At 65.5% G+C, this 412209-nt stretch carries 350 protein-coding genes, 18 tRNA genes, 1 pseudogene and 2 riboswitches (1 of these 371 running past the window's edge); of the genes and pseudogenes, 252 read left to right on the top strand and 117 right to left on the bottom strand.

The annotated features are described in order from the left end of the window. The 7 genes from sdhC to ACY65G_RS03120 all read left to right on the top strand — a co-directional run. Window positions 1-345, top strand: a 345-nt coding sequence (gene sdhC, locus ACY65G_RS03150) for a succinate dehydrogenase, cytochrome b556 subunit (RefSeq protein ID WP_464995884.1), incomplete at its 5' end; no start/stop codon positions are given. Window position 346: 1 nt separating this feature from the next. Next, a complete protein-coding gene (gene sdhD / locus ACY65G_RS03145; protein WP_130188206.1) occupies window positions 347-709 on the top strand; it encodes a succinate dehydrogenase, hydrophobic membrane anchor protein in 363 nt (120 codons plus the stop codon). Window positions 710-712: 3 nt separating this feature from the next. Beyond that, a complete protein-coding gene (sdhA, locus tag ACY65G_RS03140) occupies window positions 713-2491 on the top strand; it encodes a succinate dehydrogenase flavoprotein subunit (protein WP_464995883.1) in 1779 nt (592 codons plus the stop codon). 11 nt (window positions 2492-2502) lie between these two features. Next, window positions 2503-3213: a succinate dehydrogenase iron-sulfur subunit gene (locus tag ACY65G_RS03135; protein ID WP_464995882.1), complete on the top strand. Its 711-nt coding sequence runs from the start codon at window positions 2503-2505 to the stop codon at window positions 3211-3213. Between the two features lie 33 nt (window positions 3214-3246). Next, window positions 3247-3528 carry an FAD assembly factor SdhE gene (locus ACY65G_RS03130; protein ID WP_130188207.1) on the top strand — a complete coding sequence of 94 codons (282 nt, stop codon included), beginning with the start codon at window positions 3247-3249 and terminating at the stop codon, window positions 3526-3528. Window positions 3529-3569: 41 nt separating this feature from the next. Beyond that, window positions 3570-4874 carry a citrate synthase gene (gltA, locus tag ACY65G_RS03125; protein WP_464995881.1) on the top strand — a complete coding sequence of 435 codons (1305 nt, stop codon included), beginning with the start codon at window positions 3570-3572 and terminating at the stop codon, window positions 4872-4874. A 127-nt stretch (window positions 4875-5001) separates the two neighbouring features. Beyond that, complete coding sequence (locus ACY65G_RS03120) at window positions 5002-5502, top strand: NMCC_0638 family (lipo)protein (RefSeq protein WP_464995880.1); 501 nt, start codon at window positions 5002-5004, stop codon at window positions 5500-5502. Window positions 5503-5678: 176 nt separating this feature from the next. Here the strand turns inward: ACY65G_RS03120 and ACY65G_RS03115 are convergent. The 4 genes and pseudogenes from ACY65G_RS03115 to ACY65G_RS03100 all read right to left on the bottom strand — a co-directional run. Then, window positions 5679-6062, bottom strand: a pseudogene (locus ACY65G_RS03115) (IS1595 family transposase); the annotation flags it as partial. A gap of 24 nt (window positions 6063-6086) precedes the next feature. After that, on the bottom strand, window positions 6087-6461 hold the full coding sequence (locus ACY65G_RS03110) for a Dabb family protein (RefSeq protein WP_464995879.1): 375 nt from the start codon (window positions 6459-6461) through the stop codon (window positions 6087-6089). Window positions 6462-6728: 267 nt separating this feature from the next. Beyond that, on the bottom strand, window positions 6729-8789 hold the full coding sequence (locus tag ACY65G_RS03105; RefSeq protein ID WP_464995878.1) for a putative bifunctional diguanylate cyclase/phosphodiesterase: 2061 nt from the start codon (window positions 8787-8789) through the stop codon (window positions 6729-6731). 185 nt (window positions 8790-8974) lie between these two features. Continuing rightward, window positions 8975-9358, bottom strand: coding sequence for a BlaI/MecI/CopY family transcriptional regulator (locus tag ACY65G_RS03100; protein WP_464995877.1), 384 nt, complete (start codon window positions 9356-9358; stop codon window positions 8975-8977). A 328-nt stretch (window positions 9359-9686) separates the two neighbouring features. On the opposite strand from ACY65G_RS03100, the gene ACY65G_RS03095 reads away from it, so the two are divergent. From ACY65G_RS03095 to ACY65G_RS03070, 6 genes are all read left to right on the top strand, one after another. Further along, on the top strand, window positions 9687-12542 hold the full coding sequence (locus ACY65G_RS03095) for a 2-oxoglutarate dehydrogenase E1 component (protein WP_464995876.1): 2856 nt from the start codon (window positions 9687-9689) through the stop codon (window positions 12540-12542). Between the two features lie 79 nt (window positions 12543-12621). After that, window positions 12622-13881 (top strand): 2-oxoglutarate dehydrogenase complex dihydrolipoyllysine-residue succinyltransferase, encoded by a 1260-nt coding sequence (gene odhB / locus ACY65G_RS03090; protein WP_464995875.1) that lies wholly within the window; start codon window positions 12622-12624, stop codon window positions 13879-13881. 145 nt (window positions 13882-14026) lie between these two features. Continuing rightward, window positions 14027-14389, top strand: a complete 363-nt coding sequence (locus ACY65G_RS03085; RefSeq protein WP_464995874.1) for a PspC domain-containing protein — start codon at window positions 14027-14029, stop codon at window positions 14387-14389. 3 nt (window positions 14390-14392) lie between these two features. Further along, the gene (lpdA, locus tag ACY65G_RS03080) at window positions 14393-15826 is read left to right on the top strand and encodes a dihydrolipoyl dehydrogenase (protein ID WP_464995873.1); all 1434 of its coding nucleotides are present in this window, start codon (window positions 14393-14395) and stop codon (window positions 15824-15826) included. A 79-nt stretch (window positions 15827-15905) separates the two neighbouring features. Then, on the top strand, window positions 15906-17003 hold the full coding sequence (gene zapE / locus ACY65G_RS03075; protein WP_464995872.1) for a cell division protein ZapE: 1098 nt from the start codon (window positions 15906-15908) through the stop codon (window positions 17001-17003). 29 nt (window positions 17004-17032) lie between these two features. Next, window positions 17033-17713, top strand: a complete 681-nt coding sequence (locus tag ACY65G_RS03070; RefSeq protein WP_464995871.1) for a hypothetical protein — start codon at window positions 17033-17035, stop codon at window positions 17711-17713. A gap of 162 nt (window positions 17714-17875) precedes the next feature. On the opposite strand, the gene ACY65G_RS03065 is transcribed toward ACY65G_RS03070, so the two are convergent. Next, window positions 17876-18373: a thioredoxin family protein gene (locus ACY65G_RS03065; RefSeq protein WP_464995870.1), complete on the bottom strand. Its 498-nt coding sequence runs from the start codon at window positions 18371-18373 to the stop codon at window positions 17876-17878. Between the two features lie 12 nt (window positions 18374-18385). Then, window positions 18386-19072, bottom strand: a complete 687-nt coding sequence (locus ACY65G_RS03060; protein ID WP_464995869.1) for a cytochrome c biogenesis CcdA family protein — start codon at window positions 19070-19072, stop codon at window positions 18386-18388. A gap of 168 nt (window positions 19073-19240) precedes the next feature. Between ACY65G_RS03060 and ACY65G_RS03055 the strand changes: the two genes are divergently transcribed. From ACY65G_RS03055 to ACY65G_RS03045, 3 genes are read left to right on the top strand one after another with little or no spacing between them, the layout of a single operon-like run. Further along, window positions 19241-19399 (top strand): hypothetical protein, encoded by a 159-nt coding sequence (locus ACY65G_RS03055; protein WP_464995868.1) that lies wholly within the window; start codon window positions 19241-19243, stop codon window positions 19397-19399. Next, a complete protein-coding gene (locus ACY65G_RS03050) occupies window positions 19392-20132 on the top strand; it encodes a response regulator (protein ID WP_464995867.1) in 741 nt (246 codons plus the stop codon). Before ACY65G_RS03055 ends, ACY65G_RS03050 begins: the two co-directional genes overlap by 8 nt. Before the next feature lie 20 nt (window positions 20133-20152). Beyond that, window positions 20153-21460 (top strand): ATP-binding protein, encoded by a 1308-nt coding sequence (locus tag ACY65G_RS03045; RefSeq protein ID WP_464995903.1) that lies wholly within the window; start codon window positions 20153-20155, stop codon window positions 21458-21460. On the opposite strand, the gene ACY65G_RS03040 is transcribed toward ACY65G_RS03045, so the two are convergent. After that, window positions 21457-22215, bottom strand: coding sequence for a PP2C family protein-serine/threonine phosphatase (locus tag ACY65G_RS03040; protein ID WP_464995866.1), 759 nt, complete (start codon window positions 22213-22215; stop codon window positions 21457-21459). The two genes, ACY65G_RS03045 and ACY65G_RS03040, sit on opposite strands and share 4 nt — an antisense overlap. Before the next feature lie 168 nt (window positions 22216-22383). Here ACY65G_RS03040 and ACY65G_RS03035 point away from each other — a divergent pair, with 168 nt between their 5' ends. The 9 genes from ACY65G_RS03035 to rlmD all read left to right on the top strand — a co-directional run bounded on the left by ACY65G_RS03035 (window position 22384) and on the right by rlmD (window position 33077). Further along, on the top strand, window positions 22384-22584 hold the full coding sequence (locus ACY65G_RS03035) for a YdcH family protein (protein ID WP_464995865.1): 201 nt from the start codon (window positions 22384-22386) through the stop codon (window positions 22582-22584). A 52-nt stretch (window positions 22585-22636) separates the two neighbouring features. Then, window positions 22637-24670 carry an ATP-dependent DNA helicase gene (locus ACY65G_RS03030; protein ID WP_464995864.1) on the top strand — a complete coding sequence of 678 codons (2034 nt, stop codon included), beginning with the start codon at window positions 22637-22639 and terminating at the stop codon, window positions 24668-24670. 172 nt (window positions 24671-24842) lie between these two features. Beyond that, entirely contained in the window at window positions 24843-25448 is a 606-nt protein-coding gene (locus ACY65G_RS03025) for a toll/interleukin-1 receptor domain-containing protein (RefSeq protein WP_464995863.1), read from the top strand. Between the two features lie 133 nt (window positions 25449-25581). After that, on the top strand, window positions 25582-27462 hold the full coding sequence (locus tag ACY65G_RS03020) for a KGGVGR-motif variant AAA ATPase (protein WP_464995862.1): 1881 nt from the start codon (window positions 25582-25584) through the stop codon (window positions 27460-27462). Window positions 27463-27535: 73 nt separating this feature from the next. Beyond that, window positions 27536-28273, top strand: a complete 738-nt coding sequence (surE, locus tag ACY65G_RS03015) for a 5'/3'-nucleotidase SurE (RefSeq protein ID WP_464995861.1) — start codon at window positions 27536-27538, stop codon at window positions 28271-28273. Beyond that, complete coding sequence (locus ACY65G_RS03010; RefSeq protein WP_464995860.1) at window positions 28270-29187, top strand: protein-L-isoaspartate(D-aspartate) O-methyltransferase; 918 nt, start codon at window positions 28270-28272, stop codon at window positions 29185-29187. Before surE ends, ACY65G_RS03010 begins: the two co-directional genes overlap by 4 nt. 211 nt (window positions 29188-29398) lie before the next feature. Next, window positions 29399-30322, top strand: coding sequence for a peptidoglycan DD-metalloendopeptidase family protein (locus ACY65G_RS03005; RefSeq protein ID WP_464995859.1), 924 nt, complete (start codon window positions 29399-29401; stop codon window positions 30320-30322). A gap of 180 nt (window positions 30323-30502) precedes the next feature. Continuing rightward, the gene (rpoS, locus tag ACY65G_RS03000) at window positions 30503-31585 is read left to right on the top strand and encodes an RNA polymerase sigma factor RpoS (protein WP_464995858.1); all 1083 of its coding nucleotides are present in this window, start codon (window positions 30503-30505) and stop codon (window positions 31583-31585) included. A 148-nt stretch (window positions 31586-31733) separates the two neighbouring features. Further along, window positions 31734-33077, top strand: a complete 1344-nt coding sequence (rlmD, locus tag ACY65G_RS02995) for a 23S rRNA (uracil(1939)-C(5))-methyltransferase RlmD (protein ID WP_464995857.1) — start codon at window positions 31734-31736, stop codon at window positions 33075-33077. Between the two features lie 76 nt (window positions 33078-33153). Here the strand turns inward: rlmD and ACY65G_RS02990 are convergent, their stop codons facing one another. Together ACY65G_RS02990 and ACY65G_RS02985 are read right to left on the bottom strand one after the other, a co-directional pair. Next, window positions 33154-33927 (bottom strand): hypothetical protein, encoded by a 774-nt coding sequence (locus tag ACY65G_RS02990; RefSeq protein ID WP_464995856.1) that lies wholly within the window; start codon window positions 33925-33927, stop codon window positions 33154-33156. A 369-nt stretch (window positions 33928-34296) separates the two neighbouring features. Next, on the bottom strand, window positions 34297-34980 hold the full coding sequence (locus ACY65G_RS02985) for a Bax inhibitor-1/YccA family protein (protein ID WP_464995855.1): 684 nt from the start codon (window positions 34978-34980) through the stop codon (window positions 34297-34299). Window positions 34981-35403: 423 nt separating this feature from the next. On the opposite strand from ACY65G_RS02985, the gene ndk reads away from it, so the two are divergent. From ndk to ACY65G_RS02895, 18 genes are all read left to right on the top strand, one after another. Further along, window positions 35404-35829, top strand: a complete 426-nt coding sequence (gene ndk / locus ACY65G_RS02980) for a nucleoside-diphosphate kinase (protein WP_130188234.1) — start codon at window positions 35404-35406, stop codon at window positions 35827-35829. Window positions 35830-35925: 96 nt separating this feature from the next. Next, window positions 35926-37098 carry a dual-specificity RNA methyltransferase RlmN gene (gene rlmN / locus ACY65G_RS02975; protein WP_464995854.1) on the top strand — a complete coding sequence of 391 codons (1173 nt, stop codon included), beginning with the start codon at window positions 35926-35928 and terminating at the stop codon, window positions 37096-37098. Further along, complete coding sequence (gene pilW / locus ACY65G_RS02970) at window positions 37098-37931, top strand: type IV pilus biogenesis/stability protein PilW (protein WP_464995853.1); 834 nt, start codon at window positions 37098-37100, stop codon at window positions 37929-37931. Before rlmN ends, pilW begins: the two co-directional genes overlap by 1 nt. Before the next feature lie 13 nt (window positions 37932-37944). Next, window positions 37945-38964, top strand: coding sequence for a RodZ domain-containing protein (locus ACY65G_RS02965; RefSeq protein ID WP_464995852.1), 1020 nt, complete (start codon window positions 37945-37947; stop codon window positions 38962-38964). Beyond that, on the top strand, window positions 38964-40235 hold the full coding sequence (gene ispG / locus ACY65G_RS02960; protein ID WP_464995851.1) for a flavodoxin-dependent (E)-4-hydroxy-3-methylbut-2-enyl-diphosphate synthase: 1272 nt from the start codon (window positions 38964-38966) through the stop codon (window positions 40233-40235). Before ACY65G_RS02965 ends, ispG begins: the two co-directional genes overlap by 1 nt. Window positions 40236-40241: 6 nt before the next feature. Next, on the top strand, window positions 40242-41594 hold the full coding sequence (gene hisS / locus ACY65G_RS02955) for a histidine--tRNA ligase (protein WP_464995850.1): 1353 nt from the start codon (window positions 40242-40244) through the stop codon (window positions 41592-41594). Window positions 41595-41613: 19 nt separating this feature from the next. Then, the gene (locus ACY65G_RS02950; protein WP_464995849.1) at window positions 41614-42267 is read left to right on the top strand and encodes a YfgM family protein; all 654 of its coding nucleotides are present in this window, start codon (window positions 41614-41616) and stop codon (window positions 42265-42267) included. A 109-nt stretch (window positions 42268-42376) separates the two neighbouring features. After that, window positions 42377-43531, top strand: coding sequence for an outer membrane protein assembly factor BamB (bamB, locus tag ACY65G_RS02945; protein WP_464995848.1), 1155 nt, complete (start codon window positions 42377-42379; stop codon window positions 43529-43531). Between the two features lie 129 nt (window positions 43532-43660). Beyond that, on the top strand, window positions 43661-45007 hold the full coding sequence (gene der, locus ACY65G_RS02940) for a ribosome biogenesis GTPase Der (RefSeq protein WP_464995847.1): 1347 nt from the start codon (window positions 43661-43663) through the stop codon (window positions 45005-45007). A 449-nt stretch (window positions 45008-45456) separates the two neighbouring features. Next, entirely contained in the window at window positions 45457-45693 is a 237-nt protein-coding gene (gene hfq / locus ACY65G_RS02935) for an RNA chaperone Hfq (RefSeq protein ID WP_093558029.1), read from the top strand. Between the two features lie 63 nt (window positions 45694-45756). Beyond that, window positions 45757-46893 carry a GTPase HflX gene (gene hflX / locus ACY65G_RS02930; protein ID WP_130188242.1) on the top strand — a complete coding sequence of 379 codons (1137 nt, stop codon included), beginning with the start codon at window positions 45757-45759 and terminating at the stop codon, window positions 46891-46893. 3 nt (window positions 46894-46896) lie between these two features. Further along, window positions 46897-48183: an FtsH protease activity modulator HflK gene (hflK, locus tag ACY65G_RS02925; protein WP_464995846.1), complete on the top strand. Its 1287-nt coding sequence runs from the start codon at window positions 46897-46899 to the stop codon at window positions 48181-48183. Next, window positions 48183-49061, top strand: a complete 879-nt coding sequence (gene hflC, locus ACY65G_RS02920; protein ID WP_464995845.1) for a protease modulator HflC — start codon at window positions 48183-48185, stop codon at window positions 49059-49061. The genes hflK and hflC overlap by 1 nt, the downstream gene beginning before the upstream one ends. A 243-nt stretch (window positions 49062-49304) precedes the next feature. Then, entirely contained in the window at window positions 49305-50465 is a 1161-nt protein-coding gene (locus tag ACY65G_RS02915; protein ID WP_464995844.1) for an ATP phosphoribosyltransferase regulatory subunit, read from the top strand. Between the two features lie 4 nt (window positions 50466-50469). Next, complete coding sequence (locus ACY65G_RS02910) at window positions 50470-51783, top strand: adenylosuccinate synthase (protein ID WP_130188246.1); 1314 nt, start codon at window positions 50470-50472, stop codon at window positions 51781-51783. A gap of 34 nt (window positions 51784-51817) precedes the next feature. Then, window positions 51818-52363, top strand: coding sequence for a phosphoribosyltransferase (locus tag ACY65G_RS02905; RefSeq protein WP_464995843.1), 546 nt, complete (start codon window positions 51818-51820; stop codon window positions 52361-52363). Between the two features lie 94 nt (window positions 52364-52457). Next, window positions 52458-53054 carry a MarC family protein gene (locus ACY65G_RS02900; RefSeq protein ID WP_130188248.1) on the top strand — a complete coding sequence of 199 codons (597 nt, stop codon included), beginning with the start codon at window positions 52458-52460 and terminating at the stop codon, window positions 53052-53054. A gap of 2 nt (window positions 53055-53056) precedes the next feature. After that, window positions 53057-53788 carry a sterol desaturase family protein gene (locus tag ACY65G_RS02895; RefSeq protein WP_464995842.1) on the top strand — a complete coding sequence of 244 codons (732 nt, stop codon included), beginning with the start codon at window positions 53057-53059 and terminating at the stop codon, window positions 53786-53788. 87 nt (window positions 53789-53875) lie between these two features. On the opposite strand, the gene uvrB is transcribed toward ACY65G_RS02895, so the two are convergent. After that, on the bottom strand, window positions 53876-55960 hold the full coding sequence (gene uvrB / locus ACY65G_RS02890) for an excinuclease ABC subunit UvrB (protein WP_464995841.1): 2085 nt from the start codon (window positions 55958-55960) through the stop codon (window positions 53876-53878). Between the two features lie 190 nt (window positions 55961-56150). On the opposite strand from uvrB, the gene ACY65G_RS02885 reads away from it, so the two are divergent. The 3 genes from ACY65G_RS02885 (at window position 56151) to ACY65G_RS02875 (ending at window position 57917) form a co-directional block, all read left to right on the top strand. Further along, window positions 56151-57353, top strand: a complete 1203-nt coding sequence (locus ACY65G_RS02885) for an amino acid aminotransferase (RefSeq protein ID WP_464995840.1) — start codon at window positions 56151-56153, stop codon at window positions 57351-57353. Window positions 57354-57465: 112 nt separating this feature from the next. Next, window positions 57466-57541 (top strand) — tRNA-Asn (locus tag ACY65G_RS02880). A gap of 31 nt (window positions 57542-57572) precedes the next feature. Further along, window positions 57573-57917, top strand: coding sequence for a hypothetical protein (locus ACY65G_RS02875; protein ID WP_464995839.1), 345 nt, complete (start codon window positions 57573-57575; stop codon window positions 57915-57917). Window positions 57918-57995: 78 nt separating this feature from the next. On the opposite strand, the gene ACY65G_RS02870 is transcribed toward ACY65G_RS02875, so the two are convergent. The 3 genes from ACY65G_RS02870 to ACY65G_RS02860 form a co-directional block, all read right to left on the bottom strand. Then, on the bottom strand, window positions 57996-61253 hold the full coding sequence (locus ACY65G_RS02870; RefSeq protein WP_464995838.1) for a trypsin-like peptidase domain-containing protein: 3258 nt from the start codon (window positions 61251-61253) through the stop codon (window positions 57996-57998). A 12-nt stretch (window positions 61254-61265) separates the two neighbouring features. Then, window positions 61266-62069: a hypothetical protein gene (locus ACY65G_RS02865; protein ID WP_464995837.1), complete on the bottom strand. Its 804-nt coding sequence runs from the start codon at window positions 62067-62069 to the stop codon at window positions 61266-61268. Between the two features lie 232 nt (window positions 62070-62301). After that, window positions 62302-64980 (bottom strand): S8 family serine peptidase, encoded by a 2679-nt coding sequence (locus ACY65G_RS02860; protein ID WP_464995836.1) that lies wholly within the window; start codon window positions 64978-64980, stop codon window positions 62302-62304. A 210-nt stretch (window positions 64981-65190) separates the two neighbouring features. Between ACY65G_RS02860 and ACY65G_RS02855 the strand changes: the two genes are divergently transcribed. The 3 genes from ACY65G_RS02855 to ACY65G_RS02845 all read left to right on the top strand — a co-directional run bounded on the left by ACY65G_RS02855 (window position 65191) and on the right by ACY65G_RS02845 (window position 67917). Next, a tRNA-Asn gene (locus ACY65G_RS02855) sits at window positions 65191-65266 on the top strand. Window positions 65267-65437: 171 nt separating this feature from the next. After that, entirely contained in the window at window positions 65438-67672 is a 2235-nt protein-coding gene (locus tag ACY65G_RS02850; protein ID WP_464995835.1) for a TonB-dependent receptor, read from the top strand. Between the two features lie 169 nt (window positions 67673-67841). Continuing rightward, window positions 67842-67917 (top strand) — tRNA-Asn (locus ACY65G_RS02845). 58 nt (window positions 67918-67975) lie between these two features. Here the strand turns inward: ACY65G_RS02845 and ACY65G_RS02840 are convergent. Both ACY65G_RS02840 and ACY65G_RS02835 read right to left on the bottom strand, forming a co-directional pair. Beyond that, the gene (locus ACY65G_RS02840; protein WP_464995834.1) at window positions 67976-68536 is read right to left on the bottom strand and encodes a type 1 glutamine amidotransferase domain-containing protein; all 561 of its coding nucleotides are present in this window, start codon (window positions 68534-68536) and stop codon (window positions 67976-67978) included. 88 nt (window positions 68537-68624) lie between these two features. Further along, entirely contained in the window at window positions 68625-69308 is a 684-nt protein-coding gene (locus ACY65G_RS02835) for a hypothetical protein (RefSeq protein ID WP_464995833.1), read from the bottom strand. Window positions 69309-69418: 110 nt separating this feature from the next. Between ACY65G_RS02835 and ACY65G_RS02830 the strand changes: the two genes are divergently transcribed. From ACY65G_RS02830 to ACY65G_RS02815, 4 genes are all read left to right on the top strand, one after another. Continuing rightward, on the top strand, window positions 69419-70252 hold the full coding sequence (locus ACY65G_RS02830; RefSeq protein ID WP_464995832.1) for a M15 family metallopeptidase: 834 nt from the start codon (window positions 69419-69421) through the stop codon (window positions 70250-70252). Window positions 70253-70325: 73 nt separating this feature from the next. Further along, entirely contained in the window at window positions 70326-74111 is a 3786-nt protein-coding gene (gene tssM / locus ACY65G_RS02825) for a type VI secretion system membrane subunit TssM (RefSeq protein WP_464995902.1), read from the top strand. Then, entirely contained in the window at window positions 74111-75112 is a 1002-nt protein-coding gene (gene tagF / locus ACY65G_RS02820) for a type VI secretion system-associated protein TagF (protein WP_464995831.1), read from the top strand. The genes tssM and tagF overlap by 1 nt, the downstream gene beginning before the upstream one ends. Before the next feature lie 32 nt (window positions 75113-75144). After that, window positions 75145-75927, top strand: coding sequence for an OmpA family protein (locus tag ACY65G_RS02815; protein WP_464995901.1), 783 nt, complete (start codon window positions 75145-75147; stop codon window positions 75925-75927). A 9-nt stretch (window positions 75928-75936) separates the two neighbouring features. Here ACY65G_RS02815 and ACY65G_RS02810 read toward each other — a convergent pair whose 3' ends face one another. Then, a complete protein-coding gene (locus tag ACY65G_RS02810) occupies window positions 75937-76713 on the bottom strand; it encodes a DotU family type IV/VI secretion system protein (protein WP_464995830.1) in 777 nt (258 codons plus the stop codon). Window positions 76714-76732: 19 nt separating this feature from the next. Continuing rightward, window positions 76733-77344, bottom strand: coding sequence for a type VI secretion system lipoprotein TssJ (gene tssJ, locus ACY65G_RS02805; RefSeq protein WP_464995829.1), 612 nt, complete (start codon window positions 77342-77344; stop codon window positions 76733-76735). Window positions 77345-77497: 153 nt separating this feature from the next. Here tssJ and ACY65G_RS02800 point away from each other — a divergent pair, with 153 nt between their 5' ends. The 9 genes from ACY65G_RS02800 to ACY65G_RS02760 all read left to right on the top strand — a co-directional run bounded on the left by ACY65G_RS02800 (window position 77498) and on the right by ACY65G_RS02760 (window position 87210). Beyond that, the gene (locus tag ACY65G_RS02800; protein WP_464995828.1) at window positions 77498-78070 is read left to right on the top strand and encodes an outer membrane protein assembly factor BamD; all 573 of its coding nucleotides are present in this window, start codon (window positions 77498-77500) and stop codon (window positions 78068-78070) included. Window positions 78071-78080: 10 nt separating this feature from the next. Continuing rightward, a complete protein-coding gene (gene tssB, locus ACY65G_RS02795) occupies window positions 78081-78581 on the top strand; it encodes a type VI secretion system contractile sheath small subunit (RefSeq protein WP_464995827.1) in 501 nt (166 codons plus the stop codon). A 1-nt stretch (window position 78582) separates the two neighbouring features. Further along, window positions 78583-80064 carry a type VI secretion system contractile sheath large subunit gene (tssC, locus tag ACY65G_RS02790; protein WP_464995826.1) on the top strand — a complete coding sequence of 494 codons (1482 nt, stop codon included), beginning with the start codon at window positions 78583-78585 and terminating at the stop codon, window positions 80062-80064. A gap of 21 nt (window positions 80065-80085) precedes the next feature. Next, a complete protein-coding gene (locus ACY65G_RS02785) occupies window positions 80086-80577 on the top strand; it encodes an Hcp family type VI secretion system effector (protein WP_464995825.1) in 492 nt (163 codons plus the stop codon). A 57-nt stretch (window positions 80578-80634) separates the two neighbouring features. Then, the gene (tssE, locus tag ACY65G_RS02780) at window positions 80635-81099 is read left to right on the top strand and encodes a type VI secretion system baseplate subunit TssE (RefSeq protein ID WP_464995824.1); all 465 of its coding nucleotides are present in this window, start codon (window positions 80635-80637) and stop codon (window positions 81097-81099) included. Next, entirely contained in the window at window positions 81096-83738 is a 2643-nt protein-coding gene (tssH, locus tag ACY65G_RS02775; protein ID WP_464995823.1) for a type VI secretion system ATPase TssH, read from the top strand. Before tssE ends, tssH begins: the two co-directional genes overlap by 4 nt. Window positions 83739-83759: 21 nt before the next feature. Beyond that, on the top strand, window positions 83760-84788 hold the full coding sequence (gene tssA / locus ACY65G_RS02770; protein ID WP_464995822.1) for a type VI secretion system protein TssA: 1029 nt from the start codon (window positions 83760-83762) through the stop codon (window positions 84786-84788). A 78-nt stretch (window positions 84789-84866) separates the two neighbouring features. After that, window positions 84867-86468 (top strand): methyl-accepting chemotaxis protein, encoded by a 1602-nt coding sequence (locus tag ACY65G_RS02765; protein WP_464995821.1) that lies wholly within the window; start codon window positions 84867-84869, stop codon window positions 86466-86468. Between the two features lie 19 nt (window positions 86469-86487). Then, a complete protein-coding gene (locus ACY65G_RS02760) occupies window positions 86488-87210 on the top strand; it encodes a tRNA-uridine aminocarboxypropyltransferase (RefSeq protein WP_464995820.1) in 723 nt (240 codons plus the stop codon). On the opposite strand, the gene ACY65G_RS02755 is transcribed toward ACY65G_RS02760, so the two are convergent. Genes ACY65G_RS02755 through ACY65G_RS02745 form a run of 3 tightly spaced genes read right to left on the bottom strand, consistent with a single transcriptional unit; the run spans window position 87211 to window position 92518 of the window. Further along, complete coding sequence (locus tag ACY65G_RS02755) at window positions 87211-90051, bottom strand: Hsp70 family protein (protein ID WP_464995819.1); 2841 nt, start codon at window positions 90049-90051, stop codon at window positions 87211-87213. Continuing rightward, window positions 90048-91940 carry an Hsp70 family protein gene (locus tag ACY65G_RS02750; protein WP_464995818.1) on the bottom strand — a complete coding sequence of 631 codons (1893 nt, stop codon included), beginning with the start codon at window positions 91938-91940 and terminating at the stop codon, window positions 90048-90050. The genes ACY65G_RS02755 and ACY65G_RS02750 overlap by 4 nt, the downstream gene beginning before the upstream one ends. After that, window positions 91937-92518 (bottom strand): DUF2760 domain-containing protein, encoded by a 582-nt coding sequence (locus ACY65G_RS02745; protein WP_464995817.1) that lies wholly within the window; start codon window positions 92516-92518, stop codon window positions 91937-91939. The genes ACY65G_RS02750 and ACY65G_RS02745 overlap by 4 nt, the downstream gene beginning before the upstream one ends. Window positions 92519-92758: 240 nt before the next feature. Between ACY65G_RS02745 and ACY65G_RS02740 the strand changes: the two genes are divergently transcribed. Next, window positions 92759-93883, top strand: a complete 1125-nt coding sequence (locus ACY65G_RS02740; protein WP_464995900.1) for a PA0069 family radical SAM protein — start codon at window positions 92759-92761, stop codon at window positions 93881-93883. A 290-nt stretch (window positions 93884-94173) separates the two neighbouring features. Then, the gene (locus ACY65G_RS02735) at window positions 94174-94683 is read left to right on the top strand and encodes a hypothetical protein (protein WP_464995816.1); all 510 of its coding nucleotides are present in this window, start codon (window positions 94174-94176) and stop codon (window positions 94681-94683) included. 4 nt (window positions 94684-94687) lie between these two features. Here ACY65G_RS02735 and ACY65G_RS02730 read toward each other — a convergent pair whose 3' ends face one another. From ACY65G_RS02730 to ACY65G_RS02720, 3 genes are all read right to left on the bottom strand, one after another. After that, on the bottom strand, window positions 94688-95257 hold the full coding sequence (locus ACY65G_RS02730) for a gamma-glutamylcyclotransferase (RefSeq protein WP_464995815.1): 570 nt from the start codon (window positions 95255-95257) through the stop codon (window positions 94688-94690). Between the two features lie 126 nt (window positions 95258-95383). Further along, entirely contained in the window at window positions 95384-97030 is a 1647-nt protein-coding gene (locus tag ACY65G_RS02725) for a diguanylate cyclase (protein WP_464995899.1), read from the bottom strand. A gap of 242 nt (window positions 97031-97272) precedes the next feature. Further along, complete coding sequence (locus ACY65G_RS02720; protein ID WP_464995814.1) at window positions 97273-101115, bottom strand: ATP-binding protein; 3843 nt, start codon at window positions 101113-101115, stop codon at window positions 97273-97275. 167 nt (window positions 101116-101282) lie between these two features. On the opposite strand from ACY65G_RS02720, the gene ACY65G_RS02715 reads away from it, so the two are divergent. From ACY65G_RS02715 to ACY65G_RS02660, 12 genes are all read left to right on the top strand, one after another. Further along, window positions 101283-101684: a hypothetical protein gene (locus ACY65G_RS02715; protein ID WP_464995813.1), complete on the top strand. Its 402-nt coding sequence runs from the start codon at window positions 101283-101285 to the stop codon at window positions 101682-101684. A 108-nt stretch (window positions 101685-101792) separates the two neighbouring features. After that, entirely contained in the window at window positions 101793-102563 is a 771-nt protein-coding gene (locus tag ACY65G_RS02710) for a uracil-DNA glycosylase family protein (RefSeq protein WP_464995812.1), read from the top strand. A gap of 335 nt (window positions 102564-102898) precedes the next feature. Continuing rightward, window positions 102899-103381 carry a Fe-S cluster assembly transcriptional regulator IscR gene (iscR, locus tag ACY65G_RS02705; RefSeq protein ID WP_464995811.1) on the top strand — a complete coding sequence of 161 codons (483 nt, stop codon included), beginning with the start codon at window positions 102899-102901 and terminating at the stop codon, window positions 103379-103381. Window positions 103382-103434: 53 nt separating this feature from the next. After that, window positions 103435-104700 carry an IscS subfamily cysteine desulfurase gene (locus tag ACY65G_RS02700; RefSeq protein WP_464995810.1) on the top strand — a complete coding sequence of 422 codons (1266 nt, stop codon included), beginning with the start codon at window positions 103435-103437 and terminating at the stop codon, window positions 104698-104700. Between the two features lie 84 nt (window positions 104701-104784). After that, complete coding sequence (iscU, locus tag ACY65G_RS02695) at window positions 104785-105168, top strand: Fe-S cluster assembly scaffold IscU (RefSeq protein ID WP_464995809.1); 384 nt, start codon at window positions 104785-104787, stop codon at window positions 105166-105168. A 55-nt stretch (window positions 105169-105223) separates the two neighbouring features. Continuing rightward, a complete protein-coding gene (gene iscA / locus ACY65G_RS02690) occupies window positions 105224-105547 on the top strand; it encodes an iron-sulfur cluster assembly protein IscA (RefSeq protein ID WP_130188276.1) in 324 nt (107 codons plus the stop codon). Window positions 105548-105584: 37 nt separating this feature from the next. After that, window positions 105585-106100 carry a Fe-S protein assembly co-chaperone HscB gene (gene hscB / locus ACY65G_RS02685; protein ID WP_464995808.1) on the top strand — a complete coding sequence of 172 codons (516 nt, stop codon included), beginning with the start codon at window positions 105585-105587 and terminating at the stop codon, window positions 106098-106100. An 81-nt stretch (window positions 106101-106181) separates the two neighbouring features. Further along, window positions 106182-108062 (top strand): Fe-S protein assembly chaperone HscA, encoded by a 1881-nt coding sequence (hscA, locus tag ACY65G_RS02680; protein WP_464995807.1) that lies wholly within the window; start codon window positions 106182-106184, stop codon window positions 108060-108062. 54 nt (window positions 108063-108116) lie between these two features. Beyond that, window positions 108117-108458, top strand: a complete 342-nt coding sequence (fdx, locus tag ACY65G_RS02675; protein WP_130188279.1) for an ISC system 2Fe-2S type ferredoxin — start codon at window positions 108117-108119, stop codon at window positions 108456-108458. Between the two features lies 1 nt (window position 108459). Further along, window positions 108460-108654 carry a Fe-S cluster assembly protein IscX gene (gene iscX, locus ACY65G_RS02670; protein ID WP_137313976.1) on the top strand — a complete coding sequence of 65 codons (195 nt, stop codon included), beginning with the start codon at window positions 108460-108462 and terminating at the stop codon, window positions 108652-108654. Beyond that, the gene (locus ACY65G_RS02665) at window positions 108641-109552 is read left to right on the top strand and encodes a class I SAM-dependent methyltransferase (RefSeq protein WP_464995806.1); all 912 of its coding nucleotides are present in this window, start codon (window positions 108641-108643) and stop codon (window positions 109550-109552) included. Before iscX ends, ACY65G_RS02665 begins: the two co-directional genes overlap by 14 nt. Then, a complete protein-coding gene (locus ACY65G_RS02660; RefSeq protein WP_464995805.1) occupies window positions 109545-110225 on the top strand; it encodes an RNA pseudouridine synthase in 681 nt (226 codons plus the stop codon). The genes ACY65G_RS02665 and ACY65G_RS02660 overlap by 8 nt, the downstream gene beginning before the upstream one ends. Window positions 110226-110499: 274 nt before the next feature. Here ACY65G_RS02660 and ACY65G_RS02655 read toward each other — a convergent pair whose 3' ends face one another. Genes ACY65G_RS02655 through ACY65G_RS02635 form a run of 5 tightly spaced genes read right to left on the bottom strand, consistent with a single transcriptional unit; the run spans window position 110500 to window position 113163 of the window. Continuing rightward, complete coding sequence (locus ACY65G_RS02655) at window positions 110500-110811, bottom strand: hypothetical protein (RefSeq protein WP_464995804.1); 312 nt, start codon at window positions 110809-110811, stop codon at window positions 110500-110502. A gap of 37 nt (window positions 110812-110848) precedes the next feature. Then, the gene (locus ACY65G_RS02650; protein WP_464995803.1) at window positions 110849-111349 is read right to left on the bottom strand and encodes an RDD family protein; all 501 of its coding nucleotides are present in this window, start codon (window positions 111347-111349) and stop codon (window positions 110849-110851) included. 13 nt (window positions 111350-111362) lie between these two features. Then, the gene (locus tag ACY65G_RS02645; RefSeq protein WP_464995802.1) at window positions 111363-112187 is read right to left on the bottom strand and encodes a DUF3106 domain-containing protein; all 825 of its coding nucleotides are present in this window, start codon (window positions 112185-112187) and stop codon (window positions 111363-111365) included. Window positions 112188-112189: 2 nt separating this feature from the next. Continuing rightward, window positions 112190-112597, bottom strand: a complete 408-nt coding sequence (locus ACY65G_RS02640; RefSeq protein WP_464995801.1) for a DUF3619 family protein — start codon at window positions 112595-112597, stop codon at window positions 112190-112192. Beyond that, complete coding sequence (locus ACY65G_RS02635; RefSeq protein WP_464995800.1) at window positions 112594-113163, bottom strand: RNA polymerase sigma factor; 570 nt, start codon at window positions 113161-113163, stop codon at window positions 112594-112596. The genes ACY65G_RS02640 and ACY65G_RS02635 overlap by 4 nt, the downstream gene beginning before the upstream one ends. A 493-nt stretch (window positions 113164-113656) precedes the next feature. On the opposite strand from ACY65G_RS02635, the gene ACY65G_RS02630 reads away from it, so the two are divergent. The 4 genes from ACY65G_RS02630 to ACY65G_RS02615 all read left to right on the top strand — a co-directional run bounded on the left by ACY65G_RS02630 (window position 113657) and on the right by ACY65G_RS02615 (window position 119578). Beyond that, window positions 113657-115378, top strand: a complete 1722-nt coding sequence (locus tag ACY65G_RS02630) for an acetolactate synthase 3 catalytic subunit (RefSeq protein ID WP_464995799.1) — start codon at window positions 113657-113659, stop codon at window positions 115376-115378. 1 nt (window position 115379) lies between these two features. After that, entirely contained in the window at window positions 115380-115871 is a 492-nt protein-coding gene (ilvN, locus tag ACY65G_RS02625) for an acetolactate synthase small subunit (RefSeq protein ID WP_131144674.1), read from the top strand. A gap of 82 nt (window positions 115872-115953) precedes the next feature. Then, on the top strand, window positions 115954-116970 hold the full coding sequence (gene ilvC / locus ACY65G_RS02620; protein WP_464995798.1) for a ketol-acid reductoisomerase: 1017 nt from the start codon (window positions 115954-115956) through the stop codon (window positions 116968-116970). Between the two features lie 412 nt (window positions 116971-117382). Next, a complete protein-coding gene (locus ACY65G_RS02615) occupies window positions 117383-119578 on the top strand; it encodes an ATP-binding protein (RefSeq protein ID WP_464995797.1) in 2196 nt (731 codons plus the stop codon). 27 nt (window positions 119579-119605) lie between these two features. On the opposite strand, the gene ACY65G_RS02610 is transcribed toward ACY65G_RS02615, so the two are convergent. After that, window positions 119606-121255, bottom strand: coding sequence for an alkaline phosphatase family protein (locus ACY65G_RS02610; protein ID WP_464995796.1), 1650 nt, complete (start codon window positions 121253-121255; stop codon window positions 119606-119608). Window positions 121256-121430: 175 nt separating this feature from the next. Between ACY65G_RS02610 and ACY65G_RS02605 the strand changes: the two genes are divergently transcribed. From ACY65G_RS02605 to ACY65G_RS02595, 3 genes are all read left to right on the top strand, one after another. Next, on the top strand, window positions 121431-122189 hold the full coding sequence (locus tag ACY65G_RS02605) for an SIMPL domain-containing protein (protein ID WP_464995795.1): 759 nt from the start codon (window positions 121431-121433) through the stop codon (window positions 122187-122189). Between the two features lie 119 nt (window positions 122190-122308). Continuing rightward, entirely contained in the window at window positions 122309-123178 is an 870-nt protein-coding gene (gene pssA, locus ACY65G_RS02600; RefSeq protein ID WP_130188295.1) for a CDP-diacylglycerol--serine O-phosphatidyltransferase, read from the top strand. A gap of 35 nt (window positions 123179-123213) precedes the next feature. Beyond that, window positions 123214-124755 carry a 2-isopropylmalate synthase gene (locus ACY65G_RS02595; protein WP_464995794.1) on the top strand — a complete coding sequence of 514 codons (1542 nt, stop codon included), beginning with the start codon at window positions 123214-123216 and terminating at the stop codon, window positions 124753-124755. Between the two features lie 95 nt (window positions 124756-124850). On the opposite strand, the gene ACY65G_RS02590 is transcribed toward ACY65G_RS02595, so the two are convergent. Next, window positions 124851-125339 (bottom strand): hypothetical protein, encoded by a 489-nt coding sequence (locus tag ACY65G_RS02590; protein ID WP_464995793.1) that lies wholly within the window; start codon window positions 125337-125339, stop codon window positions 124851-124853. 172 nt (window positions 125340-125511) lie between these two features. On the opposite strand from ACY65G_RS02590, the gene rpsO reads away from it, so the two are divergent. From rpsO to ACY65G_RS02575, 3 genes are all read left to right on the top strand, one after another. Next, window positions 125512-125781, top strand: coding sequence for a 30S ribosomal protein S15 (gene rpsO, locus ACY65G_RS02585; protein WP_130188298.1), 270 nt, complete (start codon window positions 125512-125514; stop codon window positions 125779-125781). A gap of 212 nt (window positions 125782-125993) precedes the next feature. After that, window positions 125994-128111, top strand: a complete 2118-nt coding sequence (pnp, locus tag ACY65G_RS02580; RefSeq protein ID WP_464995792.1) for a polyribonucleotide nucleotidyltransferase — start codon at window positions 125994-125996, stop codon at window positions 128109-128111. Window positions 128112-128239: 128 nt separating this feature from the next. Next, window positions 128240-129286 carry a serine endopeptidase gene (locus tag ACY65G_RS02575; RefSeq protein ID WP_464995791.1) on the top strand — a complete coding sequence of 349 codons (1047 nt, stop codon included), beginning with the start codon at window positions 128240-128242 and terminating at the stop codon, window positions 129284-129286. Between the two features lie 301 nt (window positions 129287-129587). Here ACY65G_RS02575 and ACY65G_RS02570 read toward each other — a convergent pair whose 3' ends face one another. From ACY65G_RS02570 to ACY65G_RS02550, 5 genes are all read right to left on the bottom strand, one after another. Further along, window positions 129588-131207 (bottom strand): methyl-accepting chemotaxis protein, encoded by a 1620-nt coding sequence (locus ACY65G_RS02570; RefSeq protein ID WP_464995790.1) that lies wholly within the window; start codon window positions 131205-131207, stop codon window positions 129588-129590. Between the two features lie 279 nt (window positions 131208-131486). Next, entirely contained in the window at window positions 131487-132884 is a 1398-nt protein-coding gene (locus ACY65G_RS02565; protein ID WP_464995789.1) for a DUF7133 domain-containing protein, read from the bottom strand. 40 nt (window positions 132885-132924) lie between these two features. Then, on the bottom strand, window positions 132925-133845 hold the full coding sequence (locus ACY65G_RS02560; RefSeq protein ID WP_464995788.1) for a carbohydrate kinase family protein: 921 nt from the start codon (window positions 133843-133845) through the stop codon (window positions 132925-132927). Further along, window positions 133842-135044 carry an AGE family epimerase/isomerase gene (locus tag ACY65G_RS02555; protein WP_464995787.1) on the bottom strand — a complete coding sequence of 401 codons (1203 nt, stop codon included), beginning with the start codon at window positions 135042-135044 and terminating at the stop codon, window positions 133842-133844. The genes ACY65G_RS02560 and ACY65G_RS02555 overlap by 4 nt, the downstream gene beginning before the upstream one ends. Window positions 135045-135379: 335 nt before the next feature. Next, the gene (locus ACY65G_RS02550; RefSeq protein ID WP_464995786.1) at window positions 135380-136384 is read right to left on the bottom strand and encodes a LacI family DNA-binding transcriptional regulator; all 1005 of its coding nucleotides are present in this window, start codon (window positions 136382-136384) and stop codon (window positions 135380-135382) included. Between the two features lie 355 nt (window positions 136385-136739). Between ACY65G_RS02550 and ACY65G_RS02545 the strand changes: the two genes are divergently transcribed. From ACY65G_RS02545 to axe2C, 5 genes are all read left to right on the top strand, one after another. Next, window positions 136740-138014: a sugar MFS transporter gene (locus ACY65G_RS02545; RefSeq protein WP_464995898.1), complete on the top strand. Its 1275-nt coding sequence runs from the start codon at window positions 136740-136742 to the stop codon at window positions 138012-138014. 57 nt (window positions 138015-138071) lie between these two features. Next, entirely contained in the window at window positions 138072-140306 is a 2235-nt protein-coding gene (locus tag ACY65G_RS02540) for a glycoside hydrolase family 3 C-terminal domain-containing protein (RefSeq protein ID WP_464995785.1), read from the top strand. 2 nt (window positions 140307-140308) lie between these two features. Beyond that, window positions 140309-141622, top strand: coding sequence for a glycoside hydrolase 5 family protein (locus tag ACY65G_RS02535; RefSeq protein WP_464995784.1), 1314 nt, complete (start codon window positions 140309-140311; stop codon window positions 141620-141622). A 121-nt stretch (window positions 141623-141743) separates the two neighbouring features. After that, window positions 141744-142472 carry a GDSL-type esterase/lipase family protein gene (locus tag ACY65G_RS02530; protein ID WP_464995783.1) on the top strand — a complete coding sequence of 243 codons (729 nt, stop codon included), beginning with the start codon at window positions 141744-141746 and terminating at the stop codon, window positions 142470-142472. After that, the gene (gene axe2C, locus ACY65G_RS02525; protein ID WP_464995782.1) at window positions 142469-143527 is read left to right on the top strand and encodes a bifunctional acetylxylan esterase/glucomannan deacetylase AxeC2; all 1059 of its coding nucleotides are present in this window, start codon (window positions 142469-142471) and stop codon (window positions 143525-143527) included. Before ACY65G_RS02530 ends, axe2C begins: the two co-directional genes overlap by 4 nt. Window positions 143528-143644: 117 nt before the next feature. Here axe2C and ACY65G_RS02520 read toward each other — a convergent pair whose 3' ends face one another. After that, window positions 143645-144256 carry a transposase gene (locus ACY65G_RS02520; RefSeq protein ID WP_464995781.1) on the bottom strand — a complete coding sequence of 204 codons (612 nt, stop codon included), beginning with the start codon at window positions 144254-144256 and terminating at the stop codon, window positions 143645-143647. Between the two features lie 217 nt (window positions 144257-144473). Then, window positions 144474-147182: a TonB-dependent receptor gene (locus ACY65G_RS02515; RefSeq protein ID WP_464995780.1), complete on the bottom strand. Its 2709-nt coding sequence runs from the start codon at window positions 147180-147182 to the stop codon at window positions 144474-144476. Between the two features lie 419 nt (window positions 147183-147601). On the opposite strand from ACY65G_RS02515, the gene ACY65G_RS02510 reads away from it, so the two are divergent. From ACY65G_RS02510 to ACY65G_RS02375, 28 genes are all read left to right on the top strand, one after another. Continuing rightward, window positions 147602-148360 carry a GIN domain-containing protein gene (locus ACY65G_RS02510; protein ID WP_464995779.1) on the top strand — a complete coding sequence of 253 codons (759 nt, stop codon included), beginning with the start codon at window positions 147602-147604 and terminating at the stop codon, window positions 148358-148360. Window positions 148361-148465: 105 nt separating this feature from the next. Continuing rightward, on the top strand, window positions 148466-149071 hold the full coding sequence (locus ACY65G_RS02505) for a tetratricopeptide repeat protein (protein WP_464995778.1): 606 nt from the start codon (window positions 148466-148468) through the stop codon (window positions 149069-149071). 261 nt (window positions 149072-149332) lie between these two features. Next, window positions 149333-149773, top strand: coding sequence for a hypothetical protein (locus tag ACY65G_RS02500; protein WP_464995777.1), 441 nt, complete (start codon window positions 149333-149335; stop codon window positions 149771-149773). Between the two features lie 179 nt (window positions 149774-149952). Beyond that, entirely contained in the window at window positions 149953-150933 is a 981-nt protein-coding gene (locus ACY65G_RS02495; protein WP_464995776.1) for an NAD(P)H-quinone oxidoreductase, read from the top strand. A gap of 131 nt (window positions 150934-151064) precedes the next feature. Beyond that, the gene (tpiA, locus tag ACY65G_RS02490; protein WP_464995775.1) at window positions 151065-151826 is read left to right on the top strand and encodes a triose-phosphate isomerase; all 762 of its coding nucleotides are present in this window, start codon (window positions 151065-151067) and stop codon (window positions 151824-151826) included. A gap of 155 nt (window positions 151827-151981) precedes the next feature. Continuing rightward, window positions 151982-152443 carry a preprotein translocase subunit SecG gene (secG, locus tag ACY65G_RS02485; RefSeq protein WP_464995774.1) on the top strand — a complete coding sequence of 154 codons (462 nt, stop codon included), beginning with the start codon at window positions 151982-151984 and terminating at the stop codon, window positions 152441-152443. Window positions 152444-152539: 96 nt separating this feature from the next. Further along, window positions 152540-152624 (top strand) — tRNA-Leu (locus ACY65G_RS02480). Between the two features lie 181 nt (window positions 152625-152805). Next, entirely contained in the window at window positions 152806-153165 is a 360-nt protein-coding gene (locus tag ACY65G_RS02475) for an NADH-quinone oxidoreductase subunit A (RefSeq protein ID WP_464995773.1), read from the top strand. Between the two features lie 3 nt (window positions 153166-153168). Next, window positions 153169-153645 (top strand): NuoB/complex I 20 kDa subunit family protein, encoded by a 477-nt coding sequence (locus tag ACY65G_RS02470; RefSeq protein ID WP_130188314.1) that lies wholly within the window; start codon window positions 153169-153171, stop codon window positions 153643-153645. Window positions 153646-153662: 17 nt separating this feature from the next. Beyond that, complete coding sequence (locus ACY65G_RS02465) at window positions 153663-154256, top strand: NADH-quinone oxidoreductase subunit C (protein ID WP_464995772.1); 594 nt, start codon at window positions 153663-153665, stop codon at window positions 154254-154256. Continuing rightward, window positions 154256-155509: an NADH-quinone oxidoreductase subunit D gene (locus ACY65G_RS02460; RefSeq protein ID WP_464995771.1), complete on the top strand. Its 1254-nt coding sequence runs from the start codon at window positions 154256-154258 to the stop codon at window positions 155507-155509. The genes ACY65G_RS02465 and ACY65G_RS02460 overlap by 1 nt, the downstream gene beginning before the upstream one ends. Before the next feature lie 17 nt (window positions 155510-155526). Continuing rightward, window positions 155527-156003, top strand: coding sequence for an NADH-quinone oxidoreductase subunit NuoE (nuoE, locus tag ACY65G_RS02455; RefSeq protein ID WP_464995770.1), 477 nt, complete (start codon window positions 155527-155529; stop codon window positions 156001-156003). Next, the gene (gene nuoF / locus ACY65G_RS02450; RefSeq protein ID WP_464995769.1) at window positions 156000-157298 is read left to right on the top strand and encodes an NADH-quinone oxidoreductase subunit NuoF; all 1299 of its coding nucleotides are present in this window, start codon (window positions 156000-156002) and stop codon (window positions 157296-157298) included. Before nuoE ends, nuoF begins: the two co-directional genes overlap by 4 nt. A 10-nt stretch (window positions 157299-157308) precedes the next feature. Further along, window positions 157309-159636 carry an NADH-quinone oxidoreductase subunit NuoG gene (nuoG, locus tag ACY65G_RS02445; protein ID WP_464995768.1) on the top strand — a complete coding sequence of 776 codons (2328 nt, stop codon included), beginning with the start codon at window positions 157309-157311 and terminating at the stop codon, window positions 159634-159636. Beyond that, a complete protein-coding gene (gene nuoH, locus ACY65G_RS02440; protein ID WP_137313938.1) occupies window positions 159636-160715 on the top strand; it encodes an NADH-quinone oxidoreductase subunit NuoH in 1080 nt (359 codons plus the stop codon). The genes nuoG and nuoH overlap by 1 nt, the downstream gene beginning before the upstream one ends. A 12-nt stretch (window positions 160716-160727) precedes the next feature. Beyond that, window positions 160728-161216, top strand: a complete 489-nt coding sequence (nuoI, locus tag ACY65G_RS02435; protein ID WP_130188321.1) for an NADH-quinone oxidoreductase subunit NuoI — start codon at window positions 160728-160730, stop codon at window positions 161214-161216. Window positions 161217-161234: 18 nt separating this feature from the next. Then, window positions 161235-161864, top strand: a complete 630-nt coding sequence (locus ACY65G_RS02430; RefSeq protein ID WP_137313937.1) for an NADH-quinone oxidoreductase subunit J — start codon at window positions 161235-161237, stop codon at window positions 161862-161864. Then, window positions 161861-162169, top strand: a complete 309-nt coding sequence (nuoK, locus tag ACY65G_RS02425) for an NADH-quinone oxidoreductase subunit NuoK (protein WP_131144713.1) — start codon at window positions 161861-161863, stop codon at window positions 162167-162169. Before ACY65G_RS02430 ends, nuoK begins: the two co-directional genes overlap by 4 nt. 36 nt (window positions 162170-162205) lie before the next feature. Further along, window positions 162206-164326: an NADH-quinone oxidoreductase subunit L gene (gene nuoL, locus ACY65G_RS02420; RefSeq protein ID WP_464995767.1), complete on the top strand. Its 2121-nt coding sequence runs from the start codon at window positions 162206-162208 to the stop codon at window positions 164324-164326. A 24-nt stretch (window positions 164327-164350) separates the two neighbouring features. Then, window positions 164351-165850, top strand: a complete 1500-nt coding sequence (locus ACY65G_RS02415; protein ID WP_464995766.1) for an NADH-quinone oxidoreductase subunit M — start codon at window positions 164351-164353, stop codon at window positions 165848-165850. A gap of 22 nt (window positions 165851-165872) precedes the next feature. After that, window positions 165873-167372, top strand: coding sequence for an NADH-quinone oxidoreductase subunit NuoN (gene nuoN / locus ACY65G_RS02410; protein ID WP_464995765.1), 1500 nt, complete (start codon window positions 165873-165875; stop codon window positions 167370-167372). A 3-nt stretch (window positions 167373-167375) separates the two neighbouring features. Then, window positions 167376-167693: a DUF2818 family protein gene (locus tag ACY65G_RS02405; RefSeq protein ID WP_464995764.1), complete on the top strand. Its 318-nt coding sequence runs from the start codon at window positions 167376-167378 to the stop codon at window positions 167691-167693. 91 nt (window positions 167694-167784) lie between these two features. Further along, on the top strand, window positions 167785-168348 hold the full coding sequence (locus ACY65G_RS02400; protein WP_464995763.1) for an NUDIX domain-containing protein: 564 nt from the start codon (window positions 167785-167787) through the stop codon (window positions 168346-168348). A 2-nt stretch (window positions 168349-168350) separates the two neighbouring features. Then, window positions 168351-169082: a hypothetical protein gene (locus ACY65G_RS02395; RefSeq protein WP_464995762.1), complete on the top strand. Its 732-nt coding sequence runs from the start codon at window positions 168351-168353 to the stop codon at window positions 169080-169082. A gap of 281 nt (window positions 169083-169363) precedes the next feature. Further along, window positions 169364-170053, top strand: a complete 690-nt coding sequence (gene ispD / locus ACY65G_RS02390) for a 2-C-methyl-D-erythritol 4-phosphate cytidylyltransferase (RefSeq protein WP_464995761.1) — start codon at window positions 169364-169366, stop codon at window positions 170051-170053. Continuing rightward, window positions 170050-170544: a 2-C-methyl-D-erythritol 2,4-cyclodiphosphate synthase gene (gene ispF / locus ACY65G_RS02385; RefSeq protein ID WP_464995760.1), complete on the top strand. Its 495-nt coding sequence runs from the start codon at window positions 170050-170052 to the stop codon at window positions 170542-170544. The genes ispD and ispF overlap by 4 nt, the downstream gene beginning before the upstream one ends. Then, complete coding sequence (locus tag ACY65G_RS02380) at window positions 170544-170840, top strand: hypothetical protein (RefSeq protein WP_464995759.1); 297 nt, start codon at window positions 170544-170546, stop codon at window positions 170838-170840. Before ispF ends, ACY65G_RS02380 begins: the two co-directional genes overlap by 1 nt. A 22-nt stretch (window positions 170841-170862) precedes the next feature. Beyond that, window positions 170863-171267: a VOC family protein gene (locus tag ACY65G_RS02375; RefSeq protein ID WP_464995758.1), complete on the top strand. Its 405-nt coding sequence runs from the start codon at window positions 170863-170865 to the stop codon at window positions 171265-171267. Between the two features lie 16 nt (window positions 171268-171283). Here ACY65G_RS02375 and ACY65G_RS02370 read toward each other — a convergent pair whose 3' ends face one another. The 7 genes from ACY65G_RS02370 to ACY65G_RS02340 form a co-directional block, all read right to left on the bottom strand. Next, a complete protein-coding gene (locus ACY65G_RS02370) occupies window positions 171284-172012 on the bottom strand; it encodes a sensor histidine kinase (protein ID WP_464995757.1) in 729 nt (242 codons plus the stop codon). Window positions 172013-172024: 12 nt separating this feature from the next. Further along, complete coding sequence (locus ACY65G_RS02365) at window positions 172025-173461, bottom strand: GAF domain-containing protein (RefSeq protein WP_464995756.1); 1437 nt, start codon at window positions 173459-173461, stop codon at window positions 172025-172027. After that, complete coding sequence (locus tag ACY65G_RS02360) at window positions 173458-174066, bottom strand: biliverdin-producing heme oxygenase (RefSeq protein ID WP_464995755.1); 609 nt, start codon at window positions 174064-174066, stop codon at window positions 173458-173460. Before ACY65G_RS02360 ends, ACY65G_RS02365 begins: the two co-directional genes overlap by 4 nt. 16 nt (window positions 174067-174082) lie before the next feature. After that, the gene (locus ACY65G_RS02355) at window positions 174083-175066 is read right to left on the bottom strand and encodes an FHA domain-containing protein (protein WP_464995754.1); all 984 of its coding nucleotides are present in this window, start codon (window positions 175064-175066) and stop codon (window positions 174083-174085) included. Continuing rightward, entirely contained in the window at window positions 175063-176496 is a 1434-nt protein-coding gene (locus ACY65G_RS02350) for a S1C family serine protease (RefSeq protein WP_464995753.1), read from the bottom strand. The genes ACY65G_RS02355 and ACY65G_RS02350 overlap by 4 nt, the downstream gene beginning before the upstream one ends. Window positions 176497-176607: 111 nt before the next feature. After that, on the bottom strand, window positions 176608-177264 hold the full coding sequence (ribA, locus tag ACY65G_RS02345; RefSeq protein ID WP_464995752.1) for a GTP cyclohydrolase II: 657 nt from the start codon (window positions 177262-177264) through the stop codon (window positions 176608-176610). A 283-nt stretch (window positions 177265-177547) separates the two neighbouring features. Beyond that, window positions 177548-178249: a pirin family protein gene (locus ACY65G_RS02340; protein WP_464995751.1), complete on the bottom strand. Its 702-nt coding sequence runs from the start codon at window positions 178247-178249 to the stop codon at window positions 177548-177550. Between the two features lie 139 nt (window positions 178250-178388). On the opposite strand from ACY65G_RS02340, the gene ACY65G_RS02335 reads away from it, so the two are divergent. From ACY65G_RS02335 to ACY65G_RS02325, 3 genes are all read left to right on the top strand, one after another. After that, window positions 178389-179309 (top strand): LysR substrate-binding domain-containing protein, encoded by a 921-nt coding sequence (locus tag ACY65G_RS02335; protein WP_464995750.1) that lies wholly within the window; start codon window positions 178389-178391, stop codon window positions 179307-179309. Window positions 179310-179427: 118 nt separating this feature from the next. Continuing rightward, window positions 179428-179571, top strand: coding sequence for a hypothetical protein (locus ACY65G_RS02330; RefSeq protein ID WP_464995749.1), 144 nt, complete (start codon window positions 179428-179430; stop codon window positions 179569-179571). Beyond that, window positions 179564-181780: a putative bifunctional diguanylate cyclase/phosphodiesterase gene (locus ACY65G_RS02325; protein ID WP_464995748.1), complete on the top strand. Its 2217-nt coding sequence runs from the start codon at window positions 179564-179566 to the stop codon at window positions 181778-181780. Before ACY65G_RS02330 ends, ACY65G_RS02325 begins: the two co-directional genes overlap by 8 nt. A gap of 93 nt (window positions 181781-181873) precedes the next feature. Here ACY65G_RS02325 and ACY65G_RS02320 read toward each other — a convergent pair whose 3' ends face one another. Continuing rightward, window positions 181874-182236: a KGG domain-containing protein gene (locus ACY65G_RS02320; protein ID WP_464995747.1), complete on the bottom strand. Its 363-nt coding sequence runs from the start codon at window positions 182234-182236 to the stop codon at window positions 181874-181876. Between the two features lie 279 nt (window positions 182237-182515). On the opposite strand from ACY65G_RS02320, the gene ACY65G_RS02315 reads away from it, so the two are divergent. Then, on the top strand, window positions 182516-182929 hold the full coding sequence (locus ACY65G_RS02315) for a PPC domain-containing DNA-binding protein (RefSeq protein WP_464995897.1): 414 nt from the start codon (window positions 182516-182518) through the stop codon (window positions 182927-182929). Between the two features lie 13 nt (window positions 182930-182942). Here ACY65G_RS02315 and ACY65G_RS02310 read toward each other — a convergent pair whose 3' ends face one another. The 4 genes from ACY65G_RS02310 to dgt are packed head-to-tail and all read right to left on the bottom strand — an operon-like array spanning window position 182943 to window position 185795. Further along, the gene (locus tag ACY65G_RS02310; RefSeq protein WP_464995746.1) at window positions 182943-183170 is read right to left on the bottom strand and encodes a DUF3820 family protein; all 228 of its coding nucleotides are present in this window, start codon (window positions 183168-183170) and stop codon (window positions 182943-182945) included. 7 nt (window positions 183171-183177) lie between these two features. Continuing rightward, entirely contained in the window at window positions 183178-183504 is a 327-nt protein-coding gene (locus ACY65G_RS02305; protein ID WP_464995745.1) for a DUF3861 domain-containing protein, read from the bottom strand. 16 nt (window positions 183505-183520) lie between these two features. Then, on the bottom strand, window positions 183521-184585 hold the full coding sequence (locus ACY65G_RS02300) for an acyl-CoA dehydrogenase family protein (protein ID WP_464995744.1): 1065 nt from the start codon (window positions 184583-184585) through the stop codon (window positions 183521-183523). Further along, window positions 184578-185795 (bottom strand): dGTP triphosphohydrolase, encoded by a 1218-nt coding sequence (gene dgt, locus ACY65G_RS02295; RefSeq protein WP_464995743.1) that lies wholly within the window; start codon window positions 185793-185795, stop codon window positions 184578-184580. The genes ACY65G_RS02300 and dgt overlap by 8 nt, the downstream gene beginning before the upstream one ends. A gap of 142 nt (window positions 185796-185937) precedes the next feature. Between dgt and ACY65G_RS02290 the strand changes: the two genes are divergently transcribed. The 10 genes from ACY65G_RS02290 (at window position 185938) to ACY65G_RS02245 (ending at window position 212515) form a co-directional block, all read left to right on the top strand. Beyond that, window positions 185938-187416: a sodium:solute symporter gene (locus tag ACY65G_RS02290; protein WP_464995742.1), complete on the top strand. Its 1479-nt coding sequence runs from the start codon at window positions 185938-185940 to the stop codon at window positions 187414-187416. Window positions 187417-187478: 62 nt separating this feature from the next. Continuing rightward, window positions 187479-189359, top strand: a complete 1881-nt coding sequence (sppA, locus tag ACY65G_RS02285) for a signal peptide peptidase SppA (RefSeq protein ID WP_464995741.1) — start codon at window positions 187479-187481, stop codon at window positions 189357-189359. Then, window positions 189356-189772, top strand: a complete 417-nt coding sequence (locus tag ACY65G_RS02280) for a VOC family protein (RefSeq protein WP_464995740.1) — start codon at window positions 189356-189358, stop codon at window positions 189770-189772. The genes sppA and ACY65G_RS02280 overlap by 4 nt, the downstream gene beginning before the upstream one ends. Before the next feature lie 444 nt (window positions 189773-190216). Further along, window positions 190217-200128, top strand: coding sequence for a DUF4214 domain-containing protein (locus ACY65G_RS02275; protein WP_464995739.1), 9912 nt, complete (start codon window positions 190217-190219; stop codon window positions 200126-200128). A gap of 221 nt (window positions 200129-200349) precedes the next feature. Beyond that, entirely contained in the window at window positions 200350-200697 is a 348-nt protein-coding gene (locus ACY65G_RS02270; RefSeq protein WP_464995738.1) for a hypothetical protein, read from the top strand. Between the two features lie 250 nt (window positions 200698-200947). Continuing rightward, a complete protein-coding gene (locus tag ACY65G_RS02265; RefSeq protein WP_464995737.1) occupies window positions 200948-202453 on the top strand; it encodes an efflux RND transporter periplasmic adaptor subunit in 1506 nt (501 codons plus the stop codon). Further along, entirely contained in the window at window positions 202450-205542 is a 3093-nt protein-coding gene (locus tag ACY65G_RS02260) for an efflux RND transporter permease subunit (protein ID WP_464995736.1), read from the top strand. The genes ACY65G_RS02265 and ACY65G_RS02260 overlap by 4 nt, the downstream gene beginning before the upstream one ends. Continuing rightward, the gene (locus ACY65G_RS02255) at window positions 205539-208778 is read left to right on the top strand and encodes an efflux RND transporter permease subunit (protein ID WP_464995735.1); all 3240 of its coding nucleotides are present in this window, start codon (window positions 205539-205541) and stop codon (window positions 208776-208778) included. Before ACY65G_RS02260 ends, ACY65G_RS02255 begins: the two co-directional genes overlap by 4 nt. Before the next feature lie 8 nt (window positions 208779-208786). Continuing rightward, window positions 208787-210163 (top strand): efflux transporter outer membrane subunit, encoded by a 1377-nt coding sequence (locus ACY65G_RS02250; RefSeq protein ID WP_464995734.1) that lies wholly within the window; start codon window positions 208787-208789, stop codon window positions 210161-210163. A gap of 204 nt (window positions 210164-210367) precedes the next feature. Then, complete coding sequence (locus ACY65G_RS02245) at window positions 210368-212515, top strand: S46 family peptidase (RefSeq protein ID WP_464995733.1); 2148 nt, start codon at window positions 210368-210370, stop codon at window positions 212513-212515. A gap of 51 nt (window positions 212516-212566) precedes the next feature. On the opposite strand, the gene ACY65G_RS02240 is transcribed toward ACY65G_RS02245, so the two are convergent. Beyond that, window positions 212567-212983: a DUF1810 domain-containing protein gene (locus ACY65G_RS02240; RefSeq protein WP_464995732.1), complete on the bottom strand. Its 417-nt coding sequence runs from the start codon at window positions 212981-212983 to the stop codon at window positions 212567-212569. A 94-nt stretch (window positions 212984-213077) separates the two neighbouring features. Here ACY65G_RS02240 and pnuC point away from each other — a divergent pair, with 94 nt between their 5' ends. Continuing rightward, window positions 213078-213713, top strand: coding sequence for a nicotinamide riboside transporter PnuC (pnuC, locus tag ACY65G_RS02235; RefSeq protein ID WP_464995731.1), 636 nt, complete (start codon window positions 213078-213080; stop codon window positions 213711-213713). Then, entirely contained in the window at window positions 213710-214225 is a 516-nt protein-coding gene (locus ACY65G_RS02230; RefSeq protein ID WP_464995730.1) for an AAA family ATPase, read from the top strand. The genes pnuC and ACY65G_RS02230 overlap by 4 nt, the downstream gene beginning before the upstream one ends. Window positions 214226-214385: 160 nt before the next feature. On the opposite strand, the gene ACY65G_RS02225 is transcribed toward ACY65G_RS02230, so the two are convergent. Continuing rightward, on the bottom strand, window positions 214386-216473 hold the full coding sequence (locus ACY65G_RS02225; RefSeq protein ID WP_464995729.1) for a TonB-dependent receptor: 2088 nt from the start codon (window positions 216471-216473) through the stop codon (window positions 214386-214388). A gap of 92 nt (window positions 216474-216565) precedes the next feature. Then, window positions 216566-216686: riboswitch (TPP riboswitch) on the bottom strand. A 133-nt stretch (window positions 216687-216819) separates the two neighbouring features. Between ACY65G_RS02225 and ACY65G_RS02220 the strand changes: the two genes are divergently transcribed. The 3 genes from ACY65G_RS02220 to ACY65G_RS02210 are packed head-to-tail and all read left to right on the top strand — an operon-like array spanning window position 216820 to window position 218036. Further along, the gene (locus ACY65G_RS02220; RefSeq protein ID WP_464995728.1) at window positions 216820-217128 is read left to right on the top strand and encodes a ferritin family protein; all 309 of its coding nucleotides are present in this window, start codon (window positions 216820-216822) and stop codon (window positions 217126-217128) included. Window positions 217129-217152: 24 nt separating this feature from the next. Beyond that, window positions 217153-217608, top strand: a complete 456-nt coding sequence (locus tag ACY65G_RS02215) for an Imm26 family immunity protein (RefSeq protein ID WP_464995727.1) — start codon at window positions 217153-217155, stop codon at window positions 217606-217608. Window positions 217609-217622: 14 nt separating this feature from the next. Next, entirely contained in the window at window positions 217623-218036 is a 414-nt protein-coding gene (locus ACY65G_RS02210; protein ID WP_464995726.1) for a GFA family protein, read from the top strand. On the opposite strand, the gene ACY65G_RS02205 is transcribed toward ACY65G_RS02210, so the two are convergent. The 6 genes from ACY65G_RS02205 to ompR all read right to left on the bottom strand — a co-directional run bounded on the left by ACY65G_RS02205 (window position 218033) and on the right by ompR (window position 223286). Beyond that, window positions 218033-219331 (bottom strand): RNA polymerase sigma factor, encoded by a 1299-nt coding sequence (locus ACY65G_RS02205; RefSeq protein WP_464995725.1) that lies wholly within the window; start codon window positions 219329-219331, stop codon window positions 218033-218035. The genes ACY65G_RS02210 and ACY65G_RS02205 overlap by 4 nt on opposite strands. Next, a complete protein-coding gene (locus tag ACY65G_RS02200; protein WP_464995724.1) occupies window positions 219328-220047 on the bottom strand; it encodes a YciI family protein in 720 nt (239 codons plus the stop codon). The genes ACY65G_RS02205 and ACY65G_RS02200 overlap by 4 nt, the downstream gene beginning before the upstream one ends. A 38-nt stretch (window positions 220048-220085) precedes the next feature. Then, window positions 220086-220505: a YciI family protein gene (locus ACY65G_RS02195; protein ID WP_464995723.1), complete on the bottom strand. Its 420-nt coding sequence runs from the start codon at window positions 220503-220505 to the stop codon at window positions 220086-220088. Between the two features lie 32 nt (window positions 220506-220537). Continuing rightward, window positions 220538-221023: a VOC family protein gene (locus ACY65G_RS02190; protein ID WP_464995722.1), complete on the bottom strand. Its 486-nt coding sequence runs from the start codon at window positions 221021-221023 to the stop codon at window positions 220538-220540. Window positions 221024-221218: 195 nt separating this feature from the next. Further along, window positions 221219-222571 (bottom strand): ATP-binding protein, encoded by a 1353-nt coding sequence (locus tag ACY65G_RS02185; protein WP_464995721.1) that lies wholly within the window; start codon window positions 222569-222571, stop codon window positions 221219-221221. A gap of 13 nt (window positions 222572-222584) precedes the next feature. Continuing rightward, window positions 222585-223286, bottom strand: a complete 702-nt coding sequence (gene ompR, locus ACY65G_RS02180; protein WP_229418989.1) for an osmolarity response regulator transcription factor OmpR — start codon at window positions 223284-223286, stop codon at window positions 222585-222587. A gap of 276 nt (window positions 223287-223562) precedes the next feature. On the opposite strand from ompR, the gene ACY65G_RS02175 reads away from it, so the two are divergent. The 3 genes from ACY65G_RS02175 (at window position 223563) to ACY65G_RS02165 (ending at window position 226781) form a co-directional block, all read left to right on the top strand. Continuing rightward, window positions 223563-223928, top strand: coding sequence for a hypothetical protein (locus ACY65G_RS02175; protein WP_464995720.1), 366 nt, complete (start codon window positions 223563-223565; stop codon window positions 223926-223928). Window positions 223929-224255: 327 nt separating this feature from the next. Then, window positions 224256-226142, top strand: coding sequence for a flagellar assembly protein A (locus ACY65G_RS02170; protein ID WP_464995719.1), 1887 nt, complete (start codon window positions 224256-224258; stop codon window positions 226140-226142). A gap of 111 nt (window positions 226143-226253) precedes the next feature. Further along, window positions 226254-226781 carry a chemotaxis protein CheW gene (locus tag ACY65G_RS02165; protein ID WP_464995718.1) on the top strand — a complete coding sequence of 176 codons (528 nt, stop codon included), beginning with the start codon at window positions 226254-226256 and terminating at the stop codon, window positions 226779-226781. A gap of 66 nt (window positions 226782-226847) precedes the next feature. Here the strand turns inward: ACY65G_RS02165 and ACY65G_RS02160 are convergent, their stop codons facing one another. From ACY65G_RS02160 to ACY65G_RS02145, 4 genes are all read right to left on the bottom strand, one after another. Further along, a complete protein-coding gene (locus ACY65G_RS02160) occupies window positions 226848-228848 on the bottom strand; it encodes an ATP-binding cassette domain-containing protein (protein ID WP_464995717.1) in 2001 nt (666 codons plus the stop codon). Between the two features lie 319 nt (window positions 228849-229167). Then, the gene (gene prmB / locus ACY65G_RS02155) at window positions 229168-230052 is read right to left on the bottom strand and encodes a 50S ribosomal protein L3 N(5)-glutamine methyltransferase (protein WP_464995716.1); all 885 of its coding nucleotides are present in this window, start codon (window positions 230050-230052) and stop codon (window positions 229168-229170) included. A 22-nt stretch (window positions 230053-230074) separates the two neighbouring features. Next, entirely contained in the window at window positions 230075-231208 is a 1134-nt protein-coding gene (gene dapE, locus ACY65G_RS02150) for a succinyl-diaminopimelate desuccinylase (RefSeq protein ID WP_464995715.1), read from the bottom strand. A gap of 4 nt (window positions 231209-231212) precedes the next feature. Beyond that, complete coding sequence (locus ACY65G_RS02145; protein ID WP_464995714.1) at window positions 231213-231563, bottom strand: ArsC family reductase; 351 nt, start codon at window positions 231561-231563, stop codon at window positions 231213-231215. A 176-nt stretch (window positions 231564-231739) separates the two neighbouring features. Here ACY65G_RS02145 and ACY65G_RS02140 point away from each other — a divergent pair, with 176 nt between their 5' ends. Further along, complete coding sequence (locus ACY65G_RS02140; protein ID WP_464995713.1) at window positions 231740-232798, top strand: PEP-CTERM sorting domain-containing protein; 1059 nt, start codon at window positions 231740-231742, stop codon at window positions 232796-232798. Window positions 232799-233184: 386 nt separating this feature from the next. After that, the gene (locus tag ACY65G_RS02135; RefSeq protein ID WP_464995712.1) at window positions 233185-234234 is read left to right on the top strand and encodes a PEP-CTERM sorting domain-containing protein; all 1050 of its coding nucleotides are present in this window, start codon (window positions 233185-233187) and stop codon (window positions 234232-234234) included. On the opposite strand, the gene ACY65G_RS02130 is transcribed toward ACY65G_RS02135, so the two are convergent. The 8 genes from ACY65G_RS02130 to ACY65G_RS02095 all read right to left on the bottom strand — a co-directional run bounded on the left by ACY65G_RS02130 (window position 234218) and on the right by ACY65G_RS02095 (window position 242868). Then, complete coding sequence (locus ACY65G_RS02130; protein ID WP_464995896.1) at window positions 234218-235354, bottom strand: PilT/PilU family type 4a pilus ATPase; 1137 nt, start codon at window positions 235352-235354, stop codon at window positions 234218-234220. The two genes, ACY65G_RS02135 and ACY65G_RS02130, sit on opposite strands and share 17 nt — an antisense overlap. 79 nt (window positions 235355-235433) lie before the next feature. After that, window positions 235434-236261, bottom strand: a complete 828-nt coding sequence (dapD, locus tag ACY65G_RS02125; protein ID WP_464995711.1) for a 2,3,4,5-tetrahydropyridine-2,6-dicarboxylate N-succinyltransferase — start codon at window positions 236259-236261, stop codon at window positions 235434-235436. Next, complete coding sequence (dapC, locus tag ACY65G_RS02120; RefSeq protein WP_464995710.1) at window positions 236258-237499, bottom strand: succinyldiaminopimelate transaminase; 1242 nt, start codon at window positions 237497-237499, stop codon at window positions 236258-236260. Before dapC ends, dapD begins: the two co-directional genes overlap by 4 nt. 112 nt (window positions 237500-237611) lie before the next feature. Next, window positions 237612-238187 carry a Mut7-C RNAse domain-containing protein gene (locus ACY65G_RS02115; RefSeq protein ID WP_464995709.1) on the bottom strand — a complete coding sequence of 192 codons (576 nt, stop codon included), beginning with the start codon at window positions 238185-238187 and terminating at the stop codon, window positions 237612-237614. A 772-nt stretch (window positions 238188-238959) separates the two neighbouring features. Beyond that, entirely contained in the window at window positions 238960-239847 is an 888-nt protein-coding gene (locus ACY65G_RS02110; RefSeq protein WP_464995708.1) for a hypothetical protein, read from the bottom strand. Window positions 239848-240094: 247 nt separating this feature from the next. Further along, window positions 240095-240691, bottom strand: a complete 597-nt coding sequence (locus ACY65G_RS02105; protein WP_464995707.1) for a hypothetical protein — start codon at window positions 240689-240691, stop codon at window positions 240095-240097. A gap of 148 nt (window positions 240692-240839) precedes the next feature. After that, window positions 240840-241952, bottom strand: coding sequence for a DUF3800 domain-containing protein (locus tag ACY65G_RS02100; protein ID WP_464995706.1), 1113 nt, complete (start codon window positions 241950-241952; stop codon window positions 240840-240842). 553 nt (window positions 241953-242505) lie between these two features. Next, a complete protein-coding gene (locus ACY65G_RS02095; protein ID WP_464995705.1) occupies window positions 242506-242868 on the bottom strand; it encodes a MerR family transcriptional regulator in 363 nt (120 codons plus the stop codon). Between the two features lie 76 nt (window positions 242869-242944). Between ACY65G_RS02095 and ACY65G_RS02090 the strand changes: the two genes are divergently transcribed. The 9 genes from ACY65G_RS02090 to ACY65G_RS02050 all read left to right on the top strand — a co-directional run bounded on the left by ACY65G_RS02090 (window position 242945) and on the right by ACY65G_RS02050 (window position 251664). After that, on the top strand, window positions 242945-243352 hold the full coding sequence (locus tag ACY65G_RS02090) for a hypothetical protein (RefSeq protein ID WP_464995704.1): 408 nt from the start codon (window positions 242945-242947) through the stop codon (window positions 243350-243352). Between the two features lie 46 nt (window positions 243353-243398). After that, window positions 243399-243788, top strand: a complete 390-nt coding sequence (locus ACY65G_RS02085) for a VOC family protein (protein ID WP_464995703.1) — start codon at window positions 243399-243401, stop codon at window positions 243786-243788. Window positions 243789-243863: 75 nt separating this feature from the next. After that, on the top strand, window positions 243864-245117 hold the full coding sequence (locus ACY65G_RS02080) for a DEAD/DEAH box helicase (RefSeq protein WP_464995702.1): 1254 nt from the start codon (window positions 243864-243866) through the stop codon (window positions 245115-245117). A 434-nt stretch (window positions 245118-245551) separates the two neighbouring features. Further along, window positions 245552-246556 (top strand): ABC transporter substrate-binding protein, encoded by a 1005-nt coding sequence (locus tag ACY65G_RS02075; protein ID WP_464995701.1) that lies wholly within the window; start codon window positions 245552-245554, stop codon window positions 246554-246556. A gap of 77 nt (window positions 246557-246633) precedes the next feature. After that, window positions 246634-247662, top strand: coding sequence for an aromatic ring-hydroxylating dioxygenase subunit alpha (locus tag ACY65G_RS02070; protein WP_464995700.1), 1029 nt, complete (start codon window positions 246634-246636; stop codon window positions 247660-247662). Further along, complete coding sequence (locus tag ACY65G_RS02065; RefSeq protein WP_464995895.1) at window positions 247662-248486, top strand: ABC transporter ATP-binding protein; 825 nt, start codon at window positions 247662-247664, stop codon at window positions 248484-248486. Before ACY65G_RS02070 ends, ACY65G_RS02065 begins: the two co-directional genes overlap by 1 nt. Before the next feature lie 11 nt (window positions 248487-248497). Next, entirely contained in the window at window positions 248498-249298 is an 801-nt protein-coding gene (locus tag ACY65G_RS02060; RefSeq protein ID WP_464995699.1) for an ABC transporter permease, read from the top strand. Beyond that, on the top strand, window positions 249295-250245 hold the full coding sequence (locus ACY65G_RS02055; RefSeq protein ID WP_464995698.1) for a PDR/VanB family oxidoreductase: 951 nt from the start codon (window positions 249295-249297) through the stop codon (window positions 250243-250245). Before ACY65G_RS02060 ends, ACY65G_RS02055 begins: the two co-directional genes overlap by 4 nt. Before the next feature lie 9 nt (window positions 250246-250254). Continuing rightward, entirely contained in the window at window positions 250255-251664 is a 1410-nt protein-coding gene (locus ACY65G_RS02050; protein WP_464995697.1) for an amidohydrolase family protein, read from the top strand. Window positions 251665-251977: 313 nt separating this feature from the next. Here the strand turns inward: ACY65G_RS02050 and ACY65G_RS02045 are convergent, their stop codons facing one another. The 4 genes from ACY65G_RS02045 to ACY65G_RS02030 are packed head-to-tail and all read right to left on the bottom strand — an operon-like array spanning window position 251978 to window position 255353. Next, window positions 251978-252637, bottom strand: coding sequence for a hypothetical protein (locus ACY65G_RS02045; protein ID WP_464995696.1), 660 nt, complete (start codon window positions 252635-252637; stop codon window positions 251978-251980). Beyond that, entirely contained in the window at window positions 252634-253602 is a 969-nt protein-coding gene (locus ACY65G_RS02040) for an MlaD family protein (RefSeq protein WP_464995695.1), read from the bottom strand. Before ACY65G_RS02040 ends, ACY65G_RS02045 begins: the two co-directional genes overlap by 4 nt. 15 nt (window positions 253603-253617) lie before the next feature. Beyond that, the gene (locus ACY65G_RS02035; RefSeq protein WP_464995694.1) at window positions 253618-254451 is read right to left on the bottom strand and encodes an MlaE family ABC transporter permease; all 834 of its coding nucleotides are present in this window, start codon (window positions 254449-254451) and stop codon (window positions 253618-253620) included. A gap of 29 nt (window positions 254452-254480) precedes the next feature. After that, window positions 254481-255353 carry a LysR family transcriptional regulator gene (locus tag ACY65G_RS02030; protein ID WP_464995693.1) on the bottom strand — a complete coding sequence of 291 codons (873 nt, stop codon included), beginning with the start codon at window positions 255351-255353 and terminating at the stop codon, window positions 254481-254483. A gap of 115 nt (window positions 255354-255468) precedes the next feature. Here ACY65G_RS02030 and ACY65G_RS02025 point away from each other — a divergent pair, with 115 nt between their 5' ends. Further along, window positions 255469-256836 (top strand): MFS transporter, encoded by a 1368-nt coding sequence (locus ACY65G_RS02025; protein WP_464995692.1) that lies wholly within the window; start codon window positions 255469-255471, stop codon window positions 256834-256836. Window positions 256837-256840: 4 nt separating this feature from the next. Here ACY65G_RS02025 and ribB read toward each other — a convergent pair whose 3' ends face one another. Beyond that, window positions 256841-257500, bottom strand: coding sequence for a 3,4-dihydroxy-2-butanone-4-phosphate synthase (ribB, locus tag ACY65G_RS02020; RefSeq protein WP_464995691.1), 660 nt, complete (start codon window positions 257498-257500; stop codon window positions 256841-256843). A 115-nt stretch (window positions 257501-257615) separates the two neighbouring features. Continuing rightward, window positions 257616-257767: riboswitch (FMN riboswitch) on the bottom strand. A 102-nt stretch (window positions 257768-257869) separates the two neighbouring features. On the opposite strand from ribB, the gene ACY65G_RS02015 reads away from it, so the two are divergent. The 4 genes from ACY65G_RS02015 to ACY65G_RS02000 all read left to right on the top strand — a co-directional run bounded on the left by ACY65G_RS02015 (window position 257870) and on the right by ACY65G_RS02000 (window position 263633). Next, on the top strand, window positions 257870-260689 hold the full coding sequence (locus tag ACY65G_RS02015; protein WP_464995690.1) for a M16 family metallopeptidase: 2820 nt from the start codon (window positions 257870-257872) through the stop codon (window positions 260687-260689). A 386-nt stretch (window positions 260690-261075) separates the two neighbouring features. Next, window positions 261076-261360 carry a hypothetical protein gene (locus ACY65G_RS02010; RefSeq protein WP_464995689.1) on the top strand — a complete coding sequence of 95 codons (285 nt, stop codon included), beginning with the start codon at window positions 261076-261078 and terminating at the stop codon, window positions 261358-261360. A gap of 152 nt (window positions 261361-261512) precedes the next feature. After that, the gene (locus tag ACY65G_RS02005) at window positions 261513-262046 is read left to right on the top strand and encodes an SRPBCC family protein (protein ID WP_464995688.1); all 534 of its coding nucleotides are present in this window, start codon (window positions 261513-261515) and stop codon (window positions 262044-262046) included. 18 nt (window positions 262047-262064) lie between these two features. Continuing rightward, entirely contained in the window at window positions 262065-263633 is a 1569-nt protein-coding gene (locus ACY65G_RS02000) for an FGGY-family carbohydrate kinase (protein ID WP_464995687.1), read from the top strand. On the opposite strand, the gene ACY65G_RS01995 is transcribed toward ACY65G_RS02000, so the two are convergent. The 4 genes from ACY65G_RS01995 to ACY65G_RS01980 form a co-directional block, all read right to left on the bottom strand. Then, window positions 263608-265026: a diguanylate cyclase domain-containing protein gene (locus tag ACY65G_RS01995; protein WP_464995686.1), complete on the bottom strand. Its 1419-nt coding sequence runs from the start codon at window positions 265024-265026 to the stop codon at window positions 263608-263610. The two genes, ACY65G_RS02000 and ACY65G_RS01995, sit on opposite strands and share 26 nt — an antisense overlap. A gap of 150 nt (window positions 265027-265176) precedes the next feature. After that, complete coding sequence (locus ACY65G_RS01990; protein WP_464995685.1) at window positions 265177-266370, bottom strand: aminotransferase-like domain-containing protein; 1194 nt, start codon at window positions 266368-266370, stop codon at window positions 265177-265179. A 112-nt stretch (window positions 266371-266482) separates the two neighbouring features. Further along, complete coding sequence (locus ACY65G_RS01985) at window positions 266483-266941, bottom strand: RidA family protein (RefSeq protein ID WP_130188394.1); 459 nt, start codon at window positions 266939-266941, stop codon at window positions 266483-266485. Between the two features lie 87 nt (window positions 266942-267028). Beyond that, a complete protein-coding gene (locus ACY65G_RS01980) occupies window positions 267029-267952 on the bottom strand; it encodes a DMT family transporter (RefSeq protein WP_464995684.1) in 924 nt (307 codons plus the stop codon). Window positions 267953-268240: 288 nt separating this feature from the next. Between ACY65G_RS01980 and ACY65G_RS01975 the strand changes: the two genes are divergently transcribed. From ACY65G_RS01975 to ACY65G_RS01965, 3 genes are all read left to right on the top strand, one after another. Next, window positions 268241-269740, top strand: a complete 1500-nt coding sequence (locus tag ACY65G_RS01975; RefSeq protein ID WP_464995683.1) for an aminotransferase-like domain-containing protein — start codon at window positions 268241-268243, stop codon at window positions 269738-269740. A 70-nt stretch (window positions 269741-269810) separates the two neighbouring features. Then, window positions 269811-271718 (top strand): molecular chaperone HtpG, encoded by a 1908-nt coding sequence (htpG, locus tag ACY65G_RS01970; RefSeq protein WP_464995682.1) that lies wholly within the window; start codon window positions 269811-269813, stop codon window positions 271716-271718. A gap of 107 nt (window positions 271719-271825) precedes the next feature. Further along, the gene (locus ACY65G_RS01965; RefSeq protein ID WP_464995681.1) at window positions 271826-271948 is read left to right on the top strand and encodes a hypothetical protein; all 123 of its coding nucleotides are present in this window, start codon (window positions 271826-271828) and stop codon (window positions 271946-271948) included. A 54-nt stretch (window positions 271949-272002) separates the two neighbouring features. Here ACY65G_RS01965 and ACY65G_RS01960 read toward each other — a convergent pair whose 3' ends face one another. Then, a complete protein-coding gene (locus ACY65G_RS01960) occupies window positions 272003-272626 on the bottom strand; it encodes a CHRD domain-containing protein (RefSeq protein ID WP_464995680.1) in 624 nt (207 codons plus the stop codon). 256 nt (window positions 272627-272882) lie between these two features. On the opposite strand from ACY65G_RS01960, the gene ACY65G_RS01955 reads away from it, so the two are divergent. Next, the gene (locus tag ACY65G_RS01955; protein WP_464995679.1) at window positions 272883-274481 is read left to right on the top strand and encodes a response regulator; all 1599 of its coding nucleotides are present in this window, start codon (window positions 272883-272885) and stop codon (window positions 274479-274481) included. Between the two features lie 130 nt (window positions 274482-274611). Here the strand turns inward: ACY65G_RS01955 and ACY65G_RS01950 are convergent, their stop codons facing one another. From ACY65G_RS01950 to kynU, 5 genes are all read right to left on the bottom strand, one after another. Further along, window positions 274612-275070 carry a response regulator gene (locus ACY65G_RS01950; protein ID WP_464995678.1) on the bottom strand — a complete coding sequence of 153 codons (459 nt, stop codon included), beginning with the start codon at window positions 275068-275070 and terminating at the stop codon, window positions 274612-274614. Window positions 275071-275075: 5 nt separating this feature from the next. Further along, window positions 275076-277298 (bottom strand): ATP-binding protein, encoded by a 2223-nt coding sequence (locus tag ACY65G_RS01945; protein WP_464995677.1) that lies wholly within the window; start codon window positions 277296-277298, stop codon window positions 275076-275078. A 61-nt stretch (window positions 277299-277359) separates the two neighbouring features. Next, window positions 277360-278031, bottom strand: coding sequence for a ribonuclease T2 family protein (locus tag ACY65G_RS01940; RefSeq protein WP_464995676.1), 672 nt, complete (start codon window positions 278029-278031; stop codon window positions 277360-277362). Between the two features lie 22 nt (window positions 278032-278053). Further along, complete coding sequence (kynA, locus tag ACY65G_RS01935) at window positions 278054-278890, bottom strand: tryptophan 2,3-dioxygenase (protein WP_464995675.1); 837 nt, start codon at window positions 278888-278890, stop codon at window positions 278054-278056. A 10-nt stretch (window positions 278891-278900) separates the two neighbouring features. Next, window positions 278901-280142, bottom strand: coding sequence for a kynureninase (gene kynU, locus ACY65G_RS01930; RefSeq protein WP_464995674.1), 1242 nt, complete (start codon window positions 280140-280142; stop codon window positions 278901-278903). A gap of 610 nt (window positions 280143-280752) precedes the next feature. On the opposite strand from kynU, the gene flhD reads away from it, so the two are divergent. The 16 genes from flhD (at window position 280753) to ACY65G_RS01850 (ending at window position 295362) form a co-directional block, all read left to right on the top strand. Beyond that, on the top strand, window positions 280753-281070 hold the full coding sequence (gene flhD / locus ACY65G_RS01925) for a flagellar transcriptional regulator FlhD (RefSeq protein ID WP_131144806.1): 318 nt from the start codon (window positions 280753-280755) through the stop codon (window positions 281068-281070). A 39-nt stretch (window positions 281071-281109) separates the two neighbouring features. Next, on the top strand, window positions 281110-281661 hold the full coding sequence (flhC, locus tag ACY65G_RS01920; protein ID WP_464995673.1) for a flagellar transcriptional regulator FlhC: 552 nt from the start codon (window positions 281110-281112) through the stop codon (window positions 281659-281661). A gap of 40 nt (window positions 281662-281701) precedes the next feature. Then, window positions 281702-282466, top strand: a complete 765-nt coding sequence (locus ACY65G_RS01915; protein WP_464995672.1) for an SAM-dependent methyltransferase — start codon at window positions 281702-281704, stop codon at window positions 282464-282466. 90 nt (window positions 282467-282556) lie between these two features. Next, window positions 282557-283417 (top strand): flagellar motor stator protein MotA, encoded by an 861-nt coding sequence (gene motA / locus ACY65G_RS01910; RefSeq protein ID WP_130188405.1) that lies wholly within the window; start codon window positions 282557-282559, stop codon window positions 283415-283417. 21 nt (window positions 283418-283438) lie between these two features. Continuing rightward, entirely contained in the window at window positions 283439-284386 is a 948-nt protein-coding gene (gene motB, locus ACY65G_RS01905; protein ID WP_464995671.1) for a flagellar motor protein MotB, read from the top strand. Between the two features lie 44 nt (window positions 284387-284430). After that, entirely contained in the window at window positions 284431-284979 is a 549-nt protein-coding gene (locus tag ACY65G_RS01900; protein WP_464995670.1) for a chemotaxis protein, read from the top strand. A gap of 79 nt (window positions 284980-285058) precedes the next feature. After that, window positions 285059-285424 carry a response regulator gene (locus ACY65G_RS01895; protein WP_130188408.1) on the top strand — a complete coding sequence of 122 codons (366 nt, stop codon included), beginning with the start codon at window positions 285059-285061 and terminating at the stop codon, window positions 285422-285424. A 45-nt stretch (window positions 285425-285469) separates the two neighbouring features. Continuing rightward, window positions 285470-287698, top strand: coding sequence for a chemotaxis protein CheA (gene cheA / locus ACY65G_RS01890; protein ID WP_464995669.1), 2229 nt, complete (start codon window positions 285470-285472; stop codon window positions 287696-287698). 67 nt (window positions 287699-287765) lie between these two features. Beyond that, window positions 287766-288248: a chemotaxis protein CheW gene (locus ACY65G_RS01885; RefSeq protein ID WP_464995668.1), complete on the top strand. Its 483-nt coding sequence runs from the start codon at window positions 287766-287768 to the stop codon at window positions 288246-288248. Window positions 288249-288357: 109 nt separating this feature from the next. Further along, window positions 288358-290070 carry a methyl-accepting chemotaxis protein gene (locus ACY65G_RS01880; RefSeq protein ID WP_464995667.1) on the top strand — a complete coding sequence of 571 codons (1713 nt, stop codon included), beginning with the start codon at window positions 288358-288360 and terminating at the stop codon, window positions 290068-290070. A 13-nt stretch (window positions 290071-290083) separates the two neighbouring features. After that, the gene (locus ACY65G_RS01875; RefSeq protein WP_464995666.1) at window positions 290084-290944 is read left to right on the top strand and encodes a CheR family methyltransferase; all 861 of its coding nucleotides are present in this window, start codon (window positions 290084-290086) and stop codon (window positions 290942-290944) included. A gap of 25 nt (window positions 290945-290969) precedes the next feature. Next, entirely contained in the window at window positions 290970-291569 is a 600-nt protein-coding gene (gene cheD, locus ACY65G_RS01870) for a chemoreceptor glutamine deamidase CheD (protein ID WP_464995894.1), read from the top strand. 28 nt (window positions 291570-291597) lie between these two features. Then, window positions 291598-292668, top strand: a complete 1071-nt coding sequence (locus ACY65G_RS01865; RefSeq protein WP_464995665.1) for a protein-glutamate methylesterase/protein-glutamine glutaminase — start codon at window positions 291598-291600, stop codon at window positions 292666-292668. A 280-nt stretch (window positions 292669-292948) separates the two neighbouring features. Next, window positions 292949-293338 carry a chemotaxis response regulator CheY gene (gene cheY, locus ACY65G_RS01860; RefSeq protein ID WP_130188415.1) on the top strand — a complete coding sequence of 130 codons (390 nt, stop codon included), beginning with the start codon at window positions 292949-292951 and terminating at the stop codon, window positions 293336-293338. 3 nt (window positions 293339-293341) lie between these two features. Next, on the top strand, window positions 293342-293989 hold the full coding sequence (gene cheZ, locus ACY65G_RS01855; RefSeq protein WP_464995664.1) for a protein phosphatase CheZ: 648 nt from the start codon (window positions 293342-293344) through the stop codon (window positions 293987-293989). Window positions 293990-294153: 164 nt separating this feature from the next. Next, window positions 294154-295362 (top strand): EAL and HDOD domain-containing protein, encoded by a 1209-nt coding sequence (locus ACY65G_RS01850; RefSeq protein WP_464995663.1) that lies wholly within the window; start codon window positions 294154-294156, stop codon window positions 295360-295362. 139 nt (window positions 295363-295501) lie between these two features. On the opposite strand, the gene panC is transcribed toward ACY65G_RS01850, so the two are convergent. The 3 genes from panC to ACY65G_RS01835 are packed head-to-tail and all read right to left on the bottom strand — an operon-like array spanning window position 295502 to window position 297521. Next, the gene (gene panC / locus ACY65G_RS01845) at window positions 295502-296341 is read right to left on the bottom strand and encodes a pantoate--beta-alanine ligase (RefSeq protein WP_464995662.1); all 840 of its coding nucleotides are present in this window, start codon (window positions 296339-296341) and stop codon (window positions 295502-295504) included. A gap of 58 nt (window positions 296342-296399) precedes the next feature. Further along, window positions 296400-297290 (bottom strand): segregation and condensation protein A, encoded by an 891-nt coding sequence (locus ACY65G_RS01840; RefSeq protein ID WP_464995661.1) that lies wholly within the window; start codon window positions 297288-297290, stop codon window positions 296400-296402. An 18-nt stretch (window positions 297291-297308) separates the two neighbouring features. Continuing rightward, a complete protein-coding gene (locus ACY65G_RS01835) occupies window positions 297309-297521 on the bottom strand; it encodes a DUF3460 family protein (RefSeq protein ID WP_464995660.1) in 213 nt (70 codons plus the stop codon). A 141-nt stretch (window positions 297522-297662) separates the two neighbouring features. On the opposite strand from ACY65G_RS01835, the gene ACY65G_RS01830 reads away from it, so the two are divergent. After that, window positions 297663-298568, top strand: coding sequence for a DMT family transporter (locus ACY65G_RS01830; protein ID WP_464995893.1), 906 nt, complete (start codon window positions 297663-297665; stop codon window positions 298566-298568). A gap of 384 nt (window positions 298569-298952) precedes the next feature. On the opposite strand, the gene ACY65G_RS01825 is transcribed toward ACY65G_RS01830, so the two are convergent. Both ACY65G_RS01825 and metG read right to left on the bottom strand, forming a co-directional pair. Continuing rightward, window positions 298953-299429: a GNAT family N-acetyltransferase gene (locus tag ACY65G_RS01825; protein WP_464995659.1), complete on the bottom strand. Its 477-nt coding sequence runs from the start codon at window positions 299427-299429 to the stop codon at window positions 298953-298955. A gap of 17 nt (window positions 299430-299446) precedes the next feature. Further along, window positions 299447-301642: a methionine--tRNA ligase gene (metG, locus tag ACY65G_RS01820; RefSeq protein WP_464995892.1), complete on the bottom strand. Its 2196-nt coding sequence runs from the start codon at window positions 301640-301642 to the stop codon at window positions 299447-299449. A 93-nt stretch (window positions 301643-301735) separates the two neighbouring features. Here metG and apbC point away from each other — a divergent pair, with 93 nt between their 5' ends. Next, a complete protein-coding gene (gene apbC / locus ACY65G_RS01815; RefSeq protein WP_464995658.1) occupies window positions 301736-302818 on the top strand; it encodes an iron-sulfur cluster carrier protein ApbC in 1083 nt (360 codons plus the stop codon). A gap of 70 nt (window positions 302819-302888) precedes the next feature. On the opposite strand, the gene ACY65G_RS01810 is transcribed toward apbC, so the two are convergent. Then, the gene (locus tag ACY65G_RS01810; protein ID WP_464995657.1) at window positions 302889-304376 is read right to left on the bottom strand and encodes a serine hydrolase domain-containing protein; all 1488 of its coding nucleotides are present in this window, start codon (window positions 304374-304376) and stop codon (window positions 302889-302891) included. A gap of 86 nt (window positions 304377-304462) precedes the next feature. On the opposite strand from ACY65G_RS01810, the gene gltX reads away from it, so the two are divergent. From gltX to ACY65G_RS01725, 17 genes are all read left to right on the top strand, one after another. Further along, complete coding sequence (gene gltX / locus ACY65G_RS01805; RefSeq protein WP_464995656.1) at window positions 304463-305896, top strand: glutamate--tRNA ligase; 1434 nt, start codon at window positions 304463-304465, stop codon at window positions 305894-305896. A 64-nt stretch (window positions 305897-305960) separates the two neighbouring features. Beyond that, window positions 305961-306036: transfer RNA gene (locus ACY65G_RS01800), tRNA-Ala, on the top strand. Window positions 306037-306082: 46 nt separating this feature from the next. Beyond that, a tRNA-Glu gene (locus ACY65G_RS01795) sits at window positions 306083-306158 on the top strand. Between the two features lie 119 nt (window positions 306159-306277). Further along, window positions 306278-306353 (top strand) — tRNA-Ala (locus ACY65G_RS01790). A gap of 44 nt (window positions 306354-306397) precedes the next feature. Then, a tRNA-Glu gene (locus ACY65G_RS01785) sits at window positions 306398-306473 on the top strand. Window positions 306474-306523: 50 nt separating this feature from the next. Further along, a tRNA-Ala gene (locus tag ACY65G_RS01780) sits at window positions 306524-306599 on the top strand. Window positions 306600-306640: 41 nt separating this feature from the next. Further along, window positions 306641-306716: transfer RNA gene (locus ACY65G_RS01775), tRNA-Glu, on the top strand. Between the two features lie 281 nt (window positions 306717-306997). Then, window positions 306998-307477 (top strand): hypothetical protein, encoded by a 480-nt coding sequence (locus ACY65G_RS01770; protein ID WP_464995655.1) that lies wholly within the window; start codon window positions 306998-307000, stop codon window positions 307475-307477. 7 nt (window positions 307478-307484) lie between these two features. Further along, window positions 307485-308591 carry a c-type cytochrome gene (locus ACY65G_RS01765; RefSeq protein ID WP_464995654.1) on the top strand — a complete coding sequence of 369 codons (1107 nt, stop codon included), beginning with the start codon at window positions 307485-307487 and terminating at the stop codon, window positions 308589-308591. A gap of 98 nt (window positions 308592-308689) precedes the next feature. Further along, window positions 308690-310552, top strand: a complete 1863-nt coding sequence (ctaD, locus tag ACY65G_RS01760) for a cytochrome c oxidase subunit I (RefSeq protein WP_464995653.1) — start codon at window positions 308690-308692, stop codon at window positions 310550-310552. After that, the gene (locus ACY65G_RS01755) at window positions 310549-311214 is read left to right on the top strand and encodes a cytochrome c oxidase subunit 3 family protein (RefSeq protein ID WP_464995652.1); all 666 of its coding nucleotides are present in this window, start codon (window positions 310549-310551) and stop codon (window positions 311212-311214) included. The genes ctaD and ACY65G_RS01755 overlap by 4 nt, the downstream gene beginning before the upstream one ends. 9 nt (window positions 311215-311223) lie before the next feature. Beyond that, window positions 311224-311937: a heme-copper oxidase subunit III family protein gene (locus tag ACY65G_RS01750; protein ID WP_464995651.1), complete on the top strand. Its 714-nt coding sequence runs from the start codon at window positions 311224-311226 to the stop codon at window positions 311935-311937. 10 nt (window positions 311938-311947) lie between these two features. Beyond that, window positions 311948-312253 (top strand): cytochrome C oxidase subunit IV family protein, encoded by a 306-nt coding sequence (locus ACY65G_RS01745; RefSeq protein WP_464995650.1) that lies wholly within the window; start codon window positions 311948-311950, stop codon window positions 312251-312253. 127 nt (window positions 312254-312380) lie between these two features. Next, window positions 312381-312456 (top strand) — tRNA-Glu (locus ACY65G_RS01740). A gap of 82 nt (window positions 312457-312538) precedes the next feature. Next, window positions 312539-312614 (top strand) — tRNA-Glu (locus tag ACY65G_RS01735). Between the two features lie 101 nt (window positions 312615-312715). Then, on the top strand, window positions 312716-313921 hold the full coding sequence (gene earP, locus ACY65G_RS01730) for an elongation factor P maturation arginine rhamnosyltransferase EarP (protein WP_464995649.1): 1206 nt from the start codon (window positions 312716-312718) through the stop codon (window positions 313919-313921). A gap of 67 nt (window positions 313922-313988) precedes the next feature. After that, window positions 313989-314564, top strand: coding sequence for an elongation factor P (locus ACY65G_RS01725; protein WP_130188430.1), 576 nt, complete (start codon window positions 313989-313991; stop codon window positions 314562-314564). 266 nt (window positions 314565-314830) lie between these two features. On the opposite strand, the gene ACY65G_RS01720 is transcribed toward ACY65G_RS01725, so the two are convergent. Further along, window positions 314831-315625, bottom strand: a complete 795-nt coding sequence (locus ACY65G_RS01720; RefSeq protein ID WP_464995648.1) for an AraC family transcriptional regulator — start codon at window positions 315623-315625, stop codon at window positions 314831-314833. An 88-nt stretch (window positions 315626-315713) separates the two neighbouring features. Between ACY65G_RS01720 and ACY65G_RS01715 the strand changes: the two genes are divergently transcribed. Further along, window positions 315714-316949 carry an MFS transporter gene (locus tag ACY65G_RS01715; protein ID WP_464995647.1) on the top strand — a complete coding sequence of 412 codons (1236 nt, stop codon included), beginning with the start codon at window positions 315714-315716 and terminating at the stop codon, window positions 316947-316949. Between the two features lie 51 nt (window positions 316950-317000). Here ACY65G_RS01715 and dbpA read toward each other — a convergent pair whose 3' ends face one another. The 10 genes from dbpA to ACY65G_RS01665 form a co-directional block, all read right to left on the bottom strand. After that, window positions 317001-318407 carry an ATP-dependent RNA helicase DbpA gene (gene dbpA, locus ACY65G_RS01710; protein ID WP_464995646.1) on the bottom strand — a complete coding sequence of 469 codons (1407 nt, stop codon included), beginning with the start codon at window positions 318405-318407 and terminating at the stop codon, window positions 317001-317003. An 89-nt stretch (window positions 318408-318496) separates the two neighbouring features. Further along, complete coding sequence (locus ACY65G_RS01705; protein WP_464995645.1) at window positions 318497-318724, bottom strand: hypothetical protein; 228 nt, start codon at window positions 318722-318724, stop codon at window positions 318497-318499. 121 nt (window positions 318725-318845) lie between these two features. Continuing rightward, on the bottom strand, window positions 318846-320489 hold the full coding sequence (locus ACY65G_RS01700; protein WP_464995644.1) for an acid phosphatase: 1644 nt from the start codon (window positions 320487-320489) through the stop codon (window positions 318846-318848). A 147-nt stretch (window positions 320490-320636) separates the two neighbouring features. Next, a tRNA-Met gene (locus ACY65G_RS01695) sits at window positions 320637-320713 on the bottom strand. 306 nt (window positions 320714-321019) lie between these two features. Continuing rightward, window positions 321020-322162 carry a methyltransferase gene (locus ACY65G_RS01690; RefSeq protein WP_464995643.1) on the bottom strand — a complete coding sequence of 381 codons (1143 nt, stop codon included), beginning with the start codon at window positions 322160-322162 and terminating at the stop codon, window positions 321020-321022. Window positions 322163-322238: 76 nt separating this feature from the next. After that, window positions 322239-323357 carry a hypothetical protein gene (locus ACY65G_RS01685; RefSeq protein WP_464995642.1) on the bottom strand — a complete coding sequence of 373 codons (1119 nt, stop codon included), beginning with the start codon at window positions 323355-323357 and terminating at the stop codon, window positions 322239-322241. Window positions 323358-323420: 63 nt separating this feature from the next. Next, a complete protein-coding gene (locus ACY65G_RS01680; protein ID WP_130188438.1) occupies window positions 323421-323630 on the bottom strand; it encodes a hypothetical protein in 210 nt (69 codons plus the stop codon). A gap of 33 nt (window positions 323631-323663) precedes the next feature. Beyond that, window positions 323664-327446 carry an AAA family ATPase gene (locus tag ACY65G_RS01675; RefSeq protein WP_464995641.1) on the bottom strand — a complete coding sequence of 1261 codons (3783 nt, stop codon included), beginning with the start codon at window positions 327444-327446 and terminating at the stop codon, window positions 323664-323666. Continuing rightward, window positions 327443-328675, bottom strand: a complete 1233-nt coding sequence (locus ACY65G_RS01670; RefSeq protein WP_464995640.1) for an exonuclease SbcCD subunit D C-terminal domain-containing protein — start codon at window positions 328673-328675, stop codon at window positions 327443-327445. Before ACY65G_RS01670 ends, ACY65G_RS01675 begins: the two co-directional genes overlap by 4 nt. A 100-nt stretch (window positions 328676-328775) precedes the next feature. Further along, window positions 328776-329498 (bottom strand): PEP-CTERM sorting domain-containing protein, encoded by a 723-nt coding sequence (locus ACY65G_RS01665; protein WP_464995639.1) that lies wholly within the window; start codon window positions 329496-329498, stop codon window positions 328776-328778. Between the two features lie 171 nt (window positions 329499-329669). Between ACY65G_RS01665 and ACY65G_RS01660 the strand changes: the two genes are divergently transcribed. From ACY65G_RS01660 to clpB, 6 genes are all read left to right on the top strand, one after another. Continuing rightward, window positions 329670-330719 carry a DUF2804 domain-containing protein gene (locus ACY65G_RS01660; protein WP_464995638.1) on the top strand — a complete coding sequence of 350 codons (1050 nt, stop codon included), beginning with the start codon at window positions 329670-329672 and terminating at the stop codon, window positions 330717-330719. Window positions 330720-330723: 4 nt separating this feature from the next. Then, window positions 330724-333102: a bifunctional acetate--CoA ligase family protein/GNAT family N-acetyltransferase gene (locus ACY65G_RS01655; protein ID WP_464995637.1), complete on the top strand. Its 2379-nt coding sequence runs from the start codon at window positions 330724-330726 to the stop codon at window positions 333100-333102. A gap of 119 nt (window positions 333103-333221) precedes the next feature. After that, entirely contained in the window at window positions 333222-333896 is a 675-nt protein-coding gene (locus ACY65G_RS01650; RefSeq protein ID WP_464995636.1) for a hypothetical protein, read from the top strand. Between the two features lie 195 nt (window positions 333897-334091). Then, window positions 334092-336740, top strand: coding sequence for a DUF349 domain-containing protein (locus ACY65G_RS01645; protein WP_464995635.1), 2649 nt, complete (start codon window positions 334092-334094; stop codon window positions 336738-336740). Next, entirely contained in the window at window positions 336737-337234 is a 498-nt protein-coding gene (gene moaE / locus ACY65G_RS01640; protein ID WP_464995634.1) for a molybdopterin synthase catalytic subunit MoaE, read from the top strand. Before ACY65G_RS01645 ends, moaE begins: the two co-directional genes overlap by 4 nt. A gap of 135 nt (window positions 337235-337369) precedes the next feature. Further along, window positions 337370-339985, top strand: a complete 2616-nt coding sequence (gene clpB, locus ACY65G_RS01635; RefSeq protein ID WP_464995633.1) for an ATP-dependent chaperone ClpB — start codon at window positions 337370-337372, stop codon at window positions 339983-339985. Here clpB and ACY65G_RS01630 read toward each other — a convergent pair. The 3 genes from ACY65G_RS01630 to ACY65G_RS01620 form a co-directional block, all read right to left on the bottom strand. Beyond that, on the bottom strand, window positions 339975-342752 hold the full coding sequence (locus ACY65G_RS01630; RefSeq protein ID WP_464995632.1) for an ATP-binding protein: 2778 nt from the start codon (window positions 342750-342752) through the stop codon (window positions 339975-339977). The genes clpB and ACY65G_RS01630 overlap by 11 nt on opposite strands. A gap of 207 nt (window positions 342753-342959) precedes the next feature. Beyond that, the gene (locus ACY65G_RS01625) at window positions 342960-343352 is read right to left on the bottom strand and encodes a hypothetical protein (protein WP_464995631.1); all 393 of its coding nucleotides are present in this window, start codon (window positions 343350-343352) and stop codon (window positions 342960-342962) included. Then, window positions 343342-344586, bottom strand: a complete 1245-nt coding sequence (locus ACY65G_RS01620) for an aldehyde dehydrogenase family protein (RefSeq protein WP_464995630.1) — start codon at window positions 344584-344586, stop codon at window positions 343342-343344. Before ACY65G_RS01620 ends, ACY65G_RS01625 begins: the two co-directional genes overlap by 11 nt. Before the next feature lie 117 nt (window positions 344587-344703). Here ACY65G_RS01620 and ACY65G_RS01615 point away from each other — a divergent pair, with 117 nt between their 5' ends. Then, the gene (locus ACY65G_RS01615) at window positions 344704-347520 is read left to right on the top strand and encodes an ATP-binding protein (protein WP_464995629.1); all 2817 of its coding nucleotides are present in this window, start codon (window positions 344704-344706) and stop codon (window positions 347518-347520) included. Here ACY65G_RS01615 and ACY65G_RS01610 read toward each other — a convergent pair. Next, the gene (locus tag ACY65G_RS01610; protein WP_464995628.1) at window positions 347483-349066 is read right to left on the bottom strand and encodes a GH39 family glycosyl hydrolase; all 1584 of its coding nucleotides are present in this window, start codon (window positions 349064-349066) and stop codon (window positions 347483-347485) included. The two genes, ACY65G_RS01615 and ACY65G_RS01610, sit on opposite strands and share 38 nt — an antisense overlap. Window positions 349067-349248: 182 nt before the next feature. Next, on the bottom strand, window positions 349249-350406 hold the full coding sequence (locus tag ACY65G_RS01605; RefSeq protein ID WP_464995627.1) for a helix-turn-helix domain-containing protein: 1158 nt from the start codon (window positions 350404-350406) through the stop codon (window positions 349249-349251). 229 nt (window positions 350407-350635) lie between these two features. Between ACY65G_RS01605 and ACY65G_RS01600 the strand changes: the two genes are divergently transcribed. Beyond that, window positions 350636-352561 (top strand): methyl-accepting chemotaxis protein, encoded by a 1926-nt coding sequence (locus ACY65G_RS01600; protein WP_464995626.1) that lies wholly within the window; start codon window positions 350636-350638, stop codon window positions 352559-352561. On the opposite strand, the gene ACY65G_RS01595 is transcribed toward ACY65G_RS01600, so the two are convergent. Further along, window positions 352548-353369 (bottom strand): helix-turn-helix transcriptional regulator, encoded by an 822-nt coding sequence (locus tag ACY65G_RS01595; protein WP_464995625.1) that lies wholly within the window; start codon window positions 353367-353369, stop codon window positions 352548-352550. The genes ACY65G_RS01600 and ACY65G_RS01595 overlap by 14 nt on opposite strands. 83 nt (window positions 353370-353452) lie before the next feature. Here ACY65G_RS01595 and ACY65G_RS01590 point away from each other — a divergent pair, with 83 nt between their 5' ends. The 4 genes from ACY65G_RS01590 (at window position 353453) to ACY65G_RS01575 (ending at window position 357599) form a co-directional block, all read left to right on the top strand. After that, window positions 353453-354664 carry an MFS transporter gene (locus tag ACY65G_RS01590; RefSeq protein WP_464995624.1) on the top strand — a complete coding sequence of 404 codons (1212 nt, stop codon included), beginning with the start codon at window positions 353453-353455 and terminating at the stop codon, window positions 354662-354664. 32 nt (window positions 354665-354696) lie between these two features. Further along, window positions 354697-355224, top strand: coding sequence for a ribonuclease E activity regulator RraA (gene rraA / locus ACY65G_RS01585; RefSeq protein WP_464995623.1), 528 nt, complete (start codon window positions 354697-354699; stop codon window positions 355222-355224). Window positions 355225-355325: 101 nt separating this feature from the next. Continuing rightward, on the top strand, window positions 355326-356258 hold the full coding sequence (locus ACY65G_RS01580) for a 23S rRNA (adenine(2030)-N(6))-methyltransferase RlmJ (RefSeq protein WP_464995622.1): 933 nt from the start codon (window positions 355326-355328) through the stop codon (window positions 356256-356258). Between the two features lie 93 nt (window positions 356259-356351). Further along, complete coding sequence (locus tag ACY65G_RS01575; RefSeq protein WP_464995621.1) at window positions 356352-357599, top strand: EAL and HDOD domain-containing protein; 1248 nt, start codon at window positions 356352-356354, stop codon at window positions 357597-357599. Between the two features lie 6 nt (window positions 357600-357605). On the opposite strand, the gene ACY65G_RS01570 is transcribed toward ACY65G_RS01575, so the two are convergent. Next, window positions 357606-358343 (bottom strand): SAM-dependent methyltransferase, encoded by a 738-nt coding sequence (locus tag ACY65G_RS01570; RefSeq protein WP_464995620.1) that lies wholly within the window; start codon window positions 358341-358343, stop codon window positions 357606-357608. 2 nt (window positions 358344-358345) lie between these two features. Continuing rightward, window positions 358346-358957 (bottom strand): Maf-like protein, encoded by a 612-nt coding sequence (locus ACY65G_RS01565; RefSeq protein ID WP_464995619.1) that lies wholly within the window; start codon window positions 358955-358957, stop codon window positions 358346-358348. Between the two features lie 176 nt (window positions 358958-359133). Here ACY65G_RS01565 and ACY65G_RS01560 point away from each other — a divergent pair, with 176 nt between their 5' ends. The 28 genes from ACY65G_RS01560 (at window position 359134) to ACY65G_RS01425 (ending at window position 380334) form a co-directional block, all read left to right on the top strand. Then, the gene (locus tag ACY65G_RS01560; RefSeq protein ID WP_464995618.1) at window positions 359134-359628 is read left to right on the top strand and encodes a YceD family protein; all 495 of its coding nucleotides are present in this window, start codon (window positions 359134-359136) and stop codon (window positions 359626-359628) included. Between the two features lie 173 nt (window positions 359629-359801). Beyond that, window positions 359802-359984, top strand: a complete 183-nt coding sequence (gene rpmF / locus ACY65G_RS01555; protein WP_005666806.1) for a 50S ribosomal protein L32 — start codon at window positions 359802-359804, stop codon at window positions 359982-359984. 204 nt (window positions 359985-360188) lie between these two features. Continuing rightward, complete coding sequence (gene plsX, locus ACY65G_RS01550; RefSeq protein ID WP_464995617.1) at window positions 360189-361232, top strand: phosphate acyltransferase PlsX; 1044 nt, start codon at window positions 360189-360191, stop codon at window positions 361230-361232. 6 nt (window positions 361233-361238) lie between these two features. After that, window positions 361239-362225, top strand: a complete 987-nt coding sequence (locus ACY65G_RS01545) for a beta-ketoacyl-ACP synthase III (protein ID WP_464995616.1) — start codon at window positions 361239-361241, stop codon at window positions 362223-362225. 299 nt (window positions 362226-362524) lie between these two features. Further along, window positions 362525-363466 (top strand): ACP S-malonyltransferase, encoded by a 942-nt coding sequence (gene fabD, locus ACY65G_RS01540; protein ID WP_464995615.1) that lies wholly within the window; start codon window positions 362525-362527, stop codon window positions 363464-363466. 15 nt (window positions 363467-363481) lie between these two features. Further along, the gene (fabG, locus tag ACY65G_RS01535; protein WP_464995614.1) at window positions 363482-364228 is read left to right on the top strand and encodes a 3-oxoacyl-ACP reductase FabG; all 747 of its coding nucleotides are present in this window, start codon (window positions 363482-363484) and stop codon (window positions 364226-364228) included. Between the two features lie 156 nt (window positions 364229-364384). Then, window positions 364385-364624: an acyl carrier protein gene (gene acpP, locus ACY65G_RS01530; RefSeq protein WP_130188465.1), complete on the top strand. Its 240-nt coding sequence runs from the start codon at window positions 364385-364387 to the stop codon at window positions 364622-364624. Window positions 364625-364666: 42 nt separating this feature from the next. Next, on the top strand, window positions 364667-365911 hold the full coding sequence (gene fabF / locus ACY65G_RS01525) for a beta-ketoacyl-ACP synthase II (protein WP_464995613.1): 1245 nt from the start codon (window positions 364667-364669) through the stop codon (window positions 365909-365911). Between the two features lie 345 nt (window positions 365912-366256). Beyond that, window positions 366257-366745, top strand: coding sequence for a hypothetical protein (locus ACY65G_RS01520; protein WP_464995612.1), 489 nt, complete (start codon window positions 366257-366259; stop codon window positions 366743-366745). Window positions 366746-366814: 69 nt separating this feature from the next. After that, window positions 366815-367414 (top strand): RNA polymerase sigma factor RpoE, encoded by a 600-nt coding sequence (gene rpoE / locus ACY65G_RS01515; RefSeq protein ID WP_464995611.1) that lies wholly within the window; start codon window positions 366815-366817, stop codon window positions 367412-367414. Between the two features lie 64 nt (window positions 367415-367478). Then, on the top strand, window positions 367479-367766 hold the full coding sequence (locus ACY65G_RS01510) for a sigma-E factor negative regulatory protein (RefSeq protein WP_464995610.1): 288 nt from the start codon (window positions 367479-367481) through the stop codon (window positions 367764-367766). Between the two features lie 250 nt (window positions 367767-368016). Continuing rightward, window positions 368017-369522 (top strand): DegQ family serine endoprotease, encoded by a 1506-nt coding sequence (locus ACY65G_RS01505; protein WP_464995609.1) that lies wholly within the window; start codon window positions 368017-368019, stop codon window positions 369520-369522. A gap of 89 nt (window positions 369523-369611) precedes the next feature. Beyond that, window positions 369612-369860, top strand: a complete 249-nt coding sequence (locus ACY65G_RS01500) for a glutaredoxin family protein (RefSeq protein WP_464995608.1) — start codon at window positions 369612-369614, stop codon at window positions 369858-369860. A 192-nt stretch (window positions 369861-370052) separates the two neighbouring features. Further along, a complete protein-coding gene (gene lepA / locus ACY65G_RS01495; RefSeq protein ID WP_464995607.1) occupies window positions 370053-371846 on the top strand; it encodes a translation elongation factor 4 in 1794 nt (597 codons plus the stop codon). Beyond that, window positions 371843-372763 (top strand): signal peptidase I, encoded by a 921-nt coding sequence (gene lepB, locus ACY65G_RS01490; protein WP_464995606.1) that lies wholly within the window; start codon window positions 371843-371845, stop codon window positions 372761-372763. The genes lepA and lepB overlap by 4 nt, the downstream gene beginning before the upstream one ends. A gap of 9 nt (window positions 372764-372772) precedes the next feature. Continuing rightward, window positions 372773-373153: a DUF4845 domain-containing protein gene (locus ACY65G_RS01485; RefSeq protein WP_464995605.1), complete on the top strand. Its 381-nt coding sequence runs from the start codon at window positions 372773-372775 to the stop codon at window positions 373151-373153. A 25-nt stretch (window positions 373154-373178) separates the two neighbouring features. Further along, on the top strand, window positions 373179-373967 hold the full coding sequence (gene rnc, locus ACY65G_RS01480; RefSeq protein ID WP_464995604.1) for a ribonuclease III: 789 nt from the start codon (window positions 373179-373181) through the stop codon (window positions 373965-373967). 12 nt (window positions 373968-373979) lie between these two features. Next, window positions 373980-374882 (top strand): GTPase Era, encoded by a 903-nt coding sequence (era, locus tag ACY65G_RS01475; RefSeq protein WP_464995603.1) that lies wholly within the window; start codon window positions 373980-373982, stop codon window positions 374880-374882. Between the two features lie 7 nt (window positions 374883-374889). Continuing rightward, the gene (gene recO / locus ACY65G_RS01470) at window positions 374890-375819 is read left to right on the top strand and encodes a DNA repair protein RecO (RefSeq protein ID WP_464995602.1); all 930 of its coding nucleotides are present in this window, start codon (window positions 374890-374892) and stop codon (window positions 375817-375819) included. A 12-nt stretch (window positions 375820-375831) separates the two neighbouring features. After that, the gene (gene pdxJ, locus ACY65G_RS01465) at window positions 375832-376590 is read left to right on the top strand and encodes a pyridoxine 5'-phosphate synthase (protein WP_464995601.1); all 759 of its coding nucleotides are present in this window, start codon (window positions 375832-375834) and stop codon (window positions 376588-376590) included. After that, window positions 376587-376985: a holo-ACP synthase gene (gene acpS / locus ACY65G_RS01460; RefSeq protein ID WP_130188479.1), complete on the top strand. Its 399-nt coding sequence runs from the start codon at window positions 376587-376589 to the stop codon at window positions 376983-376985. Before pdxJ ends, acpS begins: the two co-directional genes overlap by 4 nt. A gap of 109 nt (window positions 376986-377094) precedes the next feature. Then, entirely contained in the window at window positions 377095-378939 is a 1845-nt protein-coding gene (gene uvrC / locus ACY65G_RS01455) for an excinuclease ABC subunit UvrC (protein ID WP_464995891.1), read from the top strand. A 129-nt stretch (window positions 378940-379068) separates the two neighbouring features. Next, the gene (pgsA, locus tag ACY65G_RS01450) at window positions 379069-379653 is read left to right on the top strand and encodes a CDP-diacylglycerol--glycerol-3-phosphate 3-phosphatidyltransferase (protein ID WP_464995600.1); all 585 of its coding nucleotides are present in this window, start codon (window positions 379069-379071) and stop codon (window positions 379651-379653) included. An 89-nt stretch (window positions 379654-379742) separates the two neighbouring features. Then, window positions 379743-379818 (top strand) — tRNA-Gly (locus tag ACY65G_RS01445). Between the two features lie 83 nt (window positions 379819-379901). Next, a tRNA-Gly gene (locus ACY65G_RS01440) sits at window positions 379902-379977 on the top strand. A gap of 39 nt (window positions 379978-380016) precedes the next feature. Continuing rightward, window positions 380017-380092 (top strand) — tRNA-Gly (locus tag ACY65G_RS01435). Between the two features lie 38 nt (window positions 380093-380130). Then, window positions 380131-380206 (top strand) — tRNA-Gly (locus ACY65G_RS01430). Between the two features lie 54 nt (window positions 380207-380260). Next, window positions 380261-380334 (top strand) — tRNA-Cys (locus tag ACY65G_RS01425). A 307-nt stretch (window positions 380335-380641) separates the two neighbouring features. Here ACY65G_RS01425 and ACY65G_RS01420 read toward each other — a convergent pair. The 4 genes from ACY65G_RS01420 to ACY65G_RS01405 form a co-directional block, all read right to left on the bottom strand. Continuing rightward, a complete protein-coding gene (locus ACY65G_RS01420) occupies window positions 380642-381616 on the bottom strand; it encodes a sensor domain-containing diguanylate cyclase (protein WP_464995599.1) in 975 nt (324 codons plus the stop codon). A 201-nt stretch (window positions 381617-381817) separates the two neighbouring features. Beyond that, complete coding sequence (locus tag ACY65G_RS01415) at window positions 381818-382330, bottom strand: META domain-containing protein (RefSeq protein ID WP_464995598.1); 513 nt, start codon at window positions 382328-382330, stop codon at window positions 381818-381820. Between the two features lie 234 nt (window positions 382331-382564). Next, window positions 382565-383854, bottom strand: coding sequence for a glycosyl hydrolase (locus ACY65G_RS01410; RefSeq protein WP_464995597.1), 1290 nt, complete (start codon window positions 383852-383854; stop codon window positions 382565-382567). Between the two features lie 324 nt (window positions 383855-384178). Further along, window positions 384179-386395 (bottom strand): beta-glucosidase, encoded by a 2217-nt coding sequence (locus ACY65G_RS01405; RefSeq protein WP_464995596.1) that lies wholly within the window; start codon window positions 386393-386395, stop codon window positions 384179-384181. Between the two features lie 497 nt (window positions 386396-386892). On the opposite strand from ACY65G_RS01405, the gene ACY65G_RS01400 reads away from it, so the two are divergent. From ACY65G_RS01400 to glk, 3 genes are all read left to right on the top strand, one after another. After that, window positions 386893-389925, top strand: a complete 3033-nt coding sequence (locus ACY65G_RS01400; RefSeq protein WP_464995595.1) for a TonB-dependent receptor — start codon at window positions 386893-386895, stop codon at window positions 389923-389925. 91 nt (window positions 389926-390016) lie between these two features. Continuing rightward, window positions 390017-391276, top strand: coding sequence for a glycoside hydrolase family 6 protein (locus tag ACY65G_RS01395; RefSeq protein WP_464995594.1), 1260 nt, complete (start codon window positions 390017-390019; stop codon window positions 391274-391276). A 157-nt stretch (window positions 391277-391433) separates the two neighbouring features. Continuing rightward, window positions 391434-392462, top strand: a complete 1029-nt coding sequence (gene glk, locus ACY65G_RS01390; protein WP_464995593.1) for a glucokinase — start codon at window positions 391434-391436, stop codon at window positions 392460-392462. A gap of 69 nt (window positions 392463-392531) precedes the next feature. Here the strand turns inward: glk and ACY65G_RS01385 are convergent, their stop codons facing one another. Next, complete coding sequence (locus ACY65G_RS01385; protein WP_464995592.1) at window positions 392532-393977, bottom strand: NAD-dependent succinate-semialdehyde dehydrogenase; 1446 nt, start codon at window positions 393975-393977, stop codon at window positions 392532-392534. Window positions 393978-394191: 214 nt separating this feature from the next. On the opposite strand from ACY65G_RS01385, the gene ACY65G_RS01380 reads away from it, so the two are divergent. From ACY65G_RS01380 to ACY65G_RS01360, 5 genes are all read left to right on the top strand, one after another. Continuing rightward, a complete protein-coding gene (locus tag ACY65G_RS01380) occupies window positions 394192-395838 on the top strand; it encodes a DUF5060 domain-containing protein (protein ID WP_464995591.1) in 1647 nt (548 codons plus the stop codon). Window positions 395839-395852: 14 nt separating this feature from the next. Then, the gene (locus ACY65G_RS01375) at window positions 395853-396650 is read left to right on the top strand and encodes a DUF1593 domain-containing protein (RefSeq protein ID WP_464995590.1); all 798 of its coding nucleotides are present in this window, start codon (window positions 395853-395855) and stop codon (window positions 396648-396650) included. Next, on the top strand, window positions 396571-397140 hold the full coding sequence (locus ACY65G_RS01370) for a hypothetical protein (RefSeq protein ID WP_464995589.1): 570 nt from the start codon (window positions 396571-396573) through the stop codon (window positions 397138-397140). The genes ACY65G_RS01375 and ACY65G_RS01370 overlap by 80 nt, the downstream gene beginning before the upstream one ends. A 153-nt stretch (window positions 397141-397293) precedes the next feature. Next, on the top strand, window positions 397294-398535 hold the full coding sequence (locus ACY65G_RS01365) for an acyltransferase family protein (protein ID WP_464995588.1): 1242 nt from the start codon (window positions 397294-397296) through the stop codon (window positions 398533-398535). Between the two features lie 306 nt (window positions 398536-398841). Continuing rightward, complete coding sequence (locus ACY65G_RS01360) at window positions 398842-399492, top strand: glutathione S-transferase family protein (protein ID WP_464995587.1); 651 nt, start codon at window positions 398842-398844, stop codon at window positions 399490-399492. A 9-nt stretch (window positions 399493-399501) separates the two neighbouring features. Here ACY65G_RS01360 and ACY65G_RS01355 read toward each other — a convergent pair whose 3' ends face one another. Together ACY65G_RS01355 and ACY65G_RS01350 are read right to left on the bottom strand one after the other, a co-directional pair. Beyond that, window positions 399502-400308: a MipA/OmpV family protein gene (locus tag ACY65G_RS01355; protein WP_464995586.1), complete on the bottom strand. Its 807-nt coding sequence runs from the start codon at window positions 400306-400308 to the stop codon at window positions 399502-399504. A gap of 165 nt (window positions 400309-400473) precedes the next feature. Beyond that, the gene (locus ACY65G_RS01350) at window positions 400474-403620 is read right to left on the bottom strand and encodes a S8 family peptidase (RefSeq protein WP_464995585.1); all 3147 of its coding nucleotides are present in this window, start codon (window positions 403618-403620) and stop codon (window positions 400474-400476) included. A 325-nt stretch (window positions 403621-403945) separates the two neighbouring features. Between ACY65G_RS01350 and ACY65G_RS01345 the strand changes: the two genes are divergently transcribed. The 3 genes from ACY65G_RS01345 (at window position 403946) to ACY65G_RS01335 (ending at window position 406864) form a co-directional block, all read left to right on the top strand. Beyond that, the gene (locus tag ACY65G_RS01345; RefSeq protein ID WP_464995584.1) at window positions 403946-404839 is read left to right on the top strand and encodes a PEPxxWA-CTERM sorting domain-containing protein; all 894 of its coding nucleotides are present in this window, start codon (window positions 403946-403948) and stop codon (window positions 404837-404839) included. A gap of 57 nt (window positions 404840-404896) precedes the next feature. Next, window positions 404897-405790 (top strand): PEP-CTERM sorting domain-containing protein, encoded by an 894-nt coding sequence (locus ACY65G_RS01340; protein ID WP_464995583.1) that lies wholly within the window; start codon window positions 404897-404899, stop codon window positions 405788-405790. Between the two features lie 69 nt (window positions 405791-405859). After that, entirely contained in the window at window positions 405860-406864 is a 1005-nt protein-coding gene (locus ACY65G_RS01335; protein WP_464995582.1) for a formylglycine-generating enzyme family protein, read from the top strand. Here ACY65G_RS01335 and ACY65G_RS01330 read toward each other — a convergent pair. Next, window positions 406861-408267 (bottom strand): arylsulfatase, encoded by a 1407-nt coding sequence (locus tag ACY65G_RS01330; protein WP_464995581.1) that lies wholly within the window; start codon window positions 408265-408267, stop codon window positions 406861-406863. The two genes, ACY65G_RS01335 and ACY65G_RS01330, sit on opposite strands and share 4 nt — an antisense overlap. A 308-nt stretch (window positions 408268-408575) precedes the next feature. On the opposite strand from ACY65G_RS01330, the gene ACY65G_RS01325 reads away from it, so the two are divergent. The 4 genes from ACY65G_RS01325 to ACY65G_RS01310 all read left to right on the top strand — a co-directional run. Beyond that, complete coding sequence (locus tag ACY65G_RS01325; protein WP_464995580.1) at window positions 408576-410192, top strand: mechanosensitive ion channel family protein; 1617 nt, start codon at window positions 408576-408578, stop codon at window positions 410190-410192. A 256-nt stretch (window positions 410193-410448) separates the two neighbouring features. After that, window positions 410449-410700 (top strand): hypothetical protein, encoded by a 252-nt coding sequence (locus ACY65G_RS01320; RefSeq protein ID WP_464995579.1) that lies wholly within the window; start codon window positions 410449-410451, stop codon window positions 410698-410700. A gap of 97 nt (window positions 410701-410797) precedes the next feature. Next, a complete protein-coding gene (locus ACY65G_RS01315; RefSeq protein WP_464995578.1) occupies window positions 410798-411343 on the top strand; it encodes a glutathione peroxidase in 546 nt (181 codons plus the stop codon). A 65-nt stretch (window positions 411344-411408) separates the two neighbouring features. Continuing rightward, window positions 411409-412209 carry the 5' portion of a nucleoside recognition domain-containing protein gene (locus ACY65G_RS01310; protein ID WP_464995577.1) on the top strand. Its footprint extends 135 nt past the window's final position, so 801 of the gene's 936 nt are visible here — the first part of the coding sequence; the start codon lies at window positions 411409-411411; its stop codon lies beyond the right edge, outside the window.

The raw sequence follows: 412209 nt of genomic DNA, 5'->3' as shown, positions 1-412209 counted from the left end.
TACCGCATGCCGTTGTCGGCCATCGTGTCGATCCTGCACCGCATCAGCGGCATGCTGCTGTTCGTGCTGCTGCCGTTCATCCTGTACCTGCTGCAGGAAAGCATCCGTTCCGAGATCTCCTTCGCGCACTTCCAGGGCATCGCCCAGCATCCGTTCACGAAGCTGGTCATCCTGGCCATGGTGTGGGGCTACATGCACCACTTCTGCGCCGGCATCCGCCACCTGGTGATGGATACCCACGTGGGCCTGGACAAGGATTCCGCCCGCAAGACGTCGGTCGCCGTGCTGGCCATCAGCCTGGTCGTGACGTTCCTGGTCGCCCTGAAACTGTTCGGAGTGTTCTGAGATGAAAAACAATATCGGACCGAAGCGCCTCGTCGTCGGCGCCCACTACGGCCTGGGCGAGTTCCTCGCGCAGCGCGCCACCGCCATCGTGATGGTGGTATACACCGTCGTGCTGCTGGGCGCTTTCCTGACCGGCAATAACTTCTCCTACGAGGGCTGGGCCGGCCTGTTCGCCCAGACATGGTTCAAGCTGTTCACCCTGGCCACGCTGATCGGCCTGTTCTACCACGCCTGGGTCGGCGTCGTGTCCGTCTACCAGGACTACATCAAGAACGTGGGCGTTCGCTTCCTCATTCAAACCGCGTCGGCCATGTGGCTGATCGCGTGCGCCGTGTGGTCGGTGCAGATCCTCTGGAGTGTGTAAATCGTGGCAGCAATCAAATCTTCCATCCCGGTACGCCGCTTCGACGCGGTGATCGTCGGCGCCGGCGGTTCCGGCATGCGCGCCTCCCTGCAACTGGCAGAAGCCGGCCTGAACGTGGCCGTGCTGTCGAAAGTCTTCCCCACCCGTTCGCACACGGTGGCCGCACAGGGCGGCATCGGTGCTTCGCTGGGCAACATGGCCGAGGACAACTGGTTCTGGCACATGTTCGACACCGTCAAGGGCGGCGACTACCTGGGCGACCAGGACGCGATCGAATTCATGTGCCGCGAAGCCCCGAAGGTCGTGTATGAACTCGAACACTTCGGCATGCCGTTCGACCGCAACCCCGACGGCACGATCTACCAGCGCCCGTTCGGCGGCCATACCGCGAACTTCGGCGAGAAGGCCGTGCAGCGCGCCTGCGCCGCGGCCGACCGTACCGGCCACGCGCTGCTGCACACGCTTTATCAACGCAATGTCCGCGCGCGCACCCACTTCTTCGTCGAATGGATGGCGCTGGACCTGATCCGCGATAGCGAAGGCGACGTGATCGGCGTGGTCGCGCTGGAAATGGAAACGGGCGACGTGATGATCCTGCAGGCGAAGACGACGATCTTCGCCACCGGTGGTGCCGGCCGTATCTTCGCCGCATCGACCAACGCGTTCATCAACACCGGCGACGGCATGGGCATGGCGGCACGCGCCGGCCTGCCGCTGCAGGACATGGAGTTCTGGCAGTTCCACCCGACCGGCGTGGCCGGCGCGGGCGTCCTGATCACCGAAGGCGTGCGCGGCGAAGGCGGCATCCTGATCAACTCGCAGGGCGAGCGTTTCATGGAGCGCTATGCGCCGACCTTGAAGGACCTGGCGCCGCGCGACTTCGTGTCGCGCTCGATGGACCAGGAAATCAAGGAAGGCCGCGGCGTGGGCCCGAACAAGGACCACGTGCTGCTCGACCTGCGCCACATCGGCAAGGAGACGATCGAGAAGCGCCTGCCGTCGATCCTGGAAATCGGCCACAAGTTCGCCAACGTGGATGCGACGAAGGAACCGATCCCGGTCGTGCCGACGATCCACTACCAGATGGGCGGCATCCCGACCAATATCCATGGCCAGGTCGTGGCACCGTCGGCCGACGGCTCGCAGAAGATCGTGGGCGGCCTGTACGCGATCGGCGAATGCGCCTGCGTGTCGGTGCACGGCGCGAACCGCCTGGGCACGAACTCGCTGCTCGACCTGGTGGTGTTCGGCCGCGCGGCCGGCAACCATGTCGTCGCCTCGAACCTGAAGGCGAAGGAACACAAGGATCTGCCGAAGGACGCATCGGACTTCGCGATGGACCGCCTGAACCGCCTGGAAACCTCGACCGGTTCCGAAAAGGTGCAGGGCGTGGCCAACGACATCCGCGCCACGATGCAGAAATACTGCGGCGTGTTCCGTACCGACGAGCTGCTGAAAGCGGGCTTCGACGAGATCATGAAGCTCGACGAGCGCCGCAAGCACGTGTCGTTCAAGGACAAGTCGAAGGTGTTCAATACCGCCCGCGTCGAAGCGCTGGAGCTGGACAACCTGATCGAGACGGCCAAGGCCACGATCACCTCCGCGGTGGCCCGCAAGGAATCGCGCGGCGCGCACGCGCACAGCGATTTCCCGAACCGCGACGACGAAAACTGGATGAAGCACACGCTGTGGTTCTCCGAAGGCTGCCGCCTGGAGTACAAGCCGGTCGTCACCAAGCCGCTGACGGTGGAAACCTTCAAGCCCAAAGCACGCACTTTCTAAGGTAGCAAAACATGGCACGTACTCTCAAATTCAAGATCTACCGCTACGATCCGGACAAGGATGCCAAGCCCTACATGCAGGACCTGACGGTCGAGCTGAAGGACACCGACAAGATGCTGCTGGACGCGCTGCAGCGCATCAAGTCCGACGTGGACGATTCGCTGGCGCTGCGCCGCTCGTGCCGCGAAGGCGTGTGCGGGTCGGACGCGATGAACGTCAACGGCAAGAACCGCCTGGCGTGCACGACGAACCTGAACGAACTGTCCGAACCGATCATCCTGCGCCCGTTGCCGGGCCTGCCGGTGATCCGCGACCTGATCGTGGACATGACGCAGTTCTTCAAGCAGTATGAGTCGATCAAGCCGTTCCTGATCAACGAGTCGATCCCGCCCGAGAAGGAACGCCTGCAGACGCCGGCCGAGCGCGAGGAACTGGACGGCCTGTACGAATGCATCCTGTGCGCGTGCTGCTCCACGTCGTGCCCGTCGTTCTGGTGGAATCCGGACAAGTTCGTGGGCCCGGCGGGCCTGCTGCAGGCCTACCGCTTCATCGCCGACTCGCGCGACGAAGCCACCGGCCAGCGCCTGGACAACCTGGAAGACCCGTACCGCCTGTTCCGCTGCCACTCGATCATGAACTGCGTGGACGTCTGTCCGAAGGGCCTGAACCCGAACAAGGCCATCGGCAAGATCAAGGAACTGATGGTCCGCCGCGCGATCTGATCCGCGCGAACCACGTTACGAATCACTGAACCAATGAACACTGAAGACAACCGTTCGCATCAGGAAGACCCCGCCAACCGTGCCCGCCTGCGCTGGCGTTCCCGGCGGGGGCTGCTGGAAAACGACTTGATACTGACCCGTTTTCTCGATGCGCACGAGACGGAATTGACCGACGAAGAAGTGGACGCGCTGACGCGGCTTCTCGACTTGTCGGACAATGCGCTGATGGATCTGGTGCTGGCGCGCAGCGAGCCGGAAGGTGAGCTCGATCTGCCGCATGTGCATGCACTGCTGGGTCGTCTGCGCCGCGCCTGATTTTTTTACAATAGCCGCACCTCATCCAGGAAGGAAGAGCCATGAACACTTCTGATAACAAAGCCACCTTGTCGTTCTCCGACGGCAGCGCCCCAATCGAATTCCCGATCTACAAGGGCACCGTCGGCCCGGACGTCATCGACATCCGCAAGCTGTACGGCGCCACCGGCAAGTTCACCTACGATCCGGGCTTCATGTCGACGGCGGCCTGCAACTCGTCGATCACCTACATCGACGGCGACAAGGGCGAACTGCAATACCGCGGCTACCCGATCGAACAGCTGGCCGTGAACGCCGACTTCATGGAAAGCTGCTACCTGCTGCTGAACGGCGAACTGCCGACCGAAGCGCAGAAGACCGAGTTCGTGAACACCGTGACGAAGCACACGATGGTGCACGAGCAGATGCAATTCTTCTTCCGCGGCTTCCGCCGCGACGCGCACCCGATGTCGGTGCTGGTCGGTACCGTCGGCGCGCTGGCGTCGTTCTACCACGACTCGCTGGACATCAACGATGCCAAGCAGCGCGAAATCTCCGCGATCCGCCTGATCGCCAAGATGCCGACGCTGGTCGCCATGGCCTACAAGTATTCGATGGGCCAGCCGTTCATGTACCCGCGCAACGACCTGTCGTACAGCGCCAACTTCATGCGCATGATGTTCGGTAACCCGTGCGAAGAGTACAAGGTGAACGACGTGCTGGTGCGCGCACTGGACCGTATCCTGATCCTGCACGCCGACCACGAGCAGAACGCTTCCACGTCGACCGTCCGCCTGGCCGGTTCGTCGGGCGCCAACCCGTTCGCGTGTATCGCGGCCGGCATCGCCTGCCTGTGGGGCCCGGCACACGGCGGCGCCAACGAAGCGGCACTGACGATGCTGAAGGAAATCGGCTCGGTCGAGAACATCCCGTCCTTCATCGAGAAGGTCAAGGACAAGAACTCGGGCGTGAAGCTGATGGGCTTCGGTCACCGCGTGTACAAGAACTTCGACCCGCGTGCCACGCTGATGCGCGAAACGTGCCACGAAGTGCTGAACGAACTGGGCCTGCAGGACGACCCGCTGTTCAAGCTGGCCATGGCACTGGAAGACATCGCGCTGAACGACGAGTACTTCGTGTCCCGCAAGCTGTACCCGAACGTCGACTTCTACTCGGGCATCGTGCAGTCGGCACTGGGTATTCCGGTCTCGATGTTCACCGGTATCTTCGCCATGGCCCGTACCATCGGCTGGATCGCCCAGTGGAACGAAATGATCGCCGACCCGGAACAGAAGATCGGCCGCCCGCGCCAGCTGTTCGTGGGCTCGACGGTGCGCGACGTGCCGAAGCTGAAGGATCGCAAGTAATCGTTTTCGGTTACGGTGCAATGGAAAGCGGGCTTCGGCCCGCTTTTTTTTTTCCATGTCCCGGTTAGGGATCAGTTCATTGCGATACATCAGTTATATTTGCATCTTGAATCAACAAAGGAACGTCATGAACCGGAAACCGATGGCGGCAATGGCCGTCCTGCTTGGCGCGATGACCACGGCGGCGGCCGAGTCACCCGATGTGCCGGTCAAGGCGTTCGTGGAGACCTGCATGCGCACGCTTGGCAATCCCGATGCGGTGCGGACCGCCGCCCTCGGTCATGGATTCAAGGTTGCGCCGCCGGAGCACAAGGCGAGCTTGATGCGCAAAGGAGGCGAGGGCGAAGTCTATGCCGCGCGCAACCTGGCGCTCGTGGTGGAGCGGGGCAGGCGGTTGTGCACGGTATTTGCGAAGAGCGACAATCCCGAAGCCACGGGCGCGCAGCTGAAAAGCTGGCTGCCTCCGCCCTCCACGCCGTTCACGGTGACTACGGAAGACGTGGGCGGCACGGGCACCCAGTCGACGGTGATGTACCGCATCAGCAAGGACGGCAAGCCGTTCGCGGCTTGGGTATTCAGTACCTACAAAGGCTCGGGACCGTTCAACGTGGCCATTACGTTGCAGTGACCGGCAGGCGGATGGGGCGCCATCGCCGATCCGGGAGCAGGCCGGAAAATGTCGCAGGCCGTTAAGTTAGCCCAGAATGGGTTGGCGATAATTTAGGCGCTGTTCGCGTAAAGTGGGCATTGCGTAGAGGCATGGAACTTTTTGCAAGCGCCGTTGTCACGAAAGCGCCGGCGCTATCAGCCAGACGCTACCGCAACACGCAGCCACTGCGCCGGTGTCGTCCAGGCCGCTGTATCGAGCACGCACTGCCAGCCGGTGTAGTTGCCCAGGTAGCGGCTGGCCACGCCGTTGAACCGCCGTAGCCACGTCTTGAGGCGGCTGTGCCACGCATTGACACCCTGGATGTGGATGGCGCCGCGCGTTCGGATGCCCGCCTTGACGTTGACCACTTCGTGCGTGATGCGGGCCTGCCTGGCGAATGTGGCATAAGCCCTGGCGGCATCGCTGATCAACAGGATGTCCGGCGCCAGCACCGGCTTCAGGTGTTCGGACAGCTGGCTGGCGCTGACCGGGCCGCGGCCGGTGACGAACTCGACCGGCTGGCCTTGCCGGTCCGCGGTTGATTCAACCGGGGAGGGATGCCCTCACGACACGGTCGCCAGGATGCGCGCCTGTTCTTCTTCCGGCCCGGGCCGCTGCTGCGCCCAATAGTCGATGACGAGCGAGCGCTCCAGGCAGGCGCCGAGTGTGTTGACGAAGCGGACGTGGGCCGGGTGGTTCAGGTAATCGTCGCGGGCTTCGGCGCTGGCGAACGTAAGAGTGAAGCAATGCGTGTAGCCGTCGTTCAGGCCTTCGGGGCTGACGTTCGTTCCCGTTTCGTACGCAACGATGCCGGGGATCGCGCCGGGCAATTCCCCGAAGCCGGTGACGACGGCATCGACGGCTTCGGCCGGGGCATCGTTCTTGAATGCAAACAGCACGACGTGACGCAGGACCAGTTCAGGAATCTCGGCAAGCATGGCAGTCCGGTAGAGTGATTGACGGCCTATCGTACACCGTCCCGCGGCCGGCCCGCGCGCAGATCGGGCGTGATTCGGACGTGATTCGGACGTGATTCGGGGCCCGATTCGGGCCTCGCTCCCCAAAGGTTGGAGACAAAGCAGGGGGGCTGCCGAGCGGTGCGCCCTTGCAAGGACACATTCCTGTCAGTCCCCAGGAACGGCCGCACGCGAGCCCTCGGGCTGGCACTTACCAGGACAGACCCCGGCAAGTGCCGCGGCCGCGGGTCAATGCGTGGCCAGCCACTGCTCCAGCGCGGGCCGCGTCAGCGGCTGGCTGATGTAGTTGCCCTGCACGCTGCTGCAGCCGTTGGCGGCAAGGAAGTCGTGCTGGTCGCGTGTTTCGACGCCGGTGGCCACCACGCGGATGTTCAGGTTGTTGCCGATGTCGAGCATGGTTTTCGCCAGCGCGCCGCTGCCCGCCACGCCGTTGATTTCCTGCACGCGCTGGCGCGTCATCTTCAGCTGGCTGACGGGGAGCTGGCGCAGGCAGGTGAGGTTGTTCATGCCGGCGCCGAATTCGTCCACGGACAGGCGGATGCCCAGTTCCTGCAGCCCGTTGGCCAGCCGCGTGGCCTGTTCCGGATTGTGCATCAATTGTTCTTCGCGCATTTCCAGCGTGAGGCGGGCGGGATTCACACCGTGATGGGCCACGCGCCGGGCGATGTGGGGCAGGTAGTCGCGCTGCGTGAATTCGCGGCTCGACGCGTTGACGGAAATCGGGATATCGGGGAAGCCCAGGTCCGCCAGCCGGCGCAGGGTGGCGCACACGTCTTCCAGCACGCGCCGGCCGAGAGGCACGATCAGGCCGCTTTCTTCCGCATCCGGCAGGAAATCGGCCGGCAACAGTTCGCCCCGTTCGGGGTGGCGCCAGCGCAGCAGCGCCTCGATGCCGAGGATTTCGCCGGTACCCACGGCCACGTGCGGCTGGAACAGCAGGTACAGGTCGTCGCGTTGCAGCGCTTCGCGCAGCGCCACTTCCATGCGCTGCCGTGCGGCGGAGCTGTCCGCCATGTCGGGCGAATAGAAATGTACCGCGTCCGGCCCGCCGTGCTTGCCCTGGTACATGGCGATGTCCGCCGCGTGCAGCAGGTCGCCGACGGTGCGGCCGTCGTCCGGCCACACGGCCACGCCCATGCTGGCGCCCACCGACAGCAGCCTGGCGTCGATGTCCATCTCCGGCGCCATCGCGCGCCGGAGCCGTTCGATCATCTTCAGCGTGTAGCGCAGGTTCGGCTGCGCCGCCAGCACCATCACGAACTCGTCGCCGCCGAGGCGGGCCACCGTGTCGGATTCGCGCAGCGCGGACTGCAGGCGCTGCGCGACCTGTTTCAATACCATGTCGCCCGCCGAGTGGCCCATCGTGTCGTTGATTTCCTTGAACTTGTTCAAGTCCATCAGGATCACGGCCACCTTGTCGCCCGCCCGCTGGGCCGCCTGCAGCGCGTGTTCGAGCCGGTCGCGCAGCAGCAGGCGGTTCGCCAGGCCCGTGAGGGGATCGTGTGTGACCAGGTGCTCGAGCTGGCTGGTGCGCTGCTTCAGCGCGGTGATGTCCTCGATGATGCCGATGAAGTGCGTGACGTGCCCGCCCTGGTCGCGCACGGGCGTGACCGACAGGTGGTTCCAGAACAGCTCGCCATTCTTGCGCTTGTTGCGGAATACCACGGTGGCGGCCCTGTGCGCCGCGATGGCGCTGGCGAGGTGGGCGCGCTGCTCGTCGTCCATGCCGTGGGCGGCCATGAAGCGCGAATCATGGTTGATCGCTTCCAGCGCCGAGTAGCCACTGATGCGCTCGAAAGCGGGGTTCACGTATTCGATCGGGTTGTCGCGCCCCTCGTGGCGGGTGATGACGATGCCGTTGCTGGCGGCGAGCAGGGCGCGCTCGAACAGCTCGAGCTTGTCGCGCTGCTGGTAGTGCCGCGTGAGGTCGACGCCCATGCCGCACAGGTAGCGGCCGTCGCCGACGATCGACAGCCGCGAGCCGACGAACAGGAATGGCGTGGTGCCACCGCCGGCGTTGCGCACCCGCGCTTCGACCTGCACCCGCTCGTCGCTCTGGAACACGTTGCAGAACGCGCGCGACACGCGTGACCGCGTTTCGGGCTCGAACAGTTCCAGCATGTGCACCGAGCGCAGCCGTTCAGCGGACAGGCCCGTGACCTGCTCCAGCTGCCGGTTCCACAACACGAAGTAACCGGACTCGTCCAGGACATAGAAGGTGCCCGCAAGCAGATCTACTACGTCCCGTAACGGCAAACTGCCGACCAGGGCGGCCGCGCTTTCCACCATGTCACTCCTTGAAGTTGTTGTTATGCGGGTGCAAGCGCGGATGCCGGCGCGGCTCTGGCTCGTGGCCGGTGGCCGAGCCTGGCTCCTGGAGCTTGCGGATGCGTAGGAAGAAGTGTGGCTGAAATCAGTCGAGAGTGACGCGCGGTTGCAATCAATGGACGAGCGAGAGTTTCAATCCGGAAGTTTCATTCATTCAGTCGCTTTTCATCGAGCAGCGCGGAAATCTCGGCGCGTTCGCGCTCGGTCACGTGGCCGCCGCGCAGCGCGGCCAGCACCAGGGCCTTGCCGGACCCGGCGAATGCCTTGTGGATGAGGTCCTTCAGCAGGCTGGTCTGCATCGAATCCTGTTCCTGGGCGGGTGCATACACGTGGGCACGGGCGCTTTCATCGCGCTTGACGAGGCCCTTGCCATGCATGACCTGGAGCAGGCGCAGCACGTTCGCATACGTCAGGTCCGGCCGGCTTTCGAGTGCGGCGGCGTGCACCTGCTTGGCGGTGGACGGTCCGACCCCATATAACACCCGGAGCATCTCGAGTTCGGCCGCGGTGGGTTTCAAAGGCTTGGTCATGGTGATGGTGGGGTGCCCGTGGCAAATTCGTGGAAAACGTGTGAAGTAGAATAAATGATCTAGAAGGGGATGTCCACCGGCCGCGTGCGGCGTCCGAAGCTGGTGGCAAGAAGTGTCCAATTAACTCAATGGTGGTTGTTGCTTCTCAAGGCAGCGTGCTATCCTAAGTGGCTATTTCTGGAAGCACGGAAGTAAATTGTCTTTCGGGCAACCAAAGAGGTCCTTCCCCCACAACTTGATGTGCGATCCGCTAACCGGTCAGGCCGTGTCGCGGAAGGTTTGTATAACCCGCCCCATACTCGCGAAGCGCGAAGAAAGGTGAGCAAGAATGATGCAGCAACAGACGTCCAACTCCTACCTGTTTGGTGGGAATGCGCCGTACGTAGAGGAACTCTACGAAGCGTACCTGGAAAATCCCGGTTCCGTGCCCGACAACTGGCGCGCTTATTTCGACGCCATGCAGCACGTGCCTGCCGTCGACGGCTCCAATAAACCCGACGTCAATCACTCCTCCGTGATCGCCTCGTTCGCCGAACGCGCGAAAGCGGGTCCGATCCGGACCGTGACCGCGACGGCCGACGCCGAAATGGGCCGCAAGCGCGTGGCCGCCACCCAGCTGATCGCAGCCTACCGCTACCTGGGCTCTCGCTGGGCCAACCTCGACCCGCTGCAGCGCCAGGAGCGCCCGGCGATTCCGGAACTGGATCCGACCTCCTACGGTTTCAGCGATGCGGACATGGATACCGTGTTCAACATCAGCAATACGTACTTCGGCCCGGAGACCGCCTCGCTGCGCGACCTGCTGAACTACCTGCGCGAAACGTACACCCGTTCGATCGGCGCGGAGTTCATGTACATTTCCGACCCGGCCGAAAAGCGCTGGCTGCAGGAACGCCTGGAGTCGATCCGCTCCACGCCGAACTTCACGGCCGAAAAGAAAAAGCACATCCTGGAACGCCTGACGGCCGCCGAAGGCCTCGAGCGCTACCTGCACACCAAGTACGTGGGCCAGAAACGCTTCTCGCTGGAAGGCGGCGAAACGTTCATCGCCTCGATGGATGAGATCATCCAGCGCGCCGGCGAAAAGGGCGTGCAGGAAATCGTCATCGGCATGGCCCACCGCGGCCGCCTGAACGTGCTGGTCAACACCCTGGGCAAGGCACCGAAGGACCTGTTCGAGGAATTCGAAGGCAAGCATGGCGACGACCTGCCGGCCGGCGACGTGAAATACCACCAGGGCTTCTCGTCCGACATCTCCACCGCGGGCGGCCCGGTCCACCTGTCGCTGGCATTCAACCCGTCGCACCTGGAAATCGTCAACCCGGTCGTGGAAGGCTCCGTCAAGGCGCGCATGGACCGCCGCGGCGACACGCAGGGCGCGCAGGTGCTGCCGATCCTGGTGCACGGCGACGCGGCATTCGCCGGCCAGGGCGTGGTGATGGAAACGCTGAACCTGGCGCAGACCCGCGGCTACGGCACGGGCGGCACGGTGCACATCGTGATCAACAACCAGATCGGCTTCACCACCTCGGACCCGCGCGACGCGCGTTCGACGATCTACTGCTCCGACGTCGTGAAGATGATCGAGGCACCGGTGCTGCACGTGAACGCCGACGATCCGGAAGCCGTGGTGCTGGCTTCGCAGATCGCGCTGGACTACCGCGCGCAGTTCCAGAAGGATATCGTTGTCGACATCATCTGCTTCCGCAAGCTGGGCCACAACGAGCAGGACACCCCGGCGCTGACGCAGCCGCTGATGTACAAGAAGATCGCGCAACACCCGGGCACCCGCCGCCTGTACGCCGACAAGCTGGCAGCGCAGGGCGTGATCCCGGCCGACGGCGGCGATACGATGGTGGCCGCCTACCGCGACGCGATGGACGCCGGCAAGCACACCGTGGACCCGGTGATCTCGAACTTCAAGAACAAGTTCGCCGTCGACTGGCTGCCGTTCCTGAACCGCAAGTGGACCGACGCGGCCGATACCGCCGTGCCGCTGACGGAACTGAAGCGCCTGGCCACCCGCATCACCACGGTGCCGGAAGGCTTCAAGGTGCACTCGCTGGTTGAAAAAGTGCTCGGCGACCGCGCCAACATGGGCAAGGGCGAGCAGAACCTGGACTGGGGCATGGGCGAACACCTGGCCTACGCGTCGCTGGTATCGTCCGGCTATGCCGTGCGCCTGACCGGCCAGGATGCCGGCCGCGGCACGTTCACGCACCGCCACGCCGTGCTGCACGACCAGAACCGCGAGCGCTGGGATGCGGGCACGTACGTGCCGCTGCAGAACGTGTCCGAAAACCAGGCACCGTTCACCGTCATCGACTCCGTGCTGTCGGAAGAAGCGGTGCTGGGCTTCGAATACGGTTACTCGACCGCCGAGCCGAATACGCTGACGATCTGGGAAGCCCAGTTCGGCGACTTCGTCAACGGCGCCCAGGTGGTGATCGACCAGTTCATCAGCTCCGGCGAAGTGAAGTGGGGCCGCGCTTCGGGCCTCGTGATGCTGCTGCCGCACGGTTACGAAGGCCAGGGCCCGGAGCACTCCTCCGCCCGTCCGGAACGTTTCCTGCAGCTGTGCGCAGAGAACAACATGCAGGTGGCGCAGCCGACGACCGCCGCGCAGATCTTCCACCTGCTGCGCCGCCAGATGGTGCGCCAGTTCCGCAAGCCGCTGGTCGTGATGACCCCGAAATCGCTGCTGCGCAACAAGGATGCCGGTTCGCCGCTGTCCGAGCTGGCCAAGGGTGCGTTCCAGACCGTGATCGGCGAGATCGACGAGAAGATCGATGCGAAGAAGGTCAAGCGCGTGATCGCCTGCTCCGGCAAGGTGTATTACGACCTGGCCAATGCCCGCAAGACCCGCGGCCAGACCGACACGGCCATCATCCGTGTCGAACAGCTGTACCCGTTCCCGCACAAGGCCTTCGCCGCCGAACTGAAGAAGTTCCCGGCACTGACCGAAGTGGTGTGGGCGCAGGACGAGCCGCAGAACCAGGGTCCATGGTTCCAGATCCAGCACAACATCTTCGAGTCGATGGATGCGGGCCAGCGCCTGGCGTATGCCGGCCGTCCCGCTTCCGCATCGCCGGCTGTCGGTTACTACGACAAGCACTACGCCCAGCAGAAAGAGCTGCTGGAAACGGCGTTCTCGAAGCTCAAGGGCTTCATCCTGACCAAGTAACAGCAAGGCACGCCGCGCGGCTTCCGGACCGGAAGCCGCGCGGCGCCAACGCATCTATCGAATACACGGAGTTTTACCAATGGCACAAATCGAAGTCAAAGTTCCCCAACTGTCGGAATCCGTCGCCGAAGCGACCCTGCTGGCCTGGCACAAGCGGGTTGGCGAAACTGTCACGCGCGATGAAAACCTGATCGACATCGAAACCGACAAGGTGGTTCTTGAACTGCCGGCACCCGCCGCCGGCGTGATCGTGCAGATCATCCAGAACGACGGCGCCACCGTCGTGGCCGACCAGGTGATCGCGATCATCGACACGGAAGCTACCGCCGTGGCTTCGCCAATTCCCGTCACCGCGGCACCTGTCTCGGTCGAAGCCGCACCGACGCCGGCTCCGGCCGCAGCCGCCACCGGTGGCGCGAAAGGCGATGTGGCCATGCCGGCCGCCGCCAAGATCCTGTCCGAAAAAGGCCTGTCCGCGACCGACGTGTCCGGCTCCGGCAAGGATGGCCGCGTGACCAAGGGCGACGCCCTGGCCGCTTCTGCCAAACCTTCTGCCGCACCGGCACCGGCCGCCGCGCCAGCCGCCGCCAAGCCTGCGCTGCAGAAGATCGCCGCGCCGACGTCGCTGAACCTGGGCGACCGTCCGGAAGAGCGCGTGCCGATGAGCCGCCTGCGCGCCCGTATCGCCGAGCGCCTCGTGGAATCGCAATCCACCAACGCCATCCTGACCACCTTCAACGAGGTGAACATGAAGCCGGTGATGGACCTGCGCAACAAGTACAAGGACAAGTTCGAGAAAGAGCACGGCGTGAAGCTGGGCTTCATGTCGTTCTTCGTGAAGGCCGCCGTGGCCGCCCTGAAGAAATACCCGATCATCAACGCATCGGTCGACGGTAACGACATCGTCTACCACGGCTACTTCGACATCGGTATCGCTGTCGGTTCGCCGCGCGGCCTGGTGGTGCCGATCCTGCGCAACGCCGACCAGATGACGATCGCCGAGATCGAGAAGAAGATCGGCGAATTCGGCCAGAAAGCCAAGGAAGGCAAGCTGACGCTGGACGACCTGACCGGCGGCACGTTCTCGATCTCGAACGGCGGCACCTTCGGCTCCATGCTGTCGACCCCGATCATCAACCCGCCGCAATCGGCGATCCTGGGCGTGCACGCGACCAAGGACCGCGCCGTGGTGGAAGACGGCCAGATCGTGATCCGCCCGATGAACTACCTGGCGATGTCGTACGACCACCGCATCATCGACGGCCGCGAAGCCGTGCTGGGCCTGGTGGCGATGAAGGAAGCGCTGGAAGATCCGGCGCGCCTGCTGCTGGATCTGTAATCGAAGCGTAGGTAAATCACCGCGTGCCGGTACGCCGCCGGCGTGTGAAGACGTGGTGTCGGACACCCTTGGGTGTCGGACACCGGTTTTTCCCGCCGGCGCAAGTGCTCTCAAGGCACCCCGGCACTAAAGCGAGAGGCATCCTGTGACCATCTCCGACGAAATCCGCCGCCTGCACGAGCTGCACCAGGCGGGTGCCCTGACCGACGCGGAATTCGCCCGCGCCAAGGAACGCCTGCTCGATGGCGCACCTGGCCAAGCGGCGTCCGCCGGCAACGGCGACCTGTCCAGCGAGCTGTCGCGGTTGCGCCGTTCGCGCGCCGACCGCTGGCTCGGTGGCGTATGCGGCGGGCTCGGCAAGGCTTCCGGTGTCGATGCATGGATCTGGCGGCTCGTGTTCGTGCTGTTCACGATCTCGTTCGGCTTCGGGCTGGTGATTTACATTCTGTTGTGGATATTCGTCCCGGAAGAGGAACGTCTGCCGGGCGACGAAATAATTGGGAAATGACACATGAGCACTAAACAATTCGACGTAGTGGTGATCGGCGCCGGCCCCGGCGGCTATATCGCGGCAATCCGCGCGGCACAGCTGGGCTTTTCCGTGGCATGTATCGATGAATGGGCCAACGAAAAGGGCGGCCCGGCCCCGGGCGGCACCTGCACCAACGTCGGCTGCATCCCGTCGAAGGCGCTGCTGCAATCGTCCGAGCACTTCGAGCATGCCGGCCACGCGTTCAAGGAACACGGCATCGAAGTGTCCGGCCTGGCGCTGAACCTGGGTCAGATGCTCAAGCGTAAGAACAACGTCGTCAAGCAGAACAACGACGGCATCCTGTACCTGTTCAAGAAAAACAAGGTGACCTTCTTCCACGGCCGCGGCGCGTTCGGCGGCGCAGCTGGCGCGGAAGGCTACCCGATCGAGATCTCCGGCCCGACGACCGAGACGATCACCGGCAAGCAGGTGATCGTGGCCACGGGTTCCAACGCCCGCGCGCTGCCGGGCGCACCGTTCGATGAAAAGCTGATCCTGTCGAACACGGGCGCGCTGGCCATCGAAGGCGTGCCGGCCAAGCTGGGCGTGATCGGTGCCGGCGTGATCGGCCTGGAGATGGGCTCCGTGTGGCGCCGCCTGGGTTCCGACGTGACCGTGCTGGAAGGCCTGCCGACGTTCCTGGGCGCTGTCGACGAACAGATCGCCAAGGAAGCGCACAAGCTGTTCACGAAGCAGGGCCTGAAGATCAGCCTGGGCGTGAAGGTGGAATCCGTGACCGCGGGCGACAATAACGTGACCGTGAAGTACGCGGATGCGTCGGGCGCCGCCCAGGAAACCGTGTTCGACAAGCTGATCGTCTCGATCGGCCGTACCCCGAACACGAACGGCCTGGCTGCCGACAAGGCTGGCCTGGCGCTGGACGAGCGCGGTTTCATCGCCGTGGACGACGAGTGCAAGACCAACCTGCCGAACGTGTGGGCGATCGGCGACGTGGTGCGCGGCCCGATGCTGGCGCACAAGGCCGAGGAAGAGGGCGTTGCCGTGGCCGAGCGTATCGCCGGCCAGCATGGCCACACCAACTTCGACACGATTCCATGGGTGATCTACACGTCGCCGGAAATCGCGTGGGTCGGCAAGACCGAGCAGCAGCTGAAGGCCGCCGGTACCGCCTACAAGGCAGGCACGTTCCCGTTCCTGGCCAACGGCCGCGCACGCGCGCTGGGCGATACGTCCGGCATGGTGAAGTTCCTGGCCGATGCCACGACCGACGAGATCCTGGGCGTGCACATCGTGGGCCCGATGGCTTCCGAGCTGATCTCCGAAGCCGTCGTGGCGATGGAGTTCAAGGCTTCGGCCGAGGACATCGCCCGCATCTGCCACGCGCACCCGTCGCTGTCGGAAGCAACCAAGGAAGCGGCACTGGCCGTCGACAAGCGCACGCTGAACTTCTAAGCTCGGTTTGACGTCCCTGCCGGGCCGGCCAAGCAATCCACTTGGCCGGCCCGGTGTTTTTGTATGAACAGAATCTCTCATGAACGTCCTCGAGTTTTACCAGCACGCGCTGGAACAGCGCAACTTCAAGCCCGATGAAGCCCAGCGCCGCGCCGTGGAACGGCTGCAGCAGTGCTACGACGAATGGGTGGACTACAAGGCCCAGCGCTCGAACAGCTTCAAGCGCCTGATCAACCGGCCCGACCCGCCACGCGGCGTGTACATGTGGGGCGGCGTGGGGCGCGGCAAGTCGTTCCTGATGGATTCGTTCTATTCGGTGGTGCCCGTGGTGCGCAAGACGCGCCTGCACTTCCATGAATTCATGCGCGCCGTGCACATCCAGCTCGACGAGCTGATGGGCATTGCCGATCCGCTCGACGAAGTGGCCAAGCGCATCGCCAAGAAATACCGGCTGATCTGCTTCGACGAATTCCACGTGTCGGACGTGGCCGATGCGATGATCCTGTATAACCTGATGAAGGCGCTGTACGACAATGGCGTGTCGTTCATCATGACCTCGAACTACGAGCCGTCGACGCTGTACCCGGACGGGCTGCACCGCGACCGCATCCTGCCCACCATCGCGCTGCTGCAGGACAGGATGGATGTACTGAACGTGGATGCCGGCGTGGACTATCGCGGCCGCGCGCTGGAGCAGGTGGATGCGTATTACACGCCGCTCAATGCCACGACCGACCACCAGCTGCGCGATGCGTTCCTCAAGCTGGCCGATACGCAGGAAGAGGATCCGCACGTGACGATCGAAGGGCGCGAGCTGCGCGCGCTGCGCCGCGCCGGCACCGTGATCTGGTTCGACTTCCACACGCTGTGCGGCGGCCCCCGCTCGCAGAACGACTACCTGGAAATCGCCAGCCGTTTCCATACCGTGATATTGTCCGGTGTGCCGATGATGTCGGCCGGCCAGTCGTCCGAAGCGCGCCGCTTCACATGGCTGATCGACGTGTTCTACGACCAGGGCGTGAAGCTGGTGATGTCCGCCGAGGTCGAGCCGGAAGAACTGTACACATCGGGCATGCTGGCCAACGAATTCCACCGCACCGTGTCGCGCATCGTCGAGATGCAGTCGCGCGAGTACATGGAGAAGGCCCAGCGCGGCGGCGCGGCCGCATTGACTTGACCTGACCCTTGAAATTCACGGATCGAAAGATGGCATTGCATTTGAAAGCTTGGATGTGGATGGGCGGCCTGCTGCTGGCCGGCGGCGCGCTGGCGCAGCCTGCCGCGCCCGTCCAGTCGGTGGAACAGGCCGACGCGGTACTTGCGCAGGTGGCCCGGGACCGCGCGGCGGCCGAAACCGAGTACACCGCCGGCGAGGCGGTGTGCTACTCGAAGTTCTTCGTCAATAACTGCCTGGACAAGATCAAGGAAGAGCGGCGCGCGCGGCTGGCCGGATTGCGCGTGCTCGAGATCGACGCCAACCATTTCAAGCGCAAGAGCGCCGTCGACCTGCGCGACCGCGAGCTGCAGGACCGCAACGAGCGCGATGCCGCCGAAGGCGCCTCCCGCGCCGCCAATCCTCCCGCGCCGCACACGACTCCGGCCGACAAGCCGCGCCCGCAGCCGGCCAGGACGCTGCCTGCCCAGCGCCAGGCCGAACACGCGGCCCACGAGCAGCAGCGCGCCGCGCAGCAGGCCGCCGAGGCGGGCGAACGCGCCCGCAAGGTCGAAGCGTTCCAGCAAAAGCAGGTCGACGCCGCCGAGCGGCAGAAGCGCGTGGCCGAAAAGCAGGCCGAGCGCGAAGCCAAGCGTGCAAAACGGGAAGCCGACGAAGCCGCGAAGAAGGCGGCCGAGGCCGAACAGGCAAAGCAGAAGGCGCAAGGCAAGTAAGCGATGCACCCATAGCGAAACGCCGGCAGCGATGCCGGCTTTTTTTCACAAAATTTCCAGGAATTCGGAGACAGTCCCCGAATAAAAAACTGGGGACGTACCCCTGTTTCCGGGCAAGATTTCCTGGAAACCAGGGTACGTCCCCAGTTTTGCTTGCAGTGACTATTTCTGCGCCAGCAGCGTGCGGATCCTGGCTTCGGTCTTGTCGTAGTCGCCTTCGCCGAAGTGCGTGTAGACGACCCGCCCCTGTTTGTCGATCAGGTAGACGGCCGGCCAGTACTGGTTGGCATAGGCATTCCAGGTGGCGTAGCGGTTGTCCTGGGCGACCGGGTAGGCGATGTCGAACCGGCCGATGGCTTTTTTCACGTTGGCGGCACTGCGCTCGAACGGGAACTCGGGCGTGTGGACGCCGACCACGACCAGCCCCTGGTCCTTGTACTTGCGGTGCCATTCGGTGACGTGCGGCAGCGTGCGGATGCAGTTGATGCACGTGTAGGTCCAGAAATCGACCAGCACGACCTTGCCGCGCAACTGCTGCATCGTCAGCGGGGCGCTGTTGTGCCATTGTTCGATGCCGGCGAATTCGGGCGCAGCAGTGGGGGCGGCGGCGGCGCTGGTGGCAACCAGGGCGGCGGCGATCAGGGTGAGGATGGTTTTCATGTCAGGGTCCTTTCAGATCAGGGAAAAAGCCGGGAAGAAGTCGGCGGCCTTGGCATACAGCAGCGCGTCGTACTGGAAGTACATGGCCAGCGCGGTGAGCACGATCAGCGCGCCGAACACCTGCTGCAAGCGCACGCTGTGCCGGGCGACCAGGCGCACCCGCTGCGTGACGGCCTGGCCGCCCAGCAGGATCGCCAGCATCGGCACGGCGGCGCCCACCGCATACAGGCACAGCAGCCACGCCGAGCGCGCCACGTCCTGCGCGCCGGCCACCAGCACGAGGATCGATGCCAGTACCGGGCCGGCGCACGGCGTCCACACGGCGCCCAGCGAGGCGCCCAGCAGGAAGCCGCCATTTGCCGGCACGGGAAACGATGGCAGCCTGGCCATCAGCCAGTCGTAGGGCTTGCTCCAGATGCGCAGCAGGCCGAATGCGCCGAGCAGCAGCAGCGAGACGTTGCGCAGCGTTTCCTGCGCCACGTGCACGGCGCTCGACGCCGCGCCCAGCAGCAGGCCGAACGCGGTGAAGGTAACGATGAAGCCGGCCATCGTCATGAAGGGCCCCGAGCGGCTGAAGGCCTTGCCGGACTGGCCGGCGGCCGTGCCGAACAGGATCGGCAACACGGGCAGGATGCAGGGCGAGGCGACGGTGAAGACGCCGGCGGCCAGCGCCAGCGGTGCGTCGAGCAGGTGATGCATGGTGGGCTCCGGTAAGTGGCGATGTGTCCATTGGACCGCCGCCACGTATCGCCGATGTGTCGCGCCATGGGGAGAAACGAAACGCTGTTTGTCCGCGCCGGGGCCGGATACATTGGCATACAAACGCCCGCCGGCGATCGGCTATAACGTCGCCAAGGAGGCAATCAAATGAACTTGTTCGAGACTTTCCGGCGCATGGTGGCGGTGGTGCTGTTCGCGGGCGCCGGCATGGCCGCCGAGCTGCGCCACGCCGGACCCTGTCCTTTGGTGGCAATACAAGTGAAGCGCCGTGAGCTAACATGCAGCGATGAACAAAGCGATGACTGACACCGACCATATCCTGGTCGTCGACGACGACCATGGCATCCGCGAGCTGCTCGCGACTTACCTGGAAAAGGAAGGGATGCGCACCTCGGTGGCCGCCAACGGCCGCCAGATGCGTGCCGCGCTGGAAGCGGCCGTTCCCGACCTGATCATCCTGGACCTGATGCTGCCAGGCGAGGATGGCCTGGCGCTGTGCCGCGAGCTGCGCTCGGGCAAGCACCGCAACGTGCCGGTGCTGATGCTGACCGCGCGCGGCGACGAGGTGGACCGCATCATCGGCCTGGAAATGGGCGCCGACGACTATCTCGCCAAGCCCTTCGGCGTGCGCGAGCTGCTGGCCCGCATCCGCGCCGTGCTGCGCCGCACGCGCATGCTGCCGCCGAACATCCAGGTGACGGAAAGCGTGCAGATGCTGGCCTTCGGCGAATGGAAGCTCGACACCACGCACCGCCACCTGCTCGACGAGCAGGGCACGATGGTCGCGCTGTCCGGCGCCGAGTACCGGCTGCTGCGCGTGTTCCTCGACCATCCGCAGCGCGTGCTCAATCGCGACCAGCTGATGAACCTGACACAGGGCCGCAATGCCGACATCTACGACCGCTCGATCGACCTGCTGGTGAGCCGCCTGCGCCAGCGCCTGGGCGACGGCGCGCGCGAACCCCGCTACATCAAGACGCTGCGCAACGAGGGCTATGTATTCTCGTCGGCCGTGACGCTGCTGGCGGATCCGCCGTGAGCCGGCTTTCGTACCACGTCATGCCGCGCAGCCTGTTCGCGCGCATCACCCTGATCCTGTGCGTGGGCCTGGCCATGGCCCAGGCTTTGTCCACCTGGCTGACGGTGATGGAGCGCGACCGCGCCCTCCTGGACATCATGACCGGCTACGTCGAGCGCGAAGTGGTCACGTCCGTCGCGCTGCTCGACCACCTGCCGGCCGCCGAACGCGAACGCTGGCTGCCCCAGCTGGCGCGGCGCAGCTACCGGTTCCTCCTGGGCCCCGGCATCACCGGCGTGGCGCCGGACGCGGAACTGTCGCAGCGCTTCGCCGGCGCGATCGCGGACGGCATCGGCAAGCGCTACCCGTTGACGGCGAACATGGTACCGGGCGATACCGAGCGGTTCCAGGTGCACCTGGCGCTGTCGGACGGTGCGCCGCTGACGATCGACATGCGCCCGATGGCCGGCGCGCCGCTGTCGGGCTGGCTGCCGGCTTTGCTGGCGGTGCAGCTGGCGTTGCTGGGAGCCTGCTGCTGGGTGGCCGTGCGCCTCGCCACCCGCCCGCTGCACCAGCTTGCGCAGGCCGCAGACGGCCTGGGGCCGGACATGAAGGCGACCTTGCTGCCGGAAGAGGGACCGTCCGAAGTGGTGCGCGCCGCCCGGGCATTCAACGCGATGCAGGAGCGTATCGCGCTGTACGTGGCCGAACGCATCCGTATCCTCGCGGCGATCTCGCACGACCTGCAGACGCCGATCACCCGCATGCGCATGCGGGTCGACATGATGGACGAGAGCCTCGAACAGGGCAAGCTGCGGCAGGACTTGCGCGAGCTGGAAACGCTGGTGAAGGAGGGCGTGGCGTATGCGAAGACGCTGCACGGCACGCAGGAAGCGCCGCGCCGGATCGATCCTGACGCACTGGTCGACAGCCTGGTGTGCGACTACATCGATGCCGGGCAGGACGTGAGCCTGCGCGGCACGGTCGGCACGCCGCTCGTCACGAAACCGCAGGCCTTGAAGCGCATCCTGGGGAACCTGGCCGACAATGCGCTGAAATTCGGTGGCGCGGCGGAAATCGAACTGGGTGTGGCGCCCGGCGGCCGGGCGACGATCGCCGTGCTCGATCGCGGGCCGGGCATTCCGGACGACCAGCTGGCTGCCGTGTTCGAACCGTTCGTGCGGCTGGAAGAATCGCGCAACCGGGATACCGGAGGGACCGGGCTCGGCTTGTCGATCGTGCGGCAACTGGCGACGACGCTGGGCGCCGAGATCGTGTTGCGCAACCGGGAAGGTGGCGGGCTGGAGGCGAGGGTGGTGCTGCCCGAGGCGGTTACCCAGGTTCCCTAGGGCGCCACCAGCCGCAGGATCGCCATCGTGCAGTTGTCGCCATTGCCCTGCGCGCGTTCCGCGGCCTTGTCGACCAGCAGTTCGGCGGCCTGGCGCGGCGTGCGGCGCGACACGGCGGCGGCCAGTTCGCTGTCGGCGAACCAGGGCCACAGGCCGTCCGTGCACAGCAGGAAGCCGTCGCCCGCCTGCAGGTTGTCATGGCAGCCGACGGACACGAAGGGCGCCTTCAGCCGGTTGCCCAGTACATTGTTCAGCAGCAGCGAAGTGCGGTGCCGGCGGGCGGTATCGGGCGGGATCCCGTCGTGGGCGACAAGATGGTCGATGTAGCCGGCATCCCCCGTCTTGCCGGCCGGGGCGCCGTTCGCGAAGCGATACAGCCGGGTGTAGCCCACCGTGGCCCAGATGGCCTGTCGGGCCGGCGTCAGCACCAGCAGCGCCATCGACGCCCGGGCAGTGCCGGCCTGGGGCAACGGGTTCATGGCCAGCACCTCGTGCGTTTCCTGGGCAATGGCACGCAGCAGCTGGCCGGCGCGTTCGACGCTGGGCGCATCGCCGGGCCGGTACTGGTCGAACAATTGTTTAGCTGTGTGCAGCAGTTGCTCGGCGCCGACCGCGTTCGCGGCACCGCCATCGCCAACGACGGCAAGCACGTAGCCAGGTGCCTGCGCGGCCGTGAACAGGGCCGCGCGGTCGTGCTGGACAGGCCGGTTGCCCACATGCTGCGCGGTGCCGGCTTCAAGTTTGTAAATGCTCATAATTGCGGGAAAAATCCCCGCTGCTTCTTTCCATTGCTCACCTGAGTTAAACTATGCACCGGTAAGCAGTTTGATGGCAAGCAATAGTTGCCATGCGGATTGTTGCGATGTTGGCAAGACGATGTTGGCCTTGATGTTGGTAGCCCCACACTGGTAGCGAATTCCCCCATGAAGAATGAAGATGAGATCCGGCGCCGCATCGTCGAACTGGACGTGGAGCATCGCGACCTCGATGCGGTGATCGAAATGCTGACGCGCGAGGGCCATCACGACCAGCTCCAGCTGCGTCGTTTGAAGAAACGCAAACTGCAATTGAAGGACTACATCACGCTGTTGAAGATGCAGCTGGTGCCCGACGTACCTGCCTGATTCCCTGATTTGCACCACGCAATAACCCAGTAACCACGAAGTAAAAAGCAAATTGACCGACCAAGACCAGACGCCAGCCGTTCCCGACGGCCATGGCGACGATTCCGTTTCCGCGGCCGCTCCCGGCAAACACGATGCCGAAGTCGAGCGGCTGTTCGGCGTCGGCGGCCCGCTGGGGCCGGCGGTCGGCGGTTTTCGTCCCCGCAAATCGCAAACCGAGATGGCCAAGGCCATCGCCCAGGCCATCGCCGAACAGCAGACACTGATCGCCGAAGCGGGCACCGGCACGGGCAAGACGTTTGCCTACCTGGTGCCGGCACTGATGTGGGGCGGCAAGACGATCGTGTCGACCGGCACGAAGAACCTGCAGGACCAGCTGTTCCTGCGCGATATTCCCACCGTGCGCGCCGCGCTGAAGGCGCCGGTATCGGTGGCGCTGCTGAAAGGCCGCGGCAATTACCTGTGCCATTACCACCTGGAGCGCACGCTGGCGAACGGCCGGATGACGTCGCGCGAGGACGTGGGCTACCTGCGCGAAATCTCGCGCTTCCTGAAGATGACGCAGACCGGCGACAAGGCGGAACTGGCGCGCGTGCCGGAAAACGCGCCGGTGTGGAACCTCGTCACGTCCACGCGCGAGAATTGCGTCGGGCAGGAGTGCCAGTACAACCAGGATTGCTTCGTGCTGAAGGCGCGGCGCGAGGCGCAGCAGGCGGACGTGGTGGTGGTCAACCACCACCTGTTCTTTGCCGACGTGGCGCTGAAGGATACCGGCGTGGCCGAGCTGCTGCCGTCCGCGAACACCATCATCTTCGACGAGGCGCACCAGCTGCCCGATACGGCCACGCTGTTCTTCGGCGAGACGGTGTCCACCAGCCAGGTGCTGGAACTGTGCCGCGACGTGCTGGCCGAAGGCCTGGCGCATGCGCGCGACGGCGCCAACTGGGCCAGCGTGGTTTCGTCGGTGGAAAAGGCGGCGCGCGACCTGCGCCTGACATTCCCGCAGGACGTGGTGCGCCTGTCGCTGCCGCAGATCGCGCCGTCGTCCGACTTCTTCCCGGCGCTGGAAAAGCTCAAGCAGGAGCTGGACGGCATGCTGGAAGTGCTGGAAGGGCAGGCGCAGCGCGCCGAGACCATCGACCATTGCCGCACGCGCGGCCTGGAATTGGCCCAGAAATACAAGGACTGGACCTACGACCCGAAGGTGAAGGTGCCGCCGGGCAAGGAGGCCGTGTACTGGGTGGAGGCGTTCGCCAGCTCGCTGCAACTGCACAAGACGCCGCTGTCGATCGCGCAGATCTTCAGCAACCAGCGCGAAGGCACGCCACGCAGCTGGATCTTCACGTCGGCCACGCTGGCGGTGAAGAACGACTTCAAGCACTTCTCCCATCAACTGGGGCTGTACGACGAGCCGGCGATGTCATGGCCCAGCCCATTCGACTACGCGGAGCAGGGCATCCTGTATGTGCCGCAGGGCTTGCCCGATCCGAACTCGCTGGGCTACACGGACGCGGTGCTCGACAGCGCGCTGCCCGTCATCGAGGCGGCCGGCGGGCGCACCTTCCTGCTGTGCACCACGCTGCGCGCGGTGAAGCGCGCGGCGGAACGCCTGCGCGACGAATTCGAGCGCCGTGGTCTGAAGTTCCCGCTGTTCGTGCAGGGCGACCGTGGCCGCACCGAACTGCTGGATCAGTTCCGCAAGGCCGGCAACGGGGTGCTGATCGGCAGCCAGAGCTTCTGGGAAGGTGTCGATGTGCGCGGCGAGGCGCTGTCGCTCGTCATCATCGACAAGCTGCCCTTCGCGCCGCCGGACGACCCGGTGCTGGCTGCGCGCATCGAGGTGATGGAAAAGAAGGGCATGAACGGCTTCGTCCACCACACGCTGCCCGAAGCGATCATCAACCTGAAGCAGGGCGCCGGCCGCCTGATCCGCGATGAAGGCGACCGCGGCGTGCTGATGCTGTGCGATCCGCGCGTGATCACCAAGCCCTATGGCCGCCGCATCTGGCAAAGCCTGCCGCCGTTCAAGCGCACCCGCGAACAGGCGGAAGTGATCGCCTTTTTCCAGCCGCCCGCCGCGGAATAATCTTCCTCCCTCGGCTCTCCCCGGCGCACTGACTGCGCAGTCGTTTGACTGCGCAGTCAACTTGCCAATGACATTTGCGCCAGCGCAAAGTAACCGTTGACCAGCTTGTTACAGTGGGCCGCAGCAGTTACACAAAAAAAGTCAAATCAGGGGAGAAACAGGAGAGGACGACATGACGATCCGCTATGGCTGTTTCTTCAGCTATGCTCACGGCCAGCACGCCTACATGAGGGCATTCCGCAACGCCCTCGTCGACGCGCTGCGCTGCTACCTCGAACCGCACCTCGATACCGAAGCCGAATTGTTCGTCGACAGCGAACAGCTGGGGGGCGGCGACGATCTCGACGCGAAAATCGCCCGCGCCATGTGTGAAAGCGTGTGCATGATCATGATCTACACGCCCAAGTACGAGGCCCATCCGTATACCCGGCGTGAATTCGCCGCCATGCAGATGATCGAGGCCGAGCGCCGCGCATGGTATCCGCTGCCCAGCCACCTGATCATCCCCGTGATCATGACGCGCCACCCGATCGGCCTGCCGCCGCAGATCAGCGAACCGGGCTTCTACGTGGATTTCTCGCGCTACACGCTGGCAACGGGCGACCTGAAAACGAATCCCGATTACCTGCCCGACATCGACAGGATGGTGCAGCGCATCGTCGCCCACTATCACTACCTGAAATACAGCATTCCGCCCGGGCACGATTGCGGCCGGTTCGTGCTGCCGCCGGCGCCGCCGGAATGGCGCCCGATGCCGCCGCCGCATTTTCCACGCTGAGTTTCCGTTACTGAATTTTCGTCACTGAATCTCCGTCACTGAGTTTTCGTCACTGATTCGCGCACTGCGACCACACCGTTTTCCACGTGCTTTCGCACGTTTCCACAGCTTTTATCTTCGACAAGGGCCCGCCATGGAACCGCACCGACTGTCTCTTCCCCCGCTGGACGAACCCGGCGAAGTCGTCACCTTCTATTCCCACAAGGGCGGTGCCGGGCGCACGATGGCGCTGGCCAACCTTGCCGTCATGCTGGCGCGCCGCAACAACGCCACCGTGCCGACGCTGATGATCGACTGGGACATGGAAGCACCTGGCCTGCACCACTATTTCCGGGCAAGCGGGGATGGGCCGGGCGTGCTGGAACTGTTCGAGGCCTGCCGCGACCAGCTGCTGCGCCGCACGCGCCTGACGGCCGAACGTGAAGACGCGGCGGTCGCCCAGGCAGTGCTGGACGCGGTCGGCTGGGAACAATACGTGACCAGGGCCGACAATGGCCGCCCCCTGTATCTGATGCGCGCGGGCCGGCAGGATGCGAGCTACCCGGAACGGGCCGCGCGGCTCGATTGGGAAGCGTTGTTCGATGCCTGCCCGGCACTGTTCCGCGTATTCGCGGAAAACCTGGCGCGGCGTTTCCGGCACGTGCTCGTCGACTCCAGCGCGGGGCGCGGCGGCACGACGGGTATCTGCACGACGCTGCTGCCAACGAAACTGGTGCTCGTGTTTGCACCGAACCGCCAGAACCTGGAAGGCATGGCGGCACTGGTGCAGCGCGCCACCACCTGGCGCCGCAGCCACGAGGACGAACAGCGCCAGATGCTGATCTACCCGCTGCCCTCGCGCATCGAGATGGACGATTCGGCGCGGCGTGCGCTGTGGCGGCGGGGCGATCCGGAGCGCGGCATTCCGGGCTACCAGCCATTGTTCGAACGGGCGTTTGCCGACGCTTACGGCGTATCGCGCATTTCACTGGAAAGCTATTTCGACGAAGTGCAGCTGCAGCAGGCGCGCAGCCTCGCATGCGGCGAACCGCTGCCCGTGCATCCCGAGGAGGACGACCGCTTTTCCGTCACGCGCACGTTCCAGGCATTCCTCGGGTGGTTCCTCTGCGGCTACCGGCCATGGCAGTCGCGCGATGAAATTCCGCTGCTGAACGCCGTGGCGCAGGGCCGGGCGGCGATGGAACGGGGCGGCGGCCGCGGCGTTTCGCTGCCGCTGGCCCGCGACCTGGCCCGTCTTGGCGAACTGTATCGCCGCGAGGGCCGCCTCGAGCAGGCCGCCGGCTGCTTCGAGGAAGGCCTGGCACTGCATGTGCTGATCCTGGGCGACGACCATGCCGATACGCTGGACAGCAAGGCGGCGCTGGCCGACCTGCTGTTCGAGCAGGAGAAGTACGCGGAAGCGCATTTCCTGCAGGAGGCCGTGCTGGAGGTGCGCGAGCGGCTGTTCGGCGCCGGCGCGCCCGTGGCGCTGGAGGCGGCCTCCGCGCTGGCTGCAACCCTGGCCCAGCTGAATCAGGTTCCCGAAGCGCTGGCGCTGCAGGATAGCGTCATCGACGCCCACCAGCGTCAGTTGGGCAACGACCACCTGGCCACCATCGAAAGCCTGGCGGTGCGCGCCGACATCCTGTGCCACGGCGAGCGCATCGAGGAAGCCGTGGAATTGCTCGAGCAGGTGCTTGCCCTGCGCAGCCGGCTGCTGGGGCCCGAACACGCCGACACGGTGCGCACCCGCAAGATGCTGCTCCAGGCCCGCAACCGGCTGAGGCTGCCGGAGTCCCCGGCCGCGCGCGACGGGCATGGGCGAGAGCATGGGCGGGAGCACGGACTTGAGCACGCACGCGAACACGGGCACGAGCGCGAACATGGGCACGAGCGCGGACGCGACCATGGGCGGGACCCATCGGGCCTCGGCATCGAACAGGCGCGTGCCGCCTACCCGGGGAGTTGCGAAAGGCGTGCCACTCCGGACGAGCTCGCCGTGGACGGCGACCTGTCGACGTCGCGCCTGCGCTGAAAGCGCCACATTTTGCGGCACCGGGAAGCGTCGCCATGCGCTGGAAGGGCGTTGCTTCAGGTAAAATTCTCCTATGAGAATCCTGATCAGTAACGACGACGGCTACCTTGCGCCCGGCATCAACGCACTTGCGGACGCGCTGGCCGCGATCGCCGACATCGTGGTGGTGGCACCGGACAGCAACCGCTCCGGCGCATCGAATTCGCTGTCGCTGGACCGGCCGCTGTCGGTACAGCAGGCTGCCAATGGTTTCTATTTTGTCAATGGCACGCCAACGGACTGCGTGCACGTGGCATTGACGGGCATGCTGGTCGAACGCCCGGACCTGGTGGTTTCCGGCATCAACAACGGCCCGAACATGGGTGACGACACGCTGTATTCCGGCACGGTGGCGGCAGCGACCGAAGGCTACCTGTTCGGTATCCCGGCCATTGCCTTCTCGCAGGGCGAATGGGGCTGGGCCCATATCGACGATGCGGCAAAGGCGGCACGCGACATCGTGCTGCGCTATGCCGATGCGCTGGCGAAACCCTACCTGTTGAACGTCAATATTCCGAACCGGCCCTACGAGGCGCTGGGCCGGCCGGTCGCCACGCGGCTGGGGCGGCGGCACCAGGCGGAACCGGTCATCAAGTCCCATGACCCGCGGGGCCGCGAGATCTTCTGGATCGGCCCGCCCGGTGCCTGCAAGGATGCCGGCGAAGGCACCGATTTCCACGCCGTGCAGCAGGGGCATGTCTCGATGACGCCGCTGCAGATCGACCTGACCCACCGCACCCAACTCGACCTCCTGTCAAAGGCCCTCGGATGACCGACAAGCCCCGTAACTTCCCGCTGCCCCTCTCGTCGGTGACGGACAAGGGGCAAAAGAAGCAGCCCGTCTTTGGCCCTGTGGCAACGCCGCAGACCGCGACGCGCAACGCCGCCTACAACGCCTTGCATCATGCCGCCTCGAACACGGCGAGCAAGCCGGCACATGCACCGGCACCCGGCATGGCGCCGGCCGCCGCGCATGGTATCAATGCGGGGCCCGGGCGCCCGGCCGGCGTGTCGACCGAGCGCGTGCCGCCGGCCGCGCCGCGGCAGGATGCGCTGGTGTCGGGCGCGGTGCGGCGCGCGATGGTGGCGCGGGTGGCGCAGCAGGGCGTGCGTGACCGGGCGGTATTGAGTGCGCTGGAAGCCGTGCCGCGCCACCTGTTCGTGGAAGAAGGGCTGGCGCCGCAAGCGTATATCGATGCGTCGCTGCCGATCGGCCATCACCAGACGATCTCGCAACCCTATATCGTGGCGCGGATGATCGAAGTGATGCGACAGGGCGCGTCATTGCAGCGGGTGCTGGAAATCGGTACCGGTTGCGGCTACCAGGCAGCCGTTCTTGCATGTATTGCACAAGACGTGTATTCCATTGAGCGCATCAAACCGTTACATGAGCTGGCGAAAGCCAACCTGCGGCCGCTGCGGGTGCCGAACCTGCGGTTGCACTACGGAGATGGTATGCTTGGGCTGCCACAGGCAGCGCCGTTCGACGGCATCATCCTCGCCGCCGCGGGTCTGGAAGTACCGCGGGCGCTGCTGGAGCAACTGGCCATCGGCGGGCGTCTGGTTGCGCCGGTAGGCGAGCGCAGCCAGCACCTGGAGCTGGTCACGCGTGTGGCAAAGAGCGAATGGCAACGCCAGATGCTCGAAGATTGCCACTTCGTACCGCTGCGGCCCGGTACGGCGTGAAGAACGCAGTGATGCAATGCAATGCGATCGACTGTCCGCACTGCAAAGCACGCGCTGTAAAGCACGCACTGTAAAGAACAGGTAATAACCCGCCTGGCCGCACGACCATGCCCGGTCACGACGATGTCGATGATGTCGATAGCGTTGACGACCCGCCGGGCAGCCGCGTGCCGCCCCCAGGTGTAGCCGAGAGATATAAATTCAGATGAGTATGACGAAAAAAAGTTCCCTGTTTGTGTTGTTGCCGCTGGCGGTGTTGACCGCCTGTACATCCACCCCGAACCAGGCGCCCGTGATCGAGCGCCCCGTCGCCCGCCGCGCGCCGCCGCCCGCGCCGGCGCCAGCGCCGGTACAGGAAACCCGCGAGGGGTACTACGCGGTGAAGAAGGGCGACACGCTGATCCGCATCGCGCTCGATCACGGCCAGAATTACCGCGACATCGTGGCGTGGAACAACCTCGCCAACCCGAACGACATCAAGGTGGATCAGGTGCTGCGCGTGGCGCCGCCCGAAGATGCGCCGGGCGTGCGCACCGCCGCCGTCGCGATGCCGCCGGATACGACGAAGATCGTGCCGCCGCCACCGAAGAAAACGGAACCGAAAGGCGACAAGAAGCCGTACACCGAAACCGAACTGAAGAATGACAAGGACGGCAACGGCAAGCCTGACCAGGCGCCGAAGGCCGCCGACAGGCCGGTGCAGCTGGCAAGCGTGAAACCGTCGGTGCCGGCTGCGGCGCCAGTCCCGACGCTGTCGGCCGAGGACCGCGAAGTCAGCTGGATGTGGCCGGCCGAAGGCAGGGTCGTCGGCCAGTTCGACGAAGGCAAGAACAAGGGCATCGACATTGCCGGCAGGCCTGGACAGCAAGTGCTTGCGGCAGGTGCAGGAAAGGTGATGTATGCAGGTAGCGGCATCCGCGGTTATGGTAATCTCGTCATCGTAAAACACAGTAACGGCTTGTTGTCCGCATACGCCCACAACCGGTCCATCCTCGTCAAGGAAGGCCAGACGGTGGGTAAAGGGCAGGCGATCGCCGAAATGGGGGATTCCGATTCCGATAGCGTCAAGCTGCACTTTGAAATCAGGCAGCAGGGCAAACCGGTGGATCCTTCGAAATTCCTGCCGAACCGCTAGTGGGGCACTAGGCAACGGCGTGGTTGTTAAAAGCGATGGATTTTCGTGTCAGGCCAGTTTTCAACGACGCATGGCGCGGAAATACAACGCTTTCAACCCACGATCAGTTGCAAAGCGACCCACCAGGAGGCCCGTCTTCCAGGTTCCGACCGGCAGGCAACGTCCACCAGGTGAACGCCCATGTCAAGCTTGCCTAACGATCCTCTGGAAGATGACTCTCTGCCGGACGACATGTCGGAGGAGAATTTCGGGGGCGGGCACCTGGCGGACGACCGCCTTGCCGACGACCTTGGTGCAGACGACGACAGCGGCGACGATAGCGACAGGGGCGGCGGGCGAGACGGCGATGGCGGCAACGGCGCCGTCGATGGCCGCGGCGCGGCGCTGGCCAGCGTCGACGAGCTGAAGAAGGTCCTGGCAGCCGAGCTTTCCACCGACACCACGCAGCATTACCTGAACCAGATCGGCACGCGGCCCTTGCTGACGGCGCCGCAGGAAGTGCATTTCGCCACGCTGGCCAAATCGGGCGATTTCGCTGCCCGCCAGAAGATGATCGAGCACAACCTGCGGCTCGTCGTCTCGATCGCCAAGCACTACATCAACCGCGGCGTGGTGCTGCTCGACCTGATCGAGGAAGGCAATATCGGCCTGATGCGGGCGATCGACAAGTTCGAGCCCGAACGGGGTTTCCGCTTTTCCACGTATGCCACCTGGTGGATCCGCCAGAGCATCGAGCGCGCCATCATGAACCAGGCGCGCACGGTGCGGCTGCCCGTGCACATGGTGCGCGAGCTGAACCAGATCCTGCGCGGCAAATACCACCTCGAAGCGCAACACCACAACGGCAAGGATGCCACGGCCGAAGACATTGCCGACCTCGTCGGCCGGCCCGTCGAAGAAGTGCAGGACATCCTCGCGCTGTCCGAACACGCCACGTCGCTCGACGCGCCGCTGGACAACGACCCGCAATCGTCGCTGATGGACATGCTGCCCGGCGATGCGGACGACAGCCCGGACGCGCGCGCCGAACACCGGGAAATGACCCACCTGGTGCGCGACTGGCTGTCGCGGCTGCCGGACAAGCAACGCATCGTCATCATGCGGCGCTTCGGCCTCGACAACGACGATCCCGCCACGCTGGAAACCCTGGCCGAGGAAATGGGCGTGACCCGCGAACGCGTGCGGCAGATCCAGCAGGAAGCGCTCGTCAAGCTGAAGCGGGCAATGGCGGCGCGCGGCGTGGTGCGCGATTCGCTGCTCTGACGCCGGCCTTCCGCCACAAACATCACCGCGGGTGCCATGCACCCGATTTCGTTGCGGCCGCCGCCGGCCCGGCGGAAATTCCGCCTTCCCTTCTGCTATCATATTGCCCTCCCAAAACGCCGCTCCGCCGGCCAACCGATAGACACTCATGCAAGACAACAGCATCGAAATCAAATCGCTCGACATGGACGCGCGCGGCGTCGGCCATATGCAGGATAACGAAGACGGCACGCCGGGCAAGGTGGTGTTCGTGGAAGGAGCGCTGCCGGGCGAGCGGGTCAGCTTTGAAATGCTGCGCAAGAAAAAGAACTGGGAATCGGGCCGCGTAACGGCGATCCACCGCGAATCGGCCATGCGTGTGCAGCCGAAATGCGTGCATTTCGATTACTGCGGCGGTTGCTCGATGCAGCACCTGGAAGCGACGGCGCAGGTGGCGATCAAGCAGCGCGTGCTGGAAGACAACCTGTGGCACCTGTCCAAGGTGAAGGCGGACGTCATGATGCGCCCGCTGCAAGGACCTACCTGGGGCTACCGCTATCGCGCCCGCCTGTCGGTGCGCCACGTGGCGAAGAAGGGCACGGTGCTTGTTGGTTTCCATGAAAAGAAATCCGTGTACGTGGCCGACATCCAGAGCTGCCAGATCCTGCCGAAGCACGTGTCCGACATGATGATGCCGCTGCGCGCGCTGATCGGTTCGCTGTCGATCTTCGACAAGGTGCCGCAGCTCGAACTGGCGATCGGCGAAGACCTGACCGTGCTCGTGATGCGCAACATGGTGCCGTTGACGGCGGACGACGAAGCAAAGCTGAAAGCCTTCGCCGACGAATTCACTATCCAGTGGTGGCTGCAGCCGAAAGGCCCGGATACCGCGTATCCGTTCTACCCGCTGGACAAGCAGTTGCACTACCTGCTGCCGGAATTCGGCATTCGCATGCCGTTCAAGCCCGTCGACTTCACGCAGGTGAACCACCAGATCAATCGCGTGCTGGTGCACAAGGCGCTGCGCCACCTGGACGTGCAGCCGGGCGAGCGCGTGGCCGACCTGTTCTGCGGCATCGGGAACTTCACGCTGCCGCTGGCCACCCAGGCGCGCGAAGTGGTCGGTATCGAAGGCAGCACCGCACTGACGGAGCGGGCACAGCAGAATGCCGTCGTCAACGGTGTCGGCGACAAGACCACGTTTTACTGCCGCAACCTGTTCGAAGTGACGAAAGACGACCTGATCGCACTCGGCAAATTCGACCGCATCCTCGTCGATCCGCCTCGCGATGGTGCGATGGCGCTGTCGCTGGCATTCGCGGAGCTGAAGGAAACCAACCCCGAACTGCTGCCGAAGCGGATCGTTTATGTGTCGTGCAGCCCGTCCACGCTGGCGCGAGATGCGGGCGTGCTCGTTCACCGCGCCGGCTATGCGCTGTCGCAGGCGGGCGTCATGAACATGTTTCCGCATACGTCGCACGTGGAATCGATGGCGGTGTTCGATCTCGTTTGACCGGTCGCCGACCAGGACCTGCGCCCGGTATTGCCGGCGGTAGGTCCAGTCGATGCCGCCGTAGCTGCGTTCGCGTTCAGCGCGCGCGGCGCACGGCATTGCGTGCGCCCAGCGCCAGCAGGCCGGCGCAGAGCAGCCAGCCCGCCGCGGGCTCCGGCACGGGTGTTGCCATGCGCGTCACGTTCGACAGCGCCTGGAAGTAGACGGACACCGGGCGATGCTCGCCACTGCCGTTGGCGAAAGCCAGCATGAAGTCGTCTTCCACCATCATCCTGTCCGGCCAGTCCGCGAAAGCCAGGCTTTGCCTGGTGAACTGGGTGAACGTGTGGCCATCCCCATCGACGATACCCACATGGGCAATGCCCGCCACGTCGTAGTATTCAGCCGGCGTGCCCCATCGTTCGGCCAGCGTCGACAGGTGGCCGCCGATCGTCAGCACCGTGTGGGGGCGCAGCATGAAGTGCACGGCCTGATTCGACGTGCCACCCACGTGACCATACTCGCCAAGGCTGGGGTCTCCAGTCGCGGCGGCGAAAACATCGGCCAGGGCGCCGCTCGTCCTTGTTTCAGCAACGCTCCCGCCAAGGCCCAGGTGCAAGGCGGCAGACGTAGATGACGTGGGATAGCCCGCGGCATAGTACTCCGCGGTTGGCGTGAGCACGCTGGCAAACAGCGATGACTGGATCGACAGGATGTCGTAGCCGGCGGGATTGCCGTCGGCGGGCGTAAGATCGAGCACCTCGAACCGGACATTGCTGATCGATGACGTTGCAACACCGTCCGCCGCCGCGCTGAGCGAGGTCAGCAGCAGTGCCAGCGTGGCAAGGGACGTGCGTAATGGGAAAGCCATGAAGCCTCCATGCAGAGTGGATTGAGGAAGGCTCAAGCGCGCGTTCGAGTTGGCGCATCATACGTACTGCTCAGCTTGCTCCCGTTGACCTCGGCCATGCAGGCTCATGGAACTTCCTGATCTGAAGGTAATTGCGTACAGGGAAAATTTCCAGAAAATGGGGACTTTCCCCGGTGTTGTTTTGATGCCGGCCACGTCGTAGTAGTCATCCAGTGCGCCGCCACGCACCGCCCCATGTTGAAACTGGTTTCATCAGAAATGTTTCCAAAAACCGGGGTCTGACCCCGGTTTTTGGAAACACCGGTTTTTGGAAACATTCAGGCAAGAAAAAAGCCGGCGCGAGGCCGGCTTTTCGAGGGGCGGGGGACCTTAGTCGCGGTCGCCGCTGGTGAAGCCCAGGATCGACAGCAGGCTGGTGAAGATGTTGTACACGTCCAGGTACAACGCCAGCGTGGCGCTGATGTAGTTGGTTTCGCCGCCGTTGACGATGCGTTGCACGTCATACAGGATGAAGGCGGAGAAGATGCCGATGGCCAGCACCGAGATCGTCAGCGACAGGGCCGGGATCGCGAAGAAGATGTTCGCCAGCGATGCCAGGATGATCAGCACCAGGCCGATGAACGCGAATTTCGCCACGCCGGAGAAATCGCGCTTCGACACGGTGGCGATGCTTGCCAGCACGCCGAAGATCGCCGCGGTGCCGCCGGCGGCCAGCATGACGAGCGTGCCGCCGTTCGCGAACGACAGCGTGCGCATCAGCAGGGGCGTCAGCATCAGGCCCATGAAGAACGTGAAGCCCAGCAGCAGGGCCACGCCCGCGCCGCTGTGCTTGTTCTTCTCGATCGCCCACATGAACCCGAACGCGATGCCCAGGAACAGCAGCGCGCCGAGGAAGCCACCCGGCATCGGGATGCCGAACGTCATGCCGGCGGCCGCGCCCAGCACGGTCGGGATCATCGACAGCGACAGCAGCCAGTAGGTGTTGCGAAGCACGCGGTTCTGGGTGACTGCACGCCCGCCCGCATATTGATAAGTTTTTTCCAAGTTCGCCATAGTTGCACTCCTTTTGTTGGTACGGTGTACCCTTGCCAAAGCTTAGCACGCGTGGTGCCGAAAAGGGCTTAAGCCCGCCGGGATGGTCTACTGTTGTCAAGTCCGATCTCGAGTCCGGTTCTGGTCCGATATCGTCCGATTCTCGTCCGATTCTCGTCCGATTCTCGTCCGATTGGTCCGATACTCAAGTGCGACTCTTGAAATCCTCCGGAATCCGCCCAACTGCCTGCGAACGGCTGGGCTTCCCAACCGATACCGTCCGCACTGATGCGATTTCCAGGGTTTCGACACGGCTTTCCGCCGCTTGTTACGCCATCTTCCGCCCCAACACGCATAGTATATGGGGTGTTGTATGCTAAAATCAAAGGTTGATCGAGAAATCAATTCCGTTTTAACCCTTTCTTTTTACTGGAGTTTTTAATAATGGCAATCGAACGCACCCTGTCCATCATCAAACCGGACGCAGTCGCGAAGAACGTCATCGGCCAGATCTACAGCCGTTTCGAAGGTGCCGGCCTGAAAATCGTGGCGGCCCGCATGACCCAACTGTCGCGCGCGGAAGCCGAAGGCTTCTACGCTGTGCACGCTGCACGTCCTTTCTTCAAGGACCTGGTGGACTTCATGGTGTCCGGTCCGGTCATGATCACCGTGCTGGAAGGCGAGAACGCCATTGCCGCACACCGCGACCTGATGGGCGCAACCGATCCGAAGAAAGCGGAAAAAGGCACGATCCGCGCCGATTTCGCTGATTCCATCGACGCCAACGCCGTTCACGGTTCGGACGCTGCCGAAACCGCCGCTGTGGAAATCGCTTACTACTTCCCAGCACTGAACGTGTACTCCCGTTAATCTCAGGATTACGGCGCTATAGCATTACAAGCAGTACCGCCTGGCGCCCCGGCATGTCCGGGGCGAAGGCGTTTTGAAATGACGATTGATACGAATATGGAAACGACCCTCACCAACCTGCTGGACCTCGATCCCGCGCAACTGATCGATTACTGCGCGCAGCTGGGTGAGAAGCCGTTCCGCGCCAAGCAGCTGCAACGCTGGATTCACCAGTTCGGCGCGTCGGACTTCGACAGCATGACCGATCTCGCCAAGTCGCTGCGCGAGAAACTCAGGACGCGCGCCCACATCACGGCGCCGGCGGTCATCAGCGACCATACCTCGACGGACGGCACGCGCAAGTGGCTGGTGGATGTGGGCAACGGCAATGCCGTCGAAACCGTGTTCATTCCCGAGGAAAACCGCGGCACCCTGTGCATTTCCACGCAGGCCGGCTGCGCCGTCAACTGCCGCTTCTGTTCGACGGGCAAGCAGGGCTTCAACCGCAACCTGACGGTGGCCGAAATCATCGGACAGCTGTGGATGGCCGAGTTCGAACTGCGCAGGACGAAAGGCATCGAGCCGGGCCCGAAGGGCGAGCGCCAGATCACCAACGTGGTGATGATGGGCATGGGCGAACCGCTGCTGAACTACGAGCCGACCGCCACCGCGCTGAAACTGATGCTGGACGATAACGCCTACGGCCTGTCGCGCCGGCGCGTTACCCTGTCCACCTCGGGCGTGGTGCCGATGATCGACAAGCTGTCGCAGGATGTGCCGGTGGCGCTGGCCGTGTCGCTGCACGCTTCCAACGACGAGCTGCGCAACGGTCTCGTGCCACTCAACAAGAAATACCCGCTGGCCGACTTGCTGGCGGCCTGCAAGCGTTACCTGGAATTCGCCCCGCGCGACTTCATCACGTTCGAATATTGCATGCTGGACGGTTTCAACGATTCCGACGAGCATGCGCGCGAACTGATCGCGCTGGTGAATCACCCGCAATACGGCATCAATTGCAAGTTCAACCTGATTCCGTTCAACCCCTTCCCGGAATCGGGCCTGACGCGCTCGAAGAACCCCCGCATCAAGGCGTTTTCCGAGATCCTGATGAATGCCGGCATCGTCACGACGATCCGCAAGACCCGTGGCGACGATATCGATGCTGCCTGCGGCCAGCTCGCCGGCGAGGTCAAGGACCGTACCCGCGTGGCCGAGCGCATGGAAAAGATGGCCGAGTACAAATCGAAGTTCGGTGCCGATTTCGGCAAGATCGTGGAGATCCGTTCCTGATGCCCACGCCCGTCCAGTGCCGCGCACGCCTTGCAAGCCTCGGCATGGCCGGGTTGCTGGCCGTGCTGCTGGCCGCTTGTACGGGCGGGCCTGGCGGTACGGGAGGGACGAGCGGCACGGCCGAGCTGCCCACGCTGTCGGATGCGACGGCCGCGCAAAAGCGCGCCCAGATCCGCATGCAGCTGGCGGTGGGCTACTACGAGCAGGGCCAGCTGCCAATCGCGCTCGATGAAATCAAGAAGGCGATCGCCGCCGACCCCGGCTATGCGGACGCCTACGGCATGCGCGCGCTGATCTACATGGGCATGGGCGAGGCGACGCTGGCGGATGATAATTTCAAGCGCGCGCTGCAACTGGCGCCGAACAACCCGGACATCGCGAACAACTATGGGTCGTTCCTGTGCCAGCACGGCCGCGTGGCCGAGTCGTTCCGCTGGTTCGACGCGGCGCTGGCCAGCCGCCAGTACTCATCGCCAGTGAAAGCGATGAACAATGCCGGCAGTTGCGCACTGAAGAGCAAGGATTACGAACGGGCCGAGCAATACCTGCTGCAGGCATTGCAGCTGGCACCGGACCAGCCGTCGACCAGCGCCAATCTGGCGCGGGTCTATTACGAGCGTCGCGACTACGCGCGCGCCAACTTCTTCATTACCCGGCTGGGCAAGGTAGCCCGGCCCGACAGCCTCCCGGCCGATGTATTGTGGCTGGCGATCAGGGTGCAGCACCGGCTCGGCGACAAAGGGGCGGAAGAAGGTTGGGCGACGCAGCTGCGCCGCCACCACGCCGCCTCGCCCGAGTTTGCTGCGTATCAACGCGGGGCGTTTGATGAGTGAGACAGGGGTAATAATGGATTCAGAAGGGCAAAAGCAGCCGCAGGGCCAGCCACACAATCCGCCGCAGGACCGGCGCGATGCTTCCGCACCCGGGGCAACGCTGGCCGCGCAGCGCGAGAAGATGGGCCTGACCGTGGAACAGATTGCAGACCAGCTGAAACTGGCGCCGCGCCAGGTGGTGGCGCTCGAGCAGGGCGACTTCGCGTCGCTGCCGAACATGGCCGTCACGCGCGGTTTCATCCGCGCCTATGCCAAGGTGGTGCGGCTGGACCCGGCACCGCTGGTAGCGCAGATCGCGGTCACGCCATCGGTGACGGCGACCGAACACGTGCCGATCAAGCGCGACAAGGTCCCGACCCGGTTTTCGGAGTCGCGTTTTCCTTCGCTGACCGAACGGCAGTCGAAGTCCAAGGTGTGGCTCATCGGCGGCGTGGTGGCGCTGGCCGTCATCGGCGCCGCCGCCGCATGGCAGTCCGGCCTCGTGTCGCCGGGTGCATTGCGCAAACCCGCCGCCGCCACGCCGGCAACGGTTGCCGTACCGGCCGCGCCGGGCACCGCGGCAACCACTGCCACGACCACGACCCCGCTGATCTCGGCGAACGTGCCGCTCGTGTCGATACCCGGCCAGGGCCCGGCAACGCCGGAAAACACGGCGCCGCTGGTGACGACACCGGCACCCGCAACGGCGGCCACGACTCCGGCACCGGCGACGGTAACCCCGGCACCGGCCGCCACCACGCCGGCGCCAGCAGCAACCACTGCCGCCGCGCCAGCAACGGCAGCAGCACAGCAAGGCGCCAACACGCTGACGCTGGTCTTCACGGCCGATTCCTGGGTCGAGATCAAGCGGCCCGGCGCGTCGTCGCTGATTTCCCGTGTCGTGCGGGCGGGCAGCACCGAATCGTTTGAAATCGACCGCCAGTCGACGCTGACCGTCGGCGCACCGGATGGCGTGCGCGCCACGCTGCGCGGCCAGCCGCTGCCGCTGCCGAAGATGGCGAACAGCACCATTTCCCGCGTCCAGGTCAAGTAATGAGCAATTTCGAAACACACACCGCGATTCCGTCCGGCCCCCTCGCGCGCCGCGCCAGCAAGGGCGTGCTGGTTGCCCATGGCGACCGCAAGGTCTGGGTCGGCGGCGACCACCCCGTCGTCGTGCAGTCGATGACGAACACCGATACCGCCGATGCCGTCGGCACGGCGATCCAGATCAAGGAGCTGGCCCGCGCCGGTTCCGAGCTGGTGCGCCTGACGGTGGACCGGCCCGAGGCGGCGCAAGCCGTGCCCTACATCCGCGACCAGCTCGACAAGATGGGCGTCGACGTGCCGCTCGTCGGCGATTTCCACTACAACGGCCACACGCTGCTGACCGAGTATCCGGATTGCGCCGCCGCGCTGTCGAAGTACCGCATCAATCCCGGCAACGTGGGCAAGGGCGCCAAGCGCGACACGCAGTTCGCGCAGATGATCGAAGTGGCGATCCGCCACCAGAAACCGGTGCGCATCGGCGTCAACTGGGGCTCGCTGGACCAGGCGCTGCTGGCGCGCATCATGGACGAGAACGCGGTGCGCGCCAATCCGTGGAGCGCGCAGGCCGTCATGTATGAAGCGCTGATCACGTCCGCCATCGAGAATGCCCAGCGCGCCGAGGAAATCGGCCTGGGCCGGGACAAGATCGTGTTGTCCTGCAAGGTCTCCGGTGTCCAGGACCTGATCGCCGTCTACCGCGAGCTCGCCAAACGGTGCGACTACGCGCTGCACCTGGGCCTGACCGAAGCGGGCATGGGCAGCAAGGGCATCGTTGCCTCGACGGCGGCCTTGTCCGTGCTGCTGCAGGAAGGCATCGGCGACACGATCCGCATTTCGCTGACCCCGGAACCGGGCGGCGACCGCACGAAGGAAGTCATCGTCGGCCAGGAAATCCTGCAGACGATGGGCCTGCGCAAATTCATGCCGATGGTGATCGCGTGCCCGGGTTGCGGGCGCACCACGTCGACCACGTTCCAGGAGCTGGCGGACGATATCCAGACCTTCCTGCGCGAGCAGATGCCGGAATGGAAGAAGAGCCACCCGGGCGTGGAAGCGATGAACGTGGCCGTGATGGGCTGCATCGTCAACGGCCCCGGCGAATCGAAGCACGCCAATATCGGCATCAGCCTGCCTGGCACCGGCGAATCGCCGGCCGCGCCGGTCTTTGTCGATGGCCAGAAAGTGGCCACGCTGCGCGGCGAGACGATCGTGCAGGAATTCCAGCAGATCGTGCTGGATTACGTACAAAAGAACTACACACCTGTAAGCGCATAAGAAACCATGTCCGAAAATAAAAAAGCAGAAAAGATCACCTCGGTCAAAGGGATGCCGGACATCCTGCCCGCCGATGCCCACCTGTGGGAGATCTTTGAAAACACCGCGCAGTCGATCCTGCAAAGCTACGGCTACCAGAACATCCGCACGCCGATCGTCGAGGAGACCCGCCTGTTCGCCCGCGCGATCGGCGCCGTGACCGACATCGTCGAAAAGGAAATGTATTCGTTCGAGGATTCGATGAACGGCGACCAGCTCACGCTGCGCCCGGAAGGCACCGCCGGCGTCGTGCGCGCCGTGCTCGAACATAACCTCGTGTACGACGGCCCGAAACGCCTGTGGTACAAAGGCCAGATGTTCCGCCACGAGCGCCCGCAGCGCGGCCGCTACCGCCAGTTCCACCAGTTCGGCGCGGAAGCCGTGGGCTTCACCGGTCCGGACATCGACGCCGAGCTGATCATGCTGTGCCGCCGCCTGTGGGACGACCTGGGCCTGCCGGACATCCGCCTGGAACTGAACTCGATCGGCGACGCAGCCGAACGGGCCGCCCACCGCGTGGACCTGATCAAGTACCTCGAACAGCACGAAGAGCTGCTGGATGCGGAAGCGAAACGCCGCCTGCACACGAACCCGCTGCGCATCCTCGATACGAAGAACCCGGCGCTGCAGGACATCGTCAACAATGCGCCGAAGCTGCTCGACTACCTGGGCGAGGAATCGCTGAAGCACTTCGAGGGCGTGAAGAACATCCTCGACCGCAACGCGGTGCAGTACACCGTCAACACGCGCCTGGTGCGCGGCATCGACTACTACAACCGTACCGTCTTCGAGTGGGTGACGGACCAGCTGGGCGCGCAGGGCACCGTGTGCGCCGGCGGCCGCTATGACCCGCTGATCGAGCAGTTCGGCGGCAAACCCACGCCCGCGGTGGGCTTCGCGATGGGCATCGAGCGCCTGATCGAACTGATGAAATCGGCCGGCGAAACGGCCGCGCCGGCCCAGTGCGACGTCTACCTCGTGCACCAGGGCGAAGATGCCCAGATGCAGGCCTTCATCCTGGGCGAACGCATCCGCGACGCCGGGCTGGACGTCATCCTGCACTGCGCCACCGCGGCCGGCGCCGGCTCGTTCAAGAGCCAGATGAAGAAGGCCGACGGCAGCGGCGCGTCGTTCGCGATCATCATCGGCGAGGACGAAGTGGCCAACAACACCGCCAGCGTGAAGGCGCTGCGCGGCGCCGAAGGCGAGCAGCAGCAGGCATCCGTGGCGTTCGAGGAAGTGGTCGACTATGTCGTCGACCAGATCATCGGCGGCAACGCGTGCGGCGACGACTGCGACGATCACCACCACCATCACTGATCCCCGAAGGATAGATTCCATGGCATTCGATCACCAAGAAGAAGAACAGCTCGCCTCCCTGAAGGCATGGTGGGCTAGGTACGGCAACGCCGCGACGTGGGTGCTGGTCGCCGGCCTGGCCGCGTATTCCGGCTGGGCCGGCTGGCAGTACTACCAGCGCACGCAGGCCGTCGAAGCATCCGTGCTGTATGACGAGCTGCAAAGCTCGGTCGGCAAGGACAACGCCAAGGTGCAACGCGCCGCCGGCGACATCGAAAGCCGCTATGGCCGCACGCTGTATGCGCAGATGGCCGCGCTGACGGCCGCGAAGAGCGCCTTCGACGCCAGCGACCTGAAGACCGCGAAGGCCAGGCTGCAGTGGGTGATCGAGCACGGCAACGACGAATACAAGGCGGTGGCGAAGATCCGCCTGGCCGGCCTGCTGCTGGACGAAAAGGCGTATGCCGACGCGTTGAAGGCGCTGGACGGCGATGTGCCGGAGCAGTTCAAGGCCGCCGTCAGCGACCGCAAGGGCGACGTGCTGGCCGCGCAGAACAAGCTGGCCGAGGCGCGCGCCGCGTACCAGGCCGCGCTGACCGGCACGAACGAGAAGAATCCCGCGCGCCAGCTGATCGAGCTGAAGCTCGAAGCTGTCGGCGGCACGGTACCGGAACCGAAGCCGGCCGCCGCCTGATATCCACGGTGGCGTCAGCGCCAGGTTGCAAGCCCCCGCGGCCGGCGTGACGGCACGCGGGCGGGCGTTACCCGTACCGCCTTCCATTGTTAGGAGCAAGGTTTAATTTATGCGTATCACCGGTAAACTCATCGGCGTGAGCCTGCTGTCCATGACGGCCGCGTGCAGTACCCTCAGCTCGCTGAATCCATTCAAGGAAAAGGACAAGAATCCCCCGGCCACGCTGGTGGACATCAAGTCGCCGATCCCCGCCAAGGTCGTGTGGAAGCATTCCGTCGGCAAGGCCGGCCTGTATGTCTTCTCGCCGGCGCTGGCCGACAATGCGCTGTTCGTGGCCGACAACGACGGCAACGTCGAGCGCCTGGACGCGGCCACCGGCCGTTCGCAATGGAAGACCAGGGCCGGCACCGAGCTGACGGCGGGCGTGGGCGCCAACGGCAAGCTGGTGGCGGTGGGCGGCACGAAGGGCGCCGTGCTGGCGTTCGACGCGGCCACCGGCAAGGAACTGTGGAAGGTGCAGGCCTCGTCCGAGGTGCTGTCGGCACCGGCCGTGACCGACGAGCTGGTGATCGTGCGCAGCATGGACAACAAGATCACTGCCTACGACGCGAAAACGGGCGAACGCAAGTGGTTCCTGCAGCGCACCACGCCGCCGCTGACCCTGCGCAACGCGCCGGGCATGGTGGTGGCGCAGCCGAACGTCTACGTGGCACAGCCGGCGGGCAAGCTGTTGTCGCTGGCGCTGGCCAATGGCGTGCCGCGCTTCGAGGTGTCCGTGGCCGAGCCGCGCGGCGCCACCGAACTGGAACGCGTGTCGGACATCGGCGGCACGCCGGTCGTCGTCGGCAGCGATATCTGCGCCGTCACTTACCAGGGCAAGGTAGGCTGTTTCGACCTGACCACGGGCGTGGCCAAGTGGACCAAGCCGGCATCGTCCGATGTGGGCGTGGGCGTCGACCAGCGCTTTGTCTTCGTGGCGGACGACAAGGGCCACGTGTCCGCGTTCGGCCGCGAGGGCGGACAAAGCGCCTGGAAGAACGATTCGCTGGGCAACCGCGTGCTGTCGACGCCCGTGTCGTATGGCCGCGTCGTGGCCGTCGGCGATTTCCAGGGCTACGTGCACCTGCTGTCGCGCGAGGATGGCGCGATGCTGGGCCGCGTGGCCACGGATGGCAGCCCGATCAGGTCGGCGCCGGTGGTCGCGGGATCGAACATGATCTTCCAGACCCAGTCCGGAACGATCGCCGCCATCGCGGTCGAGTAAAGTAGCTAGTATCAAAACATGCTGTAATGACGGCCGCGATCAGGTTTGTGATGGCGATCGCGGCCGGGCAGTTTCCTCAATAACACCAAGCAGTAATGATGATCGCGCGAGCGGTCGAGCAGAATACAAATGAAGCCGGTAATTGCACTCGTGGGGCGCCCGAACGTCGGGAAATCGACCCTTTTCAATCGTCTGACCCGCTCGCGCGACGCGCTGGTGGCGGACTTGCCTGGCCTGACGCGTGACCGTCACTATGGCGAGGGCCGCGTCGGCGAACGACCGTTCCTGGTCATCGATACGGGCGGTTTCGAACCGGTCGCCAAGGAAGGCATCATGTTCCAGATGGCCTTGCAGACGAAGCAGGCCGTCGCCGAGGCGGACGTGGTGATCTTCCTCGTCGACGGCCGCCAGGGCATGACGCCGCACGACAAGACCATCACGGACTTCCTGCGCCGCAGCGGCCGCCCCGTGCTGCTCGTCGTGAACAAGGCCGAAGGCATGAAGTACACGTCGGCCGTGTCCGATTTCTATGAGCTGGGCCTGGGCGATCCGTATGCGATCTCCGGCGCGCACGGCGACGGCGTCACCGATCTGGTCTACGAAGCGCTGGACAAGGCCTTTGCTTCGCGCCCGGAAGATGCCGAAGAGCTGCTACCGTCCGAGCGCGGCATCAAGCTGGCGCTGGTCGGTCGTCCGAACGTGGGCAAGTCCACGCTGATCAATACGCTGCTGGGCGAGGAGCGCGTGATCGCGTTCGACATGCCGGGCACCACGCGCGATTCGATCGAAATCCCGTTCGAACGCGACGGCAAGCACTACACGCTGATCGACACGGCCGGCATCCGCCGCCGCGGCAAGGTGTTCGAGGCGATCGAGAAATTCTCGGTCGTGAAGACCCTGCAGTCGATCTCGGAGGCCAACGTTGTAATCCTCATGCTCGATGCCCAGCAGGACATTTCCGAGCAGGATGCCCACATCGCCGGTTTCATCCTGGAGTCCGGCCGGGCACTGGTGCTGGCCGTGAACAAGTGGGATGGCCTGCAGTCGCACCAGCGCGACCAGGTGAAGAACGACATGGACCGCAAGCTCGATTTCCTCGGCTTCGCCAAGACGCACTTCATCTCGGCGCTGAAGGGCACCGGCATCGGCCCGCTGATGAAGTCGGTCGACGCCGCCTACGGCGCGGCCATGGCCGACCTGTCCACGCCGAAGCTCACGCGCGCGTTGCTGGAAGCGGTCGAGAAGCAGGAGCCGAAACGCAAGGGCGGCCTGCGGCCGAAGATGCGCTATGCCCACCAGGGCGGCATGAACCCGCCGATCATCGTCATCCACGGCAATTCGCTGGATGCGATCAGCGAGCCCTACAAGCGCTACCTGGAAAAGCATTTCCGCGAGACGTTCCAGCTCGTCGGTACGCCGCTGCGTATCGAGCTGCGCACGGGCAAGAACCCGTTCGACAAGCGCGAGAAGAGCTGAGGCAAGCCGCCGGCTGTCGCTTGGATAGAAAGAAGTCGCAGAGAGCAGCCGAGCCGCAGGGGTTTGTCCCCGGTAAGTAGGGACAGGCGCCTCGGTTGCCAGCTTGTCGAGGGGACTGACCCCGGTTTTTTGCCGGCATTTCGACAGCATAACCAAAAACCGGGTAGTCCCTGATCAATCCTGCGGCGAGCACGCCAGACGTCACTTACCGAGGGCAGACCCCTGCAACCCCGGTATCTCACCGTCCCGGAAACTTCACATTCCGAATGCATTTTTTTCCTTGTTTTCATTCGGACACCCCTGCATAAATCACAAAAACCGGTTACAGTAGCTTCGAAGCATTTCCGTCTGGCGGGGGTTGCTTTTACCTCTGCAATAAGGAGTAGCCGGCACTTGAATTCAAGCGTTTCGCCTCCAATTCCAACACAACAACATAAACTGGAGCTGTTATGAGCAATAAAGGGCAATTGTTACAAGACCCATTCCTGAACGCACTGCGCAAGGAGCACGTTCCTGTATCGATCTATCTCGTCAACGGCATCAAGCTGCAGGGCCATATCGAGTCGTTCGACCAGTATGTCGTCCTGCTGCGCAATACCGTCACGCAGATGGTATACAAGCATGCCATCTCGACCGTGGTGCCGGCACGTGCCGTCAACCTCAACATCGATTCCGAGGCGGAGTAACGCGTTGATCCTTGTGACAACGCCGCAGCCCTGCATTCCGCTTCAACGTTCCCTGACCGTCCCATGCGCGCAGCTTTAGTCGGTGTGGACTTCGGTCAGGGCGACTTCGGCGCCAGTATCGACGAACTGATGCTGCTCGCGCGTTCCGCGGGAGCGGAGCCCATCACGACCGTCACCGGCAAGCGTTCCAGCCCCGATGCCGCCTATTTCGTCGGCAGCGGCAAGGCCGACGAGATCGGCCACGCGGTGCAGGACCACCAGCTGGAGATCGTCATCTTCAACCATGCGCTGTCGCCTGCCCAGCAGCGTAACCTGGAAAAGCGCCTGAACGTGCGGGTGCTGGATCGTACCAGCCTCATCCTCGATATCTTTGCCCAGCGTGCCCAGAGCCACGAGGGCAAGCTGCAGGTCGAGCTGGCGCAGTTGCAGCACTTGTCCACGCGGCTGATCCGCGGCTGGACTCACCTTGAGCGCCAGAAGGGCGGTATCGGCCTGCGCGGCCCCGGTGAAACCCAGCTGGAAACCGACCGCCGGCTGATCGGCGAGCGGGTGCGCATGCTGCGCGCGCGGCTGGCGAAACTGCGCAAGCAGCATGAAACGCAGCGTCGTTCGCGTGGCCGCAACAACGCCTTTTCGGTGTCGCTGGTCGGCTATACCAATGCCGGCAAGTCCACGCTGTTCAATGCGCTGACCAAGGCCGGCGTGTACGTGGCGGACCAGTTGTTCGCCACGCTCGACACCACATCGCGCCGCGTGTACATGGGCGAGGATGCCGGCAACGTCGTGATCTCCGATACGGTCGGCTTCGTGCGCGAACTGCCCCACCAGCTGGTGGCGGCATTCCGCGCCACGCTGGAGGAAACCATCCATGCCGACCTGCTGCTGCACGTTGTCGATGGGGCGAGCCCGGTGCGGATGGAGCAGATCGAAGAGGTCAATGCCGTGCTGCGCGAGATCGGCGCCGACCATATCCCCCAGATCCTCGTCTGGAACAAGATCGATGCGGCCGGCCTGGAGCCGGCGGTGGAACGTGATGAGCATGATAAGATTGCACGCGTTTTCATCAGTGCCCGTACGGGCGAAGGCCTCGATCTGCTGCGGTCATCGATCACCGAGGCAGCCCAGGTTCAACGGGAGGCGAATCTGCGTCCGAAGGACGACACGCCGCCCGATGCCATTTCCACATTCACCGATGTCTAAAACATGCCTCTTTCCTCACTAGCGAAAAGATTAGGCCTGAAGCTGTCCCTGAACGATCCCCGCTGGGGCCAGGACAAGGACAACAACAGGCAGGCCCAGGAAGGCAAGAAGCCCGGCGACGGACCGCCGGACCTCGACCAGCTGTGGCGCGACTTCAACCAGCGCCTGAATGGCCTGTTCGGCAACAAGAACCGCAACAACAATAACGGTGGCGGCGGTGGCGGCGGCAACAGTGGTGGCAGCGAGCTGCGCGGTGCCGGCGTGACCGTCGGCGCCGCCGCGGTGATTGCCCTGCTGGTCTGGCTGGCCAGCGGCGCCTTCATCGTGCAGGAAGGGCAGAAGGGCATCGTGACCACCTTCGGCCGCTTCAGCCATGAAACGCCGGCCGGCTTCAACTGGCGCTGGCCGTATCCGTTCCAGGCCAACGAAACCGTCAACGTGGCGCAGGTGCGCACGGTGGAAGTCGGTTACCGCGGCAATACCCGCAACAAGCAGGCGCGCGAATCGCTGATGCTGACGGACGACGAGAACATCATCGACATCCAGTTCGCCGTGCAGTATCAGCTGAGCGATCCGGTGGCATGGCTGTACAACAACCGCGACGCGGAAGACACCGTGCGCCAGGTCGCCGAAACCGCGATCCGCGAGATCGTCGGCCGCAGCAAGATGGACTTCGTGCTGTACGAAGGCCGCGAGAAGGTCGCTTACGACACGCAGCAACTGATGCAGCAGATCCTCGATCGCTACGCGTCCGGTGCGCAGGTCACCAATGTGACGATGCAGGGCGTGCAGCCGCCGGAACAGGTCCAGACCGCGTTCGACGATGCCGTCAAGGCCGGCCAGGACCGCGAACGGCTGAAGAACGAAGGCCAGGCCTATGCCAACCAGGTGGTGCCCACGGCGCGCGGCGCCGCGTTCCGCCTGCTGCAGGAAGCGGAAGCCTATCGCTCGATGGTCGAGCAGAACGCGTCCGGTAATGCCGACCGCTTCAAGTCCGTGCTCGTGGAATACCAGAAGGCGCCGGGCGTGACGCGCGACCGCATGTACCTGGACACGATGCAGCAGATCTTCGCCAACACCAGCAAGGTGATGGTGGACTCGAAGGCCGGCAGCAATTTGCTGTATCTGCCGCTGGATAAACTGATCGCGCAAGTTGCCGCCACCGAGGCGCAGCGCGCCAACGTGACGGCGCCGCCACCGTCCGCCGTGCTGCTGCCGCCGCCAGAGCAACCGTACGCCGGCGAGCAGAACCGCGCGCGTGAATCGTCCCGTAGCCGGGAGGGCCGTTAATGAACCGTCTAGTTACTATCGTCGTCGCCGCCTTCATCGCGCTGATGCTGCTGTCGTCCACCGTGTTCGTGGTGGACCAGCGCAAGTTCGCCATCGTGTTCGCACTCGGTGAAGTCAAGCAGGTGATCCGCGACCCCGGCCTGCACTTCAAGCTGCCGCCGCCGTTCCAGAACGTGATCTACCTGGACAAGCGCATCCAGACCCTGGATTCGCCGGAAGCAGACCGCTTCATCACGGCCGAAAAGATGAACATCCTGGTCGATTCGTTCGTCAAGTGGCGCATCGTCGACCCGCGCCTGTACTTCGTCAGGTTCGGCGGCGACGAAGGTCGCGCCGGCAACCGCATGGCGCAGATCGTCAAGGCGGCGCTGAACGAGGAAATCACCAAGCGCACCGTGCGCGAAGTGATCTCGGGCCAGCGCGGCAAGGTGATGGAAGGGTTGCGCACCAAGGTGGAGAATGAAGCGAAGCAGATCGGCGTGCAGATCCTGGACGTGCGGCTCAAGCGTGTCGATTACGTCGAGCAGATCAACAACTCGGTGTACGAACGGATGAAGGCCGAGCGCCTGCGCGTGGCCAACGAACTGCGTTCCACCGGTTCGGCCGACTCCGAGAAGATCCGTGCCGATGCCGACAAGCAGCGCGCCGTGATCCTCGCCGAAGCCTATCGCGAAGCCGAGAAGATCCGCGGCGAGGGCGATGCCAAGGCCAGTGCGATCTACGCCGAGGCCTTTGGCCGCAACCCGGAGTTCTACAAGTTCTATCGCAGCCTGGAAGCCTACCGGACGTCGTTCAAGACCAAGGCCGACGTGATGCTGATCGACCCGAACTCGGAGTTCTTCAAGTACTTCAAGGGCAGCGGCTCGGCCGGTAAATAAGCCGGAACACGCCACTGCTTGAGGAAACCCCAAACGCGGAAGCCGGGGTCAGACCCATTGGGTCTGACCCCAGTTTTTTGCCTTTGGGGTTCATTGTTTTGCGGGCACGCAGCCACCGGGATACCCTGGCGGCCAGACTTTTTACCTCTTTAACCACGATTTCGCGTAAAATATGCGGTTCGGTTTGCGCCGCCCGCTTGCGCGCCGTGCCGATTGAACGTTTTTCAACAACCCGGTTCTCCCATGCCGAATTGGCTTCTGCCCGAACATATTGCGGACGTTTTGCCGTCCGAGGCGCGCAAGATCGAGGAATTGCGCCGCCTGATGCTGGATAACTTCCGCCGCTACGGCTACGAACTCGTGATGCCGCCGCTGCTGGAATACGTCGAGTCGCTGATGACCGGCGCCGGCCAGGATACCGAGCTGCGCACCTTCAAGCTCGTCGACCAGATCTCCGGCCGCATGCTGGGCCTGCGCGCGGACATGACCACGCAGGTCGCCCGTATCGACGCCCATCTGCTCAACCGCGCCTCCGTCACGCGCCTGTGCTATGCCGGCCCGGTGCTGCATACCCGCCCGTCGGGTTTGCATGCCACCCGCGAACCGCTGCAGATCGGCGCCGAGATCTATGGCCATGCCGGCCTGGAAGCGGATGCCGAGATCCAGGAACTGGCGCTGGCCTCGCTCGAAATGGCCGGCTTTGCCGACGTGCGCCTGGATCTGGCCCACGTGGGCGTGCTGCGCGCGATCCTCGAGCAGGATGCCGCTGCGCAGCGCGATCACGATGCGATCGTGCAGCTGCTGCGCGCCAAGGATGTGCCGGGCCTGCGCGAGCAGACGGCGAACTACGCCGCCGCCACACGCGATGCGCTGCTGGCGCTGCCGAACCTGTACGGCGACGTCGACGTGCTGGCCGCCGCGAAGCATGCGCTGCCGGAGCTGCCGGGCATCGCCAAGGCGCTGGCCGAGCTGGCCGCGCTGGCCGCATCGGCGATCGGCCGTGCCGAGGTGGCGATCGACCTGGCCGACCTGCGCGGCTACCAGTACGAGAGCGGTGCCACGTTCGCGCTGTACGTGCCGGGCCTGCCGAACGCCGTGGCGCGCGGCGGCCGCTACGACCACGTGGGCGAAGCCTTCGGCCGCGCCCGTCCCGCGACGGGGTACTCGATGGACTTGCGCGAACTGGCCCGGCTGCTGCCGACGGCCGACCGCAAGCACGCGATCCGCGCGCCGTGGGGCAATTCCCCCGAACTGAAAGAACGTATCGCCGAGCTGCGCAAGTCCGGCGAAGTTGTGATCCAGTCCCTGCCGGGTCACAGCGATGAACAGGACGAGTTCGAGTGCGACCGCGCGCTGGTGCTCGACGAGAGTGGTAGTAACTGGATTCTTAAAAACTTAGGTTAGTGTGATGTCAAAAAAAATCACTGCAACAAACGTGGTCGTCATCGGTACCCAGTGGGGCGATGAGGGCAAGGGCAAAATCGTCGACTGGCTGACGGAACACGCGCAAGGCGTGGTGCGCTTCCAGGGCGGCCACAACGCCGGTCACACGCTGGTGATCGGCGGCGTGAAGACCGCGCTGCAGCTGATCCCTTCGGGCATCATGCGCCCCGGCGTGGCCTGCTACATCGGCAACGGCGTCGTCGTGTCCGTGCCGGACGTGCTGCGCGAGATCGACAAGCTGGAAGCCGTGGGCGTGGAAGTCGCGTCGCGCCTGAAGGTTTCCGAAGCCTGCCCGGTGATCCTGCCTTACCACACCGCGCTCGATGGCGCCCGTGAAGCCGCCCGCGGCGCCGCCAAGATCGGCACCACCGGCAAGGGCATCGGCCCGGCCTACGAAGACAAGGTGGCGCGCCGCGCCATCCGCGTTGCCGACCTGCTCAACGAAAAGCGTTTCGCCGAAAAGCTGGCCGAGAACCTGGACTACCACAACTTCGTGCTGGAAAACTACCTGAAGGCACCGAAGGTCGAGTACCAGAAGACCCTCGACGACGCGCTGGCCTATGTGCCGCGCCTGCGCCCGATGGTGGCCGACGTGTCGAGCGCGCTGTACGCCGCGCACAAGGCCGGCGCCAACCTGCTGTTCGAAGGCGCGCAGGGCTCGCTGCTGGACGTGGACCATGGCACCTATCCGTTCGTGACATCGTCGAACTGCGTGGCCGGCAACGCCGCCGCCGGTGCTGGCGTGGGCCCGAACATGCTGCACTACATCCTCGGCATCACCAAGGCCTACACGACGCGCGTGGGTTCCGGCCCGTTCCCGTCCGAACTGCCGACCGATGCCGGCGTGGGCCATCACCTGGCGCAAGTGGGCCATGAATTCGGTACCGTGACGGGCCGTGCCCGCCGCTGCGGCTGGTTCGATGCCGCGCTGCTGCGCCGCTCGGTGCAGATCAACGGCGTGTCGGGCATGTGCCTGACGAAGCTGGACGTGCTCGACGGCATCGAGTCGCTGAAGCTGTGCACCGGCTACATGATCGACGGCCGCAAGGTCGACATCTTCCCGGTCGGCGCCGAAGACGCGGCGCGTTGCGAGCCGATCTACGAAGAAATGCCGGGCTGGACGGAAAGCACCGTCGGCGCGAAATCGCTGGCGGCCCTGCCGGCCAATGCGCGCGCCTACATCAAGCGCATCGAGGAACTGGTCGGCGTACCCGTCGACATGGTTTCCACGGGACCGGATCGCGAAGAAACCATCGTTCTGCGCCACCCGTTCGAATAAAAAGCAATACACGCCACAAGCAAGAAGGAATTACATGAGCACCCCTCAATCCGATAACAAGCACCTGTGGGTGACCTGGGATGAATACAACCGCCTCGTCGAAGGCCTGGCACTGAAGGTCTACGAGTCGGGCTTCAAGTTCGACATGGTGCTGTGCCTGGCGCGCGGCGGTGTGCGCCCCGGCGACGTGTTCTCGCGCATCTTCGACGTGCCGCTGGCGATCCTGTCGACGAGCTCCTACCGTGCCGACAAGGGTACGGTGCAGGGCGACCTCGACATCGCCAAGTACATCACGGTGACGCGCGGCACGCTGGCCGGCAAGATCCTGCTGATCGACGACCTGGCCGATTCCGGTGTCACGCTGATGAAGGTCATCGACCACCTGAAGGCCAACTACGCGGATGTCGAGGAGGTGCGTTCCGCCGTGATCTGGACGAAGGGCAGCTCCGCCTTCAAGCCGGACTACCAGATGCAGGAACTGCCGCACAACCCGTGGATCCACCAGCCGTTCGAGGATTACGACGGCCTGCGTCCGCACCAGCTGGCGTCGTGGCTGAAAAAAGGCGAGCAGAGCGCATAAGCTTTCGCGCTTGCGAGACAATGGCGGAGGGCCGTAAGGCCTTCCGCCATTTTTCGTTCTGGTACCCATTCAATAACAATAAAGAGCTTGCCCGATGACCGAAAACTTCTTCCAGACCTTCATCCTGCTGTTGCTGGTGACCGACCCGTTCGGCAACGTGCCGCTGTTCGCCGCCGCGCTGCAACCGGTCGCGCCGGCACGGCGGCCGAAGATCGTCGTGCGCGAATGCCTGATCGCGTTCGCCGTGCTGCTGGTGTTCATGTTCTTCGGCCGGCCCTTCCTGCATGCGCTGAGCCTGTCGGAAGTATCGCTGCGCATCGCCGGCAGCGTGATCCTGCTGATGATCGCGATCCGCATGGTATTCCCCCATCCGGACGGTGTGCTGGGCAGGAACGAGGGCGGCGAGCCGTTCATCGTGCCGCTGGCGATTCCCGCGCTGGCCGGGCCGTCCGCGCTGGCCACGGTGCTGCTGTTCTCCAGCGAGACCCGCGGCGACGTGATGATCCACGTGGCCGCGCTGGCCGCCGTGGTGGTGGTCTGGCTGGCCGTGTTCCTCGGCGCCGAGCGCCTGCAAAAGGTGCTGGGCACGCAGGTGATGACGGCGTTCGAGCGCCTGATGGGGCTCATCCTCGCGGCGATGTCGGTCGAGATGATGCTGGGCGGGATTCGCGAGTTCGTGAAGACGCTGTAGCCGTGAGCGAGCTGCTGGCATTGCCTGTCCTGGCACTTGCCTTCGTTGCGCTGTTCACGCGCGAGGTGATCGCGCCGGCCTCGCGCAATCGTTGCGACCGGCGCTGGCTGCTGCTGGCCAGCGGTACCGGCGCGGCCACGGTGGCCGTCACGCTGGCCGCCGGCTGGTTCTTCAGCACCGCCATCCACGAAGCGGCGTTGTTCGACACCAGCGGCTGGCCGGTCCTCGCGACCGGCTTTGCCAGCTTCCTGGCCACCAGCTTCGTGTTCTACTGGTGGCACCGCGCCACGCACCGCTTCGACCTGCTGTGGCGGGTGTTCCACCAGCTGCATCACAGCGCGCGGCGGGTGGAAGCACTGACGGCGTTCTATGCCCATCCGCTCGACTCGGCGGCCGCCATCTGCATCAGCGGGTGCGCCAGTTACCTGCTGCTGGGTGCCAGCCCGACCGCGGCGGCGATCGCATTGCTCCTGACCGGCATGTTCGACCTGTTCCTGCATGGCGACATCGCGACACCGCGCTGGCTCGGCTACCTGGTGCAGCGCCCGGAAATGCACACGGTCCATCATCGATTGAATCACCACGCCCAGAACTACGGCCTGCCCATCTGGGACCTGCTGTTCGGCACGTGGACGAATCCCGAGCACCGCGTGGCGGAGCTGGGTTTCGACGGCGACAAGCCGGAGCGCATCGCCGACATGCTGCTGTTCCGGGACGTTCATCGCCCGCACTGACGCAACCAATCCGACAAAGCGCTGCAGGTATGAAAAACGCCGCGTCGAACGCGGCGTTTTCGTAGGGGGGCAGGGCTATTTCTCCATTTACTTGCCCGTGATCGAAATCACGTCCGCCCCCGGCGCACCGAACATCTGCTCCTTCAGCAGGTGCAGCTGGTCGCGCACCTGCGCGGCCTTCTCGAACTCCAGGTTCTTCGCGTGTTCGACCATCAGCTTCTCGAGGCGCTTGATTTCCTTCGACGCCTGCTTCTCGTTCATCGACTCGTACTTCGCGGTCTCCTGCGCCGCCTTCAGGTTCGTCGATTCGCGGTTCGGGTCGTAGACGCCGTCGATCATGTCCCTGATGACCTTGTTGACGCCGCGCGCGATGATGCCGTGCTTCTCGTTGTGGGCGATCTGCTTGGCGCGGCGGCGTTCCGTCTCGTCGATCGCACGCTTCATCGAATCGGTCATCTGGTCCGCGTACAGCAGCGCCACGCCGTTCAGGTTACGCGCGGCGCGGCCGATCGTCTGGATCAGCGAGCGTTCGGAGCGCAGGAAGCCTTCCTTGTCGGCGTCCAGGATCGCCACCAGCGATACTTCCGGCAGGTCGAGGCCCTCGCGCAGCAGGTTGATGCCGACGACGACGTCGAACGTGCCGATGCGCAGGTCGCGCAGGATTTCCACGCGCTCGACCGTTTCGATATCGCTGTGCAGGTAGCGCACCTTGATGCCGTGGTCCGACAGGTATTCGGTCAGCTGCTCGGACATCCGCTTCGTCAGCGTCGTCACCAGCACGCGCTCGTTCTTGGCGACGCGGTCGTTGATTTCCGACAGCAGGTCGTCGACCTGGGTGCGCGCCGGCCTGACGATCACCTGCGGGTCCACCAGCCCGGTCGGGCGCACCACCTGTTCCACCACCTGGTCGGCGTGCTTCTGCTCGTAATCGGCCGGCGTGGCGGACACGAAGACGGTCTGCCGCATCTTGCCCTCGAATTCCTCGAACTTCAGCGGCCGATTGTCCAGCGCCGACGGCAGGCGGAAACCGTAGTCGACCAGGTTCGTCTTGCGCGAACGGTCGCCGTTGTACATGGCCGACAACTGGCCGACCAGCACGTGCGACTCGTCCATGAACATCAGCGCATCCTGCGGCAGGTAATCGATCAGCGTTGGCGGCGGCTGGCCCGGCATCGCGCCGGACAGGTGGCGCGAATAGTTCTCGATGCCTTTCGTAAAGCCGATCTCGGCCATCATTTCCAGGTCGAAGCGGGTGCGCTGCTCGAGCCGCTGCTCTTCGATCAGCTTGCCTTCCTTGCGGAAGAATTCCAGCCGGTCGCGCAGCTCCGCCTTGATCGATTCGATGGCGCGCAGCACCGTCGAGCGGGGCGTCACGTAGTGCGAGCCGGGGTAGACGGTAAAGCGGGGAATCTTCTGGCGCACGCGGCCCGTCAGCGGGTCGAACAGCTGGATCGATTCCAGTTCGTCGTCCCACATTTCCAGGCGCACGGCCAGTTCCGCGTGCTCGGCGGGGAAGATGTCGATCGTATCGCCCCGCACGCGGAACGTGCCGCGGCCGAAATCGACTTCGTTGCGCGTGTACTGCATCTGGATCAGGCGGGCGATGATGTCGCGCTGGCTGACCTTGTCCTTGGCGCGCAGCGTCAGGATCATCTGGTGGTATTCGTTCGGATTACCGATACCGTAGATCGCCGACACCGTTGCCACGATGACCACGTCGCGCCGTTCCATCAGCGACTTCGTGCACGACAGCCGCATCTGCTCGATATGCTCGTTGATCGACGAATCCTTTTCGATGAACAGGTCGCGCTGCGGCACATAGGCTTCCGGCTGGTAGTAATCGTAGTACGACACGAAATACTCGACGGCGTTCTGCGGGAAGAACTCGCGGAACTCGCTGTACAGCTGGGCAGCCAGCGTCTTGTTCGGCGCGAACACGATCGCCGGACGGCCCATGCGGGCAATCACGTTGGCCATCGTGTAGGTCTTGCCGGATCCGGTCACGCCCAGCAGCGTCTGGAACGACAGTCCGTCCTCGATGCCTTCGCACAGGCTGTCGATCGCCGTCGGCTGGTCGCCGGCGGGCGGGAAGGGCTGGTGCAGCTTGAACGCGGAATTCGGGAACGTCAGCACGGTGGGCTCGGGAGCGCCGGCCAGTGATAAATCAGCCATGAAGTCAGACCTTTGCTAGAATAGGGAGTTGCGCACACACTGCGCAGTTGTTGCGCAGCGACCGGCACAGATGGTCAATGTTGCGCATCGGAATTGCCGGGCACCGTCATCGCGGTACTTCGGACCTCTTCCTTGTAGTTTGTAATGCTCACCCCGCTGCGAATCGCATTCACTCGAATCCAATCCTATCATGACGAATCCTTCCGTTTTCAGTGCCATCGAGATGGCTCCGCGCGACCCGATCCTGGGCATCACCGAAGCGTTTAACGCCGACACCAACCCCAACAAGATCAACCTGGGCGTGGGTGTTTATTATGACGATAATGGCAAAGTGCCGCTGCTGTCGTGCGTGCAGAAAGCTGAAAACATCCTGATTGAACAGCCAGCCCCGCGCACGTACCTGCCGATCGAAGGCCTGGCCGCGTATGACAAGGCGGTGCAGGAACTGGTATTTGGGGCTGACAGTGCCGTAGTTCAAGAGCGCCGCGCGATTACCGTGCAGGCCCTGGGCGGCACCGGCGCACTGAAACTGGGTGCCGACTTCCTGAAGCGTTTCTCGCCATCGTCGGACGTCTATATCAGCGATCCGAGCTGGGAAAACCACCGTGCGCTGTTCGAAAGCGCCGGCTTCAAGGTCAACAATTACGCTTACTACGATGCCGCCACGCATGGCGTGAACTTCGAAGGCATGCTGGCCGCGCTGAAGGCCATGCCGCAAGGCGCCGTCGTGGTGCTGCACGCCTGCTGCCACAACCCGACCGGTGCGGACCTGTCCCAGCAGCAGTGGGACCAGGTGATCGACGCCGTCGTGGCCGGCGGCCTGATTCCGTTCCTGGACATGGCCTACCAGGGCTTCGGTGCCGGCATCGCCGAAGACGGCGCCGTGGTGCGCCGCTTCGCCGCCACCGGCGTGCCGCTGCTGGTGTCGAACTCGTTCTCGAAGTCGTTCTCGCTGTATGGCGAACGTGTGGGCGCGCTGTCCGTCGTGGCTTCGACGTCCGAAGAAGCTTCGCGCCTGCTGTCGCAACTGAAGCGCGTGGTGCGCACCAACTACTCGAACCCGCCCGTGCACGGCGGTAAAGTGGTCGCCACCGTGCTGGCCACGCCGGAACTGCGCCAGCTGTGGGAAGACGAGCTGGGCGCGATGCGCGTGCGCATCAAGGCCACCCGCGACGAGTTCGTGCAAAAGCTGAAGGAAAAGGCCCCTGGCCACGACTTCGCCTTCGTGCGCGAACAGGTGGGCATGTTCTCGTACTCGGGCCTGACGAAAGAGCAGGTCGCCAAGCTGCGCGAACAGTCGATCTACGCCGTGGACACCGGCCGCATCTGCGTGGCCGCGCTGAACTCGAAGAACATTGATATCGTTGTTGACGCGATCGCCAAAGTTCTCTAAAATCCTGCTTCTTCGTTGATGCAGATCAGCGAAGGAGCAGTAAAGAGTAGCAAACGATACCGATAAGCAAGCTTGCAAATGTTGCTCTGAAAGTATAAGATGCTGCTTCTAATCCCTGATAGCTCAGTCGGTAGAGCGACGGACTGTTAATCCGCAGGTCCCTGGTTCGAGTCCAGGTCGGGGAGCCAGAATTCATGTGAAGAGCCCAGCCTTTATAGGTTGGGCTTTTTGCATTTTGCCTCGGCGATTGTGCCTTGGCGATTTCACCCTTTGTATTTACCCCTTTGTATTCACCCCTTTGATGCGGCGGCAATTATGGAAAACATCGATCAGCGCTACCTGGTTCAGCAAAACAAAATCAGCGACGGCGACAGGAAGCCGCCCGTCTTTGCCAAGGTCATGCGCAGCAAGGAAGGCGTTTTCGAGGGCGTGTCCTTCATCAAGAACAAGGACAAGGCGACGGTCATGACGGTCGCCCAGGCGCAGGAAGTCATCGACTGGGCCGCGAAAAAGAAAGCGGCGGCCCATGAGTATGAAACGAAGATCATCTGCCTGGGACAGTAGCCAGCGCATGCCGTGATCGGGAAAAGAAAGGCCGCGCGAACGCGGCCTTTCTTGCGTGGTGCCTGAATGCGTTGGCGCTCACAACAGCCGCCGCGCCGTGATGGCCTCCACATCGATCGCGCCGCTGCCGGTCGTGTACACGGCGGTCACCGCCAGATCGACCGTGCTGATGATCTCCAGGATCCCCGAGCTCAGCGGTAACTCGCCCGCCATGGGGCCGCCCAGTAGTTGCTGCTGCAGGCGGCAGCAGTCGTCCATCGTTGCCGTATGCGGCGGCAGGGTGATGACATCCATCGCCGTGATCGTGGCGATGCGCGGCTCGCGGCCACGCACGGCGCCCGCCAGCACCAGCGGAATGATGCGTTTGAGTATCGGGGCAGGGCGCTCGGCCAGGTTGTGCACGTTGATCTCCGTGGCATAGCGGCCCGGCGCCACCGGTGCGCAAGCGCAGCAGTCGTCGCCCTGCGTGCCGCAGACGAAGTTCACGCTCCACACATACAGGCGGATATCCGCGGCACCAACGGTGACGGCAGGGCGATCGGGCTGGCCGATGACGATGCCCGGCGGCTCGCCGCTCGACACGTCCCAGCAGACGTCGACGCGGTAGCTGCCATTGCCCAGGTCGGTCACGGGACTGGTGAGGATCGAACCGGGGGCCGGTGTGATCGCCATGTCCGCTTCCCGGCCGGGGCCGAAGCGGTTGCCATACTTGTCGCGCGGCGTGAATGTCATGCGCATGCAGTCGCGCCCGTCCGGGCCGGGGCCCAGCGGATCGGTGGTGACGATCGTATTGCCCCCATCGATGCCCACGTCCACGTGTTCCGTCCATACCAGTTCGCGCATGCCGTCGCATTCGCCGTAGCGCGCCCTGGCGTGGAACGTGTAATTCCCTTCCATGCGCAGGTAGTCGGGCAGCAGGATGCCCACCGAGCCACCCGCTTCGAAGGCACCACGGGTGTTGGCCGCATCGTCTTCCAGCGTGAAGGTATCCTGCACATACTGGATCACCGGCGGGCCGGCGCCTTCGAGCGCCTTCAGCGTGGCCTGGCGCGGCGGGATCGTGTCGCCATTGACCGGCAGCGCCGGGCCCAGGCCGGCATCGCTGAGCAGGTTGCCCAGGCCTTTATCCGGCCGCGTGACCGTCAGTTCGGCGTGCACGTCGTGCGGCCAGCTTTGATCGGCCTGGCGGACGCGCAGCAGCGGAGAAAGGTCGTCGCCGGTATAGCGGCGCGGCCGCGGCTCCGGTTCGCGCAGCAGCCGCGGGCCGCCGGCCGGGATGATCGACACGAAGAAGCGCAGCGCCGGTGCGGGTGGCGGGAATTCGCCGCCGCCGCCCGGGCGCAGCACCTCGACCTGCCATGCGCCATCGCGCTCGCCGCCTTGCGGCAGCGGCACGCGCAGGTAGGCCCAGTTGCGACCCAGTGAACCGTCGACACCGGCCGTGCCGGCGCTGACGATCGTGCCGCCCGGCGTGCGCAGGCGCACGTCCAGCCACGCATCCGTGCGGTCCCAGCCAACGACGGCCGTCAGGCGTTCCTCGCCGCACACATTGAAGGTGACCGGAGAAGCGTCGGCGCCGGCCGGCAGGTCGGTTTCCGGATCGAGCAGCACGCCCGCCTCGAAGATGTTGCCGAACGCCTGGGAGAAGAATTTCAGCAGTGCGAGCCCGCCGCTGGCGCGCGTGTACAGGCCGCCATGATTCGTGGCCAGGGTGGAGAGCAGGGCGCTGTCCAGGTTCGAGTCGGCGCCCAGGCCGATCGCATGCACGTCGATGCCCGTCAGCGACGGCTCCACGTCGACGATCGACGGCGCCTGGTTTTGCAGGCCATCCGTAAGCAGCAGGATGGCGCGCGGGTTCGCGCCGGGCATGGGGAATTGTGCACGCGCGGCATCGAGACCGCTGCCGATACCGGTGGCGCCGCCGGAAGCCAGGCCACCCACGATGCCGCCGGCAAAGGGCGGCGGACCGACCAGCGTGTTCTTGTTCGGATCCGTGACTGGCGCGATCGCGAACGTGGGTGGGCCGGCATTCGTGCTGAACGAGACCAGACCGGTGCGGTTGCCGGTTCCCGCGCGCACCAGTTGCACGAACAGCGAGACCGCATCCTTCGCGGCATCGATCTTGCGCCGGCCCGTGCCGTCCGGCTCGTCCATGCTGCCCGAGCGGTCGATCACCAGCATCACGTCGCGAGTGATGGGCGGTGGGGGCGATGGGGCGATCTGCGTGAGGAACGTGGCGGTGGGGAAGTACGACAGTTGCGATCCGCTGCAAGGACTGCCGTTCGACAGCACGCCGACGATGCGGCCCGCCGCATCGAACAGCCCGGAGCCCGAACTGCCGCCGGAGACGTGGAACGTGTTGGGCACGCGGATGCTGGTGGCACCGCTCGACGTGACCGTGGCAAAGCCCGGATGGGGCAGCGACACTTTCTTGACCGCGCCGTTCGGGTGGTGAATGCCGAACACCTGTTCGCCGACGACGGGAATATCGGGCCGCAGCGTGATCGGGGCGATGCCGGCCGGGCTGGTCTTCAATTGCAGCAGGCTGTAGTCGAAGCCCGAATCGAATCGCTGCTGCAAGGCCGCCGACACCTTGTGGAAGCGGGGCGCATAGCCGGCCGGGCGGCTGCCGTCGCATTCCGTTTCATAGTCGAACACGACGGAGCTGGACAGTGCCTCGGCCGGCGTGTGGCAATGACCGGCGGAGATCACCTTGTCGGCATCGACCAGCGTGACGGTGCACGTGGATACGGACTCGCCGCCGCCCGGCCCATGGCCCGGGTGGATCGTGACGATCATGCCGACGCTGCGCGCGACCTGCCGGCGCAGGTCGCCGGACGGCATGCAGCGCACGTTTTCCCAGTTCGGCGGCGGCGCACAAAACCAGAACGGGTCGTACGTGGGCTCGGTGTACACCGGATCGGGCAGGAACGGATCGCTGTTCGAGAACGACGGATGGCCCGGTTCGCCCGCGTGGCGCTCGCCGCGGCCATAGCGGTCGATCTGCGCACCACCGGATGCGGCGCCACTGACGATGTAGCGCACCGGCACCAGGCCACCGCCAAGCGCGTGCACGTTGACGGGCCGCGTCCAGAACGAACCGCCTTCGGCGGCCGTGAACACATCGGTGTCGTAGCCCAGGTCCACTTCGATGCGGTTGGCGCCGGGCAGGTTCACGTTCTGGAAATGCAGCATGACGAACTTGGTGCCGCCCGGCGCCGCCACGTGCGCGAAATCGATGGCCCAGGTATCGGGCGCGGTGGGCGGGCTGCCGGTGTCCGGCCCGATCGCAAGAGGCGCGCCGAGCACCTGCACGGTGCCTGTGATGTGCGACATGATGACCTCCCGTCAGACCGGCCGGCCGTGGACCGGCACCACGTCGATGCCGGTGGTGCCGGTCGTATAGATTGCGGTAACGGCCACGTCGCGCGTGGCGGTGATTTCCAGGATGCCGATCGTCAGCGCATCGACCGGGGCACCGAACAGCAGTTCGCCGATGCGGCAGCAATCGTCCATCGTGGCCGTGTGCGGCGGCAGTTCGATGCCGTCCTCGGCACGGCTCGTGCCGAAGCGGGGCTCGCGGCCCACCGGCGCGCCGGCGAGCACCACGGGAATGAAGCGCTTGCGCACGGTGATCTCCACCTGGCTGTAGTTGTGGATGCTGACCTGCGTGGCATACCGGCCCGGCTGCACGGGGCTGCAGCCGCACGCTTCCGGCTGCGTGCCGCACACGAACTTGACGGAGTAGCGCACCGTGCGGGGACGGCAGGCCGGAATCGTGACCTGCACTTTTTTCGCGGCGACGGTCCTGCCATCGGCCACCACATCCAGCGTGCCGGTGGCTACCTGCTCCTTGTCCTGGCATTCGATGCCGCGAAAGCGCACCTCGAACTTCAGCACGTGTTCCACGTCGCCCTGCAGCGGGCCGTAGCCGCCGGCCGGCGTGATCGACACGACGAACGGCGCGATGGTGGCCGATGGCACCAGGTCCAGGTGTTCGATGCCGGCCCCGTTCGGGTGCTTCGGCACGGTGACCGTGATGGTTTCATCGAACGTTTCACCGGGATCCAGCGTGAGCGTATTGGTATCGGGCGAGATCGTGACCGGGCCGAGCGCATGGTTGCCCGCAGTTGCATCCGTACTGGCATTCATGGTGGATATCCCCCCGCTGTGCGCCTGCACTGTTCTTCAACTATAGGCAGCGGACTCGGGCTGCGCCAGTACTTTTTGGAACCGTTGCGCGGATGCCGATCAGCTCGCAGTACGCGTGGTGTGGAGTGCTGCGGAGTATGCAGTGCTGCCGGTATGGGAAGAGGCAGTGGACACCGCCGGCCAGCTTGCCGATACCGGGGCTCGATGCCCCGGTATGCCGGTCACGATGCCGCTACCGCACGACGTAGACCATGCCCGCGCCGCCCACGGCCATGCCCTGGCTGTTCTGCTGCTCCACGCCGATCATGTACTGCTGGCCGGCGCCGGCCGATGCCGGGATCGTGGTGTGCAGCGCCAGCGGATAGACGATGCCGGGTGCCTTTTCCATCGTCACGCGCACCAGCGGCTGCGTGATGTCCACGTAGCGTTGGCCATTGCGGATGACCACGTCGCCACCCTGCACGGTCACGTTGCGCAGCTTGTGCTGCTTGTTGCACTCGAACCTGGAACCCTTGCCCAGCGTGAGGATGCCCGCGCAGCAGCCGAAGCGGGTCTTGACCCTTGTCTCTTCGAGGAAGACGAGGGCGCTGTCGCAACTGGCCTCGTCCCGTGGCTCGCCCAGTTCGACCTGCCCGGCGAAGTCGACGGCCGGGAACACGGTACCCGGTTCATCCAGCGACAGCGTGAGCGGCATGCCGGCCGGCAGGCGGCTGCGGTCGACCTGCAGCGTCATGCGCGGTTCGGCGTTCCAGCGGTTGCCGGCGATGAAGTGGAACGTGGCCGGCGCGCTTGCCAGCACGTCGATCACCGAGAGGTTGCGCTGCGCCAGGTTGTTGCGCCGTGCCGTGATCGGGTCGCCCGTCAGCGGCGCGGTGGCGAACGCATAGTCGTTGTCGGCGTTGACCACCGCCATCAGGCAGCCGTGCCAGCCATTGTTGGCCTCCCAGCCGTACAGCGTTTCCGTCTGCGCGGCCTCGATGCGGAACCGGGCGATCACCGAGGTGCCGGCCGCCACGGTGCCGAAGGTGGCCGCGAGCGCGGCCGGTGCCACGTGGGTGGCGTCGGTCAGCGTCCAGTCCTGCGGATACACGAATTGCAGGCCCACGAAAGGCGTGATGCGCGTGCTGACCGTGACGTTGCGGGCCTCCCGCGAACCGTTGTTGGTCACCCGCACATAGATGTAGTTGGCCTGGCCCCGCTCGACGTTCTTCGATTGCAGCGGGTCGCTGGGATTGAACACATTGTCGTCGGTGATGCGCACGACGACATCGGAGAAGTCCCAGAAATTGCCGCCCGTGTAGGGCTCCAGGCCATTGTCGGACGGGGCGTCCTTGATCATCACGTCGGCCTCGTCGAGCGCGCGGTAGACGTTGATGCGGCCATAGCCCATTTCCTGGTTCCAGCTGCCGTTCGGCCGGCCCACCGTGTCGGCGTAGGCCACCGCGCCGACCTTCTGCGCGGTGCGCTCGATGTGGGCGCGCACCTGCACGTTCGTCAGCCCCGGGTAGGTGCTGCGGATCAGTGCCGCCAGGCCGGCCACGTGCGGCGTGGCCGATGAGGTGCCGTTGAAGACCAGGTCGTAGTCGCCACCGGTACCGGGTGTGTTGTTGTAGCCGCCCTCGCCCTGGATGTCGGTGGTGGGAATGTGCACGCCCGGCGAGACCACGGAGATCGCCGGACCGAAGTTCGAGCCCCAGTTCTCGCCGTCGGGCGACAGCGGCGTCTTGCGGTTGTCGATCTCGTCCGATGCGCCGACCGCGATGACCAGCGGGTTGGTGGCCGGGTAGGTGATCGGGCCGTTGTAGTTGTGCGTGGCCACGCACATCACGACATCGCTGTTGAACGCGTTCTGGATCGCCGGATCGATGATGGCCGGGCTCCAGGCGTTCCAGCCGAAGCTCATGCTGATCACGTCGGCGCCATTGGCGGTGGCGTAGTTGATGCCGGCCGCCACTTCGACGTCGGTCCACGCATCGAACGCCACCGGCAGGATGCGCGCGTTGCCGGCCACGCCGGTGACCCCGGTACCGTTGTCATAGGTCGCGGCCACGATGCCGGCACAGGCGGTGCCGTGGTTGCCGGTGGGCGCGCCGTCCGGCAGCATGGTGCCCAGGTTGATGCCGGGTGCCGAGAAGCGCAGGTCCGGGTGGTTCAGGTCGCAGCCTTCGTCGAGCACGCAGACGACCACGGTGGCGATGCCGGTGGTGATGTCCCAGCCCGTGGTGCCGGGGCCGCCGGCCTCGATCCGCGTCATGTCCCACTGCTGCGGGAACAGCGCGTCGTTCGGCGCGATCGACGTTGGCGTGAGCAGCGGCATCGTTTCGAACTGGAAGTCGACCAGGGCGCCGTCCGGCGACTGCCGCACGCGTTCGCGCAGCTGGTAGGCGTTCACTTCGCGCACGTTGGCGATCTGGAAGTAGCGGTAGCCGTTCAGGTAGCGCGATTTTTCCGGCACTTCCTTCAGGGCCGGCTGCGGACCGTCGGCGCGGGTCAGCGCGGCCGGCAGGCCGGGGCGGGCGGGATCGGGATCGCGCCCGTCGCGCAGCTTGATGACGCCCACGTTGGGCAGCGGTGTCATCAGGCCGCGGCGGCCTTCCTGGCCGGCCATGCGGTACACGGGGCCGACCCAGTCGAGGCCGATCGCGGTGCCGGCCTGTTCGATTTTCTGCAGCCGGTCGTCGTCGATCGGCCGGCGTGCCTGCGCCCAGTAGCGCGACTTCGTATGATTGACCCGCTCGCCCGGGATATGGGAGCTTTCGGGCTCGTCTTCCAGGAACATCTCCATGCCATGCAGGAATTGCTCCACATCGGCGCGCTCGCGCGGGGCTTTCAGCGCGAGCAGCACGCGGCCCGGATCGAGCGCCAGCGGCGCGCCGGTGCTGTGGGCCATCACTTTGGGAAATCGGTTCATGACTCTTCCTCGGGTTAATCCTCGTTTTGTGGATTTCCCTCGGCCGGGGACAGTGGTCGCCGCGAGGCGATCCAATTCAGTCTAGGCGCTTCGTTGATGGAAGCTACCCGCAAATTGTCTGTAATTGTCGCTGTCTTGATGCACCTCACAACTTGCGCCGTAAATTTGTGTTGTCGACTTTGCCGGGCATCGCTATAATGCGGCCTCTTTTCCCTGATAGCTCAGTCGGTAGAGCGACGGACTGTTAATCCGCAGGTCCCTGGTTCGAGTCCAGGTCGGGGAGCCAGAATTCCAAAAGCCGCGTTCATCGCGGCTTTTTGTTATCCGCGGCAATGACACAAATACAGGTAATTGGCAGTGCAACCATAAAGCGGAGCCGCGCCGATGAGCATCCGCATCAGAAGACGGAGACAGCGTTGACCACCCTTGCAGCATTATTCTTAACCCAGGAAGGCAAATGATGAAACTGTCCAAGATGCACAAGCGTCTCCTCGCACTGACGGCTGCGCTGCCGATGGCGGCCATGGCCCAGGACGCCACCCAGGCAAGCACGGAACAATCCACCCAGCAGGTTGCGCAGCAGCCGGTCGCCAGTGGCCAGCTGGAAACCGTGACCGTGACGGCCCAGCGCCGCGCCGAGAACATCAAGGAAGTGCCGGTGTCGGTCTCGATGCTGCAGCACGAGAAGCTCGACGTGATTCTGTCCGGCGGCCAGGACGTGCGCGTCCTCGCCGGCAAGACGCCGAGCCTGAACGTGGAATCGTCCACGGGCCGCGTGTTCCCGCGCTTCTACATCCGCGGCTACGGCAATGCCGACTTCTCGATCTTCGCCTCGCAGCCCGTGTCGCTGATCTATGACGACGTGGTGCAGGAAAACCCGATCCTGAAGGGTTATCCGATGTTCGACCTGGCCAACATCGAAGTGCTGCGCGGCCCGCAGGGCACGCTGTTCGGCCGTAACACCCCGGCCGGCGTGGTGAAGTTCGAGTCGGCCAAGCCGAGCCTGAAGGGCGTGGAAGGCTACTACAACTTCTCCGTGGCCTCGCACGGCACCACCAACGTGGAAGGCGCCGCCAACATTCCGCTGTCGAACGAGTGGGCACTGCGCGTTTCCACGCTGCGCCAGCACCGCGACGACTACGTGGCCAACGCATTCACCGACGGCCGCGATTCGCTGGACGGCTACAACGAGCACGCCGAGCGCGTGCAGGTGCTGTACCAGCCGAACGGCACGTTCAACGCGCTGTTCAACGTGCACCAGCGCACCACGACGGGCAACTCGCGCCTGTTCCAGGCCAACATCATCCAGAAGGGCAGCAACCAGCTCGTCGACAACTACGACGTGGGCACGGTGTACACCAACGGCCAGAACTACCAGAACCTGACCACGCGCGGCGGCAGCGTGCGCCTGTCGTGGGACCTGGGCGCCGTCAAGCTGTACTCCGTGACCGGCTACGAGTCGATCGCCGAATACAACAGCCGCGGCGACATCGACGGCGGCAACCCGGTCTACGGCCCGGGCGTGGTGCCGTTCCAGGTGGAGACGGCTTCCGTGCTGCCGGACTTGAAGCAGTACTCGCAGGAATTGCGCGTCGAATCGAAGAAGGCGGGCCCACTCAGCTGGCAGGCCGGCGTGTACTACTTCGACGAAGACGCCACCGGCGGCAGCGACAACTTCAACACCGCGGGCGCGCGCACCAGCCGCGTGGTCAGCAACCAGCGCAACAAGGCCTGGGCGGCATTCGGTTCCGTGAACTACGCGGTGACCGACGCGCTGACCGTGCGCGGCGGCCTGCGCTACACGAACGACAAGAAGGACTTCCAGACGATCGAAGCCACCGGCACCACGCTGCAGGGCCCGTCGCAGATCAACGCGGAACGCCACAAGACGAACTGGGACCTGTCGGCCACGTACGCGATCAACCCGGACGTGTCGGCCTACGCCCGCGTGGCGACGGGCTTCCGTGCCCCGTCGATCGGCGCGCCTTCGGCTTCCGGCCCGGCCACGATCGCCGATGCGGAAACGATCACGTCGTATGAAGCCGGCATCAAGGCCGATTTGCTGAACCGCCGCGCCCGTGCTTCGCTGTCGATCTTCGACTACGACGTGAAGGACCAGCAGCTGACAGTGGTGGGCGGCAATTCGAACGTGACCGCGCTGATCAACGCCGAGAAGACCAAGGGCCGCGGCATCGAAGCGGAGATCGAAGGCTTCGTCACCCCGGACTTCAAGGTGTCGGCATCGACCAGCTACAACTACACGAAGATCCAGGATCCTTCGCTGTCGGTCAACAAGTGCGCCCAGTGCACGGTGCTGGACCCGGTCAACGCCGCCGGCCGCGTCGTCATCGACGGCAATGCGCTGCCGCAGGCGCCGAAGTGGATCGTCAACCTGTCGGCCCGCTACAACTGGCCGCTGGCCGAAGGCAACCTGTTCGTGCTGACCGACTGGTCGTACCGCAGCAAGGTCAACTTCTTCCTGTACGAGGCGAAGGAGTTCACCGGTGCCCCGCTGACGGAAGGCGGCCTGCGCGTGGGCTACAACTGGCAGGGCGGCAAGTATGAAGTGGCCGCATTCGGCCGCAACATCACCGACCAGCGCCGCATCACGGGCGCCATCGACTTCAACAACCTGACCGGCTTCGTCAACGAGCCGCGTCAGTGGGGTGTGCAGCTGAAAGGTCTGTTCTAAGGTTGCCGAAAACGCGCCGTGGCGTTGTTGCGGCGCCTTGCCGTACGAATGGGTACTGTCTGCGGCGCCGCGCCTAGCCACGACGCGTTTGCGACAACCTTCAGCGCTGGATAAGAATCAGAAATTTTCTTGCCAGCGGTCAAAGCGGCCGCTATAATACGGCCTCTTTTCCCTGATAGCTCAGTCGGTAGAGCGACGGACTGTTAATCCGCAGGTCCCTGGTTCGAGTCCAGGTCGGGGAGCCAGAATACAAGAAAGCCCAGCAGCGATGCTGGGCTTTTTGCATTTCCTGCGGCGTGAGCGTTAGCCAGTCAGCTGCTTCAGGATCGCCTCATTGAATGCCGGGATATCGTCCGGCTTCCGGCTGGTGACCAGCTTGCCATCCACGACCACTTGCTCATCCGTCCATTCGGCCCCTGCATTGCGCAGATCGAGCTGCAAGGTCGGCCAACTGGTCAAGCGCTTGCCCTTCACGAGGCCGGCGTCGATCAAGGTCCACGGGCCGTGGCAGATCGCGGCGACCGGCTTGTTCTCGCGGCCGAATTCACGGATGAAGGTGATCGCTTCCGTCGACAGGCGCAGCTGGTCCGGGTTGGCCACGCCGCCGGGCAGCACCAGTGCGTCGAACTCGATGGGGCGGGCATCGCGCACATCAAGTTCCACGTCGAATTTCTGCGCCGGATCGAGGTGATCGAAGCCCTGGATCTGTTCGCCCTTAGCCTTCGGCGAAATCAATGTCACCTTGGCGCCATGCTGTTCCAGGAACTTGCGCGGTTCCGTGTATTCGACCTGCTCGACACCGTCCGTCATCAGGATGGCGACGTTCTTGCCGTTCAGTTTCTTGCCATTGTCTTGTTGTGTCATCGTGTTCTCCCATGTGAATACGAGGGCGATAGCATGCCATGGCGCCCCGCCCCTGGATGTGCGCGCACGAACGTTTCAGCAGAGGTGCCTAGTCGGCATGGCAGGCTGCGTTGCCGGCCCGGGTGGCGCAGATGCGGATCGCGCACAGCCGGCCTTCCTCGCCACCGACGCGCCGGCAGCGCTGCAGCAGGCTTTCCGTGCTGTCGCCGGTGCGTGGTTCGACCACGTCGCGCTCATCGGCATGCGCGACCAGGGCTGACAGCAAGACCACATCGGTATCGGCTGCTGCCCGCGGCATGCGGTGGACTCGCTCGCGAGCTGCCACGACTTGTAGCGCCTTGGATTTCGTCGCGGCTTTTGGCTTGGGATGCAACCGCGCCTTTGCCATCCGGTCATGGCGCACCGGGGCTACCGCGATCGGGGCAGCTGCCAATATGGCAGTCGGTAAGGGCGATTCGGCTGGCAAGGAAGAAACGCGCGGCGAGGGCACCTCATCGACGATCGCGGCCGCTTCTCCGGTTCGCGCCATAGGCGCCGGTGGCGCCACCGCGGCTTGCACCATGGGCGGCAGCGTTTCCTGCACGATCACGGGCGACGGCCCGCTGGCCAGCCACCAGGCCACCAATGCGCCGACGAGTACGCCGCTGCAAACGACGAGTGACGCGCCGCGTGCGGAAGAGGGCATGGCCGTGGCGGCGTGCCATGGCGTTTCCACGTTCTTGTGTTCGAGACTGGCCAGGATGCCCTTGCCGGGTTTTGATGGATCCAACATTGTTCTCCAAAGCTTGATGTAGGCGTTTGCGCGAGTTGCCCGCTGGCATACGATGGGGCCGACGAATAGTTTCGCGCGGGCATTTTTTCATCGTGTTGACGGAGCGCACCATGTTTCTCTTTTCTATCTTCCTGTTGTTCGCCACCGCCTGCCTGGCCGGCTGGCTGCTGGTCTTCCCGTCGGGGCGCGACATGACCGGTGCGGCAGTGCGGCGGCTGGGCCGCGATGCCGATCGCGCCTGGAAGGACGTGAACGCACATGGCGCCCAGGGCATGCTGGCGGCTGGCCGCGGCATGCGGACCTCCCTTGCGCGATTGACGGGACTGGCGAGGCGCTCGCCGCTGCTGACCGCCGGCTGTGCCGCACTGGTGCTGTTGCCGCCGCTGGTGGCGCTGTCGCTGGCCGGGCGCACGCAGCTGCCCGGCGTTGCCGCGCCGGACCATGCCGTCAACGAGCAGGTCGCCGACCTGCTGCGCGGCGAACGGCTGGCCGCACCGGCGCCGTTGCCGCCCGCCGCCTTCACCACGGCCGAAGTGACGCTGGTGCGCCCGCAGCTGGCCGGCGCGAACCGCAACTGGGGATTGCTGGACCCTGACTTCACGCAGCGCCTGCTGCTTGTGTTCAAGGTGATGCGCGACCAGTACGGCTATGAAATGGTGCTGCTGGAAGGCTACCGGAGCCCTGAGCGGCAGAACCGGCTGGCCGACGCCGGCGGCCATGTCACCAATGCGCGCGCCTTCCAGAGCTGGCACCAGTTCGGGCTGGCGGGCGACTGCGCCTTCCTGCGCAATGGAAAAGTCGTGATCTCGGAAAAGGATCCATGGGCGATGCGCGGCTACGAGCTGTATGGCCAGGTGGCGGAAGCGGCCGGCATGACGTGGGGCGGGCGCTGGAAGATGATGGATTTCGGCCACGTGGAACTGCGGACACAACGCCGCCGATAGTTGCGCACAGTCAATAAATTTCCTCACGGATAGTGGCACCATCATCCGATCCGAAACGAACGGGTGCCACATGATGCGACGAATCTGGTTGTTCCTGACGGACTCCCGTCACTTTGCGATCCTTGGCCTGGCCGCGATGGCCGGTCTGTACTACCTCGGTGCCGAGCTGCTGGAGCTGGCGCTGATCTGGGCGATCGGGGCCGCCTGCGCGACGGTGCTGCTCTGGCTGCTCGTGCGATGGCTGCGGCGCGTGCTCGCGGCGCGCCGCGCGGCGCGGCTGGAAAGCGCGATCGGGGAAAACGCCGGACCGGCAGCCGCCGCCAGCGACGACGTGGGCGTGCTCCGCACCGACTTGCTGAAGGCGATCGACACGATCCGCGGCTCGAAGCTGGGCATCACGTCCGGCAGCCGCGCGTTGTACGAGCTGCCGTGGTACATGATCATCGGTAACCCGGCCGCCGGCAAGAGCAGCGCGGTCGTCCATTCCGGGCTGCAGTTTCCGATCGCCGACAGCACGGTGGTGCAGGGCGTGGGCGGCACCCGCCATTGCGACTGGTTCTTCACCACCGAAGGCATCGTGCTCGACACGGCCGGCCGCTACTCGGTGGACGACGAGCACCGCGGCGAGTGGCACGGCTTCCTCGACCTGCTGAAAAAGCACCGCACGCGGGCGCCGATCAACGGCATCCTCGTCGCCGTCAGCATCGCGGAACTGCGCGGCGCCGATGCCGATGCCGGCATGCGGCTGGCGCGCAGCCTGCGCAAGCGCGTGCAGGACCTGATCGAGCGGCTCGAAGTGTTCGCACCCGTCTACGTGGTCTTCACGAAGGCCGACCTGATCGCCGGCTTCACGGAATTCTTCGCCCCGTTCGAGCGTGCCGAACGCGAACGGCCGTGGGGCGCCACCATGCCATACAAGCGCAGGATCGGCACGCAGGACATCCTGGCCTACTTCGACGGCGCGTTCGACGAGCTGCATGAAGGCCTGAAGGAAACCTGCATCGCCAACATGTCGCTGCAGCGGCGCGACACGCCGGCGCCGGGCGTGTTCACGTTCCCGCTCGAATTCGCATCGCTGCGTGTGCCGCTGCGGGCCTTCCTGGCCACGCTGTTCGAGGAGAACCCCTTCCAGTTCAAGCCGTTGTTCCGCGGCTTCTATTTCACCAGCGCGCTGCAGGAGGGCGTGCCCGACTGCGCGCAGTCGCGGCTCGTGGCGGAGCGCTTCGCGCTGTCCAGCCGCGCCGATCCCACGCCGCGCGACGAAGTGCGCCAGGCCGGCTACTTCCTGCTCGACCTGTTCCGCAAGGTGATCTTCGAAGACCGCAACCTCGTGTCGCAATATGCCAGCCGCAGCAAGATGCAATGGAAGGTCGGCACCTTCGTCGTGGTGGCCGTGGCGCTCGGGGTATCGCTGGCGGGATGGAGCTGGTCCTACCTCGGCAACCGGCAATTGCTGGCGACCGTGCAGGGCGATCTCGACAAGGTGGTGCGCCTGCAGGATGGCCGCCTCGACCTGCAGTCGCGGCTGGAGGCGCTGGACGTGCTGCAGCAGCGCATCGCGCAGCTGGAGAACTACCGCCGGGACCGGCCATGGGCGCTGTCGCTCGGCCTGTACCAGGGCGAGCTGCTGGAGCGCAAGCTGCGCGAGGAATTCTTCGGTGGCGTGCGCGAAGTGATGGTCAAGCCGGTCACGGCCAACCTGGAAGCGCTGCTGTACGAAATGAACGCAAACGCCAGCCAGCTTGCGGCGCCGGCGGCAGGGGCAGGGGTAGGGGTAGTGGCGCGACAGCCTGCCCAGGCGACATTGCAACAGCCTGCGCGCGCATATGCGGATGCGTCGCCGACCAACGTGGAAGACGCGTACAACGCGCTGAAGACCTACCTGATGCTGGCCGACCCGGCCCACGCCGAGCCTGGCCACCTGGACGACCAGCTGACCCGCTTCTGGCGCGGCTGGCTGGAAGCCAACCGTGGCGCCATGCCGCGCGAGCAGATGATCCGCAGCGCCGAACGGCTGATGACGTTCCACCTGGCGCAGGCCGGCGACCCTTCGTGGCCGCGGATCGAGCAGAAGCTGGCGCTGGTCGACACGGCGCGGGAAAACCTGCGGCGTGTCGTACGGGGCATGCCGGCGCGGGACCGCGTCTATGCCGAGATCCGCGCCCGCGCGGCGACGCGCTTCCCGGCCATGACCGTGGGCCGCATCGTCGGCGAACAGGATGCGGCGCTGGTGCAGGGCAGCCATGCGGTTTCCGGCACGTTCACCCGCCAGGCCTGGGAAAAATACGTGGCGGGCGCGATCCGCGACGTGGCGTCGAAGGAGCTGCAAAGCACCGACTGGGTGCTGAAGACGTCCAGCCGCGACGACCTCACGCTGGAAGGCAACCCGGAACAGATCGAAAAAAACCTGGTCGACATGTACAAGGCCGAGTACACGCGCGAATGGCAAAAGTTCGTGCAGGGCGTCGCGGTCGCGGACATGAACGGTTTCAACGGCGCGGTAGCGGCGATGAACCGGCTGGGCGATCCGCAAACGTCACCGATCGCGAAGATCCTCGACACGATCAACGAGCAGACCGCATGGGACAACCCCACGGCGCTGAACGCGCAGGTGGCCCAGGCGCAGACCGGTTTCGTCAACTGGATCAGGACGCGCGTGATGCAGCGGGCGCCATCGCAGGTCAATGCGAATGTGAACGTCAATATCCGGCTGGGCGGCAATGGCCTCGACCGGGCGATGGGCCCGGTCGGCCGCGAATTCGCGCCGGTGTCACGGATCGTGAACAAACACGACAAGGATGCGTCGCTGCTGCGCTCCTACCTGGACACGCTGTCGCGCCTGCGCACCCGGTTGAACGGCCTGAAGAACCAGGGCGATCCCGGCCCCGGCGCGAAGGCGTTCATGCAGCAGACGCTGGAGGGCAGCGGTTCCGAGCTGGCCGATGCGCTGCGCTTCGTCGACGAGCAGATGCTGAACGGGATCAGCGACACGCAGAAGGCGGCGGTGCGGCCACTGCTCGTGCGGCCACTGATGCAGACGTTCGCCGTGATCGTCGGCCCGGCCGAGACGGAGATCAACAAGACCTGGCTGGCGCAGGTCTACGAACCGTTCAATCGCACGCTGGCGGGCAAGTACCCGTTCTCGCAGTCGGCCCGCATCGAAGCGAGCCAGGCGGAGATCGCCCAGTTCTTCGGGCCGGAAGGGCTGGTGGCGAAATTCGTCAACGCGTCGATGGGGCCGCTGGTGGTGCGGCGCGGCGACGTGCTGGCGCCGCGCACCTGGGCCGACATGGGCATCACGCTGCAGCCGCAGGTCGTGCAGCGCTTCCCCGGCTGGGTCGCGGCGGCAGGCGCGGGGCCGTCGGGTGCGTCGCAGACCGTGTTCCAGATCCTGCCCATTCCGTCGCCCGGCACGATCGAGTACACGGTGGAGATCGACGGCCAGCAGCTGCGCTACCGGAATACGCCGCCGCAGTGGACGAACATGGTGCACCCGGGCACCCAGGGCGTGCCGGGCGTTCGCATCAGCGCGGTCGCGTTCGACGGCCGCAATGTCGAACTGTTCAACGAAGCCGGCCAGTTCGGCCTGAAACGAATGATCGAGGCGGCCGAGAAGCGGCGCAAGGAGGGCGGCGTGCACGAGCTGCGCTGGAGCGCCGGGGGCCTGAGCGTCGCGGTTGACCTGCGCATCACGAGCAGCCCGGCCGTGCAAGACGACACGTCGGCGCCGCAGCAGGGCTTCGCCGGCATGCGCTTGCCGGAAACGATCGTCGGCGGCGTACCGCCGGCGGGCATGCAGAACACGCCGGCGATGGCCAGCCAGGCCGCCGCGCCGGCATTCGTGGCAGGAGTACAGTGATGAGCACATTCCGCATTGCCTATTTCGGCAAGCTGCCGGCCCGTTCCGATTTCGTCAAGGGCGGCACCCAGTACGAGCTCACCAGCCTGATCGACGAATGGCTGGCGGGCATGATGAACGAGCTCACCACGAACCCGCGCTGGAAACAGCATTACGACGCGGCGCCACCACTGCATTTCGCCTTTGTCGGGCCGTGCAACCGCGTGGCCGTGGCGGGCCACCTGGTCGCCAGCAACGACCAGTCGGGCCGCCGTTTTCCGTTCATCGCGATGGGCACGCTGGAAATACGGCGGCCCGATGCCTTCCTCGCCGTGTGCCCCCTTGCACTGGCGCCGCTGTGGCAACAACTCGGCACGCTGGCGGACAACGTGCTGGCGGCCGCCGATCCGGCCGCGCCGCTGCAGGCATTGAAGGATGCGGTGCTCGATACCGATGCCGCCGGCGATGGGCATGCCGCCGCGCTGGAACGGTTCGCCGCTGGCACCGACGTGGCCACGCTGGAAGGCCTGCTCGAAGGTGCGCAGGGATGCGATACACGGAGCGCAAGGGGAGTACAGGGCGGTGGCGCGGTGCGCGGCATCGTGCTGGGCATCGGCCTGCTGCTGCGGCCGTTCGGCTGGAGCGGCGGCGCGCGGCTCGACCGCGGCCTGGCGTTGCCGCTGCCCCGGGCGCCGGAACAGCGGCCCGCCGTGGCCGCGTTCTGGCTGTCCCTGATCGCGCCGTTCCTGCGCCGCGTGGAAATCGAACTGGCGCTGTTCGTGGCCGATATCGGCGAGCGGCCGATGCTTGTCGTGGGCTTTTCCGGCGCCTCCGCCGGCGCCCTGCAGGCGATCATCGATCCCGAGGCGGCCGCCGGCCAGCTGATCGGCTTCGACGAAACAGGCTGGGTCGACGACATGATCGCGGGCGACCCTGCCATGCAGCGGCTGTCCTCCTGCCTGGCCCAGGGCAGCCTGTCGCTCGCCGCCGTGCGCGCGCTGTTCCGCGAAACCTTTGCGTGAAGGAGAACCCCATGGAAAGAACGAAGACAACGATGCGGCTGCCGGTACTGGCCGGCCTGCTCCTGCTCGCCGGCGGTGCCGGTACGGTCGCCGCCCAGGTGCCCGCGCCGGCGAGCCCGATGCCTGGCCAGGTGCTGGTCAGCGGCACGGTGCCCGACGAGGCGAGCAAGGCCGCCATGCTGGCACGCGTGCGCGAACTGTATGGCGCGCACCGGGTGGTGGACCAGGTCGCGATCGGCAACGTGATGCAGCCGCCGAACTGGAACGGATACGTGCAGAAGCTGATCGGTCCGAACCTCAAGCTGATTAGCAGGGGGCAGTTGAAGGTCGATGGCAACAACGTCAGCGTGCAGGGGGAGGTGGCGAACGAGGCGCAGCGCCAGCAGATCGCCAGCGATATCGCGGCCAGCCTCAACCCCACCTACCTGGTCAGGAACGGCTTGCGGGTCAGTGCCGCCGAGCAGAACCTGCTCGATGCCACGCTGGCGATGCGCATCATCGAATTCGAGAGCGGGCAGGCGGTGATCCGTCCGTCCGGCCTGCAGATCCTGGACGAGATGGCCGGCGCGTTGATGAAGGTGAAGAACAAGAAGGTGGCGGTGATCGGCCACACCGACAACACCGGCCTGCGGGAGAGCAATCTGTCGCTGTCGCTGGCGCGGGCCGAAGCGGTGCGCACCTACCTGGCCGGCAAGGCCATCGACCCGTCGACGATCAACGTGTCGGGCCAGGGCCCGGACCGGCCCGTTGCCGACAATGCCACGGCGGACGGGCGGGCCCGCAACCGCCGGATCGAATTCCGGGTCGCGGACTGATCTTCCCGGTCAAGGCAGCGTGATCGTCAGGCTGGCCGGGCGCGGCGCCAGCTTGACGAGATCCGAATACGCCGCCATCGCATGCTGCGTGTCGCGGTTCAGCGACGAACGCAATCCCGTGAACACCCCCAGCCCCACCAGCGCGAATACGGCCGAGACGGCCCACAACGGCACGTCGCTGCGCAGCTTGTGGATCACCTGGTCCGGCCGCGCGGCGCGTGGCGCGAAGCCGTTGCTGCGACCCTTGATGTGGGCGATCTCGTCGCCCAGGCGCGCCGTCATGTAGGCCAGCTTGTCAGTGCCGTCCATCGCATGCTTGCCCCGGAAGCCCAGCAGCAGGCACATATGGAACACCTGCAGCGCCTGCAGCCGTGCGCCGCCCTTGCCGCGCACTTCCTCCAGCCGGTCGAAGAAATGTTCGCCCGCCAGCTGGTCGCCGAAGACCGTCAGCTGCAACGGATGCCGCTCCCACGTGTCGCGCAGCGGAGACGAGGAGGCGAGCAGGATTTCATCCAGCGCCGCACACCACGCGTATTTCGCGGCCTCGATATCGTTGCCATCGGCACGCAGCTTGCGCGCCTCGCGGTCGAAGTCGTTCAGGAACGCGCTGATGCGCGGCATGAATTCCTCTTCCGAGGGCGGCGAGCAACGCGTCTTCAGCAGGAACAGCATGTGGAAGCCCTCGTGCATCAGGTCCAGCAGCGAGTGGATGCGCATGCCATCCGGCGTGGTGGGGCGCCCTGCGAACAGGGATGGCGCGGCGCGCCGTTCGATCTGGGTCGTCATGATGGTTCTCCTTTGTTCGTCAAGCGCACTGCGATTGCACGGTTGGCAGGGATGCGGGCAGGGAGGCAGGCTGCGGCACCGGCTGCTGGCGTGCCGGCGTGCCCTGGCCGACCGCCATCGCGCAGGCATGCAGCCCGATCGTGATGCCGGCCTTCTCGGCGTCGGCGGCAGGGAAGGCGGCGCGCCAGCGCTGGCCGTCCGGTGCGCGGAACAGCGCCACCACGCCGACATAGCCGGCTTCCCGACCGACCTTTTCCGTGACCTCATAGCGCTGCCCGGGGATCAGCAGCACCTCCCTCACTTCGAGCACGTCGGGAGCCAGCTCGCGTTCGGCCTGGGTGCCGGCGATCCCGGTAAACGCGGTGTAAGGCAGGCGCTCGAACGTCTCGGCCTGGCGCAGCTTGTAGATGCGCGCCACCAGCGCCAACGGCGGGCCGCTCTTGCCGCTGTTGAGGGCAGGGGCGGCATGCAGCCGGATGCTCACGTTGCGCGGCGGCTTCTGCGCGTCGGGCACTTCCGGCGGCCGGTTGACGGCGAGTTGCAGCACGGCGCCGGCGAGCGATGCGCCGGTGCCGCAACCGGCAAGGGTCGCCACGGCGAGAGCCGTCGCGATGGTGGTTGTTGCCTTCATGGGAACTCCTTGTGTGGACGGTCACCCATTAAACCGAACGGCTTCCCCGGTGGGCTTGCGCTAGGGCAAGTTTTCATGTGGCATTGCGTCAACGCAACTTCCCTCGCGGCAATCTCTTCAATAATTACTTCACCAACCGCCGAAAGGAATGTCATGAAACACCATCTGATTCCATGTATTACTGCTGCCCTGCTGCTTTCCGCCTGCGCCGGCACGCCGGCCACCACCAGTGCAGTGCCGGCCGCGGCAACGCTCGATGCGGCGATGGCCGACGCCGAACGCAGTGTCGCCGCCGGGAATGCCGACAAGGCCTACGAAATCCTGCGCAACGCCGGCAGCCGCTTCCCCGCCGAGAAGTCGCCGTGGGTGCAGATCGCGCAACTGAAATTCGACCGTGGCCACTACGGCGATGCCATCGCCAACGCGCTGGAGGGGTTGCAGCGCGACCCGAAAGACCGCCAGGGCAACAGCATCGTCGCGGTGGCCGGCCTGCGCGTGTCGACCAAGGCCGTGGCCGACCTGAGCCGGCAGAACAGCCTGGGCGGTCCGCTGCGGACTGAAGCCCAGGAACTGGCGAACCTGCTGCGCACCACGCTGAACGAGGAGGTGCTGGTGCCGAACAAGAACACGAAGGCACCGGTGAGGAAATCTCCCGCTTCCGCGCCCGTCAGGCGCAGCAACGCGTCCAGCCAGGCCAGTGCCGATCCGTTCGGCGCGTTGAAATAAGGAGCGGGCCATGGCAAACGGCGACAGCGTGCAGAAACGCCTCAACAAGGTCAGGCCACCGCGCGTGCAGATGACCTACGACGTGGAAATCGGCGATGCGATCGAGAACAAGGAACTGCCCTTCGTGCTCGGCGTGATCGGCGACTACGGCGGCAATCCGGACCGGGAACAGAAGCGGCTCAAGGAGCGCAGCTTCGTCAATGTGGACAACGACAATTTCGACGAGGTGCTGGCCGGCGTGGCCCCCACGGCGCAGTTCCTGGCGCCGAACCGGCTGACGGGCGAGGGCGACCTTGCCGTCAACCTGGCGTTCCGTGCGATGGCCGATTTCCGCCCCGAGTCCATCGTGCGCCAGGTGCAGCCGCTGGCGAAGCTGCTCGACGCCCGTACCAAGCTGGCCGACCTGCGCAACAAGCTGGCCGGCAACGACAAGCTCGAAGACATCCTGACCGACGTGCTGCAAAACACCGAGCAGCTGTCGAAATTCAAAACGCCCGCCGGGGAGCAATGACATGTCCGCACAACTGCAAGCAGGTGGCTTCCCGCAGGTCGCCGATGGCGCGGCGCTGCTGGACGACATCGTCGAGCGCAGCAGGGTCGCCAGGTCCAGCGCCGAACACGAGCGCGCCAAGGACATAATCGGCGAACTCGTGAACCAGGTGCTGGAAGGCACGGTGACCGTTTCCTGCAACCTGGCGGCCACGATCGATGCGCGCGTCGCCGAGCTGGACCGGCTGATCTCCGAGCAGCTCTCGGCCATCATGCATGCGCCGGCCTTCCAGAAACTGGAGCAGAGCTGGACCGGGCTGCACTACCTGGTGCGCAATACGGCCACCGGTCCCGGCCTGAAGGTGCGCATGATGAATGCTACCAAGCGCGAGCTGGTGCGCGATTTCCAGAGCGCCCTCGAATTCGACCAGAGCGCCATGTTCCGCAAGATCTACGAGGAGGAATTCGGCACGTTCGGCGGCGCGCCCTATGCCGCACTGCTGGGCGACTTCGAGATCTCGCGCCAGCCGGAGGACATGTATTTCGTCGAGCAGATGTCGCATGTCGCCGCGGCCGCGCACGCGCCGTTCATCAGCGCCGCATCGCCCGAGCTGTTCGGCCTCGAAGGTTTCGGCGACCTGGGCAAGCCGCGCGACCTGGCCAAGGTATTCGACACGCTGGAATATACAAAGTGGAAGGCTTTCCGCGAATCCGAGGATGCCCGCTACGTGGGCCTGACCTTGCCGCGCTTCCTGGGCCGGCTGCCGTTCAATCCCGTCGACGGCACCACGGTCGACGGCTTCAACTTCGTCGAGGACGTGGACGGCACGGACCACCAGAAATACCTGTGGTGTAACGCGGCCTATGCGTTCGGCGCCAGGCTGACCAAGGCGTTCGAGGAATTCGGCTGGTGCGCCGCGATCCGCGGCGTGGAGGGTGGCGGCCTGGTGGACGACCTGCCCACCCACACGTTCAAGACCGACGAGGGCGAGGTGGCGCTGAAATGCCCGACCGAGGTGGCGATCACCGACCGGCGCGAGAAGGAACTGTCGGACCTCGGCTTCATCTCGCTGGTCCACTGCAAGAACACGTCGTATGCCGCGTTCTTCGGCGCGCAGTCCGCGCAGAAGGCGCGCCGCTACAGCAGCGAGGCGGCCAACGCGAACGCCGTGCTGTCGTCGCAGCTGCAGTACATCTTTGCCGTGTCCCGCATCGCGCACTACATGAAGGCCATGATGCGCGACAAGATCGGCAGCTTCGCGTCGGCGTCCAACGTCGAGGATTTCCTGAACCGCTGGCTGATGAAGTACGTGCTGCTGGACGACAACGCCAGCCAGGAACAGAAGGCGCAATTCCCGCTGCGGGAAGCGTCCGTGCAAGTGCATGAAGTACCGGGCCGGCCTGGTGTCTACCGCGCCGTGAGCTTCCTGCGGCCGCATTTCCAGCTCGACGAGCTGACCGTTTCGCTGCGCCTGGTGGCGGAGCTGCCGACAACAACCAATTGACCAACCACGAAGGAGAATGCAATGGCAATCGACGTCTATCTGCAGATTGATGGCATCAAGGGCGAATCGGGTGACGACCGCCACAAGGACTGGATCGAGTGCAAGTCCGTCAGCTGGGGCGTGGCACAGCCGAAATCGGCCACCTCGTCCACCGGCGGCGGCCACACGGCCGAGCGTTGCGAACACCAGGACATCGTGATCCAGAAGCTGGCCGACCTGGCTTCCCCCGTGCTGCTGCAAACCTGCTCGGCAGGCCGCACGATCCCGAAGGCGAAGATCGAATTCATGCGTGCCGATGCGCAGGGGGAGCGGATCAAGTACTACGAGATCGAGATCGAGAACGTGCTGATCGGCGCCGTCTCCCCATCGGTCGACGAGGGCGACATCCTCACCGAGTCGGTCTCCCTGAAATTCTCGAAAATCCGCTGGCGCTACACCCAGCAGAAAATCACCGGCGGCGCTGGCGGCAACACGTCCGGCGGCTGGGATCTGGCAGCGAACCGGATCGTCTGATTTGCGACGGCGACTTTGCCGCGGGTAACACCGCGGTTTGTTTTTTCAGGAGCCCCCATGAACGGATACACGCCCGGCCTGTTCGACCGGCTGCTCGGCGACCGCGGCCATGGTAGCCGGCTGTCGCTGGAACAGCTGAAGGACGCGGTGGCCCGCGATCTCGAGGATCTGCTGAACACCCGCATGGCGCTGCCCGAGGAGCTGCTGGAAGGCTGGCCCGAATGCGCCGCCTCGGTCGTCACCTACGGCCTGATCGACATCGCCGGCATGTGCCTGTCCAGCACCGACGACCGGACCCGCATCTGCGACGGCCTGCGCACGACGATCGAGCGGCACGAGCCCCGGCTGCGCAGCGTGGTGGCCAGGGTCGAGCGGCAGGCGGGCACCGTCAACCGGATCAACTTTGTCATCACCGGCGTGCTGCACGCGCCCGGGGTGACCGAACCCATCAATTTCGACGCGGTATTGCAGCCGTCGACGCTGCATTACTCGATCCGCCGCAACGCGAGAGGAAGCGCATGAACAACCTGAAGACGCTGATCGGAAAACTGAACGACACCACGCGCCAGGCCGCCACGCGGGCCGCCAGCCTGTGCCTCGGCATGGGCCATTACGAAGTGGATCTCGAACACCTGTTCCTGGCGCTGCTGGAGGAGCCGCGCAGCGATGTCGCCGCGATCGCCCGCCGCTGCGGCATCGCCGCGGACGCGCTGGAAGCGGACTTGCGCGCCGAACTGGCCCGCTTTGAAACGGGCAGCAGCCGCACGCCGGTTTTTTCGCGCCATCTCCCGCCGTTGCTGGAGCATGCCTGGCTGATCGCCTCGCTGGCGCAGCGGCAGCCGGCACGGATCCGCAGCGCGCACCTGCTGCTGGCACTGCTGACGGAACCGGAGCTGGCGCAACTGGCGCACCGCGGCTCGCGCCTGTTCGCGCGCTTCCCCGTCGACGAGCTGAAACACCACCTGGAAAAATTCACCCACGATTCCATCGAGACGCCGGCCGTCGCCGAAGGGGCTGCCGACGACGCCGCCGAAGACGCCGCGGTCGCCGACCCGATCCAGCAGCTCACGGCGAAAACGCCGGCGCTCGACCAGTTCACCACCGACCTCACGCAACTGGCCCGCGATGGAAAGATCGACCCCGTGGTCGGCCGCGAGGCCGAAATCCGGCAGGCGGTGGACATCCTCATGCGCCGCCGCCAGAACAACCCGATCCTGACCGGCGAGGCCGGCGTGGGCAAGACGGCTGTCGTCGAAGGCCTGGCGCTGCGCATCGCCGAAGGCAGCGTGCCCGACGTGCTGCAGGGCGTGCATATCCACGCACTGGACATGGGCCTGCTGCAGGCCGGCGCCAGCGTCAAGGGCGAGTTCGAGAGCCGCCTGAAGAACGTGATCGCCGAAGTCAGGCGCAGCGCGCATCCGATCGTGCTGTTCATCGACGAAGCGCACACGATCATCGGCGCCGGCGGCCAGGCCGGCCAGAACGACGCCGCCAACCTGCTGAAACCCGCGCTGGCGCGCGGCGAACTGCGCACGATCGCCGCCACCACGTGGAGCGAATACAAGAAGTACTTTGAAAAGGATGCCGCGCTGGCGCGCCGCTTCCAGGTCGTCAAGGTCGAGGAGCCGGACGAAGCCACGGCCTGCGCGATGCTGCGCGCGATGGTGCCGCTGATGGAGCGGCACTTCAACGTTCGTGTGCTCGACGCGGCGATCGTCGACGCGGTGCGCCTGTCGCACCGCTACATCGCCGGCCGGCAATTGCCCGACAAGGCGGTCGGCGTGCTCGACACGGCTTGCGCCCAGGTCGCGCTGGGCCAGAGCACCGTGCCGGCGGAGATGGAAACCTGCCAGCGGCAACTGGCGGCACTGGACGCCGAGATCGCGGCGCTGGAGCGCGACATGGCGGAAGGCTGCATGGTGGCGGACAACCCGGGTGGCCGGCTTTCGGCGCTGCGTGACGAACGCGGGATGCTGCAGGCGCGGCGGGAAGCGCTGGCGCAGCGCTGGGAGCGCGAAAAATCGCTCGGCGCGCGTATCCGCCGCCTGCGCAGCGAGGGGGGCGGGGACGGCGACGTGGCCGAAGCCCGCGCGGCCGAGCAGGAACTGCGCGCGCTGCAAGGCGAAACGCCGCTCGTGCCGGTGCAGGTCGATGCCGCCACCGTGGCCGGCGTCGTCGCCGGCTGGACCGGCATCCCGCTGGGCCGCATGGTCAAGGATGAAATGCACACCGTGCGCCAGCTTCACCTGCAACTGGGCGAGCGGGTGCTGGGGCAGCCCCATGCGATCGCCGCCGTCGCGCAGCGCGTGCGCACCGCCCGCGCCAACCTCGACGATCCCGACAAGCCGAAAGGCGTGTTCCTGTTCGCCGGGCCGTCCGGCGTGGGCAAGACGGAAACGGCACTGGCCCTGGCGGACCTGCTGTACGGCGGCGAACGCAAGCTCGTCACCATCAACATGAGCGAGTACCAGGAAGCCCACAGCGTTTCCGGCCTGAAGGGCTCGCCACCGGGCTACGTGGGCTATGGCGAAGGCGGCGTGCTGACCGAAGCGGTGCGGCGCAATCCCTACAGTGTGGTGCTGCTCGACGAAATCGAAAAGGCACATCCGGATGTCGCCGAACTGTTCTTCCAGGTCTTCGACAAGGGCGTGATGGAAGATGCGGAAGGGCGCGAGATCGACTTCCGCAACACGATCGTCATCGCCACGTCGAACGCCGGCTCGGCCACGCTGATGGGAGCCTGCCTGAACAAGGCACCGGCCGACCTGCCGGCACCCGAAGCGTTGCTCGAACTCCTGCGCCCGCAACTGGTGAAGCATTTCAAGCCGGCATTCCTGGGCCGGTTGCAGGTGGTGCCGTTCTACCCGCTGGGCGACGATGTGCTGGCCGGCGTCATCGAAGCGAAGCTGGCACGCATCGCGGCCCGCGTGCGCGCCAACCACGACGCCGGTTTCACCTGGGACGACACGCTGGTCGATGCCGTGCTGGCGCGCTGTACCGAAGTCGATTCCGGCGCCCGCAACGTCGACAACATCCTGAACGGCACGCTGCTGCCGGAAATCGCCGACGCCGTGCTGGCGCGCATGGCCGACGGCCGCGTCATCGTGGCGATCGAGGCCGGCGCCACGCCCCAGGGACAGTTCCGCTACACGATCCGATAAGCATCCGACAAGGAGACCATCATGCTCGATATCACCCAGCTGCTCGTTCCGATCAGCGTTACCCAGGCCTGCGGCGAAGACCTGAGCTTTTCCACCGAGGTGGACACCATCGCCGACGCGCGCCGCCACGACGATCCCACGCTCGACCAGGGCGAATGGGTCGAGGCGCTGAAGCAGGCCGACTGGCCCTATGTGGCCAGCCACTGCGAACGGTTGATCCGTTCGCGCAGCAAGGACCTGCGGCTGGCCGTGTGGCTGGCCGAGGCGCATGCGAAGACACGCCATTTCCGCGGCCTGGGCGACGGCTATGCGCTGCTGGCCGGACTGTGCGAACGGTTCTGGGACAGCCTGTATCCCGCCGCCGAAGCGGGCGACCATGAACAGCGCATCGGCAACCTGTTCTGGCTGCTTACGCGGTCGGCGCAACTGGTCAGGGAAATCCCGCTGGCCGAGGATGGCAGCGTCTGCCTGGCCGACTTCGACGCCGCGCGCCAGCGCGCCGCCAACGCGCAGGGCCCGGACGAATGGGGCAACCGCCCGGCCGTGGGCGGGCCCACGGTCGACGAGCTCGACGCGCGCCGCCGCCGCAATGCCGATGCGTTCAATGCCACGCTGCTTGCCGATGCCCGGTATTGCCTGGAGTCGCTGCATGCATTCGACGGCGCGGTGGACCGCCGGCTTGGTGTCGATGGCCCCAGCTTCGCCGCCGCGCGCGAGGCGCTGCACCACGCGATCGACTTCATCGGGCTGCTGGCGCCGGCCCAGGCATCGCCGGTCTTGGACGAAGCCGCGCCCGTCGCGCCGGTCCGGCAGGCACCCGGCAACGGCCAGGTCGCATCGCGCCAGCAGGCCATCGACCAGCTGCGCAAGGTGGCCGAATACTTCCGCCAGACAGAACCCCACAGCCCCGTCGCTTATCTTGCCGACAAGGCGGCTGCCTGGGCAGCGATGCCATTGCATCAATGGTTGCGCACGGTCGTCAAGGACGCGGGCCAGATGGCCCAGCTCGACGAGCTGCTGGGCACTGTCGCGCCGTTGCCGGAGAACTGATCGCCGTACCGTGTTCCCCTTGCATTCTCCCTGCGTTATCGTCAGACTGGCCTGAAAAGATAATGCAAGGAGGCAATTATGGGCAATCTCCGGATCGGCGCGCGCCTCGCGCTCGGTTTCGCGCTCGTGCTGGCGCTTCTGATGGTGATGACGGTCACTGCCGTAACGCGCATGCAGGGCGCGAGCCGGCTGACCGACGAGCTGGTGACCCAGCGGGTCCACAACGAACGCCTGATGGCCGAGTGGAACAAGGTCATCGAAGTCAACGCGGCGCGCACCATCGCCGCCTTCCTGGTGCCGGACGTGGCGGCGCAAAAGGCCATCGAGGCCACGATGGCCGCGTCGTCGAAGCGGGCGACGGAAATCCAGGACCAGCTGGGCACGGAGCTGGTCGACGCCGAATCGCGCAGCGGCCATGCCGCTGTCATGGTGGCCCGCAAGGCGTACTCGGACATCCGCAAGACCATGTTGACGGCCAAGGCCGCCGGCGACACCGCCACCGCGCAGCGCATCTACGGCGGCGACCTGAACACCACCCGTGAAGCTTACCTCGCCGCCCTGGCAAGCCTGCTGAAAACGCAGCAGACCGCGCTCGACGCCACCGCCGCCGATATCCGTGCCAGCTATGCCGCCAGCCGCAACCTGCTGGTCGCGCTCGGCCTCGGCGCCCTCTTGGCCGGCATCCTGTTCGCATGGCAGCTCACGCGCACGATCACCGGTCCGCTGCGCCAGGCCGTGCAGGTCGCCGAAAACGTGTCGTCGGGCGACTTGACCAGCACCATCGATACCACGCATGGCGACGAAACGGGCCAGCTGCTGCGCGCATTGAAGCGGATGAACGGCAGCCTGATGACGATCGTCGGGCAGGTGCGCAACAGCACCGATGCGATCGTCACGGCCTCCACGGAGATCGCCGCCGGCAACCTCGACCTGTCGTCGCGCACCGAGCAACAGGCCAGCGCGCTGCAGCAGACCGCGGCCACGATGGAGGAACTGACATCGGCCGTGCGCTCGAACGCCGACAACGCGCGCGAGGCGCGCACGCTGGCCGACGGCGCATCCGTCATTGCCGGCCAGGGCGGCACCGTGGTGGCCGACGTCGTGCGCACGATGGAAGCCATCAACGCATCGTCGGGCCGCATCGTCGACATCATCGCCGTCATCGACGGCATCGCATTCCAGACCAATATCCTGGCATTGAACGCGGCCGTCGAAGCGGCGCGGGCGGGCGAGCAGGGCAGGGGCTTCGCCGTGGTGGCATCCGAAGTGCGGACACTGGCGGCACGGTCGGCCGCGGCCGCAAGGGAGATCAAGGAACTGATCGGCGATTCGGCGCAGAAGGTACAGGCCGGAACGGCCCTGGTGGACCGGGCCGGCAGCGCGATGGGCGACATCGTGGCCGCCATCGGCAAGGTCACGCAGATCATGAACGGCATCGCCGACGCGAGCGCGCAGCAGCAGGACGGCATCGAACAGGTCAACCAGGCCATCTCGCAGATGGACCAGGTGACGCAGCAGAACGCCGCACTGGTCGAGCAGGCCGCCGCCGCCGCGGCAGCCATGCAGGAGCAGGCCGGCCGGCTGTCCGACGCGGTGGCCGTGTTCCGCCTCGATACCAACCCGCCATCGCGCCGGCGCGAAGACCATCATGCGGGACCGAGGCACTTGCTGCCGGCCTGAGCGGGGCTACAATGCGCGCATGAATGGAGAAAAATCTGTCGAAAACGCTGTAGAAACCGCTGTAGAAACCGCTGTAGAAACCGCGGTGGACAATGCGCCGGGAAGAGCGCGGTGCGCTACCTGCCTGCGCGCCGCCAGCGCGTGCATCTGCCGCTGGATCCGGCCGGTTCCAGCCGCGACCGCCGTGCTGATCCTGCAGCACCCGATGGAAACCGCGAATGCCAAGAACAGCGCGCGGTTGCTGCATCTGTGCCTGCCGGGCAGCACGCTCGTCGTCGGGGAAACGTTCGGCGATTTGCATGGATTGTTGAAGGGGCCGCGCCGCGCCGTGCTGCTGTATCCGGAGACGCCGGGCGACCGCTCGCTGGGCATCGCGCCGCCACCGGCGTTCGATGCGGCCGCGGCGGAAGACGTGCTGCTGGTGGTGCTCGACGCCACGTGGCGCAAGAGCCGCAAGATGCTGTACCTGAATCCCGCCTTGCAGGCATTGCCGCGGCTGGCGCTGCGCGACGTGCCGGCTTCGCATTACCTGATCCGCAAGGCGCATGCGCCGGGGCAGTTGTCGACACTGGAAGCCACGGCCTTCGCGCTGGCCCAGCTGGAAGGGGACGAAGCCCGCTTCGCGCCGCTGATCGCGGCATTCGATGGCTTCGTCGGCCAGCAGCAGGCACTGGCCGCCGCCGGCCGTGAACGAACAGCCGCTCAGCCGCTCAGTCGCTCAACTGATGAACTGATCAAATGATCAACTGATCAATTTCAGCCCCGGCGGCAGCGCGTCGCCGAACATGCGCTGTTCGCTGGCCTGGTCCAGTTCCACCACGTCGCGCACCATCGCGCTCCACGTCGGCGGCGCACCCACGCCCGTCAGCCGGCGCAGCACTTCTTCGCGCAGGGCGGGGCTGATGTCGCGCGAACGGTCGCCCGTCATGCGCGCCAGGTGCGCCGCGGCGAAACCGGCCGGCTCGATCTTCTTCCAGTCCAGCTTCAGGATCACGCCCAGCCAGGCTTCCACGGAGGCGGCCGGCGCCACTTCGTGCGCGCTGCCATGGAACGGCTTGCGCGCGCCCACGCGGCCCAGCGCCCACAGGTAGCGGGTAAAGCTGGCGGCGGCCTTCGCCTCGAACTTCGGGCCGGACGTCGGCAGCTTGCCGATCGTGCCGATCATCCAGTCGCCGATCTCCGCCTTGTAGGCCGCCGGAATCCGCTCCAGCGAGGCGCCGAGGCGCAGCATGTCTTCCTCGCCGCCGTCCACCAGCGTGGCGGGGCGGGTCCCGCGCTCCGCGGCGCTGGCCTGCAGGTTGAAGGCGAAGTCGTCCAGCAGCCGCAGTTGCATCTCGGTGGAGAGGCCGCCGGCCACGCGGCGCCACAGCGTCCACCATTCGGCGCGTACCTGGCTGTCCTTGAAGTACTGCGCACCGCTGTCGAACAGCGCCCACAGCTGGCCGATGCGCCAGTCGTCGAGCGGGGCGCCGAAGCCGGGCCGCAGGCACCAGCCGGCCAGGTTCAACCACACGCGCTCGTGCTCGGGCGAACGGCGGCGGCCCTTGGCCCGCTGCATCAGCGCGTCGAACAGGTGCCGCAGCAGCGGCGTGGGCCACCGCTCGCGGCTGCCCAGCAGCTGTTCGAGCTGGCCGCGCAGCTGGCGCACTTCCTTGCTTTCCACGTGCAGCACGCGCGAACCGAAGATGCGGTCGATCTTTTCGACCGCCTCCGCGAAGCGCGGCGGCGGTGCCGCCGGTTCCTGCGTTTCGACCGCTTCTTCTTCCGCACCGCGCAACTGGAATTCCAGCAGCCAGCGCCGGCCGCTGGCCGCTTCCACGCAATGCACTTCCAGCGTGCCCACCTCGGACAGCGCCGCCGCCAGCCGCACGGGTACTTCCTTCGGCACCTTCGTGTCGTCGGTCTTCAGCACGGTGGAAATCGCCGGCAGCGCCACGTAGTCGGCCGGATCGAGATCCGCCAGGTCGCCGGCGCCATGGCGCAGGTCGGCCACGGTGGACACGAGATGGAAGCGCACGGGCCGGCCCACGCGCAGGCCGAACGTGCGGTCGGCCAGTGTTACCTCGCTGCCCGGCTGCGCGCCGCGCGGCAGGAGGCACACGGCGCGGCGCTTGACGCCCGGCGCCTTGTCGGCATCGAGCAGCAGGTAATAGGCGCGCGCGGAGCCGCCGGCGATCGACGGCGCCATGCCCTGGCGCGACAGCGAGTAGGCGACACCGCCGCGGGCCACGGCCACGTCCGGATTATCGTTGTGCAGCACTTTGATCTGTCCCAGCCCTTGCTGGCTGCGCCAGCCGGACAGCGTATCGGCCAGCCGCCGCGCCAGCGTTTCGGCGCGGAACACGCCGCCGTTCAGCAGCAGCGTGTCGGGCACCGGGAACGTGGTGTCGTCCCCGATGCCGAGCGCGGCGCGCGCAGCCTGCGCATGCTGGCGCAGGAAGCTGGCGAGATGGCGCGTGACGGCGGCATCGCTGGCATACGGCAGCCCGAATTCGACGATGCCGCCGCGCGAACGGCGCGCATCGTCCTGCCCGGCGTTCAGCGGGAAGAAGCCTTCGACGACGACCTGTGCCACGTCGTCGCGCGTCAACGTCACGGAGCGGCTGCCGCCGATCAGCTTCGATCCGCTGCCCAGCAGCGTAACGTTGGCCTGCGACGGGCCACCGGCCGCCAGCAGTTGTTCCTTCGCGGCGCGGCAGCGCTCCGTGAGTTGCGCCAGCCGGCCAGCCGAAAGGCGCTGCGGGCTGTCCGTCGGCGCGAGCCGCGATTCGGCCAGGTGCGCCAGCGCGAGGTCCATGTTGTCGCCACCCAGGATCAGGTGGTTGCCCACGCCGATCCGCTCCAGCACGGGTTCGCCGTTCGCCACCCGTACCTGCACGAGCGAGAAGTCGGTGGTGCCGCCGCCCACGTCCGCCACCAGCACGAGGCGCGTATCGGCCAGTTCCCCGGCCAGCGTGGCGCGGTGGCGGTACAGCCAGTCGTACAGCGCCGCCTGCGGTTCTTCCAGCAACCGCACGCCGTGCAGGCCGGCCTGCTTGGCCGCGGCCAGTGTCAGCGCGCGCGCGCCTTCGTCGAACGACGCGGGCACCGTCAGCACGATGCGCTGGTCTTCCAGCAGGTGGTCGGGGAAGCGGTTGTTCCACGCGCCGCGCAGGTGCGCCAGGTAGCTGGCGCTGGCGGCCACGGGGGACACCTTCGGCACGCCGTCGGGCGCACTGTCGGACGCACCCCACGGCAGGATCGGCGCCGTGCGGTCGACGCCGGGATGGGACAGCCAGCTCTTGGCGCTGGCCACGTAGCGCCCGGTGACCTGGGCGCCCAGCGTGCGGGCCAGCCGGCCGACGACGAACCGTTCGACGCCTGCCACGTCGGCCTGCACCCATGGCAATTGCAGTTCGGCCGGCCCCAGCTCGCCTTCGGCCGGGTGGTAGCGGTTCGACGGCAGCAGCAGCGCGGCATGCACTTCGCCGGGCGCCGTCAGCTGGTCGATCTCGAGCAGCTGCACCTCGGTGGCGCCGGGCGCCGCGTACGCCAGCACCGTGTTGGTGGTGCCGAGGTCGATGCTGACCAGGTAGGGTGTCATTGCCCTTCGGCGGTGCCGCGCACGTCGAACTCCACCTTCCAGCGCTGGCCGTCATCGGCCACCGCCAGCAGTTCCAGCGTACCCGCCTCGGTGGCATGCGCGTGCAGGCGTACCTGCACCACGTCGCCCGGCTGGCGGCCTTCCGGCGACAGCTCGGCGTGGATCTCGTTCAGTTCCGTCAGTTCGTCCGGGCCCCAGAAATCGAGCACGGTGCCGATCGCATCCTGCCGGCGCGTGGAGGAACCGAAGAAGCGGAACTGCACCGGTTCGCCGACGACGAGGCCGAATTCCTGGCCCGGCAGTTCCAGCTCGCTGCCTTCTTCCATGCCGAACGGCGCCACGCACAGCGCCTGGATCGGCGGTTCCATGCCGGGAATGGCCGGCATCGACGATTCCACCGCCACGTAGTACGAACGGGCCGTGCCGCCGCGGATGCGCACGCCGGCACCGCGCCGCACGTAGCTGTAGTAGGCCGCGCCGCGCGCCACGGCGAGGTCGAGGTCGGCGCCGCCCAGCATGCGTGCCGCTTCCGCGCCTTCCATGTACAGCCAGTCGTTGATCGTGTCCATCACGCGCCGGGCCAGCAGTTCGGATTTGAAGACGCCGCCGTTGAACAGCACCGCGCTCGGGTGCAGGAACGAGTGGTCCGGATTCTGCAGCCCGGCAAAGCCCGGCACGTCGGCCGTCGCGCCCTTCTGGCGGCCCAGGAAAGCGGCCAGGTGGCGCGTGACTGCGGCATCCTGCGCATACGGCAGGCCCAGTTGCGTGAGGCCGGCGCGGGTGCGCACGGCCGGTCGGGCCGACGCTTCCACCTTCGGGAAGAAGCCGTCGGTGATGAACGCCGTCACTTCGTCGCGCGTCAGCTCGGTGCGGATCGAGCCGCCGATCAGCTTCGAGCCGCGGCTCGGCACCACGATCGGCCAGGTTGCGGCGCTGGCGTCGGCCAGCAGGTTTTCCTTGGCGGCGCGGCAGCCGTAGGTCAGCGCGCGCAATTGCCATGGATCGAGCTGCGTGCCATTGGCGGCCAGCTTGCGCGCCACGAGGTGGGCGAGGGCGAGGTCCATGTTGTCGCCGCCCAGCAGGATGTGGTCGCCCACGGCCACGCGGTGCGGTTCCAGCACGCCATCGCGCTCGGTGATGGCGATCAGCGAGAAGTCGCTGGTGCCGCCGCCCACGTCGACGACGAGGATGATGTCGCCCGGGCGCACTTCCTTGCGCCAGCGGCCTTCGCTGCCCTGGATCCAGCTGTACAGCGCGGCCTGCGGTTCTTCCAGCAGGGTCACGGCTTCGTAGCCGGCGGCGCGGGCCGCTTCGGCGGTCAGCTCGCGCGCGGCCGGGTCGAACGAGGCGGGGATCGTCACCGTCACGGCCTGTTCGCCGAACGGCGCATCCGGGTGCGCGGTGTTCCATGCCTGGCGCAGGTGCGCCAGGTAGCGGGTGGAGGCTTCCAGCGGCGACACGCGCGTCACTTCTTCCGGCGCGTCGTTCGGCAGGATCGCGGCGCGGCGGTCCACGCCGGGATGGCACAGCCAGCTCTTCGCGCTCGACACGAGGCGGATCGGCGTGGTGGCGCCGCGGCTGCGCGCCATCTCGCCGGCGACCGAGGTTTCGCCCTCCGAGCTCCACGGCAGCGCCAGTTCGCCCGGCGGCAACTCATCCGGGTGCGGCAGGTACAGGAACGAAGGCAGCAGCGGCAGGTCTTCCACCGTGCCGGGCGCCGTCAGCTGCGGCACGCCCAGCACCGACTGTTGCGTCTTTTCGCCATCGCTGCCCGCCAGGTCCACATAGGACAGCGCGCTGTGCGTGGTGCCCAGGTCGATGCCGATCGCAAAGCGCGGCGTGTTGTTGTTGTTGTTGTTGTTGTTGTTGTTGTTGTTGTTGTCGCTCACAGTTCCACCTCCGCCGGGGCCAGGACTTTCGCGTCGTGCGCTTCGGCCAGCTTCGGCAGGCGCACGGCCGTGGCGCGCCAGCCGCGGTGGCTCAGCGTGCCCTTGAACGGCGGCTTGCCGACCACGTTGCCGGTCAGGCGCACGGCGGCGGCATCGAAGCCTTCCTCCAGCGTCACGCGGCTGCCTTCCGCTTCGGCGCGGGCCGGTTCGATCGTGAAGTGTTCCTTCAGCACCTTGCTGCAGCCTTCGTGCACCACGCGCGCCGCGGCGCCGATGTCGGCGTCCGAGTAGCCGGCCAGGTTTTCCTGCGTAAAGTCGATCAGGCGCGCTTCACGCTGGAGCAGCGACAGCAGTTGCAGCGCCGCATCCGGCGTCGCTTCGCGCAGCGGCGGGGCCACCGGTGCAGCCACGGGTGCGGGAGCCGGAGCGGGCGCAGGGGCCGGCGGCGGCGGGGCAGCCACCGGGCCGACCTGGTCGTTCTGGAACCGGGCGGCGAATTCGGCGTCACCGAGCGTCTTGAAGAAGGCGCTGAACGCAAGCGGGATCCTCGCCAGGAAGGACGGAGTAGTCGTAGTCATATCGGGTTTGTAGGGTGGGGGCCGGGTGATACCGGACGAACAATTGCGAATCATACCAGTTGAGGAACTGCCAACGCACGTGCGGCAGTTGCATGCCCTTGAAAACGGGCCTAGAATACTGTATATACATACAGTTATAGTGAAACGCTGGAGCTCCCCATGCACCGAGATAACTTCACCACCAGTAACTTGTTTTCAAGTAACCTCGCCACGAACCTCGATGCCCAGGCCGGGCAGGTCATGTCCATGCCCCGTTCGCTGAAAGCGCTGAAGGGGCGCGGCGCCGTCACGAACGTGCAGGGGCGCTACGAGCTGGACGTGCGCGAAACGTTCGACGATGGCTGGCTGCGCGAGGAAGAGGAGCCCCGGGTGTGGCGCACCCAGGTGACGGAGGAAACGGCGAAATCGATCCTGTCGCGCAACCAGTCGCCGGATATTCCCTTCGGCGTTTCGCTGAACCCGTACCGGGGCTGCGAGCATGGCTGCATCTATTGCTTTGCGCGGCCCACGCACAGCTACCTGGGCCTGTCGCCGGGGCTCGATTTCGAGAGCAAGCTGTTTGCAAAGATGAACGCGCCGGACCTGCTGCGCAGCGAGCTGTCGAAGCCCGGCTACACGGTGGAACCCATCGCGCTGGGCGTCAATACCGATGCCTACCAGCCGGTCGAGCGCGAGCTGAAGCTCACGCGCCGCGTGCTCGAGGTGTTGCAGGAATGCCGGCACCCGGTGGGGCTGATCACGAAATCGGCACTGATCGAGCGCGACATCGATATCCTCGCGCCCATGGCGGAAAAACGCCTAGCCGCCGCGTCGATCACGCTGACCACGCTCGATCCGAAGATCGCCCGCACGCTGGAACCGCGCGCCGCCGCGCCGGAGCGCCGCCTGCGCGCCATCCGCACGCTGACCGAAGCGGGCATCCCGGTCGGCGTGTCGGTCGCGCCGATCATCCCGTTCGTCACCGAGCCGGAAATCGAGAAGATCATCGAAGCGGCATTCGACGCCGGCGCAGTGCAGGCCAGCTACGTGGTGCTGCGGCTGCCATGGGAAGTCAATCCCCTGTTCCAGCAATGGCTGGAAGCCCACTTCCCGGACCGCGCCCAGCGCGTGATGAACCGCGTCCGCGAAATGCATGGCGGCAAGGATTACGACGCGTCGTTCGCCACGCGGATGAGCGGCCAGGGCCTGTGGGCGGACCTGATCCGCCAGCGGGTGGAAAAAGCCATCCAGCGTTGCGGCATGGCGGGGCGTGGCAACCGGTTCAGGCAGCTCGACTGCACGCGGTTCCGGCGGCCACTGGTCGTGCCGCCGACGGGAACGAAGGCGAAGCAGGCCGAGGCAGTAGGGCAGTTGAGCCTGTTTTGATGGTCGCTTTGCTTGCTAGTCGGTGATCTGGTTGGCGCAGGTTGGTGACAATGTTCTTGAACGGGTCTGCGCAATAACGCAACGTCCAACGCAACGTTCAACGCAACTTGCGATGCAACTTCGACGCAACTTCCTGACAGGATGCCGGGCCTGGATGGAATTTCCTATTATCAACATTTGATATTTATCAGAGTGGCACACCCATGCCCATGATTAAATTATTTCCTATTGGAACTAATTTATCGGCAGCCCGACGCCTGTGCGGCAAGGTGCTGCCCGCGGAGGAAATCATGTTCATCTCTACATCCAGGATCGTCATTTGCCATCCCGTGTGGCGTTACTTCTGGCCGTTCCAATCCACGAGCCGGCTGGTTTCCTATGCGATGCTGCTTCCAGCCGGGTTGCTGGCCATATCGGCCTTGCTCTATTTCCTGGCCCCGGCAGCGCCACTGCTGCCGGTCCTGCTGGCGGTGGCAATCGGGGCAATCCCGGCGTCGTATGCGATGCTGCCCGCGGAAATGACGATACGCACGAGCGGCGGCACGACTGGCGTCGCGCGATCGATCCGCGAACATATCCTGGCGTCGAGCTACATGATCACGGCGATGGGCAACGGCGCGATTCGCTACACGCCCGTCGGTCCGCGCTGGCTGCGGTGGCGTAAGAATGCGGTCACGGTGTTGCCATGCGCCGATTCCATGCTGCTGCTCCAGGGCTCCGTAATGGGCCTTTCCAGGATACGCAAATTGCTTGAAGGTTCCAGGGCCGGCCCCAGCGGCGCCATATCGACCGCGCGCTGAAGGCTTATCTGCCAGCAAGCGCCTGCAAGTGGCGCTCGATCGCGAAAACATGCTCATCTTCGTGTCCCATGGCGCGCAGCGCGTGCGCCAGGTGCACGAGGTATTCCACATTCGGCCCGCTCGGGCCGCGCGCGGCGGCGATATGACGCGCGATATCCAGTTCCGAAGCTTCGCCCAGGTAAGCCGCGTTGTCGTGCCGCGCAAGATAGACAAGGCCGGTCTCGGCGCCGCCATCGTCGAAGCGGATCCCGATCGGCAGCCGCAGGTAGCCATTCTTTTCGCGGTGATCGAGGTGCGCGAATTCTTCTGGTGTCACCAGGTAAGCCATGCCGTGACACACGGCGCCTTCCTGCGGCACGAGCGTGACGACGCGGCCCGGCGCTTCCGGCGTGCCGCGATGGTCGTGCGAGCCTTGCCAGAAGCGGCGCACCCAGCCGGCGATACTGGCCGGACGCCGCTCGATGAAGGGAAAATCGGCCTTCCAGATCAGCGAACCGTAGCCGAACAGCCACACGTTGTGGTGGCGATCGAACAGATCCATCGCGCGGTTGATCTCGATGGTGTTGTGCGACATGGGCGGAAAAGAGGATGGCTGGACCGGCAATTATAGGCTGTGTATCCGGGCTGTGTGTCCGGGCGGTGTGTCCGGGCGGCGTGTCCGGGCGGTGTGTCCGGGCGGCGTGTCCGGGCGGTGCGTCCGTCAGGCGCGCACCACGCGGTCGCGGCCTTCCTGCTTGGCGCGGTACAGTGCGCCGTCGGCGCGCATCAGTAGTGTCGATGGCGTGTCGCCGGGAACCGCATCGGCCACGCCGATGCTGATCGTCAGTGTCACTTCCCGCCCATCCTCGGCATGCACGCGGATCGCGGCGGCCGCGGCGCGCAGGCGTTCGGCCCCCACGGCGGCCACCGGCACGTCGGTTTCCGGCATCAGCACCACGAATTCCTCGCCGCCGAAGCGCGCCGCAGTGTCGATCGCGCGCAGCGATTCGGTCAGCTGGTTCGCCACCGCGACGATGGCCCGGTCTCCCGCGTCGTGGCCGTAGGTGTCGTTGATCCGCTTGAAGAAGTCGATGTCCACCATCAGCACCGACAGCGGATGGTCGAAGCGGCGGGCACGTTCCAGTTCGGCCGCGATCTGTTCCGTCATCTTGCGGCGGTTGGCGATGCCGGTCAGCGGATCGGTGGTCGCCAGCTGTTCCAGCCGGGTGTTGGCCATCAGCAGTTCCAGCGTGCGCTGCAGCACGCGGTCTTCCAGGTTGTTGCGCTCGTCGTTCAGCGCGGCCAGCGTGCGGCGCCGGTCGCGCAGCGCCACCACCAGCGCCGAGATCAGGGCGCCCTGCAGCACGATCAGCGTGAGGCCGGAAACGATCTGCCAGCGGTACCGGTCCCACACGCTATCCGGCTGGTTCAGCAGCTTCGCCTCGGGCGGCAGGTCGCGCAGGCCGTGGCGGCTGACCGTCGGTGCATCGAAGACATAGCGCTGCAGCGCGATATCGTCGGTACGGGCGCCAAGCATGATCCGGGCAATCACGCGCCCGATGCCTTCGCCGCTGATGACATAGCCGCCCACCATGCCGGGCAACACCAGCGAATCCAGGTGGGTGAACACCGGCACCGCGCTGGCGGCGGCGATGCGGTGCGCCAGGTCGTGCGGGTCGAGCTTGCCGCCCCGGTCGGTCAGGCCCGCGGCCAGCAGCAGCAGGGCGCTGTGCCGGTCCAGCGTCGACAGCTTGCGCGATACCGCCTCGAAGTCGGGATCGGTCCAGTATTCAAAGGTGATCTTGCCGGCGTAGCGCGGTGCGGCGCGCCGGATTGCGGCGATCCAGCGCTGTACGCGCGCGCTGCTGTCGCCGATGACGACCAGGCGCCGCACGTCCGGCGCCGTGCGCGGCACGATACCGACCGCACGGCTGAAATCGGGATCGACGGCAATTGCCGTGCCGTCCGTCGGCACCCAGCCGGTGTGACCGTAGTTGATATAAAAACGCTGCACGCCGGGAAACAGGTCCGGATGCGCGGCGAGGAACATCGCGGCGACCTGGCCCTCGGCGACGACCACGTCGAGCGGTACGCGGGCGTACTTGCCACGCAAGCGGGGCGCCAGGCCGTCCGTTGCCGCCTCCGGCCCGATGCGGCCCGAATCGAGCCGCTCTTCGTAAATGACCGGCATGGGCACCATGCCGCGCTTGCCCAGCTCGTCATGCATCCCCTCCTGCAGCAGCCGTTGCCAGTTCGACATCGACTCGGGTCCCAGCGAGTACAGCACCAGTATCCTGCGTTCGCCGGTAGCGCTGGCTGCCTGCGCCGGCTGCGCAGCCAGCGCAAGCGCCATCCAGCAGCCGATCATCAACAGAAGATGCTGACAAAGCGGCTCAAGAAGTTGCTTGAAAGGCAGCCTGGAATACAGCTTGGAAAGCATTGAATGACGATGGGTGGATAACGAACGGATATCGGACAGCCCGGAAAACGGCGCAATCTAGATGAAGGGCGCCAGGAATTGGTGCGAAGAAAGTGTAACACGGTCGTGCGGAAATATCGTTTCCTTATGGAAATAATGCGTGGCCGCGTTGCAACAACGGGATGGTGCACTCACGGCGGTACCGCTTCGTGCTCGACGAGCGCTTGCAACTCCCTCGCATTGACCGGTTTGCCCAGGTGCGCGCTGAATCCGGCCGCGGCCGAGCGGTGTTCGTCGGCCTGCTGGCCATAAGCCATCAAGGCGATCAGCCGGGTCTGGCGCAAGTGGGGCCGGCGGCGCAATTCGGCCGCCAGTTCGTAGCCATCCATGCCCGGCAGGCCGATGTCCAGGATCGCCAGGTCCGGTGTCAGGTGGTCGGCCAGCCGCAGCGCCATGGCGGGATCGGATGCCGCATGCACCTCGTGACCGCGCAGTTCGAGCAGCGCACGCAACCCCTCCAGCACGCTCGGGTTGTCGTCCACCAGCATGATCCGGCTGCGTCCTGGCGGCAGGTGGGCGGACGAATGCGCCGCAGGCTGGACGCCCGCCTGCGCAGCGTTCGGTAACGGCAGTGCGGTCGACAATGCAGGGGGCAGGGCGGTTTCCGCAACGCTGGCCGCGAGCGGTACGCGCACCTCGAACGCGCTGCCGAGGTCAGGGCCGCCGCTGCTGGCGGTCACGGTGCCGCCATGCAGCGTCACGATGCTCTTGACGATCGCCAGGCCCAGGCCCAGGCCGCCGCGCGAACGGTCCAGCGCCTGGCGCTCCTGTACGAATTTGTCGAACAGCTGGGGTAGCATCTCGCGCGAAATGCCGATCCCCGTATCGGTCACGCGGATGACCACGTCGGTGCCGGCGCGGCGCGCTTCCAGGCCGATGTCGCCGCCGTCGCCGGTGTACTTGGCGGCGTTCGTCAACAGGTTCGACAGCACCTGCACGAAGCGCACCGCGTCGGCATCCACCGCCAGCCCGGCCGGCGGCACATCGAGGCGCAGGCGGTGGCGGCGTTCCTCGAACAGCGGGCTGACCGTCTCCACCGCCTGCGTCACCAACGCCGCCAATTCGACGCGCTCGCGCCGCAATTCGACCTTGCCCTGGGCGATGCGGGCCACGTCGAGCAGGTCGTCCACCAGGCGCACCAGGTGGCGTGCCTGCCGTTCGATGACCGCGTGTTCCTTGTCGAGCGAGCCGATACCCCGCAGCCGCATCAGTTCGAGCGCCACGAGGATCGGCGACAGCGGATTGCGCAGCTCGTGGCCCAGCATGGCCAGGAACTCGTCCTTGGCGCGATTCGCCACCTCGGCTTCGCTGCGCGCCCGCACCAGCGCCGTCACGTCGAACGCCACGATGGCCACGCGGTCCACGTGGCCGGCTGCGTTGCGGATCGGCTGGTGCACGTAGTCGAAAAAGCATTCTTCCGGCGCGCCGCCGGGCTGGCGCTGCAGCCACACGCGGCGCGCCTGGCCCACCGCCGGCTCGCCGCTGGCCAGCACGTGCTCCAGTTCCTCGAACAGGGCGGGGTCCATTATTTCCGCCAGCGCCTGCCGGAACGGCGTGCCCTGCACGTCGCGCTGGCCGATCAGTTCGGCGTAGCGCTCGTTCACCAGTTCGTAGACCAGGCTCGGGCCGCGCAGGATGGCGATCGCGGCCGGGGCCTGCATGAACACTTCCGCCATCCGCTCGGCATGGGCGCGCTCGACCTGGCGGATGCGGCAGCGGATCAGTTGCGATTCGATCCGCGTGAGCAGTTCGCGCGCCGAGAAGGGCTTGACCAGGTAATCGTCGGCGCCGGCGTTCAGGCCGTCGATGCGCGCCTCCTCGCCGGCCCGGGCCGACAGCAGCATTACCGGCACGTCGTGCAGTACATCGTCGGCGTGCACCGCGGCGATCAGGCCGAAACCATCCAGTTCCGGCATCATCACATCGGAAACGATCAGGTCCGGCCGCTCGCGCCGCGCCGCGTCGAGTGCCGCGCGGCCGTTGGCCACAGCCGTCACGCGCCAGCGCTGGCGCAGCAGGCGTTCCAGGTAGCCGCGCATGTCGGCATTGTCGTCCGCCACCAGCACATGGGCGCCGTGCGCCAGCAGCGTGCGGTCGTCCTCCTCGTCGTCGGCGTGCCGCGGCAGCCAGCGCCGTGCTTCGGTCGTGTACGCTTCCAGCGTGGCGGACGAGGCGGTGCCTTCGGCGCGGCCCGCCAGGCGTTCCTCCGGCAGGTGCGCCCGGCCCAGCGGCAGCGTCACCGTGAAGCAGGTGCCGGCGCCCGGTTCGCTGCACACGGCGATTTCGCCATGATGCAGGTCGACCAGGTCGCGCACGAGCGCCAGGCCGATGCCCGACCCCTCGTGCGAACGCGAGCGCGCGCCTTCCACGCGCTGGAAACGCTCGAAGATCTTGGCCAGGTGCTGGGCGGGAATGCCCACACCGGTATCCTGCACGGTCAGCACCGCCTGGCCGTCCTGCTGCCGCAGCGCGACCGCGATGCGGCCCTCGAACGTGAACTTGAACGCATTCGAGAGCAGGTTCAGCACGATCTTTTCCCACATCGGCGTGTCCACCCAGGCCGGCGTCGGCAGGGGCTCGCACTGCACGTCCAGCGCCAGTCCGGCACTCTCGACGATCGAACGGAAGCCGCTGGCCAGGTCGCAAGTCAGCGCCGCCAGGTCCACCTCGGCATAGGAGGCCTGCATGCGGCCTGCCTGCACGCGCGAGAAATCGAGCAACGTGTTGACCAGCTTCTGCAGCCGCAGCGCGTTGTCGTGCGCCAGTTCCAGCCGCTGGCGCTGGGCCGGCGGCAGCGGCACCGCCTCGTCCGCCAGCGCATCTTCCACCGGCCCCAGCATCAGTGTCAGCGGCGTGCGGAATTCATGGCTCACATTGGAAAAGAATGCCGTCTTGGCGCGGTCCAGTTCGGCCAGCGCATCGGCGCGGCGGCGCTGTTCCTCGGCCGCGGTGGCGTTCTGCAGCGCGGCCGCGACCTGGCCGGAGACCAGGCCGAAGAACGTGCGGTATTCGGCATCGAGCGGCCGCGCCGGGTTGACACCCACGACCAGCACGCCGGCCGGCCGTGCCCGCCCGGGAATGGCCAGCGGCAGCGCCAGCGCCTGCGTGACCGCTTGTCCCGCCACGCCGGCAGGAAGGCCGTCGAGGTGGCCGACCGGCACCACCACGGCGGCCCCGGTGGCGCAGACTTCGGCGATGGGCCAGGGCGCGGCGGGGTCGTCGAGAGCGATGGCCGCCGGTGCCACGCCTTCGCCCGGCCGCAAGTGCGCCGCCTGCTCGAGCAGGGCGGTGCCCATGTCGTTCCCCTTGTCCCCCTTGGCCGCCTCCAGGTAAAGCAGGGCGAACGGCACGTCGAGCGGATTGCGGCCGATGGTCGCCATTGCCGTCGCGCAGGCGCGCGCCACGTTGTCCTCGCCCAGGGTGGCGGCGGCCAGCGCCGACAGCGTTGCCAGCCGGCGCGTGTTCAGGTTGCTGGCGGTAACGTCCGTCGACGGGCAGAACAGGCCGCCCACGCCGCCCGATTCATCGACGATGGGGCTGTAGGAAAACGAATACCACGTTTCTTCCAGGTAGCTGCCGCGGTTCATGTACAGCTGCACGTTGGCGACGAACGTGGCCTCGGCCTGCCGGAACACCTTGTCGGCAAGGGGGCCGCAGATGTCCCAGATCTCCGCCCAGACCTGCGCGGCGGGCAGGCCCAGCACCCATGGGTGCTTGGCGCGGCTGAGCACTTCCACATAGGCGTCGTTGTACAGGAACGTGGCGTGCGGCCCCCAGCCGATCCAGATCGGGTGGCTCGAGTTCAGCATCAGGCTCACGGTGGTGCGCAGGCTCTGCGGCCAGGCTTCCAGGGGCCCGAGCGGCGTAGCCGACCAGTCGTGCGCGGCAATCAGCCCCGGCATGTCGCCAGGGGCGTTCAGGAAACTCAGGTGGGCGGGTACGACGGGCCGCGCCGGCTGCTCGTGATCCCTCAAGGCGCTCTCCGTCATAACGCAAATAAATTCTGCAATGTTGATATTTGTCTACTGTACGTTACCGTATCGGCCGCGCAAGCCGCGCACGGTTGCCATTGTTGCAACGGCGTGCAGGGTTTGACACCACGTGGCGTGCGCAGGATACTACCCGTCATCACTTTCGAGCCATGACGTTTCCATTCCCGATCCGCAAGGAGTGTCCGCCCGGCGCCTGCGACTGCCGGCGCGAGCTGCTGGAAAACGACCTGCGGGCGGACGTGCGCGTGCTGCGCCTGACAAGAGAAGAGGAAAAGCGGCTGGTCGAGCGCATCGAGGCGATCGGCAGTTATGCCGAGCTGATGCGGGTAGGCCAGCGCCTGCAGGAGCACCTGGGCGTGACGCTGACGATCGCGCCCGGCCCCAACGAGGTGCGCACGGTGCGCGGCTTCGCCATCGAGCTGGCACCCCGGCCCGGCCTGTGCCGCAAGACACGCCAGATCGTCCCCGCCGCGATCAGGCGCTGCCTCGAAACCCACCCGGAAATCGCCTTCGCCATCCTGGACGCGCACGACCTGTTCGGGCAGCCCTGAAAGTTGCTCGGAAAATAGGGACGTACCGGAGCGCCGGACCGCCCATTTTTCGAGCAACTTTTCTGCTGGCACTGCGGTAGAATCCCGCGCTTTGCTCCTCGCCAGCGCATGACGATTCCCCTGCACTTTCTCGCCGCCCTCGACAAGGCCGATCCCTCCTGGCACCCCACGCTGGTGGCGGGCCTCGAAGCCATCGCGGCTGCCGATCCCGCCTACCTGCCGGCGCTGGCCGACGACACGTACCTGCCGACCGGATCGCGCCTGTTCGCCGCCTTCGCGCTGCCGCTGGACCGGGTGCGTCATGTGCTGGTGGGCGAAGGCCCGTATCCCCGCGAGGAAAGCGCGACCGGCATCGGCTTCATGGACGGCGCCGTCGGCAGCCTGTGGTCCGACGCCGCCGATGGCGGCCTGTCCAAGCGCGTCAACCGGGCCACGTCTCTGCGCAACTTCATGAAAATGCTGCTGGTGGCGGACGGGCAGCTGGACGAAGCCGAGACTGCCGGTGCGGCGCTGGCCGCCTGTGCAAGCCGTGCCAAGGGCGGGGCGGCGATCGGCACGCTGGCCGAACTGCAGGGGCGGCTCATGGAGCACGGCTTCCTGCTGCTGAACGCGTCGCTGGTATTCCGGCCACACGTGGCGCCCGTAAAGGATGCCAGGGCATGGCTGCCGTTTTTCGCCACGGTGGTCGACGTGCTGGCGGCGCGCAAGGCGCAACCCAGGCTGGTGCTATGGGGCAAGATTGCCGAGCAGTTGAACAAATTGCCGGCGGTGCGGGCAATGCCGCAAGCGGTGGCCGAACACCCGTACAACCTGTCGTTCATCGCCAACAAGGATATGCACGCGCTGTTCGGGCCGATGCGCTTGTTGCATCGCAGCTGATTTTGGCGGGAAACCCGCGTGAACCGGGCGAAATGGCGTATTGCGCTGCAACCGGAACGAAAGCCAAGGCCCGGCAAGGATTCCAGGAAGCTGTTATACTTGACTAAATCGTTCAGGTAATCAGGTTTTAAAAGCTTCGGATTGAAAGAAATCAATACCAAGGCTGGCGATGCCGGCTTGGCGATGAACCGAAGCACGAGATTTTACCTGCGTTCAATACCGGTTTCAGTTTCAGTTTCAGTTTCAGTTTCAGTACCAGTTTGCAGTACCAGTTTCGGAAACCCAGCAAGGAGCGCGTCGGAGCGAATGATCCGGCGGCATTTAATCGAGGTCGTATGCGTCTGACTACCAAAGGCCGCTTTGCCGTGACGGCAATGATCGACCTGGCGATGCGCCAGGGCAAGGGTCCCGTCACGCTCTCTGGCATCAGCCAGCGGCAGGCCATTTCGCTGTCCTATCTGGAACAGCTGTTCGGCAAGCTGCGCCGGCACGAGATCGTGGAGTCCATCCGCGGTCCCGGCGGCGGCTACAGCCTGGCCCGCCGCGCCGACAAGGTGACGGTTGCCGACATCATCATCGCCGTCGACGAGCCCCTCGATGCGACCCAGTGCGGCGGCAAGGAAAACTGCCATGGCGCGGACCACGCCAACGGCGCCCGCTGCATGACCCACGAACTGTGGACCACGCTGAACGAAAAAATGGTCGATTACCTCGACTCGGTCTCGCTGCAGGACCTGGTCGACCAGCAAAAACAGAAGAACGCCGAGCAGAGCGTGGTGGTCATGCACCGCAACGAGCACGCCGCCCTGGCCAAGTAACCGTCGCTATACAGAACAAACCCATACACGCCGCAAAGCACTGGAGTGAAAAGATGAACGCCCCTGAAAAGAACGTCCCCAAGGTTGCCCCGGTCGATTTCAAGACCGCGCCGCATTTCCCGATCTACATGGACTATTCGGCCACCACGCCGATCGACCCCCGGGTGGCGGACAAGATGATTCCGTACCTGCGCGAGCAGTTCGGCAACCCGGCCTCGCGCAGCCACATGTACGGCTGGACGGCGGAAGCGGCCGTGGAAGAGGCGCGCGGCCACGTGGCGGCGCTGATCAATGCCGATCCGCGCGAAATCATCTGGACGTCCGGCGCGACCGAAAGCAACAACCTGGCGATCAAGGGCGCGGCGCAGTTCTACAAGACCAAGGGCAAGCACATCATCACGGTGAAGACCGAGCACAAGGCCGTGCTGGATACCGTGCGCGAACTGGAACGCCAGGGCTTCGAAGCCACGTACCTGGACCCGCAGGATAACGGCCTGATCACCGTCGAGCAGCTGGCCGCGGCCGTGCGCCCGGATACGATCCTGGTCTCCGTCATGCTGGTCAATAACGAGATCGGCGTGATCCAGCCGGTCGGCGAGATCGCCGCCTTCTGCCGCGGCAAGGGCATCATCTTCCATTGCGACGCTGCCCAGGCGACCGGCAAGCTGGCCATCGACGTGCAGGCGCTGAAAGTGGACCTGATGACGTTCACGGCCCATAAAACCTATGGTCCGAAGGGCATCGGCGCGCTGTACGTGTGCCGCAAGCCGCGCGTGCGCCTCGAAGCGCAGATGCACGGTGGCGGCCACGAGCGCGGCCTGCGTTCGGGCACGCTGCCGGTGCACCAGATCGTGGGCATGGGCGAAGCCTTCCGCCTCGCCAAGGTGGAAATGGACGACGAGATCGCCCGCATCAAGGCGCTGCGCGACCGCCTCGCGACCGGCCTGCAAACGATCGAAGAAGTCTACGTCAACGGCGACATGGACCACCGCGTGCCGCACAACCTGAACGTGTCGTTCAACTACGTGGAAGGTGAGTCGCTGATCATGGCCGTGAAGGACCTGGCCGTATCGTCCGGTTCGGCCTGCACGTCGGCCAGCCTGGAGCCATCGTACGTGCTGCGCGCCCTGGGCCGCAGCGACGAACTGGCGCACAGCTCGATCCGCTTCACGATCGGCCGCTTCACGACCGAACAGGACATCGACTTCGCCATCGAACTGATGAAGTCGAAGGTGGGCAAGCTGCGCGAACTGTCGCCGCTGTGGGACATGTTCAAGGAAGGGATCGACATTAATTCGATCCAGTGGGCCGCTCACTAAGCAATTCAACTTATTCAGTTGGTGTCTGACACCAATCGGGAAAACCGGTGTCAGACACCAAGTCTACAAACAAGGAGCAATATCATGGCTTACTCGGAACAAGTACTCGATCACTACGAAAACCCGCGCAACGTGGGCGCGTTTGAAAAGGGCGACGACACCGTCGGTACCGGCATGGTCGGCGCGCCGGCCTGCGGCGACGTGATGAAGCTGCAGATCAAGGTGGGCGCGGATGGCCTGATCGAAGACGCGAAATTCAAGACCTACGGCTGCGGTTCGGCGATCGCTTCGAGCTCGCTGGTGACCGAATGGGTCAAAGGCAAGACGCTGGACGAAGCGCTGGCCATCAAGAACACGCAGATCGCCGAAGAACTGGCGCTGCCGCCGGTGAAGATCCACTGCTCGATCCTGGCGGAAGACGCCATCAAGGCAGCCGTCAGCGATTACAAGGCCAAGCACTCGGCCTGAGTTTGAATGCAACAACGGGGCTCGCGTGGCGGGCCCCGATGAAGGAGGAATTCGCATGGCAGTCACCCTGACCGAAAAGGCAGCAAAGCATATCTCCCGCTACATCGAACGGCGCGGCAAGGGCGTTGGCCTGCGCTTCGGCGTGCGCACGACGGGTTGCTCGGGGCTGGCCTACAAGCTGGAATACGTCGACGAAGCGGCACCGGAGGACTCGGTGTTCGAATCGCATGGCGTGAAGGTGTTCGTCGATCCGAAAAGCATGCCGTACATCGACGGCACGGAACTCGACTTTGCGCGCGAAGGCCTCAACGAGGGCTTCAAGTTCAACAATCCGAACGAAAAAGACGCCTGCGGTTGCGGCGAAAGCTTCCGCGTCTGATCCGCCGCATCCGATTCGCATCCCAGATTCATTCATCGTGCAGAACCACTTCGAACTCTTCCACCTGCCGCGGCAGTTCGCCATCGATGCCGACGCGCTGGATGCCGCCTACCGCGAAGTCCAGGGCCGCGTGCATCCCGACAAGTTCGTCAACGCCACGGACGCTGAAAAGCGTGTCGCGATGCAATGGGCCACCCGTGCCAACGAGGCCTATCAAACGCTGAAGAATCCGCAGCGGCGTGCGCAGTACCTGTGCGAGCTGCACGGCGTCGACCTGCAGACGGAATCGAACACGGCGATGCCGATGGCGTTCCTGATGCAGCAGATGGAATGGCGCGAGGAACTGGCCGAGGCGCGCGCGGCGCGCGATGCGGCGCTGCTCGACAAGCTGGACGGCCAGTTGCGCACCGCCCGCAAGGGCCAGTTGAAGGATATCGAGGCGCAGCTGGACGCGGGCGATTACCAGGCTGCCGCGCAGGGCGTGCGCGCATTGATGTTCCTGGAAAAATTCGGCGAAGAAGTGCGCTTTGCCTTCGACGCGCTCGACGCATAGCCGCACATCCACCACGCGTCGCGGTGGCCTGCCCTGGCGGCATGCCGCATCCGGCAGGCGCACAACAACAACAGGTTTTACATGGCTCTTCTGCAAATTTCCGAACCAGGCATGTCCACGGCGCCGCACCAGCATCGCCTGGCGGTCGGCATCGACCTGGGCACGACGAACTCGCTGGTCGCCACCGTGCGCTCGTCCATTCCCGAGGTGCTGAACGACGAGGACGGCCGGCCGCTGCTGCCGTCCGTCGTGCGCTACCTGCCGAATGGCAACGCCAACATCGGCTACAAGGCACTGGCGGCGCAGACCACCGACCCGAAGAACACGGTGGTTTCCGTCAAGCGCTTCATGGGCCGTGGCCTGAAGGACATCGCGTACGCGGAAAACCTGCCGTATGACTTCGTCGATGGCCCCGGCATGGTGCAGCTGAAGACCGTGGCCGGCGTGAAGAGCCCGGTCGAAACGTCGGCCCAGATCCTGGCCACGCTGCGCCAGCGCGCGGAAGATGCACTGGGCGACGACCTGGTGGGCGCCGTGATCACGGTGCCGGCGTATTTCGACGACGCGCAGCGCCAGGCCACGAAGGATGCGGCCCAGCTGGCCGGCCTGAACGTGCTGCGCCTGCTGTCGGAACCGACCGCCGCCGCGATCGCCTATGGCCTGGACAACGGCTCCGAAGGCCTGTTCGCCGTGTACGACCTGGGCGGCGGCACGTTCGACATCTCGATCCTGAAGCTGTCGAAAGGCGTGTTCGAAGTGCTGGCCACGGGCGGCGACTCCGCGCTGGGCGGCGACGATTTCGACCACCGCCTGTTCTGCTGGATCCATGCGCAGGAAAGGCTGGCGCCGCTGAACGAGAAGGACACCGCCGTGCTGATGGTGAAGGCGCGCGAAGCCAAGGAATTGCTGTCGACCAAGAACGAAGTGCTGATCGACGCCAGCCTGTCGTCCGGCGAGAACGTCCACCAGGTCATCACCGCCGAGACGTTCAACGAGATCACGAAACACCTCGTGGCCAAGACGATGAACGCCGTGAAGAAGGCGCTGCGCGACGCGAACGTGGATGCCGACGATGTCGACGGCGTGGTCATGGTGGGCGGCGCCACGCGCATGCCGCACGTGCAGCGCGCCGTGGGCGAGTTCTTCCACACGATCCCGCACGCGAACATCGACCCGGACAAGGTGGTGGCGCTGGGCGCCGCCATCCAGGCGAACCTGCTGGCCGGTAACCGTGCCGCGGGCGACGACTGGCTGCTGCTGGACGTGATCCCGCTGTCGCTGGGCATCGAGACGATGGGCGGCCTGGTGGAGAAAATCATCCCGCGCAACTCGACGATCCCGTGCGCCCGCGCCCAGGAATTCACCACGTTCAAGGATGGCCAGACGGCGCTGGCCGTGCACGTGCTGCAGGGCGAGCGCGAACTGGTGTCCGACTGCCGGTCGCTGGCCCGCTTCGAACTGCGCGGTATTCCGCCGATGGCGGCCGGTGCGGCCCGCATCCGCATCACCTATCAGGTCGATGCGGATGGTCTGCTGTCCGTCTCGGCGCGCGAGCTGCGCTCCAACGTCGAGGCATCGATCACCGTGAAACCGTCGTACGGCCTGGGCGACGACGACGTCGCCCGCATGCTGCAGGAGTCGTACACTTCCGCCGAAACCGACATGAAGGCGCGCGCGATGCGCGAAGAGCAGGTCGAGGCCGAGCGCATCCTGCTGGCCACGCAGTCGGCGCTCGATGAAGATGCGGGCCTGCTGTCGAGCGAGGAACGCGCCGCCGTCGACGTGCTGATGCAGAAGACCCGCGACGTGCTGGCCGCCTCGGTGGCCGGCACGACCGACCACCTGGCCGTGAAAACCGCCGTCGAGGAACTGGCGCACGGCACCGAGGAATTCGCTTCGCGCCGGATGGACCGCAGCGTGCGCAGCGCGCTGGCGGGCAAGTCGCTGGATCAAGTTGCCTAGAAGTCGTGTAAAAGCGCGGGTCGCATAACCAAACAAATATCATAGAGGTAGCAAGTGCCACAAATCGTCATCCTGCCCCACGCCAAGCTGTGCCCCGAAGGCGCCGTCATCGAGACGGAAGCGGGCAAATCCGTCTGCGACGTCCTGCTGGACAACGACATCCACATCGAGCACGCGTGCGAAAAATCGTGCGCCTGCACCACCTGCCACGTGATCGTGCGCGAAGGGTTCGATTCGCTGAACGAAGCCACCGAAACGGAAGAAGACCTGCTGGACAAGGCGTGGGGCCTGGAAGCGCAGTCGCGCCTGTCGTGCCAGTCGATCGTGGCCGATGAGGACCTCGTCATCGAAATCCCGAAATACACCATCAATCACGCCAGCGAAGGCTCTCACTGACATGAAGTGGACCGACATCACGGCGATTGCGGAAGCGCTGTATGACAAGTATCCGCACCTGGACCCGACGCAGATCCGCTTCACGGACCTGCACCACTGGGTGGTGACGCTGGAAGGCTTCGACGACGACCACAAGCGCGGCGGCGAAAAAATCCTCGAAGCGATCCAGCAGGCGTGGATCGATGAAGCACAGTAAGGCCGCGAAGGGTGCCGCTGCTGTGCCGTTGCCTGTCACGGTGACCGACATCCCGGAAATCAAGCCGGGCCAGTCGGTGGCGCTGCTGCAGGAACTGCACATCCTCACGCGCGACGGCAAGCTGAACCAGGACAGCCGGCGCAAGCTCAAGCAGGTGTACCACCTGTACCAGTTCATCGAGCCGCTGCTGAACGACGTGGTGAAGGAAAAGGGCGCCGTGTCGCTGGTCGACCATGGCGCCGGCAAGTCCTACCTCGGCTTCATCCTTTACGACCTGTTCTTCAAGGGCCTGCAGGAAGAGGCGCATCGCCAATCCCGAATCTACGGCATCGAGACGCGCGACGAGCTGGTGCAGCGCTCGCGCGAACTGGCCGCGAAGTTCGACTTTCCGGGCATGTGTTTCCTGCCGCTGTCGGTGGCCGAATCGACGACCTCGTCCGAGCTGCCGCCGACGATCGACATCGTCACCGCGCTGCACGCCTGCAATACGGCGACGGACGACGCGATCGACTTCGCGCTGAAAAAGCGCGCCAGGCACATCGTGCTGGTGCCGTGCTGCCAGGCCGAAGTGGCATCGGTGCTGAAGAAGAACAAGGGCCAGTCGCTCGGCAAGAGCGCGCTCACGGAAATCTGGCGCCACCCGATCCACACCCGCGAATTCGGCAGCCAGATCACCAACGTGCTGCGCTGCCTGCAGCTGGAAGCCCACGGCTACCAGGTCAACGTGACGGAGCTGGTGGGCTGGGAACATTCGATGAAGAACGAGCTGATCATCGCGACGTACAAGAACCTGCCGCGCAGGCGTCCGGCCGACCGGCTGAAGGAAGTGCTCGACACCGTCGGGCTGCAGGAAATGGAGCACCGTTTCTATACGGGAGCGGAGGCTGGCCATGAGTGACGATACGATCCGCCTGTCCAAGCGGGTAATGGACGAGAAGGGCTGTTCGCGGCGCGAAGCGGAGCTGTACATCGAGGGCGGCTTCGTGCTCGTCGATGGCGTCGTCGTCGAAGAGCCGGGCGCCCGCGTGGCGCCGGCGCAGACAGTGGCGCTGGCGCCCGATGCCACGCTGCTGGAGATCGTGCCGGTGACGATCCTGCTGAACAAGCCGGCCGGCGCCGACGCGCTGCGCTGCCTGTCGGAAGAGACGCTGCACCGCAGCGGCCACGCGGGCGAGCGCTTCCTGAAGCGCCACCTGCACAACCTGACGCCGGCGCTGCCGCTCGACGCATCGGCCAGCGGCCTGTTCGTGTTTACGCAGGACTATCGCATCATCCGCAAACTGGTGGACGAACCAGGGTCGGTCGAGCAGGAACTGATCGTCGACGTCGATGGCACCATTGCCGAAAACGGCCTGGCCCAGCTGAACCAGGGCGCCACGAAAGTGAGCTGGCAAAACGAACGCCGGCTGCGCTTCGCCGTGAAGGGCCCGAAGCCGAGCCAGATCGACCGCATGTGCGGCGCCGTCGGCCTTACGCCAACCGCCATCAAGCGCCTGCGCATCGGCCGCGTGCCGATGGGCAGCCTGCCCGCCGGCCAGTGGCGCTACCTGCTGGGCTACGAACGATTCTGACCCGTAAAACTGGGGACAGACCCTGGTTTAGAGGCAAAACTGGGGACGGACCCCTGTTTAGAGGAAATTTCCTCAAAACCAGGGTCTGGAGGGAGAGATGCCTTGCAGGCCATCTCTGCTACACAGGCGAGGAGCATGCTCCTCGAAGCTGCGGCCATGCAGGGCCGCATCGTTCCGCAGGCGTGGAGCATGCTCCACGAAACCCCTGCGTTACCCCCTGTTTCGCCCCCAGTTTTGCTGCCTGGTATTTCCAGTTATTCACTGTTATTCCCTGTTACTTCCGCTTCTTGCTGTTCGCCGTCGCCGTGGTCGTATAGAACTCCGGCGGCTTGCGGGCGACCCAGTCGATGAACGTGCGGATATCCTCGTTTTCGCGCAGCCTGTCCCACGTGTGATACGTGCGGAACAATTCCTTCTCGGTAAAGACCGAGTGGATCTTGCGGTGGCAGATCTTGTGGATGGGGAACTGCGCGCGGCCCTTGAATGTCTTCGGCACGAGATGGTGCCGGTCGATGTTGGCCGTGCCCAGCGGGCGGCCGCACAATGGACACAGTGGTTCGGCAGGGAAGTCGTCGTCCGGTTTCATCCGGCACAGGTGAGGGCGGCAACGGCCGCACGCAAGGTCAGGCTGCCTTGGCGGAAGCTTTCCTTGCGGGCTTCGGCAATTGCACGAGGCACGTGCCGGCGATGCGGTCATGCAGGAATTGCCGGTCGCGGTCGAGGAAGGCCGTGAGCGACCACGCGCCGATGCCGATGGCGATGGCACCCAGCGCATGCCAGTGCTCCAGCCCCAGCGCCCAGCTGGCGATGAGCGCCGGCAGCACCCACATCCAGGCCAGCAGGTAACGCAGCGCGGCGTGCCGCAGCGTCACCGGCGCGCCGTCCGGCAGCGTAACGCGCAGGCGCCACGTCTGCATCGCCAGCGTCTGGCCGTTGCGGCGCCACTGATGGATGAAATACGCGCCCAGCACGAGGAACGCCAGCGCCTGGCGGCCATGCTCGACCGCGGCGGCATGGCTGGCGTCCATGACGAATTCGAATACGAGGAATGGCAGGAACAGGGCGGCAAACGCGAGCAGAAGTTCATACACCATCGACACCAGGCGGCGCCTGATCGAAGGCATGGATACTGCCGCGTTATTTGGCTGCATTGGGAGAGGTCGACGACGCGGTCGGGGCGGGTGCCGGCGCGGCGAGCGGGGCTGCCGGCGTTGCCGGAACCGCCGGGATCGCCGGTGCGGGAGTGGGCGGGGAAGCGGGCGGATTCTGCTGCATCATCACGGCCGGCGTGGCGGCGCCCTCCAGCGGATACACGAGTTCCTGAACCGGCTGTGGCGCGGGCGCCGGTGCCGGTGGTGGCGTCACCGGCGGCGTCGCGGCCAGCGCGGGCGGCGGGACGGCCGGGCCATGCGGCTTCGCTGCTTGCGGTGTTTTCGCCAGGCTTTGCGCGGGGGTAGGCGGCTTCGCCAGTTGCTGTTTCTTCGCGGTGCCGGCCTTGGCCAGCTTGCGTTTTTCCTCGTCGGACAGCTGCTGGTACTCTTCCCACTGGGCCGCCTTCTTGCCGCCGACGGCACGCTGGGCGCGCGCATAGTTTTCCCGCACGGCCTTGCGTTCCTCGGGCGACATTTCCGTCCAGGCCCGCATCCGGTCGAGCATGCGCTTTTTCTCGGTGGGTTTCATCGACGCATAGCGGCCGGCGATGTCGAGCCATTTTTGCTTGCGCACGGGACCCAGGTCGTCCCAGCCGGCCTTCAGCGGGCCGAGCGCCTCTTTCTGGGCAGGCGTGAGATCCTGCCAGCGCAATTCAGCCATGGAAGGCGAGAGAAGTGCCGACGCGGAAGCGGCCGGTGACGGCGCTGCGTCCGGACGATGATGGCGCAACGCGACGACACCGGCGGCGATCGCGACGATCAGCGCGGCAGCACCACCCCATACCCATGCACGCCCGTACTTCTGCGCCATCCTCAACGCCCGCGCGTTTCGAGATAGGCGTTGAAGCCGTTATCCAGATAGGCCGACAGCGGCAGTTCGTCCGACAGCAGGGCCGCATCCAGTTCCGCCAGTTCGGCGATCGACTGCTGCTGCTCGTACTGGTATACACCGACCATGCCGCCCACCACCATCAACAACGGCAGTACGACGGAGAAACGGCTGATCCAGCCGATCGGTGCGGAGAAGAAGCCGTTACCGCCGGCGGTGGATGCCACCGTGGCCGTACGGGTCACACGGACTTCGACGTGCGGTTTCTTGCGGGCCATGGCCGCCTGGCGGGCAGCGGCAAGGCGGTCGGTCGTCGAAGCCGGTAAATCGTCCAGCTTCTCGTTGAGCGCATGGCGCACGCGGTAAGCGAAATTGATTTCTTCGGTATTCATAGTTTGATTCCCTTGGCTTTGAGTGCTTCGGCGAGAGTGTGAGTTGCTCTTGAGCAATGTGTTTTCACGCTCCCTTCGGAACATCCCATCGCTGCGGCCGTCTCTGCTACATCCATATCCTGCCAGTAACGCATAAGGAATGCTTCCCGTTGACGCGTTGGGAGTTTTTGTACTTCCGCTTCAATGAGTTGCAAGGTCTGCATGCGCTCGACCTGGTCGGCGCTGGACTCGGCTGCCTGGGTACCTTGTTCGGCCTCGTAGGATTCGAGTATATCAAAATCCTCATGTTCCTCTTGGGAATTTCCGAGTCCGGAAAACAGGCTGACCCATGTGTTTCGCACCTTTTCGCGGCGAAAGTAATCGAGGATCGTGGTTTGCAGAATGCGCTGGAACAGCAGGGGGAGCTCGGCGGCCGGCTTGTCGCCATATTTTTCCGCCAGTTTGATCATCGCGTCCTGGACGATGTCCAGTGCTGCCTCATCCTTGCGTACCGCATAGACCGCCTGCTTGAAGGCACGTCGTTCGACGTTTTCCAGAAAGTCTGAAAGTTCTTTATCTGTTGCCATCAGGAGGGGAATACGTGCCGTTGAGGTCTTCTAAGCGTGCATCCTAGCAAAATTCACGTATTCCCGCATTTTTTTGGCGCTTTTTGCCACGCTTATCCATTAATCATGCACCGAACAGGAGCATAAAGCCGAAAAAATCATAATATTTCTTGACCAGCGATGGTGCAACGCAGTAACGTATGGAACGCTTTGCACACCACGAAGCTCCCAGGTCGCGCGCAGTTGCACACAACGCTCTCGTGCCCGATCCGCTTTCATATGTCAGCAGTTTGCTCCAGCCCGCGCCAAAAGTGCGAGAGGTCGGCCGAACAGCTGCAGAAACTCAGGCAGAAAGAATCGCGTTACAGCGTCCGTCTCGCACCCCACTACGGTTGGGGGAACAGCCGGCGTCACCGCGAATGAAAAGTATGCGTGAGGGAGCTGTGGCGATAGGCTAACTTCGACAGGCAAGAGCATCCGTTCAATCTCCTATGGACCTTGAAAGGAATGTTTCATGAACAACGAAGCAGCCATCACTGGCGCCGAGATACTCGTGCGCTGTCTGGCCGAAGAGGGCGTCGAACACGTCTTCGGCTATCCGGGAGGAGCAGTCCTCTATATCTACGACGCCATCTTCAAGCAGGACAAATTCCAGCATATCCTGGTTCGCCATGAACAGGCCGCCATCCATGCAGCGGACGCGTATTCGCGCAGCTCGCAGAAGGTCGGCGTTGCCATCGTCACGTCGGGCCCCGGCGTCACCAATGCGGTGACCGGCCTGTCGACGGCGTACATGGATTCCGTGCCGATGGTCGTCATTTCCGGCCAGGTGCCGAGCCATGCGATCGGCCAGGATGCGTTCCAGGAGTGCGACACGGTCGGCATCACGCGCCCCGTCGTCAAGCACAACTTCCTCGTCAAGGACGTCAAGGACCTGGCGGAAACGATCAAGAAAGCCTTCTACATCGCCAGTACCGGCCGTCCCGGCCCCGTCCTGGTCGACATCCCGAAGGACATCTCGATGCACAAGCACGTGTTCTCCTATCCGAAGGAGATCGAGATGCGTTCGTACCGTCCGGTCGACAAGGGCCACTCGGGCCAGATCCGCAAGGCGGTGCAGCTGCTGCTGGCGGCCGAGCGTCCGATGATCTATGCCGGCGGCGGCGTGATCCTGGCCAATGCGGCCCCCGAATTGAACAAGCTGGCCGAGCGCCTCGGCTTCCCCATCACGAACACGCTGATGGGCCTGGGCGGCTCGCGCTCGTCGAGCGACCAGTGGGTGGGCATGCCCGGCATGCACGGCACCTACGAAGCGAACATGGCGATGCAGAACTGCGACGTGCTGATCGCTATCGGCGCCCGCTTCGACGACCGCGTGATCGGCAACCCGAAGCACTTCGCATCGAACCCGCGCAAGATCATCCACGTGGACATCGACCCGTCGTCGATCTCCAAGCGCGTGAAGGTGGACATTCCCATCGTCGGCAACGTCAAGGACGTGCTCGTTGAGTTCCTCGCGCAGCTCGACGCGGCCGACCACCGGCCGAATCCGGCCCAGCTGTCCAAATGGTGGAACCAGATCACCGAATGGCGCAACCGCAACTGCCTGAAGTATCCAACGTCGGATCTCGTCATCAAGCCGCAGTCCGTGGTGGAAAAGGTCTACGAGATCACGCGCGGCGACGCGTTCATCACGTCGGACGTGGGCCAGCACCAGATGTGGGCCGCGCAGTACTACAAGTTCGACAAGCCGCGCCGCTGGATCAACTCCGGTGGCCTGGGCACGATGGGCGTCGGCCTGCCGTATGCGATGGGCGTGCAGATGGCGAACCCGGATGCCACGGTGGCCTGCATCACCGGCGAGGGCTCGATCCAGATGAACATCCAGGAACTGGCTACCTGCAAGCAGTATCACCTGACGCCGAAGATCATCATGCTGAACAACCGCTTCCTGGGCATGGTGCGCCAGTGGCAGGAGCTCGACTACGGTTCGCGCTATTCCGAGTCGTACATGGATTCGCTGCCTGATTTCGAGAAGCTGGCCGAGGCCTATGGCCACGTCGGCATGCGCATCGAAAAGCCGGGCGACGTCGACGGCGCGCTGCGCGAAGCATTCGGCATGAAGGACCGCCTGGTGTTCATGAATTTCATCACCGACCAGAGCGAAAACGTGTGGCCGATGGTCCAGACCGGCAAGGGCCTGTCCGAAATGCTGCTCGGTTCGGAGGACCTCTGATATGCGACACATTATCTCTGTACTGCTTGAAAACGAGGCAGGTGCACTGTCCCGCGTCGTCGGCCTGTTCTCCGCGCGCGGCTACAACATCGAAACGCTGACCGTGGCGCCCACCGAGGACTCCACGCTGTCGCGGATGACGATCGTCACCAGCGGCTCGGACGACATCATCGAACAGATCACCAAGCACCTGAACCGCCTCATCGAAGTGGTGAAAGTGGTGGACCTGACCGAAGGCCAGCACATCGAGCGCGAGCTCATGCTGATCAAGGTGCGGGCGGTGGGCAAGGAGCGCGAGGAAATGAAGCGCACCGCCGACATCTTCCGCGGCCGCATCATCGACGTGACCGAGAAGACCTACACGATCGAGCTGACCGGCGCCAAGAGCAAGCTCGATGCGTTCATCGACGCGATCGACCGCACCTCGATCCTGGAAACCGTCCGCACGGGCGGCTCCGGCATCGGCCGCGGCGAGCGCATCCTGAAGCTCTGAGAACCGTTTCCGCCCTGATCACCGGCGAAGCCGGACCAGTAATACGATTTATACGATTCACACAAAATACTTAGGAATGACCATGAAAGTTTTCTACGACAAAGACGCTGACCTCTCCCTGATCAAAGGCAAGAACGTTGCCATCATCGGCTACGGCTCGCAGGGTCACGCGCACGCACAGAACCTGACCGAATCCGGCGTGAACGTCACCGTCGGCCTGCGCAAGGGTGGCGCGTCGTGGCAGAAGGTCGAATCGGCCGGCATCAAGGTTGCCGAAGTCAATGACGCAGTGAAGGCGGCCGACGTCGTCATGATCCTGCTGCCGGACGAGAACATCGCCCAGGTCTACAACGAAAACGTCGCCCCGAACATCAAGCAGGGCGCCGTGCTGGCCTTTGCCCACGGCTTCAACGTGCACTACGGCCAGGTCGTCCCGCGCGAAGACCTGGACGTGATCATGGTCGCACCGAAGGCCCCGGGCCACACCGTGCGCAACACGTACAAGCAGGGTGGCGGCGTGCCGCACCTGATCGCCGTGTACCAGGACAAGTCCGGCGCCGCCCGTGACATCGCCCTGTCGTACGCTTCGGCGAACGGCGGCGGCAAGGCCGGCATCATCGAAACGAACTTCCGCGAAGAGACCGAGACCGACCTGTTCGGCGAACAGGCCGTGCTGTGCGGCGGTGCCGTCGAACTGATCAAGGCTGGTTTCGAGACGCTGACGGAAGCGGGCTACGCGCCTGAAATGGCGTACTTCGAGTGCCTGCACGAACTGAAGCTGATCGTCGACCTGATCTACGAAGGCGGCATCGCCAACATGAACTACTCGATCTCGAACAACGCCGAATACGGCGAGTACGTGACCGGCCCGCGCATCGTGACTTCGGAAACCAAGGACGCCATGCGCGCCGTGCTGAAGGACATCCAGACCGGCGAATACGCCAAGTCGTTCATCCTGGAAAACAAGGCCGGCGCCCCGACCCTGATCTCGCGCCGCCGCCTGACGGCCGAGCACCAGATCGAAGAAGTCGGCTCGAAGCTGCGCGCGATGATGCCGTGGATCGCCGCCAACAAGATGGTCGACAAGTCGAAGAACTGATCGCTATCCGCGTTACGAAAAACGGCCCTCGCGGGCCGTTTTTTTCGTCTAGACATTTCCACAAACCGGGGTCAGACCCCAATCCCAGGAAAGATTTCCACAAACCGGGGTCAGACCCCGATCCCAGGAAAGATTTCCAGAATTTGGGGTCTGACCCCGGTTCCAGGAAACATTTGATGGATCCGCGCCTGGCCGGCACGCCGGACCGTCCGCTTTGGACGATGCTTCAGCTGGCCTGCTGCCGCTCCAGCGCCGCGAGCAGGACATCGATATCCTGGCATTGGCGCAGGAGGGCAGCGACTGGCCTTTGCGGCGAACCGGCGCCGGCGCGCCCCGGAACGGGCATATCGCTGCATGCCTTGCTCGGATAGAATCGATCTTGCCGTTTCGTCACCATCTTTCCGAAAGTCCCATGCGCATCCGAACCCGCCTGCTGTTGCTGATCCTGTCGATCCTGTTTCCCGCCATCGTGGCGGCATCGGTGGCGGTATGGTACGTGTACCAGGAACAGCGCAAGGCGGAAGTGGCCGGCATGAAGGAGGCGGTGCGGGCATTGTCGCTGCTGGCGGACAGCGAACTGCTGACGATGGAGGGCGTCCTGCGCACGCTGGCCGCGGCGCCGGCCCTGCAGCAGGGGGATTTCCGCGCCTTTTACGAGCAGGCCCGCCGGGTGGCGCCGCCGGAATACTCGGCGATCGTTGTGACCGACCTGGAAGGGCGCCAGCTGCTCAACAGCCGGCAGCCCTTCGGCAGCACGCCGGCACGGGGCAAGTCGAACCTGATGGCACTGCGCCGCGCCGCCGGCCTCGATGCAACCGTCGTCTCCGACCTGTTCATCGCGCCGGTCGGCAAACGGCCCGATATCGCGGTGCAGATCCCGGTGCGGATCGACGGCGAGCTGCGCTATTACCTGGCAATAGGGCTGGCGGCGGACCGGCTGGTGCCGCTGCTCGTCCAGCAGGGTTTGCCGCCGGCATGGACCGCGTCGCTGACCGACCGGCAGGGCCGCGTGATCGCGCGCAGCCGCGATGCGCACAAATATACCGGCATGAGCGTGCGCTCCGCGCTGCGCGCGCGCATCCAGGCCGGCGAACGGTCCGGCGTGCACCAGGGCGTCACGCTGTCGGGCATCGACACGATGGCTTTCTTCAGTCGCGCACCGCTGTCCGGCTGGACCGTGATCCTCAGCGTGCCGCTGGACGAGATGCGCCGGCCGGCAATCTACGCGGCCACCGGGTTTGCCGCGATGACCCTGCTGATGCTTGCCCTGTCGATCGCCGGTGCCCACTGGTATGCGCGGCGCACGGCCGTGCCGATCGAACGGCTGCGCCGCAGCGCCGAAGCACTGGGCCGGGGCGCACCCGTGGTGGCGGTGGCATCGGGCATGGCCGAAGCGGACGCGGTCAGCGCCGCGCTGGCCGACGCAAGCACGCGGATCCGCGACAACGAAGCGGAACTGGAACGCAAGGTGGCCGAGGCGGTGGCCGCCGCCGAGCGCGCCCAGCGCGCGCTGCTGCAAGGCCAGAAGCTGGAGGCACTAGGGCGCCTGACCGCGGGCATCGCCCACGATTTCAACAACGTGCTGCAAACCCTGTCCGGCGCGCTGCAGCTGATCCCGCTCACGCAGGACCGGGCGCGCGTGCAGGCATTGGCCGAAACGTGCCAGCGCGCCATCGCGCGAGCCACCACCCTGACCGGCCAGATGCGCGCGTTCGGCACGGTGCAGGATGCGCGGCTGGCCACCGTCGACCCGGCATCGGCCGTGCAGAACGTGTTGCCGATGCTGAAGAACGCACTGCCGGACAATGTGGAGCTGGCGCTCGAGCTGCCCGGCGGGCTGTGGCCCGTGACGATCGATCCGCTGCAGATGGAACTGGCCTTGCTGAACCTCGTCATCAATGCGCGCGATGCGATGCCGGCCGGCGGCAGGATCGGCGTGGCGCTGTGCAACCAGGTGCTGGCCGGTGCGGCGCACGGGCTGGCGCCGGGCGATTACCTGCGCCTGTCGGTCACGGACACCGGCACCGGCATGAGCCAGGAAACCCTGGCGCGCGCGCTGGAACCGTTCTACACGACGAAAGGGGTCGACAAGGGCACCGGCCTGGGCTTGCCGCAAGCGTATGGTTTCGCGACCCAGTCGAACGGCACGCTGGTGCTGGACAGCGTGCCGGGCGCCGGCACCACGGTGACGATCCGGCTGCCGCGCGCGACCGTCACGGCGGCGGTGCAGGAGGCTGGCGCGCCGGCCGTGCCGCCCGAACTGAAGGGCGCCGAGGGGCTGGTGCTGTTCGTCGAGGACGACCCGCTCGTGCGCGAAACGATGATGGCGGCACTGGCCACGGCCGGCTTCGACGTGCGGGCCGCGTCCAGTGGCGAGGAGGCGCTGGCCGTGCTGGAATCGGGCGCGCCGGTGCGCCAGCTGTGCTCCGACATCGTGATGCCCGGCGCGATCGGCGGCGTCGAACTGGCGCGCATCGTGCTGACACGCTACCCGGCAGTGCGGATCGTGCTGGCTAGCGGCTATACGGACAGCCGCGTCAGCTTGCCCGGCGTGCGGCTGCTGGCCAAGCCATACGATATCGCGGAGCTGTTCCAGGCGCTGAGGTGAGGCGCCGGGAACCGCCGGCTACCGGCATCATGGCCGGCGCAGGATTTCCGTCAGCACGCGCCCCTCGGCGCCGGCCGGCGCCCGCACCTGGAGCAGGGCGGCCAGCGTCGGCGCGATGTCCACCACCTCGGTATATTGCGTGTAGTTGCCCGGCGCGATCCACCGCTTGCCCATCATGATGAGCGGCACGCTCGTGTCGTAGCGGTACGGCGTGCCGTGCGTGGCGCCGCTGGTACCCGAGCCGAATGCCCAGTAGGCGCGCGGCACGACGACGAGGTCGCCCGATTCGTGGCGGTGCCAGCCGCGGCGCATCAGCAGGTCCTGCCGGGTGCCGGTGGCGCCGCTTTCCTCGAAGCGCGTGCGGGTGTAGACGTCGGCGACGCCGGCCTGCGCCTGCAGCCATTTGCTGGCGGCCGCTTCCACGTCGGCGCGCCGGATGCCCGCCTTGTCGATCGCGGCCGTGTCGAGGTAGATGTTGGGTGGCACGGCGTTGACGATCGGCTTCAGGCCGTTGAAGGTTGCGGCCAGGTGCTGCTCCAGGCCGGCCAGCAGCTTCTTGCCGTCGATGCGGCCGGCATCGATGCGCTGCCGTTGCGAGAACTCGGCGCTGTTCGCGAAGCCATGGTCGGCGGTCAGCACGATCATCCAGCCATCCGCGCCCACGCGCTTGTCCAGGTAGGTGAAGAAGCCGGCCAGCATGCGGTCCAGCCGCTGCAGGTGGTCGTGCGACATCTTGCTTTCCGGGCCATGGCGGTGGTTCACGTAGTCATGGCCGGAAAGGCTCACGCCCAGCAGGTCCGGCACGCCGGCCGGGTTGGCGCCCAGCGCTTCGCCGTCGATGGCGGCGCGGGCGAAGTCCAGCGTCAGCTCATCCACGGCCGGGCCTTCCTTCAGGCGCTTGTAGTAGTCGGCATCGGGCTTGCCGCTCTTGCCCTGGTAGGAGAACGAGAACAGCGGGCCTTCCGCATCGTTCGCGTAGGCGCTGTCGGCCAGCAGCGGGCGCCACTCCTGGGCGTAGTAGCGGTCCTGCGGCTTGCCCGCCAGGTAGCGCTGCACCCATTGCGGGTGCTGCTGCATGTACCACGTGCTGCTGGCGAAATTGCCGGTGCCTTCCATGTACATGTAGGCGGTGCCGCCCTTGCCGGCCAGCAGGATCGCACCGCGGTCCTTGCCGGACACGGCGACGACCCTGGCCCGGTTGCCCGTTGCGTAGCGCAGCTGGTCGCCCAGCGTATCCACGCGCAGCCTGGCCGGAGAGGTGCCGTCGTTCGGATCGGTTTCCTCGCCGATGTACTGGTGCGCGCGGTCCTCGGTGCAGTAGACCTGCTTGCCGGTGGCGCGGTCGACCCAGTTGTTGGCCACGATGCCATGCTGGTTCGGGTAGGCGCCGGTGAGGATGGCGGCATGGCCGACCGCGGTCACGGTGGTGCCGTGCGCCTGGTGCGCGTCGCTGAACCAGGCGCCGCCGTCGAGCAGCCGCCGGAAGCCGCCCTGGCCGAACTGGTCGCGGTAGCGCACCAGCTGCTCCTGGGGCAGGCCGTCGACGGCCATCACCACGACGAGTTTCGGGGCAGGGGCGGGTTTGGCCGGCGCGGCCGCGGCATGCGCGGACAACGACAGCAGCAGTGGTGCAAGGAGTGGTGCCAGCGGCGGTGGCAGGAGGGGCGCTGTTTTCATTTTATGATGAGTAAGACGGTCGGTCTTCCATGATGACAGATCCGCGCGTCCGCGTGATGACGCGGCTGTTACAAACGTTCACCAACTGGTGCCTGGCGGGCGTTGCGGATCGGTTAAAGTGCGCTCACCATTTCAACCAGGATCCACCCGACAGGATCCGTACAAGGAGAGGCTCATGACCCTGATGAAAACCGTTGCAGCCGCCGCGCTCGTATTCAGTGCTGCGCACGCGGGCGCCCAGGCGCAGGTGCCCACCACCGGCACTACCGTCATCATCCCCGCCCATGGCGAAGTGACGGCGCCGAACGACCAGGCCATCGCCGTGCTGGCCATCGAGGAACAGGACAAGGACAAGGCCGCCGCCGCCTCGCGCGTCAACCAGAAGATGAAGCAGGGCCTCGAGATCCTCAAGCGCCAGGATCCGCAGGCCAGCCTGAAGACGATGAACTACTACACCTACCCGGTGTATCCGGAAGACCGCCCGGTGCAGCCGATGGCGGCGAACAAGCCGCGCGTGCCCACCGCCTGGCGCGTGGGGCAGTATGTGGAAGTGAAGACGACCGACCTGGGCGGCTTGCCGAAGACCGTGGCCGCGGCGCAGAAGGTGCTCACGCTGAACGCGATCAACTTCGGCCTCACCCCGGCCGCGACGAAGAAGCTGGACGACCAGCGCATCGCCGCCACCTATAAAAACCTGAACGAGCGCATCGCCTCCGTGGCGGGCGCGATGGGCCGGCCGGTGGCCGATGCCGTGCTCGACACGGTGGACTTCGAAGGTTCCGGCAACTATGCCGACCGCGAAAGCGCCGGCGCCCCGGTAATGATGGCGATGAGCAAGCGCTCGATGGACACGGCGGAAGTGGCCGAACCGTCGTTCGAACCCGGCGAAACCACGCTGCAGATGCGCCTCGTGGGCAAGGTGCGCTTCCGCTGACACTTCCAGTGGGTCACTTGGGCGACAGTGCGCCTGCATGCTCCTCTATAATAGGGTGCGCCCTGCCGGGTCAGCATGCCCGGCAGGAACAGAACAATAACGCAGCACTCAGGCATTCCATGGCTAAATTTCCCCGTCGCCGGCCCAAGGCCGGTGCCGCTCCCAACGGCAAGGCGCCGCGTCGCAGCGCGTTCAGCAGGTTCGCCCGCAAGACCAACGAGCGGGGCGAACTCCAGCCGCGCCGCGGCATCTACCTGCTGCCCAACGCGTTCACGACCGGCGCATTGTTCTGCGGGTTCTATGCGATCGTGATGGCGATGAACCAGCGCTTCGAGCACGCCGCCTGGGCCATCTTCGTGGCGATGCTGCTCGACGGCCTCGATGGCCGCGTGGCCCGCCTCACCAATACGCAGAGCGAATTCGGCGCGCAATACGACAGCCTGTCCGACATGGTGTCGTTCGGCGCCGCGCCGGCGCTCGTCATCTATGAGTGGTCGCTGCGCGGCCTGGGCAAGCTGGGCTGGATCGCCGCCTTCGTCTACTGTGCCGGCGCCGCGCTGCGGCTGGCCCGCTTCAACACCAACATCACCGTCGTCGACAAGCGCTACTTCCAGGGCATGCCCAGCCCATCCGCGGCGGCACTGATCGCCGGCTTCGTGCTGGTCATGGTGGACATGGGCGAGCATGGCGTGTACTACCCGTGGGCATCGTGGGCGCTGGCGCTGTTCGCCGGCCTGACGATGGTGACCAATGTGCCGTACTACAGCTTCAAGGACATCAACTTCAAGAAGTCGGTGCCCTTCATCACCGTGTTCCTGATCGCGCTGGCGTTCACGCTGGTGTCGCTGGATCCGCCCAAGGTGATGTTCCTGCTGTTCGTGCTGTACGGCCTGTCCGGCTATGTGGTGTTCGCCGTGCGGCTGGCGAAAGGCAAGCCCGTGTCGATCGTGCAGGTCGACGAGGAAATCGACGAAAGCGACCGCCGCTGACTGGTACCGGCAGGCGGCCAATCAAGGAGCAACGCATGAGCAACCGCCTGATCATTTTCGACACCACCCTGCGCGACGGCGAGCAGTCGCCGGGCGCTTCGATGACCAAGGAAGAAAAGATCCGCATCGCGCGCCAGCTGGAAAAACTGCGCGTGGACGTGATCGAGGCCGGCTTCGCCGCGGCCTCGCCCGGCGATTTCGAGGCCATCCGCGCCATTGCCGCCACCATCAAGGATTCCACCGTCTGCTCGCTGTCGCGCGCCAACGACCGCGATATCGCGCGGGCCGCCGAGGCGCTGGAGCCCGCGGCCAGGAAGCGCATCCACACCTTCATCGCCACCTCGCCGCTGCACATGAAAATGAAGCTGCGCATGGAACCGGAGCAGGTGCTCGAACAGGCCACGCAAGCCATCCGCTTCGCCCGCCGCTTCACCGACGACATCGAATTTTCCCCGGAGGACGGCAGCCGCTCCGAAGAGGATTTCCTGTGCCGCGTGCTGGAAACGGTGATCGCCGAAGGTGCCACCACGATCAATTTCCCCGATACGGTCGGTTATGCCGTGCCCGAACTGTTCGGCGAAAGCATCCGCCGGCTGCGCGAGCGCATCCCCAATTCCGACAAGGCCGTCTGGTCGGTGCACTGCCACAACGACCTGGGCCTGGCCGTGGCCAATTCGCTGGCCGGCGTGATGATCGGCGGGGCGCGCCAGGTCGAATGCACGATCAACGGCTTGGGCGAACGCGCCGGCAATACCGCGCTGGAAGAAGTGGTGATGGCGCTGCGCACGCGCGGCGGCTATTACAACCTCGAATGCGGCATCGACACCACGCAGATCGTGGCCGCCTCGAAGATGGTGTCGCAAATCACCGGCTTTGCCGTGCAGCCGAACAAGGCGGTGGTCGGGGCGAACGCGTTCGCGCATGCCTCCGGCATCCACCAGGATGGCATCCTGAAAGCACGGGAGACGTACGAGATCATGCGCGCCGAGGACGTGGGCTGGACGGCCAACAGGATCGTGCTCGGCAAGCTCTCGGGCCGCAACGCCTTCAAGGCGCGGCTGCAGGAACTGGGCATCGAGCTTGCGTCGGAAAGCGACGTCAACGCCGCGTTCGCCCGCTTCAAGGACCTGGCCGACCGCAAGGCCGAGATCTTCGACGAGGACATCATGGCCCTCGTTTCCACCGAGGAGCGGGAAGAGGGCGAGCACTACCGGCTGGTGTCGCTGTCGCAGCGCAGCGAAACGGGAGAGCTGCCCCATGCGCGGGTCGTGTTCTCGGCCGGCGAACGCGAAGTCGCCTGCGAAGGCACGGGCGACGGCCCGGTCGACGCGATCGTCAACGCGATCGAAAGCGAGGCCCGCACCGGTGCCGAACTGGTGCTGTTCTCGATCGCCGCCATCAGCCCCAGCTCGCAGTCGCAGGGCGAAGTCACGATGCGCCTGTCGCAGGCCGGGCGCATCGTCAACGGCGTGGGGGCCGACCCGGACATCGTGGTCGCCTCCGCCAAGGCCTACCTGGCCGCCCTGAACAAGCTGCACGCGAAAGAGCGCGTCAATCCGCAGACCGAGCGGATCTGAACGACAAAACCGGTGACAGACACCTATTTTTCTGAAACATTCCAAAAAAACCGGTGCCTGTCACCGTTTTTTGCCGGCGCCGGCGAGCCCGTCGTCTAGAAGAATCCTTCCCGCGATTCCCGCATCGGATCCGGCCCCGCCATCATCTCGCGCACCTTGCCATCCCGGCTGAAGTGCACGTGCATCATCGAGTCCCACACGCCCGACTGTTTGTAGCGGTAGCTCCATACTTCGAGGTCGCGCCGCGACAGGAACATCGTTTCGGCCGGGTGGCCGAATGTGTGCAGGATCGATGTCTTGTCGTCGATGCCCAGCTTCACGCCGGCGAATTTCTCATCGGTCAGCACCTGCTCGTATGAAAGCAGCCGGCCATCCGCGCCATAGCGCGCCATATAGGTGAACTGGCCGAACGCGCCGGCGCCGTATTCGGCGATGGTTTCGCCGCCCGCCGTGAAGCGGGCGCTGGGCTTGCCCAGGCGCGATTCGACGGCCGCCATCGGCTCGCCCGGCTGCGGCGGCGGGCCGAAGGCGCAGCCGCCCAGCAGCGCGGCGAACAGCACGGCGGGCATTGCTGGAATGCTCATCTTTCTCATATCGGCTCCCGGGCTCATTGAACAATTGTAGTCAGAAGTTCGCATGGCCCGCGCGAATTCCGTTATACTTGCGGGTCTGTCCGAATGGGCAGGCATATTCATTCAACGTAATTCACGATGCGCAGGGTTCCGTACTCCGTGCATCGCATGTGAAAGGTTCATCATGTCCGTAGAAAACATCAACAAATCCGCGATCATCGCGGACAACGCACGCGCCCAGAACGATACCGGTTCGCCAGAAGTCCAGGTTGCACTGCTGACCGCACGCATCAACGAACTGAACGGCCACTTCAAGGCCCACAGCAAGGATCACCACTCCCGCCGCGGCCTGATCATGATGGTCAACCGTCGTAAGAGCCTGCTGTCCTACCTGAAGAACAAGGACGCAACCCGTTACCGCGACCTGATCGCCAAGCTCGGTCTGCGTAAGTAATTTTTTGCATTCCCGGTTTTAGTCGAGATGCCTGCGCCAGTTCGCTGACGCGGGCATTTTGCATTCTGGATCAAGATTTATTGCCAAGCGGAACGCACCTCGCGTTTCGCCAGGCAAAGTAGAGCAGTAAGGCGCCGGGCATCAGCCAGCCGCCTGTGGTGAGGTGAACGACAGCGCCTGAAAATCTGTCGGCAAATAGAAAGGGATTACCCATGTTTAACAAAGTTACGAAAACCTTCCAGTACGGCCAGCATACCGTGACCCTGGAAACCGGCGAGATCGCTCGCCAGGCCTCCGGTGCTGTCCTGGTGTCGGTGGACGACACCGTCGTGCTGGCGACCGTGGTGGCGCGCAAGGATGCCAAGCCCGGCCAGGATTTCTTCCCGCTGACGGTCGACTACATCGAGAAGACCTATGCAGCCGGCAAGATCCCCGGCGGCTTCTTCAAGCGCGAAGGCCGTCCGTCGGAGAAGGAGACGCTGACGTCCCGCCTGATCGACCGCCCGATCCGCCCGCTGTTCCCGGAAGGTTACATGAACGAGGTGCAGGTCATCATCCACGTTCTGTCGGTCAATCCCGAAATCGACCCTGACATCGCTTCGATGATCGGTGCCTCCGCCGCCCTGTGCGTGGCCGGCGTGCCGTTCAACGGCCCGATCGGCGCGGCCCGCGTGGGCTACGCCAATGGCCAGTACATCCTGAACCCGACCACGACCCAGTTGAAGACGTCCGAGATGGACCTGGTGGTGGCCGGTACCGAAACCGCCGTGCTGATGGTGGAATCGGAAGCCAAGCAACTGTCCGAGGAAATCATGCTGGGCGGCGTCGTCTTCGGCCACGAGCAGATGCGCGCCGTGATCGACGCGATCCATGCGCTGGTGGAAGAAGGCGGCAAGCCGGAACAGGAATGGACCGCGCCGGCCAAGAACGAAGCGCTGATCGCCAAGGTCGCGCAGTTCGCCGAAGCCAAGATCAACGAAGCGTACCAGACCAAGAACAAGCAGGCCCGCCAGCAGGCGCTGCGTTCGATGCAGACCGAAGTGATCGCCGACCTGGCCGCGCAAGCCGCCGCCGAAGGCACCGATGCGCCGGATTCCGTCGAAGTGGGCAACATCCTGTTCGACATGGAAGCCAAGGTCGTGCGTTCGCAGATCCTGAATGGCGAACCGCGTATCGACGGCCGCGACACCCGCACCGTGCGCCCGATCGCGATCCGCACGTCGGTCCTGCCGCGTACCCACGGTTCCGCGCTGTTCACCCGTGGCGAAACCCAGGCGCTGGTCGTGGCCACGCTGGGCACCGCCCGCGATTCGCAGAAGATCGACGCGCTGATGGGCGAGTACACCGACGACTTCATGCTGCACTACAACATGCCTCCGTTCGCCACCGGCGAAACGGGCCGCGTGGGCACGCCGAAGCGCCGCGAAGTGGGCCACGGCCGCCTGGCCAAGCGTGCACTCGTTGCCGCGCTGCCGTCGCCGGAAGAGTTCAGCTACTCCGTGCGCCTGGTGTCCGAGATCACCGAATCGAACGGTTCCTCGTCGATGGCTTCGGTCTGCGGCGGCTGCCTGGCGCTGATGGATGCCGGCGTGCCGATGAAGGCGCACGTGGCCGGTATCGCCATGGGCCTGATCAAGGAAGGCGGCAAGTTCGCCGTGCTGTCCGACATCCTGGGTGACGAAGACCACCTGGGCGACATGGACTTCAAGGTCGCCGGCACCGCCAACGGCATCACGGCGCTGCAGATGGACATCAAGATCCAGGGCATCACCAAGGAAATCATGCAGGTCGCGCTGGCGCAGGCAAAAGAAGGCCGCCAGCACATCCTGGGCGAGATGCAGAAGGCGATGCCGCACGTGAAGACGGAACTGTCCGACTTCGCACCGCGCCTCATCACCATCAAGATCAATCCGGAAAAGATCCGTGACGTGATCGGCAAGGGCGGCGCCGTCATCCGCGCGCTGACCGAGGAAACCGGCACGCAGATCGACATCAGCGACGAAGGCGTGGTCACCATCGCTTCCGTCGATGCCGCCGCCGGCCAGGAAGCCAAGCGCCGCATCGAAGAGCTGACCGCATCGGTCGAAGTGGGCAAGACCTACGACGGCACCGTGCTCAAGCTGCTGGACTTCGGCGCGATCGTGCAAGTCATGCCGGGCAAGGACGGCCTGCTGCACATCTCGCAGATCGCCAACGAGCGCGTGAACGCCGTTGCCGACTACCTGAAGGAAGGCCAGCAAGTGCGCGTGAAAGTCCTGGAAACGGACGATCGCGGCCGCCTGAAGCTGTCGATGAAGGCTGCCGCCGAAGAAGGCGCCGCTGCCAAGTAATCTCCCTGCGTGGAGGATCGAAACCGCCGGTGCGTGAGCCCGGCGGTTTTTTTTAGAGGATTGCCACAGCATCCCCGCGGCGAAAGCCGCTATGCTCCGTTTCGGTCCAACTAACCCGGAGCATCGCGATGAGCAAGGCCCTTCGTCTTTCCGAAAAATGGTTCCAGCGCGGCCTGTGGCTGGTGGCCTTTTTGTTCGCAGGTTTCCTGATCGGCCTCGGCGGCAAGATCGTCGACAACCTCAATCTCGTCGAGGAACCGCTGTACCTCGAGCAGTTCGCCGATCGCCAGCAATACCCGGCCGTGCAGGCGGCACTGAAGGCGGCAGGCAAGGATTACGAGGAGGCCCGGGCAGCCCTCGAACAGGCAAAGCAGAAGCATCGGGTGGCCACGTCGAACACCGATTCCGCGCGCGACACCTTCAATAACTGGCTGTCGACACGCCAGGCCACCGCGCGCCCCGACCAGGACCCCGACCTGATTGCACGTACCCGCCAGCTCGACACGCTGAAAGCGGACGAGCGCAAGGCGCTGACCGCCGTCCAGGAGCAGGAACAGCGGCGGCTCGACGCCGAGCAGGCGCGCACCCGGATCACCGTGCGCATCGCCGAACTGGAACACGATGCGCAAAGCCGCTTCGACAGAGCCATGCAGCTGCGCGAACTGCGCGTATTCGCCTATCGCCTTGCGCTGACCCTGCCGCTGCTACTGGTCGCCGGCTGGCTGTGGAAGACGAAACGCAAGAGTACCTGGTGGCCGTTCGTATGGGGCTTCATCTTCTTCGCGCTGTTCGCGTTCTTCGTCGAACTGGTGCCCTACCTGCCCAGCTACGGCGGCTACGTGCGCTACGTGGTCGGCATCCTGCTGACGGTGATCGTCGGCCGGCAGGCCATCCTCGGCCTGCAGCGCTACCTGGAACGGCAGCGCGCCGCCGAGGCCCTGCCTGACACGCAGCGCCGCGAAAACCTCGGCTACGACATCGCGCTGGCGCGGATGGGGAAGGGCGTCTGCCCCGGCTGCGAGCGCGGGGTCGACCTGAAGGACCCGAAGATGGACTTCTGCCCGCACTGCGGCATCGGCCTGTTCAACCATTGCACCGCGTGCACGGCGCGCAAGAACGCGTTCACGCGCTTTTGCTACAGCTGTGGCACCCAAGCGGCCACGCCCAAGTCTTGAGCGCGGCAATACTGCAACAGAAAGTGTTGCAATAAATTCGGGGACTGTCCCTGTTGAGGGGATTGTCCCCGTGTTGATGCGCATCTGCTACAGCTGCGGCACCGGAGTCGCCACGCAGAAAGCGTAACGTAGGCGAAAAGCGATAAAGAATCTTTCCAAATTCGGGGGCTGGGCCGGGGTTTCAAGGAGCATCGCTCCTTGCCGGCCCAGCGGTTCTGCCATGCATGGCAGAACTCCTTTCAGACCCCGGTTTCAGGAAAGATTGCCCAAAACCGGGGTCTGACCCCGGTTTGAGGAAATGTTACTGCCAGGCTAGCTGAGCGGCTGGCTGGGCAGAGGCGTGCCGCGCAGATGCGGCGGTGCGTGCAGGTGCCTGCTGGTCCAGCTGGAACACCGCCACGGTCTGCTCCAGCGTGGCGGCCTGCTCCTGCAGGGCGCCGGCGGCAGCGGCGGCTTCCTCGACCAGGGCGGCGTTCTGCTGCGTCACCTGGTCCATCTGCGTGACGGCATCGTTGATCAGGTCGATGCCCGAGCTTTGCTCGGCGGTGGCCGACATGATTTCCGCCATGATGTCGGCCACGCGGACGATGCCGCCGACGATCTCGTCCATCGTGGTGCCGGCCTGGCCCACCAGGGTCGAGCCGGTTTCCACGCTGGCCACCGAGTCGTCGATCAATGCCTTGATTTCCTTGGCGGCGGCGGCCGAGCGCTGCGCCAGCGTGCGCACTTCACTGGCGACGACGGCGAAGCCGCGGCCCTGTTCGCCGGCGCGGGCGGCTTCCACGGCCGCGTTCAGGGCCAGGATATTGGTCTGGAAAGCGATGCTGTCGATGACGGAAATGATGTCCTCGATCTTCTTCGACGACGCGGTGATGGCGCCCATCGTGTCGATCACCTGCGCTACGATCTGGCCACCCTGCCGGGCCACCTGCGAAGCCGAGACGGCCATGGTGTTGGCCTGCCGCGCATTGTCGGCGTTCTGGCGCACGGTCGACGTCAGCTCTTCCAGCGACGATGCCGTTTCTTCCAGGCTGGCGGCCTGCTGCTCGGTGCGGCGCGACAGGTCCATGTTGCCGTCGGCGATCTCGTTGCTGGCCACGGCGATCGAGCCGCTGCCTTCGCGCACGATGCGCACGGTGTCGGCGAGCTTGCGCTGCATGCTGGCCAGGCCCTTCATCAGGGTGCCCATCTCGTCGTGCCGTGCGGTATCCACGTGGCGCGACAGGTCGCCGGCGGCCATCGCATCGAAGTGCTCCAGCGCTTCGGCCAGCGGCTTCATGATCGCGCGCATCAGCGCCATGCAGGCCACGAAGATCAGCACGATGCCGGCGACGACGGCGCCGATCGACAGCTTCATCACGATGCCGTACAGACGCTGGCTGTCTTCGAAGCTGTGCCGTGCGGTTGCGAGCTGGTAGTCGTCGAGCTTGTCGGATGCGTCGCTGTAGACGGAGAACAGTTTCTGCATATCCTTCATGGCAATGTGGTCGATGCGTGCCGCATCGCCGTCGCGCAGTGCCTGGGCCAGCGCGTTCAGGCCATTGGCGATCATGTCCTTGCGCGCCACGCTCACCTTGTCCGATAGCGCCTTTTCTTCGGTATCCTGCTCCAGCGCCAGGTACTGCTGCCATGCCGTATCCGACTTGGCCACGAAATCGTCGGCGCGCTTGAGCAGCGCCGGCAGTTCGGGAGCGTCGGGATGGAAGACCGCCCGGTCCTGCGCCAGCCGTGCGCGCATCAGGAAGGTCTTCGCTTCGGCACTGGCCAGGGCCGATGTCAGGTTGTTGCTGTAGGTTTCTTCGAGTGCCGAGTTGACGGAGCGCATGCCGTAGATGCCCATGGCACCGGTAATGGCAATCAGCAGGCCCAGGATGGCCATCGTGGCGATCAGGCGGGTACGGATGGAAAGGCGGTTGAACATGGAATTTCCGTAAGTGAGCAGGGCGTGCGAGGCCCGGCGTGGTCGGGTCGCCAATGACTGGCGGACGAATGCGCTGGGATATGGCGCGGGAGCTGCCGGAATTCCGTTCAAGCGGGGCAGGGAGGCGGTCGGGAGGTTGGGGCCGTCTCGTTCCAGGAGCGAAGACCCCAACCTTAGCATGGATGTTGATGCATCGCAACATTATGGGTCATGCGATGTCGTACCAGTGTTGCGTTTCAGTTCGATACCCCGTGGTACCATGTATCAGTTGTCAGCCAGTTATTGTCCTGTATAGCTCACCCGGTAGATCTTGCCTGCATGGTCGTCGGAGATGAGCATTGCGCCATCGGGCGCCACGGCGATGTCCACCGGCCGGCCGCTCACGTCGTCACCCTGCAGGAAGCCGTCGATGAACGTGGTCGTCGATACTTCCTGGTTGCCCTGCAGCGTGACGAGGCTGACCTTGTAACCGATCTTCTGCGTGCGGTTCCACGAGCCATGTTCGGCCACGAACACCTGGTTGCGGTATTGCGACGGGAATTGCGTGCCCGAATAAAAGGCCAGGCCGAGCGGCGCCACGTGCGGGCCGAGCTTGGCCACGGGGGGCGTGAATTGCGCGCAGCTGCGGCCGACGCCGAACTTCGGGTCCGGCACCACGCCGCCATGGCAGTACGGGAAACCGAAGTGCATGCCCGCCTTCGGTGCCACGTTCAGTTCGCACGACGGGTTGTTGTCGCCCATTTCATCGGGACCGTTATCGGTGAACCACAAATCCTTCGTGACCGGGTGCCACGCAAAACCGACGGTGTTGCGGATGCCGTTGGCCACCATCTCCCAGCCCGAACCGTCCGGGTTCATGCGCCAGATCTTCGAGTACACCTCGTCGTCCTTGTCGCAGGTATTGCAGGGCGAGCCGACGGGGATGTACAGCTTGCCGTCCGGGCCGGCCTTGATGATCTTTTCGCCATGCCATTTGTCGTTCGGCAGGTCGTCTTTCACCACCTTGTAGGCCGGCTTGTTCGCATAGGTCTTGTCGATCGCGTCGAAGCGGATCACGCGCCCGATCTCGGCAACGTACAGCGCGCCGTTCAGCAGCGTGACGCCGATCGGGTTGTCCAGCCCCGATGCGATGGTGACGACCTTGTCGGCCTTCCTGTCGCCGTTTTCATCCACCACCGCATACACCTTGCCCGCCTTGCGCGAACCCACGTAGACGATGCCGGACGGCGACACGGCCAGCGAGCGGGCCGTGTCCACGTTCTCGGCATACACGGCAATCGTAAAGCCCTTCGGCAGCGTCAGCCGCGCCAGGCCGTCGTCCCTGCCGGATTGCGCTGTCTCGGGTTGCGCTACCACCGGCGCCGCGGCCTTGGCCTTGCGTCCGCCCGGCGCCACGTAGTCGGCCAGCGCGGCGATCTGCGCCTTGTCCAGCGTGCCCTCCCAGCCGGGCATGCCCTTGTCCGGCAAGCCCTTGGCGATGACCTTCGACAGGTTGGCCCGCGTCGGCGTGCCGTGCAGCCACTGATTGTCCGCCAGGCTGGGAGCCGTCGCGCCTTCCAGTTTCACGCCGTGGCATGACGCGCAGTTGTTCTGGTACAGGCGGGCAGCGTCCACGGACGGCGCGGCATGCGCCATGGCGGCGAGGCCAAGCAGCGCAAAGGGCAGGGCAAACTTCATCGAATACTCCGGTCGGGTTGACAATCCCGCCATCATAAACTCAAGCGGCGTTGGCCTCCAGCATGAGATGTTCGATATCCGAAACTGCCGGCGGGGTGGCGCCCGCACCGATGCACGCCGCAGCGCCGGCCGCCGCGGCGAAGCGCAGGTGCTCGCCCGGGGCGCGTTCCGGCCAGGCCAGCTGGCTGTACGCGAATCCCGCGATGCTCGCGTCGCCGGCGCCCACGGTGTCCGCCACCGGCACCACGAATGCCGGCGTATGCCATGCGGTCTCGCCCACGTGCAGGGAAGCGCCATGTTCGCCCCGCGTGTACAGGTATTGCGCCGCCGGATTGAAACCGCGCAGTGTGGCGAACGCGCCCTCGATGTCATCGGTGCGGAACAGGCCGGCCAGGTCTTCGTCCGACACCTTGACCACGTCGGCCAGTTCCGTCATCGCGCGCAGCGTCGGGTCGTAGCGCTCGTCCATCAGCAGCCGCCAGTTCGGGTCGTAGCTGATGCGGATGCCGGCGCGTTTCGCTTCCCGCGCCAGTTCCACCAGCCGGCCGGCCAGCGGCTGGCGCGCCAGGCTGATGCCGCCGAAATGCATCCAGCGGCAGTGCGTGCGCCATTGTCCGGGCAGCGCCTGCGGGTCGAAGTGCAGGTCGGCGCTGTCGTCGCCCACGAAGAAATAGGTGGGCGGCGCGAGCCGGTGCACGATCGCCAGCAGCGGCGATTTGTCCAGGCGCTGCAGGAAGCGGGCATCGAGCCCGGAGTCCATGGATGCTTCCCACAACGCGTCGCCGAACACGTCGCGGCTGATCGCGCCGGCAAACGCGGTGGGCACGCCCAGCTTCGCCATCGCCCGCGCCACGTTCCATGTCGAGCCCCCCGTGCGAGCGGTCCATTGCGTGCGCGCCCCATCGGCCACGATCAGGTCCGTCAGCGCCTCGCCGGCCGAAATGAAGACCGGTTCCTTCATTTCAGCACCGCCAGTACTTCGTAGCAGGCGCCCATCGTGTGGTAGTCGGTCTTGCCGGCCGGGCTTTTCTCGTCGGTCAGTTTGGTATTGTCCGGACCCAGGATGCGGTACCAGGCGCCATGCGCGTGGTCGACGAAATGCTCCCAGCTGTATTGCCAGAGGCGGTCGTACCAGTCCCAGAAGCGCCGCTCGCCGGTGCGCGCGGCCAGCAGGGCGGCGGCGGCAAGGCTTTCAGCCTGCACCCAGAAGTATTTATGGCCATCGCAGATCGAGTCGTCCGGCGCGAAACCGTAATGGATGCCGCCATGCCGTTCGTCCCACGCTTTCGCCAGCGCGGCATCGAAGAAGTGGATCGCACGCGGCACCAGCCAGTCGGACGGGCCGGCGAGCTGGCCCGCATGGCGTTCCAGGATCAGCAGCAGCTTGGCCCACTCGGTCAGGTGGCCCGGCTGGTAACCCCACGGGCGGAAGATGTTGGTGCTGTCGTGGCGGTTGTAGTCGCCGTCGACCGTCCAGTCGTCCCGGTAGTGTTCCCACACCAGGTCGTCCGCCAGTGCCGCCTGGCGCACGGCGATGTTGCGCGCCAGCGTTTCGGCGCGGTGCAGGTAACGCACGTCGCCGGTCGCATCGAACGCGGCCAGCATCGCCTCGCACGAGTGCATGTTGGCGTTCTGCCCGCGGTAGGACGAGACTTCCCAGCTGGCCGATGCTTCGTCCGCGTACAGGCCATGTTCGGGTTCCCAGAAGCGCTGCTCCATCAGCTCGTACGTTTCGTCGAGCCAGCCGCGCGCCTCCGCCACGCCGGCCTGCAGTGCATGCGCATAGGCCAGCACCACGAACGCCAGGCCATAGCAATGATTCGTGGCGTCGGTCACGGTCTTCGCGCCGTCGCGCCAGTCCAGCTGCCACGCATAGCCGCCGGTGGCGGGGTCGCGGTGCACGTCGCGCAGGAAAGCCAGGCCATGGCGCACGCGCTGAAGGTCCGCCTCGTCATGGAAGTGGCGGTACGCCATCGCGTAATTGAAGACAAAGCGCGTGCTGCTCACCAGGTGGCGCGTGTGGGCGTCGTAGACGGTGCCGTCGTCCTTGTAGAAGTGGTAGAAGCCGCCACTGGGGTCGACCGAGCGGGGATCGTAGAAGTTGCGGGTGTCGCGGATATGCCGCAGCAGCGTTTCGCGGGAATGAAAATCTGGTAACATCGGTTGTCCGTTTCAAGAGGTTTTTCCGCAGCACCCGTGCCATGGCCGGCATCGGAATCGCGCCAGCGGAAATCGTTTCATATCGTGTGTCCCAGGCATCGCGCATCGGCGGATCGCGCATGCGGGTCATTTCATGGGCAAACAGCCGCCCCTCCGCGGCCCTTCAGCCGCGGCATTACAGCGCAACGAGTACAGGTTCGTCGCAGTGGTTCCCCCGATCAGTCAATCCCGCGGCCGACCCGGCAGCTGACCCGGCAGCTGACCCAGTTGCCAAGCCAGCAGTCAATTCAGCAGTTGAGCCAGCAGCCGAGTCAATACCTGGGTCAGTACCTCGGTCAGCAGACGGTGCTGGTGCGCACCACCAGCTCGACCGGCGCAACCTTTTCCACCGCTTCGCCGGTGCGGCCGTTCAGCAGCAACTCCACGCCCAGCGCCCCCAGCTCCTTCTTGTTGATGCGCAGCGTCGTCAGCGGCCGGTGGCCCAGCACCGCGGTGGAGATGTCGTCGAAGCCCACGATGGCCACGTCATGCGGCACCTTCAGGCCTTTCGCCAGGCAGCAGCGCATCGCCACCAGCGCGGCGCTGTCGTTGTAGCAGAACACCGCGTCCGGCGGTTTCGGCAGCGCGAGCAACGCTTCCATCGCTTCCCATGCTCCCTGTTCCAGCTCCACGCCATCGGGCAGCGGCGCTTCCAGCCGGGGATCGGCCAGGATGCCGGCATCGAACAGCGCCTGTCGGTACCCGCGCGCGCGCTCGCGGATGCTGTAGTGCGACAGCGACCCGCAGATGAAGCCCACGCGCTCGCGCCCGCGTTCGATCAGGTGCTTCGTGGCCAGGTAGCCGCCCATCATGTTGTCCGGATTGACCGAGCTGTAGCCGCGCAGCTTCATGTCGATCAGCACGATCGGCTTGCCGGTGGCGCGCAGTGCCGACAGCAATTCGGGTTCGAAGAAGCCGGCGCACACGATGGCGTCCGGCGCATGCATGCGCAGCTGGTCCACCAGGCCGTCGGCGGGGCCGACCGCCATGAACGACAGCACGATGCCCTGCTTGCGGCACGCTTCCTCCGCCCCATGCAGTACGGGCGAATAGAACGGGCTGCTGGCGGCCGTGTTGTGCTGGCGGTGCAGCAGGAACGTGAGGCGCCGCAGCCGCTTCGGCCGCAGCTTGCAGAAGTCGTAGCCCAGGACGCGGGCCGTTTCCAGTACTTTCTGGCGCGTGACCTCGGTCAGCCCCGGCTCGTTCTTCAGGGCCCGCGAGATCGTTCCCGCCGAAACGCCGGCGGCGCGTGCGATGTCGCGGATCGTAACGCCGCCCTGCGCGACGGTGGCGGCCGTCATGGACGGCCTCCCGCTGGAAATGTGCTCATGGATCGCCTCCGTTGTGGTTGAGCGGCGTCGGGCCTGGGCGCCCCGACCGCTCTTTATGGCCACAGTCTTGCACAGCCGCTCGGGCATGGTCAAACAACCAGCGGCCGGGGCGCGGCAGTTTAGTCGCATTTACTAAACAAGGTGGGCAACCGTGCTCCATGCTGCGGCGCGCCATGGCAATGGCCGGGGAGGACTGTTTAGTGAACGACGCTAAACTGGGCCCGTTTTGCCGATCGTGTTTGACCGGCCCCGGACGCTTATGGAGAATCGTTGCCATAACAACACCCGGCTTCCGCCGGATACCAGGAGACGATCGATGGCACAGATGTCACCCGCGGCCCTTGCGCCGCAGGGCAACGCTCCCGCGCAGCCCCAGCAAACTTTCCCCCTCGTCGTGATCACCGTGCTGTTCTTCATGTGGGGCCTGCTCACATCGCTGAACGACGTGCTGATTCCCCACCTGAAGTCGGTCTACACGCTGAACTACGTGCAGGCGATGCTGGTGCAGTTCTGCTTCTTCGGCGCCTATGCCATCGTGTCGCTGCCGGCCGGCGCCCTGATCCGCCGCATCGGCTACAAGCGCGGCGCCGTGGCCGGACTGATGGTCGCGGCGCTCGGCTGCGCGCTGTTCTACCCGGCGGCGACGAGGGGCTACGGGCTGTTCCTGTTCGCCTTCTTCGTGCTGGCGGCCGGCATCACCGTGCTGCAGGTGGCGGCCAATCCGTTCGTGACGGTATTGGGGCCGCCGGCCACGGCATCGAGCCGGCTGACGCTCACGCAGGCGTTCAATTCCCTGGGTACGACGATCGCGCCGGCACTCGGCGGCATGCTGATCCTGGGCGGCGTCATGGCCGAATTCGACGTCAGCCAGCTGTCCGGCGAGGCGCTGGCACGCTACCGGCTTTCGGAAGCGGCGGCCGTGCAGGGGCCGTATCTCGCGCTCGCCGCCGCGTTGCTGGTGCTGGCCGTATTGTTCGCACTGGTCCGGCTGCCGGCGATCACCCACGCCGACGACACGCCGCGGGCTGCCGGCGGCTCCGTGCTCGCGCACCGCCACCTGGTGCTGGGCGCGATCGGCATTTTCCTCTATGTGGGCGGGGAAGTGGCGATCGGCAGCTTTTTGATCAACTTCATCGGCGAGCCGCAGATCGCCGGCCTGGATCACGGCGCGGCGGCGAAATATGTCAGCTATTACTGGGGCGGCGCCATGATCGGCCGCTTCATCGGCTTTGCCGTGATGCGCAGGGTAAGCCCCGGCAAGGCGCTGGCGTTCAACGCCATGGCCAGCATCGTGCTGCTGCTGGTGGCGATCTTCGGCTCCGGCGCAACGGCCATGTGGGCGGTGATCGGCGTGGGCCTGTTCAACTCGATCATGTTCCCGACGATCTTCAGCATGGCGCTGTACCGGCTGGGCGCCCAGACGGGGCAGGGCTCGGGCATCCTGTGCATGGCCATCGTCGGCGGCGCCATCGTGCCGTTCGTGCAGGGGGCGCTGGCCGACGCGATCGGGCTGCAATGGTCGTTCTTCGTGCCGGCCGCCTGCTATGTCTTCATCCTGTACTTCGGCATCCGCTACGCGCGCATGTATGTCGACGAATAACTGTCGACCAATAACTGTCGGCCAACAAGCGTCGACCAACGAGCGAGAGAGAAATCCATGAAGCACGACGCAGCAATCCTGCTGGCGCTGGCGGCACTGCCATGCCTGGCCGCGGCAGCCGAGCCGGCCCGGCCATGGCTGGACAAGAGCCTGGACCCCGACCGGCGCGCCGCGCTGGTCCTCAAGGAAATGACGCAGAAGGAAAAGCTGAACTGGGTGTCGAGCCATTTCGGTGCGGACCACGGCGGCAACAAGACAAGGAAGGTGCCCGAAGCGCTTCCGTTCTCGGCCGGCTACGTGCCGCCGCTGCCGCGCCTGGGCCTGCCCGCGCTGTTCCTCACCGATGCCGGTATCGGCGTGGCCACGCAGAATACGACCACGCCGCGCGAGCGCACCGCGCTCCCTTCGGGCATCGCCACGGCGGCCACGTGGAACCGCAAGCTGGCCTATGAAGGCGGGCGGATGATCGGCTTCGAGGCGCGCGCATCCGGCTTCAACGTGATGCTGGCCGGCGGCATGAACCTGATGCGCGAGCCGCGCAACGGCCGCAACTTCGAGTATGGCGGCGAGGATCCGCTGCTGGCCGGCGTGATGGTGGCCGAGCAGGTGCGCGGCATCGAGTCGAACCACGTCATTGCCACGATCAAGCACTACGCGCTGAACGCCCAGGAAACAGGAAGGTTCGAGCTCGATGCCCGCATCGACTTGGCGGCGCTGCGCATGTCCGACCTGTTCGCGTTCCAGGTGGCGCTGGAAATGACGGATGCGGGATCGTTCATGTGCGCCTACAACCGCCTGAACGGGCCGTATGGCTGCGAGCACCCGTGGCTGCTGAACACCGTGCTGAAGGGCGACTGGGGCTTCAAGGGCTTCGTGATGTCCGACTGGGGCGCCACGCACAGCACGGTGGAAGCAGCCAACGCGGGGCTGGACCAGCAGTCGGGTTTTGAATTCGACCGCTCCCGCTACTTCGGCGGCGCGCTGGAAGAAGCGGTGGAAAGCGGGTTCGTGCCGCAGAAGCGGCTCGACGACATGGCGCTGCGCATCCTGCGCACGATGTTCGCGAAAGGTGTCGTCGACCACCCGGTGCAGGAGGGCGGCGCGATCGACTACGACGCCCACGGCCGCATCAGCCAGGCCGATGCCGAGGAGGGCATCGTGCTGCTCAGGAATACAGGCAACGTGCTGCCGCTGTCGAAAGAAGTGAAGAAGATCGCCGTCATCGGCGGTCATGCGGACAAGGGCGTGCTCGCCGGAGGCGGTTCGTCGCTGGTGTATCCGCGCGGCGGCAACGCCGTGCCCGGCCTGCTGCCGGCCACATGGCCCGGGCCGATCATGTATTACCCGTCGTCGCCATTGAAGGCGATCCAGGCCCGCGTGCCGGGTGCCCGGGTGACATTCGACGATGGCACCGATCCGGCCCGCGCTGCGCGTGTGGCGGCGGATGCGGAAGTGGTGCTGGTATTCGCCACGCAGTGGGTGGGCGAGGCGCTCGACGCCACGTCGCTGGCGCTGCCCGACAACCAGGATGCGCTGATCGCCGCCGTTGCCGCCGCCAACCCGAAGACGGCCGTGGTACTGGAGAACAGCGGCCCCGTGCTGATGCCCTGGGTAGACCGCGTTGCCGGCATCGTCGAGGCATGGTATCCGGGTACGAATGGCGGCGAGGCGATCGCCCGTGTGCTGTTCGGCGAAGTCAATCCCTCCGGCCGGCTGCCCGCCACGTTCCCCGCGGCCGAATCGCAATTGCCGCGGCCGAAGCTGGACGGCGACCCGGCAAAGCCTGAAGAGCGCTTCACCGTCGATTACCACGAAGGCGCCGCGGTCGGCTACAAGTGGTTCGACCTGAAGGGCCACAAGCCGCTGTTCCCGTTCGGCCACGGCCTGTCGTACACGCAGTTCGGCTACAAGGACCTGAAGGCGCAACTGGTGGACGGCAAGGTGCAGGTGCGCTTCACCGTCACCAACACCGGTGGCGTGGCCGGCAAGGACGTGCCGCAGGTGTACGTGTCGCCTTTGTCCGCGAAATGGGAGTCCCCCAAGCGCCTGGCCGGCTGGGACAAGGTGGACCTGGCCCCCGGTGCCAGCGCCAGCGTGACGCTGGCCATCGACCCGCGCCTGTTCGGCATGGTGAAGGGCAGCGCCAGCACATGGCACGTGGCCGGTGGCCGCTACCAGGTGAAGCTGGCCCGCCATGCCCTCGATGACGCGGCGCATACCGTAACGATTCAATTGCCTGCCCAGGTGCTCGATGTGGCAGGCCGCCCCCTGAAGACGAAAACGAAAGGATGACGATGAAAAAAACGATCGCACTGGCAGCCTCGCTGCTGATGATGGGCGCCATGGCGGCTGCTCCGGCTGCCTCGGCGGTGGGCCCCGAGTTCGTGGCCGTGAAGAAAACGCAGTTCACCCGCAACGGCCACCCGTACTACATCGCCGGTGCCAACTTCTGGTACGGGGCCTACCTGGGCGCCAACGACCGCCCTCGGCTGCTGAAGGAGCTCGACACGCTCAAGGGCATGGGCATCAACAACCTGCGCGTGCTGGCTGTGTCCGAGAAGACGGACATGAAGAGCGCCGTGCGCCCGGCCACCACCAGCGAACCTGGCAAGTACGACGAGCGCCTGCTGGCGGGCATGGATTTCCTGCTGGCCGAGATGGCCAAGCGCGACATGACGGCCGTGATCTACCTGAACAATTTCTGGCAGTGGTCGGGCGGCATGACGCAGTACCTGAACTGGTTTGCCGGCACGCCCGCGCTGGACCCGAATGTGACGAAGGACTACGAGACCTACATGCGCGAGACGGCGCGCTTCTACACGAACGAGAAGGCGCAGGCCGAGTACCGCAACGTGATCCGCACCTTCATCAACCGCAAGAACACGGTGACCGGCAAGCCGTACGCGGGCGATCCGGTGATCATGTCGTGGCAGCTGGCCAATGAGCCGCGCCCGGGCAATGCCAGCTCGACGCCGCAGGAAAAAGAAATCTACGTGAAATGGATTGCCGACACGGCTGCCTATATCCGTGGCCTCGACAAGAATCACCTGGTCAGTACCGGCAGCGAGGGCCTGGCCGGTTCGGCGCACGATGCCGCGCTGTTCGAGAAGGCGCACGCGTCGAAGGATGTCGACTATCTCACCTATCACCTGTGGCCGAAGAACTGGGGCTGGATCGACTCGAAGCGGGTGGACGCCACGTGGAGCGGCGCGCTGGAGAAGAGCAGCCACTACCTGAACGTGCACATCGACTACGCGAAGAAGATGGGCAAGCCGATCGTGCTGGAGGAATTCGGCATGGACCGCGACGGCGCCTCGTTCGACATCAAGTCGTCGACGAATGTGCGCGACCGCTTCTACAAGGTGGTGTTCGACGTGGTGGTCGGCCGCGCCGAGAAGGGAGATCCGGTTGCCGGCTTCAACTTCTGGGCCTGGGGCGGTGCCGGCCGTGCGGCCAATGCCGACTACTGGTGGAAGGAAGGCAATGACCTGATGGGCGATCCACCGCAGGAAGAGCAGGGCCTGTATTCCGTGTTCGATACCGACAAGTCGACGATCGCGCTGATCCGCCAGTATGCCGATCGCCTGCATGCGCTGGAGCGCAAGTGAAGCATCTCAGCGCTGTGCTGCCGATGGGCGCCGGGACCGCATGCAGCGGCTGACGGCACCCTAAGCAGGGATGGCGGGGTATTATTCCGCCATCCGTTCATGTACTGTCAAGGAGACTGGGTTGAAAAAGAAGGCATTGCTGCTGGCGGCGCTTGCCGCGCTGGGATTTGCGGGGTCGGCGTCGGCCGAGGGGCGCTCGTGCGCGCTGAACGTGGAGCCGCGCACGGTGGAATACCCGTGGATGTCGATCGCGCGCTGGCACGAGATGAACGACGGCCTGAAGGCGCGTGCCGCGCAGGGCGATGTCGACGTGCTGTTCCTCGGCGATTCGATCACGGAGATGTGGGACAGGAGTGCGTGGGACAGCCGCTTCGGCAAATGGCGCGCGGCGAACTTCGGCATCGGCGGCGACCATACCGGCAACGTGCTGTGGCGCCTCAAGAACGACGGCATGGACAAGCTGCGGCCGAAGGTCGTGGTGCTGCTGATCGGTGTGAACAACTTCGGCCTGTGCAACGAGCAGCCGGCGCAGGTCACCAGCGGCGTGAAGGCCGTCGTCGCGGAACTGCGCACGCTGTATCCGGATGCGAGGATACTCCTCAACGGCATCCTGCCGAACGGCGAATCGGCGAACGACGAGCGGCGCGCGAAGGCGAAGGCCGTGAACCGCGAGATCGCCGCGCTCGACGATGGCCGGCACGTGTTCTTCCGCGATTACGGCACGCGCTTCCTGCAGGCGAACGGCGATATCGCCAAGGAGACGATGCCGGACTTCCTGCACCTGACGCCGCAGGCCTACGTGACGTGGGCGGATGCGATGGCACCGGATATCGAGAAACTGCTCCGGTGAAGCGTCCCGGACGATGGCTGGTCGCCGGCATCGGCCTGGCCGCGCTGTGCGGCGGTGCCGGTGCTGCCGAGGCGGTGCTGGCCGGTGGCGACGCCATTGCCCGGATGGGGCGGATGGCCGATTCCGCCGACGGCGGCGTGCGGTTTGCGTATCCCGGCGTGTCGTCGTTCATCCGCTTCGACGGGAGCCGGCTGGTGCTCGACGCGTCCACGACGGGCGACAAGAGCTACCTCGATGTGATCGTCGACGGTGCATTCGCGCGGACCGTGCATCTGTCCCGTGGCCGTGGCATCCATGTGCTGGCGGACGCCTTGCGGGCCGGCCCGCACACGGTGCAGGTGCTGCATCGTTCCGAAACGTGGCACGGCATCGTCACGCTGCACGGCTTCACGACCGATGGGCATGTGCTCGCGCCGCCCGCGTTGCCATCGCGCCGCGTGCTGTTCCTGGGCGACTCCGTCACCTGCGGCGAAGCGCTCGAACGCACACCGCCCGGCCCGAAGCAGCCCGTATGGTGGAACCCGCGCCTGTCCTATGGCATGCTGGCAGGCGCCGCGCTTGGGGCGCAGGTGCAACTCGTGTGCCACGGTGGCCGCGGCCTGGTGCGCAGCTGGAACGGCCGCACCGATGAATTCAACCTGGACCGCTTCTACGAACTGGCCATCGCCGCACCCGACGCGCCCGAGCCGTGGAGCCAGCAGCGCTACGCGCCCGACCTGATCGTCAGCGCGATCGGCACCAATGATTTCAACGGGGGCACGCCCGACCGCACGCAATACGTGGATGCCTACGTCGCCTTCGTCCGCACGCTGCTGCGCGACCACCCGCAAGCCCGGATCGTGCTCACCGAAGGCGCCATCCTGGACGGCGACAAGAAGGCCGCGCTGACCGCGTACATCACCGCCACCATCGCCCACGTCGGCAGCCCGCGCGTGCACCACATTCCCTCCCGCCATTACCCCGGCGACACCCAGGACGGCCACCCCACGCGCGACCAGCACCGGCAAATGGCCAACGACCTCGTCCCACCGCTGCGTCAACTGATGAGCTGGTAGCAAACCAACACCGGGGACAGTCCCCTTTTCCTGGAAACATTTCCTAAAATCGGGGACAGTCCCCGATTTCAGGAAACCTTCCGCTACTGAACTATTTTGCAAAGTGAGCTTGTCTAGTCAGGCCGCATCGATCCGTCGGTTGCCGGCGCCAGCACTTCGGATCGCATGGATATGAGCGGGGTCGAGTGTTTCCGAGAACAGTTTCCGGTAGCTTGCATACCGCAATGCCGAATCTGTGCCCAGGCCGAGATATGTCATGTGCGGCTTCAATAGGTCGTCGACCAGCAGACCTGCATTGCCCGCGTAGCTCGACCAGCGGTATCGCCCCAGTGACTCCACGATCTTTGCGCGAACGGGATTGAGTTCGATATAGCACTGGCACGTCAACAGATATGCGTCATTGGTGATAGGCGAGGAGTGGAATCTGTCTTCCCACAGGCTGCCAGTACGCTCCAGGCGGCGATTGATGTATTGCGCATATTTCTGCGCTACACCTTTCATCAGTGGTGCGAGCATCGTTACGTCATCCATCGTAATCAGCAGGTGGACATGATTCGTCATTAGCACGTAGGCATGAATCGCGCCGCCATAGAACAACGAATATTCGCGCAAGTATTCGAGGTACACGAGGTAATCCGAAAGCTGAAAGAAACAGGGCTGGCGGTTGTGCCCTCGTTGCGTCAAGTGGTGAGGATGGTCCGGGACCAGGATGCGGGCGTGGCGTGGCATGGGTGGCTCCTTCAATGCAAGATGCTCAACTGTGGCATCCAACACCACAACCGCGTCTGAGCTAACTCATTGCGTCGTACGGAACCAACAAAAACGTTTCCAAAAACCGGGGACAGTCCCCAATTCCAGGAAATATTTCCGGGGATGAGGGACAGTCCCCGGTTTTAGGAAACAAAAAAGCCGCGCGGAGCGCGGCTGTGAAGTGACACCAGAGAGATCAGTATTCGGCGCCGATCCGGAAGCCGAACATGCGCGGTTCGACGAAGTAGGCTTTCATGAAGCCGCCGTAGACGGATTCGCGGTTGAGCGCGGCGTGCTTGTTCGCGGCGTTGCGCACGTACAGCTCCGCGTGCCACTTGTCGTTCGGCGAGTCGAGGCGGGCCGAGATGTCCGTCATCGCGTAGGCTTTCTGGTAGCGGCCGACCACGTCGAAGTCGGAGTTGCGCAGGTCGAAGTAGGCCTTGTCGCGCCAGTTCACTTTCACGTACGGCGTGATGCGGTAGCCGTTTTCAAGCGCGAACTCCTGCGAGAAGTTCAGGTTGACCTGGAATTTCGGCGTGTTCGGCAGGTGGTTGCCGTCGATGTTGTACAGGCGCCGGCCCTGCAGGTTTTTCTCGGGGCCCGTATAGGCGGATGGGCAGGGCGGCAGGCCAAGCTCGGTGCGCACGTCGCACTGGTAGTCGTCGGAGAACTCGGGGAAGTCGTGCACGTCCGTGTTGATGTACGCGAAGCCGCCGCCCAGGCGCGCGCCGCGCCATGGCCGGTAGTCCCATTCCAGTTCCAGGCCCGGGATGTCGACCTTGCCGACGTTGATCGTGCGCCAGCTTTCATACACGTCGCACTTCGGCTGGTCGGCCGGGCAGGGCAGGCCGTTGTCCGGAATGATCTGGTTGACGAAGTAGGTGCCGGTCAGCTGCATGTCCTTGTACTTCATCCAGAATGCGGTGGCCGACAGCGACAGGCGGTTGTCCAGGAACTTGCCCTTGTAGCCCAGCTCGTAGTTGGTAACCGTTTCGGGGCCGTAGGGCATGAACGTCACGACACCGGGATTGCCATCGGCGCACAGGTGGTAGTTGCAGCTGTCCGACTTGTCGGCGAAGCCACCGGCCTTGTAGCCCGTCGAGACGGAGGCATATGCCATCTGGTTCGGCGTCATCTGCTTTTGCAGGCCCACGCGCCACGTGACCTTTTTCCACGTTTCCTTGTGGTCGTTCGACGTGGGCGAACCATACAGGTGATACGCGGCGACGCTGCCGCCCATCGCGTGCGTCAGGTCGGTGCCGTTGTGGACATGGAAGCCGGGGGTGCCGGGAGTGCCCTGGCTGTACAGGCCATTGTAGTAGGCCGGGTCGCCCTTCCAGTTGGCGCCGTAGACTTCGCCGCCCTTGTCTTCCTTGCTGTCCTTGCTGTAGCGGGCGCCGAGGGTACCCGTCCATGTCGGCATGAACTTCCAGTCGGCCTGCGCGAACACGGCCTTCGCATCGACCTGGCGGTTCGGCTGGTGATACAGCACGGAGCCCACGTCGCCGTACGGCTTCTGGATCGTGTTGGTCTGCTCGTAGTCGATGCGGTTACGCTCGTGCATCCAGAACAGGCCGGCCACGTATTGCACGTTGCCCAGCGTTTGCTTCAGCTGCGCTTCGTGCACCGTCGACAGGTAGCGCGACGACAGCGTGCGGTGGAACGAGTCCGTCAGCGGCCAGGTGCCCCAGTTGCCGTCCACCGAATTCGGGTAGGCGCCGTTGATCTGGAACGGCGCGGCGTGCTGCATGCCGAACTCGTCGTCGGTGCGCTCGGAACGCTTCTGGTCCGCCACCTGGAACGTGTAGTCGAACGTGGTGTTCTGGTTGATCGCCCACGACACACCGGTGCGCAGCGTGCGGATCTGCATGTCCACTTCGCCGGGCACGTTGACCAGCAGGTCCCACTTGCCCGTGCCGGGCGCGCAGGTGTAGCGCGTGCCGGCCGACGCGTCGCAGTCGCGGAACGCGGCGCCGCCGGCGCCGTTGTCCTGGAAGTGCTCGTAGGCGGCCTTCAGCGTGACATCGTTGTTGACCTTGTACAGGGCCGACAGGCGCGCCGCCCACTGGTCCTGGTTCGTGTAGTACTTGTCCTTGCCGATCACCGCGTTGAAGCGCTGGTCGACGTCCGGAATGCCATCGGGCACCCAGCCCAGCTGCGGTGCGTTCGCTTCGGACAGGTCGCGCATCTGGTTGGCGTAGCCGTCGCGCGTGACCTTCATGAAGGTGCCGCGCAGGGCCAGCTGGTCGTTCACCTTGACGTTCTGGACGAGGGTGACCTGCTTCTTGCGGTAATTGCCGATGTCGATATGGGCCTTGCCGTAGTTGCCGGAAAAGTCCGGCTTGGCCGAGATCACGTTTACGCTGCCGCCCGTCGAATTGCGGCCGAACAGCGTGCCTTGCGGGCCGCGCAGCACTTCGACCTGGTCGACGTCGAACATCAGCGCCTGCGCGCCCTGCGGCCGCGGCGAATACATGCCGTCGACGTGGAAGCCCACGGCCGGGTCGCCCGTCTCGGTGAAGTTGGTGGACGTGATGCCGCGGATCGTGATCTGCACCGCCGAATCCAGTCCGGTGCTCTGGATGACGACGTTCGGGATCTCGCCGGTCAGGTCCGCGAGGTTGGTCGCGCCCTTGCGCGTGAGCTGCTCCTGGCTGAACGCCGACACGGCCAGCGGGGTTTTCAGCAGCGACGTCGAATAGCGCGTCGCCGTCACCTTCACTTCGGGAATCTGGTCGCCGCCGTTGGTCGGGCCCAGCGTGGGGGCCTCGGCCGCCGGCGTGTTGTTCGGATCGGCCGCAGCACCGCCAGCCTGTGCGTGCGCGGATAGCGGTGTCACTGCCGCGACCAGGGCGCAGGCGCTGGCAACGGCAATGCTCATCAGGGTTCGCTTGGTAGAACGCATTTCGTCTCCTTGGAATATTGGCCGGGAACGGCCTTTTTGTCGGGACGAGTATTCATTTTTAAAAAAGCAAGATCAAGCGATTCCCAAAATGCCGTTGCTGTTTAATCCGGTTTACTAAACAGCGATGGCTTGCCGGCTGGCGTGCCTGCCAGGCCCGTGTGAATCCGGCCCCGCCTGTTGCGTGAAGGAGGGCCTCGGGCACGGCCAGGCGGCCAATCTTGTCGCCTGGACCGCGAATCCTGCATTTCGTCGCAACCTGCAAACGGTCGCACACTACGCGGGTTAACATGCCACCATCGCCCCAACATTCCCGGAAGGAGCATGACAATGACGACCGCACCGATGATTTGCCGCGCCTTCCGGGGCCAGCCGGCACACGCCGCCCGCTGAAACCAACCCGAGAACCGCAAGGACGCACCATGCACAAACCCCTCAGCTTTGCCTTCCTGATGACAACCCTGTGGCTCTTGCTCGGCACGGCCAGTGCCCAGGAAGCCACCGAGACCAGGAGCGTCGATGCCAGGGTGGTGCGGGTCAGGCTCGATGGGCTGGTCAACCTGAAGCTGAGCCAGGGGGCCGAGCCGTCGCTGCGCATCGTCGGCGATGCGCGCCATGTCGGCAGGGTGATCGCTGTACAGACCGGCGACACGCTGCAGCTCGACAGCGACACCAACGCCGGCAAGATCGGCCGGGCGTCGCTGCGCGCCGAACTGGTGCTGCCGCAACTGCGCGAACTGGTGTCCGAAGGCATGGGCACGACAGAGGTCAGCGGCTTTTCCGGCGACACGCTCGACATCACGCTGGACGGCGCCGGCAGCGTGAAGATCGCCAGCGCATTCAAGCGCCTCAAGGCGAGCCTGTGCGGCATGGGCAGCATGCACCTGTGGGTATCGGACAGCGAAGACGTCGAGGTCGATCTGCGCGGCGCCGGCTACGTGACGCTCGGTGGGCGCAGCAAGATGCTGCGGGCCTCGCTGGGTGGGCTGGGCGGCCTGAATGCGCAGCAGTTCCAGGCCGACTCGGTGGACATCGACTTGTCGGGCCTGGGCAACGCCACGGTCAATGCGCGGACGAATGCCAACCTGCACCTGTCCGGCCTCGGGTCGGTCACGGTGTATGGGAAGCCGCTGAACCGTAACGTCAGCGTCGACGGGCTGGGCAAGGTCAGCTGGAAATAGCGGCAGAGAGTGACAGAGAGCGACGGACCGGGCTCGAAGCTCGGACGGGACGGAAACAAGTAAAAGAACGAATCCCATTTCGCAATGAAAAAACTAGGACGACTCATGATGGCGTTCGCCGCCTCCACCGTGATCGCGCTGGCCTTGCAGGGCAGTGCGATCGCCGGCTTTGCCGAGGGCGCAACCGCCTACAACAACCGCAACTACTCGCTCGCCTACAAGGAAATCCTGCCCCTGGCACGGGCCGGCAATGCCGATGCGGAGCACCTGATGGGCCTGATGTACTACATGGGGCGCGGCGTGCAGCAGGACTATAAACAGGCGCTGATGTGGCACCGCCGCGCGGCCACGCGCGGCAAGGCCGATGCGCAGTACGTGGTCGGCGCGATGTACTACACGGGAAACGCGGTGATCCAGGACCACAAGCAGGCCGTCACGTGGTTCCGCAAGGCGGCCGAGCAGGGCCACGCCGATGCGCAGCAGGTGCTGGGCCTGATGTACCGGTACCACATCGGCGGCATGCCGCAGGATAACGTGATCGCTTACATGCTGTGGAACCTGGCCGCCGCCGGCGGCAACCCCAACGCCGCCGAGCAGCGCACCGCCGTCGCCAAGAAGATGACCCCGGAGCAGATCGAGGAGGGCCAGGCCCTTTCCGCCGCCTGGCGGCCCGGCAAGCTGTTGCCGCGCACCTCGCGTACCGGGGGGTGACGCGGGGGTTTCGCGAAGCACTGCTTCGCGCCCGCGGAACGACGCAGCCTTGCAAGGCTGCGGCTGGATGCATGAACAGATGGGCAGATATTTCGCGAAGCACTGCTTCGCGCCCGCGGAACGACGCAGCCTTGCAAGGCTGCGGCTGGATGCATGAACAGATGGGCAGATATTTCGCGAAGCACCGCTTCGCGCCCGCGGAACGACGCAGCCTTGCAAGGCTGCGGCTGGATGCATGAGCAGTTGGGCAGGAGAACCGACATGCGAATGAAACATTGGAGGTACTGTACTGTCGTTGCCGGCTTGACCGCAACGATATTCGCCATTGCCGCGCCGCCAAAGACAGAGCGCTTCCTCGGCACCGGCCGCGCATGCTACGGCGCGCTGACCATTACACCCGGGGCAATATCCTGGTCGACGCCTTTCAGCCGATGTGAGCCCGTGCACTTCCAAGTCATCGAACAGGACCGCGGACGAACGACCTACCGGATGAAGCAGATTGCGTCGGAATGCCGGTACCAGGTCGTGTCGCTGACGCACCGAACTGCGGAAGGGCCTGACCACGGATGGAACGCCATCGGCTACACCGATGAACTCAGCTATCGTCAGCACAAGGCCAGCGGGTTTTCCAGCAACCAGCCCAAAACGCTATCCTGCTACGTGATCCGCGACCCCGACCCAACCGGCCCGCTGGACTGGTAATTCCACGATCAGGCTGCGCAGGCAAGGAGCGGTGCTCCCCGAAACCCCGGTCCGTCCCCATTTTCCAGGCAATGTTTCTCGAAAAATGGGGTCCGTCCCCATTTTCGAGGCAACACTCGCGCCTTCTGCCGAAACAGCCTCCCTGCGCTAAAATCGCCCTTTCCCCAGAAAGGACGACCATGCGCGCAATCGAGATCACCAAGGCCGGCCCGCCGGATGTACTGCGGCTGTGCTACCGCGACAAGCCCCAGCCCGGTCCGGGCGAAGTGCTGATCCGCGTGCACGCGGCCGGCATCAACCGGCCGGACGTGTTCCAGCGCCTCGGCAGCTACGCACCGCCGCCGGGCGCCTCGGACTTGCCGGGCCTCGAAGTTGCCGGCGAAGTGGTCGAGGGCGATTTCGCCAATAGTGGATTCCAGGCCGGCGACCTGGTCTGCGCGCTCGTGCAGGGGGGCGGCTATGCGGAGTATGCGGTGGCGCCCGTCGAGCAATGCCTGCCGGTGCCCCAGGGCCTGTCGCTGATCGAGGCCGCATCGCTGCCGGAAACCTATTTCACGGTATGGAGCAATGTGTTCGACCGCGCCCGGCTCGGTGCCGGCGAGTCGCTGCTGGTGCAGGGCGGCACGTCCGGCATCGGCGTGACGGCGATCCAGCTGGCCAGCGCGCTGGGACACCGCGTGTTCGCCACGGCGGGCAGCGACGACAAGGCGCGGGCGTGCGAGGCGCTGGGCGCCGAACGGGGCATCAATTATCGCCGCGAGGATTTCGGCGCGATCGTCAAGCAGCTCACCGGTGACAACGGCGTCGACGTCATCCTCGACATGGTCGGCGGCGACTACCTGCCGCGCGAAATCAACTGCCTGGCCGACGATGGCCGCATCGCCATCATCGCGCTGCTGGGGGGCGCCAAGGGCACGCTGGACATGGGCCAGGTGCTGCGCCGCCGGCTGACCGTCACCGGCTCCACGCTGCGGCCCCGTTCGGTTGCCTTCAAGGCCGCGATCGCGGCCCAGTTGCGCGACAAGGTCTGGCCGCTGCTGGCGTCGAAGAAGATCCGCCCGGTGATCTACGAGAGCTTCCCGCTCGAGCAGGCGGTGGAGGCCCACAAGCTGATGGAAAGCAGCACCCACGTCGGCAAGATCATGCTGCAGGTGACGTAAGGACAACGTCACCGCCCGGTCACGGCCGGGCGCTACATTACTCATGTAGTCGAGCATTGCGCGTTTGACCCTGTATTGCCGAGCACGTTACAATCGCGAGTTACCTTACAACTCAAACAACTCGGACAGCCATGCGTCGCAAACTCGTCATCGGAAACTGGAAGATGAACGGCAGCCTTGCCGCCAATTCTGTATTATTACGCGGGATCGCGGAAGGTCATGCCGAAAGCAATGTCGATCTGGCTGTATGCGTTCCGGCGCCATACCTGGCGCAGTGCCAGGCGGAGCTGACGGGAACCCCGGTCGCCTGGGGCGCGCAGGATGTATCGGCCTATGCGGCCGGCGCGTACACGGGCGAAACCGCAGCCTCGATGCTGCAGGAATTCGGCTGCCGTTATGTGATCGTGGGCCATTCCGAACGCCGCGCTTACCACCACGAAAGCAACGAACTGGTGGCGCAAAAGGCGCTGGCCGCGCTGAACGCGGGGTTGACCCCGGTGGTCTGCGTGGGCGAAACGCTGGAAGAACGCGAAGCAGGGCGCACCAACGTCGTGGTTTGCGCGCAACTGCAGGCGGTGCTGGACGTGCTGGAAAACCCGGCACTGGAAAAAATCGTGCTGGCCTACGAGCCGGTGTGGGCGATCGGCACCGGCAAGACGGCCACGCCGGCGCTGGCGCAGGAAGTGCACGGCGCGCTGCGCAAGCAGGTGGCTGACCGCAGCGCGACCGCGGCCGCACAGTTGCAGATCCTGTATGGCGGCAGCATGAAGCCGGAGAACGCGAAAGACCTGATGGCGCAACTCGACATCGATGGCGGCCTGATCGGCGGCGCATCGCTGAAGGCGCCGGATTTCCTGGCGATCGCAAAGGCCGGAAACCGGACGGGTAACTGAACAAGAAAAAAGTCCGGTTATCAGGCCGGCAATCGCATTAGTAACAGCTGGTAACGAGTAAAAGGCGGCCATGCCGCCAGGGCAAGAACATCCCGGCAACGGGTGGAGCAAGCGGGCCGCAAGCCCGCGCATTTATAAACTGAGAGTGAAATAACATGAACACCTTGTTCAATCTGGTCGTGGTGGTGCAGGTCCTGTCGGCACTGTCGATCATCGCCCTCGTGCTGATGCAGCACGGTAAAGGCGCCGACATGGGCGCCGCGTTTGGTTCCGGCTCGTCCGGCAGCCTGTTCGGCGCCAGCGGGTCGTCGAACTTCCTGTCGAAATCGACGGCCCTGGCGGCGGCGATTTTCTTCAGTGCGACACTCGGCCTCGCAGTGATGTCCAATGGCCGTACCGCGAGCACTGGTGGCGGGCTCCTGCAGAACGTGACCGTGCCGGTCAAGGGTTCGGCTGCGATCCCGGCGGCAACGCCTGTCGCGCCGGCGGCTGCCGATGCGGGCGTGCCGCCTGCGTCGAATGCGGGCGTTCCTGCCGCTACGAACGAGGGTGCTGCGGAAGGTGCTGCGGAAGGTGCTGCACCAGTCGCGCCTGCTGCGCCGGCTGCACCGAAGTAAACCAGATATTTTTTAAGTTTTTGCCGTTTTTCTCTTTGATATCGCGCAATTCACATTAACAAACTGCGCAAAGACGAGTAGAATAGCGGCCTTAATGCCGACGTGGTGAAATTGGTAGACACGCTATCTTGAGGGGGTAGTGGCGCAAGCTGTACGAGTTCGAGTCTCGTCGTCGGCACCAGAAATTTGAGAAGCCAGCAAAAGGCCCAGGAGTTTGTCCTCACAGCCTTAGCTGGTTTTTTTACGAGGATGTGTCGTTCGGTCCCCGTCTCAGCGTTTGATCGGGGTCGAGCGTTGCAAGCTGCACCGCAATGGTGTGGCGCCTCGCCAACCGGTCGTTCAACAACAGCTGTGACCCTATCGTGAACCTCGAAACTTATTTCCCCGTTCTTTTATTCATCCTGGTAGGCATCGGTGTCGGTGTCGCGCCCCAGATCCTGGGTCGCCTGCTTGGCCCGTATCGCCCGGATGCGGCGAAACTCTCCCCCTACGAGTGCGGCTTCGAAGCCTTCGAAGATGCGCGCATGAAATTCGACGTGCGTTACTACCTCGTCGCAATCCTCTTCATCCTGTTCGACCTGGAAACGGCATTCTTCTTCCCGTGGGGCGTCGCCATGCGCGACCTGGGCTGGCAGGGCTACGTGACGATGATGGTGTTCATCGCTGAATTCGTCGTCGGTTTTTGGTATATCTGGAAGAAAGGTGCCCTTGATTGGGAATAAGCCATGGCTATTGAAGGCGTATTAAACGAAGGTTTCATCACCACCTCGGCCGACAAGCTGATCAACTGGGCACGGACCGGGTCGATGTTCCCGATGACGTTCGGCCTGGCATGCTGCGCGGTTGAAATGATGCACGTGGGCGCTGCCCGTTACGACATGGACCGCTTCGGCGTCGTGTTCCGTCCGTCGCCGCGTCACTCCGACGTGATGATCGTGGCCGGCACGCTGTGCAACAAGATGGCGCCGGCACTGCGCAAGGTGTACGACCAGATGCCGGAACCGCGCTGGGTCATCTCGATGGGCTCCTGCGCCAACGGCGGCGGCTACTATCACTACTCCTATTCCGTCGTGCGCGGCTGCGATCGCATCGTGCCCGTCGACGTCTACGTGCCGGGCTGCCCGCCGACCGCCGAGGCACTGTTGTACGGCATCATGCAGCTGCAAAACAAGATCAAGCGCACCAATACGATTGCACGGTAACGGGGCGCTCAAGATATATGACAACACAACTGGAAGCTTTGCAAGGCGCCATTACCGGCGCCCTGGGCGAGCGCGTCACGCTCAGCGTGGCCCTCGGTGAAATCACCCTGGTCGTCAAGGCCGGTGACTACCACGCAGTGATGAAAACGCTGCGCGACAATGCCGCACTCGGTTTCGATACCTTCATCGACCTGTGCGGCATCGACTATTCCGCCTACGGCGAAGGCACGTGGGAAGGCCCGCGCTTCGCGGCCGTCACGCACCTGCTGTCGGTGAAGCACAACTGGCGCGTGCGCGTGCGCGTATTCTGCCCGGACGACGACATGCCGCTCGTGGAGTCGATCACCGACATCTGGCGCGCCGCCAACTGGTACGAGCGCGAAGCATTCGACCTGTACGGCATCCTCTTCGAGGGCCACAGCGACCTGCGCCGCATCCTGACCGACTATGGCTTCATCGGCCACCCGTTCCGCAAGGACTTCCCGGTCGCCGGCTACGTGGAAATGCGCTACGACGCCGAACAGGGTCGCGTGATCTACCAGCCCGTGACGATCGAGCCGCGCGAAAACGTGCCGCGCGTGATCCGGGAAGAAAAATACGGGATGAAATAATGGCTGAGATTAAGAATTACACCCTGAACTTTGGTCCGCAGCACCCGGCAGCGCACGGCGTGCTGCGCTTGGTGCTGGAGCTGGACGGCGAAGTGATCCAGCGCGCCGATCCGCACATCGGCCTGCTGCACCGCGCCACCGAGAAGCTGGCCGAGCAGAAGACCTACCTGCAGTCCGTGCCCTACATGGACCGCCTCGACTACGTGTCGATGATGTGCAACGAACACGGCTACGTGCTGGCCATCGAGAAGCTGCTGGGCATCGATGTCCCGCTTCGTGCCCAGTACATCCGCGTGATGTTCGACGAGATCACCCGCATCCTGAACCACCTGATGTGGCTGGGCGCGCACGCGCTGGACGTGGGCGCGATGGGCCCGTTCCTGTACTGCTTCCGCGACCGCGAAGACCTGTTCGACTGCTACGAAGCGGTATCCGGCGCGCGCATGCACGCGGCCTACTACCGCCCGGGCGGCGTGTACCGCGACCTGCCGGACGCGATGCCGAAGCACCGTCCGTCGTCGATCCGCAGCCAGAAGGAAATCGACCGCCTGAACGAACACCGCCAGGGTTCGCTGCTGGACTTCCTGGAAGCGTTCACGAACCGGTTCCCGGGCTATGTGGACGAGTACGAGACCCTGCTGACCGATAACCGTATCTGGAAGCAGCGTACCGTCGGCATCGGCGTGGTGACGCCCGAGGATGCGCTGGCGATGGGCTTCACCGGCGCGATGCTGCGCGGTTCCGGCGTGCAGTGGGACCTGCGCAAGAAGCAGCCGTACGAAGTGTACGACCTGATGGACTTCGACATCCCCGTCGGCACCAACGGCGACTGCTACGACCGCTACCTGGTGCGCGTGGAAGAACTGCGCCAGTCGAACCGCATCATCAAGCAGTGCATCGAATGGCTGCGCAACAACCCGGGCCCGGTCATGACGGACAACCGCAAGGTCGCTCCGCCATCGCGCGTGGACATGAAGTCCAACATGGAATCGCTGATCCACCACTTCAAGCTGTTCCAGGAAGGCTTCCACGTTCCGCCGGGCGAGGTCTACACGGCCATCGAACACCCGAAGGGCGAATTCGGCATCTACATCGTTTCCGACGGTGCCAACAAGCCGTACCGCCTGAAGATCCGTACGCCGGACTACACCCACCTGCAAAGCCTGGACGAAATGGCGCGCGGTCACATGATCGCCGACGCCGTCACCATCATCGGCACGCAGGACATCGTGTTCGGCAGTATCGACCGCTAACGAGGCAGGAAAAGATTATGTTATCCGAGCAGTGCTATAAAAAAATCGACCGCGAGCTGGCCAAGTACCCGGCCGACCAGCGCCAGTCGGCCGTGATGGCCTCGCTGGCCCACGCCCAGGTCGAACTGGGCTGGCTGTCGCCCGAAACGATGAAGGAACTGGCCGACTATATCGGCATGCCGGCGATCGCCGTGCAGGAAGTGGCCACCTTCTACAACATGTACAACCTCAAGCCGGTCGGCAAGCACAAGATCACCGTGTGCACCAACCTGCCATGCGCACTCTCCGGCGGCGTGAAGGCCGGCGAGCACCTGAAGCAGAAGCTGGGCATCGACTACCGCGACACCACCGAAGACGGCGAATTCACGCTGCTCGAAGGCGAGTGCATGGGGGCCTGCGGCGACGCGCCGGTGCTGCTGGTGAACAACCACCGCATGTGCAGCTTCATGAACAACGAGAAAATCGACGCGCTGGTGGAGGACCTGAAGAAATGACTTCGCTGCACGACCGTCACATCAATCCGCTCATCCTGAAGGACCTGAACGGCGACAACTGGCACCTGGCCGACTACGTGAAGCGTGGCGGCTATTCGGCGCTGCGCCGCATCCTGGAAGAGAAAATCCCGCCCGAGCAGATCATCGCCGAGCTGAAGACGTCCGGCCTGCGCGGCCGCGGCGGCGCGGGTTTCCCGACCGGCCTGAAGTGGAGCTTCATGCCGCGCCAGTTCCCGGGCCAGAAATACCTCGTCTGCAATACCGATGAAGGCGAACCGGGCACGTTCAAGGACCGCGACATCATCCGCTACAACCCGCATTCGCTGATCGAGGGCATGGCCATCGGCGCGTATGCGATGGGCATCACCGTGGGCTACAACTACATCCACGGCGAGATCTTCCAGGATTACCTGCGTTTCGAGGACGCACTGGAAGAAGCCCGTGCGGAAGGCTTCCTGGGCGACCGGATCATGGGTTCCGAGTTCAGCTTCCAGCTGCACGCGCACCATGGCTATGGCGCCTACATCTGCGGCGAGGAAACCGCGCTGCTGGAATCGCTGGAAGGCAAGAAAGGCCAGCCGCGCTTCAAGCCGCCATTCCCGGCCTCGTTCGGCCTGTATGGCAAGCCGACCACGATCAACAACACGGAAACGTTCGCTGCCGTGCCGTTCATCCTGAACATCGGCGCCGAGAACTACCTGGGCCTGGGCAAGCCGAACAACGGCGGCACGAAGATCTTCTCGATCTCCGGCGACGTGGAACGTCCGGGCAACTACGAGGTTCCGCTCGGCACGCCGTTCGCGAAGCTGATGGAACTGGCCGGCGGCATGCGCGGCGGCAAGAAGATCAAGGCGGTCATCCCTGGCGGTTCGTCCGCGCCGGTGGTGCGCGGCGAGATCATGATGCAGACCGACCTGGACTACGACTCGATCGCGAAGGCGGGCTCGATGCTCGGTTCCGGCGCCGTCATCGTGATGGACGAGACGCGCTGCATGGTCAAGGCGCTGGAGCGCCTGTCGTACTTCTACTACGAGGAATCGTGCGGCCAGTGCACGCCGTGCCGTGAAGGCACGGGCTGGATGTACCGGATGATCCACCGCATCGAGCACGGCCAGGGCCGCCAGACCGACCTGGACATGCTGAACTCGATCGCCGACAACATCCAGGGCCGCACCATCTGCGCGCTGGGCGATGCCGCGGCGATGCCGGTGCGCGCGTTCATCAAGCAATTCCGCGAAGAATTCGAATATCACGTCGAGCACAAGCACTGCCTGGTGCCTGTGTCGGCCTTCTAAAGCGTTGATCATGGTTGAAATCGAAATTGACGGCAAAAAGGTAGAAGTCCCACCGGGTTCAATGGTGATGGACGCTGCCAACAAACTGGGAACCTACATCCCGCACTTCTGCTATCACAAGAAACTGTCGATCGCAGCGAACTGCCGCATGTGCCTCGTCGAGGTGGAGAAGGCGCCGAAGCCGCTGCCGGCCTGCGCCACCCCCGTCTCCGCCGGCATGATCGTGCGTTCGCACAGCGAGAAGGCCGTGCAGGCGCAGAAGTCGGTGATGGAATTCCTGCTGATTAACCACCCGCTGGACTGCCCGATCTGCGACCAGGGCGGCGAGTGCCAGCTGCAGGATCTGGCCGTGGGCTACGGCAAGAACAACTCCCGCTACGAGGAAGAAAAGCGCGTCGTCGTGCCGAAAGAGGCCGGCCCGCTGGTCTCCATGAAGGAGATGAGCCGCTGCATCCACTGCACCCGTTGCGTGCGTTTCGGCCAGGAAGTGGCCGGCGTGATGGAACTGGGCATGCTGGGCCGCGGCGAACACGCGGAAATCACCACCTTCGTCGGCGAAGCCGTCAGCTCCGAGCTGTCCGGCAACATGATCGACCTGTGCCCGGTGGGCGCGCTGACGTCCAAGCCGTTCCGCTACAGCGCCCGTACGTGGGAACTGTCGCGCCGCAAGTCGGTGTCGCCGCACGACGGCCTGGGCACGAACCTGATCGTGCAGGTCAAGCAGGGCAAGGTCAAGCGCGTGCTGCCGCTGGAAAACGAGAACATCAACGAGTGCTGGATTTCCGACAAGGACCGCTTCTCGTACGAGGCCCTCGACTCCGCCGAACGCCTGACCCAGCCGATGCTGAAGCAGGGCGGACAGTGGAAAGAAGTCGACTGGCAGACCGCGCTGGAATATGTCGCGCACGGCTTGAAAAACATCCGTCACGAACATGGCGCCGATGCGATCGCCGCCTATGCCACCGCGCACTCCACGCTGGAAGAACTGGCCCTGCTGAAGAAGCTGGCATCGGGCATCGGTTCGGAGAACATCGATTTCCGCCTGCGCCAGACCGACTTCGCCCTCGACGGCCAGGTCACGCCATGGCTGGGCATGCCGATCGCGGACGTGTCGAACCTGCAGCGCGCGCTCGTCATCGGTTCGTTCCTGCGCAAGGATCACCCGCTGCTGGCATCGCGCCTGCGCGCCGCCGTGAAGAACGGCGGCCAGCTGACGCTGGTGCACGCCACGCGTGACGACAGCCTGATCACCGTCGCCAACAATATCGTGGCCGCGCCGTCGGACTGGCTGGCCGCGCTGTCGGGCATCGTGTCCGCCGTGGCCTCGGCCAAGGGCGAAGCTGCCCCGGCAGGCTTCTCCAGCGAGTTCAGCGACGCCGCCAAATCGGCCGCCGCGAGCCTGCTGTCCGGCGAACAGAAAGCCGTCTTCCTGGGCAACGCCGCCGTGCACCACCCGCAGGCGTCCGCGATCGCCGCGGCCGCGCAGTGGATCGCCAACGCGACCGGCGCGAAATTCGGCTACCTGACGGAAGCCGCGAACACCGTGGGCGGCTACATCGTCGGCGCATTGCCGGCGAAGGCCGAACCGGCGTTCGCCACGCCGAAGAAAGCCTACGTGCTGCTGAACGCCGAACCGGAACTCGATGCCGCCAATCCGGCGCAAGCCGTGGCCGCGCTGAAGGGTGCCGAGATGGTCGTCGTGATGTCCGCCTTCAAGCATGGCGCCGACTACGCCGACGTGCTGCTGCCCGTCGCGCCGTTCGCTGAAACGTCCGGCACCTTCGTGAGCTGCGAAGGCCGCGCGCAAAGCTTCAACGGCACCGTGAAGCCGCTGGGCGAAGCACGTCCGGCCTGGAAAGTGCTGCGCGTGCTGGGCAACATCCTGGGCCTGCCGGGCTTCGACTACGAAACCTCGGAATCGATCCGCGACGAAGTGCTGGGCGCGGGCGTGACCGACCTGTCGGCCAAGCTGTCCAACGTATCGACTTTTGCTTTGACGTCTTCCTCGTTCGGCGCCGGCGACAAGCTCGAACGCATCGCCGACGTGCCGATCTACTTCGCCGACGCGCTGGCGCGCCGCTCGCCGCCGCTGCAGGCGACCGTCGACGCGCAGGCGCCGAAGGCCGTCATCTCGGCAGCGCTGGGCGAACAGCTCGGCGTGAAGACGGGCGACATGGTGCAGGTGCTGCAAGGTAACGGTTCGGCGATCCTGGAAGCGCGTGTCGATGCCGGCCTGCCGGCCAACGTGGTGCGCGTCTCCGCGGCCCACGCTTCGACCGCGACACTGGGTGACATGTTTGGCCCCATCTCCGTGGCCAAGGCAGGGGAGGGCAAATAATGGCGCTGGAATTCGTCAATACCATCAACACCGCCGGCGCCGATGCGCTGGGCGCGGCCTGGCCGTTCGTGTGGACGATGATCAAGCTGCTGTGCGTCCTGATGCCGCTGCTGGGCATGGTGGCCTACGCCACGCTGTGGGAGCGCAAGCTGATCGGCTTCATCCAGATCCGTATCGGTCCGAACCGCGTGGGCCCGATGGGCCTGCTGCAACCGATGGCCGACGGCATCAAGATGCTGCTGAAGGAAATCGTCATCCCGACCAAGGCCGCCAAGGGCCTGTTCGTGATCGGCCCCGTAATGACCATCATGCCGGCCCTGGCTGCCTGGGCGGTGGTGCCGTTCGGCCCGGAAGCCGTGCTGGCCAACGTCAACGCCGGCCTGCTGGTGCTGCTGGCGATCACGTCGATGGAGGTGTACGGCATCATCATCGCCGGCTGGTCGTCGAACTCGAAGTACTCGTTCATGGGCGCGATGCGTGCATCGGCGCAGATGATCTCGTATGAAATCCCGATGGGGTTCGCGCTGGTCGTGATCCTGATGGTGTCCGGCTCGCTGAACTTCATCGACATCGTCACCAGCCAGCAGGTTGGCCGCTTCGCCGACATGGGCGTCAACTTCATGTCGTGGAACTGGCTGCCGCTGCTGCCGCTGTTCGTCGTGTACCTGACCTCCGGCCTGGCCGAGGCGAACCGTGCACCGTTCGACGTGGTCGAGGGTGAATCGGAAATCGTCGCCGGCCACATGGTGGAGTACTCCGGCATGTCGTATGCGATGTTCATGCTGGCCGAATACGCCAACATCATCCTCGTCGGCGCGCTGGCATCGATCATGTTCCTGGGCGGCTGGTCCGCACCGTTCGCGTTCCTCGAATTCGGCGGCGGTTTCGGCGGCTTCTTCTGGCTGTTCCTGAAGACGTTCCTGATCGTGTCGCTGTTCATCTGGGTGCGTGGTACCTTCCCGCGTTACCGCTACGACCAGATCATGCGTCTGGGCTGGAAGGTCTTCATTCCCCTCACGCTGTTCTGGCTCGTGCTCGTCGCGACCTGGATGCAGACGCCGTGGAACATCTGGAAGTAAGGAAGCGCAAAAATGACTCGAGTAAAAGATTTTATCGGCAGCATGATGCTGACCGAACTGATCAAGGGCCTCGCGCTGACGGGCAAGTACATGTTCTCGCGCAAGATCACCGTGCAGTACCCGGAAGAGAAGACGCCGATGTCGCCGCGTTTCCGCGGCCTGCACGCGCTGCGCCGCTATCCGAACGGCGAGGAACGCTGCATCGCCTGCAAGCTGTGCGAAGCGGTGTGCCCGGCCATGGCGATCACGATCGAATCCGACGAACGCGACGACGGCACGCGCCGCACGACGCGCTACGACATCGACCTGACCAAGTGCATCTTCTGCGGCTTCTGCGAAGAATCGTGCCCGGTCGATTCGATCGTCGAAACGCACGTGCTGGAATACCACGGTGAAAAGCGGGGCGACCTGTACTACACCAAGGAGATGCTGCTGGCTGTCGGCGACCGCTACGAGGCGGACATCGCCGCCAACCGCGCAGCGGATGCCGCGTACCGCTGATCTGGATCGGACTTACACATGACTTTTACAACCGTTTTGTTCTACGTGTTCGCGGCCATCATGGTGGTTTCCGCGGCACGCGTGATCACGGCGCGCAATCCCGTGACGGCGGCACTGTTCCTGGTGCTGGCCTTCTTCCAGGCAGCCGGCATCTGGATGCTGCTGAAAGCCGAGTTCCTCGCCGTCGTGCTGGTGCTCGTCTACGTGGGCGCCGTGATGGTGCTGTTCCTGTTCGTCGTGATGATGGTCGATATCGACCAGACCGAGTTGCGCAAGAACTTCTGGAGCTACCTGCCGGTCGCTTCCATCGTCGGCGGCATCATCGTGCTGGAGATGGCATCGGTACTGTGGCGCAGCTTCGGCGTGGAAACGCCGGTGCCTGAAGCCGCCAACACCATCGGCACCACGAAGGCGCTGGGCATGCTGATCTACACGCAGTACATCTACGCGTTCGAAGTGGCCGCCGTGATCCTGCTGCTGGCGATCGTTGCCGCCGTCGCGCTGACGCTGCGCCGCCGCAAGGACATCAAGTACTTCGATCCGGGCGAGGCCGTGCGCGTCAAGCGCAACGACCGCCTGAAGATCGTCAAGATGGACGCCGTCAAGAAAGAAGTGGCGTCGACCGTAGCAACCAAGGAGGCACCATGACCCTGTCACTGGCACATTACCTGGTCCTGGGCGCGATCCTGTTCGCGATCGCGATCGTCGGTATTTTCCTGAACCGCAAGAACGTCATCGTGCTGCTGATGGCGATCGAACTGATGCTGCTGGCGGTGAACACCAACTTCATCGCGTTCTCCCACTTCCTGGGCGACGCGGCGGGGCAGATCTTCGTGTTCTTCATCCTCACGGTGGCGGCGGCGGAGGCGGCAATCGGCCTCGCGATCCTGGTGCTCATGTTCCGTAACCTGGACACGATCAACGTCGAAGACCTGGACAGCCTCAAAGGCTAGTTTTTAACCCTCGAATAATAAACAGATAGGTTCATCATGACGGGGCTTAACCCTAACCTTCTTCTCGCTGTTCCCCTCGCGCCGTTGGCGGGGTCCGCGATCGCGGGCCTGCTGGGCACGAAGTTCTTCGGCAACGTGGTCAACCGCAAGGTCGCCACGGCAGCCACGATCCTGGGCGTGCTGGTCGCGTTCCTGATCTCCTTCCAGGTCTTCATGCAGGTACTGGACGGCGCCACCTACAACGATACGGTGTATCGCTGGATGACCGTGGCGGGCATCAACTTCGAAGTCGGCTTCCAGGTCGACTCGCTGACCGCGATGATGATGTGCGTCGTCACGTTCGTCTCGCTGATGGTGCACATCTACACGATCGGATATATGGCCGAGGACGAGGGCTACAACCGCTTCTTCTCGTATATCTCGCTGTTCACCTTCTCGATGCTGATGCTGGTGATGGCCAACAACTTCCTGCAGCTGTTCTTCGGCTGGGAAGCGGTGGGCCTGGTGTCCTACCTGCTGATCGGTTTCTGGTACAAGCGTCCGACCGCGATCTTCGCCAACATGAAGGCGTTCCTCGTGAACCGCGTGGGCGACTTCGGCTTCATCCTCGGTATCGGCCTGATCCTGGCCTACACGGGCACGATGGACTACCAGGAAGCGTTCGCCAAGAAAGACCTGCTGGTCAACGCGACGCTGCCGGGCACCGACTGGATGGTCATCACGACCGCCTGCATCTGCCTGTTCATCGGCGCGATGGGCAAATCGGCGCAGTTCCCGCTGCACGTGTGGCTGCCGGACTCGATGGAAGGCCCGACCCCGATCTCGGCACTGATCCACGCCGCGACGATGGTTACCGCCGGCATCTTCATGGTGTCGCGCATGTCGCCGCTGTTCGAACTGTCGGACGTGGCACTGTCGTTCATCCTCATCATCGGCTCGATCACCGCGCTGTTCATGGGCTTCCTGGGCATCATCCAGAACGACATCAAGCGCGTGGTGGCTTACTCCACGCTGTCGCAGCTGGGCTACATGACCGTCGCGCTGGGCGCATCGGCCTACTCGGTCGCCGTGTTCCACCTGATGACGCACGCGTTCTTCAAGGCGCTGCTGTTCCTGGGCGCGGGTTCCGTGATCATCGGCATGCACCACGACCAGGACATCCGCAACATGGGCGGCCTGCGCAAGTACATGCCGATCACGTGGATCACGTCGCTGCTGGGTTCCCTGGCACTGATCGGTACCCCGTTCTTCTCGGGCTTCTACTCGAAGGATTCGATCATCGAGGCGGTACATGCGACGAACCTGCCGGGCGCGGGCTTCGCGAACTTCGCGGTGCTGGCCGGCGTGTTCATCACGGCGTTCTACTCGTTCCGCATGTATTTCCGCGTGTTCCATGGCCCGGAAAACTTCGGTAAAGCCCATGCGCACGGCCATGACGACCATCATGCCAAGCATGACGACAAGCATGTGGCCAAGGCTGCCCATGGCGATCCGCACGCGCTGCACGATTCCGATGCGCACCATGAAGAGGAAGAGGACGACCACGGCCACCATGGCCTCGAGCCAGGCCAGAAGCCGCACGAGTCGCCGTTCGTCGTATGGTTCCCGCTGGCCGCGCTGGCGATTCCTTCGGTGATCATCGGCTTCCTGGCCGCCGGCCCGATGCTGCATGGCGACTTCTTCAACGGTGTCATCACCGTCGATGCCGCCAAGCACCCGGCGATGACCGAGCTGAACGAAATGTGGCACGGCCCCGTGGCGATGGCGCTGCACGGCCTGCAGACGGCACCGTTCTGGCTGGCCCTGGCCGGCGTGGTGGCGTCGTACTACTGCTACATGATCAATCCGCGCGTACCGGCATGGTTCTACGACAAGTTCAAGTTCCTGCACACGCTGCTGGACAACAAGTACTACATGGATGCGTTCAACCAGGCCGTGTTCGCCAAGGGCGCGCGCATGCTGGGTACCGGCCTGTGGCAGGTGGGCGACCGCGCGATCATCGACGGCTTCGTCGTCAACGGTTCCGCGAAACTGGTGGGCTGGTTCTCGTCGCTGGCGCGCCTGGGGCAGACGGGTTACATCTATCACTACGCGTTCGTGATGATCATCGGCATCCTGGGCTTCCTGGTGTACTTCCTGCCGTTCTGGCACGCTTAACGCCATACGCAAAAGAGATAAAAGATGCAGTCAACGTTAAATAATCTTCCTCCTTACCTCAGCCTGTCGATCTGGCTGCCGATCCTGTTCGGCGTCATCATCCTGGCAGTCGGCCGCGATTCGCGCGCCGGCCTGGTACGCGTGCTGGCACTGGTCGGCTCGATCGTCTCGCTGCTGCCGACGATCCCGCTGTTCACGCAGTTCGACAATGCCAAGCATGGCATCCAGTTCGCCGAAAGCAGCCCGTGGATCGAGCGCTTCAACATCCACTACTTCCTCGGCATCGACGGCCTGTCGCTGTGGTTCGTGCCGCTGACCGCGTTCATCACGATCATCGTCGTGATCTCCGCCTGGGAAGTGATCCAGGAGCGCGTGGCCCATTACATGGGTGCGTTCCTGATCCTGTCCGGCCTGATGATCGGCGTGTTCACGGCGCTGGACGGCCTGCTGTTCTACTTCTTCTTCGAAGCCACGCTGATCCCGATGTACATCATCATCGGCGTGTGGGGCGGCGCGAACCGCGTGTATGCGGCATTCAAGTTCTTCCTGTACACGTTCCTCGGCTCGCTGCTGACGCTGGTCGCGATCATCTACCTGTACAACAAGTCCGGCTCGTGGAACATCCTCGAATGGCACCAGCTGCCGCTCACGATGTCGGAGCAGGTGGCGATCTTCGTCGCCTTCTTCATGGCGTTCGCCGTGAAGGTGCCGATGTTCCCGGTGCACACCTGGCTGCCGGACGTCCACGTGGAAGCGCCGACCGGCGGTTCCGCCGTGCTGGCTGCGATCATGCTGAAGCTGGGCGCCTACGGTTTCCTGCGATTTTCGCTGCCGATCACGCCGGACGCCTCGCGAGACCTGGCGCCGGTCGTCATCGTGCTGTCGCTGATCGCCGTGATCTACGTGGGCTTGGTGGCCATGGTGCAGAAGGACATGAAAAAGTTGGTCGCCTACTCGTCGATCGCGCACATGGGCTTCGTCACGCTGGGCTTCTTCATGTTCAACGACATGGGCACGCAGGGCGCCATCATGCAGATGATCTCGCACGGTTTCGTGTCCGGCGCGATGTTCCTGTGCATCGGCGTGCTGTACGACCAGGCCCACTCGCGCCAGATCGCCGACTACGGCGGCGTGGTCAACAAGATGCCGAAGTTCGCCGCGTTCTTCATCCTGTTCTCGATGGCCAACTGCGGCCTGCCGGCAACCTCCGGGTTCGTGGGCGAGTTCATGGTGATCCTGGGCGCCGTGCAGTTCAACTTCGTGACCGGCATCCTGGCCGCGACCGCGCTGATCCTGGGCGCCGCCTACTCGCTGTGGATGGCCAAGCGCGTCATCTTCGGCAAGGTGGCGAACCACCACGTGGCCGAACTGAAGGACCTGAACAACCGCGAATTCCTGATGCTGGGTCTCCTGGCGATCGCGACCCTGTACATGGGCCTGTACCCGGCACCGTTCACGGATACGATGCAGACCTCGGTGGCCGACCTGCTGCAGCACGTCGCACAGACCAAGATCGCACAATGATTGCAGATAGGACCTTAGTTTTATGAATCCGATTTCTCCGACCGATACCAATCTCGCACCGATCTACGCGGAGATCTTCCTGCTGATCGCCACCTCGGCGATCCTGCTGATCGACGTGTACCTGCCGGCCGCCAAGCGCAACATCACATACATGCTGTCGCTGCTGGCCCTGGCCGGCACCGCGGTCATCACGTACGGCGATTTCGCTGCCGGCACCACGACCTATGCCTTCAACAACATGGTCGTGTCCGACCCGATGGGCAACCTGCTGAAGCTGTTCACCTACCTGTCGGTGGGCGTCACGCTGGTGTATGCGCGCCAGTACACGACCGACCGCGGCATGCTGAGCGGTAACCTGGGTGGCGAGTTCTACGGCCTCGCGCTGTTCGCCACGCTGGGCCAGATGGTGATGATCTCGGCCAGCAACTTCCTGTCCATCTACCTGGGCCTGGAACTGATGTCGCTGTCGCTGTATGCACTGGTTGCCCTGCGCCGCGACAACACCAACGCCACCGAGGCGTCGATGAAGTACTTCGTGCTGGGCGCGCTGGCTTCGGGCTTCCTGCTGTATGGCATGTCGATGCTGTATGGCGCGACGGGCACGCTGGACCTGGGCACGATGTCGGCCAAGATCGCCGCCGGCACCATCAACAACACGATCCTCGTGTTCGGCCTGGTGTTCGTCGTGGCCGGCCTGGCGTTCAAGCTGGGCGCCGTACCGTTCCACATGTGGGTACCGGACGTGTACCAGGGGTCTCCGACCGCCGTCACGCTGCTGCTGGGCGGCGCGCCGAAGCTGGCCACGTTCGCCATCGTCATCCGCCTGCTGGTGGAAGGCCTGATCCCGCTGGCGTTCGACTGGCAGCAGATGCTGCTGATCCTGGCCGTGATGTCGCTGGTGATCGGCAACCTGACCGCCATCGCGCAGACGAACATCAAGCGGATGCTGGCTTACTCGACGATCGCGCAGATGGGCTTCGTGCTGCTGGGCATGATGGCCGGCGTGATCGGCACCGACCAGTCGAACGGCACTGCCGCCTACAGCTCGGCCATGTACTACTCGATCACCTACGTGCTGACCACGCTGGCCACCTTCGGCCTGATCATGGTGCTGGCCCGCGCCGGCCACGAAGCCGAGGAACTGGCCGACTTCAAGGGCCTGGGCAAGCGCTCCGGCTGGTATGCGCTGGTGATGACGGTACTGATGTTCTCGCTGGCCGGCGTGCCGCCGATGATGGGCTTCATGGCCAAGCTGACCGTGCTGCAATCCGTGCTGAACGCCGGCCACCTGTGGCTGACCGTGTTCGCCGTGATGGCGTCGCTGATCGGCGCGTTCTACTACCTGCGCGTCGTGAAGACGATGTGGTTCGACGAGCCGGTCGACACGGCACCGATCCGCGTCGCCGGCGACAAGAACGTCGTGCTGGCCCTGAACGGCCTGATGGTCGTGGTGCTGGGCGTCGTGCCCGGCCCGCTGCTGGATGCGTGCACGCACGCGATCAGCAGGACGCTGGCGTCGTAAGCCATGGATATCGGCGCCTCGGCATGGTTGGTCGTCCTGCTGGCCCTGGTGCTGGCCAACCTGCCGTTCATCAATGAGCGCATCCTCGCCCTCGTTCCACTGAAAGGTGGAGCGGGGCAGGCTCCCGCCAAATCCTTCCTCGTGCGGCTGCTCGAACTGACGGTGCTGTACTTCATCGTCGGCGGCATCGGCCGCGCGCTGGAAGGGCGCATCGGTACCGTGTTCCCGCAAACGTGGGAGTTCTACGCGATCACCGCCTGCATGTTCCTCGTCCTCGCTTTTCCCGGCTTCGTCGTCCGCTACCTGAAGAAGAAGCACTGAAGAAGCACCGGGCGATGCCGGGATGCCCATCCCGGCATCGCTTTCCTTCCCGCGCTGCTACACTGTGGCCTTTACGATCACAGGAGCGTTCATGAGCGACGATGCTCACCTGAAGGAAGAAAAGGTCGACGGCGGCATCGCCTACGACGGCGGTTTCCTCAAGATCCACAAGGACCGCGTGCGGCTGCCCAACGGCGCCCTCACGAACCGCGAATACATCCGCCACCCCGGCGCGGTGGCGATCCTTCCCGTGCTGGACGACGGTCGCATCCTGCTGGAGCGCCAGTTCCGTTACCCGAATGCGCAAGTCTTCATCGAGTTCCCGGCCGGGAAAATCGACGAGGGCGAAGACCACCTCGAATGCGCGAAACGCGAGCTGGAAGAGGAAACGGGCTACACCGCGACCGAATGGCATTTCGTCACCACCATCCACAACGCCATCGCCTATTCCGACGAGCACCTCGATCTGTACCTGGCGCGCGGCCTGACGGCGGGCGACGTGAAGCTGGACGAAGGCGAATTCGTGGAATGCTTCACGGCCACGCTCGACGAGCTGCTGGAGTGGGTGCGCACGGGCGAGGTCTCGGACGTGAAGACGGTCATCGGCGCGTTCTGGCTCGACAAGCTGCGGCGCGGGGACTGGAAGCTGGACTGACCATGCCGGGCGTTTCGCCGGCGCCGCTGCCGCTGCCGTTGCTACTGCTACTGCTGGCATCGATGCTGCCACTGGGGCAGGCGGCCCAGGCCGCGCCGGCACGCACGGCTTTCCAGGTGCGCTGCGAGGATACGATCACCAAGACCGTCTCGGTGTTTTCGGCAAAGCAGAACGGCTACACGGTCAACACGCAGCTCTCCTATAAAATGCTGACCGCGATGAAGGGTGTGGCGCGCCGCAACGAATTCGTGCTGGGCCTGACGCGCACCGAATCGATGGTGCGGATCGGCGCGGACGGCTCGATGCTGCAGGACCCTGCGACCGGCTACGAATGCATCGCGCCGCAATTGCAGGTGCAGCTGACCTACGCGCCGGTGAAAATCTATGTCGGCAACGAGTTCCCCGTGGGTTCGTGCGGCTACAAGGAAATCCTCGCGCACGAGATGCGGCATATGCAGGCCTATATGGATCACCTCCCGAAGGTGGAGAAGACGGTCGCCGCCGCGCTGGCGAAGCGCTTCGGCGGCAAGCCGTTCTATGCGCCGAGCGGTACGGCGCGCTCGGCACTGTCGTTCGAGATCGACTCCGGCTGGCTGCCCTACATCAAAGCCGAAATGGCGAAGGTGGAGGCGGTGCAGGCGGCGATCGACGCGCCGGCCGAATATGCGCGGCTGTCGAAGGCATGCAATGGCGAGATCCAGAAGATTTTGATCAAGACGCGCGCCGGGCGCTGAAAGATGAAAAAGTTGCCTGAGAGTGGGTCAGGAAGGAGTGCTGGCTTGCAAGCCAACACCGCCTTGCAGGCAAAGAGCGGTGCTCTTTGAAACCCCAGCAAGGAAGGAGTGCTGGCTTGCAAGCCAACACCGCCTTGCAGGGAAAGAGCGGTGCTCTTTGAAACCCCTGCAAGGAAGGAGTGCTGGCTTGCAAGCCAGCACCGCCTTGCAGGCAAAGAGCGATGCTCTTTGCCTGCAAGGCCCCCTGTTTCAGGAAATAGTCTGATTGCGAACTGGGAACAATGAAATACTTTGCACTGATCCCCGCCGCCGGCGTGGGAGCGCGGATGGCGGTGGGCTATCCGAAACAATACCTGCCGCTGCTGGGCCGCCCGATGCTGCGCCATACGGTCGAAGCATTCCTGCGCTCGCCGCTGGTCGAGCACACGTACGTGGTCGTCAGTGCCGGCGATGCCTATGTGGCCGACGTGCTGCCCGACGATCTGGAAGGTGTAACGGTGCTGCGCTGCGGCGGTGCCACGCGGATGGAGTCGATCCGCAACGGGCTGCGCCTGCTGGCGGCGGCGATCGGCGCGGACGATCGCGTGCTGGTGCACGATGCGGCCCGGCCCGGCCTGACGCCCGCGCTGATCGGCAAGCTCGTTGCCGAAGCGGGCAGCGAAGCGGCCGGCGGCCTGCTCGCGCTGCCCGTCGTCGATACCGTGAAGAGCACCCGTGGCGGGGGCGTCGCGACCACGCCGCGCGACGGCCTGTGGCTGGCCCAGACGCCGCAGATGTTCCCGTGCGCGCTGCTGCGGCGGGCGCTCGAGGAAGCGCCCGACCCCGATGCGATCACGGACGACGCCAGCGCCGTCGAACTGCTGGGCTATTCGCCGCGGCTGGTCGAGGGCCACCCGCGCAACCTGAAGGTGACGCTGCCGGCCGACGTGCGCATCGCCGAAATGTACCTCTCGATGGATATCACACAATGAAAAAACACCCGTTCCGCATTGGCCAGGGCTATGACAGCCATCGCCTCGTCGAAGGCCGCAAGCTGATCCTCGGCGGCGTCGACATTCCCCATGTCAAGGGCCTGGATGGCCATTCGGATGCCGATGCGCTGCTGCACGCCGTCACCGACGCGATCCTCGGCGCCGCGGCGCTGGGCGACATCGGCAGGCATTTCCCCGACACGGCCGTCGAGTTCAAGGGCGCCGACTCGCGCGTGCTGCTGCGCGCCGCGGCGGACAGGGTCAAGGCAACGGGCTATGACATCGGCAACGTCGATGCGACGATCATCGCCCAGCGCCCGAAGATGGCGCCGCATATCGGCACGATGGTCGCCAACATCGCCGCCGACCTCGGCATCGAGCCGGGCCAGGTGAACGTGAAGGCCAAGACCAACGAGAAGATGGGTTACCTGGGCCGCGAGGAAGGCATCAACGCCGAGGCGGTCGCACTGCTCGTGCTGCGCGAGGACTGATGGGCCGCGACCTGTCCGCCTACCGCGAGGTGGCCGTCGAATCGTTCGACGACCGCGGCATGGTGCGCGTCCGCCCGATGGTGGGGCAGGCTTACCACCCGCTGCTGCGGGTGCAATGCGCGCGCGCCTTCGTCACCGATTACCCGGTCGGCACGCGCTTCCTCGTGCACGCGAAACTGACCGACCGGCTTGGCGGGCCGCCGTTCCTGTACGTGTACCATGGCGATCCGGTGGTGGTGTTGACCACCGCGCAGGCAAGAAAATTCCTCGCCGAGTTCCGGCGGGGCCGCATCTGACATCGCGTCGACAGGGGGAACCGTGATACGCATTCGTGACATCGACCACGTCGTGCTGCGCGTGGTGGACCTGGACCGCATGACCCGCTTCTACCTCGATGTGCTGGGCTGCTCGATCGAGCGGCGGCAGGACGAGATCGGCCTCGTGCAGCTGCGGGCCGGCAGCGCCCTGGTCGACCTGGTACCCGTCGACGGGAAACTGGGCCGCATGGGCGGGGCTCCGCCGGGGAGGGAAGGCCGCAATGTCGACCATGTCTGTTTTCGCGTCGAGCCGTTCGACGAAGCGGCGATCCGCGCCCACCTGGACCGCTTCGGCGTGGCCAGTGAACCGGCCGCCTCGCGCTATGGCGCCGAAGGGGAGGGGCCGTCGATCTACATCGACGACCCGGAGGGCAATACGGTGGAGCTGAAGGGCCCGCCGTACTGATTGCTTCCCAAGACGTTCAGTCGGGCCGCAGCGGAAACGCGACCCGGAACACCACGTGCGGCGCCTCGTAGCGGTAGGTGACGGTGCCGCCGTGCCCCTTGGCGATATTCTCGGCGATATAGAGCCCGAGGCCCATGCCGGTGCGGTTGGCACGGTTCTGCAGCGCCACCCGCTTGAAGGGGTTGAACAGCTGTGCCGCCAGTTCGGGCGCGATCGGCGCGCCTTCATTGCGCACCTCGAGCACCGCATTGTCGCCTTCGGTGCTCAGCGACACGAGGATCGGCTGGCCATTGGTGCCGTGGTGGCGCGCGTTGCTGAGCAGGTTGCTGATCACCTGCGCCATGCGGTCCGGGTCGGCGCAACCATGCACTGCCGGTGCGATGTCGGCGTGGTACACCGTGCCGGGATGGGCGAAGCGCATTTCATCGAGCAGGTCTTCGGCCATCTTCGACAGGTCGACGTCGATCTTGCGCATCGCCAGGCCGAGGCCGCTGTCGAGCCGGCTCATGTCGAGCACCTGGCTGATCAGTCGCTGCATGCGGCCGGACGAGCGCTCGATGCGCTGCCCCAGTTGCTGCGGCTGGGCGCCGTGCTGCAGCACGGTGGCCGCCATCGAGATCGACTGCAGCGGATCGCGCAGGTCGTGGCCCAGCATCGCCAGCAGCTGCATGCGCGCGCGTTCGGTTTCGGCGTGGCGGGCCATGCTGGCGCGGTGCATTTCTCCCAGCAACAGTTCGGCGACCATCAGCCGCGCCGGTTACCACGGCACGGCCTTGTCGTGTACCGATTCCACCCATTCGTCGAACGAGCCACGCGGCGTCAGGCGGTGGCCCAGCGGGCCTGTCTTGAGCAGCTTGTCCGGCTTGCCGGCCCAGCGCACGGTTTCGACCTGCTCCTTGCGCAGCGCCAGCAGCCAGCCGGACGTAGCGGGATCGAAGTGCAGCGCCAGCAACCCGACCCACGGGCCAAGACGTTCGCGCATCGCCTCGGGCCACTCGGCGCGGCTGTAACGGTGCAGCATCTCGTCGCCATCCGGCGGCAGCGACGCCACGATCGCGGCGGCCAGCTCCTCGTCCACCCCGTGCGCCGCCAGCTTGCCCTGCTGGGCGAACACCAGCGCGTCGGCGGCAAGTTTTGCGGCCAGTTCCGCCACATGCTGTTCCAGGGCAGCCAGCACGTCCTCCTCGTGCAGCAGCGTCTCGATCAGCCGCGTACGCACCTCCGCCGCCTGCTCCGCCAGCGCAACCCGATCGCGCGAGTCGAGGCTCAGCACTGCCGCACCCAGCACCTGCGCCATCACGTCGCACGCCATGCGCACCGCATACGGCACGCGCAGCGGCGCCATGTGATGGCAGGCGATCAGCCCCCACAGCCGGCCGTTGATCACGATGGATACGCTCATCGACGCGCCCACGCCCATGTTCTGCAAATACTCGACGTGGATCGGCGACACGCTGCGCAACACCGAATGGCTCATGTCCAGCTGCGGATCGCCAGCCACGCCCAGTACCGGCACCGGTGCATAGCCGATGTCGGCAATCAGGCGCAGCGTGTTGATCGTGTAGAGCCGGCGGGCCTGGGCGGGAATGTCGCTGGCCGGATAGCGCATGCCCAGGAAGGGCTTCAGGTCGTCACGCCGGGCTTCGGCGACGACGTCGCCGCTGTCGTCGTGCCGGAAGCGGTAGGCCATCACACGGTCGAAGCCCGTGATGGCGCGCACCTGTTCCACGGCGTGGCGCAGCAGGTCCTCGATCGTGCGCTGGCGGCGCAACCGCTCGATGGCCGCGTGGGCCTTCAGCGCGAACGCGGCCAGCGCATCGGCCCCCACCTGGCGCAACTCGAATTCGGCGATCGCATGCGTGCCGTTACCGTGCACGACGCAATCGAACGTATGGCCGTTGCCGTGCGTTTCGATGCCGGTCGGCGAGTCGGCGCCGTCTTCCAGGCAGGCGCGCAACTGTTCCACCACGCCTGCCTCGAGCCCGAGCCCGCCGTAGCGCATGCCGATGGCGGGCTCGAAGCCCAGCAAGCCGGCGGCGTTGGTGCTCCAGGCGCGCAAGGTGCCGTCAGCCGCGAATGCCAGCAAAGCGCCATGCGGCTGGATCAGGCCGGGAATATGGATCGGTTCATCCGCGCAATTGTCCAGGCCGATCGGCGTGGCCGGCCGCCCCTGGGGCCCCGGTTGTTCGCTCATGCGGCGGCCCGTGGCGGGGCGACAGCAGCGTCGGCGGTGCGGCGTATCGCGATCAGGCTGTCGAAGGCGTCGCAGGCGCCCTGGCAAGCCTCGGCGACCGCGGCTTCATCCTGCACCGATGCGCGCAGCGCACGGAGGAAGTGCTGCCAGCGGGGGCCGGGCGGCACGCCGCCGGCCTGCAGGTAGTGCAGCGGATGCGGTGCCAGCCGGTCCGCCAGCCGGCGGTACAGTACGGCGCCGCCCAGGCGCGAACCTTCGATCACGTACGACACGCCCCAGCGGTAAGCGGCGCTGTCGCGGCCGTGCCACGGTGCAAGCGCCGCCGGATCGTCCCCTCCTGGCATCGCCGGATCGGCAAGGTCCGCCTCGATCTGGGGCAAGTGAGGCGAGGGCGCCAGCAGCGCGGCATCCTGCGGCCCGTCGGCGAAGCGCGCCTGCCAGGCCTCGATCGGTTCCAGCCAGCGCCGCAGCAGCGCGAGGTGGGCGCGGTAGTCGTCCAGCGTCGGCAGCGGCCGCGCAAGCGGCATGCCGCTGTCCAGTTCAGCGTGGCGGGTGGCGGTAGCTTCGCGCAGGGCGGCAAGGATTTCGGAGCGATCGACGGTCATTGGAGCATTGTACCGTTCAGTCCTGGTCGTCGTCGTCCGATTCGCCGTCCGGCACGTCGCGCCGGCGCTCGGCGTCGGCCTCCAGGCGCAGGCGCGCGGCGGCACCCATGAAATCGTCCACGCTGTGGTCCGGGCTCTGGCGCACGGCCGGCGGCAGCAGCACCGACATGTACAGTTCGTCCGACAGGCGGCCCGTACCCTGCAGGTTGCTCATCATGACCAGCCCCGATCCTAGGCCCATCAGCACGCCGCATGCGACCTGCAGCCGCCTCGGCGACATGTGGGGCCGCACGGTGCGCACGTGGAAGTACACCATGCCGCAGACGATCAGGATCGCCATGTGGTTGCCGTAGCGGGTGAAGACTTCGGCGGACCAGGCAAAGGCCAGCACCGACGACAGCGCCTTCCACGCGCCGATCGCCACCAGCCCGGCTCCCAGGATGAACAGGTGCCGGCCGAGGCGCGCGTGGCCGCCGAACAGCCGGTTGACCAATGCCCAGACGCCGCTCCACACCAGGCCCGCGCCCAGGCCGGTGGCGATCGTCAGCAGGTAGCGGATCGCCTGGAACCCCTCGGTATCGGTCAGCGCTTCATCGACGCCGAGGAACAGTGCGATCAGCGCCACCCCGGCGAGCGCCGGCGCGCCGCCTTCCCATGCATGCATCGTGGTATCCGTGACTTCCGCTTCGACCGGGAAGGCGGCGTCGCGCACGCGCAGCCGCGTATGCCCGAGCCGCACGACCGTGGTACCGTCCAGCGCCACCGCCGGCTGGCGCCGGCCATGCAGCACGATGCCGTTCCGGCTGTCCAGGTCGCGCAGCACGAGGGCGCCGTCGCCATCCCGTTCCAGCACCGCATGGTGGGCCGCCGTGTGCGCATCGTCCAGCACGAAGTCGTTGTCGTAGCCGCGGCCGAGCGTGACGGGCAGTGTGTCGAAACGCTGCCGGGAGAGCACGTCGCCATTGCGGGCCAGGATCTCGATGAAGTACGGTGCCGTCATTTGGCACCCGTGCGCGCCAGCGCTTCGAGGAAGGCGCGTGCGGTCCGCATGCCGTTGTCATAGGACACGCCGCGCGCGTCCAGCCGGCTTTGCAGGTTCATCATGCCATCGTCGGTGCTGGCCGTCAGCAGCGAGAAGTCGTACAGGCCGGCGAACTTGCGGTACGCGCGCACGCACAGCACGGCGCGCATCGGCAGCGAGCCGTTCGTCACGAACTGCTCCGCGCACTGCGGGCCGGTCAGGCGACTGTCCTTGTAGCTGCCGAACGATTCGTTCTTGAACGAGGCGGACGACAGCTGGGCGAAGCGGATCGCATCGAGCCCGGTGCTGCGCAGGTACTGGTGGCGGATGCCGACCGCGCCCGTCTGCAGCGAGCCGGACACGAACACCGACGACTCCATCGTGCAGCTCGTGGTATCGACGGCGAACGGCTTCTCGGCGCGCGACGTGGCCTGCGCGCTGGAATTGCCCCAGCAGCGCATCTGCTCCGTTTCGCGCACCGGCACCTCGTAGGGGCCCATTGCCTTTTTCGTCAGCGGGCCGGCCAGCAGGTGGTCGACCATGGCCTTCTGGTGCGCCAGCAGCTGCTGCGTGACGATCGCCGTGAAATCCCTGGGCGCCGCGCGCTTGGCGTCCAGCGCGTCCGTCACCTGCTTGAGCAGCCGCTGCGCGTAGCGGATCGGCACGAGGAAGCTGACCAGCTCACCGTCAAGCCGCTTGGCCACGTTGACGCCGGCTACGTCGCCATTGGCGGTCACGCTGGGGCCGCCGCTCATGCCCGAGTTGATCGGTCCGGTGAACATCAGCTGGTCGTAGAAGCTGCGTGAAATGACGCCGTTGAACGCGCCTTCGGAAATGGCAAAGCCCAGGTCCAGCGGGTTGCCGAGCGAGTACAGGTACTGGCCCTGCGTGAGCCGCGCCGATTCCTCGGGCACCTTGAAGAAGCCCGTACCGTAGCGGTTCACGCGCACCACCGCCAGGTCGTGCAGCACGTCGACCGCCAGCAGTTCGATGTTGCCGCGCTGCCCGGCCGTGTCGACCCATTCGCCCGTGTACGTTTCCGGATCGAGCGCGAACTGCGACACCACATGGTAGTTGGTCAGCACCAGGTTCGACGTGCCGACCAGGAAGCCGGAACCGACCGACGATTGCGTGCGGCCGCTTTTCAGCAGCGAACGCACCTGCAGCAGGTCGGCCTTGGCGGCGGCATACAGCTTTTGCGCGGCGGACGAGGGCGTGGGCAGCGGTGCGGTGTCACTCCCCTGAGCACCCTGCGCGGGAGCGCGCCCGGGCGCCGGTGCGGCGGCAGGCGCCTGCGGGCCCGGGGGATTCGACGGAGAGGATGGCGGGACCGGCGCGGCCGCTGCGGCGGCGCCCCAGGTCACGGTGATCGCGAATTGAACGGATGCGGCAAGCCGGTGAGGTTTCATGCAGTTCCTGAACTACTTTTCGACAAAGAATAGTGTACCTCAGGAAACCCAGCCGGGGGCGGCCGGGCGGCAGCCGTTACTTTTGCTTACGTGTGAAAATAGGCGGGGTATTTACTGTTCGCCGTCGCTGGTGGCCGTGGCGACGACCGGAGACATCATGTGGCCCAGCTTCAGTGCCTTCGTGTTCAGGTAGTGCTGGTTGAAGACGTTGCGGTTCACCAGCAGCGGCACGCGCTCGGCCACGGGCATGCCCAGCTTTTCCATCGCCGCGATCTTGCGCGGGTTGTTCGTCATGAGGCGCAGGCTCTGCACGCCGAACTGCTGCAGCATGGGCGCCACGAGGCCATAGCTGCGCTGGTCCGGCTTGAACCCGAGCTGCTCGTTGGCCTGCACCGTATCGGCGCCCGCTTCCTGCAGCCGGTAGGCGCGCATCTTGTTCAGCAGGCCGATGCCGCGGCCCTCCTGGCGCAGGTACAGCAGCACGCCGCGTCCCTCGGCCGCGATGCGCTGCAGCGCGCCTTCGAGCTGGGCGCCGCAATCGCAGCGCTGGGAAAACAGCACGTCGCCGGTCAGGCACTCGCTGTGCACGCGCGCCAGCACGGGCGCACCGTCGCCGATATCGCCCAGCACCATCGCCAGGTGTTCCTTGCCGGTCGAATGCTCGACGAACGCGTGCAGCGTGAACTCGGCCCACGGCGTGGGCAGCGCACACGAGGTGACGTATTCGAGATCGGCGGGATCGACGGGGATTTCAGCGACGGGCTGCATGGTTATGCTCTTTTCATTCGGGTACGTATAAGCCCTTCATCATAACAAAGATTGTGGTTTCGGCCGAGAAGCCCAACGGCCAAACCCGGATCGCAATAGCCGAGCCCGTGTCCCGGTGCCTGGGAGGAGAGATGCCATGCATGGCATCTCCGCTACGCAGGCGCAGAGCAGTGCTCTGCGAAGCTGCGGCCATGCAGGGCCGCATCGTTCCGCAGGCGTGGAGCAGGCTCCACGAAATCCCTGCGTCACCCCCTGCTACGCCACGGGGACACGGGCTGAACCATTAATACGGCAGGTCGAAGACCAGCACTTCGGCCGCTTCCGCCTTGTCCAGCGTCACCTGCGTTTCGCGGGTGAGCTTCAGCGCGTCGCCGCCCTTGAGCGCGGTGCCGTTGACGCTCACCGTGCCGCGGATCACGTGGACATAGCTGGCGCGCTCGTCATCGAGCGTGTGTGTCACGCTGTCGGCCTCGTTCAAGATCGTCGCGTAGATCCGGGCGTCCTGGTGGATCGTCACCGAACCGTCGCGGCCGTCGGGGGAGGCGATCAGGCGCAGCTTGCCCTGCTTGCTCTCCGGCGAGAAGTGCTTTTCCTCGTAGCCCGGCGCGATGCCGGTTTCCGCCGGCTGGACCCAGATCTGCAGGAAGTGCACGCGCTCGGTGTCCGAGTGGTTGAACTCGCTGTGCCGCACGCCGGTGCCGGCCGTCATGCGCTGCACGTCGCCGTAGCGCAGCACGCTGCCGTTGCCCATGCTGTCCTTGTGCTCCAGCGCGCCTTCGAGCACGTAGGAGATGATCTCCATGTCGCGGTGGCCGTGAGTGCCGAAGCCCTGGCCCGGCATCACCTTGTCCTCGTTGATCACCAGCAGCGGGCCGAAGCCCATGTGGCGCGGATCGTGGTAATGGCCGAACGAGAAGGTGTGACGGGAATCGAGCCAGCCATGGTTGGCGGCACCGCGTTCTTCGCTGCGACGGACTTCTTGCATGATATGCTCCTTTGATGTTGTTTGCGATCGTTTCGAACACCGTTTCTTTGTGTTCTCAGCTCGGATGAAAAGAGTATAGGCCTGTCCAAACGATTAAAAAAACGGAAAATTTACCCCTCTGTTATCGAAAAATTCGAACATGCTCAGACTCAGCCTAGAAGCCCTGCAGATCGTCGATGCGATCGACCGCCGCGGCTCGTTTTCCGCCGCCGGCAAGGAATTGCACCGCGTGCCTTCGACCATTTCGTACACCGTGAGCAAGCTCGAGGATGATCTCGGGGTGCAGGTGTTCGAGCGCAACGGCCCGAAAGTGGAGTTGACGAAAGCGGGCCGCGAATTGCTGAAGGAAGGCCGTTACCTGCTGCGCGCCGCGCAGGACCTCGAGCACCGCGTGCGCCGCGTGGCCTCCGGCTGGGAGACCGAGCTGGCGATCGGCCACGATTCCATGTTTTCCAGCCTCGCATTCGGCGAGGACATCCTTGCCTTCTATGAAGTCGCGCAGCAGACCCGCCTGCGCATCGTGCGCGAGGCGCTATCCGGCACATGGGAAGCGCTGCTGGACCGGCGCGTCGACCTGGTCATCGGCGCGCCCGGCGATGGCCCGGCCGGCGGCGGCTATGTGTCCGAGCCGATCGGCACGCTGGGCTGGGTATTCGCGGTGGCGCCTTCCCATCCGCTGGCCGCGGTCGAGGGCCGGCTGGGCCGCACGCACCTGCAGCAGTACCGCGCCGTGGCGATGGCCGATTCGGCGCGGCAGATGGCGCCACGCACGGTCGGCCTGCTGCTGGGGCAGGATACGCTGACGGTGCCGGACATGGCGTCCAAGGTGCAGTACCAGGTTGCCGGCCTGGGCTTCGGCTTCCTGCCCGAACCCTGTGCGCGTGCCGCGATCGCCGCCGGGTTGCTGGTGGAAAAGGAAGTGGAGGAGCCGAAACCGGACGAAACCTTCTACCTGGCCTGGCGCACCGGGGAAACGGGCGCCGCGCTGCAGTGGTGGCTGGCGCGAATGCGCGCCGGCGTGCTGTTCGACCGCATGTGTCGCCACCTGCCCACGACTTGACGGCGCTTCTTTGCGCCACGTCAAGAATTCCGCCGGATTGAAATTGGTTTGTGGTAACAATTGACTGCGGCCAATAATTCCGGGCTACCATCCGGATCTCCCATCGAGAGATCCGTTCATGGCCACGATATCCCTGCACCTGCTTGCCGACCGCAAAGGCGTTCCCGCCGGCCCGCTGCTGTCCACGCGCACAGGCCGGTGTGCCGGGGCAACCGCGCTGTCGGGCGTTATCGACGATTCGACGGGCCGTTGCCATGGCTGAGATGGCGATCGCACACTGCCTGGCCCTGTGCCGCGCGGCCCGCTCGCAACGGGGCTTGGCGCTCGCGGCAACGCTCGATAGGCTGGAGGAGGAACTCGGCGAGCTGTGCGCTTGGCGCGGCCCGGCAGACGAGGCGCAGGCGGCCGATGCGGCGATGGAACTCGACCTTGCCGGGTATGTCACCAGCTGGAATGCCGGTGCCGGGCAACTGTTCGGCTACACGGCCGCGGAAGCCATCGGGAAACACGTGCTGTTCCTTTACACGGATGACGACGACGAAGGCAGCATCGCCGAGCTCGTCGTGGAACCGGAACGGGCGGGCCCCGAGGTACGGCGCCGCAAGAAATCCGGCGACACGATCCGGGTGCGGCTGTCGATCGCCCTCGTGAAGGACGATGCCGGGGAGGCAGCCGGCATGCATGTGCGGCTGGTCCGGGTGGCGGATGGCATGTCGGCGGCCGAGAAAACCAGCCTGCACGCCCGCATCGTCGACGATACGGACCAGGGCGTGGTGGTCTTCGATGCGAGCGGGCGGATCGTATCGGTCAACGGCGCGTTCACGCGCATCACCGGCTACACGCAGGCCGATGCGATCGGCAAGTCGCCCGACCTGCTGCGCTCCGGACCGCACGACGGGCGTTTCCGCTCGCTCGTGCAGGCTGCGCAGGGTGGTGCCGCACCCTGGCGTGGCGAGATCGCGGGGCGCCGCAAGAATGGCGAGCTGTTCCCGCAGACGACGGTCGTGAGCGCCATCCGCGACGAGGCCGGGCGGATCAGCCACGCATTCGCGCTGCTGACCGACATCAGCGTGCACAAGGATGCCGAGGCGCGCATGCAGCGCATGGCCAACTACGACGCGCTGACCGGATTGCCGAACCAGGCCCTGCTGATGCAGTTGCTGGGGCAGGCGATGGCGGAGGCGCGGCGCACCCACGACAGCGGCGCACTGCTGGTCGTCGAGATCACGCGGCTGGGCGCCATCACCGACACCCTGGGCCACGAGGTGGGCAATGCGCTGCTGGTCGAAGCGGGCAAGCTGCTGCGCTCGCGGCTGCGCGAGGGCGACATCCTGGCGCGGCTGGGGGGCGGCAAGTTCGCCATCGGCCTGCCGCGCATCGAACGGCGCGAACACGCCGCGCTGGTCGCGCGCAAGGTCACCGACGTGCTGGCCGCGCCGATCGCGATCGGCAAGCATTCGCTGCAGGTCGGCACCCATGTCGGCATCGCCGTCTGGCCCGAAGATGCGCACGAGCCGGGCGCGCTGCTGCGCGGCGCGGACGTGGCCGCGGCGCGCGCCGGCACCAGCCTGGAACCGGCGCTGCTGTTCTTTTCCGAGGAGATGAACCAGCGTGTCAGGGAGCACTTGCGCATCGAAAGCGAATTGCGCGCCGCGCCGGGCAATGGCGAGCTGCTGCTGTACTACCAGCCGAAGGTCAGCCTGCGCAGCGGCCGCATCGTCGGCGCCGAGGCGCTGCTGCGCTGGCGGCACCCGGTGCGCGGGCTCGTGTCGCCGGGCGTCTTCATCCCGGTGGCCGAGGAAACCGGTTCCATCATGGAGCTCGGCGACTGGGTGATCGAGGAAGCCTGCCGGCAGATCGCCCGGTGGCGCGAAGCAGGCGTGGCCATGACGCCCGTGGCCGTCAACCTGTCGGCGCGCCAATTCGACCGGGGCCTGCCGCAGCGCATGGCCGCGGTGCTGGAACGCTACCAGGTGCGCTCCGAGCAGATCACGCTGGAGATTACCGAAAGCCTGCTGGTGGGAGGCGCCGATTCCGTCATCGCGATCATGAACGAACTCGTGGCGATGGGCCTGGCACTGGCCCTGGACGATTTCGGCACCGGTTATTCGAGCCTGGCCTACCTGAAGAAATTCCCGATCAGCACGCTCAAGATCGACCGCGCCTTCGTGGTCGGCCTGCCGCACGAGGAAAACGACTGCGCCATCGCGCGCGCGATCGTCACGATGGCGCAGCAACTGCGGCAGGAGATCGTGGCCGAAGGCGTCGAAACCATGGAGCAGATGGCCTTCCTGCGCGAACTGGGCTGCGACCAGCTGCAGGGCTACCTGTTCAGCCAGCCCGTGCCCGTGGCCGACTTCGAACGGATGCTGCGCGACGGCCGGCGCCTGGCGCTGGCCCCGCCAGGCCACCGGGAGCCAGTGCCGATCCACGATCGAGGGGCATCTTCCGCACGGGCGGGGCGCCGGTAGACGAGACGATAAACGGGAAAGCCGCCCTGGCGAGCGGCTTTCGGTGTTCCCGAATGGCCGGGAACCGCGCCTGGGCGCATCGAGGACTACATCTCAGCGCTTGTCGTCGTTCTTGTGGCTCTGGCGGCCGGCCTGGGCGTGCTGCTCGGGCGTGCCGCCGCGTGTGCCGCCGCCGCTCGAGCCCTGGTTACCCTGATTGCCGCTGGAACCCTGGTTGCCCTCGCTGCCGCTCTGGCGGTTGCCATCGTTCTTGTGGCTCATGCTGCCAGCCTTGCGGGCCTCTTCCGAGGTGAACTCATGCGCGTTGCCGGAAGCGTGCGCCGCGCGGCCGCCTTCCGAGGCGATTTCGCGCTGGCGCTGCGGGTCCATGGAAGCAAAGCCGCGGTTGCTGGTATCGCCGCTCTGGTTGTTTCCTTTGTTCCCGCCCTGGTTGTTGCCTTGGTTTGATGATGCCATGGTTCTCTCCTTGATCGTGATGAACATTGCATACCCTTTACGGAACCTGTGATCACGCCGAAAATCGCGTGCAAGTCGTGTAACGGAGCGCTCATCTTAGGCCCATCGGATGGACGTTTTTATAAGAGGTCAGGACAGACCCTTGTAGGACAATGCCGCATATAAAAGTAACACAGCAATTTAAAAACGTAACATTTATGGCCATACCGGAACCCCATGACCACTACCTCAACGCCGGTGCTTCCCACCATTTCGCCTGCCGGTGCGGCGGGCATCACGATGCAGGCGCAACCGCTGCGCCTGAGCCCCGGCGACGACCTGCGCGGTGCCATCGAACAGGCCTTCCAGTCGCAGGGCGCGGCCTTTGTATTGCAGGCGATCGGATCGCTGTCGGTCGCGCGGCTGCGTTTCGCCGGCCGGCCGCAAGCCGATGAACTGGCGGGTGACATCGAGATCCTCACGCTGGCCGGCTCCGTCTCGCCCGATGGTGCGCACCTGCACATGACGATCGCCGACGCCGACGGCCGCGTATTTGGTGGCCATGTCGCTCCCGGCTGCATCGTGCGCACGACGGTGGAGCTGCTGGCGGTGGCGCTCCCCGGCCATGCCTTTGCCCGGCAACTCGATCCCGCAACGGGGTATCCGGAACTCGTCGTCAGCGATTGCGCGAGCGGCCCGACACCCGCCTCCTGACTGCCAGGCCCGGTTAATTCCGTGCCGGCCTTCCACTTCTCAGCGGGTCGAGCAGGCCGCGCAAGTCGTTATGATCGAGCTCGTACATCAGCGCCAGCAGCGCGCCCAGCTCGCCCTTGGGAAATCCGGCACCGGCCATCCAGCCCAGGTAATGGCCGGGCAGGTCGGCAAGCTTGCGGCCCTTGTATTTTCCATAAGGCATTTCACGGACGAGGAGCAGGGCAAGGGCTTCGGTATGCATGGTTGAATCAGGGCGTTTCGGGATCGGCAGGGGGCTCGCCTGGCTGGGCGGGCCCTTTTTTCAGGTGCTTCATGAATTGCTTGAAGTGCGGCTGGAACTCGGCGAACAGCGGATGGTCACGGTTTTCCAGCATCACCTCGGAAAACAGCTTCAGGCCCACGGCAAACGACGTGGCGGTGTCCGGATCGAAATCGCCGCGGCCGCGCATGCGCTCCACGATGGCGAAGATGTCGTCATGGTTGCCTGTCTCGAATGCCAGCGGAGAACGCGTGACGGGGTTGCCGCCCGGGTCCTGCAGGTGTTCGATGGTGACGCGGTAACGGTGCTGCTTCATGGTTCCTCCGATGAATTCAGTCCGGCAGCAGCAGCGCATGCTGCGTGGCGGTATGGAAATCGCGCCAGACACGGTTGATGGCGGCATCTTCCCGCGCCGCCTGCAGGCCGCAGTACGGATACAGGCCGTCGACGGCCCGGCGGCAGGTGTCCACTAGTTGCAAGGATACCCGCTGCAGCAGGGTTTCGTCCGGTACCGTGTGCCGGACCACGGCGGCCCAGGCGCCGTCGAGCGCGGCATACAGCGCGGCGCGGTCGGCCGCCAGTTCTTCGCGCGTTCGTGCCAGCCGCGCCGCCACCGATGGCACCGCGATCAGGGGCACGCCGGTACCGTGCTGGCGCCGCGCCGCGATCACCGGTTCGGCCAACGCCACGAAGCGGCCGGCCATGCCCAGCAGGTTGGCTGCCAGCGTCACGTAGGCGAGCGCCATGAACGGGAAGCGGTACAGTGGGCCATCGGCCGTCGCGTGGGCGGCGTCGATCGTGAAGCCATGGCTGGCCGGCACATGGGCGCCGTCGATCCGGTACGCATGTGAAGCCGAGGCGCGCATGCCGATCGCCTGCCACGAAGCTTCCAGCGCCACGTGCCGTGCCGGCACGACGAAGGCCTGGATGCGCGGCCGGCCCGCATCGTCGCGCAGCACCTCGCCACGCTCGCGCAGCACGGCGTTCAGCGTGAAATGCGTAGCCATCGGCGCACCGCTGGCGTAATCCCAGCGGCCGGTGAGCAGGAAACCGTCGCCGTCGATGTCGGCAAAGCCGGTCGGGGCACCGCTGCCGGCCAGGCAGGCGCCCGGCGTGGCCATGATGTCGCGCGCCAGGGCAGGGGGCAGGAACCCGCCGAACCAGCCGGCACCCGCGCACAGCGTGACGACCCAACCCAGGCTGCCATCGGTAGCCGCGAGCTGCTCTTCCAGCCGCACCACCTCCGGCAGCGGCAGCTCGGCACCGCCGGCGGCACGCGGCGCCAGCATCTTCAGCCAGCCCCGCTCGTGGATATGCGCCTGCTGCCCGGGCAGCAGGAAACCCGCCACCTCGGCCTCCCGCCACGGATCCGCCGACACTTTTCCATCGTCAGCCATAGATACGCTCCAGGCTGCCTTTACCGAAGTATTTTTCATACTCGGCGGCGGCGTTCACGTCCATCATGCCGGCCAGGTAGTCGAGCACCAGCCGTTCGCGCGTGTCCTTCAGGCAGCGCAGTTCCGGCGGCAGCAGCACATTGTCGCGGTTGTAGCCGCGATCGGTCAGCACTTCGAACAGCCCGCGGATGATCTTCTCGCCGCGCTTCTCGTACAGTTGCACATCCTTCTTGCGCAGGATCGCTTTCCACAGCAGGGTCTTCAGCCCGCGCGCCAGCGGGCCCATCGCGCGGTAGCCCAGTTCGGGGCCATGCGCGCCATCCACGACGGCGATGTCGCGGCACAGCTCATGCACGATCTGCGACGTCATTTCCTTGCGCAGTACGATCGAGTATTCCTCGGAGCTGGCCTGCGCTTCGCTTTTCAGCGCTTCCTCGTGCGCGCCGTGGGCGATGCGCGAAAACGGTTCGAACGCGTCGGCGAAATCGCGGCTGATGCGGAATTCGTGCAGGATCTCGCCCCATGTGATGATGCCGAAGCTCATCGCGTCTTCCAGGTCGTGCGCGGCATACGCGATCTCGTCGGACAGGTCCATGATCTGCGCGTCGATCGTCTTGCGGACCGACAGGCCGTGCCGTGCCAGCTCGCCGGACAGGAAATGGAAATCCTCGTCGTACAGGAATTTCCTGGGATTGTCGGCGCGGCGGTAAAAATACTTGGTGATGCCGGCCAGCGTGCGCACCGTGAGGTTCAGGCCGGCGTAGGCGTGGTGCTTTTTCTCGAGGGTGCGCAGGATGCGGAATGCCTGCGCATTGCCTTCGAAGCCGCCGTGCTCCATGCCCAGCTCATCGAGGATGCGCTCGCCGTAGTGGCCGAACGGCGGGTTGCCCAGGTCGTGCGCCAGCGCGCACGTTTCCGCCACGACGCTGCGCTCCAGCCCCAGGTCGGCGGCGATCGAGCGGGCGATCTGCGCCACTTCGAGGCTGTGCGTCAGCCGGTTGCGGTTGAAATTGGCGGCATCCACGCCGAGCAGCTGCATCTTGCCCTGCAGCCGGCGGAACGACGCCGAATACAGCACGCGCGCGTAGTCGCGCATGCATTCCTCGCGGCCCTCGGCGCGGCCGTCGGCCTGCGCATGGACACGTACTTCGAGCGGCAGGATCAGCGCTTCCTGCTCGCGGGCGAATTCCCTGGTTGCGGCACTGTACATATCGAATCCTCGTGATGACCGCCGATTGTAGCCCGCCGACGGGTGTATATTGCTGCCGATTCGCGTTTCGCTTCACGTTTCGCTACACGTTTCGCTACACGTTTCGCTACACATTTCCGACTCACATCTGACACCATCGAGCATGTCCCCGGCTTTCCTGTTTTTCGTCATCTTCGCGTATTTCGCCCTGCTGCTGGCCGTGGCCTGGGCCACGTCCCGCAACGCCGACAATGCCAGCTTCTTCATCGGCAACAAGAGCTCCAACTGGGCGCTGGTGGCGTTCGGCATGGTCGGCACCACGCTGTCCGGCGTCACCTTCATCAGCGTGCCCGGCGCGGTCGGGCGCGACGGCTTCGGCTACCTGCAGATCACGTTCGGCTACGTGATCGGCTACCTGGTCGTGGCCTTCGTGCTGCTGCCGCTGTACTACCGGCTCAGGCTCACGTCGATCTACCACTACCTCGACGTGCGGCTGGGCCGCCGCGCGTACCAGAGCGGCGCCGCGTTCTTCATCGTGTCGCGCACGCTGGGCGCCACCGCGCGGCTGTACCTGGTCGTCAACATCCTGCAAGCCACGATCCTGGACCGCCTCGGCGTGCCGTTCTGGGCCACGAACCTCGTGATCCTGCTGATGATCCTGCTGTACACCTATGAAGGCGGGGTGAAGACGATCGTCTGGACCGATACGCTGCAGACCACCGGCATGCTGGCCGGCCTCGTCACGTGCGTGTGGTTCCTGCTGCACACGCTGGACCTGTCGGTCATGGACAGCCTGGCGCACATGCAGGCGGCAGGGCTGGCGCGGGTCTTCGACTTCGATGTCGACAGTCCCGGCTACCTGTGGAAGCAGGTCGTGGCCGGCGCCTTCATCACGATCGCGATGACGGGCATGGACCAGGAGATGATGCAGAAGAATATCTCCGTGCGCACCTTGCAGGGCGCGCAGAAGAACATGCTGCTGCTTACGTTCATCCTCGTCATCGTGCTGGGCCTGTTCCTGTTCCTCGGCGGCCTGCTGCACCTGTATGCGCCGCAGGCCGGCGTGACGGCCACCGGCGACAAACTGTTCCCCACGATCGTGATGGACCACCTGCCGGCGGCGATGCAGCTGATCTTCTTCGTGGCACTGGTATCGGCCCTGTTCCCCAGCGCCGATGGCGCGATCACGGCGCTCACGTCGTCGTTCTGCATCGACCTGCTCGGCCTGCAGCGCAGGCAGGATCATCGTACGCTGGACGAACGGGCGGCGGTGCGCTGGCGCCATCGCGTGCACCTGGGCTTCTGCGCGCTGTTCCTGCTGCTCGTGATGGTGTTCAAGTGGATCGACAGCGCCAGCATGATCGGCGTGATCCTGAAGCTGGCCGGCTACACGTATGGTCCGCTGCTGGGCCTGTTCGGCTTCGGCCTGCTGACCCGGCGCGCCGTGCGCGATCGCCTCGTTCCCGCCATCGTCATTGCCGGACCGGTGCTGTGCGCGCTGCTCGAACACTGGCAGCACCTGTTCTTCGGTACCTACAAAATGGGGCTGGAGCTGCTGGTCGTGAACGGCCTGTTCGTGTTCGCCGGACTGTGGCTGGTTTCCTCACCCGGAAGGCGTGGCGCGCCGGGCGCCGCAAACTGATACAGTCACGTAATACAGTACTAAATTAAGCAATTTATCAACTTTAATCCCCGGAGCTGCCTGTGTCCCGATCCGTGTTTTCGTACGTCCGTGGCGGTATTGGCCGCGTGTGGCGCTTCATCGATGCCAGCCGCCGCGCCGTGATGAACCTGATTTTCCTGGTGATCGTCATTGCCTTGCTATATGCAATCTTCGGTGGCGGCGTCAAGCCGCTGGGCGAGAAGACGATGCTGGTGCTGAACCTGAACGGCCAGCTGGTCGAGCAGGCGCCGGGTGGCGCCAAGCTGGCCGCGCTGGCGAATCTCGGCGACGACAACGTGCGCCGCTACATCCAGTTGCGCGACGTGCTGCGGGTGCTCGATAGCGCCGGGCGCGACCCGGACATCGGCGGCGCCGTGCTGCTGGTGGACGAGATGGAAGGCGGCGGCCCGGCGATGCAGCGCGAGATCGCGGCCGCCATCGACCGCTTCCGCGCCACCGGCAAGAAGGTGGTCGCCTGGGGTTCGAACTACAACCAGAGCCAGTACCAGATCGCGGCCCATGCCAGCGAAGTCTACCTGCACCCGATGGGGACCGTGATCCTGGATGGCTACGGCAAGTACCGCACCTACTACCGCGATGCGCTGGACAAGCTGGGCGTGACGGTCAACCTGCTGAAGGTCGGCAATTTCAAGAGCGCGGCGGAGCCGCTGGTGGCCAACGGCCCGTCGCCGGCCGCGAAGGAAGCGGAAGCCTACCTGAACAACGACCTGTGGAACCGCTATCTGCAGGATGTCGAAAAGGCCCGCAGGCTGCCGGCCGGCACGATCGCGCAAGGCATCGAAAACCTGCCGGCGCTGCTGGAACGGCATGAGGGCAGCCTGGCGAAGATGGCGCTCGGCGTGAAACTGGTGGATGGCCTGAAGACGCGCGACGAGATCCGCAAGCTGGTGCTCGACCGTGGCGTGCCGGACGCGCAGAACAAGTCGTTCCGCCAGGTCGCCTTCGACGACTACCTGACGCGCCTGCCGCAGCACATCGCCGGCGATGCGGTCGGCGTGGTGATGGCGGTCGGCGAAATCGGCGACGGCATCGCCGCGCCGGGTTCGATCGGCGGCCTGTCCACGTCGAACCTGATCCGCATGGCGCGCGAGGACGACAACATCAAGGCCATCGTGCTGCGCGTCGATTCGCCGGGCGGCAGCGCGTTCGGTTCGGAACTGATCCGCCGCGAACTGGAACTCACGCGCGCGGCCGGCAAGCCGGTCGTCGTCTCGATGGGCAACCTGGCGGCATCGGGTGGCTACTGGATCTCGATGTCGTCCGACGAGGTGATCGCCGACGCATCCACGATCACGGGCTCGATCGGCGTGTTCGCGCTGTTCCCGACCGTGGACAAGGTGATGGACAAGCTGGGCATCCACACCGCGGGCCAGCCCACCACATGGCTGGGCGACGCCGGCAACCCGACGCGCCCGATGGACCCGCGTTTCGGCCAGCTGCTGCAATCGTCGATCAACAACGTGTACGCGGATTTCACGACCAAGGCGGCCCAGGCCCGCAAGAGCACGCCGGAAAAGATCGACGCCGTGGCGCAGGGCAGGGTATGGACGGGTGCCCAGGCGCAGGAACGCGGCCTGGTCGACACGCTGGGCAGCTTCAACGACGCGGTGCGCTCCGCCGCGCGCCGCGCCAAGCTGGGCGCCGACCCGCGCATCGTGTATATCGAACGCGAAACCACGCGCTTCGACAAGCTCCTCGACTTCTTCGGCGCGCCGCAGGCCGTCGGCGACATGATCGACGCCGCCGTTGCCCGGCAGGTCGGCTCGGTGCTCGCGCCCGCCGGCATCCCCGCCGGCGTGGCAGGCCATGTCGCGAAGGAGCTGAACTGGCTGAACGAGATGACGGCGCAGAAAAAGCCGTTCATGGCGCTGACGCATTGCATGTGCGGCGTACCGGAGTGACGCGGCCGCCGCTGATCGACCTGCGCGTGCGCGACGTGCGGCCCTTCATCGGTTCGGCCGATTTCGCGCTATCGAAGGCTTTCTACGTGGCACTCGGCTGGCAGGTCGAGTACGAGGATGCCAGCCTGGCCCTGCTGGCCAACGCCGGCCATCGCTTCTACCTGCAGAATGCCTATGCGAAGGACTGGATCGAGAACACGATGCTGCACGTGACCGTGGCCGATGCCACGGCGGCCTACGCGCAGGTAAAGGCGCTGCTCGACTCCGGCGGTTTCGGCGGTGCCCGCGTGGCGCTGCCCAAGCGCGAAGCGTATGGCGCGCTGGTCACGCACCTATGGGATCCGGCCGGTGTCCTGCTGCACCTGGCGCAGTGGCTCGACGATGGGCGGCCGGCCGGCGAAACGCCGACATGATCCCGGCCCGCCGGGCTGCTACCGGCCGCACGAACAGATAGCCCCGGCCTTCCCCGCGCGGCGTGCCTGCAGCGCTGCCATCGCAACGCCGGTCCCCATCCCGCATGCCGGTCAATGCTCCCACCCGGCGGAGCGCTTCACGAACGCTACCCACGCCTTCCGCACCGGCGGCCATGCCGTTCGTCCCTGTTCCAACGTGAAAAGAACGTCGACCTGACAGCGCGGGCCGTGCAGCCCTGTTCGAACGGAAAACATACATCCTTGCCAATGCAGGAAAAGCAAGTGTTGGCAGCGTGTCTTGCGATAAGGACAGGAATGGCTTCGTAATTGTCGTCCAGACGCGACTGACCTGGACGTATCGGGGCACACTTTGATCCAGGGCAATCCCGCGATATATCCCGGCGGCATGATTTCAGTTCCGAAATTTACAACCGGGAAATCGCGATGAGTTCCGTAACGACCCATTTTGATGCACAGCTGGACGACACGCAGCAATATTACCGCCCCCATCTCCCATACGAATTCAATGGCCAGGACAACGACAATGGCTATTCGGCGATCTGGTATGCGGCCGACATCATCGCGGTGGACCAGACCGACCTGGACGTCCTGTACAACTACGCCGCTGAAGTGTTTACCCCGACCGTCAACGGCAACTACACGATCACGGTGGACTCGGCGGTAGGCCTGGTGGCCGATGGCAGGTCCGACACCCAGATCTGGCTGTACGACACCAGCTTCGATCCGGAGCATCCGCTCGACAATATCATCGCCGCGAACGAGGACATCGATTTCAGGGACGAGAACGACGAGCCGGTCAACTGGCTGTCCCACCTGCCGAACATGCCGCTGATTGCCGGCCATACCTATGTGCTGGTGGTCACCACGTATGCGCCCGACGCGACCGGTTCCGCGAGCTTCAGCGCCATCGGACCAGGCGCACTGGTGCTTGGCGATGCGCCGCCGGACACCACGGCTCCGCTGGTGGAATCGGTCGGCGTGCCCGCATTGGGCACCTATGGCGCTGGCGAACACCTCGATTTCACGGTCACGTTCGATGAAACGGTGCTGGTCGACACGGGCGGCGGCGCGCCGACGCTGGGCCTCGTCATCGGCGGCCAGGCGGTGGACGCGTCCTATACTGGCGGCAGCGGTACCAGGACGCTGACTTTCAGCTACACGCTGGTCGATGGCCAGGAAGACACCGACGGCGTCGACGTCGCGACGCTGGAACTGCATGGCGCCACCATCCGCGACATTGCCGACAACGACGCCGATACCACGCTGCCGGACGTGGGCGATACCTCCGGCGTGCTCGTCGGCAGTGCCGCTCCCGCCATCGTCGCGGTCGCGGTGCCGGCAGCGGGCACCTACGCGCTGGGCAGCCAGCTGAACTTCACGGTCACGCTCGACGAAGCCGTCATCGTCGATACCAGCGGCGGCACCCCGCGCATCGCGCTGGACATCGGCGGCCAGACCGTCTACGCGAGTTATGCAAGCGGCAGCGGCACCACTTCCCTGGTCTTCCAGCATACCGTGACGAGCGGAATGACGGACACCAACGGCATCACGGTCGGCGCCTTGTCGGCCAATGGCGGCACATTGAAGGATACCGCCGGCAACGATGCCGCGCTGGTGCTGCAAGGCGTCGCCAGCACCGCGGCCGTGCTGGTCGACAGTATCGCACCCTCCATCCTTGCAGTCGCGGTACCGGCGGCGGGCACCTACGGGGCAGGCGGGCTGCTGAAGTTCACGGTCACGTTCGACGAAGCCGTCACCGTCGGCAGCGGCGGCACCCCGCGGATCGCGCTGGATATCGGCGGCCAGATCGTCCACGCGAACTATGTGAGCGGCAGCGGCACTACCGCGCTGGTGTTCCAGCACACGCTGGCAGGCAACCGGTCCGACAACGATGGCATCACGGTCGGCGCGCTGTCGCTCAACGGCGGCACGCTGAAGGATGCCGCCGGCAACGATGCCGTGCTGGCGCTGCAGGCGGTAGCCAGCACCGCGAACGTGCTGGTCGACAGCGTCGCGCCTTCCATCACCGGCAACATCGGTGTTCCTGCGGGCAGCACTTACCGCGCCGGGGATACGCTGACCTTCACGGTGACGTTCGACGAGAACGTGGTTGTCACGGGCACGGACAGCACGCTGGGCCTGACGATCGGCAGCACGGCGCGCTTTGCCACCTTCGCTTCGAAAGCGCAGAATTCGATCACGTATACCTATACCGTGCAGGCGGGCGACAACGATACGAACGGCATTGCGGTCACTACGCTGAGCGCCGGTACGGGCACGATCCGCGACACGGTCGGCAATGATGCTTCGCTGACGCTGTTCAGGCATGTACCGTCCATGAGCACCATCCTGGTGGACACGCGGGCGCCGGCGGTAAGCGCCGTGGCGGTACCGCCCAACGGCGCGCATGGCGCCGGCACGGCGCTCGATTTCACGGTCACCTTCGACGAGAACGTGACCGTCACCGGTACCGGCAGCACGCTCGCCCTGACGATCGGCGCCACCGCGCGCAATGCGACGTTCCTGTCCAGCGACGCGAGAGCGGTGACTTACCGCTATACCGTGCAGGCTGGCGACAACGACGCCGACGGTATCGCGGTCGGTGCGATCAGTCTCGGTGCCGGCTCGATCCGCGACGTGGCGGGCAACAACGCCGCGCTGTCGCTGGTCGGGAAAGTGCCGTCGACCGCCGGCATCACGGTGGACGTGCGCGCGCCCGTGGTCAGCGGCGTGACGGTCCCGCAGAATGGCTTCTATAAAGCCGGCATGGCGCTCGATTTCACCGTCGCCTTCGACGAGGCGGTGACCGTTACCGGTACCGGCGGCACGCTGGCGCTGACGATCGGCGACACCGCGCGCAATGCAGCGTTCCTGTCCAGCACCGGCAATACGGTGACTTACCGTTATACCGTGCAGGCAGGCGACAATGATTTCGATGGCATCGCGGTCGGTGCGATCGGCCTTGGCGGGGGCACGATCCGTGACGCGGCAGGCAACCATGCCGTGCTGTCGATGATCGGGTACCTGCCGTCGACAGCCAATGTGCGGGTGGACACGCGCCCGCCCGCGGCGACCGAGGTGGAGGTACCCCAGGATGGCGTGTATGTTGCCGGCATGGACCTTGATTTCACGGTCTCCTTCGACGAGTTCATCAACGTTGCCGGCACCGATGGCACGCTGGCGCTGACGATTGGCGGCACTGCCCGCAACGCCACGTTCCTGTACAACGTCGACAACATCGTCATCTACCGCTACACCGTGCAGGCCGGCGACAACGATGCCGGTGGTATCGAGGTTGGCGCGATCAACCCGGGCAGCGGCACGATCCGCGACGCGGCAGGGAACGATGCCACGCTGGCGCTGATCGGAAACGCGCCGTCGACGGCCGGCATCGTGGTGGACGCGCGCGCGCCGGCGGTGATCGGCGTAGCGGTACCGCAGGACGGCACCCACGGCGCCGGCGCGCAGCTCGATTTCACAGTGACGTTCGACGAAGCGGTGAATGTCACCGGCACGGATGGCACGCTGGCCCTGACGGTCGGCGGCACGGCACGCGACGCGACCTTCCTGTCCAGCAGCGGCAACACGGTCACTTACCGCTACACGGTGCAGGCGGGCGACGACGATGCCGATGGCATCGAGGTCGGCGCGCTCGACCCGGGCGCCGGCACGATCACGGACGCGGCAGGCAACGATGCTGCGCTGTCGCTGGCCGGGCACGTGCCGTCGACCGCCGGCGTGGTGGTGGACACGCAGGCGCCGGCGGTGACCGGCGTGACCGTACCGCAGGCCGGCATCCACGGCGTCGGCACGCAACTCGACTTCACCGTTGATTTCGACGCAGCGGTGACCGTCACCGGCACGGATGGCACGCTGGCACTGACGATCGGCGGCATCGCCCGCGACGCGACGTTCCTGTCCACCACCGGCAACACGGTGACTTACCGCTACACCGTGCAGGCGGGCGACAACGATGCCGACGGTATCGAGGTCGGCGCGATCGGCCTGGGTACCGGCGCGATCCAGGACACGTCAGGCAACGATGCCATGTTGTCCCTGGCCGGGCACGTGCCATCGACCGCCGGCATCGTGGTGGACACGCAGGCGCCGGCCGTGGCCGGCGTGACGCTGCCGCCCGGCGGTACCCACGGCGTCGGCACGCAACTCGACTTCACCGTGACGTTCGACGAAGCGGTGACCGTCACCGGCACGGACGGCACGCTGGGCCTGGCGATCGGCGGGACCGCGCGCGATGCAACGTTCCTGTCCGCCAGCGGCAATACGGTCACTTACCGCTACACCGTGCAGGCCGACGACAGCGACGCCGACGGTATCGAGGTCGGTGCGCTCGACCCGGGGGCGGGCGCGATCACGGATGCGGCAGGCAACGATGCCGCGCTGTCCCTGGCCGGGCACGTGCCACCGACCACCGGCATCGTGGTGGATACGCGGGCACCGGCCGTGGCCGGCGTGACGCCGCCGCCCGGCGGTACCCACGGCGCCGGCACGCAACTCGACTTCACGGTCACGTTCGACGAAGCGGTGACCGTCACGGGCACGGACGGCACGCTGGGCCTGACGATCGGCGCGACCGCGCGCGACGCGACGTTCCTGTCCGCCAGCGGCAATGCGGTCACCTACCGCTACACCGTGCAGGCCGGCGACAGCGATGCCGACGGTATCGAGGTCGGCGCGCTCGACCCGGGTGCCGGCGCGATCCGCGACGCGGCCGGCAACGATGCCGTCCTGTCCCTGGCCGGGCACGTGCCGCCGACCGCCGGCATCGTGGTCGATGCGAAGGCACCTGCCGTGACCGGCGTATCGGTACCGCAGGGCGGCACCCATGGCGCCGGCGCGCAGCTCGATTTCACGGTGACGTTCGACGAAGCGGTGAATGTCACCGGCACGGATGGCACGCTGGCCCTGACGATCGGCGGCACGGCACGCGACGCGATTTTCCTGTCCAGCAGCGGCAGCACGGTCACTTACCGCTACACCGTGCAGGCGGGCGACAACGATGCCGATGGTATCGAGGTCGGCGCGCTCGACCTGGGCGCCGGCACGATCACGGACGCGGCAGGCAACGATGCCGCACTGTCGCTGGCCGGGCATGTACCGTCGACCGCCGGCATCGTGGTGGACACGCAGGCGCCGGTGGTGACCGGCGTGACCGTACCGCAGGCCGGCATCCATGGCGTCGGCACGCAGCTCGACTTCACCGTTGGTTTCGATGCAGCGGTGACCGTCACCGGCACGGATGGCACGCTGGCACTGACGATCGGCAGCATCGCCCGCAATGCGACGTTCCTGTCCACCACCGGCAACACGGTGACTTACCGCTACACCGTGCAGCCCGGCGACAGCGACGCCGACGGTATCGAGGTCGGCGCGATCGGCCTGGGTACCGGCGCGATCCGGGATACGGCAGGCAACGATGCCACGCTGTCCCTGGCCGGGCACGTGCCATCGACCGCAGGCATCCTGGTGGATGCGCTCGCGCCGGTGGTCAGCAGCGTATCGGTGCCGCAGGGCGGCATCCATCGCGCCGGCACGCAACTTGACTTCACCGTGACGTTCGACGAAGCGGTGACCGTCACCGGCACGGACGGCACGCTGGGCCTGACGATCGGCGGGACCGCGCGCGACGCAACGTTCCTGTCCGCCAGCGGCAATACGGTCACCTACCGCTACACCGTGCAGGCCGGCGACAGTGACGCCGACGGTATCGAGGTCGGCGCGCTCGACCCGGGGGCGGGCGCGATCACGGATGCGGCAGGCAACGATGCCGCGCTGTCCCTGGCCGGGCACGTGCCATCGACCGCAGGCATCCTGGTGGATGCGCTCGCGCCGGTGGTCAGCAGCGTATCGGTGCCGCAGGACGGCATCCATCGCGCCGGCACGCAACTCGACTTCACGGTCACGTTCGACGAAGCGGTGACCGTCACCGGCATGGACGGCACGCTGGGCCTGACGATCGGCGGGACCGCACGCGACGCGGCGTTCCTGTCCGCCAGCGGCAATACGGTCACCTACCGCTACACCGTGCAGGCCGGCGACAGCGACGCCGATGGTATCGAGGTCGGCGCACTCGACCCGCGTGCCGGCGCGATCCGCGACGCGGCCGGCAACGATGCCGTCCTGTCCCTGGCCGGGCACGTGCCGTCGACCGCCGGTATCGTGGTGGACACGCGCGCACCGGCGGTGACGGCCGTGTCGATACCGCAGGCCGGCACCCATGGTGCCGGCACGCAGCTCGATTTCACGGTGTCCTTCGACGAAGTCGTGGCCGTTACCGGCACGGATGGCACGCTGGCCCTGACGGTCGGCGGCACGGCGCGCGACGCGACCTTCCTGTCCAACAGCGGCAACACGGTGACTTACCGCTACACGGTGCAGGTCGGCGACAACGATACCGATGGTATCGAGGTTGGCGCGCTCGACCTGGGCGCCGGCACGATCCGCGACGCGGCAGGACACGATGCCACGCTGTCGCTGGCCGGGCATGTGCCGTCGACGGCGGGCATCGTGGTGGACACGCAGCCGCCGGCGATCACGGGGGTCACGGTACCGCAGAGCGGCACCCACGGTGCTGGCGAGCATCTCGATTTCACGGTCACCTTCGACGAGACCGTCATCGTTACCGGCACGGATGGCACGCTGGCCCTGACGATCGGCGGCACCGCGCGCAATGCGACGTTCCTGTCCGGCAGCGGCAACACGGTGACTTACCGCTACACCGTGCAGGCCGGCGACAGCGATGCCGACGGCATCGCTGTCGGTGCGCTGGTACTGGGCACGAGCACGATCACGGACGCGGCCGGCAACAATGCGACGCTCGTGCTGACGGGCCACGTGCCCGGCACGGGCGGCATCCAGATCGATGCCGATGCCCCCGCGGTGGCCGGCCTCATCGGCGTGCCGCCCGCCGGCACCTACGCAAACGGCGACACGCTGGTGTTCACGGTGACATTCGATTCGGATGTCGTCGTGCAGGGCAGCGGCAGCGTGCTTGGCCTGGCGATCGGCGGCGCCACGCGTGACGCCGTGCTGGTCTCCGCTCCAGGCGGGGCAACGCTGACGTATGCCTATACGGTGCAGCCGGGCGACAGCGACGCGGACGGCATCGCCGTCACCGGGATCGCCCTGAACGGCAGCACGATCAGGGACGCGGCCGGCAACGATGCGGCGCTGGCCCTGGGCGGCCATGTGCCGCCGCTGGGCGACGTGCTGGTCGATGCGCACGCGCCGTCGGTGTCGGGCGTTGCCGTCCCCGCGGCCGACACGTATCGCGCGGGCGACACGCTGAGCTTCACGATTGCCTTCGATGAAAACGTGGCCGTCACCGGCATGGACAGCACGCTGGCCGTGATCGTGGGCGGAACGACGCGGACCGCCTCCTACGCGTCGAGCAACGGGAACGCGGTGACCTACACCTATACCGTGCAGGCCGGCGACAACGATGCCGACGGCATCTCGATCGGCGCGCTGGCGCTGGGCACGAGCACGATCGCGGACGCGGCAGGCAACGATGCCGTGCTGTCGCTGGCCGGCCACCTGCCGCCCACGGGGAATATCCGGGTCGATACGCAAGCGCCGGCGGTGGCGAACGTGGCGGTGCCGGCCAACGGTAGCTATAACACCGGCACGCACCTCGTCTTCACCGTCGTCTTCAGCGAGGACGTGACTGTCGACGGTGCGGGCAGCACGCTGGACCTGGCGGTGGGCGGCGCCGTGCGCAACGCCGCCTTCGTGGCCGGCAGCGGCAATACGGTGACGTACCGCTACACGGTGCAGGCCGGCGACAATGATGCCGATGGCATCGCGATCGCCGGACTCTCGCTGAACGGCAGCACGATCACGGACGCGGCCGGCAACGATGCGACGCTGACCCTGGCCGGCCATGTGCCGCCGCTGGGTGGTATCGTGGTCGATACGACCGTGCCCGGCCCGGTCGACACCCGGGCGCCGGTGGTGGCAGCGGTCGGCATCCCCGCGAGCGGCACCTACGCCGCCGGCGGCCAGCTCGTAATCACCGTGACGTTCGATGAAAACGTGATCGTCAACGGTAACGGCAGCACGCTGGCGCTGGTGGTGGGCGGTACCGTGCGTCACGCTGCGTTCGTTTCCGGCAGCGGCGATACGGTGACCTACCTCTACACGGTGCAGGCCGGCGACAGCGATGCCGATGGCATTGCCATCGCCGGTCTCTCGCTGAACGGCAGCACGATCACGGATGCGGCCGGCAACGATGCGACGCTGGCACTGGCCGGCCATGTGCCACCGCTGGGTGGCGTGCTGGTCCAGGGCACCGCGCCGGACAGCACCGCGCCGGTATTCGCCAGCGCCGCCGTCAATGGCCGCACGCTGGTACTGTCGTACGAGGAGGCCGGCCTGCTCGATGCGGCGCATGGCCCGGCCGCCGGTGCGTTCACGGTGATGGCAGGCGGTACGGCCAAGGCCGTATCGGCGGTCACCATCGATGCCGCCGCCCGCACGGTCACGCTGACGCTCGCCACGGCGGTGCGCCATGACGAGCCGGTGACGGTGGCCTACCGCGACCCGACCGGCGGCAACGATGCCGCCGCGATCCAGGATGCGGCCGGCAACGATGCCGCATCGCTGGCGACAACGCCGGTCCTGAACACCACGCCGCCGATCCTGACGCCGCCCCCGGTCGATCCGCCGCCCGTCGGCCCGCCGCCGGTCGATGCGCCGTCTCCCGGCGACACCACCGTCGATGGCCTCGTGGTGCGGACGGTTACCGTCACCCGGGCCGACGGTTCGGTAACGCAGGTCATGACGGTCCCGGTCGTGACGGAAAGCCGTGTCGAGCAGGTGGGAGCCGTGGACATGGCCGACATCCCGCTGGTGACGAATGCTGCCGGCGCCAGCCTGCTGACCGCGCAGCTACCGATGGGCTATGGCCTGCAGGCCAGCGGCGCGACGCGGCCGGCGGCGGTGGCGGCATCGTTGACCGACCTGATCCGCGAAATCCGCGCGCACACCACCAATGGCTCAGCCGACCAGGCGCAGCTGACCGGCGCCGGCACCAGCTTCGTCGGCACGCTGGATGACGGAACGGCACTGCTGGTGCAGACCATCGTGCCCACCGCCGCGGCGGATGCCGTGCCCGGCAGCCTGGTCATCAGCGGCGCACCGGCTGCCGCGGGCCACCCGCCAACCGCACTGGTGATCGATGCGCGCGGGTTGCCGCCCGGTACGAGCATCGAGCTGAACGACGTGGAATTCGCGGCGGTGGTCGGCGCGGTGCGGATCGTCAGCGGTGCCGGCGCGCAGATCGTCTCGGGTGACAGCGCCGCCCAGGACATCATGCTGGGCGAGGGCGACGACCTGCTGCACGGCGGCGACGGCAACGATATCGTCGGCAGCGGCGCCGGCAACGACCGTGTATTCGGCGATGAAGGCGACGACATCGTCTTCGGCGGCGAGGGTGACGACCTGGTCGATGGCGGCAGCGGCAACGATATCGTGCAACTGGCCGGCGCCGGCCGTGCCGACTACAGCCTGCGCGTGGTGGACGGCAGCCTCGTGATGGCGCACCGTGACGGCGGTATCGATGGCACGGATATCGTCGGCAACGTGGAAACCCTGTCGTTCGCGGAGGCCGACCGGTCCGTGTCCGGTTCGGTTGCACGCCTGGTCGAGGCCTTGACGGGAACGCAGGCCGGCGTGGCCAGGGTGGACGCACTGGCGCAGATGATGGAGCAGGGCGCGAGCCTGTCGCAGGTTGCGCACCTGGTGTACGGGCAGACCGGCCTCCATGCGGAACTCGATGACGCCGCCTTCGTCAGCCAGTTGTACGGGAACGTCCTCCATCGTCTTCCCGACAGTGGCGGGCTGGCTTCGTGGGTCACCCTGCTTGCGTCGGGGGTGTCGCGAGCCGATGTGGCGCTTGGTTTCAGTGAGTCGGCGGAAAAGCTTGCCATGTCCTGGCAGGTGGACTTCAACGCCACCGACGTGGCCACGCTCGTGCGGATGTATGACACGCTGTTCGATCGTCTTCCCGACAACGTCGGGCTGAACTACTGGATCGGCAGGCATGAAGCCGGCGTATCGATGATGGCGATTGCCGATGGGTTCGTGGCCAGCACCGAAAGCCGGGACGAGCATGGCGGACGCGGCGATGCCGACTTCGTGACGACGCTGTACCGTAACGGGCTGCAGCGCGATGCGGCCTCGGAAGAGGTGCAGTACTGGACCGGCCTGCTGGCGGACGGCCATCTCGACCGCGGCGACGTGCTGCTTGCCTTCGCCGACTCGGCGGAAAAGGTGGCGCTGGTGGGCACCATGTCGACCACGTTCGACATCCTGTAAAGCATGGCGGTCCGGCGCGGCGCGCGGAGGTCTGGCCCGCGCCGCGGCTTTTCTGCTGCAAGTGCACGCGACACATCTCGCCAGCGAATTCGCTTGACCGTCGCGCAAGCGGGGGCCTATGCTTGGTGCGCCGCACAAGCCGCCGTCCCGCCGTATTGTTCCATCTGCGCCATTCCATCTGCGCCATTCCATCTGTGCCGTTCATTTCGATAGGAGCTGTGATGACAACGTATCCTGCCTTCGCACCCGCTGCCCCGGGCGCGGATTTTCTGAACATCTTTGCGCAACTCGGCAATGCCTACACACACTCGTTCCAGTCGAGCGCCCAGGATATCTGGATGAGTTCCGCCCGCATCGTCCAGGAGCACACGGCCCGTGCGATCGCCAACGCATCGCAGGACTGCATGGCCGCGCTCGCGAAGAACGCCGCCGATATCGGGCAGCGCTCGTTCGCCGACATCGTCGGTGCCCACCAGCAGGCGCTGGCATCGATGGGCGCGGCGTTCACGAAGTCGGTGATGGCCGGGGCCGCGCCGCAAAACGTCGGCAAGCTGTTCCTGCCGGCGTGACCGCTCGCGGAGATTTGTAGCCAGTTTGTAACTGCCGCATCGTCGCCCCCCGGCGCGGCCGCCGCCGCGCCAGCCCCCGCCAGTTCAGCCTTTCCACCCGCCGCATGCCGGCGCGAACCTCATGCATTCCCCTGTTTCCCATGGTTTCGGGGTGTAAATGTAAGCAAAGCGAAACAAGCCGCAGAATCCGCTGTGATAGAGTCGATTTGATAAGCATAGTTACTCTACTGAACAGCCACAAGGATCAGCGATGACCTCGCCAGCAGCGCTCACGAACCCCCCGAACAAACCCCGCCGCCGTACCCGTATCCTCGGAACCATCATCGCCATCCTTGCCATCGCCGCCATGGGCTGGCTCGCGTGGTACCTGACGCATCGGCCGGCCGAAGGCCCCGGCGGTCCGGGCGGGCCCGGCATGGCCGGTCCGGGCGGGCCCGGCGGCCCGGGCGCCCGCCGCGGCATGGCGACGACGGTCGGCGTCGCCACGGCCGAGCAGGCCAACCTGCCCGTTACGCTCGATGCGCTGGGTACCGTCACCGCGGCGGCCACCACCACGGTGCGGCCGCAGGTCTCGGGCATCCTGCAGAAAGTGCTGTTCAAGGAAGGCCAGCTGGTCAAGGCGGGCCAGGTGCTGGCCCAGATCGATCCGCGCCAGTTCGAGATGGCGCTGCTGCAGGCGACCGGCCAGCGCCAGCGCGACGAGGCGCAGCTGGAAAACGCGCGGCTCACGCTGGAACGCTACCGCACGCTGCTGTCGCAGGATTCGATCGCCCGGCAGGACGTCGACACGCAGGCGGCACTGGTCAAGCAGCTGGAAGGCACCGTGATGACGGACCGCGCAGCCGAAGGCACCGCCAGGCTCAATCTCGGCTACACGAAGGTGGTGGCGCCGATCACCGGCCGCGTGGGCCTGCGCGTCGTCGACGTGGGCAATCTCGTATCGAGCAGCGATGCGAACGGCATCGCCGTGATCACGCAGCAGTCGCCGATCGATGTGGAATTCGCCGTGCCGCAGGACCGCGTGCCGGACATCATGAGCCGTGCCTCCACCGGCGCCACGCTGGTGGCGCAGGCGTATGACCGCACCCGCACCGAGGTGCTGGCGAGCGGCCGCTTCGCCGCGCTGGACAACCAGGTCGACACCTCGACCGGCACCGTGATGGCCAAGGCACGCTTCGACAACGACAGGATGACGCTGTTTCCCAGCCAGTTCGTCAACGTGCGGCTGGAAATGCGCACGATCGCCAATGCCGTGCTGGTGCCGGTGACGGCGCTGCGCCACGGCACCGATGGCGACTATGTGTGGGTGCTGAAGAACGACCGCACGGTGGCGATGCGGCCGGTGAAGCGCGGCCAGGCCACGGTGGACAAGGTGCAGGTCGTCACCGGCCTGCAGGTGGGCGAGAAGGTGATCACCGAGGGCGCCGACCGGCTGAAGGAAGGCGCGCAGGTGACGCTGCCGGGAGACAAGCCAGGGCAAGGCCGCCAGCGCCAGGGCGGGCAGTCCGGCACCGGACCGGCGGGCCGGGCCGATACCCGCCCGGCCGGCGCGCCCGACGTGGCGCCGGGCGCCGTGGGCAGCGACGCGGCGAAAATGCAGGACCGCCGGGCCACGCAGGGCGAGGCGCCCGTGCGCTCGATGCCGGAAGAGGGCGGCCGCAGCGCGCCGAGCGCCGCGGACGGCACCAATACCGCGGCCGGTGCCAGCGGCCAGCGCGGCAATGAGCGCCGCGAACAGCCGGCAGCCGCACGATGAGTCCATCGGCACCATTCATCCGCCGGCCGGTCGCCACGTCGCTGCTGATGCTGGCGATCATGCTGGCGGGCCTGGTGGGCTTCAAGTTCCTGCCGTTGTCCGCGCTGCCGCAGGTCGATTTCCCGACCATCCAGGTGCAGACGCTGTACCCGGGCGCCAGCCCGGAAGTGATGGCGCAGACCGTGACGGCGCCGCTGGAGCGCCAGTTCGGCCAGATGTCGGGCCTGCAGCGCATGAGTTCGAACAGCGCGGCCGGCGTATCGATCATCACGCTGCAGTTCGGCCTGGGCCAGACGCTCGACGTGGCCGAGCAGGAAGTGCAGGCCGCCATCAACGCGGGCAGCTCGCTGCTGCCGACCGACCTGCCGGCGCCGCCCGTGTATGCGAAGGTCAACCCGGCCGATGCGCCCGTGCTGACGCTGGCCATCACGTCGGACACGATGCCGCTGACGGAAGTACAGAACATCGTCAACACGCGCCTTGCCTTGAAGATCAGCCAGGTTTCGGGCGTGGGCCTGGTCAGCCTATCCGGCGGGCAGCGCCCGGCAGTGCGCATCCAGGCCGATACGCTGGCGCTGGCCAGCTACGGCCTGGGCCTCGACACGCTGCGCACCGCGATCGGCAATGCCAATTCGAACAGCGCCAAGGGTTCGTTCGACGGCCCCACGCGCGCGTTCACCATCAACGCCAACGACCAGCTGCTGACCGCCAGCGACTACAAGAGCCTCATCGTCGCCTACAAGAACGGCGCGCCGGTGCGGCTGACCGACGTGGCACGGGTCGTCGACTCCGCCGAAAACGTCAAGCTGGGCGCCTGGGCCAACACGAAGCCGGCGATCATCCTGAACGTGCAGCGCCAGCCCGGCGCGAACGTGATCGCCACCGTGGATGCGATCAAGGAACGCCTGCCCGAACTGCAGCAAGGCTTGCCGAGCGCGATGCGGGTGGACGTGCTGTCCGACCGCACCACCGGCATTCGCGGTTCCGTGCACCATGTGCAGCTCGAGCTGCTGCTGGCCGTGATCCTGGTGGTGCTGGTGATCTTCCTGTTCCTGCACAGCGTGCGGGCCACGGTGATCGCCAGCCTGGCGGTGCCGATCTCGCTGATCGGCACCTGCGGGGTGATGTACCTGATGGGCTACAGCCTGAACAACCTGTCGCTGATGGCGCTCACGATCGCCACCGGCTTCGTCGTCGACGATGCGATCGTGATGATCGAGAACATCGCCCGCTACATCGAGGAAGGCGAAACGCCGATGGCCGCCGCGCTGAAGGGCGCGAAGCAGATCGGCTTCACCATCATCTCGCTGACGGTATCGCTGATTGCGGTGCTGATCCCGCTGCTGTTCATGGGCGACGTGGTCGGCCGGCTGTTCCGCGAGTTCGCCGTCACGCTGTCGATCACGATCCTGATCTCGGCCGTCGTGTCGCTGACCCTGGTGCCGATGATGTCGGCGCGCTGGCTCACGTCGCACCAGAACGACGACCCGAAGAGCTTCGGCGCTCGCGTGCAGCGCTTCTTCGACCGCGTGATCCACCACTACGACCGCTCGCTGCAATGGGTGCTGCTGCGCCAGGGCCTCACGCTGTTCGTGGCGCTCGGCACGCTGTTGCTGACGGTCGTGCTGTACATGCTGATCCCGAAGGGGCTGTTCCCCACGCAGGACACGGGCCAGCTGCAGGCGCGCATCGAAACGGCGCAGGCGGTATCCTACGTCCGCATGGCCGAGCTGCAGCAGCAGGCCGCGAAGGCGATCCTGGACGATCCGGAAGTGCAGTCGCTCAGCTCCATCGTGGGCGTCGACGCCGCCAACAACACCATGCTGCACACGGGCCGCATGCTGATCAACCTGAAGGCGGATCGCGGCGACCAGCAGGAACTGATGAACCGGCTGCGCCAGCGCGTGTCCGAGGTGGCCGGCGTGCGCATCTACCTGCAGCCGACGCAGGACCTGACGATCGATGCCGAAAGCGGCCCGACGCAGTTCCGCGTGTCGCTCGAAGGTGCCGACACGGCCACCGTCACCGAATGGGCCAACAAGCTGGCGGTGCAGATGGCACGCAAGGAACAGCTGCGCAACGTGGTGTCCGACGCCGGCGCCACCGGCGCGGCGGCCTACATCGACATCGACCGCGATACCGCTTCCCGGCTGTCGATCACCGCCTCGGCCATCGACGACGCGCTGTACAGCGCGTTCGGCCAGCGCATCGTCTCCACCATCTTCACGGAGACGAACCAGTACCGCGTGATCCTGGAAGCGGCACCGGGCATGCTGTCGACGCCGCAATCGCTGGGCGACCTGCAGATCCGCACGGGCGGCGGCAAGCCGACGCCGCTGTCGGCCGTGGCGACGATCACCGAGCGGCCGGCGCCGCTGCAGATCACCCACGTGGCGCAGTATCCGGCCACCACGCTGGGCTTCGACACGGCCGATGGCGTGTCGCTGGGCCGGGCCGTGGATGCGATCAGGGAGAGCGCCACGGAGATCGGCTTGCCAAGTTCCGTGACGATGACGTTCCTGGGCGCCGCCGGCGCCTACCAGGCGTCGCTGACCAACCAGCTGTGGCTGATCCTGGCCGCCGTGGTGTGCGTGTACATCGTGCTGGGCGTGCTGTATGAGAGCTATATCCACCCGCTGACGATCCTGTCCACCTTGCCGTCGGCCGGCGTGGGCGCGCTGCTGGCACTGATGGTGTCCGGCCAGGACCTGGGCGTCATCGGCATCATCGGCATCATCCTGCTGATCGGCATCGTGAAGAAGAACGCGATCATGATGATCGACTTCGCGATCGAGGCCGAGCGCGACCAGGGCCACAGCCCCCAGGAAGCGATCCACCAGGCGGCCCTGCTGCGCTTCCGCCCGATCCTGATGACGACGCTGGCCGCGCTGTTCGCCGCCGTGCCGCTGATGTTCGGCTGGGGCGAGGGCGCCGAACTGCGCCGGCCTCTCGGGCTGGCCATCTTCGGCGGCCTGCTGCTGAGCCAGTTGCTGACGCTGTACACGACGCCGGTGATCTATCTTGCGTTCGACCGGATGGGCCAGCGGTTCGGCAGGAAGCCCGACCTTTCCGCTGGAGCGGCATCGTGAACCTGTCGGAACCGTTCGTCCGGCGCCCGATCGCCACCGTCCTGCTGACGATCGGCCTGGCGCTGGCCGGCATCGCGGCATTCTTCGTGCTGCCCGTGTCGCCGCTGCCGCAGGTGGATTTCCCGGCCATTTCCGTGTCGGCCAGCCTGCCGGGCGCGAGCCCGGACACGATGGCCAGCAGCGTGGCCACGCCGCTGGAGCGCAGGCTGGGCGTGATCGCGGGCGTCAACGAGATGACGTCGAATTCCTCGTCCGGCTCCACGCGCATCAACCTGCAGTTCGACCTGAACCGCAAGATCGACGCGGCCGCCCGCGAAGTGCAGGCGGCGATCAATGCGTCGCGCGCCGACCTGCCGGCCACGCTGAAGAGCAACCCGACGTATCGCAAGATGAACCCGTCGGATTCGCCGGTGATCATCCTGGCGCTCACGTCGCCCACGCGCAGGCCGGGCCAGATCTACGAAGCCGTGTCGAACATCGTGCAGCAGAAGCTGGCGCAGGTGAAGGGCGTGGGCGACGTGGAAATCGGCGGCGGTTCGCTGCCGGCCGTGCGCATCGAACTGCTGCCGTTCGCGCTGAACCAGTATGGCGTGTCGACGGAAGACGTGCGCGCCGCGATCCAGGCCACCAATGCCAACCGGCCGCGCGGCGCCATCGAGAGCGAAGGCCGCCGGCTGCAGATCTATGCGGCGCCCGGCATGGAGACGGGTGGGCGCACGGCGGCCGATTACCGCGACCTCGTCGTTGCCTGGCGCAACAACGCGGCGATCCGGCTGCGCGACGTGGCCACGGTGGAGGATGGCCCGGAAAACAAGAATACCCTTGGGCTGTTCAACGGCCAGCCGGCCGTGATCGTGCTGATCACCCGCCAGCCGGGCGCCAATATCATCGAGACCGTGGACAGCGTGCGCGCGCTGCTGCCGCAACTGCGCGCCCAGCTGCCGCAGGACATCACCGTGTCCGTCGCATCGGACAGCACGACATCGATCCGCTCGTCGCTGCACGAGGTCGAGTTCACGCTGATCCTGTCGGTGGTGCTGGTGGTGCTCGTCGTCAGCGCGTTCCTGCGCAGCGTGCGGGCCACGATCATCCCCGCCATCGCCACGGTCGTGTCGCTGCTCGGCACGTTCGGCGTGATGTACATACTGGGTTTTTCCCTGAACAACCTGTCGCTGATGGCGCTCACGGTGGCCACCGGGTTTGTGGTCGACGACGCGATCGTCGTGCTGGAAAATACCGCGCGCCACGTCGAGAACGGCATGGACCGTTTCAAGGCCGCGCTGCTCGGTGCAAAGGAAGTGGGTTTTACGGTGCTGTCGATCAGCCTGTCGCTGGTGGCCGTGTTCATCCCGCTGCTGTTCATGGGCGGGCAGGTGGGCCGGCTGTTCCGCGAGTTCGCCGTCACGCTGTCGGCCGCCGTGATGATCTCGCTGGTGATTTCGCTGACCACCACGCCGATGATGTGCGCGTGGCTGCTCAGGTCCGAGAAAGACCGCAAGCCGCCGGGCCGCATCTCGCGCGCGTTCGAGGCCAGCTTCGACTGGATGCAGCGTGTGTATGCGCATGCGCTGGACTGGGCATTGCACAGCGTGTGGCTGGTGATGCTGATCCTGGGCTTCGTGGTGGCGCTGAACGTGTACCTGTTCGCCGCCGCGCCGAAAGGCTTTTTCCCGCGCCAGGATACGGGACAGGTCAACGGCGGCCTGCGCGCCGACCAGAGCATCTCGTTCCAGGCCATGCAGCAGAAGCTGCGGCAACTGGTGGAGATCATCCGCAAGGATCCGGCCGTCGACACCGTGGTGGGCTTCACGGGCGGTTCGCGCGCCGGCGGCGGTTTCATGTTCATCAACCTGAAGCCGGCGGACGAGCGCGACGTGGCCGGGCAGGCCGTGATCGACCGCCTGCGCCCGCAACTGGCGAAAGTGACGGGCGTGCAGCTGTTCCTGAACCCGGTGCAGGACTTGCGCATGGGCGGGCGCTCCAGCAATTCCACCTACCAGTACACGCTCAAGAGCGACAACCGGGAAGACCTGAAGAACTGGGCGACGAAGCTGGCCGACGCGATGAAGAACCAGCCGGAAATGACCGACGTCGATACCGACCAGCAGGACAATGGCGTGGAAACCTTCGTCACCATCGACAAGGAGACCACGGCGCGCTTCGGCATGACGGTGAAGGACGTCACCAACTCGCTGTACAACGCGTTCGGCCAGCGGCAGGTGGCCACCATCTACGATGAGCTGAACCAGTACAAGGTGGTGATGGAGGTGGCGCCCGAATACGCGCAAAGCCCGGAAGCGCTGCGCGACGTGTATGTGCCGGGCAGGGCGGCGATGGAAGCCACCGATACGGCCACCGATACCGGCGCCACGTCGGGCGGCACCAACGCGTCCACCAACAATGCGCAGGGCCAGCGCGATTCGTCCACCGGTTCGGCATTGTCGACCGCGCGCTCGGCGATGGTGCCGCTGTCGGGCATCGCCTCGTTCGCGGAAAGCGCCACGCCAACGTCCGTCAATCACCAGGATGGCGAGCTGGCGACGACGATCTCGTTCAACCTTTCCGAGGGATTCACGCTGAGCCAGGCGCAGGAGGCGGTGAAGCAGGTGGAGGCCGATATCGCGATGCCGAACAATGTGCGCGGCAGCTTCGAGGGCCAGGCGAAACAGGCCGAGGAATCGAACAAGCAGCAGCCTTTGCTGATCCTGGCCGCGATCGTCGTCATCTACATCGTGCTCGGCATCCTGTACGAAAGCCTCGTGCACCCGATCACGGTGCTGTCCACGCTGCCGTCGGCCGGCGTGGGCGCCGTACTGGCACTGCTGCTGTTCCGCATGGAGTTTTCCATCATCGCGCTGATCGGCGTGTTCCTGCTGATCGGTATCGTCAAGAAGAACGCGATCCTGATCATCGACTTCGCGCTGGAGGCGGAGCGGGCGCGCGGTATTTCGGCGATCGAGGCGGTGCGCGAGGCGTGCCTGCTGCGCTTCCGTCCGATCCTGATGACGACGCTGGCCGCCGCGCTGGGCGCGCTGCCGCTGGCGATCGGCTTCGGCGAAGGCTCCGAGCTGCGCCAGCCGCTGGGCATCGCCATCATCGGCGGCCTGGTCGCCAGCCAGTTGCTGACCTTGCTGACGACGCCGGTCGTCTACATCCTGCTCGACAAGCTGCGCACGCGCAATCCCGAAGAACGCAACCTGAGCCGCGCCGCCGGCGACGCGCCCCTGACCACATGAAGACCACCATGATGCATCGCCTCTCCGCCATCGCCCTTGCCGCCGCGCTCTGCGGCTGCGCCGTCGGCCCGAAGTACGAAGTACCGGCAGCCGCCTCGCCAACGACCTTCAAGGAAGCAGAGGGCTGGACGCCGGCGGCGCCGGCCGATACGCTGGAACGCGGGCCGTGGTGGCTGCTGTTCGGCGACCCGGTGCTGAACGAGCTGGCCGCGGCGGTCGACGTGAACAACCAGAACGTGGCGCTGGCCGCGGCGCAGTATGCACAGGCACGCGCCGTCGTCGCCGAGCAGCGCGCATCGCTGTTCCCCACCGTGGCGCTGAACGGCTCGGGCAACCGGTCGGGCGGCGGCGACACGCGCCCGTCGAACAACTACCGCGTCGACATTGGCGGCAGCTGGGAGCCGGATATCTGGGGCAGCCTGCGCGCCGGCGTGACGGGCGCGCAGGCGAGCGCCCAGGCCAGCGCGGCGGATCTCGCCGCGGCCCGGCTGTCCGCCCAGGGCGAACTGGTGGCGAACTACATCGGCCTGCGCCAGGCGGACGCGGAAACGCGGATCCTCGGCACCACGATCCAGGGCTACGAGCGGGTGCTGCAGATCACGCAGAATCGTGTCAACGCGGGCGTGACGGCCAAGTCCGACCTGCTGCAGGCGCAAACGCAGTTGTTCAGCGCGCGCGCCGAGCTGCTGACCGTGGTGCGGCAGCGCGCCGTCTACGAGCATGCGATTGCGGTCCTGCTGGGCAAGGCGCCGGCCGAGTTCTCGCTGGCCCCGGCATCGTGGCGCATCGTCGTCCCCGAAGTGCCGCTGGGCGTGCCGTCGACGCTGCTGCAGCGCCGGCCAGACATCGCCGCCGCCGAACGCGACGTGGCTGCCGCCAACGAGAACATCGGCATCGCGCGCGCGGCGTACTTCCCGTCGCTGAACCTGTCCGCCTCGTACGGCTACGGCAACAGCCAGGTGGGCGGCCTGTTCAGCGCCTCGAACACCCTGTGGTCGCTGGGCCTGTCGGCCGCGCAGACGATCTTCGACGCCGGCGCCATCGCCGCCCGCGTCGAGCAGACGAAGGCCGCGCGCGACGCCGCCATCGCCCGTTACCGACAAACGGTGCTGGACGCGTTTGCCGACGTCGAAGACCAGCTGGCCGCCACCCGCGCGCTGGCGCAGCAGCAGGACCTGCGCCGGCAGGCATCGGAAGCCGCCGACCAGGTCGAGCAGCAGATGGAGAACCGGTATCGCGCCGGGCAGGTGAACTACACGGAAGTCGTCAATGCCCAGGTCACCGCGCTGTCCGCCCGGCGCGCGCTGATCCAGGTGCAGGCGGACCGGCAAACCACCGCTGTCGCGCTCATCCAGTCCCTCGGCGGCGGCTGGCGTATGCCGTAAGGCAAAACTGGGGACGTACCCCTGTTTCCAGGAAATCCCTGCGGCTTTTCCCTGCACGGGAAGAATCTTGCTGGGAAACATTGGTGACAAGCGGGGCGGCCGCAGTTTTGCGGAAACTTTCTTTTAAACAGGGGTACGTCCCCAGTTTTGCCCGTTTTCACCGTATACTTCCCCGGCTTTTCATCAACCCCAGGGGAACATATCTTGTTCAAAAAACTAGTCCTGCCGGCCACGCTGCTGGCCGTCTTCGGCACCGCACACGGCGACGAAGGCCAATGGCAACCCCACCAGCTGCCGCAGCTGAAATCGGAACTGAAGCGCATCGGCATCGAGATTCCGGCCGAACGGATCGCTGACCTGACGAAGCACCCGATGAGCGCCATCGTGTCGCTGGGCGGCTGCTCGGCGTCGTTCGTGTCGCCCGACGGCCTCGTGGTCACCAACCACCACTGCGCCTACGGCTCGATCCAGCGCAATTCGACGGCCGAGAAGAACTACATCGTCGACGGCTTCCTGGCGAAGACGCGCGCCGAGGAACTGCCGGGCGGCCCGAATGCGCTCGTGTACGTGACCGAGAAGGTCGAGAACGTGACCGGCCGCGTGCTGGAAGGGCTGGAGAACGTGGGCGGCAAGGCGCGCCACGAGGCGATCGAAAGCCGCATCAAGGCTTTGATCGCCGAATGCGAGACCGACAAATCGTATCGCTGCTCGGTGCCCGCGTTCCACCGTGGCCTGGAGTACTACCGCATCCGCCAGATGATGATCCGCGACGTGCGGCTTGTGTATGCGCCGGCGGACATGGTGGGCAACTACGGCGGCGACATCGACAACTACGAGTGGCCGCGCCACACGGGCGACTATTCGTTCCTGCGCGCCTACGTGGGCAAGGATGGCCGCCCGGCCGACCCCTCGCCGGACAACGTGCCGTACAAGTCGAAGGACTACCTCGTGGTGTCCGCCGAAGGCCTGAAGGCGGGCGACCCGATCCTGCTGGCCGGCTACCCTGGCCGCACCAGCCGCTACAAGCTGCCGGCCGAGATCCGCTTCGCGCGCGATGTGAGCTACCCTGCGTCGGTGGCCGAATACCAGGCCGACCTGGACACGATCGCGGCGGCCACGAAGAACAGCAAGAACGACGAGGTGCGCTATGCGTCCGTGGCGAAGTCGATCAACAACCGGATGAAGAAGACGCAGGGCCTGCTGGACGGCTTCGCACGCAAGGACATCGCCGCCATCAAGGATGTGCAGGATGCCGAGTTCCGCGGCTGGTTTAACAGGCAGGGCAACGTATCGCCGACGATGCTGGCCGAGCTGGATGCCGCGATTGCCGCCGACATGGCGCTGGAACAGCAGACGTTCGCGTGGAACGTGGCGACGAATTCCGACCTGTTCAAGAGCGCACGCACGCTGTACCGCCTGGCGCTGGAGCGCAGGAAGCCGGACGCGCAGCGCGAATCCGGCTACCAGGACCGCGACCTCGCCATGATCAAGGCCCGCCTGGCTCGCCTGGAACAGTCGTACGTGGGCGGCGTCGACCAGGCCCGCTTCACGGCAGGCCTGCAGCGCTATGCGAAACTGCCGGCGGCATTCCACCCGCAAGGCCTCGATGCGCTGCTACCGGCCGTGTCCGACGTGCCGGCCCTGTATCAAAAGTCGACGCTGGGCGACACGAAGACGCGCCTGGCGCTGCTCGATGCCGATGCCGCGACGCTGGAAAAATCCGATGACCCGTTCATGCAGCTTGCCGTGAAGATGCACGCGTTCGCGCTGGCGATGGAAGAACGCACGAAGGAATCGGAAGGCAACCTGGAAAAGGTGATCCCGCAGTACATGAGCGCCGTGATCGCGTGGAAGAAGTCGCAGGGCAAGCCGGTGTACCCGGACGCCAACTCCACGCTGCGCGTGACCTACGGCACCGTGGACGCATATTCGCCGAAGGACGGCGTCACGAAGGGGCCGTTCACGACGGTCGAAGGCATCGTCGAGAAGCACACGGGCAAGGATCCGTTCAACGCGCCGCGGGCATTGCTCGATGCGGTGAAAGCGAAGCGCTACGGCCAGTTCAAGGATCCGGTGCTGGGCACCGTGCCGGTGAACTTCCTGTCCAGCGCCGACACCACGGGTGGCAATTCCGGTTCCGCGATCGTCAACCGGCGCGGCGAACTGATCGGCCTGAACTTCGACTCGACCTATGAATCGATCACGAAGGACTGGTACTTCGACACGGCGATCACGCGCGCGATCCACCTCGATGTGCGCTACATGCTGTGGGTGATGAAGGAGGTCGACGGTGCCGACAACCTGCTGAAGGAAATGAAGATCAGGTATCCAGGAAAACAAGCGAAGAAATAAGGCAGCGACTTGTTCGATGGAAGCCGCCGTCCGCCAGGACGGCGGCTTTTTTCATGCCGCGAGCAGGTCGAGCGTGGCCTGGTCCGGTTGCCCGGCGTGGAAGAGGGACAGGGCGGCATCGAACGGGGCGCCGCCGCCCGCTGCCGCGAACAGCGTCATCGACGAACGGAATTTCAGCGCGTCGACATGGCCCAGGATCGTGTCGATCCGCGTGCCCGCATGCGCGTTGACGAGGTCCGTGCATTCGCGCAGCCTTGCGCCGAGGAGCGGATGATCGAGGTAGGCGCGTGCCTCGTCCAGCGAGGCGATGCCGTAGTACTGCGCCGTTTCCGAGCGGCCCAGCCCCTTCAGCTGCGGAAAGATGAACCACATCCAGTGGCTGGCCTTGCGTCCGGCGCGCAGTTCGCGCAGCACGTCGTCATAGGCGCGGTCCTGTGCGGCGGTAAATCGGTCGAGGTTGAATGGCATGCTGTCCTCCGGGGCAAGCATGCAGTCTACATCAGCAGTCTGGTCCGGCGCGCCGCCCCATGGCATAATCCGCAGTCCTCCAGCGCGCCGCCCCATGAACGAATCCCTCAACCTGCTCGGCCTGTCCACCACGCCGCTCGAACTGCTGTCCTTCGTGCTGTCGATCGCCACCGTCTGGCTGAACATCCGCCAGAACCACTGGGCGTGGCTGTTCGCGATCCTGTCTTCCGCACTGTACGGCGTGGTGTTCTTCCAGTCGAAGCTGTACGGCGACATGGGGCTGCAGTTCGTGTTCATCACGGTGTCTTTCTGGGGCTGGTACCAGTGGCTGCATGGCGACGACAGGCATGCGCGCCTGCCCGTGACGGGGCTGTCCTGGGCGGGCCGGGCGGTGGCGGCGCTTGGCTGGATCGTGGGCTTCATCGCGCTGGCGTGGTTCCTGATGTCGTTCACGGATACCGACGTGCCGTTCGCGGACGGCTTCCTGACCGCCGGCAGCCTGGTGGGCCAGTTGCTGCTGTCCCGGAAAAAGCTGGAGAACTGGCACGTGTGGATCATCGTCGACGTGCTGTATGTGGCGCTGTATGTGCACAAGGGCCTGATGCTGACGGCATTGCTGTATGGACTGTTCGTCGCGATGGCCACGATCGGCCTGCTGGCATGGCGCAAGGCGATGCTGGCCGATGCGCTGGACAGCGAGCCTGCCAGCAAGGCCATGGTGCTGCGATGAGGACGATGCGCATCGCGATCGTCGGCAGCGCTTCTTCCGGCAAGACGACGCTGGCGCAGGCGCTGGCCGAACGCTACCGCGACGTGTGGGTGCCGGAATACCTGCGCGAATTCGTCGAGCTGCGCGCTCGCGTGCCGGTCGAGGCCGACCAGCTGCACATCGCCGAAACGCAGGCCGCGCGCGAGGACCTTGCCCTGGTGCGCGCCAGCCGCTTCCTGTTCTGCGACACCACGCCGCTGATGACGGCCGTGTACAGCCGCCATTACTTCGGCCGCGTCGACCCGCGCCTGGAACAACTGGTCGCGGCGCGCCGCTACGACGTCACGCTGGCCTGCGCGCCGGACATCCCGTGGACGCCGGATGGCCTGTGCCGCGAGCCGGAAGACCAGAGCACGCCGGTGAATGCGATCCTGTCCGAGGAACTGGCCGCGCGCGCGATCGCGCACGTGCGCATCCACGGGCCGCTCGAGGAGCGGCTGCGGCAGGTCGAAGAGGTACTCGGCCGCGGTTGAGCCCGTGTTGTGGGACCATCGGTCCCACAACACGGGCTCAACCAGAGAACGCGTTAGAAGTTCAACTGCGCGGACGCCCGGAACGTGCAGCCGAGCCCGTGTCCCCGTGCCAGGCAGTGGGACCATCGGTCCCACAACACGGGCTCAGCCAGAGAACGCGTTAGAAATTCAGCTGCGCGGACGCACGGAACGTGCGCCCCAGTCCCGGCATCAGGTAGCCGCCCAGGTCGGGCGTCACGTCGCGCCAGTAGAACTTGTCGAACGCGTTGCGCACCTGGGCACGCAGCACCAGCGGCATGCCGTTCACGCGCGTGATGTAAGAGGCGCCGAAGTTCGCCACGTGGTATTTCGGTACGAATACCGTGTTCTCCTCGTCGAAGGCCTTCTTGCCGGTGAACTGCCAGTCGCCGGTTACCTTGAAGGCGGGCGACAGCGCATATTCGGCGAACACCGTCGAACGGATCGCCGGCACGTTCGTCACGCGCTTGCCGTCGTAGAAGCTCTGCCCGGTGCCACTCTGCTTCGTGCTCAATGCGGCCAGCGAGGCGCCGACCGTCAGCTCGCGCGTGGCCTTGCCCTGCGCGGTGAATTCAAAGCCGCGGTGCTCGGCCTGGCCGTTGCGCACGAAGGTATTGGCGGCGTCGGTATATTCCAGGCCCCGCTCGATCCGGAACAGGGCGGCCGTATAGCTGATGCCGTTCAACTCGGCCTTGGCGCCGATTTCCACCTGCTTCGACTTCGACGGAGAGAGGGCGCGATCTTCGTTTTCCGTGCCGAGCGGCGCGACGCCGCCGTGCTGGAGGCCGCGCGCGTAGGTGGCGTATAACGCCACGTTGCTGCGCGGGCTGTAGACCAGCGCCACGTTCGGCAGCCAGAAATTGGCGCTGCTCGGCACCACGCCCAGTTCATCGCGCTTCAGTTTCACGTAGCGCGCGCCCGCATGCAGGGTCAGCTCGCTCGTGATGCCCACGATGTCCTGCACGAACAGGGCGCGTTCGTTGTCCTTGCGGCGCACCGATGCGGGACCGGTTTCCAGTTCGCTCCTCGGGGGCACGGCCACCGGGCGGTAGATATTGCTGGTGCCAGCCAGCTCATAGACGTCGTCGCCCCAGCTTTCCTTGTTGCCGTAGAAGGCGAAGCCGGTCGACAGGTCGTGGGTCATGGTGCCGGTGGCGAAGCGGCCCTGCAGCATCGCCTGCGCGGTAAGCGGCTTCTTCTGTTCATCGAGGCTGCGATAGTCGTACACGTCGTAGTCGCCGTTGCCGCAGAAGCCGGGCCACAGCAACTCGGCCGAGCAGCCATATGGGAACGCGGTGTAGTCATCGCGCTTGAACACGTGGCGGTTCGCCTTCACTTCGAGCTTCCAGTCCTGTGCCAGCTGGTACTGGAAGCGGGCGCCGAAGTTCATGCTTTCCGTGGCGACCGGGTAGCTCCATGGCTGGTCGTTGAGCAGCGTTGCGGCATCCACGACCGGCAGCGACACGCCGTCGATCAGCTGGAAGCCGGGTGCCGATACCTGCGATTTCTTCTGGTAGTCGGCATCGACCTGCAGCAGCGCGCGGGGAGAGATCTGCCAGTCGAACGCGCCGGACACGAAGCTGCGGCGCCCGTCCGCGCCGTCCACGTAAGAGCGCAGCCGCTCGCCGGCCACGTTGATGCGGTAGCCGAAGCGGCGGTCGTCGAAGCGGCCGCCCAGGTCCACGGTGCCCAGCAGCGTGCCGCGCTCGCTCACTTCGAACAGCACGGAGCGCAGCGTGGTATTGGTAGGGCGCTTGGTGACGAAGTTGACCACGCCACCCGGCGCGGCGACACCGGCGGTGATGCCCGCCAGGCCTTTCTGCACCTCGATGCTTTCCTTGTTTTCCAGCGGAATCTGCGTATCGGCGGAAATCGCCAGGCCATCCTTGCGATAGCTGTTCGCATTGTCCAGCTTGAAACCGCGGATCGAGAACTGTTCGGCGTACCCCACGGCGTTGTAGGCGTCGCTGATGCTCGCGTCGTAGCGCGCCGCATCGGTGGTGGAACGGATGTTCAGCGCCTGCATCTGCTCGCGCGAGATCACGCTGACGGAGGCGGGCGTAAGCAGCAGCGGCCGCTCCGAGAAGCCGGCGACGGAAGCGGTTTCCGCGCTGCCGCGCACGGCGGTGACGACGACTTCGGTCATCGCGGGTTCATCCGCCTGCTGGGCGAAAGCGGGGAAAGCCTGCGCGATGGCCAGCGCGGCGGCGGAAAAAGTGGTTTTGTTCATCGATGTGCTCTTCTCATTCTCTTCTAGTTCTCGGGAACCAGCGAGGAGCACACCAGGGGACGTTTGGAAGGGGACGAAGACTGCCTTGTGACGAACACCGCATTGCGCTTTCCTTCGCTGGCATTATCCAGATCAGGTACGAAGGGTATCTCTCACCCGGCGCAGGTCGCGTGAATCAATTCAGCAACCCGCCCAGGACCCCTAGCGAAGCCGAGAGCTTATCATAGTTGCATACAATGTCGTGCGCCATTCGTTCGCCCCTATTGTTATACTTGTGGAAACATGGACTCCGAACGACAATATTGCACTTGAATCGTCCTCAACGTTCCATGCACAGGAGACCGCCATGACGCAGGAACATGTCGTTGAAAACCGCGAGAGCCTGGATGCCCAGGTGCTCGACATGCACCGCGCGCTGACCTCGCTGGTCGACCGGATCGGCGCGCTGGACATGTATAACCAGCGCTGCGCAGCTTGCACCGACCCGGAGTTGAAGCTGGTGCTGGCGAGCCAGCGCGACAGCACGCGCCGGCATGTCGCGATGCTGCTCGAATGGGCGCGGCGGCGCGATCCCAAGCTGGACAAGGAGCTGCGCGACGCGCTGTTCAAGGCCGGTCCGATCGCCGCCCAATACCGCTACGATGAGAACATGTAAGGCAGTCCACATAATGAGAATCGAATGAAGCAGCCGTACCACGAAGGAAGCTGGTTTGCCGTCCCCCTGATCAACGGCGGCTACGCAGCCGGGCTCGTTGCCCGCATGTCCCCGCAGGGGAAGATCATGCTGGCCTACCTGTTCGGGCCGAAACGCGCCGTGATGCCCACGCTCGCCGATGTGCTGGCGCTGAAGGCGGGCGATGCCGTCAAGGCGATCCGCACGGGCGACATGGCGCTGGCCAATGGCCGCTGGCCGGTGCTTGGCGAGGCCGACCATTTCGACCGCAACGACTGGCCGGTACCCGTGTTCATCCGGCGCTCCGATGCGCTCAAGCGCGCCTGGCAGGCCACCTATGCGGACGATCCGGCCAAGCCCGAACGCGAAGTGTCGGTGCCGTATGAAACGGCGGGCCTGGAAAGCGATTCGCTGTTCGGTTATGGGTCGACCGAGCTGCTGCTGACCAAGCTGCTGGAATAGCAGGCGGAGGAATCATGCACCAGGGGGGCTGTTTTTGCGGTGCCGTGCGCTACCTGGTCACGGCCAACGTGTTCAACAGCACGCTGTGCCATTGCACGATGTGCCGCCGCGCCAGCGGGGCGCCGTGCGTGGCATGGTTCTCGGTGCCGCGGGCCGGCCTGCATTTTTCTTCCGGCAGCCCGGCCTGGTACCATTCCAGCCCCGGCGTGCGCCGCGGCTTCTGCGCGGCCTGCGGCACGCAGCTGACGTTCGAGGACGATGCCTGTCCCGGCGAACTCGATGTCACCACGGCCAGCCTGGACGATCCCGAACCCGTGCCGCCCGGCGACCATACCTACATGCAGAGCCACCTGCGCTGGCTGCAACTGGCCGACAGCCTGCCGCGCTACCTGCGCACGCGCGGCGAGGGCGCTCGCGAAGTTCCCTAGTTTGCCTGGTCCCTCCCGGCTGGCAGCGACTGGCAGGCGGCCGCGCGCGACAGCAGCAGCGTGCGTTCGCGTTCGTTCTGCGTGAGCTCCGCCGCGCGCAGGAATTCGGCGCGCGCTTCCTGCAGCCGGCCCAGCTTGAAAAGGAAATCGCCGCGCACGCTGGGCAGCAGGTGGTAGTTGCGCAGCGCGGTTTCGTCCACGAGCGTGTCGGCCACTTCCAGGCCGGCGGCCGGGCCGAAGGCCATGGCCAGCGCCACCGCGCGGTTCAGTTCCACCACCGGCGATGGCGCCAGCTGCGCCAGGCCATCGTACAGCGCGGCGATGCGTTGCCAGTCCGTGTCGGCCGCCTTGCGGGCGCGCGCGTGGCAGGCGGCGATCGCGGCCTGCAGGCCGTAGGGGCCGAGGCTCTTGCCGAGCTGCCCGGCGCGCTCCAGCGCGGCCAGGCCGCGGCGGATCAGCAACTGGTCCCAGCGCGCGCGATCCTGGTCCAGCAGCAGCACGGGCGAGCCGTCGGCCGCCAGCCTGGCGCGGGCGCGCGACGACTGGATTTCCATCAGCGCCACCAGGCCGTGCACTTCCGATTCCCGGGGCACCAGCCCGGCCAGGATGCGGCCCAGGCGCAGCGCCTCGTCGCACAGCGCCGGGCGCATCCAGTCGGCGCCGGTGCTGGCCGAGTAACCTTCGTTGTAGACCAGGTAGATCACCTGCAGCACGGACGACAGCCGCTGCACCAGTTCATGCCCCACGGGTACTTCGAACGGCACGCGGGCTTCAAGGAGCGTGCGCTTGGCGCGCACGATGCGCTGCGCCACCGTGGGCTCGGGCACGAGGAAGGCGCGCGCGATTTCCTCCGTCGTCAGGCCGCCCAGCAGGCGCAAGGTGAGCGCCACGCGGCCTTCGGTCGGCAACACCGGATGGCAGGCGATGAAGACGAGACGCAGCAAATCGTCGCCGATGCGCTCATCGAGGGCCCGGTCCAGGTCGGGCGCGGCATCTTCCAGCAGGCTTTCGATTTCCCACGCGAGCTCGGGTTCCTTGTCCTGCGCCAGCTTGCGGTGGCGCAGGTGGTCGAGCGCGCGGTTCTTCGCCGTGGCCATCAGCCAGGCGGCCGGATTGTCCGGCGCGCCGCTGGCGGGAAAATTCACCGGCCATGTTTCGAGGGCGGCCACGAGCGCTTCCTGCGCCATTTCCTCGGCCAGGCCCACGTCGCGCAGCATCCGCGCGAGCGCGGCGATGATCTTCGCCGATTCGATGCGCCAGACCGCCTCGACGGCGCGGTGGGCCCGGCCGGTCAAGCCGCCGCCGCGCTTGTCGAAGCCCCATCTGTGGAAAGCGCCGCGACCTGCCGCAATTCCAGCGTCACATCGGGCCAGGGAAACGGGTAGCTTTTGACCCAGGCGATCGCCGCGTCGCGCGAGTCGGCCTGGATCAGCCAGAAGCCGGCGATCAGCTCCTTGATCTCGGTGAACGGGCCATCGACGACCGATGGCCGCCCGCCCTTGAACTTCACACGCGCGCCCCTGGCCGTGCCTTTCAGGCCATCCCCGGCGAGCAGCACGCCGGCCTGCGCATCCTGCGCGTTGCGCGCGTTCATGCGGGCGATGACTTCCGGTGGCGGGACCAGGTCGGCCTCCAGGATGTCGCTGGAGCGGATCAATACGGCATAGGGCGTGAGATGCGGCGGCGATTGCGTGTCGAAGCCCGCGCAACCGCCTGTGCAACCCGTTTCACGCACTTCGAGCAGCGCGCTCCCCTCGGCGTCCGCCACGGGCCAGTTGCGGGCCCAGGCGATGGCCGCCTCCTTCGACGGCACATCGACGATCGCGAAGCCGGCCGCCAGTTCGGCGGCGGGGAAAGGGCCGTGTTCGATGGACCATGCGCCGGCGCTGCGGTGCAGGCGCGTGGCATCGAGGCCGGGATGCAGCCAGCGCCCGGCCGGCACCGCGTCGACCAGCGGCGCCGATGGAAAGGCACCGCTTTCGGAAGCGGCGTCCGCACGGCGTATCACCATGAATTGCATCCCGTCCCCTTTCGTGATCCGGTAAAGGATCAGGCCGAACCGGCGATGCGGTCGCGCAGCCTGTCCTCCTGTTCGCGCAGTTCCGGCGTGAATTCGGCACCGAAGTCCTCGGCCTCGAATACCTGGCGGATCTCGACCTCGTCGCCGTCTTCCATCGGCGCGCGCTTGAGCCACTCGATGGCTTCCTCGCGCGACTTTACCTGAATCAGCCAGAAGCCCGCAATCAGTTCCTTGGTCTCGGAAAAAGGGCCGTCGGTCACGGTGCGCTCCTTGCCGTTGTAGCGGATGCGCACCCCCCTGGAACTGGGGTGCAGGCCCTCGCCGGCCAGCATCACGCCGGCGTTGACCAGTTCCTCGTTGTATTTTCCCATCGCTTCGAGCAGTTCGGTGGATGGCATCCTGCCTGCTTCGGAGTCAGGGGTGGCTTTCACGATGATCATGAATCGCATGGCGGTCTCCTTGTCGTCGGTTATTGGGCCACTCATTGGGCAACTTCGGGGCAGCTCATCGCCGTCTTCGACGCTTCGATGGCTTCCTCCGGCGGCACGTCGCGGATATGCGTGGCCAGCGACCAGCTGTGACCGAACGGGTCGCGCAGCACGCCATAGCGGTCGCCCCAGAACATGTCCGCCGGCGGCATTTTCGCCTCCGCCCCCGCATCGACCGCGCGCTGGAAGGCCGCATCGACATCCTCGACGTAGCAATGGAGCGTGACGGGGGAACTGGGCAAGTCTTGCGGGCCGAAGCTGCCATGGTCGGGGAATTCGTCGACGAGCATGATCTTGGTATCGCCGATGCGGATCATTGCGTGCATCAGCTTGCCGCTATCGTCCGGCACCGGCATGCGCACCAGCTCGACGGCGCCAAACGCCTTCTTGTAGAACTCGATCGCCTCGGCTGCATTGCGGCAGACAAGGTGCGGCGTCACGGTGGGCATGTCCGCGGGAATTTTTGCAACTTCGCTCATGGCCTGTCTCCTTCATGGTTGTGAGGGAACACGAACTGCGTTCCCATACTCCCACGACGAACGGCGAAACGCCAGATCGACAAACCGCTGAAAATATTCTTTCGCCGCGCCGGCCGCCGGGGGAACATCAGCCACCGATGGTAGTCGCGGCGGCTGACAGTTCCTGTCAGGAGCGTGCGCGAAGGAAATGACCCGTCAGATCGCGTCCATCGTGATCTGGATCGACAGGCCGCCGCCTTCGCGATTGCTCAGCTGCAGTTCCGCGCCATGCCGTTGCAGCACGCGCTCGACGATCGCCAGCCCGAGGCCGGCGCCATTGGCCTGGCTGCGCGCTTCGTCCAGCCGGGTGAACGGTTTCAGCAGCTCGGCCATCCTTTCCTCCGGCACGCCCACGCCGTGGTCCTGCACCTCGATCGTGACCCGCTTGGCAGTGTGCATGCCCTTGACGGTACAGCGGATGTCGATCTCGGCCATGTCCGTACCCGGGGTCTTGCCATAGCGACGGGCATTCTCGATCAGGTTGTGGAACACCCGTTTCAGGTCGGTGCTGTTGCCCCGCAGCTGGACGTCGCAGGCGATGTCGGTGGTGACTTTCACGTCCGGCAGGCGGGAAACTTCATGGGCCACTTCGTCCAGCATGGCCGGCACGTCCACCGGCACGAAGGTGGACGATTCGGTCGGTTTCGCGTAATCGAGGAACTGGGCGATGATCGCATCCATCTGCGCGAGGTCGGATTTCATGCCGTCCCGCGCATCCTGCGAAAGGTCCGCCATCTCCACTTCCAGCTGCATCCTTGTCAGCGGCGTGCGCAGGTCGTGCGAAATGCCGGCCAGGATCACCGCGCGGTCCGATTCGACCTGCTGCAGGTCGTCCACCATCTGGTTGAAGCTGCGGTTCGCCTGCCGGATCTCCTGCGGCCCCTTCTCTGGCAGCGGCTCGGGCCGTCGGCCCTGCGCGATGGCGCGGGCCGCGACCGTGAGCCGGCGCAGCGGGGCGTTGACCAGGCTGGAAATGGCGGCCGCGCCCAGCAGCGAAACGAGCGACACCACGGCGGCCCAGCCGAGCCACTGGATGCCCGTCAGCCAGGGAATGCGCTCGCGCTCGAGCATCAGCCAGTAGGCATCTTCGCCGATATTGAAGCTGACCCAGAAGCCGCGCATGCCGTTGACGCGCGCGGAAAAGCGCGTGTTCTTGCCCAGCTTGGCCTTGACGAGCCGCTCGATGTCCGGCATCAGCGCGATGTCGGGCGGCGGGTCGACTTCATCGTTTTCTTCCAGCAGGAAGACGCGGATGCCTTCGTTGGAAACCAGGTCGAACAGCAGTTCGGTGCGGAGCTCGGGGGCGGAGTGCGTCAGCGCCGCGCGTGTGATGGTGACGACCGAGATCACCTGCGCAGCCAGCTGCTGCGCCTGCGGGCCGCGCTGGACCCAGCTGATCATGCCGGTCCACGACGCCATCGACAGCGTCGTCAGCACGCCGAGCAGCAGGAAGGTGCGCCAGAACAGCCCGCTCTTGAAGCGGGCCAGCGAAATGCGACGGAACTTCATCGAACGGCACGCATCAACGCGGCTGTCCCTCCGGAATGAACACGTAGCCCAGGCCCCATACGGTCTGGATGTACAGCGGGCTGGAAGGGTCCGGCTCGATCAGCTTGCGCAGGCGCGAGATCTGCACGTCCAGCGAGCGGTCGAACACCTCGTATTCGCGGCCGCGCGCCAGTTCCATCAGCTTTTCGCGCGACAGCGGCTGGCGCGCGTGGCGGGCGAACACTTTCAGCACGGAGAATTCACCGGTGGTCAGCGGCACCGTTTCGCCATTCTTCTTCAGCGTGCGCGTGCCCAGGTCCAGCACGAACTGGCCGAACTCGAAGGTTTGCGGCGTTTCGGATGGTGCGCCGGGGATTTCGTCGGGGGCCTTGCGGCGCAGGACGGCGCCGATGCGGGCCACCAGTTCGCGCGGGTTGAACGGCTTGGGCAGGTAGTCGTCCGCGCCCATTTCGAGGCCGACGATGCGGTCCACATCCTCGCCCTTGGCCGTCAGCATGATGATCGGCGTCTGGTCGCCGGCGCCGCGCAGGCGGCGGCAGATCGACAGGCCATCTTCGCCGGGCAGCATCAGGTCGAGTACCAGCAGGTCATAGCGCTCGCGCAGCCACAGCTTGTTCATCGCGGTGGCGTTTTCCGCGGTAAACACATTGAAACCCTGTTCGGTCAGGTAGCGGCGCAACAGGTCGCGCAGGCGGACGTCATCGTCCACGACCATGATCTTGGCCTGGTGGCCGCCGTGGGAGACGCTGGTGGAAGAGGTGGAGCCCGCAGTGGCACCATTGTTGCCGGTATCGGTCGAAGTAGTCATATTGCTGTCGGAATTGTCAGAAGCATGTCGCTATGGTAACGTCTTAACGCAATGAAAGGCGCACACGTACGTACCCATTACAAAGTGTTACAAACTTTACCCAATCACCCTTATACCCACAGGGAAAGGGGCATACACTTCGTCCATCGGGTACAGGTTACCAGACAAAAACGAGGACATGGCATGAGCAAGCAGGCACACGATCGGAGCAGGGCAAACGCGCAGCGCGCGCGTGCCGCGATCGCGTCGCTGCTCCTCACGCTGGGCGGTATGCTGCCGTCGTTCGTCCATGCGGGCCCGAACGATGGGCCGCCCCGCCGCGACAACCAGCAGCAGCAGCAGCGCCGCGACAGCCAATGGGGCGAGGGCACCGATGCGCGTTCGTTCGAAGCCCGCGCCGAAGAGCAGCGCCGGATCATGCAGGAAAACGCCAGCAATGCCGAAATTTCCCGGCGCATGAGCCGCATGACGCCCGATGAGCGGCGCGACCTGCGCCGCCAGATCAACGATGCGCGCATCGAAGTGTATTCGAACCCGCCGCGTCGCTGACCCGCTCAGCGAGCCGGTTTCGAGCCGAGCCGGTTTCCATCTCAATTAACCGCAGCTCAGCTCAGCTCAGCTCAGCTCAGTTCATATTTCCTCTAAAGGCCGTCATGCAAGTGACCGGCCTTTTTTGCGACCGTCGCCACGCGGGCCGCGTCGGTTTGCCTCCTCCGTTGTCTCGTTTGTGCCCGTTTCCTTGGGTGCCATCGCGCTTTTTGCCGGCATTTTCACGCAAGCCAGATAGTGCTTGGCCGCAATCAAATTGCCGTAAGGAAAAAATTTATACATTGGACCCTGTTGAGTTTCTTGAATGCGAGAACATAGGGGATTCCAATGACCAACGATGGGGAGCCGGCACCCTTGCCGGACGAGGACGAGGGCGATAACGGGAACGAGAACGAGAACGAGGCGCCGGTCATCATCGGGCGCGACGACGGTGTCTGGCTCCATGCCGGTGCGGCGCAGCCGGCCTTGCAGGCGGCCGTCGACGCGCTGTTCCAGGCCGGTTCCCTGCTGGCCGGTCTCGATTACGACATCTTCCTGCGCATGCTGTACGGCGCGGGCCCCCAACTGCCCGTCGAGTGCCATGGACAGACGCTGGTGCGTGTCGCCGATGCCATCGTTCCATTCCCGCCGGCGCGCCGCGCCCTCTACAAAACCGCGAAGATCGACGCCGGCGCAGCCATCTATCCTTTCGAGCGCGTGCTGTTCGCCAATGCCCATGGCATGCCGGAACTGACGATGCTGGACTTCGATGAATTCGTCGCGGACATGTGGTTCAAGGGCATCCGGTTCGGCATCGACGCCCACACCGTGCGGGCGGTGATCGAAGCCGGCGGGCGGGCGCGCATCGTGGTCGCCCGCCGCCTCGAACCCGTGGCCGGGCGGAATGCGGCTTTCATCGAGGTGTCGCCGCACCTCCACCAGTCCAACGCGCCGCGCGAGCTGGCCAATGGCCGCTTCGACCTGCACGCATTCGAGAACCGCTTCCCGCAGGTGAAAGCGCAGGTGCGACTGCTGCGCAAGGATCCCTGCACCGCCGGCACGCGCGGCATCGAACTGTCGGGCGTGCCGATCGAAGCGAAGGACGGCATGGACCGGGAGCTCACCGACGTGGCCGGCGCGGGCACCGTGATCGAGTACCTCGACGGCCACGATCACCTGGTGTCCGCCGTCGAAGGTTTCATCCATGTCGACAGGAGGAACGGCCGCCTGTCGATCGGGCCGAAGATCGTCGGCAGGGACGGTGTCAGCGTGCGCACCACCGGCAACCTGCAACTGGCCGGCGAATACGAGGAATTCGGCGACGTGCACGAACACGTGATCGTGGAAGGGAGCAGCATCACCATCCATGGCGACGTGTTCGGCCACATCGCATCGCGCGGCGGTACCGTGCAGTTGAAACGTAACCTGATGGGGGGAAGCGTCGTCAATGTCGGCGGAGCGATCGGGATCGGCAGGGTCGCGGCGAATGCGGTGCTGCAGGCGCAGGGCGGCGAAGTGACGATCCGCGAGGCGCAAAATTGCGTGATCAGTGCCGCCCGGGTGACGATCGGCGCGGCGACCAACTGCGAAATCGTGGCCGACGAGGTGGTGATCGGCATCGCCAGCGGCTGTGCGATCGCCGCGCGCAACATGGCGCTGACCGTTGCCGGGCCCCGCAAGGGCAGCGAAATGCTGCTGTTCGCGCTACTCTCCGACACCCGGCAGGCCGACGAAGCCCTTGCCGACCTCACGGCGCGTGCGGCCCGCTGCCAGGCCATGGCGGACGCGCACAGCGACACGGTCAACGAGCTGCGCGGCCGGCAGGATGTGGGCGGGTACCTGGCGCTGTCCGCCCGCGTGCGCGCGGGGGAGGTGACGCTGACCGCCGCCCAGCAGGCGCTGTTCAGGAAAATGGCGGAGCAGCTCGCGCCGGCGTTGAACGAGATCGCCCAGGTGTCGCTGGCCGGCAACGGAGCGCGAGCACAATTCAACGGCCTGCAGGGCCAGCTGGACATGGCGCGCCGGCGCCGCAGCGAGATTGCCACCGCAGCATCGTGCACGGTCAAGGTGGTCGATGGCGACACGGTCTTGCGCACCATGCTGTATCACCCGGACACGGGCCCGCCAACCCGCCTGGCGGCAAAGGACATCAAGGCGCACCTGCGGGCCGGCTCGTGGAGCCACGCGCCCGTGCTGCAGGCGGCCGATGGTGCGCTCGACTGGTCCTTCAGGTGAGTCCACGATAGTCCCGGCAGGAAACATTGAGCGTTCTCAACACTGGAACGGGAGGCGACCTTAGCATGGAGAATGCGCAACCTTGCCGCACGACGGGACGAAAGGAACACCATGCAAACCAATCCACCACCAGCCACCATGAAAGCGCAGGCACGACCGGAATCCGGTGCCGGTCCGCAGCAGGATACCGAGACGCGGCAATATCTCACGTTCCGCCTTGGCGGGCTCGAGTACGCGCTCGATTACGCCAACGTGCAGGAACTGCGGCCCCTGCGGGCGCTCGAACGCTTCGCGGCGGACGGCGAAATCGTCAGCGGTGTCGCCGTCTCGCGCGGCATCATCATGCCTGTCGTCGACATGCGCATCGCGTTCGGCCCGCGGCCGTCGGAGCACGATCCGCAGACCGACGTGATCATCCTCAAGCTGTCGACCTGCGTGATGGGCATGGTGACCGATGGCGTGACCGACCTCGTCATGCTGGCCGGCAGGGACATCAAGCCGATTCCCAACGTTGCGGCGGAAGTCGACTACCTGCTGGGCCTTGCGGACGCGGGCGGCCGCCGGCTGATCGTCGTCGACATCGACAGGCTGATGGCGATCCGCCGCGTGCGGCCGGACAGCCTGCACGCCGCCGCGTGATGCGGTGCCGCAAAAAATAACGCCGCCCGAGGGCGGCGTTATTTCTGGTTGGTACGGCTTGCCGGTTCAGGCGGCCAGCGCTTCGAGCTGTTCCTGCAAGCCCAGCCATTCCTCTTCCAGCTGTGCCAGGTCTTTCGTATAGAAAGCCTGGTCCGCCAGCAGCGTCTTCAGCTTCGGCTTGTTGGCCGCTTCGTAGATTGCCGGGTCCTGCAGCTGCGCGTCGACTTCGGCCTTCTGCGCGTTGCGCTTGGCGATCTGCTCTTCCAGGCGCTTGACCTTGTTCTCGATCGGCTTGCGCTGCGCGGCCAGGCGCTGGCGCTGCTCCGCCTCCAGCCGCTTCTGTTCGCGCTTGTCGACGGTTGGCGCGACCGGCGGCGGCGCCACCGGCGACGTGGAGGGATACGCCGTCTTGTGCTCCTTGCCGGCCGCCGGCAGCACGTCGGTTCCCTTGCCCAGCTTGGTCTTGAACAGCCAGTCCTTGTAGTCGTCCAGGTCGCCGTCGAACGGCTGCAGCTTGCCGTCGGCCACGATGATGAACTGGTCGGTCGTCGCCCGCAGCAGGTGCCGGTCGTGCGAGACCACCACCAGCGTGCCCTCGAACTGCGCCAGCGCCTCGGTCAGCGCCTCGCGCGTTTCCAGGTCCAGGTGGTTGGTCGGTTCATCGAGCAGCAGCAGGTTGGGGCGCTGCCACACGATCAGCGCCAGCGCCAGGCGCGCCTTTTCGCCGCCGGAGAACGGCGCGATCGAACTCGTGACCATCGTGCCCGGGAAGTTGAAGCCGCCCAGGAAGTTGCGCAGCTCCTGCTCGCGCACCGTGGGCGCGATCTTCTGCAGGTGCCACAGCGGCGATTCGTCGTGCCGCAGCATCTCCACCTGGTGCTGGGCGAAGTAGCCGATGATCAGGCCCTTGCCGGTGGTCGCCGTGCCGGCCAGCGGCGCCAGGTCGCCGGCCACCGTCTTGATCAGCGTGGACTTGCCGGCGCCGTTCACGCCCAGCAGGCCGATGCGCTGGCCTGTCTGCAGGCTGAAATTGATGCCGTGGACGATCGTTTTTTCCTTCACCTCATAGGTGGCGGGATCTTCGCTGCGATAGCCGGCATCCACGTCTTCCAGCACGAGCAGCGGGTTCGGAGCGGAAAGCGGCTCGCGGAACTCGAACGAGAATTCGGCGGCGGCGCGCAGCGGCGCCAGTTCCTCCATCTTCGCCAGCGCCTTCATGCGGCTCTGCGCCTGCTTGGCCTTCGACGCCTTGGCCTTGAAGCGGTCGATGAACGATTCCAGGTGCGCCTTCTTGCGCGCCTGCTTTTCGGCGGCGCCGGCCATCAACACCATCTGCGCGGCGCGCTGGCGCTCGAAACTCGAGTAGTTGCCCGAGTAGCGCTTCAGCTTGCGGTCGTCGATGTGCACGATCACGTTGACGATCTCGTCGAGGAAATCGCGGTCGTGCGAAATGATGATCAGGGTGCCGGCATAGCGCTTGAGCCAGTCCTCCAGCCAGATGATCGCGTCCAGGTCCAGGTGGTTGGTCGGTTCATCGAGCAGCAGCAGGTCGGAAGGGCACATCAGCGCCTGCGCCAGGTTCAGGCGCATGCGCCAGCCGCCGGAGAAGCTGGCCACGGGCTGCTGCATCTGGTCCAGCGTGAAGCCCAGGCCCAGCAGCAGCTGTTCGCCGCGCGACTGCACCGTGTAGGCATCCGCATCGGCCAGCGCCACGTGCGCATTGCCGAGTGCGAGGCCCTGTTCGGCGGAGTCGGGCATGGCTTCCAGCCGCTCCAGCTCCGCCTGCAATTTGCGCAGGTTCACGTCGCCATCGATCGCATAATCGAGGGCATTGCGCTGCAGTGGCGGGGTTTCCTGCGCCACGTAAGCCATGCGCCACTTGGCCGGGAAATCGATATTGCCCTGGTCCGGGTGCAGCTCGTTGCGCAGCATGGCAAACAGGCTGGACTTGCCGGCGCCATTGGCGCCGATCAGGCCGATCTTGTCGCCGGGGTTCAGCGTCAGGTCGACGTTTTCCAGCAGCGGCTTCACGCCGCGCATCAGGCTTACTTGTTCGAGACGGATCATGCTTTACTTATCAGAGCTTCAGTTGGTCGGCGGTGAGGAGGAACACCCCGGGTCCATCTTATCCCCTCATGGGGTGATGACGATCCAGGGACCTCGACAAACCACAGTTCTTATTACAGCTTCAGTTGGTCGGCGGTGGGGAGGAAGCCCCCGGGTCCATCTTATCCCCTCATGGGGTGATGACGATCCAGGGACCTCGACAAACCACAGTTCTTACTACAGCTTCAGTTGGTCGGCGGTGAGGAGGAAGACCCCGGGTCCATCTTATCCCCTCATGGGGTGATGACGATCCAGGGACCTCGACAAACCACAGTTCTTATTACAGCTTCAGTTGGTCGGCGGTGAGGAGGAACACCATGTCATCCCCTTGGCTCGTGGTCAGCCACGTCAGGCCCATATCGCCGAAGGCCGCTTCCGCGAACGCCTTCTCGTTGCCGATTTCGACGATCAGCAGGCCATCGTCGGTCAGCCGCTCGGCGGCGCCGGCCACGATCCGGCGCACCAGGTCCATGCCGTCCACGCCGCCATCGAGGGCGATCTGCGGCTCATGGCGGTACTCCTGCGGCAGCCGCGCCATCGAACCGGAATTCACGTATGGCGGGTTGGTGATGATCAGGTCGTATTTTTTCTGCGGCACGGCGGCATACAGGTCCGACTGGACCAGGTTCACGCGGTCTTCCAGCTTGTAGGTCGCCACGTTGCGGCGCGCCACTTCCAGCGCATCGGCCGAGATGTCGACGGCGTCCACCTGCGCGTCCGGGAACGCGTCGGCCAGCATGATCGCCAGGCAGCCCGACCCCGTGCACAGTTCCAGCACGTTGGCGATGCCTTCCTGGTTATTGACCCACGGCGAGAAGTATTCGGGAATCAGCTCGGCGATGTAGGAGCGCGGCACGATCGTGCGCTCGTCCACGTAGAACTGGTAGGTGCCCAGCCATGCCTCGTTGGTGATGTAGGCGGCTGGCACGCGCTCGGTGGCACGGCGCTCGATCACGTCCAGCACGCGCTGGATTTCATCGGGCAGCAGCCGCGCGTCGAGGAACGGATCGAGCCGGTCCAGCGGCAGCTTCAGCGTGTGCAGGATCAGGTAGGCCGCCTCGTCGAAGGCCTCGGCGCTGCCATGGCCGAAGAACAGTTTTTCGGTATTGAAACGGGTGGTCGCGTAGCGCAGCAGGTCGCGCGGCGTGGCAAAGATGGTGGTCATGGTGTTCTTCCTTTGTGCCAGGTCAGGCGAGCAGGTTCTCTAATGTGCGGCGATAGATGTTCTTCAGCGGATCGATGAAACGCACTTCCACGTGCTCGTCGATCTTGTGGATGCTGCCGTTCGGCGGCCCGAACTCGATCACCTGCGGGCAGATCTGCGCGATGAAGCGGCCGTCGGACGTGCCGCCCGTCGTCGACAGTTCGGTCTCGATGCCGGTCTCGCCCTTGATCGCTTCGCAGATGGCGGTCGACAGCGTGCCGCGCGGCGTCAGGAACGGGTAACCGGAGATGATCCATTTCAGGTCGTATTCGAGGCCATGCCGGTCGAGGATCGCATGCACCCGCTGCTGCAGGCCTTCGGCCGTGCTGGCGGTCGAGAAGCGGAAATTGAAATCGATGACCATCGCTCCCGGGATCACATTGTTCGCACCCGTGCCGGCCTTCACGTTCGACATCTGCCACGAAGTGGGCAGGTAGTACTCGTTGCCTTCATCCCACACCTCGGCCACCAGGTCGGCCAGCGCCGGCGCGGCCTGGTGGATCGGGTTCCTTGCCAGCTGCGGGTAGGCGATGTGGCCCTGGATACCCTTGATCGTCAGGCAGCCGGACATCGAACCGCGGCGGCCGTTCTTGATCATGTCGCCCAGCGTGGCGCTGGACGTGGGCTCGCCGACCACGCAGTAGTCGATCGCCTCGCCGCGTTCCTTGAGCTTGTTGCAGACGATGACGGTGCCGTCGGTGGCGGGGCCTTCCTCGTCGCTGGTGAGCAGGAAGGCGATCGAACCCTTGTGATCCGGGTGGGCGGCGATGAATTCCTCGCAGGCCACCACCATCGCGGCGATCGACGTCTTCATGTCCGCCGCGCCACGGCCATACAGCTTGCCGTCGCGGATCGTCGGGAAGAACGGCTCCGATGTCCATTGTTCGACGGGGCCGGTCGGCACCACGTCGGTGTGGCCGGCGAACACGAACACGGGCTGCTCGGTGCCGCGGCGCGCCCACAGGTTCGTCACGTCGCCGGAGACGATCGTCTCGCAGCGAAAGCCCAGCGGTTCGAGCAGGGCGATCAGCTGCTGCTGGCAGCCTTTGTCCTCGGGGGTGACGGAAGAGCGGCCGATCAGCTTTTCGGTCAGCGCAAGGGTACGGGATTCGGTCATTGTCTCAATTCGTAAAGATCTGTTGGTACTGCTCCGGCTTGAAGCCCACATGGCAGGCTTGCGCCATCTGCAGCACGGGACGCTTGATTACCGATGGAAATTCCAGCATGAGCGCGGTCGCACTGGCCGCATCGGTCACCATGGCCTTGCGTTCGTCCGGCAGGCCGCGCCACGTCGTGCCCTTCCTGTTCACCAGCGTTTCCCAGTCCACGTAGTCCAGCCACCGTTGCACGGTGCTTTCATCGAGGCCGTTTTTCCGGAAGTCGTGGAAGGTGAAATCCTGCTGGCGGTCGGCAAGCCAGGTACGGGCTTTTTTCACGGTGTCGCAGTTGGGGATGCCGTAGAGAGTGGTCATTGCGGGAATGCGCGGGCCAAAGGGCGTCATTATAGCCGCACGGCCGCGAGCCGGATCACGGAGGGCATCGCTTGCTGTTCGATAGTTATTGTCATAATTGCATTACTATGCCGGTCCGGGCTAACATGCCAGCGTTTCATTTCATGTTGCCCTACATTCACCTACCCGAGGAAGCAATGAAAAAAACCGGTCTCGCGCTGTTACTCGCCGCCACGCATGTGTTTGCGTGGGCGGCGGATCCTGTCTACACGGTCCAGATGCTGGGAGTGGACTACTCCCCATCGGACATCAACAACCGTGGCGAAGTACTGCAGAGCCTCGTCGGTTCGGGCGCATCGAACACGATTCTGGTCACTGCGTCCGGCCGCATCACAATCGGCGGCCTGGGCGGCAGAAAGGTGTCGGGCGCCGGATTGAACGACGCGGGTATCGTCGTCGGTTCCGCCAGCCTCGTCGGCGATGGTGCGTCGCACGCGTACATCTACGAGAACGGCACCACGCGCGACCTCGGCACACTGGGTGGGGTGTCCAGTTTTGCAAACGACATCAACAACGCCGGTATGGTGGTGGGCACGTCGGAGATCGCCGGTGGCGGCGCCCATGCCTTCGTGTACACGGCAAGCGGCGGCATGCAGGACATCGGCACGCTGGGCGGTGCCGAAAGCCGTGCGTACGGCCTTAGCGAGACGGGCGACGTGATCGGCGCTGCCCAGACGGCCTCGGGAGAATGGCACAGCTTCTTGTACAGCAACGGCGAAATGACCGACCTGGACCTGCTGTACGGTGCCGGGATGGGCGGCATCGGTCCCAATGGCGAGCTGTTCGGTACCAGCTCCTACTTCAGTCCGTCGGGGAACGAGCATTACTACATGATGCTGGAAAACTCGAGCTGGTATCCGCCGGGCGGCAAGATGGCGTTTCCCATCAGTATGTCGAACGGCTACATTTCAGGCCTCGACGAATGGGGCGCGTTCGCATTGCTCGGCACGCCGACAGGCACCTATTACCTCGACCACCTGGCCGGGGGCGGCTGGACCATCCTCACGGGCAACGCCGTCAACGACCTGGGCCAGGTGGTCGCCTGGGCCTGCAACTGGGACAATGGCTATGGCTGCGGCGCCATCCTGATGAGCCCTGTTCCCGAGCCGGTCACGTACGGCATGCTGGGCCTCGGTCTCGGCGTCGTCGCGCTGGCGCGCCGCCGCAAGGTCACGGCGGTCAGCCGTTCAGCGTAAATTCCGTCAACGACGTTTCGGGCCGTGTGGCTTTCCGCTCCGCCTGCGGGGCACTTTATTACGGACGGAAATTCCATCATCAGGGCCGTGGCGCTGGCGGCATCCACGACAGCAGCCTTGCGGTCGTCCGGCAAGCCGCGTCGGGTAGTGCCTTTCTTGTTGACGAGGAGTTCCCAGTCCACGTGCTTCAGCCAGTGCTGCACCGTGGCGGCGTCGAGGCCCTGTTTCCCTGGCAACGCACGCGCACCGCGCTGCAGGCTTACGTATTGCAAGTTATTGTCATAAGTGCATTATTCGTGAGGACTGTCTACAATATGCCGCGAGCCCGGCGCCGGAGGGCAGTGAACGCGCCTGGTCGAACCGATCAACGCTATCAAGGAGTACCGATGAAGAAGAAAATGCTCGCCATGCTGCTCGCCGCAGTGCCTTTGCTGGCAACAGCCGCCGCCCCCGCCTACCGGATCGACATTCTCGACAGGGAAGGCTTCAATGGTTCCGGTGAACTCAACAATGCCGGCCAGGCGCTGATCGTACGCGGCGCATCCAGCAACGATTTTCGCACCTACCTGACGACGACCAGTTCCAGTGTTGATCTCGGCACGCTGGGCGGAACCATGACCAGCAGCAGTGCAATCAACAACGCCGGGGTGGTCGCCGGCTACTCCACGCTGGCCGGCAATACGGCAAGGCATGCCTTCGTGTACGCCAACGGTTCCATGCTCGATCTCGGCACGTTCGGCGGTACCCACAGCAGCGCCGTGGCCATCAACGATGCCGGCACGGTGGTCGGCGACGCTGAAAACGCCAGCGGTGACACCCGTGGCTTCGTGTACACCGCGCAGGGCGGCATGCGCGATATCGGCACGCTGGGCGGTGCGCAGACCAGGGTCTCCGACGTCAGCGCAAGCGGCGAGGTGCTGGGCTTTTCCCAGACGGCTTCGGGCGAATGGCACAACTTCCTCTACAAGGACGGCGCCATGACGGACATCGACGACTGGAACGGCGCGCTGACCGGTTTCGGTCCGAACGGCGAAATCTACGGCTCGGCCTCGGGCAGGTGGGATCAGCCGTACCTCGTGATGTACCGGTCCGACTGGCAGCCGGACACGATCGCGGCCGCAACGGCCCGCATGGCGGATGGCTACATGGTCGGGTGGAGCTCCTCCGTGACGATCACGTATCTGGGCACGAGGGACGGCACCTGGTCCCTGAACGAATTGGCAGGCCCGGATTGGTCATTCCATCACGCCGAAGGCGTCAACGACCTCGGCCAGGTGCTGGCCTGGGGGTGCCATTACGGCGAGGATACCTTCTGCGCCAACGTATTGCTGAGCCCAGTGCCCGAGCCGGCTGCATACGGCATGCTGGGCCTCGGTCTCGGCGTCGTCGCGCTGGCGCGCCGCCGCAAGGTCACGGCGGTCAGCCGTTCAGCGTAAACTCGGTAAATGACGCCTCGGGCGGGGCCGCCTTGCGCTCCACCTCGGCATCGGCCTGCCGGCTGTCGGGCCCGTTGTTCAGCAGCCAGAGCAGGTTGGTGGCCGAGTCGGCGTTGGCCAGCGCCTCGTCCTGCGTGATGCGGCCTTCCTGCACGAGGCGATACAGCGCCTGCTCGAACGATTGCGAACCCGGCGACAGGCTCCGGTCCAGCGCTTCCCTGATCTGCCCGATCTCGCCTTTCTCGATCAGGTCGGACACGTAGCGCGTGTTGACCATCACCTCGACGGCGGGCGTGCGGCTGCCGCCACCGCTCGAGCGGAGCAGCCGCTGCGATACGATGGCGCGCACCGTCGACGACAGGTCCTGCAGCAGGGCGGGGCGGTTCTCCACCGGATAGAAGCTGATGATGCGGTTCAGCGCGTTGTAGCTGTTGTTGGCGTGCAGCGTGGCCACCACCAGGTGGCCCGACTGCGCATAGGCCAGCGCGGCGGCCATCGTTTCGCGGTCGCGGATCTCGCCGATCAGGATGCAGTCCGGCGCCTGGCGCATCGAGTTGCGCAGCGCGGTCTCGAAATCCTTCGCATCGCTGCCGATCTCGCGCTGATTGACGATGCATTTCCTGTTCTTGAACAGGTATTCGATCGGGTCTTCCAGCGTGAGGATATGGCCCGAGCGCAGTTCGTTGCGGTGATCGAGCATCGCCGCGATCGTCGTCGACTTGCCGGACCCGGTGGCCCCCACCACGAGCATCAGGCCGCGCTTTTCCATGACCAGCTCGGCCAGCACGGGCGGCAGGCCCAGTTCGGCGAGCGCGGGAATATTGGCGGGCACGTAGCGGAACACGGCGGAAATCGTGCCGCGCTGGCGGAAGGCGGAGAGGCGGAACCTTCCCAGGCTGGGCACCGGGATGCCCAGGTTCAGTTCATTGGTCTGCGCCAGCTCCCGCAGTTGCGCCGGCGTGCACACTTCCGCCAGCAGCGCATCGATGTTTTCCGGTTCCAGCTTCTGCTGGTTGACCGGAATGAGGTTGCCGTTGATTTTCAGGTGCACCGGCGAATTCACGGCGAAGAACATGTCCGACGCGTTCTTCTCCTTCATCAGCTGGAACAGGCGGTCCATCATGGCAGGCACCTCGGGCAATGGTGCCGGACACCCATCGGGTGCCGGACACCGGTTTTCGCAGGCTTGGCTGGTCGCCTCAATCGCCGCGCAGCAGTTCGTTGATACCGGTTTTCGCGCGGGTCTTCGCATCCACGCGCTTGACGATCACTGCGCAGTACAGGCTGTACTTGCCGTCGGCCGACGGCAGCGAACCGGACACCACGACGGAGCCGGACGGAATGCGGCCGTAGCTCACTTCGCCGGTGGCACGGTCGTAGATCTTGGTCGACTGACCGATGTACACGCCCATCGAGATCACCGAGTTTTCCTCGACGATCACGCCTTCGACGATCTCGGAACGGGCGCCGATGAAGCAGTTGTCCTCGATGATCGTCGGGTTGGCCTGCATCGGTTCCAGCACGCCGCCGATGCCCACGCCGCCGGACAGGTGCACGTTCTTGCCGATCTGCGCGCACGAACCCACCGTGGCCCACGTATCGACCATGGCGCCTTCATCGACATAGGCGCCGATGTTCACGTAGGAAGGCATCAGCACCACATTCTTGCCGATGAACGAACCGCGGCGCGCAACGGCCGGCGGCACGACGCGGAAACCGCCCTTGGCGAAATCTTCCGGCGTGTAGTTGGCGAACTTGGTCGGCACCTTGTCGTAGAACTGCATGGTGCCGTCGGACGGGAGGACCACGTTGTTTTCGAGGCGGAACGACAGCAGCACGGCTTTCTTGATCCACTGGTTCACCACCCAAGTGCCGGTATCCTTCTGCGCCACGCGCAGGCTGCCGTCGTCCAGGCCGGCCAGCACGTGGCTGACGGCATCGCGCACTTCGGCGGTGGCGTTCGACGGGTTGATTTCGGCGCGGTTGTCCCAGGCCTGTTCGATGATTTGCTGGAGTTGTTGAGTCATGATTCTTGTGATGAAGTGAGGGATTTGCAAAAGCGGACGATGCGCTGCGCGGCTTCCAGCCCTTCGGCCGTTTCCGCCACGAGCGCCATCCGGATGCGGTTGCGGCCGGGGTTGCTGCCGTGGGCTTCGCGCGCCAGGTAGCTGCCCGGCAGGACCGTGACATTATATTCGGCGTACAGGCGACGCGCGAACTCGGTGTCCGACAGGCCGGTACGGCTGACGTCGGCCCACAGGTAGAAGCCGGCGTCCGGCAGTGCCACGTCGAGCACTTCGGCCAGCAGCGGCGTGATGGCATCGAACTTCGCGCGGTATTGGGCGCGGTTTTCCGCAACGTGGGACTCGTCGTTCCACGCCGCGATCGATGCGGCCTGCACCGGCGGGCTCATGGCGCCGCCGTGGTAGGTACGGTACAGCAGGAATTTCTTCAGTACTTCGGCGTCGCCGGCCACGAAGCCCGAGCGCAGGCCCGGCACGTTCGAGCGCTTCGACAGGCTGGAGAACACCACCAGCCGCGCATACGGCTTGTCCACCGTGGACAGGCCCAGCATGTGGGCGGCCTGCAGCGCGCCCAGCGGCGGTTCGTCGCCGTGGTAGATCTCGGAATAGCACTCGTCCGCGGCGATGATGAAACCGTGGCGCTCGGACAGCGCGAACAGGTTTTCCCAGTCCGTCAGCGACAGCACGGCGCCGGTCGGGTTGCCGGGCGAGCACAGGTACAGCAGCTGCACGCGCTGCCACACGTCGGCCGGCACGCTGTCGTAGTCGCTGCCGAAATTGCGCGCCGGGTCGGAATTGACGAAGTACGGCTCGGCGCCGGCCAGGAACGCGGCGCCCTCGTAGATCTGGTAGAACGGGTTCGGGCACACCACGAGCGCTTTATGCTCAACGTCCTTCGCCGCCGGGTCGATCACCGCCTGTGCGAAGGCGAACAGCGCCTCGCGCGAACCGTTCACGGGCAGCACCTGCGTGGCCGGGTTCAAGGGCGGCAGGCCATAACGGCGCTCGAGCCAGGCCGCGATCGTGCCGCGCAACGCTTCGGAGCCGGCGGTGGCGGGATACATGGCCAGGCCGGACAGGCTGTCGGCCAGCGCCGCGCAAATGAATGGCGGGGTGGGGTGCTTCGGCTCGCCGATACCCAGGCTGATGGCACGGTATTGCGCTTCGGGCGTCACGCCCTCGAACAGCCGGCGCAGTTTTTCAAACGGGTAGGGGTGCAGTTTGTCGAGTAATGGATTCACGTCGGATCTCGGGAAAAGGCGCACGCCGGGGCGTGATTTCTGGTGATGCATGAATGTCAGCCGGCCATTATAGCCCGCGTGCCGCCGGCGCGCCCGGCACCTCCCTGTCGCTTCAGCACATACCGTCGAGCAGCGCGCGCATGCGCCGCCAGTGCGAGCCTTGCCAGAAGATGCCGCCGCACCGCGGGCAACCCTGGAATGCGTCCTGCGTGGCGCGCACCGATGGCGGCAGCCGGTCCAGCACATCGGCCTTGGCGCGCGGCTGCAAGGGCACGTTGCACGCGAGGCACAGCGTGAACGGCCGCATCGCCGCACGCAGGCCGTAACGGAAAAACACCTCGCGCAACTGCGGCTCGGGCTTCAGCGAGCGCACGTAGCAGCCGCGCAGCACGCCGCGCCGCTTGAGCAGTTCGCGGTCGCGGGTCAGGGCGATGCGCCCCCCATCTTCGGCGAAGGCTTCCACCTCGGCGTCATCGATGTCGTTGTCGTACAGCGTGTCGAAACCGGCCATCCGCAGCAGCCGGGCCAGGCCGCCCAGGTGGGCGTCGGCCACGAACCTTGCCTCCGCCGGCGCGAGCGCCACGGGGCAGGGCGCCGGCACGCGCACGTCGTCGCCATCTTCCAGCAGGCGGTCGAGCGGCACCGGTGCGCCGTTGACGAGCACTTCACCGGCTTCGGTATGCGGCACGCCGAGCGCCTCGGGATATCTGTAAGTGAAACCATATGATGACTCTGCTTCGACGGATGCAATGCAGTGGACATATGGAAAGAAAGCATAGTGACTCACCACGTCAACCGCCGCCAACCCTTCGGTAAGCGATGAGCCAGCACTGTCTAGACACTGAATAGCTTCAGTCGCAAAGATAGTCACCACCAAATTTAGTGGGAACTATCTTGGATAACGAAGTTAAGCACGGCAGGCGCCGACGCAGCACGAACTACACGCTGGAGTTCTAGCGTAAGCTGGCTCAGCAGACGTGCGAGCCAGGAATGTCGGTTGCACAGCTGGCACTGCAGCACGATTTAAATACAAACATGGTGTCCTAATGGCGGCGTCAATTGGGTGCAAGACTGTTCGATCAACCAGGGCTGGTCGAGGTGACTTTGATGCCGCAGAGGCCGCTACCGTCTGCCGTCAGCGCACTGTGATGGCGTGATCAAAATCCGGCTGAATAAAGTCATGATGCGTGTTGAGGGCCAGCAGATGCGGCAACATCGGCAGTCGTGCTGGACAGACTACGCGGATGATCGGCCTGCCTGCAGGGACACGCATCTGGCTCGTAGCCCGCGTCAACGATATGCGCTCGGGTTTCAACCGACAAACGTCTAAGGTACAGACGGCGTTGGAAGAAGATCCATACGGCGGCCAGGGGTTTGTTCTTGCGATCTCAAGAAACGACATGGCAGGCCGCCTAGATGGCCTCAGTCAGCGGTGTCGCGCAGTGAAGAGAATTCACGTGCTACCTGTTCGCGGGGTAGGTAACAACGTCGAGCTTTCCGATCACGCTACGCAGATTCCTCAGGTAGGTCGGCAAGTACGAAGCCGAAACGATCGTGACTGATTCGACGGCACTGATAAGCTCCTCGGTCAACTCGTCTACGACTTCCTGCCGGCCGGGTTTAAGGCTTTCAGCGACAATCGCCTGGGCAGACATTGCGCAAACCGCCCTTAGTTCAGGACCCGCCTTCTGGTAAACACCTAAATGCATGTGCTCGGTCCCAATCTCATTAATCGATTCTGCCCGCTCCACCGTGGCGACCGTGACAGCGGAATTCAACACGTACAGAGGAGCGTTCGTTACCAGCAGCGGGGCGATGACTGGGATCAGCGGCCAGTCGAATTTACGGGAGGCAGTTTTCAAACTCTCTAACAGTTTGGGTACCGCATAGCGAATCTGTTGGAGTCCATGGCGGATCTGCGATGGATCTGCGGAACTACTGGACAGCGATACACCCCTTGTGCAATAGACTGGTGGCTCAAGCTCTTCCATCTGGCCGAAACCACGCAGCATATATCCTCCTAGACGCTCGAAGCTTGTAAACGCCGACAACACATTTGGTTCGAATTTGGGGGCAGTCGAGAAGATCCACGCCACAGAAGGGGACGCGTATTTGCATTCAATTAAAACGTTTAGGTTCTTGTCGACCTCTTGGTCCTCGACAGTCGAGAATATCTCAGCCATGACTAAAAGGTCGATAGAAAATTCTGTAGAATGCCCGTGTTCATTATCCCTACTATAGGAAAACTCCCCGCAATTAAAAAATTTAAGATCGTGGGCGACCGCGGCCACATGATGCTCAAGGGGAAGACTCGACGCCAATAGTTTTTGAAGCGGATTGCCAGCCATTTTATTCTTTACATGTCTATTATTGAGCCGTCAGTATAAGGCAATCATGGGCGTCCGGGGTTGGCTATGTAGGAAGATTTTAGGCAGGCCCAATCGAGGCGTGCGGTACCTGCAAGATGGTTCTTGGCCTAGCATTCCGGAGTTCGGAGCTCACCAGTGTCCAGCGGGAATGGTAGTCCTTGAAGCCAAGGTGCCCATGGTCTGTGCCCACTGCATTGTCATGACGGTTACTTCGTATATACCGCTCCTAGCGGCAGAGGTAGATGACTGCATAATTTGCCGGGCGATTTTCGCCCCCATGATCGTGAGCAGTCTGATTGGCAATGATATATCTCGGCATATAATCGTTTTCGGTGCTATTTCGCTGGTCATAATTGATCGTCCCTTTCATCCACGCGGAACGTTCGCCCGTTGCGCCACCATGGCTATGCTCTCCATCGCGCGGAATTGTGTTGGATCCAGAGGCTACGCCAGCCCTTGCTGCCGAATTAGACCCCATCAAGAATCGTTCATTTAGATCAGGAGTTCCATTTGTGCCGTCGCATATTTTCCAGCCGCGCGGGATCTCCCTACGGTCTTTAGGAGCCGTACCATCTGCGTTGCGCAATACCGGATCCCATGCAATGATAGTTCCGGCTGGAAATGTATCATTTTTAAACGGGCCATAATGTGCGATCATGGATATTGTAAGTAATACCGCCGCCATCAAAAGAATGAAGACTCTTTGCAGCCTAGTGATTGCTAAGGTTCCCCATTGGGTTGTAATTGGCGAAATTATTCCAATAGCGAGAAAGGCTACGCCACACAGAAATGCTATGACTTCATACGTCTTTGGTATTTCCATAATTATGCAGTAACCTCATCATCGAAATGGGATTTCTTGCGGTCATCGGATTCATACTCTTCGGCGTGGCCGTAGACTTCCTCCATTGGCTGGTAAAAGGGTACAGGCTAAACAGAACTAACACTGGATGATTCGTGGGGAAATGTGGTCAATACCCAGCTACGCCAAATAGCTGCTGTGCCATATTATGTGGGCCAACCACATTGATCCCGGTTCCTCTCTCTCTATCACTGTGCCGTAAGAGGAGCTTAACCCCTTTCTCAAGAACATCCGTATCGTTTCCTGCTTGGAGATGTGCTTGATACCAGCGCATAGCTAACCCAGCCACTATATCGGCAAGCTGGATACTAGTGCTTTCAGGAGACGCTTTAAAGAACAAGTGCGCGATCTGCTGAAAATTGTAGTCAGAATAGGGCAGCTTGAACTTCGAAGGATCGACCTTGGCACTTTCAGCTTGGGATTTCGCGACAGCAATGATTTCATCAAAGTGTGCTTGTTCATCATGAAAAATGCGACAGCCTTCCAGACTCCCGGATCGGTACAAGTTTATTCGAGCGTAAATGTTGGTAAACGACGAAAAATTTGGTAACAACCAAACCTCCTGATCACGCTTGCCAATGTCAGGAAGAGGTAGGAACTGTCTGTGGGCCTGCTCGCCTTCCTGCTCAATCATGATCCGGAAGTCATCTTTGCTTTCCTCAAGCTGCGAGACTATTCCTTGAGCAACCTCGTGAGGGTCTTTGCTTACAACATTTTTTAATAAATTAAAGTATGCCCCAACTATTTCGTTTGAAGGAGTATTCATGCACTGAACAAACTCATAGATCACATCATTGGGAACTTTGTAATAGATATAATCCGCATAGATGTTCTTTAGCCACACGGTTTCTTGAGATTCCTCAGTATTGAAAAGTTGCGGCCAGATAAAGCCGTTGGTAATGCTGACGGCAAGCTGATACTTCTTGTCCACGACCTCAACGAAATACGGAAAGGCACCCTTAGTCAAGAGCCTAATGGCATCTAGAGCGAATTCAGGCTTGCGCTTCAGAATCTTGCTGAGTTTGAGTTCTGTGGCTTGAATCTTGTGCTGCTTCCTCAAGAAGCTAATCTCTTCGGAAAGGCTACTCTCGTCGGCAATACCTACGGCCGCTAGACTGAAGACAGTTTGCCCACCGAAATCAAGAGTAGCATCTGTTCTTGCGAGATCTCCGGTATTGCCACTTTCATCTATGTAGAAATCCATACTCGTATTTTTACCCATGATTCATCAATTGTAAAAAATAGCCGCCCATTGTTCGATTTTCAGAAAACAATACAGAAGAGCAGGCGATCTTATTCCCGAGATTTCTGGAAAGCAAAATGATGACTGCCGGACGAGTGAAGCTGCTTGTCCAGCTTCGCAGCGTAGTGCAACATTACGCCGGTTGCAGGCCATAGTGCAACTTTATGAGTCGCGCTCCGCAAGGTAATGTGGCGCCAGAATTTACAAGTCATTGATTTAGCGTGAGGGCTTGTGCAGGCTTATGTGTCGCTCAAAGCTTCGGCCGGTCTATCTACCAAGTTGACCCAAAATTAGCCCATCAATTCGCGCGCCCTGTTCTGCATTTTGTAATGCTTGCTGCGTCGACGCTCGGGCCTACCGTGTCCTTACGAGATTCCAGTACTAACGAACTGTTTGTCAACCTGTCCAGATGCGCAACTGCAGCGTTCCAATCCTCGCCTGACTTGGACGCCAGTACCGCCCACTCGATTGCCTCATGTTTGGCTATTGATTCGAACATACGCATGCCGGTGACAATCCAGGCGTTATGGCGTCAGGAAACGGGACGCAGCGGGCAATCGGTCACGTTGTCCAGGCGTGCCGCCAGGTCCGCGCGGAGGGCTTCCAGGCCGCCGATGCGCCGGTCGATCTCGTCCAGCTTGGCGCACAGTGCCGCACGCAGCCTGTCGCCAGAGGCGTCGGGATCCGCGAGCAGCGGCAGGTCGGCCTCGATCTCGGCCAGCGTGAAGCCGAGCGATTGCGCCGTGCGGATATAGGTCAGCCACTGCACCGCCTCGGGCGCATAGTCGCGATAGCCATTGCCGCTGCGCCGCGCGGTGAGCAGGCCGCGTTTTTCATAGAAGCGCAGCGTATCCCGGCTGATGCCGGTTGCCTGCGCGATATCGCCGATCCGCATTGCACCTCCGAAAAATGCTTGACCCTGGAGTGTACTCGACCCTCCATCCTGCAGGCACGACAACCAAGGAGCTTCCATGCATGCCACCACGTATTCCCGCATCGTCCGCGCCAGCGGGCTGTACGACCTGTTCGTGACCGCGCCATTCGCCACACCATGGACGTTCGCGCTGCTGCACGGGCATCTTTCCACCGCCAACGTGGCGCTGGGCGGCATGCCGTTGCCCGCCTTCGCACCCATGCATGTGCTGTTCGCCTGCCTGATGGGCACCGTCGTGCTGCTGTGGTCCGTGCTGCGCATCACGGATCCGCAGCCGCGCTTCGGCCGCTACGACGGCATCGGCCGTTTCGCCTTCGGCCTGTGGATGGCGTGGACGCTGGCGCAGACCGGCATGCCGCTGCTCTGGCTGTTCATCGTGCCCGAACTGGCGTGGGGGATCGTCCAATGGCTGCCGCTGGTCCGGCGGACCGGAGCGCCCGGCTGAGCTGCCCGGTGCTATGCTGTGCGCTCCTCGTTCAACGGAGGTGTCCATGCAAGCGCAACCCCTGATCGCGGTGTCCGACGTCGACGCCGCGAGCCGCTGGTACCAGGCCGTACTGGGCTGCAAGAGTGCCCACGGCGGCAGCGAATACGAACAATTGACGTTCGACGGCCGCATGATCCTGCAACTGCACCGCTGGGATGCGCACCACCACGCGCATATCGGCGATCCGGCGTGCCGGCCCTACGGCAACGGCGTGCTGCTGTGGTTCTGGACCGACGATTTCGACGATGCCGTGGACCGGGCCGCCGCCGCGGACGCCACGGTACTCGAAGGCCCGAAGGAAAACCGCAACGCCCAGCACCGCGAGATATGGCTGCGCGATCCGGATGGCTACGTGGTCGTCATTGCCGGGCCTTACGGCGACGTTGGCATGTGATGCGTAAAGCGGGATCCGGCGGCTGAGCTGACCGCGTGCTTTATACTGCGCGCTCATTCACCTGCCAGTACCCCCATGTCCTTCGCTTCCCTGGGCCTCGCGCCCGCCCTGCTCGATGCCGTCACCGCCATCGGCTACGCCACCCCGACCGCCATCCAGGCGGTAGCCGTTCCCGCCGCGCTGCAGGGGAGGGATGTGCTGGGAGCAGCGCAGACCGGGTCCGGCAAGACGGCCGCGTTCGCGCTGCCGATGCTGCACGCGCTGCTGGCGCGGCAGGGCACGCGGCGCGGCCTGCATGGCCTGGTGCTCGTGCCCACGCGCGAACTGGCGGCGCAGGTGGGCGACGCGATCCGCGAACTGGTGCAGCACCTGCCATCCACGATCAAGGTGTCGATCGCGTTCGGCGGCGTGTCGATCAACCCGCAGATGATGGCGCTGCGCGGCGGTACCGACATCATCGTCGCCACGCCGGGCCGCCTGCTCGACCTGGCGCGCCATAACGCGGTCAAGCTCGATGGCGTCGCCACGCTGGTGCTCGATGAGGCGGACAAGCTCCTCGACATGGGCTTTGCCGACGAGGTCGAGGAGATCCTCGCATTGTTGCCGGCCCGCCGCCAGAACCTGTTCTTCTCCGCCACGTTCCCTGCCGCCGTGCAGTCGCTTGCCGCCGCGCTGCTGCAGGATCCCGTGCGCGCGCAGGTGGACAACGAGGCGGCGCACGAGCCGGACATCCTCCAGCGCGCGATCGAAGTCGATGCGCCGCGCCGCCTGCAACTGCTCAAGCACCTGATCCGGCAACATGGCTGGAAGCAGGTGCTCGTGTTCACCGCCACCAAGTACGCGGCCGAGCACGTGGCCGACAAGCTGCGCCGCAACGACGTGGCCGCCGAGGCGTTCCACGGCGATTTCAGCCAGGGCGCGCGCACCGGCGTGCTGGCCGACTTCCGCGCCGGCCGGCTGCATGTGCTGGTCGCAACCGACGTGGCCGCGCGCGGCATCGACATCGCGCAACTGCCGGTCGTCGTCAACTTCGACCTGCCGCGCGCGGCGGCCGACTACACGCACCGCATCGGCCGCACCGGCCGCGCCGGCGCCAGCGGCAGCGCCGTCAGCTTCGTTACGCCGGATGCGGAAGCGCATTTCCGGCTGATCGAGAAGCGCCAGGGCCGGCGCGTGCCCCGCGAACGCGTCGCCGGCTTCGAGCCGGCCGAGGCAGCCGTCGAAGCGTCCGCCAGTGCGCCGGCCGCCGATCCGAATGGCGGCATCAAGGGCAAGCGCAAGAGCAAGAAGGACAAGCTGCGGGAAGCGGCGGCCAAGCAGCCCGCGTAAGCTGCACAACAACGAAGCGCGCCATCCGCGCTGGTGCTCCCGCGCGCCACGCTGGTGCAGAAATTTACCCTTTCTCCTCGCGGCCGGCGTCCTGCCGGCCATGAAACGCTGGCACGGCGTTTGCATTAACTCTCGTATGAGTAGAAGCGGCTAGTGTTTCACGGCGACGGTCGACGTCGCCACTGGAACATGGGGCATTGCTCTTGTGGATGCGTCCCCCGGGACGTGCATCTGGTTGTCTACAGACCTCAAGAGAGAACGCCATGCCGCACCTTGTCGCTTCCCGCATTTTTCGCTTCCAGCATTGCCGCTGCCCGGCGGCCCTCCCGGTTTCATTTCCCCGCAATGCAAGACCATCCATGCCGTTCGCACGGCGTGTGGCTGGCCGCATCCCGCATCGCGTCCTTCCCGCTTTCCAACCCCAGAGAGTGCCCATGAAATCCATCCCTGCCATGAAACCCGCGCGCCGCGCTGCGCTGGCCTTCTGCTTCGTCACCGCTTTCGGCGTGGCCGCCGGCAACGCGGCGGCCGCCGACAAGATCACGTTCCTCACCTCCTGGTATGCCCAGGCCGAACACGGCGGCTTTTACCAGGCGCTGGCCGAAGGCATCTACCGCAAGCATGGCCTCGACGTCACCATCAGGATGGGTGGCCCGCAAGTGAACGGCATGCAGCTGCTGGCCAGCGGCCAGGCCGACTTCTTCATGGGCTACGACCTGCAGGTACTGAAAAGCGTGGAGCAGGGGATCCCCGCCACCACGGTGGCGGCCAGCTTCCAGACCGACGCGCAAGGCATGATGACGCATACCGACGTGAAGGGCCTGGCCGGCCTGAAGGACGGCAAGACGGTGCTGGTGTCGACCTCGGGGCGCACCACGTGGTGGCCGTGGCTGAAGGCGAAGTATGGCCTGACCGAGGCGCAGGGCCGGCCCTACACGTTCAACCTGCAGCCATTCCTGGCCGACCCCGATGTCGCCCAGCAGGCCTACCCGTCGTCCGAATTGTTCCAGGCCGCGAAGGCCGGCGCGAAAACCAATTTTCATCTGTTCGCCAGCGACGGCTATCCGCCGTACGGCACCACCGTGGTCGCCATGCAGAAGCTCGTGAAGGACAAGCCGGACGTCGTCGCCCGCTTCGTGCGTGCCTCGATGGAAGGCTGGAAAAGCTACCTGGCCAATCCGGCGCCGGCCAATGCGCTGATCAAGAAGGAAAACCCGAACATGAAGGACGACCAGCTGGCCTACGCCGTCGGCAAGCTGAAGGAATACAGCTTCGTCACGGGCGGCGACGCGGCGCAGCAGGGCATCGGCACGATGACGGACGCGCGCTGGCGGCGCACGTATGACTTCATGGTGTCGGCCGGCCTGCTGAAGAAGGAAACCGACTGGAAACAGGCCTACACCACGCAGTTCGTCAAGGGCCTGAACGTCATGCCCTGAGCAGCAGCGCCCTTGCAGTACCCCGGGCGAAGGCGACCATTCTGGCACGCCGGCCCACCTTGTAACAGGAGTCAACCATGCTCGTCACCCAACAGAAAGTCCTGCGCAAATTCTGGTATGCGCTGATGCCGATGTCCGCGCTGGACAAGGGCCCGCAGCCATTCAAGCTGCTGGGCGAAAACATCGTCGTGTGGAAGGGCGCCGACGGCAAGCCCGCAGCGCTGCGCGACCGCTGCTGCCACCGCACCGCGAAGCTGTCGAAAGGCTTTGTCGAGAACGGCAACATCGTGTGCGGCTACCACGGCTGGACCTACGATTGCTCGGGTACCTGCGTGCGCATCCCGCAAAACCCCGATGCGAGCATCCCGGCCGGCGCGCGCGTGCCGGCCTACCATTGCGACGAGCGCTATGGCTATGTGTGGGTGGCGCTGGACGAGCCGCTGCAGCCGATCCCGTACTTCCCCGAGGAAGAGGCGCCCGGCTACCGGCGCATCCTGCAGTTCTACGAACAATGGAAGACGTCGCCGCTGCGCGTGATGGAAAACTCGTTCGACAATTCGCATTTCAGCTTTGTGCACAAGGCGAACTTCGGCATGATCGACAACCCGGTGCCGGCAAAGTACGAATTCCGGCCGAACGACTGGGGTTTCGAGGCGGAGACCCACGTGCCGGTCAGGAACCCGGAAGCGAGCTTCCGCATCACCGGCACCACCGAGCCGGTCACCGAACGGCACCTGACGAACCGCTGGTACATGCCGTTCTCGCGGCGCTTCGGCTGCGTATATCCGGCGTCGGGCATCCATCACATCATCTACAACTGCGCCACGCCGATCGACGACGGCACGCTGATGCTGGTGCAGTGGCTGTACCGCAACGACAGCGAGGAAGCCTGCACGACGCAGGAACTGATCGACTGGGACCGGCCGATCACGACGGAAGACCGCGACATCCTGGAAGCCACCGATCCCGATGCCTGCGTCGATACGCGGCGCCGCGTCGAATTCCACATGGAGTCCGACAAACCGGGCCTGATGATGCGCCGCATGCTGATGGACCTCTTGAGCCGGCATGGCGAATCCGAAGTGCACAACCCGCCGGAGGCATGATGAAACGCGACGACGAGCTGCTGCTGGCCGGGGCGGCGACCGCGGCTTCCCCGGAGCCGGCGGTGCTGTACGCCAATGGGGTGGAAAAAACCTATCCCAACGGTACCCGCGCGCTGGACCGCGTGAAGCTGCGCATCGGGCGCGGCGAATTCGTGTCGCTGCTGGGGCCTTCCGGCTGCGGCAAGAGCACGCTGCTGAAGATGTTCGCCGGACTGGAAACTCCGTCGGCCGGCCACGTACGCTGGTGGGGCGAGGGCATGGCCACCGTCGATACGCCCGGCCGCACGCTGGCCATGGTGTTCCAGGAAGCGACGCTGATGCCGTGGGCGAAGGTGCTCGATAACGTGCGCCTGCCGCTCGACCTGAAGGGCGTGCCGCGCGCGCAGGCGATGCCGCGCGTCGAGCAGGCGCTGGACCTGGTGGGCCTGGCGAAGTTCGGCCACGTCTATCCGCGCGAACTGTCCGGCGGCATGCAGATGCGTGCGTCGATCGCCCGGGCGCTGGCCACCGAGCCGAACCTGCTGCTGATGGACGAGCCGTTCGGCGCCCTGGACGAGTTCACCCGCAACCGGCTCGATGCCGACCTGCGCGACCTGTGGGCCCGGCGCGACCTGACCGTGGTGTTCGTCACGCACAGCATCTACGAGGCGGTGTACCTGTCGTCGCGCGTGGTGGTGATGGCGGCGCGGCCCGGCCGCGTGATCGCCGACGTGGCCATCAAAGGGCCGCGCGTGCGCGACGACGATTTCCGCATCTCGCCGGGCTTCATGGCTTATTGCAAGCAGCTGTCCGACCTGCTGGTCGAGGCCAACGGCCATCACTGAGGAGAACCGCCATGCTGAAACAACCCCTGATCGCCGATGCGCGCGTTCGCCGCGCACTGGCGCCGCTGGCGCTCGGCCTGCTGCTGCTCGCGGTGTGGCAGGCCGTCTGCGTGACGCTGCAGGTGCCGGTCTACCTGGTGCCGTCGCCGGCCGCCATCGCCGGCACGCTGGCCGACGACTGGCAACTGCTGCTCGATGCGCTGCTCGTCACCTTGCGCATCACGTTCTTCGCGTTCACGCTGGCCACGGTGGTGGGCGTGGCCGTGGCGTTCCTGTTCGTGCAGAGCAAGCTGCTTGAAGCCTGCCTGTTCCCGTACGCGATCCTGCTGCAGGTGACACCGGTGGTGGCGATCGCGCCGCTGATCATCATCTGGGTCAAGACGCCGGCCGCCGCGCTGACGATCTGCGCCACGATGATGGCCGTGTTCCCGATCATCTCGAACACCGTGCTGGGCCTGCGCAGCGTGAACCCCGGCCTGCTGAACCTGTTCCGGCTGAACCGCGCCACGCGCTGGCAGGTGCTGGTGCGGCTGCGCGTGCCGAGCGCGTTGCCCAGCTTCTTCGGCGGGCTGCGCATCGCCAGCGGGCTGGCGCTGATCGGCGCCGTGGTCGCCGAGTTCGTGGCCGGCACGGGCGGCAGCAGCACCGGGCTGGCCTACCAGATCCTGCAGGCCGGTTTCGAACTGAACATCCCGCGGCTGTTCGCGGCGCTGTTCATGATCACCGTCACCGGCGTACTGCTGTTCGCGCTGATGTCGACGCTGGCCCGCGTGTGCCTGGCCCACTGGCATGACAGCGAGGCCGAAGCATGATGGCCACGCTCACGGTGCGGGTGGCCCGCAAGTGGCGCGAGGCCGACCGCGTGCACGCCTTCGAACTGCGCGATACGGATGGCGCGGCGCTGCCGGCCTTCACTGCCGGTGCCCACGTGGATGTGCACCTGCCGGGTGGACTGGTGCGCCAGTACTCGCTGTGCAACGATCCGCGCGACACCGCGCGCTACGTCATCGCCGTGCTGCTGCAGGAGGGCGCCGGATCGCGGGCAATGCACGCGCTGGAAGAGGGCGCTCTCGTCACGATCGGCACCCCGCGCAATCACTTCGGCCTCGATGCCGGCGCGCGGTGCTCGCTGCTGGTGGCCGGCGGCATCGGCATCACCCCGCTGCTGGCGATGGCTGAACGGCTGAACATGCTCGACCACCATTTTGCCCTGCATTATTGCGTGCGGTCGGTGGGCGCGGCCGCGTTCACCAGCCGCCTGCGCGAGGCGGCCTATGCCCATTGCGTGCGCGTGCATGCGGACGACGGTCCCGCGTCGCAGCGGCTCGACCTGACTGCGCTGCTGGACGGCGCCTGTGCCGGCACCCACCTGTACGTGTGCGGCCCGGCCGGCTTCATCGCCATGGTGAAGGCGGCGGCGCTCGCGCATGGCCTGGCGGCCGGGCGCATCCATGTCGAACATTTCGCCAATGCTGGCGCGAGCGCCGACGTGTCGTCGTTCGATGTGCGGCTCGCCAACAGCGGCAAGACCATCGCCGTGCCGGCCGGGCAGAGTGTCGTCGACTGCCTGGCGGCGCATGGCGTGGCGATTCCGGTGTCGTGCCGGCAGGGCGTGTGCGGCAGCTGCCTTACCACCGTGCTGGAAGGCGAGCCGGATCACCAGGACTGCTATCTCACCGATACCGAGCGGGCGCTGGGCGACCGATTTCTACCGTGCTGCTCGCGTTCCAGGACGCCGCTGCTGGTGCTGGACCTTTGAAAGACAACGATGAATGATTTCTTGATCAAGAACGCCGCCGCGATCGTGACCGGCTTGCAGGGCGAGGCCGCGCGCCATGCCGGCCCGGACATCCGCGTGGTGAACGGCCGCATCGCCGCGCTGGGCCGGCTGGAGGCGCTGCCGGGCGAGCGCGTGGTCGATGCCACCGGCTGCGTCGTCTACCCGGCATGGGTGAACACGCACCACCACCTGTTCCAGTCGCTGCTCAAGGGCGACGCGGCCGGCATCGACCTGCCGCTGACGCCGTGGCTGGCCGCGACGCCGTACCGCTTCCGCGCCGCGTTCGACGAGCACCTGTTCCGGCTCGCCGCACGCATCGGTCTGGTCGAACTGCTGCGCTCCGGCTGCACGACGGTGGCCGATCATAACTACCTGTACTGGCCCGGCATGCCGTTCGACGGTTCGGCGATCCTGTTCGAGGAGGCGGAGCGGCTGGGCATGCGCTTCGTGCTGTGCCGCGGCGGTGCCACGCAGACGCGCCAGCTGGAAGCCGACTTGCCCGCCTGCCTGCGGCCGGAAACGCTCGATGGCTACCTGGCCGACATGGAGCGCATCGCGCAGCGCTGGCACGATCCGGCGCCGGACGCGATGCGCCGGGTGGTGATGGCGCCGACGACGCCGCTGTACTCGATGACGCCACCCGAGCTGCGCACCGTGGCGGCAGAAGCGCGGCGGCTGGGCATCCGGCTGCACAGCCATTTATCGGAAACCGTCGAGTACCAGAATGCCGCGCACGGCAAATACGGCACGACGCCGGTGCGCTTCGCCGCCGAGCAGGACTGGCTGGGCAGCGACGTGTGGTTCGCCCACCTCGTCAAGCTGGACGACGAGGAAATCGCGCTGCTGGGTGCCACCGGCACCGGCGTCGCCCACTGCCCGCAATGCAACGGGCGCCTGGGCAGCGGCATCGCGCCGATCCGCCAGCTGGAGGCTGCCGGCGCCGCGATCTCGATCGGCGTCGACGGCGCTGCCTCCAACGAAGCGGCGGACATGATCTCGGAAACCCACGCCGCCTGGCTGATGCAGCGCGCGCGGGGCGGCCAGGACGCGCGGCCCGTCCACCGCGGCGGCACATTCGAAGGCGGCGCCGGCGCCGCCACCATCGACGACGTGGTGCGCTGGGGCACGCGCGGCGGCGCGCAAGTCCTTGGCCTCGATGGCCTGGGCGCGCTGGAAGTGGGCATGGCGGCCGACATCGCCGTCTACAGCCTGGATGACCCGCGCTACTTCGGGCTGCACGACATCGCCATCGCCCCCGTCGCCTCCGGCGGCCGCCCCGCGCTGCGCCTGCTCACCGTGGCCGGCAAGCCCGTCGTCGAACACGACGCCATCCCCGACCTCGACCTGCGCGAACTGGCCGCCGACGCCCGCGCCGCCGTCGCCCGGTTGCTGCGCTGAAACCTGTTGTAAAAAACTTGGGGACTATGCCCGCGGCGGGGACTGTCCCTGTTGTAAAAATGTTGCCAAAAACCGGGGACTGTCCCTTTTCTCAGGAAATATTTCCAAGAATCGGGGACGGTCCCCTGTTGTAATACAACCAGCGCTTGGCGGCAGGCTTATTGGCATGGACGGTTTGCGGAGCGAATCGCTTATACGATAAGGCTGGAATCAGCTGGGGACAGTCCCTTTTTAAAGGAAATATTTCCCGAAAAAGGGGACTGTCCCCGGTGTTGTCCCTGTTGTAAAACAACCAGCGGGCGGGGCTGTGCTGCTAGCGGGGCGGGGTGTCGACGAGGGCGATGCGTCGGCGGATGCGGGCGGCTTCGTCGGTGTCGCCGGCCTTGTCTGCGCGCAGGGCCTGCACGTTCAGCCAGGCGAGCAGGGGGCGGCGCCAGCCCTGGTCGGAGGACGTGGCGATCGCCTGGGCAATCAGATCGGGCGTGGCGCGGTTGGCCTTGAACAGCGCACCGGCGGCGACCAGTTGCGATAGCGGATCGGCGATGGCTTTCACGGCTGCGACCGCCGCGGTGTCGGATGCGGCGGCCAGCACGGCGCGCTGCGGCTCGGGCAGCAGTGCCGCGTCGGCGGGGCGGGCGCTGCCGGTCAGGTAGCCGGCATAGGCGATGTCGGCCGCCGATGCGTCCGCTCCCAGCGCGGCGAAGCCCGTGCATTCGTCGAACACCAGCGCGGCGGTGCGTGCCGCGCAGCGGATCAGCTCCGCGCGAATCAGCAGGTCGACCTTGCCGGTGGCGGCGATATCGTCGCGGGCATGGGCGAATTCGTTCTGCTCGACGAGGTCGCGGCCCGCCATGTACGCACTGGTCGACCGTTCCAGCGCGCTCTGCGCATTCATCTTCCAGTCGGGAACGGGCGGCCCGCTGCTGCAGGCGGCGAGCAGCACGGACAGGGCAAGCACAGGGGCGAGTTTCATGGCAGCTTGATCTCCGCTTCCCGCTTGAACGGCCACTTGCGGTTGATCTCGTTGACGAGCTGCTCGATCTTGCGCAGGTTGGCATCGACGTCGGCGCGCAGCGCGCCCAGGTCCTCGGTAGCCACGCGGGCATTCTGGCCGACGGCCTGTGCTTCTTCCAGCACCGCGTCGAGCTTCTTCATGCTGGCGCGCGCGTCGGCCAGCAGGCCGTTCAGCTGCACGATCGCGGCCTGCGCATCGGTCGCCACGCCCTTGTCGCCGAAGACCTTGCTGTCCGCATTGCCCACCAGGCGGTCGGCCCGCACGATCAGCGAGTTGGCGTTGGCCAGCAGCTCGCGCGCCTTGCGGTCCTCGCCGGCGATCAAGCCCATCGCGCCGCCCGGCCCGTTCAGCTTCTCGGTCACGCCCTGCACATTGGCCAGGCTCTGGCCGAGCGACGAATCGGCGGCCGTCAGCGCCGTCACGTTGGTGAGGATGTCGCGCGCGGCCGACAGCAGCCGCGGGATCTCGGCCGCCACATCGCCCACCAGCAGCGGACGCTCGGCCTTGTCCGGCAGCGGCGGATCGGTGGGAATGCCGGTGAACGCGCGCAGCTTCGCGCCGCCGACGATGCCTTTTTCCAGCGTGAAGATGCTGCTCGAGCGCAGCCAGTGCGCATCCTTCTCGGGCACGTCGACCAGTACGCGCGCCTTGCCCTCGCGCGACAGCTCGATGCTGCGCACGCGGCCGATCGGGAACCCGGCGAACGTCACGTCCATGCCGACCACCACGCCTTCGGAATCGTCGGCGGCGAGCACCAGGCGTTGCGTGGGTTCGAAGGCGCCGCGCGCATACAGCAGGTACAGCGCGGCGCCGGCGAGCAACGCCACCATCAGGATCAGCAGCAGCGCCGCCTTGATCTCGGCATTGCGCACCGGTGCGGGTTCGGATGGCGCTGCCGGGGCGGGAGGGGAGGTATCGGTCATGTCAATCAGCAGGAATCAGTAGTAGTTGCCCATCAGGGAAGCGGCTTCGATCAGCAGGACCACGGAAAACATCCGCACCATGTCGGCCAGCCCGTGCGTGGAGCGCAGCCGCGCCGCGAACGGGTTGGCGGCCGCGTCGTAATACGACGATGCCAGCGGGATGATGCCCACCGCCAGCGAGAAAAAGAAAATCTTCAGCATCAGGATCAGCGCCACGGCCGGGTTGAAGATCTGCCCCACCACGCGCGTGTAGCCGCGCAGCGCGTAGGGCGTGAAGCCGTAGATGATCAGGTAGGCCAGCACCAGCGTGAGGATGCAGCTCACGGCGGCCAGCAGCCAGACGGCGAAGATGCCGGCCGACGCGCGCGGATAGAACTCGCGGCGCAGCGCCTCGCCCGGATCGGCGGCGGGGCCGGCCGATCCCGCCGGGGCGGCAGCGGCCGCGGCAAGCCGCCGCTGCGCGAATTCGACGCCCGCCGGCAGCGTGCTGCGCAGCGCCACGAACAGTGCGGCCGTCAGCGGGATCAGTTCCAGCACGAGCACGCGCACGACCATCTCCAGCGCATAGCCGGACAGGCCGTACGACGTGGCCGTGACGACGACGATGCGGATGATGACGAGGCTGATCAGCGCCGACAGCACGCAAAACCACAGCAGGTTCGGCGCCGTGCCCAGCACCAGGTGGTTGGCCAGTGCGCGGTGGTTGTCGCGGCGATACGTGGAGGGCGCGGCGCCGCGGGCCAGGATCAGCGCGGCGAACTGCAGCAGGCGCCACCAGCTGGTGAGCCAGATCATCGTGGCGCGGTGCAGCCGCGCCAGCGACGGGAACAGTGATGCATGGGTGGACATATTGCGATCTTATCATCCAATAACGGGATCTACGGCACAGGATGGCCGAACCGGGCAACGATCGCATCGGCCACGGCCCGCACCCGCGCGCTGCGATGCAGGTCGCCGTGCATCACGAGGTACATGTCGTACTGGTGCACCCGGTCCGGGAAGATGCGCACCAGCCGCGTATCCTGCTCCGCCATGTGCACCGGCAGCTCGGCGATGCCGATGCCGGCGCGCGCCGCTTCCATCAGCATGAGCCCCGTGTTGGCTTCGAGCGCGATGCGCGCGCCGGCCACCGGTACACCCGCCACGTGGGTGGCCTGGCGCGGCGCCACCGAGGCGTGATAGACCACGAGGTCGTGGCCGGCCAGGCCAGCCTCGATGCGCGGCGTGCCCCGCGCGCGCAGGTAGGCCTTGCTGGCATACAGGCCGGACGTGCGCCGCGCCAGGTGGCGCGACACCAGGTCGGGGTCGGTGGGCTTGAGCGTGCGCACGGCGAGGTCGGCCTCGCGCCGTGTCAGGTTCGTCACGGCCGTCGTCACGTGCAGCACCACGCGGATGTCCGGGTGTTCGGCATGCAGCGCGCGGATCGCATCCATCACGAAATACTGCGCCATCGTATCGGTGGTGGCCACCCGCACCGTGCCGGACAGCCGGTTGTCGATGCCCTGCATTTCCCGCTCCAGCTGATGGGCCGCCTGTTCCATTTTCTCGGCGGGACGTGCCGCCATTTCGCCGGCAGGGGTCGGCACGTAGCCCGATGGCGTACGCAGGAACAGTTTCGCGTTCAGCGCCGCCTCCATCGCGGCCAGGCGCCGCCCCGCCGTGGCCTGGTCGATGCCCAGTTGCGCGGCCGCCCCGCGCAGGGTGCCGGCGCGGTAGATGCCCAGGAATATGCGGGCGTCATCCCAGTCCATGCGTCCTCCAGTAATGCATTTTTGCATCAGGGTGCCGATGGTATGCGTGTTTACTGCATCGGACAAGGGGCTTAACCTTTCGGCATCCATTGTGGAGCAAGACCGAGGAGGCACCATGCTGCTGTTCACCCTTGCCATCGGATTCGTGATGGCGATGATCGACGTGACGGCCGTGAACACGGCCCTGTCCGACATTTCCGCCGACCTTGGCGTGCCGCTGGAAGGCCTGGTCTGGGTCGTGGACGGCTACACGCTGACGTTTGCCGCGCTGCTGCTGGCCGGCGGCGCGCTGGCCGACCGCCACGGACCCGGAAGGGTCTACCAGGCTGGCCTGGCCACCTTCGTGCTGGGTTCCGTGCTGTGCGCGCTGGCGCCATCCGGCGCGGCACTGGTCGCGGCGCGGCTGCTGCAGGGCACCGGCGCGGCGCTGTTCATGCCCAGTTCGCTGGCGCTGCTGACGCGCGCCGAGGATGACGAAAAACGCCGCGCCCGGATGTTCGGCACATGGGCGGCGATCGTCAGCGCCGCCGCCACCGTCGGGCCGCTGGCCGGCGGCGTGCTGGTGGAAGCGTTCGGCTGGCGCAGCATTTTCTGGCTGAACCTGCCGCTTGGCCTGCTCGGCATCGCGCTGGCGCAGGTGAAGGTGAAGGTGAAGGCACCCGCGCCGCCACCCCGCGCCCGCGAGCTGCACCTGGCCAGCCATGCGCTGGGTGCCGGCGCGCTGGCGGCGCTGGCGTTCGTGTTGATCGAAGGACCGGTGCTGGGCTGGCTATCCGTGCCCGTCGCCAGCGCGCTGGTCGCCGCCGTTGCGATGGCATGGCTGCTCGTACTGGACGAGCGCGTCGCCGCGCAACCCATCCTGCCGCGCGCGCTGTACGGCATGGCGCCGTTTCGCGCCGCCGTGCTGACGGGCATGCTGATCAATTTCGGCACGTTCGCCCACATGTTCGTCGTCAGCCTGTGGATGCAGGGCGCGCATGGCGCAGGAGCCCTCGACACCGGGCTGGCGATCCTGCCGATGACGGCGGGGGCGGGGTTCGGCAATGTGCTGTCCGGCCGCGCGGTGGCAAGGCAGGGCACGCGGATGCCGCTGCTGGCGGGAATGGGCGGCGGCGCCGTGGCCGCGCTGCTGCTGGCGCAAGCCACGGGCGGTACGCCGCCCTGGCTGGTGATCGCGGGCGGCACGCTGATGTTCGCGGCGGTGGGTTTTGCGATCCCGGCCATGACAGCCACCGTGATGGGTGCCGGCGGCAAGGACAACGCCAGCGCCGCCGGCGCGGCGCTGAATGCCAGCCGGCAGGTCGGCGCGCTGCTCGGCGTGGCCGTGGCCGGCACCATCCTGCATGCTCTGCCCGACTGGGGAGCGAGGCTGGCCATCGTCTACGGCACCATCGCGGCGGCCTATGCGCTGGCCTGGCTCGGCATCCATCGCCACATGCAGCCGGCGGCTGCCGGGACGCTGGCGGCCGCGGTGGCGGATTGACGGATCAGCCGTGCAGCTTGCGCCAGGCGATCATCTCGGCGATCGTCAGGATCGGCATGCCGTGCAGCGCGGCGAAATGTTCGATGTCGTCGCCGCGCATCATCGTGCCGTCCGGGTTCATCAGCTCGCACAGCACGGCGGCCGGTGCCAGCCCGGCCATGATCGCCAGGTCCACCGAGCCTTCCGTGTGGCCGGCGCGGGCCAGTACGCCACCCGGCGTGGCGCGCAGCGGGAACACGTGACCCGGCCGCACCAGGTCATGCGGCCGGGCGTCCGGCGCCGTGGCGGCGCGGATCGTGGCCACGCGGTCGGCGGCCGAAACACCCGTGGTCACGCCATGCCGCGCCTCGATCGACACGGTGAACGGCGTGCCGTAGCGGCTGCCGTTCTCGATCGCCATCGGCGGCAGTTCCAGCTCGCGCACACGGTCGGCCGTCAGGCACAGGCAAACGATGCCGCTGCACTCGCTGATCATCAGGGCCATCGTCTGCACGGTGAGCCGGTCGCAGGCGACGATCAGGTCGGCCTCGTTCTCGCGGTCGAAGTCGTCGAGCAGGATGACGGGCACGCCGGCGCGCATCGCATCGAGCGCCGCGCCGATGCGGGCTTCGAGACTGGTGCCGTAAAGGGCAGGGGAAGTGGTGGTGATTTCTTGGACAGACATTGAAACGCTCCTCGCAATGGCGAAAAACGCTCCAGGGCAAAGCGAACACGCACGCGCCCGGGCGCGCGCTGGTGGCCCAGGCGCGCGCAGGCATGCACAGGTATGCACGTGCGCCGCACATCTTCTTTCATCCGGACTATACCGTCGGCTCCGGCATTTCACCGGATCTGCTGACCCCGTGATGATGGATCATCACGGGCGCTCGCGGGCTCGGCCTGTGACAGCCATACCGCCGGTGGGGAATCGCACCCCGCCCCGAAGACGTAAATTAAGTAAGCCGGCCGCACCTGCGGCGGGCGCGGCGATTGTAGCAGAGCCGTTGCTTTCTGGTGTATCGTGGCGCTTCGCCCACCTGATTGCCCCCATTCCATGAAGTTGAGTCCATTCAAGCTTGCCACCGCCGCCACGCTGCTCGGCGCTTCCCTTCTGGCGCATGCCGCGCCGCTGCCGGCACCGGGCGACACGTTGCCGGTGGCGCCTTATGTGAAGGTGGGCAAGCTGACCAATGGCCTGACCTACTACATCCAGAAGAACGCGCGGCCGGAAAAGCGCCTGGAACTGCGGCTCGTCGTCAAGGCCGGTTCGATCCTGGAAGATGAGGACCAGCTGGGCCTGGCCCACTTCACCGAGCACATGGCGTTCAACGGGTCCACGAACTTCAAGCGCCACGAGCTGGTGTCGTACCTGCAGTCGATCGGTGTCAAGTTCGGGCGCGACCTGAATGCCTACACGAGCTTCGACCAGACCGTGTACATGCTGCCGATTCCCACCGATTCGAAGGAGGCCGTGGAAAAGGGCTTCCTCGTGCTGGAAGACTGGGCGCACGGCATCACGTTCAACGAGGCCGACATCGAAAGCGAGCGTGGCATCGTGCTCGAGGAACTGCGCCTCGGCAAGGGCGCCAACGACCGCATGAACCAGGTGCTGTATCCGAAGCTGTTCAACGGTTCGCGCTATGCCGAGCGCCTGCCGATCGGCAAGGCCGACGTGCTGCGCACCTTCAAGCCCGATGCCATCAGGCGCTTCTACCGCGACTGGTACCGGCCCGACCTGATGGCCGTGATGGTGGTGGGCGACATCGATCCGGCCGAGGCGGAAAAACTGATCAAGGCGCATTTCGGCAAGTTGAAGAATCCGGAAAATCCCCGGCCGCGCGAGTATGCGGTGATCCCGGAACGCAAGACCGATGAAGGGCTCGTCGTCACCGACCGCGAAGCGCCGGCCGACGTGCTGTATATCCGCTACCCGATCGTGCCGCATCCGGAAGACCCCACGTATGCGGGCTACCGGCGCGACCTCGTCGAGAAACTGGTCGGCGCGATGCTGAGCCAGCGCATCATGGAACTGACGCAGCAGGCCGACCCGCCGTTCATCCAGGGCGGCAGCGGCATGGGCAAGGTGGTGCGCGGCTACCGCTCGTTTTCCGTGAGCGCGCTGCTCGGCAAGGGCGGCCACGTGCCGGCGATCAACGCGCTGGTGCAGGAAGACGAACGCGCGCGGCAGTTCGGCTTCACCGCCTCGGAACTGGACCGCGCCAAGAAAACCATGCTGCGCGGTTACGAGCGCATGTATGCCGAACGCGACAAGTCCGACTCGGCCGCGTTCGTGAACGAATACATCCGCAATTTCCTCGAGGGCGAACCGATCCCGGGCATCCAGAACGAGTATGCGTACGCGCAGGCGCTCGTGCCGGGCATCACGCTCGACGAAATCAATGCAACGGTGCGCGACGCCATCCCTTCCGACGACAAGAAGCTCGTCATCCTGATGGGCGGCATGAAGGACCGGCTGCCGCCGACCGGCAACGAGCTGCTGGCCGCCGTCGACAATGCGCACAAGCTCACCGTGACGGCCCGCGAGGACAAGGCCTTCGGCAGCAACCTGCTGGAGAAACCGCCCGCACCCGGCCGCATCGTGGCCGAGAAGGAAAACAAGGCCCTCGGCACCACGGAGCTGACGCTGTCGAACGGCGTGAAGGTGGTGCTCAAGCCCACCGATTTCCGCAACGACCAGGTGCTGATGAGTGGCGTGCGCTTCGGCGGCCAGTCGCTGTTCGGCAAAGACGATATCTTCAATGCCCGCTATGCCAGCGTGGTGATGGCGCAGATGGGCGCGCTGAACCACCCGCCGGCCGACCTGCAGAAGATCCTGGCGGGCAAGAGCGTGAGCGCGGCCGTGACGATGTCCGACCTGACCGAGAACGTGGCCGGCAATGCCGGCAGCGCCGACATCGAAACGCTGCTGCAACTGACGCATGCGAAACTCACGCAGCCGCGCCGCGACGAGGCACTGTTCCAATCATTCCTCGCGCGCCAGCGCGATGCCGCGCTCAACGCGATGGCCCGGCCCGAGGCGGAATTCTCCGACACCGTGCGTTCCGCGCTGTACGGCGACCATCCGCGCGTGCCGCGCACGCCGCGGCCGGAAGACTTCGACAAGGTTCAGCTCGACCGCGTGCAGCAGATCTACCGCGAGCGCTTTTCCAGCGTGAAGGACATGACGTTCTATTTCATCGGCAGTTTCGATGCCGCGAAGCTGAAACCGCTGCTGGCCACTTACCTGGCATCGCTGCCGGCACCGGATATTCCGGTGGCCTGGCGCGATACCGGCGTGCGGCCGGTGCGCGGCGTGGTGAAGAAGGAGGTGCGGCGCGGCAGGGAAGCCAAGAGCAATGTGTCGATCTCGTTTACCGGCGAGGCCGAATTCTCGCAGGCCGCGCAGATCGGCATGCAGGCGATGGTGGAAGTGCTGAACCTGCGGCTGACCGACGTGCTGCGCGAGCAGCTCGGCCTGATTTATGGCGGTGGCGCCAGCGGCGGTATCGCGAAACTGCCGTACGCGAATTATTCGGTGGCGCTGGCATTGCCGTGCGGGCCCGAGAACGTGGAAAAGGTGATTGCCGCCGCGTTCGCGGAAATCCGCAAGCTGCAGGAACATGGCCCGGAAGCGGCCGACCTGGCGAAAGTCAGGCAGAACTGGCTGACCAGCCACCGGCGCGCCCTGCGCGAGAACGGGTACTGGATGGCCCAGTTGCAGGCGGCCCACCTGAACGGCTTCCCGCCGGAATCCATCCTCGACTTCGAAGAGCGGGCCATGGCCGTGACGCCGGCACAGGTACAGGCGGCCGCGCAACGCTACTTCGACTTCAACAATTACGTGCAAGTCGTGCTGTATCCGGAAGCAAAATAATGCCTGCCGCCGCGGCGCTCTGCCGCGGCAGTCCCATCCCGCCCATCGCGCCCCGCCGATTGCCGCTCCCATCGGTGCCGCAACTCATCGATTGCTGTAATCCGTTTAATGCTCATGCATTTTATTGCTGCATTGCCGCGATAATGTGTGAGTTTTCGGCGGTATTTCTACTGCTATGATTTCCTTGGCCGGAAGTTAATCGTGCTTCCGTTGATAGCGTTTCATAAGCTGCTGATTCGAATGCGTTTTCATATATCGAAATTCGATTTTCGATGAATGCGCCAGTCCAGAACAATATGCGTTGAAATAATATGCGGATGTTTTGACTTTATTTGCATCGGTTTCATGAACAGCTGCCCGGACCTGATCCAGGCACGGGAGCGACAATGATCGGCATTCCCTACGTGACCCTGGCCCTGGCAATGATCGCCGGTATGCTGGCAGTGCTGTTATCAGTGATGAGTTCGCCCAAATACCTGGCCGTGTTCGTGCTGACGATCATGTCGGGGCTGCTGGCGGCCGCCAGCGCCGTGCACTTCTGTCGCACGAAGTCGCCGCTGATGTTCGTGTCATTGCTGCCCGGCCTGTTCGGCGTGTATGCGATCGCCGACGTGTTCACCCGCCTGCTGGGCGGCGTGCGCCTGCTGGACCTGCTCGATCTGCTGGGCTGATGCGGCGGTGCGGATTTGGCGTGACCCTTGGCTTGACCCTTGGCGTGTCCCTTGCCGTCGCCTTGTGCACGTGACATGAATGCGGCGCGAGGCGCCACGCGCTCTGTGCTAGCCTTGTGCCATCGCGCCAAGCGCCATGCCCTGATACCGCCATGTGGAAGAGATTCCTGCTCGCACTCGTCATCCTTGCCGCCGTCGTCAGCGGCCTCGCACTCATGCAGCCCGATACATTCCGCATCGAACGCAATGCATTGATCAAGGCGCCTCCGGAACGGGTGTTCGCCTACCTGAACGATTTCCACCAGTGGCCTGCCTGGTCGCCGTGGGAGCGCCTGGATCCGGCCATGGAGCGCGCTCATGATGGCGCACCGCGCGGGCAGGGCGCGATCTACACCTGGAACGGCAACGACGACGTGGGGGAGGGCAGGATGGAGATCGTCGAAAGCACGCCGCCGCGCATGCTTGCCATCCGGCTCGATTTCACCAGGCCGTTCGAATCGCACAACCAGGTGCGCTTCGTGCTGACGCCACGGCCGGACGGCACGGCGGTCAGCTGGGCGATGACCGGCGAGAGTCCGTTTGCAATGAAGCTGGTGGGCGTGTTCACCAGCGTGGAAGACATGGTGGGGCCGGACTTCGAGCGGGGGCTGGCGCAATTGAAGGAAGCCGCCGAAAAGCCGCGCTGACCGGGGGCTCGCGCCGCCATGCCCGAACCCTGCATCCTCGCCATCGACAACGGCACGCAAAGCGTGCGCGCACTGCTGTTCGACGCGCGCGGCGAACTGGTGGCGAAGGCGCAGGTGCCGTTGCAGGCATATTACGCGGACCAACCCGGGTGGGCCGAGCACAAGGCCGAAGGCTACTGGGAAGCAGTATGCGAGGCGTGCCGCCGCCTGTGGCTCATCGCGCCGGCCGCGCGCGGCCGGATCGTCGGCGTGGCCGTGACGACGCAGCGCGGCACCGTCGTCAATGTCGACGAGCAGGGCCGCCCGCTGCGGCCGGCAATCACGTGGCTGGACCAGCGCCGCACGAACCTGGCGCAGGTGCCGCGCGTCGGGCCGCTGTGGCGCATGGCGTTCCGCCTGGCCCGCGTCGACGGCACGCTGCGCTACTTCCAGCGCGAAGCCGAGATCAACTGGATCGCCGCGCACGAGCCGGATGTCTGGCAGCGCACCCACAAGTTCCTGCTGCTGTCCGGTTACCTGAACTTCCAGCTGTGCGGCCGTTTCATCGATTCGACCGGGTCGCAGGTCGGCTACGTGCCGTTCGACTACCGCCGCCACCGCTGGGCCGGCCCGCGGGACTGGAAATGGCAGGCGCTCGCGATCCGGTCCGGCATGCTGCCGGACCTGGTGCCGCCCGGCACGGTGATCGGCGCCATCACGCCGGCCGCGGCGGCGGCCACCGGCATCCCGGCCGGCCTGCCGCTCGTTGCCGCCGCGGCCGACAAGGCCTGCGAAGTCATCGGCGCCGGCGCGCTGGCACCGCACATCGCCTGCCTGTCGTATGGCACCACCGCCACGATCAACACCACCAGCACGAAGTATGTCGAGGTCACGCGCTTCATTCCGCCCTATCCGGCCGCGCTGCCCGGCGCCTGGAGCACGGAGGTGCAGATCTTTCGCGGTTACTGGATGGTGAACTGGTTCAAGGAGCAGTTCGGCGACCGCGAACTGGCTGCGGCCACCGAACACGGCGTGGCGCCGGAGGCATTGTTCGACCGGCTCGTGGACGCGGTGCCGCCGGGATCGATGGGGCTGATGCTGCAGCCTTACTGGAGTCCGGGCATTCGCGTGCCGGGGCCGGAAGCAAAGGGCGCGATGATCGGTTTCGGCGACGTGCACACGCGGGCCCACATGTACCGGGCGATCCTGGAAGGGCTGGCGTATGCGCTGCGCGAGGGCAGGGAGCGCATCGAGCGGCGCAGCGGCACGCGCATCACCGAGCTGCGCGTGGCCGGCGGCGGTTCGCAGAGCAACGCGGCCATGCAGCTGACGGCCGACATCTTCGGCCTGCCGGCCGTGCGCGCGCACGTGCATGAAGCATCGGGCCTCGGGGCCGCGATCGCCGGAGCCGTCGGCCTCGGCCTGCATCGCGATTTCGCCGCGGCCGTCGCGGCGATGACGCGCCCCGGCCGTGCCTTCGCGCCCGATGCCGCGAACCGGCGCATCTACGACCGGCTGTACCGGCGGGTTTACCTGCAGATGTACGGCCGGCTGCGACCTTTATACGAGGACATCGCGGCGATCACGGGTTACCCGCCGCGTCGCTGATCAGTTGCGCCGCCAGCGCCGCGGCCTCGGCTTCGCTGCCCTGGCCATCCTTTCCCCGGGATATGCCGCGCACCTGGTTGCGTCCGCCTTCCTTCGCCGCGTACATCGCGCGGTCGGCGGCCATGAACAACGCCTGTACGCCAGCCTGCTCGGGGTGATGCAGCCCGGGCGCCATCGTGGCCACGCCGATGCTGACGGTGATCCAGGGCGACGTGGGCGACTTCGGGTGCGGCAGTTGCAGCGCCTCGACATGGGCGCGGATCGCCTCGCCCAGCGCCAGCGCCGCGTCGCCCTCCGTTTCGGCGAACAGCAGCACGAATTCCTCGCCGCCGTAGCGCGCCGCCAGGTCGGTGCCGCGCAGCGCATGGGCGCCCAGCGCCTGCGCCACCTGTTGCAGGCACGCGTCGCCGGCGGCATGGCCCAGCGTGTCGTTGTACAGCTTGAAGTGGTCGACGTCGAGCATCACCAGCGACAGCGGCGCGCCGGTGCGCATCGCGCGCTGCCATTCCTTTTCCAGGAAGCTGTCGAAGTGGCGGCGGTTGGCGATCTTCGTGAGCGGGTCCACCAGCGCGGCGCGCTGCAGCGCGTCTTCCGACTGCTTGTGGTGCGTGATGTCGTGCAGCAGGCCGATGAACAGCGGCTGGCGCAGGAATATCGGCGTCAGCGTCAGGTCCATGCATACCGGGCTGCCGTCCATGTGGCGCAGGATGACTTCACGCGTGCCATGGCTGTGCGCCGCGCCGGGCTGCGCCGCGTGACGCGAGAAATAGTCGAGGTAGTCGTAGGCCACCTGGGGATTGAGCAGGTCGCCGATGTGGCGGCCGGCCAGCTCGCCCGGCCCGTAGCCCAGGTAGCCTTCGCAGGCGGGATTCGTGGACTGGATGCGCCCGCACGGCTCGATGATCAGCAGCCCCTCGGCCATCTGGTCGACGATCGTGCGCAGCCGCTCCGCCTGTTCCTGCTGGGTCGCGCTGCTGGCACGGATCTGCAGCTGCATGCGCACCCGGGCACGCACCTCCGCCATGCGCAGCGGCTTGCCGATGTAGTCGATGGCGCCGACGTTGAAGCCGGCCACCACGTCTTCCGTTTCGTTGCGGGCGCTCATCAGGATCACCGGGATGTGCTGCGTGAGCGGATGCGCCTTCAGCAGACGGCACGTCTCGAAGCCGTCCATGCCGGACATCACGATATCCAGCAGGATCAGGTCCGGCAGCACGCGGCGCGCCAGGTCCAGCGCCCGTTCGCCGCTATGGGCGACGAAGGTGTGGTAACCCTGTTCGGCCATCAGCACGCGCAGCGCGGCGAGGTTGTCGGGCGAGTCGTCGACGATCAGGATCGCGGCATCGCGCTGTCCGGTAGGGTTGCCGGCGCCGGTATTTGCTACTGGATCCATGGCGATATTGTTGAGGTGACTATCGTCAGATCATACCGTCAGGAAATTTGGAATGCTTGGGAAAATGCGGGGGATTGGTTAAAAAGATACGAATGCTGGCAAGACTCGCAGGCAAGGTGCATGCGCATCTTGCCTGCGAAACAATACCGATTACATGCGCGCCGCGATCAGCCTGCCCAGCACCGCGATCCCCTGGCGAATCCGCTCGGGTGGCACCGTGACGAACGACAGCCGCAGCGTATTGGTTTCCGGCTCATTGGCGTAGAACGGCGCGCCCGGCACGAACGCGACCTTTTCCTTGATCGCTTCGTCCAGCAGTTCCATCGCGTTGATGTGCGCGGGCAGCGTCACCCAGATGAACATGCCGCCTTCCGGCTTTGTCCACGTGGCGCCGGCGGGGAAGTGCTCGGCCATCGCGTCGAGCATGGCCTGGCACTGGTTGCCGTACAGTTCGCGGATCGTGGGGATATGGCGGTCCAGGAAACCATCCTTGATCACTTCGTGCACGACCATCTGGGTCAGCTGCGCCGTGTGCAGGTCGGCGGCCTGCTTGGCCAGTTCCAGGCGGCGCACCAGCGGCAGCGGGGCCACCACGTAGCCGAGGCGAATGCCTGGCGTCAGCACCTTCGAGAACGAGCCCATGTAGATCACGCCGTCCGGATTCATCGCCACCATTTTCGGCATCGGGGCGCCGCGGTACGACAGGGCACCGTACGGATCGTCCTCGATCAGCGGCAGGCCGAGGCGGGCGCAGGTTTCCACCAGTTCGTGGCGACGCGCGATCGACAGCGTGCGGCCGGTGGGGTTCTGGAAATTCGGCAGCGAGTACAGCAGGCGGGCACCGTCGGCGACCGGCGCGATCGAGGCGGGCACGAGGCCATCGTCATCGGTGCGCACGGAGGCGAATTCGGGGCGATACACGGAAAACGCCTGCAGCGCGCCAAGGTAGCTCGGTGTTTCCACGAGCACGCGGCTGCCTTCGTCGATCAGCACCTTGCCCAGCAGGTCGAGCGCCTGCTGCGAGCCCGATACCATCAGCACCTGTTCCGGCACGATCTTCGCGCCGTCCTTCGAGAGCGAATCGGCGATCCACTGGCGCAGCGGCATGTAGCCGTCCGTCGGGCCATATTGCAGCGCCGTCTTGCCCGTCGTCGTCAGCACCTTGTCGAACGCGGCCTTCATTTCCTCCACCGGGAACGTGGCCGGCGACGGCAGGCCGCCTGCGAAGGAAATGATTTCCGGCTGCTGCGTGATCTTCAGGATCTCGCGGATGAAGGAGCTTTGCAGCTGCTGGGCGCGTTCGGAAAAACGCCATTGGATCGGGTTGGGATTTTCGATTTTCATACGACTCTCTCGGAGAAAGGGCTGCGGGCAATGCCCGGCCAGCGAAAAGCGCGCTTGTGGCGGCTCATGGAGGCGCGGCCGGGTAGGCCGCGCCCTTGATACGGTTCGGAAATTATGCGATCTCGGCGATCATTTCGATTTCCACGCAGGCGCCCATCGGCAGCTGCGCCACGCCGAACGCGGAACGGGCATGGCTGCCGGCGGCGCCGAACACTTCGCCCAGCAGCTCGGAGGCACCGTTCGTGACCAGGTGGTGTTCGGTGAAATCCGGCGTGGAATTCACCAGGCTCATCACCTTGACGATGCGCTTCACGCGGTTCAGGTCGCCGCCGCAGGCTTCCTGCAGCGTGCCGAGCAGGTCGATCGCCACGGCGCGCGCGGCTTCCTTGCCCTCGGCGGTATCGATATCCTTGCCCAGCTGGCCCACCCACACGGCGCCGGCCTTCTTGGCGATGTGGCCGGACAGGAACACGGTGTTCCCGGTTTGCACGTGCATGACGTAGGCGGCGGCGGGTTTGGCCGGTGCGGCCAGCGTGATATCGAGCGACTTCAGTTTTTCGTAGACAGACATAGGGTCTCCTGATGGGTTTGTAAAGTTGTAATAAGTTGCTGAATTTTCGGTATTGTACGACCAGCGCGCTGGTTTGCCACCAGCGCGTCAGCGCCGGACGGCCATGCGGCGGCCCAGCGCCACCGTGCCGATGACGGCCAGCGCGAACAGCAGGTGCGTGGCCTGCAGCGGTTCGTCCAGCACGGCGGCAGCGCCCAGCAGCGTGAGGAATGGCTGCAGCAGCTGCACCTGCCCCACGCGGGCCACGCCGCCGCGCGCCATGCCGCGGTACCAGAACACGAAGCCGACGAACATCGAGAATACGCAGGTGTAGGCGAAACCGGCCCACGCCGCCGGGCCGGCCGCGCCGAGGCTGGCGCCGTGCCGCCAGATATCCCATGCGGCAAGGGGCAGGGCGACGGGCAGCGACAGCAGCAGCGCCCAGCTGATCACCTGCTGGCCACCCAGCGCCTGTGCCAGCCGTCCGCCTTCCGCGTAACCCATGCCCGCCGCCGCCACGGCGCCCAGCATCAATCCGTCCGCCAGGTGCAGCGTGCCGCCGCTCTGGCGCAGCGCGAAGCCGATGACGAGGCCGGATCCGGCCAGGGCCGTGCACCAGAAACCGATGGAGGGCCGCTCGTGGCCGCGCATCGCGGAAAACAGTGCGGTGGCCAGCGGCAGGATGCCGACGAGCACGGCGCCGTGCGATGCCGGCAGCGAGCGCATCGCGATCGACGTCAGCAGCGGAAAGCCGATCACGCAACCGGCCGACACGATGGCCAGCCCCGGCAGGGCGGCACGGCCGGGCAGCGGCGCACGCCGCCACCACAGCCAGAGACCTGCCAGCATGGCGGCCACGACGGCGCGGCCCATCGTGGCGAACATCGGGTCCAGTCCGCTCACCGCCAGCCGGGTAAACGGCAGCGTGAGGCTGAAGATCGCCACGCCGGCCAGCCCAAGCAGCATGCCGGCCGTCTCGTCGGACCGGGCCGGGGCCGTGGGAATCCGGTTCGTGACAGTCGAGCCATTCATGGCGCGCCGTCCGCCGCATGGCCAGCGGCTTCGATGATGCGGTGGAGATGTGGGTGGGTCATGGCAGGAGTGGAATTCGGTACGAGATGGGTGTATCGTAGAAGAAATGGCCAGTACAGTGCCAATACACTTATCCGCATGATTTGAATTACTGTGATGGTGAACGGACCAATACAGCGTGACCAATACAGCGCGACCAATACAGCGTGCTCAATACAGCGCGACCAATCATCGTGACCAATCATCGTGAGCACTGAATCGTGAGCACCCCATCGTTAACACCATATCGTGAACAATACGCTTCCCCTTGCTCCAGCAGTCGGCACGCTCAGCCGCGATGCCGGCGAGTCGCTGACCGACCAGATCGTGCGCACGGTGGCGGCGCGTATCGACGAGCGCGTGCTGCGCAGCGGCAGCCGCATGCCGTCGATCCGCCGCTTTGCCGAAAGCCATGGCGTGTCGCCGTTCACCGTGGTGGCCGCCTACGACAAGCTCGTTGCCCGCGGCTATCTGGAATCGCGGCGCGGCGCCGGTTTCTTCATCCGCGAACGCACGCCGCTGCACACGGCGGTGCCGGCGGCCAGCATGCCGGCACCGGATGGCGAAGTGGCCGGGCATTCGCTGGATGTCGTCTGGCTGGTGCGCAACATGTTCCGCCAGATGCCGCACCAGCAGATGCCCGGCACCGGCGTGCTGCCCAGCGAATGGCTCGACGGCGACAGCGTGGCCAATGCGCTGCGCGCGATCGGGCGCCAGAACGCCAGCCTGCTGCTGAACTATGGCGTGCCGCAGGGCTTCGTGCCGCTGCGCCAGCAGTTGCAGCGCAAGCTGGCCGAGCTGGAAATCGGCGCGGCGCCGGAACAGATCGTGACCACGGCCGGCGTGACGCAGGCGCTGGACATGGTGGCGCGCGAATTCACGCGCCCGGGCGACACGATCCTCGTCGACGACCCGGCCTGGTTCCTGATGTTCGGCTCGTTCGCGGCGCTGGGCGCGCGCGTGATCGGCGTGCCGCGCCTGGCCGACGGACCCGACATCGCGCGGCTGGCCGAGCTGGCGGCGCTGCACAAGCCGAAGCTGTACGTGATCAACTCCGTGCTGCACAACCCCAGTTCCACGTCGCTGTCCGCCGCCAAGGCCTACCAGGTGCTGCGCATCGCGGCCGAACACGACATCACGATCGTCGAGGACGATATCTATTGCGACCTGCACCCCGGCAGCGCCGTGCAGCCGGCCACCCGGCTGGCCGCGCTGGACCAGCTGCAGCGGGTGATCTACCTGTCCGGCTTTTCCAAGACGATGGCGGCGAACCTGCGCGTGGGCTTCATTGCCACGTCCCCCGAACTGGCGCGGCGGCTGGCCGACCGCAAGATGCTGCAGACGCTGACGACGAGCGACATCGGCGAGCGCGCCGTCTACAAGATCCTGTCCGAAGGCGCGTACCGCAAGCACGCCGAGCGCATGCGCACCCGGCTCGACGGCCTGCGTGCACGCACGGTGCGCCAGCTCGAGCGGGTTGGCTTGCAGATCAATATGGCGCCGCCGGCCGGCATGTTCGTGTGGGCCGATGCCGGGTGCGACACCAATATGCTGGCGGAGCGGGCGATGGCTCAGGGCATCCTGCTGGCGCCCGGCAGCCTGTTCTCGCCCAGCCAGCTGCCGTCCACCTTCATGCGGCTGAATGTGGCGGCCATGCAGGACCCGGCGATCTGGCGCTTTCTGGAAAAGGCATTGCGGGAAAAGAGCTCAGGGGCAGGGAGCCGGGGGGCTTTGTCAAAAAGCTCTTGAAAGATAGAATCAGCAGTCCCATATCGCTGAAACTGAAAAATTTCCGGCCAACAAGACTATAGAGGTAACGATGTCTGATAATAAAGAAACCCTGGGCTTCCAGGCGGAAGTGAAGCAGCTGTTGCAGCTGATGATCCACTCGCTGTACTCGAACAAGGAAATCTTCCTGCGCGAGCTGATTTCGAACGCCTCGGACGCGGCCGACAAGCTGCGCTTCGAAGCCATCAACAATGACGCCCTGTACGGCAACGACCACGAACTGAAGATCAAGGTGTCGTTCGACAAGACTGCCCGCACGGTCACGATCTCCGACAACGGCATCGGCATGAGCCGCGACGAGGTCATCAGCCACCTGGGCACGATCGCCAAGTCGGGCACGAAGGAATTCTTCGGCAAGCTCTCCGGCGACCAGCAGAAGGATGCGGCACTGATCGGCCAGTTCGGCGTGGGCTTCTACTCCGGCTTCATCGTGGCCGACCGGATCACCGTGGAAACCCGCCGGGCCGGCCTGCAGCCGACGGACGGCGTGCGCTGGGAATCGACCGGTGAGGGCGACTACAGCGTGGAAGCCATCGAGAAGACGAACCGCGGCACCGACATCATCCTGCACCTGCGCGAAGGCGAGGACGAGCTGCTGTCGGCGTGGAAGCTGAAGTCGATCATCACCAAGTACTCCGACCACATCTCGCTGCCGATCCAGATGGCGAAGGAAGAGTGGGACGAAGAGAAGAAGGAGATGGTCACCAAGGACGAACCTGAAACGATCAACCAGGCCAGCGCGCTGTGGGCCCGCTCCAAGAGCGACATCACGCCGGAGCAGTACGAGGAATTCTACAAGCACGTGTCGCACGACTTCGGCGCGCCGCTGACCTACACGCACAACCGCGTGGAAGGCCGCAGCGAATACACGCAGCTGCTGTACATCCCGGCCAAGGCACCGTTCGACCTGTGGGACCGCAACAAGCGCGGCGGCATCAAGCTGTACGTCAAGCGCGTATTCATCATGGACGACGCCGAGCAGCTGATGCCGACGTACCTGCGCTTCGTGAAGGGCGTGATCGACTCGGCCGACCTGCCGCTGAACGTGTCTCGCGAAATCCTGCAGGAATCGCGCGATGTGAAGGCCATCCGCGAAGGGTCGACCAAGCGCGTGATCGGCATGCTGGAGGAGCTGGCCAACGCCGACGAGCAGGAAAAGAAGGACAAGTACCAGGCCTTCTGGACCGAGTTCGGCCAGGTGCTGAAGGAAGGCATCGGCGAAGACCACACGAACAAGGACCGCCTCGCCAAGCTGCTGCGCTTCGCCTCCACGCACAATGACTCCGCCGACCAGACCGTGGGGCTGGCCGACTACGTCGCCCGCATGAAGGAAGGCCAGGAAAAGATCTATTACGCGACCGGCGAAAGCTTCACGGCCGCGAAGAACAGCCCGCACCTGGAAATCTTCCGCAAGAAGGGCGTCGAAGTGCTGCTGCTGACCGACCGTGTCGATGAATGGATGCTGTCGTTCCTGACCGAGTTCGAGGGCAAGGAACTGGTGTCCGTCGCGAAGGGTGGCCTGGACCTGGGCAAGCTGGAAGACGAAGCCGAGAAGAAGGAACACGAGGAAACCGAGGCGCAGTACAAGGAACTGGTCGACCGGATGAAGGCGTCGCTGGGCGACAAGGCCAAGGACGTGCGCGTGACGTTCCGCCTGACCGACTCGCCGGCCTGCCTGGTGGCGGACGAGCATGAACTCTCCGGCAACCTGCTGCGCATGCTGAAGGCCGCGGGCCAGAACGCGCCGGAAAGCAAGCCGATCCTCGAGATCAACCCGAACCATCCGCTGGTCACGCGCCTGAAGTACGAAAGCGAAGACAGCGGCAAGTTCGGCGACTGGTCGCACATCCTGTTCGACCAGGCATTGCTGGCCGAAGGCGGCACGCTGGAAGATCCGGCGGCGTTCGTGAAGCGGATGAACGAGATGCTGCTGAAGTAATCGTTGCCGTACCCGGCAAGGGCGGTGTCCGTTTCGGCGGATACCGCCCTTGTCATTTGCGGTGCCCTTGTCATTTGCGGTGCCCTTGTCCCGTCACGGGCCAGCTGTTGCGATCCCGCCGCTGCGGGACAGTAGCGACTGGCGCGAACACGACGGCCCCCCGGGCGCTGGCGCAGCGCTTCGCCCATGCCACGCCGGGCGAGCGCCAGCTGGCCACGGCCGCCGCCTGAATCGTGGCGGCGGCGGCGCGCGGCGTCTCGAAATTGTGCGGGTGGAACCGCCGGCTACTTGCCGCGACGGCGTCGCGCCGCCAGCAGCACCACCGGCACGCCGAGCGCCAGCAGTGCAAACGTGGCCGGCTCCGGCACCGGTTGCAGGAAGCCGCGGATTTCGCCGCCCGGCGCGAACGATGTGTGCAGGTTCAGGTAGGCGCTGCCGGATTCGAGCCCGGCCATGAATGCCGTTTCGGCGCCGGCGATGGTGCCGCCGCCGAAGTTGGTGATGAAGTCTGGATTCCATGTGGCGGCCAGCGAGGTATCGAAGACATGCGAGTAGGTGCCGGCCGTCACGCCGATGGGGAAGCCGGTGAACGTCGGCAGTTCCGTCGCCACGCCCGCCGTGCCGGTTTCCGGCACGGCCGTGCAGCAGTGGATGTGCGCGGCGGTGGTGCTGGCCAGCAGCCCGGAGAACGTGACGTCGATGGTCATCGTGTGCGTGGCGATGTCGAAATCGACCGTCACCGTGCCCGTGCCGGGCGACGCGTTCGGCGGCGCTTCGATCGCACCGGAAAGCGTGGCGGTGTACACGTTGGCGTTGGCGGACAGGGCGGCCAGCCCCAGTACGATGGCGGCAGAGCCTTTCAGCATGCCTGCGTTGAAAGTTCCCCGTTGCGGCTTGACAAAGTTCATGTCGGTCTCCTTTTTAAGTGGAAATGGATAACAAGCAAGTCGCAGGCCTGCATCCGCAGTCATCATGAAATCAGGCACTTATTCCAGGGGCGCACGCGAGATTGCGGATGAGCTGTCAAATCTCTCGACAGCACGGGCCCGCTCCGGGCGGCACGACGGCGCACACCGTTGAAGCCGCATGCAACCGTCGACAATGGATGTAGTAGAATGCAATCTTGCTATTTGTTTACACTTTATCCGGGCCGCCCCCAGCGTTATGCAACCGAGTTCCTGTTCCGTCCTGCTGATCGACGACGAGCCCCTGGCACAGGACTACCTGCTGCACTGCCTTGAAACGCATGCCGATGTCGCACTCTGCTATGAGCATTGCGCCGACCGCGCAGTGGACCTGGCGCTGGAGATCGATGCCACCGTCGTGCTGGTCGACCTGCGCATGCCCGGTACCGACGGCTTCGCCGTTGTGCGCAACCTGCGCGCCGATTCCCGAACCGAGCACATTCCCGTGGTCATGCTGTCATCCGAACACGATGCGCAGATCAAGGTGCAGGCCTTTGCCGCGGGCGCCAGCGATTACCTCGTGAAATGGCCGGACGCGCGCGAACTGGTGGCACGGCTGCGCTACCACAGCGCCGCCTGCGTGGCGCGCCGCCAGCGCGATGTGGCCTTCGCATCGCTGGCACGCAGCCAGGAGGAATTGCGCGCCAGCCAGGCGGCGCTGCACCAGGCGCAAAAGATGGAAGCGATCGGCCAGTTGACGGGCGGCGTGGCGCACGACTTCAACAATGTCCTGCAGATCATCGGCGGCAACCTGCAACTGGTGAAGCTGATGGGCGGCGTGAACGACAACGCGCGCGGCCGCATCGATGCGGCACTGGCCGGCGTGGAGCGGGGCGGGCGGCTTGCTTCGCACCTGCTGGCGTTCGCGCGGCGGCAGCCGTTGCAGGCGATCGTCATCGATCCCTCCGTGGTGCTGGGCGACATGGAAGAGATGCTGCGCCGCGTGCTCGGCCCGCAGGCGCGTATCGCGACCGATATCGCACCCGGCGTGTGGAGCACGGCCGTCGACCCGAGCCAGTTGCACAACGTGATCCTGAACCTGGCGATCAACGCACGCGACGCGATGCCGCAAGGCGGCACGCTGACGCTGCGTGCCCGTAACATTCCAGCCGGCTCGCCCGAGCTTGCCGAGGTGGGCCAGGATGAATGCGTGATGATCGAAGTGGCCGACACCGGCAACGGCATGCCGCCCGAGGTGCTGCAGCGCGCCTTCGAGCCATTCTTCACCACCAAGCCGACAGGCCAGGGCACCGGCCTGGGGCTGTCGATGGCCTATGGCTTCGTCAAGCAGTCCGGTGGCGAGATCGTGCTCAAGAGCGCGCCCGGCGACGGCACCAGCGTGCGCATCTTCCTGCGCCGCAGCGCCACCGAGGCGATGCCGGCCGAGGACGATGGCGCGGCAACGCCGCTGTTCGGCGGCATCGAGACCGTGCTGGTGGTGGAAGACGAGGACGACGTGCGCGACGCCACCGTGCAATTGCTGCTGGCGCTGGGCTACCACGTGCTGCAGGCGCCGGACGCGGACCATGCCGCCCGTATCGTCGAGAATGGCGCGCGCGTCGACCTGCTGTTCACCGACGTGATCATGCCCGGCAGGATGAGCAGCCTGGAGCTGGCGGAAATGGTGCGCCGGCATTGCCCCGACGCGCAGATCCTGTTTACGTCCGGCTATGCGGAAGGCGTGCTGACGCATGAGGGCAGGATGGACCCGAGCATCAGCCTGCTGCCCAAGCCCTACAACCCGGACGTGCTGAGCGCACGAATCCGGCATTTGCTGCGGCGGCGCAAGGCCGCCTGAGCGCAGAATCGGAAACCGGTGGCGGGAAGGAGAGACAGCCTGCGTGCCGTCTCCGCTAGGCAGGGCTGCATCGTTCAGCAGGCGTGGAGCAGTGCTCCACGAAGCTCCGGCCTCACTCCCAGCTTCGCCGTCAGCCGATCGGCCGCATGTAGCGCTGCGAGCCCGGTGGCGGTTCGTTCAGCACTGCCCAGAAGATGCCGAGGTCGGAGATCGCGCGCACGAACTCCTTGAATTCGACCGGCTTGACGACATAGGCATTCACGTTCAGCTCGTAGCTGCGGATCAGGTCCTGCTCCTCGCGCGACGAGGTCAGCATCACCACCGGCAGCGGACGCAAGTCGGGCGTGCTGCGGATTTCATTGAGCACCTCGAGCCCGTCCACCTTCGGCAGTTTCAGGTCGAGCAGCACCACGGCGGGGTTGCCTTTCTGCCGCTGCGCATATTCTCCCCGGCAGAACAGGTAGTCCAGGGCTTCGGCACCGTCGCGAACGACGATCACCTCGTTGGCAAGCTGGCTCTTCTCCAGCGCGATCAGGGCCAGTTCGAGGTCATGCGGATTGTCTTCGACGAGCAGGATGGGCTTTAGCATACGATCTATAACGTGTTGGGAATGGAAAAAGTAAAGGTTGCGCCCTGGCCCGGCACCGCGGTAGCGGTGACCGCGCCGCCATGGCGTTCCACAATGCGGCGCACGTTTGCCAGGCCGATGCCGGTACCCTGGAAGTCTTCCATCCGGTGCAGGCGCTGGAAGACGCCGAACAGCTTGTGCACGTAGTCCATGTTGAAGCCGACGCCGTTGTCGGCCACCGAGAAGACCGTTACGGCGGCATCGCGCCGGCCGTCGATGCGGATCACGGCGGGATCTTTCTTGCCCGTGAACTTCACTGCATTGGACAACAGGTTGTGGAGCGCCAGCTGGAGGAACGTGGGATCGGCGACGACCGGCGGCAGGTCGGCCACGTGCCACTCGACGCGGCGGCTGCCAATATCGAGGGACAGCTTGTCGATGCACGATTTCACCAGTTCGTTCATGTCGACCGCCACGGGGCGCAGGGAAGCGCGGCCCATCTGGGAAAAGCTCAGCAGGTCGTCGACGAGCTTGCCGGCCAGCCGCGCCGATTCCTTGATGTTGACGAGGAAGCGCTGCTGCTTTTCCGGCGAGCCGGTGCCGGCCGTTTCCAGCAACAGGTCGGAAAAGCCGACGATGTGCCGCAGCGGCGCGCGCAGGTCGTGCGACACGGAATAGGAAAACGCCTCGAGTTCCTTGTTGGCGCGGCCCAGCTCCTCGGCCAGTTCGGCCATCTGCTCGGCGCGCTCCAGCGCGATGCCCAGCAGCGCGGTGCGAAATTCCAGCGCCATCTCGATTTCGCCCGGGTGCCACGGCGCGGCAGTGCCATGCACCGTTTCGCGCCACGACGCAAAGCTGGTGCGCGGGCTGAGCTGCGTCGGCGCGCCGGGTACCGCTTCCTTGGCGTGGGGGTTGCCGGCCCAGTCGATCGTGTACACGAACTCCGGGCGGAACCACAGCAGGTAATGCCTGTGGATGCGCGAGATCGGCATCGCCAGCAAGCCGCTGGCGCTTTGCCGGTAAGCCGCGGCGGGCGGGAATTCGGCGGCCAGCCGGTCGGTGTGGTACAGGTCTTCGTGCGTGTTGACCTGCAGCCAGCCGATCAGGTCGCGCAGTTGCGTCTCATCGGGCGTGTCGCCATAGCTGACGATGCGGTCGTCGACGATGATCGCGGCGCCGCCGGCGCGCGCGAAATGCAGCAGCTGCGGGAACACGTTGCCCATGTTCTCGATAAAGTTGGCGCCCTGCGTGAGCCCGGCCAGCACGGATACCATGGTGCGCCGCACTTCCAGCCGGAACTGCAGTTCGTCGCGCACTTCCCGGCTCTCCACGCGCAGCGCCAGGATCTGCCCCAGCTGCTCGCAGGCGGTGCGCTTGTCGAAGGCCACGTGGCAGGGCGCCGCATTGTGGCAGGAGATCAGCCCCCACAGCTCGCCCTTGACCATCAGCGACACGGACATCGACGCGAGCGTGCCCATGTTGCGCATGTATTGCAGGTGCACCGGCGACACGCTGCGCAGTGCCGCGAACGACAGGTCGTTCGGCGTGCCGGTCAGCGGGTTGTCGGCCGGTACCAGCCGGGCAGGGGCATAGTTCGCGTCATGGATCAGCCGGATGCGGTTCGATGCGTACAGCTCCCTGGCCTGGCGGGGAATGTCGGACGCGGGAAAACGCTGGCCAAGGCATGCGGGCAGCACGCCGTCGTTACTCTCGGCGAACACATGGCCATGGCCTTCCGTATCGAACTTGTAGACGAGCACCCGGTTGAAACCGGTCACGGCGCGAATCTCGTCCGCCGCCCTGGCGCCCATCGACGCCACCGCGTCGGTATCGTCCAGCTGCTGCAGGAAGTTGCCGACCAGCGGATACAGGTGGCGGAAGTCGGCCGCGCCGGTGCGGCGCACGGCTTCGAATTCCAGCATCAGCAGCGCATCGTAACGGTGCACCAGCACGTCGAAGGCGTTGCCCGCCAGCCGCACGGTGGCCGCGAACGATGGCCGCTCGCCCGCGCCGGGCAGTTCCGGCGCCAGCACGTCGGCCGCTGCGGCGCCGAGAACGTCCGCCAGCGTGCGCCCCAGCGCGGCCGCCGGGGCCACGCCCAGGTGACGCTCGATGTTATCGCTCACTTGCACGATGAAACCTTCCGGCGACAGCGCCACCAGGCAGCCGTGCGGCTGGATGCTGCCCGGCATGCGGATCGCTTCCTGGTCGCAACTGCCAAGGTCTATCGGAGGACTTGCTTGTGTCATGGACAGAATTTTACCGGCAAACGGGCCGGACTGCGCACTATCAACACGGTACGGAGGCGGTTCAACGCACGCTCTGCAACAGGAACGATGGCTGGCCGCAACTCTTTTGCGAACCCTTGATCTCGGCATCACCGCAGCTGCGCGACACGCCATCCTTGCGGTAGCAGACGCGGATCTCGCGCAGGAACCGCCCGGCGCCGCCGCAGAACGGCACGATCGCATTCTCGGCCAGCCGCGGATTGGCGGCGCGGAACGCCTGCTGGAACTGCGCCGCCGTCACGCGCACGGGCTGTTCCGGCGCGCGGTAGGCCGCGGGCACGACCACGCCATCCTTCAGCTTCGCCGACAGCGCCAGGTACTGTTCCGCCGACAGCCCGGAGCAGGTGCCGTGCTTCTTCCACTCGTGCCCGATCAGCTTGGGCGACGGGTAGATGGCCTCGTACTTGCGGCGCAGGTACTCCGGCAGCGGCGCGCGCGAGCAGCTTTGCGGATAGCCTTTTTCATATTGCGGCCACAGGCCGTGCAGCACGAAGCCGAGCCGGCGGCCACTGCCGCACTGGTTCGTGTCGCGCCCGCCATTGGTGGCGCAGTAGGACGGCGACCACGACAGGGCCAGCGCGTAGTAGTCGAATTCGCCCGGCTCGCCCACGCTCTTGTGTTTCGCGGCGTGCGCGCCGCCGCACAGCAGGGCGGCCAGCAGCAGGGTGGTGCGGGTGATGGTCTTTGTCAGCATGAATGCGGCAATCCTGGATCGTCTACAGTTCGGTGCGCAGCGCGAACAGCTCGGGGAACAGCACCACGTCGAGCATCTTGCGCAGGTAGCTCACGCCCGCGGTGCCGCCGGTGCCCGTCTTGAAGCCGATGATGCGTTCGACGGTCGTCACGTGCCGGAAGCGCCAGAAGCGGAATGCCGTTTCCAGGTCCACCAGCTTTTCGGCCAGTTCATACAGCGCCCAATGCTTCGACGGGTCGCGGTACACATCCAGCCACGCCGCCTTCACGGAATCGTCGGCCACGGTGGGCAGCGTGGGGTCGGCGGCCAGGCGGGCGATCGAGACGGGCAGGCCGTTGCGGGCCAGCAGCCGGATCGCCTCGTCGTAGACGGAAGGCTCGTGCAGCGCGCGGTGCAGGATCTCGTGGGTGGCCGGCGTGGCTTCGTGCACGGCCAGCAGCTGCGCGTTCTTGTTGCCGAGAATGAACTCGATTTCGCGGTATTGGTACGACTGGAAGCCGGACGACGCGCCCAGGTAGGGGCGGATCGCCGTGTACTCGGGTGGCGTCATCGTTGCCAGCACGTCCCATGCATGCACCAGCTGGTCCATGATGCGCGCCACGCGGGCCAGCATCTTGAAAGCGGGCGACAGGTCGTCGCGGCGCAGGTGCTCGCGTACGGCGTGCATCTCGTGCAGCATCAGCTTCATCCACAGTTCGCTGGTCTGGTGCTGCACGATGAACAGCAGTTCATTGTGGTTCGGCGACAGCGGGTGCTGCGCGGTCAGGATCTGTTCCAGGCCGAGGTAATCGCCGTAGCTCATCGACTTCGAAAAATCCATTTGCGCACCGTGCCACTGCGCGTTCTTTTCGTCGCTCATCGCGGGTCCTTCAGGTTACCGTGCCGCGCGCGGCGTTCACGTCGTAGGCATTGTCGTCGAGGATGTGCTTGAGGATGTCCACCGCATCCCATACCTCGGCAAAGCTGGTGTACAGGGGCGTGAAGCCGAAGCGCATGATCTGCGGCTCGCGGTAGTCGCCGATCACGCCGCGCGCGATGAGCGCCTGCATCACGCCATAGCCGTGCGGATGCGTGAAGCTGACGTGGCTGCCGCGCCGCGCATGCTCGCGCGGCGTGACCAGGCCGAGCGGGTGGCCGGCGCAGCGTTCCTCGACCAGCGCGATGAACAGGTCCGTCAGCGCCAGCGACTTGGCGCGCAGCGCCGCCATGTCCGTTCGCGCGAACACGTCGAGGCCGCACTCGACGAGTGCCAGCGACACCACGGGCTGCGTGCCGCACAGCGCGCGGCCGATGCCGGCGCACGGCGCGAACGAAGGCGCCATCGCGAACGGCGCGGCATGGCCCCACCAGCCGGACAGCGGTTGCGTGAACGCCGCCTGGTGCCGCTCCGGCACCCAGATGAAGGCCGGCGCGCCCGGGCCGCCGTTCAGGTATTTATAAGTGCAGCCGACGGCGAAGTCGGCGTTCGCGCCGTGCAGGTCGACCGGTACCGCGCCGGCGGAGTGGGCCAGGTCCCACACCGTCAGTGCGCCGTGTTCATGGGCAAGGGCCGTCAGCGCCGCCATGTCGTGCATGTGGCCCGTGCGGTAATTCACATGCGTGAGCAGCAGCACGGCGGTGTCAACGCCCAGCGCGGCCGGGATGTCCTCCGGGCTGTCCACCAGCCGCACCGTGTGGCCGCGCCGCAGCCAACCGGCCAGTCCTTCGGCCATGTAGATATCGGTGGGGAAGTTGCTGCGTTCAGTCACGATCGTCGTGCGGTCCGGGTCGGCCTGCATGGCCACCGCGCCGGCCAAAGCCTTGAACAGGTTGACCGACGTGGTATCCGTGACGGCCACTTCGCCCGGCAATGCGCCGATCAGCGGCGCCAGCTTGCCGCCCAGCCGTTTCGGCATGTCGAACCAGCCGGCGGTATTCCAGCTGGTGATCAGGTCGTTGCCCCATTCCCGGGCAATGACATCGGCGGCGCGGGCCAGTGCCGCCTTCGGGCGCGCGCCCAGCGAATTGCCGTCCAGATAGATGACGCCGGCAGGCAGGTCGAAGCTGTCGCGCAGCGGCGCCAGCGGGTCGGCGTCGTCGCGGGCCATGCAATCGGTGCGGGAGAAATTCATGGTTGCTCTCGAAGATGGTCGTCCGTCGGACGAAGGCGGGAGTGTATCACGCCGGGTATGTCATACAGGCATCTCCTGATGAGCGCTATAAACCGACGGCGTTGATCGATCGACACTTATAAAAAGTATTTTATCAATCGACAATTGAATAAATATCAGTTGATAAAATATCAGCAAAAATGGCGTGGAAATTTTTCGAACTTTTTTCATTTGAACCCTAAAGTTCTCCGCCGCCGCACCGTTACCCCAAGCAGATGTCCGGAAAAGCGCCTCTGTTCGTTGCATTGGATGACAGAAAAAAATTCTAAAATTTTTTGCTGATCACCCTAAAGTTTCCAAAAGAGCTGCCGTTACCGGTTCAGATGTCGCTAAAAAGCGTCAGCCCGGCATCTTTATTCGAGCGGGATGCAACGCGTTTTTCACCCGCCGCAACAACCCGCAAAGCCGCGCGAATACTCGCGCGCCGCTATGATCGCCCTGCGTTTGTCAGACAAACGCCGACAGGGCGCGTTCGCTATTTCCCTACCTCAAATACAGACGGCAGCCTCTTCTCGTGCTCGGGGCCCTACAGCAGAATGTGTCTCAACGGAAACGCTTTGAGGAGCACACAATGACTGCGAACGACATGATGGCCGAGATCCGCGACGCGAACCTCTCCTACCTGATGCTGGCCCAGCAGATGATTCGCGCGGACAAGGTCACCGCGATCTTCCGCCTGGGTATCTCGGCCGATATCGCCGACCTGATCGAAGGCATGAGCAATGCCCAGATCCTGAAACTGGCGGGCGGCAACATGATGCTGGCTCGCTTCCGCTTCGACGACAGCGCCATCCTGGGCATGCTGACCAACTACAACAAGGACCGTTCGCTGGCCCAGTCGCACGCGGCGATTCTGATGGCTGGACAGGGCGTCGAAGAAATCGCCTGAGCGCTACACTACGGATACGAGACGGACAGGAGCGGGAACATGAGCAATGCCGGTAAAAAAAGCGTCGTCACGGAAGCACAGGAAATCGGGCTCGCCATCGAGCTGATCAACCTGGGCGCGCGGCTGCAACTGCTGGAATCGGAAGTGTCGCTGTCGCGCGAGCGCCTGCTGAAGCTGTACAAGGAGCTGAAGGGCGTGTCGCCGCCGAAAGGCATGCTGCCGTTTTCCACCGACTGGTTCCTGACCTGGCAACCGAACATCCATGCTTCGCTGTTCATCAACATCCACGACTTTCTCGTGCAGCACGCAGGCGCCACCGGTATCCACGCAGTGATGAAGGCTTACCAGCTGTACCTGGAGCAGATGCCGCCGGCGCCGGGCGAGGAGCCGCTGCTGTCGCTGACGCGGGCATGGACCCTCGTGCGCTTCTTCGGCAGCCGCATGCTCGAACTCAAGGCTTGCAGGAAATGCCAGGGCAGGTTCGTCGTCAACGGCATGGACCTGAATGGCGACTACCACTGCGGCCTGTGCCATATGCCATCGCGGGCCGGCAAGACACGCAAAGCCAAAGAAGAGTCCGTCGCCGCGTGACCTTCCTCCGACGTTCCGTTACGAAAAGCCGGGGTGGCGCATGACGCCAGCCCGGCTTTTTCGTTTGCCGGCCGTGCGCGCGCTGCTTGCCCAGCTCGTGGCACTGGTGCCCACCGCCGCGCTGGCCGTCGCGTTCGATACGTTCGGCCGCGGCCCGACCCTGCTGGAGGCCGCCGCGCTGCAGGGCGCCACGGCCATGCTGATTACATGGAAAATCGGCCTGGCACCCTGGTGGTGCGTCATCCAGCTGCTGTTCCCCGTCGCGCTGCTGGCGGCGCTGGGACTGCAACTGCCGCCGGTGCTGTTCCTCGTCGTCTTCGTCGTGTTGCTGGGCTGGTACTGGTCCACGTTTCGCACCCAGGTGCCGTATTTTCCCTCCAACCCGGCCGTCTGGCGTGCCGTCGAGGCCTTGTTGCCGGCCCGGCCCGGCGTGCGGGTGATCGACGTCGGCAGCGGCCTGGGAGGCTTGACGCTGCACCTGGCGCGGTCCAGGGCCGACGTCGAATGCGTCGGCATCGAGCTGGCGCCCGTGCCCTGGCTGTATTCGACATGGCGCGCCCGATTCATCGGCAGCCGCGCACGATTCATTCGCGGCGATTATGAAAAGATTCATTTCGGCGATTATGACGTGGTATTCGCTTATTTATCCCCAGCGGTAATGTCGGGCTTATTCGACAAGGCACGGCGCGAAATGAAAGTTGGCAGTCTGTTAGTGAGTTATGAATTCACTATCCCTGGTTTCAAACCGGACAAGACCATCCATACCACAGAGGGAGCGCCATTACTATTTGTTTGGGCGTTTTGATTGGCTTTCTCTTGCGAGGCCGCCTGTCTCACGTTATTGTAGTTCCCTATGGAATTATTTTGCTGTGCTTCCTGATAGGAGATTGCAGGCTTGCTATTAATTATTGGTTATATCGTGGTCTGCGCCAGCGTGTTCGGCGGCTATGCCATGTCTGGTGGACACCTTGCCATTCTGTTCCAGCCGCTGGAGTTGGTAATGATCGGCGGCGCCGCCGTGGGCGCCCTTTTCGTCGGTAACAACAACAAGTCCCTGAAAGCCACGATGGCCGCGTTGCCCACGCTGCTCAAAGGGTCGCGGTATACCAAGGAACTGTACATGGACCTGATGTCGCTGCTGTTCGACATCCTGTCGAAGGTGCGCAAGGAAGGCCTGATGTCGATCGAAGGCGACATCGAGACGCCGGAACAGAGCCCGCTGTTCTCCAAGTACCCGTCGGTACTGGAGGATCACCATATCGTGGAATTCATGACCGATTACCTGCGCCTGATGGTTTCGGGCAACATGGATGCGTTCCAGATCGAAAACCTGATGGACAACGAACTGGAAACCCACCACCACGAGGGCGCCGTGCCGGCGCATGTGATCGCCAAGCTGGGCGATGGCCTGCCGGCCTTCGGTATCGTGGCCGCGGTGATGGGCGTGGTGCACACGATGGAATCGGTGGGCATGCCGCCTGCCGAGCTGGGCCTGCTGATCGCGAAGGCGCTGGTCGGCACGTTCCTCGGTATTCTGCTGGCATACGGTTTCGTCGGTCCGCTGGCCAGCCTGCTGGAGCAGAAACTGGAAGAGTCGTCCAAGATGTTCCAGTGCGTGAAGGTCACGCTGCTGGCCAGCCTGAATGGCTATGCGCCGGCGCTGGCGGTCGAATTCGGCCGCAAGGTCCTGTACTCGACCGAACGCCCCACGTTCGCCGAGCTGGAAGATCACATCAAGAAATCCAAGTCGAAGTAATGGCGAGCGGAGGTAGGCACCATGGCGGATGAAGGCCTGCGGCCCATTATCGTCAAGCGCATCAAGAAAGGCGGCGGCGGTCACCACGGCGGCGCCTGGAAGATCGCTTATGCCGACTTCGTGACGGCGATGATGGCTTTTTTCCTGTTGATGTGGCTGCTGGGTTCGACCACCAAGGGCGACCTGAACGGCATCTCCGAATACTTCAAGACGCCGCTGAAGGTGGCGATGCAGGGTGGCTCGGGCAGCGGCGACAGCTCGTCCGTGATTCCCGGCGGCGGCAAGGACCTGACCCGCAAGGATGGGCAGGTGAAGGGCGGCGACGACCCGGCCACCAGGAAGAAGACATTCAACCTGACGGCCGCCAAGCAGGCGATGGAGCGGGAAGAAACACAGCGGCTGCAGGGCCTGAAGGAAAAGCTGCAGCAGAAGATCGAGAATTCCGCCGCGCTGAAAAAATTCAAGGACCAGCTGCTGCTCGACTTCACGAGCGAGGGCCTGCGGATCCAGATCGTGGATGAGCAGAACCGCCCGATGTTCCCGTCGGCCAAGGCGGAACTGGCGGGGTACACGCGCGAAATCCTCACGGAGATCGGGCCGATCCTCAACGATGTGCCGAACAAGATCGGCCTGTCCGGCCACACGGATGCCACGCCGTACTTTTCGGAGAACGGCTACAGCAACTGGGAACTGTCGGCCGATCGGGCCAACGCGTCGCGGCGCGCGCTCGTCCAAGGCGGGATGCAGGACAATAAGGTGATGCGCGTGGTGGGTCTGGGATCGGCCGTGAACCTGGACCGCAAGGATCCGTTCAATCCGATCAACCGGCGCATCAGCATCATCGTGATGAACAAGAAAACGGAAGAGGGCCTGATGCGCGACGCCGGCAAGCTGGAAATCGGCACCGGAGCCGCGCCGGAGGCAGCGTCGGCGGCGCCCGAATCGACGCCGCCGCTGGCACGGCGCTAGCAAGGTATGCGGGCAACCCGCGCATAGAGTCAACGCGAGATCACATGAACAGAAAAAAAATCCTCGGTTCCCACGTGAAGCGGCTGCTGTCCGGCGTATCGGACCACGGCAAGCGGCACCTGACGGAGGTGGAAACGGACCTGCTGCAGACCAACCTGCTGCTGGAGGAGGCGATCGAGAAGCTGTCGCGCAACTTCATGGCCATCCATGCCGCCGTCAACGACCAGCAGGGCACGATCCGGCTGCTGCTCGACGGTGGTACGCCGACGGTCGAGGACAAGGAAAAGCTCGAGGCGATGAACGACCAGGTCGGCGCGCACGTCAACGCGGCGATCACGAGCATGCAGTTCCAGGACATGACGAGCCAGCTGATCGACCGCACGCTGAAACGGGTGACGGGCTTGCGCGAATTCCTGGCCACGCTCGGTGCGCATGGCGCGGAGATGAGTCCGGACAGCGACAACGACGAAATGGTGGAGCTGCTGGGCAAGGTCAGCATGGCGCTGGCGATCCAGAGCCTGGAGTTGCGCAACGTGCTGCGCAAGGCAGTCAGCCAGAAGCACCTCGAGAGCGGCGACATCGAACTGTTCTGAGCTGCTCCCGGTACGGATTGAACACAGCGGGCCGTCAAGTGCCCGATATTTAGTAATAAGTAGATAAGTGAGAGAAAACATGGCTAAAACGATTCTTGCGGTTGACGATTCCAGCTCCCTGCGCCAGATGGTGGCATTCAGCCTGAAGGCCGCCGGCTACCAGGTGGTGGAAGCGGTCGACGGCCAGGATGGCCTGGACAAGGCGAAGCAGGGCGCCGTGGACCTGGTGCTGACCGACCAGAACATGCCGAAGATGGATGGCCTGCAACTGATCAAGAGCCTGCGCGAGCTGCCGGCCTATGCCAAGACGCCGATCCTGATGCTGACCACCGAATCGTCGGACGAGATGAAGGCCAAGGGCCGCGCGGCAGGTGCCAACGGCTGGCTGGTCAAGCCGTTCGACCCGCAGCGCCTGATCGAGGTGGTCAAGAAGGTCATCGGCTGACATGCGCGCTGCAAGCCTGGCACACAGCATCTGCGGAGTCGCGTCATGACGATCGATATTAGCCAGTTCTTCCAGGTCTTCTTCGACGAAGCCGAGGAGCTGCTGGCTGAAATGGAGCGCCTGCTGCTGGCGGTCGACGTGGACGCGCCGACCGAGGAAGACCTGAATGCGATCTTCCGCACCGCCCACTCGGTGAAGGGCGGCGCCGGCACGTTCGGCCTGACCGACATGACCGAGGTCACGCACGTGCTCGAGACGCTGCTGGACCGCATCCGCAAGGGCGAGATGGCGCTGACGCTCGATCACGTGGACGCGTTCCTGGCGGCCAAGGATGCGCTCAAGATGCAGCTCGACGGACACCGGCTCGGCGCCGCGGTCGACCAGGACGCCGTGGGCGATGTGCGCATGATGCTGCAACACCTCGCGCAGGACGTGAAGGTGGAAGCGATCGCCCATGTGGCACCGGCATTCCAGGGCGCCGCCGTGGAAAACGCGGTGGTGGACCACAGCGGCGGGCGCCGCTGGCGGCTCGAGCTGCCGAAGATGGCGCACCGCGAAGTGACGGCGCTGGCGGCCGAGCTGGGCCTGCTGGCCCATGTGGTCGTGACGCCGATCGACAACGACCGCAACGCGATGGTCGTCACCACGCATGAAAGCCTGGACGACATCGTGGCGATCTGCTCCTTCGTGCTGAACACGGAGGACATGGCCATTACCGAGCTGCCGCCGCTGACCGACGAGCAGGCGGCGCTGGAACAGGCTGCGCGCAAGGGGGTCGAGGACGATCTCGGCTACGGTTTCTTCGAGCCGCTCACGCCCGCCGAATCGGCGGCAGGCATGGCAGCGGCGTCCGGCGAAGGCTATGGTTTCTTCCAGCCGCTGGAAGAGATCCGCGCCAACGCCGAGGGTGCCGGCGACAATGCGCGCGGCTACGGCTTCTTCCAGCCGGTCGAGCAGATCCGCGCCGCCGCCGGCATCAGGGAAGCGTCGCCGGCCGAGCAAGTGGTCGAGGAAAAGAAGGCGCTGAAAAAGGAAGTGGAAAAGGCGGCCGCCGCCGTGGCCCATGGCCAGGGCGCCGAATCGTCGTCCATCCGCGTATCGATCGAGAAGGTGGACCAGCTGATCAACCTGGTGGGCGAACTGGTGATCACGCAGGCGATGATCGAGCAGCGCGTCGACGCGCTCGATCCGATGGTGCACGAGAAGCTGCTGGCTTCGGTCGGCCAGCTTACCCGCAACACACGCGATCTGCAGGAAGCGGTGATGTCGATCCGCATGATGCCGATGGACTTCGTGTTCTCGCGCTTCCCGCGCATGGTGCGCGACCTTGCCACGAAGCTGGGCAAGAAGGTCGACTTCATCACGAACGGCGCCGCGACGGAACTGGACAAGGGCCTGATCGAGCGCATCGTCGATCCGCTGACGCACCTGGTGCGCAACAGCATCGACCATGGCATCGAGATGCCCGAGGTGCGGCGTGCCGCCGGCAAGGCCGATGCGGGCCGGCTGTTCCTGTCCGCCTCGCACCAGGGCGGCAACATCATCATCGAGGTGTCGGACGATGGCGGCGGGCTCAATCGCGAACGCATCCTGGCCAAGGCAAGGCAGAACGGCCTGCCGGTGTCGGATGCGATGCCTGACACCGACGTGTGGCAGCTTATCTTCGCGCCGGGCTTTTCGACGGCCGAGCAGGTCACCGACGTTTCCGGCCGCGGCGTGGGCATGGATGTCGTCAAGCGCAACATCACGGCGATGGGCGGCACCGTGGACATCCGCTCGGCCAAGGGCTTCGGCACCACGATCTCGATCTCGCTGCCGCTGACGCTGGCGATCCTGGACGGCATGTCGATCCGGGTGGGCGAGGAAGTCTACATCCTGCCGCTGGGCTTCGTGGTCGAATCGCTGCAGCCGGTGGAAACGGATGTGCGCGAGATTTCCGGCAAGGGCCGGGTCGTCAAGGTGCGCGGCGAATACCTGCCGCTGATTCCGCTGTTCCAGATGTTCGGCATCGCCCCGCGCTTTGCCGAACCATGGGAAGGCATCCTGGTGATCCTGGAAACGGAAGGCAGGAAGGCCTGCCTGTTCGTCGACGAACTGGTCGGCCAGCAGCAGGTGGTGGTGAAGAACCTGGAATCGAATTACCGCAAGGTGGCCGGCATTTCGGGCGCAACGATCCTCGGCGACGGCGGCGTGGCCCTGATCCTGGACGTTGCCGCGCTGATCCGCTCGTCGCGCCAGCTGGTGGACGAGTCGACGCTGAACACGCTGGGCTGAGCCGGGCCGGGTTGGGTAGCACCGCCCGGGACATGGATTGAATATTTTGGAAAGCAAAGGACACAACATGGCAGACGCAAACCAGCAGGCCGAGATCGCGGGTCACGAATTCCTGGCCTTCACGCTGGGCAAGGAAGAATACGGCATCGATATCCTGAAAGTGCAGGAGATCCGCGGCTACGAGGCGGTGACCCGCATCGCCAACGCGCCGGAATTCATCAAGGGCGTGATCAACCTGCGCGGCATCATCATTCCCGTGGTGGACATGCGCATCAAGTTTCGTCTGGGCGAACCGGTGTACGACCAGTTCACCGTGGTGATCATCCTGAACATCAACGGCCGCGTGGTGGGCATGGTGGTCGACAGCGTATCCGACGTGATCACGCTGGAGGCGGGCCAGATCAAACCGTCTCCGGAAATGGGCACCGTGTTCTCTTCCGAGTACATGATCGGCCTGGGTACGGTGGCCGAGCGGATGCTGATCCTCATGGATATCGACAAGCTGATGTCGAGCCCGGAAATGGGCCTGATGGACAACATCGCCGCATGACGGCGGTGAGCGGCAGCAAATCAGCAACGGTAACGTCGCTGTAGAACATTACAGGCGGCCAGCGTCCCGGCAGAGGGCGTGGCGCCACATCGAGAGAACGGGATTGAAAATGAGTGTACGTAACTACAAGATCGGTACGCGCCTCGGCATCGGGTTCGGCATTATCCTGCTGATCCTGGTGGCGCTGGTGCTGACCGCCAACGGACTGAATCACCGCAACAAGTCGCAGCTCAACGAGGGGCTGGAACTGACCAGCGCCAAGACCCGCGCGGCCACGGCGATGAAGAGCGCGATGCTGGAATCGGGCATCGCCATGCGCAACATCGGCCTGCAGTCGGACGTCGAGCTGATGCAGAAGGAAGAAGCCAAGGTGAAGGCGCAGCAGGCGCGCTACGCCGAAGCGCTCGGCAGGCTGGAAAAGCTGGGCCTGGACACTGCCGAAAAGCAGGCGCTGGCCGAGCTGGCGGCGCTGGACAAGGACGTGGATGCCGCGTTCAGGGAAGCGATGGCGCAGGTGATGGCCTTCAATGCCGAGGGCGCGACCAAGATCATCTCGGGCCGCATCGACCCGCTGAACACGCGCTCGCTGGCGGACCTGAATCGCCTGCTGGACATGCAGCATGCGGCGCAGAAGGCCTTCCAGCAAAGCTCGGTGGAAGCGGACAGCCGCGTGCTGATGCTGACCCTGCTGCTGGGCGCGCTGGGCGTGGCCGCCGGTATCGTCTGCGCGATCTTCACCACGCGTTCGATCACGGTGCCGCTGGCCGGCGCCGTGGAAGTGGCGAAGCGTGTCGCCGCGGGCGAACTGACGTCGCGTGTCGTCGTCGAGGGCAAGGATGAAACCAGCGAACTGCTGCAGGCGCTGAAGGACATGAACGACAGCCTCGTGAAAACGGTGGGCCAGGTGCGCAGCGGCACCGAGACCATCGCCCTGGCGTCGCAGGAAATCGCCTCGGGCAACGCCGACCTGTCGTCCCGCACCGAAACGCAGGCCAGCTCGCTGGGCGAGACGGCCAGCGCGATGGGCACGCTGACGTCCACGGTGAAGCAGAACGCGGACAACGCGCGCCAGGCGAACCAGCTGGCCGTGTCGGCATCCTCGGTAGCGGAGAAGGGTGGCCAGGTCGTCTCGCAGGTGGTCGACACGATGGGCTCGATCAAGGCCAGTTCCTCGAAGATCGTCGACATCATCGGCGTCATCGACGGCATTGCCTTCCAGACCAATATCCTGGCGCTGAACGCGGCCGTCGAGGCGGCCCGTGCCGGCGAGCAGGGCCGCGGCTTCGCCGTGGTCGCTTCCGAAGTGCGCAACCTGGCGCAGCGTTCGGCCAGCGCGGCCAAGGAAATCAAGGCGCTGATCGACGATTCCGTGACGAAGGTCGACGCCGGCGGCAAGCTGGTCGACGAAGCGGGCCAGACGATGGAACTGATCGTCACGTCGATCCGCCAGGTCACCGATATCATGGGCGAGATCACCGCGGCCACGCAGGAACAGAGCAGCGGCATCGAGGAAGTGAACATCTCGATCGCGCAGATGGACGACATGACGCAGCAGAACGCCGCGCTCGTGGAACAGGCCGCGGCGGCCGCCGAAAGCATGCAGGACCAGGCGCAGCGCCTGGCCGAGGCAGTGGCGATCTTCAAGCTGGGCAACGATGCCGTGGCCCTGCCGGCGCCAGTCGCGAAGCCCGCCTTCCAGCCTCCTTCCAGGCCCGCCGCGAAGCCGCTCGCCAAGCCCGCCGTACGTGCGGTAACGGTGGCCAAGGCGCCGGCGAAGAAGGCAGCCCCGGCGCCGGCCGGCGACGACTGGGAAGAGTTCTGATTCCCCGGGAGCGATGATGTCCAGAGATACCGTCAAGGAATTTGACTTCAATGGCCGCGACTTCGAGCGCGTGCGTGGGCTGATCTACAAGCGGGCCGGCATTTCGCTGGCCGACAGCAAGCAGGAGATGGTCTATTCGCGCCTGGCCCGGCGCCTGCGGGCGACCGGCATCGTGTCGTTCGCCAAGTACCTGGACGACCTGGAGGCGGGACGCATGCCCGACGAGTGGGAATCGTTCACCAATGCGCTGACGACGAACCTGACGTCGTTCTTCCGCGAGGCGCACCATTTCCCGCTGCTGGCCGAGCACGTGAAGAAGCACAAGGGTGAACCGCTCAACATCTGGTGTTCCGCCAGTTCCACCGGCGAGGAACCGTATTCGATCGCGATCACCGTGTGCGAGGCACTGAACACGCTGACCCCGCCGGTGCACATCATCGCCACCGACATCGATACCAATGTGCTGGCAACGGCCGCCAACGGCATCTATCCGCTCGAACGGATCGAGAAGCTGACGGCGGAGCAGCAGCGCCGCTTCTTCCTGAAAGGGAAGGGCGACAAGGCCGGCATGGTGCGCGCGCGCCCGGAACTGCGCCAGCTGATCACGTATCGTCCGTTGAACCTGCTGGAAGAGCGGTGGGACATCCGCGGTCCGTTCGACGTGATCTTCTGCCGCAACGTGATGATCTACTTCGACAAGGCCACGCAGCGCAAGATCCTGTCGCGCTTCGTGCCGCTGATGAAGCCCGATGCATTGCTGTTCGCCGGACACTCCGAGAACTTCCTGTATGTGTCGGAATCGCTGAAACTGCGCGGCAAGACGGTGTACGAGCTGGATACCTCCGCGCGGGCAGCCGTGCAGCAGCGGGCCTGAACGCCCGCACCAAGAAAGCCTCATGATGGACAACGAACATATCGCCACCAACGTCTACTACGACCGCACGTTCGACTGCCAGGCGGCGAAGATCCTGCCGGGCGAGTACTACTTCACGCAGAAGGACATGCTGATCGTGACCGTGCTGGGCTCGTGCGTGTCGGCCTGCATCCGCGACCGCGTGACGGGCCTGGGCGGCATGAACCACTTCATGCTGCCGGATGGCGGCGCCGACCAGAACAGCCCCGTGTCGGCCTCGGCCCGCTACGGCACATATGCGATGGAAATCCTGATCAACAGCCTGCTGAAATCGGGCGCGCGGCGCGACAACCTGGAAGCGAAGGTCTTCGGCGGCGGCGCGGTGCTGAAGGGTTTCACGGCGATGAATGTCGGCGAACGCAATGCGGCATTCGTGCAGACTTTCCTGCGCAACGAACGGATCCGCGTGGTGGCCGAGGATCTGAACGACGTGTATCCGCGCAAGGTGTATTTCTTCCCCCGTACCGGCAAGGTGCTGGTGAAGAAGCTGATGCAGTCGCATAACGACACGCTGGCGAAACGCGAGATTGAATACGCCAGCCGCCTGAAGGTGCAGCCGGTGGCCGGCGAAATCGAGCTGTTCTGACCTGAAGCGTACTTTTAACGAGGTTTGAATGAAGACCAAGGTGTTGGTCGTCGACGATTCCGCACTGATCCGGAGCGTCATGACCGAAATTATCAACAGCCAGCCGGACATGGAGGTGGTCGGCACGGCCCCCGATCCATTGGTGGCGCGCGAGCTGATCAAGCAAACCAATCCGCACGTGCTGACGCTGGACGTGGAGATGCCGAAGATGGATGGCCTCGACTTCCTGGAAAAGCTGATGCGGCTGCGGCCGATGCCGGTGGTCATGGTGTCGTCGCTGACCGAGCGCGGTTCCGAGATCACGATGCGCGCGCTCGAACTGGGCGCCGTGGATTTCGTCCAGAAACCGAAGATGTCGATCCAGACCGGCATGCGCGACTATGCCGACCTGATCGCCGACAAGATCCGCGCCGCGGCCAGGGCGCGCATCCGTGCCCGCACGCTGCCCCAAGCGGGCGCCGAAGGGCAGGCACCCCTGCCACAATTACGCAATCCGCTGATGTCGTCCGAAAAACTGATCATCATCGGTGCGTCGACCGGTGGAACGGAAGCGATCCGGGAATTCCTGCTGCAGATGCCGTCGGACTGCCCGGGAATCCTGATCACGCAGCACATGCCGGAAGGTTTCACGCGATCGTTCGCGAAGCGCCTGGATTCGCTGTGCAGGATTTCCGTGCAGGAGGCGCAAGGCAACGAGCGCGTGCTGCCGGGCCATGCCTACATCGCGCCCGGCCACTCGCACCTGATGCTGGCGCGGTCCGGCGCGAACTACATGACGAAGCTCGACCAGGGCGAGCCCGTCAACCGCCACCGCCCGTCGGTGGACGTGCTGTTCCGCTCGGCGGCGCTACATGCGGGCAAGAATGCGGTGGGCGTGATCCTGACCGGCATGGGCAAGGATGGCGCGGCGGGGATGCTGGAGATGAAAACGGCCGGGGCGTATAATTTTGCCCAGGATGAGGCCAGTTGCGTGGTATTCGGCATGCCGCGCGAGGCGATCGCCGTGGGCGCCGCCCACGAGGTGGGCGCCTTGCAGGCGCTGCCGGGCATGGTGCTGGGACACCTGGCGCAACACGGCATGCGGGCCTTGCGCGTGTAAAGAACAGGGCTCATCGGCCCTGTCGGTGGATACTGGTGGCGTGCGACTGACGTGCGATTGTTTGTGCAATTGTTTGTGCGATGTTTGTGCAATGTTTGTGCAATTGTTGGTGCGATTGGCGTCAAAGACACGGATTGAATTCGGGATGTGGCTTTTAAGGTGCATTTCGGGTTGCTTCATTCCCTTGGGGCAACTTAAATGCTATCCTTTAAGATGCTGGTGGCGCGATCCAAACGACACTCACTATTTATAACCGCGTAGAGAAACAACGGAGCAATTCATGGCTGATCCAAAGATGAAATTTCTGGTAGTAGACGACTTCTCGACGATGCGCCGCATCGTCCGGAATCTGTTGAAGGAACTGGGTTATGCCAATGTGGACGAAGCCGAGGATGGCGTGATGGCGCTGGCCAAGCTGCGCTCGGAACAGTTCGACTTCGTCGTGTCCGACTGGAACATGCCGAACATGGATGGCCTGACGATGCTGCAAAACATCCGTGCCGATCCCGCGCTGGCGAAATTGCCGGTGCTGATGGTGACCGCCGAGGCGAAGAAGGAAAACATCATCGCGGCAGCCCAGGCCGGTGCCAACGGCTACGTCGTCAAGCCTTTCACGGCGGCCACGCTGGATGAGAAGCTGAACAAGATTTTCGAAAAAATCGGAGTCTGATCGATGGTCGAGCAAGCCGCCAACGCCGTCGCGGACGGCGCGGACCCGCATGAAGAGTTCCTGGCACGCATCGGTCACATGACCCGTGCGCTGCACGAGAACCTGCGCGGACTCGGGCTGGACAAGTTGATCGAGAAGGCGGCCGAGGATATCCCGGATGCCCGCGACCGCCTCGACTACGTGGCGCGCCTTTCCGAAACCGCGGCCCAGAAGGTGCTCAATGCCACCGACGAAGCCGGTCCTTTGCAAGACCGCATCTGCAGCGATGCAAAGGAATTGTCCGGTGCATGGCAGGCGCTGCTCGACGGCCAGGGTGACGGCGGGGCCGACTGGCGCGCGCTGGCACAGCGCACGATCGCCACGCTGGCCGCCACCACCGATGCCACGGGCGCCACGAAGGGCCACCTGATGGACATCATGATGGCGCAGGACTTCCAGGATCTCACGGGCCAGGTGATCAAGCGTGTCACGGGCATTGCGCAAAACCTCGAACAGCAGCTCGTGCAGACGCTGATCGACTTCGCGCCCGAGGAACTGAAGAAGGAACTCGACAGCGGCCTGCTGAACGGGCCGCAAATCGACAAGACGAAAGACGGCGTGGTGGCCGACCAGAGCCAGGTCGACGACCTGCTCGACAGCCTGGGCTTCTGATCCGGCAGGCCCCGCTGCCCGCCGTTTCTTCAGCAGGCCGCTGATTCAGCAGCCCGCTGCTCCGACAGCCCGCTGCTTCACCACCTGCTGCTTCACGACCTGCTGCTTCACGACTTGTTTTCCAGCACGGATCTTTCAGCCAATCTTCGTCGGCCTTTCTCCCCATGCACCAAACGCATTTCCTCGTTCGCGAGCCGTTGCTGGACCCGCAGCAGCGCGTCGTGGGCTACGAGCTCTCCTGGCAGCACGATCCTGCCGCCACGCCCGCGCTGGCCGAGCTGGAAGACCTGGTCGGCTTCGTGGCGGTCCATGTCAACGATGCCGAACGCGGCTGGCTGCTGCGCGACAAGACGCTGTTCCTGCAGGCCGTGCCGGGCATGCTGTCGACGGATGCGCTGCATGACCTGCCGCCGCAGCACACGGTGCTGTCGATCCGCACGGCCGAACTGGCCAATCCCGACACGCTGGCCGCCGTGCGCGCACTGCGCGCCGGCGACGTGGGCATCCTGTTGCGCAATTGCGACCTGGCGCGTGCCGGCAACCGGCTGCCGATGATCGCGTCGTACGTCGAAGTCCGCTTCACCGGCGGCGACGTGGCGTCGCAGGCACGCGCCTATGCGGCGCTGAAGCAATCTCAGGTACGGATGGTGGGCCGGCCCGTGGCGACATGGGAGGATTTCGACGCGTGCGCCGCGCTGGGCATCGATGCGTTCGTCGGCAAGCTGCACCTGACACCGCGGCCGGGGCCGGAAGCAAAGGGATTGAACCCGGCGCAGACCACGATCCTGCAGTTGATGCAGATGGTGCAGGCCAATGCCGAAGTGCAGAAGATCGAGAGCGTGCTCAAGCGCGATGCCGCGCTGTCCTACAAGCTGCTCCGCTATATCAATTCCGCCGGCTTCGGCGCCGGTCGCGAGATCCAGTCGCTGAAGCAGGCCATCACGCTGCTGGGCTACCAGCCGCTGTACCGCTGGCTCACGCTGCTGCTGGCGACGGCGAGCACGAGCGGTTACTCGCCGGTACTGCTGGAAACGGCCGTGGTACGCGGAAGGCTGGCCGAACTGCTCGGCCTGGCCGCGCTGGGCCGGGCCGATGCGGAAAACGTCTTTGTCGCCGGCATGTTCTCGCTGCTCGACCGGCTGCTGGGTATTCCAATGAAAGAAGTGCTGGACACGATCCCCCTGTCGGCGGAAATCGTGGCGGCGCTGCTGGAGCGCAGCGGCCGTTTCGGGCCCTACCTGGCGCTGGCCGAAGCGTGCGAACTGAATTCGCACCTCGTGGCATCGCTGGCGGCTTCGCTGCAACTGACGCCGGAGGAGGTCAACAAGGCGCACCTGTCAGCGCTGGCGTGGGCGCAGAATGTGACCGGCTGACGAGCCGAGCACCCCTCGAAAGCCGGCGATACGAAAACCGGTGACAGACACCGGTTTTTTCGCAACATTCCCTGAAAAATGGTGCCTGTCACCGGTTTTTTACCGGCTTTTGAAACCTGCCGAAACGCCCTGCGCCGGTTCAGATTTCCAGGTTGTCGATCAGCCGCGTTGTGCCCAGCTTCGCGGCGGCAAGCACCACCAGCGGTTCGCCCTGCGCCAGGTCGCCGGCATTGGGCGGCTGCAGGTCGATGCGCTTGCGGATGCTGATGTAGTCGGGCTTCCAGCCGCGCGCGGCCAGCTCGTCCATGGCCTTGTGCTCGAGCTGGAACACATCCAGGTGGCCGGCACGCACTTCGGCGGCGACGGCATTGAGGGCGTTGTACAGTGCCGGCGCTTCGGCGCGCTCGGCGGCGGACAGGTACATGTTCCGCGATGACAATGCCAGCCTGTCTTCCGCGCGGAAGGTTTCCGCGCCGATGATCTGCGTGGGCAACGCGAACTGGCGCGCCATGTTGCGGACGATCATCAACTGCTGGTAATCCTTCTTGCCGAACACGGCCACCTTCGGCTGCACGCACGAGAACAGCTTCGTCACGACCGTGCATACGCCATTGAAGAAGCCCGGGCGGAATTCGCCCTCCAGGATGTTGCCCAGGTCGTCCGGCGGCTGTACGCGGTATTCCTGGGGTTCCGGGTACAGGTCTTTTTCGGTCGGGGCGAACAGCACGTACACACCTTCCTTTTCCAGCTTTTCCACGTCCGCCTGGAAGGTGCGGGGATACTTGTCGAAGTCCTCGTTCGGACCGAATTGCAGGCGATTGACGAAGATCGATGCCACGACGGGGTCGCCATGCTTGCGCGCCAGGCGCATCAGTGACAGGTGACCTTCGTGCAGGTTGCCCATCGTGGGCACGAACGCGGTGCGCAACTGGCCCGAAAGCTGGTCGCGCAGTTCTTCGATCGAGGAAATGATTTTCATAATATTGTTCTGGGTTCAAACGAAAATTCGGGCCACGCCATCGGCGCATCCGCCGATCTCATGCCGGAGAATACGCGAGACGCACGTAGATGGGCGCAAACGGCTCGGCCTGGGTAATTTCGATCAGGGTTTCTTTCGCCAGTTCCAGCATTGCGACGAAATTGACGACAATGACCGGCACGCCGCCGCCCACGTCGAACAGGTCGGCAAATTCGACGAAGCGCTGGGATTGCAGCCGGCGCAGGATATTCGTCATGTGCTCGCGCACCGACAGCTCCTCGCGCGTGATCCGGTGATGCTGCTTCAGCGTCGCCCGCTTGAGCAGGCCGCGCCAGGCCGCCTGCAGGTCGCTCGCGCTGACATCGGGCCACACGGGCACGAGGCTTTGCTCGATGAAGACCTGCGTGCGGACGAAATCCCGGTCCACCTGTGGCAGCGCATTCAGGTCGTAGGCGGCCAGCTTGATCTGCTCGTACTCGAGCAGCCGGCGTACCAGTTCGGCGCGGGGATCCTCGGCTTCGGCCTCGATGTCGTGCGGACGCTGCGGCAGCAGCATGCGCGACTTGATCTCGATGAGCATGGCCGCCATCAGCAGATACTCGGCGGCCAGTTCCAGGTTCGAGAGCCGGATCTGCTCCACGTACTTCAGATACTGCAGCGTGACCTGGGCCATCGGAATGTCCAGGATGTTGAAGTTCTGGCGGCGGATCAGGTAAAGCAGCAGGTCCAGCGGGCCTTCGAACGCTTCGAGGAAAATCTCCAGCGCGTCTGGCGGAATGTACAGGTCGTTCGGCAGCTTCAGCAGGGGCTCGCCGTACAGGCGCGCGAACGCGGCACCGTCGGCAGGTGCCGCGGCGCTGCTTCCAACCGGTTGCGCCCCGATCGGGACATCCGGCGCCGCGGCGGCCACGCCGTCTACTGCGTCGCTCCCCGCATCCTGTGGCAGCATGCGTGCCGTCCCGAAGGATCAGAGCTTGTTCTGGTAAACGTAAGCCTGCTGTGCGATGCGGGAAGCGCGCTGGCGGGATTGCTCGTCCAGCGACGTTGGTTCCTTGTCCCACAGCAGGGAGCGGCCCTGCTGCTGGTCCGCCTCGATGGCCGGATTCTTCTCCTTGAGCGTCTTGATGAACTGGGTGTGATCGGACTCGTAACCGCGGTGTTGTTTGAACAGGAGTTTCATATCGTGAAAGGTAGTGAAAACCAGCGGGTATTCTACCGCGCTGCGGCATGCTCAAGGGAATTTCCGGAATTTGGGGTGATTCTGCCCCCCATTTTCTGGCGCATCTGCAACGGCTTGCCGGATCGGTTATTCTTTCCTGCAATGAATTCGCGCCTGACACTCCATACGGCCTTCCTGCTGACCCTTGCGCCGCTGCTGTGGGCGGGCAATGCCATCGTTGGCCGCCTCGTGCACGACCTCGTGCCGCCCATGACGCTGAATTTCCTGCGCTGGCTGATCGCGCTGCTGATCCTGCTGCCCCTGGCCGGCCCGGTATTCGGACGCGACAGCGGTTTATGGCGGCACTGGCGCCGCTACGCCATATTGGGGCTGCTTGGCGTGGGCATGTACAACGCGCTGCAGTATCTTGCGCTGCAGAGCAGCACGCCGATCAACGTCACACTGGTGGCGGCCGGCATGCCTGTATGGATGATGGCCACCGGATGGCTGTTCTTCGGCGCGGCCGTTTCCCGTCGGCAGATCATCGGCGCCGTGCTTTCGATCGGCGGCGTATTGGTGGTATTGGCGCGCGGCGAATGGCATCATTTATTGGAGTTACGGCTCGTTGCCGGGGATTTATTCATGATCCTCGCCACGATTGCCTGGTCCCTGTATAGCTGGCTGCTGATCCGGACAACCGAGCCGGCACCGCTGCGCGCCAACTGGGCATCGTTCCTGGTTGCCCAGGTCGGGTTTGGCGTGGCATGGTCCGGTTTGTTTGCCGCCGGAGAATGGGCATTCCTCGCGCCGGCAATCCATTGGAATATCACGCTGGTCGCGGCGCTGGCCTATGTTGCGATCGGCCCCGCGATTATCGCCTTTCGCTGCTGGGGCGCCGGCGTGCAACAAGCCGGCCCGGCTATTGCGGCATTCTTCAGCAACCTGACGCCACTGTATGCCGCGCTGATGTCCTCGGCATTTCTCGGCGAGGCGCCGAATATTTACCACGGCATTGCTTTCGTGCTGATCGTCGGCGGTATTGTCGTGTCATCGCGCCGCTCGGCCTGATTATCGGTGCGGTGCGCCGGCCGGGTTATGAACCTGATATCGTGGCACTGGTTCATTTCCCGTGGAGGCATCATGGTTAAAATGCTTGCCGCCATCGTGGCGGCGCAATTTCTTCTCACCGCTTGCGACCAGTCCGCCCCGCCAAAACCGCCGAAACCCATCGCAGAGCAATCCCGCGACAGCCGGCCTTGATGCCGGCTTTTTTATGCTCCAAAACTATTTCCGCAAAACAGGGGTCAGACCCCTGTTTTGAGGAAATGTTGTCAGGAGTGCGCCAAAACACGGCTCCTGCGCTTGGCTCATGCCAATATATTGTCTGATTATGCTGAACTTTGGCTTGCTAACGCCGTCCGTTACCCCCGAGCTGTGACGGAAGCACAACATTCAGCGCAGTGTGCGGCGCATGACGAGCGGGGCGGGTTCGAGTGGATTGGCGTGCGAGTATTCAAGCTCTTCCGCGAGCTCGAATTCGAAAGCCGAATAAAAATCCACGAGTTTCGACTGGTCGCTGCGCACGGCGAGGCGCAGTTCGCCGATGCCGCTCTCAATGCCATGGTGAATCACGGCTTCCAGCAGATGCTGGGACAGGTTATTGCCGCGGTAGGCCGGCAATATGCCCATCCGGAGTATTTCCCAGCAATCCGCTTCGGTGTCGTGCGGCAGCCAGCGTACCGAGCCGATGGGGTCGTTTGCATTCAACAAAATAAAACCGCCGCCCTGGCGCAGGTGTTCTGCGACGAGGACGGCGGTTTCACGGTGGCCACTCGATGTAACACTGACTTTACCGGCCCACGCATTGCGCGTGAGGCCGGCAATTATCGGTGCATCGTCATCGGCAGCAGTCCGGACGACAAATTTCATCGGTAACAAAAATCCTTTTAACGGATCCGCATGCCCGGCTCGGCGCCTGGCCACGGGTTCAGGATATAAATGCCTGGATTGGCTTTTTCATCCGCGGCGGACGCGGCCAATACCATGCCTTCGGAAACGCCGAATTTCCCCATCTTGCGCGGCGCCAGATTCGCCACCAATACCGTCAATTTGCCGACGAGATCGGCCGGGTGGTACATCGACTTGATGCCGGAGAAAACATTGCGGTGACGGCCTTCGCCCACGTCCAATGTCAGGCGCAGCAGTTTCTCGGAACCTTCGACATGCTCGCAATTGACGATTTTTGCGATACGCAGATCGATTTTCACGAAATCGTCGATCTTGATTTCAGGCGCCAGTTCCTCGATGCCGGTGGCGGCGGCCGACACGTCGGCAGGCGCCGCGGTGGCCGAAGGCGTGGCGATGGCAGCGGCAGGAGCGGCGGCGGCCGGCTTCGGCGTATCGAACAGCTCGTCGATCATCTTGGCGTCGACGCGGGTCATCAGGTGGTTGTAGGCACCGATGGTGCGGCCCAGCATGGCCGACGATGCCGCTTCCACGCCCGTGTCGGCCCAGGTCAGGCGCGCGTCGTTCAGGAATTCCTGCACCTTTGCGGCCACACCCGGCAATACCGGCGACAGCAGGATCGTCAGCTGGCGGAACAGGATCAGCGCCGTCGTGCACACTTCATGCAGTTCGGCCAGCTTCGTTTCATCCTTGGCCAGCACCCAGGGCTTGTTTTCATCGACGTACTGGTTCGTCACGTCGGCGATTTCCATGATTTCGCGCAGCGCCTTGCCGAACTCGCGGTTTTCATAGCTCAGCGCGATCGAATCGGCGCGGACATGGCCTTCGGCATTCGTCAGCGCACGCCCGATCCAGCCCAGTGAAGTGTCGGACAACTGCGCCGACAACTGGCCATTGAACTTCTTGGCAATGAAGCCGGCACAGCGGCTGGCGATATTGACATATTTGCCGATCAGGTCGGAATTGACGCGTGCCACGAAATCCTCGCCCGTGAAATCCAGGTCTTCTACCTTGGAGTTCAGCTTGAAGGCGATGTAATAACGCAGCCATTCCGGATTCATGCCCAGGTTCAGGTAGCGCAGCGGCGAAATGCCGGTGCCGCGCGACTTGGACATCTTTTCATTGTTGACCGTGAGGTGGCCGTGCACGTTCACCTTCAGGTTGTCGATCACCGGATGGTCCGCGAACTTCAGCATCGCCGGCCAGAACAGCAGGTGGAACGACACGATATCCTTGCCGATGAAATGGATCTGCTCGGTGGCAGGATCGCGCAGGAACGTGTCGTAATCGATACCGTTCTTGCTGAAGTAATTCTTCAGCGATGCCAGGTAGCCGACCGGCGCATCCAGCCACACATAGAAGAACTTGCCCGGCGCATCGGGAATCGGGATGCCGAAATAGGGTGCGTCCCGGGAAATATCCCAGTCGGCCAGCTTTTCACCGGCTTCGCCCAGCCATTCCGATACCTTGTTGACCATTTCCGGCTGCAGGCGGCCCGGCGTATTCAGCCAGTCGCGCAGGAATTCAAAGCAGCGCGGGTCGGACAGCTTGAAGAAATATTGTTCGGAAGGCTTCAATACCGGCGTGGCGTTCGTGAACACCGAATACGGGTTCACCAGATCGGTGGGCTGGTAGGCGGCGCCGCAGACTTCGCAATTGTCGCCATACTGGTCCTTGGCGCCGCATTTCGGGCATTCGCCCTTGATGTTGCGGTCGGCCAGGAACATGCCCTTGACCGGATCGAAGAAGCGATCGACGGTTTTCGTCTGGATCAGGCCACTGTCCCGCAGCTTGCGGTAGATGCCCTGCGACAGCTCGACGTTTTCCGGCGAATCCGTCGAATACCAGTTATCGAAGGCGATATGGAAACCGTCCAGGTACTGGGCGCGGCCGGCGGCGATCTTCGCGACGAATTCCTGCGGCGTGATGCCTTCCTTCTCGGCGGCGATCATGATCGGCGTGCCGTGCGTATCGTCGGCGCCGACGAAGTGCACTTCGCGTGCGTGATCGCCGTCGCGCTGCATTCGCTGGAAACGAACCCAGATGTCGGCCTGGATGTATTCCATCATGTGGCCGATATGGAAGGCGGCGTTTGCGTAGGGCAGGGCGGTGGTGACGAACAGCTTGCGAGTCATGGTCAGCGCTAGGTTGGTTGTATAAAAGGACCATTTTACCAGCCCATTCGGCGGCGTGCGGTTGCCGCGAAGGCTCCTGGCCTCATGCCCGCGGCCGATTTGCGCTAGACTTCCGCTTCAATCACGGAGATTTACATGAGCATCACAGTCGAAGACGTCAAGGCAGCCTTGTCCAGGGTGGTCGATCCGAATACCACGAAGGATTTCATCGCCACCAAATCGGTCCGCAACCTGAAGGTCGACAATGGCACCATTTCGCTGGACATTGAGCTGGGGTATCCGGCGAAGAGCCAGATCGAACCGATCCGCGCCAGCGTGCTGGCGGCATTGCAGGGCCTCGGCCTGCCGGTGAACCTGAACGTCTACAGCAAGATCATTGCCCACACGGTGCAGCGCGGCCTGAAGCCGCTGCCCAATGTGAAGAACATCATCGCCGTCGCTTCCGGCAAGGGCGGCGTGGGCAAATCGACCACGGCCGTCAACCTGGCGCTGGCGCTGGCCGCCGAGGGCGCCACGGTCGGCGTGCTGGACGCGGACATCTACGGCCCGTCGCAGCCCATGATGCTGGGCGTGTCCGGCCGCCCCATCACGAAGGATGGCAAGTCGATGGAGCCGATGGAAAACCACGGCGTGCAGGTCTCGTCGATCGGTTTCCTGATCGACCCGGACGAGCCGATGGTGTGGCGCGGCCCGATGGTCACGCAGGCGCTGCAGCAGTTGCTGGACCAGACCAACTGGCGCGACCTCGACTACCTCGTCATCGACATGCCGCCGGGCACGGGCGATATCCAGCTGACGCTGTCGCAAAAAGTGCCTGTGACGGGCGCGGTGATCGTGACCACGCCGCAGGACATCGCGCTGCTGGACGCGCGCAAGGGCCTGAAGATGTTCGAGAAGGTCGGCATCCCGATCCTCGGCGTGGTGGAGAACATGAGCACGCACATCTGCTCGAACTGCGGCCACGTCGAGGAAATCTTCGGCGCCGGCGGCGGCGAGAAGATGACGCAGGACTTCAAGGTCGACTTCCTGGGCAAGCTGCCGCTGAAGATGTCGATCCGCGAGCAGACCGATTCGGGCAAGCCCACGGTGGTGGCCGAGCCGGACGGCCCGGTGGCGCAGATCTACAAGGAGATCGCCCGCAAGGTCGCCATCCGCGTGGCCGAAAAGGCCAAGGACATGACCAGCAAGTTCCCGACCATCGTCGTCAAGAACGACTGATACCCGGGGAGTGACACGGGCCTTCGCGCCCGCTCGCCCGGTCCGGCACCTTGCCGGACCGGGCGAGCTTCTACTTTGCCTTTTCAAACACCGTATCGAGCCCCGGCGCGATCAGGCGCCCGCGCTCGTTCGCCGGCGCGAAGCGCAACTCGGCTTCCATCGACGTGACGAACCAGCTGCCGTCCGGTGCCGCGTGCAGCGGTTCCACGGCCCCTTCGCGCAACGCGACGGTGAGCCCTTCGCCACTGCGGGCAATGGTGAAGTCGCCCATCCCGTCGATTACGTACTTGCCGGGCAGCGCCGCCAGCGCGGCGGCCGGCGCGTCGATCGCGGTGCGCACCCTGGCGCGCTGCGTCGGCCACCCGTAGGCATCGGCGACGGCGCGCACCACGTCGCCGGCAAGTTCGCCGCCGCGGTCGCCGTTGGTCATCACCGCCACGCCATCGCCCCGTTCCGTGTAGGCGACCAGCACGTTCTGGTAACCCGCGTTGGCGCCCCCGTGGCTGAACGACTGGGCCTGGCCGGTGCCCTCGATGCGCCAGCCGAGGCCGAAGTTCTCCAGCACCGGCGCCAGCATCAGCTGCGTCATCGATTGCGACAGCACCTTGTTCGACTGGCCCGCCGCCGACAGCTTGACCTCGATCGCCAGCTTCGCCAGGTCCGACGGCGTGGACCACAGGCCCGCGGCCGCCAGTTCCGGATACGTGTGCGGCCCGCCGGCGATCGGCTTGCCGGCCGCGTCGTGGGGCAGGGCGGCGCGCGCCAGCAGCGCCGGCGGCAGCGGCTGGGCAAACGTGCTGTCGTTCATCGCCAGCGGCGCCAGCACGGACTCGTGCAGCAGCCGGGCGAAATCGCCATTCGTGCCGCCATTCGTGCCGCCATTCGTACCGCCTTTCGTGCCGCCTTTCGTGCGTTCTTCGAGCACGTACTGGATGACTTCGTAGCCGCCGCCCGAATAGCGCCATTTCGTGCCGGGCTTCGTCGACACGTGCACGCCGCGCGAATTGGACGGTGCTGCCCCGTTCAGCAATTGCACCAGCGTGGGCACCTTTGCCCCCGCCGCGTAGCCGGGAAAGCCGTGCACGGTGGTGCCGGCCGTGTGCGACAGCAGCTGGCGCAGCGTGACCGGTGAATCGTCGATGTTGTTCGGCAGCTTCCACCACTGGGTGTAGCCGTTGATGTTCGCGTCCAGTGCCAGCGTGCCGTGCTGCACCAGCTTCAGCGCGGCCAGCGCGGTGACCGGCTTGCTGATCGACCCGGCCTGGAACAGCGTGGCCGGCGTGACGGCTGGCCCGCCCGGCGTGACCACGCCGTATCCCTTGGCCCATTCGATCGCGCCGGCATGGATCACCGCGATGCTGGCGCCCGGCACGCCGAGGCGGGCCATCTCGTCGGCCAGCCGGCGCTTCACGGGCGGTGCGCCGGCGATCGCCACGGCCGGTTGCAAGCCCGTTTCGACGGCGGCGATGCGGGCGGCGAGGGCGGCGCTGTCGGCGGCCAGCGCGGGCAGTGCACAGGACAGGAGGGGAAAGAGCAGCAAACGCGATGGGTGGTTCAAGGGCGGGCTCCGCAAGTCTGGGGACGTCCGAGTATAAGTCAAGGCGAGTTAAAATAGCCCCTTTATACCTATCGCCCCACACTGAAATGACCTCTGCTCCAGCCAACACGCCAGCCACCCCGGTCCGTACCCGTTTTGCCCCGAGCCCGACCGGCTTCCTCCACCTGGGCGGCGCCCGCACGGCGCTGTACTCGTGGGCCTATGCGCGCCACTTCGGCGGCACCTTCGTGCTGCGCATCGAGGATACCGACCTGGAACGCTCCACGCCGGAAGCCGTGCAGGCGATCATCGACGGCATGCAGTGGCTGGGCCTGGACCATGACGAAGGCCCGTTCTACCAGATGCAGCGCATGGACCGCTACCGCGAGGTGATCGGGCAGATGCTGGAAGCAGGCACCGCCTATCACTGCTACTGCACGCCGGAGGAAGTGGAGGCGATGCGCGAGCGCTTCCGCGCCGCCGGCGAAAAGCCCCGCTACGACGGCACCTGGCGCCCCGAGGAGGGCAAGGCCCTGCCGGCCGTTCCGGAAGGCCGCAAGCCCGTGGTGCGTTTCAAGAATCCGCTGGACGGCGACGTCACGTGGAACGACGTGGTGAAAGGCCCGATCACGATCTCCAACAAGGAGCTGGACGATCTCGTCATCGCCCGCACCGACGGCACGCCCACCTATAACTTCTGCGTGGCCGTGGACGACTGGGACATGCGCATCACCCACGTGCTGCGCGGCGACGACCACGTCAACAACACGCCACGCCAGATCAACATCCTGCGCGCGATCGGCGCCCAGCTGCCCGAGTATGGCCACCTGCCGATGATCCTCGGTTCCGATGGCCAGAAGCTGTCGAAGCGCCACGGCGCCGTCAGCGTGATGGAATACCCGGCGCAAGGCTTCCTGCCGGAAGCGATGCTGAACTACCTGGCGCGCCTGGGCTGGAGCCACGGCGACGATGAAGTGTTCTCGATGGCGCAGTTCTGCGAATGGTTCAACCTGGAGCACCTGACGGCATCGCCGGCGCAGTTCAACAATGAAAAGCTGGCGTGGCTGAACAACCACTGGATCAAGCAGGCCGACAATGCGCGCCTGGCCGCGCTGGCGCAACCGCGCATGGTGGAGGCGGGCGCCGTGTTCGATGGCGCGCAGGGTCCGGTACCCGAGCTGGCCACCGTGCTGGCGCTGTTCAAGGAGCGCGCCAATACCGTCAACGAACTGGCCGATGCGGCCATGCTGTTCTATCGCGACCCGCAGCCCGATGCCGCCCTGATGACGCAGCATTTCACCGATGCCGTGAAGCCGGCGCTGGCCCTGTTCGCCGAGCGCATCGCCACGGTCGAGTGGACCAAGGAAGCGATCGCCGCGATGATCAAGGAAGTGCTGGCCGCCAACGGCCTGAAGATGCCGCAGCTGGCCATGCCGCTGCGCCTGATCGTGACGGGCCAGTTGCAGACCCCTGCAATCGATGCCGTGCTGCAGTTGTTCGGCCGCGACGTGGTGCTGGCCCGCGTGGGTAAATACCTCTGAAAATCTTTCATTCGGGTATTTGCGTTTTCTCAAACCGCTGCTATACTTCTGTCTCTTCGCAAACGGGGGTATAGCTCAGCTGGGAGAGCGCTTGCATGGCATGCAAGAGGTCAGCGGTTCGATCCCGCTTACCTCCACCAGTTTGGCGAAGTGGTTGTCGTGGTAAAGGCAGTACGGTAGTCCAGGGTCCCCATCGTCTAGAGGCCTAGGACATCACCCTTTCACGGTGAGTACCGGGGTTCGAATCCCCGTGGGGACGCCAAGGTTTGGCAGTTGAAGTGGTAGTCGAAGTTTGTTGTAACTGTCGCGGCACGTTGTAATGCCAGTCGCGGCGGTGGTAACAAAGGTCGCGAAAGCGGCTTTTATTTTGTCTGTGCCAGCGGGGGTATAGCTCAGCTGGGAGAGCGCTTGCATGGCATGCAAGAGGTCAGCGGTTCGATCCCGCTTACCTCCACCAACGGCGCAGACGAACGACGGCAGTTGTAGTAGTGGCAGTCCAGGGTCCCCATCGTCTAGAGGCCTAGGACATCACCCTTTCACGGTGAGTACCGGGGTTCGAATCCCCGTGGGGACGCCAGCGGAAGTTGCTGGCAGCAGTAGTAGTGGCAGTAGATTGTCTGAACCAGAGGGGGTATAGCTCAGCTGGGAGAGCGCTTGCATGGCATGCAAGAGGTCAGCGGTTCGATCCCGCTTACCTCCACCACGGAGCAGACAAGGCAGTAGCAGCAGTATCGGAAGTCCACGGTCCCCATCGTCTAGAGGCCTAGGACATCACCCTTTCACGGTGAGTACCGGGGTTCGAATCCCCGTGGGGACGCCAAGCAGCACCGATGATGAAGCCGCCTCGAGCGGCTTTTTTGTTGTCCGCAAATTCTTCGGCAGTTCCGTCGAAGTTCCCCTTTCAATAAAAAATTCTCTCCTTGCTCCCGCGCGGTTCCGGCCTACACTCAAAGTATTCCTCGTTGTGAATGCATTGGGGAGGCGCACATGGAACGTCACAAAAGTGGGATCAATCTCGGCTCGCATCTCAGGTCGCATCTTGGCTCGCATCTGGGGTCGCATTTAACCTCTTCCCTGGGTTCATATTTTCATCGCTTGCGCGTGCAGTCGCATCGCTGGACAGCGCGCGAGCCCGACTGGGTGATCGGCGCCCTTGCCGGCTTTGGTGCCGGCGGCATCGTGATGCTGATCGAACTGGCCTTCGCCGCCGCCATCGGTACCGATCCGTGGCGCACGCCGCGGCTGGTCGCCGCTATGGTGCTGGGCTCGCAGGTGCTGCAGGTGGGCGGTTACAGCCTCGAAGTGATCGTTGCCGCGCTTGCCGTCCACTACCTGCTCGGCACGTTCTTCGGCCTCGTGCTTGCCGCGCTCATGGCACCGTTCCGGCTCGATTCCAGTGTCGTCATGGCCGTGGTGTCCGGCGCCGTGTTCGGCCTGCTGCTGTACCTGTTCAATTTCTATGTGATCACGAGCGTGTTGCCGTGGTTCGCCGAAATGCGGGGATGGGTCACCGTGCTGGGGCACGTCGAGTTCGGCGTCATGGCCGGGCTGATCTACCGCATGCTGGAACGACGTCGCTGAGGCCGCCATGGCCATCGTGGTGGCATTGGTGCTGATCGCGGCCGGGGCGGTGGTGTTCCATTTTGCCAGCCCGTGGCAGCTCACGCCGATCGCATCGAACTGGCATGCGATGGACGATGCACTGTGGCTTACCTTCGCCATCACGGGTGTGGCTTTCGTCGTGCTGCACCTGTTCGTTGCCTACACCGTGGTGCGCTACCGCCACCGCGCCGGGCACCGGGCGTCGGCCGAACATGGCAATCGCAAGCTCGAGTGGTGGCTGATCGGTATCACCACCGCAGCCATCATCGGCCTGCTGGCGCCCGGGCTCACGGTGTATGCGCGGCTGATCGATCCGCCGCCCGATGCGCAGGTGTTCGAAGTGATGGGCCGGCAATGGCAATGGCACTACCGTTTGCCGGGCCGGGACGGCAAGCTGGGCGTTGCCGACACGCGCTTCATCACGGGCGCGAATCCGTTCGGCATCGACCCGCGGGATGCCCGCGGCCAGGATGACGTGCTGGTGCAGGGCCAGGAGCTGCACCTGCCGTTGAACCGCCCGGTGCTGGCGCAGTTGCGCGCGCAAGACGTGCTGCACGATTTCTACGTGCCGCAGTTCCGCGCCCGCATGAACATGGTGCCGGGCATGACCACGCACTTCTGGTTCACGCCCGAGCGTACCGGGCGCTACGAGGTGCTGTGCGCGCAACTGTGCGGCGTGGGGCATTCGAACATGCGCAGCTGGGTCGTCATCGACGAGCCCGTTGCGTATGCAGACTGGCTGGCGAAGCAGCCCACCTTTGGCGGCGGCGCCGGGCCCGGGGGAGCGGGAGCGCCGGGCGGGCCGGCCGAGCCCGGCAAGGTGGGCCGGCTGCTGGCGCAGCAGAAGGGCTGCATCGCCTGCCACAGCGTGGACGGCAGCCGTGGCGTGGGGCCGTCGTGGAAGGGGCTGTACGGTAGTACCGAGGCGCTGGAGGGCGGCGACACCGTGAAGGTGGACGATGCCTACCTGAAGCAGGCGATCAATGCGCCGCAGGCCAGCGTCGTGCGCGGCTATCCGCCCGTGATGCCGCCGGCCGGGCTCAGCGAAGCGGAACTGGCGGCCGTCGTGGAATACATCAAGTCCGTGCATTGACCGCATCGACCTGTCGAAGTGAGCGGTGCAGTACGCAGTGCAGTGCGCAGTACAGTGAACAGTGCAATAAACAATGCGCCGGTGACCGTGGAGGGCACATGTCCGACGATATCAGGGATCGACCCGGAGAATCGCGCGAAGAAGGCGAAGGGCCTGCCGGCGAGGGGGCTGACACGGTACACGCGGCACACGGCCCGACGGGTTTCTGGACACGCTATGTCTGGAGCCAGGATCACAAGGTGATCGCCATCCAGTACACGCTCACGGCGCTGGTGGTGGGCGTGATCGGCATCGTGCTGTCCGACCTGATGCGCCTGCAGCTGGGCTTCCCGGGGAAATTCGAATTCATCGACCCGGCCAGCTATTACCAGTACATCACCATGCACGGCATGATCATGGTGATCTATTTGCTGACGGCCATCTTCCTGGGCGGCTTCGGCAACTACCTGATCCCGCTGATGGTGGGGGCGCGCGACATGGTGTTCCCGTACCTGAACATGCTCAGCTTCTGGTTCTACCTGGCAGCCGTGCTGATCCTCGTCGCCAGCTTCTTCGTGCCGGGCGGCCCCACGGGCGCCGGCTGGACGCTGTATCCGCCGCAGGCCATCCTGCCGGGCACGCCGGGCGTGGAGGGCGGCATCGTCGTCATGCTCGTGTCGCTGCTCGTGTTCATCGCCGCCGCCACCATGGGCGGGCTGAACTATGTAACGACGATCCTGCAGGCGCGCACGCGCGGCATGACACTGATGCGCATGCCGCTCACCGTGTGGGGCATCTTCATCGCCACGATCCTCGCGCTGCTGGCGTTCCCCGCACTGTTCGTGTCCGGCGTGATGATGCTGCTCGACCGGGTGCTGGGCACGAGCTTCTTCATGCCGGCGATCGTGTCGATGGGGCAGCCGCTGGAGTACAGCGGCGGCAGTCCCCTGCTGTTCCAGCACCTGTTCTGGTTCTTCGGCCACCCCGAGGTGTATATCGTGGCACTGCCCGCGTTCGGCATCATCTCCGACCTGATCAGCGTGCATGCGCGCAAATGCATCTTCGGCTACCGGATGATGGTGTGGGCGATCGTCATCATCGGCGCGCTGTCGTTCGTCGTATGGGCGCACCACATGTACGTGTCCGGCATGCACCCGTGGTTCGGCTTCTTCTTCGCGGTCAGCACGCTCGTGATCGCGGTGCCCACGGCGCTGAAGGTGTACAACTGGACCCTGACGCTGTGGCGCGGCGACATCCACCTGACCGTGCCGATGCTGTTTGCGCTGGGTTTCATCAGCACATTCCTGATCGGCGGGCTGACCGGCCTGTTTCTCGGCAATGTCAGTGTCGACATCCCGTTGTCGAACACGTATTTCGTCGTGGCCCACTTCCACATGGTGATGGGCGTGTCGCCCGTGCTGGCCGTGTTCGGCGGCATCTACCACTGGTACCCGAAGGTAACGGGGCGCATGTACCACGAAACGCTGGCGCAGCTGCATTTCTGGATCACGTTCCTGGGCGCTTATGCGATCTTCTTCCCGATGCACTACCTGGGCCTGCTCGGCATGCCGCGCCGCTACTATGCCTACGACAACTACAACTTCATCCCCCCGTCGGCGCAATCGCTGAACGCGTTCATCACGGTGGCGGCGCTCGTCGTCGGCCTTGCGCAACTGCTGTTCCTCGCCAACCTCGCGTGGAGCTCGCGGCGGGGCAAGCCCGCGGGCGGCAATCCGTGGCGGGCGGGCAGCCTGGAATGGCAAACACCGCAAACGCCGCCCGTGCATGGCAACTGGGGAGCCCGTTTGCCCGTGGTGTATCGCGGGCCGTATGGCTATGGCCGCGGCGGGGCGGACGGGGCCGGTCTGGCGCAGGATTATCTGCCGCAAGACGTGGGGCCGGAAGATACCGATGATGACGAAGGGCGCGCCGGCAAACCGATGGCCGGTCCATCCGGCCAGATCGAAGGGGGACAGACATGATGATGCGCATGCTGTGGTATTGCGAACCGCGATGCCCGTTCCAGCCGGATGGCTACTGGCCCGGTTCCGGCCCCGCGCCGTATGGAACCCGCGAGGTGGGATTGTGGGCGTTCATCGGTGTCGTTTCCTCCCTGTTCGCGCTGTTCGGTGCGGCGTACCTGATGCGTATCGGCTATGAGGACTGGCGCCTGCTGCCGCCGGTGCCGTGGCAACTGTGGATGTCGACGGCATTGCTGGGCGCCGGGGACGTGGCATTGCTGCTTGCAGTGCGGCTGGCGGCGCGGCGCCGCCTGCGGCTTGCCCGGCGGCTCGGTGCATTGGGGTGGGCGATGTCCGCCGCGTTCGTCGTGAGCCAGTTGTGGGCCTGGGAGGCGATGGCGGCGCAACGGGTCGTCGTCACGGCCGGGCCGGCCGCCAGCTTCTTCTACATGCTGACGGGGCTGCATGCGTTGCACGTGATGGGCGGCATGGCGGCAGCCGCGTGGGTGCTGGCGCGCGCGCAGCAGGGCGACGATGTCCGGCTCGGCCAGGGCATGGCGCTGTGCGCACGCTACTGGCATGCGTTGCTGGTGCTGTGGTGCGCGGTGTTCGGCCTGTTGTTCGGCATGACGCCGGAACTGGTGCGCGACGTCTGTGCCGCGGTCGGCATCACGATGCGCTAAGGAGGAGTGATGTCCGCACAGCCACAAGGCTCCGCCGCGAAACCCGTGCCGCCGGGCCGCGGCTGGCCCGCGCGTGCCGCTGCGCTTTCATCCGAACTCGCCGCCGACCTGTCCGGCGACCGGCAGATGTTCCATGTCCCCTGGGGCAAAGCGATGATGTGGATCTTCCTGCTCAGCGACACCTTTATCTTCGGTACTTTCCTCACTGGCTACATGTCGGTGCGGATGGCCACCACCACATCGTGGCCGAACCCGAGCGAGGTCTTCGCGCTGACGATCGGCGGCGCGCACCTGCCGCTGATCCTGATCGCGATCATGACGTTCGTGCTGATCTCGAGCAGCGGCACGATGGCGATGGCCGTCAATTACGCTTACCGGGGCGACCGGAAGCGCTGCGCGGCATTGATGGCGGTAACCGCCGGGTTCGGCGCACTGTTCGTCGGCATGCAGGCGTTCGAGTGGAGCAAGCTGATCGCGGAAGGCGTGCGGCCCTGGAGCAACCCGATGGGCTCGGCACAGTTCGGCGCCTGTTTCTTCATGATCACCGGCTTCCACGGGCTGCACGTGACGGCCGGCGTCATCTACCTGTCCATCGTGGCGCGGCGCGTCGCCCGCGGAGCCTATGAGCGCAAGGGGTATGGCATCGTCGAGATCGCCGGCCTGTACTGGCACTTCGTCGACCTGGTCTGGGTCTTCATCTTTGCCTTGTTCTACCTGTGGTGAGGAGATCGCGATGGAAGGGCAGCAGCATCCGGTAGCGTTGTACCTGAAGGTGTGGGGCCTGCTGTTCGTGCTCAGCGCCCTGTCGTATCTCGTCGACCTGCTGCACGTGCAAGGCGTGCTGCGGTGGACATTGATCCTGGCGCTGATGATGGCGAAGGCCGCGTTGATCGTCGCCGTATTCATGCACCTGCGCTGGGAGCGGCTGGCGCTGGTCTGCGTGGTGGTGATTCCGCCAGCGGCACTGCTGGTGCTGGCGGGCATGATGGCAACCGAATCCGACTATGTCTTCGCGCTGCGCAGCGCGTACCTGCGATAGGTTTGCATGAGCGTGCACGAGCATGCATGAGCGGTTGCGGCAAGCAATCGGCCTTGCCGGACGGTACGAGTTTCACCCTTGTAACGGCGCCGAGGCCGGTGCTATAATGCGCGCACGCTTTTACGACGTCCCCATCGTCTAGAGGCCTAGGACATCACCCTTTCACGGTGAGTACCGGGGTTCGAATCCCCGTGGGGACGCCAAGGTTTGCGGGAAACGGTTTATACGGTTTCATGCAGCCGATCTGCAGTTAGATCACTGAGCAGGTCAGTAAAGCCAGTCCGGGTCCCCATCGTCTAGAGGCCTAGGACATCACCCTTTCACGGTGAGTACCGGGGTTCGAATCCCCGTGGGGACGCCAAGAATTCGAGTCGTATCGATTCCGCCATATCGCAGAAAGCCGCAAAAGAATTTTCTTTGCGGCTTTTTTGCTTTTCAACCGCTTTTTTAACGTTCCCGCTCATGAGTCAACCCATCACGCTGGCGCTGTTCTGCAAGGTCGTCGACAACTATGGCGATATCGGTATTTGCTGGCGTCTCGCGCGGCAACTGGTGCGCGAGCATGGCATCGCCGTCACGCTGTGGGTCGACGACATGCAGAGCTTTGCCCGCATCTGTCCGCAGGTCGATCCGCAGGTGTCCGCCCAGCAGGTCGAAGGCGTGGCGGTATATCACTGGCGCGACCAGGAGGGCACATACTTCGCCGAGGATGTCGCGGACATCGTCATCGAGTTCTTTGCGGTCGACATCCCGCCCGGCTACGTGACGGCGATGGCGCAGCGGCAGGTCAAGCCGGTGTGGCTGAACCTGGAGGGGTTGACGGCCGAGGAATGGGTCGAAGGCTGCCATACGCTGCCATCGATGCATCCACGGCTGCCGCTGACCAAGCATTTCTTCTTCCCTGGTTTTACGGGCAAGACCGGCGGCCTGCTATGCGAAGCCGGACTGTTCGACGAACGCGACCGGTTCCGGCAGGATCCGGCGGCAGTGGCCGCCTTCCTTGCCGGCCTGGGCCTCGGCGCCGGCGAGCAGTCGGCATGCAAGGTGTCGCTGTTCTGCTATCCGCATGCGCCGGTGGCCGGCCTGTTCGACGCATGGCGCCGGAGCCCGGCACCGGTGGCATGCCTGGTGCCGGAAGGCGTGGCGAAGGACGAGGTGCGCGCTTTCCTTGGCGCCGAACCGGTAGCCGGCGCGGTTCGCACGCAGGGCATGCTCACCGTGCGCGTTCTGCCATTCGTGCCGCAGCCCGATTACGACCGCCTGCTGTGGGCGTGTGATGCCAATATCGTGCGCGGCGAGGATTCATTCGTGCGGGCGCAATGGGCAGGCCGTCCATTTGCCTGGCACATTTATCCGCAAGATGAAAACCTGCACCATAAAAAACTGCGTGCCTTTATTGCACGGTATTGCGCGCCGCAGTATTACCCCGCGCAGGATGGTGCAGCGCCATTCGACGCCGCGCTGGACGGGGCGGATTGCCAATCGCTTGAACGATTCATGCTGGCTTTGAATGGCGTGGTGGAAGAAGTGGATTGGCTGCCGCTTTGGCAAGTCTTGTCGGGCAGTCTCGAACCATTGGCATGCCGGTCTGCCAATTGGCAAAAAGCGCTGTTGGAAAATGGCGACCTGGCGTCGAATCTGCTGACATTTGCGCGTTCCGTGCGATAGGCGCCGTATCAAGAACATGGTATGATGGGCGGTTACTGAAACCCATATTTAGTAGGTACTCCCTCTTATGAAACCCGCAAAAGAAATTCGTGTTGGCAACATCATCATGGTTGACGCCAAGCCCTTCATCGTGCTGCGCTCCGACGTCAACGGTTCGAGCCGCACGGGCTTCACCTACAAGTGGAAGATGAAGAATCTTCTGACGAACGCTCCGCTGGAAAACGTCTTCCGCGGCGACGACAAGTTCGACGTGGTCGTGCTGGACAAGAAGCCGGTGACCTATTCGTACTTCGCCGATCCGCTGTACGTGTTCATGGATGAAGAGTACAACCAGTACGAAATCGAAGAAGAAAACCTGGGCGACGCGTTGAACTACCTGAAAGACGGCATGGCATGCGAAGCCGTGTTCTATGACGGCAAAGCCATCTCCGTCGAACTGCCGACCACCATCGTGCGCCAGATCGTTTACTCGGAACCGGCCGTCAAGGGCAATACGTCGGGCAACGTGCTGAAAGAAGCCAAGATCGAAAACGCGATCGAATCGAAACAGCACACCGTGCAGGTTCCGCTGTTCGTGAGCCAGGACGATTCCATCGAAATCGATACCCGCACCAACGAATACAAGCGCGTGATCCGCAACTAAGCTTTCGCCGCTTTCGAAAAAACGCTGCCTCGCGCAGCGTTTTTTTTCGCCCACCACAAAACGCCATGTCCGCCGATCTCCCGGCCGCCACAGCCCCGGTCAGCAATGTTTCCCGAAACCGGGGTCAGACCCCATCTTAAGGAAACATTGCCAGAAATCGGGGTCTGACCCCGAAGTTTCCTGAAACCGGGGTCAGACCCCATTTTCAGGAAATATTGCCGGAAAATGGGGTCTGACCCCGAAGTTGCGGAGTGGAGCGCGCGATGTCAGCGTGGGCCACGCCACTCGGTCAGGTAGTGCTGCGGGGTCTTGCCGAGCAGGCGCCGGAACATGCTCGTGAAGGCGCTGGGGCTGGCGTAGCCGAGGCTGGCCGCGATGGCGCCCACGCTTTCGCCGCGCGCGAGCATGGGAAACGCGTGGGCGAGGTGTACCTGCTGCACCCATTGCCGGTAGTGCAGGCCGGTTTCCTTGGGGAACAGCCGGATGAGGGTGCGGGCGCTGGCTCCGGCGTCCAGCGCGCGGTCTTCGAGGGCGCGGCGGCTGCCGGGGTCGTCCATGATATCGGTGCACAGTGCGCGCAGGCGCCGGTCGCGTGGCCAGGGGACGGCGATGGGCACGGTTTCCATCGACGCCAGTTCGGAAAGGATCAATTGCGCCAGCTGCTCGCCGCGCCCCGGCATCGGGTACTCGACGGGTCCGGCGCACAACGCCAGGATCAGCTCGCGCAGCAGCGGGCTGACCTCCAGCACGCGGCAACCCTCGACGAGCCCGTTGGCAGCGTCCGCGTCGATGTAGAGCGTGCGCATGTTCACCCGCGACAGCATGGTCAGCTCGTGCACGATGCCCGGCGCGATCAGCAGCGCGCGCCGTGGCGGAATGATCCACATGCCGAGGTCCGTGCGCACCCGAACCACGCCTTCGCTGGCGTACAGCAGCTGCACCCACGGATGACTGTGCGGTACCACGTGCTCGCCATGCTGCGCCTCGGAAGGCACGGCGGTCACCGGGCGTGGCAGCGCCTTGAACCTCGGACAGTAGAGCCTGGAAGGGGTGAATGTCACTTTGGCGACGAAAAATGGACGAAGCGTTCGTGCCGAACATCATACACTGGCAAGCCCCTCATCCATTCCGATGCCGTGTTCTGATGCCATGACGACAGCAACCAACCCCGCCAACCCGGCCAATTCCGTCGGCGCCGCCAGCACGGCCGCCGCGCCGCCCGCACACCAGGGTGCCGTGTTGCAGATCCTGTTTTCCGTCGCCTTCGTCCACCTGCTCAACGATTGCGTGCAGGCCGTGCTGCCGTCGATCTACCCGCTGCTGAAGGACCAGTTCGCGCTGAGCTTCACCCAGGTGGGCCTGATCACGCTGATGTTCCAGTGCACCGCCTCGCTGCTGCAGCCGTGGATCGGCCTGTACACGGACAAGCGCCCGCTGCCATTCCTGCTGCCGATCGGCATGTGCGTGACGCTGGCCGGCGTCGGCCTGCTGGCGACCGCGAACACATTCGCCATGCTGCTGGTCGCCGCGGGCATGATCGGCGTGGGTTCCTCGACGTTCCACCCCGAGGCATCGCGCGTCGCGCGCCTCGCTTCCGGCGGCCGTTTCGGTTTTGCGCAATCGCTGTTCCAGGTGGGCGGCAATATCGGCTCGGCTCTCGGCCCGCTGCTCGCCGCGGCCATCATCGTCGGCCACGGACAGGGCAAGATCGCCTGGTTCATGCTGCTCGTGCTGGTCGCGGTGGTGGTGCTGGTGAGCGTCAGCCGCTGGTACGGCAGCCACCTGAAGAGCGCGGTGCGCAAGGCGGCCGCGCAGCACGTGGCGCCGCTGCCACGCGGTCGCGTCATTGCCGCGATGGCGGTGCTGGCGATGCTGGTGTTCTCGAAATACATCTACATGGCCAGCCTGTCGAGCTACTACACGTTCTACCTGATCGAGAAGTTCCACGTGTCGGTCGACACGGCGCAGATGTACCTGTTCCTGTTCCTTGCCGCGGTGGCGGCGGGTACCTTTGCCGGCGGCCCGATCGGCGACCGCATCGGCCGCAAGCGCGTGATCTGGGTGTCGATCCTGGGCGCCGCGCCGTTCACGCTGGCGCTGCCATACGTGGACCTTGCCTGGACGGCCGCGCTGTCGGTGGTGATCGGGCTGGTGATGTCGTCGGCGTTCTCCGCGATCGTCGTGTTCGCGCAGGAGCTGGTGCCGGGCAAGCCCGGCATGATCGCCGGGATCTTCTTCGGCCTGATGTTCGGCGTCAGCGGCATCGGCGCCGCGGCGATGGGCCACATCGCCGACGTGTCCGGCATCGAATACGTCTACCGGATCGCGTCGTTCCTGCCGCTGCTGGGGTTCCTGGCGGCGCTGCTGCCGAAGATGGAGCGTTGATAAAGTGTGGCATCGAAGGCAGGGAGCATGCTCACTGCCTTTCCCGTGCCGTCATACTTCGATGAAGCGCATCTTGAAGTTGCGCCCTTTGAAGCTGCCGAAGTCGCCGGCCAGGTTGCTGGCGGCGCTCAGGCGGTCGAACGCTTCATAGGCCATGCGCCGGTCGATGGCCACATAGGTCTGGAATTCCGTCACGTTGATCTTGCCGACGTGTTCCTTGGCCAGCTTCGCATCGCCGGTCAGCGCGCCCAGCACGTCGCCGGCGCGCAGCTTGTCCTTCTTTCCGCCGCTGATGCACAGCGTGAGCATCGGCGCCGGGTCGCCGTGGCCGGCATCGTCCGCGTCCAGTTCCGACAGTTCATGCCATTCGGCCGCCGTGTTCTGGTATTCCTCGATCAGCTTGACCCACTTCTTTTCGTTCGGCGCGCACAGCGTCAGCGACAGGCCGCTGCCGCCGGCGCGGCCCGTGCGGCCGATACGGTGCACGTGCACCTCGGCGTCCTTCGACACGTCGGCATTGATCACCGCTTCCAGGTCGGAGATGTCCAGCCCGCGCGCGGCCACGTCGGTGGCCACGAGGATCTGGCAGCTGCGGTTGGCGAACAGCACGAGGATCTCGTCGCGCTCGCGCTGTTCCAGTTCGCCGTACAGCGCCAGTGCCGAGAAGCCCTGCGCCCGCAGCGTTTCCACCAGTTCGCGGCAATGCGCCTTCGTGTTGCAGAAGATGATCGCGGAAGCCGGCTTGAAGTGCCGCAGCAGGCGCGCCACCGTCTCATCGCGCGAGTCGAAGCCGATTTCATAGAAACGCTGCTCGATCGTCAGCGACGTGTGCTGCGCCTCGATCACGACTTCGACCGGGTCGGCCAGGAACGCCTCGGTGGCATGGCGGATATCATCCGGGTAGGTGGCCGAGAACAGCAAGGTCTGGCGCCGTTTCGGGCACTCCTTGACGATGGCCGCGATATCGTCGTAGAAGCCCATGTCGGTCATGCGGTCCGCTTCGTCGAGCACGAGGGTGCGGATGGAAGACAGGTCGAGCGTCTGCCGCGACAGGTGGTCGCGGATGCGCCCCGGCGTGCCGACGACGACGTGGGCGCCATGCTCCAGCGAGGCGATCTGCGGCCGCATCGGCGAGCCGCCCGTCAGTACCAGCACCTTCAGGTTGGCGATGCTGCGGCCGAGCCGGCGCAGTTCGTTCGCCACCTGGTCCGCCAGTTCGCGGGTAGGGCACATCACCAGCGCCTGCGTGGCGAACCAGGCGGGATTGATGGTGTACAGCAGGCCGATGCCGAAGGCGGCGGTCTTGCCGCTCCCCGTCTGCGCCTGGGCGATCAGGTCGCGGCCTTCCAGCACGGGCGGCAGGCTTTCGGCCTGGATCGGCGTCATCGTGCTGTAGCCCAGCGTTTCGAGGTTGGCAAGGAAGGCGTCGTTCAGGGGCAGGGAGGCAAAGGAGGTCATGGCGGGCCCGTTGGGCAAAAGGGTAAATCAGTCTAACAGAGCGGCACGATTGTACCGCCGCACTCATGGGCTACTTATGGCCCCGTGGTTTACTGGTCTTTGCGCCAGACGGGCAGGCCGGTAACGTCCAGTTCTTCGTCGCGCTGCCAGACGGGCAGGCCGCTTGCATCGGTCGGCTCGATCAATTCGAGCTGCTCCTGCCTGGGTTGCGCGCGGCGCACGCGTGGAGGGGGCGGCGCCTTCGGCTCCGGCTCCATCGGTTCGGCCGGGCCGAAGCCGGGCAGGTCGAGCGTCGCGTTGTCTTTCTTGTCTCTCATCGTATGGCGTGCAAAAACAAAAGCCCGGCTTTGGCAGTCGGGCTTTTCATCTGAAGCGGCGCGCAGTGTAACACAGCGGCAATCGTTTGTGCGGAAGGCGCCAGCCGCGCTGCGCCGGACGTCAGCGGAATGCCAGCGCGGCGGTCAGGTCGCCCGGCGGCTGCGCACCGCGTGCCGCGAACGCCTTGTTGCGGGCGGCAAGCCCTTCGAGCAGCGGCAGGTCGAAGCGCCGCGTGATGAAGCGCAGGATCGACGTGGTGTCGTAGAAATTGTGGTCGACGTTGCCGCGCTTGGCGAACGGCGACACCACGATCGCGGGGATACGCGAACCTGGCCCCCAGCGGTCGCCCTGCGGCGGCGCCACGTGGTCCCACCAGCCGCCGTTCTCGTCGAACGTGACCACCACCAGCATATTGGCCCACTGCGGCGAAGTCTTCAGGTGCGCCAGCACGTTGCAGATGTGCTGGTCGCCCGATTCGATGTCCGAATAGCCGGCATGCAGGTTCAGGTTGCCCTGCGGCTTGTAGAAGCTGACGGCGGGCAGCTTGCCCGCCACCACGTCGGCCAGGAAGCGGTTGGGGATCGGACTGTCGCCCAGGCCGCCATCGCGCAGGTGCTTGTCGCGCGCGGCGGTACCGGGCGCGAAACTGCTGAAGTAGTTGAAGGGCTGGTGATGCGACTGGAAGTTCGGTTTCGTGCCGCCACCCAGGTCGTCGAGCGCGGCCTGCCATGCGCCGCCATACCATGCCCAGCTCACGCCCTTGCGCGACAGCAGGTCGCCGATCGTGTCGTACGTCTGTGGCGGCAGCACGCCGCCATCTTCCGGGTCCGCCAGCATCGGATCGCCGTCGAACGGCGGCCGTACCCAGCTCGGCTGGTAGGGCGGGGCCATCGTGTTCACCACATAGCCATCCGGCGTGATGGCCCCGTCATGGACGAACTTCGGCTTGCCGTCGAGCGCCGACTTCGGGCTGTCCGGCGCCAGTGCCAGGCGCGCGCCGGCGGGGCCGTCGGCCGTCACGCAGATCTTCTTTTTCGCCTTGGTGCCCGTGGCGTGGAAGTATTCCGGCGTGCGGCCGGCGATGAGGAACTGGTGGTTCAGGTACGAGCCGCCGAACGCCGCCATGAAGAAGTTGTCGCACAGCGTGTACTCGCGCGCCACCTGCCACAGGCCCAGGCTCCTGCTTGTCTGGCCATAGTGGCCCATCACGAGGCCGCCGGCATCGGTCCATGCCACGAAGCCGTCGTTCCTGCCGCCGTTGATCTGCATCTGGTTCTGGTAGAAGCGGTGCTGCAGGTCGCGGGTAACGAGTGCTTCCGGCAGCGGTTTGCCGCCTGCATCCTTCAGCGCGAACGGAGCGTTCGGCAGGCCCTTCACGTCGTCTTCCTTCAGTTCGTAGCGCTTGCCGGCGATCTCCTGCGGCGCCGCCAGCGTGCCGCCCCACACCTTCGGCAGCACGGGCAGCACGCTGCCGTCGTAGTCGCGCTGGCGGTATTTTTCCGGCGGCACATCGGCGAGTGGCGACGCCTCGCCGGGAAAGCCGGGAAACAGGTTGTTGAAGCTGCGGTTTTCCAGGTAGATGACGACCACATGCTTCACATGCTCCTTCAGCCTGGCGTCCAGCGATCCTTTGCCTGGTGCCTTCGCCTGTGGCGCGGCCGACGGTGCGATGGCGGGCAGGGCGCCGAGGGCGCCCGCGGCCGCTGCGGCACCGAACAGGCGGCGACGCGAAGGTTTCGAGGGAAGATCGTGCTGGTCCGTCACGGCGGCTCCTTTATTTCTGGAAACAAAGGCCCAAGTGTAGGCACCGCTACCGGCAGCGTCAATGCGACCGTTCGGCGATGCCTCGAAAACGGCACGCCATGAAAAAACCGCCGGCTCCATCACTGGAAACCGGCGGTTCTTTGAATCTGGTTGCGGGGACAGGATTTGAACCTGTGACCTTCGGGTTATGAGCCCGACGAGCTGCCAGACTGCTCCACCCCGCGTCTGAGGCAAGAATTATATATCCCAACGTCTTTTTTTGCAAGCATGCATCGCAAATGCCACCATCGCCCGTCTTCACTACCCGACATTTCGCTGGCTCTACGGCAAAGTTGCCAAAATTCGGGGACAGGAAGGAGTACTGCCGCGCATGGCAGTACCGCTACGCCGGCGAGGAGCGATGCTCCTCGAAACCCCGGCTACGCCCCCGAATTTTGGCAACATAAATGAAAACAAGGGATTAGCTAGATTTTCTAACTGCCGAGCTGGTCGTAAAACAACCGATTCACAGCCGATTCACAGCCGAGTGCTCAGGCCGCGCCGAGGCGCCACAGCGATGTCACCTCGGCCGAGCGGGCGGCGTGCAGCGGGTCCTCGGCATCGCCGGCTTTCGCGTGCACGGGCTTGACGTCCTGCCGGCCCAGCACGACCAGTCCGGCCTGGGCGATCCATTCGAGCAGCTGTTCGCGTGGCCGCAGGCCCAGGTGTTCGGCCAGGTCGGAGAGGATCAGCCAGCCTTCGCCACCTTCCGCGAGGTGCTCTTTCAGGCCGGCCAGGAAACCCTTCAGCATCCGGCTGTCCGGATCGAACACGGCATGCTCGATCGACGAGCTGGGGCGCGCGGGCACCCAGGGCGGATTGCAGACGACGAGCGGCGCGCGGCCAGGCGGGAACAGGTCCGCCTCCAGCAGCTCGACCTGCTCGTCCAGGTCCAGGCGGGCGATGTTGTCGCGCGCGCAGGACAGGGCGCGGCGGTCCATGTCGGTGGCCACCACGCGGGGCACGCCGCGCCGCGCCAGCACGGCGCTCAGCACGCCGGTACCGGCGCCGATATCGAACGCCACGGTGGTTTTCTTCGGCAGCGGCGTTTCCGCCACCAGCTGCACATATTCGCCGCGCACCGGCGAGAACACGCCGTAGTGCGGATGGATGCGCGCGCCGAGCGCGGGAATCTCGACACCGGTCCTGCGCCATTCATGGGCGCCCACGATGCCCAGCAGCTCGCGCAGCGAGATCACGAACGCATCCTCGCCACGGCCATAGGCTTCGTTGCAGGCCAGCTTCACGTCCGGCGCGCGGCGCAGCGGGATCGTGTAGCCGGGTTCGAACGGGATCAGCAGCATCGCCAGCGTGCGGGCGCGCTGCGATTGGGCCTGGCGGTGCAGGTGGAACGCCTCGACGGGCGTGGCCGGCGCTTTCGGCGCTTTCCGCTTCGGCTTGCCATGCTTGCCGTCGGCGCGGCGCGCCAGCGCCTGCAGCAGCTGGCGGGCGTTCTGGAAATCGCCGCGCCACAGCAGCGCCGTGCCTTCGCAGGCGAGGCGGTACGCCGTGTCGGCGTTCAGCGTGTCGTCGGCCACCACCACGCGCTTCGGCGGCGGCATGCCCGCCTCCGAGTGCCAGCGGGCGGAACGGTCGGTTCCTTGTTCGGTCCAGTGGAGGAGGGTGGTTTCCATGATCGTCTTTTCAGTGGTGGTAAACGGCGAAACCGCCTGCACGGCGGTTTCGAACGGTGGCGCGTATTATAGCCGGTCAGGATTCATCGGCCCGCGGCGGCGTGGTCGAGATCGTCAGAGGGATGTCGCCGGCGGACGACGGTGCCGGCGCATCGGCCGGCACCTTGATCGGCATCCGTGTCTTGCCCGTGGCCCCGGCGGCGTCGGCATCGGCCGGCGGCGTGGTCGAGATCGTCGGTGGAATACCGCTGGCGGAAGACGGCGCATCCGTCGGCACCTTGACCGGCATCTGCGTCTTGCTAGTCGCCTCGGCCGGGCCGGGCGGGGCCGGCGGCGTGGTCGAGATCGTCGGTGGAATGCCGCTGGCGGATGACGGCGCCGGCGCATCCGTCGGTACCTTGACCGGCATCTGCGTCTTGTCCGTTGCCCCGGCCGCCGATTCCACCGCATAAGCCTTCACGGGCGACCTCGGCTCATAGATGTCGAGCGACTGCGTGTTCTTGACCAGCTGCATCAGGCGCACCGACAGGTTGCCCAGCACATCGCCATTCCCGGCATTCTTCACGTCGCCGGACACCTGCTTGTCCATCAGCTTGAACAGGTCGCCCAGGCTGCCCGGCCATTCGATATCGGCGAAATCGAACGTCGGCAAGGCGGTGGGCTTGCCGCCTTCGGCGCGCGCTTCCCGTCCAGCTTCACGACCGGCTTTTTCCGTGCCGGCGAAGCCGGCCGACATCGATGCCTCGTACTGCACTTCCACCTCGAACTCGTATTTCGAGCCGTCGGCCAGCGTGATGGTCCCCTTGCCGAGGAAGTGCGAGCTTTCGTTGAGGCTGAACGCGCCCGCCTTGCCCACGCCTTCGGCGCCTTCGGCACGCATCATGCCGGTTGTCATCGACGACGAGGTTTCCAGCGAAACGGAATCAAAGGCGATCGTGGCGCCCTTGGCATCGTCGCCCAGCAATTGATGGGCGAACTTGCCGAGGAAGTTCTGCGCCAGGTCGATCGTGTTGTTGCCGAGCGATTCGATGCGCTGCTGCAAGTCGACGGCGCCGGACGACAGCGCGACGTTGCCGCGGGTTTTCTCGGCCGCCTGCGCTGGCACGGCATTGTTGCCGCGCGCCGGCTGCTGCGTCGAGCCGGTCAGGGCGGTGTTCTGGTACTGGCGGGTGCCGAGTGGCGATAGCGAAGACATGACTGGCCTCTTGTTTCTGCGATATCCCTGTGCAACGGCATCCCGGCCGATTACTTGAGGAAATCAGTGATGGTGGGTCCACAGGCCGTTCGAGGCCAGGTACGCCTGCACGGCGTCCGGCTGCCCGACAGCGTGCAGTTTCACTTCGCCGCAGGCGCACACGCCGGAATACGGCGTGATGTGCGAGCAGGCGGATACTTTCTGGACGGTTACTTTCACCGCCTTCGCGCATTTCGCGCATTTGAACGTCAGGGTGCGTGGTGCTTTGAACATGTTTTCAACGACAGGGGTATATAAGCCTTCATTCTAGCAGGCGACGCTTACATGGCTGCGGCCGCCTGCACCGGGCTGCACCAGGATCCGCGTGGCGATCCGCTCCGTCATCTCCTGCACGTGCGAGATCACACCCACCTTGCGGCCCATGGCCTGCAGATTGTCGAGCGCGTCCATCGCCACCCGCAGCGTTTCCGCATCGAGGCTGCCGAAGCCTTCGTCGATGAACAGCGACTCGACACGCACGCGGTTCGACGACAGCGAGGCCAGCCCGAGCGCCAGCGCCAGCGACACGAGGAACGATTCGCCGCCGGACAGCGAATGCACGGAGCGCAGGTCGTCGCCCATGTGCAGGTCGCGTACCAGCAGGCCCAGCGACGGTTGCGACGGGTTGTCGATGCGCAGCAGCTGGTAGCGGGGCGCCAGCTGGCGCAGGTGGGCGTTCGCATAGCCGAGCAGCACGTCGAGCGTGAATTGCTGGGCATAGTTGCGGAACTTCTTGCCATCGGCCGAGCCGATCAGTTCCGCCAGCCGCGCCCAGCGCCGCTCGCTGTTTTCCTGGCGTTCCAGGTCGGCCAGCATGGCGCTGGCGCGGCGGCGCCGTTCGTCGTCATTCGCCAGCGTCCCTTTCAGGGCCGATGCCTGCTCATGCGCGGCGCGGCGCTCGCCCGCCAGCGCATCGAGCGCATCGCGCAACGCCTGCGCGCCGCCTTCCATGCTGGCCGGAGCGCTGGCCCGGTGCTGTTCCAGCTGCGCTTCCCGCTCGCGCAGCACGGCCAGCGCTTCGGCCACCGCATTGTCCAGCGCCTGCAAGGCTTGCCGTTCGGCGCGGATCGCTTCCTGCGGATGGGCGAGCAGCGCCAGCAGCTCATCCATCGATGACACGCCGGCGACGGGCATCGCGAACAGGTCCGGCTCGGCATGGGCCGCGCTGAACGCCTCGAGCCATTCGGCCAGCCGGTGATGGGCGACACCGGCCGCCTCTTCCAGCTCGGTGGCGCGGCGCCGCGCATGCGCCAGCGCCTCGTCGCAGCGGGCGCGCTGCTGGGCAGCCTGCTGGCCGGCTTCCTGCTGCGCGCGCAATGCCGCATGCGCCGTTTCGCAGGCGGCGCGCAGCCGCGCCTCCACTTCGCCCACCGGGGCGCCGTTCCACAACGCCACGCGTTGCGCGCGCGCCCCCTGCAATGCCTCGTCCGCGGCCAGGAACGCGGCCCGGGCACCCTGCTCGTCGGCAGCCACCCTGGCATGCGCTTCCTGCAGCGCCGCCAGTTCGATATCGAGCGCGGCGATCTTCGCCGCCCGTTCATCGATGTCGGCATGCTGCTTTTGCCACTGGCGGCTCTCGGCCTGGCGCAGCGCGTGGAAATGCCCGGGGTCCTGGCGCCAGTGATCCTTCCAGCCTTCGGCACCATCGGGCGCATCGGCGAAAGCGGCATCGAGGTCGTCCAGCAGCGCATCGAGGTTGTTGGCCGCATCGATGTGCTGCGATGCGAGGGCTTCGGCCTGCGCCTGCGCCTGTGCCAGCGCCGTCGTGGCGGTGGCCAGGGCGGCCTGGCCGCGTGCCAGCTCCGCGCCGGCACGTTCGCACGCCAGCTGGGCACGGTCACGCACGGTGCCGGCCTGGCGCAGCGCCTGTTCCTCCCGTGTCACTTCCTGCAGCGCCGTGTCGACGTCCGCCAGACGGGCAGAGAGCCAGGCGGCGTGATCGCCATCGGCGACCGCTTCGTCCTCCCCGAGCGCCGCCAGCGCGATGTTCCAGCGGCCCGTCAGCGCCGCGATGGCCGGCGCCAGCGCGGCCAGTTCGTTCCGGACCTGGGCCAGGCGCGCCGCGTTCGACGTGGCCAGCGCGTGCTGCGTGGCGGCGTGACCGATCAGGCGATCCTGTTCCGCGCGCCAGTGCGCCACGTCCGTACGCAGGGCAGCGAGCATGCCGCGCAGCCGGTCGTTGCCGTGATACGGGTGCTCGACGGACCCGCACACGGGGCAGGGCGCATCGTCTTCCAGCGTGGCGCGCAATTGCTCGACGCTTTCGCCGCAGGCCGCCTCGGCCAGCGCCAGCGCGCGCTCGGCCTGCGCCAGCGCCGCCTTGCCGGCCGCCAGGTCCGTAGCGGCCGCGCCGGCCAGTGCCTGTGCCTCGGCGCGAGCCTCATCCAGCTGCATCGCCTGCGCCGACAGCGCAGCATGGCGTTCGTTGCGGGCCGCCAGATCCAGCCATGCCCGCTCGCCTTCCGCCAGGGCGCTGCGGCGCGCTTCCAGCGCCGCGCGCCGCATGCCCAGCGCCTCGGCATCGAACGCGGCCAGTGCGGCGGCGGCCGCGGCCCGTTCCGCCTCGGCCGCGTGCAGCTTTTCCGCCGCGCCCGCCAGCCCCGCCTGGGCGGCGATCTCCTCGTCGCGGTGCCGGCTGGCGCGGCGCTGCGCGTCGGCCAGCTTCGCGGCGATCGATGCGCCGTGGCTCGCGGCGCGGCCGGCTTGCGTGAACAGTTCCTCCCAGCGCGGCCATTGCTGGCCCAGCACGGCCCAGTGCCGGTGGCCTTCCAGCCACGTGTGGCCGTATTCCTGTGCCGCGACGAGGTTGCGCCGCTCGTTGCGCTTGTCGGACAGCGATGCCGCCGCCCCTGTCACGGCCGCCACGGCGGCATCGCGCGCTGCGCGTGCCTGCGCGTGCTGCGGCTGCATTGCCTCGATGCGCGCGTCCAGCGCCTTGGCCCGGTCCAGTTGCGGGCCGGCGTCCCGCCGTGCCGCCTCGGCCGCTTCCACGCCGGCGGCGGACTGTTGCTGCGCGGCGGCCGCGGCTTGCTGCGCGTGTTGCGCCGCTTCGGCTTCCGCCTGGCAGCGGGCGATCGCGGCACGCGCCCCGGCCGTTTCGAGCGCTACCCGCTGCACGGCGTCGTGCAGCGGCCGCGCTTCCTGGACCGCATCGAGCTTGTCGAGCGCGGCGCGGCGTGGCGCCGCCGCCGCCACATCGGCGATGCGCGCCTGCCTTGCCGCTTGCGCCGCGCCGATGCCTTCTGCCAGCCGCGCCGCGGCCTCGTGCCAGCGCAGGTCCGTTTCCAGTGCCCCCTTGCGCCCGTCGAGCACGGCGAGCGCCGCGTCGGCCTGGCGTGCCTGTGCTTCCGCTTCCGCGCGCTCGTCGCCGGACAGCGGCTTCTGGTCCGCCAGCCGCGCATGCATCCGCTGCAGCGCCTGCGCTTCGAGCTTGTGGCGCTCGTGCGCGCGGCGCGACAGGTCGCTGTAGATCGTGCTGCCGGTCAGCGTTTCCAGCAGCAGGCCGCGCTCGTCGTCCTGCGCCTTCAGGAACGTGGCGAACTCGTTCTGGGCCAGCAGCACGGCGCGGGTGAACTGGTCGAAGTTCAGGCCGATACGCGCCTCGATTTCCGCCTTCACTTCGGTCTTGGTGCCGCCGATCGGGTGCAGCTCGGGCAGGCGGTGCAGCGTCATCGCCGTCGGCTGCAGCGCGCCAGTGGCCTTCGTGCGCGAGCGGCGCACGCTCCAGCGTGCACGGTACGACACGCCATCGCTGCCGGTGAAGTCGACCTCGGCATGGCCTTCCGGCGTGCCGCGCCGCAGCAGCGTGCGCGAGTCGTCCGAGCCGATCGGATCGCCGACGTCCGGCGTCTTGCCGCGCGCATGCACCAGGCGCGGCGTGCGGTCGTACAGCGCCAGGCACAGCGCATCGAGCAGCGTGCTCTTGCCGGCACCGGTGGGGCCGCTGATCGCGAACAGGCCGGCGTCGGCCAGCGGCGCGCTGCTGAAATCGACGGAGAATTCATCGGCCAGCGAAGCCAGGTTGCGACCGCCGATGCGCAGGATCCTCATCGTGCCGGCTCCGCCAGCAGCAGTTCGGCGAATGCGCTGACCTGGTCGTCCGGCGCGGCGTTGCCGAATTTTTGCTGGTACAGGCGGGCGAACACGTCTTCCGGCCGCAACTGCGCGAGCTGGTCCAGCGACACGGCCGCATCGTCCAGCGAGCCGCCGCGCTGGCCGCTGCTGGTCTCGATCTTCGCCAGCCGCACATGCTTGCCTTCGAGCGCCGCCTCGATGCGGGCGCGCAGTCCCGGCTCTGGCGCATCGAGGCGCACCCGCACCTCCAGGTAGGGCTGGGCATAGGCAGGCGCCAGCGGAAAGTCGAGCGCTTCCAGTGCATCGAGCACCTGTTCCAGCGGCGCGGGCCTGGTGGGCACGCGCAGCAGGTGCACCGCGCGCGGCACCGGAATCGCCACCGTTTCGCGCAGCGCATGGCCGTCGAGGTCGATGCGCAGCACCTGGTGCTGGTAATGCACTTCGGAGAACGACAGCGGCAGCGGGCTGCCGCAATAGCGGATGTGGGCGTGCCGGCCGATCTGCTGCGCCAGGTGCAGGTGGCCCAGCGCCGCATAGGCGATCGAGGGGCCGAAGATGCCGGCCGGCAGCATCTCGGTACCGCCGATGACGATGCGGCGCTCGGAATCGGCCGACATCTGGCCATCGACCATGTGGCAGTGGCCCATCGCCACGATCGCCTGGCTGCCCTGGCGCAGCGATTCGGCATGCGCCAGGGCCTGCCGGTACAGCTCGGCGATGCCGGCCAGGTAGGGATCGCCGCCGTCGGCCACGCGCGGCACGTCGGCAGGGCGCAGGAACGGCACCGCGAGGCACCAGGCGGCCACGGCGCCGTCGCGGTTCGTCAGCGGGTGCACGAGGCGCGTGACGTCGATGGCGCCGTCGGCGTCGCGCTCGACGTTGCCGACGACACGCGTGCCCAGTTCTTCCAGCAGGGGGCCGGGGGCGTCGATGCGGCCCGGCGAATCGTGGTTGCCCGCCACCAGCATGATGTCGAGCCCGGGCGCCGCCTGCTTTGCCTGCCGCAGGAACCGGTACAGCTGGCGCTGCGACGCCGCGGAGGGATTGGCGTTGTCGAACACGTCGCCGGCGATCAGCAGCGCATCGACCTGTTCGGCCACGATGGTTTCAAGCAGCCAGTCGAGGAAGCACTGGTGCTCGTAATGCCGGTCGAAATTGTGGAGCGACTGGCCCAGGTGCCAGTCGGAGGTGTGCAGCAGGCGCATGAAGTTACCGGACGATGCAGGGGCGGGGAAGCGCAACAGTGTAGCGCATCGTGGCGGTGGCGGGTAGCGCCGCCCCGCGGGATCCGCGGGGGCGCGCCTCTCAGCCCGGGTGGGTGCGTCGGCGCCGCACCGCGCAGCCCAGAAGTGCCAGTCCGGTCCCCAGCATCGCGTAGGTGGCAGGCTCCGGTACGGCCAGCGCCAGGTTGTAGTCGAAACTCTGGGCACGGCCGGAGGCATCGCCCAGCTGGACCAGGCTGCCGTCCGGTCCCCGCGCCCAGTCATTGATCGAAAAACCCTTCGTCAGCGGGTCGGCGAAATACGCGGTCGCCGGCTGCAGCACCGAGTCGATCGCGAACTGGTCGGCACCCAGGAACACGTATTGCTGGATGGTGGCGAGGTCGCCGGCCGTGGACGGGTCGAAGCTGATACTCTGGTAGAAGCGTTTCGTCGTGCGGCCCGCACTGTCGGTGTCGGACAGGATCTGCGAGCTGACCTGGCCGGTCGCATCCAGGCTGTACGTCTGCCCGTCGAGGCGCATCGAGATCCGCAGCACCGCGTCGGTGGCGGTCATCCAGCTGTTGTCCGCGCTGGACAGCACATTGGCGCTGTCGAACGCGCTCGTCACCGTCAGTTCGAACACGTGACTGCCCGCCACATCCCCTTCCGGGAAAAACCCGGGGAGGTTGAATTCCGCAACCGAACCCGACGTGCTCGTGGTGATCGTGTAGGTATCGGCGGCCGCGCTGGTACTGGCCAGCGCGGCCAGCACGACCGCCGTGGCACGCAGCATTGGCAAGCGGAAATTGTGGGGTGCATTCATCATCTTAGTCCTGACGGTCGGGCCGCGAGCGGCAATCCCGTGGGAGTCTACTCTGCCCGGCAGCAGGATGGCGCACTATAGCGGCCTGTGCCGCCGGCCACCGATGCCCGGATGCGCCCGACGGCAAAGTTCTTTAGAATGGCTCGCCGCGGCCATGACGAATGCGAGCAAAGGATGCGCCTTGACAGAATTGACATCAACGTTGCCATGCAGGACGCCGAGCGCATGACGGCGGGCCATGTGCCGCCGACGCTGCCACCGGCGCCCGAGCGCATCGTGGGCGCGGACGGGCTGCCGGTGTTGGGACGCCACGCCGGCATCCTGCGCGGCTGCGACTGGGAACGGCTGGCGCCACCGCACGCCCGCGGCCGGCTGTGGCGCCGCTTGCATCACAAGCGCTGGCATTACGCGGCCCTGTCGGCCGAGGGCATGTTCTGCGCCGTCGCCGTCGTCGACCTGGGCTGGATGACCACCTGTTTCGCGTATGCGTTCGAACGCGGCGACGGCGACATGCTGGCCAATTTCGCGCAGGACGGCTTGCCGGGCCGTTTTTCCGCCGCGGTGGCCGCGGATGGCGCCGGCAACAGCACGTTCTCGCGCCGCGGCGTGTTCATCGACCTGGGGCCGGCCGGGCTGTCGCTGCGCAGCCCGTGGCTGGAAATCGACGCGTGCTTCGGCGCCGCGCCGGCGCCGGCGCTGGTGGCATCGGGCCTCGTCAAGGGCGGTGCGGTGCATGCCACGCAAAAGACCGGCGGCCTGGCACTCGAAGGCGAAGTGCGCACCTGGCGCGGCGAGTATCCGCTGCATGGCGGCACCGCCAGCATCGATTATTCGAATGGCTTGCTGGCACGGCAGACCGCATGGCGCTGGGCCTCGGGCCATGCCGCCGAGATCGGGTTCAACCTGCAGGCCGGATTTTTCGGCGCCGGCGAAAACGCGCTATGGCTGGACGGGGCGCTGATTCCGCTGGGGCCGGCGCGCTTCGTCCACCCCGCCGATGATCCGATGCAGCCGTGGCGCATGTTCACCGAGGATGACTGCCTCGACCTCGTCTTCACGCCCGTTGCCGCCCGGCGCGAGGAACGCAATCTGCGCATCGCCGCCAGCCGCTACGTGCAGCCGTTCGGCACGTTTTCCGGCTGGGTGCGCAGCACGCCGGATGCGCCGAAGCGCATGGTGAGCCACCTGGCCGGTGTCGCCGAACAGCACTTCGCGCGCTGGTGACGCCGTGAGCATCCGCCACCTGGACCGCCTCTTCGAACCGCGCTCGGTGGCGGTGATCGGCGCTTCCCGGCGGCCCGGCCGGATCGGCACCACGGTGCTCGACAACATGGCCGCCAGTGGTTTTGCCGGTGCGCTGTGGCCGATCAATCCGAAATACGACACGCTGCTCGGCATTCCGTGCTATGCCAGGGTGGCCGCGCTGCCTGCGGCGCCCGATCTCGCGGTCATCTGCTCGCCGCCCGACACGGTGGCCGCCCTGGTGGCCGAGCTGGGGGCGCGCGGCACACGGGCGGTGATCGTGCTGGTGGCGCTGTCGCCGGCCCAGCTCACGGCCATGCTGAAAGCCGCGCGGCCCCACCTGCTGCGCATCCTCGGCCCCGGCGGCATCGGGCTGATCGGCCCGGCCGCGGGCGTCAACGCCAGTGTCGCGCACACCGGCGCGCGGCCGGGCCGCACCGCATTCGTGTCGCAGTCCGGCATGCTGATGACGGCCGTGCTGGACTGGGCGCGCCAGCACCAGATCGGGTTTTCGCGCGTGGTGTCGGTGGGCGCGGGCGGCGACGTCGACGTGGCCGACCTGCTCGACTGGCTGGCCGGCGATGCCGACACGCAGGCGATCGTGCTGCACATCGAAAGCGTGACGGATGCGCGCAAGTTCATGTCGGCGGCGCGCATCGCCGCGCGCGGCAAGCCGGTGGTGGTGCTGAAGTCCGGGCGCGGCACGGACCGCGACGACCGCGTGGTGGATGCGGCGATCCGGCGCGCCGGCATGCTGCGCGTGTACTCGTCGGCCGACCTGTTCGACGCGGTGCAGACCGTGGCGCGGGCGCGCCCGCTGCCGGGTGAACGCCTGGCCGTCGTCAGCAACGCCGCCAGCCTCGGCCTGCTGGCCACCGATGCGCTGGCATGGACGGGCGGCAGGCTGGCACCGCTGTCGCCACCGACGCTGCGCGCCCTGCGGCCGGTGGTCGCCGACGGCGTGGCCCCTGCCAACCCGCTCGACATCGGTACCCGGGCCGATGCGGCGCGCCACCTGGCGGCGGTGCGGGCGCTGCTCGACGAACCGGAGGCCGACGCGCTGCTGCTGGTGCACGTGCCGACACCGGCGGCCGGCAGCAGCGACGTGGCGCGGGCGCTGGTGCCGGTCGTGCGCGCCGCGCGGCAGACCGTGCTGTCATGCTGGCTGGGCGGCGACGAGGCGGCCGAAGCGCGGGGCGTGTTCGCCGACGCGGGCCTGGCCACCTACGACACGCCGGAAAAGGCGGTGCGGGCATTCCGGCAGATCGTGCAATACCGGCGCAACCAGGCTTTGCTGATCGAGGTGCCCGCCGGGGTGCCGGCGGCAGGCGAGGCCGAACGGGCGGCGGCGCGCGCCATCGTCGCCACCGCGCGCCACGGCGGCCGGTCCACGCTGGACGATGGCGAGTGCGCCTCGGTGCTGGCCGCCTATGGCGTGCAATGCGGGGCGCCGCCGGAAGTGGCCGGTGCCGCCCCGCAGCTGCGCATCGCCGTGCATATCGATCCCGTGTTCGGTCCGGCGCTCGAATTCGGGCTGGGGGGCGCGGCCGGTCAGGCGGTGCGCGACCGGGCAGCCGGCCTGCCGCCGCTGAACATGGTGCTGGCGCGGGACATCGTCGCGCGCACCCGTGCCGGCACCGCGCTGGCCGCGCCCGATGCGGTCTGCCGTGCATTGGTGCAGGTGGCCGACCTGGTGACCGACCTGGGCGAGGTGGTGGCACTGGAGCTCGATCCGGTACAGGTCGCGAAGGCCGGGGAAGGGGGAGCGGTTGCGCTGCGTGCCCGCATCGTGCTTGGCCCGCGGCGGCCGGAATCGGCGATGGCGATCCGCCCGTATCCGCAGGCGCTGGCCGAAACCGTCGACTGGCAGGGCGGGCCGCTGGTGTTGCGGCCGATCCGGCCCGAGGATGCCCCGGCCCACGTGCGGTTCTTCGCGGCGCTGGATCCCGAAGACGTGCGCCTGCGCTTCTTTTCCGCGCTGCGCGAATTGCCGCCTGCGCAGCTGGCGCGGCTGACGCAGATCGACTACGACCGCGCGATGGCGTTCATCGCCACCCGGCCGGGGGCCGATGGCCAGCCGGAAACGCTTGGCGTGGTGCGGGCCGTGGCCGATCCGGACAACCGGCGCGCCGAGTTCGCGATCGTCGTGCGTTCCGACCTGAAAGGCAAGGGCCTCGGCGTGATCCTGTTCGGCAAGCTGGTCGACTATTTCCGCGCGCGCGGCACCGGCAGCCTGGCCGGTGACGCGCTGGCCGAAAACGTTGGGGTACAGAAACTGGTACACCGTTTCGGCGGCACGGTACAGCCGGGTGGCGAGCCGGGCATCGTATTGCTGAGCATTCCATTGCATGGGAAAACATCCTAGCCTGGTCGGAAACGACGCAGCCAACCTTGCGCTTTGTCAAAGCGGGCTTGTCGGTCTTCTTTACACTCTGTGTTTCCGCGTTTTGCCACGCTAAAAAAATACCAACACCGGGAGACAGAATGTTAACGGCCACTTATACGCTGGTTGCGCTGTCCGTCGAACAGGCCAATGTTCGGCTCAGCCTGCTTTCATTCCAGAAATATGTGCAATCGACGCTGACCCGCCAGCAGACGCTGACGCTGGCCCAGCTTGAATACGCATGCGAAATGCTGGAGCGCCTGTACCAGGCTTGCAGCTGGCGCAAGGTGGAGCTGTACCTGATTCCAGCACTGCGCCAGGCAACCCAGCGTGCCGACCAGTTGCTCGACGAATTGTCGCGCCTGAACGGGATGGCGCTCGACGTGGTGCGCCGCCTGAAGGACGGCGCGCAGCATCGGGAAGGGGACGAGCCCGGCGCGGCGCATGTTTCCTCGTTTTGCGATGCGCTCGACAGTTTTTGCACGACGTTGCTGCAACGGCTGGAAAAGGAAGAAAAGGAATTGTTCGCCATCGCCCGCAGCGCGATTTGCGGCGATGCCTGGTTTGCCATCGCCAACAAGCTGCTGGCGCACGATGCCCAGGTGGCCGAAGCGCGCCGCAGCGTGCCCGACGCCGATGTGATCTCGCTCGTGCCGCGGCTGGCGCCGCCGGCCGAACCGGTGGCGGCGATCGACATCCAGATGCCCGCCGTGCGTGCCGGCGCGCGTGACCGTGCATGCAACCCCGCCATCCGGCGTGTCGCCGGCGCCGACTGAACCGAATGGTGGCCCCCGCGGTCCGGTTGCCGCAAAGGCCGGCACGGTCGCAGCGTGCAGCCGCCCGCGCTGCGGGCAATTGCGGGTCGCGCCGTGGGCATACCGCGGGTCGCGACGCCGGCATGGCGCAGGTCGCGACGCCGCTTCGGGCGGCGCTGCGCTATGATGGCGGTTTTGATCCATCCATAGCACATCATGTTCGAATTCCTCTTCAAGCGGCCCGGCGACAAGGGCACCGATCCGCAGGCCGCGCAGGGGCAGAACGCGGAGGCTGGCCGCGGCGACAAAGGTAACGGCAAGGGCGACGGCAGCGGCCAGGGTGGCGACGACAAGGAAGCGCGCCGCGCCGAGCAGGCCGCGCGCGCGCGCGCACTGGCCGGCGACGAAGCCGCGGCCGTGGCACTGATCCTGCAGAGCGAGTTCGCCGATGTGCGGCTCGCCGCGGCCGAGCATGTCGTTTCGCAGGCCGCGCTCGAGCAGGTGCACGGTGCCGTCCGCAACACGGACCGCCGCGTGGCCAAGCTGATGCAGGGGCGGCTCGATGCGATCCGCCACCGCCAGATGGAGCAGCGCCAGGCCGAAGCCACCATCACGCAGGCCCAGCGTCTGCTGCAGGACGAAAAGCTGACGCCGAACCAGGTCGCCGATGTGGACCGCCTGTGGAAAGTGATCGATGCACCCCCGGAGCTGGCAGCCGAGTTCGACCGCCTGCGTGCCGCCCTGGGAGCGCGCCTCGAAGCGCAGGTAGCCCTGCAGCGCGCGGCGATCGACGCCCTGGCGACATTGCGCAAGCTCGCCGCCGCGCCTGGCACCGGCGAGGAAGCCCTGCAGGAGCTGGAGCGCCTGGCCGCCGAGCACGCCGCACGGCTGGCTTCCCCCGAGCATGCCTCGCTGCCGCGCCACCTGCTGCCGGATTCGGAAGCGGCGCTCGAAGCGGCGCGCGCAGCGCTGGTGCGCCCCGCCGTTGCCGCGGCGGTCGAGCCTGCGCCAGATGCCGCTGCATCGACCGACCCGGCATCGGCTGCGCCGTCCGAATCGTCCGCCGCGGCCCCTTCGCCCGCGGCGGCGGGACCGGAGCACGATGGCGTGGAAAGCAATGTCCCGGCGCCGGAGGCGGCAGCCGAACAGGGCACCGGCGGCGAAGCCGCGCAGGCGCAGCCCGCAGGCGTGCCCGCACAGGCACCGGCCCGGCCGCCGAAAGAGAAGAAAGCCAGTCCCGCCGACCGCGAGGCCAATGAACGTTTCATGGCGCTGGTGGATGCGATGGACGCGGCGCTGGCCCAGGGCCAGCTGCATACCGCGGCCGAACACGACAAGACGCTGAAGGACAGCAAGACCGGGCGCCTCACGGCCCAGCAATCGGAGCGCCTGGCGCACGTGCGCGCCGAGTTCAAGCGCCTGGCGGCCTGGGCCCGCTGGGGCGGCAACGTGTCGCGCGAGGAACTCGTGCACGCCGTCGAGGGCTTGCCGGCGCAGAACCTGTCGATGAGCGAGCTGGCGAAGAAGGTCAGCGCGATGCGCGAACGGTGGAAGTCGCTCGACAGCGTGTCCGGCGCCGCGCCGAAAAGTTTATGGGAAAAGTTCGACGCCGCCTGCACCGCAGCCTATGCGCCGGCCGCCGCGCACTTCCGGCACCTGGCGGACGAGCGCCATGCCAATGCCGCCAAGGCGCAGGCCATGGTCGACGAAGTCCATGCGATGATCGCCGATTCGCCGGCCGCGCGCGAAGACTGGCGCAGCCTGGCATCGAACTCGCAGCGCCTGCGCCAGGCCTGGAGCCGGCTGGGCACGATCGACCGCAAGGACAAGAAGCGCCTCGACACCGCATTCGGCAAGGCGATGGAAACGCTGATGGCGCCGCTCGAGGAACAGCGCAGGATCGAGGTGGCGCGCCGCGAACAGCTGATCGAGGAAGTCTACAAGCTCGATCCGGCCGAACGCCACACGGTGGACACGTTGCGCGGTTTGCAGGAAGCATGGCAAGGCCATGCGAAGGCGCTGCCGCTGGAGCGCCGCCAGGAACAGGCACTGTGGCAAAAATTCCGCGCCGCCTGCGATACGATTTTTGCAAGACGCAAGGAATCGGCCCACGCGGCCGACCATGAGCGCAAGGCCCACCTGCATGCGCGCGAAGCGATCTGCGCGCAGCTGGAAAGCTTCACGCCGGAAGGCGACGACAAGGCGCGCCAGGCCGCGATCGGCAAGGCGCTGCGCGAGGCATCCACCGCCTGGCATGCCAGCGGGCCGGTGCCGCGTGCGGCCGAGGCGCGCATCGAGGGGCGCTACCGCGCCGCCGTGGCGAAACTGCAGGGCGAGGCGGACGCGGTGCGCAAGCGCGCCGGCGCCGCCCAGGCCAACGCACTGCGCGACAAGCTGCGCCTCGTGCAGGCGCTGGAACACGCCGTGGCCGCGCCCGGTCCGGTCGATGCGGACGAGTGGAGAGGCCGCTGGGCCGGCCTGCCGCCGCTGCCGGCCGAGCAGGAGCGCACGCTGCACGGCCGGTTCGACGCCGCGCTGGCGGCGGCCGGTGCCGAGGCCGGCGCGCGCGGCGCCTATGCCGGCACGCTGGAAGCGAACCGTTCGCGGCTGCTGGCCGAGGTGCTGCGCCAGGAAATCGTCGCCGGCATCGACAGCGGCGCCGAATTCGCTCGCGACCGCCTCAAGATGCAGGTCGAGGTGCTGCAGGATTCGCTGAAGTCCGGGAACAAGTCCGGCGGTGGTGGCGGGAGCGCCGCGCAGGCGGCCCAGCTCATGCAACTGTGCGCGCTGCCCGCGCTGCTCGATGACCGCACGGCCAGCCGCATCGAGGCGCTGTTCCGCCGCATCGGCGCGGAGGGCCGATGAGCATGCAGGAGAGCAATGTGCAGGCAGGCAGCCCGCGTGCGAGCAGGGTGCGGGTACAGCACGAGGACTTCGATCTCTCCACCGAAGTGGCGCGGCTGCGCGCCGGCAATCCGAAAGTGGGTGCCGTCGTCACGTTCGTCGGCACCGTGCGCGACCTGAACGACGGCGCCCAGGTGGCGGCGATGGAGCTCGAGCATTACCCGGGCATGACGGAAGGATCGATCGACCGCATCATCGACGAAGCCCGTGCCCGCTGGCCGGTGGCCGATGTGCTGGTGATCCACCGCGTGGGACCGCTGCTGCCGCGCGACCAGATCGTGCTGGTGGCGGTCACGTCGGCCCATCGCGGCGAGGCGTTCGCCGCCTGCGAATTCATCATCGATTACCTGAAGACCGAGGCGCCGTTCTGGAAGAAGGAAGAAACGCCCGAAGGCGCGCGCTGGGTCGATGCGCGGGTTTCGGACGACAAGGCGCTGGACAAGTGGTCCCGCTGACCCGGGTTGAACCGACCTGATCGGGCGGGGCGGCGCTCCGTCCAACGCCTTGGCCACCGCTCTTTCAACGGTAGTGCTTGAAATTGTGGTTTCGCGCCGCACTTTATCGCTAGATAAAATTTGGAGCGAAGCGCCATGCGTCAAGACAAACTCACAACAAAACTTCAGGAAGCACTCGCCGACGCCCAGAGCCTGGCCGTCGGCAACGACAACCCGTACATCGAACCCGTGCACCTGCTGACGGCCCTGCTGAACCAGGACGACAGCAGCACGCGCTCGCTGCTGCAGCGTTCCGGCGTCAACGTCGGCGGCCTGTCGGCCGCCCTGAAAGGGGCGATCGAGCGCTTGCCGAAGGTCTCCGGCACGGGCGGCAACGTGCAGGTCAGCCGCGAATTCGTCGGCATGCTCAACCTTGCCGATCGCGAGGCGCAGAAGCGTGGCGACCAGTTCGTGTCCAGCGAGATGGTGCTGCTGGCGCTGGCGGACGACAAGTCCGACGCGGGCCGGCTGGCGAAGGAGAACGGCCTGTCGCGCAAGTCGCTGGAAAGCGCGATCGATGCGGTGCGCGGCGGCGGCAAGGTCGATTCGCAGGAAGCGGAAGGCCAGCGCGAGGCGCTGAAAAAATACACGATGGACCTTACCGAGCGGGCGCGCCAGGGCAAGCTCGATCCGGTGATCGGCCGCGACGACGAAATCCGCCGCGCCATCCAGGTGCTGCAGCGCCGCACCAAGAACAATCCCGTGCTGATCGGCGAGCCGGGCGTGGGCAAGACGGCCATCGTCGAGGGCCTGGCCCAGCGCATCGTCAACAACGAAGTGCCCGATTCCCTGCGGGGCAAGCGCGTGCTGTCGCTGGACATGGCGGCGCTGCTGGCCGGCGCCAAGTACCGCGGCGAATTCGAGGAGCGGCTGAAATCCGTGCTGAACGAACTGGCCAAGGATGAAGGGCAGACGATCGTGTTCATCGACGAGCTGCACACGATGGTCGGCGCCGGCAAGGCCGAAGGCGCGATGGATGCGGGGAACATGCTGAAACCCGCGCTGGCGCGCGGCGAACTGCATTGCGTGGGTGCCACCACGCTCGACGAATACCGTAAATACATCGAGAAGGATGCCGCGCTGGAGCGCCGCTTCCAGAAGATCCTCGTCGACGAGCCGACCGTGGAAGCGACGATCGCGATCCTGCGCGGCCTGCAGGACAAGTACGAACTGCACCACAAGGTGGAAATTACCGACCCGGCGATCATCGCGGCGGCCGAGCTGTCGCACCGCTACATCACCGACCGCTTCCTGCCCGACAAGGCGATCGACCTGATCGACGAGGCGGCGTCGAAGATCAAGATCGAGATCGATTCGAAGCCCGAGGTGATGGACAAGCTGGAACGCCGGCTGATCCAGCTGAAGATCGAGAAGGAAGCGGTCAAGCGCGAGAAGGACGAAGGTTCGCGCAAGCGGCTCGACCTGATCGACGAGGAAATCGCCAAGCTGCAGCGCGAGTACAACGACTTCGAGGAAGTGCTGAAGGCCGAGAAGGCCAGCGTGCAGGGCACCACGCACATCAAGGAAGAGATCGAGCGCATCCGCCAGGAGATGGAGGAAGCCACGCGCGCGTCGAACTGGCAGCGCGTTTCCGAACTCCAGTATGGCCGGCTGCCCGAGCTGGAGGCGCAGCTGAAGCAGGCGGAATCGGCTAACAGCGGCGGGGAGGAAGGCAAGGACAAGCCGAAGCTGCTGCGCACGCAGGTGGGGGCCGAGGAAATCGCCGAAGTCGTGTCGCGCGCGACCGGCATTCCCGTGTCGCGCATGATGCAGGGCGAGCGCGACAAGCTGCTGCACATCGAGGAAAAGCTGCACGAGCGCGTGGTGGGGCAGGACGAGGCGATCAACGCGGTGGCCGATGCGATCCGGCGTTCGCGCGCCGGGCTGGCGGACCCGAACCGGCCTTACGGCTCGTTCATGTTCCTGGGCCCGACGGGCGTGGGCAAAACGGAACTGTCGAAGGCGCTCGCCGCCTTCCTGTTCGATACCGAGGATTCGCTGATCCGCATCGACATGAGCGAATTCATGGAGAAGCATTCGGTGGCCCGCCTGATCGGCGCGCCGCCGGGCTACGTGGGCTACGACGAGGGCGGCTACCTGACCGAAGCCGTGCGCCGCAAGCCCTACAGCGTGATCCTGCTCGATGAAGTGGAAAAGGCCCACCACGACGTGTTCAACGTGCTGCTGCAGGTGCTCGACGACGGCCGCATGACGGATGGCCAGGGCCGCACCGTGGACTTCAAGAACACGGTGATCATCATGACGTCGAACCTGGGGTCGCAAAAGATCCAGTCGATGGACGATTCGGACCCCGGCGTGGTGAAGCTGGCCGTGATGGCCGAGGTACGCGGCCATTTCCGCCCCGAGTTCATCAACCGGATCGACGAGATCGTGGTGTTCCACGGCCTGGACGACAAGAATATCGGCGCGATCGCGAAGATCCAGCTGCAGATCCTGGAGCAGCGCCTGAAGCGGATGGAAATGGACCTGCAGGTCAGCGATGCCGCGCTGCAGAAGATCGCCGAGGCGGGCTACGACCCGGTGTATGGCGCGCGGCCGCTGAAGCGGGCAATCCAGCAGCAGATCGAGAACCCGCTGTCGAAGCTGATCCTGGAAGGCCGCATCAAACCGAAGGACACCATCCGCGTCGATGCGCGCGATGGCGGCCTGGTGTTCAATGCGGAGGGCAAGGTCGACATCGTCAAGCAGTAAGCGGCAGTATCGGCTGTACCGGCACGAACGCCGGCGCTGCGTCCCCGGACGCCGCGCCGGTTTTTTTTCGCATCCGCCATTGCCCCAGCAGCCGTGTGGCGGCCAGCAGGTCGGCGGTTCCTCCACCTTCTTCGAAGCGGTACACGGCAAGTTCCAGCAGTGTCCGCGCGCCGTCCGCCGCACCATGGCCATGCCACAGCCGCGCGAGGCTGGTGGCGGCACGCAGTTCCCAGCCCAGCGCACCCTGGTTGCGGGCCAGCAGCAGCGCGCTCCGGAACAGGCGTTCGGCCGTGTCGCGCGCGGCGGGCTCGCCGCCGGCCAGCACGCGCTCTCCCTGCAGGCGGCGCAGCTCGGCGGCGCACCAGCGCGCGTCGCCATGGTCGGCGCGCAGCAGCAGTCCCTCGTCCAGGTAGCGTGGATTGAGCGTGGCCAGGGTCTCTCGGTGCGGACCGGCGGCCGGGGCTTTCGCCAGCCAGCCGCCCGGCGCATCTTCGACGACGCCGTGCCGGTACTGGCGCGCCAGCGATTCCCAGTGCGGGAAGCGGCGCGCTGCATCCTCGAGCTCGGCCAGCGCGGCCAGCGCGGCCGGCCGGTCGCCGCACCACCAGGCAACCGGAAACATGGCGAACGCCAGCACCTGGCACAGCGGCGCGTCGGCACCGACCGCGCGGGCGCGCAGCACGCCGTTGCGGGCCAGGCGCAGCGCGTCGTCCGGGTGGCCGAGCAGCCAGCGGGCACGGGCCAGCACGGCGCTCGCAGCAACGTTTGCGTCGGTATGCAGCGCGGTGCGGCGCTGGGTACACACGGCCGGCACCGTGCCGTTCTGCACGGCGCGCGCCAGTGGCGCGGCCAGCGCCTGCTCGCCGGAAAGGTGCAGCGCCAGTGCCGCGAAACGGTCGTGCACCAGTTGCGCGCCACGCGAACCGGCGGCGCGAATGCCTTCCTGGAAGCGCCGTGCCAGCGCCACCGCCGCCGGGTAATCGCCGGCCAGCACGTGTTCCAGCACGAGGCCGGAGAAGGCGTCGGCCGTCCGGTCGGTGTCGCGCGCCGCTTCGGCCAGCGCGAAACCGCGCGCATAGGCGGCGCGGCCGGCGCCTGCCCCTTCCAGGTACACGAGGACAGTGCCCAGCGCAATGTGGAGCAGGGGCGGCAGCTCGGCCTGCCGGTGCGCACCGGCTCCACGACTGATCGCGATCTCGAGCCAGCGGCGCAGTTCCGGCAAGTCGGCCACCGCCCACCACATCGGTACCGAGGTGGCCAGCAGCGCAGTGGCGGCGGCGGCGTCGCCATCGGGGCCGAAGCCCCAGGCCAGCGCGGCGCGCACGTCTGGCAGGCTGCGCACGGGATACATGCTTCTGTCCGGGTCCGCCGCCAGCGCCGTGCAATCGGCAACGAAGCGGGAGCGCGCCGGATCGCCCGCCGGCAGCTGCGCCAGCGCGAACGTGCGCACGCTGTCGTACAGCAGGCATTCCGGCGGGCCGTCGGCGGACCGCGTGGCAAGCAGCGATTTCGCAGCCAGCGTGGCGAGCGCTTCTTCCACGTCGCCCGCGGCAATGGATTCGCCGGCCGCGACGCGCACGGCGCGGCCCAGCGTGAACGGGCCGGCAAACAGGGCCACGCGGCACAGCACGGCGTATTCCGCCGGCGCCAGCGTATCGACGCTCCATGCCAGCGCCGCGAGCAGCGAGCGGTGGCGTGCCGGCGCGGTGCGGCGGCCGCCTTTCAGCAGCTGCAGCCGTTCGTCGATGCGGGCCAGCAGGTCGCGCGGGTGGAACAGGTCGAGGCGGGCCGCCGCGAGCTCGATGGCCAGGGGCACGCCGTCCAGCCGGCGGCACAGTTCCGCCAGCGCCGGCGCATCGGCATCGGCCAGCGTGTAGCCGCCGTGGAGGGCGGCGGCGCGCGCGGCGAACAATGCCGCTGCGGGGTAGGCCAGCGCGGCGGCGGCGGTGATCGCACCGGGTGGCGGACAGTCGAGCGGCTCCACACGCTGCACCCGTTCGCCGGCGGCGCGCAGCGCTTCGCGGCAGGTGGCCACGATGGTCAAGCCGGGCACGTCGCGCAGCAGGCGCTCCGCCAGCGCGGTGGCGGGCGCGACGACGCGGTCGCAATTGTCCAGCACCAGCAGTACCGGCCGCTCGCGCACGTGGGCCAGCAACGGCGAGCCGGGATCGGTACCCGGCGGCAGCGCCATTGCCGCGGCCAGCGCCGTGGCCGGATCGGTCGCGTCGGCCAGGTCGATTGTCCACGTGCGATATCCGGCCTCGATCCTGCGCACGAGCGCGTGCGCCAGCGTACTCTTGCCAACGCCGCCGGGCCCCGTCAGCGTAACGAGGCGGTGCTGCTGCGCCAGCCCCGCCAGCGAATGGGCCAGCGAAGGAGCCAGCGTGGCGCCATCGGCCTCGCTGCCGGCATGCGGATCGGTGGCGGGGGCATGCCATTGCACGGGGGCGATCAGCGCATAGCCCTGACCGGCCACGTTGCCGATATAGCGGCGCTCCGGCGTTTCGCGCAACGCCTTGCGCAGCGCCGCCACATGCACGCGCAGGTTGGCTTCCTCGACAACGGTGTCGGGCCAGGCGCGTGCGATCAGTTCGCCCTTCGACACGGGCGCGCCGGCCTGTTCCGCCAGCATGGCCAGGATGTCGAATGCACGCGAGCCCAGCTTCAGCGGCCGGCCATCCTCGAGCAGCACGCGCTGCGCCGGATGCAGGCGAAAAGGCCCGAACGCCGCATGCGCAACGGACGATCCGGAAGCGGGGAGTGTCATGGGCACCTCGTTGAAAAAACGGCATGATTGCCGTCAGGCCCGGAGCATAAGTGACTATCTTTACAACGAGCTGACATCCGCCCAAAAACATTTCCCAAAATCGGGGGCGTAACCGGGATTTCGCGGAGCATCGCTCCTCGCCGGTGCAGCGGTACTGCCATGCATGGCAGTACTCCTTCCTGACCCCGGTTCGTGGAAATTGCAGGCTCAGGAGTCGGCGAAGTCCTCCACTTCGTACTGGTCGAGGAAGCGGTCGGGGCCGGTGCCGGTGTCGAAGTGCAGGGTGGCGCGGGCGCGGGTGTCGTCCACCACGCGCCGCACGTGGGCGCCCAGCGACTGGCGCCGGGTGCTTTTCTGCCACATCGGGTAGAGGCCGGACAGCCGGTAGCCGTCCAGGTAGCGGATCTCGAATTCGCATTCGTTGCAGTCGCGCGCGGCGGCCCATGCCTTGAGGAGCTTGTCGGCGGCGATGAACGAACCGAGTACCGCGATGCTGTGCTCGGCCTTGCGGATGCGGATCTGCGCCACGCCCACCTTTTCGGCATGCGGCTGGTTTTCGGCGTGCGGCTGGTGCAGGGGTGGTGCGGCGTCAGGCGGCATGTGTATCGGCATGGTGGAAGACCGGGCGACGGAAGCGGGCGATCGCATCCAGCGCGGCGGCATGCGTGGGGCGCAGCGCGCTGCCAAAGCGGTTGACGTGGATGTGCCGAGCGGCCAGCTCGAGCACCGGCAACACCTGTTCCGCCAATGCCGCGTCGCCCGGCGCCACGTGCACGCTGGCGCACGCCAGCGGGCCGAGTGCCCAGGCCAGCGCCAGCAGTTCATCGGCGCCGCTACAGCGCACCAGCAGCCCGCCCGGGCGCGCAGCGGCCAGCTGCGGCTGCGCAATCAGCGCGGCGCCCGGCAGCTCCGTGAACGGTGCCATACGGCCGTCCCGCGCGTCGCCCAGGCAATGGGCGCCACCATTCTCCAGGCAATGGGCGCCACCATCCCGCAGCCAACGGGCGCCACCATCCTCCAGCCAGTGGGCGCCACCATCCGCCAGCGCCTTCGCGCCATCGCCGGACGGCGGCGCCATGGGGGCAGCGGGTGCCGTGCAGGCGGCATCGCCACGGGCCAGCATGTCGACGATGGCTTCGCGCAGGTCGATGAAGCCGTCGCCGTCGATCGCCACGACGACCGGGCACGCGCCCGGCTGCGCCAGCAACCGTTCGCCGAGGAATTCGGCGCGGCCGTTCAGCGCGCAGGGCAGCACGAAGGCGGCTTCGGTACCGTCCAGCTCAGCCAGTGCCGGCAGCAGCCGGGGGATCGGGCGCGCCCCGGCGCGGCAGATCACGCCGCGCACGGCGCGCTGGGCCAGCAGCGCTTCATCGTTCGCCACCAGCGCGAACAGCGTATCGGGCAGGCGGGCCGCGGCGGCGGCGCGGGCGATCAGCCCCGCCAGCTCGGTGCAACTGGGCGCAGGCATCGCGCAAGCGAGTACCGGGCAGCCCGCCGCCAGCGCGGCCATCGCATAGGTGCCGGCCAGCCCGTAGGCGCTGCCGTGCATGCCCACCGCGGCGACCGGGCCGAGCGGCACCGTGCGTTGGCCGGCACCGGCCGGATCGCTGCGCAGTGCGTCCGCCAGCGAGCGTAGCCAGGCGCGCACCGTGTCGTGCTGGCGCAGCGCGACGGCGGAATCGACGCCCGCATCGAAGGCGGCCTGGCGCGGCAGCCGGTGCCGCACGCCGTCCAGGCCCGCGCCGATGCCGTCGAGCAGGCGGGCACGCTGCTCGGCGCCGGCCAGCGCGAACGGCAATGCCGCGGCGGCGGCCCGTTCGGACGTGTGCAACATCGGCGATCCCCCTTTCAGGTGGTAAATGTGTAACGATGACGAATGATTAACGCCGCAAGACCATTACGTTAGAATCTGTCGTGCTGGAAATCAATCCGGCTTTCGAGGTAAGCGAACATGGACCGACTGCAGTGGCGGCCCCCGTCAAGCGAGGTGGCATTCGGCGCATTCCGGCTGGTGCCGCACGAGCGCACGCTGTACCGGCACGGCGTGCCCGTGCGCCTGGCCGGCCGCGCGTTCGACCTGCTGGTCGCGCTCGTGGAGCGGGCCGGCACGGTGGTCGGCAAGGATGAACTCATTGCCTGCGTCTGGCCCCGTACCGTCGTCGAGGACGGCAACCTGCGCGTGCACGTCAATGCACTGCGCAAGGTGCTCGGCAACGACCGGCCGTATGTGGAAAACGTGGTGGGCCGCGGCTACAGCTTCGTCGCGCCGCTGCGCCGCCTGGCCGTGGAGGAGCTCGCGCCGCCGTTCGTGCAACTGGCGCTGCCGCAGCCGCGGCTGGTCGGCCGCGCCCAGGTCGTGGACCAGCTCATGGCCGAGCTGGCCGTCACCCGGCTGCTGACGATCGTCGGCCCGGGCGGCATGGGCAAGACGTCGGTGGCACAGGCGCTCGTTGCGCACGCCGCGCCGCTGTTCGGCCGGCGCGTGGTCTGCGTCGACCTGGCGCCGCTGGCCGATCCCGCCCTGCTGCCCGGCGCCGTCGCGCAGGCGTTCGGCCTGGCCGCGCCGCTGTCGGCCGCGCAGCTGGCCGCGCAACTGAGCGTGCACTTATCCGATGGCACGCCGTCCGCTTCGCCGGGCCACCGCGCGCTGCTCCTGCTCGATGGCTGCGAACACCTGATCGATGCCGCCGCCGCGCTGGCCGGCGCACTGCTGCACGGCACCACGCGGCTGCACATCGTTGCCACCAGCCGGGAACCGCTGCGCAGCGGCGGCGAGCACGTGTTCCGGCTGCCGCCGCTGGCCGTGCCCGCGCCGTCGTCCTTGCAAGGGGCGGTGCCCGATTTTGCGTCCAGCTTCGCCGCACTGGTCACGTTCCCGTCCGTGCAACTGTTCGTCGAACGGGCCAGTGCCGATGGCGGCTTCGTCCTCGACGCCGGCAACGCGGCGGCGGTGGCCGAGATCTGCCGCCGCCTGGACGGCATTCCGCTGGCCCTCGAACTGGCGGCCGGGCGGGTCGCGTTCTTCGGCGTGCACGAGCTGGCGCGGCGCCTGTCCGACTGCTTTGCCGTGCTCACGCGAGGCCGCCGCACGGCGCTGCCGCGCCACCAGACCCTGCGCGCCACCCTCGACTGGAGCCATGCGCTGCTGGCGCCCGCCGAGCAGGCCGTGCTGCGACGGCTCGCCGTGTTCCGCAGCCCTTTCACGGGCGAGGGCGCGGCGGCCGTGGCCGCGGGTGGGGTCATCGACGCCCAAGGCGTGGCCGGCCACCTGGCGCAGCTCGTGGCGAAGTCGATGGTGTCGTGCGACGACGCGCGATATCGCCTGCTGGACACGACCCGCGCCTACGCCCTGGAACAGTTGCGCATTGCCGGCGAGGAGTACGCTGCATCGCACGGCCACCTGCGCTACTGGTGCATGCTGCTGGCGCGCGCCGGCCGGGATGCCGGCCTGCTGGAGATGATGCTGCAGGACCTGCGGCTGGACGATGTGCGCGCCGCGCTCGACTGGGCCTTCGGGCCGGGCGGCGCGCCGCTGCTGGGCGCGGAGCTGGCCGCCGCTTCCGCGCCGCTGTGGTATCGCCATTCGATGATGGACGATTACCGCGCCAGGCTGGAGCCGGCGCTGGCCTGCGCCGCCGCTGCCGGCTCGGCCGGCGCCCCGCTGGCTGCCGCGCTGCACCTGGCGCTTGGCCACACGCTGCTGCACGTGAGCGCGGTGGCGGCGCCGCGTGCCGAAGCATTCGGCCGCGCGCTGGCGCTGGCCGAACGGCTGGGAGACCATGCCACGGCCGTGCGGGCATTATGGGGCTGTTATGCGGATGCGCTGCTGCAGGGCGAGTACGACCGCGCGCTGGGTCTGGCCTACCGCTTCGGCCCGCTGGCGCGCGCCGCCGGGCTCGATGGCGACGGCCGGGTGCGGCAACGGCTGCTCGCCAGGGCGCGGCACTATCTCGGCGACCAGCACGCGGCCCGCGCGCATGCGGATGCGGCGGTCCATCCGGCGCGGCGCGCCCGCGGTGCCGCCGGCTTCCAGTTCGACCAGCGTGTCTCGTCGCTGGCGATCCATGGCCGCGTGCTGTGGCTGCAGGGCTCCCCCGAGCAGGCCGTGCTGGCCGCGCGCGAGGGCGTGGACGAAGCGCTGCGGCTGGATCATTCGGTGTCGCTGTGCTTTGCGCTGGTGCTGGCGGTGCCGGTGGCGTTGTGGAGCGGGGACATGGCGATGGCACGGCATTGCATCGCGATGATGGCCGATCGGGCGGGGCGCGACCGCCTCGTGCACTGGTCGTTCTGGGCGCAGGCGTTCCACGCCGCGCTGCATCGCCACGACGGCACGGGCGCCTTGCCGGAAGCCGGCTTCGATGCCATGGCCCTGGCGCGGCACCCGTCGTGCACGGGCCTGCACCTGGACATGCTGCCCACGCTGCACGCGGGCCTGATGACGCCCGCCTCGCTGGCGCGCGCCGTCGACGGCCGCGCGGGCTGGGCCGCGCCCGAACTGCTGCGCTGCTGGGGCGAACAGCTGGTGCGCCTGGGCGCGTGCGCGCAGGCCGAGCGCGTGTTCCGCCATGCGCTGGCGCTGGCCCACGGCCAGGGCGCGCTGGCCTGGGAACTGCGTGCCGGCACCAGCCTGGCCGGACTGCTGTCGCTGCGCGGCCGAGGGCAAGACGGCGCGGCCGTGCTGGCGCCGCTGCTGGCGCGCTACAGCGAGGGCCAGTCCACGCGCGACGTGCTTACCGCGCGCTCGTGCCTAGAGCGCTGGTCAGCTTGAGCAGGTACACGTCGTTCTCGCGCAGCGGCAGCGCCACGCTCACCTTGCCGTCGCCGCCCACCTGTACCTTGCGCCGTTCCGACGGTGCGCCGGTTGCCTGCGCCTTCAGCTCGCCGACCTGCTTGCGGGTCAGTTGCGCCGGCGAGCCCATGCCGATATAGGCCGTGAAGGCATCGTTCTTCCGGTAGCCGGTTTGCGAGATCGCGAGCGTGTACGCCCCCGGCTTCACGCCGCGCAGCGTGACCTGCACCTCGCCCTTGGCCCTGGCCGGCAAGTCCTTGATGAAGTACTGCTGGTTATTGATGTTGTCCGGCAGCGTGTGCGTGAAATCCCACAGCAGCACGCCCACGTCGCCATTGGTGTCGACGGTGGCGATCGAATGCGCATCGGCATTGCGCAATTCCTTGTTGCCCAGCCCGTTCAGGAACTGGTAGGCGAAGTAGGCCGGCTTCTTGATGCCCTGCGTGTTCATCAGCCCGAAGCCGCCGTGGAATGCCTCGAAGCGAGGGCCCGCTTCTTCGAAGATGTCGGTGAAGACCCAGTACGACATCGATTGCGCCGCGTCGCCGGTCTGCTTCAGCTTTTGCAGGATGTAGGCGGCCTGGTGGTAGCTGTCGTGCGTGGGGTCGGCCGGCGTGTACGAGGAACTCCACTCCGTGTAGTGCAGCGGCAGCTTCGGCAGCTTCGACGCGGCGATCTCGCGGCGGTTCTTCAGCACGTCGTTGCTGATCGAGCCGCTATCCTTGCTGAGCACCGTGCCCGTGGTGCCGAATTCATCGAGGAAACCCTGGCTTACGCCATAGGCATGGGTGCTGACGAAATCCAGTGGCACCTTGTTCGCGGTGGCATGCGCGATCATTTCGGGAATCCATGCGGCGCCCGCGGTGGCGGGGCCGCCCACCCGGTAGGCGGGGCTGACGCTCTTGACCGCCCGCGCCGCATGGTCGTACAGGCGGAAATATTCTTCCTGCGTGCCGGCCCAGAAACCATCGAGGTTCGGTTCATTCCAGACTTCGAAATACCAGGTCGCCACTTCGGCCTGGCCATAACGCTCCGTCCAGTGCTCCGTCAGTTTCCTGACGAGTTCTCCCCATTTTGCATAATCGCGCGGTGGCGTGACATTGCCGCGCCACCAGAAAATGGTTTTCTCGCCGCTGGCCATTGCCGACGGCATGAATCCCAGTTCGACGAACGGTTTTACGCCAATGCTCAGCAGATAATCGTACAGCGCATCGATATACTGGAAATTATAATGTTCCTTCCCCTGCGCATCGATTTTATAGACACCCATGTCGTCGGACAGCAGGCCGTGCATGCGGATATAGCGGAAACCCGCATCGCGTTTTATTTCGGCCAGCTGTTGTTGCCAGTCGGCGCGCAATCCCTCATTGGCGCGGCCGGCGCCGATGACTTCGTTGAATGTCTTGTTGAGGTTGCCGGCTACCTGGCCGACATGCACGTCGATATTGCGCTGCTGTGCCGACGCTGCTTGCGACAGCAACAGCAGGGCGCCGAACAGGGCGCCGGCGATGGTCTTGGTCTGCATCTGGTTTGTCTCGCTCCAAATTGTGAATCGCGGATGGATTGGCGCGGGCCGCCGGCCTGCGCACTGCCGCGCAGCATACGGGCGGCAAGGGGCACGCCGATAGCACAGGCCGCGCAAACGCTGGCGGAATGCGGATAGTTGAAGAAAGAATGCGGAAAAATGCGGAAAAACTGCGGGTAGTGTCAGTCCGCGCATGCGGTGCGGAACGCCTTCGGCGTGCAGCCGTACTCTTCCTTGAACAGCTTGTTGAAGTACGACACGTTGGCATAGCCGACCGAATAGGCGATTTCGGCCACGGCCAGCGCATCGTTTTCCGACAGCAGCCGGGCCGCCTCCGTGAGCCGTAATTTATTCAGGTAGGCGCTGAATGTGAAACCCAGTTCGGCTTTCAGGATCTCATTGAGCTTGTTGCGGTTGACACCGGTGGCGGCCACCGCCTTGTCCACATCCATGGCGGCGTCGGCATAATGCGTGGCGATATAACGCAATACTGCCGCCTTTTCCCTGTCGCGATGCGGTTCCAGTGAAAGCTGCTGGTAGGCGACGAATGGCAGATCCTTTTGCAGCTTGTCGCGCACGTCCGCCACCAATGCGGCCGCGTGCTGGCGGAAAAACCAGACGGCAAATCCGCACCATGCCGGAATCAATATCGCGGCAAGCCAGTACAAGTAACGGACATCGCGGCCATGCAGCACCAGTTCGTCGATTTCCACCATGGTGTCGATATTGACCGGGCTCTGGAATGTGGTGCCGAAGGCGAGCTTCGGCACGCGGTCCAGTTTATACGCCTGGCTGGAAAGGTCGAGCTTGAACATATCGAACCACCATTGCGGTGTCTCCAGGCGCGACAGGTCGAATTCGACGCGCGTGCGCTGCCCATTGCAGGAGAAAAACGCCGACGGTGTCCGGTAGCTCAGCAGGTGGTTCGGCGTGGAGACCTTGTCGTCGAAGGTGGGCACGCTCAGCATCAGCGTGCTGGCCGGCGCGCAGCGTGCCCCGAACGATACCGAGTCGTAGCGCGACAGGTCGACATGGGCCGGCTTGCCGTCGCGGTTCTCGAACATCAGGTTCGCCGACGCGAACGGATGGGCCGATCCGGGCACGAGCCGGAAACCAAAGCGCAGCCGCTCGCGCGCTTCGTGGATGGCAACCCTGGAAACCGCCGATGTCGCCTTCTCGTTGTCCGTACTGGTGTCGCCGTGCCACGGCAGCGCACTGCCGCGCGCCGGCAGCAGCGGCGTGTGCAGGTAGCTACGGTCGACGCAAACATAACCCAGCAGCAGGCTGGCGGCCAGCAGGCAGGCAAAGACAGCCAGTGTTTTTCGGTAGAAGGCACCCATGATGTGAGCGCAATCATAGAGGCCGATTGTCATCGCTGCAAGACGGCTCCAGGCATTGCGTGACGCCAGGCCAATGTTACGGCGGGCCGGGTGTTTCAGGAGAGTCAATAGGTTGTTGCATATATGGATCAGCGTCAAATATAGATGTTTCCACATGGCATATTTATGTACCTTGCATCCTGCAAATGACTACACTAGAACGACGCAAGTTAACCAATGGAAATTAGTTATGCGATTCATTAAGAAGCTGTCGATTCAGCGAAAGCTCATGCTGAGCATGGGCTTGTGCCTGCTGGTCTTCATGGTGATCTCTTCCGTGCTGAGCGTGAGCATGAATGGCAACCGGGCGCGCGAACGCGCCGTGGCACAGGAGTTGCCGGCGCAGGTGGGCGAGATCCGCAACGACATCCTGCGCCAGATCGGCCAGGCGCTGGCAGTGTCGCAAACACTGGCCAACGATACTTACGTGCATGCCTGGGAAGACGCCGGCATGCCGGAGGAGGGTGCCGCTGCGTGGCAGACCTATGCAAGCCACTTGAAGGCCAGGAACAACGCCGCCACGGTGTTCTGGGTGTCGAAGGATACCGGCAAGTATTTCACCGATACGGGTTACGGCCGCACGCTGTCGCCCAATGCGGCAAGCGATGCATGGTTCTATGGTTTCCTGTCCAGTAACGTGCCGTACCGGCTCGATATCGACAAGGACCCCGGCTCGACCACCTACATGTTGTTCATCAATAACCGCGTGCAGACGGCGGGCGGCAAGCTGGCCGTGGCCGGCATCGGGCTGGCCGTCAACGACCTGGCGAACACGATCCGTAATTACCGGCTGGGCGAAACGGGTACCGTCTCGCTGGTGCGCCCGAATGGCATGCTGCTGATCGACCGCGATCCGCAACTGGCCGACGGCAAGCACGCGCTGCAGGACCAGCCGGGCTTCGACGCCGGCGTGGTGAAGGCGCTGTTCGGCGGGCAGCCGTTCGCGCATGCGGCCATCGACGGCCCGCAGGGCAGGCTGTTCGTCGCGTCGTCCTATATCAAGGAATTGAACCTGTACGTGCTGGCCCGCGTGCCCGAGCGCGAAGTGCTGGGCGATATCGCGCGCTCGGCCACGATCTCGGCGCTGATCGCCGGCCTGGTGGGCGGCAGCATCGGCCTGGCCGGCATCTGGTTCATCAGCCGTGCAATCGCCGCTCCCGTGATGCGGGCAGCCAGGATGCTGGGCGAGATTGCCGACGGCAACGGCGACCTGAGCCGCCGCATGCGTGTGGAATCCGGGGACGAGGTCGGCAAGCTGGCCGATGCGTTCAACCGCTTCATCTCGTCGCTGAACGGCACGATCCTGCAGGTGCGTTCGAGCGCGCAGCAGATCTCCAGCGCCACCGGCGAGATCGCCACCGGCAACCTCGACCTGTCGAACCGCACGGAGGCCCAGGCTTCCAACCTGGAGGAAACGGCGGCGGCGATGGAAGAGCTGACGGCGACCGTGCGCCAGAACGCCGACAATGCCGCCCAGGCCAACGGGCTGGTGGCCAGCACGGCCGACGCGGCGCGCAAGGGCGGCGCCGTGGTGTCGCAGGTGGTCGACATGATGGGCGCCATCACCGACAGTTCGCGCCGGATCTCGGACATCATCGGCGTGATCGACGGCATCGCGTTCCAGACCAATATCCTGGCGCTCAATGCCGCCGTGGAAGCGGCGCGGGCCGGCGAACAGGGACGTGGATTCGCCGTTGTCGCATCCGAGGTGCGCAACCTGGCGCAGCGTTCGGCCACGGCCGCGAAAGAAATCAAGGACCTGATCCTGGCTTCCGTCGACCAGGTCAATGCCGGCAGCCGCCTGGCTGACGGCGCGGGGCAGGCGATGGGCGAGATCGTGCAGTCGGTGCAGCAGGTGGCCGACCTCGTGGCGCAGATCGCCACGGCCAGCGACGAACAGAGCAAAGGCATCGGCCAGGTCAACGGCGCGATCACCGAGATGGACGATGTGACGCAGCAGAACGCGGCGCTGGTGGAAGAAGCGGCGGCCGCGGCCGAATCGCTGCGCATCCAGGCGGCCGCGCTGGAACAGGTGGTGGGCACGTTCAAGCTGGATGCGCCGGCCGCGGCGCCCGTCGGCACGCCGGTGCCGCGGCGCGCCCTCAGCGTTCGCTGAAAAACGCCGTCGGCGTGGTGCCGAAGGTTTTCCGGAACATCTGGGAAAACGCCGACTGGCTGGCATAGCCCAGCTCTTCGGCCACGCGCGCCAGCGGCATGCCGCCGGCGATCATCGGTGCGGCGTGGGCCAGGCGCACCTGCTGGCGCCACTGGCCGAAGCTCATGCCGAGCTCCTTCTCGAACAGCCGCGCCAGCGTGCGTTCGGAAGCACCGACCTGGCCGGCCCAGTCGGCCAGCGTGAGCGGCGCGCCGGGCGTGTCGACCAGGCGGGCGCACAGGCTTTGCAGCCGCTTGTCGCGCGGCAGCGGTACGCGGATCGGCCGCGTTTCGCAGCGCGCCAGTTCATCGAGCATCAGTTCCGACAGCATCGTGGCACGCGGCGACGGCGCCAGCGGCGGCAGCTGTTCCAGCGCCAGGATCAGTTCGCGCAGCAGCGTGGACACTTCCAGCACCCGGCAAGCCTCGTCCGGAAACGGCGCCCGTTCGGCCAGGATGCGCACCGGCCGCAGCCGGGTTGCCTGCAGTACCGTCACCGCATGTTCGATCCCGGGCGCGATCCATACCGCGCGCGATGGCGGCACGATCCACGTGCTGTCGGCAGCCGTCACGCGCAACACGCCGTCGATCGAGTGCGTCAACTGGCCCCAGCCATGGGTATGCGGCAGCATCGCGTCGCGGCGATCCAGGTCGCGGGCGATCAGTGTGATGGGCCGCTCCGGCGTGGGCTCGAAGCCATCCGGGTAAGGCATCGTGTGCCGGACGACAGGAACCGCGGTGGGCGTGAACATGGCAGGATGAGCGGACATGGCAGGATTTCGACAAAAATTGATATCCTATTTTAAAACAGACGCCATCGTTTTTCTTACACTGCGTTTTTGGCAGGAGACTTATGAAAAGCGATAACACCTTCCACCAGGACGCCCGTGTGATCGGCCTGGTCGGCCTGGCCCACGGCACATCCCATTTCTATCACCTGATCCTGGCCGCGCTGTTCCCATGGCTGAAACCCGCGTTCGGCCTGAGCTACGCCGAGCTGGGGCTCCTGATGACGGTGTTCTTCGTCGTGTCCGGCGTGGGGCAGGCGTGCGCCGGCTTCGTGGTCGACAAGGTCGGGGCACGGCGCGTGCTGTTCTTCGGTGTCGGCATGCTGGGCGTGTCGGCGCTCGTGCTGTCGGTGGCGGCCAGTTATATGGGGTTGATGATGGGGGCGCTGCTGGCCGGCATCGGCAACAGCATCTTCCACCCGGCCGATTACACGCTGCTGAACCAGCGCGTGTCGCGCGAACGGCTGGCGCACGGCTTTTCGGTGCACGGCATCAGCGGCAATATCGGCTGGGCGGCCTCGCCGCTGTTCATGACGACCGTCGCCGCGCTGTCCAGCTGGCGCATGGCGCTGACGCTGGCCGCGCTGCTGCCGTTCGCGGTGCTGCTGGTGCTGGTGCTGAACCGCCACGCGCTGCGGCCGGAGCCGCCGCAGCATGCCGGTGCGCAGGAAGGCGGGGAGGGCACGCTGGCATTCCTGCGGCTGCCTTCGGTATGGATGTGCTTTGCCTTCTTCTTCCTGACGGCGGTGGCGCTGGGCGGCATCCAGGCATTCGCCGCCATCGGTCTGGAACAGCTGTATGGCATCTCGCGCGAACTGGCCACGGGATCGTATACCGCCTACATGCTGGCTTCCGCGGCCGGCATGGTGGTGGGCGGCTTTGTCGGCGCCGGGGGCGGCAGCCATGACCGCACCATCGCGATCGCGTTCGCGATCGCCGCCGCGCTGGCGCTGGTGCTGGGCATGGCCGTGGTGCCGGGCTGGCTGGCATTGCCGCTGATGGCGCTGATCGGTTTCTGTTCCGGCGTGGCGGGGCCGTCGCGCGACCTGATGATCCGCGCCGCCGCGCCGAAGAATGCCACCGGGCGCGTGTATGGTGTCGTGTATTCGGGGCTCGACACCGGCCTGTCGGTGGGGCCATTGATGTTCGGCGCCGTGATGGATGCCGGCCACCCGGGCTGGCTCTTTGCCGGCATCGCGCTGTTCCAGGCGCTGGCGATCGGCACGGCGGTCGGCGTGGGCGGCAGTACCCGCGCCGTTGCGCTGAAAAGCGCCTAGAATCAGGGCACGTCAACTACCCGGGGAAGCCGATGAGCCGCAGCGCATTTTCCACTGATTTCGTCACCGATTTCGCCACCGCCGACCTGTGCGACGACAACGCGATCCTGCTCGAAGATGGCCGCCTGGCCGTGCTGCCGCCCGTATTCCGCCACTTCGGGACGCGCGTCCGCTTTGCCGGGCGGATCGTCACCGTGAAGGTGTTCGAGGATAACGCCTTGGTGCGCGCCCTGCTGGAAACGCCGGGTGACGGGCAGGTGCTCGTCGTCGATGGCGGCGCCAGCCTGCGGCGCGCGCTGCTCGGCGGCCAGCTGGCGCTGCTGGCGCAAGACAATGGCTGGGCCGGCGTCGTCATCGACGGCTGCGTGCGCGACACCGTGGAAATCGACAGCTGCGACGTCGGCATCCGCGCGCTCGCAGCGCACCCGCAACGCAGTGCAAGGAAGGGCACCGGCGAACGCAACGTTCGCGTGCAGGTTGCCGGCGTGCCCGTCAATCCGGGAGACTGGCTGTATGCGGATGCGGATGGCATCCTGGTTGCCCAGCAGCGGTTGGCCTGAGGATCGCCTGGCCGCCAGGCCCGGGGGCGATACCGGTGCCGTTTTTGGTGGCGCCCCCGTTCTCTGGGATAATGGCGGTTCGAATCATCCCATTGAGAATCATGTTCAGTTACCGTCACGCCTTCCATGCCGGCAATCATGCCGACGTCCTGAAGCATTTCGTCCAGATCCAGCTGCTGCAATACCTGAACCAGAAGGACGTGGCCTACACCTATATCGACACGCACGCCGGCGCCGGCCTGTACACGCTCGACAGCGCGCAGGCGACGAAGACGGGCGAATTCGAAACGGGCATCGGACCGCTGTGGGACCGCACCGACCTGCCTGAGCCGCTGGCCGACTACGTCAACCTGGTCAAGGCCATGAACCCGAGCGGCAAGATGCGCTTCTACCCGGGGTCGCCCTACGTGGCCGAGCAGGTGGCGCGCGAGATGGACCGCCTGCGCCTGTTCGAACTGCACCCGGCCGATGTGCGGATCCTGAACGACAATTTCATCAAGCTGGAGCAGCACAAGGCGGCGCAGGGCGTGCGCAGCACGGTGCGTGGCAAGCGTGTCATCGTCAACAAGGCCGACGGCTTCCTCGGCGTGAAGGCGCTGCTGCCGCCGCCGTCGCGCCGCGCGCTGGTGCTGTGCGATCCGCCCTACGAAGACAAGCAGGACTACCGCAAGGTGACCGACATGCTGGGCGACGCGCTGAAGCGCTTCCCGGCCGGTACCTATGCGGTCTGGTATCCGGTGCTGCAACGGATCGAGGCGCGCAACTTCGCCGAAAAGCTCAAGCACCTGCCGGCGCAGAGCTGGCTGAACGTGACGCTGTCGATCTCCGGACCGACGCCGGACGGCATTGCGCTGCACACGAGCGGCATGTTCGTCCTGAACCCGCCCTACACGCTTGCGGCAACCTTGAAAAGCGTGATGCCCTACCTGGTGCAGGTGCTGGGCCGCGACAAGGGCGCCGCGTTTACGCTCGACAGTGGCGAAGGTGCACCCCCTCGCGTCCAGGACAAAAGGAATGTCACGCGGCGGTCATAAACTGATTGCCATTTCGCTAATGAGCAGTTATGGTAGCGGCATCGTTTTCAAGCAGGTCCCTCCATGACACTGGCAGTTAGCCCGGATATTCCGATGCCATACGCCAACCAATTTTTCCTGGCGCGGCAACCCATCCTCAATCGTTCCCAGCGGCTCGTTGCCTACGAGCTGCTGTACCGCAATGCCGAAAGCGGCGGTGCGCACTTCACGGACGGCGCTGCGGCGACCGCGTCCGTGATCGCCCACGCCTCCGAGCTGGGCATGCAGAAAGTGGTGGGCGAGCAGCTGGCGTATGTGAACGTGGACACGGCCGGCCTGATGAGCGATTTCATCCACTTCCTGCCGAACGACAAGGTGATCCTGGAGGTGCTGGAATCGGTCGATGCGACGCCGGACGTGGTGGCAAGGGTCACCGAGCTGAAGCAGGCGGGTTACAAGTTTGCCCTGGACGATGTGGTGGCCGCGTCGGAAAGCGTGGCAAGGCTGCAGCCGTTGATGGACGTGATCAAGATCGACATCCAGGGCATGTCCCGCGCTACGCTGGCCGATTTGACCCGCTCGCTGAAGAACCCGCGCCAGAAACTGCTGGCGGAAAAGGTCGAAACGCAGGAGGAATTCCGCCACTGCATGGACCTGGGCTTTGAATATTTCCAGGGATATTATTTTGCCCGGCCGGTCATTTTGTCCGGCAAGAAGATAGCGCCATCGCAGATGGCCATCATGCACCTGCTGGACTTGCTGGCGTCGGACGCGGAACAGCGCGACATCGAACGGGGCATCAAGCTCGATCCGGTGATCACGCTGGGCCTGCTGCGCCTCGTGAACACCCCGGCCGTCGGTGCCCGCTTCCGTATCAATTCGGTGGGCCATGCACTGATCGTGCTGGGCCGCCAGCAGTTGCAACGCTGGCTGCAGATCCTGCTGTACGTGAAGGGCCAGCAATACGATTCGCCGCTGCTGCAATTGGCCACCACGCGCGGCAAGACGATGGAAAACGTGCTGGAACACCTGCGTCCCGGCGAGCGCACCGGCGCCGACATCGGCTTCACGGTCGGCATCATGTCGCTGATGGATACGCTGTTCTCGGTGGCGATGCCGGAAATCCTCGACAGCGTGAATGTGCTGGACGATGTGCGTGCTGCGCTGCTGCACCGCACCGGCGACTACGGCGACGTGCTGAAGCTGATCGAACTGGTCGAAGGCGCCCGCGAAGGCCCCGAGCTCACGGGGCTGCTGCACCGGATCGGCCTGGCGCCATCGACGCTGTACGCGAGCCAGCTGGCCGCGTACGACTGGATCAATGGCTATACCAGCGGCGTGACCGCCACGCCCGCCCGCTGATTCTCCCTATACCGCCAGGAACAGGAACACCGTCGGCTTCTTGTGGAAATCCGGCGCCCGGCCGCCGGCCAGCGCGCTTCTCCATTGCGCCGCCGTTTGCGTACGGATCGTTTCCGATGGCAGGCTGATGTCGGTCGCCACGCAGACGAGCGTGCCGGGCTGGCAAGCCGCCACCAGGGCCTCGAGCAGTGCGCCGTTGCGATAGGGCGTCTCGATGAACAGTTGCGTCTGTTTTTCCGCGCGCGAGCGTACCTCCAGTTCCTTCAGGCGCTTGGCGCGTGCGGCGGCGTCCGTGGGGAGGTAGCCGTTGAACGCGAAGCTTTGGCCGTTCAGCCCGCTTGCCATCACGGCCAGCAGCAGCGACGACGGGCCGACCAGCGGCCGCACGGGAATGGCTTCCTGGTGGGCCAGGCGCACCAGGTCGGCACCGGGATCGGCCACGGCCGGCACGCCCGCTTCGGACAGCAGGCCAACGTCGTGCCCCGCCCGAAGCGGTGCCAGCAGGCCGGCCAGCGCCTCGGCCTTCGTGTTGACGTTCAGCTCGGCGATGGCGATTTCCTGCAGCGGCCGCGCAAGCGGGTGCACGGCGTTCACCAGTTTCAGGAACGCCCGTGCCGTCTTGGCGTTTTCGGCAACGAAGTGCGGCAGCTGCGCCGTCAACGCCTGCACGTGCTCGGGAATGACATGGTTCAACGCCGTGGTGTCGCCCAGCGTGTTGGGAATGAGGTAGAGGGTGCCGGGCATGTTCAGGCCTTGAAGAAGGGGACGCCGGCAGCGCGCAGCATGCCGGTAAGGGCGATCAGCGGCAGGCCGGTCAGCGCGGTGGGATCCGAGGAATCGATGCGTTCCAGGATGGCGATGCCGAGGGCTTCGTTCTTGGCGCTGCCGGCGCAATCGTACGGCTGCTCGATGCGCAGGTAGGCATCGAGTTCGGCGTCCGGCAGGTCGCGGAACTTGACGACGGTGCGGATATCTTCCACCTGTGCATTGCCGGTGCGGCCATCCCACAGGCACAGCGCGGTGTGGAAGACCACTTCGCGTCCGCGCATGGTTTGCAACTGGGCGAGGGCGGCCGCATGGGTGCCGGGCTTGCCGATCTGTTCATCGTCCAGCGTGGCAACCTGGTCGGAACCGATCACGAGGCTGCCGGGGTGGCGCGCCGCGACGGCGCGGGCTTTTTCGCGGGCCAGACGCAGTGCCGTGGCGGAGGGCGCCTCGCCAGCCAGCGGCGTTTCGTCGATGGCCGGCACGTCGACCGTGAATGGCAGGCGCAAGCGGGCCAGCAGCTCGCGGCGGTAGGCCGAGCTGGAGGCGAGGATTAATGGAGGAAAGACGGGTGGCGGAAAGTTGTGATTCATGGAAAGATTTTATTGTGGCGAGGCGCCACGAATTGTTATATGCTCTGTGCGCCGTTGGATTTACGTCCCTGGATGCCCTGAAACCGCCGGGCGCGCGCGCAAGTCTTTGACCGGGCGCTGAAAACCCTGCTATTATCTCAGGTTTTCGAGGGAAGTTTTAGCCGATGAGCGCTGCGATGAACGTCCAACTGATCGACGCCTTTGAATTCTGTCGAACGGGTGGCACCCGTGAAGGCGTAACGCCGGTCGCCGGGATGGAACGCCTCGTGCGCGATTGCGCTTCTCCCGATGGCGAGCTCGCCTGGAGAGTCGAAGGCGGAACGAGCAAGCAGGGTTTCCCGCAGTTGCGCCTGGCCGTGAGCGGCACCGTGCAACTGGCCTGCCAGCGCTGCCTGACCCCGTTCGCCTACGAGATCGATTCCTCGACCGTGCTGATGCTGGGCGAGGATGATGCCAAGGCCGATGAAATCGAACAGGTGATCGATGACGAGACGATCGACGTGATCGTCGGTACGCGCTCGATGAACCTGATGGACCTGATTGAAGACGAGGCCCTGCTGGCCTTGCCGCAAGCACCGAAGCACGACGTCTGCCCCGACACGGCGCTGCTCGATTCGGTGCGGAGCGAAAAGAAATCGCCATTCGACGCGCTGAAGGCGTTGAAAAAATAAAGACAATTTTGCAGTAAAGAATATGCCAATCGGCTGCGAGTGGCATTGAGTAGTAATGCAGCATGGTAGCGCGACAGTAATTCGAATGCCGCAATACCGCTGGGATACTCGATTTGCATGTATTTGCCAGTCGATTGTGTTAAAATTTTAGAACTTATGTATTAGGAGTCATCATGGCAGTTCAACAGAACAAGAAGTCCCCGTCGAAGCGCGGCATGCACCGTTCGCACGATTTCCTGACCGCCCCGAACCTGGCAGTCGAGCCGACCACCGGCGAAACCCACCTGCGTCACCACATCAGCCCGAACGGCTTCTATCGTGGTCGCAAGGTGCTGAAGACCAAAAACGACGAGTAATCGGCGTTTTGGTTTCGGCCAAAGACCAAAAGCGGTGCACGCGAAAGTTTTTATCGTGGCGCCGCTTTTTCTTTTCGCCGTCCCCGAGCACCTTCCAGCATGCGATGGCTGTATTTCCGCATGCTGTTCCCCGGCCTGCCGGGAATTGATGTGTCTTGAAACCGCAGGCTCCGGCGTTGTCGCCGGGATTGCATCTTGCCCGCAATGACAATAAAAATTTCTATCGACTGCATGGGCGGTGACCACGGCCCGTCGGTCACGATTCCTGCCGCAATTTCCTTCCTGAACCGCGAAACCGATGCCGAGCTGATCCTGGTAGGCCTCGAGGACGTGCTCCGCGCCGAACTGAAAAAGCACCGCGCGGGCGACCACGCCCGCATCACGATCCTGCACGCCTCCGAACAGGTGCTGATGGACGATCCCCTCGAAGTGGCCCTGCGCCGCAAGAAGGATTCGTCGATGCGCGTGGCCATCGAGCAGGTCAAGGACGGCAAGGCCCAGGCCTGCGTTTCCGCCGGCAATACCGGCGCGCTGATGGCCGTTTCCCGCTACGTACTGAAAACCATGGCCGGCGTCGATCGCCCGGCGATCTGCGGTATCATGCCGAACCAGAAGGATGGCCCCACCTATGTGATGGACCTGGGCGCCAATGTCGACTGCGAGCCGCACCACCTGCACCAGTTCGCGATCATGGGCTCCGTGCTCGTGCATGCGATGGAGGGCATTGCGCGGCCCACCATCGGCCTGCTCAATGTGGGCACCGAGGACATCAAGGGTAACGAGGTGGTGAAAGCCACCTCCGCCTTGCTGCAAACCGACCACGAGCGCGGCAAGCTCAATTTCTTCGGCAATGTGGAAGGCAACGACATCTTCAAGGGCACGACGGACGTCGTCGTGTGCGATGGCTTCGTCGGCAACGTGGCCTTGAAGGCCGTCGAGGGCGTGGCGGGCTTCTTCAAGATGGTGCTGACCACCGAATTCAGGCGTACTCCGCTCACGATGCTGGGCGCGGCGATCGCCAATAGCGCGCTGAAGCGCATCCGGCGACGCCTGAATCCTGCGCGCTATAACGGCGCCAGCCTGCTGGGCCTGCGCGGCCTGGTGTTCAAGAGCCACGGCGGCGCCGAGGTGGAAGCCTACGAATGGGCGATCCGCCGGGCCTACGATGCTGCAAAGAACGATGTGCAGCAGCAGCTGGCGGACCTGATCGCCGAATTGATGCCGCGCGAAAACACAACCATTGGATGAGACGGCATGACCCTGTACAGCAAAATCATCGGCACGGGCAGTTACCTGCCCGAGCAACGCGTCACGAACCAGGATCTGGCCGACCAGCTGGCAGCCAAGGGTATCGAGACGTCCGACGAGTGGATCACCTCCCGTAGTGGTATTGCGGCGCGTCATTACGCGGCACCGGAACAGGTGTCCTCCGACCTCGCGGTGCACGCTGCCCGGCGCGCATTGGAGATGGCGGAACTGCAGCCGGACGATATCGACCTGATCATCGTCGCCAGCTCCACCCCGGACTTCTTCGGCAGTTTCCCCAGTACCGCCTGCATCGTGCAGCGCAAGCTGGGCATGACCAATACGAGCGCGGCGGTGGATGTGCAGGCTGTCTGCAGCGGTTTCGTCTACGCGCTGGCGTCGGCGGACAGCTTCATCAAGTCCGGCATGCACAAGAACGTGCTGGTGATCGGCTCGGAAGTGTTTTCGCGCATCCTGAACTTCGAAGACCGTACCACGTGCGTGCTGTTCGGCGATGGCGCCGGCGCGGTGGTGCTGAGCGCTTCCGAAGAGCCCGGTGTGCTGGCGTGCAAGCTGCACGCGGATGGCCGTCATTCCGACATCCTCTCCGTGCCCGGCAACGTGGCCGGCGGAGCGGTGGCGGGCAGTGCGTTCCTGTACATGGATGGCCAGGCCGTGTTCAAGCTGGCCGTGACGGTATTGGAAAAGGTTGCCCACGAGGCGCTGAATGCGGCCGGCATGACGAGCAGCCAGGTCGACTGGCTGATCCCGCACCAGGCGAATATCCGCATCATGAACGGCACCGCGAAGAAGCTGGGCATGACGCCGGAAAAAATGGTCGTCACCGTCGACCAGCATGGCAACACCTCGGCCGCCTCGATCCCGCTGGCGCTCGATACCGCCGTGCGCGATGGCCGCGTGAAGAAGGGCGATGTCGTGCTGATGGAAGGCGTCGGCGGCGGATTCACGTGGGGTGCCGTCCTGGCGAGGATGTGACCCAAACAGCTTTACCTGCTCGCCAGGACTTGGCGAGGATGTAAGAATAAAAAGCTTTACCTGCTCGCCAGGACTTGGCGAGGATGTGACCCAAACAGCTTTACCTGCTCGCCAGGACTTGGCGAGGATGTAAGAATAAAAAAGCTTTGCCTGCTTGCCGGGACTTGGCGACGATGCAGGTTGTCGGCGCAAGCTTTAGGTGGAATGCAAACGGCGGTGTACAATGCGCGCCGTTTTAGAATTGTTGCTCTAAACGCGGATGCGCCCCGGCGTGTCCGCTTTCATAACGAGAACACACCATGACCCAATTCGCATTTGTATTCCCCGGCCAGGGTTCCCAGGCCGTGGCCATGATGGCCGGTTTCAACGGCAACCCGATCGTCGAGCAGACGATCGCCGAAGCGTCGGACGCGCTGCAGTTCGATCTCGGCAAGCTGATCGCCGAAGGCCCGAAGGAAGAACTCGACCTCACCACCAACACGCAACCGGTCATGCTGACGGCCGCCGTCGCCGTCTACCGCGCGTGGATCGCCGCGGGCGGCCCGGTGCCGTCCCTCGTCGCAGGCCACAGCCTGGGTGAATATTCGGCGCTGGTCGCGGCAGGCGTGATCCCGTTCAAGGATGCGGTGCCGCTCGTGCGTTTCCGCGCGCAGGCCATGCAGGAAGCAGTGCCGGTGGGGCAGGGCACGATGGCCGTCGTGCTCGGCCTGTCCGACGACGACGTGCGCGCCGCCTGCGCCGAAGCCGTCGCCGCCGATCCGACCCAGGTGGTGGAGGCGGTCAACTACAACGCGCCCGCCCAGGTCGTGATCGCCGGCCATGCCGCCGGCGTGGACAAGGCATGCGAGATCGCCAAGGCCAAGGGCGCCAAGCGCGCGATGCGGCTGCCGGTATCGGCGCCATTCCACTCGTCGCTGCTCAAGCCTGCCTCGGACCGCCTGCGCGACTACATGGAAAGCATCCATTTCAGTGCGCCGCAGATCGATCTGATCAACAATGTTGATGTTGCTGTATTGCATGATCCGGCGAGCATCAAGGATGCGCTGGTGCGCCAGGCCGCTAGCCCCGTGCGCTGGGTGGAAACGATGCAGAAGGTGGCGGCGGGCGGCATCACCCAGGTCGTCGAATGCGGTCCGGGCAAGGTGCTGATGGGACTGACCAAGCGCATCGACCCGAACCTGGTGGGCGACGCGATCACCGACCAGGCCGCGCTGGAACGCCTGCTGGCAACGTTGAAATAACATCGAAGGAAGACCATGAATCTGTCCAACCAAGTCGCGCTCGTCACGGGCGCATCGCGCGGCATCGGCAAGGCCATCGCCACCGAACTGGCGCGCCAGGGTGCGAAAGTGATCGGCACCGCCACCACCGAGGCGGGTGCCGAGGCGATTTCCGCTTACCTGGCCGACATCGGCGAGGAGGCGGGCAAGGGCATCGTGCTGGACGTGACCGATGCGCAGCGCTGCGGCGCCGTCATCGACGAAGTGGGCAAGCAGTTCGGCGCGATCGCCATCCTCGTCAACAACGCCGGCATCACGGCCGACCAGCTGGCGATGCGGATGAAGGACGATGAATGGGACAAAGTCATCGCCACCAACCTGTCGGCTGTCGGTCGCCTCTCCCGCGCGGTCCTGCGTGGCATGATGAAAGCGAAGACTGGGCGTATTATCAACATCACGTCGGTGGTGGCCTCTTCCGGCAATCCGGGACAAATGAATTATGCGGCGGCCAAGGCCGGTGTCGAAGGCATGTCGCGCGCACTGGCCCGGGAAATCGGCAGCCGCAACATCACCGTGAACTGCATCGCACCGGGTTTCATCGACACCGACATGACGAAAGTCCTGGGCGAGGAACAGCATGCGGCCCTGCTGACGCAGATCCCGCTGGGGCGCCTCGGCAAGCCGGAAGACATCGCCGCGGCAGTGGCTTTCCTGGCTTCGCCGGGTGGCGCGTACATTACCGGCACGACATTGCATGTGAATGGCGGCATGTACATGGGGTAATAACAATTAAACGGTCTTGCATGTGTTTAAATGCCTGATCCCGTTTTTTAGCACCGATTTCGGTAAAGCTGAGCACAGAAGCCGAAATTAGTTTTTCAGCGCGCAAACCTGATAAAATGCGCGCTTTCCGTAACATACACACAATGGAGCCATAACATGTCCGATATCGAACAACGCGTTAAGAAGATCGTCGCCGAACAACTGGGCGTCGCCGAAGCCGACATCAAGAACGAATCGTCCTTCGTCGATGACCTGGGCGCCGATTCCCTCGACACCGTTGAACTGGTAATGGCACTGGAAGACGAGTTCGAAATGGAAATCCCTGACGAACAAGCCGAAAAGATCACCACCGTGCAGCAGGCTATCGACTACGCGACGAACCACGTCAAGGCCTAAGTTCGTAGCAACAGCAGCAAAGATCGACTCCAGGAGAATCGCTTGAGTTCCAAAAACCGTCGTGTGGTGGTTACCGGCTTAGGTGTCGTGTCCCCGATCGGCAATTCGATTGCCGAAGCGTGGAGCGCGGTTACCGAGGGCAAATCCGGTATCGCCAACATCACCAAGTTTGATGCCAGCGCGTTCTCGACCCGCTTCGCCGGCGAGGTCAAGAACTTCAACGTCGAGGAGTATCTCGACGTCAAGGAGGCCCGCCATATGGATGCGTTCATCCATTACGGCATGGCCGCGGGTATCCAGGCGATCCAGGATTCCGGTCTGGTCGTCACCGAAGAGAACGCCGATCGCATCGGCGTGATCATCGGCTCCGGCATCGGCGGCCTGCCGATGATCGAAGAACAGAAAGCGGATTACGACAAGCGCGGTCCGCGCCGTATCTCGCCGTTCTTCGTACCGGCCTCGATCATCAACATGATCTCCGGTAACCTCTCGATCAAATATGGCATGCGCGGTCCCAACCTGGCGATCGTGACGGCCTGCACCACCGGCCTGCACAGCATCGGCGCGGCGGCGCGCCTGATCGAATACGGCGATGCCGACATCATGGTGGCCGGCGGTGCCGAATCCACCGTGTCGCCACTGGGCCTGGGCGGCTTTGCTTCCGCCCGTGCGCTGTCGGCCCGCAACGACGATCCCGCGACCGCTTCGCGCCCGTGGGACAAGGACCGCGACGGCTTCGTGCTGGGCGAAGGCGCCGGCGTGATGGTGCTGGAAGAGTACGAGCACGCCAAGGCGCGCGGTGCGACGATCTACGCGGAATTGCTGGGCTTCGGCATGAGCGCGGATGCGTACCACATGACGTCGCCGCTGGAAGATGGCAGCGGCGGTGCCAAGTCGGCGATCGCGGCCATGAAGAACGCCGGCATCAATCCCGACCAGGTGCAATACCTGAACGCGCACGGCACGTCCACGCCGCTGGGCGACGTGGCCGAAGTCACCGGCATCAAGTATGCGTTCGGTGATCATGCCAAGAGCCTGGTGGTGAGTTCGACGAAGTCGATGACCGGTCACCTGCTCGGTGGCGCCGGCGGCCTCGAAGCCGTGTTCACCGTGCTGGCGATCCACCACCAGGTGGCGCCGCCCACGATCAACCTGTTCAACCAGGATCCGGCGTGCGACCTGGACTTCTGCGCCAATGTCGCCCGGCCGATGGCCATCCAGTATGCCGTCAAGAACTCGTTCGGCTTCGGCGGAACGAACGGCAGCCTCGTGTTCGGAAAAGTTTGAACTTTCCCTGCTCACCCCGGTCATACCGGAGTGAGCGCCAGTAGCCCGGCGGTTGATTGTTGTCAGTTGACTTTTCGTTGACTGTTGACCGTCAGCCGCCGCGGCTTGGCGGTGCCGGCATTCGTCGGCACCCGATCGCCCGGCAAGAGGCCGGCGCTTCCAGGTTCTTTCCCTAGTAATAAGTCAGCTATAAGTCAGGGTCGCGGTTGATCCAGCCGGCGCGAACGCGTCCAGCGCTGCTTCACTGCGTGCTCATTTGCTTCGCTCGTTCGCTTCGCTCGTTTGCCTCGTCGCTTGCTTCGCTCGTTTGCTTCGCTCGTTTGCTTCGCTTTTTCGTCGCGATCCATGTCCATCGCCATCAGCGCCGTCATCCGTCCATCGCCCGCCTTGCGCATGGCGCATGCGGTCCTGTGCGTCGCCGTGCTGGCTTGCGCGGCCTGGTCGGGGCCCGGCATCGCGGGCGCGTCGCTGCTCGCCGCTGGCATTGTGGGAGCTGCTTCCGGGCGTGCCCTTGTCAAGCCGGCGCGCATTGATATTTCGGCTGTCGGGCAAATCCGCCTGGCGGTATACCACCAGAGGGATGCGCAGCACGCGGGCATGGGGCACGGCGTGCGGCTGCTGCCGGGCTCCACATTGTGGCCCGGCCTGTTGCTGTTGCGCTTGAAAGCCGACGCGGGCGAGGCGGGCAAGTCCGGGCCCGTGCACTGGCTGGTCGTGCTGCCCGACAGTGCCGCGCCGGACGTGCGGCGCCGGCTGTCGCTGGCGGCGCGGGCGATCGCCGCGGGCGGGGCTGGCGATGCCGGCGGGGCGAAAAAAAATCCTGTGAACCCCTGAACCAATTACCTCGCGTCGTCTCTATAGCCATATGGAGCGCCGGCGCTGCAGGCCACCGAGGGCAAAGGTGTGACGACAGACCGTGAAAGCGATCAGCTGCTGGTCGAGCGAGTCCAGGCAGGTGAACGGCAGGCATTCGACTTGCTCGTGTGTAAATATCAGCGCAGGCTGATGCGGCTGGTGTCGCGCATCGTGCACGACCCCGCCTCGGCGGAAGACGTCGTCCAGGAAAGCTTTATCAAGGCTTTCCGCGGCTTGCGTCATTTCCGTGGCGATTCCGCCTTCTACACGTGGCTGTATCGGATCGGCATCAACACCGCCAAGAATTTCCTGGTCACGCAGGGGCGTCGCACCGCCACGGCACCTGTCGATGCCGAGAGCGGGGAGGCGCTTGGTGAAGTCGATGGCCTGCGCGACATCAACACGCCCGAGTCGATGTTGGCCAGCAAGCAGATCGCGGAAACGGTCAATGCCGCGATGGATGCGCTGCCCCTTGATTTGCGCACGGCGATCCTGCTGCGCGAGATCGAAGGGCTGAGTTATGAAGAGATATCGGAAATCATGTCATGCCCCATCGGAACCGTGCGCAGCCGCATTTTCCGGGCACGTGAAGTGATCGCCGACAAATTGCGTCCACTCCTGGATATGCCGGTTGACAAGCGCTGGTAAGCCTCCGAAACTGACAGTTCAGTCCGTGTGATCATCGATCATTTTTTCCGCCCAGGGATATGTCATGGAAACCCCGACCCGCCTCCAGGAAAACATCTCGGCGATGGTGGATAACGCATTGCCCGCATCCGAAGTCGAGCTGACATTGGCAGCCTTGTCCGAGCCCGAAGGCCTTGCCGCATGGCGCATGTACCACCTGGTCGGCGACGCATTGCGTGCGCACCAGCCCGAAGCCGAACTCTCCGCCGGCTTCGCGGCACGGCTCGCCGAACGCCTTGCCGCCGAGGAGTTGCCGGGCCGCCCCGCCGATCCGGCGGTGCGCGAAGGCCCCGCTGCCGTCACCGTTTCCTGACTTCCCACTCCTATCTCTCCGTTCTGCCTTCGAATCCGCGGCGCAGGCGCCATCCTCGACGGTTGCCGCCTGCGCGCCGTTACAGCGCGCTACAAATCTCCTCTTGAAATTTGTTATCAGCTGCAACATCTTGTGCGTGCTGCAACTTCAGCTTTTCGCTTACCATACAGCGGAGCCAGTGGCCGGCTGCCTGCCAGGTAGCCCGCCAACTCGCGTTGCGCCCCGACCCATACCGAAAACAGACATTCCTATGAAAACCAATATCTCTGCTGGTAACAAAACCTTGTCGGCGCTGCTGGTCAGCGCGGGTATCCTGTTCGCGCCTGCCACGCTGGGGCTGGCACCTGTCCATGCCGCGCCGGCCACCGGCGCCGTGGCGGGCCTGCCCGATTTTGCCGACATGGTGGAGAAAGTCGGTCCAGCCGTCGTCAATATCCGCACCACCGAAATCCAGCGCCTGCGCACCCCCGGTGCCGACGAAGAGGAAATGCAGGAATTCTTCCGCCGCTTCTTCGGCGGCCAGATGCCCACCCCGCGCCGCGAAGGCCAGCCGCGCGGCAACCGCCAGCAACAGCAGGTACCGCAGGAGCGCGAAGTGCAGCGCGGCGTCGGTTCCGGCTTCATCATTTCCGCCGACGGCTATGTGCTGACCAACGCGCACGTAGTGGCCGGCGCCGACGAAGTGTATGTCACGCTGACCGACAAGCGCGAATTCAAGGCCAAGGTACTGGGTTCCGACGCGGGCACCGACGTGGCTGTGCTGAAGATCGACGGTTCGCGCCTGCCGGTGCTGACGATGGGCGATTCGAACCGGATCCGCGTCGGCGAATGGGTCGTGGCGATCGGCTCGCCATTCAACCTGGAAAACTCCGTCACCGCCGGCATCATCTCGGCCAAGTCGCGCGACACCGGCGAATACCTGCCGCTGATCCAGAGCGACGTGGCCGTCAACCCCGGCAACTCGGGCGGCCCGCTGATCAATATGCGCGGCGAAGTCATCGGCATCAACTCGCAGATCGCCACGCTGTCCGGCGCCTATAACGGCATTTCGTTCGCCATCCCCATCGACGAAGCCATGCGCGTGGCCGACCAGCTGAAGAAATCCGGCAAGGTCACGCGCGGCCGCATCGGCGTGCAGATCGGCGAAGTCACGCGCGAAGTGGCCGAGTCGCTGGGCCTGAAGGATGCGCGGGGCGCCGAAGTGTCGATGGTGGAAGAGGGCGGCCCGGCATCCAAGGCCGGCCTGCGTCCCGGCGATATCGTCACCAAGTTCAATGGCAAGGACATCGAACGCTCGTCCGACCTGCGCCGCCTGGTCGGCAATACGACGCCGAACACCCGCGCCACCATCACGGTCTGGCGCCAGGGCAAGGCGGTCGACCTGCCCGTCACCGTTGCCGAGCTCGAGTCCGACCAGCCGCGCGGTGCCCGTGGCGAGGGCAGCAAGCCGTCCGGCCAGGGCGCGGCCAATGCGCTGGGCCTGAAGGTGAGCGACCTGGCCGCCGCCGAGAAGAAGGAACTCGGCGTGCAGGGCGGCGTGAAGGTCGATGCGGCCGAAGGCGTGGCGGCCGGCGCCGGCATCCAGGAAGGCGACGTGCTGCTCCAGCTGAACAACGCGCCGATCGTCGATGGCAAGCAGTTCAACGCGCTCGTCTCGAAGCTCGATCCGAAGCGCAATGCGGTCGTGCTCGTGCGCCGCGGCAACCTGGCGCGCTTCCTCACGCTGCGCCCGGCCCTGGCCCCGGCACCGAAGTAAGCACCTGGACAAGCGGCAGGGCGGCGGCCCACCCGCCGCCCATGCCACGCTTGCACCGCATCCACGCATCCCGCTCATGCATTTCACTCATGCATTTCATTCTTTATTCGCGCAGTTATTGCCACCTGTGCCAGGACATGCTCGATGCCCTCCTGGCACTGCGCACGCCCGGCCAGCCGTTTACCGTCGACGTGATCGACGTGGATGCCGACCCCGCGCTGGTGGCCCGCTTCGACGAGCTGGTCCCCGTGCTGTACCGCGGCGAGGAGCGGCTGTGTCATTACTTCCTGGACGAACCGAAGGTGTCGGCCCTGCTCGCGGCAATCCCGCATTCATGAGTTTTTAAGCCCGCCTGGACGTCCACGGCGTCAGATTTCGGGCTTTCCACTCTGAAATCCGGTAAAATGCCAAGGGTTTTTCCTTGCACGTTTTCTCGAAAGGCGCTCGGCAGGGCTTTCCCCGCCCAGAGCGCTTTTTGTATTGGCCGCATCAATGTTGGCCTTCACGCCGTTTTTTTTGCCGTTTTATAAATGAACAACATTCGCAATTTTTCCATCATCGCCCACATCGACCATGGCAAATCCACGCTGGCGGACCGCATCATCCAGCTGTGCGGCGGCCTGTCCGACCGCGAAATGGAAGCCCAGGTGCTCGATTCGATGGACCTCGAGCGCGAACGCGGCATCACCATCAAGGCCCAGACGGCGGCGCTGAAATACAAGGCGCGCAATGGTGAAATCTACAACCTGAACCTGATCGACACGCCGGGCCACGTCGACTTCTCGTATGAAGTCTCGCGCTCGCTGTCGGCCTGCGAAGGCGCGCTGCTGGTCGTCGACGCCTCGCAGGGTGTCGAGGCGCAGACGGTGGCCAACTGCTACACGGCGCTGGACCTCGGCGTCGAGGTGGTGCCGGTGCTGAACAAGATCGACCTGCCGAACGCCGACCCGCCGTCGGCGATCGCCGAGATCGAGGACGTGATCGGCATCGAAGCCGGCGATGCCGTGCACTGCTCGGCCAAGACGGGCCTGGGCGTGGAAGACGTGCTGGAATCGATCATCGCCAAGGTGCCGCCGCCGAAGGGCGATCCGACCGCGCCGCTGCAGGCGCTGATCATCGACTCGTGGTACGACCCCTATGTCGGCGTCGTCATGCTGGTGCGCGTCGTCAATGGCACGCTGAAGCCGAAGGAAAAGATCCGCCTGATGGCCACCGAGTCGGTGCAGCTGGTGGAAGACATCGGCATCTTCTCGCCCCGTTCCGTGTCGCTGCCGGAACTGTCGGCTGGCCAGGTGGGCTTCGTGATCGCCGGCATCAAGGAACTGAAGGTGGCCCGCGTGGGCGACACCATCACCAACGCCGCCAGGCCGGCGCCGGAGCCGCTGCCCGGCTTCAAGGAAGTGCAGCCGCAGGTGTTCGCCGGCCTGTTCCCGGTGGAGGCGAACCAGTACGACGCACTGCGCGACTCGCTGGAAAAGCTGAAACTGAACGATGCCGCGCTGATGTACGAGCCGGAAGTGTCGCAGGCGCTGGGCTTCGGCTTCCGCTGCGGCTTCCTAGGCCTGCTGCACATGGAAATCGTGCAGGAGCGCCTCGAGCGCGAGTTCGACATGGACCTGATCACCACGGCACCGACCGTGGTGTACGAAGTGGAACAGCGCGATGGCTCCATCCTGAAGGTGGACAATCCTTCCCGCATGCCCGATCCATCGCACATCAACGACGTGCGCGAGCCGATCGTCACCGTCAACCTGTACATGCCGCAGGAATACGTGGGCTCCGTCATCACGCTGTGCATCGCCAAGCGCGGCGTGCAGCTGGACATGGCCTACCATGGCCGCCAGGTCAAGCTCGTGTATGAAATGCCGATGGCCGAGATCGTGCTGGACTTCTTCGACCGGCTCAAATCCACGTCGCGCGGCTATGCGTCGATGGATTACGAGTTCAAGGAATACCGCTCGGCGGACGTGGTCAAGGTCGACATGCTGATCAATAGCGAGAAGGTCGACGCGCTGGCCATCATCGTGCACCGCGCCAACGCACCGTACCGCGGCCGCCAGGTGGCGGCGAAGATGCGCGAGCTGATCCCGCGCCAGATGTTCGACGTGGCGATCCAGGCCGCGATCGGCTCGAACATCATCTCGCGTGAAAACGTGAAGGCGCTGCGCAAGAACGTGCTGGCCAAGTGCTACGGCGGCGATATCTCGCGGAAGAAGAAGCTGCTCGAGAAGCAGAAGGCGGGCAAGAAGCGCATGAAGCAGGTCGGCTCCGTCGAGATCCCGCAGGAAGCGTTCCTGGCAATCCTCCAAGTGGAAGAAAAATGACATTGCAAAGCATCCTCGGCAATTTTGCACTGATCCTGTTCGTGCTGATGGTGGTAACCGGGATCATCTGGGTCCTGGACGTGTTTTACCTGGCAAAGCAGCGCCGCGCAGCCGCCGACAAGGCACTGGCCGACTACGACGCCCGCACCGCCAAGCTGACCGCCGATGGCATCAAGGTCGACAGCAATGCGGCCAGCCGGGCGCAGATCGAGCACGCGCTGCTGCGCCAGCCCACGTGGATCGAATACTCGGGCAGCTTCTTCCCGGTGATCGCGCTGGTCTTCGTGCTGCGCTCGTTCCTGTTCGAGCCGTTCAAGATCCCGTCGTCGTCGATGGTGCCCACGCTGCTCGTGGGTGACCTGATCCTGGTGAACAAGTTCACGTATGGCATCCGCCTGCCGATCGTCAACCAGAAGATCATCCAGCTCAATGACCCGCAGCGCGGCGACGTCATGGTGTTCAAGTATCCGAAGGACATGAGCCAGGATTACATCAAGCGCGTCGTCGGCGTGCCGGGTGATAAGATCACTTATGAAAACAAGCGTTTGACCGTGAACGGCAAGCCGATCAGTTACGTGGCGGAAGACGATTACCTGGAAGAAGAAACCCTGAATTACAAGAAGCAATTCAGGGAGAACCTGTCCGGCACCGAGCACCGCATCCTGAACGACGACCGCGCGCCCACGCTGAACCTGTCGGACGTGCGCGATTTCCCGAACAAGGAAGCCTGCACGTACACCTATGACGGCTTTACCTGTACGGTGCCGGCGGGCAATTATTTCATGATGGGCGACAACCGCGACAACAGCGCGGACAGCCGCTACTGGGGCTTCGTGCCCGACAAGAACATCGTCGGCAAGGCGGTGGCCGTGTGGATGAACCTGTCCAGCATGAGCCGGATCGGCGGCATCCAGTAAGGAGCACGCATGCGTGAACGTTGCAGGCAGGACGGCATCTCGCTGACCGGGCTGATCGTGGTGCTGGCGCTGGTCGGCGCGATCGGCGTGCTGGCGATGAAAATCCTGCCTACCTATACGGAATACCGGGCGGTCAGCGCGGCGATCGCCAAGGCCAGGGCGGCCGGCGGCACGCCGCAGGAGATGCGTGCCGCGTTCGATCGCAGCGCCGAGGTAAACTACATCAGCTCGATCAGCGGCCGCGACCTGACGATCGAGCGCGTCGATGGCGATATCGAAGTTTCCTTTGCCTACGACAAGAAAATCCACCTGGCCGGGCCGGCCAGCGTGCTGCTCGAATACAGCGGCTCCACCGCGAAGGGCGGCAAGATCGCCGCCACCGCCGAGTGACACGACAGACAGGACACACAGGAAGATGAATCTACAGTTATTGCAAACCAGGCTGGGCCACACGTTCGGGGATGCTGGATTATTGCAGCAGGCCCTGACGCATCGCAGCCACAGCAGTTTGCATAACGAGCGCCTGGAATTCCTGGGCGATTCGATCCTGAACTGCGTCGTGGCCTCGATCCTTTACGAACGCTACCTGCAGATCGACGAAGGCGACCTGTCCCGCTTGCGGGCCAACCTGGTGAAACAGCAATCGCTGTACGAGATCGCGCAAAAGCTCGAACTGTCGCAATTCCTGCGGCTGGGCGAGGGCGAGCTGAAATCGGGCGGTTTCCGCCGGCCATCGATCCTGGCCGACACGCTCGAGGCGCTGCTGGGCGCGGTCTTCCTCGATGCCGGTTTCGACGCGGCGGCCAGGGTGGTGCGCTCGTTCTACATCCCCATCCTCGACACGGTCGACCCGCGCACCCTGGGCAAGGATGCCAAGACGCTGCTGCAGGAGTTTTTACAGAGTAAAAAGATTTCGCTGCCGCTGTATAACGTGGTGGCCACGCACGGCGCCGCGCACAGCCAGGAATTCGAAATCGAGTGCCTGGTGCCCAAGCTGGGCATCCAGGTCTATGGCCGGGGCGGCAGCCGCCGCGCCGGCGAACAGGCAGCCGCCAAGCTGGCGCTGGAAGTGGCCGAACAGGCCGCGCAAAGGGCGCCCGCCGCCGCGCGCAAGAGCAAACCCCGTACCGCGCAGCTCAAGCTCGCGGGCATCGCCACCGTGCAGGGCGGCGAAGCGGCGGAAAAGAAGCTCGCCAACAAATAACCGAGAAACAACATGACTGACGCCACCACGCCCGCAGGATTTCGCTGCGGCTATATCGCCATCGTCGGCCGCCCCAACGTGGGCAAGTCGACCCTGATGAACACGCTGATCGGCGCCAAGGTCAGCATCACCTCGCGCAAGGCGCAAACGACGCGCCACCGCATCACCGGCATCCAGACGCTGGCCGATGCCCAGTTCATCTATGTCGACACGCCGGGCTTCCAGACCCGCCACGCGAACGCGCTGAACAAGACGCTGAACAAGACCGTCACGGGCACGCTCGATTCGTCGGACGTGATCCTGTTCCTGGTGGAGGCGGGCACATTCGGCCCGGCCGACCAGCAGGTGATCGATTTGCTGCCGAAGGACGTGCCCGTGGTCCTGGTGATCAACAAGTCCGACCGCGTGAAGGACAAGGCCGTGCTGCTGCCGTTCGCGCAGCAGGTGGCATCGAAATACGATTTCGCCGCCGTGGTGCCGGTGTCGGCCAAGCTGCGCTTCCAGCTTGACGGCCTGCAGAACGAGATCAAGCGCCTGCTGCCGGAAAACGACCCGGTATTCGGCGAAGACGACATCACCGACCGCAGCGAGAAATTCCTCGCCTCCGAGATCGTGCGCGAAAAACTGTTCCGCTTCGTCGGCGACGAGCTGCCGTACACGAGCACCGTGCTGATCGAAAAGTTCGAGCAGGAGGGCAATCTGCGCCGCATCTTCGCCGCCATCCTCGTCGAACGCGATGGCCACAAGTCCATGATCATCGGTAACAAGGGTGCCCGGCTGAAGGAAGTCTCCACCCAGGCGCGCCTGGACATGGAAAAGCTGTTCGGCGGCCCGGTCTACCTGGAGATCTGGGTCAAGGTGAAGTCCGGCTGGGCCGACAACGAAGCCGGCTTGCGCGCTTACGGGTACGAATAAGCAGTTCATGGCTAAGAGCCAAACCTCGGCCGAAACCGCATCCTTGCAGGATGAGGCTTTGGCCGCAAACGGCCCGGATACCGCTACCGCCGAATCCTCGTCCGTCGTGCCCGTCACGAACGCCGCCCTGGAAGTGCGCGACAACGCCGTTTCCTACCTGCTCAAGCAGGCCCCGGGGGTAGCGGCCCCGCAGCAGGCCCGCAAGCGCGCCGCGCCCCGTACAGTGGGCACGCGTGTCACCGCCCAACCCGCCTTTGTCCTCCACAGCTACCCGTACAAGGAAACCAGCCTCATCGTCGAGCTGCTCACGCGCGACTTCGGCCGCGTGGCGCTGATCGCGAAAGGCGCCAAGCGCCCGCATTCGCAGTTGCGCGGGGTGCTGCAGACCTTCCAGCCCGTCTCGGCCGGGTGGACCGGCAAGAACGAACTGCGCACGCTCACCGATGCCGACTGGGTCGGCGGCCTGCTGCCGCTGGAGAAGACGGCGCTGCTGTGCGGCTTCTACCTGAACGAGCTGCTGGTGAAGCTGCTGGCGCGCGACGATGCGCATCCGGCCCTGTTCGACCATTACGTGTCCACGCTGAACCAGCTCGCCCACAACGAGCCGCCGCCGATCGTCTTGCGAAAGTTCGAAACGGCCTTACTTAAGGAGACCGGCGTGGCGGCCGATCTCACGCGCTGCGCCGACACGCGCGGCAAGGTCAAGCCGGGCTTGCAGTACGTGGTCGACCCCGACCGCGGCCCGCGCCCCGCCGTGGATGCCGACACGGCGCCGCGCGTGGCGGGCAAGACGCTGCTCGACATGGCGCGCGAGGATTACGCCGACCCGGCCACGCAGGCGCAAAGCAAGCAATTGATGCGCTTCCTGCTGGCCCACCAGCTGAACGGCGCGCCGCTGAACACGCGCCAGATTTTGATCGACCTGATGCAACTTTAAAAACAAGAGACCATGAGCTTCCTGCACCCCTCCGGCACGATGATCGACCTGGGCGTCAACATCGACCACGTGGCCACGCTGCGCAACGCGCGCGGCACCAAGTACCCCGACCCGATCCGCGCCGCGCTGCTGGCCGAACAGGCCGGCGCCGACTGCATCACGCTGCACCTGCGCGAAGACCGCCGCCATATCAAGGATGACGACGTGATCCGCATGGCACCGCAACTCGTTACGCGCATGAACCTGGAGGCGGCGGTCACGCAGGAAATGATCGACTTCGCCTGCCGCATCAAGCCGGCGGACGTGTGCCTGGTGCCCGAAAAACGCACCGAGATCACCACCGAGGGCGGGCTGGACGTGGTGCGCTTCCACAAGGAGGTGGCCGCCGCCGTGAAGCAGCTGCAGGGCGAGAATATCCGCGTGAGCCTGTTCATCGATGCCGACGAAGCGCAGATCCAGGCCGCGGCCGACGTGGGCGCGCCCGTCATCGAACTGCACACCGGCGCCTATGCCGATGCCGAAGGCGAGGCGCAGTTGCGCGAACTCGAACGCGTGCGCAATGGCGTGCAATGGGGCGTGCGGCACGGCCTGAAGGTCAATGCCGGCCACGGCCTGCACTACACGAACGTGCAGGCGATCGCCGCCATCCCGCAGATCGAGGAGCTGAACATCGGCCACGCGATCGTGGCGCATTCGGTGTTCGTCGGCTGGGAAAACGCCGTGCGCGAAATGAAGGCCATCATGGTCTCCACCCGCCTGGGAGCCCGATGATCCACGGGATCGGCACCGACATCTGCAAGGTGCCCCGCATCGGCGAAGCGCTGGCCCGCTCGGGCGAACGCTTCGCGCGCCGCGTGCTCGGTCCCGAGGAAATGGCGGTGTTCCGCGAGCGCAGCGAACGCAATCCCGTGCGCGGCGTGCGCTACGTGGCCACGCGCTTCGCGGCCAAGGAAGCGTTTTCGAAAGCGCTGGGCCTGGGCCTGCGCCCGCCCATGACGTGGCCCGCCGCCCAGCTGCTCAACGATGCGCTGGGCAAGCCGTGCATCGTCTGCAGCGGCGATCTGGAACAATACATGGCGCACCACCGCCTGGTGGCGCAGGTGTCCGTCAGCGATGAAGAGGAATACGCGGTCGCGTTCGTGATCGTGGAAAAGCGCGATGAGTGAGATGAAGGAAGAAAGCACGGCGGGAACGCTGGCAGCAACGACGGCAGCAACACCGGCAGCAACGACGGCAGCAACACCGGCGGTAACACCGGCGGCAACGTCGAACGGCATGCCGACGCCATCGGCGCGCGAGCAGGTGCTGGCAACGGTCGCCAAGCTGCCGAACCTGCCCGGCGTGTACCGCTACTTCGACGCCGAAGACAAGGTGCTCTACGTGGGCAAGGCGCGCGACCTGAAGAAGCGCGTGTCGAACTACTTCCAGAAAAACCTGTCCAGCCCGCGCATCGCGATGATGGTCGAGCGCATCGCCAGGCTCGAGACCACCGTGACGCGCAGCGAAGCCGAAGCACTGATCCTCGAGAACAACCTGATCAAGTCGCTGCAGCCGCGCTTCAACATCCTGTTCCGCGACGATAAATCGTACCCGTACCTGAAGCTCACCGGGGACGAGGTGCCGCGCATGGTGTATTACCGCGGGGCCGTCGACAAGAAGAACCAGTACTTCGGGCCGTTCCCGTCCGCGTGGGCGGTGAAGGAATCGATGCAGATCCTGCAGCGCGTGTTCATGCTGCGCACCTGCGAGGACAGCGTCTACCAGAACCGCACGCGCCCGTGCCTGCTGAACCAGATCGGCCGCTGCAGCGCACCCTGCGTGGGCGCCATCAGCGCCGAGGACTACCGGGTCGACGTGAACAACGCCGCCCGCTTCCTGCGCGGCCGCACCACCGAGGTGATGGAAGAGCTGCAGCAGAAGATGCACGGCTATGCGTCCGACCTGAAGTTCGAACAGGCCGCCGCGGTGCGCAACCAGATCCAGTCGCTGTCGAAGGTGCTGCACCAGCAGAGCATGGAAACGTCCGATTCGGACGTGGACATCATCGCCGTGGTGGTCCAGGGCGGCCGCGCCTGCGTGAACCTCGCCATGGTGCGCGGCGGGCGCCACCTGGGTGACCGCGCCTACTTCCCCACCCACGTGATGGATGCGGAAGCCGTGGCCGAGCTGCCGATGGACGTGGAGGTGCTGTCGGCCTTCCTCGTGCAGCACTACACCGAAAAAACGATTCCCGGCGTGCTGATCCTGAACATCGAGTTCGACCAGCCGGAATTGATCCTCGCCTTGCAGGAGCAGTGCGGCCACCGCATCAACCTGCTGTTCCAGCCGCAGGGTCAGCGCCGCCAGTGGCTCGAGCTGGCGCAGAAGGGCGCCGAGATCGCGCTGGCACGGCTGCTGTCCGAACAGGGTTCGCAGCAATCGCGCACGCGCGCGCTGGCCGACGTGCTGGGCCTGGAGAACGACGACCTGGAAACGCTGCGCGTGGAGTGCTTCGACATCAGCCACACGATGGGCGAGGCGACGCAGGCCTCGTGCGTGGTGTTCCACCACCACCAGATGCAGAACGGCGAATACCGCCGCTACAACATCAACGACATCACGCCCGGCGACGATTACGCGGCGATGCGCCAGGTGCTGATGCGCCGCTACGAAAAGGTGGCCAATGGCGACGGCGTGATGCCGGACGTGGTGCTGATCGACGGCGGCAAGGGCCAGGTGGAGATGGCGCGCCAGGTCTTCGTGGAACTCGGGCTCGACATCGGCCTGATCGTGGGCGTGGCGAAAGGCGAGGGAAGGCGGGTGGGTCTGGAGACGCTGATGTTCGTCGACGGCCGCGCGCCGCAGGAGCTGGGCAAGGAATCGGCCGCGCTGATGCTGGTGGCGATGATCCGCGACGAGGCGCACCGTTTCGCGATCACCGGCATGCGCGCCAAGCGCGCCAAGACGCGCCAGACGTCCACGCTGGAGGAGATCGAAGGCATCGGCACAAAGCGGCGCCAGCGCCTGCTGGCGCGCTTCGGCGGCCTGCGTGGCGTGACGAACGCGAGTATCGAAGACCTGAAGTCCGTCGAAGGCATTTCCGCAAAACTGGCGGAAGAGATCTACCGGCGCCTCCACTGAGAGCGTGCGCAGGGCAGGGCGGGCGGCCGTTACCGTCCTGCTGAACCGTGCTTGCTGGTATTACCCCGGTCGGCAAGGTAGACTAGCGGCGCGTTAGCACAATTCCTACACCGCCGCCTTTAAGCTTCTATGCCATTCAACATCCCGATCCTGCTGACCTGGCTGCGCGTTGCGCTGATCCCCCTGGTCGTGGGCGTGTTCTACCTCCCGCCGTCATGGCTTCCCCTGCAGGACCGCAACCTTGCTGCCACCGTCGTGTTCATCGTGGCCGCCATCACCGACTGGTTCGACGGCTTCCTGGCCCGCCGCTGGAACCAGACCTCGGCCTTCGGCGCCTTCCTCGATCCGGTCGCGGACAAGCTGATGGTGGCCGGGGCGCTGCTGGTGCTGGTGCAGCTGGACCGCTGCAATGCGATCCTCGCCTTCATCATCATCGGCCGCGAGATCACGATCTCGGCACTGCGCGAATGGATGGCGCAGATCGGCGCATCGAAATCGGTGGCGGTGAACTCGATCGGCAAGATCAAGACGGCCGCGCAGATGACGGCGCTGCCGGCGCTGCTGTACTACGACGTGATCTTCGGCGCCGTTGACACGCGCTTCTGGGGCGAGAAGCTGCTGTGGCTGGCCAGCGTGCTGACCGTGTGGTCGATGTTCTACTACCTGAAAAAGGCCTGGCCGCTGATCAAGGAACGCTCGGGCAATTTGAGCTAAACAGTATTTTTAGTTTCTCCCTTGACAGGCCGTTTCGATCCTCTATAATGCTGGCCTGTTGTTGATGACAACGCAGCAGCAAGCACGAAGCGGGAGTAGCTCAGTTGGTAGAGCGCAACCTTGCCAAGGTTGAGGTCGAGAGTTCGAGACTCTTCTCCCGCTCCAAAATGTGCCTGAGATGTTTGGTGTTGAGTCAACAATTCGCTGTGCATCGTTTGATGTTTCTGCGATAATGCGGTTCCTGAAATGCGGGAGTAGCTCAGTTGGTAGAGCGCAACCTTGCCAAGGTTGAGGTCGAGAGTTCGAGACTCTTCTCCCGCTCCAGTCGAAAGACCGGGGCAGCAGTCAGTGTAGTAACTCCAAGCGGGAGTAGCTCAGTTGGTAGAGCGCAACCTTGCCAAGGTTGAGGTCGAGAGTTCGAGACTCTTCTCCCGCTCCAGTCGAAAGACGGAGCAGCAGTCAATGCAGTAACTCCATGCGGGAGTAGCTCAGTTGGTAGAGCGCAACCTTGCCAAGGTTGAGGTCGAGAGTTCGAGACTCTTCTCCCGCTCCAGAATTCCTGGGTTTCAGATCATAACCGGCTGAAATCCCGATGCAAGTCTCCTCCGGCGAGGTAGCAAAGCGGTTATGCAGCGGCCTGCAAAGCCGTCTAGACGGGTTCGACTCCCGTCCTCGCCTCCAAGATTAGTGACTAGCAAATGCTAGGAAATCAAAGATATGGCCCACTTCGGTGGGCTTTTTCTTTTTTCGGCAAGCTTATGCGGAAGCTACATGCACTTTCGAGACGGAAGAGCAGGCACATGCTCATGCCGCGGCACTCGTTTCGCGCCTGCGAAACTGAACGAACCGTACCCCGGTATGTGTCCGCACCAGCCGGCCGCCGATGCCGGGGTAAATCGATGACCGTTGCGGTCGCAGGGGCAGTAACAAGCACCGTCGGGCAGTCGCCGGCCTGTGAATTTGCGGGGCGCGGCGCAACCCGGGCCAATCAACGGCCCGAGCGCGCTTCCTGTTCTTTTTTATCCGCAAACATGGCATCGTCCGCAGCCTGGATCATCGTTTCGATGGGTTCATTCGTGTCGTGCGGGAAGTGGGCAACGCCGACGCTGTATTCGATCCGGTAGGGCTTGCCGAGTTTCTGGTTCGCATTCGCAGCCGCAATCCTGAACCTTTCGAGAACGTTGCCGATCCTGTTCTCGTCGGAATCGAGCAGCATCACGACAAATTCATCGCCTCCCAGGCGTGCAATGACGTCGCAGTCGCGGAACGACGCCAGCATGATCTGCGCGAACGAGACCAGGGCGAAGTCGCCTTCGTGATGGCCATAGGTGTCGTTGATCGCCTTGAACTTGTTCAGGTCGAACAACGCGATGGAGACGGGAAGCTTGTTTCTGCGGCAAACCTTCAGGCTGTGGTCGACCAGGGTCATGAAGCCCCTGCGGTTGGAGATCGTCGTCAGCTCATCCAGGGTTGCCAGCTGGATCGACTTGATCTCCTGTTCGATCATTTCGCCCAGGTCCTGCAGAAGCTGCTGGTCCTCTTCGTCCATCTCCCTCGGCTTCGAATCGATCAGGCACAGTGTTCCGATATTGATGCCTTGCCTGAGCTTCAGCACGTAGCCGGCATAGAACCGGATATTCGGTGCGTCGGTAACGAGTGGGTTATCGTTGAATCTTTCGTCATCGAGCGTGTTTGGAATGATGAACAATCCAGCCTGGTTGATTGCGTGACCACAGAAGGAGACTTCCCTTGATGTTTCGGATGCGTCCAGTCCTTGCGCGGACTTGAACCACTGCCGGTCTTCGTCGATCAGGCTGACCAGCGAAATCGGCACACCGAACAACCGCTTGGCGAGCCGGGTAACACGATCAAACCGCTCCTCATGGGAGCTGTCCAGAATTTGAAGTGCCCGCAGCGCATGCAGGCGCTCGGCCTCGTTCTCGGGGATTTCAGGACGTTTCATAATATGGCTTTCAACGCATGGGGATTTGTTCGGCAATGTATCGGGCGGTCATCCGGACTGCGACACGTCGGACGTGGTCGAGTTCGCAAGGACGCAATCGCAGCCATTGTAAGGCAAATTAGTTTCCGAAAAGAAAAATTCGCAATGTGTGGCGCATCTGTCTCGCGATGCCGGCGCTCGTCAACCGCGTCCAACTGGCCGTCAGCGCCGCCGTGCCCACTGGTACACGCCGCCGTCCGCCATCAGGGAAAGATACAGCCGGTCGCCGTCGATCCGGTAGCTGCGCACGGACTCGATATCCCGCGGCAGGCGTTCATTCATCGCCTGCGGGGGGCACATGGCCCGTGTGGTCGCGACGGTGCCGAAGCGCAGGCTGCCGCTCCCGGCGTTCCCTGCGGTCCCATCGCCGCCTTCCCAGGTTCCGTTGCCGCGATTGCAGTCGAAGCGGAAGGCCGCCTTGCCGTCGGCGCCGAATTCCACCTGATACTGCTCCGCCTCCTGCGGCTTGATCACGCCGGTCGTGTCGCTCGACGAGGTGAACGACACCAGGTTCCAGGCGCTCCCCGCGAGCCCTGCATCCCGCGATCCGGCGGTTCCTTGCGGGCCGCCCGCGCAGCCCGCGAGCAGGATGGCCGCGAGGCCCGCGCAGGCAACGCGCCAGGTGCGTGCAGGGCCGCGGCGCAGGCGTTGATCGATCCGGTTCAAAGACGTCATTGACGATTCCTTTCAAGGTTGATCCCGGCCTGGACTTGCGTGGTCGGCCGCCCGGGCCCGGGATATGAGCGTTATTCCATTGTAGTCCGGCACCGCATGTCCCGGCATCACGCCGCGCCTGCACCTGGCGGCGAGGAATCGAACCTTGCTCAAAACGGATGGCATACCAACAGGGCGATCGTCACCGGCACCGGCCGCCACGTTCGCGCTGCCAGTCGGCGGGCAAGACGGGTCCTACCGCGGCCGCACGGGGGCATCGCCGGCCGCCGCGTCCGGTGCGGCCAGGTGGCGCGGCAGCCTGTCGAGGGTGATCACGAGCGGGTGATGGTAGACCTTGCGCTTGTGCGCGTTGGTGTTGTAGTACTCGCCCGTCCAGAAATTCTCCCTTGCGGTCACGCCGGCAGGCGTGTCGCGGTCGTTCCACGTCATGAACCACAACCACCACGCGCCATCGGCCGCGAGCTTGTCCGGATCGGGAATGTAGCCGTTCTCGCTGAGGGCGACGGGCTTGTTCTCCGCCGTCGTCCTGCGCGCCTGCAGATAGGTGCGCAACTGCGAGCCGTATGCCTTGTTGTCGCCCTCGTCGTAGATATCGTGGCTGATGATGTCGACGACGTCGTCGCCCGGATACCAGGCGGGGTCCTGGCCGTTCCACACCCAGACAAGGTTGTGGAGGCCATGGACGTTGACCAGCCGGTCATACATGTGGCGCCACAACAGGATGCTGGCATAGGCTTGCGGCACCCCGTCGTGACGGGCCCGGCCCCACCAGAACCAGCCGTCGCCATCGTTTCCGGATGCTTCGTGCAGCGGGCGCCACAAGACAGGCACGCCGGCGCTGGCCAGTTTTTTCAGTTCGGCCGCGATCAGGTCGATACCGTCGTCGATCTGGCGCAACGCCGGGCTGGTCCTGTCCAGCGCGTTCCCGGCCACGGGAATGGTGAACGCCGTGTTGTTGCCGGGGTTCGCATCGCGCACGTAGAAATTGGCCTTGTTGACCGACGGCGTGTGCAACAGGGCGGGGTCGCGCCAGTGCCAGCTGAACGCGACGAGCCCGCCCCGGCGGGCCCAGGCGATCGCTTCTTCGGTCTGGCGCTGGCCGTCGGCGGACCCCGGGGGCATGCCATAGTTCATGAAATCGTAGCCCATCAGTGCCGGGTACTTGCCCGTGTCCGCGTGCACGCGTTCGGCCATGTCGATCGCATCCTTCCAGGTGAGGTCGGACTGGCCGGACAGCACGTGCCGCCCCCAGGTGGCGCGCAGCCAGGTGTACAGATCGCGGGTCGCCCGCGTTGCCTGCGCGTCGACCGGCGCATCGCGGCCGGCCCCCGCCGGCATGGCGTCCCGGCGATCCGGGCAAAAGCTGCGGGCGATGCAGTAGCGGCCTTCTTCGAAGCCCCAGCCGTCGCCGCGGGTGCACGTCGGCCAGGCCTTGGCATTGACGAAGCAGGTCTCCGGGCTGGTGGTCGTGCCGTTGGCGCAGCCGGCCAGTACCAGGCTCGCAAACATTGCGAGCGGCTGCATGAATCTCGGGCGAAAACGCATTGTGGCTCCTGTGGGCCCGGCAACGCCGGGCGGTCAAATGGTGTTTGCTGGGCGTCGTGGTGGGGCAGGGCAACGCACCGGGCGTGTCAGGATGATCGCGACCGGCCCGCGGCATTGCCGGCACCGTCGAACGGTGTCGAAATGTAGGCGCGCGGGCAGCCGGTAGCAATAGCGACGTTCGATACGGTGCCGTGTTTAGCCCTGTTTAGTGATCCCTGCCCACGGCCCGATCGGCAATGGGCAGGGTCGATGGGCAGGGGCGGGCTTGGGCAGGAGAAGGACGTTGGCCGCCCGATAGCCGCTTCAGCGGCCGCCGGCCGTGAACTCGCGCGCCGGCAGGCGCACCTTGACGGTCGCCACCGGCGCGTCGGCCGCTTCGGCCAGGATCACGGTGTACTCGCCGGCGGCGATCTTCCACTTGTTGCTGGCGCTGTCGAAGACGGCCAGCGTGCGCGGATCGATGGCGACGCGGGTGGCGCGGCGTTCGCCGGCCCGCAGCGCCAGCTTGTCCCAGCCGCCCAGGCGCTTCGGCGCTTCCCAGCCGGCACCGGCCTTGCTCACGTACACCTGCGGCACCGCCTTGCCGGCGCGCTTGCCGTCGTTGGTCACGCTGAACGACACATCGATCGTGCCATCCTTCGCCGCCGCCGCCAGGCCGGTGTACTTGAACGAGGTGTACGACAAGCCGTGGCCGAAGGCAAACAGCGGCTTGAGGCCTTTCTTGTCGAACCACTTGTAGCCGACCGCCGCGCCTTCGATGTCGTAGTCGGTCGTGAAGCGGCTACCTTCCGGCAGGCCGGTGCCGTCCACCACCGGGCGCGGCAACTGGTCCACCGAGGCCGGGAAGGTGGCCGGCAGGCGGCCGGAGGCGTCCACCTCGCCGGTCAGCACGCGGGCGATCGCTTCACCGCCGCTGCTGCCCGGGTACCAGGCCTGCACCACCGCGTCGACATTGTCCAGCCACGGCATGGTGACCGGCGAACCGGTTTCCAGCACCACCACGACAGGCTTGCCGGCGGCCGCCACGGCGGCGATCACCGCGTCCTGGCCGCCGGGCAGCGACAGGTCGGGTTGGTCGATGCTTTCGGCGGTCCACTGCGTGGCGAAGACGAGGGCGAGGTCGCTGGCCGCAGCCAGTCTTGCGGCCGCGGCCGCATCCTTGCCGTCGTGATAGACGATCTTCGCGTTCAGGCGCTTCGCCAGCGCCTGCATAGGCGAGGAGGGCAGGTAGACGATCGGGCCGGGGAACGTCTTCGGGCCTTCATTGGGTACCGGCGAGCCGCCGACCGGATACACCTGCGAGGAACCGCCGCCCGACAGCACGCCCACGTCGGCATGGCCGCTGATGATGGCGATGGTGCGATGCGCGCCGCCCAGCGGCAGCACGCCGTTGCGGTTCTTCAGCAGCACGATGCCTTCCTCGGCGGCCTGCCGGGAAACCTGCGCGTCCGCGGCGAAATCGATTTTTTCCGGCTCGACCCGCACCGGGTGTTCCATCACGCCGTTGGCATACATGGCGCGCAGGATGCGCTGCACCATGTCGTCGAGCCGGGCCTGCGGCACGTGGCCGTTTTCCACCGCTTCCTTCAATGCGCCGTTGAAGTACGGCGACTGGTCGAACGGCCAGCCGGACTGCTGGTCCAGGCCGGACAGCGCGGCGGGGATCGTCGAGTGGACGGCGCCCCAGTCGGACATCACGTAACCCTTGTAGCCCCAGTCGCGCTTGAGCACCTTGTTGAGCAGGTAGTCGTTCTCGCAGGCGTAGGCACCGTTGACCAGGTTGTAGGCGCACATGACGGAACCCGGATCGCCCCGCTCGATGGCGACCTGGAAGGCCAGCAGGTCGGACATGCGGCCCGCCGCGTCGCCGATCTTGACGTTTACCTTGAAGCGGCCCGTCTCCTGGTCGTTGTAGGCGAAGTGCTTGACGGTGGCGACCACGTGGTTGGACTGGATACCGCGGATCTGCTCGCCCGCGATGACGCCGCTCAGCAGCGGATCTTCGCCCGCATATTCGAAGTTGCGGCCATTGCGCGGCTCGCGCTGCAGGTTGACGCCGCCGGCCAGCATCACATTGTGGCCGGACAGGCGCGCCTGCTTGCCGATCATGGCGCCGCCCGCATAGCTGATCGCCGGATTCCAGCTGGCCGCCGTGGCAATGCCCGCCGGCAGGGCCGTGCGCTGGCGTGGCGATGGATTCGGCTGCGAGGCGACGCCGGTGCCGGCATCCGTCAGCTGCTGGTGCGGGATGCCGAGGCGCTTTACGCCCGGGATGAAGCCGGCGGTGAACGGCACGCCTTCCTCGGGCTTCGCGGTGCCCTTGTAATCGGTGGAGAAATAGCCGAACACGGTCTGGATCTTTTCGTCCAGCGTCATCGCGGCAACGGCGGCGCGCGCCCGCTGGTCGGGGTCCGTCTTGCCGCCATCGGCGGCGGTATCGGCCGCCATGGCCTGCGCCGCCGAGGCGATGAGCGTCAATGCCAGGGCGGCGCGCTTCATGTCGATGCTGAGTTGTCTCATCCGTTACTTTCTTGTCGTTGTTGAAAAAACATCGCGCGAGCGCCAGCCGGGCAGTCCTTCAAGCCGGCAGCACCGCGCTCACGGTCACCTCCTGCTCTGCGGGAATTGCGGCGAAGTGACGTCAATGCACGTGAAAAATCGCCTGAAAACGATTTCATCGCATGTTCGTCATCGTTCGGCGCGAAGTCAAGTGTCTCGTAGGAAGTATCGGAAAAATCACCCAAAATTCGTATCTTTACTACGTTTAGTGCAACACACTAAACAAATTTATTGACGGAGCGTCATGGTTGCCGGTAAGTTTCGCCTCCTGAATTCGTTTTCATAAGCGCGTTGGTGAAAATCCCACCGCGCCGCCCGAGCGCATCCAATGCCCGAAGCCGCCTTCGGGTTTTCTTTGCCGATGTTTGAAAACGATTTCAGAGACCTGCGGCGCCAGGCAGCGCGGCGCTACGAAGCGGGCATCGAACCAACAAAAATTACTCTGCATCGGAGACAGAATGAATCACTTCAAGAAGACCGCGATGGCCATCGCGGTGTCGCATTTCGCCGCCCTGACGGGCGGCGCCGCGCTGGCCCAGTCGACCGGCTCGTCCACGGAAGCCACAGCCAACGCCAACGCCAGCGTCGTGGTGGTCTCGGGCCAGCGCGCCGCGCTGCAGTCGGCCCAGAAGATCAAGCAGGATGCCGACGAGGTCGTCGACTCGATCAATGCCGAAGACATCGGCAAGCTGCCCGACCGCTCCGTGACCGAAGTGCTGCAGCGCGTGGTCGGTGTAACGATCGACCGCAGCATGGCCGGCGATCCGCAGCACTATGCGGTGGAAGGGTCCGGCGTGGCGATCCGCGGCCTGAACTACGTGCGTTCCGAGCTGAACGGCCGTGACTCGTTCTCCGCCAATGGCGCCCGTTCGCTCAGCTTCGAAGACGTGCCGCCCGAACTGATGGCCGGCGTGGACGTGTACAAGAATCCGTCGGCGGAGCAGATCGAAGGCGCGATCAGCGGCCTGGTCAACCTGCGCACGGCGATGCCGTTCGACTTCAAGGGCTTCAAGGGATCGGTCTCGGGGCAGATGTCGTACTCCACGCTGCGCGAGGGCAAGCCCACGCCATCGACGTCGCTGCTGCTGTCGGACCGCTGGAAAACGCGCTTCGGCGAGTTCGGCCTCCTGGTCGATGTCGCCAGGTCGCAGAGCGATACCCGCACCGACAACTTCCAGATCGAACCGTACTACCGGCGCGACGACCTGGTACCCGGCCGCGCCGTGTGGGTGCCGACCGGCGTCACGTGGCGCACGATGGAATTCGAGCGCGAGCGCAAGGGCCAGTACGCCGCGGCCCAGTGGCGGCCGAACCGCGACCTGAACACCTCGCTGACGTACTTCAAGTCCAGCTACGAGAACAGCTGGAGCGAACAGGCGATGCTGATGAAGCACACCACGCCGTACGCGATCCAGGTGGCCAACGGGGTCCACGATGCGAACGGGGCCCTGCTGTCCGGCACGCTGTCGGACCCGGAACACGGCGGCATCAACCTGAATCCGGACCGCCGCGTGTCCAGCCGCAATTCGTCGACCACCGATATCGCCTGGAACGTGCAGTGGCGCGTGAACCAGGACTGGACCATCCGCAATGACGTGCAGCGCATCCGCGCCAAGACCGGTTCGCTGGATTCCGACGTCGCCACCGGCATGCTGCTGCAGAAGCAGGGCGTCGACCTGACGACCAAGCTGCCGACCTTGCACTTCGACGATGCGGACCGCGCCGCCATCGCCGATCCGAACAATTACTACTGGGCCTACACGATGGAACACCTGGACCGCTCGACGGCCAGCAACAACGTGTGGAAGACGGACGTGCAGTACAACTTCGATCACGCGGTCCTGCGCGACGTGCGTTTCGGCGTGCGCTTCACCGACCGCAAGTCGCTGACGCAGAACTCGAACCCCAGCTACAACTGGCAGGCCATCACGCAGCCCTACATGCTGGGCTGGAACATCCCCACGCTGGCCTACCTGGGCGATCCCCGCTTCAACAACGAAGTGCGCGTCCACCCGTTCAACAACTTCTTCAACGGCGATGCATCGGTGCCGGCGGCGGTGTTCCCCAGCGACAGCCTGGCGCGCGGCTATCCCGACAGTTACGCCACGCTGCACAGCTACCACACCATCCTGTGCGAACAGCAGGCGGCAACCCAGGGCTGGGGCACGTGCGACCCGTGGAAGCGGGCCACCTTCGGCACCGATCCGGCGGAAATCAACGACGTGGCCGAGAAGACCAAGGCCTTCTATACGCAGCTGCGCTTCGGATTCGACGACCTGAAGTATCCGGTGGACGGCAATATCGGCGTGCGCTACGTGAAGACCGACATGCGCGCCGCCGGCTACACCGTGTTCACGCCGAACGTGGTGGCCATTCCGCCAGGCGCCGCCGTGACGGGGGCGCCGGTCCCGGACATCAGGGCGTTCTCGCAGCAGGCCGACTTCGAGCATGCGTACAGCAACGTGCTGCCGAGCCTGAACCTGCGGCTGAAGGGCACCGGCGGCTGGCAATTCCGCCTGGCGCTGGCGAAGGCCATGTCGCGGCCCGATTTCGGCCGGCTGCAGGCCTACAACCGGCTGTCGCAGCAGGTCAACAGCAGCGTCAATCCGGCCACCGGCGCGGTCAATATCGACAGCGTCAGCCTGACCGGCGAAGCATCCGGCAATCCGATGCTCAAGCCGACCATGTCGACCCAGCTGGACGTGACCGCCGAGTGGTATTTCGCGCCCGGCGGCTCGCTCACGGTGGCCCTGTTCAACAAGCGCTTGAAGGACATCGTCGTCGACCAGATGGTCAGCGTCGAGTTGCCGGACACGGCGGGGGCGATGCACCGCTTCGCCACCACATCGCCGGTCAACGGTGCGAAGGGCCATGCCCGCGGCTTCGAACTGGCCTACCAGCAGTATTACGACAACGTGCCCGGCTGGCTGAAGGGCATCGGCGTGCAGGCCAGCTTCACGTTCGTCGACAGCGCGCGCGACCTGTACAACCCGGTGTATTCGGAATACTGCAGCGGCAGCGCCGACGGCGCCGCCAACCTGAACCTGAACATCAACGGCTGCGACACGGATGGCCGCGTGTTCGGCAACCTGCCGCTGCAGGGCCTGTCGCGCCAGAGCGCCAACCTGTCGCTGATGTACGACCGCGGCCCGGTCTCGGCGCGCGTCGCCTACAACTGGCGTTCGCGCAGCCTGCAGTCGGTCAATGCCTGGGGTGCGCGCGGCACCGACGGCAAGGATACCAACCCGGCCAGCCCGACCTACGGTGCCGAGAACCTGGCGTGGGGCTTGCCATTGTGGGCCGAAGCCTATGGCCAGATCGACGCCTCGATTTTCTACAAGCTGACCGAAAAGCTGTCGATCGGCCTGGAGGCGCAGAACCTGACCGATGTGAAGTTCCGCCAGACGATGGACCAGCACATCGGCAACATGAACCACACCTGGTTCAAGACGGGGCCGCGCTACACGGCGCAGCTGCGTTACGACTTCTGAGCCAGCGGGTGTTGCACGACAGGCCGGCCACCTGGCCGGCCTGAATGGAGACGCAGTACCGCAGTACATAACATAACGACAGGAGAAATCCATGATGCATACCGTATTCCGGCCAGCCCTGGCCACGCTCGTCCTGCTTGCCAGCGGTGCCGCCAGCGCCGCGCCCACCTGCGCCGCAACGTATGCCACGCGCGACGACTGGGCCAACGGCTTCGTCGTCGACATCGTTGTCACCAATACCGGCAGCAATACCGTCAGCGGCTGGAACGTCACGTGGGACTATGGCAGCCCGGTCTCGCTGGCCAGTGCACCGTGGGGTGCGCGGGTCGCCGTCGCGGGCGGCCGGGTAACGGCCACCGACGATGGCGGACGTCCGTCGATCGCGCCTGGCGCCAGCATCGGCTTCGGCATGCCGCTGGCGTATGCCGGCGCGCGGCCGGTTCCCGGCAGGATCACGGTCGGCGGCGTCAATTGCACGATCCAGGCACCCAACCCGAACCTGTACAGCGACCCGCAGTCGGCCGCCGCACGGTGGGTGCGCGACAACGCCGGCGATGGCCGTGCGGCCGAGATCGGCCCGCGCATCGCCAGCCAGCCGGCCGCGAAGTGGTTCGGCGGCTGGAGCGGCGATATCGGCAATGCGGTAGGCAGCTATGTCGGTGCGGCGGCGGCGGCGCGGCGCGTGCCGGTGCTGGTCGCCTACAACATTCCGGCGCGCGATTGCGGCCAGCACAGCGCCGGCGGCGCCGGTTCGGCGGCGGCCTACCAGGACTGGATCCGCGCGTTCGCCAATGCGATCGGCCCGCGCGAAGCCGTGGTGGTGCTGGAACCGGATGCGCTGCCGCAGCTCGACTGCCTCGATGCCGCAGGCAAGGCAACGCGGCTGCAACTGTTCCGCCACGCGGTGGCCCAGTTCAACGAGCGGGCGCCACGCACGGCGCTGTATGTCGACATCGGCAACAGCGACTGGCTGGAACCGGCCGAGGCGGCGTCACGCCTGCTCCAGGCCGGCATCGCCAACGCCGAGGGTTTCGCGCTGAACGTGTCCAATTACCGTACCGATGCGGAAAGCAATCCGTATGGCATCGCGGTGAGCAACGCGCTGCAGCAGCAGGCCGGCTGGGGCAAGCCGTTCGTCGTCGATACCAGCCGCAATGGCGCGGGGCCGGACGGCCGCGAATGGTGCGACCCGGCGGGCCGCAAGATCGGCGTGCCGCCGCGCGTGAACGCGGTGGGCAGCCAGCCCGCCATGACGCTGTGGGTCAAGGCGCCGGGCGAAGCCGACGGCTGCGCGGCGGCGGCGGGCACCTTCCTGCCGGAGATGGCCTACAAGATGATCCACGGGTATTGATGGCCGGCCAGCGCCGCGTGCCCTGCGGCGGCGCTGGCCATCGCGTGGATCGTCCGCAAGGCGGGAGGCGCTTCCGGGCGCACGTCCCTGTTTTTTTCCTGAGCCGCGGGCCCGGTCGCGTACCGGGCCTGCTTGACGACCGCTTGCGACGATGTCCATGACTCCGACGTTCCTTACGCCAGACCGCCTCGCCGATCATCCGGCGGGCCCGCGCCTGCTGGCGCACGTGGGCCGCACGCATGCGCGCTTCGCGCTGGAACCGGGACCGGGCCGGACAAGCCATGTACATGTCCTGCCATGCCGGGATTACCCGACGCTGGCGGCGGCGCTGCGTGCCTGGCTGGCGCAGGCCGACGTGGCCGCCGCCGCGCCGGTGGTCCGGCATTGCGCGATCGCGGTCGTCAATCGGGGCACGGGCGATGTCGTGCGAATGCCGAACCATCCGTGGGAATTTTCCGTTACCCGGCTGCGCGACGAGTGCGGCTTCGACGTGCTCGCCGTGGTCGACGAGTTCCCGGCAATGGCACGGGCGTTGCCTTGCCTGGGAGACCGCAAGCGGCAGGTCGGAGGAGGGGGCGCCGTGGCCGATACGCCGCTGGGTTTGCTCGGCGCCGGCACGGGGCTGGGCGTTTCCGGCCTGGTCCCCACGGCCGCGGGCTGGACGGCGCTGCGATCGGCAGGCGGCCACGCCAGCTTTTCACCCGTCGATGAAACCGAGATCGCGATCCTGCGGTTTGCACGGCGCGAGTTCGGCGACGTGTCCGCCGAACGGCTGTTGTCCCGCGCCGGCATCGAGCTGATCTACCGCGCCCTGGCGGACTTGCGGGGCATGTCCGCCGAAGCACCGTCCCGCACCGCGCTGTCCTATACCGAAATCGCGCACCGCGCGCTGCGCGGTAACTGCCCGCTGTGCGACGAGGCGGTCGAGGTGTTCTGCGGCATGCTGGGCACCGTGGCCGGCAACCTGGCGGTAACGCTGGGCGCGCGCGGTGGCGTGTACATTGGCGGCGCCATCGTGGCGACACTGGGCGATCGCTTCGACCGGTCCTCGTTTCGCGCGCGTTTCGAGAAGAAGGGGCGTTTCGCCCCTTATCTCGGCGCGGTACCCACGTATGTCATCACGGCCGGCCATCCGGTCCTCGTCGGGCTGTCGGCGATCCTCGCGGACACGCTGGCCGGCCTGTGATCGCTGGCCATCGCAGCGCTGGAACGGCGCGACGCGGTTCCGACGGCCAGCCTGGCAAAACCTGCCCCCTCAGACGCCGACCATCGACACCGCCTTGGTGTTCAGGTACGACTCCAGCGCTTCCGGACCGCCTTCGGACCCGTAGCCCGAGTCCTTGATGCCGCCGAACGGCAGTTCGGCGCTCGGCGTGGCCGGCTGGTTGATCCACAGCATGCCCACTTCCATCCGGTTCATCAGCAGCTGCGCATTCTTGATGGATCGGGTGAACGCGTAGCCGGCCAGGCCATACGGCAGGCGGTTGGCTTCGGTGATCGCGTCTTCCAGGCTGTCGAAGCCCCGGATGCCGGCGACCGGGCCGAATGGCTCGTCATTGAAGATGCTCGCGTCCAGCGGCACGTCGGCCAGGATCGTCGGCGCGAAGAAGTTGCCCGTGTCGCCGACGCGCAGGCCGCCGGTGGCGACGACCGCACCCTTGGCCCTCGCATCCTCGACCACCTGCGACATGGCGCTGATGCGGCGCGCGTTGGCCAGCGGGCCGAGCGTGGTGCCTTCCTGCAGCCCGTCGCCCAGCTTCAGGCCCTCGGCATGCGCGACCAGGGCGCGCGTGAATTCCGCCTTGACCGCGTTATGCACGAGGAAGCGGGTGGGCGAAATGCACACCTGGCCGGCATTGCGGAACTTCGCCGCGCCCGCGGCCTTGACCGCCAGCGCCACGTCGGCATCCTCGGCAATGATGACGGGGGCATGGCCGCCCAGTTCCATCGTCGCGCGTTTCATGTGCTTGCCGGCCAGGGCGGCCAGCTGCTTGCCGACCGGCGTGGAACCGGTGAAGGTCACCTTGCGGATGATCGGATGCGGGATCAGGTAGCTGGAAATCTCGGCCGGGTCGCCGAACACCAGGCCCACCACGCCGGGCGGCACGCCGGCATCGACGAAGCACTGCAGCAGCGCGGCCGGCGATGCCGGGGTTTCTTCCGGCGCCTTGCAGAGGAACGAGCAGCCGGTCGCCAGGGCGGCCGACAGCTTGCGCACGATCTGGTTGATCGGGAAGTTCCACGGCGTGAAGGCGGCCACGGGGCCGACCGGCTCCTTCAGCACCAGTTGCTGCGCTGCCGGGTTGCGCGAGGGGACGATCCGTCCATACACACGCATGCCTTCGGCGGCGAACCAGTCGATGATTTCGGCGCCGGCCAGCGCTTCGCCCTTGGCTTCGGCCAGCGGCTTGCCCTGTTCCTGGGTCAGCAGGCGGGCGATGTCGCCGGCGCGCTCGCGCAGCAGCGTCGCGGCGCGGCGCATGGTGGCGGCGCGCTCGGCCGCCGGAATGGCGCGCCACGTCTCGAAGCCCTGCTGGGCGGCCGCCAATGCGCGGTCGAGGTCCGCCACGGTAGCGTGGGCCACGGTGCCAATCGGCTGCCCGGTGGCGGGATTGATCACGGGGATGGTCTTGCCGCCGGTGGCGTCGACCCATTCGTTGGCGATGAGCAGGCGGGTATCTGGGTAGCTTTGGGTAGTCATGGGGGGAGAACATCGTTGTGGGGAAAACAATGTTACCTCGTACACGGATCCCTTGCAGGCGGACGCACATCCGCATGCTGGCACGATTCTCCCAACCGATCAGTTGCCTGATCGATCGCAGCCACGCGCCCATGTCGCCGCGCCTTGCCTGTACTATCGCAGTGTGTACGGCCGGCAAGCCGCGCGTCCCCGATCCACCTTCGACCGACGATCCATGACAACACCGCTCACCCGGCGCTTCGCCCGCCAGTTTGTCTCCCTGCTCGCTCCCGTGTTTGCCCTGCTCCTGATCGCCTGCGGCCCGGCCAGCGCCCGGGAACGCGTGGAACGCTGGGGCATGTACGAAGTTGTCCTGAAGGGCAAGGATGCCGGCAATCCCTTCATCGACCTGGAACTGACGGCCACGTTCACGCGCGATGGCGAGCGTTACCAGCCCGAGGGCTTCTACGACGGCAACGGCACCTACCGCGTGCGCTTCATGCCGCCCAGCGCCGGCGAGTGGACCTGGACCACGCACAGCAACCACCCTGACCTCGACGGCAAGACCGGATCGTTCACCGCCGTCGAAGGCGCGAACAGGGGGCCGGTGCGCGTGGCCAATGTCCATCACTTCGCCCATGCCGACGGCACGCCGTTCCGGCCGTTCGGCACCACGATCTACGAATGGGCGTTCCAGCCGGAGGCAAAGAAGCGCGAAACGCTGGCCACGTTGAAAAAGGCGCCGTTCAACAAGGCACGCATGCTGGCCGTGCCGCCCTGGAAGCCGCGCTACATCGACGGGCCGGACAAGCTCACGCAGTTCCCGTTCGTCGGCACGTCGCGCGACGACTTCGATTTCTCGCGCTTCAATCCAGCGTACTTCCACAGCCTGGAGCGCGACGTGAAGCGGCTGTCCGACCTGGGCATCCAGGTCGACCTGATCCTGTTCCGGCCCTACGACAAGGGGCAGTGGGGCTTCGACACCACCAGCGATGCGGTCAACCAGCGCTTCGTGCGCTACATGGTGGCGCGCTTCGCCGCGTTCCAGAACATCTGGTGGAGCCTGGCCAACGAGAACAGCTACATCCGCCACCTGACCGACGAGGACTTCGACCGCTACTTCCAGATCGTGCAGCGATACGATCCCTATGGCCACCTGCGCTCGATCCACAATGCCGACCGCATCTACGACTACAACAAGCCGTGGGTTACCCACGTGAGCCTGCAGTACTACAACGCCGTGAAGGTGTTCGGCGTATCGCCGATGCTGCGCGACATGTACCGCAAGCCGATCGTGCACGACGAGATCAACTACGAAGGCAATTCGCCCAGCCGCTGGGGCCAGCTTTCCGGCGAGGAGCTCACGCGCCGCTTCTGGGTCGCGCTGGTCGGCGGCGCCTACGCCACGCATGGCGAGGTACTGGAAAACGGCTGGATCAGCGGCGGCGGCCACCTGGCGGGCACCAGCCCGGATCGCATCGGCTTCCTGCGCAAGATCGTCGAGGCGGGGCCGAAGGGCGGGCTCGCGCCGATCGACCAGCTGTTCGTGATGAACGCCGCCGGCCAGGCGGGTGAATACTATTTGTATTACTTCGGCGACGACAAGCCCACCAACTTTCCGTTCGTGCTGCCGGTGAAGGAATTGCGCAAGGGCATGAAGTTCAAGGCCGACATCATCGACACGTGGAACATGACGGTCACGCCGGTCCCGGAAACGTTCGAGATCGGCGAACCGCCGCGCTATCGCGTGGCGGACGTGAAGAACCGCGTCATCAGGCTGCCCGGCAAGCCGTACATGGCGCTGCGCATCCAGCGCGTCGGCGACATGCCGAAGGCGCCGCCGAAGCAGGCCCCGGGGGCGATCGTCGAGGAAGAACTGTAACGAAAGGAAGGCACATGGCGTCCCGATTCAGGCGCTTGAAAAAGCTGGCCTTGCCGGCGTGCGCCGCGGCAGCCTTATTGTCGTGGGTGCAGCCCGCCGCCGCGCAGGAGGCACGGCACCGCATCGTCGTCTCCACCGACATCGGCGGCACCGACCCGGACGACGACCAGTCGATGGTGCACCTGCTGGCCTATGCGGATACCTTCGATATCGAGGCGCTCATTTCGTCGCCGTTCGAATCGGATGCCGGGCGTGCCCGCAATATCCTCGCCGTGATTGCCGAATACGAGAAGGATTACCCGCGGCTCAAGCGCCACTCGGCACGCTATCCGGCGCCGGAGGCGCTGCGGGCGATCACGAAGCAGGGCGAGACCGGCTCGACGGGCCTGCGCGGCTGGGGCGTGCCCACCGAAGGATCGAAGGCGATCGTGGCCGCGGCGCGGCGCGACGACCCCCGGCCGCTCTGGGTGCTCGCCTGGGGCAACATCGGCGACGTGGCCCAGGCACTGCACGATGCGCCGGACATCAAGGGCAGGCTGCGCGTGCACTGGATCGGCGGGCCGAACAAGAAATGGGGGCCGGCCGCCTACGACTACATCGTGCGCGAGCACCCGGACCTGTGGATCATCGAATCCAATTCCACCTACCGGGGCTGGTTCGTCGGCGGCAACCAGGCGGGGGGACCTGGGCAACGAGGCATTCGTCGCGCGCCACCTGAAAGGCCATGGCGCGATGGGCGATTACTTCGCCGGCCACCTGCATGGCAAGATCAAGATGGGCGACACGCCGTCGGTGACGTACATGCTGGGTGATACGCCCCTGGACCCGACGCGCGATTCCTGGGGCGGACGCTACGTGCGCGCCTGGGAACGCCAGCGCGTCACGTTCGACCGTCCCGCCACGGCCGCCGACAAGGTCGAGGCGTTCGCCATCGTCGAGTTCGGGCTGGCCAGCGATGCGCTGCCCGTCGCCATGGCCCGGCTGGTCGTCGACAACCAGTCCTTTCCCGGCCACCGGCACGCGGACGGCACCTGGCGCTTCCTGTTCTCGCCGAAGGAAGCCAGGACCTTCACCTACGAGATCCGCAGCGACAAGCCGGGCGTGGCGCCGCTGACCGGCGCCTTCACGGCCGTGCTGCCCGCCCCGGGCAGCAAGCCATCGCCGAAATACGCGAACTGGTGGACCGACGACCCGGATCCCCGCGTGGCCGAAGGCATGCACCAGGGGGCGAAAACGGTCAGCCGCTGGCGCGAAGCGTATCTCGGCGATTTCGCCAGGCGAATGGCCCGGGCCGACCGCTAGGCAGGGCCGGTCGCCCGCCTGGCCGACCGGCGGTCATCACGATTTTTAACTGGACAGGCGGCAAGTCGTGGCCATAAGCTCGCACGACCGGCAAGCATGCATGTCGATCCCTCACAGGATCGCCGTATGGCGACACCTCCATCGAAAGAGCCCATGAACATCCAGGCGGACGAACAGCGGTTCCACCATCTCGATGCGGTACGTGCCGGCGCGCTGCTGGCCGGCATCCTGCTCCATGCAGTCATGTCGTTCCTCCCGGGCTTCAGGGAAGCCAGTTGGCCACTGGCCGACGCGTCCACGAGCACCGGGCTGGGAATCCTCTACTTCGTCATCCACCTGTTCAGGATGTCGCTGTTCTTCCTGGTTGCCGGCTTCTTCGCGCGCCTGCTGCATGCGCGCCTCGGCACGCGCGGCCTGGTAAAAAACCGTTTGCGCCGGATCGCGTTGCCCCTGGTCGCGTTCTACCTCGTGACGATGCCATTGATCGTGGTCGCCATGGTCTGGGGCGTGCGCCAGTTGGGGATCAAGCCCACGGGGGCGGCGCACTATCCCATGCCCATCGTCGGGCCGCCCGTGCCATGGGGGCACCTGTGGTTCCTGTACATGCTGCTGGTGATCTGTTTCCTCGTCTTGCTGCTGCGCAGCGTCGTCGTCCGGTTCGACGCCGCCGGAACGCTGCGCGCCGCCGTCGGCCGCCTGCTCGACGCATCGATCAGGACCCGCCTGGCGCCGTTCATCCTGGGTATTCCCGTGGCCCTGTCGCTGCATGGCGCCCCGTGGTGGGTGCAATGGCAGGGGATTCCGTCGCCGATCGCCGGGCTGGTGCCCAATCTGCCCAGCATGCTGTCATACGGCAGTGCCTTCCTGGTAGGCTGGTTCCTGCACCGGCGGCAGGATACGCTGGACGTGCTGGCGCGGGACTGGCCGCTGTACTTCGCGGGCGCACTGTTGGGCTCCACGGGCGCCCTGTACATCGCCGGCACCGCACCCAGACTCACGGTGCTTCCGCTTGGCGGCACGGAGCAGGCACTGTATCTCGCAAGTTATCTGTTCGCCCAGTGGTGCGCCACGTTCTGCGTCATCGGCATGGCGTTGCGCCATTTCGCGGCGCCGAGCGCACGCTGGCGCTACCTGGCCGATGCGTCGTACTGGATGTACCTCTTGCACCTGCCCGTGGTCATGCTGCTGCAGGCGTGGATGCTGACGTGGCCGCTGCCCTGGCCGGCAAAGCTGGCGATGATCCTCGCGATCACGGCGGTGGTGCTGCTGGCCTCGTATCACTACCTGGTGCGCAACACCTTCATGGGCGTGTTCCTGAACGGGCGGCGATTTCCGCGCCGGCATCAGGCCGGTGTCGCTCCGGAGAGCCCGACGGGCCGGGTACCGGGCGCATAAGGCGTCGTCAAGGGTAGTCTGCCGGACGTGGCCTTTTCCCTTGAGTCTTTTCAGCCCCTCGGCACCGGGTTCGAGCTGATCGAACCACTCCCGTATCTCCGGTAGTGGCGTCCCTGGCAAAGATGGTCCGGGGTGCCGGAGAGCGTCGCGCGCACCATACACCGCGACGGGAGGGCCTTCCGCCTGCTCGTTTATACTCGCCTCAAATCGATACGAAAGTGAAAGGCTTTCCTGCCAGCAGGCCCTGGCGGGACATCCACCGGGGCGGGGACTGCCCATGCACTTTTGCCAACGAGGAGAAGCACGATGACGATCACCATCACCGCCTTCGAACGTTCGCCGGACGGCGGCCAGGGGCTCGCCCGCGATACGCGCGTGCGCTGGGCGCTGGAGGAAACCGGGCAGCCCTACAAGGTTCGCCTGGTGACCTTCCAGACGATGAAGCAGCCCGCGCACCTGGCGCTGCATCCATTCGGCCAGATCCCCACCTATGAGGAAGGCAATCTCGCGCTGTTCGAAACGGGCGCGATCGTGCTCCACATCGCCGAGCGCCACGCCGGCCTGCTGCCGCACCATGCCAATGCCCGGGCACGCGCGATCGCCTGGATGTTCGCCGCGCTCAATACGGTGGAGTTGCCGATCGTCGAACTGTCTGCGTTCATGCTGCTGGAGCGGGAAAAGCCGTGGTATGCCGAACGCCTGCCGCTGGTCGAGGACCGGGTCCGCGACCGCCTGGTCCAGCTCTCCACCCGGCTGGGGGACGCGGAATGGCTCGACGGGCCATTTTCCGCAGGCGACCTGATGATGGTGTCGGTGCTGCTCAGGCTGAGATCGTCCGGCATCCTCGACGAGTTTCCGAACCTCGCCGCCTACGTGGCCCGCGGCGAGGCGCGGCCGGCCTACAAGCGCGCGTTCGCCGCGCAACTGGCGGTCAACGCGGGCGGTACCCCATCCTGAACCCGCGCTTCACTCCCAGGCCCGTGCCGCGGACCTGTGGATCGTCCACGTAAAGCCCGCGCCCACCGACACGCCGCTGGTCTTGCGGAACAGCGGACTGTCCCGGTTGGCCGCATGGCTGTGGTTGTCGTAGCGGGTGAAGCCGAACACCCGCCAGTCCGGCGTCAGCCGGCGCGACAGGCTCAGGCCCAGCCGCGTCATCATCAGGCCGCCCGACGACCGGTATGCCGGCCGGTCCGCCGTCACGTAGCGCGGCGCCACGTCATAGAAATACGCATGCAGGCGCGCGTTGCCGAACACCGCGCCCACGGTGGCATCGGCCTGCCACTTGCCGGTGCCGTCGCCGGTCTCGAACACCACGCGCGGTTCGAACACCAGCCCCTGGCGCTCGAAGCCGTTGCGCAATTCCAGCGGCACGCGCAGCGGCAATTCGAGCCTCACGCGGCTGTTGGGGCCCGGTTCGGCCAGCAGCACCTTCACGCGCGGCCCGAATTCCAGCAGCGAGTTCAGGTCCGGCATGCCTTCGCGGGCGGCCACGTCATCCGAGCGGGCCGGCAGCGACAGGGCAAAGCCGAGATCGAGCTCCACCCGTTCGCTGTTGATCAGGCGCGCGCTCACGCCGGACCGGTCGGCGCGGATGATCTTGCCGCGGTAGATGACCAGCGGCAGTACGAGCCCGCGCGCCGTGCGGTCGTCCGAACCGGGGTAGGCGGGCGTGGAAGCGGCGCCGCCGAAGACGCCGACTTCCCACAGAGGCAGGTCCGGCGCCGGCACGGGCTGTTGCTGGGCGCTGGCCGGCGCCAGGGTCGCCAGCATGGGCAGGAAGAGACAGGTCCACAAGGAAAGGCGGAGAATGGGCAAGGGCAAGGGCGTGGGCAAGGGCGTGGGCATGGTCGAAACGCGATGATGACGATGCCGGCACATTACCATGCGCCGGCGTCCGTCGCGGCATGCGGCCGCGCCTTCCTCCCAGGCCGATCGTCACTTCGCGCTGACAAGGCGCTTGCGCGGGGCCGATGGCGATGCGGGCACCACGTCGCGCAAGTCGATATCGAGCTCGGTCACCGAGCCGCTGCCGCTTTCCCCGTTCAGCAACTGCACGGCGCCCAGGTAGCGCTTGCCCGTGGCCAGCCCGCTCCAGCCAATGCTCACCATGGACGTCCCGCCTTGTTGCACCGTTGCCGGCAGCGCCAGCTTCACGTTGCCGGCCGTATCGTTCGGGATCGCGGTGGCGTACGACAGCGTGAAATTCGTGCTGACGCCGTTCTTGAGCCGGTAGCCCAGCACGCACACCCTGGCCACGCCCATGCCCGGCAATGTCAGCGTCACGCTCTCGTTCGAGTCGGCATGGGCGCTCATGCCCACCACCCGGTTCGACTGGTCCATCACCACCAGGTCCAGGTCGTCGTCCTCGCCCCCCGCCGTGTCCCGGTTGGCAATCTCGAAACGCGCCATCACCGTCTTGTTGGGGATGCCCAGCGCGACCGTCCTGACACCGGTGCCGCGCGCCGCGCAGGCGCTGACGACATCCTCCAGCGTTTCGAGCGTCCCGGGGGCCGCCTGCGCCACCGTCTGCGCCAGGCGCTTGTACTCGCGCATGCCGCCCCGCACGGCGCTCAGCGTGCCATCGAAGCCGGTCTGCACCGCCATCTTGCGCGCGCCGGCCGGCGTGGTGGCGGCAAGCCGCGCCGGTGCCTCCACGCCATTGTTGAAGCGGCCCTGCAGCGGGCTGCGCACCTTGTGGGTCCCATCGTCCCAGACCAGTTCGCCCATCTTCCATGTCCCGTGCGGCGCATCGGTGCGTGTCAGTTCCACGGCGTAGCTTGCGCTTTCCCCCGGCGCCAGTTGCAGGGTGGCGGGCGACACGGTCACGTCGAAGCCGTCCAGCGCGGCGCTGGCCCGGTAGATCGCGGCCTGCTCGCCCACGTTCTTCACGGTGCGGCTGACGCGCTGCGTGCCCACGACGCCCGGCAGCGAAATCGAGGGCAGGTTCAGCGCGTGGCCTTTCAGCGTGCCCAGGCCGCAATAGGCCGCATCGCCGCTGATGCCGCACAGGTACTTCTGGAAATCGGCCGGTGCGATGTCATAGACCATGCCCGGGTCGGCGGCGCCGGCCGGCACCACGAGGCCGGCACCCTGGCCCCACGGCAGCGTGCCATCCTGGTCGCCCTCCAGCGCGGTGGGCAGCACGGTCCGGGCGGCCGTCATCAGCGCGGACTTGACGGCGGCGGGTGACCAGCCGGGGTGGCGTTGCCTGAGCAGCGCCGCGAGGCCGGCCACGTGCGGCGCGGCCATCGACGTGCCCGACATGAAGGCCGAATGGCTGTAGGCGGGACCGCCGGCGATCACGGCGTCGCGACCCGCCGCGTCCAGGCTGGGCGAGGTGCCGGCGAGGGTGTCGACGCCGGGTGCCGCCATGTCAGGCTTCATCACGCCCGCATCGAACATGTTGGGGCCGCGCGACGAGAATTCGGCCAGCGTGGGGCCGGCGACCGGCACCATCTCGCTGGCAGAGATGGCGGCGGTGGCGCCGCCACTGGCGGCATAGGCGGCGATCGCCGCGCCATCGGCCTGGCTCACGTGCACGGTCGGCACGCTGTAGGTGTCGATCGCCAGGCCATTCCCGTCGTCGAGCAGGATCATGCCGATGCCGCCGGCTGACTTCACGGCATCGGCCTTGGCGGTTCGCGCATTGTTGCCGCGCTGGCAGACGACGATCTTGCCGGCCACCTTCGCGGGGTCGAGCTGCACCGCGCCCGCGTCCTCGCGGCTGAAGCATTGCGACGCCAGGAAGGGATCGGCGCCGGCCGCCACGGCATCCTCGGCACGCACGAGCGCCGCCGCCGGCAGTGGCATGGCATTGGTGGCGGCGCCGGTGAACGCCTGCCCGTCGCCGAGTGTGATCGTGGCAGCGTGGGTGCGGTCGTGCGCAGCCGCGGCCACGGTCGCCACCCACGGGCTGATGTGGGCGACGGCGTTGACCGGTCCGTCATTGCCGGCCGATGCGGCCACGAACACACCGGCCGCTGCGGCGTGGCGGAATGCCTGTTCTACCGGGTCCAGCGGGCTGCCGCCGCCGCTGATCGAGTAATTCAGCACATCCACCCCATCGGCCACGGCCGCCTCGATCGCGGCGATGCTGTCGCTGTCGTAGCAGGTATTGCCCACGCCGCCGGTGGGCGGCGCGAAGCTCCAGCACACCTTGTACATGGCCAGTCGGGCGCGTGGCGCGATGCCGCTGCGGGCACCCAGCAGGTCGCCATGCGCTGCCACGGCCGGCACGCCGCCGTTGCCGGCCGCCGTCGACGAGGTATGGGTGCCGTGGCCGCCCATGCCGGCCGGGCCGGCCAGTGAATCGCGCGGCGACTGGAACTCTGTCCAGTGCATCTCGCTGCCGCTGGCGTAAAAGCCCGCGTTGAAGTAGCGCGCGCCGATCAGCTTGTTGTTGCAGTGCGTGGCCGCGAAGCCTTCCCCCGCCTGGCACTCGCCCGTCCAGCGGGCCGGCGGCCCCTCGTAGGCCAGTGTGCCGCCGCCATCGAAGGTCGGCTTGCCATCGCCGTCGACGCGGTCCGCGTACGACAGGTTTTCCGGCCAGATGCCGGTATCGAGCACGCCGACGACGATGTCCTCGCCGGCGCGCTCCCGTCCGCCCAACTGTTCCCACAACCCGCCTGGCTGGTCGAGGCCCAGGAAGGAGGGCGTGTAGTTCGTGATCGGATACTGCCGCTGGTCGGGCGTGATGCGCACGGCCTTGCCGCTGGCCTTGAGCGCGCGCACTTCGGCGTCGGTCAGGCGGGCGGCGAAGCCGTTGAACACCACCTGGTATTCGTGCATCACGGCACCGGAGGGCAGTGCCGCCCTGGCCTGCGCCTGCCTGGCGGCCAGGTAGCCGCGATACTGCCGTGCCGATGCGCTGCCAAGGTCCAGGCGCCGTCCGGGGGCGCTTGCCGTGGCCCGCATCCCCGCGATGCCGCCGCGGTAGTCGGCGACGGGCGGGTCGGGCAACTGCACGATGTAACTCCGGCGCACATCGGCTGCATGGGCCGGGCCGTTAGCGGCCAGCAGCGGCAGCGCCGCCATCAGCAGCAGTGTGAGACGGCGGTACCGCAACGCTTGCTTCGTTCCCATTGTTAGCGCTCCCAGAAGGGTGTTGGTTGTTTTCATGAAATCAGCGAGAAAATATAGCCCTGGTTTGGCGGATTTCGACATGAAATTAAATAAATTGATTTCATAGTACGAAAAAAACAACGTTAAAAAATATTTTGTTGTTAGCGCTAGCACCGGTTTGAGCTGTTTTTCGCCGCTGGTTTTTCATAGGGAAAACCGGCATCGAATCGCCGCCGGAAACAGGGCTTTTTTTGACCTTCCGGCAAAAATATTCGCGCCGGAACGGCGTAGACGCACGTGGTACTGCTGTGCATACTCGGTGACTTGCCAATCCATAGGAGGAGCAATGAAACCTGTCGCGATCCACGCCCTGGCGGCCGCCTGTCTCGCCGCCGCCGCGGCTCCCGCGCTTGCCGACGCCCACAGCACCGCCACGTTCGGGAATGTGACCGTCACGGTGATCGATCTCGATGTGAACGACGGCATTGCCGCCGGCATCACCTTCTACCCCGAACCGACCCGGTACTTCGCCGGCGCGCTGGTGCGTGGCGAAGCCAACTTCGGGCCGAACGGCAGCCAGGACCCGGGCACGCAGTACCGCTCCTTCTTCACCCGCGGCGCATGGCAGGATACCGACGTGAGCGGCGGCGTGCAGGTCGACCTGGCCAGCGTGTCGGGCAGCGTCACGGCCTCCGCCACGGGCGTCGGCTTCACCGCCCTGGATCTGTCGGGCAGTGCGCTCAGTACGTCGGCGGGACGCTCGCACATCTGGGCCTATGCCAGCGTGCCGGCCAACCCGTTCGGTCACCTGGACTATGTCCTCACCGCCAACACGCGGGTCGTGTTTTCCGTCGACGCGTCGATGAGCGCACGCACGACCATCGGCCACGTCGCCGGCGCATCGGAAAGCGAAAGCGCCTCGGCCAGGATGGGGCTGTATGCAAGCGGCATGGCAGTCGATGGCACGACGCTGCTCGAGGACATGCAGGAACGGGGCGTCGACGTGTCGTACATGGACGGCGACGCGCCTGGCGGCGCAAGCGACAGCTGGAGCGGCGTGCTGTCGGCCAGTTTCAGCAACCTGGGCGGCAGTTCCACCGAAGGCGAATTCTGGGCATACGCCGAGATCAGCGGCGATTCGGTGATTTCGGCCGTGCCGGAACCGTCGACCTGGGGCATGCTGCTGGGCGGCCTGGGCCTGGTCGGCGCCATGGCCCGCCGCCGCAACCGTACCCTGTAAATCCTTCCAACTGGAGAACCGATGATGCGCACGCTGACGAAAATACGGATGCGGACATTGACCAAAGCACTGATGCACACCCTGGCCGCGGCCTGCCTCGCGGCGGCGGCCGCTCCCGCGCTGGCCACCGCCAGCAGCAGCGCCACCTTCGGCAACCTCGTCGTCACGCTGACGGACCTGGACACCGGTGACGGCATCGCGCCTTCGCTGTCGTTCGGCTTCAACGGCGCCTCGTTCGTGGCCAGCGAAACGCAGGGCTCCGGCGATGTGTTCGACAGCCAGATCTTCTATAACTATGCGCTGCGGCAGGATGGCCTGCTGACGGGGGCCACGCAAACGGCGTGGTCGTCGTCGCTCGCCACCGTGGCGACGGCAGACAGCCTGGCGGGCTTCACGGCGATGTCGGCACAGGGCGTGGCGCACAGCGGGCTCGATGGCTGGGGCACATACCGCAGCCTGGCCACCGGCGCCGTGCCGCAGAACGCGTTCACGCTGTCGGCCAATACGCAGGTCACGTTCAGCGTGCTCGCAGACATGCACGCCACGACCACGATGGGCTACAACCTGGCGGCGGACATGGGCGAATTCGCCAGTTCGCAAGTGCTGCTGAACCTGTTCGGCAATGTCGATGGCGTGGACCAGTTCGACGTGGAGGAGCGCTATCTCGACGCCTACTTCGAGGTGCTGGACGATAATTCGACGACGGGCGTCAGCGACAGCTGGAGCGGCGAACTGTCCGTGAGTTTCACCAACGCGAGCACGAAAGACGCGAGCGGCATCTTCCAGGCCTTCGTGCAGACCGAGGGCTACTCGGCGATCTGGGATGGCGTGACGCCGGTGCCGGAACCTGGCACGGGCATAACGCCGGTGCCGGAACCCGGCACGTACGCAATGCTGCTGGGCGGGCTGGCATTGCTCGGGGCCGTTGCGCGGCGCCGCCGCAACGCGTAGCCGCCAGACCGGGACGGCCGTGCGGGCCCGCAGCATTTATACTCGGGCCTGCCCTGTACGAGCCCACACATGAACGATCATCACGCGCCATTCCAGGAACCAGCACCGTCGCAGCCTTCCGGCCCGGCCGCCGTCAAACCCTGTTGCGCCGCCTCGCGCCCGGGCACGAATGCGCCGCCCGCGCCGCCGATGCCGGCGGCGGGGCGGGCAGGGCAGGCGCGCGCCATGGCGTGGCTGCCCGCGGCCACCTTCCTGATGGGAACCGATTACGCGCTCGCCAACCAGGGCGACGGCGAAGGGCCCGTACGCGAGGTCGCGCTGTCGCCATTCGCGATCGATATCCATCCGGTGACCAATGCCGATTTCGCCGCCTTCGTGGCGGCGACCGGCCACGTGACCGAGTCGGAGCGCTATGGCACTTCGTTCGTCTTTCACGCGCAGGTGCCGGACGAGCGCTACGACGAAGTGGTCGAGGACACGCTGGCCGCGGCACCCTGGTGGTGCCTCGTGCGCGGCGCTGCGTGGCACGCGCCGGAAGGCCCGGGTTCCACGATCGATGGCCGCATGACGCATCCGGTCGTGCACGTGTCCTGGAACGACGCGATGGCCTACTGCGCATGGAGCGGCGCCGCGCTGCCGACCGAGGCGCAATGGGAATACGCCGCGCGCGGCGGCCTCGAACAGAAACTCTACCCGTGGGGCGACGAGCTGGCGCCGGATGGCCGCCACCTGTGCAATGTGTGGCAGGGCGAGTTCCCCCACGTGAACACGGCGGACGACGGCTATGCGGCCACCTGCCCCGTGGACGCCTTTCCGCCGAACGGCCACGGCCTGTTTTCCGTCACCGGCAACACCTGGGAGTGGTGCGCCGACTACTGGGGCACGGCCTTCACGGCCCGGCCGGTGCGCGATCCGCAAGGGCCCACGCACGGCACGGCGCGCGTGATGAAGGGCGGTTCCTTCCTGTGCCATGCGTCGTACTGCAACCGCTACCGGCCCGCCGCCCGTACGATGAACACGCCCGACAGCGCGGCGTCGAACATCGGCTTCCGCTGCGTGCGTCCGCCGCCCTAAGTCTTCGGCGGGTCCGGGTATTCGACGGAAGCCACGTGCTCGCGCGCCATGCCTTCGGCCATCTTCGCCACGATGTCCGGGTGGTCGGCGGCGATATTCCTGCTCTCCTTCGGATCGCGCGCCAGGTCGTACAGTTCGAGCGGCCCGCCGCGCTTCAGGCGCAGCGCCTTCCACTTGCCCCAGCGCGCCACCTGGCGGAATTCGGGATCGTAGAACTCCCAGTACAGGAAGCGGTCGGTACCCGCATGCTGCGCATCGGCCAGGAATGGCCGCAGGCTCACGCCGTCGGACTTCGCCACCGGCGCGCCCGCCAGGTCGAGCGCGGTCGGCAGGAAGTCCGGGAAATAGATCGGCGCATCGCTGACGGCGCCCGCCGCGACCTTGCCCGGCCAGCGCACGATCCACGGCGTGCGGATGCCGCCTTCGTACATGTCGCGCTTGTAGCCCGTGAGGCCGCCGTTCGAATCGAAGAAGTCGGCCATGCGCGTCTGCTGCATCGTCGGTTCCGAGCGCGGCCCGTTGTCCGAGGCGAAGAAGATCACCGTGTCGTTGTCCAGCCCCGCGCCGGCCACCTTGTCGAGCAGCTGGCCGATGCCGAGATCGAGGTAGTGGATCATCGCCGCGTAGGTCTTTTCGTCGTCCGACCAGTCCGCGCGATCGGCGTAGGGTCCGAAGTCGGGCGCCGTGAACGGCGAGTGCGGGCTGTTGTAGGCCGCGTACAGGAAGAACGGCTGCGCCTTGTGCCGTTCGATGAAGTCGATCGCATCGCCGGTGATCATGGCGGTGTCGTAGCGGCCACGCTTGCCGTTGGCGTTTTCGGGAATGTCGACCAGGGCGCCGTTGTGCACGCGCTGCGCCGGCCAGTAGCCCTGCGTGGTTTCCAGCGGCGTCAGCCAGCCCTTGAATTCCTCGAAGCCGAACTGGATCGGCGTGGCCTCGGCATCGAAGCCATCGAGGTGCCACTTGCCCATCAGGCCAGTGCGATAGCCGGCATCGCGCAGGTACTGCGCCACGGTCCTGTCGTCCGGCAGCAGGTTCGGGCGCCGCCACAGCTGCTTGCCCTTGCCCTTCGTGCCCAGCTTGCCGCCGGCGATGGCCGTGTTGTCGCGGATGCGCGCGTGGCCCGTGTGCATGCCCGTCATCAGCGCGCAGCGCGATGGCCCGCACACCGGCGCACCGGCGTAGGCCTGGGTAAAGCGCATGCCGCCCCTCGCCAGCCGGTCGATGTTCGGCGTGGCGATCCTGCGCTGGCCGTAGACGGCCGTGTCGCCATAGCCCATGTCGTCGGCCAGGATGAAGATGATGTTGGGGCGCCGTGCACCCGGTGCTGCCGCGGCGACGGCGGAGGCGGAAGCAGCGGCGATGGCTGCCAGCGCGCTGGCGATGAATTCTCTGCGGATCATGGGGCTTCCTGGTGGGGCTTGCCGGTGGCGATTCCATTAACATGCTGCACGAGCTTAGCACCCGGGCAGGGCGGGCCCTGCTCAAGTTGTTGAGTGTTGAGCAAGATTGCGGGGCTGCATGCGCGGGCAAGCGTGCGGACATTGGCCTGGCAAGATGTTAAACTTTGCAATCCAGACAAGTAATTCGCCGACAGGCATTCTTCCGCAGCGGTTCCGCGCCATCATTCCCGCAGTGACCAACACGCCGGCCAGCGCCACCGCGCCCGCGACCCTGCGCCATCGGCTTGACCCAAGGAGGTGTTTTACGCATGCGCTTTTTCCCCGCTTTCCTGCTATCCATCGTGCTCGCACTGGCGAGCCCCGCCAGCTTTGCTCTTTTTGCCGCTCCAAAAACCGCCGCGCCGGCCGCGCCGGCCGTCCAGCCCGACCCGCTGGGCCGGGAAACGCCGCGCGCGATGGTGTCCGGCCTGCTCGAAGCGCTGGCCGAACCCGACTACGACCGTGCCGCCATGTATTTCGACCAGCCCGCCGCGAACAGCGCGCGGCAGCGCATGAAGGCCGTCAACCAGGCACGCGGCTTCCACGCGCTGCTCGACGAGGGCGGCACGCTGGACCCGTTCGCGGCCCTGTCGAACGAGCCGGGCGGCCGGCTCGACGACGACCTGCCGCTCGACCAGGAGCACATCGGCGACGTGACCATCAAGGGCAAGCCGGTGCCGGTGCTCGCATCGCTGGCCAAGGATGGCGACCGGCAGGTCTGGCGCATCTCGAAGGAAACGCAGGCGCTCATCGCCGCCGCGAGCCAGATCGCTGCCGCGGCGCAGGAACCGGCGCAGGATGAACTCGTCGTTGGCGGCGCGCCGCTGAAGGACTGGGCGATCCTGGTCGGCCTGGCCATCCTCGTCTTCGGCGGCCTGTGGATACTGTCCGTGCTCATGATCGCCGCGGTGCGCCGCATGGTGACCGACCCCGCGGCCAATGGCGCCTACCGCTTCATCGAGGCGGCGCTGCCGCCGTTCAGCCTCGTCGTCGCCGTGGCCGTGTTCTACAACTGGGCGGACCAGCTGCCCGTGGCCATCGTGGCGCGCCAGGCCCTGCTGCGCTACACGGGCATCGTGACCGTCATCGCGGTCGTGTGGTTCGGGCTGCGCCTCGTCGATGCGATCGCCGAACTCGTGATCACCCGCATGCGCCGCCAGGGGCGGCGGCAGATCGTGTCCGTCATCACGCTGCTGCGGCGTACCGTCAAGGTGCTGCTGCTGCTGTTCTCCGGCATCGGCATCCTCGACACGTTCGGCATCGACGTCACCACCGGTATCGCGGCGCTGGGCATCGGCGGTATCGCGCTGGCGCTGGGCGCGCAGAAGACGGTGGAAAACCTCGTCGGCAGCGTGACCGTGATCGCCGACCGCCCGCTGCAGGTGGGCGACTTCATCAAGGTTGGCGACGTGGTCGGCACGGTGGAGGACGTGGGCATCCGTTCGACCCGCATCCGCACCGGCGAACGCACGGTGGTCACCATTCCGAACGGCGACCTGTCGGCACGGCAGATCGAGAACTTCGCGGAGCGCGACCGCTTCCTGTTCAATCCCGTGATCGCCGTCGATCACGCAACGCCATCGGCCAAGCTCAAGGAAGCCATCGGCATCGTGCAGCAGGTGCTGGCCGAAGAAGAGCATATCGCCGAAGGCGCCCGCGCCCGGCTGGGCAGCATCGGCGAGCGGTCCTTCAACATCGACGTCTTCGCCTATATCGACGTGCGCGAGTTCGACGTGCAGGTCGTCGTCCGCGAAACGCTGCTGCTCACCATCTACGAACGGCTCGAAGCGGCAGGCATCGACCTGGCTTTCCCCAACCAGACCATCCTGCTGTCGCACCCGCACGAAGCAGCCGCCATTCCCGAACCTGAGGCGATGGGGCGGTAATTCAGACCGGGGTCAGACCCCGATCTACAGCAATATTTCCTGGAACCGGGGTCAGACCCCGATCTACTGCAATATTTCCTGGAATCGGGGTCAGACCCCGATCTACTGCAATATTTCCTGGAATTGGGGTCTGACCCCGGTTCGGATCATGCCTGGAATCGGGGTCAGACCCCGGTTCGCGCCATGCAAGAGTGGCCAGCTAAGTTGATTTGGCGTAAGATGGCCGGTTCCGTCCAGCCGCCATCGATCCCGCACCATGAACAGCGAAGCCACCTCTTTCAGGGAAGCCATTGCCCTCGTCCTGCGCGCTTGCCGCGCCGCGCTCCCCTTTTTCCTCAGCATCGAGACGTGGCTGATGGTGGCGGTGGCCGCAGCCACCGTGGGCGGCTTCTGGCTGGCGTTCATGGGCGATCTGCGCAGCCTGGCGGCATTCGCCGGCGCGGTCGGGTACCTCGCGCTGCGCTGCGCGCTGCATGCGAAGCGCATCCTCTCCTGGCCGTTCCTGTAGTAAGCAGGGCGCCGGGCGGACGCGCCGAAAGCACGCGCCGAAAGCACGCGCCGGCGCGCGCCGGTACAATGACCTTTCCATTGACGAAAGGACCACCATGACCGCATTGCAAGACATCGCCCTGAAACGCATTGACGGCACCGATGACACGCTGGCCGCGCACCGCGGCAAGGTGCTCCTCGTCGTCAACGTCGCCTCGAAATGCGGCCTCACGCCGCAATATGCCGGCCTCGAGGCGCTGTACCAGGACAAGCGGGCCCATGGCCTCGAAGTGCTGGGCTTCCCCGCCAACGACTTCAAGGGCCAGGAACCGGGCAGCGACGAGGAGATCAGTTCGTTCTGCTCCCTGAACTACGATGTCAAGTTCCCCCTGTATTCCAAGATCTCCGTGCTCGGCGACACGCAGCACCCGCTGTATGCCGCGCTGGTCGCGGCGCAGCCGGCAGCCACCGGCGACGGCCCGTTCCGCGAGAAGCTCACGCAATACGGGGTGCATCCGGCCCGCAAGGAAGACGTGCTGTGGAATTTCGAGAAATTCCTCATCGCCCGCAACGGCGACGTCGTCGGCCGTTTCGCGCCGGACGTCACGGCGGACGATCCGCGCCTGGTGGCCGCGATCGACGCCGAACTCGCGAAAGCCTGACCGCAGCGGCGCCGCGCCCATGAGCCTCGCCCGCAGGCCCACGCCCATGCAGCGCTGATCGCTCCATGGAACTGATCGACATCGTCCTGAAGGCGGGCCGTTCGGCCGTCGAACTGTCGCTGTTCATCCTGCTGCCCATCATGGTCGTCATGCTGTGCCTGATGCGGCTGCTGGAGGCGTGGGGCGTGATGGACCGGGTGGTGGCCCGGCTGGCGCCCGTGCTGAAACCCGTGGGCCTCACGGGCCTGAGCGTGTTTGCCGCGCTGCAGATCAGCTTCGTGAGCTTCGCCGCGCCGATCGCCACGCTGGCGATGATGGAACAGCGCGGCGCGTCCGACCGGCACCTGGCCGCAACGCTTGCCATGGTGTTCGCCATGGGCCAGGCCAACGTGATGTTCCCCATGGCCGCGCTGGACTTGCGGCTCGGCTTCGCGCTCGTGGTGTCGCTGGCCGGCGGGCTGCTCGCCGCCGCGGCAACATATTACGGCTTCGGCCGCGGCCTGTCCGCGCTGGAGAAGCCGATGGACGAAACCCTGCAGCATCCGGTGGCCGACAACGGCAAGGGCGTGCTCGACGTGATCAACCGCGCCGGGGCGGAAGCGTTCCGGATCGCCGTCGGCGTGATCCCCATGCTCGTGCTGTCGCTGGTGGCGATCACCATTCTGCGCGGCCTCGGGCTGTTCGCCTGGCTCACCGGCCTGCTCGCGCCGCTGCTGCAGGCGGCCGCCATCGACCCCAGCCTCGTGCTGCTCACGCTCACGAAAGCGCTTGCCGGCGGCACGGCGGTGTTCGGCCTGCTGGACGACATGCACCGCGACGGCACCGCCAACGCGCTGCTGATCAACCAGAGCGCGGGCTGGCTGATC

This window comes from Pseudoduganella sp. jia 12, assembly GCF_055502675.1.
Note: the sequence above shows the minus strand (reverse complement) of the source record. Positions and strands in the feature narration are given on the sequence as shown.

Coding starts and splice junctions, on each gene's coding strand:
- sdhD (WP_130188206.1), top strand. CDS start 347: ATGAAAAACAATATCGGACCGAAGCGCCTCGTCGTCGGCGCCCACTAC.
- ACY65G_RS03135 (WP_464995882.1), top strand. CDS start 2,503: ATGGCACGTACTCTCAAATTCAAGATCTACCGCTACGATCCGGACAAG.
- ACY65G_RS03130 (WP_130188207.1), top strand. CDS start 3,247: ATGAACACTGAAGACAACCGTTCGCATCAGGAAGACCCCGCCAACCGT.
- gltA (WP_464995881.1), top strand. CDS start 3,570: ATGAACACTTCTGATAACAAAGCCACCTTGTCGTTCTCCGACGGCAGC.
- ACY65G_RS03120 (WP_464995880.1), top strand. CDS start 5,002: ATGAACCGGAAACCGATGGCGGCAATGGCCGTCCTGCTTGGCGCGATG.
- ACY65G_RS03110 (WP_464995879.1), bottom strand. CDS start 6,461: ATGCTTGCCGAGATTCCTGAACTGGTCCTGCGTCACGTCGTGCTGTTT.
- ACY65G_RS03105 (WP_464995878.1), bottom strand. CDS start 8,789: ATGGTGGAAAGCGCGGCCGCCCTGGTCGGCAGTTTGCCGTTACGGGAC.
- ACY65G_RS03100 (WP_464995877.1), bottom strand. CDS start 9,358: ATGACCAAGCCTTTGAAACCCACCGCGGCCGAACTCGAGATGCTCCGG.
- ACY65G_RS03095 (WP_464995876.1), top strand. CDS start 9,687: ATGATGCAGCAACAGACGTCCAACTCCTACCTGTTTGGTGGGAATGCG.
- odhB (WP_464995875.1), top strand. CDS start 12,622: ATGGCACAAATCGAAGTCAAAGTTCCCCAACTGTCGGAATCCGTCGCC.
- lpdA (WP_464995873.1), top strand. CDS start 14,393: ATGAGCACTAAACAATTCGACGTAGTGGTGATCGGCGCCGGCCCCGGC.
- zapE (WP_464995872.1), top strand. CDS start 15,906: ATGAACGTCCTCGAGTTTTACCAGCACGCGCTGGAACAGCGCAACTTC.
- ACY65G_RS03070 (WP_464995871.1), top strand. CDS start 17,033: ATGGCATTGCATTTGAAAGCTTGGATGTGGATGGGCGGCCTGCTGCTG.
- ACY65G_RS03065 (WP_464995870.1), bottom strand. CDS start 18,373: ATGAAAACCATCCTCACCCTGATCGCCGCCGCCCTGGTTGCCACCAGC.
- ACY65G_RS03060 (WP_464995869.1), bottom strand. CDS start 19,072: ATGCATCACCTGCTCGACGCACCGCTGGCGCTGGCCGCCGGCGTCTTC.
- ACY65G_RS03055 (WP_464995868.1), top strand. CDS start 19,241: ATGAACTTGTTCGAGACTTTCCGGCGCATGGTGGCGGTGGTGCTGTTC.
- ACY65G_RS03050 (WP_464995867.1), top strand. CDS start 19,392: ATGACTGACACCGACCATATCCTGGTCGTCGACGACGACCATGGCATC.
- ACY65G_RS03045 (WP_464995903.1), top strand. CDS start 20,153: ATGCCGCGCAGCCTGTTCGCGCGCATCACCCTGATCCTGTGCGTGGGC.
- ACY65G_RS03040 (WP_464995866.1), bottom strand. CDS start 22,215: ATGAGCATTTACAAACTTGAAGCCGGCACCGCGCAGCATGTGGGCAAC.
- ACY65G_RS03035 (WP_464995865.1), top strand. CDS start 22,384: ATGAAGAATGAAGATGAGATCCGGCGCCGCATCGTCGAACTGGACGTG.
- ACY65G_RS03025 (WP_464995863.1), top strand. CDS start 24,843: ATGACGATCCGCTATGGCTGTTTCTTCAGCTATGCTCACGGCCAGCAC.
- ACY65G_RS03020 (WP_464995862.1), top strand. CDS start 25,582: ATGGAACCGCACCGACTGTCTCTTCCCCCGCTGGACGAACCCGGCGAA.
- surE (WP_464995861.1), top strand. CDS start 27,536: ATGAGAATCCTGATCAGTAACGACGACGGCTACCTTGCGCCCGGCATC.
- ACY65G_RS03010 (WP_464995860.1), top strand. CDS start 28,270: ATGACCGACAAGCCCCGTAACTTCCCGCTGCCCCTCTCGTCGGTGACG.
- ACY65G_RS03005 (WP_464995859.1), top strand. CDS start 29,399: ATGACGAAAAAAAGTTCCCTGTTTGTGTTGTTGCCGCTGGCGGTGTTG.
- rpoS (WP_464995858.1), top strand. CDS start 30,503: ATGTCAAGCTTGCCTAACGATCCTCTGGAAGATGACTCTCTGCCGGAC.
- rlmD (WP_464995857.1), top strand. CDS start 31,734: ATGCAAGACAACAGCATCGAAATCAAATCGCTCGACATGGACGCGCGC.
- ACY65G_RS02990 (WP_464995856.1), bottom strand. CDS start 33,927: ATGGCTTTCCCATTACGCACGTCCCTTGCCACGCTGGCACTGCTGCTG.
- ACY65G_RS02985 (WP_464995855.1), bottom strand. CDS start 34,980: ATGGCGAACTTGGAAAAAACTTATCAATATGCGGGCGGGCGTGCAGTC.
- ndk (WP_130188234.1), top strand. CDS start 35,404: ATGGCAATCGAACGCACCCTGTCCATCATCAAACCGGACGCAGTCGCG.
- rlmN (WP_464995854.1), top strand. CDS start 35,926: ATGGAAACGACCCTCACCAACCTGCTGGACCTCGATCCCGCGCAACTG.
- pilW (WP_464995853.1), top strand. CDS start 37,098: ATGCCCACGCCCGTCCAGTGCCGCGCACGCCTTGCAAGCCTCGGCATG.
- ACY65G_RS02965 (WP_464995852.1), top strand. CDS start 37,945: ATGGATTCAGAAGGGCAAAAGCAGCCGCAGGGCCAGCCACACAATCCG.
- ispG (WP_464995851.1), top strand. CDS start 38,964: ATGAGCAATTTCGAAACACACACCGCGATTCCGTCCGGCCCCCTCGCG.
- hisS (WP_464995850.1), top strand. CDS start 40,242: ATGTCCGAAAATAAAAAAGCAGAAAAGATCACCTCGGTCAAAGGGATG.
- ACY65G_RS02950 (WP_464995849.1), top strand. CDS start 41,614: ATGGCATTCGATCACCAAGAAGAAGAACAGCTCGCCTCCCTGAAGGCA.
- bamB (WP_464995848.1), top strand. CDS start 42,377: ATGCGTATCACCGGTAAACTCATCGGCGTGAGCCTGCTGTCCATGACG.
- der (WP_464995847.1), top strand. CDS start 43,661: ATGAAGCCGGTAATTGCACTCGTGGGGCGCCCGAACGTCGGGAAATCG.
- hfq (WP_093558029.1), top strand. CDS start 45,457: ATGAGCAATAAAGGGCAATTGTTACAAGACCCATTCCTGAACGCACTG.
- hflX (WP_130188242.1), top strand. CDS start 45,757: ATGCGCGCAGCTTTAGTCGGTGTGGACTTCGGTCAGGGCGACTTCGGC.
- hflK (WP_464995846.1), top strand. CDS start 46,897: ATGCCTCTTTCCTCACTAGCGAAAAGATTAGGCCTGAAGCTGTCCCTG.
- hflC (WP_464995845.1), top strand. CDS start 48,183: ATGAACCGTCTAGTTACTATCGTCGTCGCCGCCTTCATCGCGCTGATG.
- ACY65G_RS02915 (WP_464995844.1), top strand. CDS start 49,305: ATGCCGAATTGGCTTCTGCCCGAACATATTGCGGACGTTTTGCCGTCC.
- ACY65G_RS02910 (WP_130188246.1), top strand. CDS start 50,470: ATGTCAAAAAAAATCACTGCAACAAACGTGGTCGTCATCGGTACCCAG.
- ACY65G_RS02905 (WP_464995843.1), top strand. CDS start 51,818: ATGAGCACCCCTCAATCCGATAACAAGCACCTGTGGGTGACCTGGGAT.
- ACY65G_RS02900 (WP_130188248.1), top strand. CDS start 52,458: ATGACCGAAAACTTCTTCCAGACCTTCATCCTGCTGTTGCTGGTGACC.
- uvrB (WP_464995841.1), bottom strand. CDS start 55,960: ATGGCTGATTTATCACTGGCCGGCGCTCCCGAGCCCACCGTGCTGACG.
- ACY65G_RS02885 (WP_464995840.1), top strand. CDS start 56,151: ATGACGAATCCTTCCGTTTTCAGTGCCATCGAGATGGCTCCGCGCGAC.
- ACY65G_RS02870 (WP_464995838.1), bottom strand. CDS start 61,253: ATGTCGCACATCACAGGCACCGTGCAGGTGCTCGGCGCGCCTCTTGCG.
- ACY65G_RS02865 (WP_464995837.1), bottom strand. CDS start 62,069: ATGAATGCCAGTACGGATGCAACTGCGGGCAACCATGCGCTCGGCCCG.
- ACY65G_RS02860 (WP_464995836.1), bottom strand. CDS start 64,980: ATGAACCGATTTCCCAAAGTGATGGCCCACAGCACCGGCGCGCCGCTG.
- ACY65G_RS02850 (WP_464995835.1), top strand. CDS start 65,438: ATGATGAAACTGTCCAAGATGCACAAGCGTCTCCTCGCACTGACGGCT.
- ACY65G_RS02840 (WP_464995834.1), bottom strand. CDS start 68,536: ATGACACAACAAGACAATGGCAAGAAACTGAACGGCAAGAACGTCGCC.
- ACY65G_RS02835 (WP_464995833.1), bottom strand. CDS start 69,308: ATGTTGGATCCATCAAAACCCGGCAAGGGCATCCTGGCCAGTCTCGAA.
- ACY65G_RS02830 (WP_464995832.1), top strand. CDS start 69,419: ATGTTTCTCTTTTCTATCTTCCTGTTGTTCGCCACCGCCTGCCTGGCC.
- tssM (WP_464995902.1), top strand. CDS start 70,326: ATGCGACGAATCTGGTTGTTCCTGACGGACTCCCGTCACTTTGCGATC.
- tagF (WP_464995831.1), top strand. CDS start 74,111: ATGAGCACATTCCGCATTGCCTATTTCGGCAAGCTGCCGGCCCGTTCC.
- ACY65G_RS02815 (WP_464995901.1), top strand. CDS start 75,145: ATGCGGCTGCCGGTACTGGCCGGCCTGCTCCTGCTCGCCGGCGGTGCC.
- ACY65G_RS02810 (WP_464995830.1), bottom strand. CDS start 76,713: ATGACGACCCAGATCGAACGGCGCGCCGCGCCATCCCTGTTCGCAGGG.
- tssJ (WP_464995829.1), bottom strand. CDS start 77,344: ATGAAGGCAACAACCACCATCGCGACGGCTCTCGCCGTGGCGACCCTT.
- ACY65G_RS02800 (WP_464995828.1), top strand. CDS start 77,498: ATGAAACACCATCTGATTCCATGTATTACTGCTGCCCTGCTGCTTTCC.
- tssB (WP_464995827.1), top strand. CDS start 78,081: ATGGCAAACGGCGACAGCGTGCAGAAACGCCTCAACAAGGTCAGGCCA.
- tssC (WP_464995826.1), top strand. CDS start 78,583: ATGTCCGCACAACTGCAAGCAGGTGGCTTCCCGCAGGTCGCCGATGGC.
- ACY65G_RS02785 (WP_464995825.1), top strand. CDS start 80,086: ATGGCAATCGACGTCTATCTGCAGATTGATGGCATCAAGGGCGAATCG.
- tssE (WP_464995824.1), top strand. CDS start 80,635: ATGAACGGATACACGCCCGGCCTGTTCGACCGGCTGCTCGGCGACCGC.
- tssH (WP_464995823.1), top strand. CDS start 81,096: ATGAACAACCTGAAGACGCTGATCGGAAAACTGAACGACACCACGCGC.
- tssA (WP_464995822.1), top strand. CDS start 83,760: ATGCTCGATATCACCCAGCTGCTCGTTCCGATCAGCGTTACCCAGGCC.
- ACY65G_RS02765 (WP_464995821.1), top strand. CDS start 84,867: ATGGGCAATCTCCGGATCGGCGCGCGCCTCGCGCTCGGTTTCGCGCTC.
- ACY65G_RS02760 (WP_464995820.1), top strand. CDS start 86,488: ATGAATGGAGAAAAATCTGTCGAAAACGCTGTAGAAACCGCTGTAGAA.
- ACY65G_RS02755 (WP_464995819.1), bottom strand. CDS start 90,051: ATGACACCCTACCTGGTCAGCATCGACCTCGGCACCACCAACACGGTG.
- ACY65G_RS02745 (WP_464995817.1), bottom strand. CDS start 92,518: ATGACTACGACTACTCCGTCCTTCCTGGCGAGGATCCCGCTTGCGTTC.
- ACY65G_RS02740 (WP_464995900.1), top strand. CDS start 92,759: ATGTCCATGCCCCGTTCGCTGAAAGCGCTGAAGGGGCGCGGCGCCGTC.
- ACY65G_RS02735 (WP_464995816.1), top strand. CDS start 94,174: ATGTTCATCTCTACATCCAGGATCGTCATTTGCCATCCCGTGTGGCGT.
- ACY65G_RS02730 (WP_464995815.1), bottom strand. CDS start 95,257: ATGTCGCACAACACCATCGAGATCAACCGCGCGATGGATCTGTTCGAT.
- ACY65G_RS02725 (WP_464995899.1), bottom strand. CDS start 97,030: ATGATCGGCTGCTGGATGGCGCTTGCGCTGGCTGCGCAGCCGGCGCAG.
- ACY65G_RS02715 (WP_464995813.1), top strand. CDS start 101,283: ATGACGTTTCCATTCCCGATCCGCAAGGAGTGTCCGCCCGGCGCCTGC.
- ACY65G_RS02710 (WP_464995812.1), top strand. CDS start 101,793: ATGACGATTCCCCTGCACTTTCTCGCCGCCCTCGACAAGGCCGATCCC.
- iscR (WP_464995811.1), top strand. CDS start 102,899: ATGCGTCTGACTACCAAAGGCCGCTTTGCCGTGACGGCAATGATCGAC.
- ACY65G_RS02700 (WP_464995810.1), top strand. CDS start 103,435: ATGAACGCCCCTGAAAAGAACGTCCCCAAGGTTGCCCCGGTCGATTTC.
- iscU (WP_464995809.1), top strand. CDS start 104,785: ATGGCTTACTCGGAACAAGTACTCGATCACTACGAAAACCCGCGCAAC.
- iscA (WP_130188276.1), top strand. CDS start 105,224: ATGGCAGTCACCCTGACCGAAAAGGCAGCAAAGCATATCTCCCGCTAC.
- hscA (WP_464995807.1), top strand. CDS start 106,182: ATGGCTCTTCTGCAAATTTCCGAACCAGGCATGTCCACGGCGCCGCAC.
- iscX (WP_137313976.1), top strand. CDS start 108,460: ATGAAGTGGACCGACATCACGGCGATTGCGGAAGCGCTGTATGACAAG.
- ACY65G_RS02665 (WP_464995806.1), top strand. CDS start 108,641: ATGAAGCACAGTAAGGCCGCGAAGGGTGCCGCTGCTGTGCCGTTGCCT.
- ACY65G_RS02660 (WP_464995805.1), top strand. CDS start 109,545: ATGAGTGACGATACGATCCGCCTGTCCAAGCGGGTAATGGACGAGAAG.
- ACY65G_RS02655 (WP_464995804.1), bottom strand. CDS start 110,811: ATGAAACCGGACGACGACTTCCCTGCCGAACCACTGTGTCCATTGTGC.
- ACY65G_RS02650 (WP_464995803.1), bottom strand. CDS start 111,349: ATGCCTTCGATCAGGCGCCGCCTGGTGTCGATGGTGTATGAACTTCTG.
- ACY65G_RS02645 (WP_464995802.1), bottom strand. CDS start 112,187: ATGGCGCAGAAGTACGGGCGTGCATGGGTATGGGGTGGTGCTGCCGCG.
- ACY65G_RS02640 (WP_464995801.1), bottom strand. CDS start 112,597: ATGAATACCGAAGAAATCAATTTCGCTTACCGCGTGCGCCATGCGCTC.
- ACY65G_RS02635 (WP_464995800.1), bottom strand. CDS start 113,163: ATGGCAACAGATAAAGAACTTTCAGACTTTCTGGAAAACGTCGAACGA.
- ACY65G_RS02630 (WP_464995799.1), top strand. CDS start 113,657: ATGAACAACGAAGCAGCCATCACTGGCGCCGAGATACTCGTGCGCTGT.
- ilvN (WP_131144674.1), top strand. CDS start 115,380: ATGCGACACATTATCTCTGTACTGCTTGAAAACGAGGCAGGTGCACTG.
- ilvC (WP_464995798.1), top strand. CDS start 115,954: ATGAAAGTTTTCTACGACAAAGACGCTGACCTCTCCCTGATCAAAGGC.
- ACY65G_RS02615 (WP_464995797.1), top strand. CDS start 117,383: ATGCGCATCCGAACCCGCCTGCTGTTGCTGATCCTGTCGATCCTGTTT.
- ACY65G_RS02610 (WP_464995796.1), bottom strand. CDS start 121,255: ATGAAAACAGCGCCCCTCCTGCCACCGCCGCTGGCACCACTCCTTGCA.
- ACY65G_RS02605 (WP_464995795.1), top strand. CDS start 121,431: ATGACCCTGATGAAAACCGTTGCAGCCGCCGCGCTCGTATTCAGTGCT.
- pssA (WP_130188295.1), top strand. CDS start 122,309: ATGGCTAAATTTCCCCGTCGCCGGCCCAAGGCCGGTGCCGCTCCCAAC.
- ACY65G_RS02595 (WP_464995794.1), top strand. CDS start 123,214: ATGAGCAACCGCCTGATCATTTTCGACACCACCCTGCGCGACGGCGAG.
- ACY65G_RS02590 (WP_464995793.1), bottom strand. CDS start 125,339: ATGAGCATTCCAGCAATGCCCGCCGTGCTGTTCGCCGCGCTGCTGGGC.
- rpsO (WP_130188298.1), top strand. CDS start 125,512: ATGTCCGTAGAAAACATCAACAAATCCGCGATCATCGCGGACAACGCA.
- pnp (WP_464995792.1), top strand. CDS start 125,994: ATGTTTAACAAAGTTACGAAAACCTTCCAGTACGGCCAGCATACCGTG.
- ACY65G_RS02575 (WP_464995791.1), top strand. CDS start 128,240: ATGAGCAAGGCCCTTCGTCTTTCCGAAAAATGGTTCCAGCGCGGCCTG.
- ACY65G_RS02570 (WP_464995790.1), bottom strand. CDS start 131,207: ATGTTCAACCGCCTTTCCATCCGTACCCGCCTGATCGCCACGATGGCC.
- ACY65G_RS02565 (WP_464995789.1), bottom strand. CDS start 132,884: ATGAAGTTTGCCCTGCCCTTTGCGCTGCTTGGCCTCGCCGCCATGGCG.
- ACY65G_RS02560 (WP_464995788.1), bottom strand. CDS start 133,845: ATGAAGGAACCGGTCTTCATTTCGGCCGGCGAGGCGCTGACGGACCTG.
- ACY65G_RS02555 (WP_464995787.1), bottom strand. CDS start 135,044: ATGTTACCAGATTTTCATTCCCGCGAAACGCTGCTGCGGCATATCCGC.
- ACY65G_RS02550 (WP_464995786.1), bottom strand. CDS start 136,384: ATGACGGCCGCCACCGTCGCGCAGGGCGGCGTTACGATCCGCGACATC.
- ACY65G_RS02545 (WP_464995898.1), top strand. CDS start 136,740: ATGTCACCCGCGGCCCTTGCGCCGCAGGGCAACGCTCCCGCGCAGCCC.
- ACY65G_RS02540 (WP_464995785.1), top strand. CDS start 138,072: ATGAAGCACGACGCAGCAATCCTGCTGGCGCTGGCGGCACTGCCATGC.
- ACY65G_RS02535 (WP_464995784.1), top strand. CDS start 140,309: ATGAAAAAAACGATCGCACTGGCAGCCTCGCTGCTGATGATGGGCGCC.
- ACY65G_RS02520 (WP_464995781.1), bottom strand. CDS start 144,256: ATGCCACGCCACGCCCGCATCCTGGTCCCGGACCATCCTCACCACTTG.
- ACY65G_RS02515 (WP_464995780.1), bottom strand. CDS start 147,182: ATGCGTTCTACCAAGCGAACCCTGATGAGCATTGCCGTTGCCAGCGCC.
- ACY65G_RS02510 (WP_464995779.1), top strand. CDS start 147,602: ATGCACAAACCCCTCAGCTTTGCCTTCCTGATGACAACCCTGTGGCTC.
- ACY65G_RS02505 (WP_464995778.1), top strand. CDS start 148,466: ATGATGGCGTTCGCCGCCTCCACCGTGATCGCGCTGGCCTTGCAGGGC.
- ACY65G_RS02500 (WP_464995777.1), top strand. CDS start 149,333: ATGCGAATGAAACATTGGAGGTACTGTACTGTCGTTGCCGGCTTGACC.
- ACY65G_RS02495 (WP_464995776.1), top strand. CDS start 149,953: ATGCGCGCAATCGAGATCACCAAGGCCGGCCCGCCGGATGTACTGCGG.
- tpiA (WP_464995775.1), top strand. CDS start 151,065: ATGCGTCGCAAACTCGTCATCGGAAACTGGAAGATGAACGGCAGCCTT.
- secG (WP_464995774.1), top strand. CDS start 151,982: ATGAACACCTTGTTCAATCTGGTCGTGGTGGTGCAGGTCCTGTCGGCA.
- ACY65G_RS02470 (WP_130188314.1), top strand. CDS start 153,169: ATGGCTATTGAAGGCGTATTAAACGAAGGTTTCATCACCACCTCGGCC.
- ACY65G_RS02465 (WP_464995772.1), top strand. CDS start 153,663: ATGACAACACAACTGGAAGCTTTGCAAGGCGCCATTACCGGCGCCCTG.
- ACY65G_RS02460 (WP_464995771.1), top strand. CDS start 154,256: ATGGCTGAGATTAAGAATTACACCCTGAACTTTGGTCCGCAGCACCCG.
- nuoE (WP_464995770.1), top strand. CDS start 155,527: ATGTTATCCGAGCAGTGCTATAAAAAAATCGACCGCGAGCTGGCCAAG.
- nuoF (WP_464995769.1), top strand. CDS start 156,000: ATGACTTCGCTGCACGACCGTCACATCAATCCGCTCATCCTGAAGGAC.
- nuoG (WP_464995768.1), top strand. CDS start 157,309: ATGGTTGAAATCGAAATTGACGGCAAAAAGGTAGAAGTCCCACCGGGT.
- nuoH (WP_137313938.1), top strand. CDS start 159,636: ATGGCGCTGGAATTCGTCAATACCATCAACACCGCCGGCGCCGATGCG.
- nuoI (WP_130188321.1), top strand. CDS start 160,728: ATGACTCGAGTAAAAGATTTTATCGGCAGCATGATGCTGACCGAACTG.
- ACY65G_RS02430 (WP_137313937.1), top strand. CDS start 161,235: ATGACTTTTACAACCGTTTTGTTCTACGTGTTCGCGGCCATCATGGTG.
- nuoK (WP_131144713.1), top strand. CDS start 161,861: ATGACCCTGTCACTGGCACATTACCTGGTCCTGGGCGCGATCCTGTTC.
- nuoL (WP_464995767.1), top strand. CDS start 162,206: ATGACGGGGCTTAACCCTAACCTTCTTCTCGCTGTTCCCCTCGCGCCG.
- ACY65G_RS02415 (WP_464995766.1), top strand. CDS start 164,351: ATGCAGTCAACGTTAAATAATCTTCCTCCTTACCTCAGCCTGTCGATC.
- nuoN (WP_464995765.1), top strand. CDS start 165,873: ATGAATCCGATTTCTCCGACCGATACCAATCTCGCACCGATCTACGCG.
- ACY65G_RS02405 (WP_464995764.1), top strand. CDS start 167,376: ATGGATATCGGCGCCTCGGCATGGTTGGTCGTCCTGCTGGCCCTGGTG.
- ACY65G_RS02400 (WP_464995763.1), top strand. CDS start 167,785: ATGAGCGACGATGCTCACCTGAAGGAAGAAAAGGTCGACGGCGGCATC.
- ACY65G_RS02395 (WP_464995762.1), top strand. CDS start 168,351: ATGCCGGGCGTTTCGCCGGCGCCGCTGCCGCTGCCGTTGCTACTGCTA.
- ispD (WP_464995761.1), top strand. CDS start 169,364: ATGAAATACTTTGCACTGATCCCCGCCGCCGGCGTGGGAGCGCGGATG.
- ispF (WP_464995760.1), top strand. CDS start 170,050: ATGAAAAAACACCCGTTCCGCATTGGCCAGGGCTATGACAGCCATCGC.
- ACY65G_RS02380 (WP_464995759.1), top strand. CDS start 170,544: ATGGGCCGCGACCTGTCCGCCTACCGCGAGGTGGCCGTCGAATCGTTC.
- ACY65G_RS02370 (WP_464995757.1), bottom strand. CDS start 172,012: ATGGTCGCCGAACTGTTGCTGGGAGAAATGCACCGCGCCAGCATGGCC.
- ACY65G_RS02365 (WP_464995756.1), bottom strand. CDS start 173,461: ATGAGCGAACAACCGGGGCCCCAGGGGCGGCCGGCCACGCCGATCGGC.
- ACY65G_RS02360 (WP_464995755.1), bottom strand. CDS start 174,066: ATGACCGTCGATCGCTCCGAAATCCTTGCCGCCCTGCGCGAAGCTACC.
- ACY65G_RS02355 (WP_464995754.1), bottom strand. CDS start 175,066: ATGACGGCACCGTACTTCATCGAGATCCTGGCCCGCAATGGCGACGTG.
- ACY65G_RS02350 (WP_464995753.1), bottom strand. CDS start 176,496: ATGAAACCTCACCGGCTTGCCGCATCCGTTCAATTCGCGATCACCGTG.
- ribA (WP_464995752.1), bottom strand. CDS start 177,264: ATGCAGCCCGTCGCTGAAATCCCCGTCGATCCCGCCGATCTCGAATAC.
- ACY65G_RS02340 (WP_464995751.1), bottom strand. CDS start 178,249: ATGCAAGAAGTCCGTCGCAGCGAAGAACGCGGTGCCGCCAACCATGGC.
- ACY65G_RS02335 (WP_464995750.1), top strand. CDS start 178,389: ATGCTCAGACTCAGCCTAGAAGCCCTGCAGATCGTCGATGCGATCGAC.
- ACY65G_RS02330 (WP_464995749.1), top strand. CDS start 179,428: ATGGCCACGATATCCCTGCACCTGCTTGCCGACCGCAAAGGCGTTCCC.
- ACY65G_RS02325 (WP_464995748.1), top strand. CDS start 179,564: ATGGCTGAGATGGCGATCGCACACTGCCTGGCCCTGTGCCGCGCGGCC.
- ACY65G_RS02320 (WP_464995747.1), bottom strand. CDS start 182,236: ATGGCATCATCAAACCAAGGCAACAACCAGGGCGGGAACAAAGGAAAC.
- ACY65G_RS02315 (WP_464995897.1), top strand. CDS start 182,516: ATGCAGGCGCAACCGCTGCGCCTGAGCCCCGGCGACGACCTGCGCGGT.
- ACY65G_RS02310 (WP_464995746.1), bottom strand. CDS start 183,170: ATGCATACCGAAGCCCTTGCCCTGCTCCTCGTCCGTGAAATGCCTTAT.
- ACY65G_RS02305 (WP_464995745.1), bottom strand. CDS start 183,504: ATGAAGCAGCACCGTTACCGCGTCACCATCGAACACCTGCAGGACCCG.
- ACY65G_RS02300 (WP_464995744.1), bottom strand. CDS start 184,585: ATGGCTGACGATGGAAAAGTGTCGGCGGATCCGTGGCGGGAGGCCGAG.
- dgt (WP_464995743.1), bottom strand. CDS start 185,795: ATGTACAGTGCCGCAACCAGGGAATTCGCCCGCGAGCAGGAAGCGCTG.
- ACY65G_RS02290 (WP_464995742.1), top strand. CDS start 185,938: ATGTCCCCGGCTTTCCTGTTTTTCGTCATCTTCGCGTATTTCGCCCTG.
- ACY65G_RS02275 (WP_464995739.1), top strand. CDS start 190,217: ATGAGTTCCGTAACGACCCATTTTGATGCACAGCTGGACGACACGCAG.
- ACY65G_RS02270 (WP_464995738.1), top strand. CDS start 200,350: ATGACAACGTATCCTGCCTTCGCACCCGCTGCCCCGGGCGCGGATTTT.
- ACY65G_RS02265 (WP_464995737.1), top strand. CDS start 200,948: ATGACCTCGCCAGCAGCGCTCACGAACCCCCCGAACAAACCCCGCCGC.
- ACY65G_RS02260 (WP_464995736.1), top strand. CDS start 202,450: ATGAGTCCATCGGCACCATTCATCCGCCGGCCGGTCGCCACGTCGCTG.
- ACY65G_RS02250 (WP_464995734.1), top strand. CDS start 208,787: ATGATGCATCGCCTCTCCGCCATCGCCCTTGCCGCCGCGCTCTGCGGC.
- ACY65G_RS02240 (WP_464995732.1), bottom strand. CDS start 212,983: ATGCCATTCAACCTCGACCGATTTACCGCCGCACAGGACCGCGCCTAT.
- pnuC (WP_464995731.1), top strand. CDS start 213,078: ATGAACGAATCCCTCAACCTGCTCGGCCTGTCCACCACGCCGCTCGAA.
- ACY65G_RS02230 (WP_464995730.1), top strand. CDS start 213,710: ATGAGGACGATGCGCATCGCGATCGTCGGCAGCGCTTCTTCCGGCAAG.
- ACY65G_RS02225 (WP_464995729.1), bottom strand. CDS start 216,473: ATGAACAAAACCACTTTTTCCGCCGCCGCGCTGGCCATCGCGCAGGCT.
- ACY65G_RS02220 (WP_464995728.1), top strand. CDS start 216,820: ATGACGCAGGAACATGTCGTTGAAAACCGCGAGAGCCTGGATGCCCAG.
- ACY65G_RS02215 (WP_464995727.1), top strand. CDS start 217,153: ATGAAGCAGCCGTACCACGAAGGAAGCTGGTTTGCCGTCCCCCTGATC.
- ACY65G_RS02210 (WP_464995726.1), top strand. CDS start 217,623: ATGCACCAGGGGGGCTGTTTTTGCGGTGCCGTGCGCTACCTGGTCACG.
- ACY65G_RS02200 (WP_464995724.1), bottom strand. CDS start 220,047: ATGGTGATACGCCGTGCGGACGCCGCTTCCGAAAGCGGTGCCTTTCCA.
- ACY65G_RS02195 (WP_464995723.1), bottom strand. CDS start 220,505: ATGCGATTCATGATCATCGTGAAAGCCACCCCTGACTCCGAAGCAGGC.
- ACY65G_RS02190 (WP_464995722.1), bottom strand. CDS start 221,023: ATGAGCGAAGTTGCAAAAATTCCCGCGGACATGCCCACCGTGACGCCG.
- ACY65G_RS02185 (WP_464995721.1), bottom strand. CDS start 222,571: ATGAAGTTCCGTCGCATTTCGCTGGCCCGCTTCAAGAGCGGGCTGTTC.
- ompR (WP_229418989.1), bottom strand. CDS start 223,286: ATGGTCGTGGACGATGACGTCCGCCTGCGCGACCTGTTGCGCCGCTAC.
- ACY65G_RS02175 (WP_464995720.1), top strand. CDS start 223,563: ATGAGCAAGCAGGCACACGATCGGAGCAGGGCAAACGCGCAGCGCGCG.
- ACY65G_RS02170 (WP_464995719.1), top strand. CDS start 224,256: ATGACCAACGATGGGGAGCCGGCACCCTTGCCGGACGAGGACGAGGGC.
- ACY65G_RS02165 (WP_464995718.1), top strand. CDS start 226,254: ATGCAAACCAATCCACCACCAGCCACCATGAAAGCGCAGGCACGACCG.
- ACY65G_RS02160 (WP_464995717.1), bottom strand. CDS start 228,848: ATGATCCGTCTCGAACAAGTAAGCCTGATGCGCGGCGTGAAGCCGCTG.
- prmB (WP_464995716.1), bottom strand. CDS start 230,052: ATGACCACCATCTTTGCCACGCCGCGCGACCTGCTGCGCTACGCGACC.
- dapE (WP_464995715.1), bottom strand. CDS start 231,208: ATGACCGAATCCCGTACCCTTGCGCTGACCGAAAAGCTGATCGGCCGC.
- ACY65G_RS02145 (WP_464995714.1), bottom strand. CDS start 231,563: ATGACCACTCTCTACGGCATCCCCAACTGCGACACCGTGAAAAAAGCC.
- ACY65G_RS02140 (WP_464995713.1), top strand. CDS start 231,740: ATGAAAAAAACCGGTCTCGCGCTGTTACTCGCCGCCACGCATGTGTTT.
- ACY65G_RS02135 (WP_464995712.1), top strand. CDS start 233,185: ATGAAGAAGAAAATGCTCGCCATGCTGCTCGCCGCAGTGCCTTTGCTG.
- ACY65G_RS02130 (WP_464995896.1), bottom strand. CDS start 235,354: ATGGACCGCCTGTTCCAGCTGATGAAGGAGAAGAACGCGTCGGACATG.
- dapD (WP_464995711.1), bottom strand. CDS start 236,261: ATGACTCAACAACTCCAGCAAATCATCGAACAGGCCTGGGACAACCGC.
- ACY65G_RS02110 (WP_464995708.1), bottom strand. CDS start 239,847: ATGGCTGGCAATCCGCTTCAAAAACTATTGGCGTCGAGTCTTCCCCTT.
- ACY65G_RS02105 (WP_464995707.1), bottom strand. CDS start 240,691: ATGGAAATACCAAAGACGTATGAAGTCATAGCATTTCTGTGTGGCGTA.
- ACY65G_RS02100 (WP_464995706.1), bottom strand. CDS start 241,952: ATGGGTAAAAATACGAGTATGGATTTCTACATAGATGAAAGTGGCAAT.
- ACY65G_RS02095 (WP_464995705.1), bottom strand. CDS start 242,868: ATGCGGATCGGCGATATCGCGCAGGCAACCGGCATCAGCCGGGATACG.
- ACY65G_RS02090 (WP_464995704.1), top strand. CDS start 242,945: ATGCATGCCACCACGTATTCCCGCATCGTCCGCGCCAGCGGGCTGTAC.
- ACY65G_RS02085 (WP_464995703.1), top strand. CDS start 243,399: ATGCAAGCGCAACCCCTGATCGCGGTGTCCGACGTCGACGCCGCGAGC.
- ACY65G_RS02080 (WP_464995702.1), top strand. CDS start 243,864: ATGTCCTTCGCTTCCCTGGGCCTCGCGCCCGCCCTGCTCGATGCCGTC.
- ACY65G_RS02075 (WP_464995701.1), top strand. CDS start 245,552: ATGAAATCCATCCCTGCCATGAAACCCGCGCGCCGCGCTGCGCTGGCC.
- ACY65G_RS02070 (WP_464995700.1), top strand. CDS start 246,634: ATGCTCGTCACCCAACAGAAAGTCCTGCGCAAATTCTGGTATGCGCTG.
- ACY65G_RS02065 (WP_464995895.1), top strand. CDS start 247,662: ATGAAACGCGACGACGAGCTGCTGCTGGCCGGGGCGGCGACCGCGGCT.
- ACY65G_RS02060 (WP_464995699.1), top strand. CDS start 248,498: ATGCTGAAACAACCCCTGATCGCCGATGCGCGCGTTCGCCGCGCACTG.
- ACY65G_RS02055 (WP_464995698.1), top strand. CDS start 249,295: ATGATGGCCACGCTCACGGTGCGGGTGGCCCGCAAGTGGCGCGAGGCC.
- ACY65G_RS02050 (WP_464995697.1), top strand. CDS start 250,255: ATGAATGATTTCTTGATCAAGAACGCCGCCGCGATCGTGACCGGCTTG.
- ACY65G_RS02045 (WP_464995696.1), bottom strand. CDS start 252,637: ATGAAACTCGCCCCTGTGCTTGCCCTGTCCGTGCTGCTCGCCGCCTGC.
- ACY65G_RS02040 (WP_464995695.1), bottom strand. CDS start 253,602: ATGACCGATACCTCCCCTCCCGCCCCGGCAGCGCCATCCGAACCCGCA.
- ACY65G_RS02035 (WP_464995694.1), bottom strand. CDS start 254,451: ATGTCCACCCATGCATCACTGTTCCCGTCGCTGGCGCGGCTGCACCGC.
- ACY65G_RS02030 (WP_464995693.1), bottom strand. CDS start 255,353: ATGGACTGGGATGACGCCCGCATATTCCTGGGCATCTACCGCGCCGGC.
- ACY65G_RS02025 (WP_464995692.1), top strand. CDS start 255,469: ATGCTGCTGTTCACCCTTGCCATCGGATTCGTGATGGCGATGATCGAC.
- ribB (WP_464995691.1), bottom strand. CDS start 257,500: ATGTCTGTCCAAGAAATCACCACCACTTCCCCTGCCCTTTACGGCACC.
- ACY65G_RS02015 (WP_464995690.1), top strand. CDS start 257,870: ATGAAGTTGAGTCCATTCAAGCTTGCCACCGCCGCCACGCTGCTCGGC.
- ACY65G_RS02010 (WP_464995689.1), top strand. CDS start 261,076: ATGATCGGCATTCCCTACGTGACCCTGGCCCTGGCAATGATCGCCGGT.
- ACY65G_RS02005 (WP_464995688.1), top strand. CDS start 261,513: ATGTGGAAGAGATTCCTGCTCGCACTCGTCATCCTTGCCGCCGTCGTC.
- ACY65G_RS02000 (WP_464995687.1), top strand. CDS start 262,065: ATGCCCGAACCCTGCATCCTCGCCATCGACAACGGCACGCAAAGCGTG.
- ACY65G_RS01995 (WP_464995686.1), bottom strand. CDS start 265,026: ATGGATCCAGTAGCAAATACCGGCGCCGGCAACCCTACCGGACAGCGC.
- ACY65G_RS01990 (WP_464995685.1), bottom strand. CDS start 266,370: ATGAAAATCGAAAATCCCAACCCGATCCAATGGCGTTTTTCCGAACGC.
- ACY65G_RS01985 (WP_130188394.1), bottom strand. CDS start 266,941: ATGTCTGTCTACGAAAAACTGAAGTCGCTCGATATCACGCTGGCCGCA.
- ACY65G_RS01980 (WP_464995684.1), bottom strand. CDS start 267,952: ATGAATGGCTCGACTGTCACGAACCGGATTCCCACGGCCCCGGCCCGG.
- htpG (WP_464995682.1), top strand. CDS start 269,811: ATGTCTGATAATAAAGAAACCCTGGGCTTCCAGGCGGAAGTGAAGCAG.
- ACY65G_RS01960 (WP_464995680.1), bottom strand. CDS start 272,626: ATGAACTTTGTCAAGCCGCAACGGGGAACTTTCAACGCAGGCATGCTG.
- ACY65G_RS01955 (WP_464995679.1), top strand. CDS start 272,883: ATGCAACCGAGTTCCTGTTCCGTCCTGCTGATCGACGACGAGCCCCTG.
- ACY65G_RS01950 (WP_464995678.1), bottom strand. CDS start 275,070: ATGCTAAAGCCCATCCTGCTCGTCGAAGACAATCCGCATGACCTCGAA.
- ACY65G_RS01945 (WP_464995677.1), bottom strand. CDS start 277,298: ATGACACAAGCAAGTCCTCCGATAGACCTTGGCAGTTGCGACCAGGAA.
- ACY65G_RS01940 (WP_464995676.1), bottom strand. CDS start 278,031: ATGCTGACAAAGACCATCACCCGCACCACCCTGCTGCTGGCCGCCCTG.
- kynA (WP_464995675.1), bottom strand. CDS start 278,890: ATGAGCGACGAAAAGAACGCGCAGTGGCACGGTGCGCAAATGGATTTT.
- kynU (WP_464995674.1), bottom strand. CDS start 280,142: ATGAATTTCTCCCGCACCGATTGCATGGCCCGCGACGACGCCGACCCG.
- flhD (WP_131144806.1), top strand. CDS start 280,753: ATGACTGCGAACGACATGATGGCCGAGATCCGCGACGCGAACCTCTCC.
- flhC (WP_464995673.1), top strand. CDS start 281,110: ATGAGCAATGCCGGTAAAAAAAGCGTCGTCACGGAAGCACAGGAAATC.
- ACY65G_RS01915 (WP_464995672.1), top strand. CDS start 281,702: ATGACGCCAGCCCGGCTTTTTCGTTTGCCGGCCGTGCGCGCGCTGCTT.
- motB (WP_464995671.1), top strand. CDS start 283,439: ATGGCGGATGAAGGCCTGCGGCCCATTATCGTCAAGCGCATCAAGAAA.
- ACY65G_RS01900 (WP_464995670.1), top strand. CDS start 284,431: ATGAACAGAAAAAAAATCCTCGGTTCCCACGTGAAGCGGCTGCTGTCC.
- ACY65G_RS01895 (WP_130188408.1), top strand. CDS start 285,059: ATGGCTAAAACGATTCTTGCGGTTGACGATTCCAGCTCCCTGCGCCAG.
- cheA (WP_464995669.1), top strand. CDS start 285,470: ATGACGATCGATATTAGCCAGTTCTTCCAGGTCTTCTTCGACGAAGCC.
- ACY65G_RS01885 (WP_464995668.1), top strand. CDS start 287,766: ATGGCAGACGCAAACCAGCAGGCCGAGATCGCGGGTCACGAATTCCTG.
- ACY65G_RS01880 (WP_464995667.1), top strand. CDS start 288,358: ATGAGTGTACGTAACTACAAGATCGGTACGCGCCTCGGCATCGGGTTC.
- ACY65G_RS01875 (WP_464995666.1), top strand. CDS start 290,084: ATGATGTCCAGAGATACCGTCAAGGAATTTGACTTCAATGGCCGCGAC.
- cheD (WP_464995894.1), top strand. CDS start 290,970: ATGGACAACGAACATATCGCCACCAACGTCTACTACGACCGCACGTTC.
- ACY65G_RS01865 (WP_464995665.1), top strand. CDS start 291,598: ATGAAGACCAAGGTGTTGGTCGTCGACGATTCCGCACTGATCCGGAGC.
- cheY (WP_130188415.1), top strand. CDS start 292,949: ATGGCTGATCCAAAGATGAAATTTCTGGTAGTAGACGACTTCTCGACG.
- cheZ (WP_464995664.1), top strand. CDS start 293,342: ATGGTCGAGCAAGCCGCCAACGCCGTCGCGGACGGCGCGGACCCGCAT.
- ACY65G_RS01850 (WP_464995663.1), top strand. CDS start 294,154: ATGCACCAAACGCATTTCCTCGTTCGCGAGCCGTTGCTGGACCCGCAG.
- panC (WP_464995662.1), bottom strand. CDS start 296,341: ATGAAAATCATTTCCTCGATCGAAGAACTGCGCGACCAGCTTTCGGGC.
- ACY65G_RS01840 (WP_464995661.1), bottom strand. CDS start 297,290: ATGCTGCCACAGGATGCGGGGAGCGACGCAGTAGACGGCGTGGCCGCC.
- ACY65G_RS01835 (WP_464995660.1), bottom strand. CDS start 297,521: ATGAAACTCCTGTTCAAACAACACCGCGGTTACGAGTCCGATCACACC.
- ACY65G_RS01830 (WP_464995893.1), top strand. CDS start 297,663: ATGAATTCGCGCCTGACACTCCATACGGCCTTCCTGCTGACCCTTGCG.
- ACY65G_RS01825 (WP_464995659.1), bottom strand. CDS start 299,429: ATGAAATTTGTCGTCCGGACTGCTGCCGATGACGATGCACCGATAATT.
- apbC (WP_464995658.1), top strand. CDS start 301,736: ATGAGCATCACAGTCGAAGACGTCAAGGCAGCCTTGTCCAGGGTGGTC.
- gltX (WP_464995656.1), top strand. CDS start 304,463: ATGACCTCTGCTCCAGCCAACACGCCAGCCACCCCGGTCCGTACCCGT.
- ACY65G_RS01765 (WP_464995654.1), top strand. CDS start 307,485: ATGGCCATCGTGGTGGCATTGGTGCTGATCGCGGCCGGGGCGGTGGTG.
- ctaD (WP_464995653.1), top strand. CDS start 308,690: ATGTCCGACGATATCAGGGATCGACCCGGAGAATCGCGCGAAGAAGGC.
- ACY65G_RS01755 (WP_464995652.1), top strand. CDS start 310,549: ATGATGATGCGCATGCTGTGGTATTGCGAACCGCGATGCCCGTTCCAG.
- ACY65G_RS01750 (WP_464995651.1), top strand. CDS start 311,224: ATGTCCGCACAGCCACAAGGCTCCGCCGCGAAACCCGTGCCGCCGGGC.
- ACY65G_RS01745 (WP_464995650.1), top strand. CDS start 311,948: ATGGAAGGGCAGCAGCATCCGGTAGCGTTGTACCTGAAGGTGTGGGGC.
- earP (WP_464995649.1), top strand. CDS start 312,716: ATGAGTCAACCCATCACGCTGGCGCTGTTCTGCAAGGTCGTCGACAAC.
- ACY65G_RS01725 (WP_130188430.1), top strand. CDS start 313,989: ATGAAACCCGCAAAAGAAATTCGTGTTGGCAACATCATCATGGTTGAC.
- ACY65G_RS01715 (WP_464995647.1), top strand. CDS start 315,714: ATGACGACAGCAACCAACCCCGCCAACCCGGCCAATTCCGTCGGCGCC.
- dbpA (WP_464995646.1), bottom strand. CDS start 318,407: ATGACCTCCTTTGCCTCCCTGCCCCTGAACGACGCCTTCCTTGCCAAC.
- ACY65G_RS01705 (WP_464995645.1), bottom strand. CDS start 318,724: ATGAGAGACAAGAAAGACAACGCGACGCTCGACCTGCCCGGCTTCGGC.
- ACY65G_RS01690 (WP_464995643.1), bottom strand. CDS start 322,162: ATGGAAACCACCCTCCTCCACTGGACCGAACAAGGAACCGACCGTTCC.
- ACY65G_RS01685 (WP_464995642.1), bottom strand. CDS start 323,357: ATGTCTTCGCTATCGCCACTCGGCACCCGCCAGTACCAGAACACCGCC.
- ACY65G_RS01680 (WP_130188438.1), bottom strand. CDS start 323,630: ATGTTCAAAGCACCACGCACCCTGACGTTCAAATGCGCGAAATGCGCG.
- ACY65G_RS01675 (WP_464995641.1), bottom strand. CDS start 327,446: ATGAGGATCCTGCGCATCGGCGGTCGCAACCTGGCTTCGCTGGCCGAT.
- ACY65G_RS01670 (WP_464995640.1), bottom strand. CDS start 328,675: ATGCGCCTGCTGCACACCTCCGACTGGCACCTGGGCCAGTCGCTCCAC.
- ACY65G_RS01665 (WP_464995639.1), bottom strand. CDS start 329,498: ATGATGAATGCACCCCACAATTTCCGCTTGCCAATGCTGCGTGCCACG.
- ACY65G_RS01660 (WP_464995638.1), top strand. CDS start 329,670: ATGCGCCTTGACAGAATTGACATCAACGTTGCCATGCAGGACGCCGAG.
- ACY65G_RS01650 (WP_464995636.1), top strand. CDS start 333,222: ATGTTAACGGCCACTTATACGCTGGTTGCGCTGTCCGTCGAACAGGCC.
- ACY65G_RS01645 (WP_464995635.1), top strand. CDS start 334,092: ATGTTCGAATTCCTCTTCAAGCGGCCCGGCGACAAGGGCACCGATCCG.
- moaE (WP_464995634.1), top strand. CDS start 336,737: ATGAGCATGCAGGAGAGCAATGTGCAGGCAGGCAGCCCGCGTGCGAGC.
- clpB (WP_464995633.1), top strand. CDS start 337,370: ATGCGTCAAGACAAACTCACAACAAAACTTCAGGAAGCACTCGCCGAC.
- ACY65G_RS01630 (WP_464995632.1), bottom strand. CDS start 342,752: ATGACACTCCCCGCTTCCGGATCGTCCGTTGCGCATGCGGCGTTCGGG.
- ACY65G_RS01625 (WP_464995631.1), bottom strand. CDS start 343,352: ATGCCGCCTGACGCCGCACCACCCCTGCACCAGCCGCACGCCGAAAAC.
- ACY65G_RS01620 (WP_464995630.1), bottom strand. CDS start 344,586: ATGTTGCACACGTCCGAACGGGCCGCCGCCGCGGCATTGCCGTTCGCG.
- ACY65G_RS01615 (WP_464995629.1), top strand. CDS start 344,704: ATGGACCGACTGCAGTGGCGGCCCCCGTCAAGCGAGGTGGCATTCGGC.
- ACY65G_RS01610 (WP_464995628.1), bottom strand. CDS start 349,066: ATGCAGACCAAGACCATCGCCGGCGCCCTGTTCGGCGCCCTGCTGTTG.
- ACY65G_RS01605 (WP_464995627.1), bottom strand. CDS start 350,406: ATGGGTGCCTTCTACCGAAAAACACTGGCTGTCTTTGCCTGCCTGCTG.
- ACY65G_RS01600 (WP_464995626.1), top strand. CDS start 350,636: ATGCGATTCATTAAGAAGCTGTCGATTCAGCGAAAGCTCATGCTGAGC.
- ACY65G_RS01595 (WP_464995625.1), bottom strand. CDS start 353,369: ATGTCCGCTCATCCTGCCATGTTCACGCCCACCGCGGTTCCTGTCGTC.
- ACY65G_RS01590 (WP_464995624.1), top strand. CDS start 353,453: ATGAAAAGCGATAACACCTTCCACCAGGACGCCCGTGTGATCGGCCTG.
- rraA (WP_464995623.1), top strand. CDS start 354,697: ATGAGCCGCAGCGCATTTTCCACTGATTTCGTCACCGATTTCGCCACC.
- ACY65G_RS01580 (WP_464995622.1), top strand. CDS start 355,326: ATGTTCAGTTACCGTCACGCCTTCCATGCCGGCAATCATGCCGACGTC.
- ACY65G_RS01575 (WP_464995621.1), top strand. CDS start 356,352: ATGCCATACGCCAACCAATTTTTCCTGGCGCGGCAACCCATCCTCAAT.
- ACY65G_RS01570 (WP_464995620.1), bottom strand. CDS start 358,343: ATGCCCGGCACCCTCTACCTCATTCCCAACACGCTGGGCGACACCACG.
- ACY65G_RS01565 (WP_464995619.1), bottom strand. CDS start 358,957: ATGAATCACAACTTTCCGCCACCCGTCTTTCCTCCATTAATCCTCGCC.
- ACY65G_RS01560 (WP_464995618.1), top strand. CDS start 359,134: ATGAACGTCCAACTGATCGACGCCTTTGAATTCTGTCGAACGGGTGGC.
- rpmF (WP_005666806.1), top strand. CDS start 359,802: ATGGCAGTTCAACAGAACAAGAAGTCCCCGTCGAAGCGCGGCATGCAC.
- plsX (WP_464995617.1), top strand. CDS start 360,189: ATGACAATAAAAATTTCTATCGACTGCATGGGCGGTGACCACGGCCCG.
- ACY65G_RS01545 (WP_464995616.1), top strand. CDS start 361,239: ATGACCCTGTACAGCAAAATCATCGGCACGGGCAGTTACCTGCCCGAG.
- fabD (WP_464995615.1), top strand. CDS start 362,525: ATGACCCAATTCGCATTTGTATTCCCCGGCCAGGGTTCCCAGGCCGTG.
- fabG (WP_464995614.1), top strand. CDS start 363,482: ATGAATCTGTCCAACCAAGTCGCGCTCGTCACGGGCGCATCGCGCGGC.
- acpP (WP_130188465.1), top strand. CDS start 364,385: ATGTCCGATATCGAACAACGCGTTAAGAAGATCGTCGCCGAACAACTG.
- ACY65G_RS01520 (WP_464995612.1), top strand. CDS start 366,257: ATGTCCATCGCCATCAGCGCCGTCATCCGTCCATCGCCCGCCTTGCGC.
- ACY65G_RS01510 (WP_464995610.1), top strand. CDS start 367,479: ATGGAAACCCCGACCCGCCTCCAGGAAAACATCTCGGCGATGGTGGAT.
- ACY65G_RS01505 (WP_464995609.1), top strand. CDS start 368,017: ATGAAAACCAATATCTCTGCTGGTAACAAAACCTTGTCGGCGCTGCTG.
- ACY65G_RS01500 (WP_464995608.1), top strand. CDS start 369,612: ATGCATTTCATTCTTTATTCGCGCAGTTATTGCCACCTGTGCCAGGAC.
- lepA (WP_464995607.1), top strand. CDS start 370,053: ATGAACAACATTCGCAATTTTTCCATCATCGCCCACATCGACCATGGC.
- lepB (WP_464995606.1), top strand. CDS start 371,843: ATGACATTGCAAAGCATCCTCGGCAATTTTGCACTGATCCTGTTCGTG.
- ACY65G_RS01485 (WP_464995605.1), top strand. CDS start 372,773: ATGCGTGAACGTTGCAGGCAGGACGGCATCTCGCTGACCGGGCTGATC.
- rnc (WP_464995604.1), top strand. CDS start 373,179: ATGAATCTACAGTTATTGCAAACCAGGCTGGGCCACACGTTCGGGGAT.
- era (WP_464995603.1), top strand. CDS start 373,980: ATGACTGACGCCACCACGCCCGCAGGATTTCGCTGCGGCTATATCGCC.
- recO (WP_464995602.1), top strand. CDS start 374,890: ATGGCTAAGAGCCAAACCTCGGCCGAAACCGCATCCTTGCAGGATGAG.
- pdxJ (WP_464995601.1), top strand. CDS start 375,832: ATGAGCTTCCTGCACCCCTCCGGCACGATGATCGACCTGGGCGTCAAC.
- acpS (WP_130188479.1), top strand. CDS start 376,587: ATGATCCACGGGATCGGCACCGACATCTGCAAGGTGCCCCGCATCGGC.
- uvrC (WP_464995891.1), top strand. CDS start 377,095: ATGCCGACGCCATCGGCGCGCGAGCAGGTGCTGGCAACGGTCGCCAAG.
- pgsA (WP_464995600.1), top strand. CDS start 379,069: ATGCCATTCAACATCCCGATCCTGCTGACCTGGCTGCGCGTTGCGCTG.
- ACY65G_RS01420 (WP_464995599.1), bottom strand. CDS start 381,616: ATGAAACGTCCTGAAATCCCCGAGAACGAGGCCGAGCGCCTGCATGCG.
- ACY65G_RS01415 (WP_464995598.1), bottom strand. CDS start 382,330: ATGACGTCTTTGAACCGGATCGATCAACGCCTGCGCCGCGGCCCTGCA.
- ACY65G_RS01410 (WP_464995597.1), bottom strand. CDS start 383,854: ATGCAGCCGCTCGCAATGTTTGCGAGCCTGGTACTGGCCGGCTGCGCC.
- ACY65G_RS01405 (WP_464995596.1), bottom strand. CDS start 386,395: ATGAGACAACTCAGCATCGACATGAAGCGCGCCGCCCTGGCATTGACG.
- ACY65G_RS01400 (WP_464995595.1), top strand. CDS start 386,893: ATGAATCACTTCAAGAAGACCGCGATGGCCATCGCGGTGTCGCATTTC.
- ACY65G_RS01395 (WP_464995594.1), top strand. CDS start 390,017: ATGATGCATACCGTATTCCGGCCAGCCCTGGCCACGCTCGTCCTGCTT.
- glk (WP_464995593.1), top strand. CDS start 391,434: ATGACTCCGACGTTCCTTACGCCAGACCGCCTCGCCGATCATCCGGCG.
- ACY65G_RS01385 (WP_464995592.1), bottom strand. CDS start 393,977: ATGACTACCCAAAGCTACCCAGATACCCGCCTGCTCATCGCCAACGAA.
- ACY65G_RS01380 (WP_464995591.1), top strand. CDS start 394,192: ATGACAACACCGCTCACCCGGCGCTTCGCCCGCCAGTTTGTCTCCCTG.
- ACY65G_RS01375 (WP_464995590.1), top strand. CDS start 395,853: ATGGCGTCCCGATTCAGGCGCTTGAAAAAGCTGGCCTTGCCGGCGTGC.
- ACY65G_RS01370 (WP_464995589.1), top strand. CDS start 396,571: ATGGGCGATTACTTCGCCGGCCACCTGCATGGCAAGATCAAGATGGGC.
- ACY65G_RS01365 (WP_464995588.1), top strand. CDS start 397,294: ATGAACATCCAGGCGGACGAACAGCGGTTCCACCATCTCGATGCGGTA.
- ACY65G_RS01360 (WP_464995587.1), top strand. CDS start 398,842: ATGACGATCACCATCACCGCCTTCGAACGTTCGCCGGACGGCGGCCAG.
- ACY65G_RS01355 (WP_464995586.1), bottom strand. CDS start 400,308: ATGCTGGCGACCCTGGCGCCGGCCAGCGCCCAGCAACAGCCCGTGCCG.
- ACY65G_RS01350 (WP_464995585.1), bottom strand. CDS start 403,620: ATGGGAACGAAGCAAGCGTTGCGGTACCGCCGTCTCACACTGCTGCTG.
- ACY65G_RS01345 (WP_464995584.1), top strand. CDS start 403,946: ATGAAACCTGTCGCGATCCACGCCCTGGCGGCCGCCTGTCTCGCCGCC.
- ACY65G_RS01335 (WP_464995582.1), top strand. CDS start 405,860: ATGAACGATCATCACGCGCCATTCCAGGAACCAGCACCGTCGCAGCCT.
- ACY65G_RS01330 (WP_464995581.1), bottom strand. CDS start 408,267: ATGATCCGCAGAGAATTCATCGCCAGCGCGCTGGCAGCCATCGCCGCT.
- ACY65G_RS01325 (WP_464995580.1), top strand. CDS start 408,576: ATGCGCTTTTTCCCCGCTTTCCTGCTATCCATCGTGCTCGCACTGGCG.
- ACY65G_RS01320 (WP_464995579.1), top strand. CDS start 410,449: ATGAACAGCGAAGCCACCTCTTTCAGGGAAGCCATTGCCCTCGTCCTG.
- ACY65G_RS01315 (WP_464995578.1), top strand. CDS start 410,798: ATGACCGCATTGCAAGACATCGCCCTGAAACGCATTGACGGCACCGAT.